Here is a 335,453-nt window from a genome sequence, read left to right on the forward strand (position 1 = left end):
TCACTGTTCAGGATGCATCTGGAACCGAAATCTTAAAAATATCCGGGGACCAGGTATCCGGGCCTTGGTTGTTCTTGGACTTGATTCCAGGCACTTATCGGGTCACCGCCGCCCGGGGCGATGGGAATTCCGTGACAAAAACTATTCAATTGCAAAAGGGGTCGACCAAGAGCATCCACCTTCATTGGCGTTCACCAAATAAACAGGGATAACCGGAGATCTCCACTTCAGGATACACCAACAGTCCGGCTTAAAAAATTACGCCAGGGGATCTCAGTGATAATGGCTTGCCCTCGGAGGATCTGATGATTTTCAAACAATTCTACCTCCCAGTTCTGTCCCATGCATCCTATTTCATTGGCGATGAGGGCAGTAGAATGGCCCTAGTCGTCGATCCCCAGCGTGATATTACGCAGTATGTGGAAGAAGCCAAAAAATACAAGCTGCGGATTGTCAATGTTTTTTTGACTCACTTTCATGCCGATTTCGTGGCCGGGCACCTTGAGCTTCACCAACAAACCGAAGCGCAAATTTGCCTTGGAGCTCAAGCGCAGGCCGGTTATCCCTTCCAGGCATTTCCAGACGGAAAGAGCCTGACCTATGGGGATTTGCGGGTCCAGGTGTTAGAGACCCCAGGCCACACCCCCGAAAGCATTTCCTTATTGGTTTTTGACCTTCACCAGAGTTCAGACCGGCCCTATGCTATTCTCACGGGAGATGCGTTGTTAAATGGAGATGTCGGACGCCCCGATCTACTAGAGTTTCAAGGGTATAACTCTCGTACATTAGCGGAAAATTTGTACGACTCTCTTCATGAAAAAATATTACCCTTGCCGGATGACACTCTGGTGTATCCAACCCACGGCCCCGGAACGTTTTGCGCGAAAATACGACACCATGAATTGTTTTCCACGTTGGGTGTACAGAAACACACCAACCCGGCCTTGCAACCCATGGAAAAAGAATCCTTTTGTGACAGGCTCACGACAAATCAACCAGACCCCCCTTCCTATTTTCGGTATGATGCGGCCGTGAACGCCAGGAACAGATCCTGCCTGGACAAGGTCATCAACAATGCCCTCAACCCGTTGCCCCTTGATCAGGTGTTACGGTGGAAAACATCCAGGGCCAACCTTCTCGATATTCGTGACGCGGAGGAATTTGCCAAAGAACACATGTTGGATTGCCTGAATATTGGATTGAACGGGAAATTCGAATTCTGGGTAGGCACGCTCCTTCATCCTGAATCACCCATCGTCCTCATAGCTGAACCCGGACAGGCGCGGCAAGCGGTTCTCCGTTTAGCCCGAATTGGTTTTGATCACGTCGTGGGATATTTGAAAGGTGGCGCCCTTGCCCTGGCCGCCACGCCTGAACTTATTCATTCGGTCCAGCACATGACGGTAGAAGATCTTGATGCCCATTTGCTGTCTGAAAATCCGCCTTATATAGTGGATGTACGCAGCAAAGAAGAATGGGAGGAACGGCGAATCGATCACAGCCACAATATTCCCCTGAATCATCTCCAGGACCGGCTTCAAGAGATACCAACGGATCGAGAGGTCGTGGTCCATTGCTCAGATGGATATCGGTCATCCATTGCCGTCAGTCTGTTACACCGACATGATGTGTGCCATGTGAGACATGTATTAGGTGGATTCGAGGCTTGGGAGCATATGGTGATGAATTCCTCCGGAACTCTTGCAGATGTTTCTCGCCAAATCGGAGGTCGTTAGTTATTCATCATGAAAGGCAACTTGAAGAAAATTGGAATCTTGGTCGGCGGAGGACCCGCCCCAGGTATCAACAGCGTGATCGAAGCCGCCATGCTACGTGGCCTATCCGAGGGGCTGGAGGTCATTGGCCTCATGGATGGCTTTCACTGGTTGATGCAGGGAGACACCTCGCACATTATCCCACTGAATGAAGACACCGTTCATCGTATCCATTTCAGAGGCGGGTCACTTCTCAGAACGTCACGAGCCAATCCCACGAAGGATCCGAAACATCTGAAGACAACCTTGGCCTCCTTACAAAGCCTGAATATAGACGGATTGATCACGATTGGTGGAGACGACACGGCCTCGTCTGCCATGAGACTCGAACAATTAGCCGGCGGATCGCTTCAAGTGGTTCACGTCCCCAAAACTATCGACAACGATCTATGTCTACCCCACGGCATTTCCACGTTTGGATTTCAAACCGCTCGCCACCTCGGTGTTGAAATCGTCAAGAACCTCATGGTGGATGCCCATACGACTTCTCGATGGTACTTTGCTGTCGCCATGGGACGTAAGGCCGGGCATCTGGCCTTAGGCATAGGAAAAGCCGCGGGAAATGCGATCACCATTATCCCCGAGGAATTTCATCATCGCCCTCTCAGACTATCAAACCTGTCGAACATTCTTTTGGGTTCAATTATCAAACGCTTAGGTGCAGGACGACCCGATGGCGTGGCGATTTTGGCAGAGGGGTTGCCCGAACTCTTAAACCCCGAAGACTTATCTGAGGTCGGAGATGTGGAGCGGGATGAGCACGGCAATATTCGGTTTGCGGAACTCGATATTGGGCAGGTCTTGAAAGAGACGGTTCAACGGGAACTCAAACATTACGGAATCAAACTCACCATTGTGACCAAAAACATCGGCTATGAATTACGATGCGCCGACCCCATACCTTATGATATGGAATACACTCGAGATTTGGGATACTGCGCCGCTCAATTTCTTCTCGAGGGCGGCAATGCCGCGATGGTCGCCATCGATACGGGGAAGTTCACGCCGCTTCCTTTTAAGGATATGTTAGACCCTGATACTGGAAAGGCAAAAATTCGACTCGTGGATGTTGAATCGGAATACTACAAAATCGCGAGGCAATACATGGCACGAATGGAACGCGAGGATGTTGAATCTCATGAAGCCATCGCCAAATTCTCTCAGGTGTTAAAGATCTCACCTGAAGACTTTACACAGAAATTTGGCAACATCTCGGAGGACAATCGTAATTCATGAAGCGTGATTTGTGAAGCGAACAATTCAACACTTCCCCTGTTGTACACATCATCCATAACAGTTCACGTTCATTCATCCCTTCCTATCTAAATCCATAATTCCAATGGAACTTGGTTCATTACCGTCCGCAGAATATCGCTTCGGGTGATTATTCCCACCGGATAGCCTCTTTCATTCACAATAGGAAGTGCCCCGATACGCTCCTCAAACATTACCCGCGCAATAGTGCGAATTTCGGTGTCCGGGTGAGCCGTGAGCACACGATCAACCATAATATCCTGCACCGTAAGGCTGCTCAGTGGCACTGATTCAATCTCGGTATGTTGATGAATGCCTGCGGCCTCTCGCCAAAGATCACGATCGGAAAGAATGCCAACAATCCGATCCTCATCATTCACCACAGGGACATGACGAAAGCGATGATGGTAAAACAATTTCCAGGCATCTGCGATTGGAGACTTTATCCCGATCGATACAGTGGGTGAAGTCATTACCTGTTTCGCCAACACGGCAAGCTCCCGTTTTGAGCTCTCTTCCTGAGAACCGACATACGCCTTGGTCAATTTGTTGGGAAATGGGAACGAGGATGACCCCGACTTTCCTTCGGAATGAGCGTCTTTAATTGATGGTACGGAAGTGGATGGGGTGACTTTTTCCACTGAGCGGGAGGTTCGAACCATACCAGGCACGTATTGCTCAGCCTGGCTGTTAATACTCCAGATGGTAAGCACATTAATTCCTTTTCCATTCGAGAAAAAATTCTCAAATCAAAAAAAGCCATCCCCTCTGTAGGTGTAGCATCTCATGTCTCCTCTTACACGAAAAAAGAGGAAGCAGCATGAGATGCTGCTGCTACAGGAATATCTTCGCAAATAGCCTGAAACTTTTTAATCCGCTTTTGTTGGACAAGGGGTAGGCCTCGTCAAACCTTTTGGCAAACTGGTTCGCTCTCCCACACATGCCGCGTTTAATTGTTCTTGAGTCAGGCCAAGAACAAACTTCATCGAGGTGTTCCGTAAATCAGCTTTGGTCAATACGGCCTTTCGAATATCCGTCCCTCGCATATCCGCCTCAGGAAAACGCGCTCCGGAAAGGTTTGCCTCCTGCATATTCGTATTGAACAACACGACTCGAGTAAGATTGGCAGACCTTAAGTCCGCGTCAGCCATATTCGCCCAAGAAAAATCAGCACCCTCTACATCCGCTTCTCGAAGATTCGCCTTAGCCAAATAGGCTTCATCCAAACCCGCCCCTCGTAGATGTGCCTGACTTAAGTCCGCCAATAAGAGATCGGCTTCTTGCAAGTTCGCCTCTGTTAAATCGGCGAGGTGCAAATTCGCTCTGTAGAAAATTCCCCGTTCGAGGTTGGCTCCACGAAGGCTCGCCTGTTGAAGGTTCGCTTCATTAAAGTTGGCTCCATGCAATTCGGCCTGATCCAAATTCGCCCCTTGCAAGTCCGCTTCTTGAAGCTCTGCTTGAAATAGATCCGCCTGCGCCATGTTGGCTTTTCTCAACAAGGCTCGATGAAGGCTCGCGCCTTGAAGGTCCGCAGCCCGAAAACTGGCTTGAGTAAGATTGGCTCCATCCAAATTCGCTCCCTTGAGGTACCCGTCATCAAGGTGAGCCTCTTGAAAATTGGCCAAGGATAAATAGGCTTCTGACAAATTGACTTCCCTCAGGTTCGCCTGAAAAAAATTTCCCCTGGCGATGTCCGCCTTTCGAAGATTGGCCGCATGAAGATTCGCTCCAGAGAAATTGGCTTCACGCAGATCACTGAGAGACAACGATGCTTGTCTCAAGTTGGCTTTCTGAAAATTGGCTTTCACGAATTTCCCACCCGAAAGATCGGCATGGATCATTTTGGCTTCTGACAGGTTGGCACCACTCAAATCCACTTCTCGTAAATCCAATTCCTGTAAATCCGCCCCACACAAATTGGCCTTTTGACCTTCCTGATCCTCTCGATTCACCAGCCATTTTTTATGACGGTGAAGAACATCCTCTAACATGTGCTGTGACAATTTAGCCTGTTGGTAAGGGCTCTGACAGGCTGTGGTCTGCTCAGAAGTTTCGGCTTGAGATGGCCCACTCGCCAAGACCCCTGAAAACAAAATCCAGGCAGCCGTCAATACAATAAGACTTTCATGCCCTCTTCCTCTGTTCATACCATTCACTCTTCGATCCTTTCTTCTGCTAATACCTGCGCTCGAAGGTCTTAAATGCAGGTATTATTTTTTATCCAAAGCGCAAACAAACCAGAAAACATAGGTTAGGTGAGTAAAGCATGAAATGAAGCTTCCGGCCAGTCAGAATCCATGTTCTCTCTTAAAGAATATACCCGTTCATCTAGGCCGGGCGAGGTCGAATGACGAGAACAGAACATCCAGAATATGCCGCCACCCATTCCGAAACACTTCCCATTTGAAAACGTTCCGGACCGGTTAATCCTTTGCTTCCCAGAATCGCCAACTGTACTTTTGATTTGCGAATGGATTCTAAAATGACTTCCCGTGGATTGCCTTTGCGAATCTCGGGATGGACTTCATACCCTTCGGTAATAAACATGGTTCGGTACTGACTGGTGAGTTCTTCGGCCCGATGGTAGAACGGTTCGGTAAGAGCCAGAAGATGGGCTTTAGGAAGGACTTTGGGCGCAATATCGGTTAAGACTTGAGGAACCGCCGATAAAATCTGAATCGATACATCTTCAGGGTCCAGCCATTTTTTCACGGCATTGGCGGCACGCCTGGAGGCCCCTGACCCATCCAAGGCTAACAAGGCCTTGGCCGGAGTCAGCAGGGGTTCTTTAACCATAAGGACTGCACAGGGAGCATAGGACAACACCTTGCGGGAGACACTGCCCATCAAATATCCCTTAATATCCGCCATGCCTCGTGACCCGAGAATGATGAGATGTGGTGTTCGCTTTTCCGCCTCTCGAATGATCACCTCCGCAGCATGACCTTTCGCCAGAACACAACGAATAGAGACAAACGGTTTGGTCTTGGATTGATTGATGGCCAATTCGGCATGGGCCTTCGCCCTTTTGAGCACGTCCCTACCATGCTTCTCTAGCGCGGATATAAATTTTTTGACCTTGGTGGCTCTGGCCCCTTCTTTTTTTAATCCCGCTTTCACGGGATTGGTGTCCATGACATGAAGAAGGATCACCTCCTTAAGTGACCGGTGAAACAAACTACCCAGGATTTCAATACCCCAATTGGCATATTCCGACCCATCAACGGCACAAATGATATTCATGACACCCCCTGGTTTTTCAGTATGCATTCCAAATCACAACCAAATACTTCGTACGATACACAGCAAAAAACATACCCTTCTGATTTCGTCGAAAAAATACGCAACCTCTGTCGCTGCACACTGTTGATCAGATATAGAAAGTTCACAGCATGCTTTAGAATCCAATTTCGACACACTTCACATTCTCGACTGTTGACTTTTTCCTCAATTGCCACTCCGTCAGTACTCACAGACACCAGATCTTCCTTTAATCCAAAGAATTTTCTCTTTCTATGAGATGGCATCAGGATTGCCTTTCAACATTGATAAAGAATGGGGGAAAATAAGCATGACGCGTTTTAAAAAAATTTTAGTGCCTGTAGATTTTTCTTCTTGCTCCAAAGAAGCCCTTCATATGGCGGCCGACCTCGCGGCCCTTTTCGATGCTCGACTTTTCCTCCTCCATGTCATTGATACTCGACCACTTGAGAACTTACGCAACATGGGATTAGGTTCTTCCAACGAAGAAAAAGCTCAAATGAAAAAGTTGCGTCATTTCGCCCGACTTCAAGCCCGAACACTGTTGCAAACTCCGGAGTTAAGGAAATTGAAAATCGACAGGATTCTCAGCGAAGGCAAACCCTTCGTGGAAATCATTCGTACGGCCAGGACGGAAAAAGTCGATCTTATTGTGAGGGGAAGTTATGGAGGGCAAACATCCGATGTGGGGAGAATATTTTTTGGAAGCACGGCGGAACAAGTGGTGCGGACGGCAAACTGTCCGGTATTGTGCGTCCCGTTTCTTTACAAGAAACCCACAGGACCCAAAAACGTCAATCCACAAAAATCTAAGACAAAACGGTCAAAAATGGCCCAAAGTTCATAAACAAAGACGCCAGCCCTTCAGTGTAACCCAGGAACAGTCATTGTGCACAAACCATACGTGTAAGGTCTTGGCGTGCGATGATCAAGTATCCATTTTAAACATATGAAATCAAACACCATTCCCCTGGAAAGATAGCTGGAAAATATTGAGCGAGGTCATTTGCCGGCACCGGTTGAAGTGACACATCATGATGAACAGACCGCCAAACTAATGGGCATGAATGTTGGGGCCTTGTAATATACATTCAAAGAGTATGGAATTGAGGTATAATAATTACATGGATTATCTAATTGATCGAGAAGGCAGGCTTTACGCATAGAAAGCTTTTTGAATCTGATTATTCACGAACCTAACGGAGGCCTTACATGCTATCTGAAATTATGCAAAAAACATTAAAATCAATTCCCGCAGATTCATCCATCACCGCGGCAGCCGAAAAAATGCGCCAAGATAAAATCAGTGCGTTGCTGGTCGAGCGAAAGGGCAAGTTTATTGGCCTGCTCACTGACACCGATATCGTGCGCAAGGGACTTGGCGCCAAGAGGAACCTAGACCAAACTACCCCAGAGCAATTAATGGCCACCGATTTACCCTCCATACAAGTCACTAAAACTTCTCACGATGCGTATGACATGATGGGCGATCTTGGAGTTCGTCATTTGGTCATCTGTGATAAGGACAAAATTGTGGGATTGGTATCCATGCGTGACCTCCTTCTACACTTTAAAAGTTATGAACCCAGTATTGGAGTAGATTAATCCGGCATGATTTGGTTAGTCCTTACTTTATATCGTGAATAAAAATGGTTAGGACCTTTGATTTCCGAGCAGGATTTTAGCCCACCTTCCTTTTGTAATTATTTTTTTACTCTACCTTTCCCCTTTTCAGGAGGGACTATCATTTCTTAGGTCCCTCCTAAGGTCATTTCACTTCCTTACTAGCGATCCACCACTACGTTGACGTTACTTTTTATTTGTAAAAATAAAATTACTATCACCTGTCGCAATATTCCACATACATTTGAATGCAAATATCACTTCAGAATTTTTTCCCATTTAAATATGAGCCTTCTGAGCCCTTCCGTGTCACAGGGGAACATGGCATCGAGGTTGCAGAAAATTAAAGAGATAAAAAATGACTCCGTGAATTCAATTGGGGAGAAAAATTTTGGGGTACGGCGAAACAATTGATACAGACCTCAAACTGACCGGTATTTCTCTGCCATTTCTTTGGGTGAAACCATTTGGCAATCAAATGGTGAAAGTCCAGACGGTAAATTCCAAACAGTTAGCTTGCCAATCCACGAGAACGCGCCTACGATTCTCGTTAACTTCAATTCCAGTAATAACAATCGTGCGTTGAACCTCTTTCTTGAAATACTCCTCGTTCTTCTTCTCACCCGAATCTTCAGCGAAGGGGCGGAACGCCTCGGCCAACCAGCGGGTGTCGGTGAACTACTTGCAGGAATGGCACTCGCTCTTGCCGCAGGGTTTCTAGGCACCAGCCTTCCATTTCTCAAGGAAATCACCACAAGCGAGGCCTTGGGGCAAATCGCTCAAGTAGGGATATTTTTTCTGATGCTGTTAGCCGGGATCGAATCTAATCTGAATGAACTTCGCCAAAATTACAAAGGGTCCGTGGGCGTGGCCATTGGCGGGGCAGCCGCACCCTTAACCCTTGGCATCCTTTTGGGTTGGGCGATACTTCCGGAATCAGAATTCAAGTGTGTTCAAGCCATGCTGATCGGCATCAGCATGGCGATCACCTCGGTGCCCGCCAATATTAAGGTACTCACGGATTTTGGGCTCTTGCATTCCAGGATCGGTCAAACAATGGTCGCGGCCGCGATTTTTGATGATGTGCTTGGGCTGTTTATGCTAGCCGTCCTGACGTCCATGATTCAAACTGGCGGTCCTCCCGATCTTACGGCCTTGGCCTGGCTGGTAGTAAAGATCCTGGCCTTTTTTGCCATAACCGTGAGCCTCGGTGTGCATGTGTATCCCCATATCAGTCGCGGGTTAAAAGGATTACAAAGTGCGGCCCTCGAATTCAGTGCCCTCATGGCCGTAGGGTTGGGGTACGGCGCTCTAGCTGAAGCCTTAGGGATGCATTGGATTCTCGGAGCGTTTATGGCCGGTTTGTTCTTTGAACCATCTCGGGTAGGATATAAAGCGTATCATGAAATTAATTTGATCGCTGTGGCCATTACACGCGGGTTTCTCGGCCCATTTTTTTTCGCATCCATTGGGCTTCACTTAAATTTTGATGTGGTGGTCGCGTTCCCTTGGCTCATTCTCATTGTGATTCTTCTGGCCTTCGTGGGAAAGTTGCTGGGTGCCGGATTACCGGCTCGTCTTGCCGGGCTGAATACGCGGGAAGCCATGGCAGTGGGCGTAGGAATGAGCAGCCGCGGGGCCGTGGAATTAATTGTCTTAAGTATCGCAGCCGAAGCTGGGTTGTTTCTTCAGGGAGATGGCGACCATGGCCTTGTCACGCATCTGTTTTCCGCTTTGGTATTAATGGGAGTCGTGACCACTTTGATCTCGCCCATGATTCTCAAACGCATTCTTCCTCCAGCTCTTCCAAAACGAGTGCGAAATGGGTAACGCCCCTTTGCCAGAAGTCAATCAAAGGGATCGGGATATTCGTTTCATCCTTGTTGCGGTGCTCGTCCTCAATCTTGGGGTAGCTCTGGCCAAACTCGGGTATGGATGGCTCACTCAATCCTTAAGCATGCAAGCTGACGGATTTCATTCCCTCTTTGACGGGATCTCCAATGTTATGGGGCTCATCGGCATGACCCTTGCTGCTCATCCGCCTGACCGTTTGCATCCCTACGGCCATAAAAAATTTGAAACACTCGCGTCCGCAGGAATTGCAGTGATGTTGATTGGCACATGTGGATATGTCGGATGGCGTGGCATTCAAGCGTTCTTTCACCCTCAGATACCACATGTCACGGGATTCAGTTTTGGGATCATGCTCGTCACTATGGCCATCAATGCCGGAGTCACCACCTGGGAACAGCGCCGGGGGAAAGCATTACAAAGCGAAATCCTCATCGCCGACTCTTACCACACGGCCAGCGATTTGCTGGTATCGTTTTCTGTGTTGGTCAGTCTGGCAGCCGTACGATTTGGCTTTCCTTTGGCCGATCCCATCATTGCACTCATCATTGCCGCAGTCATTGCCTGGACAGCCTTCTCTATTATTCGCGAAGTCACGCATTCGCTCGCGGATCAAATCCGTTTGGACCCGAAAGAAGTCAAGCCGGTAGTACTCCAAGTCCCAGGGGTACTCCACTGCCATTCCATCAGAACCCGCGGGTTAGCTCATCATATTTTTATCGATCTCTCGATTCAGGTGGAAAAGGGATTGCCCATTGAACAGGCCCATGCCATTGCCCATGACGTGGAAGACCAGTTGAAAGGCCACTTCGAGGGAATTGAAGATGTGGTAGTCCACCTAGAACCGGATGGGCATTAAAGTTTTATGCCAACAGGAACGGATAAGGAATTGTTCGATGAAGTCTAAAAGGACCGGCCTTCTCGTGATCTTTTGCTGACTAGGGCTCAGAAATTTTAACAGGTGGCCCTGGGGTTTCAGGGGTTATTTAAGTTTTACCCGTCTCCCAACATGCTTGTGGCATTCGGATACAAACTTTGCTTGGAAGAGTCTTCCCGAGCATTACCCGGCTTCGCATGAGCATGTAATATAAGGGTTCTATGAGGTAGAGCCATATGCTCCTGAACACGAAAAAATTGTTAGTTCTGGAGAAGGGCTGAACGATTAGGGTGACTATCCGACCTTGGTCTCCCAGCTTTTGGCAAGAGCTTTGAGCTGGGACCCAACCTGCGGCCAATTATAAAGGGTAGAAGGATCGAAGTCCGCGCCATTAGGCCAAACAAGGGTATGCACCTCTTCATCTAGCCGGACCTGATCAAAGACTTGAGGCTCGCTCAATGGTCCATAGAGTTCCCCACAAAGCAAGGGCCGGAAATCAATCACCTGATGAGTACCGTCTTCAAACTCAATGTCCAGAGTGAAGGGGCCAGCTTTTTGGTAACGCATCACTTTATGAATATCGTGTGTCATATTCATTACCGCAGTGGTTCAATTTTACTGGGAGGGCGACCGGACTGCAAGATATCCCAGTTACGGTTGAGCTCTTCCTGGTGAATCTCAACCCACGCAAGGGTTAGTCGTTCTTGCCGGGCCGGAAGACTTCCAGCCAACAATTCGATCTCATCAATGGCATAAATCCCCACATGCTCTTGATAGTACGCGTGAAGGTGTGGCCGATGATGAGGACCACTCGGCTCGACATACATTCGAATGATGATTCCAAAGAATCTTGCAATTTCAGGCATAGCGAATCATTCATCTCTTATGTGGGTTCTTTTGTCAATTGAAGCACCAACCAAGCCGCTAGGTTGAGTGCCGGGTCGAATCAAATATTGGCAGGGAGATGATAAACGTGGCTCCTTTCTTTTTTTGACTCTCGACGCGAATGGTGCCTTCATGTTCCTGGATAATGCCATGAACCACCGTCAATCCCAGTCCCGTGCCTTCTCCCACTTCTTTGGTCGTAAAAAATGGTGTGAACAGTTTTGGAATATTCTCCTTGGAAATACCGCAGCCCGTATCGGCGATTGACAGATACACCGAGGAATCCTTGCATTCCTGAGAAATGCGCAGAGTCCCTCCTGTTTCCATGGCTTGAATGGCATTCATCACGAGATTCAAAATGACTTGTCGAATTTGATCGGAATCTGCAAACACCTTTGGACAGGTACCCTCGAGGTTCAAGACGAGGTGCACCTGCTGACGTTTTAATCGATCTTGGACTACATCCAACATGTCATGCACCACACTTGCGAGGACCATGGGACGGCGTTCAATGGACCGACGCCGAGCAAAGCTCAGCAATTGATTCATAATTTTGGTGATCCGCTCGACTTGCGTCACAATCGTCGCAAGACCCTGCTTGGTCGATTCTTCGGATGTTTTCCGCATTAAATATTCCGCGCGTCCTAAAATCACGTTCATGGGAGTACCAATTTCATGGGCCATGCCAGCGGCCAAGGTACCCATTTCCGCCAGCCGTTCGGTTTGACGCAATTGGCTTTCCAAGACTTTGCGGTCGGAAATATCTAAGATGATCGCCAGGAATACTTGCGACTGGCGCAACTGAGACAGCTGCAAATGCACTTCGACGGGATAATCCGATCCATTTTTTCTGCGGTGGAACGTTGAAAATTCCATCTTATCTTTGCGGCCGTCGTACAAGGGTTTAAGTAACTCTTGAAAGGTCTCCCAGGTAAATTCAGGTTTAATATCCACGGGGGTCATGTTCATCAGTTCATCCATAGAATACCCTAAGTTCTCCTGAGCCCCCTTATTCACTTGAGTAAATTTCAAGGTCTGAGCATCAAACAGAAAGATTTCATTGACTGACTCGTCCAGTAAGCGGCCCAACCGTGCTAGGCTTTCCTCGACTTGAGTCCGCTCCGTGACATCTCGCAAGATCACGGTATAGAACCGATGATCGCCACGTTTAAACTGGGAAATTGAGGCTTCAATGGGGAACTCCTCGCCATTCCGACGAAGGCCGGAAATCGATCCAAGCGCCCCCATACGTCGGTTGGTACCCTGGGTCTCTCCATAGACCTCGATATGCCGTCGATGAGCATCACGAAATCGGTCGGGAATAAATATATCGATGGGTTGCCCGATGGCTTCTTTGGCCGAATACCCAAACATCTGTTCAGCCGCGGCATTAAATAAGACGACATGTTGCGAGTCATTCACGGTAATTATTCCATCCATGGCCGAATGAATGATTCCCGCCAATTGCACTTCTATGGCTTGGAACCCTTCCTGGGTTTCCCGATGCATAGATTCCACGGCACGGAGTTCTCCGATTTCTTGCTGAAGCGCTTGCAGCTCTTTTATCAAAACTTCCTTGTGATGCCTATCATCCATCTGCATTAGTCTCGATTCGATATGGATCTCTGGGTTCCAACACCTTATACCTGGGATTTCTGCATGTCTCCCAATTTGCGATAGAGGGTTTTACGATCAATGCCTAATAATTGCGCTGCCTTGAATTTATTGCCCCCGGTTTTTTCTAAGACGCGTTGAATATATAAGTGTTCAATATCTTCTAAGGACAGTAGCCGTTCGGCACTTTCCTCGACAAGATGACGATCGCCTTGTGCATCACGAATGGCGGCCGGCAAATCATTGGGGGTGAGCACCGATCCCTGCGCCAGCGTCACCGCTCGCTCCATGATATTTTCCAGTTCCCGGACATTTCCCGGCCATGCATAATCTAATAACAAACCCAAAGTAGCTTCCGACATTTTCGTGACTTGCTTTTGTCGTCCAACGGAAGACTTTTCCAACATCATGTCACACAGCAGCGGAATATCCTCTTTCCGTTCCCGGAGTGGCGGCAGGCAAATCTCGATGACATTCAATCGGTAATAAAGATCTTCTCGAAACCGTTTGGCTTGGACTTCTTCGGCCAGGTGTAAATTGGTCGCGGCAATAATGCGCACATCCACTGCCACAGGCCGGGTCGCGCCCACCCGACGGATTTCTCGCTCCTGAACGGCTCGAAGTAATTTGGCTTGAAGCATCATGGGCATTTCGCTGATTTCATCGAGAAAAAGGGTGCCTTTGTTGGCCTCCTCGAAAAGGCCGCGCTTGTCGGATTTTGCGTCGGTAAACGACCCCTTCACATGGCCAAACAATTCGCTCTCGAGCAGAAATTCCGGAATCGCTGCGCAGTTCACTGGAATAAACGGCATACTTTTCCTGCCGCTATTAAAATGAATGGCTTTGGCCACGAGCTCTTTTCCTGTGCCGCTCTCGCCGGTAATTAAGATGTTCGTCTGGGTATCCGCCACTCGCCGAATCAAATCAAACACCTCTTGCATGGGCTTACTTTTCCCCAAAATTTGGTCAAAGGAATAATCCCGTTTGACTTGTTGTCTGAGCTGAACCACTTCCTGACGGAGCATAGCCTCACGCATCGCTTTTTCAATGGTCACCAAGAGCTCATCGGTTTTTATGGGTTTGGTGAGATAATCAAAAGCCCCGCGTTTCATAGCTTCCACCGCAGATTCCACGGTTCCGAATGCCGTCATCATGATGACATTACTTGCCGGATGATGTTTGACGATTTCCTCCAACAACTCCGCGCCATCCATACCTTTCATTCTTAGGTCTGTTAAGACCACGGGAAAATCATGATTATCCAAAAAGCTCAGGGCGTCTTTCCCATCACGTGCGACGGTCACCTGAAAACTCTGATCTTCCAAAATATCTTTCATGAGATTTCGGAGCTCAGGATCATCATCAACGATTAGAATCGAGTTAGCGTCGGGGAGCATTTCGTCACCTGCCTTCCTGATTTTCAAAAATAGATTCCATTTTTGTTCTTTTTTGGGTAAAAAATCTACATATCTAGAATGTTCATATGTGTAAATTATCCACAATAGACCATTTTTTCATCACTTCTTTGTTGTCCCATTTGGCATTGAATACCTCGGAAAAGCCCTTTAAACGAGATTCACTCATAGACCTGGCACTTCTCTTGCTCAGCATAACTATTGAAAAGTCTTCAAAAACCAAAAGGATTTCCCTTTCGTAAGGAGAACCGTCATGAAAATCTTGTTGGCTATTGATGGATCCAAGCAATCTTCCTTTACTGTACAAGCTCTTGCACATTTCAGGCCGATCGAGGAAGTCACCCTGGTCCATACACTCCCTCTGCCTGATCTGGATCACCCCATGATTTCTCCAGAAATGCGGGATCAAGCCATCAAGGAAATTGAAGACACCCTTCGTCCCAAGGGAGAGGCCCTATTGGACCAAATACAACAGTCCTTGCCCCAAGACATTGGAACAGTTCATCGTATTCATGAAATTGGGGCTCCCTCTTCGGTCATTCTAGACACAGTCAAATCAGCGAAGCCCGATCTCATTATGATGGGTGCAAGAGGCTTGGGGCCCATCAAGGAACTTGTGCTAGGCAGCGTGTCCCATCGAGTCCTTCTCCATGCACCCTGCTCGACGTTAATCATGAACCATCCACTTCCCACCCTGCATCACATTTTAATGCCGATAGAAGGGAAAGAAGATGGGGAGAAAATGATCACATACTTATCCTCTCTTCCCTTTGTCTCGCCCCCACGAATTTCCGTCATGTCGGTCTGGCCTCAGCCGCGATTACCCTGGCCGGTTACTTTGGGGCAAAGCCAATTATTGGAAGACCGTGCACTCGACCATATCCGTGAACTGACGGAAGCCGTTGCCCAACAAGCCAAAGAGAAGAATTTCCAAAGTCAGGCCCTGGTCGGATTAGGAGAACCAGCCTTTGCCATTTTAGAGCAGGCCAAAACGTTGAAACCCGATATGATCGTCATGGGGTCCCACGGACGTCGGGGCCTGTCACGATTTCTCTTGGGGAGCATCTCCCATAGCCTGGTACATCAATCGCCGTATCCGGTGCTGGTGGTGCGATAAGAGAAAATGAAAAACGCTGACGACCAATCTGGCCAAATCAGATACCCATCCTATCTCCGTGCCGATCAGGATACGGCATTCCTTTCGCGGGATGAATTACGTGCAGTCCGTCTGCAACTCGAATGGTTCAAACCCGAACTTATTCAACAGGATGAAGGAATACACTCCACCATCGTCGTCTTTGGAAGCGCTCGGGTCCCGGACCCTGACCAGGCAAAGCGTAATCTTCAGCACACGACACAGGCTTTAGCCCAAAACCCCGAAAACCTAGACTTACAACGAGCCGCGACCGTAGCCAACAACCAAATGGCTTTATCTCATTATTATTCCGTTTCAAGAGAATTCAGTCGTTTGGTCTCTTCGACCTGCCAAGTCGATGGTCACCGTGAGTATGTTGTGGTCACCGGTGGGGGACCAGGGATTATGGAAGCCGCCAATCGCGGTGCTCATGAGGTGGGAGCCAAGTCCATTGGGTTAAATATTTCCCTTCCCCACGAACAAGCGCCCAACCCGTACATCAGCCCCTCTCTCACCTTCCAATTTCGGTACTTTGCCTTACGAAAAATGCACTTTCTCCTAAGGGCAAAAGCATTGGTCGCGTTTCCCGGAGGATTTGGCACCCTCGATGAATTATTCGAAACCCTCACTCTCCTTCAAACCGGAAAGGTGAAGGATGTGACGGTGGTCTTGGTCGGGAAAAAGTTTTGGGAGGAAGTGATAAATTGGCAATATTTGGTGGACTCCGGGTTAATCAGTCCGGAGGACTTAAAGTTATTTCACTATGCCGAGACTGCACAAGAGGCTTGGAACTTCATCGTACGAAATCATCACACACCTGGAACATCATGAAGATTACCTTTCACGGAGCCGCGAGATCGGTGACCGGAAGTCGCCATGAGTTGCAGTTAGGAAACACACGGGTCTTGCTGGACTGTGGCCTCTTTCAAGGACGACGGCAAGATTCCGAACGATTCAACCGCCATCTGGGCGTTGACCCGGAGACCATTCATGCGGTGCTCTTGTCTCATGCCCACATCGATCATTCCGGCGCCCTCCCGATCTTGGCCAAAGGAAAATTTCGAGGCCGCGTGTTTATGACCGAGGCCACAAAAGACCTCGTGGAAATTCTGTTGGAAGACTCGGCACGAATCCAGCAGGCCGATTGCCAGTACCTCAATAAAAAGCCATGGTTCCGCGGCCCCAAAAGGCCAACCCCATTTTATTCCATTAAAGATGTTCAAACCATTCGACAGCAATTTGAAACCGTTCCCTATGACAAAACGTTTGGGGTTTCTTCCAGAATCAAAGCTCGGTTTACCGACGTGGGTCACATTTTAGGTTCTTCCTCGGTATGGGTGAAATATACCAGCCAAGGACATTCCCTTTCCGTATTGTTTAGCGGCGATGTCGGTCGCTATGACATGCCGATTCTTCGTGATCCACAGCCTTCCCCACCATGTGATGTCTTGATCCTCGAATCTACCTATGGCGATCGAATGCATGATGAAGACCTTGAAGCCATGAGGACCAAGGCTGAATCGCTGGTGAAGCATGCCCTCAAACACAAAAGCAAAATCATTGTGCCGGCGTTTGCCGTGGGAAGAACTCAGGAGTTAGTGATGCGAATCAAGGAATTGGTTCAGGAAAAGCGCATACCCCCAATTCCAATTTTTATCGATTCCCCATTAGCCTCAAAAGCCACACAGGTCTTTCGACGCCACCCGGAATGTTTTGATGAAGAAACTTTCAAGACGTTCACGTCACAAAAAGATATCTTTGGCGCCAAATATATTCATTACGTCGGAAACGTCCAAGAAAGCCAGCGCTTGAATGACCGTCCCGGTCCTTGCGTAATCATTGCCGCTTCCGGCATGTGCGAGGGAGGACGAATTATTCACCATCTCAAGCATGGCATCCAGCATGAAGCCAATATCATCGCGATGGTGGGCTTCCAAGCCGAACATACGCTGGGGCGAAAACTTATTGAAGAATGGGACACGGTGCCGATTTTCGGAAGGCCTGTCCCTCGGCGCGCTCAAATCGTAAGATTCAATGGCCTTTCCGCCCATGGCGACCGCCATGATTTATTGGATTTTGTGCATCGACTCAATCCCAAACCTCGAAAAATCTTTGTGGTTCATGGGGAGGAGCGCCAATCATTTTCACTCGCCACGGCATTGCGAGAGGAGTATCCCAAGATGGAGATTGTCATTCCCAATCTTCATGCCACGTACGATCTATAACCCCCTTCGACACCGTCGACTCATTTTTTTCCTTACTCTTTAGATATTCGTGGTGTCTTCTGCCACAGGGAAAATAATTTGGTGTGAGGCGACAATCCACATCATTCATCTACTCTCCTGTGGTCATGGGTAAAATCCTTTTGTTTTCAATGAATTCTCCTTGCATTTTGATCCCATAAACCTGGCACACGGCTTGCTCCCTCTTATTTTTGAAATACACAAACGCATTTCTTATTGACCAGATTTCACATTAAGGAGGTAGCACGATGAGTTCCGTGACACGTTGGGATCCCTTTCGGGAGTTAGACGATTTACAACATCGGTTTTCCACGTTGTTTGGCAGAGTTCCTATGAAAAAAGAAGGCGAAAAACGGGAATCCTTGACGGTAGCTGAATGGGCTCCGGTCGTGGACATCGTAGAAGATGATCAAAATTACACCATCAAAGCGGAAATCCCAGGAGTGAAGAAGGAAGATATCAAAGTGGGAGTCCAGGATGATGTGCTCACCGTCTCTGGCCATCGGCATTATGAGAAAGAAGAGAAAGACAAGAAGTTTCACCGGATTGAACGATCGTATGGAAGTTTTGCCAGAAGCTTTACCCTTCCGGAAGATTCCGACGGAGAAAAAGTCTCCGCTGAATTTAAGGATGGCCTGTTAAAAGTTCTCTTGCCAAAAACCGCCCGGGTGAAACCGAAACAGGTTGAAGTAAAGGTCGGCTAATAACACGGAAGACGGCTCCCTTTTTTCCAAAAAGAAGAGGGAGTCATCTTTCAAATGAGGGGGTATGTGGACAAACCATTCCATATCGAAGGAGGACATGACGCATGTTGATCAAGGGAAATATTCATTCACCACGTCGCTGGCTTATGGGATTCCTCCTTGGGTTATTGGTCATGGGAGCGCTCCCTCAGGCCCTCGCTCAATCTGAGCAGCAAATCGTCGTTAACATTCGAAACTTTACGTTTGAAACCACTCAAATGCCATTGCAACTTCATGTCCCCACAGTAATTTATCTAAAAAATTCTGACGAGGTTCGACATGATTTTGGATCGCTCGTGTTTGAGGGAAGCCATACTCGCATTGAGACCCCCATGTCGATATCCTATGGGAGAGGTATTGGCGGGGTCTATATCGAACCAGGAGGAGAGGTTTCCATTCGTTTTACTATTGATCGTCCCGGTCGCTATCAGTTTAAATGTTCGATCCATGAAGGGATGGAGGGAGAAATTCTCTTAATGTCTGCGGGAGCAGTGTAAGCACATCATGGCAGCTATTGACACTGAAGGGGATCACCGTGCAACCACTCATTAAACGAATTTTGTTTGCCACTGATTTTTCCCCATGTTCTGAAGAAGCTTTGCACTATGCCCTGCATTGGGGGAAGGTTTGTGAGGCGCCAATTGATTGTATCTCTGTCCTTCCTATTCACCATCATCTGGATATGGAGGGTGCTGTTCTTCAACTCTATTTGGATGAGCAACGAAAAATTATTCATCCCAGGCTCGAAACACTAGCGAAATACATTCGGGAACATCATGGTCCCTGTGTCGTCCATGAATTATCGGGGATCCCCCATTCAACTATCTGTGAAGTGGCTAAGGAGACGGGGACCGATTTAATAGTCTTGGGCACTCATGGTTGGAGTGGGATAGATCGTGTCTTATTAGGAAGTACCGCCGAACGGGTGGTCGCCCAGGCACCATGTCCGGTACTGACCATCAAATCCAGCTCCCCCCAAAGCAAAGCCCTTACCTATTCCACAGACAATGAAATCCAAGATCTCCGAACTCTAACCCCGCCAGAAACCTGTTCCCCACGTCACGTGGTGGTGGCTGTGGATTTTTCGGATTGCTCACAAGATGCCGTTGAATATGCCTTCTACATTGCTAAAGAATTCGATGTGCAGATCACTCTTGTTCACGTCGAGGAATTACCCTCGTATGGTTTGGATTTTAATTTGACCTATCTTGATACCCAAAAAGAAAAACGTCGGCAGGCTGACAAACAAATGAAGGAATTATGCCGGCTCTTTGAAACCAAAGGGATTACGGCCACCTGCATGCAAAAGGAGCCGCCCGTTACAGAAGCCATCCTCAGAGCAATTGAGGAAACCAAGGCAAACCTTCTGGTGATGGGAACTCATGGACGGGCAGGATTGTCCCGCTTGTTGATGGGGAGCGTGGCTTCAACTCTTTTGCGAAAAGCGCAGGTTCCCATTATCACGGTCCATGCTGGCAAGTATAGCCATGACCATCCCCATCGGCATGCCCAGGCCACGCCAACGACTCCCTTAAACGAGTGAGCATGTCTCTCCATGAGTTCGCCTGCCAACATCCCCCCAACAAATACCGGCGCTCAGGTTCCCTTTCCCTCCCTCCTTGAACGTCTCGAGGCATATTCCCAACAACCCGACTTTCAATATCAGCGAGAATTAGCACTGAGTCGATTTCTTCAACCCTACCTATCTAAGGGGCAGGGCTTCACCTTGAATCCTCTCCCTGCTGAAGTCGAACTAGCTAAGCTCTATCTTTATAGCGACTACTACCCCAACGACGGGCATCTCACCCTAGTCGAACAAGCTCGAGATGAAATTTTAAAACATCTGACCGACGAGGAACGAATCTGGCTGGATCCCCTGCGTCATTCCTTCATGGATCTTTTGGAAATCGTGGCTCTGGGACGACCAGGATCACCCAATGAGGTTCGGCTGAAATCTCTTGGCGATAGCATTGAATATGGAATTACAAGTGAAGACCTTGTCCAGGATTATCAGCCCGGTCAGATGTTACTTACTCGGTTAATCCGACGGCCAGAGTATACCTATTTCCCTGGAATCGCCGTGGGGCTTTCGCACAAACGGGGGCAACAAGTGTATGACTATGTCCGAGAGTTGCAGCAAGAAATGGAGGCGGAAGCCGGAGCCTTTGAACTGGGAGAATGGCAGGAATTTACCAAACGGTTTGGGCATGTCTTGATTTGGGCATTGGGTCAGCTTCGGTTACAGTGGCTGCTCGAGGTGGAAGAACAGGTTCATTTCCTTACCTCTGATCACACTCCATACCTATTCTGTATCGGGATCTATGAACATCACGAAGCAAAATTTTTTAATGAAATGCTTCAGGATGCGAAGGAATGGAAACCCGAGGCGCTAGAACAGTCCATTCCCAAATCGGTTTGTGGCCAACTCGCTGAACCATCCGCCTTGAAGGTGTGGGTTCATGAGTCCGACACCGCGTCGCAGGAACAACATACATTACTAAGTCGCTTGACCATTACCCCAACCCAAATTTTTGCGGAATCGGATTCCTTAGATCATTTCAATGATGTCAAACATTTCCTCGCATCAACCTTTGGCTTTTCCCTTCATTTCAAAGGGGAACTGACGGAACCACCCCTTCACACCATCCCGGAAATGGATTTGCTTACGGATGACGCACCTCCGTTGACACCGTTCGTGTCCAAGGAAGAAGAGCATGACCGACTCGTGCAACTGTTGGAACTCGTCTACCTTGGATGGGCCGAACACCCATGCCCAGCCTTGAATAAGTGCACTCCCCGACAGGTCGCCCATGACGCTGATGCAAAATCTACCGTTGCCCAACTCATAAACCAACTCGAACACCATGACCTGGCGTTTCTGAGAACTGGAAAACATGGATATGATTATCAAGCCCTTCGTGCTCACGTGGGATTGGATGCAAAATAAGTAACCGACATCTCCAGTCTCCGTTGGGGCATTCAATCGACTGCGAGGAGGCACATATCTTTTCCTTTACCAGGAAGAGTACAATTATTCAGTTGCTTTTTTTCAAAACTTAAAGCCTCGCACGTCTTATGGAGAACCCTTCGCTACCTACCGTCACTGGCCCTCAACGATTTCTCAAATCAGCATTTCATCAACTTCTCCAAACATTAAAGGTCAAGGGGTACAAAGTCATGGGCCCAACGGTTCAAGACGGTTCCATTCAATGGACGTACATTCATCAAGTCGAAGACCTCCCCATTGGATGGCGTGATGAACAGACCCCTGGCAATTACCGATTGAATAAAACCGATTCCCAAAATATTTTTGACATCGTTCATGGGCCAGAGTCATTAAAACGCCAAACATTCGCTCCACGGGAACAGCTTTTACAAATTGAGAAAACGAAAAAGGGGTTTTCCGTCCAGGAAAATATTCCCCAATCGGAGCAGGTTGCTATTTTAGGAGTCCGAGCCTGTGATCTTGCAGGGCTCACCATGCAAGATCGTATTTTTCTTCAAGACCAGTTTCCCGATCCGTATTATCAAGCCAGACGTCAAAATTTATTCTTAGTGGCTGTCAATTGTACCCGGGCTCACGAGACTTGTTTTTGCGCTTCCATGGGAACCGGGCCCAAAGCGGAATCCGGATATGATCTTGTCCTAACTGAATCGGACCAGGAATTCCTGATCCAGGGAGGAAGTCCGAGGGGCGAAGAAATTTTGGAATCCTTGACGGTATCGCCAGCGGAGGATCTACAAATACAAGAACATGACGAACGAATCGCCGCCTGTGCCGCGTCTCAAACGCGGAAAGTTAATCAATCCTCCCTCCCACAAGGATTGTATGACGCTCACGACCACAGAAGATGGGATGAGGTTGCCACTCGCTGTCTGGCTTGCACCAATTGCACGATGGTTTGTCCAACCTGCTTTTGTCATACGGTGGAGGAAACACCAGACTTGACCCAACACACCACTGAACATGTTCGAGTGTGGGATTCCTGTTTCACACCCGACCATGGGTATATTCATGGGAAAAACTTCAGACCAACCATCAAAGATCGGTATCGCATGTGGCTCACCCATAAAATGGCTTCATGGATCGATCAATTCGGTTCGTCGGGATGCGTGGGCTGCGGTCGGTGTATTACCTGGTGCCCCGTGGGAATTGATGTGACGGAGGAGTTACACGCTCTCTTAGGCGAGAAAGAATCATGATCAGCGACACACTCATTCCTCCACCAACTAATCCCTTTCTTATTTATCCCGCCATCATCGTGGGAAAAACTCAGGAATCGCCAGACATTCTAAGCCTACGTCTACAATTTGAAGATTCTGAAATGCGTGAGACCTTTCGGTTCAAAGCCGGACAATTCAATATGCTCTATGTGTTCGGCGTGGGTGAAGTGGCAATTTCGATTGTTTCCGATCCCGACGAACCTGAGTTTCTGGACCATACCATCAGAGTTGTGGGGCGCGTCACGAACGTGATCGGTCATATGGACATAGGTGATACCCTAGGCATTCGTGGGCCTTTTGGGAAAGGGTGGCCCATGGAAGAAGCGAAGGGAAAGGATGTGGTGGTCATCACAGGTGGATTGGGATGCGCACCAGTGGTGGGAGCCATTGAATATATGTTTCGGCGACGAGAAGAGTATGGCGCGATCAAAATCATCCATGGTGTAAAAACTCCACATGATCTGTTATTCCGAGAACGTTTTGACCAATGGCGGCGACATCCCAACACTGATGTGTTATTGGCCAGCGACGAACCTGGGAAGACGTGGCATTATCACGTGGGGGTGGTCACGGAGTTATTTGATGAAGTTGAAGTCCATCCCGACAAAGCTATCGTCATGATGTGCGGGCCGGAAATTATGATGCGGGTTGCGGTCAATATGCTTTCTCATCGTGGTCTTCGGCCAGATGGTATGTACGTCTCGCTTGAACGGCACATGGAATGTGGGATCGGCCTCTGCGGACATTGTCAAATGGGACCGTTCTTTTTATGCAAAGATGGGCCGGTCATGCGACTCGATACAATTCTTCCCTTCCTCGGAAAAAGTGGAGTGTAAGAAATGACCAAAGCAGAGCGAGCAAAACTCTTGGCCAAACAGCGACCTCGCCTCGGGGTGTTTAAATTCACCTCCTGTGATGGGTGTCAACTCAGCATCCTAAATTTGGAAGATGACCTCTTGGCTCTTGATCAACAATTGGATATTGCCTTTTTTCCCGAGGCCTCCAGTCGCATGCAATCTGGACCATATGATATTGCCTTGGTTGAAGGTTCCATCAGTATGCCTGAACATGCACACCAATTGGTGGACATTCGAAAACAAGCGAAATATCTGATTACTATCGGCGCCTGTGCGACGAGTGGAGGGATTCAGGCATTGCGGAATTGGACGGATCTTGAAGCCTTCAAACGGGCCGTATACCCAAGTCCCGAACACATCCAGAGCCTGAGTACCTCTACCCCTATTTCAGAACATGTCTCAGTGGATTTTGAATTGTGGGGCTGTCCCATCGACAAACGCCAACTGTTCAACGTGCTGACAGATCTGTTGGCGGGTGTCCAACCGAAGCTACCGGAGTACAGCGTTTGCATGGAGTGCAAGCGCCAAGGGAATATTTGCGTGTTGATCACAAAGGGAATTCCATGCCTGGGTCCCGTCACAAGAACCGGATGCGGAGCCATTTGCCCCAGTATGGGCCGCGATTGTTACGGATGTTTCGGACCATCCGAAGGCCTACCGCAAGGACCCGGCATGCCCCCTAATACCTCTTCTCTGAGCAACCATTTCCACACCCAATTTCAATTAATCCCCGTTGACGTCCTCCGACGTTTCCGGGGAATCAATGGCAATGTTCGACCATTCAACGAGGAAAGCCGTGCCTGGGAAAACGCCTGAAACTCGAACCATTAAAGTGGATTTAGTAGCCCGAGTCGAAGGGGAGGGCGCGCTACATGTCACAGTGAAAGATGGCGTGGTCGAGGATGTGCAATTACGTATCTTCGAGCCTCCCAGATTTTTTGAGGCATTCTTACAGGGACGGCATTTCAGTGAGGTTCCGGACATTGTCGCAAGGATCTGTGGCATCTGTCCGGTGGCCTATCAAATGAGTGCAGTGCATGCCTTAGAGTCGATATTCGGCGTGACCGTCGATGGTGCGCTTCGAGACCTGCGACGATTGCTATACTGCGCGGAATGGATCGAAAGTCACACCCTTCACATTTACATGCTGCACGGACCCGATTTCCTAGGGTTCCACAGCGGAATCGAAATGGCCAAGGAGCATCCTGATATTGTGAAACGAGGCCTGCGACTTAAAAAGGCTGGAAACGATTTACTCGCGCTGTTAGGAGGTCGCTCGGTGCATCCGGTTTCCGTCAAAGTCGGAGGCTTTTCCAAAGTTCCATCCAAGAATGATTTTGCCATAATCAGAGACGACCTTCTGTGGGCCCGAGATGCTGCGATCGAAACCGTGAAATGGGTCGCAGGCTTTGAGTTCAAAGATCCCGAGCAGGATTATAGGTTCGTATCACTTCATTCTTCGGCTGAGTATCCCATGAACGAAGGACAGATTACGTCCAGCAACGGGCTAAACATAGCTGCAACAGAATTCGAACAACATTTTTTGGAACACCAAGTACCCTACTCCCACGCGTTACAATGCACGTTGAATGGTGCGTCATATTTTGTTGGACCCTTGGCGCGCTTTCATTTAAATTACAACCAATTGCCGACAGTGGCCAAACAGACGTTGGAGGCCACCGGACTGCGACTGCCCTTTACGCGTGCTTCAATGAGCATCATCGCCAGGGCGGTTGAAGTATTGTTTGCAGTGGAGGAATCCCTACGAATCATTGAAGGCTATCAGCCTCCGTCCAAACCTGCAGTTGCCGTTGAAATAAAACCAGGGGAAGGAATGGCAGCCACTGAAGCCCCACGAGGGACCTTGTATCATCGTTATCTCGTTCGAGAAGACGGCAGCATTCAAGAGGCGAAAATCGTTCCACCGACCTCACAAAATCAAGTCCGTATTGAAGAAGATTTACGCACCTACCTTCCAGTGGTGTTGCATCTATCCAATAAAGAAGCGGCGATCAATTGTGAGAAAATCATCAGAAGTTACGATCCATGTATTTCCTGCGCGACCCATTTTTTGAAGCTGGATATTGAACACATCATCGGAAACTCGAAATGAAACCTATTCGAGTCATTGGCATTGGCAACAACATGGCAGGGGATGATGCCCTTGGGCCATTAACCATCCAGGCCATGAAAGCCAAACCACTAGACGATGTGGAGCTGATTGAAGCAGGGATGTCGGGGCTCAGAATCTTAGACGTCATGAAAGGTGCCGATGTGGTCATTCTGATTGATGCTGTCCGAAGTGGTCGGATACCAGGAACCATTCATCGCTTGGTCATTCCTGACGACTTAGGATTGCTGAAGCAATCAGCATGGAATTCAGGGGCCACTTCGACTCATGGATTTGGTCTTGGCGAAACTCTTACCCTCAGCCATACGTTAGGCACCTTACCCCCAAACACTCTGGTGTATGGCATTGAATTAAGTCACACGAATATAGGAACTGATGTTTCCTCCAGTGTAAAAAAGGCAATACAAAGCGTGGTCTCGACCATTAAAAAGGATGTGGAAGCCTACCTATGCATGAACTCCAATTCATGACCAATCTGGTTCGGATGGTGGAAGACGTGTGTGGGAAAAAGCCGAGGATCACCCCATCCATGATTGCTCTGGAAGTAGCCAGTGATTCTCACTTAGCACAGCACAGCCTCGAAGATTTGCAAATGATGTTTGATTTTGTGACGAGAAATACCATCGTTCAAGGCGCCAAATTGACGGTGACCACGAAAACCGCAAACGCTACATGCCGTGATTGTCAAACCACCGTTGAATGCCGCGAAGAATTCTCTTTCTGCCCCAATTGCGAATCAGGAGACGTCGAAAGAGACGACACGCCGGAAGTCTTGCTGAAACATATCAAATATACTGACCGCTCTCCATAACCATGAAAGAGGCTGGGCCACACGAAAACACATCACTTCATCGTTTACACCTGGAAGTGCAGGGCAAAGTGCAGGGGGTTGGGTTTCGCCCCTTTGTTTACCGGTTAGCTACCCAAAGCAAGCTTAATGGCTGGATTGAAAACACCCCACAAGGAACTCTGATCGAGGTCCAGGGGCCCTTGGTCGATGTGGAAATATTTCAACGCCGGCTTCGGCTTCAAACACCCCCGTCAGCCAAGATTGAAACCATCAAGACATCGACCCTTTCTCCCCAACAAGAAAATGGATTCACCATTCGCCCAAGCCAGAAAGCCGGTCCAAGGCTTTCTGTTGTTTCCCCTGATCTGGCAACCTGTCAAGAATGTCTAGACGAGATCAACGATCCATCCTCGCGCCGCTATCGATATCCTTTTACGACCTGCACGCAATGTGGCCCACGGTACAGCATCGTGGAAGAAATCCCCTTTGATCGTGTCAATACCACCATGAAACGTTTCTCGTTGTGCGAAGCTTGCCAATGCGAATATGAAGATCTGGCTAATCGTCGGTTTCATGCCGAAGCCATCGCCTGTCCGACTTGTGGGCCTCATTTGGAGTTATGGAATGATGAAGGAACAGTATTGGCCAACACGGAAAAAGCTTTGTTGCAAGCATGTACGATGGTGCGGGAGGGAAAAATATTAGCCGTCAAAGGCCTTGGTGGGTTTCAATTTCTGTGCGATGCACAAAACGACAAGACCATCCAAGAATTACGACATCGCAAACACCGGCTACGCAAACCATTTGCCGTGCTGTTCCCTTCTATGGAAGCGCTAACTAAACATTGTGAGTGTTCGGAAGAGGAAAGAACTATTCTCACCTCTCCTGAATCACCAATTGTCATACTCCGACGGAAAAAAAAATCTACACTTGCTTCGGTAGCGGCACCAGGTAATCCTTATATCGGAGCGATGCTTCCCTATACTCCCTTGCATCATCTCCTCATGGCGGAACTTCTAATTCCAGCCATAGCGACCAGCGGAAATCGTTCAGAAGAGCCCATCGTGATCGATGAACAGGAAGCACGCTCTCGGCTTTCCCAAATAGCCGACGCCTACCTTTTGCATGACCGTCCCATCTCCAGACCCATCGATGATTCCGTAGTCCGAGTAGTCAATGGCGAGCCTATGGTGCTCCGCCGTGCCCGAGGCTATGCGCCAACTCCAATAACAGCGAGGGCTCAAAGATCAAATGGGAAAACTCTTTCACGAGTCTTGGCCGTCGGAGCTCATCTTAAAAATACTGTTGCGGTAACGATTCAAGACAAGGTCGTGATGAGTCAGCATATCGGCGACCTTTCAACCCCCGAAGCCTGTACACAACTCGAACAAACGGTCTCCGAACATTTGAAACTCTTTGATGTCGAACCTCAGGGGATTGCCTGCGACCTCCACCCAGATTATCGATCAACCATTTTTGCTAAGAAGCTTGGCGAGGAAATGAATATCCCGGTGATACAAGTTCAGCACCACTTCGCGCATATCCTTTCATGTATGACTGAGCATGGCTTGGAAGGCCCAGTGTTAGGAGTCGCATGGGACGGCGCCGGGTATGGCTCAGATGGAACCATATGGGGAGGAGAGTTTTTACTCGCGGATTATTCCGGGTTCACACGCGTCGGACACTTACGAACCTTTCGACTTCCTGGAGGCGAAATCTGCATGCGCGAACCCAGACGCGTAGCCCTTTCCTTATTATATGAGACATTTGGAGATGAATGCCTGAATATGAACTTGCCACCCATTCAATCTCTTGGCCCTGAGCTTGCCCAATCATTGGTAGAACTTTTGGAAAAAAATGTGAACTGCACTCCTACCACCAGCATGGGAAGAATCTTCGACGGCATTAGCTCCCTCCTCGGCCTTTGCCACCTCAACACCTTCGACGGCGAAGCCGCCATGGCATTGGAATTTGCAGCCGAAGATTCAGCGCGCAAAGGAGGGGATACCCGCCTCCCAATTTCGTTTGTTCTCAATAGGCAGGTCGAGAAATGCACATCGGAGGCAAAGGAATTTATCGCGGATTGGCAGCCGCTTGTGGAGTCAGCAGTGAGGGAAACCTTTAAAGGAAAAACTCCTGGGGCGATAGGACTAAACTTTCATCGAGCTCTGAGCAAGCTGACTGTAGAGGGAGCGAAAATTCTCAAGAATTCTAGAATCGTCCTCAGCGGCGGGGTTTTCCAAAATAGTCTTATCTTAAAATTTGCCCAAGACGAACTTCGAAAAGAAAACTTCCAGGTTTATTCTCATCACCATATTCCGCCCAACGATGGCGGCCTAGCCTTGGGTCAAGCCTTGGCAGCATCCTCTGACTTAATAAAAAAACGTTTTTAATATTAGTGTCCCCATCGAAACCGTACCGGGTCTTTTTCCATCTTATCCCCCAGCCATAGCTCCAACAACGAGAAACGGTTCTATCCCCTTAGCCACGGCGTCAGGTAGGGGAGCATCTGGAGATTCATGCGAGAAGTCTTGTTCACAAGCAAAAAATCTGATGAAGGGTCGCCGTTGCAGGGTCTCGTGGTTGCGGATGACTCCTTTCAACATAGGATAGGAAGTTTCGAGAGCATCAAGAATAGAGTTCTGCGTGATCGTTCCTTCCACCTCCAGACTTACCTCCCCATCTACACGTGCCAAGGTCATAAGATGCGCGGGAAGCACAACTCGAATCATGGCAGCACTTGCACTTCCACAGAGAGTACGGGCGGGAGATCCCGCACGATGGGGCTCCAACTGTCTCCCTCATCAGCCGATCCATAGACCTGCCCACCAGTCGTGCCAAAATACAAACCGCAAGGATCGAGTGAATCCACAGCCATCGCATCGCGTAACACATTCACGTAACAATCGCGTTGCGGCAATCCCTTCGTCAACGGTTCCCATTCATTCCCCCCGGTTCGGCTACGATAGACGCGTAGCTTTCCCTCAGGCGGAAAATGTTCGGAATCGCTTTTGATGGGAACGACATAGATCGTGTTTGCCTCATGTGCATGAACGGCAATCGGAAAGCCAAAGTCGGAGGGTAAGTTGCCGCTGACCTCGTGCCAGGATTCACCGGTGTCATCGCTACGCATAACGTCCCAGTGCTTTTGCATAAAAAGCACATTCGGACGCGACGGGTGCATCGCGATGTGATGGACACAATGGCCAACTTCAGCATCCGGGTCAGGAAGCTCATACAGAGACTTCAGGCCGCGGTTCACCGGGCGCCAAGCCTTACCGGCATCATCCGTCCTGAAGACACCCGCCGCTGAAATGGCAATAAACATTCGCTCCGTATTTGTTGGATCCAACATGATCGTGTGCAAGCACATCCCACCAGCCCCAGGTTGCCAAAGGTGGCCTTTGGCTTCGCGAAGCCCGGGTAGTTCTTGCCACGTTTGTCCACCATTGGTCGACCGGAATAGAGCCGCATCTTCCACCCCTGCATAGACGATGTCCGGGTCAGTTAACGACGGTTCAAGATGCCAGACCCGCTTAAACTCCCAGGGCTTCTGCGTACCGTCGTACCACTGATGCGTAGTGAGGGGTTTGCCAGTTTCTGGGGAAGTGTCATAGACAAATTTGTTGCTTACACCGGCAGGCGGTCCTGAAGGATCAGGCATTTTCTCCCCGCCGGGAATTTCCCACGTTTTGCCACCGTCATCTGAGCGTTGGATCACCTGCCCGAACCAACTGCTGGTCTGCGACGCATAGAGCCGGTTCGGATCCACTGGAGATCCTTTAATGTGGTACATTTCCCAGCCCCCGAAGTGAGGACCATGAACTTCCCACTGCTTCCGCTTGGCTTCCGACGTCAACACAAACGCGCCCTTCCGTGTTCCGACCAACACTCGTACTTTGCTCATACCATACTCCCTAATGAAAAATGGATCTGGCTATCGTTCGTAGGTCGCAATAACCGTAGTATCAGTCACGGCCTTCTCAAAATGTTTTTTCCGTATTTGAAGGTATTTCTCATTTGAGAAAAATGAATGCATCGAGTCTTCGCTCGAAAAGAAAATTGTGAATACCCGGTTGATGGGTTCTCTGGTCTTGGACTTCAGAACTGCAGAAACCTTAAAATCATACCCAAAACCACCGCCAAGATTTTCAAGAAGAGGGGTCATCTCGTCGCGATACGATTGATATACCTCCTCGTCTAAAACGTTAAGCCCAACAACCATTTCAAAAGCCAAACTCTTTACCTCCGATTTGATCACCGCCTATTTCGTATCCACTGCACCACAGAGTTTACGCCATGGAATCTATGTCTGGAAGATAGAACATTTTCTGTAACCCTGATGTTAAAAGGTGGTGTTTTATTGTAATGGAAGGTACAGGGAAAAACTATTCAGAGAATTTCGAAAACAAGTGTGGAAATTCTCTAGGGGCTAAGAATCAGGATGGCATCCGCTATGGGTTTAGCCTGCGAGGATTCGAATTCATTGAAGGCTGCCCGCAAGTAGTCCACCCGCTCTTCCTTAGGTAATGGGTCTGGAATGGGCCCAAGGCTCGTGCAACGCTTCCATACTTTTCCCAGAACAACTCCGAATTCCGATACTAAGGTTTTGTGGTGTTCAAAAAGGCTCATCAGTTGTTGTTGACTCTCCTCCGTCATCGAAAGTCCATTAGCCCGAACCAGGACTTCCCAATACCAATACCAGGCTCGCAGGTTAAACTCGGCATATTCTTCTGCCAAGCGTTGGCGCAAAGCCAAGAGGTCGGCCTCAGTACGCGGAATAGCGCGGGCATCTGGTTCATCCCGGCAAAAAAGTTCCAACGTCGTGACAACCCTATTGAGGAGTTGGGTCCCTTCTGAACTGTGTTTGGTGACTTCTACTGCCAAACCCAGTCTGGCTTCACGCCGCAATTTAGCTTCATCCGATTCACGGAACCATGACGGAATCAATATCGAGCTAAGGACCGTACCAACCAGAAGGATTATGAGAGGGTGACCCAGCAACTCTTTTAGATTGTGCATTAGATCAATGGACCTTCTTCATCTCGGACTTTCTCCATACACAAGGAGTTTTCGTTCTAATTATTTCCATACGGGAGTTTAAATTACATGGAATTTGGCGTCCAGAAATTTTTATTTTCTTCAATACGGATTTTCTCCATAGAATGAAAATAGGTTGTCTTTTTGGGCAAATCCTGAAAAAGCGAGACTCCGTAGCCAACATTGAAAAAATGAAAATTCTTGCGATGACACTAAAAGTGGGCTCATGATCTTTTTCCGTGTCCATCAATGTGACATGATGGGAGGTAAGAGGAGCCACTGCCCATGTGTCTAGCCATTCCCGGACAAATTCAAAGCATTGAAGAAGGAGAGCTCCGAAACGGGTGTGTTTCGTTTGGAGGGATGGTGAAGGATGTATGCCTCGCCTTTGTCCCCGAGGCGCAGGTGGGGGATTATGTCATTGTGCATGTGGGATTTGCGATTAGTAAGGTAGATGAGGTTGCAGCAAAGGAAACGTTAGCGATGTATGAGGACTCTGGACGGGATGAAGAATAGGGACAATCCTGGATTCCCTATTGACAATGTTGGGAAAGACGGATTCGGGAAACCATGAAATACCTTGATGAATTTCGAGATGCTAAGGCTGTTCAGCGCGTGAGCAAAACCATTGAACGCACCGCGCGTCATCCATGGAATATTATGGAAGTGTGCGGCGGACAAACACATTCCATCGTACGATACGGGTTAGACCGACTTCTTCCTTCGGAGATTACGCTAATCCATGGACCTGGCTGTCCGGTGTGCGTAACGCCGATTGAATTGATTGATGCGGCCATTCAGCTTGCCAGTCATCCGGATTTCATCTTGTGTTCGTTCGGAGATATGTTACGAGTGCCTGGTTCCTCTGGAGATCTATTGGGCGTGAAGGCTCAGGGCGGGGATATTCGCATCGTCTACTCGCCTCTGGATGCGCTCGATATTGCCCAAGGCAATCCTGATCGGCAAGTCGTAAGTTTTGCAGTCGGGTTTGAAACCACGGCTCCAACCCATGCAATGGCCGTCTTGCAAGCGCAACAACGTGGTCTTCAAAACTACAGCATGATTGTTTCGCATGTGTTGGTGCCCCCGGCGATGGAGGCTATTCTTTCCTCTCCCGGTAATCGCGTTCAGGGTTTTCTCGCGGCGGGTCATGTGTGCACCATCATGGGGTACGAACAATACCAACCCATTGCGGAGAAATATAAAGTACCGATCGTGGTGACCGGATTCGAGCCTCTCGATATTATGGAAGGAATTGCCATGGTGGTCGCCCAGCTCGAGGCAGGAGAACATCGAGTGGAAAATCAATATACGCGCTCGGTTCAACCAACAGGTAATCTCGAGGCTCGCCGAGTGATTGAACAGGTCTTTGAAATAGGTCCACGGACATGGCGAGGCATTGGCGAGATTCCCGAAAGTGGTCTTCGTTTAACTTCGCAATTTGCACACTTTGACGCACTGCAACGATTCGCTGACCGACTCTCACTTTCCATTCAACCAACGATTGACCATTCTGAATGTCAAAGCGGATTGGTTTTGCAGGGCCGAATTAAACCTTCGGAATGCTCGAGCTTCGGCACTCGCTGCACGCCGGAGCACCCGCTTGGCGCACCCATGGTTTCCAGCGAAGGAGCCTGTGCTGCGTATTATCGATTTCGGAGTCATGAAGTCACTGAACCTATGTCATAAAGGTGTTGAAATTACTCACCACCTAGGCAAGGTTGAGCCATGGAATTGAGGTTTTCTTTTTGTCATTCTGAGTAAAACGAAGAATCTCTATTTCCAAGAAAAGTCAGATCCTTCGCCTCTGGCTCAGGATGACAAAAGGAAAACTTATTCTGAGTTCCTCGAAGAGCTTAGGGGAATGGATAGTTCAATGTTTTAGGGATGATAAAATTGACCCAAGACTCAGATTTCAATCTTCAATGTCCTCTTCCCTCGCAAGCAGACACGATTCGTTTGGCGCATGGCGGGGGAGGGAGGCTCATGCAGTCACTCATTCAAGACGTATTCTTGAAGGCCTTCTCTAACCCATACCTTTCCCAACTTCACGATAGCGCAGTGGTTCCCATAGAAGGACATCGAATAGCCATCACCACCGATTCATACGTTGTTCGTCCGCTCTTTTTTCCAGGCGGGGATATCGGCAGCATGGCGGTGCATGGCACCATCAATGACTTGGCCATGTCTGGCGCGACGCCCCTCTATCTCACTGCAGGTTTTATTTTGGAAGAAGGGCTTCCTATTGAAACCCTCCAACGTGTTGTGACTTCCATGGCTAATGCGGCAAGGCAAGCTGGGGTATCCATTGTATGTGGTGATACGAAAGTCGTGGATCGCGGAAAAGGGGATCAAATTTTTATTAACACCACTGGGGTCGGCCAAGTTCAGGAAGATATCGATATTGGCCATCACCGAATCCAACCAGGTGATCGAATTCTCGTGAGCGGAGACCTAGGTTCTCACGGAATCGCCGCCATGAGCGTGCGAGAAGGGTTAAGCTTTGCTGGGGGTATTGTCAGTGACTCCGCACCACTCCATCAGGTTGTGGCCGAGTTAATTCTAGAAGGAGTCTCCATTCATTGTATGCGCGATCTCACTCGTGGCGGCCTGGCCAGTGCGCTTAACGAACTCGGTAAGAGTTCAAAACAGAATTTTCTCATAGATGAAAGCCAGATTCCTATCCAAGAACCGGTTCGTGGTGCATGCGAGGTACTCGGTCTCGACCCTTTGTACGTGGCCAACGAAGGCAAGTTTGTATTGTTTGTCCCAACCAATGAATCCGACAAAGCTCTTTCTATACTTCGCAAACATCCGGTTTCTTCATTAGCAGGAGATATTGGAGAAGTGCTTTTTTCCCAACCGCTTCACTCGCCGCCCGTGACTCTCAAAACCGTGGTCGGTACCCACCGTATTCTCGATTTGCTATCAGGGGAACAACTCCCTCGGATTTGTTAATCCACAAGGTTAGGGGCTGGAAATGTTTCGCCCCGGACTTTCCCATTTTATGTTTCTTAGGGATTTTACCGATCTAGGAATAGGTGTATAATCAAAAGATCAGACCTCCAGTCGGAGACCAGAAAATAGTGACTGACAATTTGAACCTAGTGAAGCAAATTCTATTCTATACCTTACGCAAACTTCCACGCGTGCTCGTCTTATCTTGGGTGGCATTGTGGATCATGGTTTTTCCTCTGATCCATGTTCACCCTGAAGCAGATCATGCCCATGGAGGTGCCCAGCACACACACGGCGGGCTGGCCCATTCTGTCCTGTCCCAAGATTTACCCTGTGAGTTTGGTAAGGATTCCCACCCTCATCAACATTCGGACCAGGAAACTCACCTTGTCGCGTTTCCTGGTCACACTCATGGCCACTCTCACGCATTGAGTCATTCCGAGATTACACTTTCCGCTCTGAATCCTTCTTCAGATGGATCCCTGAAAAAACAGTTAGTCGATTCATTTGGAGCTATCGACCAAAATAGCTCGTACGCCTATGATCTTGCTTGGGGGAATGTTTCTCCCCAAGAGAACAGGTGTTATCCCAATCACTTCATCCAACCGTATTTTTCTCGACCTCCGCCTCCTATCACCATCTAAATTTTCGTGTTTCAATTTCTCTGACTTTTGATCGGAGAATGGACACCTATAATTCCCTTTAGAATAAGGGCACTCGCTCGAATGACAGGCGAAGTCCATTCTGCAGGCGGAGTGCTTTATGGCATCGCAAATCGTGAAGAGGCTCGTCGTGACAATGTATCTCATCATACTTCTACCGTTCCTCCTGCTACAGGGATGTTCTGATCCACCGGACCAATCGAAAAATTCGGGTTCGGAGGTGGCCGAATCGCAAACGACATCGCCGTCTTCAGGACCACAACTTCCACCTTCGGCGCAACAGCGGATCAAAACCGCTCCAGTGCAACAACGTATGCTCTCGCAAGCGATTACCGCTCCCGGAAATGTCGCGTTGAACCTTGCCAAGATGGCAAAGATATCATCACGGATCGAAGGTCAAGCCGAACAGGTTTTTGTTCAATTGGGACACCACGTAGAAAAAGGTGATCCGCTAGTTGCGATTGGGAGCCTGAAGCTTGATGAATTAGTCCAAGAATATTTGGTCTCCCAAGTTCAAATGGATCTTCGAAAAGGTAACTTCGAGCGAACCCAAACACTGCACAAAGAACAAATCGTTTCTGAACGCCGTTTAATGGAAGATCGGGCACAGTATTTAGAATCCAAGGCCATCAACCAACATGTCACGGAAAAACTTCAGAACATGGGGTTAACACAGGAAGAACTGAACGAACTTCTGCATATGCATGATATGGAGGGACACCGCTATATCATTAAGTCACCGTTGTCCGGAACGATATCCGAGCAAACCGTGGTGCTGGGCCAGGGCATTCGACCGGGTGACCATCTCTTTGAAGTCGTAAACACCGAACAGGTCTGGGTCTTCGCCAACCTTCCTATCGAGCAAGCGCAGCGATTCAAAAAGGGAGACCGCGGCACGATCGTCGCCAAAGGCCGGAAACCAATTACCGCACCGCTCGCCTACATCGCCCCTGTCGCAGACAAAGCCACTCTAACCATTCAACTTCGTTTCGATGTCGATAATTCTCAGGGCCTTTTGAAACCGAACGAATATGTGGAAGTGCGGTTAGAACAAGGGCCCTCATCCATTCTGGCAATTCCCGTGACCGCGCCAACGATGGTGGAAGGTGTTCGAGGGGTATTTGTAAAACAGGGGAATGATTTTACGTTCATCCCTGTAACTCTGGGCCAAGAAAGTGATGGGTGGATTGAAGTCGTGGAAGGACTCGCCGTTGGGGATGAAGTGGTCACCGGAGGTGTGTTCGATTTGAAAAATTCAGTGCTCAAAGATTCGATCGCTGGAGATTAAACTGGAGATATAAATCCGAAATTCGAAACAAATCCAAAATCTTAAATTCGAAATTTCAATTTTGCCATTCTCATTGGTTTCGGATTTCGATATTCGGATTTCGAGTTTAGGAATTTTTAACTGGTCCCAAATAGGAAAAGAACTTTGGAGCGCCTACTAACTTTATCACTTCGCTATCGCTTCTTCACACTCGTGACGCTGCTCCTTGTTATGGGGACGGGCATATATTCCTTGAAGGAACTCCCCATAGACGCGGTCCCCGACCTCACACCCGTGCAAGTCCAGGTTCTCACCAAGGCTCCCGCTTTAGGTCCGATTGAAGTCGAGCGTTTCGTCACCTTTCCGATTGAAACCAATTTGAGCGGATTGCCTGGGCTCAAGGAACTTCGTTCGATTTCACAGTTTGGCATTTCCGTCGTCACCGCGATTTTTGAAGATCATGTGGATTTGTATTTGGCGCGCCAACTGGTCAATGAACGCTTGGCCATCGCCATCGAACAAATCCCATCGGAATATGCACGACCGATGATGGGGCCACTGACCACAGGTTTAGGGGAAGTCTATCAATTTTCCCTGAGCGGCGAGGGCTACAGTCCCATGGAGTTGCGCACCTTGTTGGAATGGGACATTGGGCGACGCCTGCGTTCGATCCCCGGCGTGGTCGAGGTCAATATTTGGGGTGGGCGTGAAAAGCAGTTTCAAGTGATGGTCGATCCCCAAAAACTCTTAGCACTCAAGCTTTCGCTCAAGGATGTGTATGACGCCCTGAAACGAAACAATGCGCTCGCTGGGGGCGGATACATCGTGCACGAACGAGAACAGTTTCTCATTCGCGGCGAAGCCATGGCCACCGGGGTCGAAGATCTCGGGCAAATCCTCCTCGAACATGCACCTGGCGGAATTCCGATTTACATCAAGGATGTGGCCCTCGTGCAAGAAGGCGCGAACCTGAGAATTGGCGCGGCCACCAGAATGGGTGAAGGGGAAACGGTTATTGGCATGGTCCAAATGCTCGCCGGCGCCAATGCCGAACAATTGTTGGAGCGAGTAAAAACACGAGTAGAGGAAATCCAAGCCAGCCTGCCAAAAGGTGTGGTCATCGAACCGTATTACGATCGATCCATCTTTGTTGGACAGGTCATTCAGACCGTGCGATCAAATTTACTCGAAGGCGGGTTGCTGGTTATTGCCGTGTTATTTCTTTTCCTCGGAAATTTTCGATCGGGGTTGATCGTGGCAGCCGCCATTCCCATTTCCATGCTTATCGCATTTACGGGCATGCTCAAGGCCGGCATATCCGGAAACCTCATGAGCCTGGGCGCGATCGACTTTGGATTGCTCGTCGATGGCTCAGTGGTGATGATCGATAACATTCTTCGCAAATTAGATGACCTCAAAGATCAATCAGTGGAAGCCCGAATCAAGGGGATTCATGACGCGGCGAAAGAAGTCCTGCGCCCCATCACCTTTGCCGTGGGCATTATTATCTTGGTCTATCTGCCTATTTTGACTCTCACCGGGCTAGAAGGAAAAATGTTTCGCCCCATGGCCTTCACCGTGATCTTTGCCCTGGCAGGATCACTCCTATTTGCACTGAGTGCCGTCCCCACCTTGGCATTTTGGTTAGCCAAGACTCATTCAAACCTTGAAGGCACCTGGATGGTCCGTCAGCTTCGCGAACTTTATGAACCCTGTCTTCGGTTCTCAATCAGCAAGCCCCAGTTGGCCGCGGGTTCAGCCGTTGTCTTGTTTATCCTCAGTTTGTTCATCGGCTCTTCGCTAGGCGTGGTTTTTATGCCTCGCTTGGACGAAGGCGACCTCGCCATTCAGGTATGGCGCTTGCCCAGTGTGTCGCTGGATGAATCCGTGGCCACCGCGCTTCAAGTGGAAAAAGTTCTTCGCACATTCCCCGAGGTCACCAAGGTCGTATCCAGAACAGGCAGCCCGGAAGTCGCCACTGATCCCATGGGTATCGAACTCTCTGATGTATTCGCCGTGCTCAAGCCCAAAAGCGAATGGACCAGTGCCAAGACCAAAGAGGAACTCATCGAAAAAATGCAGCGCGCCATTATGGAATCGGTGCACGGGGTCGGCCTGGGATTTACGCAGCCGATTGAAATGCGTTTCAACGAACTCATCGCCGGCACACGATCGGATATCGCGGTGAAAATTTTCGGGGAAGATCTCACGGTGCTGCGCCAACAGGCCCAGCAGGTCGCCGCAAGCTTACAAAGCATTCCCGGGGCCACGGATGTGAAAGCCGAACAAGTATCCGGCGTGCCACGCATCCGGGTCATCGTGGATCGAGACCAGATTGCGCGCTACGGCATCACGGCAGATGATGTGTTGACCTATGTCCAAACTGCTCGCGCTGGGCAACATGTCGGCACGATCTTTGAAGGCGAACGACGGTTTCCGCTCGTCGTGCGGCTGACCGACCAATCCTCAGCCAGCCCTGCAGCCATAAGAAATTTGCTGGTGCCCACGCCGCATGGGGAATTGGTACCGCTCTCTCGCATTGCCCAAGTCATCGTCGATGAAGGGCCAGCGCAGATCAGCAGAGAAAATACTCACCGTCGTATCGTCGTCGAAGCCAATATCCGAGGCCGGGACTTGGGTGGCTTCATGGCCGAAGCGCAAAAGACCATCAAAGAACGAGTCACACTTCCTACCGGATATTATTTGGAATGGGGAGGCCAGTTTGAACACTTGGATGAAGCCACCAAACGCTTAGCCCTGGTCGTGCCTATTACGTTGCTGCTGATTATTGGCATGCTCTCGCTCATTTTCGGGACGCTGCGCCCTGCGTTCCTGATCTTTCTCAACGTCCCCTTAGCCCTATCCGGTGGAATCTTGGCGTTGTGGGTTCGCGGACTGCCGTTGAGTATTTCCGCCAGCGTGGGATTCATCGCGTTGTTTGGCATTGCAGTCTTAAATGGTGTGGTGTTGGTGTCCAGAATTCGCACATTAGAACACGAGGGGTTATCCCGTGACGAGGCTGTCACCCAAGGGGCGTTAGACCGGCTTCGCCCTGTCTTGATGACGGCGTTAGTCGCCAGTTTGGGATTTCTCCCAATGGCGTTGGCGACCTCCATGGGGGCCGAAGTGCAACGCCCATTGGCCACCGTGGTCATTGGGGGGCTGATTACATCGACTGCATTAACGCTCTTAGTCATTCCGGCTGTCTATAAATATTTCTGTCCAGGGAGACGATATGAACCGACGACTCCATAACGACCTTCTATCGTGTATTACTTCAATAGTATTCAGCGGTATGTGCCTGTTGTTGGTCAGCAGAACTCCAGTCTGGGCACAAGAACCCACGAGCCAATCGTATACATTACAAAGCGTGATCGACCTGGCGTTAACCCACCATCCGACGATTGAATTCGGCAAGGGGGTCATCGAAGAAAAACAAGGCGATCAAATATCCGCGTCGGCTTACCCCAATCCCTCGTTGGGCATTCAAAGTGGACATGGGCAAGTGCTCGATCCCACAGGCCCTTCTTTGACGGAGCGCTATGTCTCCTTAAGCCAACCACTGGAATGGCCGGGAACCCGTGTTGCCCGTCAAGAAGCCGCCAGCGCAAGCGTCACCAGTGCGGAAGCAGGTTTAGAAGTCACGCAATTGAATATTAAGGCCAGAGTCAAGCGAACGTTTTATGAACTCCTCTTAGCAGAAACTTTGGCTGACCTGGCTTCGCGACTTGCAGATACCGTCACGGATTTCGAACGAGCCGTAAAACGCCGCGTGGAATCAGGAGAAGCCCCGCCCTTCGAACATGTGAAAGTGAATGTGGAACTGTTGCAAGCCCAAAAATTAGTGAGTCAAACGAAGGGAAAGGTCCGTGCGAACCAAGCCACCCTCAATCAACTCACTGCCGGCAATCTCGGGGAAGACTTCTCAATCGAGGGCGACTTTGAATCGGTCGACGCCCATTTGAATGAACAGAAACTGATAGAGGACGCTTTTCAACACCATCCTGAAGTCCGTCAGTATCAACAGTTAATTGAAAGAGCCAGCGCCCGTCACCATGAGGAACAACAGGCCCGTGTGCCGAATGTGACGATTAACGGGGCCTATCAACGCGATGCGGGTCGGGAAGGATTTGTCGGCGGGCTCTCCATTCCCTTGCCGCTGTGGAACCAACGACAAGGGGACATTGCCAAGGCCCTTGGCATTCGCCGGCAGGCCGAAGCCAATTTGCAGGAAGCCCGAATCACTCTTCGACGAGGGATCATCGAACATCTTCAAAATGCACGAACCTCCTCCGCCCAAATTCAAACCTTTGAAAAAGGCCTCTTGAAACAAGCCAAAGAAGCCGTCCGCATTGCGCGCACAAGTTTCAAATTCGGCGAAGCCAGCTTGATGGATGTGCTCGATGCCCAACGTGTCCTCTGGCAAACCTTTCAAGGCTATGCCCAAGCCCGATTTGAATTGTCCGTCGCCCTCACAGAGTTAGAACGGTTGGTGGGGAAGGCCTTATAAGGACTAAAAGAATGGAGTCACTAATACACCATCACTTACCTACTATCATCTAAATCCTATTAGGCCCCTTCCCGACCCCTACAATTTCCTCCCCCGCTGTATCCCTTTTGTTTTGGCAGAGGGGTTATGCGCTGGTCACGATAAAACGTATTTATGCTTTTCAGATCATAAAATAAAAATATGCGTTAAATACCATATTGCCATTTTATAGGATTTGGCACATAATAAGAAAAAGTGGAGAGAATCATGAACGACCTTGCACGCGATCCAAAACAAATCGGAAACCTGATCCGCCGGGTTCGGAAGAAACGGGGCTTCAGCCAAACGCAGCTTGGTGAAAAGTCCGGCCTGCGCCAGGAAACGATTTCCCTGATTGAAACGGGAAACCCTGCCGCAAAGCTGGAAACAATTCTGAACGTGCTGGCCGCGCTCGATCTGGAATTTCGGATCGTGCCGCGTTCAAAAGGCCGGGCCGCCGATATTGAGGAGATTTTCTGATGCCGCGTCCGCGCCGTCATGCACCATTGCGCGTGCTGTTGAACAATCGGCTTGTCGGACAACTTACCAAAGCGGCGACCGGTGCCATCGACTTCCAGTATGACCAAAGCTGGCTGGAATGGGAGCATGCGCTACCCGTCTCCCTCTCACTCCCTTTGCGGGATGACGCCTATAGGGGAGAGGCGGTCACGGCCGTCTTTGAAAATCTACTACCGGATTCGACCGCATTGCGCCGACGAGTAGCAGAAAAAGTCGGAGCTGCTGGGACGGATGCCTATAGCTTGCTCGCGGCCATTGGCCGGGATTGCGTCGGGGCGCTGCAATTCATCGGGCTTGATGAGGCCGACGAGATCAGTCCCGGTACCGTCCGAGGACAAGGGGTTAATGAGGTTGCAATTGAAAAACTGCTCCGAAACCTCTCCCAGGCCCCTCTGGGACTAAGCCATGATGACGCCTTTCGGATTTCGGTGGCTGGGGCGCAGGAAAAAACCGCGTTACTCCGGCACAGGGGACGTTGGCTCAAACCGTTGGGGACCACGCCGACCACGCATATCTTGAAAAAACAGATCGGCCGACTGCCCAACGGAATCGATCTTTCGAACAGCGTAGAAAATGAGTTCTATTGTTTGAAACTGGCTGACGCGTTCGGACTTCCGGTCAATCACGCAGAGATTCACACCTTCGGAAAAACGAAAGCCCTGGTCATCGAGCGGTTTGACCGGCGCTGGACCAAGGACAAGCGATTGTTGCGCTTGCCGCAGGAAGATTGTTGTCAGGCATTGTCCATTCCCCCCACACGGAAATATCAAAGCGAAGGCGGGCCAGGACTCGTCGAGATACTCAAGTTACTCAAAGGAAGCGATAATCCAGATGCCGATCGGAAATTGGTATTGAAGGCGCAAATTTATTTCTGGCTGATTGGAGCAACCGACGGGCATGCCAAGAATTTTAGTATCTTTCTTGGACCCGGCGGCCGTTTTCACCTGACGCCCCTGTATGACGTGCTGACAGCGCAGCCGAGTTTGGATAACGGACAGATCCAGCGAAAACAAATGAAGCTTTCCATGTCGGTCGGCATAAACCGTCATTACCGAATCCATGAAATCACGGGACGGCATTTCTTGCAGACCGGGAAAGCAGCAGGCCTTTCCAAAAGGGTCGTCCTTGAAATGATGGAGGAAATGGCAGATACAACACTACAAGCGATGGAGAAAGTTGAAAATGAATTGCCCAGGAATTTTCCCAGGTCTCTTCATGCATCGGCGAAGAAAGGCCTGACCGGACGGTTAAAACTGCTTATGGTTTCGAGTGGTGAAAGAGGTAATGCACAACTAGCCCGGAAAACCGATAGAAAAATTCGGCGCTAAATCCAACGTCAAGCGCCTAGTACTCTGGAAAACCTTTCAAGGGTAGGCCCAAGCCCGGCTTGAATGGTCCGTGGCTCTCACAGAATTAGAACGGTTGGTGGGAAAGGAGTTGTAGTGACTCCGTGGCATTCATAGGACAATCAATTTCATCCCCTACATCCCATTACTCAAAAGGGATATTTTTTGAATTAATTCCTGTCTGACCCTAATTATATCTTCTAATCAAATCTTCATTCATACGCCAAACGACGTATAGCATAGAGCCGCGTGCTATGGGACCGTTAAAGGCCGGAGAATCCGAGAGGGCTCTCTGTGGAATGTGCCGAGAACTGAATGAGGGAAGCCACGATATGAAGGATTGCCATAGAATGAGAGAACGTTCTTATATGGGCTTGGAAACCAAAGGGTGGCTTGTCGTGACTGCATGCAGTGTGTTGTTGGTGGCGTCATCATGTGCGCAAGTTAGGGAACTTTATAAGGAAAACTTTCCTCACGAAGGTGCCCTTCAAGATGGGTCCAATACCCAAGCGGAAATTCACGGGGAGGGGGCTTCCAAGGAAATTGAACAAATGGATAAACGAGATTCACGCACAACCACCACCTCCAGCCCCTTCAGTTTAAAATGGAGTTGGTAATCCGCAAGAGCCCTTTAGCCATTGTCGAGGGCCTGAAAATAGGTGCCTGAAACCTTTTTCTTTATTTATTCGAGACTCACCCTAGTAACCCCAGCCAAAAAAGAGCTGCAAAAAGCCATTACCGAGCAAGTCCAATTTTCCACAACCCCGCCACCGCGCAAATTCAAACCTTTGAATTCGGTGTTCTGTCTAAGTTGTGCATAAGAAAAAGCCCCACGCCAGGTTGGTATGGGGCTTTTCTCTGTTCTACGGGTTGAAAACTTTACTCTCCCGAATTTTTTATTTTCCTCCCAGCCTTAGGGATCGGGTACGACCAAACACCTTGCCCGTGTTGTTAACGCCCATTCACCAGTAGTTGCAGTGGTTTCCAGTACAATGACAGTCCAATCACTTTCGCCTTGGGGCTCACTGACCCGGACCATCAGATCACCAAGAATTTCATTTTCCTGAGGTTGCCCTACAGGTCCATTGAACGCGCTGACATTGAATCCTCCACCTAAGAGTTCATCATTGCCAAGACAAGACGCAGTGGCTATTTTAATATCGACAGAGGATCTGGCGATGGAATTAAATACTGTGTAAACCTCCAGTGAGCCCGGTTGAGACGATCCAGGTTCTCCTTGAGGTCCCTGAGGACCTGGTACTCCCTGTGGGCCTTGGGGGCCTTGCGGTCCTGGGTCACCTTGTGGCCCTTGAGGTCCGGTTGCCCCTACTGGGCCAGGATTACCCTGTGGGCCTTGCGGACCAACGGCTCCAACGGTGAGATCATATTTCACTGTGTGTTTCGATGAGTTCCCACCGTCATCATCATCGTCGTCGTCATCATCATCATTTCCTTCCGGCCTGATAACCTTTAACAAGTAGTCACCGGCTAAAATGCCTACCGGTAAATCCGCAATGATTTTCGTGTCCGTGGCTAAAGTCACATTTAAGAACCCAAATTCCCCCAATTTGACGTCGGGGTTATTGCCAAAATTAGTTCCAATAATTTCGACCTCACCGGCACTGACATCGGCAAAGGCTTCGGTTATTTTGGGTTTACTCTGGGCAGCGACTGGCGTCGTCCACATACAGAAACAGACTAATACAAGTAAGGAACAAGTTCTGACGTACTCCATATGCCTCTCCCGTTTAAGAATATTCGAAAATAGTAAAATCCCCCTCAACAAAAACAAAACCGCTTCTCAATACTCAAAACCAATCTTCTAAAACATTTCAAGAAGCAGAATTGATGCCAGACCTAACTCACTGAAAGGATTGAAGGATGAGGAAAACTTGGCAGGACTATCGTATCGATTAAGATACGAGGGCGTATCTAATCAGATACAATTTTTATTTTCTAAACTGCGCAAAGTCGCTTCGGCGAAGGCAGGTCCAGCCAAGCCAATTGCCAGAAACATCGTTCGTATCTCGTAGGAGATTGTTTTAGGGTTTACGAAGTACGTTTCCAAAGCCACGGCGAAGCCCGATTTGAATTGTCCGTGTCCCTCACGGAGTTAGAACGGTTGGTGGGGAAGGAATTGTAAAGACATAGTGGCATTCATAGGGCAATCGTTTTGATCCCCGTACATCCCAGCATTCAAAAGGGAATGTTTTTGAATTAATTCCTGTCTGATCCTAATCAAACCTTCATTCATACGCCAAACGACGTATAGCCTGACGCCGCATCATATGGGACCGTTAAACGCCGGAGAACCCGAAAGGCTTTTATGTGGAATGTGCCGATAACTGAATGAGGGAAACCAATATTATGAAGGGATTTCCATAGAATGAGAGAAAGTTCTCATAAGGACTTAAAATCCAAAGGGTGGTTTTTAGTGACCGCATGCAGTGTGTTGTTGTTGGCGTCCTCATGTGCGCAAGTAAGGGATTTTTATAAGGAAAAATTTCCTAACAACGTGACGCTTCAAGATGGTTCCCATACCGAAGCGGAAATGAACGGGAAGGCGGCTTCCAAGGAAATTGAACAAATGGATAAACGAGATTCGCGCACAACCACCACCTCCAGCCCTTTCAGTCTAAAATGGAGTTGGTAAACTGCCAGGGCTCTATAGGCGTTGCCGAGAGCATGAAAAGATGTGCTCGACGCCCAACGCGTGCTCTGCCAAACCTTTCAAAGCTACGCCCAATCCCGGTTTGAGTTATCCGTAGCCCTGACGGAGTTAGAACGATTGGTGGGGAAGGAGTTGTAGAAGTTTAGCGGTTGGCAGGATGTGGTATTGCAAGACTTGACCCCATGACTTTTCCTTGGCCGCTTTGCTTAATGCCAGAAACATTAAATCCCGGCGCGGGAAACAGTGGCATGTAAGCTCTGTGCAGCGTATAGTGGCCAGAATTCAGAGAGTCGAGGGACGAGCCGCGTAGGTGAAGCAGGAGAAATTGGAGAAATAATTATGACGACAAAACCTGACGACCTAGAAGCAGTTCGAAATATTGTTAATTCCCTTTCTGGGTTCGAACCCAAAGATCAAGAGAGAATCCTTCGATGGTCACGTGAAAAGCTTGGTCTCCCGACTGGTGCCACGGAAAACAAACCTCTAACTCCGCCGAATCAACCTCAACCTCCTGTCCATCCTCCAACTGTTCCTTCACATGGATCAGGGGTGGATATTAAGTCATTTGTTAATGAAAAAGACCCGAAATCCAACCAGGAATTTACAGCGACCATTGCCTATTACTATCGATTTGAGGCACCAGAGACTTCACGAAAAGAAACCATTACCGCCGAAGATTTACAGGAAGCTTGCCGTCTTGCAGGGCGGGCACGATTCCAACGACCTGCCCAAACATTGATTAATGCACATCAGGCTGGACTTATCGATAAATCAGGGGACCGGGGTGGTTACGCCATTAGTACAGTTGGGGAAAACTTGGTTGCTATGACACTTCCATCTGATGGGAAAAAATCTCGAACCCCAAAACCATCACCACGTAAAAAGCCCACTTCCAAAAAGTCTAGTAAAATCGGCAAATCAAAAAAGCCAAAAGGGAAAAAGAAGACCTAGTAATATGCACAACGCGCATCATGCGGTCGATGCGTCAGTCTCGGAAATTGACAAATTACGGCGCACACTTAAAAAAAACGGATCGGCTCAGGTTCGATCGGGTGAAGAAATTGCCCTCATTAAAGCGGTTTGTCTAACCTGGTTTAACAATCATCGTAAGTCCCTTCTAGTTGTTATCGATGAGGCGTTCTTATCGGACCAGGACAGACTTTATAAAGAGCTGCTTACATCCTGTGATAGAGCTACTTCACGAAAGAAGTATGATCAACTGATAAAACAGCTTCGAGCATCACTGACTGAGATTCGTGGGTATATTGTTGATCTAAAACCTGTTGATACAACTCCGACGACCGATGCCCCTCCGTCATTTGCTATTTTAGTTCCCAACCCCATTATGCAGAAGATCCTCGAAGCGAGATGGCTGGAATGTTCAAAATGCATTGCTGCAGGAGCACCACTTGCCGCAACCGTTATGATGGGTGGACTTCTAGAAGCGCTTCTCTTGGCACGCATTAACCGTGAACCAAACAAGTCCCATGTGTTCAAAACTGCCTCGGCTCCAAAGGATCGTATGACCGGCAAAACCTTACAGCTACAGGAGTGGACGCTAAGGCATTATATCGATGTGGCACACGAGCTTGGTTGGATTTCAACCTCAGCTAAAGATGTTGGTGAAGTCGTGCGTGATTACCGCAATTACATTCACCCTCAAAAAGAATTGTCACACGGAATTGAATTGCGGGATGACGACGCCAGACTTTTCTGGGAAATTGCAAAAGGCATCTCCCGTCAAATACTCAAATAATAAAAAATCAGGACTTGGGGTCAAAATCAGGACTTGGGGTCAGGTCTTGCAAAAACACATTTGTATTGCATCGACCTTAAAGAGCGCTCCTTATGGGTCCCGACTGAAGTTCTTTCACCCGGCTTCAGATCATAGGAAGGGGGTCATCTCTTCTTTGGTGAGTCTATTCGAATCGAGAGTATGTAATTCACGCTCGTCCGTCTTCTTTTCCACAAAGGCGATTATACTCCTGGCCACTAATTCCTTGTGGGAATCGCAGTGGTTCGAATATATCGTTCCATTCGCGATTTCTGCCTGAAGTGGGCATCCGCCACCGCACGGCAACACCACCGAACAGCTTCGACACGGCTCGTGGCCGGCGACGTTCCTCGATTGATAGGCTTCGTATCGGTTGTCGATAAAGTCCACCAGGCCTTCGTTCGTCACGATTCGAATTGAGGAATTGAGTGAGGAAATTGGGGGTCAGATCTAGGGTTTGTGGCCTCGCTAGCACGAACGCTTGTTTTGATTGTCGTACAGACGCATTCGGCTCCCGCCTCGTTAAAAAACCCCCGACCAGAAGGATTACGTCAACAATCGATGTTGGAAATTGAGAATGACAAATTCCGCTGGTTTGAGTGGGGCAAACCCTACCATAATCTTGATGATTCCCGTTTGTTGATCTCTTGTGGTGATGGTGTCTCTCCCGCATTTCACGAAAAACGCTTGTGATGGCTTTGTTCCTGCTAACGCGCCATTTTGAAATTGCTGCATCATGAACTGTTCGATCGTGTTGCGAACCTTGGCCCATAGCGGTTCATCATTGGGTTCGAACACGACCCATTGGGTTCCACGATGAATACTGGCTTTCAGGAACAACGCAAGTCGTCGTATTGGGACATATTGCCATTCCGGCTGCTGAGCGGTCGTCCGCGCTCCCCAGGAAACGATACGGTTGGCAGAAAGTGTTCGAAACGAGTTGATGCCCCATGGCGTCAACATGCCGAGTTCTTGATCTGTGAACTGACGTTCCAAGCCCTCAACTTTTTTCAATTGTGCCTGCATTCCTGCCGGCGCCTTCCACACCCCTCTCAACCTGTCCGTCCGCGTTAAAACTCCGGCCATGGTTCCACTTGCTGGTATCAGTTTGTTTTGTGAGGCCTTGGCGTTGGGGTGCACCCGTACTCGGGGACTATAGATCGCCACGTTCGGATGTCTGATCGTTCTTTGGCGTGCGATCCATTGTTGCAGTGAAGACGCTGTGGATCGCTTTGCTTGCTTTTGAGGTGGATCCAGAAGATACATGGCATCCAGCTGTTCGGTGAGTCTGACGGCAGCCCGAAATACCCTTGCCGCGTCCCGATCCGCAAGTTCGTGGGTCTGTGGAATGCAGAGAATCTTTACATCACCCTCCTGTTCCAACACTGCCAGACCTTTGAGCACGGGCCTCATGCTTCTCAGTGTTCCAGAACCAATTCTGATGATGAGGAGCTCGGCACCCCCGTTGTCATAGAATTGTTGCACGCAACACGCTGTGAGTGTCGGGTTGCGGTGGCCGCCATACACACGGGTGAACTCCGCCCAGGAGCGTATTCGTTTGGCAACATTGATGGGGCCCTGCGGAAAGGTGCCGATTATGGCTGTGAGAGATGTTGCGACTCCTGCAATGGGTCTTAGCCCGGAAGGGACTTCCTCGATGTAGACACCTGGATGAGAAAATTTTGGAGGCATGAGTAGTTACGTACCAGGCAAGTTCTTACCGCAGCTTCGACAGGGGAAAGCTGCGGGTCAGATCTTGCAATAACACATTGGTATTTAATTGACCTTTTGGAGCGCTTGTGATGGGTCCATACCCGATGTACTTTACCCTAACTTCAGATCAGAGTAAGGGAGTCATCTCTTCTTTGGCGAGTCTATTCGCATCGAGAACCATTAAGTCACTCTCCGCCGTTTTCTTTTCCACAAACGCGATGATACTCTTGGCCACCAATTCTTTCTGCGAATCGCAGTGATTTGAAAATATGGTGCCGTTCGCGATTTCTGCCTGCAGTGGGCATCCGCCGCCGCACGTCAACGCCACTGAACAGCTTCGACACGGCTCGTGGCTGGCAACGTTTCTGGATTGATACGTGTTGTATCGGTTGTCGACAAAGTCCACCAGGCCTTCGTTCGTCACGACTCCGATTCGTTTGTTGGTATATCCCGCTTCTTCATAGCATCCATACACATCACCATACGGGTCGAACAACAGGGAGTACGGCCGGTTTTCCATACAAAACATGGTCTTATTCAAGAGGATGTTTTCGTTGTTATCAAAGAGGTTTCTCATGGTCCCACACGTTTTGTCATATGGTGAGGCCATTGACGACACGCCCTTCTTCTCCATCTCGTTGGCCAGTTTCCATTGTGAGAAGATCTCCGGAAACACGTCGGTTGCCGTTTTGGTATGGGCTTCATGTATGGCGGTACAATACACGCTGACATTAGGAAGTTTGGATACTCCCCGCTGGTCCAGAATGTTTTCTAGATCCTTGAGCGTCCCTACTGACTCCACGGTGACGTTGACGCGAAGCGCGATTTTTACGCCTTTCGCTGAAAGCCAGTGTATGTTTTCGACGATCGCATCGAATGTCTTTTCACCTGACATCGGAATTCGTGACTTATTATGAATGTCTGGAATGCCATCCAGAGAGATCTGTACGTTATTAACCTTCCCATGTTCTTCACCAAACAGGTTCGGAAACTCATTAACGCGGGTTCCGTTGGAGATGGCGCTGACCTCATGACCACGATGCTGCGCATAATACAGGGCTCGCTCGATTGCGGGAACATTCTCTGGCGCAAACGGTTCGCCGCCGTACAATGAGATTTGCAGGTTGTTGGCCGTGCTTCCGTACAAGGCTGGAATGGTCTTTGTGAAGAGGGTATCGACAAAGTCTGGAGACATGGCGCGTAAGGACGGTCCATTCCTGTCCCGCATCTCGTTTTGATAACAATACGGGCATCGCAGATTGCATGCATAGGACAGGGCTAACATGACGAAACCGGAGGAGACGGCTGCCCTGTTCTTTTGGTGCAGTTTATTGACATATTCGACGAACGCGTCGACCTCGGCCTCGTAGGACAGTGCGGTCAGGTACCCTCGGCTCCGCAACAAATCGAAGTCCGTCGCATCGAACTCGCTTTCTTCCATCGATTGCTGTTTGCGGCGACACCTCGAGAGCCTGAGGCCTAGATTGTTGGATACTTCGTCAATGGCCCCGGTCACCCCGTGCATTAAGATGTGTGTATCCCGATTGGACGGGTAGATGTTGAGATAATTACTGACAAAAAATTTTTGGTTCATTCCGGGTCTTTCTATCCACTTACGAGCACCGCTTAAAACCACCCTTTTCCGGAATGGCGGCGTCATCTTAAAAGTCGTAATCCGTGAAGCGTATCTCGTATTTCGTTAAAGCCAAAGAGAATTTTTCAAGATGCCAACGACTTTTCAGGCATTTGGCCTTGCTGGACGAAATTTTTTGAACATTCCCTTTGAGTTATCCGGTCTATCCACTGACAACCACACCTTTATCACGGACATGAATTGTTCAACGGCCCTTTAGTTAGGAGCATCCTTCACACAGAAATCCATCGGACAACTTGTGTTATTCAGGCGCTTTTCAAAATCTTTGGTTGCCTTGTCATTGTCGGTCAAAAACTGGCCGCTCAGTGCATCGAAGTAAGTTTCCTCTTTTTTCGTAACGACGGTCTTTGTTAACGATTCTTTAATTTGTGAAGCCATGCCGTTCCTCCAATCGTGTAGTGTGAGTGATATAAGATATTGAGATTTGGGTCAGGACTTGCCATGACACATTTCTGCCAATTCTACCTTACCGGCTGCTTGTGACTCCAGCCGTCGAGTTCGATACCGTATTCGGCGAGGGAGTAGCCACCTAAAGAATGGGGAACGTCCATATGGGTTTAGAAGTCACGAGTGTCCGAAGGATAAAATTGACTCACTCCCTACCCGTTGGTACTATCACGTCCAGTTTTTTCCTCTTGGATATCTCCCATCCTTCTCATGCAAAAACTCGTCGGAAGTTTTTGGACCACCCTGGAAAAAGATCAAAGCCAGATCTCCCCAGAAGAACGCCATCAGGCGCTTTGCACCGCCGAGGGCCTGCTCACCTCGTGGCCAGAAATCGATAAACCCACCAGGGAAACGGTGTTGCAAAACCTTGAACACCATTCATTACATTCTTGCGCCTTTAATCACCTACTGATTGACTCTATCCGGTATCATTTAACTAAGGACCTTACCTTTCTAAAAACCATACCCGCACGGATTGATGAGCATCCTGATGACCTGGCGGCTTGCGCATCAACCTTCATGACCCTGGCGGAAATGGTATTCAACGATACTGGAAATACCTTGGCTGCCATAATTAATCGGAGGGTTTTCCGCACATTATTTGAAAAGCAACATTCCCACATCGGTGGCCTGTATGACCGGTTGGTCGGAAATCGTTTCCAGCCGTTTTCCCCTAATAACAAAGTCGTCATCCTCACTCGGCAATTTCTACAATCTCCCCATGCTCCCACCGTCGATACCATCAACTTTGCAACTTTACTTACTCAGGATTATGGAAAAGAAGTGATGATTGTCGCCTCATCGGAATATACTCATGGCAATGATGGTGCCATAGTTCCGGCGGCTTGTGGAGCCATGATTCCCGAATATCAGGGTGGGCTTAAGACCATCGACGCCAATGGACATTCATTCCCCTTCCTCATGTGTGGCGATGGTGTTTTTAGTGAGAATGCCGCTATTCAGGGTATGCAAACTATCGATGCGTTTTCACCGGAAATGATTCTCTGCATCAGTGCCCCCTCCCTTCTTGCCGAACCCTTTCACCATCGCTGTTTTTGTTTTATTTATCCCACGGCGCGTGGAGTGCCGCTGACCAAACACTGCTTTTTTCATACCTGGGACCAACCGGATGCTGAAATGCAGCACATCCTTGATCAGGAAAACCTCCGAGGCAAGCATCTCTTTGCCCAACATCCTGGCTTTGAGGTCAAGCCTCCTTCGACGGCTCTGACCCGCCGACAATTTGGTATTCCTGAGGACGCGTTTCTTTTTGTCGTTGTAGGCATCAGGCTGTTCATGGATATCGATGACCGGTTTCTTCAACTTCTTATACAAATTTGTGATCATCCCAAAGCTCACATTGCGTTTGCTGGTAACTTCGAAAACTATAAAGAACAAGTCGGTAAGCACGCTGCCCTGAAAGGTCGCACCACCCACCTAGGGTTTCAACAAGACATTATGGGTGTCTATCAAATCGCAGATGCATACCTGAACCCAATCCGTAATGGTGGAGGCAGTGCGATCGTTTATGCCCTGCAGGCAGGCTTACCTGTCCTCAGCCTGCCTTCGGGTGATGCTGGAATGGTCGTAGCAGGATTTCCCCCATTGGAAACCTATGAGGACATGGGCAAACGCGCCTATGATCTCATGACCAATGCCATGGTTTTGGGCGACTACCAAAAACTGGCCCACCAAGAGGCACCTAAATTTTCAGGCAGAAAGTCCCTTTTGCACAATATAATGCAGGCCTTCAATGAATTTGCAAAACGGCAGGGCCAACATTAAGAGCCGGCAATTACTTTGTTGAAATTGATTCTCCCGCCATGAAATTAGGCACAGACTGACCCTTTCAAATGAAGCGGCGGCAGTTTACACACATGTAACACTCCAGTGTCTTCGGTGTAACGAAAGTCCCTTATCCTTTTGGTCAATAGGACGGTGTGTTAAGAAAAGGAGAATGGGATATGCAAAGGCTGCATCGTTTATTACTGGGGGCTCTATTCATAACTTTATCCGTTGGATGTGCGGGACTCGAAGGCACCCAGCCCAATCAAAACGACACCTTCACTCAATTAGACTTGGGTAAGGAGGCGTTTCAACAGGGCCAGATTGATCAAGCCCTTCAGATCTTTGATGAAGTAGTGAAAGCGAACCCGCAAGATTCTGCGGCATGGAATGCCCGAGGGTTTGTGCATGCAGAACGTCAACAGTGGGATCAAGCCATTCCCCAATTTCAAGAAGCTGTCAAACTCGATCCGGACAACCTTCGCTATCTGGAGAATCTTGGGATTGCCTATCTGGAGGGTGGATATCCTGAAGTCGCGGTGCACACTTTCGATACCCTGCTTCGCGTCTCTTCGGAATCAGCAGGTTTGTGGAATCATCGAGGACTAGCCTTGAGTCGCATGGGCCGATACGCCCAAGCCATTGATGATTTTTCTTATGGTATTTCGTTGGACTCCCAAAACGCCATGCTTTTTGCCAATCGGGCTGTGGCGTTTATCAAAATTGGGAAGACTTCATCGGCCAAAGAAGATCTCGATCATGCCATTCGCTTGGATCCCCAGTTCCCACAACCCTACCAAAGCCGTGGACTCCTTGCCTTGCGAGAGGGAAATTTCAGAATGGCGGCGGAAGATTTTGGTCAGACCCTCAAACTCGGTGTTGATGGCGGGGACGTGCACTACAATCGAGCAGTCGCCTTATTCATGCTTGGGAAAACTGTCGAGGCCAATCAAGAACTGAGAATGGCCTGTGCGCGAGGGAGCTTTCAGGCTTGTGGCCAGGCGGATCGCCTGGCCATGGTTCCTGAAGAGTTGTAATAAACTGAATGTGATTCGTTGATAGCAGAACTGTAATAGTTTCCGCTTTGGTAAAGTCTACGACACTTTTGGGGACTTGGGATTATTCTCTGCGCAATACCTTTCCTCCGAGATATCATATTCATCGGCAGAATCACCAATGTCTGCAGCCCCTGTTTTCCACACGTGAAGGCAGCGAGCCGTCATGTACGGTAATTTTGACTGACTGTCCGTCACCCCTACCATTTTCCCAATGGCAAGAAATTTATTCCCGTATAAACTCCCCTCTGCGTCGAGTTTATCTGGATAATAAACGGCAACGAGACCTTTTGAAACCCAGCCGATATCCTCTGGCCCATCATATTCGGATTGCGGATAGGGCAACCACTCGGCTACCACCAGGGTCCCTTGTTTCGAGGGCTCGACGCTCACGATGCGCGCAGCGAGCTTAACTGTTCCCCCCTTATATACATCAGGCTCAGCTTTCAAAACTCCGAATTCAGTTTCAGATTTCACAACCTGCCCGTTGTTTGGAAAAAATGGTGACGAAGCACATCCCGTTAACCATAGGATTAACCCACATCCTATAAGAAGTCTTTTTACTTTCATGACTTGCCCTCCCTCGCCTTGAGATATTTCAATATATTTAAATTATAAGTTAACATTTGCGATACATTCAATTAACATTTTCGTAACATTGTGACATCATTTTCTTCGCATGTTATTGAAATTGCAGTAATGAGGGATTGGAATTCGTGGGTATAATTGTGAAAATTTTGTCACATTTGTGAAAAAGGTGGAAGGAACCTTTTCTATGACAACTTCCGGGTCGGATTCACAGGGTCATCGAGGATTTTAAAAATGGTGGTCGGGTCATACCATGCCACATTTCGATTGCTTTCAACTTACGTCCCAATCTTTTCTAGCGCCAGCCGGTTCGCCACAATGAGGGGAGGGAGGTTATCACGCAGGGATTCCGTCAGAACCTGCCGCACCGTTCGTTGGATATTGTTAATCCACGACGCTACGCGTCGTTGGTGTAGGACCTCCCGGACCACCAGCTGAATCAGCCCTCCGGCATTCAAGACGTAATCCGGCACGTGCACAATGTTTCTTCTCATCAAGAGATAGGGATCGCGCTCTTCATCCAGAAATTGATTGTTGGCTCCACCAGCCACAATGCTGGCTCGTAGTTGCGGGATGGTCTTGGCATTGAGTACGCCTCCTAAGGCACAGGGTGCAAAGATGTCTGCCGGGACCCGATGAATCCTTGATAAAGGCACTACTTCGGCTTTCCATGCTCGTTGCGCTCGGGCGGCTCGTTCTTGCTGCAGGTCGGCGACGATGAGATTCGCCCCGTGTTTTACCAAGAGGTTGCCGAGATTCCATCCCACATGGCCGACCCCCTGGATCGCGACCACCCGGTTGTTCAGATTTTGCGATCCAAAAACGACTTGGCTGGCGGCTTGCATTCCTTTTAGCACACCCTTGGCTGTCGACAGGGAAGGATCACCGCTTCCCCCATGTTTTCCTGTAGTACCAGTGACATGGCGGGTCTTTTCCGAGACCACATTTAAATCTTCCGGCACAATCCCTGAATCTTTGGCGGCGATATATTGTCCTTTAAGAGAATCAATGAGCGCTCCCATTAAATGCAGTACTGTTGGGGTTTTCTCTTTTTCTGGGTTACCAATGATTACAGCCTTCCCGCCACCAACCTGTAAACCGGAAATAGCCGCTTTCTTGCTCATGGCGTTGGCTAAACGCAGCACATCTTGTAAGGCTTCTTTTTCATTTTTATAGGGCCACATGCGAATTCCGCCGAGGGACGGTCCCAGCCGTGTGGAATGCACGGCAATGATGGCGTGGAAATTTGCCGCGGGATCTTTTCCGACCGCGACAGTTTCGAAGCCCTTGACCTTGAGGTGTTTTATCTCGAGCATGTTTCTGTTTTAGGATTCATGATTATTGTAAGCCGGATTTGGTCTAAGCACAAAGAATGCACTGTTCCGTGATAATGGACGGCAGGGGTTAAATCTTGTGTTGACCATTTACCCTCTTTCCCTCCATTCCACAACGATATTCCGAGGAGGAAAGCCTCCACCGATCAGAAGTAGATGGAAAAAGTTTGTATAGATCATTCTGCGGGATATGCTTGAAAACTGGAATACCCATGCGGCATGATTCTTTTGCATTAAACATGAAAAAGTTCCTGTTTGGGAGTTAAGAGTTACAAGGAGGTCATATGGAGTGGAGAGCAAGTCATATACTGGTAAAAGAAAAAGGGTTAGCAGACCAGCTGCGAGACCGATTGAAAAGCGGGGCCAATTTCAGAGACTTGGCTGAAGAATATTCGACCTGTCCCAGTAAATCCAAAGGCGGTGATCTGGGATGGTTTGGGCCTGGCAAAATGGTGAAAGCGTTTGAAGATGCCGTCAAAAAAATGAGCCATGGCAGTATCAGCAATGTGGTCAGTACACAATTTGGATACCACATCATTAAGAAAACCGGACAGAAGGATTAAGCGGCCCTTAACCAAGGGGTAAACTTTGTGCTGGGATTGGTTTTTGCGCGGGCTAGGACAACAATCTCCGACTGAGGAGTACACGCCCGTCAGCGGCCTGCTGGAGACCAAACTTGGCATAGAGCCGCCAGGCAGGTTGATTGAGTTCTCCAGCTTCCACATGAATTGATTTGCACCCGCGCCCCTGACATTCAGCCAATAGGCTGTTTAACAGTGCGGTTGCTGCACCACGACGCCGGCACTCTGGTTTGACATACAGATCATCGATGTAGGCACCTAAGCCCCCATGCTCCATAGTATGCCGTATCGAAAGTACGACATACCCCACCACACTATCGGTTTCCAAGGCCATCCACACACCGCCTCTTTCTGGATTCCCCAGTAAAGAAGTAAACGACTCAGCCGCCCACAGGTCGTCCAGCGGAAAGCCTGACTCTGCATAGAACAATCCCATCAGGCTCACCAAAACCTCAATGTCTTTAGACGTCGCTGAACGAATAGTCATGGGTTGTGGAGGTTCCCCGGGTAAGGCATGAGGTTATTTTGCGCGACTGTGGACGTGTCTTCTTCGAGATTTGCGCCATGCCGGTATTGCTGGTACGGTAAACCTTGTGCGAGAGAGTGGATTTCGAAACAAGCCCAGATTTTTGGCCCTAATTTTTAGGAAAAGTGAACTCAAGCTCATGAGTTGTTAGTCCTCTTTTGTTCCGAAAGCGTAGACCTTCCCCTGAAGGTTCACAACTTCTCGACTTGCCCCTTTTCGCCACCCCTTTACTTTTCCCACCTCTATACTCCCCGACAGATGGTCAACGCTCATGAAGCGCATCTTTGACATGAACATTCCTGACCCCATGATGCTTGGCTTCCAAATCGTGGGTTGGTTCATTCTCTCGGCTGTGTTGATGTCTTTTATCGAGCACCAAGTTCACAAGTGGCTGATGCACCGACGGAGTATCGCCGCCTTCAAGCACACGTTCGAAGCACATGCCATTGTGCATCATAAGAACCACTATTCAAAAATCTTCAGCGATGCTCCGGTGCCTCCTGGTGAAGACAAGGAGATACGCCTCACGATCCGCAAGGCACCGATTAAAGCGCTTCCGGTTGCCATGTGTCTCGCGTTCTTCTCCTGGCTGGGGGCAGCTATATTCATCGCCACCTTTGTGTTTCATCATTGGGTATGGAACAACATTCATTTGGAAATGCACAAACCCGAACAGAGGGCATTTAGTCATTGGCGGTTGTATCAGTTTCTCGCGCGGTACCACTGGTTGCACCACCGATATCCGGACAAGAATTTCAATGTCGTGTTTCCTCTAGCGGATTTTGTCCTTGGAACGCTTGCTCATGCCACACCCACCGACCTTCAGGATATTCATGAGCAAATTGGCTCACCCGTATCAACGGCCTTACCTTCTTAAATCGCGTTTTCCACTCTTTCCAACTACCTCGGGTTCCCCAGAGCTCTTCGCTCCTTCGTGCTGTGTTTAATCTTCAAAAATTCTTTGGGCCGATTTGCCGAGAAAGAAAGTGTAACGTGGTTGCTGCTGTTTGCCTTCGCTTTGGGTTTTGGAACGCCCGTGGCCGGATCTACCTTAGTCGCCGTGGGGGATGAGGCCGCCAGCGTGGCGGCGGAAGGCAAGGTGGTCAATCGGTCGGTGCAGGTGCGAGCGGATTATGTGGGCATCGTGAGTTACTGAGATATTGTGTTACGGGGATTGCGTGAACGGTTGAAATTCGGCAAGACAATTGGTTTCGGAACGACCGAAGTTTTTCCTCTTCCAACGGATTGATCAAATTTTCTGTATAACCGTTTCTGTGGTCATGGTGTCGGTACTCGATTGCAGTGCATCCCTAAATCAAGCCACTAGAGAAAATTTTCCTGCTGCAAAAGATGTAGACTGCGATACTGCAGAGCCTCGGGTAGAATTTCAATGGGTCCCGCAAAACACCCGTCGCAGTTTCTCAGACTGGGCGCTCACTCTGGCTTCCGTTACCAAGCCGTTCCAGCGTCGCCCACACCCCATATCCTAGGTTATTGGCCGCGACATAGCTGTGCCGCGCCAATCTAGCTGCCAACGGCCACGTGTTTGGCTTCACCAGCACTCGCATGGCAATACGAGGAATATTGATAATCTCGAATCCTCCCAGAATCGGCGACAGATCTTCATCAATGTCGTCGGACACGCCCTTCATCGCCAGGCAGGGAATTCCTCGCTCCTTGCACAGCGCGGAAATTGTCTGACTTTCCATATCGACCGCAATTGCCTGACCCTTAGCCGCCAGTTCCCGGCGCGCCACTGGCGTCAACACCGGTTGGCTGACTGTGACTAGGGACCCCACATGAAAGGGAATATCTTTATTTTTAAGGGCCAGCTCTGTCTCGGCAACCAGTCTGGGATTGTCGGACTGCACAATGACCTCTCCCACCTGCACATTCGGACGAAGGGCACCGGCTAATCCCGAACAGATCATGAGATCGGGCTTTACTGAATCCAGGAACCTCACAACTCGCTTCTTGGCCACAGAAGGCACCATGCCGGATAGACACAACCTGAGTTCATGGCCGTTCATTTGAGCACCCCATGTTTCTTCTTCCTGATCAATTAGCCGGAGTTTCAATCGTCGACAGACTTCTCGCACTTCCCATTTCACTTCCGCCACCAATCCAATTTTCATCTTGTCTCTCCTTGAGTGGTATAGCCATGTTGGCGAAACCAGTTGACTGCTTCTTCCATCGCCTTCCGTAGGGAAGTTTGGGGAAGTCCAAGTTCGCTCATCGCCTTTCGACTGTCATATCGCATCGGTTGCCCCGCCATCCGCACCCCGTCCAACGATGCGCGTGGCTCACGACCACTGAGACGACCCATCATCTCTCCTGCCGCCCCGGCGATATAGGCGACTGCATAGGGAATTTTGAACCGCGGGGGGGTCTGCCCACTTACCTCGCCAAGAAGAGCCAGCACCTCTTCCAGGGACCGATTTTCATGGCCAAGGATATAGCGTTCCCCACAGCGACCTTTTTCCGCCGCTAGCCAATGGCCGAACGCCACATCTTCCACTGCGATCCAATTGAACACCGCGTCCAGATACGCCGGAAGCCGCCCATTGAGAAAATCGACAATCAATCGCCCCGTCGGCGTCGGCTTCAAATCCCACCCACCGATAGGAGTCGTTGGGTTTACGATGGTGATGGGCGCTCCCTGTCGAATCAGTTCCCAGACCGTCTGTTCGGCTAAGACTTTCGTCCGCTGATACACACTCCGGCATTCCTCAGGGAAAACAAAATCTTCTTCGGTTCCCAGTTGAGTATCCGAGCAGCGCACCGTCACGCCGCTCGAGGTATACACCATTCGTTGGACTCCGGCTTTCATTGCCGTTTCAAGAAGCCGGCGGGTCCCGCCGACATTGACCTCCCACATCTGCTGAGGGTCGGGCACCCAAAATCGGTAGTCTGCCGCGACGTGAAACAGAACATCGATGTCTGCGACCGCCTGTTCCAGCGAACCAGGATCATTCAGTGAACCCTCAAGGAAGGTAACAGGTATGTCCTTCAACCCTTGCCGATTGCTAGTAGGTCTGACCAGAACGCGCACATCGAGCCCTTGCCTGATTAACGTGCGAACAACATGGTTTCCAATAAAGCCTGTTCCACCTGTCACGAGCGCTTGCATATTCTTATTTTTGCTCCTCGTGTTTGGTTGAACCATGGACTTCGAGGCCGGGGCGAACGGAAAACGGTATACAAGCTTTTTTGGGATTCCTGGTTTCGCGGAAATGAGCTACGGCAGATCGTCTTTCTGTCAAGATGTCTGCCATCTGGAAGGAAACTCCTTGCTCTGGAATCTGCCTTTGTATCATGGAGCGGGTTCTCGCCCTTCGCGTATGTTTCCTCCTTCTATAACACCAACCGTGGACTAACTTTCAGGAGTTGTGTCGATTTCACATTCGTATTCTTCCACCGATGTGGCGTCCCGGCGGGAATCATCACGGCATCGCCTCGTTGGAGAGATTGGACGGAATCTTCAAATACTAACTGAACTTTTCCCTCAAACACGACTACCAACAATTCAGTTTCATGGGTATGGAGTTGCGAACCACTGGTTCCCCCAGAATCGAGCGTGACCAGGAGCGCTTCCAATTTTCTCGCTCCACTCCATGGCCCCAATGACTCGATTTGGGCTTTTGACCATTTGCTTTGCAGAACCTGTCGTTCGGTTTTTTTAACAATAAACGGACCGTCAGAGGAGGTGGATTGAAAAAATTCCCCAAGCGTGACGCCCAGAACCGTCGCGATGCGTTCCAGTGATGCGATAGAGGGGAAAGCCCGACCGAGTTCAACCTGGGAAATAAAACCCGCGGAGACCCCGCACTTAACGGCCAAAGCCCGTACCGACCATTGACGGGCTTTTCTCATTCGCCTGACGGCCTTCCCAACTCGGAGTTCCGTACTTTCGGATTTCCTTGGCTTCCCAGACATTCCTTAGACGTGCTTCTATTCGTTGAGTTTCAAAAAATGAAAAACGAATGCCGGGGAGTTCGGCCAATAGAATTCCTTTTTTCCTCAATGTTGAGGAAATGCTTAGTTTACCTAAGTATAGTATTACTATACATTTGTCAATTTTAATAATATTTAAGAATGATGCTGGGTATAATTGGACTTGCTGGATGTATTGGATTTCTTCCACTGACCCTGAGTACATGAGGGTTTAGTGATGTTTATTTCTTGGCTCGGGAAACAACCCAACCGGAGGACATCGAACACACGAAGAATCGTAAACTATGAAAAATCTGCAATTTCTAATAAATATCGAAAGGGATGGGACTGGGATTGAGATCCACTTGGCTCGTCATATGGGAGAGCGCCTTATGACAGAGAGATGGGCGAAGGTACGGAAGTGTCGTGGATTGATTCATGACATGTTATGAGTCACCGCATCGATTTGGCCAACCTGGGCGAGGCTGCATAGATACCAGGATTAATGGCATTCATCAGGACAGAAAAACACAACATACACAAAAATTGCCACACCTAGCGCAATCGCACCAAAAAGCAGCCAGCGGTTCTTCATAGTCTTTCCTCTTTTTCTCCTTAGATAAACTGGCCCTTCCATTACCTCAGAATCAATACTGAGCAGCCGATATGATGCACCACGCCATGGGACACACTGCCTAATAAAAACCTGCTCACCCCGGTTCGGGCATGAGAACGCATGACTATCAGGTCGCACTCACTGGCACCCGCTTCTTGGGTAATGGCTGATGCCGGCGATCCCAACACCGCTAGCCCTCTGGCGGTATAGCCCAAAGGACCTAACTTCTCAACGACCTGGTTGGTGATCTCTTTGCCATAGCTCATCATGTCTTTCCGGAAACCTTCCGGGATCATGGCACCCACGGGCCAAATGGGTTCCGAAAATGGCACCACATGCACCACGGTCACCTCAGGCCGTTCACGGAACGGATTTTTGCTGAGAAAATCCACTACACCTTGCCCATCTTCTTCATCAGCGATCGGAACCAGCATGCGTTGCAAATGCCGAATGGGAGACTTGATGACCAGCACAGGACAGGAGGCATGACTCATCACTCGGTGTGAGACACTGCCAATAACATGCTCTTGCAATTGCCCGACACCACGAGCACCCATGACAATCAAGTCGGCTTTCATGTCGTCGGCAGCCGCGAGAATGGCCTCGGCAGGCTTTCCTTCCACGATCCGCTTTTCCGTCGTGCCGTGATGTGGCGGCAATAAGGAGGCGGCGCGATTCACGACACTCTCGGCTTCTTCCTTCATCGCCTCTTCTACTGTCACCGACAACTCTTTATCCAAATTTGGTCCCAACGTGGGATAGGCGAGTCTGGGAAGATTGAGAGCATACATTACTCTCAAGGGGTGCGCTGGCGTTAAGCATTCCACGGCTCGCACCGCGTCGTAGGAATGATCCGAACCGTCAACGGCAAGTAAGACTTTCATGACATGACTCCTTTAATCAGAAAAACCAAATCACCTAATTACCTATTCCTTTGTCATCCTGAGCCAGCGGCGAAGGATCTGAATTCATTCACCATGAGGAGAGAAAAGCAGATCCTTCACTGCGTTCAGAATGACAAGCATATTTCTCGCATCATCGCCGCTCTTTCACCATATCGATTGCGCCAGACGGACATTCTTCTGCACACAGTCCACAGCCTTTGCAAAAGTCGTAATCAATTTTGTATCGCTGCCTCGGTCCGAGTTTGATGATGGCATTATCGGGACACATGCCGTAACAGTTGTCGCACTCGAAGCAGGTGCCGCACGACAAACAGCGCCGTGCCTCTAACAAGGCAGTGTCTTCGTTGAGACCACCGACCACTTCATCAAAACTCACTTGTCGCTTAGCCATTACCAGCTGAGGTTGATGACTCTGGCCTGCATCGGTGTAGTACCAAGGATTCAGACGACCAAATGAAGCCAGGGGATTGGATGCAGGTTTGGCAAATTCGGTCCCACGCAGATAGGCATCAATATGTCGGGCGGCTTTTTTGCCGTGACCCGTGGCCACCGTCACGGTTCGTTCAGCAGGGACCATATCTCCTCCGGCAAACACCCCGGCGCATCCTGTCATCATTCGATGATCGACTTGTATGACGCCGTCACCTGAAATTTCTAGCCCAGGAACATTTCGGAGAAAACCTGTATCGACTTCTTGGCCTAATGCCAACACTAGCGAATCTGCTTCCAACGTTTCGAACCGACCCGTAGGTTGGGGTTTTCCATTCTGATCCAGGGCCATCTCTTCCACCGTGAAGGTTGTATCGTCGATCTGTTTTATGGTGCGGAGCCATCGTACGAGAATACCTTCTTCCAGCGCTTCCTCGACTTCAAAATCATGAGCCGGCATATGTTCACGATCCCGCCGATAGATGATGATGGCTTCTTCCGCGCCTAAGCGCTTCGCGGTCCTGGCCACATCCAACGCGGTATTGCCTCCACCATACACGGCCACACGACGCCCAATTTTTGGCGGCGCTTCCCCCTCCATCTTTTCAAGAAACGACAGAGCATCCAAAATTCGCCCAGCGTCTTTTCCTGGAACTTCCGCGCGTTTACTCAAATGAGCGCCGATAGCTAGAAAAGTCGCGTCAAACTTTTCTGACTCGATCGTGGCCTGCAGATCTTCCACTTTGCGATTCAAATGGATCGTGACCCCCATGCCTTCAATGCGAGCAATCTCGGCATCCAGCACTTCGCGAGGGAGTCGATATTTTGGAATGCCAAATCGCAACATGCCTCCAGTTTTTGGGCCAGCCTCATAGATTGTCACTTGATGCCCAAACCGCGCTAAATGATAGGCTGCGGAAAGGCCACTGGGACCAGCGCCAATAATCAACACATGTTTTCCTGTTGGCGCCCCAGGTTCAATCTTCCAGTTGTTCTTGGCCGCCAGGTCACCCAGGAACCGTTCGACGGCATGGATGTTCACGGCTTCGTCTAATTGTTCACGATTACATGCATCCTGACAGGGGTGATAACACACACGACCGTGAATCGCAGGGAAGGGATTGTCTTCCATAATCTTGAGCCAGGCTTCGTGATACTTACCCTCTTCCGCTTCGAAGAGCCAGGCTTGGATATTTTCCCCTGCGGGACAGGCCCGATTACACGGCGGGAGATGGTCTGAATATTCCGGCCGCATCGTGCGCCAATTGCCCGTATGATTGGCGAGACTCGAACTAGGATCGAGTGTGATGGCAAATGGTTTACGTTCCACGTTCTTGTTCCTGTTCACGCAATCCATACTGTTGGATGTTGGCATCCGCGATTGCCTGAATCGCTGCTATCCCAGTTGTATCTGGCGGATCGCCAAACAAATGTTTAAACCGTCCCTGTAATTCCAAGTACCGTTCAACTGAAACTTTGCGACGAATCGGGGTTCGATCAACAACCGCTCCATGCTCCGCTTCAAACAATGGAAACAACCCACTCTCCACAGCCATCCGGGCCACCTTAATCGTCAACGCAGGATCAGATTTCCATCCAAGCGGGCAGGGCACATGAATATGAATATATCGTGCGCCACGAATGTCCATGGCTTTGGTCACTTTGGCTTCCAAGTCATGCAGATCCGCGACAGAGGACGTGGCCACGTATGGAATCCCATGCGCCATGGCAATCGCTGGAAGATTTTTTCCAACGCCGACGGGATTGCCGGGTTCCGGCCCCACCGCTTGCGTGGTGTTCGTCCAAGCACGTGCCGGGGTCGATCCTGACCGTTGCACGCCAGTGTTCATGTAGGCTTCGTTGTCATAGCAGATGTAGAGAACATCGTCGTTTCGCTCGAACATGCCGGACAGACACCCAAAACCAATATCGACCGTCGCGCCATCGCCGCCCTGCGCGATGACTTTTGTCTCCTTCTTTCCCTTCGCTCGCATGGCTGCGGCTACTCCGCTCGCCACGGCTGGAGCATTGCCAAACAACGAATGCATCCAAGGAATTTGCCAAGCACTTTCTGGGTAGGGGCTGGAGAACACTTCCAAACATCCGGTGGCATTCACCGCCACCAGGTTTTTGTTGGCTGCTCGCATGGCTGCATCGACAGCATACCGCGCGCCCAATGCTTCCCCACACCCCTGACAGGCTCGGTGACCGGAGTTGAGGGAATTCGTGCGATCTCTTTGGGACTGGATTGTTTGGTTGTTTTCATTCAATAACCGATTCCCAACCGTGAAAGTTCCGGTTTGATAAAATTTCACTTGTGGATATGACATGGTGGTTATCCTGCCTTCACTCCAAATGTTCCGGCCTCTCGCAGAAGGTTTTCCGGGGTGGGACCAGATCGACGTTTGGCTTGTTGACGAACCAACTCGTGATTAATGACATCCCAATTCAAATCCAGGAAATGGGGTTCCTCTAGCCCTTCTTCGGAAAGCGCTTCATGCACGACCCGTACAATAGATGCTTTGGGAATGGCTCGTCCTCCCAATCCTGCAATCACCGTCTCGACCATCACGGGCAAATGTCGAAGCGCCATTTTCACTTCACTCGATACGATACCGCCCTTGCCCACGGACAAATCCTTTTCCACCACAATCACCCTTTTTGCCTGACCCAAGGCTTGTCGCAATGGGTACTTGGGGAATGGTCGATACGATACGATCTTCACTGCACCAACGGCGAGACCTTCCTTCCGTAAATCATCCACAGCATCCTTAATCGTGCCATTCACCGAACCGAGGGCGACAATAATAGTCTCCGCACCCTCTGTTTGATAAGACTCCAGCAATCCGCCGGAAGGGCGACCGAAGGGTTGTTGAAATTCTTTTTGGATTCTGGGAAGGGCTTCGAGCGCCTGGAGATGTTTATGATGCGCCAAATATCGAACTTCCATAAATGCATCAGGTCCCACCATCGAACCGATGGAAACAGGATCAGCAGGGTCGAGCATCTGAACCGGCTCGTACGGCGGAAGAAAGAAATCCACTTGTTCTTGAGTCGGAAGATCCACGGCCTCCACTGCATGCGTGAGGATATAGCCATCCATGCACACCATGACTGGGCAGCTTAAGGATTCCGCTAAGCGAAAGGCTTGAATGTGAAGATCGACCGCCTCCTGATTGTCCTCGGCAAACAATTGTATCCATCCCGAATCTCGTAGTGCCATGCTATCCGAATGGTCATTCCAAATATTGATGGGCGCTCCTACTGCGCGATTGGCAATGGTCATGACGATGGGCAAACCGAGACCCGCCGCGTTATAGACGGCTTCGGCCATGAACAACAGACCTTGGCTCGTCGTTGCGGTGTACGTTCGTGCACCAGCCGCCGACGCACCAATCAAGACACTCAAGGCGCCAAATTCTGATTCCACGTTGAGAAACTGGCACGGGCCGACTTCCCCGGCTTTCACTAGACACGATAGCGTTTCCACAATATGGGTCTGGGGGGAAATCGGATAACAGGCCGCCACTTCTGGGCGGCACATGGCAACAGTCTTAGCAACGGCTTGTGATCCTTCAATTTGTTGTTTCACTTTTTGTCTTCCTCCTCTTCCTCTTTTCTCTTCGTAAAAGGGAGAGACGTCTACACGGCTACCTGTGACCCCACATAGTCATAGGCCTCTCTCGCAATTTCAATATTGAGTTCGCCTATCGAGCCAGGAAATTTTTCCTGAATGGCCTTTTCGATAGATGACAAGGAAACTTCTTGCGTCAGGGCCGCAAAACCGGCGACTAACGCGGCGTTCGGAAGGGGACGATGGAGAAATTTGTTGGCAATGTCCGTGGCTGGAAAGATACAACACTGATGTTCCGATAACGTGGAACACAGCTCATCTATTCCCAATTCACGAGCGGTTCGGGTTGAGTTAATCAGCACGGCACCATCAGACTGTAAGCCAGCAAATACCTCGACCTGGTGAAGAAGAGTCGAATCCTGAACAATAATCACATCAGGATTTACGATGGGTTCTCGTGCTCGTAGTTGGCGGTCGCTGATCCGACAGAAGGCCGCCACCGGCGCTCCTGTCCGCTCAGATCCAAAACTGGGAAAGGCCAAGGCAAATTTTCCATCCAGAAACGAGGCCATGGACAACAGTTCCGCCGCTGTCACCACGCCTTGCCCTCCACGGCCATGAATTCGAACTTGCAGCATGAATCCTTTTCCTTTAGCTCATGATTTTCAATGCAAAATAGGGAACAACAAAAAACACTAAGACGACAATTTTGTACTGCGCCAAATATTGAAAATAGGCACGAAGGAGATCTTGCTCATTTAATCCAAAAAAATAGCTATGGATTTTTATGGCTGTTTCTCGCATCCACGCCACAAAGAAAAAAGAAACTAAGAGGAAGCAGATGTTGATTACTGAAGCCCAGCCCAGAAGTTCCGTCAGTTCTGTGATAGTCATCATGTTGGGACCTCCTGGCTTGGGGTTTCCTTCATTCCTCTTACTTCTAAATCCCACGCAAGAAGGATGCCGGCAATCGTCACCATGCCCAACCACCTGACTTTCGATGATTTTTCGCAGGCGAAAGCCTCGGAAGGTCTAATAGAACTGAGGAGGAGGGGGACTGATGAAATCTATTGAGTTGGGGTAAAATGCGTCACTGAGGAATTTTTAAAATATCCCCACTTTGATACCGGTAGGCCCCATTCTTAAATATCCCCTAGTGAAAAAGCATTCTGAAGATTAGGAGCGCACTGCAATTTTATCCTAGATCTTCACTGATGGAAGGAATACGTTTTGCATCACAATATTGATATGTCCTTGGAATGGCTGGTTCAATCCTTATGAAAGTGTTGGCCCTGAATTACGGAAGCTCCTCTATAAAATTTTTGATGGCTGAGTCACGCCCAAGCCATGACATGCTTTACCCCTTGGGTCGAGGATCTATCGATGGAATAGGCACTTCTCAATCAACGTTACGTCTTTACTTCTCAGACCGTCCCCCTGTTCAGGAAAGTTTGGTGGCTACCAACCATACCCAAGGCACAACATTCCTTTTTGATCATTTCAACCTCTATGAGGAATTTTCTCCATCAACGATTCATGCGGTTGGCCATCGTGTGGTTCACGGCGGCGATGTATTCACCCAACCAACCGTGGTCAATGCTGGAGTCCTCTCGACGTTAGAACGTCTTTGCGACCTTGCTCCTCTGCACAACCCCCTTGCCCTGAAAGGTATTCAAGAGACCCGAACTATTCTGGGAGAATCCGTAGCCATGGTGTGTGTCTTTGATACAGCGTTTCATCACGACATGCCAAAGGTCGCCTCCACGTATGCGATTCCCCATGAGTTGGCCACTCGTCATCATATCAAGCGATATGGGTTCCATGGCATTGCCCACGCGTCGCTTGTTCAGGGGTATGTCACGCATAGGGGAGAGAGTCATCAACAAGATCGCGTAATCAGTTTGCACTTGGGCAATGGGTGCTCCATCACGGCCTCGAAAGGAGGTCGATCGGTTGATACTTCAATGGGATTCACTCCATTAGAAGGCTTAGTCATGGGCACGCGCTCGGGCGACCTGGACCCGGCTCTTGTGAATTATCTAGCCGAGAAGGAACACGTGACATGCGCCGAAGTTGAAAAGTGGCTGAATCACAAATCAGGGCTTTTGGGGGTGTCCGGACAATCTTCGGACATGCGCATGCTTTTGGAGGCAGCCAATCATAACCATGATGAACAAGCCACCTTGGCCATTGACCTATTCTGTTATCGGGCACGGAAATACATTGGGGCGTACCTTGCAACTTTAGGCGGAGCGGAGGCGATTATCTTTGGAGGTGGGATTGGGGAGGCATCGCCGGACATCCGACAGCGCATCTGCGAGAATCTGGAATGGTGCGGGTTGCAACTCGAACCGACAAGAAACGAGCAAGCCATTCACCTCTCTCCTGGAATGGCCACCTGCATTACCAAAGACCAGGCTCACCTTCCAGCCTATGTCGTTGCCGCTGACGAGGAAATGCTAATCGCTCAGCAAACTGTGGAATGTCTGACTCGATCGAATACAACATAATGCCTTTACACTGATTAACCTCTCTCATACTCAATAGCACTTGGAGACTACCATGCCTACTTCAACATCAAAATCCAAAACTTTGATGCCGGCGTTGTTGAAACTGATGGATGCCTATTGGCGGGCAGCTAACTATCTCTCCGTGGGGCAGATCTACTTGCTTGATAATCCCCTGCTGCGCCAGCCGTTAAAAGTTGAGGATGTGAAACCCAGGTTACTAGGACATTGGGGTACGACCCCTGGACTCAATTTCATTTATGTCCACTTGAATCGTGTGATTAAGGAACACGATCTCAACATGCTGTACATCGCCGGACCTGGCCATGGCGGCCCCGCGCTTGTGGCGAATACTTATTTAGAAGGCACCTATAGCGAGGTCTACCCCGACATCTCGCAAGATACGGAGGGAATGAAACGGCTGTTCAAGCAGTTTTCCTTTCCCGGAGGAATCCCGAGCCATGTGGCCCCGGAGACGCCAGGATCGATTCACGAAGGTGGAGAACTAGGCTATGCGTTGTCACATGCATTTGGGGCGGTGCTGGATAATCCGGATCTCATCGTATCCTGTGTCGTAGGAGATGGGGAAGCAGAAACCGGTCCTTTGGCCGCAGCCTGGCATTCGAATAAATTTCTTAATCCGGTCACAGACGGCGCGGTCTTACCCATCTTGCATTTGAATGGCTACAAGATTGCCAACCCCACGGTCCTGGCTCGTATTCCCCACAAGGAGTTGGAAAGTTTGTTTGTCGGGTATGGGTATCATCCGTTGTGGGTGGAAGGCGATGATCCCGCGACCATGCACCAATTGATGGCCGAAACCATGGACAAGGCAATCCAGCAGATTCATCGCATCCAACATTCCGCAAGAAAGAAAGGGGAGGCGACGAGACCCTTATGGCCTATGATTATTTTGCGAACGCCAAAGGGATGGACCGGCCCCAAAGAAGTAGATGGACAAAAAGCGGAAGGATATTGGCGATCCCATCAAGTTCCATTCTCCGGGATGGCTGGCAATCCTTCGCACTTAAAACTTTTGGAAAAATGGATGAAGAGTTACAACCCGGAAACCCTGTTTGATGAGAACGGCCAATTGAAACCCGAACTGGCAGCCCTCGCCCCCACCGGCCTTCGGCGCATGGGCGCGAACCCACATGCTAATGGCGGCTTACTCCTCAAGGCGTTAAAAATGCCGAATTTTCGAGATTACGCGATCGAGGTCTCTCAACCCGGACAAGTCATTGGCGAAAGCACGCGAGTGATGGGACAATTTCTTCGGGACGTCCTGAAGCGGAATCTCGAACAAAAAAACTTTCGCATCTTTGGGCCAGATGAAACCGCGTCCAATAGATTAGGGGCGGTGTTCGAAGTCACCAGTCGTGCCTGGGTCGCCGAGACCTTGCCCGAGGACGACCACTTAGCCGCCGATGGTCGGGTGATGGAAATTTTGAGTGAACACACCTGCCAAGGGTGGTTGGAAGGGTACTTGCTCACCGGGCGTCACGGTTTCTTTAACACGTATGAGGCCTTTGTCCACGTCGTGGACTCCATGTTCAACCAACATGCGAAGTGGCTCAAAGTGACTGGAAAAGAAATTCCTTGGCGTCAACCGATTGCCTCACTGAACTATTTACTGTCGTCCCATGTGTGGCGACAGGATCACAACGGGTTTTCGCATCAAGACCCAGGGTTTATTGATCATGTGGTCAACAAGAAAGCCGAAGTGATTCGGGTGTATCTCCCGCCGGATGCCAATAGTCTCTTATGGGTGACGGATCATTGTCTGCGGAGTCGAAATTTCATCAATGTGATCGTGGCCGGCAAACAGCCCCAACCGCAATATCTGAACATGGACGCCGCTATCAAACATTGCACCGCAGGCATCGGGATGTGGGAATGGGCGAGCAATGACAAAGGGGCTGACCCCGATGTGGTTCTCGCTTGTGCCGGCGACACCCCAACGTTGGAAACGCTCGCGGCCGTGGATTTGCTTCGCCAATACCTTCCTGACCTGAAGGTCCGTGTCATTAATGTCGTCAACCTCATGAAACTTCAACAGCCACGCGAGCATCCCCACGGTTTAACGGATAAAGAATTTGATACACTCTTTACAACGGACAAACCGATCATCTTTGCGTTTCACGGCTATCCCTGGCTGATTCATCGTTTGACCTATCGACGAACGAATCATTGGAATCTGCACGTTCGTGGGTACAAAGAAGAAGGCACGACCACCACGCCATTTGATATGGTCGTTCGCAATGATCTGGATCGTTTTCACTTGGTAGAAGACGTCATCGACCGCGTTCCCAGACTCGGCTATCACGCGGCCTACGTGAAACAAGCCATCCGCGACAAACTGATCGACCACAAGGAATACATCGCGAAGTATGGAGAGGATATGCCGGAGATTCGGAATTGGAAATGGCCGGGGAGGTAAGAATCCTTGCTTGTCATCCTGAGCCAAGGGAAGGATCTGCATTTAGGGGGTGAGATTCTTCGTTATACTCAGAATGACAAAAATGATGAATCCCTTTCCTATCGGGGCATCCCCCGCTCGACGAGGTCCTTTTGTTTCGACAAAAGGACCTAAAACCATGTTCGCCCGTGCACGGCCCTCCAGAGAATGGTGAGAGGAATTTATTCACCATTCTCTTCCGGGTGCCTCCGCCATAACCCCGAATTAAATGGCTCAGGAACTCGCAAGGCTCAAACAGTCTTCGCCAAAGAACTCGATTCGGGATTGTGGCTCCGTTGCACCCAAGGCGCAGAGAACAAAGTTTTTGATTGGGAAGATCGCAGGTTCTATAATCATAAAATATAAATCTTTCCAAAATTACAATTTTAAATTTTCACGGGCTTTAAGCTGTCTTTTTCATACAAGGCCGCCCTTGACGAATGGAATACTTTAGCGATCAAGAACATGGCTCCAAAGCACGGACTGAAGACGTAATATTGCCAAGCGTTTGGGGCGGTATAGTAGCAGCGGTGAAAGGGCTCATTTCCACAGGAGCTTTTGGTGAACATTTTCCCGAAGTATGCCTAGATGGAACATTACCAGTGGGCACAGATGAATCGGCATTCTCTCTGGCAATTCAGGCAGAGATCCCTGAGCTAGAGTGGCCACTGAAAACAACTCAAAGGCAGCAAGAAGGATATCGCTGGGAAGAAATTCCGTACTCTCCCTCTGAACTAGTCGTTTTAGACTTTGTACAATTCTGTTATTTACATGTCTCTAAACCCATTCAGGGCACTTATCATGAATGGCACAAGCATTACCATTTGTCTTTTGATTCCCAAACTGGGAAAGATGAGTTTCGCCAAAAGATTAATCGGATATTTTCTCGAAATGGCGTTTCATACGAGTTAAAACAGGATGGCAATATTATTCGGTTAGCTCCGGCTGTCCTTAGGGAGGAGTTAGAGTCAGCTAACTTCTCCACTGGTGATGGCACCTTGAATCAAATGTTGGAGGAGGCCCGTAGAAAGTTTCTCGATCCAAATCCTACAATTCGCCGAGAGGCTGTTGAGCGTTTATGGGATTCATGGGAAAGATTAAAATCCATTGAAGTGCCTTTAGACAAAAAGGATTCTATTTCTCAGCTTCTTGATAAGGCTGCAGCTGAGGAAAAATTTAGGGGATTATTAGAGGAAGAAGCTCGCAAACTATCAGATATTGGGAACACATTTCATATTCGGCATTCTGAAGTAACGCAAACGGCAATTAACGAGCCCTTACATATTGATTATCTATTCCACCGTTTATTCTCCATGATTTTATTGTTAATTAGGGCTAGGAACATTTAATGTGAAAAGATTTAACAATTCATTTTTTTGGCTTTTCCATCGCCAAAGGGCTTTCTCTCTCTGCTTATTTACCATAGTGAAAACTGAAAAAGACTTTACAAGCTAAGAGGAAAATCCATTTACCCTAAATATTATTTTCCCCATCGGAGGTTGGCAATCTAGAATAAAGCCTTAGATAGTTTGCAGCCCCGCTCCTTTCTCTCTACCCTCCATTAATGCTCGTAAATCGTCGCCGGTCATGGTTTCTTTTGTCATGAGCACTTGTGCGGCTTCGAGGAGGACGGGCTTGAGTTCGGTGAGGAGATCTTTTACTCGGTTGGCTTGGTTATCGATGAACTTGCGAACTTCCTGGTCGATTTCTCTAGCAGTTTCTTCAGAATACTCATGTCCGTAACTGGATTCTCTGGTTTGAAGAAACGTGGGTTGGGCCGCGTTCTCCAAAGACACAGTACCCAACAAATCGCTCATGCCATAGTCTTTGACCATACGCTTGGCAATGTTCGTGGCTTTTTGCAGATCGTCGGCAGCGCCGGTTGACGCTTCGCCAAAAACTATTTCTTCCGCTATACGACCACCAAGCAACACGGCAATTTTGTTTTCTAGCTCGCTGCGGGTGAGTAAGTAACGGTCCTCTGTTGGCGTCTGCAGTGTGTAGCCCAAGGCAGCAATACCTCGAGGAATAATCGAAATCTTTTGCACAGGGTCCACACCCTTGAGAGACAAGGCTACTAGGGCATGCCCGATTTCGTGATGGGCTACGCGTCGCCTTTCTTCTTGGCTGAGAATTCGATTCTTTTTTTCTAATCCTGCCACGACCCGTTCCACCGCTTCTTCCAAATCACGCTGCTCAACAATTTCCCGATCACGACGAACTGCTAACAGCGCGCCTTCATTAATAATGTTAGCCAGATCAGCCCCAACCATTCCTGGTGTCATGGCCGCGATGTTCTCCAGTTTGACGTCTGGTCCCATTTGAATAATTTTCGAGTGGATTTTTAAAATGGCTTCGCGACCTTTCCGATCCGGTCGATCCACGAGCACTTGTCGATCAAACCGGCCAGCTCGCATCAATGCGGGGTCAAGGATTTCGGGCCGGTTCGTTGCGGCCAAAATAATCACCCCCACTTTGGGATCAAACCCATCCATTTCCACGAGCAACTGGTTGAGGGTTTGCTCCCGCTCTTCATGGGTCATGGGTCCAGTGCCACGGGCCTTGCCCAGGGCATCCAATTCATCAATGAAAATTATGCATGGGGCTTTGCCTTTGGCTTGCTCAAATAAATCACGCACGCGCGCAGCCCCCACGCCTACAAACATTTCTACAAACTCCGATCCACTGATGGAAAAGAACGTCACCCCTGACTCCCCCGCAATGGCCTTAGCCAACAGGGTTTTTCCCGTACCTGGGGGTCCGACGAGCAACACCCCCTTTGGGATTCTTCCACCGATCCGAGTGAATTTTTGCGGAGTTTTCAAAAATTCGATGACCTCGACAAGCTCATCTTTCGCTTCATCTACTCCTGCAACATCGCTCATCTTCACCTTGATGTCTTTTTCCACATAGATTTTGGCCTTGGATTGGCCAATTCGCATGAACCCTCCCCCTGCGCCTTGCCCCATTTTGCGCAACAGCCAAAACCACACGCCGGCAAAAATTAAAATGGGAATGACCCAGGAAGCCACATCGCGCCACAGCGTGCTAACAATGACCCCAGCATATTCCACCCCTTTTTCCTCTAGCTGTTTGACCAAGTTGGGATCGTCAACGCGGATAGTTTTAAACCACTGTGGCTCCTTATCTGGGGTTTCGGGTTTGAGCTTTCCGTTTATCTCGGTATCGGTAATGGCGATTTCGTCCACCTTGTCCTCGGCAAGCCAAATCTTAAATTGACTATAGGGCACCTCATCCAGGTGTTGGGAGGCCAGGTAGACTTCCTGAAAGATGATGAGGAGCCAAAAGGCAATGAGAAAGTACCAAATTGAAATGCGCTGTTTTTTATCCATGACTGAATTGTACACGGTCCTGGGCCCCTGCAAAAGCCCTGTATCTCCATGTGTTTGAGGAAAAAGAAATTTACACCGATCGTCTTTTGACGACCTTGAAAATTTCCACGGTGATGAGGATGGTGGAGGCCAAGAATAGCAGGGTTCCCCATTCTTCCAAAGATACTGGGGTTACATGAAGAACCGACTGGGTCATGGGCACATACATGGCCAGAATATAAATGCCTTGGGCTGCCAGGATACCAAATAGGAGAATCCAATTATTGCCGCAAGGCAAATTTGAAGGTTCTAAGCCTCAAAGGGATTGAACTCTTTAGGGGGAATTTGGGAATGCGGGTTATGAGCCTGCAACCACTGCTTCGTTATTTTTTGTTGTGAACCTGTGTCGAACCCACTTGTCTAATCCAACTATGAAATAGGACGCAACTCCAATTCCTAATATGGGAAGCCATGTTCCACCATCAATTGGAGCGGAATGAAACAGGGAATGCATGAAGGGTGCATAGGTGAAGAGAAGTTGCAAAGCGATCATGACAATGACCCCCCACGTCACCCAGGGATTGGAAAACAGCCCTAATTGAAGCAATGACCGTTCTAACGAGCGACAATTGAAAAGATAAAACATTTCTACCACGACAAACACGTTGACAGCCACTGTTCTGGCTTCAACCACGGTGCTCCCTCTTTCTTGTTCCCAAAGAAATAAACCAAAGGAACCAGCCAAGAGCAACGCGCCAACGAGAACAATACGCCAGAGTAATGCGCCCGTCAGCAGTGGTTGCCCGGGGTCACGGGGAGGACGATCCATGATCCCTGTTTCTTTTGGCTCAAAAGCTAGCATAAGCCCCAAAGCCACCGCAGTGGTCATATTGATCCACAAAATTTGAACTGGAAGAATCGGAAGCGCAAACCCCGCACCAATAGCCACCATGATGACCAAGCCTTCTCCCATATTGGTTGGCAGGGTCCAGACAATAAATTTGGTGAGGTTGTCAAAGACACCACGCCCTTCTTCTACAGCCGCTTCAATAGACGCAAAGTTGTCATCGGTCAGCACCATATCAGAAGACTCTTTTGCGACTTCCGTCCCCACACGTCCCATCGCGATACCGATGTCGGCTTGTTTGAGGGCAGGGGCATCGTTCACACCATCCCCTGTCATAGCCACGATGTGCCCTTCGGTCTGAAGCGCTTCGACAAGACGCAGTTTCTGTTCTGGTGACACTCGGGCAAAGACCACGCTTCGATCAACAGCTCTGGGTAGCGCATTATGAGGAGTGGTTGCAATGGCGCTTCCCGTCATGACCAAATTCGATTCTGTTCCCACTGGTGTTTCCGGAATCAACCCAATCTGCTCGGCGATGGCGCGCCCGGTCATGGCGTGGTCACCGGTGATCATTTTCACGGCAATTCCAGCTTTTTGACAATTGCCCACCGCAGCAATGGCCTCGGGGCGTGGCGGGTCCATCATAGCTTGTAATCCAAGAAAAACGAGTTCTCCCGCTGAGGCAGCTTGCTTCAACGAATGCCCTTCCACGTGTTTCCCTTCTGTTGATCGGGCCATGGCCAACACGCGCAGACCTTGTCCTGCTAAAGTTTCAGCCTGCTGCAAAGCGCGGCTTGCCTCAAGTGGAACTTCCCGGCCATCAGCAGAGAGCTCATACTGGCAGAGGTTCAGTATTTTCTCCACGGCGCCCTTCACTGACATGACTGCCTGTTGGTCAGCGCCTCTTCGATCCAGAGTAGCCATAAATTGATTCTCAGATTCGAATGGGAGGACGTTCTCTCTCGTCACTTCATGCTGAATCTGCTTCACATCCAATCCGCCTTTGCAGGCAGACACGAGCATGGCGCCTTCAGTCGGATCACCCACAATATCCCAGTTCTCTTTTTGTTTAACGAGCTGAGCGTCATTGCACAAGACGCCCGCAAGGAGGCAGGCAGACAAAGCCGGTTCGTGATCCCAATTCACTAGTTGACCATCCTTTGTGAATTCACCCATTGGGTTGTACCCGGTTCCCGAAACCCTGAATAACTGCCCGCCTGCCCAAACCCTTTGCACCGTCATCTGGTTTTCTGTGAGTGTGCCAGTTTTGTCTGAACAGATCACTGTGGTACTCCCAAGGGTTTCCACTGCTGGGAGCTTGCGAATAATGGCATGGCGTTTGGCCATTCGGCTGACTCCAATGGCGAGTGTAATGGTCACCGCCGCCGGCAGGCCTTCAGGGATGGCCCCAACAGCCAAGGCAACCGCGGCCATAAACATCTCAACGGCTGACTGCCCTCGCCAAATCCCGATCGCAAATGTCACACCAGCTAATCCAAGAATCACCACTGTGAGAATTTTGCTGAAATGGGCTATTTTCTTGGTGAGCGGTGTTTCTATGTCAGGCGTTTCTCCAACTAATTGATGAATTCGCCCAATTTCCGTTGCCGACCCTGTACTGACGACCACACCTTTTCCCTGACCTGAAGTCACTAGAGTACTGGAGTAGGCCATGTTTTGACGGTCGGCCATCAGTGTTTCGGTTGGAAGCCTATGCTCAGACTTGGAAACGACGAGGGATTCACCCGTTAAGGCTGATTCGTCAATCTGCAGTTCGCGCACACTGGTAAGCCGGAGATCAGCTGGAACTTTGTCTCCTGCCTCCAGCAGGACCACATCCCCCGGGACTAGATCTGAGGAAGGAATTTTGCATTTCTCTCCGCCACGCAACACGGTCGCCTCTGTTTTTACCATCGCAATCAAAGCATCCAAGGCGTTTTCAGCTCGAGATTCCTGGATAAATCCGACTATGGCATTAACCAAGACCACGCCGAAGATGACACCAGCATCAACCCATTCGCCTAAGAGCGCCGTGATTCCGCTGGACGCTGTGAGGATATAAATGAGGGGATGATGGAACTGAAGAATGAACCGCATGAAGGAACCATGACGGCGAATTCTTGGGAGGGTATTCGGACCAAACCGCTCAAGCCGGGACGCGGCTTCATTTTGAGGGAGTCCTTGCGAGGCATCGGTTTCTAGAAAAAGAAGCACCTCATGAACGGGAAGGTGGTGCGTGTCTTGGGACATCGTGAGCTTAGGCTTTTTTTCTTCGCTCACACGCATTTACGGCTGCCGTTCGGTGGCTTCAAAGAACATGATTGGTCCAGATGCCAAAAAATCTAAGGAAATTCAGGGAGGGCCTATCGATTGATCTCAATTTTCACACCACATCTTTTTTTCGCACAGATATACTCTGCTGCCCATGTGCTACAAAATAGTATTTGGTTACCACCAAATCAGTTATTATCGTATAACGGCTCACATCAGTCAGCTTTTTCCTCTTCGACTTCTAACACTTCACCCGTATTGGCGTCGATTTCGACTTCCATTAATTTCCCATCGGTCGTCACGATTTCGACTTCCCAGATGACTTTGTGATCCTTTTCCTCTTCAAGCTCCGCTTCCACGACCGTTCCTGGCACTTTTTGCAAGGCCGTTTGGATAGCTTGGTCTGCCGAGACTTTGGCCTCACCCGCGACATGGACTTTTTCTTTAATTTCGCATTGCTCGTGGTGCTTGCGCATATGCGCACATCCTGTGCCCAAAAGTACGCTCACACTGAGTAACACCAAAACAACTGATTTACTGATAGTCATATGTGCTCCTTTGTTTGAATGAAAATATTGTCCATTGATATAGAGTATCTTTCTTGAAGGTATCAAATAATATGCCAGAGACAGGACTCCGGATTTATCGAACTTTCCCAATGCGTTGAGGCTCTCGACCATTTAAACAACGAGGCATTTCACTACAAGGTTATTTTCCTTGACTGGGGTAAAGGTCTACAGGCAAATCTAAACTTCATTGTTCCCCTTGGACTAAAATGTGACCTTATTGGAAGAAACCTCTGGTGTAAGAATTGCTTCGAAGAATACCGAAATGAAGAATCTCCCTTCAATCCCTAGGCTGAATTTATCTCAGTTTGATGCCGCCATTTTTGACTTGGATGGGGTCGTCACCCAAACAGCCAAGGTTCATGCGGCGGCATGGAAGAACATGTTTGATGACTTTCTCAATATCCGTGCCTCACAGACGGGCGTACCTTTTCAGCCATTTGCCCCTGTCCAGGATTACCGTCAGTATGTGGATGGGAAACCGAGATATGATGGCGTGACCAGTTTTTTACATTCTCGCGGAATTGACCTGCCTTACGGAGAACCCTCAGATCACCCGAGCCATGACACCATTTGCGGATTGGGCAATCTCAAAAACAGAAAATTCTTAGAAACACTTCATGCACAGGGTGTAGACGTCTTTCCTTCGACGCTTGCGCTGATCAATTTCCTTAAGGCGAGGGGAAAGACGGTCGCGGTTGTGACGGCTAGCGAGAACTGCCAGGAAATTCTTCAGGCCGCTGAAATAAAGGACCTTTTTACTGTCAGTGTGGATGGCCGAGACGCCAAGACCTTTCACCTGCACGGCAAACCGGAACCTGATACGTTTGTAAAGGCAGCGGAATTGCTCGGGGTTCACCCTCAACAAGCCGTGGTCTTTGAAGACGCCTTAGCCGGCGTCGAAGCCGGTCAGGCCGGACATTTTGGTTTGGTGATAGGAATCGATCGTGCGGGCCAGTCCGAAGCTCTGCATTCTCATGGAGGGGATGTGGTTGTTTCCGATTTGGTTGAAATCGAAGTCCTCGATGAAGCCGGGGTCTTATGGATTAGCTCGCAAGCCTTGCCTTCTGCGCTCCACCAATTCAAGAAATTGATGGCTGAATTTCATGAAAAACGAGTCATCGTCTTTTTAGATTACGATGGAACATTAACGCCAATTGTGAATCGACCAGAGTTGGCCGTGCTATCTTCTGAAATGCGTGAGGCTTTGACCCTTTTGAGTCGTCAATGTCCGGTTGGTATTATCTCTGGTCGAGACCGCAAAGATGTTTCGGATTTGGTCAAACTCGATTCCTTGATCTATGCGGGGAGCCACGGGTTCGATATTGCCGGACCTCAAGAGCTGAATCTTCATCATGAAGTCGGGACAGAATTTACTTCGGCACTCGATCAGGCGGAGTCAGACCTTCGGGACCGGTTGCTTGGCATTCCCGGTTTATTACTTGAGCGAAAGAAATTCTCCATTACCGTGCATTATCGCCTGGTTCCTCAAGACCAGATACCAAAGGTTGCTCACGTGGTGACACAGGTCGTATCAACCTTTCCGACCCTCCAACGATCTGAAGGAAAGAAAGTCTTTGAGATTCAACCACGGCTCGAATGGGATAAAGGCAAAGCCTTGTTATGGTTGCTTGATGGATTGGATTGGAAAGAAAAGAATTATTTTCCTGTCTATATCGGAGACGATCTGACGGACGAAAATGCGTTTCGTGTGTTAGCTGGTATGGGTATAGGAATCGTGGTGGAGGATGGATATCGGTTTTCCTCTGCACAATATGCCTTAGAAAACCCTCACGAGGTGCAACAATTTCTCATGCATTTGTATCATCACTTGGACCGTATGGCTTCATGAGCGACTGGTCGTTAGTGTACGAAGAATTTAATCCCGAGCAAGAACGGTTGCGTGAAGCCTTGTGCACGTTGGGTAATGGCTATTTTGCTACGCGTGGTGCGGCGCACGAAGCTGAAGCCGACTCCACCCACTATCCCGGCACCTATCTCGCTGGTGGGTATAATCGTTTGCACACTGAAATTGGGGGGCGCACGATTGAACACGAAGATCTCGTCAATCTGCCAAATTGGTTATCCCTGTCCTTTCGTCATCCTGACGCCAATTGGTTTAACCTCCAAGCGGTCGACATCCTCTCGTATCGTCAGGAACTCGATTTGAAGGCTGGAGTTCTGCATCGAGCCGTGCAATTCCAAGATAGCCAACTCCGTCGAACGACGGTCTCTAGCCGACGGTTTGTGCATATTGGCCTTCATCACCTGGCAGGATTGGAAGTCGTGATTACCCCAGAGAATTGGTCGGGGCCTTTGGAAGTTCGTTCCGCTCTGGATGGACGCGTGGTCAACGCCGGGGTCGCTCGCTACCAAGCCTTAAATAATAAACATCTGGCGGGAATCGAATCTTCGGTGGTTGGAGAGGACGAGATCTTTCTCTACATGGAAACGAATCAATCCAAGCTTCGCATTGCGGAAGCCGCGCGGACCAGGTTCGTTCTGGATGATTCCTTGTTACATCCAACACGTGCTGTGATTCAAGAACCCGAATTGATCGGGCAAGCATGTACCATTCCAATGAAGCAAGGGCGCCCCCTCACCATTGAAAAAATAGTCACCCTGTACACGGCACGAGACCATGGGATTTCAGAATGTGGTTTGGATGCCAGACAGGCGCTCACCAATGCGGCGGGATTTGAAGATTTACTGAGATCGCACACACAGCACTTGAGTCGATTGTGGCAACGATGCGATATCGGCATTCAAGATGGCGAAGACTCTCAACTCACCTTGAGGCTGCATATTTTTCACCTGCTCCAAACCACATCGCCAAGCACGATTGGGTTGGACGTGGGCGTACCCGCCAGAGGCCTCCATGGGGAGGCGTATCGTGGTCATATTTTTTGGGATGAGCTGTTTATTTTCCCATTTCTCAATCTTCGCATCCCGGACATCACGAAATCCCTTCTGCTCTATCGTCATCGACGGTTGGATCAAGCTCGAAGAAATGCCCAGGAGGCCGGATTTAACGGCGCGCTCTATCCCTGGCAATCGGGCAGCAACGGCCGGGAGGAAAGTCAGCGCCTCCACCTCAATCCACAATCAGGGCGATGGACGCCGGACAACAGTGCACTCCAACGACATGTCAATGCGGCCATTGTGTACAACGTGTGGCACTATTTCCAAGTCACTGACGATTGGGAATTTCTCTCGTTTTACGGCGCCGAAATGATTTTAGAGATTGCTCGGTTTTGGGCCAGCGCCGTGTCCTACAATGCGGAAAAAGACCGCTATGAAATTTTTGATGTGATGGGACCCGATGAATACCACGACCAGTACCCAAAAGCGGATCATCCTGGATTGAACAACAATGCCTACACCAACCTCATGGTGGTCTGGGTTTTTTGTCGAGCCTTAGAATTACTCGATATGTTGTCGGTGGATAGCCGAACGGAGCTTCGGGAGATCATGCACATCAGCACCACGGAAGCCGAGTTGTGGGATGACATCAGCCGGAAGATGTTTCTACCTTTTCATGACAAAGGAATTATTAGCCAATTTGAAGGTTATGAAGACTTGGAAGAATTTGATTGGGAACGCTATCGAGAAAAATATGGCGACATTCATCGACTGGATCGCATTCTCGAAGCCGAGGGGGACTCAACAAATCGATACAAATTATCCAAACAAGCTGATGTGTTGATGTTGTTTTATTTATTTTCGTCAGACGAATTGCGGATCTTGTTTAAACGGCTAGGCTATCCTTTTAAGTATTCCACGATTCCCCAAAACGTGGCCTACTACTTGAGTCGAACGGCTCATGGATCTTCCCTGAGTCGGGTAGTCCATTCCTGGGTAACGGCAAGATCCGATCGTGCGCAGGCATGGGATTTATTGAAAGCGGCGCTTCGGGTGGATATTTCCGATGTTCAGTCTGGGACTACTGCCGAGGGGATTCATTTAGGCGCGATGGCGGGGACCGTAGATTTGATTCAACGCGGGCATACGGGCTTGGAAACGCGGGGCGGAACATTGTACTTTAATCCCTGCCTCCCTAAGGGATTGAAGGCACTCAATCTTCGACTGTTTTATCGGGGACATTCTTTGGATGTGGCCGTCACCCAAGAGACCTTTCAAATTGGATCACGCCCTGGGCGATCCTCCCCCATTCGAATATCCATCAAAGGCAAATCCCAAAAGCTTAAACCAGGGCAAATTGTCAGCGCTTCGATTTAGGGGGTTTTTTTAATCCCGCTGGCGGGATTTCAGGGCTCGTTCCATTTCCCTTCCAGCCTCACGTTTCTTGATGGTCTCACGTCGATCATAATTCTTTTTTCCACGAGCCAACCCCAACTCGACTTTGGCAATTCCGCGGGGATTAAAATAGATGCGTAGTGGAACAATGGTGAGCCCCTTTTGCTGCACCTTGCCCGTTAACTTTTCAATTTGTTTTTTGTGTAACAATAAGGGCCGCGGCCGGAGCGGCTCATGATTCATAATGTTGCCATGGCTGTATTCCCCAATGTGAACGTTATGAAGAATGGATTTTCCCTGCGCCACAGTGGCATACCCTTCTCGCAAATTGACCCGGCCCTCACGAAGGGACTTTACTTCGGTTCCCTTGAGAATGAGACCCGCCTCAATTTTTTCTTCAATCGAATAGTCGTGAAACGCCTTTCGATTTGAGCCAACGGTTTTGAAACCACTGTCTTGTTTTTCAGCCATGAAATACGCCTTCTGTGAGAACGACCAAGTGCTATGTAATCCGACTGCAGCGTCTCGACTTTCAAAAAGTCATTCTCGCGGCACTGGAGCCAACAATGGCTCCGTCCATTATATCCGCGGGAATCCAGGGTTTCGCGCTCTTTGATTTTACCTCTTACAATCTGGATCCCCGCATACCACCGCGGGGATGACGGGACCAGGTTGTACAGACCACATTCCACTCAATGTGTTGTGGTTCCCAAACCTTATGTCTATGAGGCTGCCCATAAGTTGATCATTTGGTTTCACCATCCTAGAATGACTCCCCATGCAATCCTTTACCTCCTTTCAAGCCATATTACAAGGCGTGGCACAAAGCCAAGGATTCGACGTCAGGCTGTGGGAGTATCGATTGCAAACCCAATGGAAGGATATTGTGGGAGATGTGTTGGCGGCGCACACATGGCCCACCAGAATTCGCTTTCGCAAACTTTTTATCGCCGTCGAAACGACGGTGTGGTTACATCAACTGACGTATCTGAAATCCACGCTCATGGAAAAAATCCAATCCCAAACACCGAATCTCTACCTAAAAGACATTGTCTTTCGGATCGGCGAAATTCCTGAACAACATTGGGATGAACCAGTATCAAGAAATATTGCCCCTCATGTATCCCCAGAATCCCTCATGACGGCAACCGAAGTTACCCGAGAAGTCACCAATGAGGAGATACGCTATTCACTGACACGAGTGATTTCCAAAGCACTATCTTCCAGTACTAACGAGATTTGATAATTTTTATTCTTGGGGTGGGTACTTTATTTGCTAACTTCATCTATATGACAAATCCCAAACTGGCGCACAATCTTTCTGGATTCAAGATCCCAAAGTAAAATTGGTCCACCCCCAGAAACCAAATATTTCCCATCTGGACTAAAATCCAAGGCGCGTTGTTCCCCTTCACTTGGATCTTTCAGTTTTCTTATCACCTCTCCACTCGGGAAATCCCAAATAGAAATCAAACCAGAACTATCTGCCGACCCCACTGCCAGGTATCTTCCATCTAGGCTGAAACTAAGCCCCCAAGCGGATACCGTTTCCTTGTCGGTAAACTCTTTCCTTTCGTTTCCTGTTACCACATCCCAAACATAGATATTACGATCTTTTTCCCCAAAGCTATGAATACCAGCCCCAACGATATATTTCCCATCTGGACTCCACCGAACCGAATAGAATCCTCCGCTTGCTTCAAAAACTTTAACCACATTTCCAGAATCAACTTTCCATATACGAGATACGAGCCGTCTTATCCCAGCTTCCGGAAACGAGAAATTTTCCATAAAGGCTAAAATCAATTGATTCAATCATATGTGTGTGGCCAACAAATTCTTTTACATAATAGTTCCCCTGTTTGGGATCCCATAAAAGGATACGTCCATCATGACCTGCGGAAGCAATGAACTATCCATCAGGGCTAAACGTAACAGACCGAAGGCCTCCATCGTGGCCTTGAAAAACTTGCAATTCTTTAAATATTGGCTCTGGTGCATCAAAATCTGTTTGTATAGCATATAAGCGAACCGTTCTATCGCGAAGACCGGCAACGAACCGATCCCCGCTTGGACTCCAGGCCAGAGAAAATATTCCTTTCCTCAAGCTAAACGGCCCCAAATCCTCCTCACCCTCAGGAATTCGAGGATCATGAATAAACATAATGGCTTTAAACTAACACTCCTCTTTATTCCACAAACGAATAGTCCCATCAAAGCCGCCGGCAGAGAGGAAATATTTCCCATCTGGATGAAATGCTACCGATGTGGTGTCGTTATCGTTTGGGAGAAAGTACAATTGAGCATGGCTTAAAGGATTCAAGCCTATTAAGCTCATGATAAATAAGCAGGTTCTAAAAATTTGCAAAGATGACATTTTTTACCTTTGGTTTATTTCACCATAGGAAGGTCCTCAACCCAAATTACTCGATTTTCATATTCGCCAGAACCCAACGAAGAAAAAAACTTTTGGTCGGCGGTTACCACCCGACTATTTATGGTTTCGGCGAGGGCCAGGTAGAGGCAATCGTATAAACTTTGCTTGGTTTGGAGAGCTAAAGCGAACGCAGGTTTAAATAATCGTTCGTCTGAATGTTTCTGCAAGGGAATCTGTTTCAATTCCTTGAGAATCGTTTCTCCTTCTTCAGGGGTCAGCTCATTTCGGCGGATTCGTTTGGAGAGGACACTGCCTAATTCTAAATGGAAAAAGGCTGGGACATGGAGAGAAGCATTCAAAAATTGTAGTCGGCTGGCGACCTCGGAGTGAATTTCAGGAAGAAACCATTTAATTCCAACGCTGGCATCCACTACATAGCGACTCACCGATCCCGATCCTCTCGAATGAGAGTGGCACTATCACTAAATTTTCTGCCTGATTGTTTAAGGGTCTTCTGAAGCTTTGCAATCCGTTTCCAGGCACTCTCATAATCAGGGACGGCTTCTTCTAGAATTGTCTTTACTTCCGATTGCAACGACCTGCCATTTTCTTTGGCCCGCTTTTTTAATCGCTCTACTATTTTATCATTCAGTTGTCGCACCAAGACTTGTGCCATGTTCCCCTCGAATATAGTGATTGGCGATTGAAATGATAGCAAAATGATATCATGGACCCTATCAAGCGTCAATCATCAAATAAGACCTGAATGTTTTGTTCTTTCTCTGGCTTTGATTTATCAGGGATTGGTCCGATCCAACCTTTGGTTTTTCCTTGGAGATGAATAAATACTCCACGGGCGGCTTGTTCAAAATCATGCCGGAATGTTTCTTCTTCTTCGCCTTCTTTCTTTTCTAAATATCGATGCAAGGTATCGGGGTGAGTCCAGTCGGGATCGGAAAATATATAAATAGTCACTTCTCGATAATAATCGTTAGGGTCATCAGGATTCGTTGGACGAATTTTTAGGGAGCGTAGATCATTCGTGGCCAACACGACTTCACGAAATCGACGGATCAACGTTTCGATTTCCGGGTCGCTGGTCCATGCCGGCACATGCACGGCCACGACCGTCCCTTCTTGCCAGCCATTACTGAACGGTGGAATGGTGCGGTCCGGTCGAGAAAGATACATTCCGCCAAATATGAGCATGAATCCGCCGAGCAAAATCGTAAGTCCAATTTTGACGACAGGGTCAAATGGTTTTTTTGTTGGGGATTTTTGAGAATCCAATGTTTGCCAAATATAGGGTTAGAAATTTTCCAGATCCCCCTCAGCAGAATTTCAAAACAAGTAGGGGAAACCGGGGAAGTCCTAAACGCCCCGTCCCCCTTTTGCAGAGGAAGAAATTATTAAGATTGAAGAAATGTTTGCAAAACTAGAATAACCAAATTATTGGAGGGGAACGCAACAGAGGGTCGGGAAACAGCTAGGCCGACCCACTGGTTTCAGAGGTAGGGTCGGCAGTGCCGTTAATGTCGGCATCAACTTCCACGTCGTCACTTTCAGCGAGCTTGGCGACGGCCACGACTCGGTCGGTGTCTTCCATATCGATGAGGCGGACACCTTGAGAATTGCGTCCGATGTCACGGAGGTCATCCATTTTTGTGCGAAGAATTTTTCCTTCCGCGGTGATGATCATGATTTCATCGGTATCGCTGACTCGATGAAAGGATACGGCCTGGCCATTTTTTTCCGTCACTTTGACGCTGATGACGCCACGCCCTCCACGGCCTTGGGTACGGTATTCCGTCACCAATGTCCGCTTCCCGTATCCTCCTTCGGTGACTGTCAATATCGACGCTTCTTCATCTGGCGTGATCGTCGTCATGCCAATAACTTGGTTGGTTTCATCGAGACTGATACCGCGTACGCCACGAGCCGTTCGACCCATAGGACGTACATCGTTTTCCCGGAATCGAATGACGAGTCCTTCTTTGGTCCCCAATACGATATCCGATTTTCCATCTGTGATTTCCACACCAATGAGTTTATCGCCTTCCTCCAGGGTCAAGGCAATAATTCCCCCTTGCCGCGGATTGCCATACGCCGACAACTCGGTCTTTTTAATGATTCCGCGGCGAGTGGCCATAACCACGTACAAGTTATCGGGAAAATCTCTTACCGGTAACGTCGTGGTGACTTTTTCCTCCGAAGCCAGAGTGAGCAAATTCACCATGGCCTTGCCTTTACTTGTGCGACTGGCTTCTGGAATCTCATGGACCTTGAGCCAGTAAACTTTCCCGGCATCGGTGAAGAACAAAATATAATCATGTGTGGACGCGGTGAAGAGTTTTTCTACGAAGTCTTCTTCCTTCACCCCCATGCCAATCTTGCCTTTTCCACCACGGCGTTGGGCACGATACTCCGACACCGGGTGGCGCTTGATATACCCCTCATGAGAAATGGTAACCGCCATTTCTTCATCCGCGATGAGATCTTCAATATTGATTTCCGCCTCTTGGGGAATGATCTCGGTACGCCGGTCATCTTGGTAGGCTTCTTGAATCGCCATCAATTCATCTTTGATGATGGTTCTGACTAATTCGTCGGAACCCAATACCGCTTTCAAATGGGCAATTTTGGCTTTCAGGTCTTCGAGTTCTTGAATGAGTTTATCGCGCTCGAGTTGGGTCAGCCGTTGGAGCCGCATGTCCAGAATGGCTGCAGCCTGAATTTCCGATAAAGGAAATTGTGCGACCAGTTGCGTTTTCGCCACGTCGGGAGAGGCCGATCCACGAATAAGTGCAATAATCGCGTCTAGATGTTCGAGCGCAATTTGAAGACCTTCCAAAATATGCGCGCGTTCTTCGGCTTTTCGAAGATCATAGGCGGTTCGGCGAATGACGACTTCGCGCCGATGCTCAAGAAACGCCGTGAGAATTTGTTTGAGATTGAGTACCTCTGGTCGGTTGTTGACCAAGGCCAGCATGATTACCCCAAAGGTGTTTTGCATTTGGGTGTGTTTATAGAGCTGGTTGAGAAGGACAAGAGGGATCGTGGCTTTTTTCAACTCTATGACAATGCGCATACCTTCTCGATCTGATTCATCCCGAATATCGGATACCCCTTCGATTCGCTTCTCGTGAATGAGTTCCGCGATTTTTTCCAATAACTTGGCTTTGTTCACCTGGTAGGGAATTTCAGTGACAATGATGCTATCTCGATCACGTTTCTCATCGGTTTCAATATGCGTCTTAGCTCGTAGCGTGAGTAATCCTCGACCGGTGAGATACGCATCTTTTATGCCTTGGGTCCCATAAATATAACCAGCCGTGGGAAAGTCTGGACCTGGAATGATTCCCATAAGATCTGAGATCCCGACCTCTGGATCTTCCAGAACCTTGAGCAATCCTCTCACCACTTCTCCAAGATTGTGAGGCGGAATGTTGGTGGCATACCCGACCGCGATTCCTCCTGCGCCATTGATGAGCAGGTTAGGTACCTTGGCTGGAAGGACCAACGGCTCGACATCGGACTCATCGTAGGTGGGACCAAAATCCACGGTTTCTTTTTCGATGTCCGCGAGCATCTCACCGGCCAACTTAGTGAGTCGGGCTTCGGTGTACCGCATGGCTGCAGGTGGATCTCCATCGACCGATCCGTAATTCCCTTGGCCATCCACGAGGGTGTAGCGCATATTGAAATCTTGCGCCATGCGCACCTGAGTATCGTAGATGGCGGAATCCCCATGCGGATGATAGTTCCCCATGATCTCGCCGACGATTTTGGCGGACTTCCGATACGCGCGGTTATGGGCCAGACCCATTTGGTGCATGCCGTACAAAATCCGCCGATGCACAGGCTTGAACCCATCGCGCACATCGGGCAAGGCTCGACCAACGATGACACTCATCGCGTAATCGAGATACGACATCCGCATCTCATCTTCGATGGCTACTTGGGTGAGGCGTTCTTCTGGCGGCATGATAAATTAAATGGATTTAGGTTGAGGCTGTTAATCTCAAAGTTACACATCTAAATTTCTTACTTCTAGCGCATGTTGCTGAATAAAGTTTCGTCTGGGCTCAACTTCGTCCCCCATTAAAATCGTAAAAATCTCATCGACGCCCGTCATATCCTCAAGTTTCACTTGGAGCAATGACCGCGTTTGGGGATTCATCGTGGTTTCCCACAATTGCGTGGGATTCATTTCTCCCAGACCTTTGTATCGTTGCAGATTCAATCCCTTTTTCCCAGCATCTAAAATGGCCCGGACCAATTGGTCCGTCGCGGGATAACCGGTTTCCTCTTCTCCAATTTTTATCCGAAATGGGGGAGCCCCTAGGCCAATTGCCGAAGGTGCTAATTTTTGTAATTCGCGGAAATCAGCCGAACCGACGAGATCATGATTGACCTCCAAGGTGGACGTCATCCCATTGGTTTGAACACGGCAGAAAATTTTGTTGGATTGATGCTCTTCATCTTCACGTATATCCACACTAACTTGTCCCTTGGGATAAACCAGTGTAAGGCGTTCTTTAGCTCTCGCAATGAGATCTTGAACTGCTTCGGTGTTTTTTAATAAGTCCCGCCCCAACGTCGGTTCATCAACAAAAACTCTGATCAAACCTAGCTCGCGTTGTTTTTGTGTAAAGCGGGCCAACAGGCCCTCGAAATCAATTAACCGTTTTAGCATTGGCAATAACGTCGGGCCGTTCATAAAAGCCTCTTCTGCCTTCACAAAGAGTGCGACTTCCTGAACCGCTTGTTCTGCCAAATATTCATTGAGGGCATGTTCATCTTTGAGATAGCGTTCGGCTTTCCCTTTTTTCACTTTAAACAATGGAGGTTGGGCAATATAAATATATCCGTGATCAAACAACTCATGCATTTGTCGAAACAAAAACGTGAGCAGGAGAGTACGAATGTGACTTCCGTCAACATCGGCGTCGGTCATAAGGATGATTTTATGGTATCGCGTTCTGGTAATATCAAATGCTTCCTTGTCGTCTTTGCCTTTTTCAGAGTCTTCCCGTTTTCGGCCGATCCCCGTTCCGAGTGCCATGATCAGTGTTCGGATTTCTTCACTCGACAACATTTTGTCGAAGCGCGCTTTTTCCACGTTTAGGATTTTTCCTTTGAGAGGCAGGATGGCTTGAAACCGTCGATCCCGTCCTTGTTTAGCCGAACCGCCCGCTGAATCTCCTTCCACCAGATACAGTTCGCTGAGTGCGGGGTCTTTTTCAGAACAATCGGCGAGTTTCCCTGGGAGAGAGCCACCATCCAATGCGCTTTTACGACGAATAAGATCTTTGGCCTTTCGAGCGGCTTCCCGCGCTCGTGCCGCATCAATTGATTTGCCGATGATTTTTTTGGCGACAGCTGGATTTTCTTCGAAATAATTTCCGAGGCCTTCATTCACTGCGGCCTCGACAATGCCTTTGACTTCACTGTTGCCGAGTTTCGCTTTTGTTTGTCCTTCAAATTGGGGATGCCTAACCTTGACACTTATGACGGCGGTCAGTCCTTCTCTCACATCGTCGCCGGTGAGGGACTCGGTATCCTTTTTTAATAAATCGTTGGCATTGGCATAATTGTTAATAGTTCGTGTCAACGCCGCCTTCAAGCCTATTAAATGCGTCCCACCTTCTCGCGTATTAATGTTGTTGGCAAACGAAAACAAATTTTCCGCATAGCTATCGTTGTATTGCAACGCGACTTCCAAGATCACATCGGTCTTTTCCACCTCAATGAAAATGGGTTTGTGAAGAGGTGTTTTGGCTTCATTTAAATGTTCTACAAAAGATACGATTCCGCCGACATAACAAAACACTTGTTCTTTTTGTGTTCGGCGGTCCGAAAGTGCGATGGACAAACCCTTATTCAGAAACGCTAACTCGCGGAGTCGTTGGGCTAACACGTCAAAACTACAATCCACGGTTTCAAAAATGTTTGCGTCTGGCTTAAAGGTAATTTTCGTTCCGCGTTTCTTGGTGACGCCGGCCACGACCAAGGGCGCTTTAGGTTTTCCCCGTTCGTATTCTTGAGTAAAGACTTGACCGTCTTGCCAGATTTCAAGTTCGAGCCATTCGGAAAGGGCATTCACCACGGAGATACCGACGCCATGCAGCCCGCCGGACACAGTGTATGCGCCTTGTTCGAATTTTCCGCCCGCATGAAGGACGGTCAGCGCGACTTCCGCTGCTGATTTTTTTTGAGTGGGATGCATGCCGGTGGGAATGCCGCGGCCATTATCGATTACGGTGACGCTGCCATCAATTTCTAGCGTGACTTCGATCGACTCTCCATAGCCGGCCATGTGTTCATCCACGCTATTATCGACGACTTCATAGACCAGGTGGTGCAAGCCATCGACGCCAGTACTACCGATGTACATCGCTGGCCGTTTCTGCACGGCTTCCAAGCCTTCGAGTACTCGTATTTGCTCCGCGCCATACCCGCCTTTGGATTCGGCTGAACTTTCCGATTTCTGGGAAGGCGGCGTAACGGGAGCTTCGGCCGGAGGGCCTGGGGTATTTCTTTCATCTGGCAACATAGTTGGGGTAATGAACCTTATTAAACTTTGACGGGCATTACGACGGCTTTAAACCGTTGTTGATTCTCAGTTTCTTTGAGTAAACATGGGCTTAATGGGGCATCCATCTGCAACTCAATGGTCTCGCCATCCATGATGGTCAACACTTCAAGTAAATATCGGGCATTGAATCCAGCGGAGAATTCTTCGCCATTAAACTTGGCTTGAATCTCTTCATTAGCTTCTCCCATATCTGGGTGGCTCGAAAAGAGGGTGAGGTGATCCGACGCAAAAGTAAGCTTGACGGCATAGGTTTTATCTCGTGACAGCACTGAAACCCGTCGTAAGGCCCCTTCAAAATCCTCTCGATTGACCGTAATTTTTTTGGAGGTTTCCTTGGGAATGACTTGCTGGTAATTCGGATAATTTCCTTCCATGAGCCTTGAGGTCAGCAGCAGCCCACTCTTCCGGAAAATGAGCATGTTCTTGGTAAACCCAATCATGGGTTCGTCGCCACCTTCTTCTAGCAACCGGCGAATTTCCAGGGCAGCTTTTTTCGGCACAATCACCTTTGTGTCTTCAGGAAACGATGCATCCTTTCCAACCTCCAATGGTTGGTCAGCAACAGCCAAACGATGCCCGTCGGTGCCGACTAATCGAATCATTGGTTTCCCGCCGTCCGTAAGGAGGGTGATTAACAGGCCATTCAGAACATACCGAGTGTCGTTGTCCCCCACCGCAAACAGGGTTTTCCGAATAAGTTGAAGCAAACTTGCCCCTGGCAATGGGATGAGCCCTTCTCGCTCAATAGCCGGCAAGGGAGGAAAGTCCTTACTCGGAAGCCCAACCACTTTAAATTGGCTACGCCCTGCGCGAATGGTGACCAAACTATGATCGGTCACACTTAGAGCAATTTCAGGTTCTTTGATTTCCTTAAGAATCTCAAAAAGTTTCCTCGCCGAGAAGGTTACCGACCCCGGCTCCTCTACCTTCGCCTTATATAACCCTCGCATTCCCAATTCGAGATCTGTGGCCAGGATATCTAATCCCTCTGTCTTGGCTTCCAACAAGACATTCGCCAAGCTCGGCATGGTGTTTCTTTTTTCGACTACTCCCTGAACTCGTTGGAGGGCGGTCAGGATTTCATCGCGCGCAATCGTCACCCGCATGACAGGGCTCCCTTCTGATGGCTGGCGAATGGTCTAGGCATCCAACCGGGTTGTTTCCTTAGTGAATGGTGATTCACTGTTAGGCTTTACTGATTTCATCCTTTAAGCTTTCGATCGTGGTTCGCAATCCCGAGTCGTCATCGAGGGCTTTTTCAATTTGCCGACACGCATGCATGATGGTCGTATGATCTTTCCCCCCAAACTCCCGGCCAATTTCTGGAAATGAAGAAGCCGTGAGTTCACGAGAGAGGAACATGGCAATTTGCCTGGGATGCACCAGGGTTTTTGTGCGCCGCTTGGATTTCAACTCGGATATTTTAATATTAAATCGATTAGCCACCACCTCTTGTACATCCTCAAGAGTAATAAATTTTCTCTTGCTTCCCAACAGGTCCCGCAAAATGTTTTTGGCCATTTCAGTCGTGATGGTTTTTCCGGTAAGTGTCGCATAGGCGCCCAATCGGATAAGAGCTCCTTCCAACTCACGGATATTACTCCGGAGGTTTTCAGCCAACAATTGAATGACTTCTTCCCCGATGGCGATTCCTTCTTCTTCGGATTTCTTTCTGAGAATGGCGATTCTCGTTTCTACGTCCGGAGGTTGAAGGTCGGCAATCAGGCCCCATTCAAATCGTGACCGAAGCCGTTCTTCCATCGAGGGCATTTCTTTGGGAAACCTGTCACTGGATAACACGATCTGTTTCCTGGCTTCATACAAGGTATTGAATGTATGAAAGAACTCTTCTTGGGTTCGTTCCTTACCAGCTAGGAATTGGATATCGTCTATGAGGAGCATATCCACATTTCGATACCGCCGCCTCAAGTCGATCATTTTATCGTACCGGATGGAATTAATTACTTCGTTGGTAAATTGTTCTGTCGTGACATAGGCAATTCGAAGGTCACTTTTTTCCATCACATAGGTACCGATGGAATTTAAAAGATGGGTTTTCCCTAATCCAACTCCCCCATAAATAAAGAAAGGGTTATAGGCTCTTGCCGGGGCTTCGGCCACGGCTAAACTCGCCGCATGGGCAAATTGATTACTCGCACCTACCACAAAATTATCAAAGGTATATTTGGGATTGGGAAGCTGACGTCTGTTCTTCCCTTGTGTTACCGGCGGATCGTCTCCCATTGGAATGGCGGGAATATGGGCATTCTCTTGTTCACCAACCACAAACTGAATTTCGACTTTCCCTTCTTCCCCGCCACCTTGGGCCGAATGAAGAGCTTCCCCTATCAAACTCCGGTAATTTCTGCCAAGCCACTCTCCGAAAAACTTATTAGGGACAACGATAGTTGCACTGGATCCGTTAATTTCACCTAACTTGGTAGGATGAAACCAGTTTTCCACCACTTCCCGGCCCATTCGGGACTCAATATATCCTAGAGCAAGGTCCCAAATATTCTTTCCTTCCACTACCACCGTCTCCATTCCCACTATCAACAGGTTTATTCACAGATGTGGATAACTTACACACCTATATCCTTTTTCTTTATTTTATTCCACCCATATTTTTAAAATCCCTCACATATCCGTAACCCTGTCCCCAATCGTTATTCAGACTATACACGGATCTATACCCACGATGGGAAATCCCCATCTCCTCGACCTTCCTACTCAAATTATCTATTTCCCGTTATTCACAAGCCCTATTAATATTCCTACGACTACTAATTTTCTTTTTACACAGGGAAATATAAGAGAATAGGTTTTTCCATTCACAGGGATATCACCATATCGGCATCAAAAATCATCTGTAACATATCAAAATATTGAATTTTCGAATATGTTTTTTCTTTATTAGTATTTTGAGCATTATGGTCACCAAGGACAAAACAAGGAAATGGCCAACTATGTGTAAATTCTGTGCCTTCTTGGACAAAAATCGCTGACACTGAATAGTCTGAAGATTGGGGAGATGATAATAATTCGTTAAAATCAGGATCTTGTTCTTTTGAAATAATGTACAGAATTTTTTTCAATTATATTACCCTAAAACCATGGCCCGATCGGCATTGAGCAGGTATGAATTAATTTCTGAAATTGAGGCCTCTTTGACCGAAAAGTCAGGGTCAATGGAATAGTCTTTTGAGCTACCTTGGGGAATCACAAGAGGAAGTTCAAGTTCTTGAATCACGGGTAGATATTTTTCCAAAATTTCGGCATCTTTTACATCCATAGCATCCTCCGTGAGAAGGATCCTAGCCTTCCCTAGAAGAATAATCGTCAGTGGAATTGACCCCGTGGACAGACCCAAGGCAATCCTAAGACCCTCCACCGGTCTACCGGTAGTCATGGGATCCTCACGAAGTACAACGATAATATTGTTTAACATGTTGGTTGATGAAAGATCGGGAAAGGCTTGAAAAGGTAAAGACCTGGTGCCTTTAATAGAGATCGTGATTTAGGTTACATTACTTATTGAAAAACAAAGAGAAAATCATATTCTTACACAAAAAAAAAGTCAACAAAATGATGAATGACAGGGCTAAATAGAAAAGCGTTTTTTTAAAAAGGTTGGGATTTCAGAAAGTGAAATGTTCTCCTGGGCTTTAGTCTCCATGTTCCTAAGGATAGCGTTATTTTGTGAAACTTCATCGTCCCCAAGAATTAGCACATAGGGTGCGGATAGTCTATCTGCAGAACGAAGGAGGTTTTTTAATGAGGTGCTATTGTGATCAGTGTCAGCCGTAATTCCGTTTAGACGAAGTGTGTCAAGAAGGGATACACCCGCCTTGGACCCTAATGGACCAAATCCTGCAATAAATACCCAGGGATTAGGTGTAGGGATCATGCACTCTGGTAAAGCGAGTAGGACCCGTTCAAGTCCAATAGCAAATCCCACGGCAGGGGTTGGTTTTCCACCCAAAACTTCAAAAAGACCGTCATACCGTCCACCAGCACCAATGGCGTTTTGTGCACCTAAGGAAGAACAGGAGACCTCAAACGTCGTCATGGAATAGTAATCCAAACCACGGACAAGGCGAGGGTTAAGATGGTATGGAATGGAAAGCATTTCAAGATCAGCCAATACTTGGTGAAAATGGTCTTTTGAATTTTTCCCAAGGAAATCTGGGAGTTTGGGTGCTTCTTCCGTAGCGGTTCGACATTGAGTAACTTTGCAATCAAGAACTCTGAGTGGGTTGGTATCAATTCGACGCCGGCAGTTGGAGCAGAGCTGTTCGAATTTTGGTTTCAAAAAGGCCACGAGGTTGTCTTTGTACCCCAGGCGATCTTGAGGCTGGCCTAATGAATTGATTTCCAGGGTGAGCCCAGGCAACTGTAGGGATGAAAAAAATCTCCAAAGGAGGGAAATTACTTCGACATCCGCATTGGGACTAGTGAATCCAACCATTTCTACGCCAAACTGATGAAATTGACGGAATCTGCCGGCCTGGGGGCGCTCATGCCTAAACATAGGGCCAATGTAATAAAGTTTTTTGCAGGTGGGGTCATTAATAAGGTTATGTTCTATTAAGGAGCGCACGACCCCGGCTGTCCCTTCGGGTCTTAGGGTCAGGGAACTGCCATCACGATCTGGAAAAGTATACATTTCTTTTTCCACGATATCCGTGGCTCCCCCAATGCTCCGTACGTATAGGTCTGTTGGTTCAAATATAGGAATTCGAATTTCCCTAAACCCGTAGGATTGGGCCAGGCGATGGGCCGCGATTTCCACAACATTCCATTTCGGCATTTGACTGGGTGGAATGTCTTTGACTCCTTTAATGCCACGAATCATGTATGTTTTTTCCTAAATGTGTGAGTATAGGAAGGGGAAATTGGATAAGGCAAACGTTTAATTTGCCGACTATAAAAGGGGAAAGTTCGGAGAGTCAACGAAAGGGGTATAGTGGAAAATATTTTCACCCACAGCCTTAGTCGACTTTTTTCAATGGGTTGACCATTTGACACATGAGAGAAGACGAATCTACAATGATTTCTTTAGTGTTTTTCCACGAAGAGGATAACTAATTATGTCAATGACATTCCGACAACCGTCGAACCTGAAAAGAAAACGTGACCACGGATTCCGGAAACGGATGAGTACCAAAAATGGCAGGAAGGTTTTGGCGCGCCGTCGCCGCAAAGGCCGATACCGTCTCACAGTCTCTGATGAATGATTCTCTCACGCGTTCGTCTGAATTCTTTCTCAAGAAAAAACAAGATTATGATCGTGTGAAGCGAGAGGGGAGGAGATGCCAAACCTCTTTGTTTAATGTCATGTTTTGCTCATCGGCGACTTACGATACCCGAGTTGGAATTGTAGTCGGTCGACGATTTGGGAATGCCGTAGTCAGAAATCGCGGGAAGCGAATTTTTCGAGAGTTGGTCCGAAAAACTCACGGCTTGTTGGTGAAAGGCTATGATATCGTCGTGTTTCCGAAGCGCCCCGTCCTTACCTACAACCATCGTTCCCTCGTTGAATCGTGGGTTCAAATTTTGTCTCGCGAAGGGCTAGTATCGTCACCCGAACCCATGCCATGCGTCAAATAGCCTTGTGGATGATTGGAATCTACCAACGATGGATTTCGCCATGGTTGGGTCAGTCATGTCGCTTTGAACCCTCATGTTCCTGGTATACTCGAGAAGCCATTGAACGATATGGAATCATGCATGGGACTTGTTTAGGAGTGTTTCGCCTTTGTAAATGCCATCCTTTCCACCCTGGGGGGATCGACCCCGTTCCCTAAACCTTCGTTTGAGAGCAATCCTCCTCCCCCATTCAGTTGGTGAATACACACAAGGAACCCATGATCTCTGTGGTCGAATTTCGCACAATAAAGGAGATATCGAGAACGCTCTACTAAATTTATCATGGAAAAGCGCATCATTATCTTTCTCGTTATCTCTCTGGGAATCATTCTTGGGTACGATGTCTTGCTCAAGGAATTTGGATTCCTGCCCCAGCCCGTGCAAGTGGAGGAGTCGCAATCTTTTGAATCCGACAGTAAGGATTCATCAAAGGAAATAGCCTCACAAAGTATCAGAAAGTCTAGTGAAACGGGCGAAGAAATTTCCGGTGTTTCAGTTCCTACCGAACTTCACGAATCCTTCGAATTCATTGAAACTTCACTTTACCAGGCTTCCATCAGTAACCGGGGAGCTCAAATCCATAGCTGGAAACTCAAGCACTACCTCACCCAAGACGGGGAAACTTCCGACCCGATTGAGTTTGTGTATCAAGAAGGCCACTTTGCCGGCCCTCTTACTGTCCAAGTATCTGACCCCACCCTGAGCAAATTGTTGAAGTCGGCCATTTATCAAGTTGGTCGAGACTTCGAAACTCTAGATTCAACCCATCCTACGGGAACCCTCACGTATACCTTTGCAGACCAAGAATCGGGGATTGCTATCAAGAAAGAGCTGACCTTTCATCACGATTCCTACATCGTAGATGTTGTGATCAGGACCGAAGGCCTGGACGATAAGGTTGAGGTATTATTGGGCACCAACTTTGGAGTCGTTGAATGGGGACAAGGGTTCATTGGTGCGCTGGGACCAGCCTGGATGATTGGGGAGACGCTCGAAAAAGAAACCCCTGAACCCGAAATACGGAAATCAGGCGACATCCAATGGGCTGCTCTTCAAGACAAATACTTTATTAGTGTCATGATTCCGGAATCCGCCCGTGGTGTGTTTGCGCGAACCGAAACTGAACGCGTTGTGACGGGTGGAGTGGAATTTTCACCGGAGAGCGATAATGGGCGAATTGTATTTCAGCTCTATTCCGGCCCCAAACAATTTGATGCCATGAAGGCCCTGGGGCATGGGCTCGAGGATACGATTGATTTTGGCTGGTTCATTTATGGAAGTTGGGACATTGTCAGAGCCGTGGCGAAACCCCTCTTCTACGTGCTTCGCTTTCTATACGAGTATACGCAGAACTATGGTGTGGCCATCATCCTCTTAACGTGTGGCATAAAGCTTTTGTTCGTGCCCCTTCAATACAAGAGCTATAAATCCATGCAGGGGATGCAAAAGATTCAACCTAAGGTCCAGGCCATGCAGCAGAAGTTCAAGGATGATCGGGAACGGCTCAATCGGGAACTGATCAAGCTGTACAAGGAGCATAAAGTGAATCCGGTTGGCGGGTGTTTGCCAATGTTGCTCCAAATGCCGGCCTTCATTTCCTTGTTCAATATTTTGTACATGACCGTTGATCTTCGGCAGGCCCCGTTCGCGTTGTGGATTACCGACCTCTCCGTTCCCGATCCATTTTATGTACTCCCGATTTTGATGGGAGTTTCCATGGTCTTGCAACAAAAGATCATGCCGACGACGATGGATCCGACTCAGGCCAAAATGATGCTGTTGTTGCCGGTGTTTTTGACCTTTCTCTTTTTAACCTTCCCGGCAGGACTCGTCTTGTATTGGGTAACCAATAATGTTTTGACTATTACCCAACAATTCGTGACCGATCGGTTTATTCTGAAAAAGCCAACTTTTTCGCAAGCTCCGCCTGAACCCTCCGAGGCATTACCAGAGCCAGCAGAAGAGCCTGCCGGATCCAAGAAAAAAAAGGGTAAAGGGAAAAATTCACAAAAAGAGTCCGTGTAAAGAATTGGATCTCCCACGATGGAAACTTCGGGAGAAGATACAATTTGCGCCATTGCCACCCCAATGGGAGAGGGCGGGGTCGGCATCGTTCGAGTGAGCGGCGATGGCGCTATTGCCTTGTCCTCCAACGTTGTCCGTCCCAGAACCCTTCCTTCCCTGGAACACCTCACCAGCCACCGTATGTATTTATGTGATGTCCTCGCTGATTGGGGTAATGAGAGCGACGCCCCAAGCCATGTGCCTCTGGATGAAGCCCTAGTGGTCGTCATGAAACGGCCTCGTTCTTATACCGGCGAAGACGTGGTGGAAATACAGACACATGGCGGGCCATTGATTCTTCGATCAACCTGCGATGCTCTTATTCGAGGAGGGGCCAGAATGGCAGAGCCTGGCGAGTTTACGAAGCGAGCCTTTTTGAATGGGCGGCTCGATTTAATTCAGGCCGAGGCAGTGTTGGACACGATTCAAGCTACGACTGCTAGCAGCTTGCGCACAGCCCAGGTCCTGTTACGTGGGCAGCTTACCAAAGAAGTCGAATTATTGAGAGAAGAACTCATTCGAAATCTGGCGCATCTTGAAGCAGGAATGGATTTTGTTGAAGAAGATATTTCCTTTATTCAAAACGAGGAGTTGGCTCTCGTTCTTCAGTACACTCATTCCAAGCTCCAAGAATTGATTGATTCTTTTGAAGAAGGCCGAATTGTGCGAGAAGGCATTAAGGCTGCCATTATTGGTCGTCCTAACGTGGGAAAATCGAGCCTGCTTAATGCTCTCCTTAAAACCGATCGAGCCATTGTCTCTCCAACTCCCGGAACGACACGGGATGTGATTGATGAAGCCGTGAATGTGGCTGGCCTTCACATGCGGCTCTTGGATACGGCGGGTCTTCGGCAAACAGAAGATTTTATTGAAGAAGAAGGCATGCGACGGACGAAGCAAGCCGTCGAGGAAGCCGATCTTCTCTTGATCCTGGTCGACGGCTCGGTGGGGGTGACCGAGGACGATCGTGCGTTGATTCAAAATTATCAAAATGACCGGTGCCTAATGATTATCAACAAATGCGATCTTTCGATTAACATTTCACCCAAAGAAATTTCAGTCCTGGAGTCTTGGATTGAGCCAAGATCTCCTGCGGCTGATAAAAAAAACACCGGAATGACCAAGCGCATCATTCAGATTTCCGCCAAAACCGGAGATGGGTTGGACGAGTTAAAAAAATCCATTCGTTCATGTTTTTTAAAAGACAATTTTGAACCTGGTCAGGCTCCCATGGTCACCCATCTTCGTCATAAAACCGCCTTAACCAAAGCCAGGGATTCCATTCAACAGGCTCAAGCATCGATCAAAGCAGAAATGGATGGGGAATGTATTGCGCTGGATATGCGAGGTGCTCTAGACTCCCTTGGCGAAATCACCGGGGCGATAAGTACCGAAGATATTTTGGACAGAATTTTTCGAGACTTCTGCATTGGAAAGTAAATATATTTAGGAACTTACACTTATATGCCAATAGAACGAGATATTATTGTGATTGGAGGGGGCCATGCAGGCTGCGAAGCAGCGCTTGCCGGTGCCCGTATGGGCTGTCGGGTCGTGTTGTTGACGATTGATACAACAAAAATCGCTCAAATGCCTTGTAATCCTGCGGTTGGTGGAATAGCGAAAGGGCATTTGGTGAAAGAAATCGATGCCCTTGGTGGGGAGATCGGATTCAACACCGACAAAGCGGGAATTCAGTTTCGCATTCTAAATACCCGTAAAGGACCTGCGGTTCGAGCCACTCGAGTCCAATGTGACAAGTCTTTGTACCGGATGGCCATGCAGAATACTTTGAAGGCACAACCATTGCTGGAAATTTTTGAGGGAACGGCTGAGCGGATTTTGACCAAAGGCCATGCGGTGATCGGGGTAGTGACGAATTCAGGGGAAACTATTCATGCTAAAGCTATCGTCATCACATCAGGAACCTTCTTAAAAGGTCTGATGCATATTGGCATGAACCATCTTCCCGGTGGGCGGGCTGGAGAATCTCCAGCGGAGCACCTTTCGGATTGTATGAGAGATTTTGGGTTTGAAGTGGGGCGCCTAAAGACTGGTACACCTCCTCGGTTACATCGAGATACCATTAATTTTGAAGTAATGCAGGTCCAGCCAGGAGATGAATCTCCCAGGCCATTTTCTGCTCAAACCCAAGCAATTTCCAATCCTCAAATCTGTTGCCACTTAACCACAACAACCTCAGAAACACATGAAATTATTATGAAAAATCTTGATCGGTCACCGATGTATTCGGGAGTCATTGAGTCGGTGGGACCAAGATATTGTCCATCTATTGAAGACAAGGTTGTACGTTTTTCAGAAAAAACCGGGCACCAAATTTTTCTTGAACCAGAAGAATTAAATTCTCCTTCATTTTATCCAAACGGTATTTCCACCAGTCTTCCGGTAGATGTTCAAGCGGCAATGTTAAAAACCATTCCTGGACTCGAACATGCCAAAATGCTCAAGCCTGGCTATGCCATTGAATACGATTATTTTCCCCCTCGCCAGCTTCATCCCACGCTTGAGACAAAACTTGTGAAGGGTTTATTTCATGCGGGACAAATTAATGGCACTTCCGGGTATGAAGAAGCAGCAGCACAAGGGTTAATGGCTGGGATCAATGCGGCTCTTATGGTCAAGGAACTTTCCCCGTTTGTTCTTGATCGTTCCCAAGCCTATATTGGCGTTCTTATTGATGATTTAATAACCAAAGATGCGTTAGAGCCCTATCGAATGTTTACTTCTCGTGCGGAGTATCGATTGCTTCTTCGTGAAGATAATGCGGATTCCAGACTTATGGAAATTGGGCATGGCTTAGGTTTGGTAAAAGAATCAATTTTTCATAAATTTATGGAGAAACAACGGACAATTATTGAAGAAGTCGATCGGTTAAATCATTCACGCCCCATTTGGGATAGTGAAACAGAACAGCGTTGGAAAAAACATCAGGAGGTTATTCCTGATCCAGGTCATACACTTGGGCAACTTCTTAGGCGTCCGGAAATTTCTTATGAAAAGTTATGTGAAATCGTTGACTATTGTCCTGTTGAAGATTTCACGATTCAGGAGGCCATTGAAATTTCCATAAAATATGAAGGGTATATTATTAGGCAAATGCAACACATTGAAAAATTTAAGAAGCTGGAAAGAAAAGCTATTCCGGAAAACTTTGTCTATGATGGAATTAGCGGATTTTCAAAAGAAGTTGTTGAGAAATTATCAAAAGTGAAGCCGGCTTCTGTTGGTCAAGCTTCGAGAATATCAGGAATTACACCTGCCGCCATTTCTCTCCTTTTAGTTTCATTGGAACGATATAAACGATATAATAGAGCCAAGCAGGCATCACGAATCATTTAAAAGTCATTATTTTTTAATAGTTTGTGAAATTGTTCCACGTGGAACACAAAAAATGGAACCAGGACTATATTTCGAACTTATACGCCAGGAATCAGAAAAAATAGGATTTCTGATAGAAAAGGATGCCATTGAAAAGTTTGAAACGTATTTGCTGGAGTTAATTAAATGGAACAAAAAAGTTAATCTGACAGGGCATAGGGATGAACGGTCCATCATTGCCAATCTGTTTATCGATTCCCTTGCATTTCACAAAGCCATAAAAAGTTTCTCAGCTTGTTCAGTCTTGGATATTGGAACAGGCGCAGGGTTTCCTGGCCTACCGTTAAATATTTCAGAGCCAAAACTTTCGGTTACATTGGTTGAGCCTAATTTAAAAAAAGTCTCATTTCTGCACCACATTATTGGGACATTAGGTTTGAAAAACGTCGAGGTTCTAGCGACGCGAATCGAAGATATTCAAAAATATGAATATGTTCCAAGGGCCTATCAAGGGGTTATTTTAAAAGCATTGCGATTGGATATCTGTTTACCTTATGTTAGGCCTTTATTGGACGAGAATGGAATGATTGTAGTGAGTCGTGCGAAATCATCAGGTAAAGAAGTTGGAGTAAGAGGCATTACCATTCATGAAAGAATTCCCTATCGATTGCCATTTGGTTTTGGTGAACGTGAATTGATGATTCTTTCTCCTACATGTACATAGCCAATGTTCCACGTGGAACATTCAATAATCCCATTTAAAATTATCAATTATTTCAATGGCTAAGATTATCGCCATAGCGAACCAAAAGGGAGGAGTTGGGAAAACAACTACCTCAGTAAATCTAGCTGCGGCTTTGGCGATTTCGAAGAAATCAGTATTACTCATAGACCTCGATCCTCAGGCCAATGCCACAAGTGGTCTTGGTGTTGAAGATAAAAATCTTGCCATTTACGATTGTTTGATTAAAAAAACCCCGACGAAAGAAGCCATTGTAGAAACATTAGTCACAGGTTTGCACCTGCTCCCCTCAGGATCTGACCTCGTCGGTGCAGAAATTGAATTAGCAGAAGTTTCTGGGAGAGAGCATACCCTAAAAAATGTTGTTGGTGAAATCAGTAATCAGTATGATTTCATCCTACTTGATTGCCCGCCAGCCCTAGGTCTGTTGACCGTCAATGCCTTAGCCGCAGCGAATTCAGTACTCATTCCTGTGCAATGCGAGTATTATGCGATGGAAGGATTAGGCCGGCTTATTCAAAATATTGATCGTGTGCGAAATTCCTTTAATCCCCAGTTGGAGCTAGAGGGAATTTTGTTAACCATGTGGGACGCTAGATTAACCCTTTCCAAACAGGTTTCTGAGGAAGTCAGAAAGTTTTTTGGACAAAAAGTTTATCAAACCATGATTCCAAGAAATGTGGCATTGGCTGAGGCACCAAGTTACGGTAGGCCTGGTCTATTGTACAATGCGTCGTCCTCTGGTTCGAAAGCCTATATGGATATGTCTAAGGAGCTGTTAGTAAATGGAGAAGAAGGCCTTAGGTAAAGGGCTTGGCGCGTTATTGCCTAGCCATGAACAGGGTGTTTCCGGGTCAGATCAGGTTTTACAGAAAGTTTCTGTTACCCAAATTTTCCCAAATCAGTTTCAGCCAAGAAAAAAGTTTTCTCAAGAAGCACTAGAAAGCTTAGCCGAATCAATCAGGCAAAATGGAATTCTTCAGCCATTGTTGGTGCGAAGAAAGGGTGACGGAATTTTCGAACTCATTGCAGGAGAAAGGCGATTTCGGGCGGCTAAATTAGCCAACCTGTCTACAGTGCCAGTCATTGTTCGTAATTCCAAGGATGATGAATCTACGATATTGGCCCTAGTTGAAAATATCCAACGTCAAGATTTGAACCCTATGGAAGAAGCCAGGGCCTTTACTCAACTCATTGAGGAATTTGGTTTGACACAGGAAATGGTTGCCGAGCAAGTAGGGCGTGAGCGGTCCTCGGTTGCTAATATATTAAGGCTAGTATCATTACCTACGGAAATACAACAGTTAATTGAATCAGAACAATTAACGCTGGGCCACGCAAAGGTCATTTTGGGCCTGGGAGATGCGAAAACGAAAATTTATATGGCCTCTAAAATTGTTCGTGACCAACTTTCTGTTCGTGATGTCGAGCGAATGATCAAGAAAGATCAAGCCGGTTTGAAAAAAAACGCTAGGGCAAAGGGGCCCGCGGGTTCTCAACAACGCTTTCCTAATGTGCAAGAGCAGCTCCGCAAACATCTTGGAACCAAAGTTGTCATTCATCCCAAGAAGCGCGGAGGAGAGTTGACAGTGGCCTACTATTCGGACGAGGATCTTACTCGAATTGTGGACGTGATTTTATCCTGAAAATTAAGTAGGCTAGGCAGGGTGAGTGTTTCACATTTCAATCGGAAAAAATCAACTTTTTTAAACACCTAATATTAATAAAGGGGGGACTTCCATGTTTGGAAGGAATAGTGATGCTGAAAATAGTTCTGGAACATCTGGAGGGTCTTCTTCCTCCGAATCTCGGCGAGGGCAAACGGGTCATGAAGGGGTGTTGAACCAAAGCCATGACGTGAGTGCATTTGTCGGGGAGGGCGTCGAATTTAAAGGAGTGATTAATTATCAGGGAACCGTTCGTATTGATGGGCAATTAGAAGGAGAGATCCACACGGAAGGTGTCCTCATCGTTGGCCAGGGCGCCGTCATTGATGCCAAGGTGGAAGCCGGCACCATTATCTGCCAAGGACGGATCGTCGGCGATATTTTAGCAAGAGATAAAATTCAACTGATGTCCCCTGCCGTTCTTAATGGCTCTTTGAAAACTCCTTCCTTGTCAATGGAAGAAGGGGTCTTGTTCAACGGAACATGTGAAATGGGGCCTGTCGGAAAGAAGAGTTCAAGCTATAGCAGCGATAGCTTGAAAGCGGTGTGACCACCGGTATTCAAGAATCAATATTGAGACAACCCAGGCCATGGACAAAGGTATTCTTAGGGATAGGTAAAAACTCCTGAAGACGGACCTTTACCAAACGTAAAGGCGAAGGAGGCAGGTATGTGGGGCGATAAAGACGAGAAAAAAAAGAAGGAAACGATCTTTGAAGAAGACCATTACACCTTCTTAGGAAAAGGTGTCGATTTTAAAGGCAAAGCTAACTTTGATGGAACGGTAAGGGTCGATGGTCATTTCGAGGGTGAAATAACCACAGCGGATACCTTGATCATTGGTGAGCATGCCGTGATCAAAGGGTCGATTATTGGTGGCGTGATTGTGTCCGGAGGAAAAGTCGAGGGCAACATTGTCGCATCAAAGAAAGTTCAACTTCTCAAGCCTGCCGTGTTAATTGGAGATGTGCAATCTCCCTCGTTTTCCATGGAAGAAGGCGTGTTATTTCAAGGAGTCTGTGACATGGGAATCAGTCACCTAGACGATTTGGAACCTTCAACAACCTTGGAAAATGTTCATGATCTCAACGCTCACCGCGATCATAAACTCCGTTCTCAGGAAGCCTAAATAGGGATGTCTCGACCAACCGTTCTTTTAGGAATGAGTGGCGGCGTGGATAGCTCTGTGGCCGCCCTACTTCTGACCGAAGAAGGGTACGATGTTCGTGGCGTCACCCTTCAAGTGTGGGAGCAGGAAGATGAAACTGTGGCCGTTACCAAAAAATGGGAGGAGCGGGGTTGTTGTAAGGTTGGGCTAGCCCGGCACGTCGCGAAACAACTCAACATTCCGCATGAAGTGGTGGATACCCGAGAAGCCTTCCAAAAGGGGGTCATCGACGATTTTGTCTCAGGGTATCTTTCTGGGGAAACCCCCAATCCTTGCGTTCGGTGCAATGAGCGAGTGAAGTTCGGAAAGTTATACCACCTTGCCCAAGCCCGTGGGGTCGATTTTGTTGCGACAGGCCATTATGCTCGCATTAAGCCAATCGAAAAAGGCTATGGTCTTTTCAAAGGCCTCGATCCCAAAAAAGACCAATCCTATTTTCTGTATCGTCTTTCTTCATCTTGGCTACACAATATTCTCTTTCCTTTGGGCCATCTTCACAAGACTGAAGTGTGGAAACGTGCGGAAGATATGGGGCTTCCGGTTGAAGAATTACAGGAAAGCCAAGAAATTTGTTTTGTCACGCAGGGGGATTATCGGGAGTTTTTGAAAATTGAGGCTCCACAAGCCACATGCCCAGGGCCTTTTGTGGATCAAGAGGGTCAATATCTCGGAGAACATCGTGGAATTGCTTTCTATACTCCAGGGCAACGCAAGGGCCTTGGGCTCGCAACTGGGGAGCGGTTATACGTTCAACATGTCGACCCCCAAACCAATACCGTGACTGTTGGGAAAGAGGATGCATTACAACAAGAAGCATGCCTTGTCGGTGATCTGAATTGGCTGGAGGAGAAAGTTCCGGAAGGAACTCGGTCCGTTGCGGTTAAATATCGCTATGCATCTCAGGTGGTGCCGGGAACGCTCATTTCCAGGTCAAATGGGATGTTTGACGTCAAATTTGATACTTCGCAGAAAGCGCTGAGCCCAGGACAATCTGCCGTCTTCTATGACGGTGACCAAGTCCTAGGAGGGGGAATTATTCAACGCACTTCTAATAATTCCAGAAGTCTTCCTTTATTGCCCAAAACCAGCCAACCCAATGCAGCTGGTCGTGTGTCCTGACTAACTTCTAAGTCCTTGACCTGGTTGACACTCAGGGGTTCACATGATACCGTGCTGCGTTTTTTTGTACTTGCGCTGAGCGCAAGCGCTTATGTTCCGCCTTCATCATAATCGCGACTGAACCATGACGAAAAATACTGTTGCACGCCGCTATGCGCAGGCGTTATTTCGATTCATTGACAAAGGAAGTTTGGAAAGTGCCCAAGCCGGAATTCAAGATCTGGCTCGCGCATTTGAAGAGTCTACTTCCCTTAAACATGTGATGGCCTCTCCAGTATTTACCTTGGAAGAAAAGTCGTCGGTGCTCACGGCTTGTAGTGAACGAGCAGGGTGTCCACCAGCTTTAGGAAAGTTTTGCGAACTTTTATTGAAAAAAAATCGTGTCGGATTCTTGCCGGAAATTGCGGAAGCGTTTCGAGATTTAATGGATCAAGAGCGCGGAAAACAGCAAGTCATCGTCACCTCGGCTAATAATATTGATACTGCCGGGAGGGAAGACCTCCAATTAAAATTACAAGGATTGCTGAATAAACCGGTGGACGTGTCATTTCATGAAGATCCTTCGTTGTTGGCAGGCATTCAAATCAGAATTGGAAGCAAAGTCTATGATAGTACCATCAAGGGCCAACTTCAAAAGATGCGGGCTCAACTGGTAAAGGGGTAAGGCATGCAGATCAAGGCAGAGGAAATTAGTTCGATCATTCAGGAAAAGATTAAAGGCTTCGAGCAACGCGTCGATGTCACTGAAACCGGCTATGTCATTCAAGTGGGAGACGGCATTGCCAAGGTTTATGGCTTAGAAGGAGCCATGGCCGGTGAGTTGTTAGAGTTTACCGGAAATATTTTTGGCGTGGCGTTGAATCTTGAAGAAGATAGTGTCGGTGCCGTGATCATGGGATCCGACACGGGGATTAAGGAAGGTGATCCGGTCAAACGCACGGGCCGCATCGCCGAGGTGCCAGTTGGCGATGCCTTGGTGGGACGTGTGGTGGATGCCATTGGCCAGCCAATCGATGGAAAAGGTCCGATTAATTCTACAGAGACTCGACTCGTGGAAGTTCGGGCTCCTGGAGTCGTGGAGCGTCAATCTGTCGGTGAACCGTTGCAGACCGGACTGAAAGCCATTGATGCCATGATCCCAATTGGCCGTGGCCAACGCGAGTTAATCATCGGCGATCGGCAAACCGGAAAGACCGCGATTGCCGTGGATACTATCATCAATCAGAAGGGCCTCAACGTCTTTTGTTTTTATGTGGCCATCGGGCAAAAACGATCAACCGTTGCCCGCGTCGTGAAAACCCTAGAAGATGCCGGTGCCATGGAATACACCACCGTAGTCTCAGCGACAGCCAGTGATGCCGCTCCCCTCCAATTCTTTGCTCCGTACACCGGCGTGACGATGGGGGAATTCTTTCGAGATAACGGCAAGCATGCCTTAATCGTATATGACGATCTTTCCAAGCATGCAGTGGCGTATCGCCAAATGTCGTTGTTGCTTCGGCGCCCACCAGGACGTGAAGCGTTTCCAGGGGATGTGTTCTTTTTACATTCCCGGTTGCTGGAGCGTGCGGCTAAACTCAGTGAAGAAAACGGTTCTGGTAGCCTCACCGCCCTGCCCATAATTGAAACTCAGGCAGGGGACGTATCAGCCTATGTACCAACCAACGTCATTTCCATTACCGATGGACAAATTTATTTAGCCGCGGATTTGTTTTATTCCGGTATTCGCCCAGCGATTAACGTGGGCCTTTCGGTTTCTCGTGTGGGTGGTGCCGCGCAAATCAAAACCATGAAACAAGTAGCAGGGACCCTCCGATTAGATCTTGCCCAATATCGAGAAATGGCGGCGTTTGCCCAATTTGGCAGTGAGTTGGATAAATCCACACAAGCCCAACTCGCGCGTGGTGCCAGAATGGTGGAGCTGTTAAAACAAGAGCAGTACAAACCCATGGCCGTCGCCGATCAGGTGATCTCGATTTACGCTGGAGTCAATGGGTTTATTGATGATGTTCCGACAAACAAAGTTCGGGAATTTGAGTCTAGCTTATTGGAATACATCAAAGAAAAGCATCCGCAGATACGAGAAGAAGTTGTCACCAAGAAAAAAATCGATGATGAGTTTGGTGGTCAGCTCAAGCAGATCATCGCTGATTTTAAAAAGACTAAAAAATTCTAAAGTGTAAGAAGTAACCACTTCGATTTATGGCAAGTTTACAAGACCTCAGACGGAAAATTTCTTCCGTCAAAAATACACAAAAGATTACCAAGGCGATGAAAATGGTCGCGGCGGCAAAACTCAAGCGCGCGCAGGACCGGATTATGTCAGCCCGTCCCTATGCCCATAAACTTCGCGGAGTCGTTGCCAATCTTGGCGAACATGCCAGCCGGACATCCCATCCCCTGCTTCATAAGCGGACCGGGAACAAAACAGAGTTGTTAGTCATCACTAGCGATCGAGGCCTCTGTGGGGCGTTCAATACTAACATTCTTCGTCGGGCCGTGGAGTTTCTTCACGAACGGAGTAAAGCCGGTGAACAGGTCTCGGTGAGTGTAGTAGGGCGAAAAAGCGTAGATTTTTTTAGGCGACGGACCTGGACTATTCGGCAAGAATGGCCTGGGGTATTTGATCGCCTGACATACGAACATGCCTTGGACATTGGTCAAAATATCATTCAGCAATATAACGAAGGCACGTTTGATCAACTTTACGTGGTCTACAATGAATTTAAATCCGTCATGCAGCAACGGGTCTTGGTTGAAAAGTTTCTTCCTATTGAAGCGCTGGAAGATGAATCATCCGAACAGCCGGCGGCAGAAGGGCCAAAGGGGTCATACCTCTACGAACCAGACGAGCATGAACTGTTAGAAGTTCTATTGCCCAAACATTTTGAAGTCCAAACCTTTCGGGTGTTGTTGGAGTCAGCCGCAGCGGAACAGGCCGCGCGAATGACGGCCATGGATGGTGCCACAAGAAACGCCGGGGAACTCATTAAGAAAGTGACGTTGTTCTATAATAAAACCCGACAGGCAGCGATTACCAAGGAATTAATGGATATCGTCGGTGGTGCGGAAGCATTAAAGTAAGCCGAACCATTTCAATGGAATGTTGACACACAACGCGGTCGCGAAATTCGGCCTAACTCAGGACATGGGTTTGCAACGGTCCTGCAGAAAAGGAGTCATCAGGTGAGTACGGAAACCGGAAAAGTCATCCAAGTCATTGGTCCAGTGGTGGACATTGAATTCCCGCCAGGGAAACTGCCCAACATTTATAATGCCGTGAAAATTCAACAACCGGCGAATGAACAAACCGGGCAGGGTGCCACGGAATTGACCCTCGAGGTAGCCCAACATTTGGGAGAAAATCGCGTCCGTGCAGTGGCGATGTCTTCCACAGATGGTTTGGTGCGGGGAATAGATGTGACTGATACTGGGGCTCCGATTTCCGTTCCGGTGGGCAAAGAAACCTTAGGCCGGGTCGTGAATGTGTTGGGCGATCCAGTTGATGGGTACGGTCCCATTCAAACCCAAAAACGCTGGTCCATTCACCGTGATGCTCCGTCGTTAGAAGACCAAGAAACCAAAACTGAGGTGTTGGAAACCGGAATTAAAGTCGTCGATTTGTTGGAGCCCTATTCCAAAGGTGGAAAAGTCGGTCTGTTCGGCGGTGCCGGGGTGGGCAAAACCGTCATCATCATGGAGCTCATCAATAACATCGCCTTGCATCACGGCGGGTTTTCAGTGTTCGCCGGCGTGGGAGAACGAACCCGCGAAGGAAACGACCTGTGGCATGAAATGCAAGACTCCAAGGTTATTGATCCAAAAGATTTTACTAAGTCTAAAGCTGCGTTGGTCTATGGCCAGATGAACGAGCCACCAGGCGCTCGCTTGCGGGTCGGTCTGACGGGACTCACCATTGCCGAATACTTCCGCGACCAAGAAGGGCAGGACGTGCTCTTGTTCGTCGATAACATTTTCCGATTTACCCAAGCCGGATCAGAGGTGTCGGCGTTGTTAGGCCGGATGCCTTCAGCAGTGGGCTATCAACCCACATTGGGAACGGAAATGGGTACCCTGCAAGAACGGATTACGTCGACCAAAAAAGGGTCCATTACCTCAGTGCAGGCCATTTACGTGCCTGCCGACGATCTTACCGACCCAGCGCCGGCTACGGCCTTTGCACATTTGGATGCGACTACGGTGTTATCACGGAGCTTAGCCGAGTTGGGTATTTACCCGGCGGTGGATCCCTTGGACTCTACTTCAAGAATTTTAGATCCACATATTTTGGGCGAAGAACATTACTCTGTCGTCCAGCAAGTGCAAGGGACACTTCAACGGTATAAAGACCTGCAAGATATCATTGCGATTTTGGGGATGGATGAATTGTCGGAGGAAGACAAGCAGTTGGTGGCCCGGGCACGGAAACTTCAACGGTTCTTGTCTCAGCCCTTCCATGTGGCGGAAGCGTTCACGGGTTCTCCTGGAAAATATGTCAAACTGAAAGATACCGTGCGAAGTTTCAAAGAAATTGTCGAAGGCAAGCATGATGACCTGCCGGAACAAGCCTTCTACATGGTGGGCGCAATCGAAGAAGCCATCGAAAAAGCCGAAAAGTTAGGACACAAAAGATAATGGCAACCTCGACCGAAGCTACGCAATCCGGGAAGATTTTGTTAGAAGTTGTGACCCCGGATAAACTGCTTCTAAGCGAAGAAGTTGATCAGGTCTCGGCCCCGGGAACCGAAGGTGATTTTGGCGTGTTGCCTGGCCATTGTCATTTTCTTTCAACCCTTCGCATTGGCGAACTGAATTATCGCATTGGCGAGAAAACGCAATTCATGTCGGTGTTGTGGGGATTCGCGGAAGTCACCTCAACGAAGGTGACCATCCTCGCGGAGATTGCGGAGAAGGCCGAAGATATCGACGTAGAAAGGGCCAAAGAGGCTGTCGCCAAAGCCGAGGCGCATTTAGAGCGTGGAGGTCTCCCCTCTGAAGTTGAAGAAGCCAAAGTCAGCCTGGAAAAAGCTCGCCTTCGACAAAAAGTGGCGGAGCGGCTGCAAAAGCAGGGTCGTTCTTAATTGAGAAAGTCCTGCGTGAAGTATGTTCCGTAAAGCGAAAAAAGTGAGTTCTTTCCGGATCACGCAAAATTCAACACCCATCACGGTATCCTAAAACCTTCCATGCCGCATGTTGAAACGCGGACGGAAATCCTCGTCACAGCCGGAGAGAGTTCTAAGCGATTAGATCACTTTCTGGCGAATCACGATCCAGACTTTTCCCGCACCATTTTGCAGCGCCTCATTCTCGATGGGCAAATCACCATCGATGGTCAAACCGTAAAGCCCAGCCATAAGATCAAACCGGGGGATCGAATCATCCTGATTGTTCCCCGCCCGGAACCACTAGACATTCAGCCAGAACCCATTCCCCTTGAAATTTTGTATGAAGATGATTCACTGTTAGTCCTCAATAAACAGGCGGACTTGGTGGTACACCCTGCGCCGGGGAACTGGTCTGGAACCCTAGTTAATGCATTGCTGTATCATCTCCAGACTGAAACTGGCTCGCTGTCAAACATCGGCGGAAAAGAACGCCCAGGGCTGGTGCATCGATTGGATAAAAACACCACTGGCGTCATGGTTGTGGCGAAACATGACCAGGCGCATGCAAATTTAGCCTCGCAGTTTAAACGGCATTCAATCACCCGCGTATATGAGGCGTTAATTTTGGGCGTCCCCAAAAAACATGAAGGGACCATTGAATTGGCCATTGGGCGTGATACCAAGGAACGCAAAAAATTTTCCGCCAATACCGCAAGACCAAAGGCCTCGGCCACAGTCTATCGAGTGACCGAACGGTTTGGTAGAATCGCCTCAACCGTGGATTTATTCCCACAAACAGGGCGAACTCATCAATTGCGTGTGCATCTGGCATCCATCAGTTGCCCAATTCTTGGAGATCCTACGTATGGTGGAAAACGGGTGTCATCTTTAGAAGATATTCACATTCCTCGGGTGATGCTCCATGCGAAAGTGTTAGGCTTTGTGCATCCCATGACTCAAGAAGAAATGATCTTTTCAGCGCCTATGCCGGTTGATATGAAAGAGACTATTCAGCTGATTCGTACACGAATCAGTCCCGTGACCACACAACAAAGAGAGGGAAAGAAGTCGTGAGTCGTGAGAAAGGATTAGCCGCTGACCAAGTTTTGGATACATTGGGAGAACTCGTGGCGGCCTTGGCCGCTTTTGCAGCAAAAGTCCCGGCCCAATCGTTTATGGTAAATCAGAGCATGCGCCCTACGGAAGAAACGATTGAGGCTTACGAGAATACGGTGTACAGATTTCGTGATCGGGCCGGATCTACCTTTCGTGTGTTGAACAGGTTTTTTATTGATTCACTCGAAGCCTTTGAAGCCGGAAGGGTATATGATGCGGTTCCACCTCTGCTCCTCGCTGTGGAACAACTTGTGGAACTTCATAAAGAAGAAAAAGTGAAATACACTGATCAACAACAAAACCGCATTCGGGAATTCCATTTGCGATTGGAAAAAATTCTTCCTGAAAAGAACAAGCCCGAAGTCGATCTCCCCACACCCGAATCCTATTGAGGACCTGTTGAAAAGGCCCGCCAGCGGCCTTCTTGGTCCTTGGCCGTGCTCACGTACTTCATGTACCCTCCGGTCGCCAAATGACCTTCGGCCTTGCTGGACGAACTTTTTGAACTGGTCCTTAGGCAAAATTAGTTTGTACGGTGCAAAGGCGATCACCAGTTCAGCGCAGTTGACAGGACCACCAAAATAAGTGAAAAAGAACGACAGCCGCGCCTGTGGCTCAATGGATAGAGCATCGGTCTTCGGAACCGAGGGTTGGGGGTTCGAGTCCCTCCAGGCGCCCCACGTCCTAAGCTGGTCGAACACCCATTAACGATAACCAATACTTACTCGATTCAATGGGCTCAGACAACGACAAATCTCAAAGAGCTGGCGCGCTTGAGATGGACGGAAAACTGGCCGGTCAAGCGGCTGGCAGAGCATTTCGGCAAAAGCCCGGAGACCATTCAGTGGCATTTGGGGCGGATGAAAAGGGGCTAGGTGGTCTTTTTTGATCTCTGTCAGCCGCCGTTGAAGCCGGGGAAATCTTTGCCGCATGCATCCCTGGGCAAATCTACCCATAGGCCAAAAGGAAAATCGCCTTCTCGGAGGATGAAGAAACCAAGGGATCAGAAAGACAGGATTCAAAGTCGCTGTCGGATGTTATTAGAACCGGAAACTTGCTTTTAGAAAACAGGTTCACGATCATCGCATCTGCTCCCCGGAGGCCCTGATCTCCCATCAATTGAACTAGATCATTCCATCGCAAAGGGCTGTGAAACAAATCTGAAACTCCATCTTCCATGACTTCCACAAAATTGAGACCGAGATCTTCTTCAAGCAATGTCCATTCATTGACCAGCATGGAGCCGACAAACTTTTTGCAGAAGTCCCTCCAGTCATCGACACCATAGGCTTGTTCCACGTTCTGCCGAAGTTTTTTAAGGCGGCGTTCATCGATTTTGAAAGAGTGATTCTGTCTTCGCGCAGCCGTGTCCTTATCCCGGATGTCTTTCAATAAACCATAGATCGGCTCACGTTGGGATTCACGTTTGAGTACCCCGAAAAGCTGAATGCATCCCTGAGTCACCTGTTTGCGAAAAATCAGATCAATGAATTCCATTCGGCTGATCACGTTGACGTAGAGCGAAGCCCCTTGCTCATGAAGAAAATCGAGAACGTCGTTCGCTTGGTTGAAAAGCCGGTCATCGTCGTAGGCCAGCGCATACAAGAATCCGGTATCGGCGAGATATCTCGGCGGACTGCCGCAACCTTGAAAATGCCGGGCAAGGTCGTCCAAACTCCTCAGAACCTTCATTACGCTTCCAAATCCTTCGGCGCAGGAGGAGGAGACGCCACTTTCTTCTTGTCGTCCCGATTTATCTTATCGACCAGGCCCTGCGGCGGCCATTGCCGGCCTAGCTTTTTTAACTTTTCAGCCCATTTTCTGCCGGCACCTTTTTTAGGAATTCTCGGTTTTTCGCTCATTTTTTCCTCCGATATCTGAATCAGTTATACCATAGGCTTTTTGGTCGTCTAAACACCTAATTTTACTGAGACTTAATGAGCCGCCCGGCAAGTGATTGATCGGCAAAAACGAGTAGAGTATAAGTAGGACAAAAGCCCTTTTGAGTCCAGTCCGGTAACGTAATCCAGCTTATCAGACGGCAATTCCCGCCCGTTTAGCCAGGTTTTCAGCTTTCCCGGCCACCGGGGCTCTATTAAAAAATTATTATTGAGCGCATTCTTCTCGGCCAGCCCGTTAATGTGCAAATTGAACATATTGGATTTATAGCCGAAGACTTGTTTAAAAGGGGATCGAACCACATGATTCCCTGCACGCTCTCGCCATTGATTCTTATCGTCAACACTATATGAGCTTAAATTCCAGTCCTTTACCTCGATTATCGCGACCCCTGCCCCTCTCCGCATCAAGATGATGTCTGGCATGTCACCATTCAGAAACGGCTGGAAGAAGATCTCGTAATCGTCTGAGAGCCGCTGGGCCAAGGACGTGGCAAGTGCTATCTCGCCAGGCGTTGGAGGCACCTTGAGCCGTTCAATGTTTTCGAGACATGGAAAAATTTTAGCCATCAAGGTTTCCCTTCACCAACGCGGCACAAAGTATCAAAGGCAGCTAACGACCCAAGCTCAGCGACCCGGCGCACGGGACGCGTGGATTGCAAACCACGACGTCATGCCGGGTTCGCTGCAGCGCATGGTTATGCGGCACTTGGTTGTGTACTTCATGGGCCTCTACTTTTCTGCTTACGACCAAAGGCGGCTGGTCGCGGTTACATTTTCCTTTCGTGATTATGAGGCGAAACTTTCTATTCAAGGCTTTCGGATGGATCTTCCTTTACCTTTTTCAGCCACGATGAATTCCAGCCATCGAACACCTTCAGTCTTACTAGGGTTCCAATGGGAATGAGTGGTGCCGGCCGGAACGAGTAGGCTGTCACCGGGTTTTAGGGTAATGGGTTCCTTGCCCTCCTGCTGGAAAACTGGTGTCCCAGAAACTACATAGAAGGTGACCGCCGCCGGATGAAAATGGCGACGGTTGACACCACCTGGCTCGTACTTCACATCTATGACTGTGAAGTCCAGATTCGCTGTGCCGTCCACTCCGCGTACTATGAGATCCGTAGGTGTTACCCCAGATTTTTGTGGGATGTCTTTCGGATCTTGTGCGTGAGCTACAGACGCAGCTAGAGCCGCCCCGAATAAGATGAGTTTAGTTAGTCTGTTCATTTTCAATCTCCATTTCGATGAGTGCCGCATAACAGTTTATTAAACGACACCTGTCGCAAAAGCTGGTGCCGCTTTATTTTTAGTTTGATAAGGTCAAAAACTAATGCTTTTTTACCTATTAAACAAGCACTTACTTATTTTTATTAACAAAGAATCTATCAGGAGAAGCGGCACTTGTCGCTTTTCCTGAAATTTACCTTACCTTCTTTGGTTTTATTTTTCCCTTATTTTTCAATACCTTGTATTAACTACGGTTCAAATAATCCCGGAGTTTTTGCGACTGTCGCCGTTTATATTGCTGTCACATTATTTATTGATTTTTTATGTTATTTTAATTACTGTACATATAACCAGCATGGAGTGCTTATGAATATTTACCGTCACGATGACACCCCGATTCCCCTAAATTCTAAACCCGTCAAGTTTCTGGACCGTTACCGCACTTGGTTAAGGCTCAACGGTTATGCCTGGCAAACCGAAAAGCACTACATTATGTGGGTTGCCAAATTTATTCGTTTTCATGGTATGAAGCATCCCGAAACCTTGGGGTCAGAGGATATCGCTGCTTTTCTCTCTGAAAAGACGCTCCAGGAGCATTGGTCACCAAGCACCCAAAAAACCGCCCTGAATGCCCTCGCCAATGTTTATACCAAGTTTTTAGGCATGGATATTGGCACCCTTCATTTTCGATATGCGGCGCCTGGAGGGACTCGAACCCCCAACCCTCGGTTCCGAAGACCCAACCGATCACGATAAGACTAAGAATGATTGAGTAGGATAGAGTATTCCAATCTCCGTATCAACACAAGCGTTTCGCTCCTTTTATGTGTGAACAAGTGTGATCCTGGTGGATTCAGAATTGGGAGTATAACTGGGAGTGAACCGGGAGTAAAACTGGGAGTGGATTGGGTCCCTGCGCCGAACTTGAAAGAAGGCGACCCCATGGGGGGACTTTTAGGGAAACCTTGTATACCTTGCCATTGAATAACATCCCCTCGATGAGTGGATTTCGACAGAAACCGTAGTGGGGAATAAAGATATTTTAGCAAGCCTATTTCCGGAGATTTAAGGTGATGTGCTTACTTATTTTTTCCCCATTCCGCAGCAGCAAAACGTCAACTCCTTTGCCAGCATACTTTTCTACCACTTTGGGCAACGTAGAACGGTCAATTATTTCAATTTCCCCAATCTGCCTGATAATATCCCCCCTTAAAACATCTGCATTAAATGCAGGTGAACCTTTGACCACCACCACCACCACAACTCCCTTATTACTCTCAATGAGTTGGCGTTCTTCCTCTTTAAGATCTCTAATTTTAACACCAAATACTGGCTCCTTACCCTTCACCCAAAAGGTTGCCGTGTAATCATAACGACGCACGTTATATGGAATGTAGGTTGTTTGCGTCCCCGTAGTTTGGGTAGTTGCTGTACCTGAGTAGCTGCCGGATCCACCAGAGCCAAAAACATTTCCGGATAAATTTGTCGTTTGGGTTTGCGTATTGGGCAAGCTAAGTGGCAAGGATCCAGAGAGTGTCTCTGTATATTCTGAATGCAATACAACAACCTCTGCGCCAACGGCTTTCCCTTGCTCCAATGCCTGGGATTCATCAATCTTGGCGGCATTGAAACGTGAATGTCCGATTAAATCATAGCCTTCTTCTCGCATGGCTAGAGTTTTACTTTCAAAGTCACCTCCACGAATTAGGGTTGGCTCAACCACAGAAGATTTGGGGGGTGCCGAAAGTGCTTTTAGATCAGCACCACCCGTATTATCATAATAAAATTTCGCAAAGGGATTGGGGGCGCACGCAGAGAGCAAGAGGATGGAAGCAATAAGAAAGAACCTCATAGGCTGCTCCTTTAGTCATCCATTATTGAATAGAACAGTTCAAAATAGTTTTCCCAGAAAATCCAAGCAGATAAAGCTTTTCAAAATCCAAGTTAAACCCTGAGACAATCTCATTGAGCATTTTATCTAGCACTGGAAAAGTTTCATTATCATCAAAGCGAAAACCTATATAATCATCGAATGTGATAACAAGCATGTATGATTTTCCATATTGCCTATTGGATTTTCCCTCAACACATTTTCTTATTAACTCACAAGTTTTTTTCCTGGTATCATTTACGCTAACCGCTTCATCCTTTACCTGAATTTTATGCCCCCTTTTTTCTGATCCTTCATAGCGCAAGTCACCTACTAAATTTACATGCCCATGTTCAAGAAAGTATTTCATTCGCAGGTAATCATCTTTCCCATCAACTGCTCTCGTAAATTCAACCTTTAACTCTTTTGGGGGCGTGTAGGACTTGTCAAGGATCGTAGCATCATAATTATCATTGTCCAAATTTGGTATACATGCGACATCTTTCCTATTTCCATATAAATTCATAGCTAGTTGACACAAAGGGAGGATTTCTTCAAAGAAGGGTTTGGCTAGCCCCTTCTTTAGAAGAGCTTGTTCTTTTAATTCTGGAGTTTTTGAAAACTCACTTATCTTTTCGTCAATCCAAGATTGGAGCTCTCTCGGACTTCTCGAAGCAATTAAGTCTTCTTGATTTAGAATGCTAGGCATTTACTTTCTAAAAATACCTTAGTGTCGGAATTTGGAAGCAGAAGACTGTAACTCATCAGGAAAAAACGGAACAACAAAGAGAAATCGTAGTGACCGATCATGCTTGAGTCTGAACAAAGTTACCTATTGGGGCTTTACAGGCAATTTTGGATCGCTTGTTTTCCTCAACTCTTACATTCCTTTCCCTCTGTTCTATTTGCCCCGACTGGACTGGGAAAGACCCATGAAAGGTGGACTGCTTAAGAGCATAATGGATTTTCACAATAGCGATTGCCACACAAAACGGTATCGGTCAAGAAGGCGCATTCAAATCAATGTTAATATCCGCGTTTAAATTCAGCCCTGCGGAATTCAAAAAATCCCTGATAAAAATGTTATGTAATGACCTAAATTCTTCTTTTGGCCCAATTGGATAACGTGGGAAGATAGTCGTACCTTGGGGTAAATTCTGACTCACGGAATCAAAATAGCCAAAATTAATAAGACCTCCCAATTGGCAGTTCTTGGCGTCAATCTCAATGTCAAATGCAAATTCTAGGGACTCCGAACCCAATAAAGCCCGATACTTTTCAACCTGAAACAGGACATTCGCAAATAGGGACCAAGCCCAGGAAGCCGCTAAATGGAAAGGTTGAAAATACTCATCCTTTTTCCTTAGATGGGTGAGTTCGATCATCCCATCTGAATATGTTTCAAAAGAAACTAAACAATGATCGGTCCCTCCCACACCACGTGTGCCCCTTAAGATGGGTCGGTAACTGTGAAGGTGAAATGGAATACACAAAGGATATGTGCCTAAATCACCTACGCTAGCATTGAAGGATTTTAATTCTGGACGAATTTCTTCTCGATTATGGACCCGATCAACGTTTACTGGATGCAACGGTAACGCCGTTCCCCTGATCCCGAACGCTTGTTCAGAGGCACTTGAAAAAATTTTGAAATTCTCAGAGAAGAGAAGTTGGCGATCCTTGAGCCTATTGTCCACAGTCGTCAAAGCACGATTTAGCTGTAAGGTAAGATCCTGAATTTCCCGCATCGTTAGTTTCTCGGATCGGTCGGCCCTTCTCACGTAACATTCTTTAGTGCTTTTATGGCGGTGAGGGCCTAACCAAGACCTCTCTACCCTAATAACTACCACGCCGGAACCGTCTTTTTCAGTTGCAACACCAGCACATTCTATTATGGGAATCTGAGGTTCGATACAATCTCTGCATTGTTTTCTGATACGATCCGCAAGATCATGACAATCCCGTAGGGCAAAAATTTCTTTTGCTCGTGCGGGATGATCACGGGATTCAGCAACCCCCAAAAAAACCGTTCCTCCATAGGAATTCCCAAAGGCAATGACTTCCTCTAGGATCACATCTCTAGCATATTCGCTAATATTCCCTTTACCCGATTGCCATGGATCTGAGGTTCCTTTTTTCGTTGGAAGTTGTCCCTTAAATTCAATCCCCTCTCCTTCCTGAATCTCATCCTTAATTATTTGGTCAACGTCTTCTTTGGTGAATTGGTTAGCTCGTTTATCTACCATTTCTTCAAAATACCCTATAAAGTTTAAAACTCAAACAGATATAGCTTTTATGGCTTGCCTGTATCTCGTGCTTCATTGGTTCTTGTACTACATTAATTTTACGCTGGTGTTATTCTAAAATTGTATAAAAACCTCGATTAATCTTGCATAATGGCCCTGTCGGGATTTTCAAACTCTTCCCGTAATTTCCGCCTGAATAGTTCCAGTTTTTCCTTTTGCTTCACAGGGGATAGTTTCTGAAATCGCGGGTCTCGTTTAAACTTCTCTTCCTCTAGTTGAAGGCTGCCTGTTAAAGGAGATGAAGGCTCTCCACTATTAGATCCTCCTTGCTCTATCCCCCCTCTATCGACTAAACCATCCAAGAATTGGGAAAAGGCTTTTAAATTGTCAGAAAGTGACATGCCTAACTCTTGTACTCGCTTGGCTTGGAGCACACCTTGTCTCAACTTAACATCGAATATCCTAAGCAATGACATGGCATGAGAATTGGCTGGTCCAGATTCCTTAATTGATTCATCATCAGTAAGAGTCCGTAACCACTTTCCATAGGAGTCATACAGGATCATATGATTGTTCATTATAGTGGGAACCTTCTCATACAAGACGTTATATTTCTTGCATTCAGCCAGATCCCCTATTACTTCAGCTTCTTCAAATTTCGTCATCTCTGCTTCGCACCTATCTAACTGATGAATATGTTCGTTTAGAATGTCACTAACCTTTCTGAATTCCTGCGCATAAAAGCGATCTAAGCTTTGAGGGCCGGTTTCAGCAGAGACATCTAGAGTCAATAAAATTAGGAACGTCCCTAATATAAAAAAATTCACGAGTCTTGGGGTGCCAGAAATACACATAACCCAACTATTCACTTCTTGGCTTGCAATATGACATAGGCCAAACTACACATCACGGTGCCTGCAATTATTTCCATAAAGACTAAAGAAAAATTTATCTTTAGGTTGGCATCTGCTCCCAGTAGTGGGAGGAACCTATAACCCCAAGAAATAGTATGTGTAGTTCCCCTAATGTCTACTTCTTTATAGCAAGGCACGTATAATACCAAAATCAATACCATTCCTAACCACACAATCAACACTTTGGATTTTAATGGCAGATCTTTCCAAGGAATCATATTGCCCAATATGTTATCCCTTATTCTCTGCAAGTGCTTCCAGGGAATCCACTCTGCAACCCATGGAACTATAACCCCTGCAAACAGGATGACCATAATGACGAGCCAGATGCCAAATCCATCAGAACTGTAGAAATAATTAAGAGCGAATAAAGATCCGATGCCAATTAGGAAAGCCGTCGCATAAGTTTTCCAATCATCCTTCATCAAACTTGCCATCATTCTTAGTTGAGGGATTTAGAAGAAGTATTCTTTTCAACAATGAATATCCGCAATTTTGACCTTTTTAATAGAGAAAACGCTAGTGAAAGATTTAGGATGAAGAATAGTGATTAAAAAAGAAGGAATAATACTGAAAGATAAACCAAGCTATCATGTTATTCTCGTTCTGTTTTGAGGACAAAGTAAGCATGGAAACGTCATGAATAATATACGCTCATGTCCGTACACCCTTGATGGGATAGATCACAAGATAGGCTTAACCACGGGAATTTGACTACTTGATGCCTTCACACAGGGCACCAAAGACAAACAAAAGAAGAGAAAATATGGTGTCGCTAATGTCCGTTAAGTTTGTTAATTCTGAAAATGAATGTAAATTATTTTCGGATCATATTTAATAAGATTAAATGAGATTGGGATAATCAATTCAATGGTCCATGATGGCATTATATTTGTTCGGTCACTGCTAATATATATAAAAAAGGCTTCAAAGCCTTCCCCGTTTCGGTCTTTAAAAAGAATAAGATATTTTTGCATTAGCCATTAAGACATCATGACGCATTTACGTGAATGACACGATTTGACGCATATCTCTGGTAATTTCGCTATAACCTATAGGCATAATATAAATTACTGAAAATACGTGTCAGAATCCGTCATCTGTCCTAAATACGTCATGACATGCGTGCACTTTCGCGCAACCCAATACCCCACCATCCCCGCCGATTGGCTTTGCGATCATCAATCAAGCCTCGTTCTTTCAGACAAAGACCCAGGGCCTTTTGTGATATAGGGTTTTCTCCGTTCTCTACGCACCATTTTTTATACGATTCGTAGAGGCCCTTAGAGGGCACAAAAGATTGGGGCTCTTGAATACAACAATCCGCCAGAAACCCACCCAGTGTATCCATTTCATCACGATAGGATTGAGTGGCGTTTTTCACGTCGTCTGGCATTCCGAGACCATGACTTTGCCACTTTAAACAGCCTTGTATAGCCCAATTCAGAATGCCTTGGTCTTCCTCACTCAATTTCTGCTTTAATTCCTTATCTTGTTCTTCTTCAGGAATTGTCTCTACAAAGGGAATGAGTCGAATCCTCCTCCATATCGCATGATCGGTGCCTTTAATATTGGGTTTATGGTTTGTTGCTAAGAATAATTTTAATGTTGGGGTAAACTCAAAAAATTCCTGGTGCAAGAACCTGGCCGTGATTTTGTCTCCGCCTGTCACTTGCTTTACTAAGGCTTCATCAAGTTTTTTCCCTTCCTGGCATTCCGTGGCCGTGACAAGACGTACCCCAACCAAGCGCGCTAGATCATTCGGAATCGCATTCTGTTTTTTTGCCAAAAACGTGGAGAAATCCGCTTGCTGAGCATAGTCACCCAGGCACGTCCGAATGGTTTCCAAGAAAGTGGATTTTCCGTTGGCCCCCGTACCATAAAGAATGAATAGAATTTGTTCGTTTGCCTGGCCCGTGAGACCATAACCGATCGCTCGTTGTAGGAAGTCCACCAAGTCTTGGCGTTCCTGCATGATCCGACACAGAAAGATTTCCCAAAGAGGGGCTGTGGCGTTAGCATCAAAATCGACGGGAGCCAGCTTGGTGATGAGTTTTCGGCGATCATGAGGAAGGAGTTCACCTGTGCGAAGATCAACCGTGCCATTTCGACAATTCAAAAGCATAGGTTCATTATCAAGCTCTGTCGGAGCGACTGGGATTTTTGCTTCAGACTCTGCCAAATGAATCATCCCCCGAAGTCGAGGGGTGGCTTCAGATTGCAAGGAATGGCGAATAACTTTTTTTCGGTCTTCCTTATCCTCGATTTTCTCAGCCTCATTGACAATTCCGCGAACGGTGGTCTTGGCTAACCGCACAATTTCCTCAGTATCATCCACTATCCATTGCTGCCCATTCCATACGAGCCATTTCTTCCACGGATGGCAATAGCGAATGAAGTCCCCATGAAGGGCAACTAAACGTTCAGCATTGCCATAGTCGGTTAGAGGAAACACTTTGCGAAGCATGATGGTAGGTTCTTCTTGTCGCCTCGTCCACCGTTGCCACCAGCCAGCCAGCTTATGTAATCTTGGATCGTCCAGACTAATTCGTTCCAGTTTGTACCAAACATGGCCCCACAGTGAGCCTTCCCTGACCAACCAATCATCCAGGCCAACTTTTATCCCAGACGTATCAGGCAGTTTGACGAATTGAACATGTGCGCCGCGTTGGATGAGTGCCATCCCCAGGGCAAAAACCCCACCCAAAATGTCAAAGAGTTTGTCTTTGGTCCAAGCATCAGAATCGGGAATAATCTCAACCTGCCGCGCTCTCCATATGAACTGATCTAATTCAGGACAATCCAATCTTTCACCAGAATCTATCTTGACTCGCCAGTTCCAGACCCCACCGATTCCAATGCAGGGCTTGCCATGCTGACAAAAACTGGCCGCCTTTTTTTCTCCCTCCGTTATATAGACAAAGATACTTGGATCACTTGCCGTTAAACGCCAATCCACCAAGGGGGGTAAGTAAAGATGGGGATCGGAGCCAGGCGGTTGATAATATTTGATTGTGTGTCCCTTGGCATCTTTGAGTGGTGGGAATAACTTCAATCGGGAGAAACCATTCCTGTTTCCATCCGGATCCCAATAGGAAATCTCATAGGCACTGGAAACAGCATTATACTTAGAACCCAGTTTTTGTAAGCGATGTGGGTTTACAGATTGAATGGCCAACTGACTAAGGGTTTGATCACTCAAGCCACTTTTTTGCAGATCGGTTAGGTGTTCGGGGTGAAGGTCAGACATCATTGCGTTTACATTTCCCCGGATCTTCCCAAAGGAGTTTTAACCTCGTCTCGCCACCCCGTCTTAATCAATGCTTCAACAGCTTCGATCGGAATGCGAATCAATCGCCCAATTTTTACGCTGGGCACTCTTCTTTCTAAAATGTCCCTCCGCCACGTTGAAGCCTTTCGTCCAGTCAATTCCTCTGCCTCAAAAACGCTGATCAGTTTTTCTGACTTCATGGTTCCTCCTTCTACACTATTGATCGATTTTGGTTGACAGGTATCTCCAATAGGAATATTTTATGTACACTATTATCATTTAGTAAATAGTTACATTATAGGGTACAAAATTGCTGAGGAAACATATAAATCATAGAGGGATTTGGTGGCACGGACCTGTGAGAATAGATCGGGACGTTATATTTCCATGGGACCTTAAGCCTTACAATCCATTTGATTATTACCATCCGTATAAAGCGACCAAGACCCGAAGAACGCGTTCCCTTTATCATCTGTTTGCAGATTTGGACGGCAATGACCCAATGAAATTGAAGGATTTTTGCCAAAAATTCGGGGTCTTGGGAAATCCCCACAAAATATGGATTCCCTTGAACAAGACCGCTTTTGGAAATCAGACATTCTATGACTTTGATCCGGAAATAGAGGATCCTGAGCAAAAAGACACAAGAGGAAGTGTTTTTCCTGATCAAAAACTTTGTTCAACAACAACGCTTTGGGAATTTCAGAGGGAGCAAAATGCAATGAAGGAAACTCTTCAATTCCTGGTCGAATGCGAAAATGCTAAGAACGCACGGACTCGACTGGCGGCAAAAGAAAAAATCTCAATGCGCATTGCTGGGGAACTTACAAAAGTAGTGATGCGTCCTGTTTGGAATAAAAGGGAGATGCGCTGGGTAACCCAGTGGGATAGTTTAACTCTATGCGGCCTAATGTATTTGATGCTTGCATTTGATCTTCAAAGCCCAGGTCGCAACCTTCTTTGTGGGAAATGCGGAAGGTTTTTTCTTGCCGTACATGCCCGTTCTGAATATTGCTCACCCCGATGTCAAAATGCTGCAAAAGTAGCACGTTTTAGAAGAAAGGAGAGAATGCGTCATAGAAAAAGATTAGGCGATAAAGGAAAGGAGTCTTAGTTATGGCAAGGCTTGGAGGCAAAGATAGAGGGATTGTTTTTAAAGATGGGAAGTGGTGGGTTAGGTTGTTCATCAATGGGCGAGAAAAGTGGTTTCGTGCAGAAAATAAAACACAGGCCAAGGCTTTGTATGGACGACTTAGGGCGGATATTCGTGAGGGCAAATATTTTCCTGAGAAATTTGATAAACAGAAAGACATTTCCCTTCGAGCCTGGATTGATCGCTATTTAGAGGGATCGACCAATCGAAACCTTGTCAATGAAAAACGACATGGTCGATTCTGGAAGCTATTGCTGGGAAAAAGAACGCTCGGCCAAATTACCATCGAAGATTGCCGGCGTACTCAAGCCAAAATTCGGGCAAAGGGAAAATGGAAGCCAGCGACGATAAACCGTTATATGGCCTTTCTGCGACGGGTACTTATGGTGGCTTTGAAGGAAGGAAAGATTAGTCAGAATCCCGTGAGCTCCGTAAAGTTTTTCCCCGAAGCCGAAAAGGTGCGTTTTCTTACCGATGAGGAATTACTCAACCTTCGTAAACATTTGGCAGAAGAAGAATGGAAACTGGTGGCTTTTGCTGTGGAAACGGGGATCAGGAGAGAAGAACAATTCCACCTCCGCTGGAACCACATTTCCTTTGAAGCCCAAACCCTCACCATTCCTCTTCCCAAAGGAGGGCGTACCCGGCATGTTCCTTTATCCACCCAAGCCTTAGAAATCCTTCGATCTCTGGATTCCATTCTTAATTCACCGTTTGTGTTTGCCGGCATCAAAGATCCGCTTCAACCTATGGATAGTCGCGCTTTCATGCGCCGAGCGTTTGAACCGGCCCTGCGAAAGGCCGCCATCCAAGGGGCTTCCTGGCATACCTTACGGCACACCACAGCATCACGCCTTGCCATGGCTGGCGTCCCGATACGAACCATTCAGGAAATCCTTGGTCACCGTGACATTGGGACAACCTTGAAGTACACCCATCTTGCCCCAAGCCACCTCAAGGAAGCCATTCAATTGGGCAGTTTAGCCAATTTGGAATCTCGAACTGGGAGTAAAACTGGGAGTGAGGGATTGCAAAGTAGGAAGGATGCTTCACAAGTGGTTGATTTGATGGCGCGCCAGTCTATCCTTTCTCAATCGATATCAAATTAATAAGATCGATTTCCAAACATTTCTCCTGTTTCTAGGCACATCTATCGGAGGTAAGCCCATGAAACGTAGACAGTTCCTAAAACTTTCTCTCATGGGTGGGATACTTGTCAGTTTCAGCGGAGGCGGATGCATGGGGCTGCTGGTAGGAAAGAATAAGGAAGAGCTCACGGTAGACTCTGCGTTAAGAAAACTAGACAAGTTTACTAACACAACGATTGTCCACCTTGGCCAATGGAGTCCATATCAAATTTTTACGCATTGCGCCCAAAGCGTAGAATATTCCATGTCCGGCTACCCTGAACATGATTCTGATCTCTTTAAGAGCACCGTGGGGACACTCGTGTTTTCATATTTTTCTTTACAAGGGAAAATGTCTCATGATTTAACCGCTCCTGTTCCCGGAGCGCCACCTATAGAAATCAAAGAAGATTCGACAAGCGCTTTGGTTCGATTACGGAAAGCTTTAATGGAATTTCAAGATTACCAAGGGAAGCTAGAGCCACATTTTTCGTATGGTGAGTTGTCAAAAGAGGAATTCACCGTAGCCCATGTCATACATTTGAATAACCACTTGGAAGAATTAAAGATCTAGCAACCGCTCCTCCCTTTCTTCCCCTGTCAGTGTTGCATACATTTACCCCATTGGAAAATAAGCCCTTGTAGCGATGGGAGCCTACCCTTTTCCTCCCTTGGATTACTTCTTAGTGCTCTAAACAAGGTGGGGTTGGAAATTAAGGCCGCCTCAGGCCTTACAGTACCGCATTATTCTTTTTTGGGGCTTGTTCGTCGGAAAAAAATATCAAGGAAGTTTTAGTTGAATAGGCGATTAGGTATGAAAGAGGTGTGAAAAAGGCAGGTCTTGCTGTGGTTCTAATAAGCAAGGTTACACGGCTTCTTTTTTGGCTTCGTGGGCGTAGAGGTATTGGTGGGGGACGGGTCGGAGATCCCAGACTAGGCCAAGCCACGAGAGCAGGACGAGTCCATAATAGGTCAAATCAATTTCCCACCAGAAAAATCCCTGACGGGCAGATGAGGCGTAATGGTGGTGGTTGTTGTGCCACCCTTCGCCTAGGGTGAGGAGGGCAAGGAACACATTGTTTCGGCTTTGGTCACTTGTCTCATAGCGTCTCTTCCCGATCAAATGGGAAAGAGAGTTAATCGTGCTGGTGGCATGTAACAAGACCACCGTAGAAATAAAAAATCCCCAAATCAGCATTTGCATCCCGTTGGTGCCAAGACCGGGCGCATAATGTTCCAGTAATGTTCCAAGTCCAAAAATTCCCACGGCAAAGAGGAATGGGATCAAGGTATCAAAACGATTGAGAAACTGTAACTCGGGGAATCTTGAAAAGTCCCCGACCACGTCATGCTTGGTGGAAAAGTTTTGTTTGGAGGTGAGCCAACCAATTTGACTCCACCAAAATCCGCTTTGATGTGGGGAGTGCAGGTCATTTTTTTTATCCGAATGTCGGTGATGGATGCGATGATGAGCTGCCCACCACAGGGGACCCCGTTGGACGGCAGTGGCTCCGACTAGGGCAAATATAAATTGACAGGTCCGAGAGGTCCGAAAAGCGCGATGAGAAAAGTAGCGATGATAGAATCCGGTGATGGCAAACATTCGAATTCCATACAGTGCCACGGCTACCGCCACGGCAATCCCGCTCCATCCTACCCATAGAACACCAAGACACATGAAATGCATGATGAAAAACGGAGCAGACTGTACCCAGTCTATCTGATGATGCTCTTTAGACGTGGGTTTGTGATCAACCGCGTGGGCATCAAACCAACGAATAATGGACGTCACGAATTTTGGACGGCTTAAGAAGGACATGCATTAACTCCTGTGTTTCTCACAAAAGTCACAAGGTTTGAAAAAGTAAACGAATTGGTCATGAAGAATCAAGAGGGGCGGGTCTCAAGATGAATGAAAAACTATTCTACCATTATTCGCTTCCAATGGATAGAAGTTCCTGAAAATAATGATTGAACAGTCGATTCTGGGGGTCATATCGCTTTCGGGTTTCCTCAAAGGTGTTCAGCCTGTCTCCAAAGGCCTTTCTGGCCTGGCCTTGGGTAATGCCATAACTTTGGTTAAAGAGTGGCACGCCTCCATGGTCACTACAAAACTCGTTGTAAGCCAGCAGGAACTCTTTCCACCCTGGATCGCCAGTTGAAACGGGATCAATACTGACCACTGGTTCATGAAACGAGTACGAGAATAGGGACTGTTGGTCCTGGGCAATCCGGTATCCCACATTAAGCATATTGCATCGATACCTATTTGATCGGTAATAGGCCCGGCAAAATTGAAAGTAGTCCCGCAGGGTTTGGAGAAAGGACTTTTCTGGAAATGCCCAAATACTGAAGGTATAGCGGCTCATTCCAGATTTTTCGGGATATCGGATAATTTGATCCGTGGGGCTCGTATGCGGACTTCGAAGAATATAATTCATGGAAAATCGAAGCAGTATTCCAAAAGTATCCAAGATGAAATAACGGAGCCCCTTTATGGGAACCAATTTCGTGACAAGAAACGCGAACAGCGGTGAAAAATTTTTCCACACAATATTCCTCGCCCACCAGACGAATCGAGATGGGGCCCGGTCATTCCGGTCATGATATTTTCTAAATTCAATGGTAATTTTGTTATCGAAGGGCCATAAGTACATCATGATGGCTTCGGGTTTACCAAAAATGGCGGGAAGCGATTGGGCAAAATCTTCAAGATCAAAGGTCTCATGATAGACGGCCATGGACTGTAGGGGTCTAATGCGAAATGTCGCTTCAAAGATAACACCCAACAATCCATAACTGGAGCGCATGATTTGTAACAGGTCAGGCTGGGCTTCCGTGACTTCAAGCACTTCACCTGATGGTAAAACGAGTTTCATCCCTGCGACATAGGAAGCCACCTGTCCCCATTCCCCAGGCATGGAGGAATCCTTGGTCCCACCACATGCCGCGCTTCCTATGGATAGATTGCCAAGTTCGACGTTTACATAAAATTGCAGGCCCTGTTTCTCCAGTTCCTTGGCCACGTCAATATAAAGAGCCCCGGCTTGGGCGGTGACGGTATCCGAGCCGATCGACACAATCTTATTCATGCCGGTCATGTCGATATTGGTTCCCTCATTCGCCACGGCGCACCGAGTGGTGGAATGATTGGACCCCGTGGCGCGAACGGGGCTTGGATACTTCGAGGAATCAGTGAGGACTCGAACGATATCATCGACCGAATGTACGGTAACGACCTCCTTGGGGTGAGAAAGCAAATCCCCAAACCAATTTCGTTTTTCCATAATAAGATCCAGCCGAATGCCTAGACGCTACTCGTTTCTGAAAAATGCTTCGTCATCTTCGGCTCCAGGTCGTGGTTTCCAATCTAATGAGTAGTATTCTCCACGATCCCGAGCCCAGGGATCGAAGGCGTTGACGACGTGTTCCAGCTCTCCGCTCAATTCAGGCATCGTTCGGAGAAGGATGCGCTTCATCGGCAACATTTCTTGCTCATGATCATTGGGCTTGCCCTTTTCCATGACTTTTCCGGTCGGTCCATTGTCATTGACCCAATCCACCCCTAAGTAAGAATAAAACTCGGGACGAAAGCTGGACGTAAAAAACCGATCGCTGTACAACCGGCGAGAGGCGTTGAGAATAAACACCACAAACTGTGTTTCGGAAATGGCGAATCCATGCGGGCGTGTGGATTCAGCCAAATAGCCCACAATCGTATCCACGTCCTCAATATTATCCACAACCGTACCATCTGGATGACCCAAACAATCATTGATGGGAGATCCATCATCGTTTACCTGAGATTGGGTAATGATCTTCGAGGCATCACAGCGGTGCTGGCCATAAACCTCGCGCAAGGCTTTCACGAGTTGTTCCTGCTCCTCACGCGCGGGTGAATCTGCAGGCAATCGTTCATCATTAAAGTCGTTAAAACTCGTCAATTGTTTGAGAGCATATTGTCTTCGAAACTCGTTGTATCGTGGAATCCCGCGTTCGCGATCTCTAATGAGGTCCAACGCGGCCACGTCGATTTTGTGTGTCGAAGAGTTCAGATGAGGGATCGTCAAATTTTGCAAAAATTGTGGATGGTTCTGCAGTGTGAGTAGGCCTAATCGTTGACGGCCTAAACTTGTCGCCCAATTGGCCAATCCCCGACTCCGCATGGCTTCCGTCGCCTTAGCGCGAAAGGTGTCCACCACTGGCACTTTTTCTTTGACCACATTGGGGTTCGAAAGTTCTCGGTATTCTAAAAGGTCCGGTACTAAGGGGTGCAGCCGATACACGGAGATAAATTCTTCAGGAAAGTTAAAGGGTGATCCAAAGTGATTCACGCCTCCGTTCACATGATCGGGATTCGTCAGATCCCAAACATCTTCTTTGAGCGGAAACAGTCCTGACAGGACCGTCTTCCCTCGGTAGCGTTCGTTTCCAAGACCGAAAATTCCTGGGCCAACGGCAAAAACCGAATACCACGTAGTTTGTTTCTTCGAATTTTCCGATTCCCCAAAATTATTCACCACGACTTGTTCCAAGGCTTTAGCGACCAGAGGGTGCTCGGCGAACAGGCCACTCCAGTTGGAATTCATGCCCTTGTACAGGGCCTCGTTGTAGAGTAGCTGGGTGGTCCATTCGATCGTATGAATTTTCGCAATCTCGGCTGACACCACAAGGCGTGCGGCTTGATAGAGTTCTTCCGGGGTGACGTCTTTATAAGCAATGACCGTATTGGGGTTCACAGGATTTCGTAGCCCGGAATCTTCATCTGGAGTGTTTGCTGCGCGTTTCCGGAACTTCTCCACAAAAAGATTATGCTCACGAGCGAATACGTTATGAAGAAAACTCAAGCCCACGGTCCAGTTATCCGGAAAGGCTGCGGCTTCTTGACCTTGCCAGGCGTCATGCATAGGATCGGAGGAGTCCATCAATGGAAGATAGCCCAACTCGTTGGATGGGTTTCCTTGTGTATTTCTTTCAACCAACAATAGTTTAGCGGGGTCGGAGGGATCTCGTTTCACTCTTTGTAGAGAGGTCTGGTCGTACCCGTAGAGTTGGGAAGCATCCCACCAGGCCGTCACATGGTTGTGAAAAGTCTTTGGTGCTCGCGTCAGATATGATTTCTGATTATGGGTAAAAGTTTCAGGTTCGCTGTCTTCAGCAACTAGGGTTTTCCCGATGGCATCGCCGGGTCGGCATCCCAGTTGGGAAATGTCCTTGTCCGATAAGGACCTTCCTCCGAGATCCGTCCTACACCCAACTGTCATTGATTCGGGATGGTTGTTGCCTTCATCTAAATGCGCGAACCAGTCGTGGGTCATAAATTGAATCCAATATGCCGCAAGTACATTGAAGAACGGGGCCTTCTTGTAATCGCAATTGGCCTCTTTGGAATATCCTTCCAAGCCCGAACCCTCTTGGCATTTCGAGGGGTCAGACTGTGTGCGGGTGAAAAGCTTTCTGCTAATGATTTGAGGATCAGGCGTTAACAGTCCGATGCGTTCGCCATGTCGGTTGCGGATCAATTCCGTGCGGCTCAATTCGGAAAAGGTCTCATCGAATTCCACATTCCTGGCAAAGAGCATTCCCGTCGAGCCCATCAAGGGATTTTTGATATCGTTACAAATTCCCATAAGTGTTCGCTGGCGAATGAGTTCCCCTTGGCATAGTTGACCACTTTCTGTGGAGACATCTTGAAAGTGGGGATGCCCTGCGGGCAGTTGCATTTCAGGCCAAGTTTTGAGGGCAGGACCGTCAATCCCTTCACGACCTTTAATATAATGTTCAAAGGTACGGCTATTGTCATAGAGGTTAAATTTAATTAATCCGATCCGCTGAAGTTCCAGATCAAGGAGGGCGCCGTTAATGCCTCGTCCATTGGGACTCAACGGCCCAGTGCTTTTTATAATCCCTTCTCTTTTGGAAGTGGCGTCGCCCACGGCATAGTAATTGGCCCAGTCGTTCCATGGGGTGTCGCGTTGCGCTGCCGCTTCGGTTCCGCCGCGACACAAAGCGGTCTGTTCGGAGACTTTTCCCAGGAATCGGTTTTCCCGTTTTTTCGCCAGTGTGAGAACACCGGTGACGAGTTTTCCCTTGCAGCTCTCTAGAGAAATTTTTTCTTCTTTCCGGCTCCCATCGGTCACGCATCCGAACAAAAGGGAAAGAGGTAATATGCATGCGAGTAGCAACGAGCGACCAGTAGAAGTATTCTTCATGAAATTTCTCCAGATGGGTTAATCACCAATAGATAACAACGTGTCATGATACATCGAGTTCAAATGAGGCTGAGATGGCGTCAGGGTTAAGAGAGAGGAGTCGGCATCAGGCCGATGGTTGGGGCGTTTTGGGAAATTCCTCTTCCATTTCGTCCCCGTGAGCCAACCTCTTGTCAGCCTGGTCTTGAGAATGACCAATGAATTCGGAGTGGAATCATAAGAAATTCACGATGTTTAGTAAATCTTTTTTGTATGCTTGCCCACAGACCGTCCATATGTCCTGGGCTAGGTTCGTATTTGGTTTCCCTAGATCCTTAACCTGGAGAAAACGTCCTTGAGTGAGGAGCCTCGTTCTGTAGGGAATGGGGCTCCTTTTTTGGGGAGAGCGGATCACTAGAAATTTTTTGGCACAAATTCATCCTACTTCCAAGAATCTGTGGAACCACTCATTTAAAACGAACTCAAATCAATGAACATTAAGGAAGCAAAATTTCATAGAGCTCTCCTCATTCTTAGGGGCCTCGGTGGAAAAAATAGTTTAGCCCATGATTTCTTGGTCCGAATATTTCCGTAGTTGGAACAGGTCCATGCCATTCAAACCCTTAAAAATTGAAGATTTGCGAATCGGACACTATGTCAAGCTAGAGTGTTCATGGTGGAGGCACCCTTTCGCCAAAAACATTTTTAAAGTTACCACCGCAGCTGAACTCCGCCTTATAAAGAAAATATCAAAACTTACGTTGTTTTATGATCCTGAGCTTTCGGATACCGGCTCGGAAATAGAAGAAAAACCACCAGAGGGTCAAGGATATTCCTTTCCTGGATCTTCTGCGCAGGTGAGTGGAGATCAAAAGGTTCACTTATTTGATGCAGAGCGCCAAGATAGAGAGGAAGAAGCCAAAGAACATAAGATCAGGGTTCTGGCGGAGGATCGCGGAAAGCGGCGCGAAGCTTATCGAGAACGGAGAAACCAACTCAAGAAAACGGAACGGGCTTATGAAGACGCGGCAAAACAAACCAAAATTGCTCTCAAAAATATGGCATCCGGTGATATAGCCGGGTTACGCATGGCAGAAAATTTGCTATCGGACTTGACCAAGTCGTTGGGGGAGGACCGAATTGTCATGGCCCTTCTCGAGGTGATGAACTCTAAGGATACTGAAGATCCGCTTTTTGTTCATGCCATGAATGTCTGTGTCCTTTCGATGTTGGTGGGAAAAATCATGGGACTATCAGGAAAAGATTTGACGACATTAGGATTGGGCGCGTTGGCCCATGACATCGGATATCTCAAAATTCCGCGAGCTGTGTGTTTAACCACAGCTGGATTTGCGAGGGAAGGAGCAAATTTAAAACTCCACATTGAGGCAGGTCTTTCCGGAATTGGACGAATTCCTGAGTTTCCGGAACCCGGGATACAAATCATTGCGCAACATCATGAACGTCTTAATGGTCGGGGATATCCCCATGGACTCACCCGAGACCAAATTTCCCTTTTAGCCAAAATTGTGATGATTGTCGATGAGTACGATGAGCTGTGTAACGGTCAGGACGACGAGGAAGGGTTGACTCCTTACGAAGCACTCTCCCTCATGTATAAAAATGCCACGGTAAGGAAAACGGGAGAATTTGATGAGGAAATTCTGATTCTCGTCATCAAAACCCTGGGAGTCTATCCGCCAGGAACATTGGTGGAATTGAATGACGGGTCGATCGGGGTGGTCATTAGTATCAATCCTCAATGCCGAACAAAGCCGCAGGTTATGATTTATGAGTCTGATGTTCCGCAGGATGAAGCCGTCATTGTCGATCTATCTCAAGATGAAGAATTATCCATTGAAAAAAGTCTTCGTCCTCAGGAGATCAGTAAAGTAGCAAAAAACTATCTTTGCCCAAATCGGGTTACAGGTTTTTTCCCTTCTTCATCTGAAATTTCACTTTTCTCACAAGCCAGACAGGCAGTTTCCTAACCATCCATTCAGTGGCTTGGCTCCTTCCTGATTGGACCGTTGAGCGAGTCGGAAACTAAGTGTCATCGCCAATGTGAAATTTGGGTAACATTCAGAAGAACCTTAAACAGTACCCAATTAATATAACTCCATTCTTTTTCTTTAGCTTACCTCTTAAAAAACCGAAATAATCCTTATGTAACAAGGTTTTCGATCCGCTTTTATGACAATGGGTTAATCCGCTATGCCTTTTAAGCCTTTGAAAACAGAAGACCTTGCTCAAGGAATGTTTGTGAAGCTGGATTGTTCCTGGTGGCGGCATCCCTTTGCCACGAACAAGTTTAAGGTCACCTCTCAAAAAGATTTAGAAACCATAAAAAAAATTACTAACCTAAAACTGTTTTATGATCCCAACCTCTCCGATGTATTACCTCCCTCGGAAGAAGATCCCGACAGTTCCGTTACAGCCAGAGAAATAGTTCCAGAAGTAGCTCCAATTCCAGAAAGTCCTGTGGAGGCAAAAGTAGAGAGAGAAGAGGATTCGGATATACTTCCTGGAGATAGGAAAGAACGCACAAAGGCGTTTAAGGAACGGCGTGATCAGATCAAACGCTCGGAAGAGGCCTATCAGGAATCCACCAAGCAGGCCAAAGTGGCGCTCAAGAATTTGTCGGCAGGGGATCCCAGGGGCCTACAAAGTGCGGAAAAAATTTTAACGAACTTGACGAAATCTTTGTCCAGCGAACGAACACTCATGGCACTTCTCGAAGTGATGAACTCAACAGAAATTGACGATCCGTTGTATTTTCATGTGATGAACGTCTGCGTGTTGTCCCTCCTTGTAGGAAAAGAATTGGAGCTCGAACAAGCAGACCTTATGCACTTAGGACTGGGGGCGTTGTCTCATGACATCGGGTTTTTGAATCTCCCGAGGCAACTCCGTCTGACCAAGCCAGGATTTGTGCATCAAGCGGCTGATCCTTCTCTCCATATCGAGCAAGGATTGAAAAGCGTGTTGAAAATGGAGGATTTTCCTGAAGCCAGCATCAAGATTATTGCTCAACATCATGAGCGGCTCAATGGGAGTGGTCATCCCAATCAATTGGCTGGGGATGAGATTTCCCTGTTAGCTAAAATCGTCATGGCTGTCGATGAATACGATGATCTCTGCAATAACCCCAATCGCCAGCAAAACCATACTCCGTACGAAGCTCTTTCTCAGCTGTATAAGAATGCGTCTGTCAACCAAACCGGGGAATTCGATCCCAATATTCTGGTTGTTCTCATAAAGGCGCTTGGTGTTTATCCTCCAGGAACGGTGGTCGAATTGAGCGACGGTTCCGTGGGTGTTGTGGTGAGTATTAATTCCAATACTAGAACCAAACCTCAAATAATGCTCTACGTTCCCAATGTTTCCTATGACGAAGCCGTCATTGTGGATTTGGCAAAGGAAGAAGGCTTGACGATTCAGAAAAGCTTAAAGCCTAAGGAATTGAGCCGGGCCGTCCGTGAATACTTGAGCCCTCATCGAGTGACGGGATACTTCCCCTCTGCCGTGGGAATATCTGTGGGAGCGTCGCCTCAACCAGTGTTGAGATAGTTGATTCTTCTCTGACCTGTAGTCATTGTGACAAACCTCGTTTTTCGGTATAACCCTCTCAAATAGTTCTTCCCTTTCAGGTGTACTTCGCCATAAATTCATGTGGCATGGGTGGTAATTTCAAGGAGACAATATGCGAACGGTTATCTTCACACTCGTGTTGATTCTCATGCCTTCTGCTTTTGCTTTGGCAAAGGTTCAAACCCAAGCCATTTCCTATCAACATGGTGAAGTTCAGCTTGAAGGTATTCTTGCTTGGGATGACTCGATAACCGGCAAGCGTCCGGGCATCTTAGTCGTCCATGAATGGTGGGGATTGAATGACTACGCGCGCGACCGTGCTCGACAACTTGCGCAACTGGGCTATGTGGCGTTTGCCGCGGATATGTATGGAAAAGATAAGATCACGGTTCATCCGGATCAAGCAGGTGCCTGGATGAAGCAGGTGCAAGCCAATGTAAGCCAATGGCAGGCTCGAGCCATAAAAGGATTGGCGGTGTTACGAAGCCAAGAGCAGGTGGATCCAAAAAACATTGCCGCCATCGGGTATTGTTTTGGTGGGGCGACGGTCATCCAGTTGGCTTATAGTGGAGAAGAGATCAAGGGGGCGGTCAGTTTCCATGGAGCCTTGCCATTGCCAATAGGGAAGCAAGCGACTAAGGTGAAAACCAAGATTCTAATTGCACATGGCAATGCCGATCCGTTTCAGAAAGAGGACCACATTCGAAAATTCAGAAATGCCTTGGACAAAGCCAACGTTGATTGGCAGATGGTATTCTACGCCGGTGCCCGGCACAGTTTCACTGACCCCGGTGCGGATGCGCGTGGCATGGATGCCCTCAAATATGATCAGGCCGCGGATGTTCGATCATGGAAACATATGCAACTTTTTTTTGATGAAATCTTTTTGACCCCCTAAATGGTGCCCTTCTTACATTCAAGTTTGATCCCGCCTCTCTCTCATGGAATTGTTTGACATTCTTGCTATCGTTATCAGCCTGACCGCTGGCTTTGCCTACCTCAACCATCGATTCATTGGGCTGCCCGTCACCATCGGCGTGATGGTCATTGCCTTGTTAGCCTCGTTACTTCTTCAAATAATTGATCTTGCCGGCTTGCACCTCGGGGATCATGCGGCGCGGTGGCTCTCTAGCATTGACTTCAATGCCACGCTCCTTCATGGCATGCTCAGCTACCTTCTCTTTGCGGGAGCCCTGCACGTCAAACTCGATGATTTGCATGAACACAAATGGACTATTGGAATATTAGCTACGGTGGGGACGGTGGTCTCGACCTTTTTAGTGGGGACAATAACCTGGTGGGTACTTGGACTGTTGGGCGTCGCGCTCCCCTTAGTCATGTGTCTGGTGTTCGGAGCCCTCATTTCCCCAACCGACCCTATTGCCGTTCTGGGGATTTTAAAAAATGCCAAAGCACCCAAAAGTTTGGAAGTAAAGATTACCGGGGAGTCATTGTTCAATGATGGTGTGGGGGTGGTGATCTTCCTCGTCTTGGCGGAAATCGCTACAAGCACGCATGAACCCACCATGAGTCATATGGCAGGACTCTTCGCCCAAGAAGCCATTGGTGGCACGCTTTTTGGTTTAGCCTTGGGGGCGCTAGGCTATGGCCTGCTTAAAAGCATCGACCAATACCAGGTAGAAGTCATTATCACCTTGGCGCTGGTCACCGGTGGCTATGCTCTGGCCGATGCCCTACATCTTTCGGGGCCGATTGCCATTGTGGTAGCGGGCCTGGTCATTGGGAATCAAGGGCGCCGTTTCGCGATGTCTGAAAAAACTCGGGAACATCTGGATGTGTTTTGGGAACTGCTCGATGAAATCCTGAATGCGGTTCTCTTTGTACTGATCGGCCTGGAAGTGTTGGTTCTCACTTTTACCCAAGAATATCTGCTCGCAAGCTTAGCGCTTATTCCCTTAATTTTGCTTTGTCGCTTGGTGGCCATCGGATTGCCCATGACCCTGCTTCGTCGGGTGCGCACATTTTCGCCTGGTGCGATCTGGCTGATGACCTGGGGCGGACTACGTGGGGGAATCAGCGTGGCCTTAGCCTTATCGTTACCAACGAGCCCGGAACGAGACGTGATCCTAGCGATCACCTATGCGGTAGTCGTGTTCTCCATTGTGGTCCAAGGATTAACTATGGAGAAACTGGTGAAACGCCTGTCCGTATCCTGAAGGCGTTCGGTGGAGTAGTTGGAGACAATTAAGAAAGCCAGCCTAAATAATGTTCTGATCGAATTTCGTCCTATGATGACTCTCTTTTGGATCGCTCTACCCGAGACTCAAGCATAGCTTCTTGTACGGTCGTACAGGGGTCTAACAGGGCTTTGGTCAAGGCGTCCATGGCTTGCTGGGCGTGTTGAGTCTCATGCGGGTGGCGCTCCCGAGGGGGGTGAAGTTTCTTGCTCGCTGTGGGTTTCTTCCGATTCGCTAATCCTATCTGCATGGTCTGGGCCAGTTGCGCTCGTGGGTCGAGTGTCATAATGCCTTTGTGTGTGTAAGCCCCCATGGGCCGTGGGTGAGTAAATGGTTCTCACTGACGAGGTACGCAAGGGTCGTACCAGAATTCCTAATTCAGCGCGGTAGTTGGGCTACACCAAAAACTATGATGCCTAGAGGACCTTTCCTCGCTCAGGAATTCATCGGCTATTCGCGCGACAAAAAAGAGTCATAATTTTGGCAACATAAGTCATGGACACCGACACCATTAATTTCATTCTTGCCATTCTCAGCGCGGGGTTTTGGCTGCCGATCGGCATTCTTCTAATTTTGAAGAGACATGCCTTGACTGTGTTGGCCTCGTTGGATGAGGGGCCTACTCAGAACTGGCCGAAAGTCACCGTGGTTATCCCGGCGAGAAATGAAGAACGCAATGTGAACCAAGCGCTCCAGTCAGTTTTAAGGCTGGATTATCCTGACCTGCAGATTGTGGTGGTGAATGATCGGTCCACGGATGGAACCGGAAGCATTTTGAAACAATTGGCGGAACAGGATCCCCGGCTAACGCTCATGCATATTCAATCGTTACCGGACGGGTGGTTGGGGAAAACCCATGCCCTTCACATGGCGGCTCGGCAGGCGCTAGGAGAGTTTATTCTTTTCACCGATGCGGATATCGTGTTTCATCCTTTGGCACTTAGAAAAGCCATGAGCCATGTTCAAGCCAACCGGTTGGATCATCTCACGGTGGTACCGGAAGACACCATGCCCGGGTTTTTTCTCAGATCGCTCTCCGCGACCTTTGGGATCTTCATGTTTATGCTGTTTCAACCCTGGAGGGTACGAAATCCGAAAAGCCGACGGTACATGGGCATAGGAGCGTTCAATCTTGTCCGAACCTCGGTCTATCGGGCCATCGGTGGCCACCAGGCCATTGCACTGAGGCCTGATGACGATCTCAAGTTGGGAAAATTGGTGAAGCTGAACGGCTTTCGGGCGGATGTGCTCAATGGCCAAAGTATGGTTACAGTGGAATGGTACCGATCCGTACCCGAATTGATTCAGGGTTTGATGAAAAACATGTACGCCGGAATGGAGTATCGCCTGTCGCTGGTGATTTTGGCGACCATTGGCTCTTTACTGTTTCACATTTGGCCGTGGATCGGGATGTGGGTGACCACAGGAGTCCCGCAAATCTTGTATGCGCTCACAGTACTCATGATGGTCGGAAGCTTTGGGATTGCCATGGCGCCACACGGAGTCAAACCTTGGCAAGGGTTACTCCTTCCCCTGACCATTAGTCTGTTGGTGTATATCCAGTGCCGAGCGACCATTTTGACTCTCTGGCAAGGAGGCATTTACTGGAGGGAGACCTTTTATACCTTGAAGGCTTTGAAAAATAATAAAGTCTAATATCCCAAGCATCTATTTGTCAGCCTCAAAGCGAAAAATTAGGATTCCGGTTCCTTTTTGTAGACATGTGAGAATCAATAACCTCGACGTCAATTTCCAGTAAGAAATTTTGTTCCTTTTCCCCATCGCCCACTTGACTCTGGGAAACAATTTTTTATTATAAAAAGGTAAACCAAAGGGGGCTGAAACCTTAAACTAGACAAGGTCCCCCAATGATGTTGTCAATTTGCCTCAATTAATGTTCATATCAAGACCGATGTCAGGATCTGAACATTCAGCATTTCATCAACTTCAGCAGTACCTGAACCAACAAGTCATTGGGCAAGAGGGGCTGACCCTCCGGTTACTCATTGCTCTACTGGCTGATGGACACCTTTTGGTTGAGGGTGCCCCGGGTCTGGCCAAGACCACGGCTATTAAAACTCTGGCTTCGGGTCTTGAAGCCAACTTTCATCGCATTCAATTCACGCCTGATTTATTACCTGCCGATCTTACGGGTACGGATATTTATCGTCCCCAGGATGGATCGTTCCGTTTTCAGCAGGGGCCGATCTTTCATAACCTAGTATTGGCGGATGAAATCAATCGTGCGCCCGCCAAGGTCCAGTCTGCGTTGTTGGAAGCCATGGGAGAACGGCAGGTCACGATTGGGCGAACCAGTTATCCTCTGCCGGAGTTGTTTCTGGTGATGGCAACGCAAAATCCAATTGAGCAAGAAGGCACGTACCCGTTACCCGAAGCCCAGTTGGATCGATTTTTGATGTACGTGCGTGTGGACTATCCGGATGTGGAATCAGAGAAGAAAATCGCGAAACTTGTTCGGCAACAGGCGCAAACAGAATTTTCCAAATTGCCGATAGACCTCACTCCTATTCCCGAAAAAACTGTACTGGCCGCTCGGCAAGCCGTGTTGAATCTCCATCTGTCCCCGGCGCTTGAAGAGTATATCGTGCATCTGGTGATGGCAACTCGAGAGCCGGCTAAATATTCTGAAGATCTGGGTCGATGGGTTCGATTTGGTGCGAGCCCTCGTGCGACCATTGGATTAGAACGATGTGCCCGGGCTCATGCCTGGCTGCAGGGCCGTGACTATGTCTCCCCCGAGGATATTCAGGCCATGGCGCATAATGTGTTATCCCACCGGGTGCTCCTGTCCTTTGAAGCCGAAGCAGACGGCATTACTCCAGATCGATTTGTGTCAGAAGTTCTTGCGCGGGTGGCCGTTCCTTAAATGAGGTAAGGCGTATCTCGTCGTTCGTATCTGGTATCTTGTTAAAATACGAAATACGAAAGACAACGAAAATTCCCCCATGACCCTCCCCGGTATCGACATTGATGTAAAAGAACTTATTGGCCTTCGCCATCAGGTGGGGGCCTTGGAGGTGACGTCTCGCAAGCGGGCACTGTCGTTATTAGCTGGGGGCCAGCTGTCTCCCTTTAAAGGGCGAGGGATCGACTTTGAAGAAGTTCGCCGATACCAAGCTGGTGATGATGTTCGCCATATGGATTGGCGAGTGACGGCGAGAACCGGACATCCGCATTTAAAACTCTTTCGCGAAGAACGTGAGCGTCCGGTGTTATTTCTCGTGGACTTTAGTGTCTCCATGCTGTTTGGAACCAAAGTCGCGTTTAAATCCGTTGTGGCAGCCCAAGCGTCAGCATTATTAGCCTGGGTCTCCATGAAAAAAGGAGATCGGGTCGGGGCGGTCTTATGTTCTGAATCAGGGCACCAAGAACTTCGTCCGGCTGGTGGTCGGGGAAGTGTGCTTCGACTCATTCATACGATGTCGGCTCTTCATACCGTGGCGAGATCTACGGGAAAGCAGGGGCTAAATTCTGAATCGCCATTGTCCTCGGCCTTGAAACGGATCATTCGAATTACTCGGCCAGGAAGCCAAATTTTTCTTGTCAGCGATTTTGCGGGTTTGGATGCTCAATGTGAATCTGCCATCGCTCGCTTGGGTGTCCATAACGAACTTGTCTGTATCATGCCCTTCGATTCATTGGAAGCAACACCTCCTCCTCCGGGAATGTATAAGGTCAGTGATGGTATACGGTCGACGTGGCTAGATACAGGCCATGATCAGACCGTGGCCAAATATCGTCAGCAGTTTCAGGAACGCCAGAACAAGATCCAAACCTTGTGTCTCAAGTCCGGCTTGGGATTTTTCACCTTGGCGACCAACCAATTTGTGCCGGACGGCGTGCGTGATGGCTTGAGACAAGTGAGTGCCAGGCGTTGGTATCACCATGCCGGGACCTACAGCAAGATGGGTTGAATGATGAATGGTGCCTCGGATCCGCTGAGTGACTTGCGGGATATTCATCTTCCAGACCCCGTGTCGTTTTGGCCTCCTGCGCTTGGATGGTGGATCGCTTTGATCCTCGTCATGGGTCTGATCCCTCTTTCAATATGGGCCTTTCGAAAATTTCGAACACCCAAGGCATTGCGAACCGCCCGTCATGAACTCCAAGGATTGCGCGAATCCTACGCAGCGAATCAACAAGATCATACTCTTACGATTGGGGTGTCCCGTCTTCTGCGTCGATATGCTATCGCGGTCTATGGACGAGAACGGGTCGCTGGCCTCACGGGTGAAAAATGGCTAACTTTTCTCAATGAAAAAGGACAAACGAACCAATTTACGGATGGCACAGGAAGGGTATTGGTCTCGGTACCCTATGGTAGTCACGAACCGGTTCAAGGACAAGAGTTGATCGCTGCCGTGGAACATTGGCTCCAAGGGAACCGGAGGCCGAAACCATGATGGAGTTTGCCTGGCCCTGGGTGTTAGTCGGTTTGTTGCTTCCATTTGTGGTGAGGTATGTGCTTCCTCGTGCGACACCCCTGAAATCCGAATCTGCCCTTCGTGTTCCATTTTATCAAGCAGTCACGGAGGGGGAGGGCGGGCATGTTCTTCAGAAATCCTCTCCCCTACAATCTGGAATATTTTGGATGGCCTTCTTGGTGTGGACCTGTCTGGTGATCGCGGGGGCTCGACCGCAATGGGTGGGTGATCCCATTGCCTTACCAGTAAGTGGACGAGATGTCATGTTGGCGGTGGATCTTTCCGGCAGCATGGAAATTCCCGACTTTGCCTTGAATGGGGAAAAAGCCAATCGTTTGCAGGTGGTGAAAGAGGTGGCCGGAGAATTTATTCAACGTCGCAAGGGCGATCGCCTCGGTCTGATTTTGTTTGGATCGAAAGCCTATCTACAAACACCACTGACCTTTGACCGACAGACTGTCCAGCAAATGTTGCGAGAGAGCGCCATCGGTTTGGCGGGAAAAGAAACAGCCATTGGCGATGCGCTTGGATTGGCGGTGAAGCGGTTTCAACATCAATCCCAAGACCATCGCATCCTCATCTTGCTCACGGATGGATCCAACACCGCGGGAGAGGTGGATCCCATCCAAGCTGCGAAACTGGCGGCTAAGGAAGGTATTCGCATCCATGCCATTGGCGTGGGATCGGATTACATGGAAATGGACACGATGTTTGGGACGCGCGTGGTCAATCCAGCCAGTGACCTGGATGAAAAGACGTTGAGTACCATCGCAGAACTCACCGGAGGCGTCTACTTCCGTGCTCGCGATACGAAAGGGCTCGAGACGGTGTATCAACAACTGGATCAAATTGAGCCGGTGATTACAGACACAGAGTATTTTCGCCCTATTACGGATTTATATGTGTGGCCATTAGGGGTAGCGATGATGCTGTCAATGTTGATGTCGGTAAGGCATCTCGGTCTGCGCAATCCTTTTTCGAAACGGGAAAAAGTCGAATCATTGAGTGGAGCATCGTTGTCGAAGGTGGCAATTGGATGAAAGTCGACGCGTTTCATTTTCTCAGACCATGGTGGTTGTTTGGTTTGATCCCGGTAGCCTGGGTCCTGTGGCGATTAATGCGCAGTATCCAAGCCGGACGATCCTGGCAACAGGTCTGTGATCCCCATCTATTGCCACATTTATTAATAGGGAATGATCAGACCGGCGGAAAAAGCGCCTGGGTGTTGTTGGGCCTTGGGTGGAGTCTGGCACTTCTGGCATTGGCAGGTCCGGTGTGGTCAAAACTGCCGCAGCCAGTGGTCCGGTCGGAGTCGGCCCTTGTTATTGTGCTCGACATCTCCCGCTCAATGGATGCGCAGGATCTTCGTCCCTCACGGCTGACTCGGGCAAAGCACAAAGTGTTGGACATTCTGAAACGGCGGACCGAAGGGCAAACCGGATTGGTGGTATTTGCCTATGATCCATTTGTGGTTTCCCCTCTGACCGATGATGCGAAAACGATTGCTTCTATGGTTCCGACATTGTCGACGGACTTGGCCCCTGTTCAAGGTAGTCGTCCTGAATTAGCCTTGGAACGAGCGGATGAACTTTTGGTGCAAAGCACAGTCTCCGAAGGGACCATTCTACTTATTACCGATGGCGCTGAATCGTCATCGGTAAAGAATACGGCAGAGGCACTTCGTGATAAAGGTCGGGTGGTGTCGGTGCTAGGAGTGGGTTCCGAAGAAGGTGCGCCCATTCCATTACCAAGTGGGGGGTTTTTGACGGATCAATCCGGGGCTATTGTGATTCCTAAACTCGATCCAGGAATCTTGCAAGAGTTGGCTCGATTGGGAGGAGGCCTGTTCGAAACTTTGCAACCTGATGATCGCGATCTTGATAGAATTTTGGATGCATCTCTCAAGGCTCCAACGATTGATGAAGCAGAAGATACCGAGCGAAACACTGATCAATGGCAAGAAGAAGGACCATGGCTCGTTCTTGCCGTACTCATGATTGGCGTGCTGGCATTTCGTCGGGGTTGGTTTGGCGTCGTGTTATTGATTGGTGTCCTGATTCCAATGCCGGCTTATGCGTGGACCTGGGAAGATCTGTGGAGTCGTCCCGATCAACAAGCCACTCGAAAGCTGCAACAAGGGAAGCCCAAAGAAGCCGCTGAATTATTTCAAGACCCAAATTGGCAAGGCGTGGCCCATTATCGTTCGGGGCAATATGAGGAAGCGGCTCAAGCCTTTGGTGATCAGAGCAATCCTGAGAGTCTCTATAACCAAGGCAATGCGCTCGCACGCTTGGGAAAATATGAAGACGCTTTGAAGTCTTATGAACAAACGCTTCACCAGAATCCCAGTCACGAAGATGCAAAGCATAATGCCGATCTCGTCAAGAAGTTATTAGAACAACAACAGCAACAATCCCAAAACGGCCAAGGCGATCAACAGTCTTCGCAAGGTTCGGAGAACCAAGGGAGTGGGTCGAATAACCAGCAGAATGCCCAAGGTCAACAAAATAAAGAGAACAGGCCAGGGGACTCTGATCAGGAAAATTCCGTCCCATCTTCAAATAAAAACCAATCTGATAAAAAAGAAAGCGAGTCTTCGCCAGGCCACCAGAATTCAGAAGAAGACGCGGCTAATGTGGCAGAGGAACAATCGAACAGTCCTGCGAAAGACGTTCAGCCTGACCAAAATGAGGAAGCCGACAAGTCGCAAGTGGCGAAAGCTGAGCCGGAACAGGAGGAAGATCTCGAAGAACGCCAAGCGACGGAGCAGTGGTTACGCCGGATCCCTGATGATCCTGGCGGCCTGCTTCGGCGTAAGTTTTTACTAGAGCATCGACGACGTGGAAATACTCAGCAAGCGGAGGGGCCATCATGGTGAAGATTCTTTGGTCTTTGGCTTGGCTCGTGGGGACGTTGGCCGTCGGTTTTCAAACAACTTCTTGGGCTCAGTCTGTCACGACCTATGTGGACCGAAATCCCATTACCATCGAAGAAACTGTGAAACTCGTCGTCAAATATAACGGAGGAAGTCCAGATGGCACGCCAGATCTTTCGGGGTTAGCCAAAGATTTTGATGTTTTAGGGACTTCACAAAGCAGCCGCACGAGCATTATCAATGGAAAAATGGAATCCTCGACGGAATGGGTGAGTACGCTGGCGCCAAAACGTGAAGGGTCGATCGTGATTCCACCCATTCCTGTAGGTGCGGAAGTGAGCCTCCCCTTAACATTAAAAGTTCTCCCTGCAGGACAACCAGGGAAGACGGGTCAGGCTCGGGATTTATTTCTGGACGTTCAAGTACAGCCGAAAAATCCCTACGTACAAAGTCAGGTTACGGTAACGATGAAACTGTTTCATGCCCTTTCCCTTCGGGAAGGCAGTCTCGATGAACCCAAGGCTCCCGATGTGCTGGTGCAAAAACTTGGGGAAGATCGCTCGTATGAAACGGTGCTTGATGGTCGGCGCTATGGAGTGATTGAACGGCAGTATGCCTTGTTCCCGCAAAAGAGTGGAAAGGTCACCATTCCCTCGCTGACATTCACGGGAAAAGTTCAGGATCAGCAGCATCGGCGGTCATTGTTTGATGACATGATGGGGAACCGGCCCGGGTTATTTGGTGCGGATCCCTTTGGAACGTTGAGAACGGTCCGGACACGAAGTGAAAGTTTCACACTTACGGTTCAGCCAATTCCTTCAACGATACAGGGGGACACGTGGTTGCCGGCTCAAGAATTTATCCTTCAAGAAAGCTGGCTTCCCGAGAGTTTTGAAAAAGAGGCCAAGGTCGGCGAACCGATTACCCGGACTATCACCATGGTGGCCAAGGGATTAACGGGAACGCAATTACCCGATCTGCCAGTGAGCGATCAGCCGAATGTGAACGTCTATCCCGATCAACCCAAAACCGAAACGAGAGTGGAAGATGCCATGGCTATTGGGATTCGACAACAAAAAATGGCCTTTGTTCCGACCGCCTCTGGCCCTCTTCATTTGCCAGAAGTGCGTATTCCTTGGTGGGATTCGAAGACCAAGCAACAGCGAGTTGCTGTGTTGCCCTCTCGCATCGTGAATATTCTTCCTGAACCGGGGAGTCAAATCACTCGTTCGGGTGAGCAACCGAATTCAGGAACGTTGGCGCCAGTGGCTTCTGGGCAGCAGGCAAAGGAAGAATCTTCCGGGTTCGATCAAGGCATGGTTCCGGGAAGTGGGGGCGGTGGTTCTTCTTCAACGGTGGTCATGTGGCAAGTCATTGCGGGCGTGCTCATGGTGCTGTGGTTTGGCACGGGCTTTGGTTGGTGGTATAACCATCGTCGAGTCAATCCCAAAAAAGGCGGACAGACCAAGGATTTGGTAAAAGCGAATAGTTTACGTTATGCCCGTCATGCCTTTTCCCAAGCCTGCCATGCCAATAATCCCAAGAAGGCCAAAGAAGCTCTGTTAGATTGGGCTGGTAAAAAGTGGAGTCACCATCCTCCTCTGGGTTTACAGGGTGTGGCCCAACGTTTGACCGATGCCGAGGCCAAAAAAGCGGTCTGGAAACTAGACCGTGTGTTATATTCTTCAGAAGGTGGTACTTGGAATGGCCAGGATTGTAACCGAGTCGTTTCGAGCGCCATGGAGCAGTGCGAGCAGAAGTCTTCTGGTTCCAGTGATGGGCTCCCTCCTTTGTATCTGACCGAAGCATCGTGAATTTTTTTGGGGTTGACTTGAAAAGAATAATGATTAAAAAAAACGAAAAAAGGGGCGAAATTTTGCCTTTTTCCGTTTTAGCTAGAAATTGAATAGGAAAACCTGTGGGCTCGATTGTTGAAATACAGCAGCTTCGAAAAACCTTTGGTTCCATCGTGGCCGTCGATCAGGTCACGTTTACTGTGGGCCAGGGCGAGGTCTTGGGGTTTCTTGGACCGAATGGCGCGGGAAAATCCACGACCATGAAAATGATCACTGGTTTTCTGACGCCAACCAGCGGCACGGTCAAGGTCAATGGATTCGATATCCAGGCGCAACCCCTCGATGCGAAGAAAAGTTTAGGCTATCTCCCGGAAGGCGCCCCGGCCTACAGCGATATGACGCCGTGGACGTTTCTCCTGTTCATCGGAGAGATGCGAGGGTTTAAGGGGGAAGATCTCAAGCGACGTGTCTCGGATACCATCAAAAAGGTCAATCTCGAAGGCGTGATTGGGCAACCTATTGAGACCTTGTCCAAAGGGTTTAAACGCCGTGTGGGTTTGGCCCAGGCCATTCTCCATGATCCATCGGTATTAATTTTAGACGAACCGACCGATGGTCTCGATCCCAATCAAAAACATGAAGTGCGCGAGCTGATTAAAGAAATGGCCCGGGAAAAGGCCATTATTCTTTCTACCCATATTTTGGAAGAGGTGCACGCGGTGTGTACTCGGGCGATAATTATCGCCAAGGGAAAGGTCATTACCGATGGTACGCCAGCTGACCTTGAAGCGCGGTCTCGATACCACAATGCTGTCATTCTTCGGTTTCAAGGTGCACTTCCCGATGGAGCGGTAGATGTGTTACGTGGGGTCTCAGGCGTGAAAGGTGTCGAAGAACTCAAAGAAGGGGAGGTTGCCCAGGGGTTTTGTGTGTTGCCAGAAGGCGGGCAACCTATTCTCAATGCCATTAGCGAATGTGCAAAGAACCATCATTGGTCCGTGGCCGAGGTTTCGGTTGACCGTGGGCAATTGGATGATGTCTTTCGTTCACTGACCATGCCGGCACAAGCATTAACATAGAGATACATAAATTCGAAACTCGAATATCAAAATCCGAATTTCAGGGGGTTAGATAAAAGAATACCTATGGGAAGAATCGGCGTTATCTTTAAACGTGAATTAGCTGGATACTTTGCCACGCCGATTGCGGCGGTGTTCATCGTCATCTTTTTGATGTTGGCTGGGACCTTTACCTTTTATTTGGGGAACTTTTTCACCCGAGGCCAAGCCGACCTCCTTCCCTTTTTCAATTTTCACCCGTGGTTGTATTTGGTGTTGATCCCGGCATTGGCCATGCGCCTCTGGGCGGAAGAGCGGCGTGGAGGGACGATTGAGCTGTTATTTACGCTTCCGGTGACTTTATGGGAAGCCGTGGTTGGGAAATTCTTGGCAGCCTGGTGTTTTACCGGAATCGCCTTGGCCTTGACCTTCCCTATGTGGGTCACAGTGAATTTATTAGGTGAACCAGATAACGGGGTGATCTTGGCCGGGTATATCGGAAGCTTTCTCATGGCGGGTGGATTCATGGCCATTGGCTCCTGTGTCTCCGCCATTACGAAAAATCAAGTCATCGCATTTGTGGTGAGCGTCGTGGTCGGTTTGGGGTTTGTCCTGAGTGGCTTCCCTTTGGTGCTGGATTTCTTCAGTGGATGGACACCTCAAATTTTCCTTGAACTCATTAGCTCATTTAGTTTTCTTACCCATTTCAATGATATCAGTCGAGGAGTCATTGATTTTCGAGATATTGTGTATTTCCTCTCACTTATTGGGTTTTGGCTGTTTGCGACGGCCCTTATTTTGGAATGGAAAAAAGCAGAGTAAAAATTTAATCCTATGAATGCACGACTTTTAACAGGAAGCGGATTACTCATTGCGGTGGTGTTGTTTTTTGCCGTGAATGTGTTGAGCAATGTCGCGCTTCGTTCGGTCCGGTTTGATCTCACCGACCAGAAACTCTATACACTGTCCGAAGGCACAAAAAATATTTTACAAAGCCTCGAGGAACCTATCACCCTAAGATTTTACCTGTCGAAGAAACTCGCTACGGGATTACCAGGCATCAATAGCTATGCCAACCGCGTGATGGAACTTTTGCAAGAGTATGAAGCGGCTGCTGGCGGGAATCTGAATCTTCATATCATCGACCCTGAACCTTTTTCTGAAGAAGAAGATCGTGCCGTGGGTTATGGTCTTCAAGGGGTGCCGCTGAATAATGGCAATGTCCAATTCTATTTTGGGTTGATTGGCACAAGTTCCACCGATGATCAAGAGCTCATTCCCTTTTTCCAACCGGACCGTGAAGAATTTTTGGAATACGATCTCACCAAGTTGGTTTATCAGTTGTCTAACCCTAAACCGAAAGTCGTTGGGCTTCTTAGCACCTTGCCGATTGAGGGCGGTCGTCCTCCCATGGGAATGATGCCGGGGCAAGGGGGAAGTGCCCCATGGATGATTTTGGATACCATCAGGGAAATCATGCAGGTGAAGTCGTTGGACAAGGAGGTGAAGAATATCCCTGAGGATATTGAAATTCTCATGGTCGTGCATCCCAAACGATTAAGTGATCCCACCCTCTATGCCATCGATCAGTTTGTCCTGCGGGGTGGACGGGCCCTGGTGTTTGTCGATCCGCACAGTGAAGCCGATCGTGTTCCCCCCAACCCACGAAATCCCATGGGGATGCAAGGCCCGCGCAATTCGGATTTAGGAAAAGTGTTTGAGGCGTGGGGCATTGAACTGGTCAAAGGCAAGGTGGTGGGTGATTTGCCACTGGCCAAAAAAGTGAACTTTCAGAAAGAGTCTCGCACATTTGTAGCGGACTACCCTCTGTGGATTGATCTGACTCCAAAACATTTGAATGCCGAGGATGTGGTCACTGCCAAACTTCCGAACTTAACCTTTGCATCGGCAGGCATCCTGCAGAAGAAGGAAGGCAGCGAGATTAATTTTATCCCCTTGGTCGAGACGGATGACCAGGCCATGCAAATCGATTCCTCTCGCTTGATGTTCATGCCTGACGTCGAAGGTCTTTTGCAGACGTATCGTCCTGAAGGAAAAAAACTAACCATGGCCGCGCGTCTCACGGGGAAGGTCAAAACGGCATTTCCGGAAGGCAGGCCTAAAGCCAAAGAAACTGACAATAAAGATGAGGAAATCGATAGCGAAGACCCAGCGGCAACAGACCAGCCGCATCTTTCAGAATCAGCGGACCCCATCAATGTCATCGTGGTAGCGGACACGGATATGCTGCAAGACAGGTTTTGGGTGCAGGTGCAAAATTTCCTTGGGCAGCGGATTGGGATTCCCACGTCGGCGAACAATAGTTTTGTGACCAATGCCTTAGATAACCTGACCGGAAGTAGTGATTTAATTACCGTGAGAAGTCGAGGAAGTTTTTCTCGTCCCTTTACTTTGGTCAGGGCCATTCAGCAAGAAGCGGAAATGCAGTACCGTCAAAAAGAGCAAGCGCTGCAACAACGCTTAAAAGACACTGAGCGAAAAATCCAAGAGTTACAAAAGAAAAAGGAAGATCAAACGACCATTATTCTGAGTGGCGAGCAGCAGGCTGCGCTTGACGGGTTTCGGCAACAATTGGTTTCGACCCGGAAAGAACTTCGTGGCGTTCAACATGAATTACAAAAAAACATCGAAACACTGGAAGGGATCGTAAAATTTCTCAACATAGGGCTCATGCCTATGATTATTATCGTCGGGGGAGTCGTGTTCAGTGCGTACAAAGTACGCCGACGAGGGAAAACCAAAGTGTAAAATTTTTCCCCTAAATTCTAACAAAGCAAGAAATTAAAATTTGGTGCTGCTTTATGGTGGCTACCTAAAATCCTGCCAGCTTCGATAATTAAAAGAATATGACGACCAAATCCTTAACTATCCTCGGGGGTCTTGCGATTGTGCTCATTGGAGTCGCGCTCCTCCTGTCGCAACCGGACACATCCGGACAATCAAAAGCAGGCCAGTATCTTTTCCCTGGACTCATGGAAAAAATCAACGAGGTGTCCGAACTGTCGGTGAAAACCCAGGCTGAGACCATCACCATTGCCCGAACTGGGGAATCGTGGATCGTCAAAGAGAAACATGACTACCCAGCCAACATGGAAAAACTTCGCGAAGCCGTTGTTGGCTTGGGAGAATTAAAAATTCTTGAGGCCAAAACCAAGAAGCCAGAATTATACGATAAACTCGGATTGGAAGATGTTGAGGCTGAAGGATCGTTTTCCACCGGCCTCACGCTCAAGGATGCAGCTGGAGCTATTATGGCGGAGGCCATTGTCGGTAAGCAGGAACCCTCCAAAGGCAGTCTCGGTCAAGATGAAGTCTATGTGCGCAAACCAGGAGATCCTCAAACGTGGTTGGCCATTGGGAAATTCTCAGTCGAAAAGGTTCCAAGCGAATGGTTGGACAAGGATTTTCTGGAAGTAGAACCCAAGCGAGTACGACAAGTGACTATCAAACATCAGGATAACACAAAATTAGTCCTGAAAAAGGAACGTCCCGACGATCAGGATTTTACCGTTGTGAATCTTCCCAAGGGAAAAGAAGTTCAATCGCAATTCGCCGTGAACAATATTGTCGCAACGGTGACGTCTTTGGGGCTAGAAGACGTCAAGCCTGCCAGTGAAGTTTCTTTTGATGAGAAAGCGGTGGTCACGGCCCTCTTTCAAACCTTCGATGGCCTCGAAGGAAACGTGAAGCTCTTTCGCAAAGACGAAAAGGATTACGTGAAGGTCTCAGCAGTGTTCAATGCTGATCTCATCTGGAAACCTAAACCTGAAGAAGAGTCACAATCAGAAAAACCAGAAAACGAGGAGAATGCCAAGGCCAGCGAGATCGAAAAGAGAGAAGCCGAAAAACCAAAACCACCGAAAATCAAACCAGAAGGCGACGTCAAAACCGAAATCGAAACTATAAATAAAAAAGTTGCCGATTGGGTCTATGTCATCCCCAAATTCCGCGCAGATACGATCCTCAAAAAGCCTGAAGATTTGATTAAGAAGTCTTAGCCGTTCCCTACCCTCCCCAGACCTTCAAATACAGAATTGTTTTGAAGTTTTATAAAGCCGGGTTTCGCCCCGGCACGACGAGGCACTTTTGTTTCGGCAAAAGTGCCCAAAACCATTTTTGCCCGTGCGCGGCCCCTCCGATCCTGCTAAGAGCAGGTTCTCCGGGGTTCCTCCGCCTCCTTACCGAATCAAGATGGCTCAGAAACTCGCTCCGCTCAATCAGTCTTCGCCAGAGAGGTAGGATTCGGTAAGGAGCCTCCGCCGCGCCCAAGGCGGGAAGACATTTTAAAAAGCTACTTTTTAAACTGTAATAGGAAGGGGAAGCTCTTGGTTAAGTTGAAATTTAGTGATATGGAAAATCAACACCCTTTATCCAGTGTTCATTACCAAATTGATCAACAATGGCAATGTCGGCTTTAAAGGGTTCATTTTTTTCTTGTACAGGTGGAAAAATCCAGAAATCGTAACTTAGATCTGTGGTTCCACCCCCAGGGATCATGAAGCTACCATAGATATTCTCATTCATTTTTCTACACATGACATGTCCAAGAATTTTTGGTTTTTTCATTTTTACAAGAGTAGGAAGCACATTAAATTTTGATATATTAGTTACTGTAAAATGTCCTACAATTTGCATAGCTGGCTCACCACCAGAGGCACCCATGTGCCACCATGTTGTATTTGGGTTGGACTTCGGTAAGAGAACAAGAGTTTTTCTAGGAATATTATGAATGGCATCAGAAGGTTTAAAAATATTTCTTGCTTTTTCAGCGATCCAACCGAGAAAGCCTTTCAGATAAACGAATATCGTAAGGGCTCCAACTATAACTCCTATAATTAGACTTAACTCATCCAAAACTATTTCCTAATTTTTCGTGGTAACTAACAATGATTAGAAGGATCCAAATAAGATGCGGATCTTTGAGTTCCTGTCACTATAACATGCATCGGGAATCCTCATCGAGGATTTGTGAACTCTTTTAATACTCAACGACTACCTCCCGTCCACCCAGTTTTCATGGCCACTTTATGAGGGGCGGCATAACACCGTTTCCTTAGGGAACTGTTACATTTTCACGCAAAACTGAATTTAAGGCGAAACTCGGATTACTTTCTTTGAGGTCTGTATTTCAACGCGTTGGGCGCGGCTGGGCCGGCGCCCCGAATCGGACTTTTTGGCGAAGACTGTTTGAGCGGGGAGGTGGCTTTGTACCTCAGAGCGAGTTTCTGAGCCATCTTGATTCGGGGTGGTGGACCAGGCACCCGGAGGGCCGCGCACGGGCAAAAATGGTTTTGGTCACTTTTGCCGAAACAAAAGGGTCTCGCCGTGCGGGGGCGAAACCCCGCATATAAATAAATCTAAGTAGAAGGGGAAGAGTTTTTAAGCCGGAGTGATTTCTTTTGAAGGTTCAGAAGATTTCTTACTTTTTTTAAGTAGGACATCCTGCAATTCCTGATACACCTGCATCAATCGCGAATCTTCGAGCCGATAGGCCAGGGAAATCATAATTAAACCAAACAGCAAGACCAGCACCCCTAACCCCGCCACCCCCAACGCCATCAACAACCCACCGGCTGTCCCAAATCCCCCATCAATCCCAAACATAATCAGAAACGCCGCGGTGCCAATAATGACCAGAGCTAGCCACGCCATGGTAATAATGCTCGAAGACCATGGCATCCGTTTGGTTAATCGTAACTCCACACCGGTCTCAGTGGAATGGAGTTCAATTGTCCCCTTCAGCGGCCAGGCCGTACGAAATCGCAATGTAAACAACTGGTAATAGGGACGAAGGGTAATCACCTTCTGGTCCTCAAACCAACGTGCGATTCCGTGTGGCAATTCAATAGTGGCTTGTTTGCCAAAACGTTGTATCACCGTTTCCGCAGTGAAGTCGTCGAGGGGATCTGTTCGTCGAGCAATACCAAAGCCATAAAGGGCGGCAAGAGGTCGAAGACTGGTGAATTGATACCAATCTCCAATTACAAGTAATAAAAAAAGTATGCTGCCAAAGACACTAGCCAGGATCATATCGTCTGCAACATAACACAACAGAACCCAATGCTGGGAAGGCGTAATTTCACTTAGACGGTGATTTGACTTAACTTATAACGCTTAGCTACTATCCCTCTGCGGGGTGGAGCAGTCTGGTAGCTCGTTGGGCTCATAACCCAAAGGTCGGGGGTTCAAATCCCTCCCCCGCAACCAAGAAGAAATCCCACAATGTACAGGCCCTGTCGACTAGTCGACAGGGCCTGTTTGTTTATGAAACCATGAAAGACCGGTCCCGTGGTTAAGGTATTGTTTGAATTTTGAATCTCGTGCAATACTTTGACTTGCCGTAACCATGTAGGATTTCCGACTTGGCCGAAGCCTCTCTCACTAGAGTATCTTCTTTGTGATTTCTCAAACAATCTTGGCTATTTTTTCCGGGGGGTTGGTCGGTTTACTCCTGGGGGCGACTGGGGGAGGAGGCTCGCTTATTGCTCTTCCCCTCTTAGTCTATCTGGTTGCGATTCCGGTTCAACATGCCACTGCCATGTCTCTGTTGGTGGTCGGGTATTCGGCGTTGTTCGGGGCATGGCAGGCCAGTCGTCAGGGGCTGGTGAAAGGATGGGTTGCCCTCATCTTTAGCAGTACCGGAACGTTTGGGGCCTGGGTGGGCGCACAAGGTCATCGGGTGTTCCCGCACGAACTGATTCTATTTTTACTTGGAGTGCTCTTAGTCTCTATTTCCCTTTGGACCCTTTTTGCGAATCATCTACCTCATGGGGAAAACGGTGAAAGTGACGGAGTCCCACACATACAATTTTCTTTAAGGTTTTTTCTGGAGGCAATCACCATTGGCTTTGGTGTTGGGTTGATTTCCGGGTTTTTCGGTATTGGGGGAGGCTTTATTATGGTGCCTGCGCTAATGTTTGTCCTTCGGTTTCCTATACGCATGGCGGTGGGTACGTCGTTCTTGATTATTGCCCTCACTTCTGTGGGGGGCGTTGTCGGTCATTTAGATATCGATCATCTTGATATTTCACTCACGGGTTTCGTGATTCTAGGGAGTTTGGCCGGGATGATGGTGGGTGCTCAAATTGCAAGGATGATGGTCGAACAGACATTGAGACAGACTTTTGCCATCCTTGTGGGTTTCATCGGACTCTTGGTCATGCTCGATAATGCATGGCGGATGGTGACGATGGAGTCCTCATTCAACTAACCACCAGTTGATGACTATGGGCTCAATGGCCAGATCCAGATCAGGGTGGGAACCGAGACTAGCACAATAAGGATTTCTAGCGGGAGCCCCATTCGCCAATAATCTCCAAACCGATATCCCCCTGGCCCCATGACCAGCATATTATTTTGGTGACCGATCGGAGTGAGAAACGCACAGGAAGCTCCGATGGCCACAGCCATGAGAAAGGGATCGGGGTTCATCCCTAAATGTTGAGCCACAGCCCATCCTAGTGGTGCCATGACCACGGCGGTCGCGGCATTATTCATGAAGTCCGAAAGGATCATCGTCAGAATCATCAAGATGGCGAGAATGGCTGCGGGAGGAAGTCCTGCTGACCCGTTCACGATAGATTCAGCGAACATTTGTGTTAAGCCACTGGTCTCCAAGGCGTTTCCTATGGGAATCATTGCTGCAATCAACACGACTACCGGCCAATCGACGGAATCATAAACCTCCCGGGGAGGAACCATATTTCGCATAACCATGATGACTGCCGCTAAGAGCAGTGCAATGGGAAGAGACAAAATACCCAATGATCCACTAATGATTGCAAGGGAGTAAATTCCGACAGCCAACCAAGCCCCGGTCTTTCCCCCGATTCGCAACCCGCGTTCGGCAAGGGGAAGACACCCTAATGTGGAAATTACTTCAACCACCTGCTCTTTTTCACCTTGGAGCAACAACACGTCACCTGTTTGAAAACGAAATGACTTTAATCTCCCCCGATGGGGTTTCCCTTGTCGTGAGACGGCCAATAAAGTAATGCCATACCTCGACCGTAATCTCAGCGTATGGGCCATGCGTCCGATTAACCAGGAACGATTGGGTAGAATCACTGCTTCCATGAGCACTTCATCACTTGGGATGATTCTTGTGGTATCAGGGTTTTCAGAGGCGTCCTCCTTGGGTTGCGTGCCCGCGAACTCCAACTTTAATGTTTCCATAAGTTTTTTAAGGCCAGGAGGATCGGTTTCCAGAATTAAAATATCTCCTTCTTGAATCGGTTCGTTTCCTCTCACATTTCGAACCGGTTGATCTCGCCGGATAAGTCCCACAATAAGGGTATCCGTCTCTTCTGTTTCCTGTTCCAGCTCCGCAAACGTTTTCCCGATGGCAGTAGAATCTTGAGGGACTCGAACTTCCGTGACATAGTCCCCGATATGGAATAATTCCTGGGGCGGGCTCTGTTTTCTTCTTGCGGATGGGATCAGATGCCATCCGATAAAGGTGACAAATACCAGTCCTATGATTGCCACGGTAACTCCCACGGGGGTGAAATGAAACATGCTAAACGGAGTTCCGGATACATCCCCACGATAGGCCGAAACAATAATATTGGTAGGTGTGCCAATCAGAGTGACCATGCCACCTAAAATCGTACCGAACGCTAGTGGCATCAGCACGATGGCCGGGGAGCGCTTGGCTTCCATCGACGTTTGAATGGCCACTGGCATCAGAAGAGCCAGGGCTCCAACATTATTCATCACAGTTGAAAGGAGAGCACCCAGTCCAGCTAGTACAGCGATGTGGAGGGAGGGAGAGTAGAGTGCCATCCGAACATATTTGGCGACAAAATCAATGGCACCAGTGTTACTCAAGGCCTGGCTGATGACTAATATCGCGGCAACGGTAATGGTGGCAGGATGTCCGAATCCCGTAAAGGCCTCACTGGGGGAAATGACACCGATCGTGGTTCCCACCAGTAGAACCCCCATGGCGACAATGTCATAGCGCCATCGTTCCCAAATGAAGAGTGCCAACGCTCCCCCCAACAGTCCTAACAACAGGAGTTGATCAAACGTCATGTAGGGGTGTGGTCTCCTCTCGCTCTTGAATCAAGGGTCTTTTAAAAGAACAGCTAAAGCTAAGCAAAGTGTAAGATTTCTGTTCCCCATCAGCAACTGCTCGGGAATGGTTTTGGGAGGGAGTTTTACCATCACTAGCTTGGTCAACTAACGCCTGTGACATCGCGCAATTTTTCGGTAGTGATTGGTTTTGAAATTTTTAGATCATATAAAATGTTCAAATTACACAAAATCCTAAGCTTCCATTTTAATTTTCGTTCCCAAGACACGGAATAGAATGGCGATCTGCGTGGCGTAATTGGTCCGTTCAGCGGCTAGTTGTTGTTCGCCGTTGGCAAGCACGCGCTGAGCATCGACTACGTCGATAAAGCTGATCAACCCCTGCTTGTACAATGTTTCAGCTTGGTAAAAACTGACTTCGCTGGCATTGACCGCTTTTTGCAAAGACTGTTGCCGTGCGCGCGAGGCGTTGATGGCAGCCAGTGAGGCTTCAACTTCTTCGCTGGCTTCGCGGAGGATTTGTTGATAATTGGCCAAGGCTTCCTCTGCCTGCGCTGTTGCGATCGCAACATTCGCTCCACGCGCACCACCGGCAGTTACAATTTGGTTGATCAATGTGCCAAGTGACGCGATCAGGATATCCATGGTTGGTGAACCGACGACACCCGTGGCCCCGATGCCAATCTGCCCAATCAATTGAAAGGTAGGATAATAATCGGCTTCGGCCACGCCGATGCGTGCCACGGCTTGCTTCAGTGCCTCTTCACTTCTCCGGATATCCGGACGAATGGCGAGGACTTCGACCGGCACCAATTCGGGAATTTTTCCCTCATAGACCGGGATCTCTTGGTGCTCCTGCAGCAATGCTTCATACACGCCAGGGTACCGACCAGTCAGGCTGGCCAGGCGGTTACGAGAATTAAGGAGGGCCTGCTTCAGCGGAGGAATGCCAGCGCGTAAATTTTCCACGGAGGTTTCGGCTCGACGTAAGTCCAGTTCCGGTGACAGACCAGCTTTGTAGCGACTCCGAACAATGGAAAGCGTTTTGGCCTGCAACTCTACGGATTCTTTCAACAGATTCAGCTGGCGCTGATTCCCACGCAGGCGCAAGTATTCGCGGGTAATCTCGGAACTGGTACTAAGGACGATACCTCGCAGGTCCGCCTGTGCCCCTCTTGCCCCTGCCTCGGCAGCTTCGACGCCTCGCCTAAACCGTCCGAACACATCGAGTGGCAATACGGCACCCAGGGCGCCGAATACACTGCCTGTGGTATTCCCGCTGCTGTTTAGGGAGCGTTCTTCTTCCAGATTGTTGTCCAATACGGCCCCTATCCTGAGGTTATCTCCCGCGTCGGCGAGAACAATACGAGCGTCCGCCTCCTTAAGCCGCGCCAGGGCTGCAGCCACCTGGTAATTATGTTGGAGCCCGGTCCGCACGAGTTGATTGAGAATCGGATCTGAGAATTCTGTCCACCAATCTTCGGCAAGTGCACTGTCTCGCTTACCTTTATTCAGAGAATTCAACACATCTTGGGACACAAACGCTTCCGGTGTGTCGATTACCGGGGCCTGATAGTCGGGTCCCACCGTACAGGCTCCGAGCAGAAACAGGTTGATCAAAACCATCGAGACCCACGTAACCATCATGAAGATTCCTCGACGACTACTCCCTTGGTTTCCGTCCGTTGCAACTGGGCTTCCAACTCTTGCCCGGCATGGGCCCTAGGTTTAATGTGTGGAGCGATCCAGTAGTACCCCACGGGAACCAAATACAGTGTGAATAAGGACGAGAGCCCAAGCCCTCCGAAGACAACCCAACCGATCGCTTCGCGAGCCTCTGTACCTGGTCCGGTGCTGAGGATAAGCGGGAGACTTCCGAATACGGTGGACAAAACGGTCATGGTTACTGGGCGCAGTCGCACCCGAACTCCTTCCATAATGGCGTCGTGCACATTCATACCCTGGTCTCGCATCTGATCCATGAACTCGACGAGGAGGATGGCGTTTTTCGTCATCAATCCCACCAACATCACGAGCCCGATCTGGCTGTAGAGGTTGATGGATTGTCCCGTACCCAGAAGCGCAAAGACCGCGGCGGCCAGACCGAACGGTACGGTGAAGATGACAATGAGAGCGCTGCCCAGACTTTCAAACTGGGCGGCGAGAACCAGGAGCACAACTGCCAACGCAATGACAAACGTGACAGCCACGTCATAATTCGTTTCCTCCAGAGTTGCGGCTTCGCCTAGAAACAGAATGTTGACGTTCGAAGGTAGCACCTCATCCGCGACAGTCCTCACTTTGTCCAGAACCTGCCCGAGTGCCGTTCCCGGTGGAACCGCGAGGTCTAGTTCGATAGCCCGGCGTTGGGCGTGGCGGTCCAACTCCGCAGCCACGCCTGCTTCCTTCACGCTGATCATGGCGCTCAGAGGGACAAGGTCATTGTTCTCATTGGTCACGAAAATATTCAACAGATCGCCGGGATCATTGATCGTGCCTTGGGACGAGCTCACCATAATCGGGACCGCCTGGTCTTCAATGCTGAGATCGATCAGCTCATACTTATCCACCATCACACGGAGCATCTGGGAAATGCGGTCCATCGGCACGTTTAGGTCGCGGGCTTTTTCACGGTCGATATTAAAGGAAAGCTCCGGCTGGGATGTGTCGAATTGAATGCGTACATCCTCGATTTCTGGCACCTGATTCAATAACCCCTCGGACATGAGGTCGGCTGCGGCAGAAAGCTCGTCGTAATTATTCCCCACCAATGCGATCTCTAATCCCGATCCAGCGCCGCGCACGTTGAGACTATTTTCACGACGAATCCGGACCTGTGCACCCGGCATATCCGTGAGCGCTCGAGAGACTTCCTTGGCCAGCGCCATTTGACTGATTTCCCGCTCATCCCAAGGTGCTAGTGTCGCCTTCGTATAGGTTCTATTTTTATCCCAACGCCCGACAATTGTATAAATATCAGTTATGACGCCACTCCTCTGGTAGGGTTGCAACACGGCTTCCACTTTTCGGGATTGGCGTCCGGAATAGACCAATGACGCTCCGTCCGGACCGGTCAAGATGACTTGTAAAGAGCCTCGGTCCTCTTGAGGCAGGAGTTCCTGATTCAATAAAGAAAAACCGACCACGCCGCCTCCGGCGATAAGAAGGGTGATGGGAATGGCCAGATAGGAATGGGACAACAGAGCATCAAGAGAGTGATAATAGAAACTGCTCAGGTGCTGGCCGATGGCATTCAAACGGTTTCTGAAGAACATGATTGTCGAATTTTTATTTGAGGCCTGAGGCAGTCGGGAAGCCATCATGGGACACAAAGTTACAGCCACAAACGAACTGATGATTACTGCGATCGCGAGAACCAAGCCGAATTCCCGAAATAGCCGTCCGGTTTGTCCGGGCAGAAACGCAATAGGCAAAAACACCGAGACCAGGGTGATCGTAGTGGCAATCACCGCGAAAAACACCTGACGCGTTCCCAGCACTGCCGCGGCCAGATTTTCAGATCCTTGGGAACGGAGGCGCTGAATGTTTTCTAGCACGACAATCGCGTCATCCACGATTAAACCAGTGGCAAGGACAAGTGCTAGGAGTGTTAACAGGTTGATGGAAAAGCCGAACAACCAGATGGCGGCTAGCGTGCCGACTAACGCGATCGGCATGGTGACGGCAGGTATAAGGACGGCTTGCCATTGTCCCAGGAACACGGCGATGACGATCAATACGATCAGAGTGGCGAAGACGAGGGTAAAGAGAACCTCTTGCAAGGCGCCTCGGATATACACCCCATCATCAGATGTGACTACGAGGGAAAAGTCGCGCGCGCGCGCGTTTATCCGCTCAATTCGCTTTGCTACTTCATCGGAAATTTCTATTGTGTTGGAACCAGCTTGCCGGACTACCCCGAGACCAATCACCATACGGCCGTTCAGCAGGGAATAGGATTCAGCTTCTTTTGAATCATAAAATACATCCCCAATATCCTCGATCCGGATGTTATCGCGGATATGTAATCGTTTCACCTCCTCCGGCTTGACGACAGAGGCATAGGCGCGAACGATCAGTTCCTGATCTTCGGATTCGTAACTACCTGCCGGTACATCGAAGCGTGCATTGGTGAGAATTTCCACCACGTCCGTAGCCGAAAGGCGGAAACCGGCCATGCGGGCCGGATCTAACAGGACGCGCAGGACGCGCGGCTGGTCCCCATTCAAACGTACATCAGCTACTCCGGGAATCGAAAGTAGCTCAGGTGTCACATCTTTCTCGATCCGTTGGGCCAGGGTTTGCTTTGAGAGGGTGTCGCTGTATGCGGACAGCTGGACAATGGCATTGGCATCGTCATCTGCCTTCAAGACTACGAGTTGATCAATATCATCTGGCAATTCTCGCTCAATCCGGCTGACCGCCTCGCGTACCTCGCTGGCCGCATCATTCAGGTCCACTTCCGGTTCAAATTCCGCGCGCAGACGCATGTTATTCTCTTCGCTGGAGGCTTCAATATTTTTGACACCAGACACACGAGCGACTGCTCCTTCGAGAATACTCGTGACTTCGGTGTCCATGGTTTCTGGCGATGCGCCTTCGTAAATCGAACGGACACTGATCACGGGGCGATCGACATCCGGCAGTTCGCGCACATCGACTCCCATGAGACTTCCCAGTCCAGTCAACATGATCAACAGATTGACAACAGCAATAAGCACAGGCCGTCGTACACTCAACGCGACGAGGTCATTGCCAAGATTCTTCATGAATCGGAAGCTCCCAGGACTTCCACGTTGATCCCAAGACGCAATCGCTGCAACCCTTCCACGACCACAGGTTCTCCTTTCGCAAGTTCACCTTTCACAAGAACACTGCCAGACTTTCGTGCAATCACCTGAACGGGAATCTTTTCAGCTTTGTTGTCCCGAACAATCCAAACAAAGGAACCCTCACGACCCCATTGCAAGGAAATCTCGGGGACGGTGGGATACTGCCCTCCTGGTATTTCCCATCGGGTTGTAAATGACATGCCGGGACGTAGAAGATCCGCTTTGTTCTGAAGATTGACTCGGGCCAACACGGTCCGTCGCGTTTCATTTACACGACTTTCCAGAGCCGAAATATGTCCGGAGAAAGTGTGATCAAGATACGCTGGCGTGGTTGCCGTGATGTTTTGTTGGTCCGCCTGTGCCTTTCTCAAAGCTCCAGCCAGGGCCTCGGGCACTTCAAAATCTACATGCAAGATTTCCCGATCATCTAAGTCTGTGATCGGAGTATTGGTATCCACACGATCTCCAGGATCTATTTTTGGCAGACCAACGACACCATCAAAAGGGGCTTTTATCCTTCGTTTTTCCAAGTCCAACCAGGCTTGATCCAACGCGACCTGTGCTGCTTCGAAATCGGCCCGCGCCGTATCGACCTCACTTTCAGGAACGGCCCCTTCCTTTACCGCTTGTTCGTAACGACCTAATAGGCTTCGCGCGTTTTTCAATTCAATTTCAGCGAGCCGCACGGCCAGTTTTTCTTCCCGGTCATCCAACAAGACCAGCACATCCCCTTTAGATACACGATCCTGTGCCTCGAAGAGCACCGTGGTGACTTCCTCTGCCACCGCCGGAAATATTTTCACGGACAATCTTGCGCGGCCTGTACCCATTCCCTCAAATACATGATCGTTGGAAGTCAGGATAACCGGCTGAACCAACACTTTGACAGCAGGAGAGACTATGTCAGAATGTGCGGTCTCTAAAATGGTTTCCTGGTCCGGACCCGCGAGCGTTTGTGATTCCGGTAAAGGGGTGGGCTTCCCCTCCTGCCCCGCGTCCGTACTCTCCTCTGAAAAACAGCCCACAAGAGAGAGCATGAGAATCACGGCGATAATCAGTTTTTCTAAAATGACGATTTTCTCCTTTTGTTTGGTGATGGACGATGCAATTTTTCAATTTTCTCCATTAGGGGAGGCTTAATTCGAGACCTTGTCAAAAAACTTCAAACGAAACCTTTTCGAGTGAAACCATTCTTGGTGTTTGGAAATTGTCCCTCTTGTCACAAATTGATTTGGCGCCCGGTAAAGACGAGTTGATGTCTAGCCATATGACAAATCGAGCCCGTGTCCATCTCTTTTGGAATTTTATATCACTCACACTGGTGCTCCACCTTGCTAAGATTCAGAATCTGATTGCACTTGAACATGGTGTAAGGCCTCTTGTCCTTTCCTCAAACACAGGCCTTGAATGTCTTCAACAACCAAATACAAACAGGGGATTAAAATCAGCATGATGGCAGTGGAGAACAAAATGCCAAATCCCAAGGAAATGGCCATCGGGATCATAAAGCGAGCTTGACGGGACGTTTCGAAAATCATGGGGGCCAAGCCACCAAACGTACTCAAAGTGGTGAGAAGAATCGGGCGAAATCGCCGAATGCCTGCCAGCCTGATGGCTTCGAAAGGCTCCACGCCTTCTTGCCGTTTCTTGTTCGCATAATCGATCATGATGAGTGAGTCGTTCACCACCACCCCCCCCAGTGCGATCATGCCCATCATGCTGATGATACTAATGTTATATCCCATGATCATGTGACCAATCACGGCGCCAACAAATCCGAATGGGATTGCCATCATCACAATGGCCGGTTGCACATAACTGCGAAAGGGAACGGCCAATAAGACATAGATAATGATTAAAGACAACGTGGTACTGTACAGAAAACTATTCATGGCATCTCGTAGATCCGCACGCCGTCCTTCAAAGCTGTAGCTCAGGCCTGGGTCTTCGCTCAGGAGTTGGGGAAGAATGTCGGTCTTGAGGGTGTTGAGGACGAGGTTTGTTTCCTTGATGGGTTGCACATTTGCAGTGACGGTCACGGTGCGATGTCCGTCACGCCGATTGATTTCCCGAAACGCCCGATCTCTTTTCACCGTGGCCACTTGATACAAGGGCACTTCTTGCCTTCCCGGAGTTCGGATCACGAGATTCTCGACGTGATATTCGCTCGTCCGTTCCGATTCGGGAAGTCGAACCAGCACTTTTATCTCGTTACGGCCTCGTTGTTGTCGAAGCGCTTGGGAACCATAAAACGCGTGACGCACCTGCCTGGCAATTTCTTGAGCCGTGAGCCCCAAACTTCGGGCTTCTTCATTAATACGAAAGTTAAGCTGGGGTTTCCCTGGGGAATACCCATCATCAACATCTTTGACACTGGAGAATTCGGCAATCCGTTCGGCCAACCGCGCACTGGCCTTATCCAACAGGTCAATATCACGATGGCTCAATTCCACACTGATGGAAGGGCCTCGACCCGGTCCACCGCTGTCTGACTCGAATCGAACATATTCCACACCAGGAATTCCCGGCGTGCGCGCTCTCCACAAATTGGTTAACGCATTCGTATTCAAGGGGCGGGTTTCTGGTGGCGGCAAATGGATCCGTACATTGATGGTATTGTTTTGAACCAGAGTAAAGATGCCGGTGGTCAGTGCCTCTCCGCCATTTTCCTGAATCACTTCTTGCGCGGAATTTACCAACACATCTCGAACTCGAATGATTTCCCGAAGGGGGCTACCAAAGGGTAGGACTGCGGTGGCGCTGGCAAAATCCGCCTCCACCTTCGGCATCAGAATAAATCCCATACGTCCGCTGAGAGGAAATGCCAGTATGATGGCAAAAAAAGCCAAGCAGAGTGAGACGCTCACATAGCGATGATACATGGCCCGCCGCAGAAAAGGACCGTAGATGTCTTCAACAAAATGGGTAAAGGTGCGACTGAATCGTTGTTGGAAGTGATGAAGGGCCGCCCCCACCTTTCCGGGTGGCTGGGTGGTTCCATGTGCCAAGTGGGATGGAAGAATAAACAACGCTTCGACCCAGGAAATGATAAAGGCCGTGGATACCACCGCGGGAATCACCGCCCATATTTTGCCAAAGGATCCGGGCACGAACATGAGCGGAAGAAACGCCACGATATTGGTGAGAATGCTAAACCCGATAGGGATGGCAATATCTCGGGCTCCTTGGATGGCTGCATCCATGAGTGTCATGCCCCGTTGCCGATATTCATAAATGTTTTCCCCTGCAATAATGGCATCATCCACCACAATTCCCAGGGCGATGATAAACGCAAACAACGAAATCATATTGATCGAAACCGACATGACCGGAAGAAACAATAATGCGCCGAGAAAGGAGATGGGGATTCCCATGGTCACCCAGAATGCGAGTTTATATTCCAGAAAGAGGGTCAGGATGACTAACACCAGGAACAGTCCCAGAAATCCGTTGCGGAGTAGAAGCGTCAGTCGTTGGTAATAAATTTCTGAACGATCCTTTTGAACGGCATACTCAATCCCTGGGGGAAGATCCTGGACAATCCGATTCATCGCCAATTTCGCACTAGTCGCGACCCCGATAGGTGTTTGATCTCCCACCCGGTAAATTTCGATTCCGATAGCGCGCATACCATTGAACGTGGCGAAGGTGTCACTCTCTTCGAATCCTTCCGATACCCGGGCGATATCACGAAGACGCAAGATGGTGCCGGCTTGGGTGGCAATGATGGGAATATCACGAAACTCGGATGCCCAATCTCGTCGTTCCTGCACGCGAAGCAAGATTTCGCCGCTCGACGTGTCTACACTACCCCCCGACCGATCCAACGCCGTGGCCGAAATAATTTGTGCGATCCGTTCCAACGTGAGTCCGTAGGATCTGAGATCCTCCTGGGACACTTCCACATGGATTTCATAGGGCCGAGCTCCTTCGAAATCGATTTGCGTGATTCCCGGTTCTTGGAGAAGGCGATCGCGAACCTGTTCGGCGGCTTCGCGGAGATCCCACTCGGAGACGTTGCCAAACAACTGGAGATTCAAGACGTCGCGACGATGCGTATCCAGCGTGACCTGGGGTTCTTCAGCATCTTCGGGAAAGGTCACAATTCGCCCGATTTCCTGTTGAATGTCCTGATACACTTTTTGATTGTTGGAATGTGCCAGCAACTCGACGACGACCGTTCCCTGATTTTCTGAAGCCGTGGCTCGAACTTCCTTGACACCTTCAAGGCTGCGAACGGCCTCTTCAATGGCCAAAATGACGCCTTGCTCAACTTCTTCGGGGCTGGCTCCCGGGAATGGAACACTGATAGTTACTGTATCTTCTTCAAATTCCGGGAAGACTTCCTGTTTAATCTGGGTGGCCATGAATAACCCGCCCAATAATAAACACAACATAAAGAGATTGGGGGTGACTCGGTTGTGGACCATCCATGCCAAAGGTCCAGAGTTCTTCGAACGTTTGGACCTGGAAAGTTTAATGTCCATTGTTGGACTCATTTTGAGGTTCGGTGGCGATTGGCGGCATGGGGCGAAGAGGCATTCCTTCGGTGGGCGAAGGAACGTCCGTCACAATCAAACGGTCTCCTTCTTGAAGACCCTGAGAGATCAGGACATGACTAGGGCCACGATAAAGGACAGTGATTTGACGAATCTCCAGAGCCTCGTGTTCGGTGAGGAGCCAGACGGCATCACCATCGCGGACGAAATTTCGGTCCACCTTTGCCACCTGTTCCATCTCATGCCCTTGAATTTCTGCTCGCAAATAGGATCCGAGTAATACCTGTGGACCTTCGGGATGGTCTGTATGAAGATTCAAGGGGTCTTCGATCGCCACGAGAACCCTGGCCATCCGTCCTTCAGTTTCCAAATCCGTCAACAACCGAATAACCTTGCCGGTTCGAAATGTTCCCTTGCCCCAGACGGCGTCATGATAAAGTTTTACCGGCGACCCTGTTCTGTCCGGTGAGGCCGGGATCTTGATCCAGCGGAGCTGGGACTGCGCGATTGATAATTCGACCCAATATTCATCCGTACCCACTAGTGTGACGATGTCCGAAGACGTGGTGATGTAGGCGCCCAGGTCCACATGACGTTCCAGCACGGTGGAATCAAAGGGAGCCTTCAACGCCGTGCGGCTCAAGGCGAGTTTGGCTGATTCTAGAGCGGCCTTTGCGGCATCGATATTGGCTTGACTGGACTGTAACTGAGGCAACCGAAGCACAAGGGTTTTTTCTCGTTCGGAAATGCCTTCTCCCAACAGATCAAATTCCTGTTTCGCTACCACCTGATTGCCTTGTTCCAGTAACAGTTCAGCGCGAGCTTTTTCCAGGTCGGTGTGTCGTTGTCGAACCGCCAAGGCATAATCTGCTGGATTTAAGCGCAGGATCGTCTCCCCTTTGGAAAAACGACCCCCAGGAGACAGTTCCGGGCTTACCTTAGTAATCTCCCCAATTACTTGGGCGCGAAGGGTGGTGCGATGGGCGGGTTGAACGCTACCCCATGCCTCAATCATCACCGGATGGGTAGCCAGGGTGATGTTTATAGTATCGACCAGGCTTGCTTGCCGGGATTTGGCTTTGCGTTCAGGATGGGGAGCGGTCTTAACTAGTGAAAATGCAATTCCCGCTGCGAGCAGCAGAATTCCCAGGGGGAGAACGATTTTGAGTCCCCATCGAAATCTGGGACTGATGGTTGGAGGCGTCAGTGACATGAAAGGTTTCTTATAAGTTTGAACATTTGGTTAGCCTGCCGATGAAGTCAGTTCCCGTACTTCCGGTTTTTTCAATTCCCATCCCCCAGCGAGAGCTCGGGCCAGGTCGACTCGAAAATCAATCAAGTTTCGTCGCGCAGTGAGAATTTGTCGTTCCAACACTTGCTGGCTCACGAGGGCATTGAGCACGTCGATATAAGCGGTTGCCCCTTGGATATATCGACCCCGCAAACGTTGGATCACTTGGGTGGCGAGATGGAATTGTTGTTCCAAACTGGCGGTTTTTTCCCGTTGTTGAGCTTCACGGGATAATGCGTCTTCGACTTCTCGAATCGCCTGAAGCACGGTCGATTCATAATTATTGAGTGCCTCGGACAGCAGGGCCTCGCGTCGTTCTACTTCAGCGGCCCTGGCCCCGGCATCAATCAACGGGGCGACGACCTGCGTGGCCACAGTGGCCAACCAACTGGAAAACAACCCAGCGGGGGCGGTGGCGAACGACCCGCCCGTGAGGGTGGAGCTCAAGTTTGTCGTCAATGATCCCGTCAGATCAATTCGGGGAAATCGATCCGCAATGGCGGCGGCGATGCGGGCATCCGCGGCTTGCACTTGGTAAAAATTTCCTTTGACATCCGGCCGCCTCTGCAGAAATTCCACGAGCAGTCCAGTCGCCGGCAGCGGTGGAATCATAAGAAGTGACTCCTCCCGAGGGAGGTGGATCGCTTGGGGCGGTTGCCCAACGAGAATGGCCAATTGATGACTCAAAGTTTCAATTCGCGCGACCACATCCTTGGTTTCTCCCCGCGTTTGTTCAATGAGTTGCCGCTGTCGCAAGACATCGGCTGCACCCGCGACTCCCTGCCGAAACCGTAAGGTGACGAGGTGCAGGACTTTTTCATTGGTCGCGATTTGGCGATTCAGCAAGGCCAGTTGACCTCGTTGCTCGGTCATGTTGTACCAAGCCTTGGCAATCTCCGCCGAGAGAGTTAAGCCGGCTGTCTGGACATCCGCGTCACTGGCTTCGGCGTCAAATTGTGCCGCCGTGGTATTTGCCCGAACTCGTCCCCACAGGTCCAATTCGTAAGCTGCTGCCAACCCCAATTGAAACCGGTCAGTCTCGCGGCCATTATTGTCCCGACTACGGCTAGCATTCAGCGTACCGTTTAGACTCGGAAATCGGGCGGCCCCCTCACGGGATAGCACGGCCTCCGCTTGTCGCAATCGATCCCAAGTGGCCAATAACGACGGATTATGTTCTAACCCCAGATCGATGAGGGTATTGAGGTTCTGATCCTCAAACGCTTCCCACCATTTGTCTGGAAGGGGATGCTTCCCCGAATGAGAAAATTGAGGAGGAAGCTGAGCCTGCAATGTGATGGGTGTGGGATTGGACAAGCATCCACCTATCAGCGCACTATTGAGAATCAAGACCATGTTAAACCAGCGCCATTGGTTCATGCTCTACCTCTAAAAACTCTCCGGGTCTCGTGGTTCGAGCTGCCTATGCCTAGTAGGGAATTATAACGGAGACGTGCATCCTGAGGGTCTGTGCGTTCAAACTTTTTTGTATGAAAGTGTAACGATCCCTAGGTTTGATACACTTTGATACAATTTTTCTTTTCACGGGTGATCGCTTACCGGCATAATAGAACGAAAATCTGTTCAGGAACCCCATGGACCCTTCACCTCATATTCTCATCGTTGATGACGAACCGACGATTCGCGGCCCTCTCGCTACCTATCTTACTCAAAACGGGTTTCGTCTTAGCACTGCGGGAAATGCGTCCGAAGCAAAGAAGGTACTTGAATCCAGTGCCATTGAACTCGTCGTGCTGGATATCATGATGCCTGGAGAAAATGGGTTATCCCTCTGCCGGCATCTACGGGAGACGAAAGATATTCCGACCATTTTATTAACCGCCATGGCCGAGGAAACCGATCGCATCGTGGGTTTGGAGATGGGAGCGGATGATTACGTGGTGAAACCCTTCAATCCTCGTGAACTCTTGGCGCGAATCAAATCTGTCTTGCGTCGCGCCAACAGCTTGCCCAAAAAAGAACCATTAGTCTTCGCCAAAACGATTACCTTCGATCCCTGGCGGTTATATGTCGCGCAGCGGGAACTCATGGGGAACGATGGTGTTGCCATTCCGCTTAGTACCAGTGAGTTCGGGCTCCTCATGGTATTTCTCCAACACCCGCAAATGGTGCTGACTCGTGATCAATTACTCGATCTCACGCGCAATCGAGCCGCGGAAATGTTTGATCGCAGCATTGATATTCAAGTGAGCCGACTTCGGAAGAAAATTGAACGTGATCCGAAAAATCCCACGCTTATTAAAACGGTATGGGGCGGGGGCTATACCTTTACAGGAGAGATCCAAACCGAATGATTCCTCTGGTGGCATCCTTCCAACGTTGGTTACCCCAGAGGCTGGCGAGCCAAATGATTGGGTTGCTTCTGGGTGCCTTGGTCATTGCGCAAGTAGCCAACTTTCTCATTTTCATGATGGATGAGCGTCGGGCGGCGAATCGGCTGGTGGAGCGGACGCAAATTTTGGAACGCACTGCCTCGCTGGTCCAACTCATCGAACATAGTTCCCCAGGAATCCATGGGAAAATGGTCCAAGCCGCGAGCTCTCGGAAACTGTACTTTTGGTTTTCGGATGTTAGCCCCATCCCGGCGAATACGCCGCAGACAGACAACGATCTTATGGCACGACTCAAAGAATTATTGGGGGATCATGACATTCACCAGTTACGAATTTTGACCCACGAACAACAGAAATTACTCATGAAAGAAGAAAAGACCACTCAGACCTTTGGTGATCCTGACGTCATTTCTTTCTCAAAGAGATTGCAACAACAGGTGGCTTCCTTACCTCTCTCTAAAGTGGATCCGCCAGGCCTTCTGGTCTCCGCGCATCTTGCCGATGGAAGATGGCTCAATGCGGGGTTGGGTATAAATCCCCCACTCAGCCGATGGGTGTGGCCGACATTTTTTTCTATGGTGTTGGCGGTAGGAAGTATTTGCATCATCGTCGTGTTCATGGTGAAACGTATCACCCGTCCTCTACAACGGTTGGCTGAAGCTGCAGAACTGGTCGGGCGCGGGGAGACCATCACCCCTGTATCTGAAGATGGACCGGTTGATATTCAACAGACCATTCATGCGTTCAATCGCATGTATGACAGGCTTCAACGGTTTGTCCAGGATCGGACCAGGATGTTGGCGGCGATTAGTCATGATCTTCGTACACCGATTACTTCCCTACGACTCCAGGCCGAATTGATTACGGATGAAGACGCAAAAGAAAAGATTTTGAAAACGTTGGATGAAATGCAACACATGACCGAAGCCACGTTGGCGTTTGCTCGCGATGAAGCCTCAGCCGAACAGTCTCGTTCCGTGGACCTGGCGGCATTAGTCGACAGCCTCTGCCAGGACTTGGCGGACTTGGGCATGGAAGTGAGTTGTGAGGCCACGGAAAAAACGCCGTATACTTGCCGTCCGGTGAGTCTAAAACGTGCCCTGCGCAATTTGATTGAAAATGCCGTGCACTATGGTCAACGAGCGCGGGTTGAATTGCAGCAAGCCGAAGGGGAATTTCAAATCCTCATCTGGGATAACGGGCCCGGCATTCCGGAACAGGATGAAGAACGCGTGTTCCAACCCTTCGTGCGACTGGAGGAATCCCGAAGCCATGAAACCGGGGGGATTGGACTCGGTCTGGCCATTGCGCGTTCCATCGTGCGACAACATGGTGGGGACATTACCTTGGCCAAGTATAAGTCTCAGGAATTTTGTGTCACCGTCCATCTCCCCCAATCCCATTCGACGATTGGACAATCCGGTCATCAAGTCCAAGTATCGGAACGACCTACCTTAACCAGAACGATCCTGTGAAACGTTTGAAACGGCCTGTGCAGATTTTTCAATCAGCCATATTTTTCCAAGCCTTTCTCTACCTGATAGCCTTTCCCTCGATGGCCAGTGGAGAAATTCAAACCACACCTACTCAGTTAACCGAACAAGAACAACAGCTCGTAAACTGGGTTGGGTCTAAACAAGCGATTATGCTCAAAGATTTGGAAACCTATGTGAACATCAATACCTGGACAATGAATCGTGATGGCCTTGATCAGTTCAGAGATCTCCTGGATGAAGAGCTCCAATCGCTGGGCTTTGAAACAACTTTGAAGCCGAGTGGGGAAATCGAGCTGCTTTCCTGCCAGGAAAAGAAAGTTACCTTTGCCCAACATTTGTTAGGGCAGCGCATTGGGAAGAGTTCAACCAAAGTGCTGCTCAATGGCCACCTGGACACCGTGTTCCCCAAGGATGATGAATTTCAAACCATGGTCATTGAGACAGATGGGAAAATCAAAGGGCCGGGCGTGTTGGATATGAAGGGTGGGATTGTGGCCATGACCTATGCGCTAAAAGCGTTGCATCAGCATGGGCGGTTACAAAATTCCAACATCACGGTGTTCTTCAATACGGATGAAGAAGTGGGGTCACTGGGATCACGACCCTATATCGAAGAATTGGCGATGCAGCATGATGTGGGACTGGTGTTTGAGGGATCGCATAACCATAAACTCGCGCGTCAGCGAAAAGGGCTGGGTCAAGCGCGTATCAAAGTGATTGGGAGAGAAGCGCATGCCGGCGAAGCGCATGTCGATGGGGTATCGGCCAACCTGGAACTTGCTCACAAAGTGATCGCCCTTGAGGCGTTAACAGACTACGAAAAGAAAACGACCGTGAATGTTGGAATCATGCAGGGAGGAGAAACGCGGAATACGCGACCAGGCTGCGCCGACGCCTTCGTCGATTTACGGTTTGCCGACAACCATGATGGGCTGGAGCTCAAAACCCAAGTGGAGAGAATAGCGTTGACCCGATATACCAACCATTCGGATTTCCCTGCCTTGCCAAAATCGGAAGTGTGGAGTGTACTTCACAGACCGGCCAAGGCCATACATCCAACAACAGACAATCTTATTGCCGAAGCCATGGGGCTGTCTACTCTGATTGGCGAGCCAATCGTGGGAACCTATTGGGCCGGTGGTGGGACCGATGGATCACTGATGCAGGCTAAGGGATTGCCCACGGTGGATAGCCTAGGCCTTAATGGCGATGGTGTTCATTCCTCCAGAGAATGGACGACCACGAAGTCCTTGATGGCGAGAACAAAGCTAATTACGGTGTTTTTGGATCGGTTGATCCATCAATAGTATTCCCAAGTGAGGCCTGAAATTTCTTTCTAATGTAATCCGTCGTGAATGCCATCGGCGATTCGAGTTGCAACTCCCTCCTCGTTTTCTTGTTCTCGTACGGCTTTGATTCGGCCATAGAGACGTCGAAGGTGCTCTTCATATTCGCCTTTTTTTAACCCGGCGTGATCACGCTCAAAGATTCTCCCCAACAGGTATCCGATGATTTCCATGACGTCTAAGAGCCTCGCATCCGGCTCCATGGCTTCTTCCGAGAAAAACTCCATGACCGCGACGACCTTCGGGCCTATGAGGATGGGAAAAGCAAAGCCGGCTTTCACACCGATTTCACTGGCCAAACGGGCTCGAGGGAAATTTGGGTCTTTCGTCACATTTTTGATCCATGCCGCTTTTCCACTTGCCAAGACCCGGCCTGGCAAACCCTCTCCCGGAACAAATTTCGTCGTATCGGTCACCTGACGAAACGTCTCGAATTTGATCCAATCCTTCAAAATCCAAATTTTGCTAGGATTTAATAAGTCATTATCACCATCGCGAATATAGAGATGGGCCACCGGCCAACCTGTAAAGTCGCAAATGATTTTCATGGCTTGTTTTAACGCATCCTCTACCGGGTCATTGGTGTTGGAGATGACCGCAATCTCTTGATTCAATTTCAGTACGCTCGTTTCTTGCTTCAAGAGATCATAGGCCCGTTTCATTTTTTCGGATTCCTTCTGTTCTTCGAGGAATCGTACTTGTGCTAATGCAAAGACAGCGACAAGCCAGATAACGAAGATGGAAAGCGCTCGATTGACTTCTGCTATCCAGAATGCTGCCCCAGGATCGGAGACGAAGATGCCTTCCAAAGTCAAAATAGTTCCAGCGATCGCCCCACCCAGAATCAACCGCTTGTCTTTCGCCATAAAGCCCAGCAAGACCAAAATGGTATAGGCTTCGCCGATGGACACCCCTAACGGGAACATGCCATCCACGATGGAAATGACGGCCGCACTGAGGACGATCAGAATTAAATATGCCAGGGAAGATTTCGAAAACATGGGTTCTTTTTCAGGAAGTGGGGTCATACAGTATTCTCAAGTTTACTCACTGTATGAAAGTAGTGAAGAGTTTTTCAATGGCCGGGAGATATTTCTTTTTGCAAAGGATGGTCAGTACGGCAATGCGCGTAGGCTAGAACGGGGATTTCCCCGAGACGAACTCATCCTCTAGCCAGATGACACAGTCAAAAATATCCAGAAAGACATGGTGGTCGGGAATGAGTCTGGGGATCAAATCAACGGCGCGCAGCATCTGCAACGGTTGCTCGTTAATGTTGGCGAGCAATACGAGAATATTCCGTTTTTGCATATATTCAAACACGGATTCCAGCGCATGCGCGGCTGACTGGTCCAAATAGGGGACCCGATTCATCTCAAAGACGATGATCTTGACGGAGGGCAATTGTTTGAGGTTGTCAATTAGGAAGTGGGCAAAACCAAAAAAGACCGGGCCTGTGAACGATTTGATATACACATTGTCTAAATACTCCTGTGGTAAGACGAACTCTTCTCTCAGGTCGATCGGTTTGCGAACCTTGAGTGACCGAAGCGGAAACAGGGTAATGGTTTCTTCTCCGATATCCCCCATCTTTTTCATAAACACAAACACGGAGAGGGTCATTCCAGTGCCGACGGCCGTAATCAAATCAACAAACACGGTCATGCCCAGGACGATAAAAAGGATGGCGCCTTCGGCTCGATCCACCTTCATGACTTCTTTCAGGCCATTGTAATCAATGATGTCAAACCCAACGGTGATCAGAATTGCAGCCAGTACGGGGATGGGCACATATTGCACATATTTCCCTAATCCGAATAAAACGGCCAACAAAAAGAGACTCGAAAACACGCCGGATAGTCGAGTGCGCCCGCCAGCTTTCACATTGACGATTGACGACATCGTCGTTCCGGCTCCCGGCACTCCGCCAAAAAATGCTGAAACCATATTGCCCATGCCCTGACCAATGAGTTCACGGTCACTGTGGTGTTTGGTTTCGGTCATCTTGTCGACGATCACCGCCGTTAATAAGGTATCGATGCATCCCAAAGCTCCCAGGGTTACGGCCGCGCTAAGGATGAACGATGGTTGGGAAAAGTCAAAATGTAAGAAGGATTCAAATTGAAGTGTGGGTAATCCCTGAGCCACTTCACCAATGAGAGGGACGGAAAAACCAAAACCGAGGGATATGAGCGTTCCTGCTATCAGGGCGGTGAGGGTCGCTGGAATGATCGTGGTGACCTTCGGGGCAAGATAAATGATTGCCAGGGTCACCACGCCAAGCAGGAGGGCTTGAAGATTGGTGTGAAGTAAGGCTTGTAGCCCCCCTGTCAATACTTGGCGAATGGAGGAAGGTGCTGGTAATCCTATTAGTGGATAGATCTCGAATAAGATCAAAATAATTCCAATGCCTGTCATGAATCCCGACAGCACCGGATAGGGAATATATTTGATATTGCCGCCAAATTTCAGGAGCCCGAAGACAATTTGTACGGACCCGGCCAAGAAGAAAATTCCCAGTATCGTGCCAAGGGCAAGTTCTAGGCTTCCTGCAAAGCTGATGGCTTGCGAAATCGTCAAAGCTGCGACCACGGTCATAGGGCCAGTGGGCGTACTGATGAGTGTGCGGGTGCCCCCAAAGATAACAGCCACGGCTCCGAGAAATATGGCGCCGTACAACCCCGACATGGCGCCGAGCCCGGATTGAAGACCAAAGGCCAAAGCCAATGGCAATGTCACAATCCCTGCGGTGAGACCTCCTAAGAGATCGCCCTGGATATGACGGAAATCGATTTTTGATTCCGGGGTTTCGTATGTCATGAGATTTTGCGCCCTGTTCCGCTAAAGTTTTTCACTGAGGATTGGGCAACTTTACACCAATAAGAGGCCGATGGCTCTAGCTTTTTCAAACGCTGGGGAATGCAGCATGGAATCAAATCCATTTGGTCCGTCTTGGAGATAGGCTACTCGAGTATCTTTAAATGTGGGATAGGAATGTCCTCCATCAGCGCCACGGGGTGTAGATCTGTGAATTAGGTCGAGCAGCCACTCTGCGTTTTCCTTCGGTAGCGTACAGGATTCATCCATGGTTCGATTTGGTAGGAACATGCGAACCCGATTTCCTTTTACTGTTTCTTGATATGGCTCTCCGCCGATCCAGACAAACCGGCGTTCGGACAACGATGGATCTTCTGGATATGGGGTCGCTAAGATACGCTTCACCCAATCACGCCGTACGTGTGGTTTGGATACCGGCTCGGTAAACCAGGCCCGGACATCCTGTTCTAACGCTTCGCCTTCGATGTATTGATGCAACGCGCTGCGCAATCCTTGCCCTACCCAATCCGGCAACATGCCTTTCACATCGGCATAGACCAAATCATTTTCGGCAAATCCGCCAAACGTTGGTCCTAGTCGTCGAATTCCATAACGTTCAGGGTTTAACCCAATCGGGCTGTGTGCCGTGGCGGAGAAACGATGCCAGAAGGCCGATTGAATTAAATCATGCGCGAACAATTGGCGAACCCGTTCCAGGCTGTCCACGGCTTCATCAATGGTCTGTCCTGGCAAGCCGTACATGAGATAAGCATGAATGAGGATTCCCGCCTGCCTACAGGCTTGGGCCACACGCACGGTTTGATCGACCGTGATGCCTTTTTTCATTTCTTCCAACAAGCGATCGCTGGCTGCCTCCAACCCTGCGGTCAACGCGATGCACCCGGAGGCCGCCAACAGGCGACACAGGTCCGGAGTAAACGCCGGTTCGAATCGCACATTGCCCCACCACGAAATCGTCACCCCACGTTCCAACAGGATCAACGCCAATTGTTTGAGGCCAGCCGGCGGGGCGGCTTCATCCACAAAGTGAAAACCCCGCGTGCCTGTCTCGGCCATCATCGCTTCGATGCGATCCACCAGCACTTCACTTGGGGCCGCTTCATAACGCCCGATGTAATCCAGACCCACATCACAAAACGTACATTGCTTCCAATAGCAACCATGTGCCACGGTCAACTTATTCCAATGCCCATCCGACCAAAGCCGGTGCATCGGATTCAAAGTATCTAAAATCGACAAGTACTGCGTGAGGTTCAACCCTGAATAGGTAGGTGTGCCGAGTTCAGCCATCGTGGGGTTGCGTTCCTTGGCTCCATCTCTCCACACCACCTTGGACTCCGTACGCAAAAATGTCCGGCAGAGATCTGCCTCTTCCCGCTGACCTTCAAGATGTTCCAGCAGACACAGAAATGGCAGTTCGCCATCATCCATCGTGATGAAATCCACGTAATCAAACACACGGGGATCATTCACCTGCCGCAACTCGGTGTTCGGATATCCCCCGCCAAGCACAACGGTAATTTCGGGAAATTTTGATTTGAGCGCCTGGCCCATCCTAAGCCCGCCGTAGAGGTTTCCAGGAAACGGAACGGTCAAACCGACGACAGAAGGTTGGCACTTCTCTACATGTTGCCACATGGCATTCAACATCAGCTCATCGGGAAGGCTTGGCGGGGAAGCCAGGGCTGCTGCGATAGGATCGAACGATGACGCTCCCATGGCGATCGACTCGGCATATCGACTCAAGGCAAAGTGTGGCGAGATGGTCGCTTGGATCAAATCCGCCAAGTCTTCCAAATACAACGTGGCCAGATGCTTTGCGCGATCCGTTTGATAGTCCGAACGTTTATGGAGGGAGGTCGTGGATTCCTCATTGGTAAAGCGCGGACCTTGCGGAAGAAACTCTCCCTGGAAGATACGCGTGGCCAACGTGGGATCACGCCCTTGTAAAAACTGAATAACGGAATCAATGGTCTCTACATAGGTATGGGACAAGCTCAACATCTGTCGAGCTTCACCAGGAAGGTCGGCATCGGTCCGTGAGCGCAATTCCTCAAAGACCCTCGTTAACCCGGATTGTGAAAACAAGCCCAACACCATTTCAATTCCAACATCGGCCTGGTCCACCGTGTACCCGCGTCGTCGAAGAAACCCCGTGAGATACGCGGTGGAAGGATAGGGCGTATTCAATTGTGTCAACGGAGGAATGATTAACAGAATGGAAGAGGTAGGCATGACATCACACACCTACCATACTGACTAGGCTTTCTGCTAGGGATTAGGAGGAGGATTATGTTGAAAATATAGGAAAACTATGATGTCCTATGGACCAAAGAGAAAAACTACGAATCTGGTTTTTCTAGATTTGTCCTATCTATTATGATCTGCTATTCCGTTATGGAACAAGTTCGTAGTCTTCACCGAATGCTTTTGTTTTAAATAAGCGAAACCTGACATCATTAAGATCCAAGAATGGAAAGCTTTTTTTATACCTTTCTATTAGTTTTTGAAAAGCTACCCTGCCATCAGGGTAATAGCGCCACAGCGTTGGTTCATAGGTACAATCTAGATAGAAGCTTCCAATAAATACTGTTTCATTTGGTTTGACGATAAAGCTCCCACCTATTGGTTTCTTATCTTTATATAGGATATCTCGTTGTGCGGTTAGAAAGCCTATCTTAGAAATCGAATCAGCTATCTTAATACTAAACGCGCTTATCCCGTACTCACCAGGTTCCAATGAGAATGCATAATTTAAAAATACCGAATCGACCATAAGTCGAGAAGGGCTATGTAGCACAAGAGTTGGCTCAACCTCGTTGCTAATAACGGGCATTGGAAGCTTATCAAAGGCAAGGTTAATTAATTGTGCATTCTCATGAGTACCACAATTCCAACGCCGTCCCCAATTCACATCCAATAACACAACCCCATTCAATTTATCTTGGGTATATGTATCTTTTGAAATTACATTAGTGCCTTGAAATTTTATAGGTTGAGTACCACCGGAACAGGCAGATATAGCTATAGTGACTATAAACGAGAGGAGAGTTTTATAGTTCATAAGTTCTCCTTTGTCACTCGCAGTAAAAAGGTAACCTTAATCTTATTGAATAACCTCCAGCATCGCTCCCTAATACACCACTTCACGCAGTTGCCTCACTCCGTGAAGAATGCCCATGGAGCGACGTCCTAGGGGCGTCAGCACATACTCCACCTCGACTTGGAGTTTGTCGCTCATGACGGTTCGGTCCGCCAGACCAAATCGTATCATGTTTCGCATAGGATGGTTACGATACCCGAATGATTTCTACTGGCTTTTTGGCTTCGAGATTGTAAAGATCAAGCCGTCGATCTCGTAAGGGACGCACGCTTCCCATCTCTCGTGTTTCGTGAAGCACGACCAGATCGAGATCGCCGATGACGACGGTTTCGCTGTTGAAGTCGGCAGTGCCGGCAATCCCGTCCGTGGGGAAGGCCATATCGCTCGGCGTGCAGATGGCGGCTTGGCCGTAATTAATAAGGAAGTTATCGACCTGGGGGAGATTCCCGACGTTGCCGGAAAGTACAGTATAAATGACGTTTTCAACTGCGCGCGCTTGGGCCGTGTATCGTACTCGCAAGTAGGCCTTCCGCTCATCGGTGCTAAACGGAACGAACAAGACTTCGACGCCTGCCAGAGTCAGCAATCGAGCCAGCTCGGGAAATTCGATGTCGTAGCAGACGAGTATCGCAATTCGGGCATGGCTGGTTTCGAATACTTTGAGGCCCTCGCCAGGTTCTATCCCATATTCTTTCCGTTCATTCGGCGTTACGTGGAGTTTGTCCTGTGTGTATACGTTGCCATTGGGGTCAAACAAATGTGCCACATTGCGAATACCGTTTCCGACATGAACCGGATGGGAACCTCCAATGATAAACAGGCCTGAGCGTTTGGCTTTGGTGATGAACATGTCTCGATACCGGTCCACCATTCCTGCCAGTTCTTTGATGCCGTCCACCGGTTTCATCGTCGGGTCGAGCATGCTAAAGAGCTGCACGGTAAACAATTCGGGAAAGACCAGGTAATGACAATGGTATTGCTCGGCTGTGGCTACAAAGAAATCCACTTGATGTTCGAACTCTTCCCAACTTTTGACTGAACGCATTTCGTATTGCGCGGCGCAGACCCGAATTTTTCGTACGGGGCGTTTCATTGGCGAGGCGGCAATCATGCGTTTTGGTTGGCGGTACGCGGAATTCTTGAGTTCGAGAAAGGTGGCATAGTCCAAACTCTGTTCGTCCTGAAGGTAGCTCATGTGGACGCCCTTCACCTGGTACCCGGCTTTGAGGTGGGCAGTGAGCGCAGGATCTTTCAGCTCTCCCCGGCAAACTTTGTCCACGTATTGTTCGGCAGACAAGCGTCCGGCGTACTCACGGTATCCTGGAATACGTCCTCCTGCCACCATGCGACGAAGGTTAAAACGCTTTAGAATATTCATCCGGGCTGCGTAGAGTTTTCCGGCAATGCCCAGCCCACGATAATCTGGATGCACGGCCATATCCGCGCCATAAAGATCATCGCCGGCTGGGTCGTGGGTGCTGAAGGTTCCATTACCTGTAATCTCCGCATAGGAGTACCACGGGGATTCGTCATCGAGATGGACGATTAGTGCCATTGCATATCCCACGACCTGTTTTCCGATCGTTGCAATGAGTTGACCGTCGGGGAAGGCTTCGATTTGCATCCGGAGAAGTCGTTCGTCACAAAGTCCCGCTGGGCCATAATTGGCATACGCGGCAGCTTGGCATGCGTAAATTGTCGGAACATCATCAAGCCGAGCACGGCGAACTTTGACGCTTGCGGCACGGGAAGTCAGTTCCTTTGGGGAAAGCTCATTCGCCATATTGAGCACCGGGGTCCTTCTTGGCCGTAAAAGAATGTGGCATGGATATTACCTACAGAAAAAGTTGTGCATCCTAAAAAATCGCTGTCACAATAGTTTAGCCATTTGGTTACGTCAAATGAGGGTTACCGATCCGGAGGATGGTTCACAGATCGGAATTTTAGGTATTTACCTCACGTCCATGAGGCGTGGTTCTCTCAGGAGGTTATCATGTTCGGTCCAATTACTGTGCCCTTTGGAGTCAAGATGCTGTTTAATACCGTGAAGCTCAAACCCGATGTCAATTTTGATCAGGTGGAATTAGCGGTCGGAGAAATGTGCATGGTGGTGAAGGAAACGTACGGAGGGGAAAAGGGAGGATTTATTGCAGGCCAAGTCTTCAAATTCTCAGGTTTTGTGTCTGATGAAGGGTCGTTCTCAAATTCCAAAGCTGCGAATGACCATTATGCCATTGTGACCTATTGGCATTCGTTCGAGGATCATGAAAGATCCCATGCGGATGATATCTTCAAACAGAAGCTCAATGCCTTGTTAGCGCTTTGTTCTGAGACCCAAGAGTTGGGCTATGATTTGTTATGGCAAGGGGAAGCGAAAGCTTCGTAAGAGTGGTAATTTCCCAAATGAGACAGGCCCCATCGTTAAGAGGGGGCCTGTCTGTGGATTGGGAAGAAACTTTTATGCCCTTATTGAAGTTCTGGATTTTCTTGTTCCTCGAATCTTGCTCGAATATCCGCGTTGAATACTCCCTCCGCTGAACCACCTCGATTGCAACGAATTTGGCCAGAGTCTGTATTGCAGCTTTTGCTTTGCAGCCAGGGGTACTCGATTCCCCAGAGTCTGAGGCGATCCACTTTGTGCGATTTGGGAAATTCAAAAAACTGATGCATTTCTTCTTCAACACTGAGGGCGGTGTTGGCATTTTGGTTCGAAAGAATTTGCGTCCACCAGACCAGCAATTCACCAATAACTGAGGCCTGATGGTTTCCATCAAATGGATCATAGGGAAGGACTTGAGACGCCCCGCCAAACAGGCATTCGTATTGGCCACCAAACACCTGAGCCTTGAACACTGTTCCTTTGATAGGCTGCCTTCTCAATTTTTGAGTCAAGTGAAGTGTGGCTTGTCCATGGTCTGGGCCTCCATCCAAGACGCAGCCATTGGGAACGAGGGATACGGAAAATTCTTGTCCTCGAAATGGTTGTCCATCTATTCTTCTTGGAATCCGGATGCCGGCCAATCGTCGCTGATTAGGAATTCGAATTTTCAATTCGCTAGCAAGTGGTGTTTGAGAAATTTCATCTTGTTTCGCCTGAAAATCAATAGTGAGTGAGCCATTCAGGACCGGATCATGAGCATACGTGGTACCGGCCATCATTCCCCCGAAAAGCACCGAAAGAAATATCGCTCGTATGGCAGATTTGATGAGTTTCTTTCCTAAAAAGGGCAATTGACGTGATGATTCGAGAATCCCCGAAGAAAAGCGTTGCCCATTGTCGTGATTGATTACACCCAGTGCCATGTAGTCTCTCCTTTTGACTGTTGGGAAGAACGGGACTCATTTTGGAAAAGGCAGGGCGACTATGCACATGCATGACGGCCTAGCCAGAGGGAATGCCTTTATGAACACATTCTGCTCTTTCCTGAACGAATTCCCTTCCTCCTCCATGATCAACAAAAAAACTTTCCTTGGTTTTGACTATCGGCCCTTCTCGCGAGATCCTTGCCATTCCGGAAAAAGTGCATAATTCCGGGCCTTAGAAACAGAGATCCGCCCTGTTCCGACAAAATGATATTAAATGACAGGAACGAGGAAACGTTTCGTTTAAAGAAGGAAACCCTAGATTGACGTGCGACAATTTGACGGGTATGGAGGAGGAGTTCTTGGGAAAAATTAGGGAATGCCTTGATTGATCTTATTTATGAAGGGCTGCATAGCAGGACAATTTCTCACCATTTAAAGAAGGAATGGGACTATTCTTCTGCGGCTAATCCGAGGGTGACCAGACGGCGATAAAAAGTCGAGCGGCTCATGCCTAGAATTTTTGCGGCCTCGGTGCGGTTGTTGTTGGTGTATTTGAGAATGGCCGTGATTCGTTCTTTTTCGTCGGGTTCATGCTCCTTGCTCAAGAACACTTGAGGATCGACCTCCGCGATTTCCGGAGGTAGATCTGACGGTTCTATCGATTTTCCATGGCACCCGATGAGGGCAAAGTCTATGGCGCTTTTCAATTCCCGTACGTTGCCGGGCCACGGGTATCGCATCAGCAATTGCATGGCATCGCGGCTCAAGTCCATTCCCTCAGATTTTCCGCTTGTGGCACGTGCCTGTCCTAAAAAGACAGAGACCAACAAAGGAATATCTTCCCGCCGTTCTTGTAAGCGTGGGAGTTGAATGCGGCCGACTCGTATGCGGTATAGCAAATCGGAGCGGAATTTGCCGACATTGGCCAGGTCCTCCAAGTTGGCATGAGTGGCAGCCAGAATGCGGACATCCACTTTCCGTGGTGAGGACTCTCCTAGTCGAAGGATTTCTTTTTCCTGAAGGGCGCGCAGGAGGGTGGCCTGTGTCGTTAGGGGCATATCACCAATTTCATCCAGAAACAACGTGCCTTGATGGGCGGCTTCAAACAGACCTTGATGATCTTCGGTGGCTCCGGTAAACGCCCCTTTTTTATGCCCAAAGAGTTGGCTGCCGAGCAGAGTTTCGGTGAGCCCCGCGCAATTTATCGCCACAAATGGTTCATCATGGCGGGGACTGATCGTATGAATGGCGCGTGCCACCAGTTCTTTGCCGCTTCCTGTATCGCCAGTGATTAAAACAGGGACTTCGAGTGGGGCAACATCTTTGATTGCTTGGTAGACCACCTGCATGGCTGGACTCTTTCCCACGAGGTCTTGAAACTGAGCCTGTTTGTTCACCTCCCGGCGTAGCTCATGAATTTCGGTGATGTCATAGAGGACAAACACTTTTCTGGTGGAATCTTGAGGATCATCCTTGATATCAATTTCCAACCAGAACCGTTTGCCCACCCTAGAGTCTAGATGGGTGTGAATTTTCGATCGTTCACTTACGGGTTGGTGAAGCATTGATTGCAGAGCTGCTTCTTCAGTCTTGGGCAAGCCAAATACTTTTTCCCAGGCTTGGCCGCATACGTCTTCCGCTGGTTGGTGAAGGATCTGTGCGGCAATTTCACTGATAAACTCGATGTGGCCATGGTTATCAATCAATATTGTGCCAATCTCCAATTGGTTCAAAATTGATGCTAAATTATTCCGACTTTGTTCGAGTTGTGCGTAGAGGTCTTCCAGTTGTGTTTTTGATCGAGCCAATTCTTCGTGATGGGCTTGTTCCAAGTCGTGGTGACGTTTCTTGTCCAGGCAATTGGAAATTCTGGCTTTCAGGATTTTGGCGTTAATCGGTTTCACCAGGTAATCATCCGCTCCGAGCATCAGACATTTTTCAACGTTGTCTAATTCGTTGAGTGCGGACACCACGACCACGGGAAGCGTCTGATGTTGAGGATTGCTCTTTATCTGTTCCAATACCTCAAAGCCGCTCAGGCCAGGCATCATGATATCGAGAAGCATGAGATCAAACGGTTGGGTGTTTAGGAGTTGTAAGGCTTTTTCACCATTCTCCGCGGTGCGGGCGGAATGCCCTTGGCGCTCAATGTGCCGAACCAACAAGTCGCGATTGTCGGGATTGTCATCGACCACGAGAATGGATGCTTTGGGTGAGATGGTCATACGGAAGGTTCAGGCAGGAGTCGGTGAATTTTTATGAGAAGGGATGAAAAGTCGATGGGCTTGGGTTCGTATTCATCGCATCCGGCTTCGTAGGCTCGTTCCTTATCCCCGGTCATGGCGTGGGACGTGAGTGCGATTACGGGGATATGTTTCGTGTCCTCTCCGTGTTTCATGGTTTTGGTGGCATTCCATCCATCGATTTCCGGCAAATTCATATCCATGAGAACTAAGTCTGGTTGTTCCGTTTGGGTCATTTCCAGACCTTTTTTGCCATCCTCCGCCACTAGGACATGAAATCCTTTGCTGCTCAATCGGCGAGAGAGCATGTCCCGGTTCAGTTCGTTATCCTCAATCAGTAAAATTGTTGCCATGGTCGGGTTAGGTGCGTACTGAGGGATCTGCAAGGGCAATGTCGGGAAGACTCAGATCGGGTGACCAGGGGGTAGGAATGGTCATCACAAAGGTAGAGCCTTTGTCTTTTTCACTCGTAACCTGAACATCGCCTCTGAGAATCTGAGAAATTTTTCTGGTTATTGCCAACCCGAGCCCGGTTCCTCCGTACTTACGGGTGGGGGAAAGGTCGCCCTGAGAAAATGGATCAAAAATGGTTTCTAATTCTTGCTCGGTCATACCAATGCCTGAATCAGTTACGCGAAAGGAAACCCAATCTTGCAAATCACTTCGTTCTCGCGTCACGGTAAGGTTGATGGTTCCTTGGCTCGTGAATTTGCATGCATTGCTGAGGAGATTATAAAGACCTTGCCGAATTTTGGTAGAGTCAGAATACATGTCCCCCAGATTGGCTTCGCATTGCACGTTTAAGACATTTGCATTTTTTTCTACTAATGGTTGGATGGTCGTTTCTACGTCATGGATGAGATTTGCTAAATGAAAGGTCTCCGGATGCACGTCCATTTTTCCGGCTTCGATTTTTGATAAATCTAAAATGTCATTGATTACGGTGAGCAGGTGTTTTCCGGACCCCCTAATTTTTTGAAGATCGGGGATATATTGTGAATGTCCATGGTCTGTGGCCTCCTCCTGGAGCATCTCGCTGTATCCAATAACAGCATTGAGTGGGGTTCGTAGTTCGTGGCTCATGTTGGCCAAAAACTGACTCTTTGCCTGATTGGCGACCTCGGCATCGAGTTTGGCTTGGCGTAATTCATCTTGTTCATTTTTTCGTAGGGTAATATCACGAAGAGAACCGGCCATACGGGTTGGTTGTTGGTCATTCGACCAGATCGCTTGCCCTCTGGCATGAAACCACCGAAATTCACCGGATTTGGTCTGAAGGCGATAGTCAATGTCAAAGGGAACCCTTTGATGGAGATGGGCGTGGATGGCATCCATGACACGTTGATGATCATCTGGGTGTAATTTGGATTGGAAACTGGAAAAGACATTATCCATCTCGTCGTCCTGATATCCCAATAATTCTTTAAACCTCGGGGAATAATACATCCCGTTTGTGATAATATCCCAATCCCAGATGCCATCGTTGGATCCTTTTACCGCAATATCATAGCGTTCTTCACTTTGTCGTAATTCTTGCTCAGCACGACGACGTTCTGCCATTTCTACGTGTACATGGCGATTGGCGATCAAGAGTTTTCGAGTCATGAAGATGGTAAACGTTCCAACCACTAGAGCAATGGCGGCTTCCCATTTGAGCGTATCGGCCATTTTGGATCGCGAGTAGTCTCGGAGAAGTTTGACGGTTTCATCGGCGCCATTCAGAAAGACGGTGTGTAATCCTAAGAGCTCCTGGAATTTGGCTGGCCAGATTGGGTCTTCTTTGGGAATCTCTAAAAAGGCATCGGCTTCGGCAATGTAGGTATCTAAAAGGGATTTCTGAGCTTGCAGTCGTCGTTTGATTTCTTGTGTTGGTGCTCCGGGAATAAAAAATGTTTCTCCGGTGCCTTGATTTAAAACGATCTGTCCTCCTTTGATTAATGCATCTACAGTTTCTCGTAATTTTTTTCTGGTCGCGGCTTGTTCCGGGGTCGAACCCTGTGAGATCAACAGCACCTCGCTTAAATCTTTTTGAATGAGAGTTCGTTCTTGCCCAGCCAGATCGATGATGATGGCATCATTCTTTTGTTTATTGATCACCAAAAAGGTGTACACCAAAATTCCCGAAAGGGTCAGAATGAATAGTGTCGGTAAGCCCACCAATTGGGCAACGAGACTGGGTTGTTTGGTTGTGGAGCTAAGGTGGGTCGATTGCGGCATACTGAAAAGTAACAAATGGGTTCTAAAATATCACATGAAAAGTTTTTCTTTCAGGAACTCCAAAATCTTATTTCGGTAGGCCCTCCTTCATATTTTGGTCATGGGTTTTTCCCCAAAGCCAGGTTTTATGACGAGTTGATTTGTGTGTCAGGTTGTGTCACCTGACACATTGACCCTGTGGTAGTGAAACATCTTTGTGGAACAGTTCCAGTGTTCTCCAAAAATCTCAATGAACTCAACGTTGTAAGTGTTTGAAAACAATAATATTTTTGAAGATGGTCAATAATGGCACTGCCTTTGCTCTATGTTTGGTATGACCTTTTAATTTTTGGATATCATCGTTCTACAAAGGAGTTGATGATGAAACGTACTCTTAAAACAATGGTGCTCCTCTCCATGATGATTGCTTTCACTGGGAATTTAGCTCTGGCAGGGAGTGAACGCGATCCCTTAAAGCCACGCGTGCCCAAAGCGGAAAGGGGAACAGCCAAAAAAATGAAATCGCCGTTTGGGGATTTAGATGAGGCTCCAGCTGAAATCGTGGCGGAAGGCAAGAAAATTTTTGAAGGCAAGGGGACCTGTGTGAATTGTCATGGAAAAGACGGGGATGGCCAAGGGCCTGCTGGTAAAGTGTTGAATCCAGGTCCTCGTGATTTCACCAACTGTAAATTCCACAAGAGACGGAAGGATGGGGAATTGATGTGGGTGGTGATGAATGGAAGTCCCGGGACGGGAATGGTATCCATGATTCCAGCGACGATTTCTGAAGAGGAAGGCTGGAAAGTTCTGGCCTACGAGCGGAGCTTTTGCAAAAAATAATCACATTCGTTTCATGGGGAAAAATATTTTCCATGATTCACTCTTGTTGCGAATGTTCCTGAAAGAAAAATAAGTTGAGACCACTGGCCCCGTTTGATTGCATCTGCAAGGTTGGCCCTGGGGGGGGATCCTTTCTTGGGAAGCATGAAATGAGGGCCAGTGCCTCCTTAACCCATTAAATCCCACCTTCTCTCTTCACCATCTATTTGTTATCAGGACGAAGAGCACCATGTGAAATGTTCAGGCCATTGTCAATTCGGCTGGTTTTCCTTTTGAGCCTAGCTAGGATTTCCCATTCTTTGCCACAAAGTCCACAGAAAATGTTTTTCTCCCGGAGATCTTAATGGCCCGTATTCTTTTAATCGACGATGAACCACAAGTCCTCGCCTTGCTGGGAGAGTTTCTCGAGCAACAGGGCCATGAGGTCAGAGAGTGCTCGAACGGAACCGAGGGGATCAGGGCATTCAAGCAAACTCATTTTAATCTGGTCATCATGGATCTATTGCTTCCTGACAAAGGTTGAGCTGATACATTGCGTGAACTTAAGGAACAACAAGGACAAGTTATTGTTTTGGTTATGTCGGGTGGATTTTACTTAGGTCCTGAAGAGACGCTTGCTGATATCGCACAAGATCTTGGAGTCAGGGCTGCGTTGGCCAAACCATTCCACTTACAGGACTTTCTTGCTATGGTTGATCAATGTCTTGCTAGCTCATTAATACCCATTCAACAACATCTCCCATCACGCCAGGCATAGGTCCCTGCCGGTCTAAATGTTTAATACAATATCAGTTTTGGACTTCTACTTATTTCTACAAAGGAAATTGTTCTAAGGAATCATGAATTTCTTGAGGTAAAGAGAATTGAAATCATTGATACGGATGAAGGTGTTTTGAATATTTGATTCTCAAGCTTCCCCCAAGGCCCTGTTGTTGCAAATGACAGGGCCTTTTTGTTTTTCTTAGAGAATCATCTTGGGTGAATGTGTGAAATCCTGGGGGTGTGTTGGGTCCAAATCGAAAAATTTTATAAAGTTCTTGGTGATAGGAAGTCATGGATAAAGCGTTTGTCAGTGTCAGATGGTTATGGGTTGCTATGGTAGGGGGAAGCTCCATGTTGGCCGTACCCGGCAATTCGACGATTGGAGGGATGTTGGGGGATGTGGTGGGCCATTTCTTTTCCGCCGCGTTACTTGCGGTTGTGCCTATTGCTGGATATCGTCTGATGTATAAACAAATTTCCGAGAAAGAAATGACGTTTATTTTTGCCGCAGCCTGGGCTTATCTCGTGATCTCGCAATTTTTTGGACTTTAGAATGAGGATCAAAATTTCAAATGGAAGGGTATCTTTTTTAGGTTATTAGGGGTGAATGGGTATCCCATTCAATTTGAGAAATTAGAATGTTTCCACCTCTTGTTCGTCGTCCGGTTGATTCTTGGTTTTTTCTTTCTTTCTATGAATTATTTCGTGCAGTAAGAGGCCAAGTTCTTTATTCTGTATAGGTTTCATAAGACAGGCCTGGATCCCGAAGGCTCTAGCCTTGTCCAAATTTATGGAATTGCTGTAGCCCGTGCATAGGATAATGGGTAGACCTGGCCGAATGTGGGATATTTCCTGAGCCAATTGTTCGCCCATCATGTCTGGCATATTTTGGTCAGTAATAACAGCGGCAAATTGTTTTGGGGATGCGCGAAATATGTTTAGAGCCTCCAAACCGTTTGTGCACGCAACGACGGTGTAACCAATTTCTTCCAGTATTTGTTTCCCCAATTCTGCCAGTGGTTTTTCATCATCTACAAAAAGAATTGACTCTGTTCCGTGCAGAAGTGGTTTCACATCCTTTAGTACTGTTTCCATATTGGATTTACAACAGGGAAGGTAGATGCAAAAGGTCGACCCGATGCCAGGTGTACTGGCAAGGGTAATGGCACCATGGTGATTGGTCACAATGCCATGGACGACGGCTAACCCCATTCCCGTTCCTTCGCCTACTTTTTTGGTTGTGAAAAATGGGTCAAAGATTCGTTGCGCGATCTCAGGAGGTATTCCGCAGCCGGAATCACAAATGTTTAAACGGACATGAGAGCCTGGCTGGAGTTCTGGAAAGTTCTTGGAAAACTCATCACTGACCTCGAAAGGCTCTAGGCTGATCTCTAGAATGCCGCCATTTGGTCGCATGGCATGTTCTGCATTGGTGCAAAAATTCATCAGGACTTGGTGGATCTGAGTTGGATCCCCCAACACCAAGCCTATATCTTCCCTCACCTGATAGTTGATTGTGACGGTATCCGGGAAGGTCGCCTTTATCAGATGGAGCACTTCCTCAACAACAATTCTTAAATCAACGACCTCGCGGGCCGGATCATTTTTTCGACTAAAGGTAAGAATCTGCTGAACTAACTTTTTAGCTCGTTGTCCAGCAATGGTGACCTCATGGAGATGGTCTTGTAAACGACTAGGATCATGAATGCGTCTTATCGCGAGTTCGGTGTATCCCAAAATGGCGCCTAGTATATTGTTGAAATCATGAGCGATGCCTCCGGCCAATGTCCCGAGGGCCTCAAGGCGTCGGGACGTTTGAAGCTGCCGTTCTTTTTGCCTTAAGGATTGTTCTGCTCGCTGCCGTTCGGCCATTTCGTGAGCCAAGGCCGTATTCGTGTTGGATAACTCGATTAATTTATTTTTTAATGCTGAATAGGATTCCTCCAGTTCTTGGGCCATTTCATTAAACGCTTTGGCTAACACCCCAACTTCTTGAGACCCAGTTTCTTCCAACTTTTTGGAGAAATCTTGCCGGCGAACTTGTTTGGTTTGTTGGACAAGGTTGGTTAATGGAGAGGATATGTTCTTTCCAATCACAAAGGCTCCAAAAATCAGCATCCCTATGAAAATCAGTCCGCTGATAATTGTGAGGTGCTTCAGTTGTGCAATAGGATAAAACGCTTCGTCTGCATCAATTTTGACGACCAATCCCCATCGATAGGAGGGCAAATAATCCCATGTCGCCAACACCTGTTTCTCCCTATAATCACTTGATAACCCTGAACCACGTTCCCCGTTCAGCGCGAGTTGCAAAGGTGTGGTCTCATTAGTTTTAAAAAAGATTAGTTTCTTCAGGCTAGTCTGGGATTGATGGCGGGGCGGACTGACCAGTAGCGCTCCCTCAGGTCGACGATAACCAATCACCACTTCCCCGGTCTTCCCCAATCCTCGATAATCCTGGATAAGGTCCTGAATGTCTTCATCCCTGACCTCAAGAGCAACAACTCCTAGAAACTTTCCGTCCTGAAAAACCGGGGCGGCCATAAATGCCGCGTCCCGATTTTGAGCATGGTGGGGTTGGAAGTCTGAAATCCCGGTTTCCAATAGCGTTCTGGCTCGGTCGACTGCCCTAGCAAGAGCCGTATGGCGAAACGGTCCGGTGAGGAGATTTGTCCCAAACTCCTCCCCACGATTCACCGAAAAAATGGCATCCCCCTGAGGGGAAATCAGAAACAGGTCGCCATATCGGGATGATTCTTTGTAATCCGTGAGAAAGTGTTTTAGCTCCTGTTCAATGGTCATATATTCAACAGAATAAATTTGCTGCCCTACCTGATAGGCTGTATCGAATTTTTCCATGGCTTCAATAATGAAAGGCATACGTGCCAGGGTTGTGACGTCAATAGCCCTTTCGTTGAGAAAGGCCTTCATGCCTTCAGTTTTATGAGTGGCTATCGCCAAAAGTTTGCTCGTGACGACAGTCTCTAGATAACTTTTGGCGTTGTTATAGGTGATGACGGTTACTAGGAAAAATGGAGTCGCACCCGTCAAGACCAATCCAATGAGTAATTGGGTAGAGAGTTTTAGTTTTTTCCACCATTGGAAACCCATAATCTACCTAGCTTAGGAGTGAGGATTGGCCCATTGGTTATCCCATTGCACATACAAGCGATGAAGAAACTCCTCCCATTCTGCTTTTGAGAGATAGGGCGGGTATGGAACCGCTTGTATGGCATGGTCGGAGGTCCAGAGAATCTTAAATTGACCATCCTTTTTGATTTGTCCCACCCGAACTGTTTTCCAGGTATGATTTGTTTTCCCATCCACTGACACAATGCCTTCAGGGGCCAAAAAGCTGCGTTCGGGCAATGTTTGCCTTACCAAAGTCGGTTTATCGGATCCAGCTGCTTCCACGGCTTGTGCCCATAAATAAAGCCCAAAATACCCGGCTTCCATGGGGTCATCGGTCACGCGATCTTTCCCAAAGCGGTTTTGAAACCGAGAGACAAATCCTCGATTTTCCTCGGACTCAATGGCTTGGAAATAATTCCAGACTGCATAGTTTCCTTCCATGTTCAGCGGGCCCAAGGTTCTGAGTTCATCTTCGGCAATACTGAATGACATGGTAGGAGTGACCTGCGCAGATATACTGGCAGCCTGGAGCGATTGAAAAAATGCCTGATTACTATCTCCATTGATAGTATTGAGAATGACGGATGGTTGGGTTTGAATAATGGATTGAATGGCTTCACTGACATTGGTGGTGCCTAATGGAAGATAATGCTCACCAACGATTTCTCCTCCCAAGGCATTGACCTGGGCCTTAATGATAGCGTTAGCGGTTTTTGGGAATACATAGTCTGAGCCAATCAAAAAGAATTTCTTTCCTAAATTGTCAAAACTCCACTTAACCGCGGGAATGATTTGTTGGTTGGGAGCAGCTCCGGTGTAGATAATGTTTGGGGATTGTTCGAGTCCCTCATACTGGACTGGGTAAAATAGCAGGTGATTGGCACTTTCCACGACTGGCTTTACACGTCTACGACTTGCTGAAGTCCAACAGCCAAATATGACACTTACTTTGTCTCGATGAATCAATTGGTCTGCCAGTTCCGCAAATCGCTCCTCATTGGATTCGCCGTCGACGATGACCGGCTCAATCATGCGTCCTAGTAACCCTCCTTTACTATTAATCTCTTCAATTGCCAAAAGAGTGGCATCGACCACTGATCGTTCACTAATGGCCATTGTCCCCGTTAGGGAATGAAGAATTCCTACTTTGATGGGCTGTGTAGTTGTGGAGAGGGACTGAAAATAACAAGAAGCCAGTCCACCGAATAATGCGACGAAAACTAACCCGATCCAGTATCTTCCAAAAATATTCCAAGTGTTCATTTCGGCTTTTTCCCGTGTAATGGCCCTTGCCTAAATAAGAGCAGTCCTGCCTTACTTTTTTTCATTAGAATTACATAAAGGGGTGAAAAAATAAGAAAGGATGGTACTTGTTTTCTTGAGGGCGGGAACTCGAAGAGAGTGACAAAACGTACCTTTCGGAAGTCCTGACAAACGGAAATCAATAAGTACATATAAGCCCTATCGGATTAAAATAAAGACTAAATAAGTTGGAACCTTTCCAGATTTTTCAGTTCATCAAATTTGTTAAAGATTAATGATGGTTGTGCATTCATTTGGTTCCTATTCCTTTCAAAAGCACTGCTGTACTTATGGGATAACCATCGTAATTTGATAACCTTCTTCCCATAAAATTTGGGAGTCAAGAATTATTTTCTGGCCAACGTCAAGGAGTTTTTTCCTTCACTGTTCTCTCGAAAAATATTCCATTCAGAGTTTTTACAAAATTGTTATGCGGATGGAATACATCCGTCATATACAAAGGGTATGGAATTGAGGGTTCTAAGGCGCGGAAAACACTATGGTTATGGAGGTAGAATCAAAGGGGGAATGAATTTGGTAAAATACACCATGAGCGATTTTATTCCTTGTACTAGATGCAAGGGAAATATGATCCTTGAGGATCGCGGGGAAGTTATCGCTTCCGTGGATGTGATGAATTTTTTTTGGTATCGATGTGTGTCCTGCGGGCATCTGGAAGCTGCAGAATCCTGGGATGAACTTGGGGTTATCCAACTTTCATACTAAACCCAAAGGAATTTTGAGTATCCTGCAAAGTATGGTATGTAGGAAGGTCAGGCGTAGTATCTGCCAAACCGATTTGCGAGAATTTCGGGTAGGGCAAAGGCCTCCTGTTTTATAAAGCCTTGGTGCCGAGGAGGATCTGCGAATACGGAATCGACTACGCTGCACATCCCTGCGGCGGTGGTGACTTGAATGGCTGACCACAATCTGCCTGCAATAGTCTGCGGATAAATCTTTTTGACGTAATTTTCTTCTAATAATTCTCCGGCTTTCCTTCCTACCACTGACACGTAAATCAACACCACATCCTGATAGGTCTTGGGAATCGCATTTTCCAAAATATGTTTGAGAAGTTCTCGATGGGTATTAAGCTTGAGATCGTTCATGAGAAAATGAATCTTTTCGCAATGCCCAGGATAGCGGAGCGTTTTATAATTCATCGTTTGCACTTTACCTGAGAAAGTATCAGCCAATGTGCCTAAACCCCCAGAGGTATTAAAAGCTTCGTATAAGAGACCATCGACTTCTATGGTTTCATACCCTTCAAGGGGCATGAGAGCAGTCTTCAGTCCATTTTCGATCCCATAACAGACGTTCCCGTATTCATTGATCAATCCATCGGTGGACCAGGTTAACGAGTATTTCAACGCGTTACTAGGATTGATGGGTAAGGCCCCGACGCGCATTTTCACGATCTCGAGTGTATCAAAATGTTGCATAAGCTCATTGGCGACAATGCTAATGAAACCTGGCGCTAGTCCGCATTGTGGAACAAAGGCCTGTTCGCAGCCTCGACTAATTTCTTCAATACGTTCCGTGACTTCAACGTCCTCGGTGAGGTCGAAATAATTTACGCCAACCTTACGGGCCACTTCGGCGACCGTAGGATTACAGTAGTAGGGTAGACTGGAGATTATGGCATCAGGGCGATGATCGCTCACATAACGTTTGAGGGCTTTGTGGTTAGAAGCGTCCAAAACCACATGGGTAAGAGGTAGGGATGGATCCTGTGGTATCTGTTGCCGTTTAGCTGGAGGCTCGATGTCGGCAAGATGAACCGTATATTCATTTGTTTGGGCGAGAAATGTTCCGATGAGCGATCCAATTTTCCCGGCACCTAATATGAGGATCTTTGGCATGGGTTTCTCCGTACGTCAGTTGTTGACCGTTGATTGCATCAGGGCATCGGCCTGAGGAGGAGAAAACCCCTGGTAGCCGGCGTGGCGCTCAATCAGTTCAAGGACGGAAAACGGTGCACCTTCCACTTGTTCGGGGACACTAAATATTTGTCGAATAACGTCTCCCTTTTCCCCTAATATCGATCCGGAAAAATTGATACCTTTGTGGTGAAGTTGTGACATGGCCGCTTCGATATCTTCGACGAGGATCGCAATATGGTGCAGGGTGTGATCGCCAAATTGATTCACCCAACGAGGAATGACACTGGTGGCACCGCGTTTATCATCATAGGCCTGGTCCACAAACAACGATGGAAATCCTGGCGTACGGTACACCTTGGCATGCCAGTCGCTGTATTCCAATGTTTCACTATAGACATAACCCAAGGGAAGAAATTCCTGAGCGCGTTCATCGATATTGTTCGTGCGAATGGTGATGTGATCAAGAATTGGTTTCATTCCGATACCCGCTGTATCGAGTATGGTTTTAGCAATTTGCGCCGCGCGGTTTCGTGAGACGTACTCCTGAACGTAAGAGTCGATTCGAATTTCAAGCTCTTTGAAGTTGCCCATGGTGCTCACCTTTGGATTAATTGGTATCGATTTGCGCCCGTTGGAGTCGCCCGCTGTAATCCACGTAAATAGATTTCCACTCGCTAAATGTGTCCAAGGCCGCTTGCCCAGCCTCACGGTGTCCATTACCCGTGTTTTTAATGCCACCAAAAGGAAGATGGACTTCGCTACCAATTGTGCCCGCATTGATGTACACAATTCCCGAGTCCAGTTCTCGGATGGCGTGCTGGGCTCGATTGACATCCTGCGTATACAAAGAACTCGACAGTCCATATTCGACGGAATTATTCACCTTAATCGCTTCTTCAAGATTATTTACTTCTAATACACTCAACACGGGGCCAAAAATTTCCTCTTTGGCAATTCTCATAGAGGGTGTGACATTGTCGAATAAGGTAGGTGCAAAAAAATGCCCACTCGCATGAGGTCCCTCGGTTAAGGGATGGCCTCCTGCGCGGAGTTGAGCGCCTTCGGTTTGACCCACCTTCACCAGGGCATGCACATGCTCCACTTGTGTTTGATTTATTAAAGGGCCGACGTCGATTTCTGGATCAAGCCCGTTCCCTACCCGCAGAGTGTTCATTCGATCGAGTAACCTGGTTACCAGTTTTTCTTTCACTTCGCGGTGAACGATTAATCGGCTGCATGCGGTGCAACGCTGGCCACTGGTGCCGAAGGCACTCCAGACAATGCCTTCTACTGCTAATTCAAGATCCGCATCCTCCATCACGAGAATGGCATTTTTGCCGCCCAATTCGAGAGCGACTTGTTTGTAATGGGTTGCGGCATCGACCGCGACTTTTCCCCCTGTAACTTTTGAGCCGGTAAACGAGATCAGAGCTACCTCTGGATGTTTCACGAGTGTGGCCCCGAGGTCCGGCGCACTGCCCATCACCAGATTCACGACTCCAGGAGGGATCCCTGCTTCCTCCAAGCATTTGACAAATAAGGCAGCCGTATAGGGAGTTTCCGGCGAAGGTTTCAGCACCACGGTATTTCCCATAATCAAGGCTGGAAAACTCTTCCATGCGGGAATGGCCATGGGAAAGTTCCATGGGGTAATTAACCCGATCACGCCAAGGGGCTCCCGGATCGCATACGCGGATTTATTAGGAAGTTCAGAAGGAGCAATATGTCCAAACTGGCGTCGGCCTTCTCCCCCCATGTAATAGGCCATATCAATAGCCTCTTGAATATCGCCACGTCCCTCCACTAAGACCTTACCCATTTCACTTGTTAGAGAGCGAGCCAGGGTTTCTTTTTCATGGAAAAGGCGTTCCGCTGCTCGAAAGAGCAATTCTCCTCGCCGAGGGGCTGGTAGTCGGCGCCAGGATTCAAAGGCTTTATGCGCAGCGCCGACGGCATCATTCATGTCTTCGGCATTGGAGTCGGCGCATTGGGTTATGACAGCACCCGTGGCTGGATTGCGAGTTTCAAATGTTTTCCCCGATCGAGAAGGAACCCATTTCCCACCAATAAAATTGTGAACGGGATTTTCCATGTTTTCCTCATCTAGTTTGTTTGCAGAAAAAAAGGCTCGTCGCTTTCCTTATGGAATTTGTCTCTTTATTTAGATTGGGTAAATCCGGCTACAAATCTTTCTCACATACAGATCTTTCGGTTTCTTCCCATGGGCTCCTTAAGCGGGTTTCTGTCTAGGGATAGAATTTCAAAAGTAATAAGTGGTCCGAATTCAAATCCCCTTCCTGCCCATTGGAAACGAGGGAATAAATTAAACGCTTTATACCTACACAAAGTAGGTGCGAATATTTGAATATTGAAAAACAAAGAAGATGCGAAATTTAAGGGGAAGAAACTTTCAAATCCCCATAGGGGGGAGAACTAGAGTCAGCTAAAAAGGAGCACTCCTTACTAATAGAATACTCTCCCTGTCGGAGGGGGACAAGATCAATTCAAGTAGGTTCGGCTCTGTGATGCAGGGAAACAAAAAAGAGGGAAATTTTTAATTTCTTTTCTTATATCTAACTACTCATGGCCTCTTGAACCGCGGAGATGATTTCTCCGAAATTGGGGGGTTTTTGTAAGACAGCTCGAGCACCGGCCTTTAAGGCAAGTTCCTTTTCCACATCACTGATATCTCCGGTAAAAAAAATAACGGGAGGTTTTGGGTCAGGCTTTTGGGAGTATTGTTTGAGAAATTCAACGCCATTCAGCACAGGCATTTTGTTATCAGTAATGATTAAATCGAAATGTTCTTTTTCCAATAAAGCCAAAGCAGCAGCCCCATGTTCGGCCTCGTCACAATCGTACCCTTGCGATTCAAGAACCGCACGCAAGGTCCCTCTTACTGCCGCTTCATCGTCGACTAATAAAACTCGTTGCATATGAGTAGTTCTCTCAACGTCTCAAGTCATTCAAATACTGGTGGTTACAAGCGCCCCATTGTCCTATGTTTCCCCCCTTTGCCGTCAATTACTCGAAAGGGGGGGAGAATTCAGGAACAGTGGTTTAGTTGGTCCTATAATCTTTGGAAAATTTTATACAAATGAAAATGGGAAATTGAGAAAAACATGGCTAGCTGCGAGGTTTGGAGATTTTGAAGAGCTGTGGGAAACAAAAGGGGCGGGAGATGTATGCAAGCAGTTTCTCGAAATAAGAGCAATGCTATCTACTGATAATAACGTAGGAACTGAATAGAGCAATTACTGTAGGGAACAGGCGAAAAAAAGATTATTAGCGAAAATCGAAAACCTGGCTAGGAAAAGCGGCGTAACGATTTAGCCAATCCAATTCGCGAAAGGCCGTAAATGAGCCACTTCGATGGATCAAAATTATACCATTTAGGGCCATTTCGATAATCGCTTTGGTACATGTGATGGTAATTATGGTACCCCTCGCCAAAGGTGATGAGAGAGATCCACCAACTATCACGGCTGGAATCGGAGGTGCCATGGGGTTGTTTGCCCCAAATGTGGCAGATGGAATTAATACAAAACGTGGAGTTTAATACGAAAAACGTTCGGCCCACTCCCGCCAGAAGAAAGCAGCCCAGTCCACCAACCCAGCCATTGTAGAGAAAGCCAACGAGAAATGGGAAAATTAATCCCGAAATAAGAATTGGAATATAATAACGATCTTGCCAAACTACGACTCGGTCCTGCTTCAGGCGGGAGGCATATTTAGGGTCACGATGGGGATCGCGCACAAACAACCATCCACAATGACTATGCCAAAATCCCCATGTCGCATTGTAGGGATCTTCATCCTTGTCGCATCGGGCATGATGTCGAATATGATCGGCGGCCCACTTTAGCCCTGAGTTTTGGAACGCCCATCCCCCACCAATCAACAGAACGCCTTTGACCCAGTCAGGGCAATCAAAGCTTCGATGGGCAAGGAGCCGATGGTAACCGACGGTGATGCCTAATCCTGTATAAATATAGAGAATAGCAAACATCGTCCAATCTAGCCAGGAGTAATCGTAGTAATAAGCATAGGTAGGAAGGCCGATGGCAGCGCCGACCGTGACAAGAAGAAAGAGAATGGTGGTTTGTATGTCTCGGGCCCGAGTTTGTGGGCTATCGATGTGTGTGAGAGTGGCAGTGGTCATAGTTGTAAGCCTGGTTTCGTTAGTGTTTTTAATTGGGTGTTTTCGCGAAACACTCAAATGTCCCTTCAGATTATCGACATCGTTATTTACAAGATGACTAATCGGGTCTTCATGGGAAGGTCAACATAGTGGATTGTTTAGAATACCCCTCTGAAGAGGGATTGTAAAGACGAAAAATACAGGTTTTTACATAAATTTTCATTGAAATAAACCCATAATGGAACCAGTTGTTTTTCCTTCGAGCTTTTTTGAGTTAAATGAGATAGGGCTTTTCCTTGGTATTCAGCAAAAAAGCAGAGTGGTGGAATGCCACATTTCACAATTTTTAAGGGCTATCAAAAAGAAAATGCCATTTGTTGAGGATCTGAGGAAACAGGGATAGGTAGGGTGATGAGAAACGTAGTGCCCAGGCCAATTTGGCTATTGACCTCGATGTGTCCGCCGTGAGCCTGAATAATTTGATGGGCAATGGCCAACCCAAGTCCCGTACCCTCGTGTTCTTGGCTTTCGTGCTTGGTGGTAAAAAAGGGATCGAAAATATGTTCTAGTTCTTTGTGGCCAATTCCATGTCCGGAGTCGGATATTTCAATTTGGGCCCAGGTCTCGTCGGTAGGTGTGTGGACCCAATAGGTGCGGACGGTTAATGTTTGGTTTTCCCCATGCATGGCCTCGAGCGCATTGAAAAATATATTCAGAAACACTTGCTTGAGTTGTTGTCGGTCGAGGCGAATAGGGGGCAAATCCTCGGCAAAAATTTTCTTTATTTGTACCTGTTTTCCATTGGCTTTGACTTGGGTGGAATAAAGACAAGAATCGATAATTTCATGAATATCCTCTTCAAAAAATTGGGGAACGGGGTGGTGAGAATATTGAAGAACTTCCTGGCACAGGCGTTCGATGCGAGTGACGTCTTCAGTTACGATTCGGCCAAAGTGGCGAAGGAAATCGTGATCGCCGATGCGGTGAGGGGCAAGATGCACAAAGGTCTTTATGGACGTCAGTGGATTCCGGATTTCATGAGCAAATCCACCGGCCATGATTTCCAATGAGCGGAGTTGGTTATTTCGCTGAATCAGAGATTGAGATTGTTTTAAATCTTCATAGAGCAAAGCATTTTCCAATGCAATGGCGGCATTCCGTCCCAATGTCGTCAGCAACTGCAAATCTTCAGTTGAATATCCGGTACCCGTGTGGCGTGATCCAAGCATGCAAAATCCAATGAGTTGGTTGTGAATGTTTAAAAACGGTAGGCACACCTCCACACCAAGCGCTTTCAGGTTTTGGCTTAGGCGTTTCGAGTGGTCAGTGATTTCCAAATCTTCTAATTCCTCCCGCACCAGAGGTTCATGATGTTGGCGAAGTTGAATGGGAAGCTCATGGGTATTCCCAAATTGGATTGATGTCGTGATCGGATGTTGTGTAGGCGCCACGAGGGTATACAAGTTTTTTTGTTTGTCCCAGATGTAGAGCGTGGCATGGCGAATGGCCATCACTCGTTTGAGTGTCCGTATGATTTCTTCCGTTAAGGTACGAAAGTCGAGAATGCTGACCAAGGCCTTGGAAAATTGCGAGAGGGTATGAGCGGTTTCATATCGTTCTTTAAAAAACTTTCGTCCAATCGCCTCTTCCGCACGTGTTTTAATGGTGTACGAACCTAACACGAGGAAATGAAAAATCACCAACATCGTGGCGGAGAAGGGATAACTAATCGAACCAAAATAGAGGTGTTGAGCCCATAGCAAAATGCCAAACGCCGGTATAGCCGCGACAAAGAAGAGGGTGAGATAGGAGAGCCCTTTCTCTAATACGATGGAAGTATCCATTAAACGATATTTCACAATGGCGTAGGCCATGATGATGGGGTAGAACGGAATAGCAAAATGTCCCCAGGGATAGAGGTCAAATCCAAAAATGGGAAGAAATTCGAGTGATCCACCGGCATAGCCAACCGCGGTGGCGATAAAGAAATATTTGATCTGCGCTCGCTTTGCATCAGAACTTTGACGAAAGGCTTGTACCAAAAGAAAATGGCTATAACAGATGAGTCCCAACCACCCTACGGTGAAGAAAGTAAACAGTAGAGGTCCCGGGGTGGAATAGTAAAAAGAAGCAAAAACGAATCGCACTCCGGAGAAAAAATGAGGGGAAGTAAGAATCAGGGGCACAAAAAGCGTTGCCCCGAAATAGGAGGCCATCAGAAGGCGCGGATGTGAAAATCCGGAAAAGACACAGGTGAAATGAAGAAACACAATGGGGATCCAAATCACGCTGACGGCGAAAGCTATACGCCAAGCCAACAGCGCTCTTGAAGGGTCTGATTCGAGTGCAATCCAAATAGAGCCCAATCCCCACAAGGCCACGGCCATGGTAAAGGCCAACCAGAGCTGGTTGAAGCGACGGGTGGGGTTGCGAGAAAATACAAAAAATCCAAACACCAATGAACTGATGCTCGTAAGAAATCCTGCAAGGGCAAAGGGATTCATGGCCATTAGTCTATTGGGTTTGGATCACAGAAAAATTCAGAGCCCAGACATTATGAGCAAAATTCATTCATGACACAATTCCTTTTTCTTGGATCCAGAAATTTATATCCTCTTGGAAAGAAAACAAACTATACCCCTTTTCAAACTTCAAAAAGAGTGGATGCTACATTAACACCATGCTTTGGAAAAGGTGGATCGCACTGGGGTGAGGGCCTAGATCCAAGGTTAGGAATGTTTCCAGTCAGAATGAACTGATGCTCGTAAGAAATCCTGCAAGGGCAAAGGGATTCATGGCCATTAGTCTATTGGGTTTGGATCACAGAAAAATTCAGAGCCCAGACATTATGAGCAAAATTCATTCATGACACAATTCCTTTTTCTTGGATCCAGAAATTTATATCCTCTTGGAAAGAAAACAAACTATACCCCTTTTCAAACTTCAAAAAGAGTGGATGCTACATTAACACCATGCTTTGGAAAAGGTGGATCGCACTGGGGTGAGGGCCTAGATCCAAGGTTAGGAATGTTTCCAGTCAGGATGAGGACTTCACCAAACCTGGAATGGTTTGGTGAAGTCACATACTTTGAGTCAAGAATTAAGCTGCGCGGGCAGAACGATGGTGCACCGACACATCTACGGGGTTAAATTTTCGATAACAAGCATCTAGTGCGATATGAAAATATTCCATGCTGCGCTTGGCGGCATGGGTCACTTTTTCTTGCATGTGTTCCGTATCAGTGGACCGTATGATGATTTCCAATGCTTCCAAAGGGTGTGCTTCGTCGTAATGTGCATGGTTTTTCATCCACGCATAGGCGCGTTTGGTTAAATGGATGCCGTCTCGTCCATCATATTTGGGGAACCCTTGCAAGACGGAACGAGCGATTCCTTGAGTCGTGCCTTCAATCGCATAGGACATGGCGCTCATGCTTTCTGCAAGCGTTCCGCGCAAATTAATCGACCACATATAATGGGTGAGTGCCTCGACTTCGGGAAGAATGGAGCAGCTGTGTAATGATTCACGGGAGATTCCAAAAGCATCGGTCATGTCCATCCATTGTTTGGCATGCCATTTTTCCACCCGAATGTTGTCGATCAGGGTTTCTTTGGCACTAGCATCCTCGGCTTTGGCAATATTTAAGGCGATCCATTGAGGGAATGTTTCAATGAACGGATACAGCTGCATCAACCATCCCCGCATTTGTTCCAGGGATAAGGAGCCCTTCGCAGTTTCTTTGACCAATGGGCAGTTGAAAATTCGTTCTTGATACGGGGCAATGTCATTAATCAGATGAACAATCCAGGGAGGATGAGGTGAAAATGATCGTTTTTGGATTCCAGGCGATACGGCCAATTGATTGGCTGTGGTCGGAAAGGTTAACAACTGTGACATGATATCCTCCCTGATACACAAAATTTATGTATGAAAATAAAAACGTCTCTGACAACTCATTGACACCTCCGCAAAAATGTTGCCAGGCAAAATTTACCGATCAGGGCAAGACCGGCTAGAGCTATTTCCGAAATTTTTTCTTAAAATTCAATGGGTTTTTGGATGAAAATGCCGGCCAAGGTGTAAACAGAGAGGGAAGGATTATGTGATCGCTGACGTCAAAACTTTGACGGGTGTCCGAAAGTTTGACAGTCAGCGATCCTGGGTGTGGTTGGTGAGCAAGTCAAGAAAGTTGGCCAGCCATCATTCAGAAATAGACATTTCCACATCTTTGATTGGTCTGGCACTTTGGGGCTTTTCACGAAACTTTTTGATTTCAGTTCCAATTGCCTTGAAGGCCATACGAATGGCTTCCTCAAATGTTTTAGCTTCTTTGCGAGCGGTGAGAGTGTGACGAGGGGGGAGGGTGATGACTATTAACGCTTCAGCAATATTGCTTCCCTTTTTATGGTGTGGGTTTTTCGTTAAGGTTACTCGGCCATGCGTAATGTGGTTGTGGTCGATGTGCAATTCATCCATTCGGGCCTCGATCTCACTCTGCCACCGAGGCGTCATGGTGACGTTCCGACATTCAGTTTTTAAATCCATTCTGACCTCCTGATTGGCGTAATCACATGCCTTCTGACCTGTCTCTCCTATTCTAATCCCAATCTTACTGAGTCACAAATGAGGCAGAGCTCCTGAGGATTCCACGCATGAGACCGTGGGTATTCCTGCTCCCATGCCCTTTATTTTCAAGAGTGACATACCTTGGTAAAAAATGAAACCTGTGTGCTGGACCTTGGATTTTCGATGGGTTGTTTGCCGTTGCCATCGTAGAGTATCATGGGCTTCTGAAAACTAAGGGAGGAAAACCATGGCCGCGACAAAAAAACCTTCATCTTCAGCCACATTAAATTTTGATCGTGACATTGATCAATTCCGGCGACAAATTGCCACGCTCAAGACTTTTATCATGGGTTCGGCCACGACCTCTATCGAAGAATTTGATTTGGCCACAGAAGAACTTCTTGGTGATGTGTTCGGCCGTTCCTCCGCCAACCTTGAACTCTATGAATATGCACAACTCGGGGAAGCCGGGGGGTTAGTGAATTTAACTGGTGAAGCCCCGGAAGGAGTTAATGTTGAGGATGATCGCGAGAGTTTGCGGCAGCGCCAGCGGGTGCTGGAAAGTTGCGTTGCGGATCTTGAGGCCCGGCGGGCTCAGGCCACGTCCGGCAAAAAATCCAAGAAGGCTTCAGGGCCGAAAGTATCAGACTTTATGTCCAAAACAGTACGTTCCGTTCCCCAAGATTCAACTTTAAAAGAAGCTGCTCAACGGCTGCAAGAATGGAAAATCGGTTCGCTATTGGTTGAGACTGGTGATGAATTCGTTGGCACTATCACCGAAACGGAATTGACTCGGGAAGTGATTGCGAATGGCGTCGATGCCAATACCACCACAGTTAAGACCTGCATGCGAGAGCCACTGCTGACACTCGAAAGCAGCGACCTCGTCGTTGATGCTGTTAGTATGATGAAAGAAAAGTCCACTCGACACGTTTGTGTGACTGAAAGTGGGAAAATTGTCGGGTTGATCTCTGTCTCGGATATTCTTCGCTATTACTCGGGAATAAACTAAATACCACCATTCCCTTCGTATATTTTCTTGTTGTTTCAGGATGTTGCCTTCTTCATTCCCACAAACCCCATGGGTTAATTCGCCAAAGGGGTGGGCCCTCATTTCCACCCCTTCTTCGAACAATCTATACAATTCTAAAAAATCCAGCAGACGCTAAAAATGCGTCTTCTTCCCAGTAAAATTTAAGATTGCCCTAAAGAGGCCCGAGGTAGTAGACGAAAGCCAGATAAGAGAATCCTTCTCAGTCACCTGGACTGATCTTTTGTGAGAAACATTCATGTCTGAATCTCCCACATCGGTTGAACTGGAACCCCTTGAACAGCTTCATGTGGCCATGATTGAACGTGTGGCCAACGATGAGCTCGAACTCCCCCTTCTTCCGCATGTGGCTACCGAAGTCTTGAATTTGACTAGCGATCCTGATGCCGACATGACGCGGTTAGCCACCTTGATCCAACAAGATCAAGCCATTGCCAGTCAGGTGTTGAAAATATCTAATTCCGCGGCCTATGCGCCACGTTCTCCCATTGTCTCCATGCAACAAGCCGTGTCCTGGCTCGGCATGAAAATGTTAGGGGAGCTGGCGCTGACCGTCTCGATTGGAAGTGGAGTCTTTCGTGTCAAAGGATATGAAACGGAAATCGGGAGTCTCTGGCGTCACGCCCTAGCCTCCGGTCTCTTTGCCAAAGAAATTGCGAGATTAGGGCGAAGCAATGTGGAATGCGCATTTTTGTGTGGACTGCTGCATACGATTGGGAAACCGGTCGTGCTCCAAGCAATCTTAGAAGTTCAGGAGAGTATGGATCTGACCTTTGCGTGGTCTGACTTTGTTAGGATCCTCGATGTCCATCATGTTCAAGTCGGGTCGTTAGTGGTGGAAAAATGGAAACTTCCCTCTCATGTCAAAGAGGCCATTCTGTACTATGGCGACTATACCCAAGCTCCCAAACTAAGTTCTGTTGCTATGGCCACCTGTTTAGCTGATCGATTAGCTTCACGATTTTTGGGGTTGGACGGTGAAGATGCCGTCGAACTGGAAAGTCTTCCCGTGGTGGAAGCCTTGAATTTGTATCCCGAAGATATGGAAGCCTTATATGGCCAGGGTGAGACGGTTCTTCAGGCGGTTGAGGCGATCGTTGTATGAGTGCCAGCAAACATTTTGACATTTTAGTGATTGGCAGTGGCCCCGCCGGTCAAAAAGCGGCCATTCAGGGTGCGAAAGTGGGCAAACGCGTGGCATTGGTGGAGCGCAGTAAGCATGTAGGCGGGGCTTGTGTGCATCATGGCACCATTCCCAGCAAGACTCTCCGAGAAAGTGCTCTCAACATGGTTCGGTTTCAACGAACCTCAAATGTCTTTGATTTTCGGTTGCGAGACGACCTCACGGTCCCTGCCCTCATTCAACGGCTGGACGAAGTGATACAAGCCCATTCCGTCTATATGGCCGCGCAGCTCGATCGCAATCAGGTCACTCGTTTTCATGCCCGCGCCAAGTTTGCCTCTAGCCATGAAGTGGAGTTCACGACACCCAAACGGACCATCGAACGTTACTCAGCAGATATCATTATTATTGCCACCGGATCGCGGCCCCGCTGCCCAGATAATGTTCCTGTCGACCATGAACATATATTGGATAGCGATTCCATCCTCTCCATGATCTATCTTCCAAAAACCCTTACGGTGTTGGGTGGCGGGGTGATTGCCAGTGAATATGCATCATTCTTCTCTCTTTTGGGCGTCCAAGTGATGATGGTTGATCAAGCGGATCGGCCCGTCCGTTTTATGGATGCCGAAATTACCAATGGGTTTGTGAAGGCGTTTGAAGCAACGGGGGGGCGTTACTTTGGTGAGCAAAAAATCGAGGAAGTAAAATGGGATGGTCTCTCCAAAGTCATGACCAAGTTGGGGAATGGAGAAACCCTGGAGAGTGAAAAAATGCTCATGGCTCTTGGGCGAGTGGCCAACATCGAAGAGCTGAATCTCTCGGAAGTAGGAATCGAACCTACCCCCCGTGGGTTGATTCCTGTCGATGAATTTTTTCGAACTGCGGTTTCCCATGTGTATGCTGTCGGCGATGTGATTGGGCCGCCGTCGTTAGCCTCGTGTTCCATGGAGCAGGGACGGCGAGCGGTGTGTCATGCCTTAGCCATCGATCCCGGGCATTCTGCGGACATGGTGCCCATGGGTATTTATACCGTACCGGAAATGTCGAGTGTTGGGATTACTGAAGAGGAGGCTGTGTCCCGTCATGGAGGAGCTGTAGTTGGGCGGGCTCAATTCCAGGAAATCGCCCGGGGACAGATCTCAGGGATGACCGAAGGACTTTTAAAATTAGTTGCTGATGCTCAAGGAAAAAAATTGCTCGGCGTGCATATTGTAGGCGAAGGCGCGACAGAGCTAGTGCATATCGGACAAATGGGGCTCTTGGCGGAAGTCGAGGTCGATCATTTCGTCGAAAACATTTTTAACTTTCCCACCATGGCTGAAACCTACCGAGTCGCGGCATTAGACATTGTTAAGCAACGCCCCCGTTAACCTTCTCCGTTATCTTCTTAAATTTTTCTTTGCGAGTTTGCTCACTGTCCTTGTAATTTCCCACAATCTTGCCTGTAGCTGTTCACAGGCATCCCGCAACGAAATAGTGACATGAATGAAAGAAATGACCTGGACGGTGTACATGTTGGAATGTTCTGATGGCACGCTATACACGGGGATTTCTTCAAATGTTGAACAACGATTGGCTCATCACGAAAAAGGCAAGGGAGCGAGATACACCAAAGGCCGAGGGCCTTTTACGGTGGTATATGTCGAACCAAAAGAGACCAAAGGCGAAGCGCTTAAACGCGAAAAGGCCATCAAGTCTTTAAGAAGACAAGAAAAGGTACGGCTGATTGCAGAATTCCGTCGGCTTCGAGAATAACGACACTGGTCCCGAGAATTATTATGAAAAACTCCAAGTTCCAAGGTTTCTATTATATTGTCACTCTCTTCTCGCCTGAAGGGCTTGAATGATTGGCTGAGGGTCAAAAGATTCTTCGGAATTGATGCTGTAAGTCATGCGTAGCTCATCGTCCCCTAATGGCTCTTGTTGACGTTTTTGTTGCTGGAGTACCGCGAGGTCGGCTTCTGATGCGTCGGAATGCTGTTGTGCACGGGTGACTATCCGTTCTCGTAGTGTTTCGGGTGGTGCCTGAACATCAATGATGAAAAAAGGAACGTTGACCTCTTCGGCCAGCGTACGAAGGAGATCTCGATATTGGCGTTGGAGGAACGTCGCATCAACAATTACACTATAGTCAGATGCAAGAAGCCGTTGAGCGGCATCTCGTAATTGAATGTATAATCGTTTGGTGGTATCAGGCCCGTAGAGTTTGGGTTTCAACTCCGGTGTACTTTCCATGTTGGGGGTCAAACCAACCATCCGCTTGCGTTCGATATCGGACCGCAGGCGAATGGCTCCTATGGTTTCCAGTAATGACTGAGAATACGTCGATTTTCCTGATCCGGAGAGCCCATGCATAATCATGAGGCTTGGGCGGGAAGGGAAAGCCAAGGTTTGAGCTGCGTGGATATACCGATGAAATTCTTCCATAAGCTGCTTCGATGATTCATCAGATTGATGACTTTGGTCCAGACGAATGCGGGCAACTTTAGTGCGGACTAAGGCGCGATACACCTCATAGAATCGGAGAACAGATATTCCCGCGTAATCTCCGGAGTGTTCAAGGTAAGCATTCAAAAACCTCCACGCAAAATCTGACCGTCCTCGGGCTCTAAGGTCCATGATGAAAAACGACGCATCACTTATCACATCGATCCAACGGAGTCGTTCGCTGAATTCAATCCCATCAAAGGGCGTGGCCATATCCTCGATGAGCACTACATTCGCAAGATGAAGGTCCCCATGACATTCCCGAACGAACCCCTGACGTTTTCGATCGGTAAAGGTTTCGTAGCGAGCAGCATGTTCCTGTTCCATCCATTGTTGAAGTGCGTGAAGAAGAGCGTATTCCTTTTCTGGCAAGGCCTCAGGCGAAAAATGATCAAAGACATCCGTGATCGTCTGTTTAATAACTTCAGAATTTCCAAAATTGGCCGGTTCTTTGGCCCCGAGAAGGCCACCATGAAACTTCGCAAGGTCTTTGGCTAATTGATCGAGGTGTCGGTTCTGGACCTTCCCCTTGGGCAACGCGTGATCGAGTGTGGCATCCAGAGGGAATTGCCGCATCTTGACGGCATATTCAATAGGCGCAGTGCCATCCCCAAGTGTTGGGGCTTCCGGCGTTCCAGAAATTGGGATGATATCTAAATATAGTTGGGGCGCCATTCGGCCATTGAGACGTAATTCCTCCTTACAAGCATGGTGCCGAAGGGGCAAAGTGGAAAAATCCACAAACCCAAGGTTGACCGGCTTTTTTATCTTATAGGCAAAGGGCCCGGTGAGTAGGACCCAAGAAATATGCGTTTCCAAGACCTCGATTTTAGTGACCGGATGGGGGTAGACGGATGGATCCATAAGTGCTTGGATCAAGGTTCGGGAATGTTCAAGGGTGGCGTTCAAAGTTCTTCCTTTTAAGGGATCACATGGTGAAAGGAATGACCGACAGCAAGGTCATGTCTTTTCACCTTACTCGGTCCTGATAATTTCTCCAACCAATTCGTTCCCAAGAACAGGGCATGGTATGAACTGTGAATTTTTTTGACTAAGCAAAATCCTTGCCCAAAAGAAAAATTCTTTTCCACAAAATCTGTGGACAAATTGGTGAATATTAATAGCCCCAGTATGTTTTTTTGTTTTCAAGACGATGGAATCACCAATTTGCACAAATTTTAATCATGGTAGTCATGAAAAAATTACCACAATATGTCGTAGGTCTTTGCTACATACGTAGAACTTTTAACCCAAGTATAGAATTTCATTTAATAAATTGAAACTTGGAAAATGTGTGCCAAAGCAGATATGTTTTTGAATTCGAAAACTCTGAACTTATCCACAAAAACTGTTGATAAGCTCTGTGTATTAGAATTGAATTTACAAAAATAACTACAAAAAAAAGTCCTTTATTCCAAAGAAAATATTCACCAGAGAACCCGCAACGCCTGATGCAAGGCCTCTCAACCCTCGCCACAATTATTTCAGTCCTGGCATTCCCTCTGATTTTTCTCGTGCTTCTGTATCCTTACCTCGCCGGACCTCGGGGTAAGTGGTATGCCGTATGCGTGTATAGTGGAATATCCCTAGGAATGATGCTCGTAGCCGCGCTCACGGCTCAAGAGCCTCATTTGCCTGAACAGGCATGGGGTTGGTGGGACTGGTTGGTGATGATTTTGGGAGTCGGCCTCCTCCTGGCCTACATCGCGAGGAAATACCAATTCCTCAAAAAAGAGGCTTTGGCGAGGAGGAGTACGGGAGATAATAAAAAAGATTCGCAGGTACCAGGACACAGGTTGGGGAAAAAGAAGCGCAAGCTGTAAGGATTTGATTTAATTGAGGGTGTTATGAATGACAATATTGAGAAATAAAAAAGGCGACTCATTTTCATGAGTCGCCTTTTTAGATTCTATTAAGTCCGCTTTACATAAACTTCATAAACTTGTCTTTGGCCTCGTCCATCAGCTCTGCTGTGATAGATGTTGCCCCGCGCTCTTGGGCTAAACGCTCAATTTCTTTTTTCGCCATGGGTTGAATGAAATCTGGGATATTATTGAGGCGTTCCTTCGCATCTGCCGACCACGTCATTCCATCCGAGGCATTTTTCGAATCATCCATGACTTGGAGCGTGACGGTCGTAAAACCATTTTTTCTAGCATAAGATTCAACGCTTCCCTTCACCATGGGTTGAACAAAGGAAGGCAACTTCCCTAACCGCTCCTGGGCATCAGGGGACCATTGCAAATCTGATGGGGGGGTGCTCGTTGTCGCCCCGCCACTGGTCAATCCCATTTGGGCAACCATGGTGGAAAATGGACATCCGCCTTCACCTTCCTTGGTCGCAGGGGCTCCTGCGGGAGCAGCACTTTTCCCAGCGTTGATTTTCTCATTCAGATAAGCAGCCATGGACCCTGGCGCAGCGGGAGCACTGACTTCTTCCTTTAACGTTCCTCTCGTCATTTCCAATGGTGTTTGTTCGACCGTGCGTCCACCAAGTTGCACGCCTAAGGAACTGACCATTTGAGTTTCTCCAGGGTTTGTCACCATCGAAACCTTCGCTTCACAGGATGGACAGGCAAAAAATACACCGAGTGACCCTTCGGCGGGCTTTTCGACCTTTTCAAAACTCATATAAGTTTCGCAATTTAAACAGACAAATTTCATAACATCCTCACATGGGAGAGATTGATATACAGGAAGACGAGGATTCTCCCCAGTTAGAGTTTCTCGGCCAACACTTTTTTGTAATCCAACAGTGACTGAAGGCGTCCGACGATTTCTTGAAACCGTTGGTTGGTTGGATATTGTTCATCCAGTAACGGCGCGCCTTTATCGAAAGTCTTCGCAAAGATTCTGTCGAAGGGAATGCGTCCCAACAAGGGCAGGTTGAGGGCTTCACACATGCCCTCGGTATTTCCCTCGAATAATTCACTTTCCACTCCACAAGCTGGGCATCGATATTCACTCATATTTTCGATGACACCCAAAACGGGAATACCCAATTCATTGGCATAGCCAATGGATTTTTGCACGACGTTTGAGGCGACTTCAGAGGGTGTGGTTACCACCACGGCCCCAGCGAGGTCTGGAAGGAAGCTCGCAATGACCGGTGGCTTATCGGCTGCGGCTCCCGGAGGGAGGTCGGCCAATAAAACGTCCAATTCCCCCCAACAAATATCAGCTAAAAATTCTCGGATCACGTTCATTTCCATGAGTCCAAGCCAGACCGGGCTTAGATCCATTGGCCCTTTCCACCGGACGGGTGACGCTTCACTCAACAGGAAATCCATGGACACGACTTTTACCCCGTAGGGACCTTCCGGAGGAATGGCACCCTCAGGAGACATCGTGACGTTTTTCCCATGAATACCCAGCATTTGAGGAACGCAGGGCCCATTGAGGTCGACATCGATAATTCCCACGCGATTTCCATTGCGTGCAAAGGCCAGGGCCAAGTTGACGGTGGTCATGCTTTTGCCCACTCCACCCTTGCCACTCATCACGACGATCTTATTCTTAATCCCGGCCATGCGATCGTGCACTTGCTTGGTCTGGGCGGTGATTTGTTGAATCACCTTCGCATCGTCGGTGTATTTCAGTTTTCCAAGAATTTCTTTGAGATCTTTTGCCATAGTCGATTTCTCGTTTGATTTATATGGTCTAGGGATTAGACAACAAGCCAAGTAGGGACGATAACATAGGCATTTTTACGGGGTCAAACAAAAGGGAGCTACTCTTAAACCGTGAAACTTCAATTGTTTCATATGTTTTAAAGGGCTCGAGCGAGGGAAAAAGTCACCACCTTCTTCGCCTGGATCTTAAGTTGATAGGGAATTAGGCCGAGTTTTTCTACTATCAATCTTTGATGGTAGGGATTTAAACTGGTCATGCTGAACATTGCCCGTCTCTTTTACCTTGCTGGGACTCTGGGAATGATCTTCCTTGCATTGGGGTGTGCCACTACCACTTCCATGCCGATGGAAAAACATCGTATTTCTGCCACCGTGGTTTATGCAGATACGGATGCCATCAATTTGGCAGCGCGAGCTCGTGGATATGCAGGCCAACGGGTCAATGGGTTTTATGACCCCAGCCGAAATGAAATTTGGTGCCCTAATGATGAAAGTGTCGAATCCTTGCGAACCTGTGGCCATGAACTCCGGCATTTGATCAAAGGCCAATTTCACTAATCCGTCTACCCGATAACACTTTCCCCAAGAACTCCTGTCTCTGCGGCTGATTTCCCCGTCTCTATTTCCCATATCCTTGTTCAGACCTCCATTGTTTGACCTAATTGGTGGTGAGTGAGATGAGGGAAACCCCAAGTGAAAAGCCTCTTGAGAGTCATATCTCAAAAAGCCTAGGGTAGATTCACCTGAGGCTGAATCGAATCAAAGCTCTCCATCAACAACGACGGCTATTCATGACATTTTCAAAGACCGAAAATCTTCTTTGAAGGTCAGGTCAAGGCAAGAATTAACGTATGGATGAAAAACAACTGCACTTCCGCACCATCCTCGAGGGAGTCCTCGTGGCCGGCGTGGTGACGGTGATTCTGTTATTCGGGGGGTTCGAAAAAATCGAAGGGTGGATTTTGAACACCCAATTTTCCCTTCGCGGCCCTCTTACGCCAAAATCTCCTATCATCATCGTATCTATCGATGAAGACTCCTTTGATGAACTGGAATTTCAATGGCCATGGCCTCGATCAGTACACGCAGAGTTTCTTAATATTCTGCAACAAGGTCGACCGACGGCGATTGGCTTGAATATCCTCTTTATTGAACCTTCGGCGCTTGGTCCGGAAGATGATGTGGCACTAGGAGAAGCGATACGGGATGCGGGAAACGTGATCCTGGCTGCTGCCCAAAGTGTTGTGGAAAGCGGCATGTACCGGAAAGCAGATTTGAATGCTCCTGTGGCTTCGATTCGAAAACATGCGGCGGGTTATGGTCCCGTGAATCTTCCAACTGATAACGACGCGTTCATTCGACGAGCGCAAACCCACCTCATGCACCAAGGTACGGCAATCAAGGGATTTGATGCACTCTTGTACCAATTGGCGCAAAAAGCTGGCCTTTCCGAGTCCCCATTTCAGCAGACCCAGTTTATCATCAATTTTCGAGGAAGGCCTCGAACGTTTGAAACCGTTCCGTATTATCGCGTGTTAAATGGAGAAATCCCTCCAGCTTATTTTTACGGAAAGATTGTCTTCGTCGGATCCACGACGCCACTTCTCCATGATTCCTATCCAACCCCGTTTGCTCCTACTGGAGACATGCCTGGGGTAGAAATCCATGCCAATATCTTGGAAACTATGCTTCAAAATGACCCCATTGAGCAGATTCCTCTGGGGGTGACGGTGTTTGTCCTGCTATTGGCCGGACCGCTGGCGATTCGAATAACCAACCGTTTCCGTCCCTTGTTCGCGCTTAGCCTGATCCTGGTTCTTATTGGAATCTATTGGGCAGTGGGCTTTGCAGGGTTTTCGATTGCCAATGTGTGGGTAGATGCCATTCCACTTCCGCTCTGTCTGGTTCTTGGGTATGGAACTTCGGTGATTCAAAATTTCATTCGCGAGCAGCGAGAAAAGCGCCAATTATCACAATACTTTTCTCCTTCAGTGCTTACGGATATTTTTCGTCATAGAAAAGAAGGCACCCTAGGTTCCCAGCGGCGGGTGGTGACCGTGCTCTTTTCCGACATTCGAGGATTTACCTTCCTGTCCCAAAAAATAGCGCCGGAACAAGTGGCGGCATTCCTTCACGAATATTTAACCGAAATGACCGATGTGGTGTTTGAACATGGTGGAACCGTAGATAAATATATGGGGGATTCCATCATGGCGCTGTATAATGCACCGTTCGACCAACCCGACCATGCACACCAAGCTCTGAAAACCGCGTTTGAATTTCAACGGCGGCTCAAACCTCTGGCCAAGAAATTGAAAGATGCGTTTGGATGGGATTTAGAATTTGGGGTCGGCATTCACACAGGGGAAGCGGTGGTCGGAACCCTGGGTTCACAGCAACGGTTTGAATATACCGCCATCGGCGATACGATTAACCTCGGGGCCCGATTAGAGTCCCTCACCAAACAATACCGCGTGCCCATTATTATGAGTGAATCCACCTATGAAGGGATTCGTGAACAGTATGAGACCAAGTTTTTAGGTACGGTTGAAATTCAGGGTCGAGAACACCCTGAACGGATTTACGCTGCGCTGAATCCCATTGCTGCCAGGAAACCCTCTTCGATATTAGAGGAGGCTTAACCTCGACATCCTCGTACTGCCAAATTCGCGAACCGTGACAGTTTGGCGCAGTTTGCCAAATTGAAATCTCCCGGCCACTTGGTTACGGATAAATCTTGTTAGGGTGGGCTCCCAAAGAGTGAGACCCTCAAAATCAGGACCAGGAAATGTCGTTTTATCCCACCATTGGCCCATGGGATTCTCTCAACTTGAAATTGCACCCCCCATTCACGCTATGATGAAAGGGTGTCTCGCCGCCAGCGGGGAAAGAACCAACTCCCAAAAGGTTCATGAGTCAAATGACGTATTGTCTGATTTTCACCGTTGAGTGAGAACAGTCAGCACGTTTTTTTCAATCTCCTCCCCCGTTGGAGCAAAAATGCCAGGCTTTCCAAAATCTTTTCTTTTACTTCTCCCTGCCTTTCTCGGGTTAGTGTGTTTCATTCCATCGAAAAGTTCAGCAAGCGTGCCCAAGCCTGCTGGTGTGGTCACTCAAGTTGCTGGCCATGCCACGCTTCATCGAATTGGGTTGGCTGAGCCCCTCCCCGTGAAATTTAAAGACCGCGTATTTTTGCAGGACAAAATTCACACCCAAGAAAAAACCTTTGTTCGTGTCCTCCTTGGAGGGAAAGCCTTAGTCACCGTGCGGGAGCTTTCGGTGCTTACGATTACCGAGGACGTGGATCACGCCACCATTGATATTCAATCCGGGATCGTCGGGCTGTCGGTTGCTCGGAAACGCATGAAGCCTGGCGAGTATATTGAAATCCGCACACCCCATGCCATTGCCGCCGTGCGTGGAACCACCGTGCTGACCCAAGTCACTTCACTAACGAATATGGCGGTGCTGGAAGGTTTCATCGACATTGCTGGCATTGCGACGCCCACCCAAACCATTCAACTCACACAACTCACGGCTTTGAAGGCTACAGACCAGGGGTTGGGACAAGCTGGCAGTCTTTCCGCGGGGGAAATTAAAATACTTCAACAACATCTCCAGCCAGACCAAAATGTCGCTCCTGAAATTTCACCGTTGAGTGATGTCGTGGCAAATACACAAAGCGAACAAGCCGCTGCCTTAGCGGAAGCGTTGGCTCCTCAACCTCAAAGGAAGGAATCACAATCACAAGCCAGCAAACCGGAGTCTGAAGAGTCCGAATCCTCCGAATCTGAGGAATCCGAAGAATCTGAAGAAGACTCTGAACTCCAAGCCGAAGAATCCGAATCCGGAGAGTCTAGTGGAGGTTCTTCCACGACGGCCTTGGTCCTTAGCACACAGGATCTTGAAATCGACCTGAATGTGCCTCCAAGTCGAATCTTTAATGGATCTCGAACCTTCAACACAGTCACCTTTTCCGGTGGAACCACCCAAGGAGCCGGGACCCTGACGGTGGATGGTGCCACGACGGTCACTGGCGGGACCAATACTGTTGAGAATCCCTACCATAGTAAAGGGCAGGTCAATGTGAATGGAGGATCGATTAATTTCAAAGGTGGTGGGACCCATGAAGGAGGGTTTACCACCTCAGCTGGAACGACCCTGGAATTCGGGGGCGGTACTCATAATATTTTCAATGATGTGACTGGCTCAGGGACTGTCAAAGTCAGCGCGGGTGCTGTCAATATTAACAATGGCACCTACAATATCACCGGCAATTCCACGAGTGTGACCGGAGGAATCCTTTCCTTCAATGCGGCCTCCACTCTGACCAGTCTTGGGCCACTCTCGGTGAGCGGCGGGCTTATTAACTTTCTCAGCGCTGAAGCAGTGTCATTATCTTCTTTTGACTTTTCCGGTGGGACCATAAGCGGAACTGACACGGTTACCGCGAATGGTCCCACCACGGTGACGGGATCCGGCACTAAAATCATTGAGGTTCCATTTAACAATGCAGACACTTTGACGCTAGAAAGTGGCACGTTGCGATTGCTAGGTAATGGCTCACATACAGGGAATTTTGATACGAAAAGTGGCACTACCCTGGAATTCGGGAATGGAACCCAGAATCTTAACGGGATTGATGTCTCTGGCGAAGGTGAAGTGAATCTAGCTGGGGGAACCTTTAATACCTCGGGTGCAACGACCATCAGCAATCCCTTCAACAATCAAGGCACGGTCAATGTGAATGAGGGCTCGTTGACCTTGCAAGGTGAAGGGGCCCACACGGGAGATTTTTCCACTGCCGCTGGGACCACTCTTGAATTTGGCGGCGGCACCCATGACCTCATCGGGGATGTCACGGGTCCTGGGACGGTCGAAGTTAGCGCGGGTGCCGTGAACGTCAACGGCGGGACGTACAATGTTACAGGAAATTCCACGGCGGTTTCTGGGGGCACCCTGACCTTCAATGCTGGGGCAACGCTGACGAGTCTCGGTCCTGTGTCCATTAGTAACGGCGGCCTCATGCGATTGTTTGCCAATGCCACCCATACGAACGACTTTTCGATTCTCACCGGTAGCACTCTCGAATTCGGCGGTGGTACCCATGATCTTTCGGGTATAGACTTCTTAGGGTTAGGCACGGTCAATCTGACCGGGGGGACCTTCAATACCACGGGCACGACGACAATGAACAATCCCTTCAACAATCAAGGGACGGTGAACGTGAATGAAGGCTCGTTGACCTTGCAAGGCGACGGCACCCACACAGGGAGTTTTACAACTGCAGATAATACCACTCTCGAGTTTAGTGGCGGCACGCATGACCTCACCGGAGATGTGACGGGTCCTGGGACGGTCGAAGTTAGCGCGGGAGCCGTGAACGTCAATGGTGGGACCTACAGCGTTACGGGCAATTCCACGACGGTTTCCGGGGGCACTCTGACCTTCAATGCTGGGGCAACGCTGACAAGTCTCGGTCCTGTGTCAATTAGCAACGGGGGGCTTCTTCGTTTATTTACGGGTGCTATCCACACAAACACCTTTAACATTGGAACCGGTAGCACCCTCGAATTCGGTGGCGGTATCAATGAAGTGGCAGGATCATCATTATCTGGCCCAGGCACCGTGAGGGTTACTGGGGGTGAATTAAAGACTCCTGGAAAATTGTTCGAATTATCTGCGGATCTTCAAACTGAAAACATTCTCTTTCAACAAACGGGCGGCTTCACCAATATCGGATCAGCGGGGAATACTGGTTCTGATGCCCTTCAAGTCGGAACACATTCTTTAGATGCGTTTGGAAACCTAAACCCTCTCTTTGACATTTCTGGTGGAGAACTTACAACAGACGGGGTTTCCGGTGACCTGATCCAGACCTTGCCTGGTGGCGGGACAGTGACCGCAGGAGGATCAATTCTAGAAATCAGTGGAACAGGGAGTGATGCCGGTAAGGTGACTCTGAAAGGAACAGGGAGCTCCATCCTCGACGTAGGGGGCGGGGATGGTAACAATGTCTCTCTTGGGAACACCGCCGTTGTCGTTCGTGAAGAGGCAACTCTCGACACAGCAGGCACCATGAATGACAACTCCAACGACGTTGCTGTCGTAAGCAATCAATCTGAATTAAGTGTTCGAGGTTCTGTGCTTGCGGTCAGTGATTCGGCGGCAGTTGAGGTCGAGCGGTCAGTGGGAAGACTGGACAATGGTAAACTCACCACCACAAATGGCGGCCATGTCCTCGAGGCAACTGGTGGAACGACCACCATGGGAAATTCAGTCCTTGATATGGCAGGGAGTACTTCTAAGGCCAATATTTCTGGTTCTGTTATTCACGCTACCGGTGGCCAGATCAATGGCCCTTCGGGTTCTAATGTCGTGAATGTTGATGCTGGGACATTGACCACGGGCAGCGGAATTATTCATGCCGAGGGTGATGACCGCATAGTTCTCGCCACGGGGACTGCTGATGCGATTGTGGACATCACTTCACCAGATGGCACTCATGACCTTGGTACAGCGGCATTCAATTTAACAGGAGAAGATCCTCAAGGAGGGCCGCTCGATACTCCGTTGACGAAAAAAGACGGCGGCAATAATGACGTGGCGGTTGACCAAACATTGCTGAGGACTTCTGGCGCAACGGTTTCGGCCAAGAAACTCCTCGTTGTCGACCAAGCTCTTCTTGACGCGACTGCCACACTTTTTCAAATTTTGGCAGGAAGCGATGTGACGGTTGATCCGGGAGTTGGGAGTGGAGCTTTAGACGTAAGCAATATGGCAATAGCATCATCGACAATGCCCTTGTTGAGTCTGGATAACAGCAACATGGAAATAACCACAGGGAACTTGCTCACCCTGGCCGCTATGACAAATGTGACCATCGGGACAGCCATCACCAGTGCCAATCTCCTCGACCTTAATAATTCTACAATTTCTATCTTAAACGGGTTGCTCGCAGATGTGTCTGGTACGCTGACAGTCCACGGCCTTCTCGCGAGCCTGAATGGAACAAGCTCCATTACCGTAACCAATAACATTGCTCCGACTCATACGATTGGGGGATATCCGGTTCACATTGCGAATGGCGGGACTATTACGACAGGAAATGGATCAACAAACTTGTTTGTCAATACGACGGACATTTCGGTCACTGCTGGAGGCAGTTTATTACGTGCAGACGGAGGAACCATTCATGTTGAAGGAGAGGTCATGCCATAATGTCGTGACCGACTCTTTCTTATTTCCCTTCGCCTTTTTCACCACCTGGATTTCCACCTTCCCGAAGGTTCCTAAAACGCCCAGGCCGCAGTCCACGATATTACCTGCCTATCAAAATTAAATAGGATATCGATATTGGAACGGCTGAAGGTATTTTGCCAATCCATGGCCAAGGTGATGTTGTTGGGAAAGGATTTTTCAATACGAACGATATGAGTTTGTTCCGTGACCGTTTGAGTGACATGGGGTGTGATGCCCGTGGGGAGCAGGCCGGTTCGTGAAAATCGGGTATTGGGACTGTCGTACATCCGGAAATGCACATCATAGTCATAGCGAAGTCGTATGTTAAACCAGGGCAGGGTATAGAGACCTCCGGCTTGCAGCCGATAGCCGGTGTAATCAAAATTCTCGCCGATTGCGGCATCCCTATCGATTTGAAATCCTCCTCTGATTAAATGTCTATCTTGTTCGAAGCGAATGATATGTGTAATGCCTGCCATCCAATTCGTTGCGGAGCGGACATCTTGCTCCAAGGCGGCTCGAAGGGCGGGACTAACCACCTGCGAAAGATCGAGCTCTTCAAACCCTTTGCTTTGAACGCCACCTTGAATCGTGGTGAGATGGTGTTGACTCTCCACTAGGGTTCCAAACACTGTCCCTGAATACCGTCGGAGAAATTGTTCTCCTCCAAGTTCGGTATTATCTACAGTAAATTGGATGCCGGTTTGGAAGGGCATCGACGCCATAAGCCCTCGGTAAAACAATCCCAGCGCACCTAAGTGGTTGACCACATTAAAGTCGGATAACTGATTATTCCCATTGTGGAAAAACGAGTACGAAAGGGAGCTTTCCACTGGCCCATGACGCAACCAGGAATAGTCTAAACGGAATGACGCTAACGCTCCCGAGGCCTCCGATTTCTGTTTTCTTAACTCCTCAATTGTGGGCTCCCCTGTTGACTGTGGGATCACCGCCACATTCGAATCATAAAATGCTCCAACTTGGACTTGGCCATGGAGACGATCCTCAGTGGTTTTGGCTGCGGCCAAAGAATCCCGCAATCGATCTGCAGGTCCCGTGATTGGCGAAACCGTGCGAACGCGCATGGCTTCCCCAAGTTCATCCGCCGCCTTTTCGGGCAGACCTAAAATGGCAAGTGCCAAACCTGAATAAAACCGTGTCAGTTGGAGAATGCGGGGATCGTCCGAAGCCCCAACTTGGAAGGCCTGTAAGGCGCCCTGATAATTTTTGTGTCGATAGCGCATAAAGCCGATGTAATACCCTAAATTTTTTGTGGCTGGTTGCTCCTCAAACACGCGTAAGAGCAAAGGTTCTGCCTTGTCGTACTCGGATTTGGAGAAATAGGCGACCCCTAACTGGAAGGCGATGGAAATATTGTTGGGAGCTTGTTCCTGTGCGTGCTCCAACGTAACGATGGCCTCATCGAGGCGATCCAAGGCCATCAATACCACTCCTTTGTAATACAAAGCTTCCAAGTGATCTGGGGAACTTTCAAGGGCCTCTGTGATCAACGTGAGAGCCTCGTCAAAGCGCTGGTCATCGATCGCAAGAATGACTTCTGCGACGAGGACATCTGCTATGGCATCCTGGGCATAAACAAGAGAAGACGTTGGGGTGAATGGGGTAAGGATGAAGTAGAGAAAATTAAGGAGGAGAAAAAGAGCTAGTCTGATTCTACGCGGTTTCTTCGTCAGGGAAGATTCAACTACCATAAATGGCTCGCGAACACCTTGCACCCCCATGCTCATCCATCGACAACAAGGGAGCTTCTAATTGCCGACTCCTGGATGATTTTTTCATAAAAGGATTTTGAAGCCCTGTTTAAACAAATCCCATTGGGGGAGGTCAAGAACCCCTAATGCTCTCTTAACTGTGGAGAAAAGTGGCGAGGGGTCCGGTATTATTTCTCTTGTGACCAATATCACCAACCAGGCGTGACACCGTTCTTCGTGGTTTTCCTCTACTTTCGGTTATTCTGACTCACACATTTCCAGTACCACTTTCGATGCTTGTGCCAATCACCAAAAAAGAGTATGACCTCACATAGTGACCCTAGGCTTTGTAGGGGCATTTAGCATTCGAGCGAAAATGGTCAATGCTTTGTTCGTCGGTTTTTGTGGCCCGAGGGACATATTTCACCTAAGAGGACTCTGTTGAAGATCAACGTATTGGGGTGCCATGGATCGGATTTATTGGTCAGAAACGAAGAGACCGAACTTCATTGTCGAAGTGTAGGCCTCCTTGTCAATGATCAAGTGATGATAGATGCAGGAACTGGAGCCTTTGAACTCGATTGGGATCAGCAGCAACGCCTCATGTATATTGTGTGTTCTCATGTCCATCTGGACCATGTCCAGGGACTTCCTGCCTTGGCAGATAATCGTATAGGAACAGCGGGGGAATCCCTCACCGTGGCCAGCATTGAGCCAGTGCTGGAAGAGCTTAAAGCTCATATCTTTAATGGTAGGGTATTTCCTGAATTATTTGCCTTGCCGACAACGGAAAAGCCAAGTTTGCAAGCCTTGACGTTGGTCGAGGAACAGCAGGTATTGCTATCTGGAATAGAATTCGTCCCCATCCCAGTGAACCACACGGTGCCCACGGTAGGGTATGTGGTGCGTGATGACGAGGCCGCCTGGGTATTCAGTGGAGATACTCATCAAACCGACCGGTTGTGGGAAGTTGCCAAACAGATACCAAATTTAAAGGCGGCCTTTATTGAAGCCTCTTTCCCAGACGAAATGCATGACTTCGCGGTGTTGACCAAACATCTCACTCCCTCGCTTCTGATGCAAGAGTTTAAGAAATTAGAGCGTCCCGAACTTCCCGTGTTCGCTTACCATCTCAAACCTCGGTTTCGTGACCGCGTGGCTCAGCAACTCAGCAGGCTGGGAATTCGCCACCTTCATGTTCTTCAAGAAGAAGAGGAAATCAATATCTAAAGATTTGGATGGGGTCGGTTTATACTGCTAGCTGGTATTCCTCACAGAACAGGAAATCTGTTCCCTAAAAAATTGAGCTAGGATCAAATGAGGAAATAGTAATCTGTAATTATTGATTTTAGGTGCGTGCCCGACTTTGTAGAATCCAGCCCCCAAGCTGCTGAAGCCGTTCGAAATAGGTTTGGGCTTCCGAATCCAAGTCCGACATGAGGGATTCCAGATCTGCAAGACAATCCTGAAGAATTCCCACCCGTTGGGCATCCAACTCTCGCTCCTCCAGAAAATACGTGACGCATCCAGCTACCACCGTATCCAAGGTCATCAATTCGCCTTCATGGGTGTCGCCAGAGACCGGCCAATCGGCGTCTTGATGCACCTGCCACAAGGTGGAAATCATGCCATAATCCGGTGCTGGGTTTGGTGAGAGTTCAGCCATGAATGATCGTATCCGCTGCAAGAAGAACCGCGAGTGCCAATGTGAGGAGGCCACTACTTCGGTAGACCCATAATGAACGAGTCGTCGCCATGGTCGTCAATCGATTTCGAAAAGCCTCCGATGACCCTAAAAGGACGCATGCTTTGACCACCATAAGGGCTCCGCAAGAAACCCAGAGCCAAAATCCTTGAAAGGTGGCTGTGCCAATGATGAGTACTAGGCCCATTAAAAGCATTCCCTGTGCCAGCCAAAACCGTTGCCAGGAATTGGTCAAAACCTGACGAGTAAAGCCCATCCACACTGTGGGTGCCGTAGTTAGAATAATTCCCGTCATGCCCCAAATAAAACTAACCAAGCCGAAAAGGAGTTGAATTCCCATTTGTCTCCGACTCACATTACTTGCCTCGGAATGCTCCCACTGCATCAAGCAGGAGCAGTGATAACGTGCAGAGGGCGAGGCCACAAAACCGATAATCCACGGCTTCTCGCGTTAATCCCCACTGGATAAACACACGACGTTGATCCTTTGATGCCAATAGGAAAAAGAGTCCCTTAGCGATCATGGCTATGCCGGTGATCAGCCATAATGGATGATAGGGTAATTCCCCAACTTGAAGTAGGAGAATGACACCAAATACTGCAGAGAGCATCGACCACCTAATCAAAGAGGGGGAGGCTAGCAAAGATTCTTTGAGCAAGGCAATCATCTGTAGTGGAGCCACCAGCAGGGCAATACCATCAGCCATCCATAACCCGGCAATTCCCATGAGAAGGTATGACATCGGAGTCTCGAAAACAGAAGTCAGATTTCTCAAGCGAAATCAACAAAGCCGTCAGCTTATTGCTTTAAGTGAAAATAAATCTCCTGCTTAAGAAGAAACCCTGGCATTAGGAAACTTTCAGTGTCAAGGCGGAGCCTTGCGAACCTATGGGTCGCCTTCGTATTCTGAATGGTACCTAGGTGTTCATAATGACCAAACTATGTATGGTGTCTACATGACGGTACCCTATCAACACGAAGCGGAGACCTTATTTAACTTAATTCCTCCTGCTTTGGCTCCAGATTTTCTGGAAGACTATGGACTCGCCGTGTCCCGTGAACAGGCACAATCCATCACGTGGGAAATTGTACTGCTCTCAACCTATTGGATTAAATCCGCCCTGCAGGTCGGGATTCCTGAGCAGGCAGGAAAGGACATTTGGGAGCAGGTCCAAGTGCAGGTTCGCCACCGATGGGAGAGTCGATTCGGGTTCGTCCACCGACCCATCAAACAATTTTTTTTGGATATGGATGCCAAATTCCAAGCCTGGGACGATATCACACAGCAGGGCGGGGAGCCCATCGCGGTGTTGACGGAGGCATCAAGTGCCTTAGAAACCGAGGGCCATATTCCCCGAGGAAAAGAACAGCAGTTGCTCGTTGTGTTGCTGGACTTGGTTCCCATCGAAGAAATTGGACAAGCTGCCGCGGAGATCGAACAAGGGTTGAGTTCGGACAGCCTGCCCTATTAACGACCTGCCCGTGGCGCTATAAGTATCGATGATTGACCACGTTGCCGGCATCATCGAGTTCAAAAAGCCAAGGCCCCCCCGTTGGAATATTTAATTCCAGCACCTCTTCTTGGCTCAGTTGGTTCAAGTGCATGACCAAGGCGCGTAAACTGTTTCCATGGGCGACTACCAAGATAGACTCCCCGTTTGAAAGGGCTGGCCAGATCTTCTTTTCATAATAGGGAATGACCCTTTCGGCCGTATCTTTCAGACTTTCGCCTCCAGGCGGGCGAACATCAAAACTTCTGCGCCACTGATGCACTTGCTCGGCCCCATGTTTCTCAATGGTTTCAGCCTTATTGAGCCCTTGAAGATCTCCATACATCCGTTCGTTGAGCGCCTGATTCTTTTCGACCTTGAGATCCGTTTGGCCAATGACCCCCAAGACAATTTCGAGGGTCTTAATGGCTCTCGTCAGAACCGAGGTAAAGGCTTGGTTAAACCGAAAGGCCTGTAATTTCTTTCCGGCTTCCTTTGCCTCTTCTTCCCCTCGAGGACTCAGGGGGACATCTACCCATCCCGTGAATCGATTCTCGAGATTCCATTGCGACTCCCCATGCCGAATTAACACCAACTGTTTCATTCCTCTGTCCTCCACTCAGGTTCAATCATGTGGCAAACCATTTTTCCTTAAGGATATTGATACATCCCTTCATCAGGGCGAAGTGCCCATCTTTGACTTGCGTTGCTAGCGGGCACTTCGTACCATGCTCCCTCATTGAAAGAACTGACCAAGTGCACACTACCTTTTATCTCGCAACCAACGGTAGGCATGTCTGATCCTCAAAATCCACAACCGCAAGCAGATTGGTGGGTGGCGTTATCCCAACATCTTGGGGTTGATGACAAGGCGCAACGATTTTTTCACAATGCCAAGGCTAATCATGTTCTTGAGCATATTGCAGAGGTGAACGGGGACATCCATTATCTGTTGTTTGTGCTATTACGAAACTGGATTCCTATCGTCTTGCCTCCACCGGGAAAGGAACGATTATCGAAAAACGATCCCGATTACTGGCTGGAATCTTCTGACATCTTGCAAGCAGCCGTTGAACGGTTGCGTGAGCTCAAGCCCCTCATCGATCTCCTGACGACACCCAATCCGTTTGAGCAAGAACCCCCTCAACGTTCGCCCGTGGTGGAAGTTGAGTTGGCTACCATGTTAGAGGGAATTGCCCAGGTGACTGGAAGTTATGGCGGCCCGGACTTTACCTCCATCATCAAGAATTTTCATCCGATTCCCCTCCGGCAGACCCAGCCCTTTAAGCATAACAAAAAGCATAGTGCCGAACTGTGGGTGGTCTTTTTGCTGCGGGAGCATCTTCGGTCCTTGGGCATGGGCAAGGATCGGTATTGGCCGCTCATTGCGGATGTCGTGTCCGCCGCTGGGATCTACCAACCTAACGATCAGCCTTATAGTGCCGGCGAACTCAAATCCTGGTGGACGAAGAATTGGCCACGGACCTTTACGACCTTAAATGAAAAAGCCGAGGGCACCCACGGCATTCACACGGCTTATCAAAACGACTATCAATGGTTTCAAACCTGGTTTGCCTGGCAGCTCTCGGTCTCTGAAAAAGCGTAACTCGTCCAATAGTCGCTTTGTGTGTTCATGACCTCATGCCCTTTCAAGGATCGGCTCACAATCGAAAATTTCACCAGACATTCACAAGCCTATCAATGGTTGTCTAACTGCACTCGAGGATCAGGCGCCGATTGTTCTATAGGAAACCCATCCCCATACATTTCGACGAATTGGCTAGAAAACAGCATGCCGAAAATCATCAAAATGGCGCTTAACCAAATGACATAGGTTTGGACTCCGCCCTCTTCTTGTAAAAACTTCTCTTGAGAGGCTTGGTCAACCAAGCCATGGGCTTTGAGTTTATCCAAATGTTCTTTCACGTGCCAGAAATAGAGATAGTTCGCGGTGACTGCCGCCATGATTTTCCATACCACCCCAACGGTAGGAATCCCTGTCAGATACAACGCCAAAAACGGACCTACTGCATACAATGCTGCATACATATACATTTTGCGGTAAAGAAACCAGAGAAAATCAAATAAAAACGCGGCCCAGTTCCACGATAACTCAAACCGTGGACTCGGAGCCGACCGAAATGCGGAAAATTTAGCGAGGTAATATTGCGCGGCGGGTCGCCAGACCCATCCTTTGGCAGGGGAAAACATGACGGTGGGATTGGGGCCAATGAAGGTTTTCCAGAGGTGATCCTCGTTGGGAACTTCCGATGGCTGCGGAGCGGCAGGTTCTTCGGGGAACACCTGCTTGCAACTATGGCAAAAACTCGCATCGTCGGGATTTTGTTGTTCACAAGCGGCACATTGTTTCATGCCGCGGGTTTATAACATCCTTCCATCAAGGGGACAAGGCTCGGGGTCCATATTTCGTCGCTTGTTGCTCGTCGCTGGTCGCTCGTATCAAGAGGTCGGATCCGTTTCAGTTCCTTACGAGCGACGAGGCCCAAGCGATCAGCAACGTTTCTAACTTATATTGCGCCCCTAAGAATCCCTATGCTAGATTCGCCTCTCCTGGCGCGCTTTTTTCAACATTTACTCCTAACGGTATGCTCACTGAAGAACTCGAACACGATTCCTCCGAATATTTGATGCCAACCTATGCCCGATTGCCCATCAGCATTGTCCGGGGGCAAGGGTGCAAAGTGTATGATGCCGAGGGTCGCGAATATTTGGATTGTGTGGCCGGGGTCGCGGTCAATATACTGGGCCATGGTCACCCCGATCTGGTAAACGCCATTGAAAAACAGGCTCGCCACCTCATACATGCGTCCAATCTGTATTATTCCGAGCCTCAAGTGCGGCTCGCCAAGAAGTTAGCGGAGTTATCTTTTGGTGATAAGGTGTTTTTCTGTAACAGTGGCGCTGAGGCGAATGAAGCCGCCATCAAGTTGGCTCGAAAGTATTCTACCGAAACCTTTGGACCGGAACGTTGTGAATTCATTACCATGCACAACTCGTTTCACGGGCGAACCCTGGCGACCCTCACGGCGACCGGTCAATCTAAAGTCCACAAGGGCTTTGCCCCGTTACCGGTTGGCTTTTCTTATGCCACATTGAACGATCTTGACTCGGTCAAAAGTCTCATGACCCCCCGCACGGCGGCCATCCTGGTGGAACCCATCCAAGGCGAGGGAGGGGTGGTGGTGGCCGATCAGAGTTTCATGAAAGAGCTGCGAGCCCTTTGCACGGAACGTCAAATCCTTTTGATATTGGATGAGATCCAAACGGGCATCGGACGAACCGGCACCATGTTCGCCTACGAACAGTACGGAATTGAACCCGATATCATGACGCTCGCCAAAGGTCTGGGTGGTGGCGTGCCCATAGGCGCCTGTATTGCCACGGATCATGTCGCCCAAGCTTTTAGTCCGGGTTCCCACGGATCTACCTTTGGAGGAAATCCGCTCGCCTGTGCGGCGAGTCTTGCTGTGCTTCGGGTTATCGAAGACAGTCAGCTCTTGGAAAAAGTCCAAGCCATTGGATCCTACCTAACCAAAGGTCTTCAGGAATTACAAAGCCGGATTCCACTTATCAAGGACATCCGAGGGATCGGCCTTTTACAGGGCATGGAGCTGTCAATTGAAGGTAAATCCGTGGTGCAAGATTGTCAGGCCCGACGAGTACTCATCAATTGCACCGTGGACCGGGTTTTGCGGTTTATTCCCCCCCTGATCATAACGCAGAAGGATGTCGACCAATTGATTGGTGTGCTCTCCGCGGTCTTGAGCAAACGACTCTGAAAGTTCGTCGTTCGCATTTTCACAAAGTACGGATGACAAAATACGATCGACGAATGAAATAATTTTTTATGACTATTCTCGGCCATTCAATTCCCAAGACTCACCATGCCTCTTCAAGCAACCCGTCTGCTATAGGCTTGGGAAAAGACTTCCTTACTCTGGGAGCAATTCCTCGTTCGGATATATTGCGACTGCTTCAAATTGCTCGTGAGCTCAAGGCTGCTCCACGTCCCGGCCGCGCTTCTCAATGGTTGCAGGGTTTAACCCTGGGGTTGATTTTCGAAAAACCCTCTACCCGAACTCGAGTATCTTTTGAAGCAGGGATGAATCAACTTGGTGGGCAAGCGTTGTTTCTCTCCTCTGAAAACATTCAATTGAGCCGTGGAGAGAGCCTTGCCGATACCGCCTTGGTGTTGTCCCGATATCTTGATGGTCTGGTGATTCGGACCTTTGAGCAGTCGACAATAGAAGAATGGGCGCGCCATGCCACGATTCCTGTAATAAATGGGTTGACGGATCTTTGCCATCCCTGCCAAGCCCTTGCCGATTTGATGACTATCCTTGAAAAAAAGGGTTCGTTCCAAGGCCTAAAACTGGCCTATCTGGGAGATGGGAATAATATTGCGAATTCTTTGATTGAAGCCGGGGCCAAAGTCGGTATGCATGTGGCCGTTGGGTGTCCTCCGAACTATGCACCCGATCCGTCGATTGTGGAAAAAAGCCGGGAAGAGGCTCGTGAGACCGGTGCGACCATTGATATTACGGTGGACCCTGCTGAGGCGGCTCTTCATGCGGATGTTCTTTATACGGATGTCTGGACCAGCATGGGACAGGAAGAAGAACAAGCTCAGCGTTTGACGGCTTTGGCCCCTTATCAGCTTAATGAAGCGTTACTCGCGCGGGCAAAGCCAGAGGCCATGGTCTTGCACTGCTTACCGGCTCATCGGGGAGAGGAAATCACCGAAGGGGTGATTGACGGTCAACAATCTGCCGTGCTGGATCAGGCCGAAAACCGGCTCCACGTGCAAAAAGCCATTCTGACGGAATGGTTGGGAAGGCCTTGGTCATGAGATTGCCACCACCGCCGATATTCTATTCCGCAAAGGGGCTTTTATCAATCAAGAAGAAGGGATGGCCATGAAAGCCTCTTCCTCCGCTCGGCGAAAAAAATCCTTCTCCTCGTCACAGGCCACACGGATTTCAGCGAAAAAATCTTCTACGACTTCGGCCAAGGCTTGGGCTGGCCGGTTTACGGAGCCGACCAATGCGTTGGTTGAACGATTCACGACCTCTTTGCCGATTGATCGACAACTTTTCGAGTATGACATTCAGGGAAGCATGGCTCACTGCCAGACTCTGGAGAAGGCCAAGGTGCTCTCCAAGGCGGAATGTCAACAGCTCATTCGAGGGCTCACCCGCGTGCGTTCAGAACTACGCGAAGGGCGATTTCCCTTTACTGACAGTGATGAAGACATTCACATGGTCGTGGAACGACGGTTGACGGAACTGATTGGTCCCTTAGGTGGAAAGTTGCACACGGGACGCAGTCGGAACGATCAAGTGACCCTTGATTTGCGCCTCTATCTACGTGAGCAGCTTCAGGTGCTTCACGGAAAAATTCATGCCGTGCAAGCCGCGTTTGTGCAGCAGGCTTCTCAGCATATTAATACCTTTATTCCTGGATATACCCACCTCCAGCGAGCGCAACCAGTGTCCCTCGCGCATCATTTTTTGGCCTATGTGGAAATGCTGGAACGGGACAAGGCCCGAATCGCCGATGCCTTGCGTCGTGTGAATGTGATGCCGTTAGGATCGGGAGCGTTGGCAGGTTCCAATTATCCCACGGATCGGACGTTCACCGCTAAATTATTGAACTTTCCAGCGTTGAGCCAAAACAGCCTCGATGCGGTCTCCGATCGTGATTATGTGGTGGAAGTGTTAAATGTCCTCTCCCTCATCATGATGCACCTATCGCGCCTCAGCGAAGAACTGATTGTGTGGTCGTCGCAAGAATTTTCTTTTGTGGAATTACCCGATGGATTTTGCACCGGAAGCAGTATGATGCCACAAAAGAAAAATCCCGATGTTCCTGAACTTATTCGCGGCAAAACTGGTCGAGTATATGGACACCTCGTGACATTGCTGACGACGCTCAAGGGCTTGCCTTTGAGTTATAACCGAGATCTTCAAGAAGATAAGGAGCCGCTTTTTGATGCTCTGCAAACTGTGTTAGACTCGCTTTCGTTGTATGCCGGGTTGATTCAGCGAATGACAGTTCGGAAGGAGAGAGTTGCCGAGGCGGTGGGGTCGGGGTTCTTACTCGCTACCGAGTTAGCCGACTATTTGGTTCAAGAAGGTGTACCGTTTCGAGAAGCTCACAGTATTGTGGGACGATTGGTCCAGACCTGTATTAAACAAAAACAAGAACTCGGGGACGTGTCCCTGGATGATCTCCGAACAATCTCTCCTCGCTTTACGAAAAAAGCGCTGAACTTTTTGACGGTTGAGGGTGCGGTTGATCGAAAAGCGCAAATTGGGGGAACCGCTCGGAAACAGGTGGCTCGACAATTGAAAACTTGGGAGCAACGTCTTAAGAAACGCCCTTCAATGTAATGATATTTGTCTGACTCTAATTTTATTGGGCATGCACGACATTTTACGATTATCAAGAAGACGGATTGCGCTCATGTTGATGATCGGCATGGCGGTCTTGACCATGCAAAGTTGTGGTGTGGTTGGTCCACCACTTCCGCCAGAGGACATTGGGATTGAGGCAAAAATCCGGTCACAAAAAAAAGCCGCGGAACCTAAAACCGAAAATAATGAATCACAATCCATTCCTCTAGACCAGGAAGAAGTGTCTTTGCCACCGCTCAAGCCCTTGGGAACACAGTAAGAAGAATGAATACTTAACTTTGACTAGGTGAGTGACCTACACCATGCATCATTTTCAATATCACCAAGATTCTCTGTCCTGTGAAGACATCCCACTCGAACAAATCGCCAAGGAACAAGGGACGCCTTGTTACATCTACAGCCATGCGACGCTGACTCGTCACTTCCAAGCGGTTGATCAGGCGTTTGCGTCCGTTCCGCACATTATTGCCTTTGCGATGAAAGCTAATTCCAATCTTGCTGTGCTTCGGCTCATGGCTTCTTTAGGGAGCGGGGCTGATATTGTCTCGGGTGGAGAACTCTTTCGAGCGCTGAAAGCAGGAATTCCTTCTAACAAGATCGTCTTCGCCGGGGTGGGCAAGGATCATAAAGAAATCCGATATGCCATTGAATCCGACATTTTGTTCTTTAATGTCGAATCATCGGCGGAGTTGCAGGCCATCAATGAAGTGGCCAAGGGCATGGGGAAACAAGCCCGTGTGGCGCTCCGCGTCAACCCCGACATTGATCCGCAAACCCATCCCTACATTTCCACGGGCATGAAAAAAAGTAAGTTTGGGATCGGGGCGGATCTGGCATTGGCCGAATTCGAACGAGCGGCGGCATTGCCCAATATTCAGGTGGTGGGCCTTCATGCTCATATTGGATCACAACTGACGAAAATTAGTCCGTTTGTCGATTCGCTCACCAAGGTGTTGGGCCTTATCCAAACGCTGAAAGACAAGGGCATTCCCATTCAGTATCTCAATATTGGAGGAGGATTAGGCATCACCTATTCTGATGAAGCGCCGCCTCAGCCCAAAGATTTGGCCGAAGCCATTACCCCGCTGCTGAAACAGTCTCAATGTCAGATTGTCATGGAGCCGGGGCGAGTGATTGTCGGCAATGCCGGGATTCTGCTCACACGGGTCCTCTTTATTAAAGACACCGGCACGAAAAAGTTTGCCATTGTCGATGCGGCGATGAACGATCTGATTCGGCCCAGCCTGTATGAAGCCCACCACGATATTTTGCCGGTCCTTCGAATTCCCAATAGACAAGAAGAAGTCTTTGATGTTGTGGGTCCCATTTGTGAATCCGGAGATTTCCTTGCCCAAAATCGTACCATGCCCTTGGTGAAAGAAGGGGATCTGTTGGCGGTGATGAGTGCGGGCGCATACGCGTTCACCATGGCGTCCAATTACAATTCCAGACCACGAGTCCCTGAAATATTAGTCAAGGGGAGAGAAAGCTTTGTGATTCGTGAACGCGAAAGCTATGATGACCTCATTCGAGGGGAACACATTCCAGGGTTTCTTACCTCCTAAAGGATCAAGACAATGTTTTCTGGATCACTCGTTGCCATCGTCACGCCATTTAAAAACGGCAAATTCGATGAACAGTCCTATGCCGAGTTAATCGAATGGCAAATAGCGAATGGGACTCATGGGATTGTCCCCTGTGGAACGACAGGCGAGTCGGCTACGCTGACGCACCAAGAACACGAACGCGTTGTGGCCTTTACCATAGAGGTCGTCAATCGTCGGGTCTCCGTGATTGCCGGGACTGGGTCCAACGCCACTGATGAAGCGATTACATTTACTAAACATGCCAAGGAGGCAGGTGCAGATGCCGCTCTCCTCATCACCCCTTATTACAACAAGCCCACACAGGAAGGTCTGTATCGGCATTATGCCGCTGTGGCGAAGGCCGTAGATCTTCCGTTGATTCTGTACAATATTCAGGGTCGTACCTGCGTGAACATGATGCCCGAAACCATTGCGCGCACCGCCAAGCTCGCCAATGTTGTTGGAATTAAAGAGGGCAGTGGCTCCCTTGGGCAGGTGTCCGAGATCATTCAACAATGCGGTGAAAAGTTTACGGTTCTCGCTGGGGATGACGCCTTGACCCTCCCGATGATGGCCTTGGGCGCGAAAGGTGTGATTACGGTGACCGCGAATGTGTCCCCGAAAAACATGGCGAACTTGGTGAATGCTGCCCAGGCGGGAAACTTTGCCTTGGCGCGTACCTATCATTTTAAACTTGCTCCGTTGTTCAGTGCGTTGTTCTATGAGACCAATCCGATTCCGGTCAAAGAAGCGTTGGCCATGATGAATAAAATTGCTCCGGACATTCGTCTTCCTCTCACTCCACTGTCGGCAGACAACCAAGAACGACTTCGTCAAGTCATGAAAGATTCGGGGTTGATCTAAGTTTCATCATGGCTTCTCCCACCAAAGTCATCATTACCGGAGCCGCCGGACGAATGGGAAAACGGTTGGTGTCCCTTGTGCAAGAATCACCAAATCTTCAACTCGCTGGAGCCACTGAAGCGAAAGGGCACCCGGGTCTAGGAAGAGATGCCGGGGATATCGCAGGGTGTGGACCTCTGGGGGTGTCATTGGTGAGTGACCTGGCCACGGTGTTGCAACAGGCTGACGTGGTTGTCGATTTTACCTCACCGACTGTCACGCTTGGTCATCTCACTCTCGCCGTTCAGCATAAGCGCGCCATGGTAATCGGCACCACAGGGTTTTCTCCCGATGAGATGAAACAACTTCGGAGACATGCGGAATCAATCCCCTGCGTTCAAGCCCCAAATATGAGTGTGGGCATTAACGTGCTGCTCGAAATTATCGGAAAAGTCGCGCAGGCCCTTGGGGACGACTACGACCTCGAAATTATCGATGCACATCATAACAAGAAGAAAGACGCACCGAGTGGCACCGCCTTAAAATTGGCAGAAGCCTTGGCCGCGGCGAAGAACTGGGATTTAGAAGAAACCGGTGTCTATGCCAGACATGGTATCATTGGTGAGCGGTCGTCAAAAGAAATCGGCATTCAGACGGTTCGTGCCGGTGATATCGTGGGGGACCATACCGTGTTGTATGGTGGGCCCGGAGAGCGGATCGAAATCACGCACCGCGCCCACAACCGAGACCCATTTGCGCGGGGAGCCTTGCGTGCCGCAGAATGGGTAGTGAAGCAACCGCCTGGGTTGTATGGCATGGCGGATGTTCTAGGCTTATAATTTTTTAATTTCTTTATTGCGAGACAGTTGGGAGGTTTCAGTCATGGATATGTTTGGGAAAGTACCCCTTATAGAGATGCCGGTCCACGTCACACCGGATCAAAAGAAGTGGTTGGATAAAATGGTGGAGGAAGGCCGGATTGCAGTTCCTCCAGGTGGAACTTTAGAAAAAGGTTCGGTTATTTCTATGTTCCTTCGGATGTTGATCCACAACGCGATGGAAGAGCAGATGCGGCAAGCTGCATTGGATGCGGAGGACGAGGATGACGATGATGATGACGATTAAACGTTCCCTTTAATCCCTCCTTTTTCAGCTCCTTCAATATTCTTAGAAATCTGTTCTTCCCTTTTCCCCTCCTTTGTAAGGAGGGGTAGGGGAGGTAGAGTCTTCCTCTTCTCCTTTACAAATACTCTTCTCATCCAAATTCAAAACGGTTTGATTTTTTATTTTAGCCGGGTTTCGCCCCGGCCCGACGAGGTCCTTTTGTTTCGGCAAAAGGACCCAAAACCATTTTTGCCTGTGTGCGGCCCCTCCGATCCTACTAAGAAGCAGGTTCTGCGGGGGGCCTCCATCTCCGTCCCAAATAAGATGGCTCGGGAACTCGCTCCGAGGTACAAGGCCACCTCTCCGCTCAAACAGCCTTCGCCAGAATAGTCGAATTCGGAACCGCGGCTCCGCCGAGCCCGAAGGCGGAGAAACCCTCAAGAAATTAATCCCGTGTCCAAACTAATGATGGATCTGGCCGAATCCTAATGGGACTCAATTCTCTTGACTCGCCCTATTTTTTTAGGCACCTACCCCAGCATTGATCTCATATCCGCCAAATAAGAGTCGTAGGCTCTCCAACCTAGCAATGCAGTGATATTATCTGAATAATTCACGATCAGTTCGTTTTTTAAGTCAAAGGCTTGGTCCGTATAAAAAGTACCCTTATTATTAAAACTCTCAATCTGTGAGAGTTTTTTAAAGATAGCTGTATTTATTGGGTTCAAATTTCTCCCATCAAGGTGATTGTATTGGTTTCTGCCTGCATATATTATTAGCCCAATGGGAAGATCTCTTTCGGATCTGCCAACACAAAATTTTACTGGTTTTGTTCCAGGTTTTATTATTCCTTTGAACTCTGGGATAATATCCGTATTTTTCGAATACTTTTGAATTCCCATCGCAGCTAACTGCAAAACTGTCCCACAAAGTGTAGCTAGGGCAAAAGATTCATCGACAAACTTTTCTTGTGCTGCAATTGCATTTTCAATTTTGCCTCTATTAAGTTTTTCCCATTCACGGTATTCCTTTTGTATCTTTTCTTCTTCGGATTCATAGAACGCAAATGCTGGTGAATGAGCATCTTTCAGTATATTTATATAACTCTGAATGCCCTCAAAAAGCTTTATCGTCGCACTCTCGGTTTTGGAAAGATAATCTTCAATGGTATCCATTTGTGATATCGTAATAATTTAAAATATTCACATAAGATGGGGAGCTTTGAGTTCCTGTTCGTATAACACGCCTCGGGATTTCTCGTCGAGGGTTTATAAGATGGAACCAAGTTGAGAGTTAGGCTCAAGGCATGAGAATTAAATTTTCGTTGGAATTTCTCTTTCCTTCTCCAAATTCGCAGAAATGATTTCCTCTTGATATCCCGCGTTGGGCGTGGCTGGGCTGCCGCCCCGAATCGACTTTTGGGCGAGGGCTGTTTGAGCGGAGAGGTGGCTTTGCACCTCGGAGTGAGTTCCCGAGCCATCTTATTCGGGGCGGTGGACCAGGGACCAGCAGGGCCGCGCACGGGCGTAAATGGTTTTGGCCCCTTTTGCCGAAACAAAAGGGGCTCGTCGCGCGGGCGCGAAAGCCCGCATTTAATATTTCTCCAATCCTACAATTTCTTAAACACCTGATGTGCGGCTTCTAAGGTTTGATCGATATCGGCGGCGGTGTGGACGGTGGAGACAAACGCGGCTTCGAATTGGGAGGGGGCGAAGTAGGAACCGCGTTCTAACATCTTGTGAAAGAATTTGGCATAGCGTGTGGTATCTGATGTTTTGGCGGAGGCATAATCTGTGACTCGTCCATTTGTAAAGAATCCGCCCATGAGGGAGCCGACTCGGGTTTGATAAAAAGGGATGTTGGCTTGCTTGGCGGCTTTGCCCAACCCTTCGGCTAATTGCTGTCCTCGTCGTTCTAATTTTTCATACACGCCAGAAGTACTCAGTTTTTTCAATGTCTCGATTCCCGCGGTGACCGCTAAGGGATTCCCAGACAACGTGCCTGCCTGGTAGACCGGACCGACTGGTGCAATGAGATCCATGATTTCCTGTCTCCCGCCATAGGCTCCTACCGGGAGGCCGCCACCGATAATTTTCCCGAGACAGGTCAGGTCCGGTTTGATGTCGTACAAGGTTTGGGCTCCACCGTAGGATACGCGAAACCCTGAAATGACTTCATCGAAGATGAGCAGGATCCCATGCTTCTTTGTGAGGGTTCGCAGTTGTCGAAGAAATTCTTTTTTCGGCAAGACCACACCCATGTTTCCAGCAATAGGTTCCACAATGATGCAGGCCAGTTTTCGCCAATGTTTGTGAATCAGGCTTTTCACGGCGTCAATATCATTGTAAGGGGCCGTGAGGGTTTGGCTTGCAGCGGCCTTAGGAACCCCCGGGCTATCGGGAAGCCCCAAGGTAGCCGCGCCTGACCCCGCTTTCACGAGCAGGTGATCAGCATGCCCATGATAACAGCCTTCAAATTTGAGGATGGCATCACGCTTGGTAAAACCCCGAGCGACACGGATGGCACTCATAACGGCTTCGGTCCCGGAACTGACGAGACGAACTTTTTCTATGGAGGGGAATGCACGACAAATCATCTGCGCCAGGATGAGCTCTTGCTCTGTCGGCGCTCCATAGCTGGTTCCTAGGCTGGCGGCTCGCTGAATTGCTCGCACTACGGAGGGATTCGCGTGGCCTAATACCATTGGTCCCCAGGAAGCGACATAATCCAGGTAGGTATTGCCATCAACATCAGTCACCTTCGCCCCTTGCGCTCGCTTGATAAACAATGGGCTTCCTCCCACCGAGCGAAATGCTCGGACTGGACTGTTCACTCCTCCTGGGATTACCCGTTGGGATTGGGCAAAAAGTTTTTTTGATGTTGCGGTCTTCACGGATGAGGCCTCCTATTCAATGGTCACAATGAAAAAAATCATGGGGAAATTATTGCCCGTCCTTTTTTACGTCAATCGAAAATATCGACCCTCAAGTCTAGAAAATGTTTTTCCGATGGAGTCATTAACTGCCAATAAACCCACCATGATGGAAGGGAAACGCCATGTATCTTGAAAAACGACACATCAACGAATCCACGGTGTTAGACTGTTTTGGAAAGTTTGAAGATCAGGATCATGACTTGTTCATGCGCACCCTGGAAGCTGTATATGCCGAAGGATGCCGATATGTGGTCGTGAATCTCACGTCGGTATATCAACTCAGTGACAACATTATTGGATTGTTAAAATTTACACATGAATATTTTACGACGAGTGAGGGACAGCTCGCCTTGGTCAGTCCCTTAAGTTCGGTTCGCCGCGATCTTGACCAGGCGGAGATTACCTCTACTATACCCACCTATCTTGCTGTGTATGATGCCCTTCATCGCCGCAACGCGGTGGTTGATGATTCGGCATTGACTCCAGAGCCCCTACCTACCCGCCGTCCTTTTGGAATTCCTCCAAAGAGCCAAGAAGATCGGGAAATTTCCAAACACCCAACACGGGTGACTGAACAAGAATTGGTGGGTGTTGGGGACCAAGGTCAGTAAGCTGGGGGCTCTAGCTGTTCTCAGAGAACTTCGGCACACCTGAGGGTAGTCTAATCGTTGTAGCGTTGCCCATTTTCTCCGGACCAACGAACAATCCCGACTTCTTCTGATTCCCACAAGGCTTCTTGCTCCTGAACGGCCAGGTCCTGCTCCTTTTGTTGATCTTCCACGCTGGGTCTCCCAGAAACCTTTTGAAGAGTGGCGATCCACTCTGGCGGTTTTTCGCCTTTGGGGCAATCTTTCCGAAGCACATTGACTGGCATGTGAATTCCTCCTTAACCAAAACAGCCCATTCTTAATCCACAAGGAACTCTAATAGGCGTATCCTCCTTGCCTCATGATTGTCAAGGAAGGAATCCCTTTCATGGCTAGGTCTTCCCGTGCTTTTTTCATCCCTAGTGATCATGCCATTCCAATAATTTCCAAAACTGTCAACAACTAAAACACTGTAAATTAAGTTACCATTCTGTTCTTCAAGAAGGACATGAATGGACGGTCCTTTTTTTCTGGTCTTAAGAGTTCGCGACAATTTATTGTAGGGGAATCCTAGGCGAATGGGTTCATCCGCTATCATAATGTAATGAAATTACAGGACTTTTTCGAACAAATTGAGAGTTTCCCTCGCAGTGAAAGTCTTTCTATCCGCTTCAAATAAATTTTTGGGGCGACGCCCCATTCATATTGGCACGATAGTTGCGGCTTAAGCATTGTCGTAAGTGTTTCTCGTTGGTCAATACATTAGCAATTCAGGTGAGGGGGCATGATGGATACCCAAAAATTTGGAAAATCAGGCATCAAGGGATCTTCCCAAAGGCCATGCCTTTCCTCTACCGAAAAAACCCACTGGAAGCTGGCCGCGGTGGAAGGGCTCAATCAAGCCTTGTTTCAAGAACGAGGCATATACCAATTTGCCAGCATGACATTGGATTATGCCTTTCATATCGTTGGAGGCCAGGCAGGTTCTCTTCTTTTGGCCTCGCCAAAAAATAAACATCTAGAATTCTTTCTCTCCAAAGGATCCAATCCTGTGCCAAGAAACACGACGGTGGCCTGGCATTCGGGAATCGCCGGTTATGTATTTCATTCAGGGATCTCCGAATTTGTATCCGATGCCCCTCGTGACCCTCGCTACTGGCCAGAAATCGATCGGTTGACCGGATATTTCACGCAAAATCTCATTGCGACACCGATCAAGCATCCAAATGGGCATTCCATGGGGGTTGTGGAAATACTTAATGTGAACGAGGAAGCCCTAAGCGAAGAAGATAAGAAATTTCTTCAAGTGTTGTCCTCATTTCTCTCGATGGCCCTTCATCGTCAATGGTCCGACCAAATGACGCAACGAGAAGACTTAAAAAATTTTATCAAGGATTGTGCCCATGATATGAAAAATTTATTAATGCCCATTCTGGATGGCACGGATTTGTTGAAAGATGAATCCCGGCAAATTCTCGATCGAGTCCCGTCCCAGGAAATTCTCCTTATGAAGCCGAGTATCCATGTTTGGGAAGAAAGCCTGGGTATGATTGAAAGAAATGGCAGGCGCCTTCAAAGGAAAGCCAAGGACCTGGTGGACTGCCTCATGGGCCATATCGCCTTAAACGAACTCACCTCGTGTTCCATTCAATCGGTGACTGATGAGGTGTTGGACGCCTTGTCCATTCCTATTCACAAATTAAATCTGACCATCGAGAAATATGGACTGGAGACCCTGCCATTCCTGCAAGGCGATGAGAGAAAACTCTTTAGTGTGTTCTACAACCTTCTCCACAATGCGGTGACGGCTCTTCACAAGGGGGGCGTCATTCGGATCTATGGTTCTAGAGAGGGTGAACATATTTGCGTAAAGATTTGTGATGACGGCCCAGGAATATCCCAGGAAGAAATCGATGTCTTGTTTTCCACTAAAATAGTCAGCAAGAAATCATTGGGAAACGGATTGGGGATGAACAGTGTCAGGCACGCCATAGAGGAACACGGAGGCTTCATCAAGGTGGAAAGTGCCAAGGGCATTGGCACGACGGTTTATATTTCCCTCCCTATACAGGGAATGTTGGTAAACTCCAATTGGGAAAGTCCAGATTCCCCAAGAGACGGAGATTGATCCACAACAGGAGTTGACATATTTGCATTTCCTCCAACAAGGGTCCTACAATTCACCGTCAAGAGGTTCTAATACTGGCCGGAGGTGATGGGTGGATATTTAAGGACTTATTTTTAAAAAATATCAGACTATAAAGGGTACCTTTTGGTTAGTCCAAAAAATTTCTAATGTTGACCTTTTCCCTATCACCTCCCTTCGAAAAAAAACGCGAATTCGCTTTATTTCTAAATTTATCCGCTACTGCTAAAATCTTACTTCTCGCTGTCCTTCTGCTCATTGTTCTAGAGTTTTTGAGTGTTCCCTCATTTGCTCAGACCCCCCAACATCCCCAAGAACACTTCTCGAAGGGAATATCTGAATTTCAGAATGGAAAATTTGAACAAGCCGCGCTGAGCTTTTCAGATGCCGCCCGTTCTTATGAGGAAGATAAAAAACCCAATGATCAAATTCAGGCGCTGACACATTTAGCGGAATCTGTTTACCATTTGGGTCAATACCAAAAAGCTTTGGTCACCTTTCAGGCGGCATTGAATCTTTGTAAACGGGTGACAAGCTGCGTACAGCAGCCAATCCTCCTTGGCAGAATTGGCAATGTGCTCTTTGCCATGGGTCAGACCACACCAGCTATTGATTATCTAAAGTCTGCATTGACTTTGGCCAGAAGAGCAGATAACCCGTCCTATACGGCATCCTTGTTAAATGATTTAGGGAACACCCTCGCTGCAGATAACCGAAATGCCGAAGCAATTGCTGCCTACACCGAAGGGATCATATTATCGGAAGGGGTTGGAAACGAGTCTCTAGCCATTACCGCCCTCACCAATTCGGCAAAAACATGGGTTCAGGAAAAAGATGACGAAGCCGCAGAGCAACAACTCGATCTCGCCCAAAGCCGAATCCAAAAATTGCCAGACTCACACCAAAAAGTAGCCTTACTGGTTAATTTCGGCATGGTTTTTCATGATTTAAGTGATTCTATTTCCCCTCAGAAAAGACATCTAAAAAGGAAAGCCGCTTCTGCTCTTGAATCAGCAGCGCAAATTGGGGAACGTCTCGGCGACCATCGCATGAGTTCATACGCGTGGGGGCACCTTGGACGGTTGTATGAAGCCGAAGGGCATGTTCAGGAAGCGCTTCAGCTTACACGACGAGCCGTGCTGACCGCCCAACAGGCCAATGCGCCAGAGTCCTTATATCAATGGGAATGGCAAACCGGGCGCTTACTTCGTGCCTTGAACCAACCACAAGAGGCCATAGAGGCCTATCAAAGGGCGATAGGCACCTTGCAGCCGATTCGTTCGGAGTTTTCTTTTAGCCCCAAACATACTCTATTGAGTTTTCGTGAAAAGGTGGGGCCACTCTTCTTTCAACTTGCCGATCTTATTCTGAAGCAGGCCGATGTAGCCACGTCTATATCCCAATCACGCGAATGGCTCTTGCAGGCTCGGGAGACTGTCGAAGCATTCAAGGTTGCCGAACTTCAAGACTATTTTCGTGATGATTGTGTTCAAGCCACCCTCGCGCATATAGAAAAAGTTGATAAAATTTCCCAAAAGACAACGGCAATTCTCTATCCCATCATCTTGCCTAATCGGTTGGAACTGTTGGTGAGTGTCGCCGGCCAGCTCTATCGTCAGACGGTTCCTATTGACGAACAAACCTTCACCCATGAAGTCAGAGCGTTCCGGAGATTCCTGGAGAAGCGAACCACCAATCAATACAGGCCTCATGCACAACAATTGTACGATTGGCTCATCAGGCCAATTAACTCGGACTTGAAACAAGCGGGGATTGATACATTAGTCATCGTGCCAGATGGGGCGCTTCGTACGATCCCTATCGGTGCCTTATATGATGGGGAGCAATTTCTTATTCAGCACTACGCCCTTGCTACGACTCCTGGCCTGACTCTCACCGACCCTCATCCTTTGAACCGGGAGTCTTTGAAGGTATTATCGGTGGGTCTCACCAAATCGGTCCAGGGATTTCCCCCCCTCCCCAGCGTGGCTGATGAATTGAAGACACTAGACGAACTGTTTCAGGGCAAGGGTCTTATGAATGAACAATTTGTGGTGTCGTCCTTGGAACAGGAAATGAAAAAAGAACCATTTTCCATTGTTCATATTGCCTCACACGGAAGTTTTGCCAGCACTTCGAAAGACAGTTTTGTGTTGGCGTTTGATGAACCGCTGACTATGGATCGGCTCGATGAGATCATTGGGCTCTACCAATTCAGGGATTCCCCGCTGGATCTTCTTACCCTCAGTGCTTGTGAAACAGCGGCTGGGGATGATCGTGCCGCCTTAGGGCTTGCGGGTGTTGCGATTAAGGCTGGCGCGCGGAGTGCCTTGGCCACGTTGTGGTTTATCAACGACAAAGTTTCGTCGGACTTAGTTTCAGAATTTTACACTCAACTCTTAGATCCTTCCCTATCAAAAGCCATGGCGCTGCAACGAGCGCAAATAAAGATCATAGGGGATCCGACCTATCAGCATCCAGGATATTGGGCACCCTTTTTGCTTCTGAATAATTGGCTCTAACTGGCCTGTTCGAAGTGAGCCTTCCTATTAAACTCTTTCGCACTCCCATCCTCCTGTTTATCTTAGTCACCGTCTTTACGTCCATAGGCGTCATTGGCCTTCGCCACCTTGGCATCTTCGAGTTTCTGGAACTGGCCACCTACGACTGGACGCTACGCCTACAACCTTCAAACTCCACTCCCGACTCCCGAATTGTCCTAGTGACTATTTCGGAACAAGATATTCGTAGCATAGGGCGATGGCCATTGATCGACCACACCGTGGCTCAATTACTGGAACAACTTTCCCAATACGGCACCCGGGCCATTGGACTAGACATTTACCGAGATTTTGATGTCCCGCCTGGGACCGAACAACTGAACCAGATTTTTACCCGCAATCCCAACATCGTGACCGTGATGAAATTTCCTTCGAGAACTCACATGGGAATTCCCGGGCCACGTGTTTTAATCAACACAGACCAGGTGGCTTTTAACGACATACTTGAAGATTCAGGAGGAACGGTACGGAGAGGGCTGCTGTTTTTAGATAACGGTGAAATCAGCGCGACATCATTTGCCTTGGCCTTGGTTACTCGCTACCTACACCAGGAAGGGATGGTGCTTCAACCAGACGAAAAAAATTCTGCTTTTGTCAAACTGGGAGCTGTCACTCTTCCTCCCTTGAAGTCCCATGATGGCGCCTATGTCAATCTTGATGATTCCGGCTATCAATTCATCATTCGGTATCGTCATGGCAATCCCTCCTTTTCTCATTACGCGATTTCCGACATTCTCACAGGAACAGTGCCCGCTGGAGTATTTCAAAATAAAATTGTCCTCATCGGGGTCACAGCAGAAAGTGTAAAAGATTCCTTTATTACGCCGTATAGCGGAGGGTTGGACCATGAACAATCCATGCCAGGAATTGAGGTGCATGCTCAGATGGCGAGCCAGTTGCTTCGAATGGCCTTAGAGAGCGAACGGCCTATACAGGTGCTATCAGATTGGCAGGAGCAGGGATGGATCGTATTGTGGTGCATGATCGGGGGGTTAACCGCCCTGGTGATCCGAGCCCTTTGGTCATTTTTGAGCATTTTCGTAGCCTGGACAGTTCTGTTGGTGGGAATCGCATATTTCGCCATTCAATTTGACTGGTGGCTTCCCTTGTTGACCCCGGTTTTGGGCTTGTTAGTCACAGGAAGTCTTGTATCGACAGCACTTTCGAAGATGGAGCGAGATCAACGGCAGCTGTTGATGGATCTCTTTTCCAAACATGTCTCCCCCGAGGTCGCCAATTTGATTTGGCAACAGCGCGATCAGTTTTTTCACGATGGAAGATTGCGTACTCAGAAACAAGTTGTGACGGCGTTATTCGCAGACCTTGAAGGTTTTACACCCATCGCCGAATCGTTTACCCCTCAACAATTAATGGATTGGCTCAATCAGTATATGGAACTCATGGCCACCGTGGTCATGAAACACCAAGGGGTTGTTGACGATTATTATGGGGATGCGATCAAGGCAAACTTTGGCGTGCCCTTTGTCAGAACCACGGATTCGGAAATTCGCCAAGATGCCCAAAATGCCGTCATGAGTGCCTTAGAGATGAAAAATGAAATTATAAGACTCAACATGGATCTTAAAGCTCAAGCGTTGCCTCCCGTGCGCCTGCGGATTGGTATTTTTACAGGCCCCGTGGTGGCTGGTAGCCTGGGGAGTTCCCAGCGACTAAAATTCACCACAGTTGGGGATGCAGTGAATATCGCAGCACGGTTAGAAAGCCTTGACCATGCTCCTCAGGATTCGCTCACCGAAGAGGAACCTTGCCGAATCCTTATAGGAGAGACGACAAAGACCTACTTGGACGGACAATGGGAAACCCATGATTGCGGAGAAATCAAGCTCAAAGGCAAAGAACATCGAATCAAGGTGTATCGGATATTAGGATTTCTGGAAGAAAAGATGGATTCCCGCTAGGGACTGCGGGAATGACAACAGAGGCTTGTGGGTTTGTGAGTATGGGGGAGGGACCGTTTGTCTGCTGGAACCTCAATTCATCATGCCCGCAAGCTTTGAGCGGGTATCCAGATGGGCATTCCTTTCTTGGGAAAAGAAGGTTCGCAGGTGACCTTTCGGTCAAGCTATGTGGAAATCCCTCAAGGCTCCCCGATTCCATAACGTTTAATTTTTTTAATAAGTCCTTGACGGCTGAGACCCAAAAGTTTGGCAGTCTGTACTTGATTATAATGGCAAGATTGCAGAGCCTCCTGAATCATTCGTTTTTCTAAATCCTCAACGGCCTCATGAATGGTTCGACCGGGGGTAAGTGTTCCACTCTGGTGGAGAACCTTTCCAAAACGGATGTTGTCTTCTAAATCATCCATGGTCACGGTCGTCCGGCGCACCGTCACCACAATCCGCTTAATTTCGTTTTCAAGTTGCCGCACATTGCCAGGCCAAAAATAGGATTCAAACCTTTTTAGCGCTGACGGGGAAAATCGTTTGGGATCGGTTCGCAATTCCTGGCAATATTTATGGAGGAAGAAATTGGCTAGCATGGGAATATCACCGGGAATTTCTCGGAGGGCTGGTGTTTGAATGTGGATGATTTTCAACCGGTAATACAAATCTTCTCGAAATTCTCCCTCCCGAATGGCTTCCTCGAGTTTTTTATTTGTCGCTGCAATTACGCGAACATCAATGGGAATATTCGTCCGTCCTCCCACACGCTCAAACAGGCGTTCTTGGAGAACTCGCAGAATCTTTGCCTGGGCTCGTTTTCCCAAGTCGCCAATTTCATCGAGGAAAAGGGTGCCACCATTCGCTTGTTCGAATTTTCCTATCCTGGCTTCGACCCCAGTGGCGACTCCCTTTTCGATGCCAAATAATTCACTTTCAAGTAAATTCTCCGGGAGAGCCGCACAATTAAGGGCAACAAAAGGAAACTTGGCGCGTAAGCTGTTGTAATGAATGGCCTTGGCAACGAGTTCTTTCCCCGTACCGTTTTCACCGGTGATTAACACATCGACAGAGCTATCTCTGACCTGGTCGATCAGCCGAATGATATTTTGAACCCTCGGACTGGTTCCGATCAGATTTTGAGTGGCGAATCGTCCTTCCATCTCTTTCCAGAGTTGGGCATTGACTTGAGAGAGTTGGTCCCGCTGCTGCGTAACCAGGTGCAGAATTTGTGCCGTTTCAACTGCCGGAGCCGTTTGATCAACCAAAAATGTTCCCAATTCCAAATCTCGTCTAGAAAAAGAGCCGCCCTTTTTATTTATGGCTTCAAATACCCCAATGATTTCACCGGAATTAGACCGTAAGGGAATGGCTAAGACGCAACGCGTTCGAATGTGAGATAGGCGATCAATCCCTGGATAAAATCGGGCGTCCTGTGCCGCATTTGCCACGATGAGGGGGGTGCCGTTCATCAAGGCCGAACCGGCAATTCCCAGACGTGCGTCAAACCGAATAGGCACCCCATCAAGCGTGACAAAGGACACGAGTTCACAATGTTCCCGGTCATAGATCAGAATACTGGTACTTTCCGCCTGAAGAATCTTGGCGGCCTCTTGGGAGAGCATTTTCAGGAATTCCGGAAACTGGTTTTGCGCATTGAGATTACGGCAAAGATCAAGGACGGCGGTGAGTTCTTTTTTTGGAAGCTGCGAAGAGTTAGGCAACGTTTTGGAGTCTGACTTCATACGTCGAAACCCTTAGTTGCAGAGGAGAGGGAAAGTGAAACGCATCTCAGACCCTTAGTGTGTCATGATAAAAAAGGCTATGTCAACGAGGTAATCGAAATTGAAACAATGTATACAGTGGCCTCCCTCTCGGCGAGTGAATCACAATCCATTACCAAAGAGGAAAATGTTGGCACCTCACTTGCTAGAGAAACAGATAGGAGCATATTCTAATTTAGACTCAGGAAAGACATATATTTCCCGTAGTCTCTGATCAGGAGGGACGGACATGCGATACATTCAACTCACAATCGTGATGGTTATCTTAGGACTGATGGCAGGCGGAGTTTCGGGAAAACCTTTACCTGGAAAGGAAACCAAGGAAGATAAATTTATTGCCCGCAATGGAGCTAAATCAGGCAGCACTGTGGAAGAGAAAGAACAACACCTAGTTCAATCGGCCAAAATGGAAAAGGCGACTCGGATGCCAGTGTACAAACCACCGAAACGGGGAGCGCCTGGCGGTCGAGTTGGGGGAGGGACCCGGGGCGATGCCGGAATTCATTTGATGACGCATGTCTTAGCTCCAGGGCAAGTCAGGGGATTAACCAGCCAAGATCAACCCGATCTCTATTGGTATGTATCCAAATCAACCAATGTGCCTATCGAGTTTACATTGATTGACGAAGACGGGATTGAACCCTTGGTTGAAACTCGGCTCCCGTCCCCTGTGGAGGCTGGCATTCAACGGATTCGGCTTTCAGATTTTGGGGTTCGGCTGTCGCCGGAAAAGATGTACCGATGGTCCGTGGCCTTGATTCTTGATCCCGAGCATCGTTCAAAAGACCTTGTGGCCAGTGCAAGAATTCAACGGGCCTTACCCTCGGAAGTTCCGAAAAATGTCTCAGAGCATAGTGATGCCGTAGAAGCCACGTTTATCCATGCCGAGGCAGGATTGTGGTATGACGCTATCGCGGCCATATCCCGGGCCATTAAGGAATCTCCCGAGGAAACCCGCTTGCAACAGATTCGGAACGCTCTGTTGGATCAAGTAAACCTAGAAGAAGTGGCGAGGTTCGACCGCATAGCCAAAAAGAAATTTTAGGGAACATTCTTTTTTCACCCTTCCAACAGTCGTTAGCGTGAAACCATCTGATTTTTCTTGCCTGAGGCGGCTAAGAAGGATGGGTTCCCGCCATTAGCTTGCGGGCACGACGAATAAGCCTCCAACAGGTATCAGGCGATGTCCTGTCCCTAATTACAATCCTCACTAATCCCTCTGGCTTCCCGCTAGTAACCGTGGGAAGCCAGCTTGCAGTTTTCCTCCTCGGGGAGAACCCTTGGATGCCTGCTAACGTATTGCGGGCATGACGGATGGGAAATTCCACGGGTAACCAGCCCTATTCCTATTACTACAGTGCCATCGCCCACCGTTGTCATACCCGCAGTCTTTAGCGGGATTCTATCTGGTACTTTCTTTCCTTTTTCCTGATGACCCCAAAAACGTCACGATATTCTGTGAAGCAATTAAGTCTCCTTCTCCCTAAACCGAAAAACAGGAGGATAGAAGAATGACGCACTCATTCATGGTTTTCCTTGCCCTGCAACCTCCGGAGTTACATGGTCGCGAAGAGAAGAACGCGAGGATTTATTCTGTTGGGCATGGTTTCCGTATGTCTCACCCTTCCCGCTTCCGGTTTTTCCCAAGCCTTCTTGAATCCTGAGCACCTTTCCGAAATTAACGGCCTCGCCCATGTGGACCCTGGCGAAACCGGGACAATCGAAACAGCACACACCCAAGTAGCCATGGAACACATTGAACTTCCCGCCATGGCAGACCCGTTTGCCAATCGCGATGCGTTAGTGCTGGTTCGCTTGAAAACCCCAGCTGCACGAGCAGACCGTTCACCAGTCCTGGCGGAAATTTACTTTGATGCGAAACGCTATTTCCTCAAACGAGAAGCGGCCCAAATAATTGTTGAAAGTGCAAAGCTCTTGGCCCATGATCACACTCGCAAACTTCAGATTGAGGCAATTTGCGATAAGCGCGGCACGACCGCGTATAGTGTGGCGTTGGGAATCCATCGAGCTGATTCTGTAACCCGCTACTTACAAAATCTCGGCGTTCCATCTTCACAAATATCAACCATCTCTTTTGGTTCCCACCAACCTCGTTGTTACGGTCGCGCATCGGACTGTTGGCAAGACATGCTTCGTATTGACCACGCGTTCCAGTTGTTAGCTATGAACCGCCCTCAGTCAGGATGCTTGGCGCGACTTCGATTAACCCCGGGAATTAATGAACAAGTAACGTCTGAGCACGCGACTCACCAGCCATTCCTCCAACGAATTCACCTCGCAGAGTCACGGTAAATTTCGAGAACTAACGCAGTTGACTGAGACGAAGCGGATTTTCTGAATTCCACTCATCTTTCGGCATTCCGATATAGAGAAAGAAGTCCAGGAAATTATAAGACGGATCCCCGCTAGAGACTGCCGGGGGCGACTGGTAGCAATTAAAAGTGGCTCATCAGGAAATGGCGTGGGTTTAAGATGTGGCCCTCGATATTATCCTTGGCCATGGGTGGGGGCGGGGATACCTTTCCAGGGACAATGGGGATTTTGTAGCCGCAGCATCTCATGCTGCCATCTCAAAGGGTGCGTGATTCCTCATCAAGTCTTCTGGCCAATTCAAATCCTGGAAGAGCCTTAAAAATTAATCCAGCACGTTGACCACAAGTTGCAGATGGATGCCGTCATCCTGGAGGTTTCCGCCGGTGGTGGGAACATGGTTGAGAGGAAGGCCCCAATAAATGCTGAAATGGGCTCGGTCGAATATTGACGCTCGTAATCCCAACCCGACACTAGCTAGGGTTTCGGGGTCGGGGTTGACACCCTTGGCGACCCAGGCGCGCCCCACATCGAGAAAGGGAGCAAACTGCAGATTCACCGGCCCCAGCATCCCAGGCAAGAGGGGAATGCGGGTTTCAACAGAAAACACAAAAGCGTTGTCGCGAACCAGTTGGTTTTCTCGATAGCCTCGAACGCTATACCGTCCCCCCACTGCCGATTGTTCAAGGGGAAACAGTCGGTCATTGGCATACTGCAGAATCATCCGGCTCAAAAGCTGAATCCCTGAGGGATCAAAACGGTGCGCCCACTGGGCCTGTCCTTGCCAAGAGAAGAATTGGGTATCGGGAAGACTGCCCCCGTTATTCGTCGCATCGAGGATATCAATGCCCCAACTCATTTGAGAGCGGAGAGCCATCACATCTTGCCGTTGTCGATTGGTCCATTCTTGAACAAAGCGTAACGCCGAGACGACCGACTCCCCATTGGGTTTGGCCCCGGGAGTAAAAATATTGGTGCCCACATTGGATAAGAAAATCTGACTCCGCAGCCGCTCAAACCCCAAAGATACTGCCAATTCTTGTTCGAGAGTGCGATAAAGAGGCTGGCGAATGGAGAAGTGGACAATCTCTGATTCGCTCTTAAGATTCAGGGTGTCAAACGGAGCTTCCACAATGGCAAAGTCGTTTTTGCGGTATTGCACCAACAGAGTGGTGTCCCAAGGGCTGAGGGGTAGCAGGTAGCTTGTTTCAAATTGCGGGTCGAGGCCATCGGACTTTCCATACGTCACCGTGAAAATATCCCCAAGCCCAATAAGATTTTGATGAGAGATTGTGGCTGAACCCCGCTCTGCACCGACGGTGGGCGATTGAAAATTATTCAAGTCCGTCCACATCTTGTATGGACTGGCTTCTTCAACTTTGACGAGCAGGATGCTTTGGCCAGGCTTGAGCCCTGGTTTCAACTCCGCATTGACTCGTTTGAAGCGGCGATCTTGTAAAAGCAGTTGCAAGCGTTTTCGAAGTTCATAAATGTTGAGAGGTGTCCCGGCACTGAGGCGAATCCGACTTTCCAAATAAAACGGAAAGAAGTGTTTTGTTCCTTCAACCTGAACATCCGTGAGTTCGCCTTCGATGATTTGGATGGTCACCACGCCATCTTGGACGGTTTGGTCAGGAAGAACTGCTCCGGAATTGATGTACCCTTTGTTGACATAGAGCAACGTCAATGCCTGCCGAATCTTTTGGAGGTCTTCGGTTGTCAATTCCCGATTAACATAAGGCGCAATGACTTCATCCAACTCTTCTTGAGTAAACACGGTACTCCCAATAACCTGTATATCCTTAATGAACACCCGAATGAGAGGAAGCCGCTGGCGGCTGGGATCTATGGCTGGAGGAGGAGGAAGAATCCGTTCTGGGGGAGGAATTGGCTTTGGAGGAATTTGTTTTTCTAAGGCCGGAGGTTCCCCAGATCGTCCGCTAGGATCAAGCGTTGGGGGGACTAATTGGGAAAAACCCTTGAGGGGAAGCACCAGCTCCAAACAGGCGAAGAAGACGAGAAAAATGGAAGGCTCCAGGCTCAAGCCAACAACGCCGTTCCGGGATACCGCATTCTCGTTTCGCATTGGCTTGGTATGAATGCTGGTCTTCAACGAACAGCCCTCTGAAAAAGGAAAATGAGTCAAGGAGAAAAAAACAGGAAGACAATATGAACCTTCCTTGTAGGTACTATAATTCTTACCTCCTAAAAATTTTCTTTGAAGAATTCACAGGGGAGGCCAGTATAGCAATGTTGAGAGGAGTAAATAAACGAGATTTGAGAAATGATTAAAAAATAACTTAGGCGGCACAACCGCGAATGGTATCACCAATCATCCAATGAGAGTGCCTAGCCAATTCATCGGCGGCTTCCATACCAAGACGTTTGACCATATTCCCGGATGGTTCAGGAATAAAACTTGGAGAGTTGGAAAATGATTGAGGCAGGCTCATGTTAAGCGGACTCGTCATGAATCCACCAGGAGGTGGAGGGATACCATCGCGTCCACCTTGAACAAAGCTACTGAACTGCCCACCCTGTTGGGCGGCACAACGCGCGGCAAACATCTTGGCGACTTTCAAAGCGTCCTGTGGCAAGGGGGTGATGATGCCGCTTAAATTGATAATTGGCGCTTGAACATCCAGAGACCCACTCGTGCCAAACTGGGAAGAGAAGTCAATGTTCTCAGTGGTGAATTGATCAATGAAGACCCCTTGTGTTGCAGTAAAGGTGATGTTGCCTCCCGTGCCTTCAAAAGCATTTGCCACTATCCGGCTATTTTCTATAATGATCCAAAGAGGGTCAAAATCGATGTTGGCACCTTGAGTGGTAGGACCACCTCCAGTCGAACCGGAAATCAAGCTGTTCCTCACATGGATGAGAATATTCGCATCGAATTTAATATTACCTGCATTACCCAATAGAGACTGCACATTGAAGGTACTGTTATCGACAAAAATAGTATCTCCTGCCACGACAGTAATTCCTCCTGCCGTCCCTACTAACGGATCAGCAGCAATGGCTTGGGCGTTGGTATTCGTATTAAGAGCTGTCACCAAGGAATTATTAGTAAATTCGGCATTTTGGGCAGCATCAATTAAAATATCTCCACCCTGTGCTCCAACGGCTGACGTGGACAGGGTGGCATTGTTACTTTGGAAATTGCCCCCTGTGGTAGTAATGGTCACGCTCCCGGAGTCACCGGCATTCGCAGCCATGCTGGAACTTTGGGCCGAAGCGGTGGCTCCATTGGAAAAAACAACCTGATTGCCGGTAACTGAAATATTTCCTCCCTTTGCTATTGTTTCAGTTTCGCTAAAGAGGCCTGTATTGGCGCCAGTAATTGTGACATCATTTTCTGAAACGACCGTTATGGGGCCACCCTCACCCGTAGCGTTATTCGCACTACTACTATCAAAACGGCTCCCACTGGCGATGGTTACCGAGTTGGTGGCGTTTATAGTGGTAGATCCGGCATTGCCTTGACCGGTGGTGGTGGCCAGAGAGGTTGCGCCGTTAGAAAACGTGACATTGGTGCCGTTGACGGAAATAGCTCCACCGTTGCCGGTGCCAGCGGTCCGAGTTCGTACGCTTCCTTGATCAAATAGAATCGTTGGTGCATTTAATGTGATGGGGGCGACGTCGGAGTTAGCCGCATCGCTGACAATTCGAGATGGTTCACCCAAAGACTGCCCCTTTACCATAAGGGAATTTGTCCCTGTGATGGAGATGGCTCCTCCCGTCACGTTAACCGATTCCGTATCTACACGAGCTCCAGTATCTAAAACAAAATCGGCAGCCTGAATCGTTATTCCTTGGTTGGAACCAGTGGCAGCTGGGCCAAGATTCCGATTGGAGATACGTGAGTTGTTGCCAGAAATGGTCGTCGTGTTATCTGTTTCAATGCTCACAAGCCCGGTGGAACCTGAACCGGTATTTGAAGTCAGTACTGAACCGCCGGACTGCACGACAAGGTTTTTGGCGTCGAGGGAAACATTATTGGCTAAACCTCCACTTTGGGAGACTGTGTTGATCGAACCTTGGTTTTCAACGATGATATCTTGGCCTGCGGTTACGGATACGATTCCACTATTACCTGTCGCACTAGTTGACGCGCTTTGGATTACACTATTAGCCCCTGAGACGCGTACGTCATGGTCTACGTTGACGGTCACGTTTCCGGCATTCCCGTCTGGAGAAGGATTGCTACCAGAGTTCGTTTGAATGGTGGAACCTCCTTGCACTTCGAGGTTATAGGCTTCCACGATAATGTTCCCTGAATTGCCTTCGGTCAAAGTGTCGCTAAAAATTGTACTCCCATTATCCATTGTCATAGTTCCAGTAAGCTTAATGTCGACGCTAGGATCTACAGGGTCTTGGACGTCGAAGTTTTGTGCAAAGACAACCGATCCGGTATCCATGACGAACTGGCCACCACGAATGAGGACGGTCCCGCTCTGGCCATTGGCCTCAAAAAAGAGGTCGGATACATCTACAAAAGATCCGCCGGTTAACGAGACTTGTCCGTTATTCTGTCCCGGCGAATCAATATCCAAAGTTGATCCCCCGGGAGATGTGGTCACTGTTCCTTGTGTAGAAAGACTGGCTAGTTTGACTTTCCCGCCCCCAGCAAACAAAAAACTTCCTGAATTCACATCGATGTCCCCGCCAATGAGCGTGAGATCTTCCCCGGTTGGTACGTTCAGAAAGAAAGATCCATTTACTCGAATGGGCATTGGGGTATCGGTGGTAAATTCAAACCCCTGCGGATCACCGATATCGGCAAAATCTTCAACAAAACCAAATTCGTTCACTGGATTCATTCGGAGGATGCTGTTTGAGTTCGCATCCATGGCAGGATCTGCATATAACACGGTGCTATCTTCATAATGAATGACGTTTGCCGTTGTTGCCGTGAACGATCCTGGTTGCCCCAGGGTTCCAATATTCAACGTGGCATTCGGCCCAAATTCTATTCTAAAGGGGTTAATCAGAAAAAAATTGGCCCCAGGAATGGTGGAGTTCAGGGTCCCATCAATTATTGATACCTGTCCTCCGGTGACCCGGCTCAGGACATTGGCAATTCCCGGTGTTGCTCCCGTGAACGTGGCGCTTCCGCCGGTGGGAATATTGAACACTCCAAAACTATGTATCAGACTTGACCCGAGCACAACACCCATCCCCTCGGTGATGGTCACATCAGGATCGGTAAAACCTTGGGGACCGCTTCCCCCCAAAGGTTGAAGGGTTCCATCAATGGTGATGTGCGGGGTCTGTGCCACGGCCTCACCTTTTAATTCCATGAGAGGACTCAGGAAGATGAGGCCGGTCAAAAACAGAATCAGCTTTCTGCCCATGGCAGAATTAGGGAATGCTGAGGGTTTCATCCGAGCACTGATTAGTCGTGACACGCACATGGAGGGTTCAATTCCTACTCAAGTCTGAAATTATCCTCTTTGGTTTCATGTAAGATTCTTTAACTCGACTTTTCTTTTCCCTTTAGCCCAGGATGCCTCTCCCAAGCCTAAACCGAAAAGACGAGTAGACATTCAAATTTCCTATTTTACGGTTCTTTCTAGTGTTGTGGCCATTCGTCAAGCTCCGTAACAGATAGAGCTTTTGTCGGGTTTTTCTGGCTCCAAGGCTTACTTACCATTAGGAGCCTTCGGGGCATTGAATACAAAACTCTCCCCAATAATCATGCTCCTCCCAAAATTCACCAACTTCCACATTAGCCGAGGAACCGCCCGTGGACTTACCAGTGACCGTGATTCCTCCTCCCTCCGCAATTTCAATCCAGTCATCTTTGTCTGTTAATAAAAAATTAAAAATCCCTTTATACCTACGGGTATTACTCCCCATGACTGGATTATCTTGCCAACCGCCATCCCACACCACAGGGCTATATCCTACCGTCTTGTTGTAATACCAATTAGTGGTCGGTGGGGGAGGGAGTGGAGTCTTGACTGTGGGATGAACATGTTGCCAAGTGCCCGTTGGAGGAAACACATAGGCACCACTTACGTGCACTTCACTCCCCACGGCTCCTCGTATGCTCGGCCCAAATTTCCGCTTAACAGACATGGAAGTCACGGCATCCACATAGACTTTTCCATCTTGGTCTTGCACTGAATTATCGAAGTCCTCTCCCCAAAATTCTATGTGTCCGGTTACTCCGGCATCCAATGCCGTGATTTTCATATTCCTTAGGATGACCTTATCAGGGCTACTATCTATCACGCTGACGCGGGCATTATTACTCGAATTTGGAAGCGCTTCGATTTTGTATTGTTTCCCGGCGCTGTCGGTATAGATCCCACTGAGGTTTAGTTCCTCTGGGGGATCTCCAGTGGTAGGAGGTATTAAATTACCTTCAATAGTCGCCTTGGCCGTTGTTCCTTGTGAGACCGATGGGATCAGTAACAACCCTAGCAAACAGAGCGCAAACAATGATAAACAGGGTCTTTCCTTGCACATGTGCAACCTCCTTTTTTCACTCAGCATAAATGAATTAGTAAAATAACGTTATTGGAAACCTTACTTTGCCAATACATCATCGATGTAAAATTTGAGTAACTTATCTTTTGTTTGGCTACTGACATCTTCCAATGCCTTTCTGGCTTTGCTTGAAGGGTCTTTGGCATGAATGGCTATGGCGTCAATGGCCCTGTATTTACATCTCTCACGAAAGTCCGCTATGCCTTTTTTTAAAAATTCATCCATTGATTCAAGCTTTCGGGTTTCAATTTCTTTTTGACTCAGACCCTTGGGACTTCCCTCGAGATATTCGCGGCGTTCGGCAAACTGTGCCTTCAGTTCATCGGTTCTCGTAATCGTGGCTTGTTGCACAATCGACGATCCTGCCGCGCCCTGAATAATGCTAATTAATTCATCCGGCGAGAGGTTTTCTGGACCCGAGCCCCCATTGAATTCGCAGTCAGGACCTAATTGAACGGTGGCGTGTGCCCGTTCTTGCGCCTGTGCGCTCCAGATAACCACCAATCCCACAACAACCACAATTAAAAGATAATTTCTAGATGCGATGTATTGTTTCATGACTATTGTCTCCCTTTCCCAATTGGCCTTGAGTGACTAAGTCATTCCCCATCATCCCAAAGCCTATAATCAATCGGAGGACAGTTTATTTTGCTTAGTTCATCAGTTGTAGTGTCCTCTTTCGTAAACACTGGACATGCCTTTGGGAACTCGCTGACCGGATGTTCGCCCATGGTTAAACACTGTGCCGGGTTTTCTGGGCACAGTGTTTTCTTGTAGACAACTTGAAGCATGGAATGAGCATTCCTGACTTGGCGGAATGTTTGGCCTTCGGTTAAATATTTGCGCGCAGAACCCTTGTTATACATGACATTCTGGGGCTCATCCTTCCATCTGGGATGATGCACCAGACCAAAGGCATGTCCCAACTCGTGGATTAAAAGATTTGGGTCGGTTTTTACCCCCAAAGCGATAATTCGTTTGTCATGGACGTTCTCGGGTAAAATATCATCGATTTTTATGTTCTCACCCCGCTCGGCGTGGCTGTCCTTCTGACGGTCGCAATTCACTCCGCTCGTCGCACTCATGTCATTTCCATCACCACGTACCTTGAGCATGTAATACACATTGATCATGTCTTTTTCGAACCCTACGACCTTTTGGAGATGCCGTACCTGAGAGTTGGTAGAAAAATTGTTGCAATCAAATTTCAAAAATTCTTTGTTGGCCGGGAAGTCTACGTTGGCCGGGTCGCCCATAGATAAAGTTTTGACCTCGGGATTTGAGGGACTCCACATTAAATCGAGAGCGATACCTTGCCGCTCTCTTTCCCAAATCTCATTTGTGTTTCCAACTGCGTCAATGGCTTTCTTCTTGAGAAACTCCACATCACCAGGTCTCTCAATCTCGGTGAAGATCACAATCCAAATTTTAATCGGAATCAAATATTCTTCCAGAAATGTTATTGGTAAAATATCATCCGCCCTAGGTGTCCATTTTTTGCTTTGGGAATTTCCCTGAATGGGTTGGTAGAGAGTAGGCGGATGGTGTTTGGCAAAACCAAAGATACGCACCGGGGGGCCGGTAAAGTTTTTTGTAAGTCGTAATTCGTTTTTGAATAGTCTAATACTCTCTTCCCTGTCAGGGGTTCCTTTAATAGTCCCATAGACCTCTATTCCTGCTTCCTCTAGGTTTCCATTAGCATGTACCCGGACTTTGTCGCCCCCGCCGGCGTTTGCCATTAAAGAAAAGGCCAATCCACCCGCTCCTATTAGAAGACCTAGCAATGTCAACATCCTTACTTGCCGTTTAGAAGGAAACTTTCTTGAGTTTCTTGTGTTCCCTTTAAAAATTTGAAACATGAATGGTATAGACATTGTAGAGCCCTCCACAATTCTAAAGGAGTCTTTTACTCCCTCTTTCTTGAATGTCTTATTTAGGGAAGAATGGGAAAATTATAAATTTTTAAAAATTTTTCTGAACAATGTTAAATCCCCCATCTTTATGAAGCCCGGGTATCAAGAGCCATATTGCAAACGGGCAAGACTTGGTCCTTCCAGAACAGGATCTCTTCCTTTCACTTACTCTGATTTTCCAATAGAAATTATTTACGGAATGGCCGAAACGGTGGCTCGAGGTTAGGGTCGAACCTTTTGGTGGATTGGAAAATGGTAGGTACTGTTTGGTGCGGTGTTCCATAGGTCTCTCAACCTTTCTCACGTTCATAAATCGGGCGTTGTTCTTTATCTTTCAAATCCATGACATTAAAAACGATTCTTTCAGTCGTACCGATTAAAGCACCAGTGGCTGTATCAATCCTGCCCGCACCTAGATCAATGTTGGGCTCAGTCAAATGTCGCGTTTTCTCCGTTTCCTCTGCGGTTATCCTCAGGTAAGAATCAACCGGACTTAGAGGTGGTGCTGATATTGAGATAGTTAGGTGGGCCATCTCCAAAAGAAAAGATTCCCTTGGGGTTAATATCCGCGTTAGACCTGGTAAACGATTCTTTTGCGATGATTGGAACCGCTCCGGCGGTTCCGGTTCACATTGAGGGGGCATCGGTGGGGAAAGAAGTGTTCCCTCCCTCGGACTTGATGTCATTTGGAAATGGTTCGCCATTCTTATTGCTCTGCCTTGAATGACGATTTTTCCACTACTCTCAAGGGCTGGCTGAGGGGGCGGCGGTGGCCCGCGTGGTGGAGCAGGGAAATCGTACCGACTTGTCTCGATACATCCCGTCTCCGCTATCGTTATTTTCTCATTCCGAGTAAAGGCCCTAAGGTTTATTGGCCTAAAGAAGGGAACTAAATCGTCGGAGTTTAAGTTCTTTTCGAAAAGTTTGTTAACCGGATTAGCCTTTTGAATATTATTTTTCGTAGCTACATGAAAGGTTCCCGAAGTTAGGGTTGAATTTCTCCCAACACCTACGACTTGGGCCATAGGGCTACTCTTGGCGGAAGTGGTAGCATCAGCTTGATCATGTGTAAAGACGGCCTTGTGACCTTCCCCAATGTTGATGCTGAACTCTTGAGGCCCATGATAGTGGGTCGTTCCCTTTTTAGTTTGGCCATAAATTTTTTCCCTGTTTCCTGATCGGTGGCCTGCCTTGGTACCTAGAGAAGCATCTACCGTGATGGAAGTCTCATGGGCCCAAGAAGGAACTCCCAGGGTAAGGGCAATGAGCAATGCCTGAACTAGAGGAGCCCTAAACAGATTGACATCCTTATTGCCGCTGCTGCGGTCTTGACCATGGCTCACGCTGGGCCCTGGTCCACAGAAACTTTTGGTGGATATTGAAGGGAATGGGGGAAGAAAAGGGGTCGGGTGGGACTTTTTTTCTAATATAAAGTCAGCGAACGTTTGTCGTTTGGTATTATTTTTCCCTCCCTCCTCCTCGTGAGGGGCACTGTGTAGCAAGTCAGCGAAAATTTGTCGCTTAGTATTATTTTTCTCTATCGGGGCCATGTGAGTGCCACCGAATAGAAAGTACCCTGCACTTTCTGGTGTTCGGTGTTCCATCGGAATTTGCTCCTTTTTGGAACCGACACCACTTCTTGTGGGAAAGCCTTTGACCTTACCTCGTGCAAGGCCTAGGTCTTCAGACCTGATACAAAGATAGATGGTATTTAAAAAATTCCAGATTCTATCTCTGGCCTGAATTACCTTTTTCTTATATTTCCGCAATTGTAAGACTTGAGACATGTTGCGCCTTTTCAATCCCCGATTTCAATACTTTTTAATTTTTTGTAATACGTAATTTGAGCACGCAAAAGGAATGCCAGATTTTGAACTTTCCAATAGAGATCACTCTTTCGAGTTACTCGACTAGAACGTGAACGGACTAGCTTGCTTGGAAAACTAGTGATGGTATTGCTGATTTTGAGGTGGCACTGGTCGAAAGAAAGACATGACTTTTGCTGCGGGAAAGTCGTTGCAATATAGTATATCCTTTTTATTTTTGAGGAATATGTCTACCGTGTTAACAAATTATGAAAAAGCCATGGGGATGCATGAAAAAGATTTTTCTGGCACCTTCTCTTTCAACTTCCTCTCCTGAATTGAAGCCATTTCCAAATTGGAAACATTCGACAGCTATTAAAGCTTTCTTCATTTTCTCTTTGCTATGGGTATAAAATTCATGGCAATAATTTTTCATAATGCAAAATCAATAAAAAGTTGGACCCTTAATATTATTGTCTCCCTAGGTCAACGTACCCTATCTCTTTGCTGTTGGGGGGGAGCATTCTTTTCGCCGATCCCCCTCTTTATTCGTTTGTTTTTTCAAGATCGCCAAATAAAAAATTCTTGGTTATTCCAGCCTGCCTGACTTTTCCGCCCATACGCCAATTGGCGTAAAGTGGAAATTTTATTCAAATCCAGGGAAGAAAAAGGGTTATCTTTCAATTCCTTCATAATCTGGTTTACGAAAAGTGACCACTTTGTGGACAATGGCTCAAAGACGAAAGCTGGTTTGTATGGTGGTTGTTGGGAATTTCTGGACAGGGGATCTCATTAAGTAATTGGCATAGGAATTGAAATAGTATTTCCAGAACTCAGGATATAATGAGGAATTGATTTATGAAAAATTTTAGTGAGCACAACCAAAATCTTTAGCTCAGGCTTCGTACCCGTTCATAGCGAGGTGTAGCACCCACCTTGCGCCTGCGTGGCAATTTACCCTCCTCCTTAATTGCCATGGCACATGAAGGCTGAGCTAATTGAAGGAGGGGCCCATGACTCCTCCCTCACCTCCCCACTCCCTGCAGGAACGCCTACTTCCCCTGCAGGGGGCGCGGGAGCCCAAAATCCCCAACACCAATTCGGCTATGAGAATCCAACGCTGTGTCGTGCTCGAGTCTCCTAATAAAGATCCCCACCACAAGCAACGGTGTAATTATTAGAGATAACAATGATTGAAAATCCCCCTTTACCCAAAGGGGAATTTTCAATAGCAAACCCAGAGTAGAGCTACCTGGAAAGCACGGGATTCAAGATAGATCCCCGCTAAAAACTGCGGTGATGACTAATAAGCTGGTTGTTGAATTGGTAGAAACAATTTGAATACGTGGGCTATTTATTACACAATAACGCTCATAATTTGTGTTGCACTCGGTAGGCATACATCGCCATCCCTGCCGCCACTGCAGCGTTTAGTGAAGACGTGCCCTTCGTCATGGGAATGGCAACCTTCTCGGCAGCACTACTTTCCGGCAGTCCTTCACCTTCTTCCCCAATCAATAGGCGCACATGTTTTGGCCATCGATAGGTGGTTAGGTTTTTTCCTGAAACATCCATTGCTACAAGCGTTGTGAGTATTTGGTCATGGTTGAGATCGTGGATCGACGGGCCTTTGACAAATTCTACATTCAATACGGCCCCACTTGCTGAACGGGTGGACGCAGGGTGAAAGGGAGACGCGGCTTCCTTCAATAAAATGACCTTTTGGACACCCAATGCCTGGCAGGTTCGTACTACCGCCCCAACATTTTTTGGGTCGCCGAGGGGGCACAGTAACTCTAGTCCCTGGGGAGCCTCCTTTTGGTTCCAATCGACAATCTCCGGAGTTCGACACACGGCAATTGGCGTCTTGGTGCCGAAGACATCTAATTCCTTAAACAATGGGCCTTCAAGGCAATGGTGAGTTACCGTCTCGGGGACGGATAAATCGTTCGCCCACAAGACCGGATAGATCAATTCAAGGCAACGATCCGGTTGTGTGTGAAGAATTTCTCGAACGACCCGTTCTCCAAACATTAGAAATTGCTGATGCTTATGTACCCCACGCGAATTTAATAGCTGTAGCCAGCGTTTAAAACGGGCATTCCCCCGGCTGTTTATTTGCATCTTCATGGGCTACCGACTTGTGTCTCTCCTCCCTCTTTCTTTTGTCCCTACTTAAGAGGAAACCATGGTCTTGTGAACCTAAGTGCTGATTTTTACAGAAGAAAACAATGTAGACAGTTACAACCATTATGTAAACAACGTTTCCAGTATCTGCTTGTCTTCATGGCCAGAGCCCATGTCGCCATTTTCGATTTTACACGAAAATTCATCAACAAAAACAACGGGATTGAATCAATGCATTTTGTCTTTATGCGGTATTTCCATGCTTGGCACAAGGGTTGCTTTATTCATGAATTAAGGAAGACCAACTTCCCACTTTTAAAGGAGAACACAATCGTGAACATGTCTTGGGCCATTGTTATTTCCGGAATACTGACCACGCTCATCGTCGTCTTCGTACTTGTGCGTATTTGGTCGGAGAAAGGTTCCAAGAAAATCACGGGAGATTGGTCTTCCGATAGCGATAGTTAGTTTATTCATCCATTACCCACTAAGGAGGAAGCCATGGTTACAGAACATTCATCAACTCAACAACCTCAAGGTCACACCAATGCTGACGGGTCTGATTCGGGTAAGTCGTCTGCTCCTCAAAACGCGCCGAGGTCTTCAGCAATTTTTTCAGGTTCAAAAACCTTAGGGACGGTGTTAGTCGTGGATGACGAACCTGATGTCAGGAAGGTCATTCGAATGACGCTTGAAAAGAGTGGCTATCACGTCATTGAAGCGGAAGATGGGGACCAGGCCATCAAGGTTCTCAACGCCGGGGAAAACCCTATTTTGGTCGATACAATTATTACGGACATTCGTATGCCCAAAATCAATGGGGTGGAAGCCATCAACTATTTCCAACAGCAGTACCCCAGTATGCCCTTGGTCGTACTCACGGGGTATCCGGATTTAGATATGGCAACATCTTTTATGACCAGCGGCATTGTGGACTATCTCGTGAAGCCGGTTGAAAAAGAAAAGTTGAAAGCCACGGTGGCCAAGGCCATTGAACAACGTCAAATTTCTTTTATGTAAATAAGCCAAAGAGTAGGTCATCACGTATGAAATTGGTGAACAACCTTCGGCTTCCACCCACAAGAGGAGTCTTCCCTCCTTGGGGAGGCTCCTTCGAGGGCTTGGTTCTGACAAGAAGTCAGAGTAATCACCAGGAGGGTATGTTCGTGGCTATGGAATTTTTCTTTTTGTTGGCGGCGGCATGATTGGAGGAATACATCATGACGGACATTGGACGAATGAAAGTCGCCATCCTTGGTGGGGGCCAAAGAACCCAACCTCTTATGGAGTTACTCGGGCATCTTCACGATATCCAAATTGTGGAACTGTCGCCTCAGGGTTCCTCTGTGGAGAAAACTTCTCCTTCTTCCCTTTTAGGGGCTTTGGGCAACCTCGACTCATCGGCTCCGGCCAATGCCTTATTACAGCCTCATCTGGTCATTGATACCACCGGCCACCTTCAGTCGTCAGAATCCAATTCAAACTCGTCCGAACAATCTGTCGAGGTCCTGAAGGGCAACGGCGCCAAGTTATTGTTGGAACTCGCCGAGCAGGAACATCAAGTCCGAGGCCAAATTTCCCATACCGAAAAACTCGCGACAGTTGGGACTATGGTTCTGGGCATTGCGCACGATATTAATAATCCCCTTCATGTGATTCTCGGGTTCAGTGAAAACCTGTGTGACGAGGCTTATTCAGAAGAGATTCGCGACCAGGCCAAAGAAATTCATCAAGCGGCTAAACGGATCATTACCATGTGTCAGCACCTGACCGGGTATGCCCGTCACGGGCAGACCCATCCTCTTTCTATTATTGATCTTGAGGAGCAACTGGATGAATCGTTGAAGATCGCAAAATACGCGGCGTCGTTTAATAGGGTGTCAATCCTCAAATCCTATTCTTCCAAAGCCAGAGTGTTAGCCAAAGCCGAAGAGCTCACTCAAATATTTGTCAATTTGGTCTTAAATGCGATTCAAGCGATGAATGGCTCCGGGACCTTGACCTTATCTTCCGTTACTCACCAAGAAAAGATCTGCGTCAAAATTCAGGATACCGGTCCGGGAATTCCTCCCACGCACCTGCCGAAGATCTTTGAACCCTTTTTCACCACGAAACCTCCTGGAAAGGGTACCGGATTAGGGCTGCACTCCGTGCGAACGCTGGTCCACAAAAATCAAGGAAAAATTTTCGTTGAAAGCGAAGTGGGGCAAGGGACCTGTTTCCACCTGGAATTTCCCAACCCTTCTTCTCGGGAGGGATGTTGATATGGATCCCTTCCAATATAAGCAACAGGCTGCGCACAGACGGCAAGGCCTCAAGAAAAAAATCATTTTGTCTATTTTGATCGTGGGCATCCTTCCTTTGGTCATTGGCCAAATTATGTCTTTTTATAAAGGACGCGAGGAAATTCTCGAAGTGAATGGAGATAATTTTCAGGCCTTGGCCATAGAAACGGCGCGAGGTCTTGACTTGACTCTCATGGAAGAAGTCGCGCAAGCCGAACGCATTGCAGCTGAACCGGAAATGATACGGGAATTGGAAGCCCGTCGTGATGCGCTCTCCACTTTGGACCCGGAACAGCTTATTCAGCTGTCGGCCCAAGCCCATGAAGCATGGAGGCACCAAACTCCTTCGTTAGTCGAAGAAATCACGCAAGGGCCTTTAGCGTTGATTCTTCATCAATATTATCTGCGAACCTTCCAGAGTTCAGGCCGCGCGACGGCTGCCTTGCCACGGTCATCCACTCGTGCGCTGTTTGTCACCGATATTGCCGGACGGCTCGTCGCCAGTTTGAACACCAATGTAGAGTTTTTGCATGCTGACCAACCGTGGTGGAAGGGGGCGTTCCACAGTGGAGCGGGGAAGCCGTATTTGGGAGCCGTGTCATTTCACAAGGACCTCGGGACCCACACGATTGCTCTTTCCATTCCCATATTGGATAGCATTCGGTATCAAGCCGTCGGCATTCTTCATCGGGTTTATGATGTCACCGAATTTTTTGCACCAACGATTGAGAGCATTCAATTTGGCGAGACTGGTCATGTCATGCTGGTCGACAGTCAAGGGACGGTCATCTATTGCCCCGTGTTGGAAACTGGGTCTCGTCTTTCTTTAACCGAACTTCCTTCTTCGATGGTGGCGGACCAATCAGGGTGGACTCAGACGGCGGGGGATGGCCATGATGGCCACACGACGTCCATCATCGGATTTGCCGCCTTACAGGGGACGAATCGCATCACGACTTCTTCAACTCAAACCTCCTGGCATACTTTTGTGTGGAAACATCCCGATGAACTTTTTGCCCCGATTCAGCATCTCCAAATCTGGAACGGGATATTTGGCCTCATTGCGATCAGCCTGCTTATTGCCTTAGGGGCGATGGCCGCCGAACGCATTGTGAACCCGATTCGTCGGCTTCAAGATGCGGCGCGTCTTATTGGAAAGGGTGAGTTGGTAGAACCTCTCAACATTCAGACGGGCGATGAAATCCAAGAGTTGGCGGAAGAAGTGAATCGCATGAATCAACAGTTGGTCAGTGCCATGGGCGGCCTTCGAAGCGAAGTGGAATCTAAAACCCAAGAAATGTTGGATTTGCAAGAGTCTACATCCAAAATTCTTCATAACGTACCCACTCCGGTAATCCTTCTCGACTCCCAGGAACGGGTGACTTATCTCAATCAGGCCGGACGAGAGGCGCTGGGGTGGAACATGGACACGTTGGAGAGTTTGAAACTTTTCGATCTTCTCCCGGTCAAGGAGCCCATTCAGCAAAAGCTTCGAGAAGAGCTCAATGCCCAATCCACAGGAACCGAGGAAGCCCAAAACCATCACATGGCCAATGGCCATAAGGAAAAATTCGCACTGAAAGATCCTTTGTCAGCAGATTTAGATTTGGAGTCTGAGCTTCCAAAGAATATGCTTGAAATCAATGATCGAATGTTCTGGTATGACTGGTTTTTCATAAAAGCACGATTTCCTGAAAAAGGGGCAATTGGTCTGGTCCTTCGAGACGCGACGGAAGAAAGCCTGGTGCAGGAACAATTAGCCTATAGGGAAAAAATCTCGAGTTTAGGCATTCTTTCTTCGGGGATTGGCCATGAGCTAAACAATCCATTGGTTGGGGTCATTGGATTGGGGGAAGCGATTCAGGAAGAAGAAAACCTTACGCAAGCGAAAACCTTGGCCAAGGAAATTGTTCAGCATGGGCAGCGAATGGCCAACGTCATTCGAAACATTTCCGGTCAAGTTCGCGGACAAGCCCAAGGGCAGGTCCGGGACGTTCTGGTGGTTGACGAAATTGGGAAAGCTTGGGAACTCGTTAAGGAAAGTCTGAATCCGTCGTCCATCACGGTAAATACGGCTTACCAATGCAACTCAGCAATTCGCGCACAACCAGAAGAAATCCGCCAGATATTCGTGAATGTCTTAACCAACTCGGTCCAAGCCATGGAGGGAAAGGGGTCCCTGTCCCTATCAACTCATTGTTCGGATGAGCTTATTACGATTTCCATACAAGATTCAGGGCCCGGCATTCCCAAGGCGCATGTGTCCAAAATTTTCGACCCTTTCTTTACTACCAAACGCCAAGGAGAGGGATCGGGACTCGGGCTCACCATTGCCCGTAGAATTATTTCGAGATACCACGGATCCATTCAGATGACCAGTCCTGAACATCAAGGAACCGTGTGTCTCATTTCCTTTCCCACTCAGGGGAAAGTGAAACGAGAGGAGGGCGACCATGAAAAAATGGCTCAATCATAAAGTATTCTTAGAAGTCGTGCTTGTTGTAATGTTGGTCGGGATGTCCCTGAATTTGTCGCATGGCGAAAAAAGTTCAAGCGAATCGAATCATCAAATGAAGGGCATTTCTCCTGAACGAGTTGCCGACTTTGTGCACGATATTGTCGAGGCCGATCGAACCGTGTATTCAACGTTTATTGTAGAGCGTTTGCAGAAAAAGAATATTTTGCACGCGTCTGAACATTGGGAAAACCAAGATGCGCTTCCACTTCCCGCTCAGCTGTTACAAAAAGCCGGAAAACTGGTGGCGGAAAAAGGAAGAGGTATTCGATACCGACTGGTCAGCATGTGGCCAATTTATGAACGAAATGGTCCGGTCACGGAATTTGAGCGAGAGGGATTACAGGCGGTGAGTGACAACCCCAATAAGCCCTTTACGGGAGTCATCACGAGTGGCAAACTTCGATATTACCAAGCCATTTATGCAGATAAAGCCATTACGAAAGCTTGTGTAGAATGCCATAATACCCATCGATTAAGTCCGAAACGCGACTTTCAGTTGAATGACGTCATGGGCGCGATTGTGATTACCATTCCCCTGGACGAGTAAGGCTGGAAGAAATAGCTGAATTGGAGGGGTTAGGGTTGTCAAAGTCAAAAGACTGGCTAGCCAGACTCAACCAGATTCGCAACTTCTGCCTTTCTAGCTCCAAATACCTTTCTAATTTCGACGAATTTATCAGGGAAAGTCTCAAGCACCATTAAATTTCCGGCGGATCTACCGTATCCCGCAACTAGCTTTATCAAGTTCTGCTAATCAAACACCTCCCATCCCTTTGATGATTCGGGCTTCTATATTTTTTGAAAGGCCTTGACTTGTCATAATATGTCCATTATTCTGGACATATGGACATACAAAAAGCCCTCATTGCCTTTGATGCTCTTTCCCAGGAAACCCGGTTGCGGGTGTTTCGCCTCTTGGTCGAACATGGCTCGAGCGGCGCCCCTGCGGGAGCCTTAAGTGAAGCCCTGGACATTCCGCATAACACGTTATCCTTTCATTTATCCCATATGAGCAACGCGGGCCTTGTTGTCTCGCAGCGTAAGGGTCGTTCCATCATCTACAGCGCGAACTTTGAGTTTTTTACCAACCTCATCCGGTTTATGGTGGAAGATTGTTGCAGTTCTGAAATGGCCAGCATACGAGACAATAAGAAGAAACAATGCAGCATTATTGAGCTTGCCCATTGCTGTGAACCTTAACTCAAGGAGAAAGTCTCATGAAACGTCTCCATATTCATGTCGGTGTGAGTGAACTTGATCAATCGATTCGTTTTTATAGTGCTTTATTTAATGCTGCACCCGTGAAGATCAAACCTGGCTATTCGAAATGGCTGCTCGACGATCCTTCCATGAATTTTGCCATTTCGACTCGTGTCTCTACCCAGGGCGTTGACCACTTGGGAATTCAGGTGGACGATGCTCAGGAATTAGAGGAGATGCGGGAACGTCTTAAACATGCAGGCATGTCTGTCTTCGATGAAGGGGAAACGGTATGTTGCTTTGCGCGGTCGGATAAAACCTGGGTGCAGGACCCCTCGGGCCTTCCCTGGGAAGCATATCGGACAATGGAGGAAGTGGAGGTGTTCTCCGACAAAATGCATCATGCAGAAAACGCCTGTTCCACACCTGATACGTCGAATGAAGCTGAGTGTTGTGAGCCCTCACCTGCCTCGCAGGCCTGTTGCACCACATGAGTGTTCGCCCATTCAACGTGTTGTTTCTCTGCACCGGCAATTCAGCGCGGAGCATTATGGCCGAAGGGCTGTTGAAATTTTGGGGGAAAGGAAAATTTCAAGGCTATAGTGCGGGGAGTCATCCTAAAGGCGAGGTGCATCCCTTCGCACTTGATTTGCTCACGCGCTTGGATTTTCCTACTGACGGATTGCGCAGCAAGAGTTGGGAGGAATTTGCCCAACCAACTGCACCAAAAATAGATTTCGTGTTCACTGTCTGTGACAACGCCAGGGTTGAAACCTGTCCCGTGTGGCCTGGCCAGCCGATGACCGCCCATTGGGGCGTAGCTGATCCAGCTGTGGTTGGAGGGGATCACATTCAAAGAATGCAAGCCTTCCGCCAAGCCTTTCGTGAACTGGAAAATCGGATCAAGATTTTTACCAGTTTGCCCATTCGATACTTGGATTCCATGAAGCTCCAACAGACCCTGCATGAAATTGGTCAGATTTCCATCGAGCACGCTCAATCAGAACCGACGGAATCACATCTCTACAAGCTGATGAAGGAAGAATAAGATGAGCGTGGCATGTGAACCACTGTCCCAGGAAACTCAGCACACGCCCCTTGGCCCATTTGAGCGATTCTTAACGGTATGGGTCGGACTGTGTATTTTGGTTGGCATTGGGCTTGGCCACTTTTTCCCTTCCGTATTTCATGTTCTGGGGCAGTGGGAAGTGGCGCAAGTAAACATTCCGATAGCTGTCCTTATCTGGCTTATGATGGTACCGATGCTGCTCAAGATTGACTTTGCGGCCCTCCACCACGTGACCAATCATTGGAAAGGTATCGGCGTCACGCTGTTCATCAACTGGGCGGTCAAGCCATTTTCCATGGCGGTGCTTGGGTGGTTTTTCATTCGGATCGTGTTCGACCCGTATCTTCCCATGGACCAACAAGACGACTATATCGCGGGATTAATTCTGTTGGCCGCTGCCCCGTGTACCGCCATGGTGTTTGTTTGGAGTCACCTCTCGAAGGGGGAACCTCATTTCACCCTGACCCAGGTGGCCTTGAATGACCTGATAATGATTGTTGCCTTTGCTCCGATTGTTGGCCTTTTGCTGGGATTATCCGCGATTACCGTACCCTGGGAGACGCTATTTCTTTCGGTGGGTCTTTACATCGTGATTCCCGTGGCCTTTGCCCAGTGGTGGCGACGCAGCCTTTTACATCATGGCGGCACACAAAAACTTGGGCACGTGTTGTCCCGTATGCATCCCATTTCCTTGGTAGCGTTGTTAGCTACCCTTGTGGTGTTATTTGGATTTCAAGGCGAACAAATTTTGGCGCAGCCGCTGATCATTGCCATGTTGGCTGTGCCCATTCTGATTCAAGTCTATTTGAATTCCGGCCTTTCTTATATCTTAAACAGGACATTCGGGGTGGCGCATTGCGTCGCAGCTCCTTCGGCCTTAATCGGAGCCAGTAATTTTTTTGAATTGGCTGTCGCCACAGCAATTGTGCTATTTGGCTTTAATTCGGGAGCGGCGCTGGCTACGGTGGTTGGCGTCCTAGTAGAGGTCCCTGTCATGTTGTCGGTCGTCGCCATCGTGAATCAAACAAAGGTCTGGTATGAACAGGGATCTCATGTTCATGCTCCCCTGCCAAGGACCTAAAATCCAAGTATGGAGCCAGCAGGGAGTTAAGAAAGACCCCTTTTTCACTTATCCCATTAATACTCCACACTAGGTGAACCTGCAGCGAGGAAGTCAGACATAAATTTATCTTCTTTTAAATTTCTTTCTCCATATACATAGTGTCTTTTACTCTTTTGCTGGAAATAAACCTGGCCATTCGTCTGGCCTAATCATTACGTCACAAAAGAATTGTTTCTTCTGAACAACTGGACGTAGGATGGCTGACCATCCTTCTTCTAGACCCACTTGACGATTTCCTTCATCGTTATTTCTGAGGAAAGCGTTTATCTTCCCGCTGTGGCCCACCGCTAGAACATTGGTATCGGGATTTTGTTTTGACCTTTTCCAAAGTTCATCTGCCAGATTATTAAAATCTCCAAATCTGGGTTTAAAATCATCACTCGGGTCGACTTTCTTTTTGAATAGGACAAGTAAACTGGCAGTGTCGGTTGTTCGTTTCCAAGGACTCGCCACGGCATGTTCTATTTCCATATTTCGATTTAATATTTCTCCCGAATTATAGGCTTTCTTCAAACCATCGGTCGTTAGTGGTATCCATTGATCGTCCTTGCAGTGCTCCCTATCTTTTTCAAAATGACGAAAGAGTAAGACAAAGCCCTTCCTGGTTTTGAGGCCGTCCTGTAATGCTTTCTGTTGCACTTTACTAAGATTACTCCAACTTGGGCATGCATTTTCTAGCCAGCTCTCATTTTCAGCAGCAAGAGAGGTAGCAGAGTGGAGTGTAAGAAAACATGCACCTAACATCAGCACATAGCATAATTGTTTTAAAAAAAAGAGAGGGTTCATGAAAATATTCCTTTTTCTTGTTTTCTATAAACGATCGGCGAGGTCTTCGAGAAATTTTTTGTTCCGCTATTTCCAATCATTCGGAATTGTCACTAAAAATGCGACTGGGGTCGCCTTCTTGTCATCATAAACCAGCACTAAACGTTCTCCTTCTTCAAACCATCCGAGTCCTTCCCAGTTGGCTTTTTTTAATTTATTTTTATCCGACGCTGAACCTTTTTCGATCACGTCGGATAAATCTAGTGGGCCACTAAAAGGGCGTCCCTCCATCGTGAAACGCTGCAACCATTTATGTTTGAATCTTTCATCCGGTGGCAGCTGAGAATCAGTACTTTCCGAACTGAGCAAAACAATGAATCCCCATTCTTTTTTTCCGTTTTGCATTTGATCCCATTGGTGCCAAACTAAGTCTGGAGCTCGAAAACGTTGCGCGAAAGGTTCTGTTCCCTGGGGTTTAGGAACATCAAGCCGCAAATGTTTTAGCGCGTCCTTCTCTTTGAGCTTTCTGCAAGGATTTGGATTCTCCTTACATGAGCTCTGAATCAGCTCTCCATTTCGACCAACATCATGAACCCAAATAATGGGGAAAAAAGGAATTGTTCCAACAAGATCTTGTAATTGAAGAGGAAGATCATTTTTTTCTGGGTACCCTCCCTCCCACAATACAGCAACACGAGACGATCCATTATCAAGAGTTCGGACAGCCAAGCCCTCTAATCCACGGTTGCCCAATTCACTCAACGGGCTGTCATATTCCGTAAGAATTCCATCTTTTCCTATTAACGCTCGAAGCCTTTCTGAAAGAACCACCACCTGACTATTAGCCAGAATGTCTATGGCTTCGAGATCGATCCCGAGTTGGCTTTGCTTCCCATCAGGAATTTTTACTCCACAGAGCTTAGGTATAGGAATGATATCAGTACCAGCCTTTGGCGCATCGAAAGGATAGTAGGTCCCAGGTTTTCCATCATCGACAATAACAAGCTTATCGCCTAAACGGGCAATCCCTGAAGCCTCTCTTATTTCTACTTTTTTACATTCCTCATTCTCCTTAGTCACTTGGGAAAATCCGAGCCCTACGAAGAAGAAAACTGAAATAGCTATGGCCAAACTTCCGTGAAAGAGTTTTCCCCATTTCTTATAGGTAATCATTGAAGAGACCTCTCTATTTCCATACATTTCTTGATAATTATTAGTTTGGTTTCAAGCCAATGATTTAATTCTTTTTGGTTATATGCAATTTCATTTCATCTTGACGGTAAAGCCTTTGGGACCCACTGAGGTCCAAAGTCCCATCGTAGAACCGGTGATTTGCATAACTACCCCGTTCTGGTTAGCCATAGAAATAACAATGCCGCCGCCGCCTATGGCAATTCCAGCACCAACAGAATAATAAGTACCTATGAAATTAGAAAGAGAGGGAAGGTGTGATATTGTCGCTTTCCCACTCATACTGCTAATGCCTACATCAGCAAGACCAAAACCATCCATAGTAAAAAAGTAGGTACCATCTTCATAGTCAAGCTGTCCCTCTCCCCATTGAGCGCCCAGCCCTATTCCGGCTGATGTAAGTTTTAGTTTGATATTTGCTGGTTTGCATTGATCTTCCGGAAATCCAGTTAATGGGAAACATAGGAGAAGAAGAGCTAAACACAAGAAAAACCAAGTCCGTGTAATATGTTTAATCATTTCTGTCTCCTATCTAGCAGCCCATAGAATGAATTTTCATACCCATAGCAAATGAATGGAAACATGTTCTAACTACCTTGTTGAATCGTGAGTTTTCCCTCAAATACAGGTAAGTACAGGGTATCTCCCTCAGCGATAAAGGTGACGGTCAAAGGGCCACCCTTATGCAGTTTATTATATGTTGCTTGATTCGAGGGTGGAGCCAGCCCAAGAACAACGTCAAATTGACGCACGGTGGAATTAGACACACTGGGTTGAACTGACAAGTTAATAGTGTCCGCGCCTTTTGTTATTTTGGCTTTGAGTTTTAAACCAGGGTAAGCATCCTTCCAATTGAGTGGCAGGGTAATGCCTACAGTGTTGCCTTGACCGATGTCCGCAATATTGAGCGTATTTATCTGGATTTTTGAGTTGGGACTGTTCTTCTTATAGAAAACAACGGTTTCTCCGGTATTCAATTCTTCATCTTGAGCATTCTCATTTGGTGTAATCAGTAGCGCAGCCTCAAGTACAGTACCATCCACGTATTTAGTTTCATCGAGTTTAGGTGCACTTTTTGCGGCCACCTTTTTTTGATCGCTTGTAATAGATGCATCAAACTTATTCCACTTGTTTTTGCCTTTTATCCTCAATCCCAGTCCAATTGCATGGTAGGCATTGGGAGGAGTTCCTCCGAGAATGTCATACGCCAGAGGACCATCATTAATAAAACTTGGCGGAGGATTAAAAGTGAGTTGGTAGACGGCTGATGATCCACACCGCTCCTTTTTCCCTTGGTCCATCACGGGAATATGAAACTCGCCGCTCCCATGAGTAGTGTAGACTCGCAATTCAGCCTGTTTGGTAGAGTTTGTCGTAGGAAATCCGTAACTACCGAATGTCGCTCGAAGACCAGCCATATTGGGAAGCACCCTCACTTCAGGGGCCGGGCTGCCATTTAAATATACTTCTGGATTGCGCCACAAATTGGCACCGTGAATTAAAAAGGTTTTCGCAGGCGTACACACTGAAATTTCAGGCGGAAATACCGATTCGATATTCGTATTGATCCTTTTTGCGATTCTATGAAGAAAGACCCCATGGTTATTTGCAATCTTCCTGGTTAATTCATCTAACCCGGCAGCATTTACCGGAAGAGAAAGTTCCTGTGATACTGGTGTTGAATTAGGAAGTTTCCCGGCATTCTGAAAGTTGAAGGCAGACCAAGATCCAACCCATACGGATTCTATGTTTAATTTCACGCCAAGCCACCAAGCAGGGATTGACACATCTCCGCCGATTTGGTGTCGAGCAACGACATGAGTGAGTTTTAACTTGTTTCCTGCAGGGTCCACTCGCACCTTGGGCCCAAAAATCCATCCAAGCCAAGAATGTTCAGCGTTTTCATTGTGCCCGGAAAAGCCCATGACTAAAGGAGCACGCTCCAACGAATCGACTTTTCCCATCATGCTCCGCAAATAACCAAGGCCCGCATTCATGCCCACGCCATATTGGGGGACTGTGGCTGCAAGTGCAAAAGCCATTTGCATAGTATTTGCTGCACTCGCGATCGTGGACAATCGTTGGTCGCGTTGATTTGGTATAGTTGCATATACATGAGTTTTGCCCTTGTAGATATCTTTACCGCCAACTGAGGAGGTCAAGTCATTCTTAAATCCTTCTGGAACTTCAATCTGCAGTGGTGAGCTGCCATCTACAGATACGACTCCTGAGCTCTGAATAGACAGAGAGTTTTTCGTCGCTAGTTCATTACATGCTTGATTGTCGAGAATTAGAGCACTATTTGACTGCTGATGAGGAAATAAGTTGGACTTGGATAGTAGGGTCTCATTTTTTACCTTTGCCTCATATCTTTCCAAAGCTTTGTTAATATTTTCCGGGAACAGGCCTTCTTGGCGTAATGCCTCTAGGGCTAGACGTTTTGATGCTTCCAATTGAGAGAATGCCTTTAGCTTTTCTGGCAAACTGTTATTACAGTATTCGGTAGGTGGACTTTCCGAATCTAAGAATTTAGGGGATGCGCGAGCCAACTGTGCTTCTCGGGAAGTTGAAGATTCAGGAAGAAGGGCTAAATAGAGAAATACGCAGTATTCACTATTTTTGACATCGTCTGAAGATCCACATGAAATACCGTCCTTCAGAGGCATATAGTCCAATTCAACCCTAAAGAGTCCTGTATCCTGGCCAAGCTCGGTATAATATCTCCGATAATCCCCAAGATGGGCTAAATAAGGATTTAAGGTTCTTTCTTCGTATGTATTGAGTTTAAGGGTCAAATGTCGGAGCCACTCAATATAAAGATTTTTGAGGCTAGGTTCGGAATAATCCGGGGGCGACAAAGTAATTCGGCTAAATCCCCATCTATTCTTATCCGGTCCCGGCAACACACTGGCCATAAATTGAAGACGGTATAAGGTATTTCCATCCAAGTCATGCATGTCATCTAACTTGGCTTCAGAAAGATCACTTTGGACCATAGCCCGGTAGGCTTGCATGGATGCATACCTGTCTTCCGGAGAAGTGTTGATGCCACTCTTACGAGCTGCCGCAAAACCGCCGTTTTCAATTTTTCCCAGTAAGGCGTCAAGCCTTGTCCTCAAGGTGCCTAAACTGCTTTCCATGCCAGCGAGGTCTTCAAATTTCGGTGGGATCAACCCACCCCCATTTTCGCCTGCTCCTCCAGCTTGATTTGGTTCTACCTGTTTGGTGGGATCTGCCTGAAGGTCATCAAGTTGTCGTTGTACACCAAGTAATTCTGCTCGAAGTTTTGTTGATTGGATTTCATGCCTTAACCCCTCTTGCTCAAAGGCCATCATGCTCGTCGGATCAAATTTTATTCCCAGTTGACCAGTCAAAATAGAGATGGCACTGAGATCCCGTCTTAATTGAGCCTCATATATCAATGTTGGACTCTCGTCCAATAGTCGCTTTAGATGCTGAGCTTCTTCCAAACGATCATTTTGCAAGGTAGCTCGTGAAAAAACTTGGGGTTCACTGAGAATAATCTTCGCCGGCAAGAACTCCGCATTTTCATTTACGTCATCAATATTGGCGCTATAGAATTTGTTCACAGGATATAAATAGTTGTCGATGAAGCCGCAGGAAGGAGTCATAAAAATAAGGAGAAAAAGAAAGAGTCTGTTTACTGGACAGTCATTTGTTCCCATTGAATTCCTCCATTTTCTTGCCGTCTTTCTAAAGAACTGTTTTATCCTATTTATCCTATGCATCCAATTTAATTGTTTCGTTTTTTGTGCATACCCCCAATGTCATAAAAGTCGCGTTTTGCAGAAGCCTTCAACAAGCAGAAAAAGCAATTTTCATACCTAGCTGGCCAGTGGCCGTTTTGGGATAAAACATCTACATTTCTATGATATTTAGTCTTTTCACAAATTTCATTGTCTCAACGAATCCAAAACATTTCGGATTCCTATGACAATTATGTAAACCTTGGTTACAGTACCCTTATCCTAAAAATCCACCATCCTCTTGGCCTAGTGTTTCGGGAATAGGCCTAAAGTTCGTGCTTCAGGCAAGCACGATTCTTAAAATCTTAAAAAATACAGTGAGCAGTATGTTTTTCATAAAAAAGGCCCAGGGAGTTCTTCGCTCCCTGGGCCTTCCCTGGCCCTTTCTTCATAAAAAAAAGAGACCTCAATAATTTTTGCAATTTGGATCTATTTGTGGTCTGCAAGGTACTCTTCGTCAACCTCAAATTCAAGAAGGAATTTTTTCCCTCCACCTCTGCCTTAAGGTTTTATACAGAAATTTCGCGATCTTAAAACGTGGGGCTCAATAAAGAGTTAAACGAAAATTTGATAGGCCTTCAGGAAAGGAGAAATTCAAAAAGAGGAGATTTATGATTAGAAGTTTGATAGGTGTTTAGGATCTATTCAAAACCATATATTTTAGTAAGGAATGTTTGTGGCTGGGGGACCAGGAATCGAACCTGGGTTCACAGATCCAAAATCTGTTGTCTTGCCCCTAGACGATCCCCCAACCAGGGCGACACCTTATCCGTCTGGGGTCTATTCCGTCAAGAGTTTCGTCCGTGGCTTGTTGCTGGTCACTCGTCCCCCAGGAAACACAAAAAGACGTATCACGGAATACGCTTCACGCATGGCGCTTCACGTCTGCTATGCTAAAACACTCGGCCTGTGACTATCCAATGTCGATCATCTGGCACATCGATTAACAGTCGGCTCATCTTCATTTCGGCCAAATGGGCGGCCACTTCGTCTTCGGTAAGGGCGGCCAGCAATGAATTGTAAAAGTCTCGACGAAGCTGTTCCGGTTCATTCGCAGCATATTGATCGACTAAGGCTTGAGCCTCTTCAGTGGTTTCGGGTCGCAATAAATCCATCACGATAACTGGAGCCCCTGGTTTGCCTAGTTGTTTCATGGCATACCAAAACTGAAATGGATTGGGCACATGGTGGACGAGACTATTTGAAATGATGGCATCCGCTTGTTCCGGCAGCTTGATGTCCTGAAATCTCTGGCAGAGGACACGAACGCGATCACCGACGTTCGCCTCATCAATGGCTGCCTGCGCCAGATTGATCATGGGGCCAGAGGCATCCACTCCAATTAACGTGAGTGACGGACAAGCCTGGGCGAGCCGGATGAGGATATCTCCAGGCCCACAGCCAAGGTCGAGAACGACCCCTTCTCGAAAATCTTGGAAAATTTCCAAAAACTGTTCAACGAACCATTGATTTTCTTGGGCAAAATCTGCGCGAGCGTAGGCTCGGACTTGCTCCTCTCCATCCATGATTTCTGGCTCAAGCACTCGTTGCATGATTCCTCATTCATCTAAAAAATTTTCATAAAAAACAGATGGGTTACTAATCCTATCGACAGTGTCGGAGTGGGTCAAGAAAATTGGCATAGGATACTGGAATATGTTGCATGCCTCTTGGGTTCCCGCTATGGTCCCTTCGAGGATTTTTTCCTGAGGAGTGGATCTCATTAAATGGCCACCTACGCCATCGGCGACATCCAAGGATGTCTGGCTTCCTTTCAAAAGCTTCTTCGCCAAATCGCATTCGACCCTGACACTGATCGCCTTTGGTTAGTGGGTGATCTCGTCAATCGCGGTCCGGATTCGTTGGGAGTATTGCGGTTTGTCAAAAGCCTGGGGCCATCGTGCGTGACGGTGCTTGGTAATCACGATCTCCATCTTCTTGCCATTCATGCGGGCATTGCCTCGCTTCATAAAAAGGATACCCTCCAACCGATTCTCGATGCTCCCGATTGCGAGGAACTCCTTCATTGGTTGAGACACCAACCACTCCTGCATCGGGAGTCTCTCTATGTCTTGGTCCATGCGGGGATTTTGCCTCAATGGTCTATTGAGCAGGCCATGGAGTTGGCCCATGAAGTTGAAGGGGCGCTTCGATCCGATTTTTATCAAGATCCATTGGCCGCACTATATCGAAGTCGGGTTTGTAAATGGAGAGAAGATCTATCCATCTATGAACGTTTAGGGTTTACCACGAATGTGTTGACAAGAATGCGAGTGTGTTCTTCAAAAGGTCGAATCGACCTGTCGTTTAAGGGCGAGCCAAAATATTCTCCAACAGGCTTCTCTCCATGGTATCTTCTTCCGCCAGATTGCCCTAGAACAGAGACGATTATCTTTGGGCATTGGTCTGCCTTGGGTGAACTGGTTCACGAGAAGCACATTGGCATTGATGGCGGTTGCATTTGGGGCAAGGAATTGATGGCCTTTTGCCTCGATGACCGAAGCATTTATCGAGTGGCATGTTCCTCGTAACCGTTCTTCTATCCTAACCCTATCTTAGAAACTTTCTGAAAACGCTTGTGGGTGTGGGGAGACTGTATCTTGGTGGATACGGTTCTGTATACAAAAGGATACGTTTTATTTTTTTTGTTGATTAGCACCGGAACTTTCAATCTATCAAAAAAGGAAACATTTCACTAAAGAAACAACATGTTATATTTCAAACGTGCATAAGGAATTTTTGTTATTCCCTTGGCATGGGGATTGCTCCCTTAGGTAAAAAAGAGGAGTGTCTCTACATATCTTTAGAAGGGGGGAAGGGGTTGCCCTGCAATCTTTTTTTGAAAGACGGATAAGGTGCCAGTTGATGGGATATCCGATCCTAGTGAAGTGCGGAAGACGAGGAAAAATCAGGTATTGACATTAGGGTTAATATTCTAGTCATATACACAAAAATTTCATGCCATATTACCTATCTAGTGATATTCGTCACAGACTTTGCGTCAAGTTAAAAAGTATAAGAGCGCGGGTACATCTCATTCGGCATGAAGCCGATTTATCCGTGATCAACTCTGCACGCTTCAAGGCAAGCACAAGGAGGTCCAATGAGCGTGAATTCTTCCCGAAGAAAGGCAAGGTTAGAAGCAAAACGATCCGATGGGCAACCTGCCACTCGTGTTCACATTCGGCCGGTAGTCGCCAGGGCTCCTTCTGGTGTCGTGGAGCATTGCCTTAAATGCCAAGGCTGGATCGTGGTGCAAGAAATTGATTTATCCAAAAAACTCGAAATGCGATGTTTGAATTGCGGATGGCAACCACAGTATGGCCAGCGAGTGATTCAAGAAACTGAGGAGGCACGTTCCATAAGGCGATTTACGGCAGATTTATTTGGGGGGATGTCCAGCGATCTTCCTTCGACACCTCTTGAGGAATCGTTTCAACGAATTGATTTTTCGAAACGTACAAAAAGCCGATAGAAACGGTTTTTAAAAGTCTTTTTATTAATTCTCACAGACTTCCATCTTGCCTCATGATGTTCTCTTCTTACCTCCAAAAAGTGAGAAGTAATGGTTCCCCTTTTTATCTCTGAGTCTCTTGGCTAAGATAGCGTGTGGATGTTTCGTCCTCTTTAAATCTTCAGAGATTAGGGGGACCTTTGGACATTCCAAAAGTCCAACATTTATGGGGTGCCTGAAACCTTCTCATTCGTAAGAATAAGCCCATTCTAATTTTATTGTCCTAGAAAAGAAGGTTGTGGCGGGTAAAGCATATTGGTGAATCCTTTTCAAGAGTGATGGGGGGGTTGACTCATTGATGCATTCAATATTTATGGTGCTATGATCTAAGTATTGTTCATGGCATGGAATTTATAGCGGCGGTATCTTTTGCCGCCTATTCTTTCGCTTTCCCGACCCATGGCAATTTTCGAAGAGAACACGACCTTTCCGCGCGAAGCTGTTAAGGCGAAGGCTGGTAAGATCGTGCGGCTCCAATATTTTTCCAAAGAATTTTCAACTTGCCACTAATGGACCGGCGGTAAGCGTCTTTTTTAAAAGTTTAAATACTATAGGAAAAAGTGTTTTGACTTTTTCTCCTCCTTTATTCTGAGTCACCCTTGCTTTTCTCTCACCGAATAAGTCTCCCTTCTTCTCATTCCCATTGCAGGGGTATGCTGGTTTGGGTTTTTTTTCTTGCTGGCCTAGTCTGGACCGGAGCCCAAGAACCCGTATGGGGTCAAGACGTCGTAGTTCTGAAATCCGCGGACGTGGGAGCGTATAATGCGGCGGCGTCTGCCTTGAAGGAGTCCCTTTCTCCTGAGGTGGAGATTGTGGAATATGATCTCCAGGGCGATCTTACCCAGGGACGAAAACTTGGGAAGAAAATTCGAGCGACTTCCGCCCGTCTAGTGGTGGCTATTGGCCTCAAGGCGGCCCTGGCCGCCAAACTGGAAGTCCTCGATATCCCTATCATCTCCTGTTTGGTACTCGATCCCAATAAGTACGATCTCGCCCGCCAGAACCTGACTGGGGTCAGCCTAAGAATCCCCATCCAAACCCAATTTGCCTTGATCCGAAATTTGGTACCCGACTCGAAACGAATCGGGGTCCTGTTTGATCCCACGAAAACCAATGGCACGATTGAAGAAGCCATGCCTCTGGCTAAAAGGCAAGGTTTGGAATTGATAAGCAGCCCGGTCACATCCCCTCAGGATGTCCCAGACAAGTTGCGGTCATTGGTATCGAATATTGATGTCCTCTGGCTAATTCCTGACAGCACCGTTCTGACGGAAGATTCTCTGGAATTTCTCTTGCATACCACGTCTGAGGTGCGAGTTCCGGTCGTAGGATTTTCCTCCGGACTCGTTCGAAGTGGAGCATTGGCCGGGCTCTATATCAATTATGCTGAGGTTGGAAAGCAAGTCGCGGGTCTTGCGCAGAAAATTCTTCAGGGACAATCGATCCCTCAAGGAACCGTGCTGCCCCCGGAGCGCGTGAGTTTGGCTATTAATAAGCAGATCGCAGAATACTTAGGGATCTCCATTTCTCCTCTTCTATTACGAGATGCGGAGGAGGTGTTTTAACCCAATGCTCCGAGTGCAGCGGTAGCGAAAATGATGCCACCTGGTATCGATGAACTCAGGACACCAATTCGAATGACGAGTTTACGAACGAAGTTTATCGTATTCATTAGTGTCATTATTATTGCCGTCTGCTCTGGCTTGAGTTGGTATGTCGTGAATCAACAAGCTCAATTCATGGCTGAATCCTTGAGAAGCACGGGACTCAGAACCATCAAAAACTTAGCGTATAATACCCGTTTTCCGCTGATTGCCAAAGACACTCTTTCCCTAGAACGGTTATCCGATGGGGCGATGAATGCCGAGGAAGTGGTGTATGTGATCATGACTGATTCAAAAGGCACCCCCCTAGTGTCAAAAAGCAAGGGGGCCCTTGGAACTGGAAGCCAAGCACGAATGATCAATGCCCCACTCTATCCAGATGAGCAAATCGTACAATCTTTGCTGGCAGACCCACAGAACGATCCAGTGATTACGGCGTTTAAAAGCAAGGGCCAATCCACTTCTTCTTTCAGAACCTCTTCGCCACCATGGTGGAATGTTGGGTTTATCGACCAGACTGAACTCCTCTATGACTTTGCGGTCACGGTAGATCGGCGGGCGGCTTCTGATTCGTTGCTGGGGCCTCTTGCCCTGGAGGAACAAGAAGACGTCGGGGGGTTGGAACGTTCGGCTCAACCTCAAAGTACGATTCATGGGGTTGTTCAGGTCGGTGTCAGTAATGAGACGATGATTCAACAGCTCAATGATATCGTGTGGAATATCGTGCTGATCACGTTTTTAATTATTGCCTTAGGTATTGTGGCCACGACATTATTGGCGAATCGGATCATCAATCCACTCCGAAGTTTGGCCGACGTTGCCAAAAAGGTTTCGGCTGGTGACTTCTCTGTATCCTTGGAGCCCACCACTCGAGACGAAGTCGGTCAGTTAAGCATAACGTTTAACACTATGACCAAAGCCATTCGCGACCGAGAGCAGGCGATATCCGCCCAGGTCGCCACGATCACCAAACATGCCAACAAATTAACCACACTCAATCAAACAGGGTCGGCCATTGCCTCGCACTTGGACCTCAATGCTCTCCTCAGTACGGTCTTGCATCTTTTAGTTGAAAAAGTTGGGTTTACTCACATGCTGCTCATGCTCTATGACCCTGAACGAGGTCTGGTGCATCAAGCGCAAACAGCAGGTATTCCTGACGAACTGGCTTCTCATATTCAATCGCTGGAAATTCTGATTCAAGAAGATGGCAGTTTGCATGCTGATCTCTTGTTTCGTGGTGAGGCCTTTTTAATTCCGGAGATCCAGACGGTAAGTGCTCGCCTCGATCCGCGAATCTTTCCTTATATTATGCAACTGGGGGTCACTTCCTTTGTGTGTGCCCCTCTAAAAAGCCAGCAAAATATTTTGGGATTTATTGCTGCGGATAGCACCCCAGAAATTTGTACACAAGAAGATCTCGATTTGTTGATCACCATTGCCAATACGGTGGGAGTCGCCATTGATAATGCCAAAGCCTATCAACAGCTTGAACAATTAAATATTACGCTGGAGGAGCGGGTCGATGAGCGAACCCAAAAACTTACCGAAGCGAATGAGAAATTGCGGGAGTTGGATCAGCTCAAATCGGCATTTGTCTCTATCGTTTCCCATGAGTTACGGACGCCCATGACTTCAGTGAAAGGGCTTGTGGAAAATATGCTTGATGGCTTAACCGGGGAATTAACCGACCGACAAACGTTTTATTTAACGCGAGTTCGAGCCAATGTTGATCGCCTGACTCGAATGATCAATGACCTCCTGGATTTATCTCGCATCGAAGCCGGGCGAATGGATTTTACTCCCGTTTCTGTTTCCATGCCCGAATTGATCAAAGAGGTCATCGAGAATCTCCAAGCCATGGCAACCGAGCGTGGTTTATCGCTGGCCCTGGCCCCAAGTCAAAACGTTCCGTTGGTTCGGGGCGACCGCGATAAGATGAGCCAAGTGCTTACCAATTTGGTTCATAACGCAATTAAATTCACTCCCCCCTGCGGTCTCGTCAATATTAGTATAGTCCAAAAGGTTGACCAATGGGTTGAAGTGTGTGTGGCAGATACGGGATGCGGTATTCCCGATGAAGAGCTCCAAACCATCTTTGAGCGGTTTTATCGGAGCCCGACTGGGCCCCTCGAATCCAAAGGGGCGGGATTGGGGTTAGCCATTACGAAAAACCTTGTGGACCTCCATGGCGGACAGATCTGGGTCGCGAGCACCGAAGGGAAGGGGTCAAAATTTTTTATCACCTTTCCTGTTGCCGGCCATGGTTATGGTTAATGAAGAGTGAAAGGCTAGAGACAAACAGGTCGGAATCTAGGGACACAGTTGCCTCACATGTGGCGCTCTGTTTCTCGGTGAGATTTCGATTAATTGCAACCCAAAAAATTCGTTGAGTAGAATGACGAATCTTACTTCCAGGAACGGACTCCCATGGTCACTAGGATGTTACTTTTGCAGCCTGAGGCGTGGTGGGAGAACGGGGGACAAGTTTGCCCATGATTAATCAAGTAAAGAAAGCCTACCGCGCTTTTTCTTTTTTGCGAATTTGCCAAAAACCAGGTGTTGTTTGTCGACTCCTGATTCCATTGTGGGTCTTGCTCTTGATCCATGGGCTGTCTCTGCAAATTATTGAGGCGAATCCGGGAATCACGGACGATCTTCTGGAAAGCTCATCTGACCAGGTGATGGATGACTTACGATTCCTTCAGGAGGAAACCGTCAGCATTGCTGTCTTGCACGAGCAACCCATCTCCGAAGCTCCTTCAAACGTTTATGTCATCACCGATGACGACATTCGGCTTTCCGGCGCCACTGACCTCCCCACGGTTTTGCGTCGAGTCCCAGGTTTGGAGGTCATCCAGATGACCGCGGCGGATTTTAACGTCAGTGTTCGAGGAGACAATCAATTGCGAGCGAATAAGCTCCTGGTGTTAATCGATGGCCGTTCGATCTATGAGGATATACAAGGTGAAGTCTTCTGGAAAATGATTCCGGTGACCTTACCTGAAATTAAAAAAATCGAAGTGCTTAAAGGGCCAGCATCGGCTGTCTATGGGTTTAATGCCTTTGATGGTGTAATTAACATTATTACCAAGTCTCCTGAAGAAATGAAGGGCATGCATGTCCAGGTGGGAGCAGGGGAACTTGGTTCCGTCACCAGTTCCGCCGTTTATGGAGGAAAATATGACAAGCTTGGCTATCGACTCTCTTTGGGACGAGATCAAACTAATCAATGGGATTCCAGGAGCTCGCTAGGGTTCCGTGTCCATAAATTCAATGTGCAAACAGAGTATGAACTTTCAAGCCTTGCCACGGTTTCAGTGTCGGGCGGGTTGGCGGATGCCAACCGGTACGATGGGCCTGTGACCAATTTGGTGATTTCCCAAGGAGAACCGTCACAAGCCTATACGAAGTTTGAATATAAAAGACCGAACCTTTTTCTGAGAGCTTACTGGAACCGATCAAGCGTGCCCAATTTGCTTCAAACAAATCCGCTTCTTCCTGGTCCTTTTGCCATTACCGATCCAAACCTCAGTTCCAACCAAACCCGAAAATGGAATAGTTACAATTTTTCCGGACAGCATGCCCTGGAATTCGGTTCTACCAATCGGCTGTCCTATGGAATGGATTATCGGCACAATACAGTCTCAAGTAATTTTCTTGACGAATTCAGTCGGGAAGATCGTTTCGGTGCCTATATACAGGATGAGTGGCAGGCTACCTCCAAACTTACCGCCACGGGTGGGATTCGAGTTGATCTCCATACGGAAATCAATCCCACTTATAGTCCGCGTGTTGCCTTGATTTACCGATTTCTACCCAACCACACAGTCCGTGGAACCATTGCTGTGGCATTTCGCCCTCCCACGATTTTTGAAACCAATACCGATTCTAGATCGGCATTCGGGTCATTCGTGACTGGCTCACTGAATGGATCTTCTAACCTCAAACCTGAGGAAATTACTTCATATGAAATCAGCTACCAAGGCTGGTTTTTCAAGCACCGGGTTCGGGCAAGAGCCGACCTCTTTTATAATCAAGTCTCTGACCTGATTAATTCCGTCCTCCTGCCACCCGGAGGTACTGCTCTGGTCTTTGCCAATGGCGGGGAGGCAGACATTTATGGGGGGGAGGCCGGGATTGAGTTTTGGCCGCTGCCTTGGTTAAGTGGCTTTGCTAATTATTCTTATCAAAATAGTGATCAGACCTTTGCCGGGACTTCCCAGCGAGGTGGCCCAATATTTAAGGTCAATACAGGTTTTAGAGGAGACTGGGAGAATGGTTTCACCGCGGAAGTCATTCTTCATCATGTGGAGGGCGCCACATATCCTATTTCTTCAACATTTAATTCATTTGTAGCCCAAGGCCGAATACCCGCCTCTAATGTTCCGAATCCCCAAGTCGACAGCTATACGCTCCTCAATCTTCGTGGTGGATACCAATTTTGGAATGACCAACTGGAACTAGCCCTTTCCGTCTTTAATGCTTTGAATGATAAACACAAAGAGCATCCACTTGGAGAAATTATTGGCTCGCGTGTTATGGGATGGATAACCTTTAGGTATTAACACGGCAGTTTATCCAAATTTCATTTTTCCCTTTCTTCACTCTTTCCTATATTGTGTATCCAAAAAGATAAACCTTGTATCCAATTGGATACAAATTTTCATCTTATTTTTATAATGACTTTATGTGCCAATAATATTCCTATTTCTCTAACTGATTAAGACCCCAAGGAAATTTTCTTCCTCTGTACATAAATAGGGTTTTAAAAAACTCGGTATGATTTTTGCGTAGGAAATTATGAGGTTTCTCGCTTCCAATACTAATTCAAGAATAGTATAGGGTCTGCCTTGAAAGTCCTAAGTGAGAGGCCGGGCAAGAAGCCAAAGAAACAAAAGCCACTTTTCATTTATTACTCACAATTTATTTTGGAGGCACGTCATGCAAAAAGTAACATCCTCTCCAATGTCCATTGAGTTGGAAGACACGAATTCAGTTGCGACAGCCTTAGAGCCGGCTCTCAATGAGTTAGGCCTACGAAACTGGAAGGCTGGACATGGAACTCACTGTACCTGTTGCTGTAGTTGTTGTGCGGCTGCAGGGGGTGAAGCTCTCTCAGAGTAAGGTGTAATTAAGTACAAACTGCTCTTAAATCTCCTCTAAACTCACTTTGAGAAACTACATTGTTTTCTAAAGATCTTGGTGTAGGGGGAAGGGAGGGTAAGTTTGTCCTGGAATTTCTGGAGGTTATCTTGAGAAGTGGGGTACTTTCCCACTTCTCAAGGGCCTGGCACTAAAAGTATTGATTGCACCATATCCCTTGTTTAAGTTAAGTGAGTTCTTCACTCCTAAGGTTCTTGGGTTTTACACATAGGGACTAGGTACCATGAATCTTGCTAATAGCGATCAGTCATTTTCCTCCCTACCGGTCAAAATAATTCCTACCCAAGAAGGCGCTATTCTCAAACGCGGATGTACGGAAGTCCAGATTCGTGGTGAACAGGTTGGAACCATTATTAAAGAGATTTTTTCTCTTTCGTCCAGAAATAAAATGACCAAGGTAACGCTCTTGTCATTCTTTTCTCCCGAGGTTCAGTCCCCTGTGGCGAAATTGATCGATCAACTAGTTGAGCGAAGGTTTTTAGTCTCCAATGCTTCTCTCGATACCGATTCCGGTTCTACTGAAGGACCTGCCGACATCTTTTATTGGCATTTTGACCAAACCCAGCCTGCCGTTCAAGAACTATTGCACACTAAAAAAATTACGATTCTCGGAGTCAATTATATTTCTCGACAACTGGCCATTTCCCTTAGGGAATCTGGATTTTCCCAGGTTGATGTAGTTGACGATCCCGGATTACGAAACCTTCGATTCTTCGATACGGTTCAGGAAATATCCACATCCATGTGGCCGTCAAATCTCCCTTTGGCTATAGCCATGGAGTCGTGGGAAGCCCTTCGAGATCCTTCTTCTCAAGGTTGCGTGGTTCCTACGTGCGACTTTGGCAACCCTCATGCTCTCAGAGAATGGAATGCACAATGCGTCCAACAGAACATTCATTTCTTCCCCATCGTCTTATCCAATATGATTGGTCAAATTGGTCCATTTGTCATTCCTCAGGAGACGGCATGCTTTGAATGTGTATTGATGAGGCAACATTCTCATTTAGCCAATCCACCAGCCAGGCAAGCGGTGGATGAAGCGGCTTTTGATTCTCAGGCGGTGGTTGGATTTCACCCTTCCATGGCTTCCATTCTCGGGAACATTGCAGCCATGGAATTGACCAAATTTTACAGTCAAGCCATGCCTTTGTGGAATGTAGGGAAACTTATTGAAGTCAATTTGTTAGCCACTCGCATGACCACAAGAAAAGTCCTCAAAATTCCTCGTTGCCGGGTTTGTAGTCCCTTGCAAACACGCTCCGCTATTACTCCAGACAAACCTCTTTCACAATTTAAATTTTCCAAGGCCCAATCGTGATTACCACACGGAAACCTTCATTTCATCGATTGGCCAACATTGTGGATGCCATCGTGGATGAGCAAGTGGGCATTGTGAAATATGTCAAGGAATTCCGTCGGGAGTCGGGCATGCCGGATTTTTTCTGCTATTACGCCAAGGCCTGCAACACTCTGGCTTTTAGTAAAAATAAAAATTTTTCCAATACCGGAGGGGCTTCGATTTTCCGAGAGCTTGCGGTTGCCAAAGCCATCGGAGAGGCGGTGGAACGGTATTGTTCGGCCATCTTTGACCAAGACCAATTACCCCTGATTTCCTATCAAGACGCTCCTTTTTCTTGCATCGCTCCCGAGGATTTTGCGCTTTACAGTGAGGAGCAATATCGTCGACCGGATTTCCCGTATAGGCCATTTACGTCTTCGACCCCTGTTCGATGGACTCCGGCAAGAGATCTCTTTAACAATGAACCCTGGTACTTGCCGGCAGCCACAGTATTCATGCCTTATTGGTATGACGAAAAGAATGGAGAAACTCCCATTGTCCAACCAATTTCCTCAGGATTGGCATGCCACTGCAGTTTTGAGGAAGCGGCTATTTCCGCGATTTGTGAGGTCATTGAACGTGATGCCTTCATGATCACTTGGCAAGCTGCTATATCGCCTCCTGCCATTAACCTTGAAACACTCAGTCCTGAAAACCAGGACTTGGTTTCGCGTTTTGAGCGGACGGGCAATTCGGTTTTTCTCTTCCATTTGGCTATGGATTACGAGGTTCCCGTCGTGTTGGCTGTGGCTCGGTGCTATGTAGAAGACGGTCCTGCTCTATGCTTTGCAGCTTCCGCGGACCTTGATCCGGAAGATGCTGTACGGAAAAGTTTGGAGGAACTTGCTCATACACGTCGCCTGGCTCAAAGCCTTAAGTCGAGTGAACCGAGTATCGAAGCAAATCCTGGATTTGAGGCTGTTAGCAACCAGGATGCGCATCTCCGGTTCTACGGAGATCAAGCCCATGGTCGCTTTGCAAATTTTATTTTTTCCTCAGAGAAACGCGTCGCGTTCCAAGATATTCCATCCCCATTCACAGGAGAACCTAATATTGATCTTAATATACTCGTCAACCAAATTCGGTTGGTGAATCACAAGGTCCTGTTGGCAGACCTCACAACATCCGATGTTGGAGATCTTGGGCTTTCTGTTGTGAGGTCCGTTATTCCAGGATTTCACCCATTACAAATGGGACATGCGACGCGGGCTCTTGGTGGATCGAGGCTTTGGGAGGTTCCACAACGATTAGGATATCCCGGAATCACCCGAGAGAGTGGAGATAATCCGGCGCCCCACCCGTATCCGTAAGAGGTTACTCGGTCCCGGCCTTGGGCATTTCAGGTGCGGAGTTTCAAGTTTCAATTTTCAAGCATCTCTGAAAGTTGTTCAAAACATGAGGTCCCCAGATGAGTACTGACACATGGAATGAATTGTTGCTTTCCTCGACAACTGAAGACGCGGCCTGGGAGCTGTTTCATGAAAATTCAAAGCTTGGACGGTATTTTCAAGGCTTATCGGAAGAGCAAGTTGTGCAAAAAACTCAAGAACTTCATGAATCTCTACCCTTTGAAGGATTTCCCTTGGTGGAACTCCCGGTCCCTTTGGCCACCCCGGCCTCTTCTCTGTCAGACACAATTCTTAATAGGGTGTCGGTTAGAAATTTTTCCTCTCGTCAATTTTCGCTGGGCGAGGTAGCCACATTACTGCACTATTCCTACGGTGTTACTCGGAATAACCAAGGGACAAATCTTTCACGATCATTCCGGGCGGTTCCCTCTGGTGGAGCACTTTATCCCTTGGAAATCTTTTTTCACTGCGTGGGCGTAGATGGTCTTCTCCCTGGACTCTACCATTATAATTCTGCGGGTCATCATGTTCGTCGCCTTCGTGCAGGTGATGAACGACAGTCGATTGCTGAGGCCATCATCCAACCTGACCTGGCCCTGGAGGGTTCCCTCATGATTTTTATTACCGCAATGTTTGAACGTACCGTGTTCAAATATGGAGATCGAGGGTACCGATTTGCCTTACTAGAAGCGGGGCATGTTGCGCAAAACATGAACTTGGTGGCGACGGCGCTCAAATTGGGATGCGTCAACATTGGTGGATTCTATGACCGTGATATTGATGCCTATTTGGATCTCGACGGTATTTTACATTCGACAATTTATATGATGGCGATCGGTGAACCTAAGCGTCCCGACCAATAAGGAATCTAATAAATTGGTCCGTTGAATGGAAATTAATCATTCCTGCACCCAAAAATTTATGTCTTCCCCTGATCGCTACAATGGGCCTTCCTCCAGCAGCTGCACCATCCCTGAAATCCTTACCGTTGATGACGAACCGGATATTGGGCTGGCATTGACGGATTTATTACATCAAGAAGGCTACGGGGTCACCGTGGTTGAAACCGGACGGGCGGCTTTGGATATCAGCGAGTACCATCAATTTCATGCCGTGATCCTAGATTTAGGGCTTCCCGACTATGATGGATTGGAGGTATTAACCCACATGCTCCGTCGTGACCCAGGGTTGCCAATTATCATTCTGACCGCCTATTCTCCACTGGAGCGTTATACAGGCAAGATCGAAGGAAGCCCGGCTTTTGCGTATATCTCAAAACCTTTTGATCGCAACAAACTTAAAAATATTGTTCGTCAGGCCATTCAACATCGTCTCCAAGTAGAGATTGAAAAAGTCTCTGTCTAAATTGCCTCCAGGTTGTACCCCTAGCTTCCAACAAAGAGTAAGAGAGATTTTCTCTCGGTCAGTCAATCTCCGCATGATTTAACGTTTGGAAATGTTTGAACGGGCTCTGGCCATCCCATTCTCGAAGGTTAGATCATAAAGGTACATCTTAAATTGAACGTAGGAAGAGAAGAGTCCGCTGGTTGGGTGTTGTTTCAAGCAGGAAGGAAGAGGGATACAGGCAGAGGTCAACGAGAATCGTCAAGCTCCGTAATGTCAATATTTTTTTGCTTGACCAACCGAGCAAGGTAAGAGCGTTGAAGCCCTAAGGCTTCTGCGGCTTTGGTCTGATTACCTCCCGCACGTCGAATGGCCTGCTCAACAAAGTAAGTCCCATACTGGTCCATGGCATCATGATAAGTCAGATTTTCCAAAACGGGCAGGTCCTTTGAAGGTTCTTTGCTGAGGCGAAGGTGCTCCGGGCTGATGGCGGGTTCCGTGCTTAATACCACGGCGCGGGAAATTGCATTGTCCAGTTCACGGACGTTTCCTGGCCATGGGTAAGTAAGCATGGTCTCTATTGTCTCTTTGGTCAAATGCATGTTCAGTTTCCCCAACTCCCGCGCAGATCGTTGAAGAAAAAGTTCGGCTAGTGGGGGAATGTCAGAGGGCCGTTCTCTCAAAGGAGGAATGGAAAAACTGACGACATTGAGCCGATGGTAGAGATCCTCTCGAAACTGCCCCGCTTTGACAGCTTTTGTGAGCTCTCGATTCGTGGCCGCCAGTACCCGAATGTTGACGCGAACAAATTTTGTTCCGCCCACACGATGAAATTCTCTATCCTGGAGCAAACGAAGAAGTTTCGCTTGAAGGTCAGGATGCATATCACCAATTTCATCTAAAAATACAGTGCCTCCGTCGGCCGCTTCAATTTTGCCCTTTTGAAGAGCCGTCGCCCCGGTAAAGGCGCCCTTTTCATGGCCGAAGAGTTCATTTTCCAGTAAGGTGTTGGTAAGGGCCACGCAATTGATTACCACAAAGGGCATGCTACGACGGGTACTCCATTGATGAATGGATCGGGCAAATAATTCTTTTCCTGTCCCACTTTCCCCCAAGAGCAACACGGTGGCATCAGAATTCGCGGCTCGCTTTGCCAGATCAATCAGGGAATGCATCTCGGGAGTGGTTGCCACAATGGTGCTATATCGAGACTCCACTTCATGTCTCAGATAGGCCACCTGACGTTGAAGGGATTCCCGCTCTAGCGTTTTTTCTATGACAATGGTGAGGTGATCGACATCCAGGGGTTTCGTCAGGAAATCATAGGCCCCGCATTTCATGGCATCTACAGCCCGTTGGATCGTACCATGGGCGGTCATGACAATGATCGGGGGGTGTGGGCTATCCCCTTCCCAAAGTCCACTTTTTGTTCCGGTCTCTGGTTCAAATCCTTTGTCTTGCCGTAAACGCTCCAATACTTGCATGCCAGATAGGTTTGGCATTTCCAGGTCGAGTAACACCAACCCAGGCTCTTCACTTTCAAGGAATTCGAGGGCCTGCTCCCCATCCCGAGCGGCGATCGTGGAATACCCCAAACTTTCTAAACGGTCCGTCAACATCAAAACGATGTCTGGATCATCGTCAACAACCAGAATTTTTTTATTCATCGTGAACAGCATAGGGATTTCAATCTGATCGGAGACTCAAAATGACAGCGATTCTATAAGGCCAACCTAGAGGGGTTATTTAACGGAGTCAAGAATATGAATGACCTTAGCCATATTTCTTTCCCCAGTGGTGCGCGGTGTTTCAGTTGCCAGGGTTATCGTCTCAACTCCTCGATGATAGCGGCGGCTAGGAGCGGAAGCATGATTTCGTGGTGACCGGTTAACGAGAGACCCTGGCCACCTTTTTGGGTGGGGCGTTTGACCACGTTGGTTAGTGGGCGATAGTGCGACAGGAAGTCCATATTCGCCGTGGTGATGTTTGTCAAAGATTGGCCCAAATTTCTGCTCAACGTTACCGTTTTCAAAAACACTTCGGGTAATAACACGGCTGAGCCAATATTCAGGTACACTCCACCTTCCATTTGCGACACCACCGCTGTAAGTTGGCGAAAATCTCGCAAGGATCCTTCACCCAACGCCTTTCCATCCGCTGCCGGATGCATATGGATGATATCGGTGCCGATGGCCACATGAACCGTCACAGGAATGTTCTGTTGAATGCCAGTTGCCAAGAGACTGGTTTTCCAATTCGGAAATTGTTTGCGACGACGAAAGATATATTGTCCCACTGCCCCGCCAATCCCAAATCCGTCCTCAACCCCTTCGGTAATGGCCTCGTTAATCATGCGTCCGGTTTCCTCGGCCATCCCAAAACGTCCGGAATCAATTTCGGCTTCGACCTCTTCCGACGTATGTCCCATGAGGGCCAACTCAAAATCATGGATCACCACGGCCCCGTTGACGGCGAGGGCCGTGACAATATCCTGCCGCATGAGGTCAACGATAATGGGATTCAACCCTACTTTGGTTGGATGGGCTCCCAATCCAAAAATGACTGGCCGTCCTTTTCGACGAGCTTGAACGATGGATTTGGCTAAACATCGAAGTGTTTTGACGGCCAGGATGTCCGGGAGCCCAGAGAGAAATTTTGCCAATGACCCCCCTCGCTTCCAAGGGACAGAAAAATCGGATGTCCTCACCTTGCTATGTCTGGATTTTAAGGGATAGGTCTTCAAACGAGAGACATCAATGGGCGGAATCAATCGCGGGGGAGTCTTACGTGGCATTGGCAAAAATTTTCTGTTCGACTATTTCACACAACACATGCCCCAGAGTGATGTGGCATTCCTGAATACGGGCGGTCACCTTCGACGGCACCACAAAGGGATAGTCAACCTGATTGCCCAGTTTTCCTCCGCCTTTGCCGGTCCAGGCCACGGTCGTCAGTCCCTGTCCCTGGGCGGTCTCAACAGCTTTCAACACATTGGGGGAATTCCCACTCGTGCTAATGGCGATGGCGATATCGCCTTTTCGTCCTAACGCCATAATTTGACGAGAAAAAATATCGGCGTACTCGTAATCATTGGCAATACAGGTAATCGCCGCCATATCGGTGCCTAAGGCCAGGGCGGGTAAGGGCGTGCGATCGCGATCGTAACGACCGACAAATTCTGCCGCGATATGCGACGCATCCGTGGCGCTCCCTCCATTGCCGAACAATAAGATTTTGCCCCCGGCTTGAAGGCTGGCGACAATGAGCTCTGCTACCTTCACAATTTGGCCGGCATAGGCGTTCACGAAGGCCTGTTTGACCTCGCCACTTTCACGGAATCGTTGGGCCACCTGTTCAATGTTCATCGGCCCGGATTCTAGGATAGATTTAAAGGAAAACACAACCGTGGTCATTCGTTGAACCCCCTAAGTGGGAATGCTATCATCGCCTTGTCATGATTGATGACTATCAAGCTAAGGCATTGTTGATTGCAATGGGTGGGGATTCGGCTCCCGCTGTAGCCAGCATTAACCACTTTTCCCCTGAATTGTTGTGCTTTGTGTTAGGCGAACAAGAAAAAGAGACCATTGAATCTCAGGTCCAGCCTCAAATCTTAAAGATGCCACAGCGTTGGGACTGGATTCTGATGCCAGATTCTGACAGTTTTGCGCAGTCGCATCTCGCCATCACTAAAAGCCTTCCGGATATTTTGAAAACCTGGGGTGTTCAGCCTGGTGAACTTGTCGTGGATCTAAGCGCCGCCACTCCAGCCATGGCGGCAGCGGTGGCCTTGGCCAGCGGTCCGTTTACCTCAAAGGTCGTGCAACTGAGAAAGAGCGATGGGTCGGTCCAGGAAAATAAAACCGTGATGGTGGGAGGGGAGTCTCGAATCTGGGAAGACAGCAATCCCTGGAATGAGGGCGCAGCCTCTTCAAGACGGGAAGCCTCATTACTGTTTAACCAAGGCGCGTTTTCTTCCTCGGCCAAAAAATTTCGCCAAATTGAGGGTATGGTCAGTGGAAGTTTGAAACCACTCTATCATTCTTTGGGTGATATGGCCGAAGGGTATGCCCTGTGGGAGGCTTTTCACTATCGGGAAGCGTGGGAAAAACTCAAAGCCTCGCTCAAAGCTTTGGAACTGGCTTCGGTCTGGGGTGGGCCTGCCGGGCTTTCCTCTGTGCTGGGAACTGCCAAATCGAATGCCACATTTTTAGAGGGCATTGTCTTGGATCCTCACGATGTTAAATTTTCTGTGGCTCTTGATCTGATCGCCCATGCCAAACGTCGCGCGGAGCGCGATCATCAATTGGAAATCGCCACGCTGGCCTTGCTTCGTGGCTTGGAAGCCTGTGCCCAACATCAGCTCATGAAACAATTTCATGTCAAAACTTGGGATGTCCAAGCAGAGCAATTGCCTCAGGATCTTCAAGAGGCCTGTCGCCAGACCATGTTGGACGATATCGATGGAAAATATAAACTCCCGCTTTCGGCACAATTCCGTGCCCTAGCCGGATTCGGCGATCCCATGGGCCAGACCTTCGTCACCGAATGGCCCAAAATGAAAACGCTCTTGGATTCCGCCTATCAGAGTGTCTTAGGCCATGGATTTCAAAACACCAAGACTGAGCGATTTCAGCAGCTCTACGCCCTGGTCCTCAAACTGACCAAAGTCGATGAGAACTCATTGCCAAGATTCCCATCCATGACACTCTAGCCCACAAGCAACCGTGGACATCAAAATCTACTACGAAGACACAGACTGCGGCGGAGTCGTCTACTACGCCAATTTTTTAAAATACTTCGAACGAGCCCGAACCGAATATCTAGCCGATCATGGGTTGTCAGTAGCAGAACTCCAAAAACAAGGTACCTTATTTCTGGTGACCCACGCCGAACTCTTCTACCGCTCCTCCGCCCACTACGGCGAAACCCTAGAAATCAATACGAAGGTAACCCCCTCAAGAAAAACCAGCCTAATCTTCACCCACACCATCCAAGAACAACAAACCCACCGCGTCGTAGTAGAAGGCTCCGCCACCCTCGTGACCGTGGATTCAACCGGAAAAGTCCGCCGAGTACCGCCATTAGTACTCCAAGCATTGCCAAATATAAACTCCACCGACTAGTGAGCCTCAAATCTATGAATGATAAATTAGTTGACTCATCCATAAATCTCCGCTTTTTAGGAGAACTCTTTTTATGGTTACTTTGAGCTTAGATGCCCCTGATGTTTATGAAGAAACTGAGGCAGCGATTCAAAAAGGTGAGCCATTCTCCATTGTTGTTAAGGGATTTCGTGGAAAAATGGTGAAAAAAATGATCCCATCCATGAAGTGGGGGTTAGAAGGGGAAAAACGTACACAAAATAGAGTTCAACTTCTCCTATCTGCTCTTTATATGCGACTAACCAAAGGGTTTGCAGGTTTGTATTTTGAAGCAGTGCAATCTGGTATGATTGCCGAGGTAGAAGAAACTGCATCTGGAGTAGTAGTAGTATTTTCAAAAATTCAAGAAGAAAGCCGGCTCGAGAAAGGGTTGCGAGCTGTTTTAGAGAAAAAAACAAGAGAGGGAGGAAAGGGGTAAAAAAGGTGGGCGCTACCCTTTTATCCCCTCTTCTTGAACGCAATAGAGTATGACGGCAGGGGAAACCAATGGACCATGCCGAACCTATCGGATTCGATCACTTGAGAAGTATGCCGTTTAATTTTTCTCCTGCGTTGGGCGCGGCGGAGCCGCAGTATCGAATTCGACTTTTTGGCGAGCATTGTCTGAGCGGAGCGAGTTGCGCAGCCATATAATTCGATACGGAGGCGGAGGCAACCGCAGGGCCGCGCACAGGCAAAAATGGTTTTGGTCCCTTTTGCCGAAACAAAAGGGACTCGTCGCGCGGGCGCGAAAGCCCGCTTTAAAAAAATCCGAAACCTTTTTTAATCATCTTATCGAGGCCGCTCCCGAAACAGCCAACTTAAATACATCCCCCCCACCGCAATCGTAACAAGTTCAATCGATTGCAACATCTTACTAATCACCGCCCCCGGCTCTGGCGGCGACTGAATAAAATGCATACCCAAGTACGCGGGAGGCTCTCCAGGTGCGGCCTCCCAGGGTGGAAAGAGGACGGCCAAGATCAGCAGACTTACCATGATGTAGAGAATTCGAATATTGAGTGTTTCTTTGGACCGTTCGGCATACAGAGACGCGCCAGGAATCCGTTTTCCGCAATTCGTACACACTTGGGCGCGCGAGGGGACAGCATGTCGACACGCCGGACAAGTTTGCAGTTCTGTCATGGGCTCACTCGTCTCCACATTTCTAATTCAATTGACAGTTTTAGAGATCGGTTCCTATAATCCCCCACCTTCTCTAATATCCCCTGACATATTCCATGACCACACCTCATTCCACCATTCGTCGTGTCGCCGTCATTGGGGCGGGAGCCTGGGGAACATGCCTAGCGCGACATTTGGCAGAAAATCATCTGACCGTCAAGCTTTGGGCTTTCGAATCCGAGGTGGTTGAGGCGGTCAATATGACTCACGAAAATACAGTCTTTTTACCGGGAGTGTCTTTGCCGAAATCGCTGATCGCGACAACGTCGTTTTCGGAAGCCCTTTCTAATGCTGATCTCCTCATTTTCGCGGTCCCGTCTCATGTTATGCGCATGGTCCTCAAGAACATGAAACCAAGTCTCTCAAAGGCTGCGCCCATCGTTGTGGCGACAAAAGGGATTGAAGAAGACACATTGAAGTTTATGACCCAGGTGCTTCAAGAGATTTTGCCTTCCGACTGGGCATATGGGATTACCGTCCTCACCGGACCGAGTTTTGCCGCAGAGGTATGCCAGTCCAAACCCACGACCATTCTCTTGGCTGGGCAAGATCCTGCGCTCACCACCCAATTGCAATCGGTTTTTATGACCTCGGTGTTTCGGGTGTATACAGGAAGTGATGTCCTTGGCGCACAACTTGGCGGGGCCCTGAAGAATGTCATGGCCATTGCTGCAGGGGTGGTGGATGGGCTTCAGCTTGGAGGCAATGCGAGAGCGGCTTTAATCACCAGGGGGCTGGCGGAAATCATTCGGTTAGGCGTCGCGCTTGGGGCAGATGTGCATACCCTTTATGGGCTCTCTGGGTTAGGGGATTTGGTGCTGACCTGCACCGGATCACTGAGCCGGAATTACACCGTGGGGGTTCAGCTTGGGCAGGGGAAATCCTTGGAACGAATCTTGGAGGACACTATTACTGTGGCTGAAGGCATTCGGACGACCCGGGCTGCAATGAGTCTGGCTACTCAACTCCATGTGGAGATGCCAATTGTTCAGGGTATCCATGCTCTTTTATTTGAAGGGAAATCGGCCAGACAGGCGGTGGAAGAGCTCATGTCTCGATCAGCCAAGGAAGAAACGTCTCATACATTAGCGCATCCTCCTTCTTCATCTTCAGAATTTCCAGCGGGTCGTTCATAGATATGGATTCCTCAGCGATAAAAAAACTGCTTCAACAAGTTCAGGAAGGGAATCTATCCGTACCAAAAGCTCTTGATCAGCTTCGCATGCTGCCTTATGAAAATCTTGGGTTTGCTAAAGTGGATCATCATCGGACACTTCGCCAAGGTGTGCCGGAAGCTATTCTTTGTGAAGGCAAAACCGAGGTACAGATTGTCGCTATTGCCAAAGGGCTCCTCAAGCGAGAGGTTCCTGTGTTGGCCACGCGGGCCACGCCTAAAGTGGCCCGAGCCTTAACTCGTATAAGCCCCCGAGCTGTGTACGAAAAAGAGGCGCGGATGGTGGTTATTCAAACTACCGTTCCTCGGCCTCAAGGTGATATCGTTATTATCACGGCCGGCACGTCGGATATTCCCGTGGCAGAGGAAGCGAGAGTCACCGCCACTGTGATGGGCAGTGCTGTGGAAACACTCTTTGATGTTGGGGTGGCCGGGTTGCATCGGTTGCTAGATCATTTGGATCGCCTACAACAAGCTCGGGTTCTGATTGTGATTGCGGGGATGGATGGGGTTCTGCCCACGGTGGTCGGGGGGCTAGTGAAAACCCCATTGATTGCTGTGCCCACCAGTCGAGGTTACGGTGCGAATTTTGGAGGAATCGCCCCCTTGCTTACGATGCTCAATGCCTGTTCAGGGGGAATCGGGGTGATGAATATCGATAATGGCTTTGGCGCGGGACATCTGGCTCATCGAATCAACGTTCTTCCGGGATTACAGGAGTTGGAATACTGACATCCCCAGTTGTCACCTCTTCGAGGTTTTCTTCCTGAGGAGAAATATTATCGGTATCCAGTTCCTCCTCGCCTGCTGAAGGACTTTCTTCCGCTGTGCCATCGCCGAGGTCTTCGGAAGAGTCTTCCTCCGATGTGAAGGGCACATGTTCTAAGTGAGGTTCACGATTGGCTAAGGATTCCGATGGAGATACTTCCAACTTTCCCCGCGCCCGCAGCGAGACGACTTTGACAAGGGGTTGACCAGTCTTATTCGACATGAGCTTGGCGCGTATTTCGTATTTATAGGTTCCGGCGGTGACGAATTGATCGGTTTGATCTTTTCCATCCCACATCAATGTTGTGCTGATCTTTCGCGTGCCTTCTGCCTCCACAATATCCTCGATAGGGTGGCGATTGTAGAGGAATCGAATGGAACGCTTTGAGGGAAAACTGATCATGGAAGACACTTCCAGGAGATCCACATTAGAAAGGTTTTTGGGCAACCCGACGTCAACCGTGATTTCCAGAGGCCCATTGCCTGGCGCAAAGGGCATGGGGGAGGTGGAGATGTCCAAAATTTTTAAGGAAGGCGGGCTATACCGTCGTTTTTTACGTTTGGCCTCCGCCTCATCTATCAGGATGGACGAGGTGAACACCGAAGCAATGACGAGGAGAATAATAAAACGATTCCAACGCATATGAAGACAAATAAAGGAGAATAACAAGTTTTTCAAAAAAAAGATTACGGACACAGGTACTCACACATCACGATCGCCAGTCTTTTCCCTGTTCCAAGACACTTCTCCTTGATTGTACACAAATCATTTCTTGAGTCTAGCAGGAAACAAGAAAAAGTTTCTGGAACCTCCCCCATTCCCTATATGAAGGGAAAAGCCTTGTCATTTCCCGTATAATCTCGTATGTGCTTCAGCTTGATGAACCGAATGTGAATAAAAACGAAAAAAGAGAACTATGCATCTTCACTTTGACTGTTTTTCCGGAATCAGCGGGGATATGACGTTGGGAGCCCTGGTAGATCTAGGGTTTTCTCCGCACATCCTCAGAAAACGCCTCAAGGCCTTGCCTCTCTCCGGCTATCGTCTCAAAGTTTCAAAAGTCTACCGTGGGGCCATCCATGCCACCAAGGTCGATGTCATCATCACCCAGGGCCAGGACAAACCTCTTTCTTGGCCGCAGATTCGACGGCTTATCTCGAAAAGCCCAGTCCCTCCCTGGGTGAAACACCAGGCACTCTCTGTCTTTGAACGGCTAGCCCAGGCCGAAGGCGTGGTGCATGGCCAAGACGCTACCTCAGTCCATTTTCATGAAGTCGGTGTCATTGATTCCTTGGTGGATATTGTAGGTGCACTGCTGGGCTTCCATGAACTAGGGATTTCAACCTTCAGTTCGACCCCCATGAATGTGGGTTCTGGAACCATCCAATGTACTCATGGAGCCTTGCCCGTTCCTGGGCCCGCGGTCGCGGAGTTAGCCAAAGGATATCCGATATTTTCCAATGGGCCGGCAAGAGAATTGACGACTCCCACTGGAATGGCGCTGGTGACGACGTTGGTCCAAACATTTAACCAACTTCCCCCAGTGATTCCCGACGCAATTGGGTATGGGGCGGGCACGGCCAACCCCCATGATTGGCCCAATGTCTTGCGAGTGTTCATTGCCAAAACCCAGTCGCCGGAGTGGTATGAATCTGACCAGGTTGTTCAATTGGAAACCAATATCGATGATATGAATCCTCAAATGTACGAATCTGTCATGGAATGTTTATTTGAGAAAGGGGCCCTCGATGTCAGTCTTACCCCGACCTTCATGAAACGCAATCGTCCGGGGATTATCCTGACCGTGTTGGCCAAAGCCGAGCAGGTTGATGAGTTGGTGCAAATCATCTTTCGTGAAACAACGTCTATCGGTCTGCGAAGGCAAGTGATTGACCGGGTAACCCTCTCCCGATCCACGAGCACCGTTCGGTTGCCTCAAGGCACAGTCAGAGTGAAAACGATTCACCTGGGCGACATTCTCAAACACCGGCCAGAGTTTCAAGACTGCCAAGCCATTAGCCGCAAGACAGGCATTCCTGTTCAAGACATCATGGCAGCAGTGTTTCAAAAACTTTCGTAATATCTTCCAGCATGCCTATTTCCCCAACACGTTCCAAGCCATTTCTGGCCATCACCATGGGTGATCCAGCAGGCATTGGGCCAGAAATTATTCTAAAGGCCCTGGCCTCGCCCATGGTATGGAGAGAGTGCAGGCCCATCGTGGTGGGATCGGTCCCAGTTTTCAAAAAGGAAATGGAGCGTTTAGGTTCTTCGTTGAAAATCGTGTCTTTTTCAGGAGCCCACATTTCTAACAACCAAAAACTCGTGGTTAAGGGGCGACTGCCAATTCTTGATTCATTAAAGAAACCTCTGGGCCGGTTTCCCATGGGAAAGGCCAGGCGGGAGACAGGGGCGGCATCTTTGCAATGTATCGATACTGCCGTTCATCTTGCACAAAGCCAATGTGTTGCAGGAATCGTGACTGCGCCGATAAACAAAGAAGCGATTCATTTAGCTGGGTGTACGCATCCTGGACATACTGAGTTGTTGGCTGCTCTGACCAAGACTAAGAATTTTGGAATGATGTTGATGGGAGGCCCGCTCAAAATACTGTTCGTCACCACGCATCTCTCCATTCGAACAATGCCTGCTGCCCTGACAACCAAAGGAATTTTTAACGCCATTCAACTGGCTCATAGGGCCATGCGACAGCATTTCCAGATTGCGCGTCCTCGTGTGGGAGTCGCGGCGTTGAATCCCCATGCCGGGGAACATGGCCTGTTTGGGAATGAAGAACAGCGCATCATTGCCCCTACCATTCTCAAAGCCAAACATGCAGGCATGCGCGTCAGTGGACCCTGGCCGGCAGATACGTTGTTTGGCGCGGCGGTCCGAGGTGATTATGATGTCGTTGTGGCTATGTACCACGATCAGGGGCTGATCCCGCTCAAGACCATTGCCTTTGGACAATGTATCAATATGACTGTGGGATTACCCATTCTCAGAACCTCTGTGGATCATGGAACTGCCTATGATATTGCTGGAAAGGGAAAAGCCGACCCCCTAAGTTTGATCCAAGCTATCACCTTAGCTGCGCGGTTGGCTAGGCCGTTATGAATTTGTGGTTGAAGGGAGCATTTCAAGTTCGAGGGCTTCTCGAGCCCCTGAAGATTCCTTCCCGAGTACCTCTCTCTTTGGTTTGATACATGCCAGCTTCTGACTCTGATCCCAGGCCATCTGCAAGCCACACGAAATCGTCCAGCCGAGCCGTGGCATTGCACGTCCTGCTTGAGGTGGAGCGGCGGCATGTATTTGCCGATGAGGCGTTCCAACAATTAACCAAGAACAGCCCACTGTCTACTGTGGATAGAGGGTTGGCGTTTGATTTGGTGTTCGGCGTTCTTCGTCATCGTGGCCATTTAGATTGGCGACTTCATGCGCTGACAAAAAAGTCCCTGTCTGGATTGCCGACTATCATCGTGATGATCCTTCGTCTGGGAGCCTATCAACTCTTGTATTTGGATCGGATTCCGGACTCAGCCGCTGTGAATGAATGCGTCAAGTTGGCAAAGCGAGTGAAGGGCCGGGATTGGAGTGGGGTGGTCAATGGCGTGTTACGAAACCTGACTCGACAAGCCGACCCGCCGTGGCCTGATCCAACTGAAGATCCCGTGCAGGCCCTTTCGATTCGATATTCCTGTCCCCCCTGGCTTACCCAAAGATGGATTGATCGCTTCGGCTTCGATCGTGCAGAGGAGATCTGTCGACAATCGAATAGCATTCCTCCCTTGACTCTTCGGACCAATGCGCTTCGGGCCTCACGCCATAAGCTAAAAGAACGGCTGCAAGCAGAGGGTTATTCCGTGACAGAAACAGTCGTCAGTCCTCTTGGACTCACCTTGGGAAAATGCGGCACTCTGACGACATTGACTGCTTTGCAGGAGGGATGGTGTTACGTGGAGGATGAAGCCGCGCAATTGGTTCCCTTTCTGTTGGATGTTCAACCAGGCCATCGGGTGTTGGATGCTTGTGCGGCTCCTGGCGGGAAAGCCACAAATCTTGCGTCGCTCATGAAAGATCAGGGAGAGATACTTGCCGTTGATCGCAGTGCGCAGCGTTTACAGGCCTTGCAAGAAAATATAGTTAGGTTGGGGATCACGTGCATACATCCCGTCGTTGGTTCGTGGTCGGAAGGTTGGGCAACGGCTTCTCCCTTGAGAGCCTTCTGTGAAAAAGGATTGGATCGGATTCTCGTGGATGCCCCGTGTTCCGGATTAGGCGTGGTTCGTCGACACCCGGAGGCAAAATGGCAAAAGTCCGTGGACCAGTTTCCAGATCATCAACGATTTCAAGGAGAGATACTTCACCAGGTAAGTACTTACTTGAGACCTGGCGGAGTCTTGGTCTATAGTGCCTGCTCGGCTGAACCGGAGGAGACAACGGAAGTTATCACGCAATTTTGTCTCGCTCATCCAGAATTTCGGCATGAAGAGGTAGTCACCTGGCTCCCGTCCGGAGCCAAGGCCTTGACGACCCCCGAGGGGGATCTCATGACCCTGGGCTCACCCTACGATATGGATGGATTTTTTGCCGCCCGTCTTCAAAAGGTCTGATTCGTGAATGCTCGCTCCGTAAAAATTGCCCCGTCCATTCTTTCCGCGGATTTTGCTCGCCTTGGTGAAGAGGTCGCTGCAGTTGAATCTGCGGGCGCAGATTTTATTCATGTCGATGTAATGGATGGCCACTTTGTCCCCAATTTGACGATTGGGCCACCCATTGTGGAGTCGCTTCGCAAAGTGACTTCATTACCACTGGACGTTCATTTAATGATCACAAATCCTGATGCCTTTATTCCGGAGTTTGCGGAAGCCGGAGCGAATTATCTCACGGTGCATACGGAAACATGCCCGCATTTGCACCGTACCATTCAGTTGATTAAGGAACATGGGGTAAAAGCCGGGATTACGTTGAATCCCTCGACCTCTATAAGTACCCTTGAAGAAGTCATCGCGGATGCGGATCTGGTGTTGATTATGTCAGTCAATCCTGGATTCGGTGGTCAGAAATTCATTCCTGCGGCCTTGGATAAGATCTCTAGAACCAGAGATCTTATGACTCGAAAAAGGAGCCACGCATTACTTGAAGTTGATGGTGGCATCAAAGTCGACAACACGGCGGAAGTGGTCAAAGCCGGAGCCGATGTGTTGGTGGCCGGCTCAGCTATCTTTAATAGCTCCAATTATGCCGAAACAATCCGGGCATTTCGATCCGCTGCCCATGCCCTTTCTGCCTCGTTGTAACTCATGAGTGCCAAAGCTCTGTACGATAGTCTGCACCCTTTGGAAGTTCACCTCCTGGCCGCGTTGTTTTCTCAATCGACTGCCCTATCCGACGCCAAACTTGTGGAATTGACGCCTCTTGAACCTTCGCAAATCAGCATGGCCCTAGGTTGGCTCCAAGCCAAGTCCTGTATTCAAACTGATTCCGAAACCATTACTCATTTAGTGGGATTAACTGATGTTGGTCGAGGCTATTTAACAAGCGGATCGCCGGCGGAATGGATTCTTCTCACCTGCGGAGAGGCGACACAACAGGGATCGTCACTGACCGTTAAGGATCTTCAAGCGAAAGACTTGTTTCAGCCCACCGAACTCAGTCGGGCGATTGGGCTGCTTAAAAAGGAAGGGGCCATTCAAATGGTCTCTGGAGGTGCGATTGAAACCACTGGCACCCCCAGCCCAACTACCGAGAAACTCAAAACCCTGCTTAGGAAACTTGAAACCGCAACTGAAGAGCTCTCGTCTTTTTCCGCAGAGGATCGGGCACTCCTAAAACAGTTTTCCGTGAAGCGCGGAAATGCAAATGAGCCTTTCCGGATCGAGGAGCGGGTTGAACGGGCTTATACGTTAACCGCTGAAGGGCAGGCCGTAGCGAAACTATGCCGCCCGGGTGCTACAGAAGAAATTTCTCAATTGACTCCGGAGATGCTTAAGGATGGTACTTGGCGAAATAAACCATTTCGGAAATACACCATCAATCTTCCTCCGCCGCGAGTGGCCTCTGGCCGACGGCATCCCTATCGGGAATTTCTCGACCTCGTCAAGCGTCGGTTGGTGAGCATGGGATTTCAAGAAATGCGAGGTCCGTTGGTGGAAACCGAATTTTGGGATATGGACGCTCTCTATATGCCGCAGTTTCATCCGGCACGCGCCATTCACGATGTGTACTTTGTGAAGAATCCCCAGCATGCGGACAAAATCGCCGAACCTTTTCTGTCCCGGGTGGCCGAGGCCCACGAAAAGGGAGGGACCTCGGGATCGACGGGGTGGGGTTATCAATATGACCGAGAGCGAGCTCGTCGTCTTGTGTTGCGAAGTCAAGGCACGGCGGTTTCCGCCAGAACCTTAGCCGCCAATCCCTTGGTGCCTGGTAAATACTTTTCGATTGCCCGGTGCTTTCGATACGATCAAGTCGATGCCACGCATGCGAGCGATTTTTATCAAGTTGAGGGAATAGTCCTAGGAGAGGATATCAACTTTCGCACTTTGCTTGGGCTTCTTACCCTCTTTGCCAAAGAAATGGCACAGGCAAAAGAAAGCAAGTTTTTGCCAGCATATTTTCCTTTCACTGAGCCGTCTGTGGAATTGCACGTTCGACATCCGAGGCTGGGGTGGATGGAGTTGGGAGGAGCCGGGTTGTTTCGACCTGAAGTGACGTATCCGCTCGGTGTCACTGTTCCTGTGATTGCCTGGGGGTTGGGACTGGATCGTATGGCCATGATGGCGCTGGGGCTTCAGGATATTCGAGATCTATTCTCGGTGGATTTGGAAAAAGTTAGGACCATGCGTGGGCGGTTCTCTTAGTATTTTTGAGCCTGCATGTTTATGAGCTAAGACGTTATGCCAACGATTTCTATTTTCCAAAAAGATTTTGAGGCGCTTGTTGGGCAGTCGACTTCGATTGACCAAATCGAAACCTGGTTGACCCTGGTGAAAGGTGAACTCAAGGATCACACGCCAGCCACGGGTGAAATTCGGGTGGAGCTGCAAGACAGCAACCGCCCCGATCTGTGGTGCGTGGAGGGTATTGCTCGACAAATTCGAATTAAACTTCAGAAAACTCCGGCTTCCTACCCCTTTCTCCAAACCAAGTCTCGGCCCAAACGAAAAATCACCGTGACTAAAGGCATGGAAAACGTTCGGCCATTCGTGGCCGCATGTTGCGCCACAAAATATCAGGTGACGGAAGAAGGGTTGACTCAACTCATCCAAGTCCAAGAAAAACTCGCGGATATTTATGGTCACAAACGCCAGACCGTCTCCATCGGTTTATACCGTCTACCGAAAATTCAATTCCCAGTCACCTATGGATTGGTCAAGCCGGAGGAAGCACGATTTACTCCTCTTGGACTTTCTGAACAGTTAACCCTCAAAGAAATTTTGACAGTTCATCCCAAAGGGATTGAATACAGCCCTATCTTGGCCGACCATACTTCACTTCCTTTATTGTGGGACAAAGAAGGGCAGATTCTTTCGTTTCCTCCCATTATCAATAGCCGAGAAATTGGCGAAGTCCAAATTGGGGATTCCGAACTGATGGTTGAAGTGACGGGAACCGATTTGCGGATGGTGTTGTTGACGCTCAACATCTTTGCTGCCAATTTGGCCGATCGAGGCGCAGACATTGAACCCATTGAGGTGGTGTATCCCTATGCCACCGAATGGGGGAAAACTCTTCGGACGCCTTGCGATATTAGCGAGGTTCAAAAAGTGCCGCTTTGCGCCATCGAATCAGCCTTAGGACTGCCCATGGGAGCGGAAACCGTTCACCAGGCCTTGACGGCCTATGGATATCAAGTGAAATCCAGTCGACATATCCTCGCGGTGCGGTTGCCCAGCTATCGAAGCGATTTGATGCATCCTATTGATGTGGCAGAGGATGTGGCCATTTCTCGCGGGTATGAGACCTTTGCGCCTATCATGCCCTCGCAATTTACTGTTGGCGCGCTCTCCGTTCTTGAACAAACGTCTGACGATATTCGCGATCAGATGATTGGCATGGGCTTCCAGGAAATGTTCTCGAATATTTTGATGTCCCATGAAGATCTTGTAGAACGCATGAATCTTATACCCTCGGAACACCCGGTGGTGGAAGTCGATAATGTCATGTCACTCAATTATTCCTGTCTTCGATCCTGGATACTTCCTTCGCTCCTTCGCATCGAAACCGCGTCTCCACGGGCGTTCTACCCGCATCGCTTATTTGAAATCGGGGAAGTCGCGGTGCCCAATCTGAGCCTCGAGTTGGGGTCGAAAACTATCATAAAGATTGCTGGGTTGGTCGCACATCCCAACGCCAATTTTTCAGAAATTCATACGAGCCTTGATGTCCTGATGTACTATCTGCTGCAGGACTACACTCTCGAGCCCACCACACACCGCTCGTTCTTAGACGGCCGGGTAGGGAAGATTATGGTTGGAGGACAATCGATCGGATTGATCGGCGAGCTTCACCCTGAGGTCCTGGAAGCCTGGCAAATCTCCATGCCTATCTCAGCGTTTGAACTCGAAGTGGATGTGTTGGTGAGAGAAGAACGCGAACGCTGATTAGTTTTCCTTCCTTCTGTCATTCTGAGCAAAGCGAAGAATCTCTCTTTCCGCATTACTGAACTGCCTTACTGTGCCGGCATTCCCGACATTGTTAATCGGGAATCCAGGTTTGGATTTTATTTAAGCAGGGTTTCGCCCCCGCCGACGAGGCACTTTTGTTTCGGCAAAAGTGCCCAAAACCATTCTTGCCCGTGCGCGGCCCTCCAGAGAATGGTCAAAAACTCCCCATTCTCTTCCGGGTCCCTTCGCCTCCGTACCGAATAAGATGGCTCAGGAACTCGCTCCGAGGTGCAAAGCCACCTCTCCGCTCAAACAGCCTTCGCCAAAAAAGTCGATTCGGTACTCCACCTACGCCGCCCCCAACGCGGGGTGAAATGAGCTTTTGATATTCTGTGACTCACAAAACTCTCAACAATAAATCGATCCACACGCCTGGTTGGAAAATCGTCCCAACGAAATCGAGCAAATCTGATTCAACTTGCTAGACATCTTTCTTAAACCATAAGTGATATTTCTTGACCACAGGGTGGAATATATCTCTCGAATCAACTCCATCAATTAAAAAATACTCTTGATCTAGCGAATCAGAAACCTTGCCTGTTCTACAATTAAGGCCTTGAATCTTAGATGTCCTTAAAGCCGTGCTCTTAGATAAAAAGTGTTTTCCCCGATTACATAGCGAATTTATTATTTGAAACTCATTTAAATTCCATATATCGAAAAAGAACAATTCACCTTTAGACAATGAATCGTTTTGTGGGTTTTTTTTCATCATTTCCTTAGAGCTTGATCCAGCAATCCACTCCCGTAAATGATTTAGAGAAAATATCAAAAAGAAAAATAATCTTTCACTTGGCCGAGAAGAATATTCGGAGACTGCAGATTGAATCTCTTTAAAAAGTTCCTCAGGACCTTCAAGGCCAAAGTAATCTAGTTTGTCCATTAGATTCATTATCTATATCTACTGTAATGTTAGAGCCGTTTGACATTGTAGATGTCGAATATCCTGCACAATTTTATGGTGGTGTCAAAGTCGAAACAAGGTGTAAAAACATACACGGGTTCTCCCCATGGGTATAGCCAAATGTGCAAATCAATTTCCTTAAAATCCTGATTGGTTCTCCCATAGCGATATGGATGCAAACTTTTCAAAGGCTTTCCGTTAATCTTGATTCGTCCATCTAATAAATCTCGCAGATTTTGATCATTAATTCGGCAATCGTGAGAAAACCAGACAAGTACATTAGGTACAAGATGTTTAGAGTTTACACTCCTGAATTGTTCTGCCGCCTTGTGAATTTTCTTTGTAAGGTTATTATGGGTAGTGGAGTGCAATTTCCCATCAGATTCCTTGTCATTTTTGACAGACTTTAGTTCACAGTAAAAGAAATACCCATTTGAATCAGACACTCTGAAATCCGGCGTGTTTTGATTGCGCTTGGAATCTTTTCCTGGATAGCGCTTTGGCTGAAGTTCATGCGATTTGAGAAACCTGATTGCAAAATCTTCGTCTTGTCTATTCATAGAACTCATCGAATTGATTAAATTCTGAATCCTGTTTGTTCAAAAGCCGGGAGTTTAGGTCTGTTGGAATAGTAGGCTAGCCACTTTAGATCAAGTTATTGAGGTATTTTAAAATTCTACCCCCTGTCCCAAGAAAATAAAAGCGATACCTATTCTCTACTACTAGTTTTTTGATCCTCTAGAAGGTTTAGACAATCGGAAAAGTTCAGGTTTCTTTCATTGCTCGAAATGGTTAAGACTTAAAACGGTATTTTTCCTCATTTATGTATTCATTATGATTTTTCCTTTCACCCCCTTGGGCGCGGCGGAGCCGCGGTGCCGAATTCAACGATTCGGCGAGGGCTGTTTGAGTTGAGAGGTGGTTTTGTACCTCGAAGCGAGTTCCCGAGCCATATAATTCGGTGCCGGGGCGGAGTTCACCCGAAGGGACGCGCACGGGCGGAAATGGTTTTGAGTCCTTTTGCCGAAACAAAAGGACTTCGTCGTTGCGGGGGCGAAACCCCGCATATAAAAAATTAGATCCTTCGCGTTCCTTAGGATGCTAAAAAATGAAGAAAACCTGGATTCCCGATTAAAAACGTCGGGAATGACCATTAGTAGATTTAAGGGTAATTGGCTTGGTAAGGAAAGATTGGGGTATGGAGTTTTCCGTGAAGCGTGAGCCCTCACGCCTCACGGATTTTATTTTTTATGCAGCAGCTTTGCCTAAATTAGTCTTGGCCATATCAGTCAAAGATTTAAATCCTGCTTCATCATGAATCGCCATTTCAGAGAGCATCTTGCGATTCAAAAGCACATTCGCGTTCTTCAACGCATTCATGAATTTGCTATAGGAAAGGCCATGGGCCTTGACAGCTGCCGAGATACGGGTAATCCACAACCGGCGAAAATCACGTTTCCGATGTTTGCGTCCGGCATAGGCATAGGCCTGGCCTTTATCAACGGATTCCGTAGCTGTCCGAAATAGTTTGCTCTTTCCCCCATACTGCCCTTTCGCCAATTTCAGTCTTCTGTTTCTTCGGCGGCGGGTTTGGGGGCCTCCTTTTACGCGTGGCATTTCTTGCTCTCCTTCCTCATATCTTCGTCGTCACGCCATGCCAACCGTCGTGGTTGGCCACGCAACGACCGTATTGAATTCTATCTATGTTACGAATAAGGCAACAGTCTGGCCAAAGCGGTCTGGTCAACCTTGGCAACCACGACGCTGTCATTCAAACGGCTTTTGCGCTTGGCATTTTTGGTGGTCAAAATATGACGCAATCCAGCTTTGCGTCGCTTAAACTTTCCTGTGCCGGTCCGGTGGAACCGTTTTGCCGCTCCAGAGTGACTTTTTAATTTCTGTCGAGCCATGTGTTTCCCCTTACAAATTGCATAAAAATGTTGATTGGTATCAGGGATTGGTGTTCCGTTTTTTCACGAAATACGAACGACGAGATACGCTTCACGTCTTCCTAATGCTTAGGTGCTACGATCATATAGAGATTTCGCCCTTCCATCCTTGGAGGGCTTTCAATGATACCAAACTCATTCACCTCTTCAACGATTTTTCCCATGGCCGCACGTCCGAGTTCTTGATTAGCCATTTCGCGTCCACGGAACATGACCGTTACCTTGGTTTTATTGCCTTCGGCAATAAACTCTCGGATATGCCGAATTTTCGTTTCGAGATCGTGCTTATCGGTTCTCGGTCTGAGCTTGATCTCCTTAACCTGGGTCGACTTTTGGTGCTGCCGAATTTTATGTTCTTTTTTACTTTGCTCGTACTTGAACTTCCCAAAATCCATGATCCGGCACACCGGCGGCTCGGAATTGGGAGCCACCTCAACCAAATCATAGCCCGCCTCTCTGGCCTGCTTAAGTGCCTCGGAGGTCTTCAGTACTCCGAGCTGTTCACCCTCAGGACCAATAACCCGAACTTCGGGATTCCGAATCAGGTGATTGACACGATGTTTCGCTACGACCGTCCGACTCATCCTTGAATAGAGGAAGTGGTCAATTCTTCTGAAGGCATATCATTTCCAATCAAATCGATAACCTCATGTATGGTCTTTGCCCCAAGGTCCCCCTCGCCTCGTTTTCGGACGGACACTTGATGGGCTTCACTCTCTCGTTTTCCTACCACTAACATGTATGGTACCTTTCCAGTTTCGGCTTCCCGAATCTTGAGCCCGACTTTTTCGTTGCGGTCATCCACTTCAACACGAAATCCAGAGGCCCGCAATTGGTCACGGACCTGGCCCGCATATTCCGCTTGTTTATCAGTAATGGGCAAAATCTTTATTTGAACCGGCGCGAGCCACGCAGGAAAGGCACCGGCAAAATGTTCGACTAAAATTCCGAAGAAGCGTTCAATCGATCCCAGGAGGGCTCGATGAATCATGATCGGCTGATGAGTTTTCCCATCTTCGCCAACATACGTCAAGCCAAATCGTTCAGGATTATTAAAATCTATCTGCACGGTGGAGCATTGCCAGGCTCTTCCCAGAGCATCTCGGATTTTCAAATCAATCTTCGGTCCATAAAATACCCCTTCGCCTGGATCAATTTTATACTGGAAGCCTCCTCCTTTCAGGGCGGCTTCTAGTGCATTGGTCGCTTGATCCCATTTATCCAAAGCCCCCACGGCTTTTTCGGGACGAGTGGATAAGTACATCTCAAATTCCGTAAATCCAAAATGTCGTAGGACAAACATGGTGAAGTCCAGCACTTGCCGCACCTCGGCTTCAATTTGATCAGGCCGGCAGAAAATATGGGCATCGTCTTGGGTAAATCCTCGCACCCTCATGAGGCCATGCAGGACCCCAGACCGCTCATACCGATAGACCGTTCCCAGTTCGCCATAGCGAATCGGCAACTCTCGATAGCTTCGCAAATGCGATTTATACACCATGATATGGAACGGGCAATTCATGGGCTTCAACTGGTATTCGCTGGCTTCGACGGTCATGGGCGCGAACATGTTGTCTTTGTAAAAGTCCACATGTCCGCTGGTTTTCCATAGGTCCAGCCGGGCAACATGGGGGGAGTACACCATCTCATATCCATGTTTCACATGCTGGTCTCGCCAAAAATTCTCAATCAATAAACGAATTAACGCGCCCTTGGGATGCCACAGGATTAACCCAGGACCGGTCTCATCTTGCACACTAAACAGGTCAAGTTCTTTCCCTAATTTCCTGTGGTCTCGTCGCTTGATTTCTTCCAAGTTGGCAATATGGGCATCGAGTTCCTCTTGTGAGGGAAACGATGTCCCGTAAATCCGCTGAAGCATTGGGTTTCGTTCATCACCTCGCCAATATGCCCCAGCGCTGGTCAGAAGCTTGAGGGCTTTGATCTGACCGGTGGAAGCGACATGGGGCCCACGGCACAGATCGACGAAATCGCCCTGGGCATAGGCAGATACAGGTTCACCCTCTGGGAACCCCTGGATCAGTTCGACCTTGTAGGCTTCTCCCCTGCCTTTGAAAAATTCCATGGCTTCTTCTCGGGAGAATTCCTGACGAGACACTGGGAGATCCCGTTGAATAATCTCCAGAGCTTTGGCTTCAATTTTTTCTAAATCTTCAGGAGTAAAGGGGCGATCGAAGGCAAAATCGTAAAAAAATCCTTCTTCGATAGCAGGACCGATAGTCATTTGAGCCGAAGGGAAGCATTCTTTCACAGCCTGAGCCATGATATGGGTGCTACTGTGACGGTAAATTTCTTTGCCCTCATCAGAGGAAAAACTAACGGGTTGAAGAGAGACATTTTGAGTTAACGAGGTTGCCAAATCCATGGGGATACCATTAACGGATACGGCAAACACCTCCTCGTGGTCGTAACCACATTGCTTTAAAACTTCTGCGGCGGTGATTCCAGAAGGGAATGCCTTAGGTTTGTTCCCCGAGACGGACACTTCTATGTTGGCCACACCGGCCTTTTGAGCTTCAGCTGAAACAGACATAACGCTTAATGTCGAAAAAAATATTTCCCACGTTCATGTTCAGGGTGATATTTATTTAGGGACAAAGCCACGAAATGGTAGGCGCGGGCGGTATTGAACCGCCGACCTCTACCGTGTCAAGGTAGCGCTCTCCCCCTGAGCTACGCGCCTATCGACAAGGGTTCTGGTCAAAAAGACGGCTGACGGCCTTCATAGACGTACCTTTTTGAACAGCGCCTCGCAAGCTTATCATGCTAGTGGAGCCTGGGCGGTAATGTCAAGAAGTTATTGATTTGTTGAAGAAAGTCTGGAATCGGTGGGGATTTCCTACCCCCTGTTTCACCCCCAAAATAACCCGACCTAGCCTCAGAAGCTGTTCAAGGGAAGAGAATTTCAGGTTACTTCTTTCTCCCTATGTGACCGAGAGCGTCTTTTAACTGATATTTTACATTCGGAAATTTTTTTTCTGAGGGTATTTCGATTGAGCCCTAGGAGTTGGGCGGCTTGAATTTGGTTGCCGTGGGTTTCTCGTAGTGCCAATTCTATCAAAGGCCGTTCAACGGCTTGAATCAAAGTGGCATATAAACTTCTGGCAGAACTCGCTTTCATGGCGCGGACGAATTGCCTGAATTTCGACTCCACATAATCTTCCAAGGTTACGTTGGCCAAATCGGGTAGCGAGTTTCCGGTGTTTCCATTTTCCAACAGGCCTCGAATGGTCGTCGCGGCCTCTATTGGGGGTAATGGCCCGGCTAGGACGACCGTTTTTGTAAGGTCCATGGCGGGCTGTAATGCTGCCAATTCCTCTGGCCTTGATCCCTCTCCTAATAGCAATACATCAATGCGCTTCGTGGTTGCAGACTCACTGGCTGCATGAAGATCTTTCACAAGAATGATTTCGGCATCACCCAAGGATTGAATTTTGGAGTGAAGGGAGGGATCAGTGCTAACGATGACAATATGAACTGGTTTCATCATGAGAAGATTTGTCCGGGAAGGAGAGGATTATCAGGAAAGCCAAAGTATGTGTCAATAAAAAGGCGAATGTCAGCTATTGGCAAGGTCAGAATGTTGTGAGTCGTGAAACCCTATCTGAATGTGAATTGGGAAATCGACCTGAAAAAGGGAGGTCCCTATTCAGCAACCGAACCGGAGGCGGTAAATAATCGGCTCGGCCTCAGTCCTCGTTTGTGGAGTAGGTATCGTATGAGGACCCCCACGATCGAGAGGGCATAGCGTACACTTTTCCAAAAAGAAATTTGTGACGAAGAATCGAAATATCTCGTAGTAATTGGCACTTCGCGGATTTTTAATCCCAAATCGATCCCTTGCACAATGATCTCCGTATCAAACACGAAGTCATCTGAATTCGCATGCAGATTCACGCTTTGCAAGTATCGTTTGGAGTAGGCCCGGAACCCTGAATGGAATTCGGAAAGAAACACATGGAGCACCATATTTTCTAAAGCGGTCAACATGACATTGCCATAGAATTTCCAAAGCGGCATGCCGCCTTCGATAAATTGGCCCCCGAGCATTCGAGACCCAAAGGCTGCATCACATTCCAGCCGTAGCAAAGGTTCCAGGAGACGTGGAATTAAGGCAGGGTCATATTGGTAATCCGGGTGTACCATTACGACGATATCCGCATCTCGCTTGAGCGCCTCGGCATAACAAGTTTTTTGATTGCCTCCATATCCTCGATTCTCATTGTGCCGAACGGTGGCCACCCCCAGTTGTTGGGCAACTTCCCAGGTCTTGTCTTGGCTCGCATCATCCACTAGTAGAATCTCATCGACCCAATCCCGAGGAATTTCCTTCACCGTTTGTTCCAAGGTGTGTTCGGCATTGTAGGCAGGCAACACCGCAATCACCTTCAAATTCTTTTTGATCTCAAGAAGAGAGCTCATGCTAACCCCAGTAGTGGGCAGAGCAGCCACAATGTCGTCCAAATCAGTATTGCACCCATAATATCCAACAAGAGCCCTGCTCGCAGCATGTGCTGAATCGGCACCAACCCCGTCCCATAGACAATAGCATTGGGCGGGGTGGAGACTGGCAAGACAAAAGCCAAACTGGCGGCCAAGCATACTCCCAATGTCGGGGGAATCGGCGAAACACCCGCTGCCTCGGCAATGGCAATAACCACGGGCACAAGCATACTCGCTGAGGCCGTGTTGGAGGCAATCTCCGTTAATATCAAGGCGGCCCCGATGGCGACTGCGGTTAAGTTCCACAGGGTTTGGCCACCAAAGACCGTCACCAGCTCCTGCCCGATGATGTTAGCCAAGCCGGTTTTCACCATCAAATGGCCGAAGGCTAACCCTCCGCCAAATAACAGAATGGTACCCCAATTGATATTCTTGGCCTGAGCCCAGGTCAGGGTAAATTCAGCGGCTTTAAAGTTCACAGGCAGGATAAAGAGTAGGCCTGATGCGAAAATGGGAACCAATTCTTTGGGAAAGCGGGCATTGAGCCATATGACGAGCTCGGCATCCCTGCCTAACACTATGGCTAAAAGACCCGGAACAATCCAGCCTCCAACAGCCAAGCCCAGAGCCAAACAAGTATTTCTTTGACCTGAGGTCCAGGCTCCTTGTTCTTGGGTCAATGCGTGAATTCTCCCAGAAAGGGCAGGGAATTCTCTTGGTGGTGGATGAAGCCAAGTCAAGACAATATAGATTAAGAGAAACATCACACAGGTTAAGGGGAAGCCAATCGAAAACCATTCAAAAAACGACAAGCTTATTCCGGCTTGTTGTGAGAGTAACCCGACACCGATCAGATTCGGGGGTGTACCGATCATCGTGGCGATTCCTCCGGCCGCCGCTCCATAGGCTAACAAAAGCATCACCCCGGATTCATAAGGTGTGGGAAGGGGGTCGTGTCGAAGAGTGGAAAGAATCCCCAATGCCATTGGCACCATTATAGCTACGGCAGCCGTGTTACTAATCCACATGGATAACAACGCGGTGGCCAGGCCCATGGCCAGGAAAAGACGGCCGGGTTTAGCATTCACCAATGGTAACGACAACAACCACACGGCAAAACGTCGATCCAATTGATGGACGACAAAGGCCTCAGCCAAGAAGAAACTTCCAATAAAAAGAAAAATAATTGGATGGGCAAAGGCGGAGAACACGGATGTGACCGACCCGAGTCCCGCGACGACACAAAAGGAGGCCCCTAACAAGGAGGTCATGGCCAAGGGAATCGCTTCGGTGATCCATGAAATGACCACCCACGTCAAAATAGCAGCTAACAGGTGGGCTTGATTGGGCAAGTTGGGGAAAGGAGCAAGATAGACGAGTGTCGCGAGCGAGGGAGCCACAAGGAGCCCGGCTTTCCGCTTTGATTCCGACTTGTGTTCTGTGACCCTATGTCTTCGATTCACAATAAACAGCCTCTCCTATCTCATGTAGGGAAAAGTGATCAGGATTTGGTCGCAGCCTAGCATAGCCACTCTTCTAAGGCCACGCTCTCGCCTCTGCTGGAATGACAGTGATGTGGATCGGAAAGCGGGGTTGCCTGAAAGTCTTTCAGGGTGTTGTCAATTCCTGGTTGGCTTGTTGAAATAAGAATGTCTCACCAAAATGTCCTGACATTGGAGAGGGCAATCGAAACGGAGCTAGGATTTCGGCGTTTGACGAGGTATCATAGCCTCAAGAATTGTTACGATCGCTCGTTGGCTTGCCATGGCAAATAAAATCCTAACCCCCCAAACCCTTCCAAGTATTCTTCAACGCCGGCAACGGAGTGGAGAGCGCGTGGTTTTTACGAACGGATGTTTCGATTTGCTTCACATCGGGCACATTCGTTACCTTCAGGCCGCCAGAGTATTGGGAGATCTTTTGGTGGTGGCAGTCAATAGTGATGACTCGGTGCGATCCTTGGCCAAGGGCCCAGGCCGACCCCTGATTCCCGCTGCGCAGCGGATGGAGGTGCTGGCCGCATTAACCTGTGTAGATTATGTTCTGCAGTTTGACGAGCCCACGCCCTTTCAGATTATCGAGACCCTTCAGCCGGATGTTCTTGTGAAGGGAGGGGATTGGTCCGTTGAACACATTGTCGGAAAAGATGTGGTCGAGGGGCGAGGCGGAATGGTAAAAAGCATTCCCCTGATCCCCGATGTCTCCACTACGTTAATCATTGAACGGATTCAACAAATGCACATGAATGCTGATAAATCTCGTAAGACAGCGACGCGACAAGCTTCCGTGAATCCATCCCTACCTGATCCAACCACGACTTCATAACCCAAAGTGTTCCCGGCTCAGCTGGTTTGAAATATACCTCCATGTCAATCCGCACCTTAGAAATCGAAACCTTCCAATCCGTGGTAGAAGCTTTAGGCGATTCGACCGCTAAGCCCTTTCTAGTTGGGCCTCATGGCGAAAGTTTAGCATTCACCATCAGTTTGTTGGCCAACAATTTATCTGGGCCAGGCTCCTCGGCTATGCCCCTGAAGAATTCCCTTCCGTTATCCTGGATTATTCTAACGCCGACTCAGGAAGAAGCCGCGCAGCTGTATCAGGATCTGCGTTTCTTTTATACCTTGTTTGGCCGCGCCGCCGAGACGCTAGCTTTTTTCCCGAATCGGGGGACCATGCCCTATGAAGACACTGCGCCTTCGGAGGATTTGGTGGCCCAACGAATGCGAACCCTCTTCCGGCTTCAGGAGCAGAAGCCGACGCTGGTCATCACTACACCGGAAGCTGTGCTGCAACGCCTCGTGCCTCATTCAATCTTTCAACAATCGTGCCTGACGTTAAAGGTTGGCAGTGTGATCGATCGAGAGCCATTCATCACGCAGCTTCTCAGGCTTGGCTATCGTCGGGTTTCGGTGGTGGAAATTCCCGGTGAATTTAGCGTGCGTGGGGGGATCGTCGATATTTTTTCCACGGCAGAAAGCGAGCCCTATCGTATCGAGTTTCTCGGCGATTCCGTGGAATCCACACGACGCTTCGACCCGGTTTCGCAAGAATCAACGGAGACAGTCTCTCTCGTCCAAATATTGCCGGCACGAGAATATCTCGTTCCTCCCGATCGAATGGAGGCGGAGCTTCCGATTTGGACGCCTGATGCCGAATGGCGATCCCCGGAGCTTTATCCATCGATGGACACATTGCGGGACTATTTTTCAGAAGCTCCCATGATGTTCCTGGATCGTCCATTGAACCTGGCGCATGAAGCGCAAACTCTGTGGGAAGGGTTGTTGGAAGCATGGGAACAACAGGAGCAATCATCTACCGGTCCGCCTTATCCTGAACCGGATGCGCACTTTTTGATTTGGGAGGAGTTTCTAGGGTTGATGGCCTCGAGTCCGATGATAGCCACCGATGTGGTCCCACCGGTGGAGGGAGAATGGAGCCCGGTGATTTCCGTCTCGTTTCAATCGCCAAAAAGCGTGGGACTGGGTTTGCGTGGCACCTCATTTACCGAGACCTTAAAAATTCTCGAACGTCTGCGCCTGCAAGGTCCGGTGACGGTGGTGGTTCGTTCGGCAGGCCAGGTTGGTCGACTGCTGGCGTTATTCGCAGAGCATCAGGCACCAGCAATGGAAGGCAAACCGCCCTTGAAATCAATTACGACAGAGCGCGAACCATTTTACATTCAGCAAGGATATCTTTCTTCAGGATTTTTGGTTCAAGATACGCCCTTTGCCATTGTGACCGAAGACGACTTGTTCGCCAAAGTCTCGCGGCATCGGCCACAACCCAAAAGTAAAACCGCGGCCTTTCTCTCTTCACTCGAAGACCTCAATGCCGGCGATTACGTCGTGCATGTGCAACATGGCATCAGCCGGTACAACGGCCTTCGCCATTTGTCGGTGCAGGGCTTCGAAAGCGACTATTTGATTTTGGAATTCGCGGGCAAGGATACCTTGTATGTGCCGCTCGATCGCATCAACCAAGTACAGAAATATCGAGGTGGCGAGCACACCGCGCCGAAGCTCGACCGGCTGGGCGGGACGAGTTGGGCCAAAACCAAAGCGCGTGTGAAAAAAGGCATCGAGGACATGACCAACGAATTGGTCGAATTGTATGCCAGTCGTGAAGTCACCACGCGGAGGATCTATTCGGAAGACTCGACCTTGGCTCATGAGTTTGAGGCAGCGTTCGATTATGAAGAAACGCCTGATCAAATCAAGGCCATCGAAGATATTCAACGGGATTTAGAATTGGCCAAACCCATGGATCGATTGGTCTGCGGGGACGTGGGATATGGGAAAACCGAGGTGGCCATGCGCGCCGCATTCAAAGCCGTCCAAGATAATCGGCAAGTCGCGGTGTTGGTGCCTACCACGCTTCTCGCACAACAACATTATGAAACCTTTTGCCGCCGATTCGCACCCTTCCCGGTTCGCGTGGGTATTCTCTCGCGGTTTCAAAGCCCCAAGGAAGTGAAAGCGTTGTTGCCGGATTTGGCGTCGGGCGTAGTCGACATTGTGATTGGCACGCACCGCGTGTTGCAAAAAAACGTGCAGTTTAAAAACTTGGGCCTGGTCATCATCGACGAAGAACAATGGTTTGGGGTGCGACACAAGGAGCGGATGAAGCAGCTACGCACGCAAGTGGATGTTCTCACGCTGACGGCGACGCCTATCCCGCGAACGCTGCAAATGGCGTTTTCCGGTGTGCGCGATTTATCGGTGATTGAAACTCCCCCTTCCGGCCGTCTGGCGATTCGCACTCATGTCCTCCGGTTCAATCCGACCGTGATTCGTGAGGCCATTCGTCGGGAACTGGCCCGCGCCGGACAAATCTTTTTTGTGCACAATCGCGTGCAAAGCATGGAACGGATTGCTACGTGGCTTCAGGACCTGGTGCCCGAGGCGCGCATTCTCATGGCCCATGGCCAAATGAATGAACATGTGCTGGAAGGCGTCATGTTAAAATTCTTCCATGGGGAAGCGGATATCCTCGTCGCCTCGGCCATTATTCAATCCGGGCTAGACGTGCCGCGAGCCAATACGATTCTGGTGGATCGTGCCGATACGTTTGGATTGGCACAGTTGTACCAATTACGGGGTCGCGTGGGGCGAGCGGGCGATCAGGCCTATGCCTATTTCTTTTTCCCAAATGAGGAAGTCCTGACTACGGATGCGCAGAAACGACTTATGGCCATCCAGGAATTTGCTGAGCTGGGATCAGGGTTTCGCATTGCCGCGGCCGATTTGGAAATTCGCGGGGCCGGCAATTTACTCGGCAAGCAGCAATCTGGAAACATGGCCGCCGTAGGCCTTGACCTCTATATGCAGATGGTGGAGCAAGCCGTACAGAAAATGAAAGGGCAAGAGGTTGAAGAAGAACTCGATCCGACCTTGCACTTGAATGTCTCGGCCTTCATTCCAGATGATTACGTTGAAGATGCCCATCAACGTCTTTCTCTCTATAAACGATTATCAGCCAGCCAAAAAATTGGCGACCTCGCGCTTTTACACGAAGAAACGCAGGATCGATATGGCCCATTACCGGATGCAGTCGAACGGTTGTTTGAAGTCATGCAGATTCGGCTCTTTGCTAAAAAACTGCGACTGGAATCGTTGGAAGTGAACAAAGGAAAAATTACGCTGACCCTCGACGCCAAGGCCACCATTCCGCAAGAAAGCCTTGATTGGCTCATGCAATATACGGAAGACACCATTCAGTTTCTTTCTCCCCAATCGCTCGCCATTCAGACCGGCCATGAAGAATGGGGTGGGCAGGTGGAGGAGTTAAATAGGATTCTTCAAGGTCTTCTCAATGCACCACAGGAATCGGTGCAAGTTTAATGGGGATTGTACATTGAGAAAAGCCGTCGTCTCTTTTTTAGGATATTTCTTGGGAGTGCTCTGGTTGTTGGTGTGGCCGGCGGGTGTTGTGCTGGCCCAACCCATCAACGACGGCATTGCTGCTATCGTGAATAACGAAGTTATCACGCTTTCCGAACTCGAAACAGAATTGCGAGATGAAACGATTCGGCTCCGGGCACGGTATAATGGCAAGGAACTCGAGCAACGGTTGATGCATAAGGAGTTCGATGTCCTCAACCGGATTATTGAGCGCAAGTTACAGCTGCAAGAAGCCAAAGCCAAAGGAATTCGTGTTACAGAGGAGGAGCTCGACCAAGCCATCGAGGAGTTACGGCAAAGCCAGCCGGTGGTGGCGGACTCGACTCCCAGGTCGCGTCTTCGTGAAGAATTGGTCCTGCGTCGGATGCTGGACTTTGAAGTACGGCGACGGCTCATGGTGTCTCCAGAAGAAGTCCGCAGTTATTACACCAAGTCGCAAGCAGAATTCACGGCTCCCGCAGAATATCATCTCCGGCAAATCTTACTGAAACCTGGTTTAGGAGAATCGAGTGCAGATGTGTTGGAGCGTGCGCAATCGCTCGTACAGCAACTCAAAGAGGGAGCTGTGTTCTCAGACTTGGCGAAGAATCATTCCGAAGGAACAGAAAGTATTCTTGGTGGGGATTTAGGGTTCATGCGAAAAGAAGAATTATTAGGCCCCTTAGCGCGGGCAGTGGGGGATATGGTTGCCGGCGAGGTGAGCGCGCCCGTGGAAACCGAATTGGGTGTGCATATTCTTATGCTGGAAGAAACGAAACCAGGCGAACCTCTCCCCTTTGAAGACGTGAAGGAGGCGATTAAAAATAATTTGTTTCAACGAAAGACTCGCGACGTTCGACAAGAATGGTTGTCGAACTTAAAGGACAAAGCGTACATTGAAATTCGTTTTAAGTAGGGATTAAACGGCCCGTTTATCATCCTTTTAAATACAGTTCCATAAACTCGAGATTCGAAAAAAATTCCAAAATGACAAATTCGAATTTTTAAATTTGGTCATTTTTAATTTGTTTGGGATTTTGATATTCGAGTGTCGGTTTACTCTGCGGTTTCCCGTCGCTCGCGGATTGCCTTCCAGAGTTCTAGCCGGCCTTCATTCGTTTTCGCAGAATACAAAATCACATCATCAGGATTTGGGAGTTGAAGCGACTGGCATAGTTTTGTCAGGCAAGGATTTCGCTGGCTGCGGTTAAGCTTGTCGACTTTGGTGGTGACCACGATGGGCGGATGACCGATATGACATAACCATTCGTATGTGGTCACATCATGGGCTTCTACTCCGCGAGAATCCACCAACTGGACCACCGCAAATAATTGTTCGCGCTCGGACAAATAGCGTTCGATCATCGGTCCCCATTGCTGCCTCACGGATTTTGAGACTTTTGCATATCCATAGCCAGGCAAATCCACAAAAAACATGTCCGGGATAATCTTGTCCGCCGTCTTGATCCGAAAAAAGTTGAGCGTTTGGGTCTTCCCCGGCGTGACGCTCACCTTGGAAAGTTTTTTCCGGTTCAATAACGAGTTAATCGTAGATGATTTGCCCACATTCGATCGACCCACAAACGCGACTTCAAGCAATCGTTCGCGGGGATACTGTTCGGGCTTCACGCAACTCAGCTCAAATTCTGCAGAGTGAATTTTCATGGGACTATGGTTTCTCCAACACTAGACTTAGGTTTAAGGAGCTTCCTGTGAAGGGAAGGCACTTTAGTGTGCCGGGCTGAGACTACCAGGGGAGGGAGCGATGACACAATGGCCACCCAAAATGCCAAAGGAAAGCCAGCTGTCTAATTGCCAAACAGCAATTGAGTGAAACTCTTCTTTTGTTGCACTCGTGGCTTCAGGATTTGAGCGCACAGCCAACAGTAGGCCGAAACAATTCCACCCTCAGTGATGGGATCGGTCACAATAGCTGGATCGCAAACCATATCGACCAGTCCGCCATCCGTGCGAACGAGTATCCACTGATACTTCTGTTGAGAATGTGGGTTTCGCAGCAGCGCGGTTTCCACTACATGGCCAGATATCTCCGCAGAGGACTCTGGAAGAAGAGAGACACCCTCCCCAGGTTTCCTGACTCCGGTGGGCGTAAACATTTCCGGATTAGGTTTGCCTTGCCCAACTTCCGACGCCTGGAAGGACTCGAAGGAAGAAAACGCATCCACATTGTACGCAAAGGCGGAGAGACGAAGAGGACTGATGAAGGGAACCTCCAAGTGGGGATACCGTCCAATGTCCACGATCTCACAGACCAACTCAAAGGTCCCAACTTGAGGATTGCTATGTTTGGGATTGACCCATCCTCGGATCGCGCCTTCCAGCATGGTATCCCCTTCACGGCGGAACTGGCGAGTGACACCCACATTCATCACGGACTTTTTTTGAAAAAACGGGGTGACGCCAATCAGGTTATAGTCTTCGTCCATCTGAAGCCATAACTCCGCGCCTTCTCCGCCTGCCCATCGAAGGTAGCGGCCCTTGGGGCAATTGAAGGTGATGGTTGCGTCAATGACCTCTACTGCTAAGGCTTCGATGTCCTCGACCGTCTCGGCGGGGAATCCTATGCTGGTGAAGTGGCTGGGCATAACTTAATTTTTTTGCGGGGTTTCGTCCCCGCGCGACGAGGTCCTTTTGTTTCGGTAAAAGGACCCAAAACCATTTCCGCCAGTGCGGGTCTCTGCGGGTGCCTGGCCCAGAACCTCGAATCAAGATGGCTCAGAAACTCGCTACGCTCAGACAGTCTTCGCCCAAGAGTAGGATTCGAGGCCCTGGTCCAGCCGCGCCCAACGCGAGTGAGAGGAACTTTTAATATTCTTCATTCCTTAAAACTCTCAAAATTACCTTTGACCCAAAAACCCTTCCTCTTTCCTCATTATTATAGCCTCCTGTACAATTTAATCTACTGTAGGGTCCCATCCATTCCCCATGGGGGTAAATTTTAGTTTCTTTTCAAAACCCTCAATGATGGAAACAAATGGCTAAATCACTGACGACTGATGAAATTCAGACCATCCTCGAAAGTGGCAAGTTTAATAATCTAATCGGGGCAACTGAAGATGAATTGCTAGAGTGCAAGAAGTCCCCTTATCAACTCGATCAAGAAGACCAAAAATTGGAACTAGCAAAAGATGTTTCCGCGCTAGCCAATGTGCGAGGAGGGTATATTATTATTGGCGCACGCACAGAGAAAACCCTCGCACAATTGATTGCAGATGAAGTTACAGAAGTGCACCCCTTCCCTCAGAATCTTGTTGATATAGAACGTTACTTCAACGTGCTAAAAAGCTTTGTTTACCCAAGGCTTGAAGATATTAAAATAAAATGGTTTGTCTCTGCCCAGAATCCAGGTAAAGGAATTGTTTCGATTTATATACCAAAGCAACCACAAGTTCTCTGGCCTTTCCTGATCACTAAGAATATAGAAGAAATCGGTAAAAATAGGCGGATTGTATTTGGGTATGCCGAGCGACGAAGGGCAAACGCGGAGCCCAAGTCTGTAGAAGAACTACACACAATGATTAGAGATGGTTCGCTTTTCGGGCCCATAAATCAAAAATTAGATATTCTTCAAGAAAATGTCGAAATGATGAGCACGGGCATCACAGTCCCACTGTCGAAAACGCAGCCACATCATTTTCTTGAAGGTCGCGTTGGGCTAGTGTTGAGCGAACTCGAATTGCCAACGACTAACCCATTCTATGTATTAGGAGTAGTACCTCACAAATCACTAGATATTCCAGATCTATTTAAAGGTGCTGAAACTAATGTGGTAAAACTACTACATGACCCGCCTTCTCTCAGGTCACGGGGCTTTGATCTTTCTTGTTATGAAACGGATAGAATTATTGCAGGAGAACGTCGTCGGGTAATGATAAAGAAGTATAAGTCTCTTAATTTGTGGCGAGACGGAATGCTTATTTTTGCTTCGGAAGGAGATAATTTTCTCTGTTGGGGTAGCAAACCAGGTCGTCTACGTATCAACCCATTGGCTCTTGTAGAATCCTTATACCTTTTTAGTAAATTAGCCAACTTGGTTTATAAGGAAGGAAAGCTGCCTCCACAGGTGGTGGTCTTTCATTTAGAAATACGAAATATGACCATCAATGAATTTCCAGTTGGCCTGGTTCCTGGCCCCTTGGGATCCTTTAAATCGATATTTGGAGCAGACATACATGATGCGCCAGAATCCTCTAAGAAAATTAACCTTGAATGGAATGAAGAGATAACCCCTGGAGTTGTCGCTTACCGGTTGGCTAGAGAACTCTATGTGTGGTTTGGGATCTCTGAGGATCATATCCCCTACACTGAGCTTTCTGGTACTGACAAGGTGATTAGTGAGAACAAAATAATCGAAATGAACAGGAATCCAATCTGAAACACTCGCATAAGGCTATATTTTTTCCAAAAAGTAGGCCAATTCCAATAATTATTGTGTTGAAGATGGAAGTTTTTGTGTTTTGGCCTGGTTCAAAAACAACTGTTTTTGAAAATTTCATTATATGGTCTCAAAACAACCACGGGCCCTCGTTCTTTTGAACGAGGGCCCGTGCGTATGGTGCGCTTATGACGCATGTTCCTTTTAAATTATTTAGTGACTCGCTGGCCAATGTGCGGGTTTTTCTTGGCTTGGTTGCCATTTTCGGACGGTTGGTTTCGCCCTATTCCTTTTTAGATTCAGGGTCCTCTCCAAGATGCCTGTGGTTCATTCGAAGAACCCATGTGCTGACGAGCACTGTCGTGGTTTCGTGAGGCCGCTGTATGGCAACGCTGGAAGCCCGCTTTGCGTGATCAACCTGTGGTTGGCCGCGGGCCTTACTGTTTTGGTGGGCTGAGGTCTTCCATAGTGGACCCCTCTTGGCTATGCCGGGAATCTGTACTGCGCCATTCCCTAGCTTTTCCCGGCGCGTGATATTTCTACGTTCGCCTAAGAAAAATCCTATGCCTCTCGCTCGGAGGTTGTCAATAGGTTTTTGAAAAGAAAAAATTTTCTCCGTCCCCCTCTTCTTCTAGCAGAGAGGGAGATCTTGAATTCTTGAAGAAATTTCTTTTGCTTACTCGCCTTTCAGCAACATGGTATATTTTTCTTAATGAATTCCATGAACGCCATGATTTTGAAGCAGGATGCCGATGTAGGCACGGGTCCGTTGCAACTTCGGGAAATGCCTATCCCCCAACCAGGGCCGGGCCAGGTTCGGGTCAAAATTTCTGTGTGTGGGATTTGTCGGACGGATCTTCATGTGGTGGAGGGGGAGTTGCCTATGTCGACGCGTCCCATTATTCCGGGGCATCAAACGGTTGGCGTGGTGGATAAAATTGGAGTAGGGGTGACCACCCTTCAAGAAGGTGATCGAGTTGGCATTGCCTGGCTTCAAGGAACGTGTGAAGACTGTGAGTATTGCCAGAGTGGGCGAGAGAACCTGTGCTACCGTCCGACGTTCTCTGGCTACCATGTGCATGGCGGTTTCGCCGAATATGCCTTGGTGTCGGAGAAGTTTGCCTATCCCATTCCCTCGGCTTTTTCGGATGAGGAAGCGGCTCCACTTTTATGCGCGGGGATTATTGGGTATCGGGCATTGCACCGCAGCAACATCCAGCCAGGCCAACGTTTGGGGTTGTATGGATTTGGGGCTTCGGCGCATATCACCATTCAAATTGCGCGGCATTGGGGATGCTCGGTCTATGTATTTTCGCATCGAGAGGAACACCGTGAACTGGGGCGGCAATTGGGGGCAGTATGGGTGGGCAACTCAACTGACTCCCCACCAGAAAAATTACACAGCGCGATTATTTTCGCCCCGGTCGGCGACTTGGTTCCTCCGGCACTGCAGGCTGTAGGTCGAGGAGGAACCGTGGCGGTCGCCGGCATCCACATGTCGGCGATTCCTTCGCTGGATTATGCGCGGGATTTATTTCAGGAGCGTACCTTACAAAGTGTGACGGCGAACACGCGGCAGGATGGACTCGATTTTTTTCGAGTGGCAGCAGAGATTCCCATCCGCACACATACGCAGGCCTTCCCTCTGGAAAAGGCCAACCTCGCGCTTCAAGAACTTAAAGCCGGCAACATCACTGGGGCCGGAGTCTTGCGAATCCACTGAACAGGCCGACATGCTTTCTTATGGTTCTTGCTTCGCTTTAATTTTCTTGTCGATGTTTCGAATGTGAATGGAGCGTCCTCGTTCATCGAGAAAGGCTTGGATCCAATCACCGACATGGGCGGGCCGATCGATTGTCGTGTTTTGATCGAAGGGGATTCTGTATTCGTGTTCAGTGATATCTTGCACCACATACGCCGCGCCTTCGATCTTTCTGACCTGTCCTTCAATGGTTTGCGCATAGGCCTCGGGCAAGACAGAATCTTTTTCAATTTTTTGATACCCACTGGTACCCAACACAATGCCCAATCCCAGATTCTCTTGGGTGGCTTCTTGTGGGACTTCCGCGTCGGTGTTGAGTGGCGGTTCTGTGACGCAGCCGCTTACCCCTACTGCCAAAAAACAGAATAACCCGAGCACGCCAACTGAAAGACTTACTGCAACATTGTTGAATTTCGTCAGAATATGACTCATGGAGCCGGGACTCCTTTCATTTCCCCGCCAATGGCTTGCACGCCAGCAGTGGCACAACCTTCATCCAGATGTGCTCCGGGAGCGCCGCCCACGCCAATGCCGCCGACCACTTCTCCCTGAATTTCAATAGGCAGGCCGCCGCCTAAAATTAAAATCTTTTCATTCATATCCCGAAGTCCTTCGATGCTGGGGAACTTGGTCAGGAGTTGGGCCAAATGTTCGGTCGGACGCCGAAGGCTTGCCGACGTGTAGGCTTTGCGCGAACTACTGTCCACGGTATGGGGCCCGGCTCCGTCATCCCGCAACAACACTTTCAAATTACCCCCAAGATCTACCACTGCCACGCTGACTTTGTAGCCTCCTGACGCACATTTTTCCATCGCGGCCACTGCGGCCTTTTCAGCTAAGGCAAGCGGAAGAACGGATTGTTTGGGTAACCCTTCGGCACCGGCCAGGGTCATGAATCCACCAAGTGTCATGATTCCCGCCAACACGAGAATTGGGGTGTATATGGTTGTAGAGCTCATACTCCGTCTCCCTTTTTTCATATGCCATCTCCTTACACAAAGGTTGGGAAGTACTCGTTGAGCACTTCGTCTTTTATTTCTTTATGGTAGTGGCACTTTCCGCTTTTCCGGTCATCGGCACAAAGGCGACCGGTAAGAGTTTCTCTTTGTGCCATCCGTCTCGTGTGCGTGTCATCAACAGCAATTGTTGTACAGCCTTTCCTAACGGCAGAATCAATCGCCCTCCGATGGCGACTTGATCCAATAACGGTTGCGGAATATGTTCGGGCGCCGCCGTGAGAATAATAGCGTCAAACGGGCCTTCTTCCGGCCAGCCTTGGTAACCATCCCCGGCGCGAACTTTTACGTTGGTCAGACCTAAATGGGTTAATGTGTCTTTCGCTCTCTCGGCGAGAGGCTCGACAATTTCAATGCTAAAGACCTTGTTCACCATGTGGGACAGAATGGCAGCTTGATATCCTGAACCGGTACCAATTTCCAACACCCGTTCGTGGGGTTGAAGCTTCAAGGCTTCGGTCATGAACGCAACAATATACGGTTGGGAAATCGTTTGCCCGAATCCGATGGGTAAGGGATGATCCTCATACGCCTGCTCTTTTTCTGATTCCGGTACAAACTCATGGCGGGGCACCTGCCGTAGCGCCTGAATCACCTGGGAGTCAGTGACACCGCGTGCGATGATTTGCTCCCGTACCATGTGGTCGCGTTCGACCTGGCGGGGCTGAGGATCCTGTGTGGGGTTTTGTGTCATGTCATAACTCAAAGTCGGCGCTGCTAAATGAAATCCTAGCAGTGCACCACACCAGGTTCCAAGTGTTAACGTCCGCCTCATGATTCTTTCCCAAACGATGCAGTGGTCTCTTGAAAATATGTGATTGTCTTGGCGATCCAATCCCCTTGTAACCAGTCAGGATAAAAATCAAACGTCACTCGTGTGCCGTACGTGGGACCAAAATCTTTTTTATTGATCTGATCGTTCCAGGTTTCAAACGTGAATCGGTGAATCTGGAAGCCAAGAGAATAATACCGTTCTTCCAGCGCGTCGCCTTCAATATCTACAAAAATCCCGGAATCGATCGTGATTCCTCCAAACAGAACGCAGATGGGAATATTATGGTTATCAAACCACCCAAGACTCACCTTCCCTTGGGCGATAAATGACTGGGGCGCGATGGCTTCAAAGGCTGCGCCATTAAAGACGCGTCCATAACGGCCCAAGCCGGACACTCGTACCATATTTGCAATGGAGTGGAGAGTTCCACCTTGAGGGCTCCATTCCTCGGCGATCGGTTTTAACATAGCCCAATGCTTCACGCCCGCTCGTCCCCACACTTCATGGTAGAGCGTCCCGGTAGAGAACCCTAGTCCGGCAAAGACGAGATTATCCTTGACCCATTTGGTAAGGGAACCATCCACCATAAAATCGAATTCGGTTCGTACGCCCCCGACCGGCACCTTGGCAATGTCAAACAAAAAGTCATGGACAAACTCATTTTGTAAAAATTTCGTGGGTTCGTCGCTGGTTGGGCCTCCACTTACTGTGAGGTTGGTTTGCCAGCATGCCGTACAAACCTCTTCTTGCGTCCAATTTTGGGTCCAGCTGATGGACCCGAAATTAAGTCCAATAGTTTCTCGCGTGTCGTTGAATCGCTGGCCTTCGCCATTAAACTCCGTAAACCGAAAAAAATTGATGCCGGTCGCCACTTGTGCCTGTTGATCGGGGAAACCCATCGCGCCCCAATGAACGCCGGGTGAGGGGGTCTCAGCTCGTGCTGAATTATTTGAATTGCTATGGAGGAAGGCTCCTGTCATCAGCACGGCACACAACCAGTGCACAAAACTGTTTCGCTTGATGGGAAAAGACATCATAGATGAATGTGCTGCTGATTCGCTGATGGGAGTCTCTATGAGCTAGCTGCAGTGTAAGGGAAAGGTGGGAGAAATGGCTAGCTTGAGGGTGGAGAAAAGGTCAACCACTCGAAGCATTAAAACGACGATTCTAGCGAGGAGGTAAGTCGGTGTCCGGTTAATGCCAGATAAGCGTTATCCACCGTGTCCACGTGGGAAACATGCATCAGAAATGGAATTTGCCAATCATCATCTCGAACATCATGTTCTTCAGGGATCAGTATTCGCTCAAGATGTTCATCGTAGGCCGCATAGACTTTTTGTGGAATTCCGCCGACCTTTCCGATGCGGCCATCCTCGGTGATGGTGCCGGTAATTGATCGCCCATCGATGAGTTCGTCCCCTTTGGCCAGGGCGGCCACGCTTAAGCCAACCATCGCGGATAAGCTTTCCCCATACATGGTCTGTCCAGGATTAGGAAATGTAAGCGAGACAGTCCAGGATAGGGTTTCAAGGTGGGCTGCTGCGGCGACTCGCTCTATGGCCCATTTGACCGCATGCTGAGCCAATGGGGAGAATTTCCCCGGCTTGGTATCAAACCGAATTCTCAATCCTTCCTGGTCGGATCGATCCTTGAAATGAATGATGACATGACTGACTACCCCGACCGGACGCTGAGCATGGCCAATAGCGAGACCTAAAATTGGGACCGACAGATGTTTGAAATGTGCGGTGGGCGTAACTCTGGCGGCGACGGGCGTCGCCTCCAATGCATTTCCTAATAGGAATGCCAGTCCCAAGAGGCCACTCAATAGTTTTCGGTTTGTCAATCCTAACACAAGTTCACTCCTCTTTAATGCCTAAACAGTATTTATTATACCTGACGTTCTTTGCGATTGTCTCTGTGATGCCAGAAATTTTTTAATTTTTCAGGCTCAAGACCCATCCACACGGTGTGGCAGAAATTAACGTGTAGTCTTGAGCTTACCTTAATTAATGAGAGATTTTTAATCTTCCTCTAATGTTGTCTTCATCTTGCCAGCGTACGATGTGATCACGAGGCGTCATGGATTTCCAATTATGAGTCGAGAATCTAATTTTGATCTAGAGTTCGAATCGAACCAGCATGAGGACTATTCCGTTATGCCCAAACACATGCTCATTGTTGAATCGGATCAAACCGCTTCCAAATTGTACGCACTTTGGTTCAATGATATGGGGTTTCAGACCACGTCCGTAACTGATGGGTGGCAGGCGATGCAGGCGCTCGCGGATCAATCTATTGATGGCCTGCTGCTGGACCTTAAGGCTCCTATCATGGATGGGTTGGCCATGCTCACTCAGCTTCGCCAACGGTATGCGGATATTCCTGTCATTGTCCTCGCGACCGTAGATATGACGGATTCGTTGTTGGAAGCTTTGGAAAGCGGAGCGCAGGATTATTTAACCAAACCTGTGTCACAACACTTATTTAAGCAAAAATGTCGCCGGGTGTTTCTTCCGCATCAGAAAATGGACTTTAACAAAAAACCCGAAACACCCACTACCGAAAGTATGAAACATATTCTTATCGTAGATGATGACCCTGATATTCGGATGCTGCTTCGGTCGGTGTTGGAATCCTATGGTTACCGTTGCGATGAAGCGCAAAATGGATTGGAAGCGATAGAGCTGGTCGAAGGCCACTCATTTGACCTCGTGTTGGTGGACTATTCCATGCCGCTGATGAACGGGTTGGAGGTGATTGAGAGTATTGCTGAACGACCATGCGAGTCCCGACCGGGGGTGATCATGATAACCGCACAAGCGGACGAAACTCTTCGAACACAGGCGCTCAAAGCCGGGGCCGCTGAAGTCCTGACCAAACCCTTTGATTTAGATCACATGCTCTTAACCATTGGACGAACGCTCAAAAACAAACATTCCTCCTCTCGGTGTTCCCGATGAAGCCTGTGAGTGGATAAGCGAAACCGGTTGCCCTTGTTTACCCCGCAACCTTGATGGTCCAGGCACGATTTAAGTAGTTCATGACCATCCTTCAAAGGCCAGCCGGTTTCCCTTCCCACTTGATCGTGAGACGGCAATGTATGAATGAGTTAAAAGATAAAGCTCATAAAGCTAATGTGAGCCTGGATTCAATGGATTCAAAAAAGGCGGCTCTTTTTCCAGAGGCGTCTTTTTTGTTTGTGTTTACAAGCTTTTCATTCCCGAGGTTTTTATCGGGAATCCAGTTTGATCTTATGCGGGGAAAAACCCTGCAAAAAGACTAACCAAAATCAGCCCAATTCGCATAAGGCCTTAATCTATAAACCTCCTCAATAGAACTCCCCAACCTCACCCCCTGTTCCTCAAGCAACTTGGCCACTTGCCAAAGTGGCAACCCGACAATAGTCGGATAATCTCCCTCAATTCTTTCAATTAGTTTTGACCCTTCGCCTTGAAGCGAGTATGCGCCTGCCTTTCCTAAGCTCTCCTCGGTGGCGAGATAAGTTTTCAATTCTTCCTCGGTGAAAGGTTTAATCCAGACTTCGGCGGTTTCCACTAAGGCAACTGAATGGTTAGTCATGTGGTGAATCAAGGCGAGTCCGGTGTGCACCTGATGGGAATATCCACGTAATTGTTTCAACATGATTTCGGCTTCTTTAATATCTTTAGGTTTGCCCAAAAGGGTGCCGTCAATTTCAATCACGGTATCGCTCCCTAGAATCAAATCATTTGGATACTGCGAGGCAATGGATTGGGCCTTGTCCAGGGCGAATTGTTTGGCTTGGTCGGGCGGCGAAACGCCTGGCGAAACAATTTCCTGTGAAGTTGGCGAAATAATGTCGAAGGAAATCCCAAGTAGCGCGAGCAATTCGCGGCGGCGAGGGGATGTGGAGGCGAGGATAATGTTCACCGGTGTGTGTAAAGGCCGTCGCGACTAATATGAGGCACTCAGCGCTTCTTGTTCGGTCAGGACGTGCTGAGAGGTATATTCATCCAGCAAGCGTTGTACTTCTTGGGCCGTGTTGGTTTTAACCATATTGGCACGCATGGCTGCGGCGTAGGGGAATTCGCTGCAGTACCATCCCAGGTGTTTCCGCATGCGAGGGAACCGAGGCGTCTCATTAAAGGATTCAAAGAGCACCGCATGGTTGATCATCATCTGGAATCGTGATTCGAGGGAAATCCTGGGCTGAATCAATGGTCCGGAATTTAGGTTCTGAGTCGCGTTTCGAATAAGATCTTTTCCTTGGAAGATCCACGGATTTCCTTGTGCGGCGCGTCCAATCAGGATGCCATCGACACCGCTGGTGTGAATGCGATTTGCCGCCTCATTCAATGACCGGATATCGCCGTTCCCCAAAACCAAAATGCCATGGCGATGAATAACCTGAGTGGCGTTGGCAATGGCTTCCCAATCGGCTTCCCCTCGATACATTTGTTGCAAGGTTCGACCGTGGATCGAAATGACTTCCGGTTGGCCTTGGGCTAGACAATCACTCCATTCGTTGATGACGACCGAATCATAGCCGAGCCGTGTCTTGACGGTGAGTGGCAGTCGTCGGCGAGGGGGTGGTTCTGATCCTCCCCACCGAACCTGGTTTCGTTCCTTGGCTTGATGGATGGCGGATTTTTTTAATCCAATTTCCTCAAGAGTTTGTCCCTGTGCCCAATCGGCAAGTCCTTGCTTGGTGGAAGCCATAATTTCCAAAGCCAAATCTGGGGTACGAATCAGACCGGCACCGCTACCCGACGAGGCCACGTTTTTTGATGGGCATCCCATATTAATATCCAGCCCATCGAATCCCAATTCTCCAATGACATGGGCGGCTTTGTAAAATAAGGCCGGGTGTTTCCCATAGAGCTGGGCCACGATGGGGCGTTCGCATTCGGAGTATCGCAACGGTTCCCAGCCCGCTCGGCTTCCGTGGCAAATGTCGTGGACATTGGTGAATTCGGTGAAGAGGACATCCGGGCGTCCATAGGTCGCCATGACGTGACGGAAGGTGACGTCCGTGACCCCATCCATGGGGGAAAGTCCAACTATGGGACGAGGGAGTGAGTGCCAAAAGCTCATAGGGATTGAGATGTTACAATGAGAATGTCCATCATGCGATCGTTCTTCACATATTTGATTTTGGAGCCCAACCGACCGAAATAGCCTGGTGCGGGGCTATGTCTTTTTCTTTTAGAACAAAATAGTATGGTTGAGATTCACTTGTCTAGCGTAATTATCGGTGGAAAGTATTTTTCCCAAGAATGGCACCAATGAAAAACCACATAAAGGATCCTTTTGACCCAATTTCCTCTGCGGAAATTCCTTCGGAAGCGCAGGGGGAGAGTTTCAATGAACTTCTTCCTAAATTAGAGGCTCTCTTGTCCGGTCCTGCATCGGATTTGCGAATGGAGCTCCTCCGAGAAATGATCGCGGGAGTCGTGAAATATCACGAGCAGCGTCTTGATGTCCTAGATATCAAAATCGTGAACCGGACCCTGAAGGAACTCCGCCATGCCTTCAAGGTGTTTCAGCCCTATGAACATTGTTTGAAAGTTAGCATCTATGGATCTGCCCGAACGTCCCCGGATGATCCAGACTTTCAACTTGCAGAACGGTTTGGGCGGCTTCTCAGTCAACGGGGCTTTATGGTGATCACAGGGGCGGGCCCAGGCATTATGGATGCTGGACACCGGGGAGCGGGGCGAGACATGAGTTTTGGTGTCAACATCATGTTGCCGTTTGAGCAATCGGCGAATGCGACCATTGCCGAAGACCCCAAGTTGGTGTATCTGAAATACTTTTTCACCCGGAAGTTACTGTTTGTTCGAGAATCTCAGGCCGCAGCGTTTTTCTCCGGAGGATTTGGAACAATGGATGAAGCGTTTGAAATTTTGACTCTTCTGCAAACGGGGAAAAGCGATCTTGTGCCGGTGGTCTGCCTTCAGGCACCGGGATCTGATTATTGGGATCGATGGCTGGATTTTGTAGCCGGTCAACTCCTCCCACGAGGGTTGATTTCTGAATCAGACTTAAGTTTGTTTAAAGTGTTTCAGCACGAAGAGCCTGCTGTTCAAGAAATTCAAAACTTTTATCGGAACTTTCATTCGTCTCGGTTTGTTGGCCAGCAAATGGTTATAAGGATGCGTATGCCGCTGACTCCTCATCAGTTAGCGGAAGTTCAATCGACTTTTCAGGACCTCTGCACCGAGGGGTCGTTTACGCAAGTCGAAGCCTTTCCTCAAGAACAGAGTGAACCGAGAATCTCGCATTTGCCCCGCTTGGCGTTCAACTACCATCGACGAAATGCTGGCCGCCTTCGTCAATTGGTTGACTGGTTAAATGGGTTGCCGCAAGAGCCTCATTCCAGCAGGCCGTTAAACTGAACTCTTAAGAGCTGTGCTTTGTTGATGATCGATCCACTGTTTCGCGTGGAAAGTCGAAGGTCTTTGTCTCAAAATGCAATCATGTTATGGTACCTTCAGTGAAAAAAAATGAGGCCAAACAAATATGTCTGTTTCAAATAAACCCGAACCGAATATTGTGCTGTATCATGCAGATTGCGCCGATGGATTTGGTGCCGCCTGGGCCTTATGGAAGCGATATCCGCGCGCGAAATATATTGCGGTGAAGCATGGTCAGCCTCCGCCCACTGGTCTTGAAGGCCAGCATGTCGTCATGGCTGATTTTAGTTATGGGCGTGAGGAGATTGAAAAGATCCATAATGTTACCGCTAGTTTTCAAATCCTGGATCATCATGTCACGGCTCAAGCGGCGTTAACCGACTTGCCCTATGCCTATTTTGACATGAAAAAAAGCGGGGCCGTGTTGGCATGGGAATGGGCGCATGAGGAGCCTGTCCCTTGGCTGTTACAGTACATCCAAGATAAAGATCTTTGGGAATGGCGATTGCCGAAGAGTCGTGAAATTAGCGCGGCCTTGGGGGCTTATCCTTTTGACTTTGAAGTGTGGGATAGGCTGGAGCAAGGTATGTTGGAAATTGAAGGGCGAGCGATTCTTCAATTAGAGGAAAAACTTATTGAGACGATTGTGGAAGAAGCTGTTTTGGTATCATTTCAGGGTGAAACCGTTCCTGCGGTTTACAGTCCGATCATGACGAGTCAAATTGGTGAACGATTATGTCGAGGCTTTCCGTTTGGCATTATTTGGCATCAACAAAATGGGCGTCGATATTTTAGTTTGCGTTCGAGAGCTGGCACCACGGATGTTTCTGCGATTGCCGCCAAATTTGGTGGCGGCGGGCATGTTAATGCCGCCGGATTTTCCCTTCCACTTCAATCGTTCACGGATCAGATGTT

At 48.4% G+C, this 335,453-nt stretch carries 295 protein-coding genes, 4 tRNA genes and 1 pseudogene (2 of these 300 only partly in view); 160 read left to right on the plus strand and 140 right to left on the minus strand.

Features of this window, described 5'->3' with window-relative positions:
- The 3 genes from PPG34_RS10645 to pfp all read left to right on the plus strand — a co-directional run.
- Positions 1 to 212, plus strand: partial view of a hypothetical protein gene (locus tag PPG34_RS10645; protein WP_313833268.1) — the 3' portion only. Its footprint begins 340 nt before the window's first position; 212 of the gene's 552 nt are visible here — the last part of the coding sequence; its start codon lies off the left edge, out of view; its stop codon occupies positions 210 to 212.
- A 93-nt stretch (positions 213 to 305) separates the two neighbouring features.
- The gene (locus tag PPG34_RS10650) at positions 306 to 1,736 is read left to right on the plus strand and encodes an MBL fold metallo-hydrolase (RefSeq protein WP_313833269.1); all 1,431 of its coding nucleotides are present in this window, start codon (positions 306 to 308) and stop codon (positions 1,734 to 1,736) included.
- A gap of 9 nt (positions 1,737 to 1,745) precedes the next feature.
- Positions 1,746 to 3,011, plus strand: a complete 1,266-nt coding sequence (gene pfp, locus PPG34_RS10655) for a diphosphate--fructose-6-phosphate 1-phosphotransferase (RefSeq protein ID WP_313833270.1) — start codon at positions 1,746 to 1,748, stop codon at positions 3,009 to 3,011.
- 86 nt (positions 3,012 to 3,097) lie between these two features.
- Here pfp and PPG34_RS10660 read toward each other — a convergent pair whose 3' ends face one another.
- From PPG34_RS10660 to PPG34_RS10670, 3 genes are all read right to left on the minus strand, one after another.
- Positions 3,098 to 3,742, minus strand: a complete 645-nt coding sequence (locus PPG34_RS10660) for a CBS domain-containing protein (protein ID WP_313833271.1) — start codon at positions 3,740 to 3,742, stop codon at positions 3,098 to 3,100.
- 156 nt (positions 3,743 to 3,898) lie between these two features.
- Complete coding sequence (locus PPG34_RS10665) at positions 3,899 to 5,176, minus strand: pentapeptide repeat-containing protein (protein WP_313833272.1); 1,278 nt, start codon at positions 5,174 to 5,176, stop codon at positions 3,899 to 3,901.
- A gap of 181 nt (positions 5,177 to 5,357) precedes the next feature.
- Complete coding sequence (locus tag PPG34_RS10670; RefSeq protein WP_313833273.1) at positions 5,358 to 6,272, minus strand: universal stress protein; 915 nt, start codon at positions 6,270 to 6,272, stop codon at positions 5,358 to 5,360.
- A 328-nt stretch (positions 6,273 to 6,600) separates the two neighbouring features.
- Here PPG34_RS10670 and PPG34_RS10675 point away from each other — a divergent pair, with 328 nt between their 5' ends.
- The 4 genes from PPG34_RS10675 (at position 6,601) to PPG34_RS10690 (ending at position 10,623) form a co-directional block, all read left to right on the plus strand.
- Positions 6,601 to 7,137: a universal stress protein gene (locus PPG34_RS10675; RefSeq protein WP_313833274.1), complete on the plus strand. Its 537-nt coding sequence runs from the start codon at positions 6,601 to 6,603 to the stop codon at positions 7,135 to 7,137.
- A 365-nt stretch (positions 7,138 to 7,502) separates the two neighbouring features.
- The gene (locus PPG34_RS10680; protein ID WP_313833275.1) at positions 7,503 to 7,895 is read left to right on the plus strand and encodes a CBS domain-containing protein; all 393 of its coding nucleotides are present in this window, start codon (positions 7,503 to 7,505) and stop codon (positions 7,893 to 7,895) included.
- A 600-nt stretch (positions 7,896 to 8,495) separates the two neighbouring features.
- Positions 8,496 to 9,743 (plus strand): cation:proton antiporter, encoded by a 1,248-nt coding sequence (locus PPG34_RS10685; protein WP_313833276.1) that lies wholly within the window; start codon positions 8,496 to 8,498, stop codon positions 9,741 to 9,743.
- Positions 9,736 to 10,623: a cation diffusion facilitator family transporter gene (locus PPG34_RS10690; RefSeq protein ID WP_313833277.1), complete on the plus strand. Its 888-nt coding sequence runs from the start codon at positions 9,736 to 9,738 to the stop codon at positions 10,621 to 10,623. The genes PPG34_RS10685 and PPG34_RS10690 overlap by 8 nt, the downstream gene beginning before the upstream one ends.
- Before the next feature lie 312 nt (positions 10,624 to 10,935).
- On the opposite strand, the gene PPG34_RS10695 is transcribed toward PPG34_RS10690, so the two are convergent.
- From PPG34_RS10695 to PPG34_RS10710, 4 genes are read right to left on the minus strand one after another with little or no spacing between them, the layout of a single operon-like run.
- A complete protein-coding gene (locus tag PPG34_RS10695; RefSeq protein ID WP_313833278.1) occupies positions 10,936 to 11,238 on the minus strand; it encodes a DUF2442 domain-containing protein in 303 nt (100 codons plus the stop codon).
- Positions 11,238 to 11,507 (minus strand): DUF4160 domain-containing protein, encoded by a 270-nt coding sequence (locus PPG34_RS10700; RefSeq protein WP_313833279.1) that lies wholly within the window; start codon positions 11,505 to 11,507, stop codon positions 11,238 to 11,240. Before PPG34_RS10700 ends, PPG34_RS10695 begins: the two co-directional genes overlap by 1 nt.
- A 58-nt stretch (positions 11,508 to 11,565) precedes the next feature.
- Complete coding sequence (locus tag PPG34_RS10705; protein ID WP_313833280.1) at positions 11,566 to 13,122, minus strand: PAS domain-containing sensor histidine kinase; 1,557 nt, start codon at positions 13,120 to 13,122, stop codon at positions 11,566 to 11,568.
- A gap of 44 nt (positions 13,123 to 13,166) precedes the next feature.
- Entirely contained in the window at positions 13,167 to 14,537 is a 1,371-nt protein-coding gene (locus tag PPG34_RS10710; protein WP_313833281.1) for a sigma-54-dependent transcriptional regulator, read from the minus strand.
- 271 nt (positions 14,538 to 14,808) lie between these two features.
- Between PPG34_RS10710 and PPG34_RS10715 the strand changes: the two genes are divergently transcribed.
- From PPG34_RS10715 to hypF, 14 genes are all read left to right on the plus strand, one after another.
- A complete protein-coding gene (locus PPG34_RS10715) occupies positions 14,809 to 15,672 on the plus strand; it encodes a universal stress protein (protein WP_313833282.1) in 864 nt (287 codons plus the stop codon).
- A gap of 6 nt (positions 15,673 to 15,678) precedes the next feature.
- The gene (locus PPG34_RS10720; protein ID WP_313833283.1) at positions 15,679 to 16,521 is read left to right on the plus strand and encodes an LOG family protein; all 843 of its coding nucleotides are present in this window, start codon (positions 15,679 to 15,681) and stop codon (positions 16,519 to 16,521) included.
- Positions 16,518 to 17,915, plus strand: coding sequence for an MBL fold metallo-hydrolase RNA specificity domain-containing protein (locus tag PPG34_RS10725; RefSeq protein ID WP_313833285.1), 1,398 nt, complete (start codon positions 16,518 to 16,520; stop codon positions 17,913 to 17,915). The genes PPG34_RS10720 and PPG34_RS10725 overlap by 4 nt, the downstream gene beginning before the upstream one ends.
- A gap of 266 nt (positions 17,916 to 18,181) precedes the next feature.
- The gene (locus PPG34_RS10730; protein ID WP_313833286.1) at positions 18,182 to 18,637 is read left to right on the plus strand and encodes an Hsp20/alpha crystallin family protein; all 456 of its coding nucleotides are present in this window, start codon (positions 18,182 to 18,184) and stop codon (positions 18,635 to 18,637) included.
- 104 nt (positions 18,638 to 18,741) lie between these two features.
- Positions 18,742 to 19,173 (plus strand): cupredoxin domain-containing protein, encoded by a 432-nt coding sequence (locus tag PPG34_RS10735; protein ID WP_313833287.1) that lies wholly within the window; start codon positions 18,742 to 18,744, stop codon positions 19,171 to 19,173.
- 38 nt (positions 19,174 to 19,211) lie between these two features.
- Positions 19,212 to 20,219: a universal stress protein gene (locus PPG34_RS10740; protein WP_313833288.1), complete on the plus strand. Its 1,008-nt coding sequence runs from the start codon at positions 19,212 to 19,214 to the stop codon at positions 20,217 to 20,219.
- A 12-nt stretch (positions 20,220 to 20,231) separates the two neighbouring features.
- Complete coding sequence (locus PPG34_RS10745) at positions 20,232 to 21,623, plus strand: hypothetical protein (RefSeq protein WP_313833289.1); 1,392 nt, start codon at positions 20,232 to 20,234, stop codon at positions 21,621 to 21,623.
- A gap of 230 nt (positions 21,624 to 21,853) precedes the next feature.
- On the plus strand, positions 21,854 to 22,879 hold the full coding sequence (locus PPG34_RS10750) for a 4Fe-4S dicluster domain-containing protein (protein WP_313833290.1): 1,026 nt from the start codon (positions 21,854 to 21,856) through the stop codon (positions 22,877 to 22,879).
- Positions 22,876 to 23,736, plus strand: a complete 861-nt coding sequence (locus tag PPG34_RS10755; RefSeq protein WP_313833291.1) for an FAD/NAD(P)-binding protein — start codon at positions 22,876 to 22,878, stop codon at positions 23,734 to 23,736. The genes PPG34_RS10750 and PPG34_RS10755 overlap by 4 nt, the downstream gene beginning before the upstream one ends.
- A 3-nt stretch (positions 23,737 to 23,739) precedes the next feature.
- Entirely contained in the window at positions 23,740 to 24,573 is an 834-nt protein-coding gene (locus tag PPG34_RS10760; RefSeq protein WP_313833292.1) for an NADH-quinone oxidoreductase subunit B family protein, read from the plus strand.
- On the plus strand, positions 24,554 to 25,870 hold the full coding sequence (locus PPG34_RS10765) for a Ni/Fe hydrogenase subunit alpha (RefSeq protein ID WP_313833293.1): 1,317 nt from the start codon (positions 24,554 to 24,556) through the stop codon (positions 25,868 to 25,870). Before PPG34_RS10760 ends, PPG34_RS10765 begins: the two co-directional genes overlap by 20 nt.
- Positions 25,867 to 26,358 carry a hydrogenase maturation protease gene (locus PPG34_RS10770; protein WP_313833294.1) on the plus strand — a complete coding sequence of 164 codons (492 nt, stop codon included), beginning with the start codon at positions 25,867 to 25,869 and terminating at the stop codon, positions 26,356 to 26,358. Before PPG34_RS10765 ends, PPG34_RS10770 begins: the two co-directional genes overlap by 4 nt.
- Positions 26,337 to 26,699 (plus strand): hydrogenase/urease maturation nickel metallochaperone HypA, encoded by a 363-nt coding sequence (locus PPG34_RS10775; RefSeq protein WP_313833295.1) that lies wholly within the window; start codon positions 26,337 to 26,339, stop codon positions 26,697 to 26,699. The genes PPG34_RS10770 and PPG34_RS10775 overlap by 22 nt, the downstream gene beginning before the upstream one ends.
- A gap of 2 nt (positions 26,700 to 26,701) precedes the next feature.
- Positions 26,702 to 29,071 (plus strand): carbamoyltransferase HypF, encoded by a 2,370-nt coding sequence (gene hypF / locus PPG34_RS10780; RefSeq protein WP_313833296.1) that lies wholly within the window; start codon positions 26,702 to 26,704, stop codon positions 29,069 to 29,071.
- A gap of 42 nt (positions 29,072 to 29,113) precedes the next feature.
- On the opposite strand, the gene PPG34_RS10785 is transcribed toward hypF, so the two are convergent.
- From PPG34_RS10785 to PPG34_RS10795, 4 genes are all read right to left on the minus strand, one after another.
- A complete protein-coding gene (locus PPG34_RS10785) occupies positions 29,114 to 29,410 on the minus strand; it encodes a MoaD/ThiS family protein (protein ID WP_313833297.1) in 297 nt (98 codons plus the stop codon).
- The gene (locus PPG34_RS10790; protein ID WP_313833298.1) at positions 29,407 to 30,585 is read right to left on the minus strand and encodes a WD40/YVTN/BNR-like repeat-containing protein; all 1,179 of its coding nucleotides are present in this window, start codon (positions 30,583 to 30,585) and stop codon (positions 29,407 to 29,409) included. The genes PPG34_RS10785 and PPG34_RS10790 overlap by 4 nt, the downstream gene beginning before the upstream one ends.
- Before the next feature lie 30 nt (positions 30,586 to 30,615).
- Entirely contained in the window at positions 30,616 to 30,903 is a 288-nt protein-coding gene (locus tag PPG34_RS18370; protein WP_420888068.1) for a DUF1330 domain-containing protein, read from the minus strand.
- Positions 30,904 to 31,103: 200 nt separating this feature from the next.
- The gene (locus PPG34_RS10795) at positions 31,104 to 31,700 is read right to left on the minus strand and encodes a hypothetical protein (RefSeq protein ID WP_313833299.1); all 597 of its coding nucleotides are present in this window, start codon (positions 31,698 to 31,700) and stop codon (positions 31,104 to 31,106) included.
- Positions 31,701 to 32,003: 303 nt separating this feature from the next.
- Here PPG34_RS10795 and PPG34_RS10800 point away from each other — a divergent pair, with 303 nt between their 5' ends.
- The 10 genes from PPG34_RS10800 to PPG34_RS10845 all read left to right on the plus strand — a co-directional run bounded on the left by PPG34_RS10800 (position 32,004) and on the right by PPG34_RS10845 (position 43,615).
- The gene (locus tag PPG34_RS10800; RefSeq protein WP_313833300.1) at positions 32,004 to 32,234 is read left to right on the plus strand and encodes a HypC/HybG/HupF family hydrogenase formation chaperone; all 231 of its coding nucleotides are present in this window, start codon (positions 32,004 to 32,006) and stop codon (positions 32,232 to 32,234) included.
- A gap of 54 nt (positions 32,235 to 32,288) precedes the next feature.
- The gene (gene hypD, locus PPG34_RS10805) at positions 32,289 to 33,407 is read left to right on the plus strand and encodes a hydrogenase formation protein HypD (protein ID WP_313833301.1); all 1,119 of its coding nucleotides are present in this window, start codon (positions 32,289 to 32,291) and stop codon (positions 33,405 to 33,407) included.
- 198 nt (positions 33,408 to 33,605) lie between these two features.
- Complete coding sequence (hypE, locus tag PPG34_RS10810; protein ID WP_313833302.1) at positions 33,606 to 34,676, plus strand: hydrogenase expression/formation protein HypE; 1,071 nt, start codon at positions 33,606 to 33,608, stop codon at positions 34,674 to 34,676.
- A gap of 128 nt (positions 34,677 to 34,804) precedes the next feature.
- Positions 34,805 to 35,320 (plus strand): hypothetical protein, encoded by a 516-nt coding sequence (locus PPG34_RS10815; RefSeq protein ID WP_313833303.1) that lies wholly within the window; start codon positions 34,805 to 34,807, stop codon positions 35,318 to 35,320.
- Positions 35,321 to 35,438: 118 nt separating this feature from the next.
- The gene (locus PPG34_RS10820; RefSeq protein WP_313833304.1) at positions 35,439 to 36,626 is read left to right on the plus strand and encodes an efflux RND transporter periplasmic adaptor subunit; all 1,188 of its coding nucleotides are present in this window, start codon (positions 35,439 to 35,441) and stop codon (positions 36,624 to 36,626) included.
- 144 nt (positions 36,627 to 36,770) lie between these two features.
- Entirely contained in the window at positions 36,771 to 39,860 is a 3,090-nt protein-coding gene (locus tag PPG34_RS10825) for an efflux RND transporter permease subunit (protein ID WP_313833305.1), read from the plus strand.
- Complete coding sequence (locus PPG34_RS10830; RefSeq protein WP_313833306.1) at positions 39,841 to 41,115, plus strand: TolC family protein; 1,275 nt, start codon at positions 39,841 to 39,843, stop codon at positions 41,113 to 41,115. Before PPG34_RS10825 ends, PPG34_RS10830 begins: the two co-directional genes overlap by 20 nt.
- Before the next feature lie 246 nt (positions 41,116 to 41,361).
- Entirely contained in the window at positions 41,362 to 41,613 is a 252-nt protein-coding gene (locus PPG34_RS10835) for a helix-turn-helix domain-containing protein (RefSeq protein ID WP_313833308.1), read from the plus strand.
- Positions 41,613 to 42,980 (plus strand): type II toxin-antitoxin system HipA family toxin, encoded by a 1,368-nt coding sequence (locus PPG34_RS10840; protein ID WP_313833309.1) that lies wholly within the window; start codon positions 41,613 to 41,615, stop codon positions 42,978 to 42,980. Before PPG34_RS10835 ends, PPG34_RS10840 begins: the two co-directional genes overlap by 1 nt.
- 368 nt (positions 42,981 to 43,348) lie before the next feature.
- The gene (locus PPG34_RS10845; RefSeq protein WP_313833310.1) at positions 43,349 to 43,615 is read left to right on the plus strand and encodes a hypothetical protein; all 267 of its coding nucleotides are present in this window, start codon (positions 43,349 to 43,351) and stop codon (positions 43,613 to 43,615) included.
- A gap of 296 nt (positions 43,616 to 43,911) precedes the next feature.
- Here the strand turns inward: PPG34_RS10845 and PPG34_RS10850 are convergent, their stop codons facing one another.
- Complete coding sequence (locus PPG34_RS10850) at positions 43,912 to 44,733, minus strand: hypothetical protein (protein WP_313833311.1); 822 nt, start codon at positions 44,731 to 44,733, stop codon at positions 43,912 to 43,914.
- Between the two features lie 651 nt (positions 44,734 to 45,384).
- Between PPG34_RS10850 and PPG34_RS10855 the strand changes: the two genes are divergently transcribed.
- The 3 genes from PPG34_RS10855 to PPG34_RS10865 all read left to right on the plus strand — a co-directional run bounded on the left by PPG34_RS10855 (position 45,385) and on the right by PPG34_RS10865 (position 47,425).
- The gene (locus PPG34_RS10855; RefSeq protein ID WP_313833312.1) at positions 45,385 to 45,651 is read left to right on the plus strand and encodes a hypothetical protein; all 267 of its coding nucleotides are present in this window, start codon (positions 45,385 to 45,387) and stop codon (positions 45,649 to 45,651) included.
- A 357-nt stretch (positions 45,652 to 46,008) separates the two neighbouring features.
- Positions 46,009 to 46,620, plus strand: a complete 612-nt coding sequence (locus PPG34_RS10860) for a hypothetical protein (protein WP_313833314.1) — start codon at positions 46,009 to 46,011, stop codon at positions 46,618 to 46,620.
- A 4-nt stretch (positions 46,621 to 46,624) separates the two neighbouring features.
- Complete coding sequence (locus tag PPG34_RS10865) at positions 46,625 to 47,425, plus strand: hypothetical protein (protein WP_313833315.1); 801 nt, start codon at positions 46,625 to 46,627, stop codon at positions 47,423 to 47,425.
- 129 nt (positions 47,426 to 47,554) lie between these two features.
- On the opposite strand, the gene PPG34_RS10870 is transcribed toward PPG34_RS10865, so the two are convergent.
- The 4 genes from PPG34_RS10870 to PPG34_RS10885 all read right to left on the minus strand — a co-directional run bounded on the left by PPG34_RS10870 (position 47,555) and on the right by PPG34_RS10885 (position 51,188).
- Positions 47,555 to 47,851, minus strand: coding sequence for an SPASM domain-containing protein (locus PPG34_RS10870; protein ID WP_313833317.1), 297 nt, complete (start codon positions 47,849 to 47,851; stop codon positions 47,555 to 47,557).
- A gap of 138 nt (positions 47,852 to 47,989) precedes the next feature.
- The gene (locus tag PPG34_RS10875) at positions 47,990 to 49,135 is read right to left on the minus strand and encodes a phage tail sheath family protein (RefSeq protein ID WP_313833318.1); all 1,146 of its coding nucleotides are present in this window, start codon (positions 49,133 to 49,135) and stop codon (positions 47,990 to 47,992) included.
- A gap of 148 nt (positions 49,136 to 49,283) precedes the next feature.
- The gene (locus PPG34_RS10880) at positions 49,284 to 50,750 is read right to left on the minus strand and encodes a radical SAM/SPASM domain-containing protein (RefSeq protein WP_313833319.1); all 1,467 of its coding nucleotides are present in this window, start codon (positions 50,748 to 50,750) and stop codon (positions 49,284 to 49,286) included.
- Between the two features lie 255 nt (positions 50,751 to 51,005).
- A complete protein-coding gene (locus tag PPG34_RS10885; RefSeq protein WP_313833320.1) occupies positions 51,006 to 51,188 on the minus strand; it encodes a hypothetical protein in 183 nt (60 codons plus the stop codon).
- 279 nt (positions 51,189 to 51,467) lie between these two features.
- Here PPG34_RS10885 and PPG34_RS10890 point away from each other — a divergent pair, with 279 nt between their 5' ends.
- Complete coding sequence (locus tag PPG34_RS10890; protein ID WP_313833321.1) at positions 51,468 to 53,042, plus strand: glycosyltransferase; 1,575 nt, start codon at positions 51,468 to 51,470, stop codon at positions 53,040 to 53,042.
- Positions 53,043 to 53,221: 179 nt separating this feature from the next.
- On the plus strand, positions 53,222 to 54,079 hold the full coding sequence (locus PPG34_RS10895) for a tetratricopeptide repeat protein (protein ID WP_313833322.1): 858 nt from the start codon (positions 53,222 to 53,224) through the stop codon (positions 54,077 to 54,079).
- Between the two features lie 57 nt (positions 54,080 to 54,136).
- Here the strand turns inward: PPG34_RS10895 and PPG34_RS10900 are convergent, their stop codons facing one another.
- Positions 54,137 to 54,667 carry a Slp family lipoprotein gene (locus PPG34_RS10900; protein WP_313833323.1) on the minus strand — a complete coding sequence of 177 codons (531 nt, stop codon included), beginning with the start codon at positions 54,665 to 54,667 and terminating at the stop codon, positions 54,137 to 54,139.
- A gap of 296 nt (positions 54,668 to 54,963) precedes the next feature.
- Positions 54,964 to 56,001 (minus strand): Leu/Phe/Val dehydrogenase, encoded by a 1,038-nt coding sequence (locus tag PPG34_RS10905; protein WP_313833324.1) that lies wholly within the window; start codon positions 55,999 to 56,001, stop codon positions 54,964 to 54,966.
- Positions 56,002 to 56,303: 302 nt separating this feature from the next.
- Between PPG34_RS10905 and PPG34_RS10910 the strand changes: the two genes are divergently transcribed.
- The gene (locus PPG34_RS10910; RefSeq protein ID WP_313833325.1) at positions 56,304 to 56,582 is read left to right on the plus strand and encodes a peptidylprolyl isomerase; all 279 of its coding nucleotides are present in this window, start codon (positions 56,304 to 56,306) and stop codon (positions 56,580 to 56,582) included.
- A gap of 52 nt (positions 56,583 to 56,634) precedes the next feature.
- Here the strand turns inward: PPG34_RS10910 and PPG34_RS10915 are convergent, their stop codons facing one another.
- Positions 56,635 to 57,087 carry a GNAT family N-acetyltransferase gene (locus PPG34_RS10915; protein ID WP_313833326.1) on the minus strand — a complete coding sequence of 151 codons (453 nt, stop codon included), beginning with the start codon at positions 57,085 to 57,087 and terminating at the stop codon, positions 56,635 to 56,637.
- Positions 57,088 to 57,397: 310 nt separating this feature from the next.
- On the opposite strand from PPG34_RS10915, the gene PPG34_RS10920 reads away from it, so the two are divergent.
- Positions 57,398 to 58,003 (plus strand): sterol desaturase family protein, encoded by a 606-nt coding sequence (locus tag PPG34_RS10920; RefSeq protein ID WP_313833327.1) that lies wholly within the window; start codon positions 57,398 to 57,400, stop codon positions 58,001 to 58,003.
- Between the two features lie 544 nt (positions 58,004 to 58,547).
- Here PPG34_RS10920 and PPG34_RS10925 read toward each other — a convergent pair.
- The 9 genes from PPG34_RS10925 to PPG34_RS10965 form a co-directional block, all read right to left on the minus strand.
- Positions 58,548 to 59,261 (minus strand): phosphorylase family protein, encoded by a 714-nt coding sequence (locus PPG34_RS10925; protein WP_313833328.1) that lies wholly within the window; start codon positions 59,259 to 59,261, stop codon positions 58,548 to 58,550.
- Positions 59,258 to 60,256 carry a hopanoid-associated sugar epimerase gene (gene hpnA / locus PPG34_RS10930; RefSeq protein ID WP_313833329.1) on the minus strand — a complete coding sequence of 333 codons (999 nt, stop codon included), beginning with the start codon at positions 60,254 to 60,256 and terminating at the stop codon, positions 59,258 to 59,260. Before hpnA ends, PPG34_RS10925 begins: the two co-directional genes overlap by 4 nt.
- A 224-nt stretch (positions 60,257 to 60,480) precedes the next feature.
- Positions 60,481 to 61,062 carry a helix-turn-helix domain-containing protein gene (locus PPG34_RS10935; RefSeq protein ID WP_313833330.1) on the minus strand — a complete coding sequence of 194 codons (582 nt, stop codon included), beginning with the start codon at positions 61,060 to 61,062 and terminating at the stop codon, positions 60,481 to 60,483.
- Between the two features lie 633 nt (positions 61,063 to 61,695).
- Complete coding sequence (locus PPG34_RS10940; protein ID WP_313833331.1) at positions 61,696 to 62,559, minus strand: universal stress protein; 864 nt, start codon at positions 62,557 to 62,559, stop codon at positions 61,696 to 61,698.
- 151 nt (positions 62,560 to 62,710) lie between these two features.
- On the minus strand, positions 62,711 to 64,339 hold the full coding sequence (locus tag PPG34_RS10945) for an NAD(P)-binding protein (RefSeq protein ID WP_313833332.1): 1,629 nt from the start codon (positions 64,337 to 64,339) through the stop codon (positions 62,711 to 62,713).
- Positions 64,329 to 65,339, minus strand: a complete 1,011-nt coding sequence (locus tag PPG34_RS10950; protein WP_313833333.1) for a thiamine pyrophosphate-dependent enzyme — start codon at positions 65,337 to 65,339, stop codon at positions 64,329 to 64,331. The genes PPG34_RS10945 and PPG34_RS10950 overlap by 11 nt, the downstream gene beginning before the upstream one ends.
- Before the next feature lie 5 nt (positions 65,340 to 65,344).
- Positions 65,345 to 66,601, minus strand: coding sequence for a transketolase C-terminal domain-containing protein (locus PPG34_RS10955; RefSeq protein ID WP_313833334.1), 1,257 nt, complete (start codon positions 66,599 to 66,601; stop codon positions 65,345 to 65,347).
- Between the two features lie 50 nt (positions 66,602 to 66,651).
- Positions 66,652 to 67,221: a 2-oxoacid:acceptor oxidoreductase family protein gene (locus tag PPG34_RS10960; protein WP_313833336.1), complete on the minus strand. Its 570-nt coding sequence runs from the start codon at positions 67,219 to 67,221 to the stop codon at positions 66,652 to 66,654.
- A 13-nt stretch (positions 67,222 to 67,234) separates the two neighbouring features.
- The gene (locus PPG34_RS10965; RefSeq protein WP_313833337.1) at positions 67,235 to 67,480 is read right to left on the minus strand and encodes a DUF6868 family protein; all 246 of its coding nucleotides are present in this window, start codon (positions 67,478 to 67,480) and stop codon (positions 67,235 to 67,237) included.
- A 380-nt stretch (positions 67,481 to 67,860) separates the two neighbouring features.
- Here PPG34_RS10965 and PPG34_RS10970 point away from each other — a divergent pair, with 380 nt between their 5' ends.
- The 3 genes from PPG34_RS10970 to PPG34_RS10980 all read left to right on the plus strand — a co-directional run bounded on the left by PPG34_RS10970 (position 67,861) and on the right by PPG34_RS10980 (position 72,897).
- Positions 67,861 to 69,093: an acetate/propionate family kinase gene (locus tag PPG34_RS10970; protein ID WP_313834281.1), complete on the plus strand. Its 1,233-nt coding sequence runs from the start codon at positions 67,861 to 67,863 to the stop codon at positions 69,091 to 69,093.
- A gap of 52 nt (positions 69,094 to 69,145) precedes the next feature.
- Complete coding sequence (locus PPG34_RS10975) at positions 69,146 to 71,530, plus strand: phosphoketolase family protein (RefSeq protein ID WP_313833338.1); 2,385 nt, start codon at positions 69,146 to 69,148, stop codon at positions 71,528 to 71,530.
- Positions 71,531 to 71,988: 458 nt separating this feature from the next.
- Positions 71,989 to 72,897: an AbiJ-NTD4 domain-containing protein gene (locus PPG34_RS10980; RefSeq protein ID WP_313833339.1), complete on the plus strand. Its 909-nt coding sequence runs from the start codon at positions 71,989 to 71,991 to the stop codon at positions 72,895 to 72,897.
- Between the two features lie 171 nt (positions 72,898 to 73,068).
- On the opposite strand, the gene ftsH is transcribed toward PPG34_RS10980, so the two are convergent.
- From ftsH to PPG34_RS11000, 4 genes are all read right to left on the minus strand, one after another.
- The gene (gene ftsH / locus PPG34_RS10985) at positions 73,069 to 74,901 is read right to left on the minus strand and encodes an ATP-dependent zinc metalloprotease FtsH (RefSeq protein ID WP_420888096.1); all 1,833 of its coding nucleotides are present in this window, start codon (positions 74,899 to 74,901) and stop codon (positions 73,069 to 73,071) included.
- Positions 74,902 to 74,971: 70 nt separating this feature from the next.
- Entirely contained in the window at positions 74,972 to 75,178 is a 207-nt protein-coding gene (locus PPG34_RS10990; protein WP_313833342.1) for a cation transporting ATPase C-terminal domain-containing protein, read from the minus strand.
- Between the two features lie 60 nt (positions 75,179 to 75,238).
- The gene (locus PPG34_RS10995) at positions 75,239 to 78,013 is read right to left on the minus strand and encodes a cation-transporting P-type ATPase (protein WP_313833343.1); all 2,775 of its coding nucleotides are present in this window, start codon (positions 78,011 to 78,013) and stop codon (positions 75,239 to 75,241) included.
- Positions 78,014 to 78,213: 200 nt separating this feature from the next.
- On the minus strand, positions 78,214 to 78,546 hold the full coding sequence (locus tag PPG34_RS11000) for a PepSY domain-containing protein (protein WP_313833344.1): 333 nt from the start codon (positions 78,544 to 78,546) through the stop codon (positions 78,214 to 78,216).
- A gap of 283 nt (positions 78,547 to 78,829) precedes the next feature.
- Here PPG34_RS11000 and otsB point away from each other — a divergent pair, with 283 nt between their 5' ends.
- Entirely contained in the window at positions 78,830 to 80,416 is a 1,587-nt protein-coding gene (gene otsB, locus PPG34_RS11005) for a trehalose-phosphatase (RefSeq protein ID WP_313833345.1), read from the plus strand.
- Complete coding sequence (locus PPG34_RS11010) at positions 80,413 to 82,803, plus strand: glycoside hydrolase family 65 protein (RefSeq protein WP_313833346.1); 2,391 nt, start codon at positions 80,413 to 80,415, stop codon at positions 82,801 to 82,803. Before otsB ends, PPG34_RS11010 begins: the two co-directional genes overlap by 4 nt.
- Before the next feature lie 9 nt (positions 82,804 to 82,812).
- Here the strand turns inward: PPG34_RS11010 and smpB are convergent, their stop codons facing one another.
- Positions 82,813 to 83,292 (minus strand): SsrA-binding protein SmpB, encoded by a 480-nt coding sequence (gene smpB / locus PPG34_RS11015; RefSeq protein WP_313833347.1) that lies wholly within the window; start codon positions 83,290 to 83,292, stop codon positions 82,813 to 82,815.
- Positions 83,293 to 83,599: 307 nt separating this feature from the next.
- On the opposite strand from smpB, the gene PPG34_RS11020 reads away from it, so the two are divergent.
- Entirely contained in the window at positions 83,600 to 84,064 is a 465-nt protein-coding gene (locus tag PPG34_RS11020) for a DciA family protein (protein WP_313833348.1), read from the plus strand.
- Positions 84,065 to 84,090: 26 nt separating this feature from the next.
- Here the strand turns inward: PPG34_RS11020 and PPG34_RS11025 are convergent, their stop codons facing one another.
- The 14 genes from PPG34_RS11025 to hisS form a co-directional block, all read right to left on the minus strand.
- Entirely contained in the window at positions 84,091 to 84,537 is a 447-nt protein-coding gene (locus PPG34_RS11025; RefSeq protein WP_420888097.1) for a WD40 repeat domain-containing protein, read from the minus strand.
- 10 nt (positions 84,538 to 84,547) lie between these two features.
- Positions 84,548 to 84,640: a hypothetical protein gene (locus PPG34_RS18375; RefSeq protein ID WP_420888069.1), complete on the minus strand. Its 93-nt coding sequence runs from the start codon at positions 84,638 to 84,640 to the stop codon at positions 84,548 to 84,550.
- Positions 84,641 to 84,733: 93 nt separating this feature from the next.
- Positions 84,734 to 84,985 carry a WD40 repeat domain-containing protein gene (locus PPG34_RS18380; RefSeq protein WP_420888070.1) on the minus strand — a complete coding sequence of 84 codons (252 nt, stop codon included), beginning with the start codon at positions 84,983 to 84,985 and terminating at the stop codon, positions 84,734 to 84,736.
- 12 nt (positions 84,986 to 84,997) lie between these two features.
- The gene (locus tag PPG34_RS18385) at positions 84,998 to 85,198 is read right to left on the minus strand and encodes a hypothetical protein (RefSeq protein ID WP_420888071.1); all 201 of its coding nucleotides are present in this window, start codon (positions 85,196 to 85,198) and stop codon (positions 84,998 to 85,000) included.
- Between the two features lie 14 nt (positions 85,199 to 85,212).
- Positions 85,213 to 85,644 (minus strand): type II toxin-antitoxin system VapC family toxin, encoded by a 432-nt coding sequence (locus PPG34_RS11030; RefSeq protein ID WP_313833350.1) that lies wholly within the window; start codon positions 85,642 to 85,644, stop codon positions 85,213 to 85,215.
- Positions 85,641 to 85,874 carry a FitA-like ribbon-helix-helix domain-containing protein gene (locus tag PPG34_RS11035; RefSeq protein ID WP_313833351.1) on the minus strand — a complete coding sequence of 78 codons (234 nt, stop codon included), beginning with the start codon at positions 85,872 to 85,874 and terminating at the stop codon, positions 85,641 to 85,643. The genes PPG34_RS11030 and PPG34_RS11035 overlap by 4 nt, the downstream gene beginning before the upstream one ends.
- A 68-nt stretch (positions 85,875 to 85,942) precedes the next feature.
- Positions 85,943 to 86,488: a hypothetical protein gene (locus tag PPG34_RS11040; RefSeq protein ID WP_313833352.1), complete on the minus strand. Its 546-nt coding sequence runs from the start codon at positions 86,486 to 86,488 to the stop codon at positions 85,943 to 85,945.
- A gap of 196 nt (positions 86,489 to 86,684) precedes the next feature.
- On the minus strand, positions 86,685 to 89,183 hold the full coding sequence (gene gyrA / locus PPG34_RS11045) for a DNA gyrase subunit A (RefSeq protein WP_313833353.1): 2,499 nt from the start codon (positions 89,181 to 89,183) through the stop codon (positions 86,685 to 86,687).
- A 42-nt stretch (positions 89,184 to 89,225) separates the two neighbouring features.
- Positions 89,226 to 91,754 (minus strand): DNA topoisomerase (ATP-hydrolyzing) subunit B, encoded by a 2,529-nt coding sequence (gyrB, locus tag PPG34_RS11050; RefSeq protein ID WP_313833355.1) that lies wholly within the window; start codon positions 91,752 to 91,754, stop codon positions 89,226 to 89,228.
- 20 nt (positions 91,755 to 91,774) lie between these two features.
- Positions 91,775 to 92,902, minus strand: a complete 1,128-nt coding sequence (gene dnaN, locus PPG34_RS11055) for a DNA polymerase III subunit beta (RefSeq protein ID WP_313833357.1) — start codon at positions 92,900 to 92,902, stop codon at positions 91,775 to 91,777.
- 79 nt (positions 92,903 to 92,981) lie between these two features.
- Positions 92,982 to 94,340 carry a chromosomal replication initiator protein DnaA gene (dnaA, locus tag PPG34_RS11060; protein WP_313833358.1) on the minus strand — a complete coding sequence of 453 codons (1,359 nt, stop codon included), beginning with the start codon at positions 94,338 to 94,340 and terminating at the stop codon, positions 92,982 to 92,984.
- 287 nt (positions 94,341 to 94,627) lie between these two features.
- Entirely contained in the window at positions 94,628 to 94,891 is a 264-nt protein-coding gene (locus PPG34_RS11065; RefSeq protein ID WP_313833360.1) for a hypothetical protein, read from the minus strand.
- A 5-nt stretch (positions 94,892 to 94,896) separates the two neighbouring features.
- Positions 94,897 to 95,205 carry a hypothetical protein gene (locus PPG34_RS11070; RefSeq protein ID WP_313833362.1) on the minus strand — a complete coding sequence of 103 codons (309 nt, stop codon included), beginning with the start codon at positions 95,203 to 95,205 and terminating at the stop codon, positions 94,897 to 94,899.
- 192 nt (positions 95,206 to 95,397) lie between these two features.
- Entirely contained in the window at positions 95,398 to 96,651 is a 1,254-nt protein-coding gene (hisS, locus tag PPG34_RS11075) for a histidine--tRNA ligase (protein WP_313833363.1), read from the minus strand.
- 235 nt (positions 96,652 to 96,886) lie between these two features.
- On the opposite strand from hisS, the gene rpmH reads away from it, so the two are divergent.
- The 20 genes from rpmH (at position 96,887) to PPG34_RS11175 (ending at position 114,445) form a co-directional block, all read left to right on the plus strand.
- A complete protein-coding gene (gene rpmH, locus PPG34_RS11080; protein WP_313833364.1) occupies positions 96,887 to 97,033 on the plus strand; it encodes a 50S ribosomal protein L34 in 147 nt (48 codons plus the stop codon).
- Positions 96,966 to 97,406: a ribonuclease P protein component gene (rnpA, locus tag PPG34_RS11085; RefSeq protein ID WP_313833365.1), complete on the plus strand. Its 441-nt coding sequence runs from the start codon at positions 96,966 to 96,968 to the stop codon at positions 97,404 to 97,406. The genes rpmH and rnpA overlap by 68 nt, the downstream gene beginning before the upstream one ends.
- 8 nt (positions 97,407 to 97,414) lie before the next feature.
- Entirely contained in the window at positions 97,415 to 97,603 is a 189-nt protein-coding gene (gene yidD / locus PPG34_RS11090; protein ID WP_313834282.1) for a membrane protein insertion efficiency factor YidD, read from the plus strand.
- 124 nt (positions 97,604 to 97,727) lie between these two features.
- A complete protein-coding gene (gene yidC, locus PPG34_RS11095; RefSeq protein WP_313833366.1) occupies positions 97,728 to 99,470 on the plus strand; it encodes a membrane protein insertase YidC in 1,743 nt (580 codons plus the stop codon).
- 18 nt (positions 99,471 to 99,488) lie between these two features.
- Positions 99,489 to 100,949 carry a tRNA uridine-5-carboxymethylaminomethyl(34) synthesis GTPase MnmE gene (gene mnmE / locus PPG34_RS11100; RefSeq protein WP_313833367.1) on the plus strand — a complete coding sequence of 487 codons (1,461 nt, stop codon included), beginning with the start codon at positions 99,489 to 99,491 and terminating at the stop codon, positions 100,947 to 100,949.
- A 24-nt stretch (positions 100,950 to 100,973) separates the two neighbouring features.
- Positions 100,974 to 102,869, plus strand: coding sequence for a tRNA uridine-5-carboxymethylaminomethyl(34) synthesis enzyme MnmG (gene mnmG / locus PPG34_RS11105; protein ID WP_313833368.1), 1,896 nt, complete (start codon positions 100,974 to 100,976; stop codon positions 102,867 to 102,869).
- A gap of 52 nt (positions 102,870 to 102,921) precedes the next feature.
- On the plus strand, positions 102,922 to 103,572 hold the full coding sequence (gene rsmG / locus PPG34_RS11110) for a 16S rRNA (guanine(527)-N(7))-methyltransferase RsmG (RefSeq protein WP_313833369.1): 651 nt from the start codon (positions 102,922 to 102,924) through the stop codon (positions 103,570 to 103,572).
- Between the two features lie 55 nt (positions 103,573 to 103,627).
- The gene (locus PPG34_RS11115; protein ID WP_313833370.1) at positions 103,628 to 104,398 is read left to right on the plus strand and encodes a ParA family protein; all 771 of its coding nucleotides are present in this window, start codon (positions 103,628 to 103,630) and stop codon (positions 104,396 to 104,398) included.
- Positions 104,376 to 105,236: a ParB/RepB/Spo0J family partition protein gene (locus PPG34_RS11120; protein ID WP_313833371.1), complete on the plus strand. Its 861-nt coding sequence runs from the start codon at positions 104,376 to 104,378 to the stop codon at positions 105,234 to 105,236. The genes PPG34_RS11115 and PPG34_RS11120 overlap by 23 nt, the downstream gene beginning before the upstream one ends.
- A 94-nt stretch (positions 105,237 to 105,330) precedes the next feature.
- Positions 105,331 to 105,807: a bactofilin family protein gene (locus PPG34_RS11125; protein WP_313833372.1), complete on the plus strand. Its 477-nt coding sequence runs from the start codon at positions 105,331 to 105,333 to the stop codon at positions 105,805 to 105,807.
- 120 nt (positions 105,808 to 105,927) lie between these two features.
- The gene (locus PPG34_RS11130; RefSeq protein ID WP_313833373.1) at positions 105,928 to 106,386 is read left to right on the plus strand and encodes a bactofilin family protein; all 459 of its coding nucleotides are present in this window, start codon (positions 105,928 to 105,930) and stop codon (positions 106,384 to 106,386) included.
- 6 nt (positions 106,387 to 106,392) lie between these two features.
- A complete protein-coding gene (mnmA, locus tag PPG34_RS11135) occupies positions 106,393 to 107,544 on the plus strand; it encodes a tRNA 2-thiouridine(34) synthase MnmA (protein ID WP_313833374.1) in 1,152 nt (383 codons plus the stop codon).
- Between the two features lie 124 nt (positions 107,545 to 107,668).
- On the plus strand, positions 107,669 to 108,208 hold the full coding sequence (gene atpH, locus PPG34_RS11140) for an ATP synthase F1 subunit delta (RefSeq protein ID WP_313833375.1): 540 nt from the start codon (positions 107,669 to 107,671) through the stop codon (positions 108,206 to 108,208).
- Between the two features lie 3 nt (positions 108,209 to 108,211).
- Positions 108,212 to 109,720, plus strand: a complete 1,509-nt coding sequence (atpA, locus tag PPG34_RS11145) for a F0F1 ATP synthase subunit alpha (RefSeq protein WP_313833376.1) — start codon at positions 108,212 to 108,214, stop codon at positions 109,718 to 109,720.
- Between the two features lie 26 nt (positions 109,721 to 109,746).
- Positions 109,747 to 110,628, plus strand: coding sequence for an ATP synthase F1 subunit gamma (gene atpG / locus PPG34_RS11150; protein ID WP_313833377.1), 882 nt, complete (start codon positions 109,747 to 109,749; stop codon positions 110,626 to 110,628).
- A gap of 102 nt (positions 110,629 to 110,730) precedes the next feature.
- Positions 110,731 to 112,179 carry a F0F1 ATP synthase subunit beta gene (gene atpD, locus PPG34_RS11155; RefSeq protein WP_313833378.1) on the plus strand — a complete coding sequence of 483 codons (1,449 nt, stop codon included), beginning with the start codon at positions 110,731 to 110,733 and terminating at the stop codon, positions 112,177 to 112,179.
- On the plus strand, positions 112,179 to 112,625 hold the full coding sequence (locus PPG34_RS11160) for a F0F1 ATP synthase subunit epsilon (protein WP_313833379.1): 447 nt from the start codon (positions 112,179 to 112,181) through the stop codon (positions 112,623 to 112,625). The genes atpD and PPG34_RS11160 overlap by 1 nt, the downstream gene beginning before the upstream one ends.
- Positions 112,626 to 112,727: 102 nt before the next feature.
- Entirely contained in the window at positions 112,728 to 113,723 is a 996-nt protein-coding gene (locus PPG34_RS11165) for an RluA family pseudouridine synthase (RefSeq protein ID WP_313833380.1), read from the plus strand.
- Positions 113,720 to 114,157, plus strand: a complete 438-nt coding sequence (locus PPG34_RS11170; RefSeq protein ID WP_313833381.1) for a hypothetical protein — start codon at positions 113,720 to 113,722, stop codon at positions 114,155 to 114,157. The genes PPG34_RS11165 and PPG34_RS11170 overlap by 4 nt, the downstream gene beginning before the upstream one ends.
- Before the next feature lie 212 nt (positions 114,158 to 114,369).
- A tRNA-Arg gene (locus tag PPG34_RS11175) sits at positions 114,370 to 114,445 on the plus strand.
- A 268-nt stretch (positions 114,446 to 114,713) separates the two neighbouring features.
- Here PPG34_RS11175 and PPG34_RS11180 read toward each other — a convergent pair.
- From PPG34_RS11180 to PPG34_RS11195, 4 genes are all read right to left on the minus strand, one after another.
- Positions 114,714 to 115,457, minus strand: coding sequence for a hypothetical protein (locus tag PPG34_RS11180; protein WP_313833383.1), 744 nt, complete (start codon positions 115,455 to 115,457; stop codon positions 114,714 to 114,716).
- A complete protein-coding gene (locus PPG34_RS11185; RefSeq protein WP_313833384.1) occupies positions 115,457 to 115,627 on the minus strand; it encodes a hypothetical protein in 171 nt (56 codons plus the stop codon). Before PPG34_RS11185 ends, PPG34_RS11180 begins: the two co-directional genes overlap by 1 nt.
- 72 nt (positions 115,628 to 115,699) lie before the next feature.
- A complete protein-coding gene (locus PPG34_RS11190) occupies positions 115,700 to 116,233 on the minus strand; it encodes a nuclease-related domain-containing protein (protein ID WP_313833385.1) in 534 nt (177 codons plus the stop codon).
- Positions 116,234 to 116,473: 240 nt separating this feature from the next.
- A complete protein-coding gene (locus PPG34_RS11195; protein ID WP_100120406.1) occupies positions 116,474 to 116,890 on the minus strand; it encodes a cupin domain-containing protein in 417 nt (138 codons plus the stop codon).
- Positions 116,891 to 117,064: 174 nt separating this feature from the next.
- Between PPG34_RS11195 and PPG34_RS11200 the strand changes: the two genes are divergently transcribed.
- Positions 117,065 to 117,646, plus strand: coding sequence for a site-specific integrase (locus PPG34_RS11200; RefSeq protein ID WP_313833387.1), 582 nt, complete (start codon positions 117,065 to 117,067; stop codon positions 117,644 to 117,646).
- A 295-nt stretch (positions 117,647 to 117,941) separates the two neighbouring features.
- Here the strand turns inward: PPG34_RS11200 and PPG34_RS11205 are convergent, their stop codons facing one another.
- The 7 genes from PPG34_RS11205 to PPG34_RS11235 all read right to left on the minus strand — a co-directional run bounded on the left by PPG34_RS11205 (position 117,942) and on the right by PPG34_RS11235 (position 125,391).
- Positions 117,942 to 118,742, minus strand: a complete 801-nt coding sequence (locus PPG34_RS11205) for a PDZ domain-containing protein (RefSeq protein ID WP_313833388.1) — start codon at positions 118,740 to 118,742, stop codon at positions 117,942 to 117,944.
- A 22-nt stretch (positions 118,743 to 118,764) separates the two neighbouring features.
- Entirely contained in the window at positions 118,765 to 119,469 is a 705-nt protein-coding gene (locus PPG34_RS11210) for a hypothetical protein (RefSeq protein WP_313833389.1), read from the minus strand.
- Between the two features lie 292 nt (positions 119,470 to 119,761).
- Positions 119,762 to 121,006 (minus strand): AlbA family DNA-binding domain-containing protein, encoded by a 1,245-nt coding sequence (locus PPG34_RS11215; protein WP_313833390.1) that lies wholly within the window; start codon positions 121,004 to 121,006, stop codon positions 119,762 to 119,764.
- 137 nt (positions 121,007 to 121,143) lie between these two features.
- On the minus strand, positions 121,144 to 121,860 hold the full coding sequence (locus tag PPG34_RS11220; RefSeq protein ID WP_313833391.1) for a hypothetical protein: 717 nt from the start codon (positions 121,858 to 121,860) through the stop codon (positions 121,144 to 121,146).
- A gap of 11 nt (positions 121,861 to 121,871) precedes the next feature.
- Positions 121,872 to 122,345: a hypothetical protein gene (locus PPG34_RS11225; RefSeq protein WP_313833392.1), complete on the minus strand. Its 474-nt coding sequence runs from the start codon at positions 122,343 to 122,345 to the stop codon at positions 121,872 to 121,874.
- Between the two features lie 689 nt (positions 122,346 to 123,034).
- The gene (locus tag PPG34_RS11230; RefSeq protein WP_313833393.1) at positions 123,035 to 125,173 is read right to left on the minus strand and encodes a phage/plasmid primase, P4 family; all 2,139 of its coding nucleotides are present in this window, start codon (positions 125,171 to 125,173) and stop codon (positions 123,035 to 123,037) included.
- Positions 125,174 to 125,178: 5 nt separating this feature from the next.
- Positions 125,179 to 125,391, minus strand: a complete 213-nt coding sequence (locus PPG34_RS11235) for a MerR family transcriptional regulator (protein ID WP_313833394.1) — start codon at positions 125,389 to 125,391, stop codon at positions 125,179 to 125,181.
- 302 nt (positions 125,392 to 125,693) lie between these two features.
- Here PPG34_RS11235 and PPG34_RS11240 point away from each other — a divergent pair, with 302 nt between their 5' ends.
- The 3 genes from PPG34_RS11240 to PPG34_RS11250 are packed head-to-tail and all read left to right on the plus strand — an operon-like array spanning position 125,694 to position 128,045.
- Positions 125,694 to 126,305 carry a CGNR zinc finger domain-containing protein gene (locus PPG34_RS11240; RefSeq protein WP_313833395.1) on the plus strand — a complete coding sequence of 204 codons (612 nt, stop codon included), beginning with the start codon at positions 125,694 to 125,696 and terminating at the stop codon, positions 126,303 to 126,305.
- Between the two features lie 2 nt (positions 126,306 to 126,307).
- A complete protein-coding gene (locus PPG34_RS11245; protein WP_313833396.1) occupies positions 126,308 to 127,453 on the plus strand; it encodes a tyrosine-type recombinase/integrase in 1,146 nt (381 codons plus the stop codon).
- A gap of 58 nt (positions 127,454 to 127,511) precedes the next feature.
- Positions 127,512 to 128,045 carry a DUF1569 domain-containing protein gene (locus PPG34_RS11250; RefSeq protein WP_313833397.1) on the plus strand — a complete coding sequence of 178 codons (534 nt, stop codon included), beginning with the start codon at positions 127,512 to 127,514 and terminating at the stop codon, positions 128,043 to 128,045.
- 291 nt (positions 128,046 to 128,336) lie between these two features.
- Here the strand turns inward: PPG34_RS11250 and PPG34_RS11255 are convergent, their stop codons facing one another.
- From PPG34_RS11255 to PPG34_RS11265, 3 genes are all read right to left on the minus strand, one after another.
- Positions 128,337 to 129,290, minus strand: a complete 954-nt coding sequence (locus tag PPG34_RS11255; RefSeq protein ID WP_313833398.1) for an acyl-CoA desaturase — start codon at positions 129,288 to 129,290, stop codon at positions 128,337 to 128,339.
- 112 nt (positions 129,291 to 129,402) lie between these two features.
- Positions 129,403 to 130,758, minus strand: coding sequence for an FAD-binding oxidoreductase (locus tag PPG34_RS11260; protein WP_313833399.1), 1,356 nt, complete (start codon positions 130,756 to 130,758; stop codon positions 129,403 to 129,405).
- 27 nt (positions 130,759 to 130,785) lie between these two features.
- Positions 130,786 to 133,683, minus strand: coding sequence for a peroxidase family protein (locus PPG34_RS11265; protein WP_313833400.1), 2,898 nt, complete (start codon positions 133,681 to 133,683; stop codon positions 130,786 to 130,788).
- Between the two features lie 587 nt (positions 133,684 to 134,270).
- On the opposite strand from PPG34_RS11265, the gene PPG34_RS11270 reads away from it, so the two are divergent.
- The 4 genes from PPG34_RS11270 to PPG34_RS11285 all read left to right on the plus strand — a co-directional run bounded on the left by PPG34_RS11270 (position 134,271) and on the right by PPG34_RS11285 (position 139,430).
- Positions 134,271 to 135,653 carry a cyclic di-GMP phosphodiesterase gene (locus PPG34_RS11270; protein WP_313833402.1) on the plus strand — a complete coding sequence of 461 codons (1,383 nt, stop codon included), beginning with the start codon at positions 134,271 to 134,273 and terminating at the stop codon, positions 135,651 to 135,653.
- Between the two features lie 223 nt (positions 135,654 to 135,876).
- Positions 135,877 to 137,232: a cyclic di-GMP phosphodiesterase gene (locus PPG34_RS11275; protein WP_313833403.1), complete on the plus strand. Its 1,356-nt coding sequence runs from the start codon at positions 135,877 to 135,879 to the stop codon at positions 137,230 to 137,232.
- Between the two features lie 133 nt (positions 137,233 to 137,365).
- Positions 137,366 to 138,151, plus strand: a complete 786-nt coding sequence (locus tag PPG34_RS11280; RefSeq protein ID WP_313833404.1) for a dienelactone hydrolase family protein — start codon at positions 137,366 to 137,368, stop codon at positions 138,149 to 138,151.
- A gap of 43 nt (positions 138,152 to 138,194) precedes the next feature.
- Positions 138,195 to 139,430: a cation:proton antiporter gene (locus PPG34_RS11285; protein WP_313833405.1), complete on the plus strand. Its 1,236-nt coding sequence runs from the start codon at positions 138,195 to 138,197 to the stop codon at positions 139,428 to 139,430.
- A gap of 70 nt (positions 139,431 to 139,500) precedes the next feature.
- On the opposite strand, the gene PPG34_RS11290 is transcribed toward PPG34_RS11285, so the two are convergent.
- Positions 139,501 to 139,737: a hypothetical protein gene (locus PPG34_RS11290; RefSeq protein ID WP_313833407.1), complete on the minus strand. Its 237-nt coding sequence runs from the start codon at positions 139,735 to 139,737 to the stop codon at positions 139,501 to 139,503.
- Between the two features lie 209 nt (positions 139,738 to 139,946).
- Here PPG34_RS11290 and PPG34_RS11295 point away from each other — a divergent pair, with 209 nt between their 5' ends.
- From PPG34_RS11295 to PPG34_RS11345, 11 genes are all read left to right on the plus strand, one after another.
- On the plus strand, positions 139,947 to 141,107 hold the full coding sequence (locus tag PPG34_RS11295) for a glycosyltransferase (protein ID WP_313833408.1): 1,161 nt from the start codon (positions 139,947 to 139,949) through the stop codon (positions 141,105 to 141,107).
- A gap of 256 nt (positions 141,108 to 141,363) precedes the next feature.
- Positions 141,364 to 142,338 carry an AAA family ATPase gene (locus PPG34_RS11300; protein ID WP_313833409.1) on the plus strand — a complete coding sequence of 325 codons (975 nt, stop codon included), beginning with the start codon at positions 141,364 to 141,366 and terminating at the stop codon, positions 142,336 to 142,338.
- Between the two features lie 79 nt (positions 142,339 to 142,417).
- Positions 142,418 to 143,386, plus strand: a complete 969-nt coding sequence (locus PPG34_RS11305; RefSeq protein ID WP_313833410.1) for a DUF58 domain-containing protein — start codon at positions 142,418 to 142,420, stop codon at positions 143,384 to 143,386.
- On the plus strand, positions 143,387 to 143,875 hold the full coding sequence (locus PPG34_RS11310) for a DUF4381 domain-containing protein (protein WP_313833412.1): 489 nt from the start codon (positions 143,387 to 143,389) through the stop codon (positions 143,873 to 143,875). It abuts the gene before it with no gap.
- Entirely contained in the window at positions 143,872 to 144,936 is a 1,065-nt protein-coding gene (locus PPG34_RS11315) for a vWA domain-containing protein (protein ID WP_313833414.1), read from the plus strand. The genes PPG34_RS11310 and PPG34_RS11315 overlap by 4 nt, the downstream gene beginning before the upstream one ends.
- A complete protein-coding gene (locus PPG34_RS11320; protein ID WP_313833415.1) occupies positions 144,933 to 146,774 on the plus strand; it encodes a vWA domain-containing protein in 1,842 nt (613 codons plus the stop codon). Before PPG34_RS11315 ends, PPG34_RS11320 begins: the two co-directional genes overlap by 4 nt.
- On the plus strand, positions 146,768 to 148,585 hold the full coding sequence (locus PPG34_RS11325; RefSeq protein WP_313833416.1) for a BatD family protein: 1,818 nt from the start codon (positions 146,768 to 146,770) through the stop codon (positions 148,583 to 148,585). The genes PPG34_RS11320 and PPG34_RS11325 overlap by 7 nt, the downstream gene beginning before the upstream one ends.
- Positions 148,586 to 148,698: 113 nt before the next feature.
- Complete coding sequence (locus PPG34_RS11330; RefSeq protein ID WP_420888098.1) at positions 148,699 to 149,646, plus strand: ABC transporter ATP-binding protein; 948 nt, start codon at positions 148,699 to 148,701, stop codon at positions 149,644 to 149,646.
- A 66-nt stretch (positions 149,647 to 149,712) separates the two neighbouring features.
- Positions 149,713 to 150,447 carry an ABC transporter permease subunit gene (locus tag PPG34_RS11335; protein WP_313833419.1) on the plus strand — a complete coding sequence of 245 codons (735 nt, stop codon included), beginning with the start codon at positions 149,713 to 149,715 and terminating at the stop codon, positions 150,445 to 150,447.
- A 12-nt stretch (positions 150,448 to 150,459) separates the two neighbouring features.
- Positions 150,460 to 152,394: a Gldg family protein gene (locus tag PPG34_RS11340; protein WP_313833421.1), complete on the plus strand. Its 1,935-nt coding sequence runs from the start codon at positions 150,460 to 150,462 to the stop codon at positions 152,392 to 152,394.
- A 98-nt stretch (positions 152,395 to 152,492) separates the two neighbouring features.
- Positions 152,493 to 153,644, plus strand: coding sequence for a DUF4340 domain-containing protein (locus PPG34_RS11345; RefSeq protein ID WP_313833422.1), 1,152 nt, complete (start codon positions 152,493 to 152,495; stop codon positions 153,642 to 153,644).
- 343 nt (positions 153,645 to 153,987) lie between these two features.
- Here PPG34_RS11345 and PPG34_RS11350 read toward each other — a convergent pair whose 3' ends face one another.
- The gene (locus tag PPG34_RS11350; protein WP_313833423.1) at positions 153,988 to 154,500 is read right to left on the minus strand and encodes a hypothetical protein; all 513 of its coding nucleotides are present in this window, start codon (positions 154,498 to 154,500) and stop codon (positions 153,988 to 153,990) included.
- Between the two features lie 525 nt (positions 154,501 to 155,025).
- Positions 155,026 to 155,676 carry a hypothetical protein gene (locus PPG34_RS11355; RefSeq protein ID WP_313833424.1) on the minus strand — a complete coding sequence of 217 codons (651 nt, stop codon included), beginning with the start codon at positions 155,674 to 155,676 and terminating at the stop codon, positions 155,026 to 155,028.
- Positions 155,677 to 155,776: 100 nt separating this feature from the next.
- Here PPG34_RS11355 and PPG34_RS11360 point away from each other — a divergent pair.
- Positions 155,777 to 155,853 (plus strand) — tRNA-Met (locus PPG34_RS11360).
- Positions 155,854 to 156,043: 190 nt separating this feature from the next.
- On the plus strand, positions 156,044 to 156,856 hold the full coding sequence (locus PPG34_RS11365) for a sulfite exporter TauE/SafE family protein (RefSeq protein WP_313833425.1): 813 nt from the start codon (positions 156,044 to 156,046) through the stop codon (positions 156,854 to 156,856).
- Between the two features lie 14 nt (positions 156,857 to 156,870).
- On the opposite strand, the gene PPG34_RS11370 is transcribed toward PPG34_RS11365, so the two are convergent.
- From PPG34_RS11370 to PPG34_RS11400, 7 genes are all read right to left on the minus strand, one after another.
- Positions 156,871 to 158,682, minus strand: a complete 1,812-nt coding sequence (locus PPG34_RS11370) for an SLC13 family permease (RefSeq protein ID WP_313833426.1) — start codon at positions 158,680 to 158,682, stop codon at positions 156,871 to 156,873.
- A gap of 234 nt (positions 158,683 to 158,916) precedes the next feature.
- A complete protein-coding gene (locus PPG34_RS11375; RefSeq protein WP_313833427.1) occupies positions 158,917 to 160,329 on the minus strand; it encodes an efflux transporter outer membrane subunit in 1,413 nt (470 codons plus the stop codon).
- Positions 160,326 to 163,451, minus strand: a complete 3,126-nt coding sequence (locus PPG34_RS11380; RefSeq protein ID WP_313833428.1) for an efflux RND transporter permease subunit — start codon at positions 163,449 to 163,451, stop codon at positions 160,326 to 160,328. The genes PPG34_RS11375 and PPG34_RS11380 overlap by 4 nt, the downstream gene beginning before the upstream one ends.
- On the minus strand, positions 163,448 to 164,551 hold the full coding sequence (locus tag PPG34_RS11385) for an efflux RND transporter periplasmic adaptor subunit (protein WP_313833430.1): 1,104 nt from the start codon (positions 164,549 to 164,551) through the stop codon (positions 163,448 to 163,450). The genes PPG34_RS11380 and PPG34_RS11385 overlap by 4 nt, the downstream gene beginning before the upstream one ends.
- Before the next feature lie 297 nt (positions 164,552 to 164,848).
- Positions 164,849 to 168,001, minus strand: coding sequence for an efflux RND transporter permease subunit (locus PPG34_RS11390; protein WP_313833431.1), 3,153 nt, complete (start codon positions 167,999 to 168,001; stop codon positions 164,849 to 164,851).
- Positions 167,991 to 169,226: an efflux RND transporter periplasmic adaptor subunit gene (locus PPG34_RS11395; protein WP_313833432.1), complete on the minus strand. Its 1,236-nt coding sequence runs from the start codon at positions 169,224 to 169,226 to the stop codon at positions 167,991 to 167,993. Before PPG34_RS11395 ends, PPG34_RS11390 begins: the two co-directional genes overlap by 11 nt.
- Positions 169,227 to 169,256: 30 nt before the next feature.
- Complete coding sequence (locus tag PPG34_RS11400) at positions 169,257 to 170,684, minus strand: efflux transporter outer membrane subunit (protein ID WP_313833433.1); 1,428 nt, start codon at positions 170,682 to 170,684, stop codon at positions 169,257 to 169,259.
- Between the two features lie 215 nt (positions 170,685 to 170,899).
- Here PPG34_RS11400 and PPG34_RS11405 point away from each other — a divergent pair, with 215 nt between their 5' ends.
- The 3 genes from PPG34_RS11405 to PPG34_RS11415 are packed head-to-tail and all read left to right on the plus strand — an operon-like array spanning position 170,900 to position 174,461.
- Positions 170,900 to 171,619 (plus strand): response regulator, encoded by a 720-nt coding sequence (locus tag PPG34_RS11405; protein ID WP_313833434.1) that lies wholly within the window; start codon positions 170,900 to 170,902, stop codon positions 171,617 to 171,619.
- Positions 171,616 to 173,133: an ATP-binding protein gene (locus tag PPG34_RS11410; protein WP_313833435.1), complete on the plus strand. Its 1,518-nt coding sequence runs from the start codon at positions 171,616 to 171,618 to the stop codon at positions 173,131 to 173,133. Before PPG34_RS11405 ends, PPG34_RS11410 begins: the two co-directional genes overlap by 4 nt.
- Positions 173,130 to 174,461 carry a M20 family metallopeptidase gene (locus tag PPG34_RS11415; RefSeq protein WP_313833436.1) on the plus strand — a complete coding sequence of 444 codons (1,332 nt, stop codon included), beginning with the start codon at positions 173,130 to 173,132 and terminating at the stop codon, positions 174,459 to 174,461. The genes PPG34_RS11410 and PPG34_RS11415 overlap by 4 nt, the downstream gene beginning before the upstream one ends.
- 29 nt (positions 174,462 to 174,490) lie before the next feature.
- Here PPG34_RS11415 and PPG34_RS11420 read toward each other — a convergent pair whose 3' ends face one another.
- From PPG34_RS11420 to PPG34_RS11445, 6 genes are all read right to left on the minus strand, one after another.
- A complete protein-coding gene (locus PPG34_RS11420; RefSeq protein WP_313833438.1) occupies positions 174,491 to 175,528 on the minus strand; it encodes a GAF domain-containing protein in 1,038 nt (345 codons plus the stop codon).
- A gap of 106 nt (positions 175,529 to 175,634) precedes the next feature.
- Positions 175,635 to 177,320 carry a SulP family inorganic anion transporter gene (locus PPG34_RS11425; RefSeq protein WP_313833439.1) on the minus strand — a complete coding sequence of 562 codons (1,686 nt, stop codon included), beginning with the start codon at positions 177,318 to 177,320 and terminating at the stop codon, positions 175,635 to 175,637.
- Between the two features lie 51 nt (positions 177,321 to 177,371).
- Positions 177,372 to 179,573, minus strand: a complete 2,202-nt coding sequence (locus tag PPG34_RS11430) for a B12-binding domain-containing radical SAM protein (RefSeq protein WP_313833440.1) — start codon at positions 179,571 to 179,573, stop codon at positions 177,372 to 177,374.
- A gap of 160 nt (positions 179,574 to 179,733) precedes the next feature.
- Positions 179,734 to 180,402: a hypothetical protein gene (locus tag PPG34_RS11435; RefSeq protein WP_313833441.1), complete on the minus strand. Its 669-nt coding sequence runs from the start codon at positions 180,400 to 180,402 to the stop codon at positions 179,734 to 179,736.
- Positions 180,403 to 180,471: 69 nt separating this feature from the next.
- A complete protein-coding gene (locus PPG34_RS11440) occupies positions 180,472 to 180,621 on the minus strand; it encodes a hypothetical protein (RefSeq protein WP_313833442.1) in 150 nt (49 codons plus the stop codon).
- Positions 180,622 to 180,628: 7 nt separating this feature from the next.
- Positions 180,629 to 182,224: a GNAT family N-acetyltransferase gene (locus PPG34_RS11445; RefSeq protein ID WP_313833443.1), complete on the minus strand. Its 1,596-nt coding sequence runs from the start codon at positions 182,222 to 182,224 to the stop codon at positions 180,629 to 180,631.
- A gap of 210 nt (positions 182,225 to 182,434) precedes the next feature.
- On the opposite strand from PPG34_RS11445, the gene PPG34_RS11450 reads away from it, so the two are divergent.
- Positions 182,435 to 182,827: a hypothetical protein gene (locus tag PPG34_RS11450; RefSeq protein WP_313833444.1), complete on the plus strand. Its 393-nt coding sequence runs from the start codon at positions 182,435 to 182,437 to the stop codon at positions 182,825 to 182,827.
- A gap of 80 nt (positions 182,828 to 182,907) precedes the next feature.
- On the opposite strand, the gene PPG34_RS11455 is transcribed toward PPG34_RS11450, so the two are convergent.
- The 4 genes from PPG34_RS11455 to PPG34_RS11470 all read right to left on the minus strand — a co-directional run bounded on the left by PPG34_RS11455 (position 182,908) and on the right by PPG34_RS11470 (position 188,207).
- Positions 182,908 to 183,744 carry a hypothetical protein gene (locus PPG34_RS11455; RefSeq protein WP_313833445.1) on the minus strand — a complete coding sequence of 279 codons (837 nt, stop codon included), beginning with the start codon at positions 183,742 to 183,744 and terminating at the stop codon, positions 182,908 to 182,910.
- 452 nt (positions 183,745 to 184,196) lie between these two features.
- Positions 184,197 to 185,972 (minus strand): sigma-54-dependent Fis family transcriptional regulator, encoded by a 1,776-nt coding sequence (locus PPG34_RS11460; RefSeq protein WP_313833446.1) that lies wholly within the window; start codon positions 185,970 to 185,972, stop codon positions 184,197 to 184,199.
- Positions 185,969 to 186,343 (minus strand): response regulator, encoded by a 375-nt coding sequence (locus tag PPG34_RS11465; RefSeq protein WP_313833447.1) that lies wholly within the window; start codon positions 186,341 to 186,343, stop codon positions 185,969 to 185,971. Before PPG34_RS11465 ends, PPG34_RS11460 begins: the two co-directional genes overlap by 4 nt.
- A gap of 7 nt (positions 186,344 to 186,350) precedes the next feature.
- Positions 186,351 to 188,207, minus strand: coding sequence for a PAS domain-containing sensor histidine kinase (locus PPG34_RS11470; RefSeq protein WP_313833448.1), 1,857 nt, complete (start codon positions 188,205 to 188,207; stop codon positions 186,351 to 186,353).
- Positions 188,208 to 188,564: 357 nt separating this feature from the next.
- On the opposite strand from PPG34_RS11470, the gene PPG34_RS11475 reads away from it, so the two are divergent.
- The 4 genes from PPG34_RS11475 (at position 188,565) to PPG34_RS11490 (ending at position 190,340) form a co-directional block, all read left to right on the plus strand.
- Entirely contained in the window at positions 188,565 to 189,026 is a 462-nt protein-coding gene (locus PPG34_RS11475) for a c-type cytochrome (RefSeq protein ID WP_313833449.1), read from the plus strand.
- 343 nt (positions 189,027 to 189,369) lie between these two features.
- Positions 189,370 to 189,549: a response regulator transcription factor gene (locus PPG34_RS11480; protein ID WP_313833450.1), complete on the plus strand. Its 180-nt coding sequence runs from the start codon at positions 189,370 to 189,372 to the stop codon at positions 189,547 to 189,549.
- A 9-nt stretch (positions 189,550 to 189,558) separates the two neighbouring features.
- On the plus strand, positions 189,559 to 189,783 hold the full coding sequence (locus PPG34_RS11485; protein WP_313833451.1) for a hypothetical protein: 225 nt from the start codon (positions 189,559 to 189,561) through the stop codon (positions 189,781 to 189,783).
- Between the two features lie 296 nt (positions 189,784 to 190,079).
- On the plus strand, positions 190,080 to 190,340 hold the full coding sequence (locus tag PPG34_RS11490; protein WP_313833452.1) for a hypothetical protein: 261 nt from the start codon (positions 190,080 to 190,082) through the stop codon (positions 190,338 to 190,340).
- Between the two features lie 81 nt (positions 190,341 to 190,421).
- Here PPG34_RS11490 and PPG34_RS11495 read toward each other — a convergent pair whose 3' ends face one another.
- Both PPG34_RS11495 and urtA read right to left on the minus strand, forming a co-directional pair.
- Entirely contained in the window at positions 190,422 to 192,899 is a 2,478-nt protein-coding gene (locus tag PPG34_RS11495; protein WP_313833453.1) for an ATP-binding protein, read from the minus strand.
- 12 nt (positions 192,900 to 192,911) lie between these two features.
- Positions 192,912 to 194,183, minus strand: coding sequence for an urea ABC transporter substrate-binding protein (urtA, locus tag PPG34_RS11500; RefSeq protein ID WP_313833454.1), 1,272 nt, complete (start codon positions 194,181 to 194,183; stop codon positions 192,912 to 192,914).
- A 627-nt stretch (positions 194,184 to 194,810) separates the two neighbouring features.
- On the opposite strand from urtA, the gene PPG34_RS11505 reads away from it, so the two are divergent.
- Positions 194,811 to 194,948 (plus strand): hypothetical protein, encoded by a 138-nt coding sequence (locus tag PPG34_RS11505; RefSeq protein ID WP_313833455.1) that lies wholly within the window; start codon positions 194,811 to 194,813, stop codon positions 194,946 to 194,948.
- Positions 194,949 to 194,995: 47 nt separating this feature from the next.
- Here the strand turns inward: PPG34_RS11505 and PPG34_RS11510 are convergent, their stop codons facing one another.
- The 8 genes from PPG34_RS11510 to PPG34_RS11545 all read right to left on the minus strand — a co-directional run bounded on the left by PPG34_RS11510 (position 194,996) and on the right by PPG34_RS11545 (position 204,792).
- The gene (locus PPG34_RS11510) at positions 194,996 to 196,084 is read right to left on the minus strand and encodes a saccharopine dehydrogenase family protein (protein WP_313833456.1); all 1,089 of its coding nucleotides are present in this window, start codon (positions 196,082 to 196,084) and stop codon (positions 194,996 to 194,998) included.
- A 15-nt stretch (positions 196,085 to 196,099) separates the two neighbouring features.
- Positions 196,100 to 196,696, minus strand: a complete 597-nt coding sequence (locus tag PPG34_RS11515) for a hypothetical protein (protein ID WP_313833457.1) — start codon at positions 196,694 to 196,696, stop codon at positions 196,100 to 196,102.
- Between the two features lie 16 nt (positions 196,697 to 196,712).
- Positions 196,713 to 198,197 carry an aldehyde dehydrogenase family protein gene (locus PPG34_RS11520; protein WP_313833458.1) on the minus strand — a complete coding sequence of 495 codons (1,485 nt, stop codon included), beginning with the start codon at positions 198,195 to 198,197 and terminating at the stop codon, positions 196,713 to 196,715.
- A 481-nt stretch (positions 198,198 to 198,678) separates the two neighbouring features.
- Positions 198,679 to 199,041 (minus strand): response regulator, encoded by a 363-nt coding sequence (locus tag PPG34_RS11525; RefSeq protein ID WP_313833459.1) that lies wholly within the window; start codon positions 199,039 to 199,041, stop codon positions 198,679 to 198,681.
- 371 nt (positions 199,042 to 199,412) lie between these two features.
- Complete coding sequence (locus PPG34_RS11530) at positions 199,413 to 200,267, minus strand: acyl-CoA desaturase (protein WP_313833460.1); 855 nt, start codon at positions 200,265 to 200,267, stop codon at positions 199,413 to 199,415.
- A 335-nt stretch (positions 200,268 to 200,602) separates the two neighbouring features.
- Positions 200,603 to 202,750, minus strand: a complete 2,148-nt coding sequence (locus PPG34_RS11535; RefSeq protein WP_313833461.1) for an ATP-binding protein — start codon at positions 202,748 to 202,750, stop codon at positions 200,603 to 200,605.
- 596 nt (positions 202,751 to 203,346) lie between these two features.
- Positions 203,347 to 204,144 carry an iron-containing redox enzyme family protein gene (locus tag PPG34_RS11540; RefSeq protein ID WP_313833462.1) on the minus strand — a complete coding sequence of 266 codons (798 nt, stop codon included), beginning with the start codon at positions 204,142 to 204,144 and terminating at the stop codon, positions 203,347 to 203,349.
- A 303-nt stretch (positions 204,145 to 204,447) separates the two neighbouring features.
- Positions 204,448 to 204,792, minus strand: coding sequence for an HPF/RaiA family ribosome-associated protein (locus tag PPG34_RS11545; RefSeq protein ID WP_313833463.1), 345 nt, complete (start codon positions 204,790 to 204,792; stop codon positions 204,448 to 204,450).
- Between the two features lie 268 nt (positions 204,793 to 205,060).
- Here PPG34_RS11545 and PPG34_RS11550 point away from each other — a divergent pair, with 268 nt between their 5' ends.
- The 4 genes from PPG34_RS11550 (at position 205,061) to PPG34_RS11565 (ending at position 208,745) form a co-directional block, all read left to right on the plus strand.
- On the plus strand, positions 205,061 to 205,825 hold the full coding sequence (locus PPG34_RS11550; RefSeq protein ID WP_313833464.1) for a CBS domain-containing protein: 765 nt from the start codon (positions 205,061 to 205,063) through the stop codon (positions 205,823 to 205,825).
- 277 nt (positions 205,826 to 206,102) lie between these two features.
- Positions 206,103 to 206,969 (plus strand): HDOD domain-containing protein, encoded by an 867-nt coding sequence (locus PPG34_RS11555; RefSeq protein WP_313833465.1) that lies wholly within the window; start codon positions 206,103 to 206,105, stop codon positions 206,967 to 206,969.
- The gene (gene sthA, locus PPG34_RS11560; RefSeq protein WP_313833466.1) at positions 206,966 to 208,360 is read left to right on the plus strand and encodes a Si-specific NAD(P)(+) transhydrogenase; all 1,395 of its coding nucleotides are present in this window, start codon (positions 206,966 to 206,968) and stop codon (positions 208,358 to 208,360) included. Before PPG34_RS11555 ends, sthA begins: the two co-directional genes overlap by 4 nt.
- A gap of 115 nt (positions 208,361 to 208,475) precedes the next feature.
- Positions 208,476 to 208,745: a GIY-YIG nuclease family protein gene (locus PPG34_RS11565; protein ID WP_313833467.1), complete on the plus strand. Its 270-nt coding sequence runs from the start codon at positions 208,476 to 208,478 to the stop codon at positions 208,743 to 208,745.
- A gap of 60 nt (positions 208,746 to 208,805) precedes the next feature.
- Here PPG34_RS11565 and PPG34_RS11570 read toward each other — a convergent pair whose 3' ends face one another.
- Positions 208,806 to 210,386, minus strand: coding sequence for a bifunctional aminoglycoside phosphotransferase/ATP-binding protein (locus PPG34_RS11570; RefSeq protein WP_313833468.1), 1,581 nt, complete (start codon positions 210,384 to 210,386; stop codon positions 208,806 to 208,808).
- Positions 210,387 to 210,928: 542 nt separating this feature from the next.
- Between PPG34_RS11570 and PPG34_RS11575 the strand changes: the two genes are divergently transcribed.
- Positions 210,929 to 211,300, plus strand: coding sequence for a hypothetical protein (locus PPG34_RS11575; RefSeq protein WP_313833470.1), 372 nt, complete (start codon positions 210,929 to 210,931; stop codon positions 211,298 to 211,300).
- A 100-nt stretch (positions 211,301 to 211,400) separates the two neighbouring features.
- Here PPG34_RS11575 and PPG34_RS11580 read toward each other — a convergent pair whose 3' ends face one another.
- Together PPG34_RS11580 and PPG34_RS11585 are read right to left on the minus strand one after the other, a co-directional pair.
- Positions 211,401 to 212,108, minus strand: a complete 708-nt coding sequence (locus tag PPG34_RS11580) for a PCP reductase family protein (RefSeq protein WP_313833471.1) — start codon at positions 212,106 to 212,108, stop codon at positions 211,401 to 211,403.
- A gap of 86 nt (positions 212,109 to 212,194) precedes the next feature.
- Complete coding sequence (locus tag PPG34_RS11585; protein WP_313833472.1) at positions 212,195 to 213,109, minus strand: P-loop NTPase; 915 nt, start codon at positions 213,107 to 213,109, stop codon at positions 212,195 to 212,197.
- A gap of 255 nt (positions 213,110 to 213,364) precedes the next feature.
- Between PPG34_RS11585 and PPG34_RS11590 the strand changes: the two genes are divergently transcribed.
- The 3 genes from PPG34_RS11590 (at position 213,365) to PPG34_RS11600 (ending at position 220,330) form a co-directional block, all read left to right on the plus strand.
- On the plus strand, positions 213,365 to 213,667 hold the full coding sequence (locus PPG34_RS11590; protein WP_313833473.1) for a hypothetical protein: 303 nt from the start codon (positions 213,365 to 213,367) through the stop codon (positions 213,665 to 213,667).
- A 293-nt stretch (positions 213,668 to 213,960) separates the two neighbouring features.
- On the plus strand, positions 213,961 to 215,751 hold the full coding sequence (locus PPG34_RS11595; protein WP_313833474.1) for a CHASE2 domain-containing protein: 1,791 nt from the start codon (positions 213,961 to 213,963) through the stop codon (positions 215,749 to 215,751).
- A 358-nt stretch (positions 215,752 to 216,109) separates the two neighbouring features.
- Entirely contained in the window at positions 216,110 to 220,330 is a 4,221-nt protein-coding gene (locus PPG34_RS11600; protein ID WP_313833476.1) for a FecR domain-containing protein, read from the plus strand.
- A 71-nt stretch (positions 220,331 to 220,401) separates the two neighbouring features.
- Here PPG34_RS11600 and PPG34_RS11605 read toward each other — a convergent pair whose 3' ends face one another.
- A complete protein-coding gene (locus tag PPG34_RS11605; RefSeq protein WP_313833477.1) occupies positions 220,402 to 222,093 on the minus strand; it encodes a tetratricopeptide repeat protein in 1,692 nt (563 codons plus the stop codon).
- Positions 222,094 to 222,504: 411 nt separating this feature from the next.
- On the opposite strand from PPG34_RS11605, the gene PPG34_RS11610 reads away from it, so the two are divergent.
- The gene (locus PPG34_RS11610; RefSeq protein ID WP_313833478.1) at positions 222,505 to 223,293 is read left to right on the plus strand and encodes a 3',5'-cyclic-nucleotide phosphodiesterase; all 789 of its coding nucleotides are present in this window, start codon (positions 222,505 to 222,507) and stop codon (positions 223,291 to 223,293) included.
- A gap of 118 nt (positions 223,294 to 223,411) precedes the next feature.
- On the opposite strand, the gene PPG34_RS11615 is transcribed toward PPG34_RS11610, so the two are convergent.
- The 3 genes from PPG34_RS11615 to PPG34_RS11625 are packed head-to-tail and all read right to left on the minus strand — an operon-like array spanning position 223,412 to position 224,511.
- Positions 223,412 to 223,729: a hypothetical protein gene (locus PPG34_RS11615; protein ID WP_313833479.1), complete on the minus strand. Its 318-nt coding sequence runs from the start codon at positions 223,727 to 223,729 to the stop codon at positions 223,412 to 223,414.
- Entirely contained in the window at positions 223,722 to 224,108 is a 387-nt protein-coding gene (locus tag PPG34_RS11620) for a hypothetical protein (protein ID WP_313833480.1), read from the minus strand. Before PPG34_RS11620 ends, PPG34_RS11615 begins: the two co-directional genes overlap by 8 nt.
- A 16-nt stretch (positions 224,109 to 224,124) precedes the next feature.
- A complete protein-coding gene (locus PPG34_RS11625) occupies positions 224,125 to 224,511 on the minus strand; it encodes a hypothetical protein (RefSeq protein ID WP_313833481.1) in 387 nt (128 codons plus the stop codon).
- A gap of 214 nt (positions 224,512 to 224,725) precedes the next feature.
- On the opposite strand from PPG34_RS11625, the gene PPG34_RS11630 reads away from it, so the two are divergent.
- Positions 224,726 to 225,241 carry a hypothetical protein gene (locus PPG34_RS11630; protein WP_313833482.1) on the plus strand — a complete coding sequence of 172 codons (516 nt, stop codon included), beginning with the start codon at positions 224,726 to 224,728 and terminating at the stop codon, positions 225,239 to 225,241.
- Between the two features lie 16 nt (positions 225,242 to 225,257).
- Here the strand turns inward: PPG34_RS11630 and PPG34_RS11635 are convergent, their stop codons facing one another.
- A complete protein-coding gene (locus PPG34_RS11635) occupies positions 225,258 to 225,863 on the minus strand; it encodes a 2,3-bisphosphoglycerate-dependent phosphoglycerate mutase (protein ID WP_313833483.1) in 606 nt (201 codons plus the stop codon).
- 189 nt (positions 225,864 to 226,052) lie between these two features.
- Here PPG34_RS11635 and PPG34_RS11640 point away from each other — a divergent pair, with 189 nt between their 5' ends.
- Positions 226,053 to 226,865 (plus strand): hypothetical protein, encoded by an 813-nt coding sequence (locus tag PPG34_RS11640; protein ID WP_313833484.1) that lies wholly within the window; start codon positions 226,053 to 226,055, stop codon positions 226,863 to 226,865.
- Between the two features lie 92 nt (positions 226,866 to 226,957).
- Here the strand turns inward: PPG34_RS11640 and PPG34_RS11645 are convergent, their stop codons facing one another.
- Positions 226,958 to 227,632, minus strand: coding sequence for a DUF2628 domain-containing protein (locus tag PPG34_RS11645; RefSeq protein ID WP_313833485.1), 675 nt, complete (start codon positions 227,630 to 227,632; stop codon positions 226,958 to 226,960).
- 233 nt (positions 227,633 to 227,865) lie between these two features.
- Here PPG34_RS11645 and PPG34_RS11650 point away from each other — a divergent pair, with 233 nt between their 5' ends.
- From PPG34_RS11650 to PPG34_RS11685, 8 genes are all read left to right on the plus strand, one after another.
- On the plus strand, positions 227,866 to 229,059 hold the full coding sequence (locus PPG34_RS11650) for an acetylornithine transaminase (RefSeq protein ID WP_313833486.1): 1,194 nt from the start codon (positions 227,866 to 227,868) through the stop codon (positions 229,057 to 229,059).
- A gap of 68 nt (positions 229,060 to 229,127) precedes the next feature.
- On the plus strand, positions 229,128 to 230,129 hold the full coding sequence (gene argF, locus PPG34_RS11655; RefSeq protein ID WP_313833487.1) for an ornithine carbamoyltransferase: 1,002 nt from the start codon (positions 229,128 to 229,130) through the stop codon (positions 230,127 to 230,129).
- 67 nt (positions 230,130 to 230,196) lie between these two features.
- Positions 230,197 to 231,672, plus strand: a complete 1,476-nt coding sequence (argH, locus tag PPG34_RS11660; RefSeq protein WP_313833488.1) for an argininosuccinate lyase — start codon at positions 230,197 to 230,199, stop codon at positions 231,670 to 231,672.
- 73 nt (positions 231,673 to 231,745) lie between these two features.
- Positions 231,746 to 231,955 (plus strand): hypothetical protein, encoded by a 210-nt coding sequence (locus PPG34_RS11665; protein ID WP_313833489.1) that lies wholly within the window; start codon positions 231,746 to 231,748, stop codon positions 231,953 to 231,955.
- Between the two features lie 43 nt (positions 231,956 to 231,998).
- Positions 231,999 to 233,261: a diaminopimelate decarboxylase gene (gene lysA / locus PPG34_RS11670; protein ID WP_313833490.1), complete on the plus strand. Its 1,263-nt coding sequence runs from the start codon at positions 231,999 to 232,001 to the stop codon at positions 233,259 to 233,261.
- Positions 233,262 to 233,273: 12 nt separating this feature from the next.
- Positions 233,274 to 234,146: a 4-hydroxy-tetrahydrodipicolinate synthase gene (dapA, locus tag PPG34_RS11675; RefSeq protein ID WP_313833491.1), complete on the plus strand. Its 873-nt coding sequence runs from the start codon at positions 233,274 to 233,276 to the stop codon at positions 234,144 to 234,146.
- Between the two features lie 8 nt (positions 234,147 to 234,154).
- A complete protein-coding gene (gene dapB / locus PPG34_RS11680; RefSeq protein ID WP_313833492.1) occupies positions 234,155 to 234,964 on the plus strand; it encodes a 4-hydroxy-tetrahydrodipicolinate reductase in 810 nt (269 codons plus the stop codon).
- Between the two features lie 43 nt (positions 234,965 to 235,007).
- Complete coding sequence (locus PPG34_RS11685) at positions 235,008 to 235,250, plus strand: hypothetical protein (protein WP_313833493.1); 243 nt, start codon at positions 235,008 to 235,010, stop codon at positions 235,248 to 235,250.
- Between the two features lie 509 nt (positions 235,251 to 235,759).
- Here the strand turns inward: PPG34_RS11685 and PPG34_RS11690 are convergent.
- Both PPG34_RS11690 and hemL read right to left on the minus strand, forming a co-directional pair.
- The gene (locus PPG34_RS11690; RefSeq protein ID WP_313833494.1) at positions 235,760 to 236,404 is read right to left on the minus strand and encodes a hypothetical protein; all 645 of its coding nucleotides are present in this window, start codon (positions 236,402 to 236,404) and stop codon (positions 235,760 to 235,762) included.
- Positions 236,405 to 236,838: 434 nt separating this feature from the next.
- A complete protein-coding gene (gene hemL / locus PPG34_RS11695) occupies positions 236,839 to 238,122 on the minus strand; it encodes a glutamate-1-semialdehyde 2,1-aminomutase (RefSeq protein WP_313833495.1) in 1,284 nt (427 codons plus the stop codon).
- Positions 238,123 to 238,286: 164 nt separating this feature from the next.
- Between hemL and PPG34_RS11700 the strand changes: the two genes are divergently transcribed.
- Positions 238,287 to 238,775: an STAS domain-containing protein gene (locus PPG34_RS11700; protein WP_313833496.1), complete on the plus strand. Its 489-nt coding sequence runs from the start codon at positions 238,287 to 238,289 to the stop codon at positions 238,773 to 238,775.
- Positions 238,776 to 238,825: 50 nt separating this feature from the next.
- Here PPG34_RS11700 and PPG34_RS11705 read toward each other — a convergent pair whose 3' ends face one another.
- Positions 238,826 to 239,038 (minus strand): hypothetical protein, encoded by a 213-nt coding sequence (locus tag PPG34_RS11705; protein WP_313833497.1) that lies wholly within the window; start codon positions 239,036 to 239,038, stop codon positions 238,826 to 238,828.
- 497 nt (positions 239,039 to 239,535) lie between these two features.
- Here PPG34_RS11705 and PPG34_RS11710 point away from each other — a divergent pair, with 497 nt between their 5' ends.
- The 3 genes from PPG34_RS11710 to PPG34_RS11720 all read left to right on the plus strand — a co-directional run bounded on the left by PPG34_RS11710 (position 239,536) and on the right by PPG34_RS11720 (position 245,377).
- A complete protein-coding gene (locus PPG34_RS11710) occupies positions 239,536 to 240,879 on the plus strand; it encodes a GAF domain-containing sensor histidine kinase (RefSeq protein ID WP_313833498.1) in 1,344 nt (447 codons plus the stop codon).
- Between the two features lie 290 nt (positions 240,880 to 241,169).
- Positions 241,170 to 243,419, plus strand: a complete 2,250-nt coding sequence (locus tag PPG34_RS11715; protein WP_313833499.1) for a CHAT domain-containing protein — start codon at positions 241,170 to 241,172, stop codon at positions 243,417 to 243,419.
- Positions 243,420 to 243,433: 14 nt separating this feature from the next.
- Entirely contained in the window at positions 243,434 to 245,377 is a 1,944-nt protein-coding gene (locus PPG34_RS11720) for a CHASE2 domain-containing protein (protein WP_313833500.1), read from the plus strand.
- Positions 245,378 to 245,556: 179 nt separating this feature from the next.
- On the opposite strand, the gene PPG34_RS11725 is transcribed toward PPG34_RS11720, so the two are convergent.
- Positions 245,557 to 247,104: a sigma-54-dependent Fis family transcriptional regulator gene (locus PPG34_RS11725; RefSeq protein WP_313833501.1), complete on the minus strand. Its 1,548-nt coding sequence runs from the start codon at positions 247,102 to 247,104 to the stop codon at positions 245,557 to 245,559.
- Between the two features lie 268 nt (positions 247,105 to 247,372).
- On the opposite strand from PPG34_RS11725, the gene PPG34_RS11730 reads away from it, so the two are divergent.
- A complete protein-coding gene (locus PPG34_RS11730) occupies positions 247,373 to 248,188 on the plus strand; it encodes a DUF928 domain-containing protein (RefSeq protein ID WP_313833502.1) in 816 nt (271 codons plus the stop codon).
- 557 nt (positions 248,189 to 248,745) lie between these two features.
- The gene (locus PPG34_RS11735) at positions 248,746 to 249,456 is read left to right on the plus strand and encodes an OmpA family protein (RefSeq protein WP_313833504.1); all 711 of its coding nucleotides are present in this window, start codon (positions 248,746 to 248,748) and stop codon (positions 249,454 to 249,456) included.
- A 343-nt stretch (positions 249,457 to 249,799) separates the two neighbouring features.
- Here PPG34_RS11735 and PPG34_RS11740 read toward each other — a convergent pair whose 3' ends face one another.
- From PPG34_RS11740 to PPG34_RS11760, 5 genes are all read right to left on the minus strand, one after another.
- Positions 249,800 to 251,587, minus strand: a complete 1,788-nt coding sequence (locus tag PPG34_RS11740) for a ShlB/FhaC/HecB family hemolysin secretion/activation protein (protein WP_313833505.1) — start codon at positions 251,585 to 251,587, stop codon at positions 249,800 to 249,802.
- Between the two features lie 187 nt (positions 251,588 to 251,774).
- The gene (locus tag PPG34_RS11745; protein ID WP_313833507.1) at positions 251,775 to 254,891 is read right to left on the minus strand and encodes a beta strand repeat-containing protein; all 3,117 of its coding nucleotides are present in this window, start codon (positions 254,889 to 254,891) and stop codon (positions 251,775 to 251,777) included.
- Between the two features lie 238 nt (positions 254,892 to 255,129).
- Positions 255,130 to 255,951, minus strand: coding sequence for a hypothetical protein (locus PPG34_RS11750; protein WP_313833508.1), 822 nt, complete (start codon positions 255,949 to 255,951; stop codon positions 255,130 to 255,132).
- Between the two features lie 60 nt (positions 255,952 to 256,011).
- Entirely contained in the window at positions 256,012 to 256,530 is a 519-nt protein-coding gene (locus PPG34_RS11755) for a hypothetical protein (RefSeq protein WP_313833509.1), read from the minus strand.
- A 41-nt stretch (positions 256,531 to 256,571) separates the two neighbouring features.
- Positions 256,572 to 257,726: a hypothetical protein gene (locus tag PPG34_RS11760; RefSeq protein ID WP_313833510.1), complete on the minus strand. Its 1,155-nt coding sequence runs from the start codon at positions 257,724 to 257,726 to the stop codon at positions 256,572 to 256,574.
- A 2,977-nt stretch (positions 257,727 to 260,703) separates the two neighbouring features.
- Here PPG34_RS11760 and PPG34_RS11765 point away from each other — a divergent pair.
- Complete coding sequence (locus tag PPG34_RS11765) at positions 260,704 to 260,871, plus strand: hypothetical protein (RefSeq protein WP_313833511.1); 168 nt, start codon at positions 260,704 to 260,706, stop codon at positions 260,869 to 260,871.
- Positions 260,872 to 261,061: 190 nt separating this feature from the next.
- Here the strand turns inward: PPG34_RS11765 and PPG34_RS11770 are convergent, their stop codons facing one another.
- Positions 261,062 to 261,820, minus strand: a complete 759-nt coding sequence (locus tag PPG34_RS11770) for a TrmH family RNA methyltransferase (protein ID WP_313833512.1) — start codon at positions 261,818 to 261,820, stop codon at positions 261,062 to 261,064.
- A 330-nt stretch (positions 261,821 to 262,150) separates the two neighbouring features.
- On the opposite strand from PPG34_RS11770, the gene PPG34_RS11775 reads away from it, so the two are divergent.
- From PPG34_RS11775 to arsB, 9 genes are all read left to right on the plus strand, one after another.
- Positions 262,151 to 262,285 carry a hypothetical protein gene (locus PPG34_RS11775; RefSeq protein WP_313833514.1) on the plus strand — a complete coding sequence of 45 codons (135 nt, stop codon included), beginning with the start codon at positions 262,151 to 262,153 and terminating at the stop codon, positions 262,283 to 262,285.
- A gap of 33 nt (positions 262,286 to 262,318) precedes the next feature.
- Positions 262,319 to 262,837 (plus strand): response regulator, encoded by a 519-nt coding sequence (locus PPG34_RS11780; RefSeq protein WP_313833515.1) that lies wholly within the window; start codon positions 262,319 to 262,321, stop codon positions 262,835 to 262,837.
- A gap of 200 nt (positions 262,838 to 263,037) precedes the next feature.
- Entirely contained in the window at positions 263,038 to 264,081 is a 1,044-nt protein-coding gene (locus PPG34_RS11785) for a sensor histidine kinase (protein WP_313833516.1), read from the plus strand.
- 1 nt (position 264,082) lies between these two features.
- The gene (locus PPG34_RS11790) at positions 264,083 to 266,578 is read left to right on the plus strand and encodes an ATP-binding protein (RefSeq protein WP_313833517.1); all 2,496 of its coding nucleotides are present in this window, start codon (positions 264,083 to 264,085) and stop codon (positions 266,576 to 266,578) included.
- Entirely contained in the window at positions 266,556 to 267,167 is a 612-nt protein-coding gene (locus PPG34_RS11795; RefSeq protein ID WP_313833518.1) for a Tll0287-like domain-containing protein, read from the plus strand. The genes PPG34_RS11790 and PPG34_RS11795 overlap by 23 nt, the downstream gene beginning before the upstream one ends.
- 296 nt (positions 267,168 to 267,463) lie before the next feature.
- Positions 267,464 to 267,820, plus strand: coding sequence for an ArsR/SmtB family transcription factor (locus PPG34_RS11800; protein ID WP_313833520.1), 357 nt, complete (start codon positions 267,464 to 267,466; stop codon positions 267,818 to 267,820).
- 17 nt (positions 267,821 to 267,837) lie between these two features.
- Entirely contained in the window at positions 267,838 to 268,314 is a 477-nt protein-coding gene (locus tag PPG34_RS11805; RefSeq protein ID WP_313833521.1) for an ArsI/CadI family heavy metal resistance metalloenzyme, read from the plus strand.
- The gene (locus tag PPG34_RS11810; RefSeq protein WP_313833522.1) at positions 268,311 to 268,868 is read left to right on the plus strand and encodes an arsenate reductase ArsC; all 558 of its coding nucleotides are present in this window, start codon (positions 268,311 to 268,313) and stop codon (positions 268,866 to 268,868) included. Before PPG34_RS11805 ends, PPG34_RS11810 begins: the two co-directional genes overlap by 4 nt.
- A 1-nt stretch (position 268,869) precedes the next feature.
- Entirely contained in the window at positions 268,870 to 269,970 is a 1,101-nt protein-coding gene (gene arsB / locus PPG34_RS11815; protein WP_313833523.1) for an ACR3 family arsenite efflux transporter, read from the plus strand.
- Positions 269,971 to 270,117: 147 nt separating this feature from the next.
- On the opposite strand, the gene PPG34_RS11820 is transcribed toward arsB, so the two are convergent.
- The 6 genes from PPG34_RS11820 to PPG34_RS11845 form a co-directional block, all read right to left on the minus strand.
- Positions 270,118 to 270,798, minus strand: coding sequence for a histidine phosphatase family protein (locus tag PPG34_RS11820; RefSeq protein ID WP_313833524.1), 681 nt, complete (start codon positions 270,796 to 270,798; stop codon positions 270,118 to 270,120).
- 66 nt (positions 270,799 to 270,864) lie between these two features.
- Positions 270,865 to 271,950 carry a hypothetical protein gene (locus PPG34_RS11825; protein ID WP_313833525.1) on the minus strand — a complete coding sequence of 362 codons (1,086 nt, stop codon included), beginning with the start codon at positions 271,948 to 271,950 and terminating at the stop codon, positions 270,865 to 270,867.
- A gap of 90 nt (positions 271,951 to 272,040) precedes the next feature.
- On the minus strand, positions 272,041 to 272,487 hold the full coding sequence (locus tag PPG34_RS11830) for a hypothetical protein (RefSeq protein WP_313833526.1): 447 nt from the start codon (positions 272,485 to 272,487) through the stop codon (positions 272,041 to 272,043).
- 68 nt (positions 272,488 to 272,555) lie between these two features.
- Complete coding sequence (locus tag PPG34_RS11835) at positions 272,556 to 275,717, minus strand: hypothetical protein (protein WP_313833527.1); 3,162 nt, start codon at positions 275,715 to 275,717, stop codon at positions 272,556 to 272,558.
- Between the two features lie 695 nt (positions 275,718 to 276,412).
- Positions 276,413 to 276,486: transfer RNA gene (locus PPG34_RS11840), tRNA-Gln, on the minus strand.
- 142 nt (positions 276,487 to 276,628) lie between these two features.
- A complete protein-coding gene (locus PPG34_RS11845) occupies positions 276,629 to 277,288 on the minus strand; it encodes a class I SAM-dependent methyltransferase (protein WP_313833529.1) in 660 nt (219 codons plus the stop codon).
- A gap of 174 nt (positions 277,289 to 277,462) precedes the next feature.
- Between PPG34_RS11845 and PPG34_RS11850 the strand changes: the two genes are divergently transcribed.
- The 10 genes from PPG34_RS11850 (at position 277,463) to PPG34_RS11895 (ending at position 290,072) form a co-directional block, all read left to right on the plus strand.
- The gene (locus PPG34_RS11850) at positions 277,463 to 278,266 is read left to right on the plus strand and encodes a symmetrical bis(5'-nucleosyl)-tetraphosphatase (RefSeq protein ID WP_313833530.1); all 804 of its coding nucleotides are present in this window, start codon (positions 277,463 to 277,465) and stop codon (positions 278,264 to 278,266) included.
- 572 nt (positions 278,267 to 278,838) lie between these two features.
- Entirely contained in the window at positions 278,839 to 279,210 is a 372-nt protein-coding gene (locus tag PPG34_RS11855; RefSeq protein WP_313833531.1) for a hypothetical protein, read from the plus strand.
- 692 nt (positions 279,211 to 279,902) lie between these two features.
- Positions 279,903 to 280,814: an ABC transporter substrate-binding protein gene (locus PPG34_RS11860; protein ID WP_313833532.1), complete on the plus strand. Its 912-nt coding sequence runs from the start codon at positions 279,903 to 279,905 to the stop codon at positions 280,812 to 280,814.
- A gap of 30 nt (positions 280,815 to 280,844) precedes the next feature.
- Positions 280,845 to 283,130, plus strand: a complete 2,286-nt coding sequence (locus PPG34_RS11865) for a sensor histidine kinase (protein WP_313833533.1) — start codon at positions 280,845 to 280,847, stop codon at positions 283,128 to 283,130.
- A 218-nt stretch (positions 283,131 to 283,348) separates the two neighbouring features.
- On the plus strand, positions 283,349 to 285,421 hold the full coding sequence (locus tag PPG34_RS11870) for a TonB-dependent receptor plug domain-containing protein (protein WP_313833534.1): 2,073 nt from the start codon (positions 283,349 to 283,351) through the stop codon (positions 285,419 to 285,421).
- 376 nt (positions 285,422 to 285,797) lie between these two features.
- Positions 285,798 to 285,980: a hypothetical protein gene (locus PPG34_RS11875; RefSeq protein ID WP_313833536.1), complete on the plus strand. Its 183-nt coding sequence runs from the start codon at positions 285,798 to 285,800 to the stop codon at positions 285,978 to 285,980.
- Between the two features lie 262 nt (positions 285,981 to 286,242).
- The gene (locus PPG34_RS11880) at positions 286,243 to 287,337 is read left to right on the plus strand and encodes a hypothetical protein (RefSeq protein ID WP_313833537.1); all 1,095 of its coding nucleotides are present in this window, start codon (positions 286,243 to 286,245) and stop codon (positions 287,335 to 287,337) included.
- Entirely contained in the window at positions 287,334 to 288,668 is a 1,335-nt protein-coding gene (locus PPG34_RS11885; RefSeq protein WP_313833538.1) for a YcaO-like family protein, read from the plus strand. The genes PPG34_RS11880 and PPG34_RS11885 overlap by 4 nt, the downstream gene beginning before the upstream one ends.
- A gap of 98 nt (positions 288,669 to 288,766) precedes the next feature.
- On the plus strand, positions 288,767 to 289,570 hold the full coding sequence (locus PPG34_RS11890) for a SagB/ThcOx family dehydrogenase (protein ID WP_313833539.1): 804 nt from the start codon (positions 288,767 to 288,769) through the stop codon (positions 289,568 to 289,570).
- Positions 289,571 to 289,628: 58 nt separating this feature from the next.
- On the plus strand, positions 289,629 to 290,072 hold the full coding sequence (locus tag PPG34_RS11895) for a response regulator (RefSeq protein ID WP_313833540.1): 444 nt from the start codon (positions 289,629 to 289,631) through the stop codon (positions 290,070 to 290,072).
- Positions 290,073 to 290,299: 227 nt separating this feature from the next.
- On the opposite strand, the gene PPG34_RS11900 is transcribed toward PPG34_RS11895, so the two are convergent.
- From PPG34_RS11900 to PPG34_RS11910, 3 genes are all read right to left on the minus strand, one after another.
- Complete coding sequence (locus tag PPG34_RS11900; protein ID WP_313833541.1) at positions 290,300 to 291,718, minus strand: sigma-54-dependent transcriptional regulator; 1,419 nt, start codon at positions 291,716 to 291,718, stop codon at positions 290,300 to 290,302.
- 155 nt (positions 291,719 to 291,873) lie between these two features.
- Complete coding sequence (locus tag PPG34_RS11905) at positions 291,874 to 292,845, minus strand: GSU2086 family protein (RefSeq protein ID WP_478219261.1); 972 nt, start codon at positions 292,843 to 292,845, stop codon at positions 291,874 to 291,876.
- On the minus strand, positions 292,835 to 293,464 hold the full coding sequence (locus PPG34_RS11910; protein WP_313833543.1) for a D-sedoheptulose-7-phosphate isomerase: 630 nt from the start codon (positions 293,462 to 293,464) through the stop codon (positions 292,835 to 292,837). Before PPG34_RS11910 ends, PPG34_RS11905 begins: the two co-directional genes overlap by 11 nt.
- Positions 293,465 to 293,505: 41 nt before the next feature.
- Here PPG34_RS11910 and PPG34_RS11915 point away from each other — a divergent pair, with 41 nt between their 5' ends.
- The 4 genes from PPG34_RS11915 to PPG34_RS11930 all read left to right on the plus strand — a co-directional run bounded on the left by PPG34_RS11915 (position 293,506) and on the right by PPG34_RS11930 (position 295,849).
- Positions 293,506 to 294,765: a TIGR02710 family CRISPR-associated CARF protein gene (locus PPG34_RS11915; RefSeq protein ID WP_313833544.1), complete on the plus strand. Its 1,260-nt coding sequence runs from the start codon at positions 293,506 to 293,508 to the stop codon at positions 294,763 to 294,765.
- Between the two features lie 13 nt (positions 294,766 to 294,778).
- On the plus strand, positions 294,779 to 295,177 hold the full coding sequence (locus PPG34_RS11920; RefSeq protein ID WP_313833545.1) for an acyl-CoA thioesterase: 399 nt from the start codon (positions 294,779 to 294,781) through the stop codon (positions 295,175 to 295,177).
- 73 nt (positions 295,178 to 295,250) lie between these two features.
- A complete protein-coding gene (locus PPG34_RS11925; protein ID WP_313833546.1) occupies positions 295,251 to 295,634 on the plus strand; it encodes a hypothetical protein in 384 nt (127 codons plus the stop codon).
- A 68-nt stretch (positions 295,635 to 295,702) separates the two neighbouring features.
- A complete protein-coding gene (locus PPG34_RS11930) occupies positions 295,703 to 295,849 on the plus strand; it encodes a hypothetical protein (RefSeq protein WP_313833547.1) in 147 nt (48 codons plus the stop codon).
- Between the two features lie 138 nt (positions 295,850 to 295,987).
- On the opposite strand, the gene PPG34_RS11935 is transcribed toward PPG34_RS11930, so the two are convergent.
- Positions 295,988 to 296,341: a zinc ribbon domain-containing protein gene (locus tag PPG34_RS11935; RefSeq protein ID WP_313833548.1), complete on the minus strand. Its 354-nt coding sequence runs from the start codon at positions 296,339 to 296,341 to the stop codon at positions 295,988 to 295,990.
- A gap of 95 nt (positions 296,342 to 296,436) precedes the next feature.
- Here PPG34_RS11935 and PPG34_RS11940 point away from each other — a divergent pair, with 95 nt between their 5' ends.
- On the plus strand, positions 296,437 to 297,516 hold the full coding sequence (locus PPG34_RS11940; RefSeq protein WP_313833549.1) for an NAD(P)H-dependent glycerol-3-phosphate dehydrogenase: 1,080 nt from the start codon (positions 296,437 to 296,439) through the stop codon (positions 297,514 to 297,516).
- A gap of 2 nt (positions 297,517 to 297,518) precedes the next feature.
- Entirely contained in the window at positions 297,519 to 298,286 is a 768-nt protein-coding gene (gene larB, locus PPG34_RS11945; RefSeq protein WP_313833550.1) for a nickel pincer cofactor biosynthesis protein LarB, read from the plus strand.
- On the opposite strand, the gene PPG34_RS11950 is transcribed toward larB, so the two are convergent.
- Positions 298,249 to 298,965, minus strand: coding sequence for a hypothetical protein (locus tag PPG34_RS11950; RefSeq protein ID WP_313833551.1), 717 nt, complete (start codon positions 298,963 to 298,965; stop codon positions 298,249 to 298,251). The two genes, larB and PPG34_RS11950, sit on opposite strands and share 38 nt — an antisense overlap.
- A gap of 274 nt (positions 298,966 to 299,239) precedes the next feature.
- On the opposite strand from PPG34_RS11950, the gene larC reads away from it, so the two are divergent.
- The 6 genes from larC (at position 299,240) to pheT (ending at position 306,929) form a co-directional block, all read left to right on the plus strand.
- Positions 299,240 to 300,403, plus strand: coding sequence for a nickel pincer cofactor biosynthesis protein LarC (larC, locus tag PPG34_RS11955; RefSeq protein WP_313833552.1), 1,164 nt, complete (start codon positions 299,240 to 299,242; stop codon positions 300,401 to 300,403).
- Positions 300,404 to 300,414: 11 nt separating this feature from the next.
- The gene (gene pdxA / locus PPG34_RS11960) at positions 300,415 to 301,440 is read left to right on the plus strand and encodes a 4-hydroxythreonine-4-phosphate dehydrogenase PdxA (protein ID WP_313833553.1); all 1,026 of its coding nucleotides are present in this window, start codon (positions 300,415 to 300,417) and stop codon (positions 301,438 to 301,440) included.
- A gap of 89 nt (positions 301,441 to 301,529) precedes the next feature.
- On the plus strand, positions 301,530 to 302,936 hold the full coding sequence (rsmB, locus tag PPG34_RS11965) for a 16S rRNA (cytosine(967)-C(5))-methyltransferase RsmB (RefSeq protein ID WP_313833554.1): 1,407 nt from the start codon (positions 301,530 to 301,532) through the stop codon (positions 302,934 to 302,936).
- Between the two features lie 3 nt (positions 302,937 to 302,939).
- Entirely contained in the window at positions 302,940 to 303,623 is a 684-nt protein-coding gene (gene rpe / locus PPG34_RS11970; RefSeq protein WP_313833555.1) for a ribulose-phosphate 3-epimerase, read from the plus strand.
- Positions 303,624 to 303,626: 3 nt separating this feature from the next.
- Positions 303,627 to 305,186: a phenylalanine--tRNA ligase subunit alpha gene (gene pheS, locus PPG34_RS11975; protein WP_313833556.1), complete on the plus strand. Its 1,560-nt coding sequence runs from the start codon at positions 303,627 to 303,629 to the stop codon at positions 305,184 to 305,186.
- A gap of 36 nt (positions 305,187 to 305,222) precedes the next feature.
- Positions 305,223 to 306,929, plus strand: coding sequence for a phenylalanine--tRNA ligase subunit beta (gene pheT / locus PPG34_RS11980; RefSeq protein WP_313833557.1), 1,707 nt, complete (start codon positions 305,223 to 305,225; stop codon positions 306,927 to 306,929).
- Between the two features lie 484 nt (positions 306,930 to 307,413).
- Here pheT and PPG34_RS11985 read toward each other — a convergent pair whose 3' ends face one another.
- The 10 genes and pseudogenes from PPG34_RS11985 to PPG34_RS12030 all read right to left on the minus strand — a co-directional run bounded on the left by PPG34_RS11985 (position 307,414) and on the right by PPG34_RS12030 (position 315,772).
- The gene (locus PPG34_RS11985) at positions 307,414 to 307,875 is read right to left on the minus strand and encodes a hypothetical protein (protein ID WP_313833558.1); all 462 of its coding nucleotides are present in this window, start codon (positions 307,873 to 307,875) and stop codon (positions 307,414 to 307,416) included.
- Between the two features lie 29 nt (positions 307,876 to 307,904).
- Positions 307,905 to 308,456, minus strand: coding sequence for a hypothetical protein (locus tag PPG34_RS11990; RefSeq protein ID WP_313833559.1), 552 nt, complete (start codon positions 308,454 to 308,456; stop codon positions 307,905 to 307,907).
- Between the two features lie 688 nt (positions 308,457 to 309,144).
- A complete protein-coding gene (gene rplT / locus PPG34_RS11995; RefSeq protein WP_313833560.1) occupies positions 309,145 to 309,513 on the minus strand; it encodes a 50S ribosomal protein L20 in 369 nt (122 codons plus the stop codon).
- An 89-nt stretch (positions 309,514 to 309,602) separates the two neighbouring features.
- Positions 309,603 to 309,806 carry a 50S ribosomal protein L35 gene (rpmI, locus tag PPG34_RS12000; protein ID WP_313833561.1) on the minus strand — a complete coding sequence of 68 codons (204 nt, stop codon included), beginning with the start codon at positions 309,804 to 309,806 and terminating at the stop codon, positions 309,603 to 309,605.
- Between the two features lie 101 nt (positions 309,807 to 309,907).
- Positions 309,908 to 310,429 (minus strand): translation initiation factor IF-3, encoded by a 522-nt coding sequence (infC, locus tag PPG34_RS12005; RefSeq protein ID WP_313833563.1) that lies wholly within the window; start codon positions 310,427 to 310,429, stop codon positions 309,908 to 309,910.
- Entirely contained in the window at positions 310,426 to 312,399 is a 1,974-nt protein-coding gene (thrS, locus tag PPG34_RS12010) for a threonine--tRNA ligase (RefSeq protein ID WP_313833564.1), read from the minus strand. Before thrS ends, infC begins: the two co-directional genes overlap by 4 nt.
- A 75-nt stretch (positions 312,400 to 312,474) precedes the next feature.
- Positions 312,475 to 312,549, minus strand: a tRNA-Val gene (locus tag PPG34_RS12015).
- A gap of 222 nt (positions 312,550 to 312,771) precedes the next feature.
- A pseudogene (locus PPG34_RS18390) lies at positions 312,772 to 312,936 on the minus strand (helix-turn-helix domain-containing protein); the annotation flags it as partial.
- Positions 312,937 to 313,511: 575 nt separating this feature from the next.
- On the minus strand, positions 313,512 to 314,288 hold the full coding sequence (locus PPG34_RS12025) for a glycosyltransferase family 2 protein (protein ID WP_313833566.1): 777 nt from the start codon (positions 314,286 to 314,288) through the stop codon (positions 313,512 to 313,514).
- Positions 314,285 to 315,772: an SLC13 family permease gene (locus PPG34_RS12030; RefSeq protein WP_313833567.1), complete on the minus strand. Its 1,488-nt coding sequence runs from the start codon at positions 315,770 to 315,772 to the stop codon at positions 314,285 to 314,287. Before PPG34_RS12030 ends, PPG34_RS12025 begins: the two co-directional genes overlap by 4 nt.
- A 301-nt stretch (positions 315,773 to 316,073) precedes the next feature.
- On the opposite strand from PPG34_RS12030, the gene rfaE2 reads away from it, so the two are divergent.
- Genes rfaE2 through PPG34_RS12045 form a run of 3 tightly spaced genes read left to right on the plus strand, consistent with a single transcriptional unit; the run spans position 316,074 to position 321,107 of the window.
- A complete protein-coding gene (gene rfaE2 / locus PPG34_RS12035) occupies positions 316,074 to 316,634 on the plus strand; it encodes a D-glycero-beta-D-manno-heptose 1-phosphate adenylyltransferase (protein WP_313833568.1) in 561 nt (186 codons plus the stop codon).
- A gap of 41 nt (positions 316,635 to 316,675) precedes the next feature.
- Positions 316,676 to 320,152, plus strand: coding sequence for a transcription-repair coupling factor (gene mfd / locus PPG34_RS12040; protein WP_313833569.1), 3,477 nt, complete (start codon positions 316,676 to 316,678; stop codon positions 320,150 to 320,152).
- 13 nt (positions 320,153 to 320,165) lie between these two features.
- Positions 320,166 to 321,107 carry a peptidylprolyl isomerase gene (locus PPG34_RS12045; protein ID WP_313833571.1) on the plus strand — a complete coding sequence of 314 codons (942 nt, stop codon included), beginning with the start codon at positions 320,166 to 320,168 and terminating at the stop codon, positions 321,105 to 321,107.
- Between the two features lie 140 nt (positions 321,108 to 321,247).
- Here PPG34_RS12045 and yihA read toward each other — a convergent pair whose 3' ends face one another.
- Entirely contained in the window at positions 321,248 to 321,856 is a 609-nt protein-coding gene (gene yihA, locus PPG34_RS12050) for a ribosome biogenesis GTP-binding protein YihA/YsxC (protein ID WP_313833572.1), read from the minus strand.
- A gap of 143 nt (positions 321,857 to 321,999) precedes the next feature.
- On the minus strand, positions 322,000 to 322,797 hold the full coding sequence (locus PPG34_RS12055; RefSeq protein WP_313833574.1) for a hypothetical protein: 798 nt from the start codon (positions 322,795 to 322,797) through the stop codon (positions 322,000 to 322,002).
- Between the two features lie 389 nt (positions 322,798 to 323,186).
- Here PPG34_RS12055 and PPG34_RS12060 point away from each other — a divergent pair, with 389 nt between their 5' ends.
- Positions 323,187 to 324,587 carry an AlbA family DNA-binding domain-containing protein gene (locus PPG34_RS12060; RefSeq protein ID WP_313833576.1) on the plus strand — a complete coding sequence of 467 codons (1,401 nt, stop codon included), beginning with the start codon at positions 323,187 to 323,189 and terminating at the stop codon, positions 324,585 to 324,587.
- A 721-nt stretch (positions 324,588 to 325,308) separates the two neighbouring features.
- Positions 325,309 to 326,310: a zinc-dependent alcohol dehydrogenase family protein gene (locus PPG34_RS12065; RefSeq protein ID WP_313833578.1), complete on the plus strand. Its 1,002-nt coding sequence runs from the start codon at positions 325,309 to 325,311 to the stop codon at positions 326,308 to 326,310.
- Positions 326,311 to 326,328: 18 nt separating this feature from the next.
- On the opposite strand, the gene PPG34_RS12070 is transcribed toward PPG34_RS12065, so the two are convergent.
- The 5 genes from PPG34_RS12070 to PPG34_RS12090 form a co-directional block, all read right to left on the minus strand.
- The gene (locus tag PPG34_RS12070) at positions 326,329 to 326,781 is read right to left on the minus strand and encodes a hypothetical protein (protein WP_313833579.1); all 453 of its coding nucleotides are present in this window, start codon (positions 326,779 to 326,781) and stop codon (positions 326,329 to 326,331) included.
- Positions 326,778 to 327,308 carry a GlcG/HbpS family heme-binding protein gene (locus PPG34_RS12075; protein WP_313833580.1) on the minus strand — a complete coding sequence of 177 codons (531 nt, stop codon included), beginning with the start codon at positions 327,306 to 327,308 and terminating at the stop codon, positions 326,778 to 326,780. The genes PPG34_RS12070 and PPG34_RS12075 overlap by 4 nt, the downstream gene beginning before the upstream one ends.
- Before the next feature lie 73 nt (positions 327,309 to 327,381).
- Entirely contained in the window at positions 327,382 to 328,140 is a 759-nt protein-coding gene (locus PPG34_RS12080) for a protein-L-isoaspartate(D-aspartate) O-methyltransferase (RefSeq protein WP_313833581.1), read from the minus strand.
- The gene (locus PPG34_RS12085; RefSeq protein WP_313833582.1) at positions 328,137 to 329,177 is read right to left on the minus strand and encodes a hypothetical protein; all 1,041 of its coding nucleotides are present in this window, start codon (positions 329,175 to 329,177) and stop codon (positions 328,137 to 328,139) included. Before PPG34_RS12085 ends, PPG34_RS12080 begins: the two co-directional genes overlap by 4 nt.
- A gap of 116 nt (positions 329,178 to 329,293) precedes the next feature.
- On the minus strand, positions 329,294 to 329,995 hold the full coding sequence (locus tag PPG34_RS12090) for a S16 family serine protease (protein ID WP_313833583.1): 702 nt from the start codon (positions 329,993 to 329,995) through the stop codon (positions 329,294 to 329,296).
- 241 nt (positions 329,996 to 330,236) lie between these two features.
- Here PPG34_RS12090 and PPG34_RS12095 point away from each other — a divergent pair, with 241 nt between their 5' ends.
- Entirely contained in the window at positions 330,237 to 331,103 is an 867-nt protein-coding gene (locus PPG34_RS12095) for a response regulator (RefSeq protein WP_313833584.1), read from the plus strand.
- 140 nt (positions 331,104 to 331,243) lie between these two features.
- A complete protein-coding gene (locus PPG34_RS12100) occupies positions 331,244 to 331,426 on the plus strand; it encodes a hypothetical protein (RefSeq protein ID WP_313833585.1) in 183 nt (60 codons plus the stop codon).
- On the opposite strand, the gene PPG34_RS12105 is transcribed toward PPG34_RS12100, so the two are convergent.
- Complete coding sequence (locus PPG34_RS12105) at positions 331,423 to 332,052, minus strand: Maf family protein (protein WP_313833586.1); 630 nt, start codon at positions 332,050 to 332,052, stop codon at positions 331,423 to 331,425. The genes PPG34_RS12100 and PPG34_RS12105 overlap by 4 nt on opposite strands.
- Positions 332,053 to 332,076: 24 nt before the next feature.
- On the minus strand, positions 332,077 to 333,168 hold the full coding sequence (locus tag PPG34_RS12110; RefSeq protein ID WP_313833587.1) for a tRNA dihydrouridine synthase: 1,092 nt from the start codon (positions 333,166 to 333,168) through the stop codon (positions 332,077 to 332,079).
- Positions 333,169 to 333,407: 239 nt separating this feature from the next.
- On the opposite strand from PPG34_RS12110, the gene PPG34_RS12115 reads away from it, so the two are divergent.
- Both PPG34_RS12115 and PPG34_RS12120 read left to right on the plus strand, forming a co-directional pair.
- Positions 333,408 to 334,520 (plus strand): LOG family protein, encoded by a 1,113-nt coding sequence (locus PPG34_RS12115; RefSeq protein ID WP_313833588.1) that lies wholly within the window; start codon positions 333,408 to 333,410, stop codon positions 334,518 to 334,520.
- A 124-nt stretch (positions 334,521 to 334,644) separates the two neighbouring features.
- Positions 334,645 to 335,453 carry the 5' portion of a DHH family phosphoesterase gene (locus PPG34_RS12120; RefSeq protein WP_313833589.1) on the plus strand. It continues 34 nt past the right edge of the window, so 809 of the gene's 843 nt are visible here — the first part of the coding sequence; it begins with the start codon at positions 334,645 to 334,647; its stop codon lies off the right edge, out of view.

Source organism: Candidatus Nitronereus thalassa (assembly GCF_032191465.1).
Lineage (GTDB): Bacteria > Nitrospirota > Nitrospiria > Nitrospirales > UBA8639 > Nitronereus > Nitronereus thalassa.

Bases quoted from the DNA above. Each gene is read 5' to 3' on its own strand.
- PPG34_RS10650 (WP_313833269.1), top strand. From the start codon at position 306: ATGATTTTCAAACAATTCTACCTCCCAGTTCTGTCCCATGCATCCTAT.
- pfp (WP_313833270.1), top strand. From the start codon at position 1,746: ATGAAAGGCAACTTGAAGAAAATTGGAATCTTGGTCGGCGGAGGACCC.
- PPG34_RS10665 (WP_313833272.1), bottom strand. From the start codon at position 5,176: ATGAACAGAGGAAGAGGGCATGAAAGTCTTATTGTATTGACGGCTGCC.
- PPG34_RS10670 (WP_313833273.1), bottom strand. From the start codon at position 6,272: ATGAATATCATTTGTGCCGTTGATGGGTCGGAATATGCCAATTGGGGT.
- PPG34_RS10675 (WP_313833274.1), top strand. From the start codon at position 6,601: ATGACGCGTTTTAAAAAAATTTTAGTGCCTGTAGATTTTTCTTCTTGC.
- PPG34_RS10680 (WP_313833275.1), top strand. From the start codon at position 7,503: ATGCTATCTGAAATTATGCAAAAAACATTAAAATCAATTCCCGCAGAT.
- PPG34_RS10690 (WP_313833277.1), top strand. From the start codon at position 9,736: ATGGGTAACGCCCCTTTGCCAGAAGTCAATCAAAGGGATCGGGATATT.
- PPG34_RS10695 (WP_313833278.1), bottom strand. From the start codon at position 11,238: ATGAATATGACACACGATATTCATAAAGTGATGCGTTACCAAAAAGCT.
- PPG34_RS10700 (WP_313833279.1), bottom strand. From the start codon at position 11,507: ATGCCTGAAATTGCAAGATTCTTTGGAATCATCATTCGAATGTATGTC.
- PPG34_RS10705 (WP_313833280.1), bottom strand. From the start codon at position 13,122: ATGGATGATAGGCATCACAAGGAAGTTTTGATAAAAGAGCTGCAAGCG.
- PPG34_RS10710 (WP_313833281.1), bottom strand. From the start codon at position 14,537: ATGCTCCCCGACGCTAACTCGATTCTAATCGTTGATGATGATCCTGAG.
- PPG34_RS10715 (WP_313833282.1), top strand. From the start codon at position 14,809: ATGAAAATCTTGTTGGCTATTGATGGATCCAAGCAATCTTCCTTTACT.
- PPG34_RS10720 (WP_313833283.1), top strand. From the start codon at position 15,679: ATGAAAAACGCTGACGACCAATCTGGCCAAATCAGATACCCATCCTAT.
- PPG34_RS10725 (WP_313833285.1), top strand. From the start codon at position 16,518: ATGAAGATTACCTTTCACGGAGCCGCGAGATCGGTGACCGGAAGTCGC.
- PPG34_RS10730 (WP_313833286.1), top strand. From the start codon at position 18,182: ATGAGTTCCGTGACACGTTGGGATCCCTTTCGGGAGTTAGACGATTTA.
- PPG34_RS10735 (WP_313833287.1), top strand. From the start codon at position 18,742: ATGTTGATCAAGGGAAATATTCATTCACCACGTCGCTGGCTTATGGGA.
- PPG34_RS10745 (WP_313833289.1), top strand. From the start codon at position 20,232: ATGAGTTCGCCTGCCAACATCCCCCCAACAAATACCGGCGCTCAGGTT.
- PPG34_RS10750 (WP_313833290.1), top strand. From the start codon at position 21,854: ATGGGCCCAACGGTTCAAGACGGTTCCATTCAATGGACGTACATTCAT.
- PPG34_RS10755 (WP_313833291.1), top strand. From the start codon at position 22,876: ATGATCAGCGACACACTCATTCCTCCACCAACTAATCCCTTTCTTATT.
- PPG34_RS10760 (WP_313833292.1), top strand. From the start codon at position 23,740: ATGACCAAAGCAGAGCGAGCAAAACTCTTGGCCAAACAGCGACCTCGC.
- PPG34_RS10770 (WP_313833294.1), top strand. From the start codon at position 25,867: ATGAAACCTATTCGAGTCATTGGCATTGGCAACAACATGGCAGGGGAT.
- PPG34_RS10775 (WP_313833295.1), top strand. From the start codon at position 26,337: ATGCATGAACTCCAATTCATGACCAATCTGGTTCGGATGGTGGAAGAC.
- hypF (WP_313833296.1), top strand. From the start codon at position 26,702: ATGAAAGAGGCTGGGCCACACGAAAACACATCACTTCATCGTTTACAC.
- PPG34_RS10785 (WP_313833297.1), bottom strand. From the start codon at position 29,410: ATGATTCGAGTTGTGCTTCCCGCGCATCTTATGACCTTGGCACGTGTA.
- PPG34_RS10790 (WP_313833298.1), bottom strand. From the start codon at position 30,585: ATGAGCAAAGTACGAGTGTTGGTCGGAACACGGAAGGGCGCGTTTGTG.
- PPG34_RS18370 (WP_420888068.1), bottom strand. From the start codon at position 30,903: ATGGTTGTTGGGCTTAACGTTTTAGACGAGGAGGTATATCAATCGTAT.
- PPG34_RS10795 (WP_313833299.1), bottom strand. From the start codon at position 31,700: ATGCACAATCTAAAAGAGTTGCTGGGTCACCCTCTCATAATCCTTCTG.
- PPG34_RS10800 (WP_313833300.1), top strand. From the start codon at position 32,004: ATGTGTCTAGCCATTCCCGGACAAATTCAAAGCATTGAAGAAGGAGAG.
- hypD (WP_313833301.1), top strand. From the start codon at position 32,289: ATGAAATACCTTGATGAATTTCGAGATGCTAAGGCTGTTCAGCGCGTG.
- hypE (WP_313833302.1), top strand. From the start codon at position 33,606: ATGATAAAATTGACCCAAGACTCAGATTTCAATCTTCAATGTCCTCTT.
- PPG34_RS10820 (WP_313833304.1), top strand. From the start codon at position 35,439: ATGGCATCGCAAATCGTGAAGAGGCTCGTCGTGACAATGTATCTCATC.
- PPG34_RS10830 (WP_313833306.1), top strand. From the start codon at position 39,841: ATGAACCGACGACTCCATAACGACCTTCTATCGTGTATTACTTCAATA.
- PPG34_RS10835 (WP_313833308.1), top strand. From the start codon at position 41,362: ATGAACGACCTTGCACGCGATCCAAAACAAATCGGAAACCTGATCCGC.
- PPG34_RS10840 (WP_313833309.1), top strand. From the start codon at position 41,613: ATGCCGCGTCCGCGCCGTCATGCACCATTGCGCGTGCTGTTGAACAAT.
- PPG34_RS10845 (WP_313833310.1), top strand. From the start codon at position 43,349: ATGAGAGAACGTTCTTATATGGGCTTGGAAACCAAAGGGTGGCTTGTC.
- PPG34_RS10850 (WP_313833311.1), bottom strand. From the start codon at position 44,733: ATGGAGTACGTCAGAACTTGTTCCTTACTTGTATTAGTCTGTTTCTGT.
- PPG34_RS10855 (WP_313833312.1), top strand. From the start codon at position 45,385: ATGAGAGAAAGTTCTCATAAGGACTTAAAATCCAAAGGGTGGTTTTTA.
- PPG34_RS10860 (WP_313833314.1), top strand. From the start codon at position 46,009: ATGACGACAAAACCTGACGACCTAGAAGCAGTTCGAAATATTGTTAAT.
- PPG34_RS10865 (WP_313833315.1), top strand. From the start codon at position 46,625: ATGCACAACGCGCATCATGCGGTCGATGCGTCAGTCTCGGAAATTGAC.
- PPG34_RS10875 (WP_313833318.1), bottom strand. From the start codon at position 49,135: ATGCCTCCAAAATTTTCTCATCCAGGTGTCTACATCGAGGAAGTCCCT.
- PPG34_RS10880 (WP_313833319.1), bottom strand. From the start codon at position 50,750: ATGAACCAAAAATTTTTTGTCAGTAATTATCTCAACATCTACCCGTCC.
- PPG34_RS10885 (WP_313833320.1), bottom strand. From the start codon at position 51,188: ATGGCTTCACAAATTAAAGAATCGTTAACAAAGACCGTCGTTACGAAA.
- PPG34_RS10890 (WP_313833321.1), top strand. From the start codon at position 51,468: ATGCAAAAACTCGTCGGAAGTTTTTGGACCACCCTGGAAAAAGATCAA.
- PPG34_RS10895 (WP_313833322.1), top strand. From the start codon at position 53,222: ATGCAAAGGCTGCATCGTTTATTACTGGGGGCTCTATTCATAACTTTA.
- PPG34_RS10900 (WP_313833323.1), bottom strand. From the start codon at position 54,667: ATGAAAGTAAAAAGACTTCTTATAGGATGTGGGTTAATCCTATGGTTA.
- PPG34_RS10905 (WP_313833324.1), bottom strand. From the start codon at position 56,001: ATGCTCGAGATAAAACACCTCAAGGTCAAGGGCTTCGAAACTGTCGCG.
- PPG34_RS10910 (WP_313833325.1), top strand. From the start codon at position 56,304: ATGGAGTGGAGAGCAAGTCATATACTGGTAAAAGAAAAAGGGTTAGCA.
- PPG34_RS10915 (WP_313833326.1), bottom strand. From the start codon at position 57,087: ATGACTATTCGTTCAGCGACGTCTAAAGACATTGAGGTTTTGGTGAGC.
- PPG34_RS10920 (WP_313833327.1), top strand. From the start codon at position 57,398: ATGAAGCGCATCTTTGACATGAACATTCCTGACCCCATGATGCTTGGC.
- PPG34_RS10925 (WP_313833328.1), bottom strand. From the start codon at position 59,261: ATGAAAATTGGATTGGTGGCGGAAGTGAAATGGGAAGTGCGAGAAGTC.
- hpnA (WP_313833329.1), bottom strand. From the start codon at position 60,256: ATGCAAGCGCTCGTGACAGGTGGAACAGGCTTTATTGGAAACCATGTT.
- PPG34_RS10935 (WP_313833330.1), bottom strand. From the start codon at position 61,062: ATGTCTGGGAAGCCAAGGAAATCCGAAAGTACGGAACTCCGAGTTGGG.
- PPG34_RS10940 (WP_313833331.1), bottom strand. From the start codon at position 62,559: ATGAAAGTCTTACTTGCCGTTGACGGTTCGGATCATTCCTACGACGCG.
- PPG34_RS10950 (WP_313833333.1), bottom strand. From the start codon at position 65,339: ATGTCATATCCACAAGTGAAATTTTATCAAACCGGAACTTTCACGGTT.
- PPG34_RS10960 (WP_313833336.1), bottom strand. From the start codon at position 67,221: ATGCTGCAAGTTCGAATTCATGGCCGTGGAGGGCAAGGCGTGGTGACA.
- PPG34_RS10965 (WP_313833337.1), bottom strand. From the start codon at position 67,480: ATGATGACTATCACAGAACTGACGGAACTTCTGGGCTGGGCTTCAGTA.
- PPG34_RS10970 (WP_313834281.1), top strand. From the start codon at position 67,861: ATGAAAGTGTTGGCCCTGAATTACGGAAGCTCCTCTATAAAATTTTTG.
- PPG34_RS10975 (WP_313833338.1), top strand. From the start codon at position 69,146: ATGCCTACTTCAACATCAAAATCCAAAACTTTGATGCCGGCGTTGTTG.
- PPG34_RS10980 (WP_313833339.1), top strand. From the start codon at position 71,989: ATGGAATACTTTAGCGATCAAGAACATGGCTCCAAAGCACGGACTGAA.
- ftsH (WP_420888096.1), bottom strand. From the start codon at position 74,901: ATGGATAAAAAACAGCGCATTTCAATTTGGTACTTTCTCATTGCCTTT.
- PPG34_RS10995 (WP_313833343.1), bottom strand. From the start codon at position 78,013: ATGCGTGTGAGCGAAGAAAAAAAGCCTAAGCTCACGATGTCCCAAGAC.
- PPG34_RS11000 (WP_313833344.1), bottom strand. From the start codon at position 78,546: ATGACTATCAGTAAATCAGTTGTTTTGGTGTTACTCAGTGTGAGCGTA.
- otsB (WP_313833345.1), top strand. From the start codon at position 78,830: ATGAAGAATCTCCCTTCAATCCCTAGGCTGAATTTATCTCAGTTTGAT.
- PPG34_RS11010 (WP_313833346.1), top strand. From the start codon at position 80,413: ATGAGCGACTGGTCGTTAGTGTACGAAGAATTTAATCCCGAGCAAGAA.
- smpB (WP_313833347.1), bottom strand. From the start codon at position 83,292: ATGGCTGAAAAACAAGACAGTGGTTTCAAAACCGTTGGCTCAAATCGA.
- PPG34_RS11020 (WP_313833348.1), top strand. From the start codon at position 83,600: ATGCAATCCTTTACCTCCTTTCAAGCCATATTACAAGGCGTGGCACAA.
- PPG34_RS18375 (WP_420888069.1), bottom strand. From the start codon at position 84,640: ATGATTGAATCAATTGATTTTAGCCTTTATGGAAAATTTCTCGTTTCC.
- PPG34_RS18380 (WP_420888070.1), bottom strand. From the start codon at position 84,985: ATGTTTATTCATGATCCTCGAATTCCTGAGGGTGAGGAGGATTTGGGG.
- PPG34_RS18385 (WP_420888071.1), bottom strand. From the start codon at position 85,198: ATGTCATCTTTGCAAATTTTTAGAACCTGCTTATTTATCATGAGCTTA.
- PPG34_RS11035 (WP_313833351.1), bottom strand. From the start codon at position 85,874: ATGGCACAAGTCTTGGTGCGACAACTGAATGATAAAATAGTAGAGCGA.
- gyrA (WP_313833353.1), bottom strand. From the start codon at position 89,183: ATGCCGCCAGAAGAACGCCTCACCCAAGTAGCCATCGAAGATGAGATG.
- gyrB (WP_313833355.1), bottom strand. From the start codon at position 91,754: ATGTTGCCAGATGAAAGAAATACCCCAGGCCCTCCGGCCGAAGCTCCC.
- dnaN (WP_313833357.1), bottom strand. From the start codon at position 92,902: ATGCGGGTGACGATTGCGCGCGATGAAATCCTGACCGCCCTCCAACGA.
- dnaA (WP_313833358.1), bottom strand. From the start codon at position 94,340: ATGGAGACGGTGGTAGTGGAAGGAAAGAATATTTGGGACCTTGCTCTA.
- PPG34_RS11070 (WP_313833362.1), bottom strand. From the start codon at position 95,205: ATGACTACCGGTAGACCGGTGGAGGGTCTTAGGATTGCCTTGGGTCTG.
- hisS (WP_313833363.1), bottom strand. From the start codon at position 96,651: ATGATTCGTGGCATTAAAGGAGTCAAAGACATTCCACCCAGTCAAATG.
- rpmH (WP_313833364.1), top strand. From the start codon at position 96,887: ATGTCAATGACATTCCGACAACCGTCGAACCTGAAAAGAAAACGTGAC.
- rnpA (WP_313833365.1), top strand. From the start codon at position 96,966: ATGGCAGGAAGGTTTTGGCGCGCCGTCGCCGCAAAGGCCGATACCGTC.
- yidD (WP_313834282.1), top strand. From the start codon at position 97,415: ATGATTGGAATCTACCAACGATGGATTTCGCCATGGTTGGGTCAGTCA.
- yidC (WP_313833366.1), top strand. From the start codon at position 97,728: ATGGAAAAGCGCATCATTATCTTTCTCGTTATCTCTCTGGGAATCATT.
- mnmE (WP_313833367.1), top strand. From the start codon at position 99,489: ATGGAAACTTCGGGAGAAGATACAATTTGCGCCATTGCCACCCCAATG.
- mnmG (WP_313833368.1), top strand. From the start codon at position 100,974: ATGCCAATAGAACGAGATATTATTGTGATTGGAGGGGGCCATGCAGGC.
- rsmG (WP_313833369.1), top strand. From the start codon at position 102,922: ATGGAACCAGGACTATATTTCGAACTTATACGCCAGGAATCAGAAAAA.
- PPG34_RS11115 (WP_313833370.1), top strand. From the start codon at position 103,628: ATGGCTAAGATTATCGCCATAGCGAACCAAAAGGGAGGAGTTGGGAAA.
- PPG34_RS11120 (WP_313833371.1), top strand. From the start codon at position 104,376: ATGGAGAAGAAGGCCTTAGGTAAAGGGCTTGGCGCGTTATTGCCTAGC.
- PPG34_RS11125 (WP_313833372.1), top strand. From the start codon at position 105,331: ATGTTTGGAAGGAATAGTGATGCTGAAAATAGTTCTGGAACATCTGGA.
- PPG34_RS11130 (WP_313833373.1), top strand. From the start codon at position 105,928: ATGTGGGGCGATAAAGACGAGAAAAAAAAGAAGGAAACGATCTTTGAA.
- mnmA (WP_313833374.1), top strand. From the start codon at position 106,393: ATGTCTCGACCAACCGTTCTTTTAGGAATGAGTGGCGGCGTGGATAGC.
- atpH (WP_313833375.1), top strand. From the start codon at position 107,669: ATGACGAAAAATACTGTTGCACGCCGCTATGCGCAGGCGTTATTTCGA.
- atpA (WP_313833376.1), top strand. From the start codon at position 108,212: ATGCAGATCAAGGCAGAGGAAATTAGTTCGATCATTCAGGAAAAGATT.
- atpG (WP_313833377.1), top strand. From the start codon at position 109,747: ATGGCAAGTTTACAAGACCTCAGACGGAAAATTTCTTCCGTCAAAAAT.
- PPG34_RS11160 (WP_313833379.1), top strand. From the start codon at position 112,179: ATGGCAACCTCGACCGAAGCTACGCAATCCGGGAAGATTTTGTTAGAA.
- PPG34_RS11165 (WP_313833380.1), top strand. From the start codon at position 112,728: ATGCCGCATGTTGAAACGCGGACGGAAATCCTCGTCACAGCCGGAGAG.
- PPG34_RS11180 (WP_313833383.1), bottom strand. From the start codon at position 115,457: ATGAAGGTTCTGAGGAGTTTGGACGACCTTGCCCGGCATTTTCAAGGT.
- PPG34_RS11185 (WP_313833384.1), bottom strand. From the start codon at position 115,627: ATGAGCGAAAAACCGAGAATTCCTAAAAAAGGTGCCGGCAGAAAATGG.
- PPG34_RS11190 (WP_313833385.1), bottom strand. From the start codon at position 116,233: ATGGCTAAAATTTTTCCATGTCTCGAAAACATTGAACGGCTCAAGGTG.
- PPG34_RS11195 (WP_100120406.1), bottom strand. From the start codon at position 116,890: ATGAACAGACTAACTAAACTCATCTTATTCGGGGCGGCTCTAGCTGCG.
- PPG34_RS11205 (WP_313833388.1), bottom strand. From the start codon at position 118,742: ATGAGGTTCTTTCTTATTGCTTCCATCCTCTTGCTCTCTGCGTGCGCC.
- PPG34_RS11210 (WP_313833389.1), bottom strand. From the start codon at position 119,469: ATGCCTAGCATTCTAAATCAAGAAGACTTAATTGCTTCGAGAAGTCCG.
- PPG34_RS11215 (WP_313833390.1), bottom strand. From the start codon at position 121,006: ATGGTAGATAAACGAGCTAACCAATTCACCAAAGAAGACGTTGACCAA.
- PPG34_RS11220 (WP_313833391.1), bottom strand. From the start codon at position 121,860: ATGTGTATTTCTGGCACCCCAAGACTCGTGAATTTTTTTATATTAGGG.
- PPG34_RS11225 (WP_313833392.1), bottom strand. From the start codon at position 122,345: ATGAAGGATGATTGGAAAACTTATGCGACGGCTTTCCTAATTGGCATC.
- PPG34_RS11230 (WP_313833393.1), bottom strand. From the start codon at position 125,173: ATGATGTCTGACCTTCACCCCGAACACCTAACCGATCTGCAAAAAAGT.
- PPG34_RS11235 (WP_313833394.1), bottom strand. From the start codon at position 125,391: ATGAAGTCAGAAAAACTGATCAGCGTTTTTGAGGCAGAGGAATTGACT.
- PPG34_RS11240 (WP_313833395.1), top strand. From the start codon at position 125,694: ATGAAATTGAAGGATTTTTGCCAAAAATTCGGGGTCTTGGGAAATCCC.
- PPG34_RS11245 (WP_313833396.1), top strand. From the start codon at position 126,308: ATGGCAAGGCTTGGAGGCAAAGATAGAGGGATTGTTTTTAAAGATGGG.
- PPG34_RS11250 (WP_313833397.1), top strand. From the start codon at position 127,512: ATGAAACGTAGACAGTTCCTAAAACTTTCTCTCATGGGTGGGATACTT.
- PPG34_RS11255 (WP_313833398.1), bottom strand. From the start codon at position 129,290: ATGTCCTTCTTAAGCCGTCCAAAATTCGTGACGTCCATTATTCGTTGG.
- PPG34_RS11260 (WP_313833399.1), bottom strand. From the start codon at position 130,758: ATGGAAAAACGAAATTGGTTTGGGGATTTGCTTTCTCACCCCAAGGAG.
- PPG34_RS11265 (WP_313833400.1), bottom strand. From the start codon at position 133,683: ATGAAGAATACTTCTACTGGTCGCTCGTTGCTACTCGCATGCATATTA.
- PPG34_RS11270 (WP_313833402.1), top strand. From the start codon at position 134,271: ATGCCATTCAAACCCTTAAAAATTGAAGATTTGCGAATCGGACACTAT.
- PPG34_RS11275 (WP_313833403.1), top strand. From the start codon at position 135,877: ATGCCTTTTAAGCCTTTGAAAACAGAAGACCTTGCTCAAGGAATGTTT.
- PPG34_RS11280 (WP_313833404.1), top strand. From the start codon at position 137,366: ATGCGAACGGTTATCTTCACACTCGTGTTGATTCTCATGCCTTCTGCT.
- PPG34_RS11285 (WP_313833405.1), top strand. From the start codon at position 138,195: ATGGAATTGTTTGACATTCTTGCTATCGTTATCAGCCTGACCGCTGGC.
- PPG34_RS11290 (WP_313833407.1), bottom strand. From the start codon at position 139,737: ATGACACTCGACCCACGAGCGCAACTGGCCCAGACCATGCAGATAGGA.
- PPG34_RS11295 (WP_313833408.1), top strand. From the start codon at position 139,947: ATGGACACCGACACCATTAATTTCATTCTTGCCATTCTCAGCGCGGGG.
- PPG34_RS11300 (WP_313833409.1), top strand. From the start codon at position 141,364: ATGTCAGGATCTGAACATTCAGCATTTCATCAACTTCAGCAGTACCTG.
- PPG34_RS11305 (WP_313833410.1), top strand. From the start codon at position 142,418: ATGACCCTCCCCGGTATCGACATTGATGTAAAAGAACTTATTGGCCTT.
- PPG34_RS11310 (WP_313833412.1), top strand. From the start codon at position 143,387: ATGATGAATGGTGCCTCGGATCCGCTGAGTGACTTGCGGGATATTCAT.
- PPG34_RS11315 (WP_313833414.1), top strand. From the start codon at position 143,872: ATGATGGAGTTTGCCTGGCCCTGGGTGTTAGTCGGTTTGTTGCTTCCA.
- PPG34_RS11320 (WP_313833415.1), top strand. From the start codon at position 144,933: ATGAAAGTCGACGCGTTTCATTTTCTCAGACCATGGTGGTTGTTTGGT.
- PPG34_RS11325 (WP_313833416.1), top strand. From the start codon at position 146,768: ATGGTGAAGATTCTTTGGTCTTTGGCTTGGCTCGTGGGGACGTTGGCC.
- PPG34_RS11335 (WP_313833419.1), top strand. From the start codon at position 149,713: ATGGGAAGAATCGGCGTTATCTTTAAACGTGAATTAGCTGGATACTTT.
- PPG34_RS11340 (WP_313833421.1), top strand. From the start codon at position 150,460: ATGAATGCACGACTTTTAACAGGAAGCGGATTACTCATTGCGGTGGTG.
- PPG34_RS11345 (WP_313833422.1), top strand. From the start codon at position 152,493: ATGACGACCAAATCCTTAACTATCCTCGGGGGTCTTGCGATTGTGCTC.
- PPG34_RS11355 (WP_313833424.1), bottom strand. From the start codon at position 155,676: ATGATCCTGGCTAGTGTCTTTGGCAGCATACTTTTTTTATTACTTGTA.
- PPG34_RS11370 (WP_313833426.1), bottom strand. From the start codon at position 158,682: ATGACGTTTGATCAACTCCTGTTGTTAGGACTGTTGGGGGGAGCGTTG.
- PPG34_RS11375 (WP_313833427.1), bottom strand. From the start codon at position 160,329: ATGATGGTTACGTGGGTCTCGATGGTTTTGATCAACCTGTTTCTGCTC.
- PPG34_RS11380 (WP_313833428.1), bottom strand. From the start codon at position 163,451: ATGAAGAATCTTGGCAATGACCTCGTCGCGTTGAGTGTACGACGGCCT.
- PPG34_RS11385 (WP_313833430.1), bottom strand. From the start codon at position 164,551: ATGCTCTCTCTTGTGGGCTGTTTTTCAGAGGAGAGTACGGACGCGGGG.
- PPG34_RS11390 (WP_313833431.1), bottom strand. From the start codon at position 168,001: ATGGACATTAAACTTTCCAGGTCCAAACGTTCGAAGAACTCTGGACCT.
- PPG34_RS11395 (WP_313833432.1), bottom strand. From the start codon at position 169,226: ATGTCACTGACGCCTCCAACCATCAGTCCCAGATTTCGATGGGGACTC.
- PPG34_RS11400 (WP_313833433.1), bottom strand. From the start codon at position 170,684: ATGAACCAATGGCGCTGGTTTAACATGGTCTTGATTCTCAATAGTGCG.
- PPG34_RS11405 (WP_313833434.1), top strand. From the start codon at position 170,900: ATGGACCCTTCACCTCATATTCTCATCGTTGATGACGAACCGACGATT.
- PPG34_RS11410 (WP_313833435.1), top strand. From the start codon at position 171,616: ATGATTCCTCTGGTGGCATCCTTCCAACGTTGGTTACCCCAGAGGCTG.
- PPG34_RS11420 (WP_313833438.1), bottom strand. From the start codon at position 175,528: ATGACCCCACTTCCTGAAAAAGAACCCATGTTTTCGAAATCTTCCCTG.
- PPG34_RS11425 (WP_313833439.1), bottom strand. From the start codon at position 177,320: ATGACATACGAAACCCCGGAATCAAAAATCGATTTCCGTCATATCCAG.
- PPG34_RS11430 (WP_313833440.1), bottom strand. From the start codon at position 179,573: ATGCCTACCTCTTCCATTCTGTTAATCATTCCTCCGTTGACACAATTG.
- PPG34_RS11435 (WP_313833441.1), bottom strand. From the start codon at position 180,402: ATGAACTATAAAACTCTCCTCTCGTTTATAGTCACTATAGCTATATCT.
- PPG34_RS11440 (WP_313833442.1), bottom strand. From the start codon at position 180,621: ATGCGAAACATGATACGATTTGGTCTGGCGGACCGAACCGTCATGAGC.
- PPG34_RS11445 (WP_313833443.1), bottom strand. From the start codon at position 182,224: ATGGCGAATGAGCTTTCCCCAAAGGAACTGACTTCCCGTGCCGCAAGC.
- PPG34_RS11450 (WP_313833444.1), top strand. From the start codon at position 182,435: ATGTTCGGTCCAATTACTGTGCCCTTTGGAGTCAAGATGCTGTTTAAT.
- PPG34_RS11455 (WP_313833445.1), bottom strand. From the start codon at position 183,744: ATGGCACTGGGTGTAATCAATCACGACAATGGGCAACGCTTTTCTTCG.
- PPG34_RS11460 (WP_313833446.1), bottom strand. From the start codon at position 185,972: ATGACCATCTCACCCAAAGCATCCATTCTCGTGGTCGATGACAATCCC.
- PPG34_RS11465 (WP_313833447.1), bottom strand. From the start codon at position 186,343: ATGGCAACAATTTTACTGATTGAGGATAACGAACTGAACCGGGACATG.
- PPG34_RS11470 (WP_313833448.1), bottom strand. From the start codon at position 188,207: ATGCCGCAATCGACCCACCTTAGCTCCACAACCAAACAACCCAGTCTC.
- PPG34_RS11475 (WP_313833449.1), top strand. From the start codon at position 188,565: ATGATGAAACGTACTCTTAAAACAATGGTGCTCCTCTCCATGATGATT.
- PPG34_RS11480 (WP_313833450.1), top strand. From the start codon at position 189,370: ATGGCCCGTATTCTTTTAATCGACGATGAACCACAAGTCCTCGCCTTG.
- PPG34_RS11490 (WP_313833452.1), top strand. From the start codon at position 190,080: ATGGATAAAGCGTTTGTCAGTGTCAGATGGTTATGGGTTGCTATGGTA.
- PPG34_RS11495 (WP_313833453.1), bottom strand. From the start codon at position 192,899: ATGGGTTTCCAATGGTGGAAAAAACTAAAACTCTCTACCCAATTACTC.
- urtA (WP_313833454.1), bottom strand. From the start codon at position 194,183: ATGAACACTTGGAATATTTTTGGAAGATACTGGATCGGGTTAGTTTTC.
- PPG34_RS11505 (WP_313833455.1), top strand. From the start codon at position 194,811: ATGATCCTTGAGGATCGCGGGGAAGTTATCGCTTCCGTGGATGTGATG.
- PPG34_RS11510 (WP_313833456.1), bottom strand. From the start codon at position 196,084: ATGCCAAAGATCCTCATATTAGGTGCCGGGAAAATTGGATCGCTCATC.
- PPG34_RS11515 (WP_313833457.1), bottom strand. From the start codon at position 196,696: ATGGGCAACTTCAAAGAGCTTGAAATTCGAATCGACTCTTACGTTCAG.
- PPG34_RS11520 (WP_313833458.1), bottom strand. From the start codon at position 198,197: ATGGAAAATCCCGTTCACAATTTTATTGGTGGGAAATGGGTTCCTTCT.
- PPG34_RS11525 (WP_313833459.1), bottom strand. From the start codon at position 199,041: ATGCAACGAGTTTTATTAGTCGACGATGAAGCGGCAGTAAGAGGGACC.
- PPG34_RS11530 (WP_313833460.1), bottom strand. From the start codon at position 200,267: ATGACCACTGCCACTCTCACACACATCGATAGCCCACAAACTCGGGCC.
- PPG34_RS11535 (WP_313833461.1), bottom strand. From the start codon at position 202,750: ATGAATCCCTTTGCCCTTGCAGGATTTCTTACGAGCATCAGTTCATTG.
- PPG34_RS11540 (WP_313833462.1), bottom strand. From the start codon at position 204,144: ATGTCACAGTTGTTAACCTTTCCGACCACAGCCAATCAATTGGCCGTA.
- PPG34_RS11545 (WP_313833463.1), bottom strand. From the start codon at position 204,792: ATGGATTTAAAAACTGAATGTCGGAACGTCACCATGACGCCTCGGTGG.
- PPG34_RS11550 (WP_313833464.1), top strand. From the start codon at position 205,061: ATGGCCGCGACAAAAAAACCTTCATCTTCAGCCACATTAAATTTTGAT.
- PPG34_RS11555 (WP_313833465.1), top strand. From the start codon at position 206,103: ATGTCTGAATCTCCCACATCGGTTGAACTGGAACCCCTTGAACAGCTT.
- sthA (WP_313833466.1), top strand. From the start codon at position 206,966: ATGAGTGCCAGCAAACATTTTGACATTTTAGTGATTGGCAGTGGCCCC.
- PPG34_RS11565 (WP_313833467.1), top strand. From the start codon at position 208,476: ATGAAAGAAATGACCTGGACGGTGTACATGTTGGAATGTTCTGATGGC.
- PPG34_RS11575 (WP_313833470.1), top strand. From the start codon at position 210,929: ATGCAAGGCCTCTCAACCCTCGCCACAATTATTTCAGTCCTGGCATTC.
- PPG34_RS11580 (WP_313833471.1), bottom strand. From the start codon at position 212,108: ATGAGTTTTGAAAAGGTCGAAAAGCCCGCCGAAGGGTCACTCGGTGTA.
- PPG34_RS11585 (WP_313833472.1), bottom strand. From the start codon at position 213,109: ATGGCAAAAGATCTCAAAGAAATTCTTGGAAAACTGAAATACACCGAC.
- PPG34_RS11590 (WP_313833473.1), top strand. From the start codon at position 213,365: ATGCTGAACATTGCCCGTCTCTTTTACCTTGCTGGGACTCTGGGAATG.
- PPG34_RS11595 (WP_313833474.1), top strand. From the start codon at position 213,961: ATGGATGAAAAACAACTGCACTTCCGCACCATCCTCGAGGGAGTCCTC.
- PPG34_RS11600 (WP_313833476.1), top strand. From the start codon at position 216,110: ATGCCAGGCTTTCCAAAATCTTTTCTTTTACTTCTCCCTGCCTTTCTC.
- PPG34_RS11605 (WP_313833477.1), bottom strand. From the start codon at position 222,093: ATGGGGGTGCAAGGTGTTCGCGAGCCATTTATGGTAGTTGAATCTTCC.
- PPG34_RS11615 (WP_313833479.1), bottom strand. From the start codon at position 223,729: ATGGCTGAACTCTCACCAAACCCAGCACCGGATTATGGCATGATTTCC.
- PPG34_RS11620 (WP_313833480.1), bottom strand. From the start codon at position 224,108: ATGGGAATTCAACTCCTTTTCGGCTTGGTTAGTTTTATTTGGGGCATG.
- PPG34_RS11625 (WP_313833481.1), bottom strand. From the start codon at position 224,511: ATGTCATACCTTCTCATGGGAATTGCCGGGTTATGGATGGCTGATGGT.
- PPG34_RS11630 (WP_313833482.1), top strand. From the start codon at position 224,726: ATGACGGTACCCTATCAACACGAAGCGGAGACCTTATTTAACTTAATT.
- PPG34_RS11635 (WP_313833483.1), bottom strand. From the start codon at position 225,863: ATGAAACAGTTGGTGTTAATTCGGCATGGGGAGTCGCAATGGAATCTC.
- PPG34_RS11640 (WP_313833484.1), top strand. From the start codon at position 226,053: ATGTCTGATCCTCAAAATCCACAACCGCAAGCAGATTGGTGGGTGGCG.
- PPG34_RS11645 (WP_313833485.1), bottom strand. From the start codon at position 227,632: ATGAAACAATGTGCCGCTTGTGAACAACAAAATCCCGACGATGCGAGT.
- PPG34_RS11650 (WP_313833486.1), top strand. From the start codon at position 227,866: ATGCTCACTGAAGAACTCGAACACGATTCCTCCGAATATTTGATGCCA.
- argF (WP_313833487.1), top strand. From the start codon at position 229,128: ATGACTATTCTCGGCCATTCAATTCCCAAGACTCACCATGCCTCTTCA.
- argH (WP_313833488.1), top strand. From the start codon at position 230,197: ATGAAAGCCTCTTCCTCCGCTCGGCGAAAAAAATCCTTCTCCTCGTCA.
- PPG34_RS11665 (WP_313833489.1), top strand. From the start codon at position 231,746: ATGTTGATGATCGGCATGGCGGTCTTGACCATGCAAAGTTGTGGTGTG.
- lysA (WP_313833490.1), top strand. From the start codon at position 231,999: ATGCATCATTTTCAATATCACCAAGATTCTCTGTCCTGTGAAGACATC.
- dapA (WP_313833491.1), top strand. From the start codon at position 233,274: ATGTTTTCTGGATCACTCGTTGCCATCGTCACGCCATTTAAAAACGGC.
- dapB (WP_313833492.1), top strand. From the start codon at position 234,155: ATGGCTTCTCCCACCAAAGTCATCATTACCGGAGCCGCCGGACGAATG.
- PPG34_RS11685 (WP_313833493.1), top strand. From the start codon at position 235,008: ATGGATATGTTTGGGAAAGTACCCCTTATAGAGATGCCGGTCCACGTC.
- PPG34_RS11690 (WP_313833494.1), bottom strand. From the start codon at position 236,404: ATGGATACCATTGAAGATTATCTTTCCAAAACCGAGAGTGCGACGATA.
- PPG34_RS11700 (WP_313833496.1), top strand. From the start codon at position 238,287: ATGTATCTTGAAAAACGACACATCAACGAATCCACGGTGTTAGACTGT.
- PPG34_RS11705 (WP_313833497.1), bottom strand. From the start codon at position 239,038: ATGCCAGTCAATGTGCTTCGGAAAGATTGCCCCAAAGGCGAAAAACCG.
- PPG34_RS11710 (WP_313833498.1), top strand. From the start codon at position 239,536: ATGATGGATACCCAAAAATTTGGAAAATCAGGCATCAAGGGATCTTCC.
- PPG34_RS11725 (WP_313833501.1), bottom strand. From the start codon at position 247,104: ATGAAGTCAGACTCCAAAACGTTGCCTAACTCTTCGCAGCTTCCAAAA.
- PPG34_RS11730 (WP_313833502.1), top strand. From the start codon at position 247,373: ATGCGATACATTCAACTCACAATCGTGATGGTTATCTTAGGACTGATG.
- PPG34_RS11735 (WP_313833504.1), top strand. From the start codon at position 248,746: ATGGTTTCCGTATGTCTCACCCTTCCCGCTTCCGGTTTTTCCCAAGCC.
- PPG34_RS11745 (WP_313833507.1), bottom strand. From the start codon at position 254,891: ATGTGCGTGTCACGACTAATCAGTGCTCGGATGAAACCCTCAGCATTC.
- PPG34_RS11750 (WP_313833508.1), bottom strand. From the start codon at position 255,951: ATGTGCAAGGAAAGACCCTGTTTATCATTGTTTGCGCTCTGTTTGCTA.
- PPG34_RS11755 (WP_313833509.1), bottom strand. From the start codon at position 256,530: ATGAAACAATACATCGCATCTAGAAATTATCTTTTAATTGTGGTTGTT.
- PPG34_RS11765 (WP_313833511.1), top strand. From the start codon at position 260,704: ATGACTCCTCCCTCACCTCCCCACTCCCTGCAGGAACGCCTACTTCCC.
- PPG34_RS11770 (WP_313833512.1), bottom strand. From the start codon at position 261,820: ATGAAGATGCAAATAAACAGCCGGGGGAATGCCCGTTTTAAACGCTGG.
- PPG34_RS11780 (WP_313833515.1), top strand. From the start codon at position 262,319: ATGGTTACAGAACATTCATCAACTCAACAACCTCAAGGTCACACCAAT.
- PPG34_RS11785 (WP_313833516.1), top strand. From the start codon at position 263,038: ATGACGGACATTGGACGAATGAAAGTCGCCATCCTTGGTGGGGGCCAA.
- PPG34_RS11790 (WP_313833517.1), top strand. From the start codon at position 264,083: ATGGATCCCTTCCAATATAAGCAACAGGCTGCGCACAGACGGCAAGGC.
- PPG34_RS11795 (WP_313833518.1), top strand. From the start codon at position 266,556: ATGAAAAAATGGCTCAATCATAAAGTATTCTTAGAAGTCGTGCTTGTT.
- PPG34_RS11800 (WP_313833520.1), top strand. From the start codon at position 267,464: ATGGACATACAAAAAGCCCTCATTGCCTTTGATGCTCTTTCCCAGGAA.
- PPG34_RS11805 (WP_313833521.1), top strand. From the start codon at position 267,838: ATGAAACGTCTCCATATTCATGTCGGTGTGAGTGAACTTGATCAATCG.
- PPG34_RS11810 (WP_313833522.1), top strand. From the start codon at position 268,311: ATGAGTGTTCGCCCATTCAACGTGTTGTTTCTCTGCACCGGCAATTCA.
- arsB (WP_313833523.1), top strand. From the start codon at position 268,870: ATGAGCGTGGCATGTGAACCACTGTCCCAGGAAACTCAGCACACGCCC.
- PPG34_RS11820 (WP_313833524.1), bottom strand. From the start codon at position 270,798: ATGAACCCTCTCTTTTTTTTAAAACAATTATGCTATGTGCTGATGTTA.
- PPG34_RS11825 (WP_313833525.1), bottom strand. From the start codon at position 271,950: ATGATTACCTATAAGAAATGGGGAAAACTCTTTCACGGAAGTTTGGCC.
- PPG34_RS11830 (WP_313833526.1), bottom strand. From the start codon at position 272,487: ATGATTAAACATATTACACGGACTTGGTTTTTCTTGTGTTTAGCTCTT.
- PPG34_RS11835 (WP_313833527.1), bottom strand. From the start codon at position 275,717: ATGCATAGGATAAATAGGATAAAACAGTTCTTTAGAAAGACGGCAAGA.
- PPG34_RS11845 (WP_313833529.1), bottom strand. From the start codon at position 277,288: ATGCAACGAGTGCTTGAGCCAGAAATCATGGATGGAGAGGAGCAAGTC.
- PPG34_RS11850 (WP_313833530.1), top strand. From the start codon at position 277,463: ATGGCCACCTACGCCATCGGCGACATCCAAGGATGTCTGGCTTCCTTT.
- PPG34_RS11855 (WP_313833531.1), top strand. From the start codon at position 278,839: ATGAGCGTGAATTCTTCCCGAAGAAAGGCAAGGTTAGAAGCAAAACGA.
- PPG34_RS11860 (WP_313833532.1), top strand. From the start codon at position 279,903: ATGCTGGTTTGGGTTTTTTTTCTTGCTGGCCTAGTCTGGACCGGAGCC.
- PPG34_RS11865 (WP_313833533.1), top strand. From the start codon at position 280,845: ATGATGCCACCTGGTATCGATGAACTCAGGACACCAATTCGAATGACG.
- PPG34_RS11870 (WP_313833534.1), top strand. From the start codon at position 283,349: ATGATTAATCAAGTAAAGAAAGCCTACCGCGCTTTTTCTTTTTTGCGA.
- PPG34_RS11875 (WP_313833536.1), top strand. From the start codon at position 285,798: ATGCAAAAAGTAACATCCTCTCCAATGTCCATTGAGTTGGAAGACACG.
- PPG34_RS11880 (WP_313833537.1), top strand. From the start codon at position 286,243: ATGAATCTTGCTAATAGCGATCAGTCATTTTCCTCCCTACCGGTCAAA.
- PPG34_RS11890 (WP_313833539.1), top strand. From the start codon at position 288,767: ATGAGTACTGACACATGGAATGAATTGTTGCTTTCCTCGACAACTGAA.
- PPG34_RS11895 (WP_313833540.1), top strand. From the start codon at position 289,629: ATGTCTTCCCCTGATCGCTACAATGGGCCTTCCTCCAGCAGCTGCACC.
- PPG34_RS11900 (WP_313833541.1), bottom strand. From the start codon at position 291,718: ATGAATAAAAAAATTCTGGTTGTTGACGATGATCCAGACATCGTTTTG.
- PPG34_RS11905 (WP_478219261.1), bottom strand. From the start codon at position 292,845: ATGCCACGTAAGACTCCCCCGCGATTGATTCCGCCCATTGATGTCTCT.
- PPG34_RS11910 (WP_313833543.1), bottom strand. From the start codon at position 293,464: ATGACCACGGTTGTGTTTTCCTTTAAATCTATCCTAGAATCCGGGCCG.
- PPG34_RS11915 (WP_313833544.1), top strand. From the start codon at position 293,506: ATGATTGATGACTATCAAGCTAAGGCATTGTTGATTGCAATGGGTGGG.
- PPG34_RS11925 (WP_313833546.1), top strand. From the start codon at position 295,251: ATGGTTACTTTGAGCTTAGATGCCCCTGATGTTTATGAAGAAACTGAG.
- PPG34_RS11930 (WP_313833547.1), top strand. From the start codon at position 295,703: ATGGACCATGCCGAACCTATCGGATTCGATCACTTGAGAAGTATGCCG.
- PPG34_RS11935 (WP_313833548.1), bottom strand. From the start codon at position 296,341: ATGACAGAACTGCAAACTTGTCCGGCGTGTCGACATGCTGTCCCCTCG.
- PPG34_RS11940 (WP_313833549.1), top strand. From the start codon at position 296,437: ATGACCACACCTCATTCCACCATTCGTCGTGTCGCCGTCATTGGGGCG.
- larB (WP_313833550.1), top strand. From the start codon at position 297,519: ATGGATTCCTCAGCGATAAAAAAACTGCTTCAACAAGTTCAGGAAGGG.
- PPG34_RS11950 (WP_313833551.1), bottom strand. From the start codon at position 298,965: ATGCGTTGGAATCGTTTTATTATTCTCCTCGTCATTGCTTCGGTGTTC.
- larC (WP_313833552.1), top strand. From the start codon at position 299,240: ATGCATCTTCACTTTGACTGTTTTTCCGGAATCAGCGGGGATATGACG.
- pdxA (WP_313833553.1), top strand. From the start codon at position 300,415: ATGCCTATTTCCCCAACACGTTCCAAGCCATTTCTGGCCATCACCATG.
- rsmB (WP_313833554.1), top strand. From the start codon at position 301,530: ATGCCAGCTTCTGACTCTGATCCCAGGCCATCTGCAAGCCACACGAAA.
- pheS (WP_313833556.1), top strand. From the start codon at position 303,627: ATGAGTGCCAAAGCTCTGTACGATAGTCTGCACCCTTTGGAAGTTCAC.
- pheT (WP_313833557.1), top strand. From the start codon at position 305,223: ATGCCAACGATTTCTATTTTCCAAAAAGATTTTGAGGCGCTTGTTGGG.
- PPG34_RS11985 (WP_313833558.1), bottom strand. From the start codon at position 307,875: ATGGACAAACTAGATTACTTTGGCCTTGAAGGTCCTGAGGAACTTTTT.
- PPG34_RS11990 (WP_313833559.1), bottom strand. From the start codon at position 308,456: ATGAATAGACAAGACGAAGATTTTGCAATCAGGTTTCTCAAATCGCAT.
- rplT (WP_313833560.1), bottom strand. From the start codon at position 309,513: ATGCCACGCGTAAAAGGAGGCCCCCAAACCCGCCGCCGAAGAAACAGA.
- rpmI (WP_313833561.1), bottom strand. From the start codon at position 309,806: ATGGCTCGACAGAAATTAAAAAGTCACTCTGGAGCGGCAAAACGGTTC.
- infC (WP_313833563.1), bottom strand. From the start codon at position 310,429: ATGAGTCGGACGGTCGTAGCGAAACATCGTGTCAATCACCTGATTCGG.
- thrS (WP_313833564.1), bottom strand. From the start codon at position 312,399: ATGTCTGTTTCAGCTGAAGCTCAAAAGGCCGGTGTGGCCAACATAGAA.
- PPG34_RS12025 (WP_313833566.1), bottom strand. From the start codon at position 314,288: ATGAGCTCTCTTCTTGAGATCAAAAAGAATTTGAAGGTGATTGCGGTG.
- rfaE2 (WP_313833568.1), top strand. From the start codon at position 316,074: ATGGCAAATAAAATCCTAACCCCCCAAACCCTTCCAAGTATTCTTCAA.
- mfd (WP_313833569.1), top strand. From the start codon at position 316,676: ATGTCAATCCGCACCTTAGAAATCGAAACCTTCCAATCCGTGGTAGAA.
- yihA (WP_313833572.1), bottom strand. From the start codon at position 321,856: ATGAAAATTCACTCTGCAGAATTTGAGCTGAGTTGCGTGAAGCCCGAA.
- PPG34_RS12055 (WP_313833574.1), bottom strand. From the start codon at position 322,797: ATGCCCAGCCACTTCACCAGCATAGGATTCCCCGCCGAGACGGTCGAG.
- PPG34_RS12060 (WP_313833576.1), top strand. From the start codon at position 323,187: ATGGCTAAATCACTGACGACTGATGAAATTCAGACCATCCTCGAAAGT.
- PPG34_RS12065 (WP_313833578.1), top strand. From the start codon at position 325,309: ATGAACGCCATGATTTTGAAGCAGGATGCCGATGTAGGCACGGGTCCG.
- PPG34_RS12070 (WP_313833579.1), bottom strand. From the start codon at position 326,781: ATGAGTCATATTCTGACGAAATTCAACAATGTTGCAGTAAGTCTTTCA.
- PPG34_RS12075 (WP_313833580.1), bottom strand. From the start codon at position 327,308: ATGAGCTCTACAACCATATACACCCCAATTCTCGTGTTGGCGGGAATC.
- PPG34_RS12080 (WP_313833581.1), bottom strand. From the start codon at position 328,140: ATGAGGCGGACGTTAACACTTGGAACCTGGTGTGGTGCACTGCTAGGA.
- PPG34_RS12085 (WP_313833582.1), bottom strand. From the start codon at position 329,177: ATGATGTCTTTTCCCATCAAGCGAAACAGTTTTGTGCACTGGTTGTGT.
- PPG34_RS12095 (WP_313833584.1), top strand. From the start codon at position 330,237: ATGAGTCGAGAATCTAATTTTGATCTAGAGTTCGAATCGAACCAGCAT.
- PPG34_RS12100 (WP_313833585.1), top strand. From the start codon at position 331,244: ATGAATGAGTTAAAAGATAAAGCTCATAAAGCTAATGTGAGCCTGGAT.
- PPG34_RS12110 (WP_313833587.1), bottom strand. From the start codon at position 333,168: ATGGATGGGGTCACGGACGTCACCTTCCGTCACGTCATGGCGACCTAT.
- PPG34_RS12115 (WP_313833588.1), top strand. From the start codon at position 333,408: ATGAAAAACCACATAAAGGATCCTTTTGACCCAATTTCCTCTGCGGAA.